This is a genomic window from Nocardia wallacei, assembly GCF_014466955.1.
GTDB classification, from domain to species: Bacteria; Actinomycetota; Actinomycetes; order Mycobacteriales; family Mycobacteriaceae; genus Nocardia; species Nocardia wallacei.
Window position 1 is genome coordinate 6,379,897 of sequence record NZ_AP023396.1, and the last position, 442,424, is coordinate 6,822,320.

Here is a 442,424-nt window from a genome sequence, read left to right on the forward strand (position 1 = left end):
CAGGTCGCCCGGTCACGGGCCAGCAGGATATCCAGGTTCGCGGCGTCCGCGGCGGCGATGTCGTCGGCCGCCGCGCCCGCGTGCCGGAGCAGCGCGGCGACGGACAGCGCGTGGTCACCGAGCCGGACGCCGAGCCGCGGCCCGCACGCCGCGGTCGAGTACGAGCCGTAGGGCAGGTGGGTGCTCCCGAAACCGGTGCCGCCCAGCCGCCCGGCGGCGGTGAGCCTGGTCGTGCCCACGCTCACCCGACCGTCCGCCCGGCCCAGACCCAGGCGTATTCGCCGTCGTCCGCGGCGGTTCCGCCCTCACCCAGTTCCAGTGGCCGGAAGGTATCCACCATCACCGCCAGTTCGTCGACGCTCCGCACTCCCAGCGACGCCTCGACCGCGCCGGGCTGCGGCCCGTGCGCGTGCCCGCCCGGATGCAGCGACACCGAGCCGACTCCGATCCCGGAGCCCTTGCGCGCCGCGTAATCGCCTGCGGCATAGAACATCACCTCGTCGGAGTCGACATTGGAGTGGTAGTACGGCACCGGCACCGACAGCGGGTGGTAATCGACCTCGCGCGGCACGAAATTGCAGATGACGAAGTTGTCGCCCGCGAAGACCTGGTGCACCGGCGGGGGCTGGTGCACCTTGCCGGTGATCGGCATGAAGTCCTCGACATTGAACGTGTAGGGGTACAGGCAGCCGTCCCAGCCCACTACGTCGAACGGGTGGTCGGCGTAGACGAAGCGCGTGCCGACGATGTTGCCGCCCGCGCGGTGCTTCACCAGCACCTCCACATCCGTACCCGACGCGAGCAGCGGTCGCGCGGGGCCGTGCAGGTCGCGTTCGCAGTAGGGCGCGTGCTCGAGGAACTGCCCGAACCGCGACAGGTAGCGCTCGGGCGGGGCGATGTGGCCGTTGGCCTCGACCGCGTACAGCCGGCTCGGGCCCTCGGGTACCCAGCGGTGTGTCGTGGCGCGCGGGATCACGACGAAATCGCCGGTGCGGTAGGGCAATACGCCGAACACCGTCTCGACGGCGCCGCGCCCGGACTCGACGTACACGCACTCGTCGCCGACCGCGTCGCGGTAGTACGGCGACGCCGCCGCGGCCACCACGTAGGCGAGGCGCACGTCGCCGTTGCCCAGCACCAACCGGCGGCCGGTCACGGCGTCGACCTCGTCCACCGCGTCGCCGAACAGGTCGTGCAGGCGCAGGTGGCGCGGTTTGAGCGGATGGTTCGGCACCGTCGACTGGTCCGGCAGGTCCCAGATCGCACTACCGACGATCGACGAGGGGATCGTGCGGTGATACAGCAGCGAGGAGTCGGAGGAGAAGCCCTCCTCCCCCATCAACTCCTCGTACCGGAGGCGGCCCGCGTCGTCACGGAACTGGGTGTGCCGGGTGGCCGGCACCTCGCCCACACGTCGGTAGTACGCCATGTCCGATCCTCGCTGTCCGATAAACGGTTATGGAACGATCTATTATCGACCATGCTGCGCTACAGTGTGAGGCGTGTCAATCCCGCTCGTGTTCGCCGCCCCGGTCGAGGCCGCCGCGTTCTGTCCGCCGAAATCACTTCCCCCGCGCGCGGTGGTGAAAGCCTCTGCGGCACAGCGGCACTCGATCGGACGACCACGGTGACAGCCGTGCCGCGCACGGAACCGACCGACGGTGCGCAGACGCTCGAGCGGGGGCTGGCCGTCCTGGTCGAGCTGAGCCGCCACCCCGACGGGCTGACCATCGCGCAGGTCGCGACCGCCTGCGGTCTGCACCGATCGATCACCACCCGGCTGCTGGTGTCGTTGCAGCGCACCGGTTTCGCGCGCCGCGACGAGAGCGGCGCGTACCGGGTCGGCCCGGCGGTCGCCGAACTGCTGGGCCGGGCCCGGCCGCGGTTACGCGAGGTGGCCGGGCCCGTTCTGGAGCGTCTGGCGCGGACGGTGGACGCCACCGCGTCGCTGGTGGAGGTAATCGATGGGTTCGCGGTCACCACGCTGGTCGCCGAGCCACCGACCGACGGGCCGCGCTTCTCCTACCGCCTCGGCAACCGCGATCCGCTCGATCGCGGCGCGGGCGGGGTGGCGGCGCTGGCCGCCGCGCCGCCGCGACCGGGCGAACCCGATCGCGTCGCGGCGGCGCGCGCCGAGGGCTGTCTCGTCACGCACGGGGAGCTCAATCTCGGCGCGCACGCCATCGCCGCGCCGCTGCCCGGCTGGGGGCGGCCCACGGCGATCAACATCGTCACCAACCGGCAGGCCGTCATCGACGCCGCCCGCCGACCGCTGCTGGACGCCGTGCGCGAGATCGGCGCCCACGCCGCGAATCCCGAAGCGTGACCGCGGCTTCGAGCCCGGCCTACCGGCGGGCGGCGTGCGCGCGGGACAGATTCCAGCTGTTCCAGGTGTCGTCGTCCACTCGGTGCCGCAGCCGGTCACGCAGCTGCGTGCGTAGCGGGTCGGGCAGGCGGTCGACGGCGGGCAGGACGTCGAGAGAGAGTTCGGTGAGGTAGGTGGCGTCGAGATTCTTGCCGTGCTGCCAGCGGTCGATATTCCGGTCGGCGATGAGGGCCTCCGGGTTCAGCGCGGCGAGTACGAGCAGGGCGGCCGTCGCGGTTCCGACGGCGGCGCGAGGCAGCCAGGTCAGTTCCAGCCGCACGACGGCGACCACCACCAGCACGTAGACGACGCCGAGCCAGAGTTCGCAGGTCTCCACCAGCAAACGCAGGACGGTGAATCCGTAGGCCTGCTGGTAGGTCCACATGCGGCCGAGCGCGGATGCGAGGATCACCAGGGTGAGGCCGCTGATCGCGCCCAGCAGTAGCCGCAGCCACCGCCGGTCCGCCGCGGAATCCTTTGCCGCCCAGTGTAATACGCTCAGGATGACCGCGAGGGTGAGTACGGTGACCGCGGCCAGCTGCCAGAAACCGCTGCGCGCGTACTCGGCGTAGGTCAGTCCGGCGGTGCGCTGCACGTAGTCGTCGCCGCCGAACAGGGCCACCAGCTGGGCCGCGACGAAAGCCGCGAACACGATCGTCAGCGCGCCGACCGGCAGTCCCCACTCCGTCCGGCTCAGTGTCCGGCGCGAAACGCCGTGGCGCTCTTCCGAAGGCGGCGGCGGTCCGGCGAGCAGGTACATGGCGCTGACGGTGACGGTGCCCGCCACGGCGAACACCACCAGCCAGCGCGCGACGGAACCGCCGTCCACGTTCGGCACGAGGCCGACGACGAGGGCGCCGAAGGTGGCGTCGGCGCTGCCCAGGAGCGGCACGAACACCAGCAGCAACGCCACGGTTGCGGCCGCCGAGACGCCGAGGCGGCGGTGTCGGGTGCCGACGCCTTCGCGCGCTCGGCCCAGTGCGGTGTACACCCAGGCGAGCGCACCGAACGAGGCCAGCGGCACGGCGATGGCGTCGTAGAGCATGCCGTGGATCGACCGCCGCCCGACCACCGCCAGCGACCCGGCCACACACGCCGCCACGGCGCACAGCGCGAACAACCACTCCGCCGCGCGCACGGCCCCGACGGCGAGCAGCGCCAGCGCCACACCGGTCCACCAGATCCGTTCCCAGTTCCGCTTCGTCGCCACCCCCGCCGCTCCCCGGGCGCGCCGGTCGACCATGATCACCGCGCCCGCCGAAGCCGAACCCGCCAGCAGCCAGCCGATCCCGGGCCGGTCCACCGGAACCGCCAGTGCCGCGACCGCTCCCGCCACAGCCGCGGCAGGCAGCACCCCGGCCGGGCAGGTCACCCGCCGCCAGCGCGGCGGCGCGACCGGCGTGCCGGCGGAGGTGGGGTTGCGGTCGGGTCCGGTGCTGGTGGTGGTGGGGGCGGGTGGGGGCCAGAGGATCTCGTTCCATGGTGAGAGTGGCTGGGGCCCAGGGTCTTTCGGTGGCGAGGTGGCGGTTCGGGCGTCGCCGAGGGCGTTGTCGGGCGGGGTGATGGTGGGTTCGCTCGGTTTCGGGGGATTCGGCGGTGCGTCCTCGTTTTGCGGGGAAGGGGTTTCGTCGTGGGCGGGTTGGTCGGGCAAGGTTGTTCTCCTGAGGGTGTGCGGTATCGCCCCGGGAGCCGATCGGCGGCCGGGCGGTGGGTTGCGGAGGGTGGTTAGGGTGCGGGTGGCGCGGCGGCCGGAAGGGTCACGCGGATACGGGAACCGGGGTCGGCGACGGCAATGGTGCCGCGATGCAGGTCGACCACCCAGCGGGCGATGGCGAGGCCCAGCCCGGTGCCGCCGCCGTCGGCGCGGCCGCCGCGGGTGAAGCGGTCGAAGACGCGGGCGCGTTCGTCGGGCGGGATCCCCGGGCCGTCGTCCTCGACGTCGATGACGAGTTCGCTGCCCGCGGTGTGCGCCCGGATGCGCACCTGCCCGCCCGCCGGGCCGTGCCGGGCGGCATTCTCCAGCAGGTTCAACAGCACCTGCTGCAGCCGGGCCCGATCGGCGTACACCGTGGCGTCGGCGGGCCGCACCTCGCTGTGGAAGCGGATGCCGCGCCCGAGGGCCGCGGCCAGGACCTCCCCTTCGGCCACCACCTCCGCGAAAAGCGTTGCGACACCGATTTCTTCGCGATCCAGCGGCATGGCGCCCGCCTCGATGCTGGAGATGTCCAGCAACTCGGAGACCAGCCGGCCGAGCCGTTCGGTCTGGGCCAGCGCGGTTTTCAATGTCGTCGGGTCGGGCTCGGACACCCCGTCGACCAGGTTCTCCAGCACGGCGTTCAGCGCGGTGATCGGCGTGCGCAGTTCGTGCGAGACGTTGGCGATCAGTTCGCGCCGCTGCCGGTCGGCGGCGGCGAGATCGGCGGCCATCCGGTTGAACGCCTCGGCCAGCTGCCCGACCTCGTCCCGCGAGGAGGCCCGCACCCGATTCGTGTAGTCGCCGTGGGCCATTCGCTGTGCGGCGGCGGTCATCTCGCGCAGCGGTTTGGTGATGCCGTGTGCCAGGAACTGTGAGGTCACCAGCGCGATCACCATGGCGGCCAGCGTGGTCAGCGGCGGCAGCCAGCCGATCCGCAGCCGGAAGTAGCCGAATGCCAGCCCGCCCGCGAAGATCATCAGCACGGCCAGCTTGAGTTTGAGGGACGGAATCCGGTCCAAGGGCCGCGGCAGTGCGTCCGACACCCGGCTCACCGCGCCTCCAGCGCGTAACCGACGCCGTGCACCGTGCGAATGAGATCGGCGCCCAGCTTGCGGCGCAACGCTTTGATGTGGCTGTCGACGGCACGGGTGCCCGCCGCGTCCGCCCAGTCCCACACCTCCTCGAGGAGTCGTTCGCGCGGATGCACCACGCGGGGACGGCGGGCCAGCCGGGCGAGCAGATCGAACTCCAGCGGGGTCAGCTTGGCCTCCACCCCGCCACGCCAGACCCGGCGCTGGTCGGCGTCGATGCGCAGGTCGCCGACCACTATCCGGGCGCCGTCCTCGACGCCCGCGCGTTCGACCCGGCGCAGCAGCGCGTGCACCCGGGCGGTGAGGACGCGCAGCGAGAACGGTTTGGTCAGATAGTCGTCGGCGCCGACGCCGAGCCCGATGAGCTGGTCGGTCTCGTCGGCCCGCGCGGTGAGCATGAGCACCGGGACGGGCCGGGCGGCCTGGATTCGCCGGCAGACCTCCAGCCCGTCGAAGCCGGGCAGCATGACGTCGAGCACCACCAGATCCGGCGCCAGCGTCTCGGCCGCGGCGACCGCGCCCGGACCGTCGTGCGCCATATCGACGGTGAACCCTTCGGCCCGCAGCCGCGCCGCCACCGATTCCGCGATCGTGAGCTCGTCGTCCACGACCAGAATCCGGCGCGCCGTCGCTCCCCCGGCCGGTACGTTCTGTTCCATATCGGGGACCCTAACCACCCGCTGTGGAGAGAACCGGTACCAAGTGTGGAGATTTCGTGTGCGCGGAATGCCGCGAGTGCGCCGGAAGTTGCCTGGGACCATGAGAGCTTTGGTGTACGACCCGGACGCGCGGCACGGTCTGCGACTCGGCGAGGCCCCCGATCCGACACCCGGACCCGGACAGGCACTGGTACGGATCGCGGCCACATCGCTCAACTTCGGCGAGGTCACGTATCTGGGTAAGAACTACGCTCCCGGCGAGGTGGCCGGGTGGGACGCCGCCGGGGTCGTGGCGGCCGCGGCCGCCGACGGCAGTGGCCCGGCGGCCGGGCAGCGGGTGGTCACCTTCGGCTGGCGGGGCGGCTGGGCCGAACTGCGCGCGGTGGACACCGGCGAGCTGGCGGTGCTGCCGGACGAGGTCGACCTCGGCGCCGCGGCGGCGCTGCCCGTGGCCGGTGTGACCGCGTTGCGCGCGCTGCGCCGGCTGGGCCCGATCGTCGGTCGGCGGGTCCTGGTCACCGGCGCGTCCGGCGGGGTCGGGCGCTTCGCGGTCCGGCTCGGCGCGCTGGCCGGGGCGCATGTGGTCGCGGCGGTCGGACGACCCGAGCGCGGCGCGGGGCTCCTGGAATCCGGTGCGGCCGAGGTGGTTTCGGGCGGGCTGTCCGAGGTGCGGGAACCGGTACACGGCGTGATCGACAATGTGGGCGGCCCGCTGCTGGCCGAAGCCTACGCGCTGCTGGCCCCGGAGGGTCTGGCCCTCAGCGTCGGCAAGGCGTCGATGGCGCCGACCACGATCGACTTCGAGCAGGCACGGGTGGCCAATCCCGGCGCCCGGATCGAGGCGTTCGGGGTCGGCCCAGGATTCGGCCCGGACCTGGCCTACCTGGCCGCACTCGTGGCCGCCGGACGGCTCGACCCGCAGGTGGGCTGGCGCGGCGACTGGGCGCGCGCGGGCGAGGCCGCCGATCTGCTGCTCGGCCGCGAGGTGAACGGCAAGGTGGTGCTGGACATCGCATGAACGCACGAGCCGGGCGAGGCGCCGAGGTGACGCCCCGCCCGGCTCGCTCGGGTGATCAGCTGGCCGGTGCGGGCGTATTGATCGTCTGGAAGAACTGCACCGCGGCGGCGATACCCACGGGAACACCGACCAGGAGCGAGCCCCCGGCCGCGCCCAGCGCGACACCGACGCTGGCGCCCGCGATGCACCCGCCGGGCGCACCGGCGAAGAAGATCGGAGCCGTGAGCGCGCCGACGGTCAGCGCGCCCAGCACGCAACCGCCGATCAGGCCGACGAGGCCACCGATCAGCGTGCCGACGCCGGTGGCCAGACCGAACTGGGTACTCGCCGTCGACAGCGCCGAGTTGAAATCGGCTTGGGCGTCGACGAATTGCAGCGGCATGTCCACCGGGTGCGCGGTGGCCGGGTCGGTGCTGGGCGTGAGGGTCGCGGTGTTGCCGTCGATGGCGGCCGACACCGGGAACTCGAGCCCGTTCATCCGATAGGCCAGCGGTAGACCGCCCAGCACGGTGCCCGCCGAATCCAGCACCACGAACTGGTTGTCCCGCGCCGCCAGGTAACCCGCGTCGGTGGTGAGGACGATCGATTTCCCGACAACGTCTGCGTCCCAGTGGATTACGTCGGCGGCCGCTCCCTCAGCGGCGGCCGGAGCGGCGTGTACCGCACCCGTCGCAGTGGTCAATGCCGCGACGGCGAGTACGGACGTGGCTGCGAACTTCCGAAACTTCATGTGATTCAGTGCTTTCTCCAGTGTTTGCGCCGCCGGTCCGGCGCGCACGGCCCCGAAGGGCCTTCTGGGAGAGTCGGGCCGCGCTGTTACCCGGGTAGTACCGTCGTGTGAACAACGAGAAAATTGGGAATTCTCAGCAACCTTCGCAACCGAATCACCGGAACTTTGCTAACGTTCGCCGCCCCGCCGCCGAAACCCGCTGCGCCCGTGGCAGAACCGTCGCATCACAGCACCGCGACACCGCGCGACCTCCACCGACGTCGACCGTGCCCGCAGTCGAGGCGAGGCACAGTATCGCCCTTTCATGGCCGTGGCAACGTTCGCCCGCGCGATATCGACACTCGAATTCCTCCTGAGAACAATGTTGCTCAACCGAAGTCGCGGGCGAGGACGGCACGGGCGTATGCCTCGGCCAGCGCGATGCCCGCGGCCCGGCGCAGCCGGGCGAGTTCGCGGCGGCGTTCGGCGGTACACACCGTGGCCTCGAGTTCCCCGTCCAGGAAGTGCAGGACGTGTTGCAGGCCGCGGACACTCTCCACGCTCGCCGCGCCGTCCAGGGCTTTCACCTCGTCGACCACGCGCAGCAGTCGGCGTTCCAGACCGAACCGACGTTCCAGACCGAGCATCTCGCCTCCCGCGCCGCCGACCGTAAGCCCCACCTATTGTACCGTTAAATAACGGCACATCAAGTAGTGGTGTGCTGGTCGCGATCGCGAATCCATTGCGCGACGGCCGCGCAGGCGGAGATCAACGACACGGCACCGGCCGCCCAGGCCCACGGCGTCAGCCCGGCGTTGGCGTACGCGCTCACCCGGCTGCCCGGCAGCACGTACGCGCCGTTGCCGAAATACGCGCGCATCAGCAGTCCGACCTGCCCGCCCAGATCGCGGCTCACGCCGACCATGGCCTTCGCCTCGGGCCCCTTGGTATTGAGGTAGACCAGCGTCATCAGCACCCACCCGGCCGAGGCCAGCGTGGACACCATCGCCAGCCGCGACAGCGCCCGGCTGCGGGCGCGCAGGCCGAACGCCACGAAACACACGGTCAGGACGGCGGTGTCCGCGGTCAGGATGCCCCACACACCGGTGACGCGCACGGCGGCGGGAGGAGATTGCGACCAGGCGTTCAGCGCGCTGGTGGTGATCTGCATGCGGCCGAAGGCGTTGATGCCGATCGAGCCGTCGAAACCCGTGGCGGTGAGCCATGGTTCGAACAGCAGCAACAGGGTGATCAGGCTGCCGGCCGCCGCGCTCAGATACCCCCAACGGCCGCGCAGCGCGTCGAGGAAGGCGGACAGGTCGATCTGAAAACGGTCGGGATCGACTGCGGCAGCGGCCGATTCACGTCGGAGCTCGTTCACCCGCCAGGGGGTCGGCTGCACCATCATGCTCGTTTCGTCGTGTGGTTGCGGCTGGGAAAGGCGAACTCAGAACCGCGGAATCGCCTTGGAGGGGGTCAATTTGACGTTTCCGGTCCAGTACTCGGAATTGGCCATGACCTGCAGGATCTGCGATGCCTGGGACAGGTTCTCGGCCTGTGCGGCGCTCAGGTACTGCTGCGCGAGGTGCGGCATGATGAACCGGTTCATCAGCTGACCGCGCTCCTGCGACCAGCCCTCGAACTCGACCGGCAGCGGATAGTCCGGATTCGACTGCACCACAGCGCCACTGGCGTCCCGGGTGATCCGGCTGCCGCCCGCGAGCGCCTGGATGCCGCGGATCTTGTCGCGGGTCGGATTGGCGAAATAGTCGCGCAGGTAGGCCATTTCCTCGCGGGTGAGTTCGCTCTCGTGCACGTGGTCGATGTAGCGGCGGTTCGCGAGCCGGTGCGCGGTCTGCTGGAACAGGGCCACGTTGGCCGGCGAGGTGCCCAGCTTGAGGACGGCCAGCGACGCGGCGGCCTCGCCGATGTACTTGTCGCCGTCCCACACGCTCGGCGCGAAGTTCTGCCGGTAGTTGTAGGCGCGGATGGCGTCGGTGATCATCGCCTGATCGATGAAACCGGCGTCGGTCAGCGCGGCTCCCACGTCGGTGAGCGACCCGCCCCGATTGAGCACGCGATCGACCGCGGCGGCGGCGCTGCGCGGGGTGTGGCGGCCGCCGTGCTCGCGCACCGCCGACCGGGCGGCCTCCATGATCTGGCCGCGGGTCCGGTAGTAGTTGAGCATCCAGCCCTTTTCGTGCACCAGGGCGTTGGTCCGCCACATCCCGACCTCGGCGCGGTTGCGCACGCGGGAGTTCGGGTCGAGCGGGTTTCTGCGATAGCCGAACAGTGCCGCCGCGATCGGGTTGTTGTTGACGGTGTTGACCGCGGTCAGTCCGGCGAGCAGGCCCGGTGACAGCGAATGCGCGGCGCCGCCCGCGCCCATGCCCAGCGCGGTGCCGCCCTCGGCGGACTTGCCGCCGTGACCCTGCATGGCGAGCGCGAACCGGTTGGTCATCCACTCGTTGCCGCGGTCGAGCCCGGCACTGAGCCGCTTCAGCTGCAGGATGGCGATGATCTCGACGATCGCGCCCAGCACCAGCACCACCGTGACCTGCCCGCCCGCCTGCTCGAAGAGCTTGCCGAGGAACAGCGCGTAGATGGCGAGGAAGATGGTGTACGCGGTCATCCGGGCGCCCGAGACGAGACCGTCGACCAGGTTGCGGGCCAGGAAGGTCTGGGTCGGGCCGTAGACGAAACCCCCTGCGGCGAAACCGAACAGCGCCATGAAGCCGTGGTAGATGGCGTCCAGGGCGGCCCAGATTATCTTGATCGCGAGGTAGGCCCCGAAGCACAGCAGGATCGCGGCGCAGATGAGCAGCACCACCCCGGAACCGATCTGGCCCATGCTCGGGTTGTCGGCCTTGGCGTAGGCGGTCGCGTCGCCGCAGGACCGCAGGCCGTTCAGCACGCGGTCGGTCTCGCCGGAGCGCATACCGGCCGACCACTGTGCCGCGCACTGCGGCGACTGATCGATCACGTGGCCGAAGTTCCACACCTGCACCGGGCGGCGGGCGAAGTTGTCGGCCAGATCGCTCTGCATGTCGATCATCAGGTGGTCGGTGTCGGGGTGCGAGTCACCGCCCAGCCCGGCGGCGACCGCCACCCCGACGTCGCGTCCCTGCGCCAGCAGCCCGTGCGAGGACAGCACGTCCGCCAGCGGCTGGGCGAGGAACAGCGGTCCGATCACGGCGACGCCGAGCATGGTGACGATCTGCACCGTGGCCTTGGCGTAGTGGCCGCGCAGCACGAACCAGGCCACACAGAACGCGCCGATGCCCGCCGCGGTCACCAGCACCATCGGGGTAGCGAGCTGCCCGGTCACGCTGTCGGCGACACCGGTCAGCGCCCGCTCGAACGGGTCCAGCCAGCGGAAGCTGATCGCGAAACCGATCAACCAGACCGCGCTGGTGACGATGACCATGTAGCCGACGAACTCCAGCCCGAGCACGGCGGAGATCACCGTCTCCAGCGGGCTGAACAAACTGCCGTGACTGGTGGCGAAGACGTAGTCGGTCAACCGGATTCCCGCCGAGTCCCGGATGTCCATCCAATTCAGGGCGTCGATCCCGGCACCGCCGGCGGCCGCGTTGCTCTGGGCCCGCGCGACCGCCCCGACTCCGCCCGGGAAGACGAACAACACACCCATGATCGCCGTGAACCACACCAGCCGCCGTCGCCGCGCGGTGGCGCCGATCCAGTCGCGGACACGCCGGAACAGGGTGCGCGGCAACCACTTCCGGGGATCCCAGAACGCCATCTCGCGGTCGGACCACGTGTGCCGACAGCGGGAAACCCGCGCGGGGGCGTCGGCGATCGGGGCGAGTCGGGGCGTCTTCAGCACTGTGGTCATCGGATCCTGGTCGATGGGAACGAGAGGGCGTCGCCGGACCCCCGGCCGAGCCCGGCGACCAAAGCTATGCCGCCGCACGCATCGTGGACAGGAATGCGACCAGCGTGATCGCAAATATGGAAGTCACCGCGCGGGCGCGGAAACCCCGGGCTCAGAACTCATTTCGCGCAGGTGCCGGCGCCGCGGCGGCATCGGCGGCCCGTTCGTTGTCGGCGGTGAGCCGGTGCACGGCCCGTTCGAGTGTGGGCATGATCTCGGTGATGTCCAGTGCGCCTGCGGAATAGCGGCTGATGAGTCCGTAGCTGAGGTGCACCAGAATGCGGTCGAGGTCGTCGAGATAGGTCGGGTCCGCTCCGGCGACGACGGCGAGCGCGGTCTCGCGCACGGCGGCGCGGCCCTGGACGTCGAGCCGATGCCCACCCGGGCCGCAGAGCGCGCGATGATACGCCTTCAGCATCTGCGGACTGCGTTCCCAGGGCTCGAATACGGTACGCAGCAGCCGCATCAGCCCTTCCCGCAACGTCTCGCCGGGCACCGGGGCCAGCGCGGCGTAACTGCGCTGCGCCATCCAGTGCTCGAGCGCGGCCACGATCAGTTCGTCGCGGGTGCCGAACAGCTTGTACACCGTGGTCAGCGAGACCCGCGCGCCGCGCGCCACCTCCTGCACGTAGACGCTGTCGTACCCGCCGCGCTCCAGTGACCGCACCACCAGAGCGAGGATCCGCGATGCAGTATCCGATTCTCGCTCTTCACCCACCAACCCAGCGTAGTATGAGAACTGGATAATCCAATTACTCTCTACGGGACTCTCAAATTTGAGAGTCTGGTTATCGAACGTGAGATGAGCCGGTGAAGGGTCGCAGATCCCGCAGTACAGCGGAGGCCGGGTTTCCCGATGTCGCCGCTCTGCTGCGCCTACTGCGCGCCGCCTCCCGCGAAGGAGCCGGCGCCGCATCGGCGCTGGGTCTCGTGCTGGCCAGCGGCGGCAACCCGGGGGCGATCGCGCACACCGCGGGCGTGCCGGTCGCCGCTCGGTACGCGGTGCTGGCGCTCGAGACGGACCAGGGGGCCGACCGGCTGCGATCGGCGCTGACCCCGGTGTACGGCGAACGTGTGCTGCCGCTGCTGGGCGCGGGCGGCGGCACACTGCTGCTCGCCGAGGCGGAGGCCGCCGACCGGGCGGTACGGGACCTGTTCGCGTTCGCGCGACGGGTCGCGCACGGCCCGGTGGCCGCGACCGTCGTCTCCGCCACCGTGCCCGCGCTCCCGGAGGCCACCGACCTCGCCCACGATCTGCTCGATATCGTCCGCCGGCTCGGGTACGCCCCACGCCTGTACGAGTTCGACGATCTCGCACTCGAATACCAGATCACCCGTCCCGGCCCCGCCAACGAATACCTGCGGTCGCTGCTGAATCCCCTACTGCCGCACGACGATCTGCTCGAACTGCTGCGCCGCCGGGTCTGCGACAACTTCACCCGGCGGGCGACGGCCCGCGCGATGCACGTCCACGCCAACACCGTCGACTACCGGCTCCGGCGCATCAAGGAACTCACCGGGATCGACCCGACCGAACCGGTCGGGCTGTGGTATCTGCAGTCGGCGTTGATCGCCCACACCTACACCACCGACGCGGGCCCGGTAGCCGACGGGACCGGCCGGCCGATCCGGCGCCAACCCCAACACACCTGACTTCGGTTGGCGCCCCGCATCATCGCGGGCACCGGCCAGGTCCACGACGGCGCCAACCGGGCCTTGCCGCAGCGAATTGCGCAGAACCAACACTTGATCGGCACTGCGAACCCGGCGGGTGTCCCGGTCAGGCCGCGCGTGCCGGTTCGGTGAGCGCTTGTTCGCGCAGGGTGGTGAGGATGCGCTTGAGAGTGCGGTGGATCTGCATCTGGGAGACGCCGTACTGGCGTCCGATTTCGGTCTGGCTGCGGCCGGCGTAGAAGCGTTGGATGAGGATGTCGCGGTCGCGGGCGGGGAGGGCGGCGATGAGCGGACGGACGGTGATCGCGTCCTCGAGCAGGGCGTAGCAGGGCTCGGTGGTGCCGAGGTGGTCGGTGAGGGTGGTGTTGCCGTCGCCGGTGTCGGTCGGGGTGTCGAGCGATTCGGTGCGGTAGCTGTCGGCGGCGACGAGGGCCTGGGTGATGTCCTCGCGGTCGGCGCCGAGGGCGTCGGCGAGGTCGCGGGCGGTCGGCATGCGGCCGAGTTGCTGGGCGAGGTCGGGGGTCACGGCGGTGATGCGCTGGCGGAGGTCCTTGAGAGCGCGCGGCACGCGCAGTGCCCAGCCGTGATCGCGGAAATGGCGACGGACCTCGCCCATGATGGTCGGGACGGCGAACCCGAGGAAACTCGCGCCGTGCCCGGGATCGAAGCGGTTGACGGCGGCGAGCAGGCCGACGCGAGCAACCTGCAGCAGGTCCTCGTAGTCGAGGCCGCGGCCGGTGAAGCGGCGGGCGATGTGGTCGGCCAGCGGCAGCGCGCGGGCGATGATGTCCTCGCGCAGGCGGTGGTGCCGCGCATCGGTGGGATCGAGGGTGGCGAGTTCGGCGAACAAGGGCTCGAGGCCGTCGTAGCTGTCGGTGCCACGGCGGGAACGCCGGGCGGTCGAGGACGGGGACGTGCGCGAATCGGTGGGCATAGCCGAACTTCTCTCCCAATCTCTGCGGACGGATATCGGACGCACTATCTCGGCTACCCGGTCCTGACGATCCGAAAATAATTGACTTCCGATGCTCCTCAGGCCACCACCGGCGTGCCCACGGGATCGAGCACGATCTTGACCGCACCGTCGGACTTCTGCTGGAACATGCGGTAGGCGTCGGGCGCGGCGGACAGCGGAAGCCGGTGCGTGGCAAAGCTTTCCACGCCCAGTGGATCGCCGTCGGCCAGCAGCGGCAGAATGTCCGGCGCCCAGCGGGTGACGTTCGCCTGCCCCATCCGCAGCTGGATCTGCTTGTCGAACAGCACGCGCATCGGCAGCGGGTCCACCATGCCGCCGTACACGCCGACCAGCGAGATGGTCCCGCCGCGGCGCACGATGTCGATCGCGCTGCGCAGGGCCGCGAGCCGATCGATACCGGCGGTGTCCATCATCTTCTGCGCCACCGCGTCGGGCACGAACGCCGCCGCGCGCTGGGCCAGCGAGGCCGCGGGCGACCCGTGCGCCTCCATGCCGACGGCGTCGATCACCGCGTCGGTGCCGCGCCCGTCGGTCCGATCGCGGATCACGTCGCCGAGCGAGTCGGGCACTCGCTCCATATCGATCACCTCGATCCCGCGCCCGGCCACCCGCGCCAGCCGCTCGGGCACCCGGTCCACCCCGATCACCCGCACGCCCCGATGCGCGGCGACGCGGCAGGCCATGTCGCCGATCGGACCCAGGCCCAGCACGGTGAGCGAGTCACCTGCCGCGACCCCCGCGTACTCGACCGCCTGCCACGCCGTCGGCAGCACGTCGGACAGATACAGGAACCTGGTGTCGTCGGGGCCGTGCGGCACCTTGATGTGCGTGGCATCGGCGTGCGGCACCCGCAGATACTGGGCCTGCCCGCCGGGTACCTGCCCGTACAGCTTCGAGTAGCCGAACAGCGCGGCGCCGGAACCCTGTTCGCGCACCTGGGTGGTCTCGCACTGGGTGGGCAGTCCGGTCGCACACATCGCGCAGTCGCCACAGCTGATCTGGAACGGAACTACCACGCGGTCACCCACGGCGAGGGTGGTGACCTGCGGTCCCGTCTCGACCACCACTCCGATCGGTTCGTGGCCGAGCACGTCACCCGGACTCATGTACGCGCCCAGCACCTCGTACAGGTGCAGGTCGGACCCGCAGATCGCGGTCGAGGTGACCTCGACGATCGCGTCCGTGGGCTGCTCGATGCGGGGATCGGGCACGTTCTCGACGGCGACATTGCGACGCCCCTGCCAGGTCACGGCTCTCATCTGCGCTCCTCACCGAGATCGTTTCGTCTCCTTCCCGCGCTACCCGCCTCCCGGCCACGCAAACAGCGCCCGCACGCGGCCGATTCCGGAAGGCGGCCCGCATATCCCGGCGATACGCGGGTAGTGCCGCAGACGTGGTGGCAACCGCACCACCTCGGCGGGCGAGACCGCTCTGCCGAGCCACACGGCCGCCGAGGCGCCCGACTACGAAGGAGAGCAATCATGGGTACCGTGACAGCCGCCGTGGACGTCGAAGTCCCGATCCGGACCGCCTACGACCAGTGGACCCAGTTCGAGACCTTCCCCGAGTTCATGGAGGGCGTCGAACGGATCGAGCAGCGCGACGACACACATACGCACTGGAAGGTGCAGGTCGGCCCGGTCACCCGGGAATTCGACGCCACCATCAGCGAACAGCACCCCGACGAGCGGATCGCGTGGCATTCCGACTCGGGGCCGACGCACGCCGGGGTGGTCACCTTCCACCGCATCGACCCGAACACCACCCGCGTCACCGCGCAGATGGACATCGACCCCGACGGGTTCGTCGAGAACGTCGGCGACAAGCTCGGCGTGATCGATCGCCGGGTGCACGGGGACCTGAAGCGCTTCAAGAACTTCATCGAGCAGCGCGGGGCGGAGACGGGGCAGTGGCGGGGGGACGTGCCTCGGTCGGAGCCTTGATCGGAAGGCGTTGATCGGAAGTAGCCGGATCCCCCACGGAAGAGCACCGTGGGGGATCCTCGTCGGCTACTCGTCCTCGTCGAACTCGAAACGCAGGGCTTCGACGCAGCGGTCGTATTTGCGGGTCATCTCCGCCTCGCTGTCCGCGCCGATGAAGATGTCGGCGAGTTCGAAACTGTAGCTGTCCTGGGCGGGCTCGTCGGACAGCCGGGTGCCCTCGGTGGCGACGATTTCGATTGTCACCCCGGGTATTTCGTTCTGGATCGACTCGATCTCGGCTGCCGTCGGCACCCGGGTGACGACCGCGTCGGAGAACCGGCGGTAGTACCACTTGGCGGCGATCTCGTACGGTCCCTCGTTGCGCGGGAGGCTGGGGTCCTGGTCCAGGCCCAGCCGCACCATGCAGTGGTGATTGGGAACGCCGTCCACGGCCATGAACATGTCCGCGTGCGACTGGGAGTGCCGCGCGTTGATCTCCAGCACCGAGACCCGCCCGGTATCCAGATCGCAGAAGAACTCGATGCTGAACGTCGAATTCGTCAGGCCCATCTGCGTGATGACCCGTTCGGAGATGTCGGTCATCCGGGCCACGATCTCCCGCGGCAACTGGGACGGGTACTGGTGGCGCAGGAAACTGGACGTATCGGGGTAATTGATCGAGTCCAGCGCACCGTTGACGGTGACCTTGCCCTGGTACACATACCCTTCGGTGGCCGCCTGCACTCCGGTGAGCGCCTCCTCGGCCAGGCACGCCTGCCCGCCGATCTCCGCGATTTCCGGCGGCAACTCGACCTGCTCGAGCACGAACTCGAAGGGTTTGCCCACCCGGCTCACCCCCTCACGAATCTGCTCGACGGCGTCCTCGAATTCCTTGTCGTCGCTCACGTGGAAGGCCAGCTCCGAGGAGAACGATTTCACCGGCTTGAGCCACACCGGATATTTCATGCCATCGGGCAACCGGGCCTCGCCGCCGAGATCCACGATCCCGAATTTCGGTAGGTCCTCGACGACCTTGCTCTGCTCGAGCCGGCTCCAGTACTTGTGCTCGCATTTGACCACCGCCTCGAGGTTCGCGCTGGGGAGCCCGAACCGCTTGCACAGCATCGGCACGAGCGCGGTGGTCGGGAAGTCCCAGTATCCGACGATCGCGCCGATCTCACCGTCGAACTCCGACAGCGTCCGCTCCGCCTTGTGCAGCAGATCCTCGATCGGGATCTCGCCCTCCTGAGTCTCTTCCACCCCGAGCAGGGCGTGATAGCGGAATTTCTGCGCATCCGGAATTCGCTCCAGGGTGCGCAGATTTCCCTCGTCCAGAGCGAGCACGAAAATGTCGACTTGACTCACAGATACCTCACCTTGTCGTCCGCGCGGCTGGTCTTTGCACCAACCGCTCCAGCTGGCTCATGGCGTGCCGGGATTCCGGGAGATCCGCGAGCAGCCAGGCGTGGAACATTCCGTCGTACTCGAAGTAGCCGAGTTCGACGCCTTCCGCCGCACAGCGCGCACGGAACCGGCGCGCGTCGGCGAGTAGCACATCCCTGGTGCCGATGAACAGGCTCAGGGCCCCGGGCGCCGCGGCGGGCGCGTACAGTGGACTGATCGTGGGATCACAGCGGTCGTGCTCGCCCGCGTACAACCGCCCGGCCTCGATCAGGCCCGCGACCGCGAGATACGGATCCTCCGGGTCGATGGCCCGCGCGGCCGGATCGGTCATGGTGACGTCGAGCCACGGCGAGACCATGACGACCTCCTTCGGCGCGGCCTCGCCCGCCGCGCCGATCTCGCGGGCCAGCACCAGCGCCAGCGCGCCCCCGGCCGAATCGCCCATGAATACCTTGTCCTCCGGGGCGGTGTCGGCGAAGGCCGCGTCGTGCGCCGCGACGACCATGGGAATCGTGTCGTCGCAGTGGTGCCCCGGCGCCAGCGGGTAGAGCGGCACGGTGACCGTGCACCCCGTCCGATCGACCAAGCGGGACAAGAACTTCCAGTGATCGCGCTGGATCTGGTGCACGTACGCGCCACCGTGCAGGTAATACACGTGCCGGGTGGTGCCGCCGGTTCGCGGGCGGATGGTGTAGACCGGCCGCCCGTATATCTCGCGGTGCGTGACCCGGTGGTTCCGATACAGCGACGAGGGCGGCCGGTCTCGCTCGGGCCGCTGGCTCTTCGGAATGCTCCGGTCGAGCGCCTCGGCGCTGGCGAAGGTCTTCTTGGCGCCGGTCAGCCGCAACGCCGCGATGAAAGCCCGGGCCCGCAGGCTCGGTTTCCGGGATTCCCGCAGGGCACCGCGCTGATCGTCAAACATGGTCACGGGGGATCGTCCTGTTCCAATTTCGCGAATACACTCGCCGCTCCCCTTCGAAGCCGTCGAGCCGGGCGTGCACGACGAAATCGGTCGGGGTGCAGGTGACGTGGGTCCGGGTGTCGGTCCGGACCCGCCAGTCGCCGCGCGAGAAGGTCATCGACCACGCCGTCTCGGCGGTGGCGGAGCAGAAGTCGTCGGCCTGCCAGCCGTAGTGCTCGCGCACCCGGCGGTCGACCTCGAGATCGTGCTCGTCGAATCGCAGCAGTCCGGCGTCCTTGACGATGTTCAGCGCCGAGTTGTATTCGATCAGATCGCGCGAGACCGTCCATTTCTGTTCGCCCGGCGTGATCGGGGTGGTCGGCATCGGTTCCGCGCCCTCCGGCTCACCGAACGGCTGCGGCGGTATCTCGTCGGATTCCGCCGTCGGCCGGATCGGCAGCCGCAGACTGCTGCCCTTCGTGTGGACGGTCAGCTGCGCGGGTTCCGGTGGTGGCCAGGCCAGCGGCCAGTACGACGTCGACAGCGACAGCCGGATGCGGTGCCCGGCCGGAAACGCCTGTGCGACGGCATTGAGCTGCACGGTCACCCGATACCGCTCCCCCGGGCGCAGCGGACGAGGTTCGTCGTGCCCGTCGCGGTGGGTCAGGTTGAGCAGGCCGTAGGTCACCCGGGTGGCACGGCCGTCGGGCGCGACGTCGGACAACCGGGCCGCCACCATCGCGACCGGCTTGTCGGCGGACACCTCGAGCGTCAGTTGCGGCGCGCCCAGGATCTCGCACCGTTCGGGTAGTTCGTCGGTGTCGAAAACGAGCGAGCCGCCGTCCTCCTCGCGCTGGTCGTAGGGCAGGTCCGGCGGCGCGCTGTAGGAGGCCCACTTACCCGCGAACTGTCCCACCGACAGCGGCGATTCGACCAGCAGATCCGCGGGCGCCACCGCCTCGCCGGGCCGGGCGATTCGATAGCGGGCCAGCGGATGCTCGAGTTCGCGGACGTGCGGCGAGGGCCAGGTCGGTTCGCCGACCCATCGGCCCGGCCGATCCTCGTACGCGGTGGACGGCGGCACGCTCTCCTGCATCCAGGTGTAGAGCATCGGCCCGTCCATCACGCCGTTGTCGATGTCCTTGAGCCAGTAGTCCCACCAGCGCAGCACTTCCTGGAGGTAGCCGATCGCGGGCCCCGGCTCGCCCAGGTGCGGGTATTTGTGACTCCAGGGCCCGATCATCCCCCGGCGCGGCACATCCAGATTCGCGAGCAGCCGGGCGACAGCGTTCGAATAGCCGTCGGCCCACCCGCTGGAAGCCAGTACCGGAATCTGCACATCGGCATAGTTCTCGCAGACCGACGCCCGCCGCCAATAGTCGTCACGCCGCTGATGCTCGAGCCAATTCGCCGCCCACAGACTGCAATTCTCCAGGCGTTCCAGCCACATATCGCGCCACCGTTCACCGACGAGTGCCGGATCGGGCGGCAGGGTGCTGTAGGCGAACATGGTGGCGGATTCCGCGATATTATCCGACAGCAGCGCACCACCCATATAGTGCATATCGTCGGAATATCTGTCGTCGGTAAACGAAGAGATGACGATCGCACACAACCCCGGCGGTTTTCTCGCGGCGATCTGAAGAGAATTGAAGCCGCCCCAGGAGATTCCCATCATGCCGATTTTTCCATTACACCAGGGCTGTTCGGCCATCCATTCGAGGACGTCCTCGGCATCGAGATGTTCCTGCTCGAGATATTCGTCGACGAGGACACCCTCGGATTCCCCGGTACCGCGCAGATCGACCCGGACACAGGCGTAACCGTGCCCCGCCAGATAGGGATGGTGGATCGAATCCCGCACCGCGGTGAGATCCCGCTTGCGATAGGGAATGTATTCCAGGACCCCCGGCACGGGCTCGTCGTCCGCGGCGGTCGGCCGCCAGATCTTCGCCGCCAGCCGTGTCCCGTCCGACATCGGGATCCACACGTGCTCCGCCACGGTGATCTGCTGGGGAAACGAGGTCACCGTCCGCATGCCAGGTCCTTTCTCTCGCCATCTGCGACCGCATTGGCAGCGGCTACCCGCTCGCACCCCGACTACACGGTGCGGCAGCGGACCGACGGACCCGCGACCGGGGCGACCAGCCGGTCATCGCCGAAAACGCTTGCCCCGGACCAGAGACTGAAATAGTATCCAGACACATGTCCGACAGTGTGTCCACGACAGTCGGCCCGGCCGCCGGGCGGCCCGGCTCACCAGGCGTCGCGCGCCGCGTCGAGAAAGTTCTCCCACTTCGTGACCAGCCGCAGATAGCTCTCCAATTCGGCCCGCAACGTGGTGAACAGTTCGGCGGCCATCCGGCGGCCGTAGTCGTCGGCCACATCCGCGGCCCGTTGTCCCGCCGCGGTGACGAAAAGTTTCTTACGCTTGGCGTCGGCGGCATCCGGCAATTCGGAAACAAGACCTTTTTGCTTCAGTTTGGCAATGTTCTGCGACATCGCCGAACGCGTTACGCCGAGCCGCTGCGCGATCTCGCTGCCGGTAATGCCGGAACGATGCGAGATCAGGAAGCACATCTCGGCCTCCAGCATGGTCAGCGGCGGCCCCGCGCCATAACGGCGCGGCGTCCGCCGACCCTGGTTGATTTTGTTGACCACTCGCAGGAGGCCGACGGCGATCTCCCGCGCGATGTCGGCATCGCTTTCGGCCACGGTGCCCCTCTCCTGGTATTTCCGTCGAAGTCGTTGACAGCTCGGAACGCCGAGTGTACCTTGCCTGTTAAGTTGCTTAACAAGCGACCACCATCCGATTCTCGGTCCCGAACGCAGCTGTAATAGCGCACCCAGCCTCGGCAGACGAAGAACAAGCGGTGCCGAACTCTGAACAATCGGCCCGCGCAATGCGGCACGTTCGTCGAACAAGGAGGTTCGGTGTCGACGACAGACCTGGCCATTCGGGCGGCGCTGCGCCGCAATTTCTCCGAGACGGTGCTGTCCAGCCTCGCCACGCTCGGGCGGGCGATCCGGATGGGCGCGCAGGCGCTGCGCATCGCCGCACTCGACGCGGTCCGGCTGCGGTTCCAGGTCCACGAGACACTCGCCCAGGCATGGTTCCTGATCAAGGTCACCGCGATCCCCAGCATTCTGATGGCCATCCCGTTCGGCGTCATCGTCTCGGCCCAGGTCGGCAATATCGTGTCCCAGCTGGGCGCGGATTCGATGATCGGCGCGGCCGGCGGCCTCGGGGTGATCAAGCAGGGTGCGCCGATGGCGGCCGCGATGCTGCTGGGCGGCGCGGGCTCGGCGGCCATCGCGGCCGATCTCGGCGCCCGCACCATCCGGGAGGAGGTCGACGCCATGCGCGTGATGGGTGTCGACCCGGTGCAACGCCTGGTGGTGCCGCGCATCGCCGCCATGATGCTGGTGGCGCCGATGCTCACCAGCCTCATCATCGTCGTCGGCATCGCCTCGGGCTTCGCGGTCGCGGTCACCGCGCTGGATGTCACCCCGGGCAGCTACTGGGATTCGTTCGGCTCCTTCACCACTCCGGTCGATCTCTGGGTGGCGGTGCTCAAGTCGTTCGTGTTCGGTTTCCTGGTCGTCGTCATCGCCTGCCAGCGCGGCCTCGAGGCCAAGGGCGGCCCGCGCGGCGTGGCCGACGGGGTCAACGCCGCCGTCGTCATGTCGATCGCCGCGGTCACCGTCCTCAACACCGCGATCACTCAGGTGGTCACCATGTTCATCCCGGTGAGGATGGCGTGATGACCGCGACGCCGTACCTGCCGGCCGGACTGCGGTGGGCCAACCGGATGCGCGGCCGGCTGCATCCGCTGAGCCCGATCGAGTCGATCGGCTTCGCGATCGGGTTCGGCTGGCAGGTGTTCACCTCGCTGCCCTACACCCTGCGCCGCTACCGCCGCCAGACGATCATGGTGATCACCGACATGACCTGGGGCCGCGGCTCGGTCATCATCGGCGGCGGGGTGGTGCCGCTGATGCTGCTGCTGGGCGCGGCGATGGGCGCGTCCATCGGCATCGAGGCCTACAGCGCGCTCAATCTGCTCTCCCTCGGCCAGCTCAGCGGCCTCATCTCGGCCTTCGGCGTCACCCGGGAGCTGGCACCGATCGCGGCGGGGGTGGGGTTCGCCGCGCAGGCCGGGTGCCGGATGACGGCCGAGATCGGCTCCATGCGCATCTCCGAGGAGATCGACGCGCTCGAATCGCTCGGCATCCGGTCGGTGCCGTTCGTCGTGACGACCCGGGTGCTCGCCGGAATCGTCGCTGTCGCACCGGCTTTCGTGGTGGCGCTGATTCTCAGCTACCTGTCCTGCGAGGTGATCGTGACAACCGTCCACGGCACCCCGACCGGTACCTACGACCACTACTTCGACCAGTTCGTGCTGGGCTGGGACGTCATCGCGGCGACGATCAAGGTGGTCGTCTTCGCGATCGCGGTCGTGCTGGTCCATTGCTACCAAGGCTATTTCGCCACGGGCGGACCCGAGGGCGTCGGCATCGGCTCCGGTCGCGCCATCCGCGCCAGCCTGGTGTCGATCATCGCGCTCGACATGTTCGCCACCATCGTCCTGTGGGGCTTCCAGTCCCCCATCACATTCACCGGGTGACCGCATGCCTCCCTACATCCTGCCCGGCACCGAGGTCGGGCCGCGCCGTGCCCGCGTCCTCGGCGCCTGCGCCGTGCTGCTGGCCCTGGTCCTCGTCGTCGGCTGGCGCGTGCAGCCCGAGCGCCGCCCGGCGGACGAGATCCGGGTCGCGCTGCTCACCGGCCATGTGGGCGAGGGGATCGAACCGGGCACCGACGTGCGGCTCGACGGCGTGCGCGTCGGGTCGGTCATCTCGATCGACACCGCGGCGCCGGGCCGCCAGCGCGTCGAACTGGGTTTGCTGCGGTCGCAGCTGTTCGGGCTGTCCGACGCGCTGACCGTCGACTACGCACCCGGCAATCTGTTCGGAATCAGTGCGGTGCAACTACATTCGCGCGGCGGCGGGCAGCTGCTGGCCGACGGCTCCACGATCGACCTGACCGGGCGCAACGCCGACCGGGTGCAGGATGCCACGCTCTCGGCGCTGCTGCGCTCGACCGGGCAGCTCACCAACGACGTCCTCACCCCGCAGCTGTCCGACCTGCTGCACAAGACCTCACAGGACCTCACGGCCTTCACCCCGCTGCTGCAGGCGCTGGGCACGACCATCCGTTCGTACACCGAGACGCAGCGGTTGCCACCGTCGCTGCTGTTCGACCGGTACGGCTCGGTGCTGACCGGTTTGCCGCCCATGCTGACCGGTGCGATCACCCTGCTCTACGGCGACCTGACCAACGCCTACCTGGCGAATCCGGACAACCTGACCCGTTACGGCGACCTGTGGACCAACGTGCAGAACCTGCTGCTGCCCGCGGCCACCCGAACGCTCGGCACCGCGCGGGGCTACTTCGGTGAGCTGCTGCCCATCGCCCCGCTGATTCTCGATCGGCTCTCGTCCTCGGTGAGCACGCCGGAACGTTCGGCGGGACAGCTCAGCGAGCTGCTCGACCGGCTCGACGCCGCGTTCCACGATTCACCGACGGGTCCGGTGTTGCACGCCGGGGTCGAATTGGACTCGGTCCCAGGGCTTTCCGCGCCACTGTCGGCCACGGTCGGCGGGGGGCACCCGTGACGACCCGATCGCTGCTACTCCGCCTCGCCGTGGCCGCGGTGCTCACGATCGTCGTGCTACTCGGCGTGCTGCGGGTGATCGAACGTCCGGTCCGGGGCGACACCGACACCTACACGGCGATGTTCACCGACGCCAACGGCTTGCGCACCGGGGACGATGTGCGCCTCTACGGCGTCCAGGTCGGCAAGGTCCGCGATGTCGAGTTGGCCGGCGCCCTCGCACGAGTGCGCTTCACCGTGACCCGCGATCATCCGCTGTTCGACGGCGGCAAGCTCGCCATCCGGTATCAGAACCTCACCGGTTTCCGCTATCTGGAGATCCAGCAGCCCGACCGGCCCGAGCGCCGCCGCGATCCGAAGGCCGTCTTCGAGACCGCCGACACCATCCCGGCCTTCGACATCACCACGCTGTTCAAGGGTTTGCAGCCGGTGCTGGCCGAGCTGTCGCCCGCCGAGATCAATCAATTCGCGACCAGCATGCTCGCGGTCATCCAGGGCGACGGCACGGGCCTGGGCCCGGCGCTGGACGCGGTCGACAAGCTGAGCCGCCACGTCTCCGACCGCCAGGCGGTGGTGTCGACGCTGGTGTCGAACCTCGCCACGATCTCCGATCACCTCGGCGGCAGGTCGGGAAACACCATGGAGCTCATGGCGAATCTGACGAATCTGTTCGTCAACATCACCGACAAACTCCCGGGGCTGGTCCAGTTCTCCCGCACCATACCGCCGATCCTGAAACCGCTGCGGAGCACGCTGGCCACCCTGGGTGTGAGCGGTGACCGCGGTCAGGACCTGGATGCCTTGCTGCAGCACGCGATTCCCGATCCGCACGAGGCCGCGGTGGTGTTCGGGCGGCTGCCCGGCCTGCTCCAGACCATGGCGGCGGCCGTCCCGCCCAGCGGCCCCGACGCCGCGCTCACCTGTTCGCACGGCACCGCCGCGGCCCCCGCGCCACTGCAGCTGCTCATCTCCGGACAGAGGATCACGCTATGCAACAGATGAGGGGCCGAGCGCGTTTCGCCGCCCTGCGCGCCGCGCTCCGGGGCCGCGGCGGTGATGCTCGCGGTTCCGAGCTCCGCTGGGGCATAGCCGGTGTGATCGCCGTCGTGCTGCTGGTCATCGCGATCGGCGCGGTCTACGTCACCGGCACCACCCCCGAGAAGGAGTATTCCGCCGAGCTGGCGCAGGCCGGGTCGATCCGGACCGGCGACGATGTCCGGGTCGCGGGGATTCCGGTCGGCAAGGTGAAATCGCTGACGCTGCTGCCGGATCGGGTGCGGATGACGTTCACGGTCGACGACAAGGTGTTCGTCGGGGATCAGACCACGCTCGGCATCCGCATGCTGACCGTCGTCGGCGGCTACTACCTGGCCGTGCAGCCCGCGGGCACCCGGCCGCTGGGCTCGGCGACCATTCCGCGCGAGCGAGTCACGTTGCCGTACAACCTCACTCAGGTATTCCAGGATGCCGTGCGGCCGGTCCAGGAGATCGACGGCAACGTGCTGCGCGAAACCCTCTCGTCGCTGTCCACCGCGGTCGACGGCGGCCCGGATTCGTTCCGCGCCGCGCTCCGGGCGGTCGGCGACCTGACCGCGATCATGAACCGGCAGCACGCCGACATCTCGCGCACGCTCGCGCTGGCCGACGAGTATCTGACGGCGCTGCGCCAGAACTCCGACGTGCTGGTGCGCCTGATCTACGCGCTGGCGGGCATGGAGGACGTCATCCGTAACAACAAGACCGAGATCTCGGAGGCGCTGGCCGATCTGGGCACTGTCCTGCACGGCCTCACCCCCTTGGGCCGCGCCTGGGACACGAAGCTGAAGGAGCGGGCCCAGCCGCTCGCCGACGAGGCGATCCCGAAGCTGCGAGAACTCGGCTCGCGGCTCGGCACACTGCTCGACGCGGTGCGCGATCTGGAACAGCGGCTGCTGCCCCTGCTGCCGGGTGGCGGCGGCGTGACGGTCGATCAGTCCGCGGCGACGATCTCGCTGCCCAGCGTCTGCGTTCCCGTCCCGGGCGGAGGTTGCTGATGCTCGCGAAGATTCTCGGCTCCCGGGGCCTGATGTCGGCGGCGGTGGTGATCGTCCTCGTCGTGGCGGCCGCGACCGCCCTGCAACTGTCCCGATCCGGCCCCGGTACCCGCGCCTACTGCGCCGAGATGCCCGACAGCATCGGCCTGTACGAGGGCAGCGCCGTCACCGTGATGGGCGTGCAGGTCGGCGAGGTCACCGATATCCGGCCCGACGGCGGGCGGACCCGTGTCGGCTTCACCGTGCGGTCCGATCGCAAGCTTCCCCCCGATGTCGGTGCGGTGACCGTGAGCGAGAATCTGATCGCCGACCGGAATTTGGCGCTGATCGGCGCCGAACCCGCCGGTCCCGGTTGGGATCCCGGCACCTGCATCACCAGATCCCTGACACCCAAGAGTCTTTCGGAAACCTTCGACGCCCTCGCGGGGCTCGCCGACAAGCTCAACGGCGCGGGAGATCCCGCCCAGCACAACGCTTTCGGCGCCGGGCTCGACGCGGTCGATCGTGCGACCGCGGGCACCGGGGACGAAATCAACGCCGTGATCCAGCAACTCGGCGAAGCGCTCGCCGCGCCGGACGCGGCCATCGGGCACATCGGGCAGTTGCTCGACGCCCTCAGCGAACTCGCGCACCGCGCCAACGGCGGGTGGGCACAGGTGAAGGACACGGTCATCCGGCTGCCGCAGGCCTTCCACGACATCAATACCCTCGCCTTCCCGCCGGTCGTGGAGATCGTCGCGGCGCTCGCCGACGTGCTCCCACAGCTCAACGATGTGTTCATGATGTTCGGTACCCCCGCGGTACGGGCGCTCGACGCCACTCCCGGGCTGCCGCGGCTGCTCGCGGCCGGAGTCGGCTCGCTCACCGAGCTCATCCGCATGGCACCGGCCATCGCGACGGGGTTCGCCGGCGCCGTGGACCCGGTCAGCGGCCGCCTGACGCTCGGCTACGCGCCGCCGAAACTCGCACTGCCGCACCAGGATGCCGATCGGGTCTGCACCGCCGTGCAGGCTGTCACCGGACAGCGGTGTGCGGCGGCGGAGAACGGCACGGTCGCCGTGCCCGCCCTGCCCCTGCTGCTGGCGGGGGTGAGTGCCCGATGAAACGACTGGTCACCCGGGCGGCGGTCGGTCTCGCGCTGGTGCTCACCGCCGCCGGATGCGACGTCCAGCCCGCCGACATCCCGGTGCCGGGGGTCGGCGTCGACGGACCGACCTACCCCCTGCGCATCGAATTCGCCGATGTGCTCAATCTGCCGCAGGGCGCCAAGGTCATCGCGAACGGCGTCCGAGTGGGACAGCTGCGCGCGGTCACCGTCGTGGATCCGGACCCGGGCCGGAGCAAGGGGTATGTGGTGGCCGACGTCGACATCCGAGATTCGGTGCGGCTGCCGCGCGGCACCACCGCCGAACTGCGCCAGGAGACTCCGCTCGGCGACGTGCACATCGCGCTCACCGAACCGGCCGTACCGGCGGCGGACCGGCTACGGCCGGGCGCGACGATCCCGCTCGCCGATACCACCCAGTCACCGCCCATCGAGGACATCCTGGCCGGATTGTCGACCTTCGTCGGCAGCGGCGCGGTGTCCGACGTGCAGGACATCGTCCGCAAGATGAACGGCATCATGCCGAAGGACCCCAGCGATACCACCCGGATCGCGGGCACGCTCGGTGCCGACCTCACCGATCTGGGCGCCGATCTGGATTCCGTCGACCACGTTCTGGACGGCCTGCAGGCCACCGTGACCGACGGATTGGGCGCCAACACACCGTATTTCGACGAACTGCTGACCCCCTATGGTGTCCGGCAGACCACCGCGTCGGTGAATGCCCAGATCGGCGTCATCCTCGTGCTGACCGCGCTGGGCCCGATCGGGCCCGCCTCCGCCTGGCTGGGCCCGCTGCTGCGGTCGGTCGACGGCACCGCCCGCGCCGTGGTGCCCATGCTGTTCGGCAACCACCCCTTCGATACCGGTTCGCCGTCGAATTCGAAGAAGCTGGTCGACCTGATCAACAACAAGATCGTTCCCTTCGCCGACCACGGACCGAAGGTCGACCTGGTGGAGCTGAACCCGCGGGAGCGGACCGGCCGCATCGTCGACAGCCTGCGCATGATCGGAGTGGTGCGATGAATGCGCGTGCGGCCGTGTCCCTTTCGGCGATCGGCGCGGTGCTGATCCTCGGCATCACCTATATGACCGTCGGTGTGCTGCACCTGGATCCGCGCCGATCGCACATCACGGCCGAGATGCGGCTCGCCGATTCGGGCGGTCTCGGCCCGAACGCCCCGGTGCTGCTGCGCGGGGTGCAGGTCGGTCTCACCAAGGAGGTGCGCAAACAGGCCGCCGGTGTGCTCGTGCGGCTCGAGATCGACGACCGGTACCGGATTCCGGTCGCCAGCGATGTCGTCATCGAACAGTTGTCCGCGCTCGGCGAGCCCTACATCGAGTTCGAGCCCGCCGACGGCAGCGGGCCGTACCTGCGGAACGGCCAACTCGTGCCGACCGACCGGATCCGCACGCCGATGACCATCACAGCGCTGTCGGCACGGCTGGTCGAACTCATGAACCAGATTCATCCCGAGGTGATGGGCCGCCTGGTCGACACCTTCGGTCGCGCGCTGTCGGGCACGGACACGACCGTGCGGACCCTGCAGCGGTCGACCACGCTGCTGGCCACCACCCTGCTCAGCCGCACGCCCGCCATCCGCCGGCTGTTCAGCGACATTCAGGCGATGGGCGGCGACATCGACTGGCTCGGGCCGTCACTCGCCGCGGCGGGTCCGGAATTCGGCGACTTCGGCCGCTACCTGAACCGGATCGTGGAACAGGGGTCGGGGCTGGTCGATGCCCGACCGACGTCGGTGTACTTCACCGGCGACGGAGTGGTGTCCTTCCTCGACACCACGACGGCGCTGCTGGACAAGATCGGCCCGAGCCTCGCCCCGCTGGGCCCGGTCCTGCAGCCGGTGGTCGCCGACGCGGTCCGCCGCACGCCGCACATCGATATCAGCACATTGATCGATCAGGCGCTGTCCGCCGTCGACACCGACGGGACAGTGCGTTTCCGAATCAGCGTGAAATAGGAACAGAGCATGACCACTGCGACAGACCAGGAACCCACCCGCACGGCGCCGGAGCACAAGCCCGAACCGGCCGCCCCGCAACCACGCACCGTCTCCATCCGGCTGTCGACGGTGCTGCTCGCCGCGGCGATCGCCGGACTTCTCATCGCCACAACGGTTTTCGCGGGACTCTACTGGTCGGCACGGTCGACCCTCGCCGACCGCGACGCCCGCGCCGCCGACGATCGGCACGCCGAGCAGATCGCCACCGACTACGCCGTCGGCGCGTCCACCATCGACTTCCACGACGTCAAGAGCTGGATCACCCGCCTGCAGGCCGGGACCACGCCGCAGCTCTCCGCGAAATTCGACGCCACCGCACCGCAATTGGAGCAGATCCTGCTGCCCCTGCAGTGGACCTCGAAGGCGACGCCGCTGTCGGCGGCGGTCACCTCCGAATCCGGCGGCATCTACAAGGTCAACGCCTACCTCAACGTGAACTCGACCAGTGCGCAGACGCCCGACGGCGCGCAGACCACCGTCACCTATTCGCTCACCATCGACCGCAACGCGGGCTGGAAGATCACCGACGTCGGCGGGCTGCAGAACGCGTTGCCGACCAAGTAGCCGCGATCCTCATCGGGTGTCCGCGAGATGCCTTCGGAGGAAATGGCGTTGGTGCTCGACCGCCGCGGCGAAGCACGGCCGGTCCGGGAAGAGGTCGAAGTGGTCGCCGGGGTAGTGCCGGACCTCCGCGCGCGCCTTGAACGCCACCTTCGCCGCGGCGTGCGGCGGCGCCACCCGATCGAAATCGGCGATCTGCACCAGCACGGGAGCCGAGATACGCCCGGCGTGCCTACCGACCCGGTAGCCGCCGAGCTCCAAGGCGACCGCGGCGTCCACCTCGTTGCGCCAGGTCGGACCCGCCAGGGCGAGATAGCTCTCCCGGTAGCCCGCGGCGGTCAGCGCGGCGCGGTCCCCGGGGCGGCCGACCAGCGGCATGGTCACCGGCTCGCGGCCCAGCCGGGCGGACAGCGCGCTGCGCACGGCGGTGACCGTGGAACCGGCGATCGCCTTGGCTCCCAATTCTTTCCAGGCCAGCACGCCCGCCGCCGGGCCGGAGACCAGCGGGACCATCGCGATCACCGCGCACACGTCGGGCCGGTCCGCGGCCAGGGTCAGCGCGTGTCCGCCCGACATCGACACACCCCACAGCACCACGCGCCCGGGGTCGACGCCCGGCTGCCGCCCGGCCGCCTCGATCGCGGCGCGGTAGTCCGCCAGTTGCGCCGCCATCGACACCCGCTGGCGCGGCTGTCCGCCCGAGGCGCCGAAACCCCGGTAGTCGAAGGCGAAGACGGCCAGCCCCAGATCGCGCAGCGCGTGTGCGAACGGCGCCAGACCGGAGTCCTTGGTGCCGCCGAAGCCGTGCGCCATCACCACCACGGGACAGCGCCCGGACCGCTCCAGCGGACCACCCGCACCGGGATCGAAAAACCAAGCGTCGCACAGTATTCCGTTCGAATCGAATCGGATCTGCCGATGGTTCGCGGTCACCGGCCCGCCTCCTGTTCCACCGGCGCCTCCCCCGCCCGCGACCAGCGTGGCGGTCCCGCGCTCGCGGCCCGGCGGGCGCCCTCGGGCAGCTCGCGCACCCGCATGTCGTGTTCGTAGAGGAAGTAGTCGACCTGCTGAGTGTGCCGTGGGCGGTCGAGCATGTGCCCGGTGTAGCGCTGCTGGTCGGTCACGATCACCCGCCGCATCTCGGCCTCCGCGGGCAACCGGTAGCGACCGACGGCGTAGGCGCCGACGAGCCGGGCCTGGCATTCCACGAACGGGAACAGTGTCGGCGTCGCCTGCGCGAATCCGGCGAACACCAGATCCTCGATACCGGGCAGGAACATGCGCTTGTACAGGTCGATCCGGTTGTCCGGCGCGCTGATGAACTCCGGGTCGAAGAACGGGAAGGTGATGTTGTAGCCGGTGGCGTAGATGATCACGTCGAACTCGTCGCTGCTGCCGTCGCGGAAGTGCACGGTGCGGCCGTCGAGGCGGGCGATGTCGGGTTTGGGGAGCACGTCGCCGGAGCCCAGCCGCAGCGGCAGCTCCACCGATTGGGTCGGATGTGCCTCGAAGAACTTGTGATTGGGCGTCGGCAGGCCGTAGTTCTCCGGACGCCCCGCCGTCAGCGGCTGGCCCCACTGGGCCACCTTGCGCTGCCACGACGCCGGGATGTACGGGAAGGTGCGGAAATACTTGTCGGCCGGACGACCGGCGATGTACTTCGGCACGATCCACGCGCCCGAGCGGGTCGACAAGGTGAGCCGGTTGCCCAGCGCCTTCGACGACAGTTCCACCGCGATGTCGGCCGCGCTGTTGCCCAGCCCGACCACCAGGATTCGCTGATCCCGGAAGTCCAGCGGGGTGCGGGGATCGATGTAGTGGTGCGCGTGCAGCGTCTCGCCGGTGAACTCGCCCGGGAAGTCGGGGTAGCGCGGATCCCAGTGGTGCCCGTTGGCCACCACCAGCAGATCGAATCGCCGCGCCGCGCCGCGCTCGGTCTCGAGTTCCCAGCCGCCGCCGGGTAGCCGCCGCGCCGCGGTGACGCCGTTGCCGAACTCGATGGCCGCCGCGAGATCGAAAGCGGCGCAATAGTCGTCGAGATACCGCTTGATCTGTGTGTGGTGCGGGAAGTCCGGATAGTCCGCGGGCATCGGAAAGTCGCGGAACGACAGCTGATGCTTGGACGTGTCGATGTGCAGCGATCGGTAGGCGCTGCTGTGGCCGTTGGGATTGCCGAACGCCCAGTTGCCGCCGACCCGGTCGGACGATTCGAAGCAGACGTAGGGCACGCCGTAGTCGGCGAGCATCTTGCCTGCCGTCAGCCCGCTGATGCCGGCGCCGATGACGGCCGTCCGCGGTAGATACATCGTCGATCCCTTCGGAGCGGGTAGACAGATTGAAAAACATGTCTACTGGTGGACAGAATCTCAGATATGTCCACTGCTTGCTATGGTTTTCGCGGAACCGAGTGGCAATGGACCTTCGATCGAGAGCGGGGCGCGTGACCGAGGCACCGACCAGGCAGGTGGTGGACCGGCTGCTCGACGCCGCCCAGACCTTGCTGGCGCGCAAGGGCATTCGCGCCACCACCGTCATCGAGGTCGCCGAGGAGGCGGGCGTGTCGCGGGCCTGGCTGTACCGGCACTTCCCGGATAAGTCGGCGCTGCTGGGCGCGGCGATCGTCCGGCTCAACGACTCCTTCTGGAGCGACGCGCGCACTCAGCTCGACACCCTCGAGACCTTCACCGAGCAACTCGTGGCGGGCGTGCGCATCGGCCGCCACGCCTACGAGGACCCGGGCGCGCTGCCCCTGCGGCTGCGCGTGACCGAGCCGGAGGAGTTCGCCGCCTGCGCGGGCGCCGGTGTGTCGGGGCTGGTCCCGGATCTCGCGGCGTTCTGGCTGCCCTATGTCGAGGCAGCGGTCGGCCGGGGTGAGATCCATCGCGGTCACGACCCGCGCGAGGTGGCCGAGTGGGTGGCGCGGGTGCTGATCAGTGTGGGCACCATGCCCGGCGAGACGATCGACGCGGACGACCCCGCCGCCGTGCTGGGTCACGTGCGCCGCTTCGTCATGCCCGGCCTGCGCGCCGATCCCGGACACTGATTCGTTCAGCGCAACCCGCCCGGTAGGAGGTCGTCGATCGCGGCGGCGCTGCGGGTGAGCATGGTGTGGAACATCCGATCGCCACGTTCGGTGGATTGCGCGGCGCCGCAACCGAATACGATGATCAGCGGGGCCTGGATCAGCTGGGTGGCGTAGTCGTGCCAGCACTGCTCGAGCGAGTAGTCCGCGACGCCGTACCGCAGCAGCGCGCTGTGGTAGTCCGCGACGATCGCGCGTTCGTGCGCCCGGCGGTCCGCGGTGGGCAGGCTGGTCGCGAGGAGAAAGGCGATGTCGCGCAACGGTTGTCCGGGGGTGATGGTCTGCCAGTCGATGATCGTCACCGACCCGTCGGGGCCGAACATCACATTGTCCACGCGCAGATCGCCATGCAGCAGCGCGAAGTGGCGCACCGGGGTGACCAGCCAGTCACCCGCCGTGGCCACGAGCCAATCGAGGGCCGCGCGGTCCAGTGTGCCGAGCCGGTCGGCGAAGCGGTCGCGGAAGGTGTCGGTCATCGGGGCGAGCACGGAGTCCATCAGCTCGCGGTCCGACTGGGTCGGCAGCGCCAGGCCCGGTTCGGCGAGCAGCGTGTCGTCGCACCACCGCGGCCCGTGCAGTCCCGCCGCCGCCACCGCGACGGCCCGTGCCTGCTCGACGCCACACCCCGCGATCTGATCGCCCTGGACGGCTGGCGCGAGATCGTCCAGCAGCAGCACGAATTCGGCCCCCGAGTCCGACATCGCCGAGCCGTGGCAGCGCGGCAGCGGCACCCGCACCGTGGCGGCGAGGTGACGGTAGAACCGCACCTCGTTGCGGAACGCGCCACTGCCGAAGCTGCGCTGGTCGGCCGAACCGGTGGCGAGTTTGGCGACCATACGGGACGGGAGCGCGGTGTCGCCGAAGTAGCGCAACGTCAGCCGGTAGCTGCCCGCCATCTGGCCGGAGCCCACCGGCGCCGACTCGACGCCCTCGACGGTCACCTCGTGACCGTGCGCCCGCAGCAGTGCGGTCAGCCACTCCGGCGTGAGTCCGGCTGCGCTGGTGGGGATGTCGATCGGCATGATCACCTCACTGCGGCGGCGGCAGCGCCGGGGTTCACGGGCGGGCGGCGGGCGACCGGGCGGCGGGTCCGGTAGGCGGCCACCACCGGAGCGAGTTCGGCGGGCGTGGCGCCGTGCAGGATCACCGAGTCGACGCCGAGGGTGAACTGCCGGACCACAACCGCGGCGCAGTCGGTGGCGGATCCGGTGGCGCAGTCGCGCACCCAGGCGTCCGGTATCACCGCGGCCAGTTCGCGCAGTTCGGCCGGTGTCGCGGTGGCGTCGATCGCGCCGCGCGCCCCGGCGAACGCGGCACTGGCGCGGACGCGGTCCAGATCGCTTGCCCGCCAACGGTTCGCGCGCAGCAGCGCGTCCGGGTACCCCTGCAGATAGGTGGCGAGCCGACCGTAGAGGCGGCGCAGCCGCTCCGTCTCGGCGTGCCGCTCGTCGACCGTCGCCAGCACCGACCAGATCCGCACCGACGCCGGATCGCGCCCCGCGCGTTCGGCCGCCGCGCGCACGATACCGACCGCCGCCGCGGTCGCCTCGTCGCCGAGAAAGGTGTGCAGGACCACCGCGTCGGCCATCCGACCGGCGAGCGCCAATGTGCGAGAACCCATGGTGGCCAACAGGATCGGCGGCGGAGTCGCCAGGGTGACGCCCAGATGCAGGGCCGGGTACGCACCGATCAGCCCGTCGTGCCCGACCACCGTCTCACCCCGCCACAGACGGCGCAGCAGGTCCGCGAATTCGGCGAGCTGCGCGCCGGTCACCGTGGGCAGGCCGAGCACCTGCCACTGAGCGGCGATCCCGCGCCCCAGACCGAGCGCGAAACGGCCGCCGGTCAATTCGGCGAGCGTCGCCCCCATCGTCGCCGTCACCAGCGGATGCCGAGTGTGGTGATTGGTCGCGGCGGTGGCGACCCCGAGCCGGGGCGCGGCCACCGCGAGCGCCCCCGACAGCACGGCGGCGTCCTTGACGTTGAAGCGCTCGGACACGAACGCCGCCCCCAGCCCGATCCGTTCCGCCTCGGCCGCCTCCGCGACGAGTTCGGCGGGCCGCACCGGATGCCGCGACAGCGTGTAGTACCCCAGCTCGGTGAGCAACTCGGGCCCGGAATCGTGCTCCGCCATGGCTATCGGGCCACCACATCGATCATGGCCACAATCTAGAACGAGTTCCAAGGCTCGGTATACAGATTGGGAAAATTGTCTACTGCGTAACGTAGCCCGCATGAGCGAACGTGTGGTGATCGTCGGCGCGGACGCGGCCGGGATGGCGGCGGCGGCGCAGGCCCGCAGGCTGCGCACGGCGAGCGAGCTGGAGATCGTGGTGTTCGAGCGCGGGCACTTCACCTCCTACTCGGCGTGCGGCATTCCGTACTGGGTCGGCGGCGACGTGGCCGACCGCGACGATCTGATCGCCCGCACGCCCGAGGAGCACCGGGCTCGCGAGATCGACCTGCGGCTGCGGACCGAGGTGCGCGAGATCGACGTGCCCGGCCGCCGCGTCCGGACACACGATCTCGAGACCGGCGGCGAAAGCTGGACGGACTACGACAAACTCGTGCTCGCCACCGGCGCGAGCCCCAGCCGGCCCCCGCTGCCCGGCGTCGACGCCGCCGGAGTGCACGGCGTGCAGACCCTCGACGACGGCCAGGCCCTCATCGACACCCTCGACTCCACCCCGGGCCGCCTCGCGGTGGTGGTGGGCGCCGGGTACATCGGCGTCGAGATGTCGGAGGCGCTGATCAACCGCGGCTATCAGGTGACGATGATCAATCGCGGTGCCGAGCCCATGTCCACCCTCGATCCCGACATGGGCGTGCTGATCGGAAAAGCCATGCGGGGATTGGGTATTCAGGTCGTCGGCAACGCCGAGGTCACCGCCATCCGCACCGACGCGCGGGGCCGGGTCCGCGCGGCCGCGACCGCCGACGCCGAATATCCCGCGGACGTGGTCGTGCTCGGCCTCGGCGTCCGCCCGGCCACCGAACTCGCCCGCGCCGCGGGGCTGCCCCTGGGCGCGTCCGGAGGTCTGCTCACCGACCTGGCCATGCGGGTGCGCGGCCACGAGAACATCTGGGCCGGTGGGGACTGCGTGGAAGTACTGGATCTGGTTTCCGGCGCACAACGGCACATCCCGCTCGGCACGCACGCCAACAAGCACGGCCAGATCATCGGCGCGGGTGTCGGTGGCGACTACGCCACGTTCCCCGGCGTGGTGGGCACCGCCGTCAGCAAGGTCTGCGACCTGGAGGTCGCGCGCACCGGCTTGCGGGAGAAGGACGCGCGCGCGGCCGGATTGCAGTACGTCACCGTGGTCATCGAATCCACCAGCCGCGCGGGCTATTTCCCCGGCGCGGCGCCCATGACGGTGAAGATGCTCGCCGAGCGCCGCAGCGGCCGACTGCTCGGCGTGCAGATCGTCGGCCGGGAAGGTGCGGCGAAACGCATCGATATCGCCGCCGTGGCCCTGACCGCCCGGATGACCGTGGAACAGCTGACCGCCCTCGATCTCGGCTACGCCCCACCGTTCTCGCCGGTGTGGGATCCGGTACTGGTGGCCGCGCGCAAGGCCGTGTCCGCGGTGCGGAAGGACGCGATTCCGATACCGTGAGCATACTTCTGGCAATCACAGGGAGGGATGTTCATGACGCACGGTACGAACCCCGCGGCGGACCCCCGGCCACCCGGAGACGTCATCGTCGGGGTGGATGGTTCCAGGGCCTCGGACAGCGCCGTGCGGTGGGCGGCCCGCACCGCCGCCGAACGCGGAAGGCTACTGCGGATCCTGCACGGCCTCGGCCTCACGACGGCCGGGCTCCTGCTGGGGTCGGATCGGCTCGGGGCCGCCGACGCCCTCGACAAGCTGCGGCGCAAAGCCGACGAGTGCGTCGCCGGCGCGGTCGCGCTGGCTCGAGAAACCGCCCCTGAGCTGGATATCGATACCGAGGTATCCGACCTCGGCCCGGCCCGGCTGCTGATCGAGCAATCCCGGTCGGCCCATCTGGTGGTGCTCGGCGTCTCCGGCGTCGGCGGCGCGCTGACCCGGCTCGGTTCCACGCTCACGGCCGTCGTGGCGCACGGGCACGGCGCGATCGTGGTCGTGCGCGGCGCCGACGAGCAGGACCCGGACCTGTCGGCGCGGCCGGTGGTGGTCGGCGTCGACGGAAACCCGGCCGGGCAGGCCGCGACGCGCGTCGCCTTCGCCGAGGCCGACGCCCTGGGCGTACCGCTGGTGGCCGTGCACACCTGGAGCGATCTTCCGGTCGGCGGGTTGCCGGGCGCCGCACCGGAACTCGACCCGATGACCGAGGCCGAGGCGCAGCGCACCCTCCAGGAGCAGCTGGCCCGCTGCCAGGAGCAGTATCCGGACGTCGTGATCGTCCGCAAGGTCTACCTCTCCGGCCCGCGCGATCGCCTGATCGGGTGGTCGCGCTCGGCGCAGCTACTGGTGGTCGGCAGTCGCGGCCGCGGCGGATTCCGCGGCCTGCTCCTCGGCTCGACCAGCCAAACCCTGGTCCAGCAATCACACTGCCCCGTCATGGTGGTACACCAGCGCTGACCCCCAGCAACCAGTACCCCACCCCGGTGGCACATCAGCGCCAACGCAGAGCGACCAGGTCACCGGCGCTAACGCACCAGCACTCGCCCAGAGCGACAAGGACCAACCGGTGGTGGTGCGGCAGCACTCACCCCGCGCGGCAAGGGCCAAGCGGTGGCCGCGCAGCAGCACTCACCCAGACCGACAAGAGCCAACCGGTGGTAGCGCAGCAGCACGCACCCAGAGCGACAAGAGCCGACCGGCGGTAGAGCAGCGGCACTCACGCAGAGCGACAAGGGCCAAGCGGTGGTGGTGCAGCGGCACTCACACGCGGAGCGGCAAGGGCCAAAGCGGTGGGGTGCGGCAGCACTGACGCGGGGGGCGAGGTATCTGCGGGCGGTGGTGACCGGCGCTGACGCGGCGTTACCAGGTGCCCGTCAGGTCGTAGGTGGTCAGGATGGCGTCGAGGGGTGGGTTGACCGCGGGTGGCAGTACCTCGACGCCGGGGTCGGCGACGGGGATGAGTCCCTTGGTCGCGCGGCCACTTCTGGTGCGGCGCAACCAGATCGCCCAGCAGCTCCATTCGCTGCCGTGCCGGGAGCCGTACATGATGCCGTGGGCGAGGCTGTCGTCGTCGAGGGTGATCGGCCACAGCCGGGTGGCGATCGCGGTGGTGAGAGCGCGGTCGCGGCCGCGCAATTCCGCGACGCTGACCTCGGTGATGCCGCGTTCGATCAGACTCGGCGGCGGATACTTGGCGATCGCCGACAGGCTCGACGCCGCCTCGATGTCGATGAACCACCCCATGGTCGGCAGGGTGAGCCGATACAGCCGGTACTCGCTCAACCACGTCAGGTCGATCTCGCGTGGCGCGCGGAAGCCGGCGTTCTCCCATTCCTCCCGGATCAGGGAGTCCAATTCGTCACCGGGACGGACATCGTCGAAATAGGTCGACGCGGCGACGGGCAGGCGCGGCTTGAGCGGTGCGAGCAGTTCGCCGTAGGCGCCCTCCTCGGTACCGGCGGCGTAGACGGTCTTCTGCCCGGCGACGTCGTACCGATTCCAGGCCGCCGGGGAACCCTCGCCGGGCAGCCCGCGCAGCAGCGGATTGAGCGGTCCGTAGGACGGTTTCGCGAGCCGGTACACCTCGCGGCTGGCCGAGGGAACGAGCACCAAGCCCGTCTTCGAACAGGTCCGCCGGGCACTGGAGCGCCTGACGTCCCTCATAGACACGAAGAATTCCCCTCACACCGCCGGCTCGGATCCGCATGCGAGAGTAGAGCTTAGTGGAGGGGACGACCTCGGGGCTATTCAGTTGTCGCCGGAGCCATCGACGAAAGCGACTGCGGCAGCGATCACTTCGGGATAACGGCCCTCGCGGATGGCCACCGCCGGCGACTCCTCGCCCAACCGGGGGTTGGCGCCGATGAACCACGACCGCGCCACATCCTCGCTCTCGGAAGTGGCCAGCAGTATCCAACAGCGGTGCGCGACCTGCAGCCGCGCCAGCGCCGCGTCGCGCGGCCGGGGGCCGTCGGCGTGCGCCCACTTGTGCGGCAGCTTGCGGTCGCGCACACCGGCGACCAGGGCCACCAGCGTGGGACCGAGGTGCTGAACCAGCTGACGAGCCAGCTCGGAGGGCCGCAGCCGGGCCGTCTCCACGTGACTGGTGATCGCTCCGTTGGGGACTGCCATGACGGTCACCACCTCGCTGCACTGAATACGGATCCGCCGGACCTGGTCAGCCTAGCCAGAATGCCACCCAGATGCAACCGCTGTGCTACCGTAACGCCCGCCTAAAATCTCACCTCCCCTCGTCGAACGGCTGTTTCTCCATGTGGCGATGGCTCCGCAGCGAGCAGACACCGGCCCACTCCACCGGCCTGCACAGCCCACAGTCACCCCCGGCGGACGCCGATCCGCTCGGTGTCAGCGTGCACTACCTGCATCTTTTCCGGGACGAGTACGAACGATCGCGGTTCGTGGTGAAGACCCGCGCCAAGCACGTCGTGGTGTGGACGGCTGTGGCCAACGGCCTCATCGCCGTGCTCGGCACCGCCATCGCCGTGTACGACGCGCCGTGGCTCGGCCTGTTCAGTACCGGCCTCGCCGCCTCGATCGGTGTCATCACCGCCTGGGACGGCCTGTACCGGCACCGCGAGATGTGGGTGCAGCGCAGCGTGATCCTCGGTCAGTTGCAGACCCTGCTGCGCACCACCGAACTGCGGCAGGCCGTCGGCGAGGACCGCAACCTGCTCGCCCGCGAGACCATGCGGGAACTGAACGAGATTCTCGAGGAGGACCTCGAGGCCTGGACCTCGCTGCGCCGCACCCAGGCAGCCATCCGCGAACGCGGCGACGACCCCGCGGATCCGCCGCCACGCTGACGCTCCCGGCCGTCAGGCCGTCGCTGCTCCGGACTCGCCCGGATAGCGCCGCAGGTGCTCGGTCCGTAGCGCGCGCACCCGATCGCCGATCGGCGGATGACTGCCGAACCAGCGCGACCGCACGGCGAGCAGGCCGGTGCGCGCCGGATACTCCCGCTGCCATCGGCCCAGGGCCGCGGCGAGATCACGACCGTACCCGTGCTCCGCGGCGAACCGGTCGGCCGCGAACTCCGCCCGGCGGGACCGCGCCGCGGCGGTGCACGGTTCGACGAGAAGCAGTACGGACAGCGCCAGGGCGACCGGTCGCCCCGCCGGGGCGGCCACTCCCAGGAACAGCGCCCCGCACAGGACCGGGGCGAGTGCGAACCGGATCGCTATCGCGGCGGGACCGAACACCTCCAACGGCCGCCCGGCCGCGGCGGCGAGTCGTTTCACCACCGTCACCGGGATCGCGCTCCAGGCGGCGAGCAATCGCAGGCGCTGGTCGCCACCCACGTGATGGCCCAGTTCATGGGCGAGAACGGCTTCCAGCGCGCGTGGCCGCAGCGACCCGATCGCCCAGCTGGTGACCGCGACGATGCGGGTCGGCGCGGCGTAGGCGTTCGGCAGCCCGGATTGCTGCACCCACAGGGAATACGGCCACCCGTCCAGGCCCGGTGCCCGAGTGACGTTTTCCCATGCGGCAGTGAGGATTTCCACCTCGTCGCCGACCGGCTTGCGGAACCCGAGGACGGCGGCCCACGACTGCCGGTTCGGCGAGAACCACGCCGCGTCGAACAGCACGACCCCGGCGAACAGCCAGCTCCCGACGAGCACCGCCGCCACCCACGGGCCGCCGCACCGCTCGGCGACGAACACGATCAGCACACCCGCTACCGTCGTGGGCGCCGCGGTTGCCCACCGCCACATCGCATTTCACCCCCCGATCCGGGCCGGAGCCGAAGTCTACGGCACGAAGACCTCGGCCGCGGCCGGGATGTTCGGCTTGTCGGTCCGGAAGGTGAGCTGGACCCGGCCGGGCCCGGTGTCCGCGACCAGGATCGCCGCGGTCGAGCGCTGACCGGCCGGGACGAAGCGGCTCACGCTACCCGCCGCGCCGGAGTCGAGATTGCGCCAGTCGAGGACGGCCGTCACGTCGCAGGCCAGCAGCTGCGGACCCCATTCGCCGACCGGCGAGAAGCCCTGCGTGATCCGCAGGACCACAGCGTGTTCCGCGCCCGGCGCCTCGGAGTACTGGTAGAGCGGGCCGTCGAAGGCGGTGCCGCCGGCGTTGATCAGTCCGGCGCACACGCCGTTTCCGAGGGTGAATACCGGACTGAGCCGGAAATCGTTCTTGGCACAGGTGCGCGGCCCGACATTCGACCAGCCGAGCTGACACGGCTCCCCCGCGTCGGCCATGACGGGCGCGGCCACGGCCGCTCCCGCACCGAGGAATGTGGCGACCGCGGCAACCGAAACCATTCGTTTCATCGTCGAAACTCCCTAGTCTGGAAACTCCCGTTCGGAAAAGTAGTGCGATCCTAGCGATACCGACCGGTCACGGGTTGTGCCAGCGGGGAATTCGGCCCTCGCGCAGCGCGGCGAGTCCTTCGACGGGGTCGCGGTGGGCGATCAGCTTGTCCAGCAGCGGGGCGGGCTCACCGATGGCGGCGAGCGGGTCGGCGGTCCGGTCGGCGTGCGCCAGGAACGCCAGCGCGGCCCGGATGGCGACGGGTGAGCGCGCGGCGATCTCGGCGGCCAGCTGCCGGGCCACGGTCCGGGCCTTGCCGATCGGGGCCGTGCGCGCCACCAGTCCGGCGGCGACGGCCTCGGCCGCATCGATGCGGCGGCCGGTGACGATCATGTCGTGCGCGAGCGCCCGGCCGACGACCCGGGGCAGGCGCACCAGCACGCCGGGGCCCGGGGCCTGCCCGATTCCGGTGTCGGGCAGGGCGAACGAGGCCGCCTCGTCGGCGACCACGAGGTGGCAGGCGAGCACGAGCTCCAGTCCGCCGCTGTCCGCGCGGCCGTTGACCGCCGCGATCACCGGCTTCGCGGACTCCCGGGCCGACAGTCCGCCGAACCCGCTGCGCGGTTGCGCCAGCAGCTGCAGCGGCGATATCACCTCGCTCAGATCTGTTCCGGTGCAGAATGTTTCGTCACCCGCACCGCTGAGCACCGCGACCCACAGGTCGTCGTCGTGCTGGAACGCGGTGAAGATCTCGTCGAGTTCGCGCTGCGCCCGCGCGTTCAGCGCGTTGCCCGCCTCGGGACGGTCGATCATCACCTCGAGCACATGCTCCGAGCGCGTGACGACGACGTGGGTGTACGACTCGCGCAGCGCGGGCACCCGCGGGCCCAGGTGCGCGTCCAGCAGCTCCCGCGTGGACGCGACCCGGTTGCCGTCGGCGGTCGACCGGACGAAGACCTGCCCGCCGATCGGCTCGGTGTCGCCGGTCAGCGCATCTATCAGCGCCGTGTCCTGTTCGAGCACGTTGGCGAGGAACCGGCTGCCGTCGTCCAGCCTGCCCACCACGATGGCGACGGCCGAGCCGTCGCGCTCGAATCGCACGGCGCAGCTCTCCACCGTCGCCCGGCCGTCGGCGTGATACACCGGCCGCACGCCCGGCGCCGCGTCCAGTTCGGCCCGCGCCACGGCCGTGCGCTCGGAACGCCAGGCGGTGGGCGTCGTCGTGTAGACGCCCACCGAATGCTTGCTGAGGATTCCGCCGTTGGCGGCCACGAGCCCGTAGCTGCCGGGCCGATCGCGCACGCGCGCAACCATTTCCGCGATGGCGTGGGTGGTGTAGTTGTTGCCGGGTCCGCCGAAGTACGGCAGGCCGCCGGTGACCGTCAGGCCCCGCGGATCGTCCGGCGCCAGCCCCAGGCCGTCGCAGAGATTGAACACCGCGATCGGGAAGCAGCTGTACAGGTCCAGCACCGACACCTGATCGAGTTCGATCCCGGCCAGGTCCAGCGCGCAGCGGACGGCGGCCACGGCCGCGGGACTGCGGCTCAGGTCCGGTCGCTCGAGCAAGGCCCGCTCGGTCAGGTCGGCGTGCCCGGGCATGAACACCATGCGCGACTGCGCGATACCGAGCCGCCGCGCCGCCGCCAGCGACACGATCAGCACCGCGGCGGCCTGATTCACCTGTTCGCGGGCGACCAGCAGCCGGGTGTAGGCGTCGGTGATGCGGCGATTGCGCTCGTCCACCGCGATCAGTTCCGCGGCGTCGCGCACGCTGGGCGCCGCCGCGTGCGGGTTATCGGCGGCGACCGCACTGAATCGGCCGAACAGCTCGCCCATGGCCCGCGCGTACTCCCGTGGCGAGCTGCCCAGGCGCGCCCGGCGGGCGTTCTCCAGCACGGTGTAGGACACCGCCGGCTCCACCATCCGGTGCAGCACACCTTGGGAGGGGGTCATCCCCTCGATCCCGTAGCCGCGGTCCTCCAGCGAACCGCCTACGCGCTCGGTGAAATCGGGCCGCTCCGTGACAGGGCGGGTCGCGAGGTCGCGGACCGTGGAGATGGCCTCCGCGCCGAACACCACGGCGACCGCGGAGTTGCCCGCGGCGATCTCCCCGCACAACTCGGTGACCAGTTGCTGCGGCGTCTGCCCGCCGGTCGGTCCGAGGATCGCGCGGCGTGGCCGCGCGCCGATGCGTGCGGCCACGGCTCGCGGCACATTGTCCGGCGCGCCCAGAGCGGCGCGGGCGAACGCGCTCGAGTCGTCGAAAGCGCGGATCGCGGCGATCGTATCCAGTTCCGCGACAAGCCTTTCCGCGTCGCCGCCGGTGTCGGCCACCGCGGCGCGCACCGCCGCGGCCGCCAGCTCGGCGGCGGACAATCCGCGATAACCCGGCTCGCCGAGGCGCTCGGAGATCTGACCGACGCCGACGATGACCGGTGTGTGCGGCGGCAAGCCCGCATCCGACCCCATGGAAGACACCTCACTGGACACTCGTCCGAATGTAGTAGGAGAGCCGGACCCGGACAACGGACCGACCTCGGAACAACCGCTGCCAGACGTCACTTCGCGCCGTCGACGTGCACCGGGAGGTCGTCCGCCCACGGCTGCCGGGTCACCATGTCGGCCACCCGCACCACGCCGCGCTCGAACTCGCCGGTGGCCGCGTCGACCAGGCGGTACGCCTGCTCCTGCCGGTGGATCGGCTGCGCGTCGAGCAGGATCACCCGCACCTCGCCCGGCTCGAATCGGCACCGCCGCTGCAGCGCCGCGATGAGCTGCTCGTTGTGCATGTGGCCGTCACCGAAATTCCAGCCGACGGCCGTGCTGCAGATGCGTTCGCCGTCGGTGATCGTGTACTCGTCCTCGCGACCCTCCGGCAGGGCGCGGTGCACCAGGGTGAACAGTGCGCGACCGTGGGTGTTCATGGCCCGGAACGCGTAGCCGAGGTAGAGCGGAATCTGCGCGCGATCCTTACCGTAGTACCGCTCCAGCTGGGCCTGCGGCATGCTGGCGATCGCGACGACGCCGGTGCCGATCTTCGCCGCGGCCGAGGGTTTCACGCACCACAGGCTGGTGTCCCAGTTCCCGGCGTAGTACCGCATGCCCGGCAGGAAGGAGATCTTGCGCGGGAACAGGTTTCCCGCCACGACGATCCCCGCGATCACGACGAACAACGCCGCCACCGGGACCGGATCGCTCAGCTCACCGAGCCCGATATCGGCGTGCGCGACGAACAGCGTCCCCATGCCGAAGATCATGAAGACGTTCCACTCCAGCGGCACGCCCATCGGGATGGCGGTCAGGATCCCCAGATGGAACAGCAGCATCACGACCGCGGCCACCGCGGTGGGCCAGCCGCCGCCGGAGAACAACAGCACCAGCGGCACCAGCATCTCCACCGCCGTGCTGGTGTGCGCCACGATCCGTGACAGCCGTCCCGGGCGCAGATCGTCGGGAAAGTCCTCGAAGAACTTCCGCTTGATCCACCGCGGCCGCATCACCGGGCTGTTGGACATCATCGTGGACACCACGAAGGGGAAGTGGCGGTTCAGTTTCGAGGTCGCCGCGCCCATCCAGATGACCAGGAACACAACCTTCGCCCCGACGAGCACATCGACGCCGGAGAACAGGAAGGTCACCGCCAGGGTGGCGTACACCTCGCCGCGCGCCGCCAGGAAGATCACCTTGTCGCGCAGCCCGAGCACGGCCAGCACGCCGAGGATCGCCGCGACATGCCCGACCGGCAGCAGGCCGACGGTGGTATCCAGTTCCGGTATCGGCCCGGTACCGTCGGCCAGCAGCGCCCACACCAGCAGCACCAGCAGCGCCGCGTAGAGCGCGACATCCACCGGTGTCCGGGTGTCGCCCTTCGTCAACGGGATCCGGCCGGGCCAGGGCGGCAGCCGAATCGTCTTGGGGCGCAACCAATACAGGATCGACCCCAGGGGCGGGAAGAACCGGTTGTTCAGCGGGCCGAAGCCGCAGCCGAGCCCGACCACCTCGAACAGCAGCGTGTACAGCACGACCTTCTCGAAGACGATCGGCTCCGACCACCACGAGCCCACCCGGGTGAATCCGTCGATGCCGCTGGTGGTCAGCGCGAACAACCACCCGCCGAGGATGTACAGGCAGATCTTGGCGACGTAGAACAGGTGCAGCACGACCGGAGTGCCGAAACCCACCTCGGCCCAGTGCCGTGCCATCGGCCGGATTCTTTCGCTGCGACTGCCCCGGCTCCACTGCGCCATGTCGACCACGGGCAGATCGGGCTCGACAAACCCCATCGGACCCTCCGTTCCATCCTGCGGACGGGCGGTCACGCTATCACAGGGAACTAGAACTTGTTATAGAAATGCTTCCTGTCGCTGATCGGAGCCGTGCGCGGCCGCCGCGCCGGTCAATTCGACCGACCGCACCCGATCGTCGATCCGGGTGGCGCCGTGGGCGAGGATCAGTTCGTCGGCCCGGATGGACGCGGCGAACTCGGCCAGGAACTCGTGCACCTCGGCGGGCGTGCCGACGGCGGTGTACCGGGTCATCGCGGCGAGCGACTGCCCGTTGGGGGACGCGAGGAAGGCGTCGATCTCGGCGTCGGTGAAGTCGGGGGCGGCCGGGCCGCGCCGGATCATCATCCGGGCCCGCGCCCGGTAGGCGATCCGCTTCTGCTCGACGGCCGCGTCGTGATCCTCGGCGGCGAACACATTGGCGCCGGCCATCACGTAGGGCTCGGCCAGTTGCGGCGACGGCCGGAAGGTGTCGCGGTACACCTCGACCGCCTGGTGCAGGGCGTCGGGAGCGAAGTGGGACGCGAAGGCGTAGGGCAGGCCCAGCTGCGCCGCGAGCTGCGCGCCGAACAGTGACGATCCCAGAATGTAGAGCGGCACAATGCCTTCGGCGCGCGGCACCGCCTGCACCCCCGGCACCCGCGTCTCGCCGGTCAGGTAGCCCTGCAACTCCAGCACGTCCTGGGGAAACGAGTCGGCCGAGGACGGATTGCGGCGCAGCGCCAGCATCGTCTTCTGGTCGCTGCCCGGCGCGCGGCCGAGTCCCAGGTCGATCCGGCCGGGAAACAGGGTCTCCAGGGTGCCGAACTGTTCGGCGATCACCAGCGGCGAATGGTTGGGCAGCATGATGCCGCCCGCGCCGAGCCGGATGGTGTCGGTGTGCGCCGCGACGTAGCCGATGAGCACGCTGGTGGCGCTGGACGCGATCGACTCCATGTTGTGGTGCTCGGCGTACCAGACCCGCCGGTACCCGCTGCGCTCACCGGCGCGGGCCAGCGCCACGCTGTTGGTGTAGCTGTCGCGGGCGGTACGGCCGGGTTCGATCGATGCCAGGTCGAGTAGGGACAGGGCGGTCATCGGGCGCTGCCTTTCCTGTGGTCGGAGCACGCGCGGTCAGAGCGCGTGATGGAGTTGCTCGGTGAAGGCCCGGATGCGGGCCTCGTCGCGGCGGTAGTAGGTCCACTGCCCGCGCCGGGTCGCGGACAGGAATCCGGCGCGATGCAGGATCGCCAGGTGCGCCGACATGGTCGATGCCGAGGTACCCGCCTTCTGCTGGAGGAGGCCGACGCACACACCGAGATCGGCCGTCTCCGCGCCGCGCTCCGGGAAGTTCGCGTCCGGGTCCTTGAGCCACTCCAGGATGCGCAGCCGCGTCTCGTTCGACAGGGCCTTGCACTCGTCGAGCATCGTCACCACCGTTCGGTATTTCGCTGATAAACGAAATTACTCCCCCGGCGACGCGCGAGCACCATGACGATGCTCACTGCTCTACCTGATGCGAAGGCCGAACCCTGTCGATGCGGGAGGTGGCGGACTATGGTGAGGGTGTGGTACCGGAGCCAGGCGAGCGTTTCGCGGGATTTCTGCTGCGAACCCGGCTCGGCCGCGGGGGCAGCAGCGAGGTGTTCCTGGCCGAGGACCTGGAACGATCGCGGCCGGTGTCGCTGAAGATTCTGGGGCCCGAGGCCAGTCGATCGGCGGCGGCGCGGGCTCGGTTCGTGCACGAGTTCGACATTCTTTCGGCTCTGCGCCACCCCAACATCGTGCGCATGTACGACCACGGCGAGACCGCCGGGCGGCTCTGGTCGGCGCACGAATACGTCGCGGGCACAACGGGTTTGGAGTTGGTGCGGATGCCGCACCAACATCCGCACCTGGCCCGGGTGCTGCCGCTGCTGACCCGGGTGGCGGCGGGGCTGGACTTCGCGCACGCCAACGGCGTGGTCCATCTCGACATCAAGCCGGCGAACGTGCTCGTCGGCGCGAATCGGCCCGCTACGGTGAAGATCTCCGACTTCGACCAGGCCCGCTGGCTGAATCGGCCCGAGCCGCCGCTGGCCACCGACGGCTTCGTCGTCGTGTCGGTGCCCTACGCCGCACCGGAACTGCTGAAGGCGGAAACGGTCTCCCCCGCGACCGACCAATACGCCTTGGCGTGCTCGGCGATCGAACTCCTCACGGGGCGACCACCATTCCCGCGCGGGGACCTGATGGCCACCGCGCAGGCGCAACTACACGACACGCCACCCGACATCTCGGCGCGCAAGCACTGGATCCCGCGAGAGGTCGTCGCGGTGCTGCACCGATCGCTCGCCAAGGACCCCGCCGACCGCTATCCCACCTGCGCCGAACCGATCCGGCTACTCACCGAGGCGCTCCGCGACATCGACCCGCGTCCGCTCGCACCGCTGCGAAACCGCATGACGGCCGCGTTCAGCCGGGTGGGCTAGAGCGTGGGCCGTCGCCGTTCGGCCGCATGGTCGCTCGTGGGTAGCTACATGTGCGCAAGTTGCCATCACACGCCCTGTCGCCGTTCGTCGTGCCACTGAAATCGCAACTCTACCGGTACCTTTCGCACGGAATTGGTCGCTGTTGTCCGGTATTCTCGATCCAGCCAGGGACACGCCGGGCGACTCGCCAGAGATTTGCTGAAAGTGGTTGCGGTGGCTCTAGAGTGCGTATGCACCGCCGTGCACGGGTGTCTCCGGGGTGGAGTCGGCGAACTGCCCACCCGGGGTCGGTGGCGCCGCGTGCGGTGGGGAGGCCCCCGAGGAAGGCGGCTTCCCCACCGGCACCGCAGAGTTCGCGAAAGTCGTTGTGCGAGGCGGTAATCAGCTGAGGAGTGGTTGGGTATGGGGTCGCGATCGGGTGCATTGGATTTCGTGGAAGAGGTAACGGCCCGCTACGGGTCGGTCGAGGCATACTTCGCTCAACTCCGCGCCGAGGTGGACGAGCCGGACGAGGAGCCGACCGAACAACTCCCGGTCCTCCCCCCACCTCGTTCCACCGCACCCACCCACCCCGCACCACCCCACCCCGGCTCCCCCACACCACCGCAAACTCCCCGCACCCGACTACCCCACCAAACGCCACCACCACCGCTCCAGAACACACCGAGACCGCAGGCGTACCGTGCACCCGCCCAACCGGCGGCAGCGTCCTCCGGTGGAAAACGCAAAGCTGCCGCCGCAGTATGGCGTCGGTTGATCGGGCGGGGTTGAGACGACGCGCATTCGCATGCGGCCGCTGGTTGAGGTGGGGGTGGGTGGGTATTGCGGGGGTGGACATTGCCGAGAAGGGGGTGACGACATGGTTTTCGATCGCGTGGTGAGTGGTGTGTTCGGTGCTGCGGCGTGGGTGCGGCGGGGTCGGGTGTTTCATCCGGTCGGGATGCCGCTGACCGGGGCGTTGCACGCGGTGGATGCCGATTACGCCCGGCTGCTCGGGGCGGACGATCGGCCGGTGCTGGCTCGGCTGTCCAAGGGGGTCGGGCTGCCCGGCGCGCTGCCCGATGTGCTCGGCTTGGCGCTGCGCGTGCTCGACCATCGGGAACGGCCCTGGGATCTGGCGCTGGCCACGACCGGCAGCGGTCCGCTCGGCCGCCTGCTCGTCGTGCCCGCCCGGGATTGGGGACACGCTCGCTACGGGAGTCTCATGCCCTACCGTTTCCCTGGGCACGAAGCGGAGTGGATTCTCGCCCAGCCACTTTCGAAGCAGCCGGACACCGCTTCGGTGGACGATCTGAACACCCACCTGGAGCACCATCGACTCGATTTCGCGCTCCGAGCGGTCCCGTGGCGCGGCCCGGCGCGCACGCTGGCCGAGTTCACCCTGTCGAAATGCGAGATCGGCGAGCACGCCGGACCGGGCTTCTACGACCCGGTGACCAACCGGCCCGAAGGCGTGGAACTGCTGCCCCGTCAGGTAGCCGAGATTCGTGAGCGCGCCTATGCGGGCAGCCGCCACGGCCGCGGTGAGCCGGACGATATCGCCGCGGCGGGAACTCCTGCCCTGCAGGGCACTACCACTACAGAGCCGTAGCGGACGATCCTGTCGAGGCATCACGTCGTGGCCCTCGCCCTACGACCCCTTGCCCTACGACCCCTTGCCCTACGACACCGCATCACCGATCATTCCCTCATGAGTAAGGTCACCCTAACCACCGAGTTGCCGATCGCGGCCGAGACGGCGTGCAGGCTGGCGCGTACCCCGGAGATGTTCGCCTACGTGGTGCGGCCGGTCCTCTCGGTCCCCGGGCTGCTCGTCCCGGACCGCGTCGAGCCCGGCATGGAGACCTCCGCACGGCTCTGGTGGTTCGGCGTGCTCCCCACGTGGCGTCATCACCTGCGACTGATCCACCTCGCGCCGACGGAGATCTACACCAACGAATGGGGCGGACCGATCCGCACCTGGAATCACCGACTGACATTCACGCCGCTCACCGAGTCCAGCTGCCGCTACACCGACGAGGTCGAAATCGAAGACGGCATAACGGCTTTCGGCACTCGACTGTTCGTTCGCCTGGTGTTCGCGCACCGGCAGCGGCGCTGGCGCGACCTCTCCCGGCTGCTCGCCCTATCCGCCGCCTGATTCCCGCCGCGGCCCGATCAACGCGATCGCCGTTTCCACCGCCACATCGACTATTCCGCCGAGATCACCACCGTCCTCGAACGTGGAGGCGATCAGCTCACGGTAACCCCCGTAGAGGATGGTCGCCACCTGCCGCGACGGCGGATGCAGCTCCTCGGACTGGAATTCCGGTGTCGCGGTGAGGTTCTGGATCAAGGTCACGAACGCCTCACCGGTGTCGCGATGCAGCTGCCGACCGCCGTCCCCCAGAGCGGGCGTGTCGCGAATCCAGGCGAGCGTGATCGAGCTGTCGTGCTGCGAGGCCACTATCCACGCCTCGATCGCCTGCCGCACCTGCGCACGCCAGGGCGCCGACGGATCGACCGCCGCGTAGATCTGCCGGATGGTGTCGGCGTTGCGCTCGGCCAGCAGCGCGATGAAACAGTCCTGCTTCCCACTGAAGTGCTCGTAGAAGGTCCGGCGCGAGGTGCGGGCATGCCGCACCACATCGGCCACGGTGAGATCGCGATACCCCTGCCGGCGTACCGCTTCGGCCATGCCGTCGAGCAGTCGACGCCGAAACCCCGATTCCGGCGTGGCCACGTCGGGACTGGATGCGGGCTCGGCACGGGTCACGGCCGTCAGCCTAGTTTCCGGTCGCGCACAGCCCCGCTCACACCGGCATTTCAGCGGAGCGAGCAGCGCTGTCCGCGGCGGACGGCGCGGCGCGGCGGTGCACGACGGCGCGACCCTTCCCGGCGGGCACCAGCGCGACGCCGCGGAAGTGCGTGCGCTCGTCCGGCGCGTCGGTCGGCTCCAGCGTGAAATCCCGCAGCAGCGTACGCAGCACGACGTTCATCTCCATGGTCGCAAACGCCGCGCCGATGCAGCGCCGCGCCCCACCACCGAACGGGATCCACGTGAACGTGCCCGGCCGCGCGCCCAGGAACCGGTCCGGGTCGAAGGTACGCGCGTGCGGATACAGCTCCTCGTTGTCGTGCATCAGCCGGATATTGACCAGCACGCTCTGGCCCTTCGGCAGCGTCCAGCGCCCCAGCGTCAGCGACTCGGCGTGCACCATCCGCCCGGTGATGTCGACGACCGGGCGGACGCGCTGCACTTCCAGCAGCGTCGACTCGCGCAGTGCCGATCCGCCCGCGTCGGCCTCGGTTACCAAGCGCCGCAAGACCTCCGGATGCCGCCGCAGCCGTTCGACGGTCCACGCGAGGGTCGCCGCGGTGGTCTCGTGCCCGGCGGTGAGCAGGGCCAGCAGCTCGTCGGCGATCTCGCCGCGTGTCATGGCCGACCCGTCGTCGTAGCGGGTCCGCAGCAGCATCGACAGCACGTCGTCGCGCTCGGCGAGGGCCTCGTCGGCCCGCGCGCGATCGATCAGCCGACCGACGAGAGCGTCGTACTCGCCGCGATAGCGCGCGAACCTGGCCCAAGGACCGAAGCGGCCCAGGAACTTTCGCGGCACCGGCACCGCGGCCAGCGCCGAGGCGACGAGCACCAGCTTGGGCAGCAGCACCCGGAGCCGCTCGAATTCCGCGCCCTCGGCGCCGAATACGGCCCGCAGGATCACGTTCAGGGTGATCCGCATCATCGAGTCCATGGTCGCGAATTCCCGGCCGGTCGGCCACGACGCCATCTCCCGGACGGTCTCCTCCTCGATCAGCGCCTCGTACACCGGCAGCCGCCGCCCGTGAAACGGCGGGGAGAGCAGCTTGCGGTGGCGGCGGTGCGCCGAACCGGTCAGTGCGAAAAGGGAATTCGGGCCCAGGAAATCACCGAGGTTGACGTCACCGTTGTCGGCCACGTCGGTCCCGGCGGTGAACAGCGCCTTCACCTCCGCCGGATCCGACAGCACCACCATCCGGCCGAACCTGGGTACGTAGGCGGTGAACGCCGAGCCATAGCGGTCGTGCAGGCGACGCCACGCCCGGGTTCTCCCCGCCAGGATCTCCATACCCTGGACGAACGCCGGCGACCTCGGCCCGTCCGGCAGTTTCACAGTGGTCATGCGCGCCTCCCACTCGGTACATTCATGTACCACCCGAACGGTACGCTGCCGTACCGCGTGTGGCAAGGGTCACTCGCCCGGTCGCCGGACAATGACCCCGCGATCGCGGCCGAGGGTTGAAATCACGCCGCGCACTATGGTTTTCGCGCCGGATTCGTCCTGATTCAATGACGACATGTTTCGCCTGCGTACGGCCAGGGTTCGGTTCGGCCGGACAACGGCACTCCTGCTCGCCGCGACGGTGGTCGCGGGCGCGGCCCTGACCGGCTGCGCGAACAACGACACCGCGGTGCGCCGCGCGCCCGACGGGCCGCTCCCCACCGAGGTCCCGCCGGGTACCAAGCTCGTCGTCGCCGACCAGCAGCAGCGCGTGCAGACCTGGTTGCGTGCCTCCGGCGAGTTGGAGAAGCTGCCGTTCACCGTGGAGTTCGCCAACTTCGTCGGCGGCCCGGCCGTCCTCGAGGCGTTCCGCGCCGGTGCGGCCGATGTGGCGCAGGTCGGTGACGTGCCCCCGATCCACGCCCTCGCCGCCGGGCAGGACGTGCCGATCGTCGCGGCCTACCAGAGCAATCCGCTGGCGATGAAACTCGCTGTCGCGCCGGGCCGTTCGATCACCCGGCTGGCGGATCTGAAGGGCAGGAAGATCGCCTACGCCGAGGGCACCGCGCAACAGGCCGGGGTGCTGCGTGCGGTCGCCAAGGCCGGGCTGAAGACCTCCGACGTGCACCTGGTCCGGCTGCAGCTGAGCGATTTCCTCGACGCGGTGCGCACCGGGCAGGTCGACGTCGCACCCTTGATCGAACCGAATGTGACTCGGCTGCTGCGTACTCCGGGCGCCTCGGTACTCCCCGACGCCGAACTCACCGGGATCTACGGCGGGCTGGGATACCTGTACGCGCGGCGTGCCGTCGTGCAGGACCCGGCGCGGGCCGCCGCGACGCGCGCCCTGGTCGCCGCGTTCATCCGGGCGCAGCAGTGGTCGAACCTGCACCAGGACGAGTGGGCGCGCGAGTACTACATCGACAGCCAGAAGGTGAGCGCCGACGACGCGAAACGCATCATCGACTCGCTGGGCGTCTACACCTTCCCGCACCTCGATCAGCAACTGGTGGACCGCCAGCAGGCCACCATCGACGCCATCGACGCCGCCGGGGAACTACCCGAGAAGATCAGCGCCGCGGACGGTTTCGACCTGCGCTTCGACGAGGTGGTCACCCAGACCGTCACCGAGATCGGCGCCTCGTTCGGAACGGGAGCCAACTGATGGCCGTCCTCGGTCCGGGTAAACCCATTCCGTTCGGCATCGCGGTCGGCCCGCTGCTGCTCGTGACCGCCTGGGTGATCGGCTCGGCGACCGGCCGGCTCGACCCGAACACGCTGCCCGCGCCGTGGACGGTCGCCGAGACCGCCACGGACCTGTTGTCCGACGGCCGATTGCAGTCGAACCTGCTCACCTCGCTGCGGCGCGCCGTGCTCGGCCTGGCCATCGGGGTGGCGGCCGGGCTGATCCTGGCCCTGGTCGCCGGCCTGAGCCGGATCGGGGAGGCGCTGGTGGACGGGCCGATCCAGATCAAGCGCGCCATCCCGACGCTCGCCCTGATCCCGTTGTTCATCGTGCGGTTCGGCATCGGTGAGCAGATGAAGATCCTCTGCATCGTGCTCAGCGTGCTGATCCCGATCTACATCAACACGCACGCGCATCTGCGCGGCGTCGATGCCCGCTACGTCGAACTCGCGCGGACCGTCGGGCTGTCCCGCTGGGAATTCATCCGCCGCGTCGCGCTGCCCGGGTCGCTGCCCGGCTTCTTCACCGGACTCCGGCTGGCGGTGACGATCTCGTGGATCGCGCTGGTCGTGGTGGAGCAGGTCAACGCCACCAGCGGCATCGGCTACCTGATGACCCAGGCGCGCACCTACGGGCAGATCGACGTCATCGTGGTCGGCCTGGTGATCTACGGGTTGCTCGGCCTGTTCGGTGACGTGGCGGTGCGACAGGTGGAACGGAGGGCGCTGGCATGGCGGCAGACACTGGCGGACTGACGGTGGTGCGCACCCGCGCTCTGAGCCGCGGATTCGGCGACCGGATCGTGTTGCGCGGCATAGATATCGAGATCGCCCGCGGCGAGTTCGTCGCGTTGCTGGGGCGCAGCGGTTCGGGTAAGAGCACGTTGCTGCGTGCCCTGGCCGAACTCGATCACGGCGTCGAGGGGGCGGGCGAGCTGGAGGTGCCGGTGAATCGTGCGGTGGTCTTCCAGGATTCGCGGCTGCTGCCGTGGATTCGCGTGCTGGACAACGTCGTTCTCGGTCTGCGCGGCGGTGACGCCCGTGCCAAGGGCCGTGCCGCGCTGGCGGAGGTGGGACTGGCCGGGCGCGAACAGGCTTGGCCGAAAGAACTTTCCGGTGGCGAGCAGCAGCGCGTGGCGCTGGCGCGCTCGCTGGTGCGGGAACCGGCGCTGCTGCTGGCCGACGAGCCCTTCGGCGCCCTCGACGCGCTGACCCGCATCCGCATGCACGGCCTGCTGCAGGACCTGTGCGCCCGGCACACGCCCGGCGTGCTGCTGGTCACCCACGATGTCGACGAGGCGCTGCTGCTGGCGGACCGGGTGCTGGTGCTCGACGAGGGCCGCATCGCGGTCGACCGGCGCATCGACCTGCCGCGGCCGCGGCGGCACAGCGATACCGGGTTCGCCGACCATCGGGAGTCGCTGCTGCACAGCCTCGGCGTCACCCGTCCGGCGGGCGCGGACCACCACATCGAGATCACGGAGGCGGGCATACCGGCATGACCGAACGACAGCTACATCTCAACGCGTTCATCTATCCCGCCGGCCATCACGAGGCGGCCTGGCGGCACCCCGACAGCCGGCCGGATCGCATCTACGACGTCACCTACTACCAGGAGATCGGCCGGACCGCGGAGGCCGCGAGGCTCGACGCCGTCTTCTTCGCCGACGGCCCGGCGCTGCGCACCAATGTGGAGTACAACGCCGCGCCGGGGCTGGAGCCGATCACTCTGCTGACGGCGATTGCTTCGGCCACAACGCATCTCGGCCTGATCGCCACCGCCTCCACCACCTACTACGAGCCGTACAACCTGGCCCGGCTGTTCTCCTCGCTCGACCACATCTCCGGCGGTCGTGCCGGTTGGAACATCGTGACGACCGGAACCGACCTCGCCGCGGCGAATTTCGGCCTCCCCGCACACCCCGACCACGCCGCGCGGTATGCCCGCGCCCGGGAGTTCGTGGCTGCCGTGGTGGCGCTGTGGGACAGCTGGGAGGACGACGCGATCCTGCTCGACCGAGCCGCCGGGCGGTACGCCGACCCGGACAAGATCCACCGCGTCGACTTCGCGGGCGACCACCTGCGCGTGCGCGGCCCGTTCCAATCGGCCCGCACCCCACAGGGTTACCCCGTGCTCGTGCAGGCCGGCGCGTCCAACGACGGCCGGGCCTTCGCGGCCCGCTACGCCGAGGCGATCTTCACCGCGCATCAGCGCCTCGCCGACGCCCAGGCGTTCTATTCCGACATCAAGCGCCGCGCCCACGGCTTCGGGCGCAATCCCGAGCATCTGAAGATTCTGCCCGGCATCAGCCCGTTCATCGGTGACACCGAGTCCGCGGCCAAGCGTTTGGAACGCGAGTTCAACGAACTCACCGTGCCCGAGTACGGGCTGGGACAGCTGGAGAGCATCGCCGGGCAGAATCTTCGGCACCTGCCGCTGGACGAGCCGGTGCCGGTCGAATTGTTCGCCGACGCGGGCGATGTCACCGACAACGCCGCCAGCCGCCGCCAGGTGGTGGCGGGGATCGTGCAGCGGGACCGGCCCACGCTGCGCGGGCTGCTGCATCGCCTGGCGGGCGCTCGCGGGCACCGGGTGTTCGCGGGCACTCCCGAATAGGTCGCCGATACCATCGAGGAGTGGTTCCGTAGCGGCGCGGCCGACGGATTCAACGTCATGCCGCCCTACTACCCCGGCGGGCTCGAGGTCTTCGCCGAAACGGTGGTCCCGATTCTCCAGCAGCGCAAGCTGTTCCGCACCGAATACACCGGCACGACGTTGCGCGACCACTTCGGCCTCCCCCGCCCGCAGAGCCGTTTCGCCCTACACCCCGAACCAGCGGTATGAGCCGGTAACGGGCAGCCTTCGCGCGGGTTCAGCCCAGCGGTGTGAGCCAGCACCGGCCAGCGCTCGCGGTCCCACCCAGCGGCACCACCCAGCACCGGCCAGCGCTCGCGGTTCCACCCAGCGGTACGACCCAGCACCGCCAGCGTTCGCGGTTCTGCCCAGCGGCACGACCCAGCACCGGCCAACGTTCGCGGTTCTGCCCAGCGGTACGAGCCGACACCGGCAGCCATCGCAGGGATCATGCCCAGCGGTATGAGGGGACTCCGAGCAAAGGGGCGCGCGGTTTCAGAGGCGGCCGACCACGCGTTCGGGTGTTACCCGGACGGTCACCATGTCGACGTCGCCGTATCGCTCGGCGACGTCGGGGTTGTGTTCGGTGTAGGTCTGGCCGGTGTACTTCAGGGAGAGGCGGTCGCGTAGTTCGTGGCCGCCCGCGGCCGCCAGTGTCGCGCGGCCGTGGATGGCGGCGTAGGTGTAGGGCGCCTCGGGTGGGTTGAGCAGCACGCTCACGCGGGGGTCGCGCCGGAGGTTGCGCTCCTTGCGGCTCCCGGCCGCGACGGCGAACAGCACGTCGTCGCCGTCGCGGAGCACCCACACCACCGACTGGTGCGGGCCGCCGTCCGGCTGGACCGTCGCGACGGTGGCGAACACCGGGGTGTCGAGCACCTGCCGCAGCCGGGCGGGGTCGACACCGAACGCCGCCGATTGGAGCCGTCCGAGCAAGCGCACTGTCTCCGTGTGCAATCGGTCGGCTGCCTCGGGGTCGAAGGCGGGCCCGTGCACATCCAACGGCCGCCCCGCCACGATCGCGGTGAGCGGTTCGGCGGGCGGATTGTCGAGTACCTCCAGGATCGGAACGATCGCCTCGTCGATCGACAGCGCCCCGCGCCGCATGTGCTCGATCCGCGCGGCCGTCGGCGCATCGTAATCACCCGACAGGGCCGTGTTCACCACACCGGGATGCAACAGCACGTACCGCGTCCTGGCCGAGACCCGCGCCCGCGCGAACCGCACCCCGAGCAGGTCGTTGAGCTGACCTCCCTGGGTGAGCGCGTGTCCCCCGTCGTACCCCCGCTCACCTTCGAGATCGTCCCAGCGGATCGCCCCCGTCCCGCTCCCCGGCCCCGCCACATTCACGATGACCGGACGCTCGGCACGGTCCAGCAGGTCGACCAGGTTGTGGCTGAACACGAATCGGCTCAGATAGAACAGCGCGAAGTTGTACTCGAATCCCTCTTCGGTCACCGCACGCTCGGACCGGAAGTGCCTGGCGCACAACAGGAGTGCGTCGAGCGTATCGAACCGTTCGCGAATCTCCGCGATGGCGGCGCGAGTAGCGCCGACGGAACTCAGGTCGGCCGCAACGAAATACGCGCGCTCCGCGGCCCCGAGCCCCGCGGCGTCCTCGAGGAACGCCTGCCCTTTCGCCCGGTCCCGCCCGACGACCACCACCGCGTCACCCGCTGCCAGTCGCCGCAACGCCACGGCGCGACCCATCCCGTCGGTGCCACCCGCCACTACAAGGTTCTTCATGCCCCAGATTTAACCAGCCGGTTCAATTCAATTGCAAGACTAGTTAAGAATCTCCCACTCGCAGGCCGTTGCGAGCGAGCGTGATCAGCCGCTCGGCCTGCGCGGAAGTGGTGTGCTCGGACTCAGGGGGCCGGTTGCGATCGGCAAACCCGCACGATCGCCGCGGCCGACCTCGAACTCAGGTGGTGGATACGCGGCTGGGTTCGGCGGGAGCGGTCGCGGGCGCGGACTTCAACAGGCTGAGCAGTGGCGCCGTGAGCGCGGTGGTGATCAGGGCCATCACGACCAGCAGTGAGTAGAGGTCCGGTCCGATGATGCCGGTGGACAACCCGACGTCCAGCAGGATCAGTTCGGTGAGGCCGCGGGTGTTCAGCAGGGCCGCAAGCACTCTGGCGGGGTGCTTGTCGATCCCCGCCAGCCGGGCGGACAGATACGTGCCGAGCACCTTTCCGGCGACGGCGACCGCGATCACGACGACGAGTTCCCCGACGCCCGCGCGGTCGATGGCGGACAGGTCCACCCGCAGCCCGGCGATCACGAAGAAGCACGGCATGAACAGCGCACCGAGGGGCTGGACCGCCGCGGTGACCCGCTCCCGGCCGCCGCGCGGAAACACCACGCCGAACAGGAACGCGCCGAAGATCAGGTGCAGTCCGGCCCATTCGGTCATCGCGCCCCACAGCAGCGCGCCGCACACCGCGACCAGCGTGAGGGATCGGTCGGCCGACATACCGCCGACGACGCGACCGAGGACGGGCCGCACGAGCCACCACGTCCCGGCCGCGAGCGGCAACAGCAGCAGCAAGCGCCACGTCTGGTCCGCGCCGGTCCGGGTGGAGGCGATGACGCCCGCCAGCACCACCCACGCCAGCACGTCACCGACGGCCGCGCACCCGAGCGCCAGCTGCCCGACGGGTGTGGTGAACATCCCCCGGTCGTGGAGAATCCGCGCCAGCACCGGGAATGCCGTCACCGCCAGCGAGCAACCGATGAACAGCACGAACGCGATTCGGCTGCCGGTCTGATGCCGCGCCAGAATCGTCAGGGCGGCAGCGGAACCCAGCGCGAACGGCAGCACATACGCCGACAGCGACACCACCGGCACGGCACTCCGATTCTTGGCGAACCGCCCGAGATCGGTCTCCATGCCCGCCACGAACATGAACAGCGCGATACCCACATTCGCCAGCGCGGCCAACGCCGGTCGCGTATCCATCGGAAAGATCGACGTGGACAGATGGTGCCCGAGCACCGTGGGCCCGGCCAGAATCCCCGCCGCGATCTCCCCCACCACCGGCGGCTGCCCCACCTTCTCGGCCAACCACCCCAGCACCCGCGCCGCGGCCAAGATCAGAACAAGATCAACGAGAAGCATGGTGACGACGTGGCTGGGCACAAGCCCACCTCCTACCTTCCGAACCCGGCACCGGCAACAACAAACCGATCCGGCCGAACAACCCTACCGGTGCCGCCCCCGAGGCCGCCGTCTCGAACTCCTCCCGGTTCTGTGAGATTCTCCGCGGATGATGGACGAAGCGCGGCGTTGCGGGGCGGTGGTCCTCGCGGAGATCCTCACGCGCAGAACGATTCCGAGCGGTGCACAAGCCCGGTGGCCCCGGTAGCGAAGTGGTTCCCGGGGCCGTGTATCCGAGCGTGCGTACCGGTTGGTATGCGCCGCCTACTGTAGGCAGACAACGAGCGTCGTGAAGACACTCGTTCCCACCAGCGGCAAATCGGAATTACTCGTCGGCCGGTTCGGATCGAGCAGCGAGGTAGGCGGCCACCCATGCCTCCGCTGCGGCCTTGGCCTCCTCGATCGACCTCACGGAGGCCTCCCGCAGCAGGCGGCCGTCCGGCCGTCCCACCCACCAGGAACAGGTGGCGGGCGCGGTGACGCGGATCCGGGTGCGAACCGCGCCGAAATCCTTGACCAGACGCGGTTTGCCCGGCGGGCCCGTCAGCTCCCACCCGTCGGTCGCGTGCTCGGGCAGCACCGCCATGGCTGCCCGCCCACCCGCGCCCGCGCCCTTGTCGTCCACCACCTCATCCTTCCGATTCCCCTCCGGCGCAACGACAATGAGCGCCGGGGACATGTCGGCCGCCACGTCGCGCTCTCGGTCCATCCTGCCCGGCGACGCCCACCCCGAGCCGCGCATTCGAGGATCGAGCCGGGTCGGCATCGAGTGTCCGAGACAATCCCGAGTTTAGGTTACCGCTCAGCAATCTTTCGAGGTTTCGCGATCGTCGTGACGCCGGACGGGGTGTCGACACCTTGGGGTGGTAACGCCCACCCCTGGGAGGCCGCCGGTCAGCACTGAGGTCGCTGTCGAGCCGGACCCGGAACCTCGACAGTTGACGCATGAGCGATTCCACCCCGCACCCCGACCCGACCACCGTTGCCGTCCGCACCGACGACTGCGAACTCACCTGGACCGACCTGGATCGCTGGTCGAACCGGCTGGCCCGGTTGCTCGTCCAGCGCGGCGCGCGGCGCGGCGTCCGCATCGCGATGGCGGTGCCCGCGCCGATCGAGGCGGCCGTGACGCGGGCGGCCATCACCAAGACCGGTGCGATCCCGGCCCCGGCGGTGGACGAATCCGCTCCCCGTGCCGACCTCGGCGTCACGACCAGAGCGCAGCGCCGCCATCTCGCCGACGCGACCGACTGGCTGGTGCTCGACGACCGCTCGACGCTGCTGGGTTACCTGACCGGATCCGACGCACCGCTCGGCGACGCCGCGAATCAGGCCGCCTGACAACCGAACTCAGGACTCCCCCATGTCTGCCTTAGCCTTCCCCTTGTCCGCGGCCCAGCGCGGCATCTGGTTCGCCCAGCACTTCGCCGGCGCCACGCCGATCTCCATCGCACAGTACGTCGAATTCGACGGTGCGGTCGACGTCGAGTTGCTCGCCACCGCCGCGCGGCGGGCCGGACGCGAGTTCGGCACCGGCTACCTGCGCCTGCTCGAGGTCGACGGCGCCCCCTACCAGATCGTCGATACCGCGCTGGACGACCGCATCGACACCGTCGACCTGCGCGGGCAGGCCGATCCCGAGGCGGCGGCGCGGGCGTGGATGCGCGCGGAGTACTCGGCGCCACTGGATCTGTTGACCGACCGGTTGGTCCAGATCGCCATGCTGCGGGTGGGCGAGGACCGCTGGTTCTGGTACTCCCGGCTGCACCACATCGCGCTGGACGGCGTGGGCGCGCTGACGATGATGCGGCGCACCGCCGAGATCTACAACTGCTCGGTGCGGGGCGAGCCGATTCCGGCCGGGCGAGCGGAGGATCTGCGCCGGATCGTCGAAGATGATCTGGCCTATCGGGATTCGCAGCGGCTGCACAGCGACCGTGCGTACTGGCGCGAGCACCTGGCCGGGATGACGCCGCCGGTGACATTGGCCGGGCGGGAAGCGGCGGTGAACGCGCAGCCGAATCTCGTGTCGGCCGAATTGCCCAGGGCCACGGCGGATCTGCTGGAGAGCGTGGCCGCCCGGGAGTCCTCCGGCGCGGCGCCGATCATCGTGGCGGCCTTCGGCGCGTATCTCGGCGCCATGACCGGAGCGGGCGAGGTGGTGCTGGGGTTGCCGGTGTCGGGGCGCACCACGGCGACGCTGCGGCGGTCGGGCGGGATGGTCGCCAATGTCGTTCCGCTGCGGCTGCCGCTGGCGCCGACCCAGACGGTCGGCGATCTCATCCGGGCCACCCAGGGTGAGCTGACCGGTGCGCTGCGGCGGCAGCGTTACCGGCAGGAGGACATCGTCCGGGATCTGGGCTGGGCGATGGACGAGGTCACCTCGTTCGGGCCGACGGTGAACCTGATGATGGTCGACAGCCGGATCGAGCTCGGTTCGGTGACCGGGCGACTGCACGTGCTCACCTCCGGCCTGATCGATGATCTGTTCGTGAACGTCTACCCGGGGGTGGGCGGGGAGAGCACTCACATCGACTTCCAGGCCAACCCGAATCTCTACGACGATCGGGAACTGGCCGGTCAGCACGCCCGTTTCCTGGCATTCCTGGCGCGGTTCCTCACGGCCGGACCGGAGGCACCGCTGGCGACGCTCGCGGTGACCGCCGAGACCGAGCGCGATGAGCTGGCGCCCGCACGCGGTCCGGCCGGTGCGCCGGTCCGCACCCTGCCCGAGATCCTGGCGACCGGGCCGCGCACCCGGCCCGCTGCCGTGGCGATCCGGTCCGGACAGGCCGCGATCACCTATCGCGAACTCGACGCGCGAACCGACCGGCTGGCGCGCCTGCTCATCGCCGCGGGCGCGGGACCCGAACGCGCGGTGGCGATCTCGATTCCGCGCTCGCCGGAGTCGGTGGTGGCGATGTGGGCCGTCGCCAAGACCGGGGCGGCCTTCGTTCCGATCGATCCGACCTATCCGGCCGACCGCATCGACTACATGGTCTCCGACAGCGGTGTCGTGACCGGCGTGACGGTGACGGCCGCGCGGGCGGCGCTGCCGGACCGGATCGACTGGCTGGTCCTCGATGACGCGAGCACCGAAGCCGCTGTCGGCCGCCAGCTTCCGGACCCGATCGCCGACTCCGACCGCCGCGCGGCCCTGCAGCCGGACCAGATCGCCTACACGATCTACACTTCCGGCTCGACCGGACTGCCCAAGGGCGTGCAGGTCTCGCACCGCGGGCTGGCCAACCTGGTGACGAGTTCCGGATCCGCGTTCGGCGTGGACGCGAATTCCGTGGTGGCGCACGCCGTCTCGCCGAGTTTCGACATCTCGGTCGAGGAGTTGCTGGTGGCTTTCGCCGCCGGTGCCACCGTCGCGGTGGTGCCACCGGGGGCCTACGCGGGCGACGAGATGGCCCAGGTGCTGCGCGCGCAGCACGTCACTCATCTGAATGTCACTCCGGCAGTGGCCGGTTCGCTGGATCCGGCCACGCTGCCCGAACTGCGCACGGTCGTGGTGGGTGGCGACGCCTGCCCGGCGGATCTGGTGTCGGCGTGGGCCGGGCGCACCGTGCTCAACGGGTACGGGCCGACCGAGACGACGGTGACGGTCACACTGAGCGCGCCGCTGACCCCGGACGGTCCCGTGACGATCGGCGGTCCCGTGCGCGGGGTGTCCGCGCTGGTCCTCGACCCGTGGCTGCGGCCGGTGCCGCCCGGGACGACCGGTGAGCTGTACCTGGGCGGCGACTGCCTGGCCCGCGGCTACCACGGTCGGACCGGGCTGACCGCCGCGTGTTTCGTGGCCGATCCGTACACGCCGGGCGGACGCCTGTATCGCACCGGCGACCTGGTGCGCTGGGCCCGCCACGACGACCGCTGGGTGCTGGAGTACGGCGGTCGCGGGGACGCGCAGGTGAAGGTGCGCGGCTTCCGGATCGAACTCGGCGAGATCGACGCGGTGCTGCAACGGCTGCCGGAGGTCGACTTCGCGCTCACCCTCGGCGCCGACTCCGGCTCCGGCACGGCGCTGGTGTCCTACGTGCGCGGCCGCAACGGTGCGCCGCTGGATCCCGAGACCTTGAGAAGCGCCGCGGCGCGGACGCTTCCGGCGTACATGGTGCCCGCGGCGATCATGGTGCTGGACCGGGTTCCGTTGACCCCGGTCGGCAAGGTGGACCGGCGGGCCCTGCCCGCCCCGGTCTTCCGGACCCGCGCCGCGGACGGCCGCCCGCCCGAGACCGAACGCGAGAAGGCACTGGCCGCCGTCTTCGCCGATGTGCTGCGACTGGATGCCGTGACCGCCGACGACGACTTCTTCGCACTCGGCGGCGACAGCATCGTGGCGATCCAGCTGGTGTCGCGGGCCAGGTCGGCCGGATTGGGCCTGACCGCCCGTGACGTGTTCGAGCGCCGCACCGTCGCCGGGCTCGCGGCGATCGCCGCCGACGCGACGGCCCCGGCCGTCGCCGAACTGCCGGGCGGCGGCATCGGACCCCTCACACCGACCCCGATCGTGCACGCCATGCTCGACACCGGCGCCTGGCATCGCTTCGGGCAGGCGGCCCTCGTCGGACTGCCCGCCGAGGTGGGCCGCGATCGGCTGACCGCGGCGGTGCGGGTACTGCTCGACCACCACGACATGCTCCGCAGTACCCTGCGGCGCGCCGACGACCGCTGGGAATGGACCGTCGCCGAACGCGGTTCGGTCGACGCGGCCGCACTCGTGGATGTGGTGACCGCCGACACGGACGCGGACCGGGAACGCGAATTGCACAGCGCCGCGGACCGTCTCGATCCATCCGGCGGCGTGCTCGCCCGCTTCGTCCTCATGGAGACCGCCGGTACCGCGCCGACGCTGTGGCTGGTGGTGCACCATCTCGCGGTCGACGGCGTCTCGTGGCGCATCCTGCTACCCGATCTGGCCACCGCCTGTGCCGGTGGCGAACTCGCTCCCGTCGGCACGTCGTTCCGCCGCTGGGCGCACGGACAGCGCGAGCAGGCGGATCGCCGAGCCGCCGAACTGCCGCTGTGGCAACGTATTCTCGGCACCGCGGATCCCGCGATCGGGCCGCGCGCGTTCGACCCGGCGATGGATGTCGTCGCTACCGAGGCGCAGTTGCGGACTCGTGTCGACGCCGCCGTCGCGGAGTCCGCGCTGACCACGGTGCCGCGCCGATTCCATTGCGGCCCCGACGAAGTGCTGCTCGCCGCGCTGGCGCTGGCGATGGGGCGCTGGCGGGGGCGCGCCACGACGCTGATCACCCTCGAAGGCCACGGCCGCGAGGAGGCCGTCCTGCCCGGCGCGGACGTGGCGCGCACGGTGGGCTGGTTCACCGCCGCCTATCCGGTCGGGCTGGACCTCACCGGCATCGACATCGACGACGCGTTCGCCGGTGGCGATGCCGCGGGCGCGGCCCTCAAGGCGGTCAAGGAGCAGCTTCGCCGGATACCGGACCGCGGCGTGGGCTACGGGGTGCTGCGCTACCTGAATCCCGCTACCGCGCAGCAGCTTTCGGACGCGCCGACGCCTCAGCTCAGCTTCAATTATCTGGGCCGGACCGCGATCGGTACGGACGGCGACGCGGCGTGGCTGCCACGCCGGTTCGACGCCACCCGGGACGAGCGGGCTCCGCTGGCCGCCGTCGTGGACATCAACGCCATGATGGACGCCGACGGGCTCGACGTGACGTGGTCCTACGCGTCGCGGATCCTCGGCGCGGGCGAGGTGGGCGAGTTGTCGCAGCTGTGGGCCGCGGCGTTGAGTGCCCTGGTGGCACACGCCGAGTCCGAGCACGCGGGCGGTCACACCCCGTCGGATTTCGATCTCGTCGAGGTATCCCAGAGCCAGATCGACGTGTGGGAGCAGGCCTATCCGGCCCTGACCGAGGTGTGGCCGCTGTCGCCGCTGCAGCAGGGCCTGCTGTTCCACGCCCGCTACGACACCGACACCGCAGACGACTACACCGTGCAGACGCGGCTGACCCTGGCCGGTCGCGTTCGCGCCGATCTGCTGCGCACTGCGGCCCAGGCGCTGGTGGACCGGCACGAGAACCTCCGGGTGGCTTTCGTCGAAACCGCCGACGGACCACGGCAATTGGTGTCGGGTGTGGCCGAGGTGGCCTGGCACGAGGTCGATCTCACCGGCGCCACCGATCCCGCCCGCGAACTGGATCGGGTGATCGGCGTCGACGCACGTGCCCGGTTCGACCTCGCCCGTCCCCCGCTGGTGCGTTTCGCGCTGATCCGCACCGCCGCCGCGGAGTACACGCTGCTGATCACCAATCATCATCTGGTGCTGGACGGCTGGTCGACCCCGCTGCTGGTCCAGGAACTGCTCGGCGACTACGCCGCGCTGGCCACGGGGCAGATCCCGGACCGGCCGGCGCCGCCGTCGTACCGGGACTTCCTGGCGTGGCTGGCCGAGCAGGATGCCGCGACATCCCTTGGCGCGTGGAGCGATTCACTGAACGGCGTAGACTCCCCCACCCGCGCGGCGCCGTCGCTGGCGGGCATTGGGACGACCGAATCCGGCCTGGTGACAGCGGACCTGCCCGCCGACACCGTGGCGCGACTGGAAGCGACCACCCGGGACGCGGGCGCGACCGTCAACACCGCGGTGCAGGCGGCCTGGGCGCTGCTGCTGGCCGTGCTCACCGGGCGTACCGATGTCGTGTTCGGCGGCACCGTCTCCGGACGTCCGCCGCAACTGCCCGGGATCGAGCAGATGGTGGGCCTGTTCATCAACACGGTGCCGGTGCGGGTCCGGCTGGATCCCGCCGAGCGGGTCACCGACCTGCTCGGCCGCATCCAGTCGGAACAGACCCGGCTGCTGGACCATCAGCATGTCGGGCTGGCGGCCATCCACCAGGCCGTCGGGCTGCCCGAATTGTTCGACACCCTCACGGTTTTCGAGTCGTATCCGATCGACCGGGAGACGCTGTCGCGAACACCCGACATCGCCGGAATGCGCGTTCTCGACGTCGCGGGGACGGACGCGACGCCGTATCCGCTGAATCTCATGGTGATTCCGCGGCCCGGTGGTTTGCGGATCAGCATCAGATACCTGGCCGACCACCTCGACGCGGCCGCGGCACAGCGACTGCTCGACCGTTTCGTACTGCTGCTCGGCGCTATCGCCGACGGCCCGCACCGACGACTCGCACAGGTGCAGCACTGCGACCCCGACGAACTGCGGCAGCTGCTGCCGGTACGCGGCGCGAAAGCCGCTGCACCGCAGGCGCTCGCGGACATTCTGGCCGCCGGGGCGCGCGTGAACCCCGACGCGATCGCCGTGAGTTCCGACCAGCTCACCATGACCTACGGTGAACTCGACGCGTGGTCCAACCGGTTCGCCCGGGTGCTGCTGCGGCGCGGCGTCGGCCGGGAGGTCTTCGTCGTGCTGGCGCTGACCCGGTCGGTGGAGTCGGTCGTCGCCGTGTGGGCCGTCGCCAAGGCCGGCGCGGCCTTCCTGCCGCTGGACCCGAACCATCCGATCGAGCGCATCGAGCACATCCTCACCGACTCGCGGGCGCCGATCGGGATCACGGTGTGTGCGACCGGGGAAACGCTGCCCGGCACCATCGACTGGCTGCTGCTGGACGACCTCAACACCATCCGCCGGGTGATGACGGTCTCGGACGCGCCCGTCACCGACGCCGAGCGCGGCGGTCCGATCGCGCTGGACCAGACCGCGTATCTGATCTACACCTCCGGTTCCACCGGTAAGCCGAAGGCGGTGCTGCTCAGCCACCACGGCCTCGCCAATCTGACCGCGACCCAGGCCGAATCGCTCGCCGTCGACGCCGATTCCGTTGTGCTGCAGGTGGCTTCGCCGAGTTTCGACGCGTCGGTGCACGAGTTGCTGAAGGCGCACGCCACCGGCGCGCGGCTGGTGCTGTCGCCGCCGGAGGTGTACGGCGGCGAGGCGCTCGAGCGGCTGCTGCGCACCGAGCGGGTCAGCCACGCCGTCATCACCCCGTCGGTGCTGGCGACGATGAATCCGCGCGAACTCGACGACCTGCGGGTGCTCTCGGTGGCCGGGGAGGCCGCCGGGCCGGAACTGGTCGCCGACTGGTCGGCGGGGCGGCGCCTGCTGAACCTCTACGGCCCCACCGAGTTCAGCATCTGGGCGACCGGGCCGGGTGAGCTGCGGCCCGGCGAGCAGATCACCATCGGACGGCCGATCCGCGGTGCGGCGGCCATGGTGCTCGACACCTGGCTGCGACCGGTGCCGGTGGGCAGCACGGGTGAGCTGTACCTTTCCGGACCCGCGCTGGCGCGCGGCTACTTCAACCGATTCGCCCTCACCGCAACGCGTTTCGTCGCCGACCCGTACGGCCCGTCCGGCGCTCGGATGTATCGCACCGGCGACATGGTGCGGTGGGTGCCCGTCGACCGGCCCGGCGGCACGAGCATGGAGCTGGAGTACTTGGGCCGCAGCGACTTCCAGGTCAAGATCCGCGGTCTGCGGATCGAGCTCGGTGAGATCGACGCGGTGCTCGGGCGGGAGGAAGGCGTCGACTACGCCGTCACCGTCGGCCGCCCCGGGCCCGCCGGGGCCACGGTGCTGGTGTCCTACGTGGTTCCCGCGGCCGGGCACGACCTCGATCCGGAGGGCCTGCGGACCCGCGTCGCCGCCGCCCTGCCCGGATACATGGTGCCCGCCTATCTCGTTGTGCTGGACGCTCTTCCGCTCACGCCCGTGGGAAAACTGGACCGTGCCGCGCTCCCGGAACCGGACTATGCCGCGGCCGAGCAGCGGTACCTGGCGCCGCGGACCGCCGTGGAGCACGCCGTGGCGGAGGTGTTCGCCGAGGTGCTCGGGTGCGAACGGGTGAGCATCGACCGCTCGTTCTTCGAGCTGGGCGGCAATTCGCTCAGCGCGACGCGGGTGGTCGCGCGGGTCAACGCGACGCTCGGGTCGACGGTCGCGCTGCGCGATCTGTTCGACGCGCCTACCGTCGCGCTCCTGTCCGGTCGCGTCGTGCCCACCACCGACGGCCGTGGCACACCCGCGCTCGCACCGCGCATTCGCCCCGACCGCGTGCCGTTGTCGCCCGCGCAACAACGCATGTGGGTGCTCAACCGGATGGATCCGGGCTCGGCCGCCTACAACATCGCGGCCGCGCTGCGGCTGACCGGCGACCTCGACGCGGCCGCGCTCGGGCGTGCGCTCACCGAGGTCGTCGCCCGGCACGAGAGCCTGCGCACCGTGTACCCCGCCGACGACCAGGGACCGCGCCAGGTGGTCGTGGCCGCCGACGCGGCGACGCCGGAGCCGATCGTCGCCGACGTGGACGACGGCGCGCCGCTGCGCGCCCGGATCGCCGAGCTCGCCGCGACCGGCTTCGACCTGGCCGAACAGCCGCCGTTGCGGGTGGGGCTGTTCCGCGTGGCCGGGCAGCCCGTGCACGTGGTCGTGCTGGTGGTCCATCACATCAGCGCGGACGGTGTCTCGATGGCGCCGCTGGCCGCGGACCTGATGGCGGCCTACGCCGCACAGGTACGCGGGTCGGCCGCCGCGCTGCCGCCGCTGCCGGTGCAGTACGCCGACTTCGCGCTCTGGCATCGTGACCTGCTCGGCGCGGCGGCGGATCCACAATCCCTGGCGGCCAGGCAGATTCGGTTCTGGACCGAGACGCTGGCCGACCTGCCCGACGCGCTGGAGCTGCCGTCGGACCGGCCGCGCCCGGCCGTGCAGTCGATGCGCAGCGCCGCCCGGCCGTTCGGCATCGATGCCGAACTGCATCGCGCGCTGACCGAACTGGCCGCCGCATCCGGCGTCAGCCTGTTCATGGTCGTGCACGCCGCCCTGGCCGTGCTGCTCGCGCGGCTGGGCGGGACCGGCGACGTGGTGGTCGGGACGGCCGTCGCCGGACGCGGCGCGCAGGCCCTCGACGGGCTGGTCGGCATGTTCGTCAACACGCTGGCGCTACGGACGACTGTCGATCCCGGCCTCCCCTTCCGGCGGTTCCTGGCCCAGGTGCGCGAGACCGACGTGGACGCGTTCGGCCACGCGGACGTGCCGTTCGAGCAGCTGGTGCAGATCCTGAATCCGGCCCGGTCCACCGCGCACCATCCGATCTTCCAGGTGTCGCTGTCGTTGCAGAACTTCGAGGAGCCGGTGCTGGAGCTGCCGGGGCTGCGGGTCGAGGTGGAACCCTTCGACCGCGACTCGTCGCCGTTCGACCTGACCCTGGACCTGCGCGAACGCTTCTCGGAGTCGGCGCCGGCCGGAGTGGACGCGGTGCTGACCTTCGCCACCGACCTGTTCGACGACGCCACCGTGGCGGCGTTCGCGCGCCGGTGGGAGCGGATCCTGCGGGCCGTCACGGCCGATCCGGACGGTCCGATCGCCGATATCGACCTGCTCGACGCGGCCGAGCGGGCCGAGCTGGTCCCGCGCCGACGTCCGGGCGGGACGGCCGCTGTCACGCTCGCGGACGTGTTCGCGGCGTCGGCGCGCGCACATCCGGATCGACCGGCCGTGGTCGCCGACGGCGCCACGCTCACCTATCGCGAACTCGACGGCCGGTCCGATCGCCTGGCCCGCGTCCTGCGGGACGCCGGAGCGGGTCCGGAAACCGTTGTGGCGCTGGCTCTTACACGGGGCGCCGACCTGCTCACCGCGGTGTGGGCGACAGCGAAGACGGGTGCGGCGTTCCTGCCCGTCGACCCGGCCCATCCGACCGATCGCATAGCCCACATGCTCACCGATTCGGGCGCGGTGCTCGGGCTCACGGTGTCCGCGCAGCACGCGCGGCTGCCCGGCGGAACCCGCTGGCTGCGCTCGGACGAACCGGCACTGGTGGAAGTCCTGTCCGAGACCGCGAATCACGCGGTGCGAGTGGATGTCCGAGCCGACCATCCGGCATGGCTCATCTACACCTCCGGATCGACCGGAACACCCAAGGGCGTCGCGGTGACTCATCGCGGAATCGCCGAACTGGTCGCCGCACAGCGGGACATGCTCGGCCTGAACTCGTCGGCACGGGTCCTGCAGGTGGCATCGCCCAGCTTCGACGCGTCGGTTTTCGAGGCGCTCATGGCGTTCGGGTCCGGTGGGGCCGCCGTGGTCGCGCCGCCGGAGGTGTTCGGCGGCGGCGCGCTCGCCGAGTTGGTCGCCGCCGAGCGCGTCACCCACGCCGTGATCACCCCGTCCGCGCTGGCCACCGTAGCGCCCGACGCCGTCCCCGGTCTGCGGGTGCTCGCCGTGGCCGGTGAGGCGGTGAGCGCTGAGCTGGTGCAGCGCTGGGCGCCCGGCCGGACACTGGTGAATCTGTACGGCCCGACCGAATCCACCATCTGGGCCACCGCTTCCGGGCCCTTGCGCGACGACGCCCGGATCACCATCGGCGGGCCGATTCCCGGTGCGGGCGCCGTCGTGCTCGACGACCGGCTGCGCCCGGTGCCGTTCGGTGTGGCCGGTGAGCTGTATCTGTCCGGTTCCGCGCTGGCGCGTGGATACCACGGGCGTCCGGACCTCACCGCGGCGCGCTTCGTCGCCGACCCGTTCGGCGGTCCCGGCGACCGCATGTACCGCACCGGCGATCTGGTGCGCTGGTCCGGCTCGGCCGCCGCACCGGAACTGGAGTACCTGGGGCGCACCGACTTCCAGGTGAAGGTCCGCGGCCGCCGTATCGAACTCGGTGAGATCGACGCCGTACTGAACCGCGCGCCGGGCGTCGAATTCGCCGTAACCCTGGGCGTTCCCACACCGGCCGGATCGACCGCCCTCGCCGCCTACGTGCTGCCCGGCGATCACGGCGACGGGACACCGGCCAGTCGGACGCCGGTATCGACCGGGGCCGAGAGTATTACGGCCGAGAGCGCAGCGAGCGGCGTCCCAGCACCACGGCCCGTGTTCGATGTGGGCGCACTGCGCGACTGGGCGGCGGAGCTGCTGCCCGCCTATATGGTGCCGTCCGCCTTCGTGGTGCTGGACACGATTCCGCTCAACGCGGTCGGCAAGCTCGATCGAAAAGCACTGCCGCGGCCGGTGTTCGACGACGCGGGGACCGAGTACCAGCCACCGTCCACACCGACCGAGACCACCCTCGCCACGCTCGTCGCCGAACTGCTGGGCCGCGAGCGGGTGGGCACGCGCGACTCCTTCTTCGCGCTCGGTGGTGACAGCATCCTCGCCATCCAGCTGGTGTCGCGCGCCCGCCTGCACGGCCTGACGCTGTCGCCGCTGCAGGTGTTCGAGCACCGCACCGTGGCGGCGCTGGCAGCCATCGCGGACGCGGCCGGGACCGCGGTCACCCTGGACGAGTTGCCCGGGGGCGGTGTCGGCGAGCTGCCGCTCACGCCGATCGTCCGATACATGATCGAACGCGGCGGCAATTTCGACCGCTTCGCCCAGACCGCGGTGCTGGAGCTGCCCATCGGCATCGAGCGTGACCAACTGGTCGCGACCGTGTCCGCTGTGGTCGACCGGCACGACATGCTGCGCGCCCGGCTGTCGCGCGACGGCGACGGCGAATGGCGGCTACTGACCACCGAACCCGGCTCGGTCGATGTCGGCGCACTGCTGCACCACATCGAGTACGCGGAGACCACCGACGGCCTCGAGTTGCGCGAATTCGCCCGCAGCGCCGTGGATTCCGCGATGAACCGGCTGAGTCCCGCGGACGGCAGGGTGCTGCGATTGATCTGGCTGGACCCGATCGGCGATTCCGGTGCCCACCACCGCCCCGGGCGGCTCATCATCGTGGCCCACCACCTCGCGGTGGACGGGGTGTCCTGGCGCATCCTGGTGCCCGACCTGATGACCGCCTGGGCCCAGGTTGCCGGCGGCGCCACGCCGGTACTGGAGGCCACGGGCACGTCGATGCGCCGCTGGGCACACGCGCTCGCCGAGGAGGCCCATCGCGAGGGCCGGGTGGCCGAACTCGACTACTGGCGCACGGTTGTCGACGGACCCGACCCACTGCTGGGCGAGCGCGAACTGGACCCGGCCGTCGACCGCGCGGGCACCCTCCGCACCGTCGAATTCACTCTCCCCCAAGATGTTACGGCCGACCTGCTCACCACACTGCCCACCCTGTTCGACGGCACCGTCGAGGACGCGCTGTTCGCCACGCTCGCCCTCGCGGTGGCACGGTGGCGCGGCACCGCGGGCTCGGACAGCGTGCTGTTGCGGCTGGAAGGCCACGGCAGGCAGGAGGAGATCGTCCCCGGCGCCGATCTGTCCCGCACCGTCGGCTGGTTCACCAGCATCTATCCGGTCCGCGTGGATCTCACCGGCATCGACGTGGACGACGCGGTCGCGGGCGGCCCGGCCATGGGCGACGCCATCCACGCCACCCGGCGACAGCTGACCGCGGTGCCGGACAAAGGCATCGGGTTCGCACTGCTCCGCTATCTGAACGACGCTGCGGCACAGCGGCTTCCGGACCGGCTGCCGGGACGGATCGCCGTCAATTACCTCGGCAGGTACGCGCAGTCGGATATTCCCGCCGGATTCGAGGGGCTGGGGTGGCTGCCCACCGACGAACTCGCGGACCTGCACGCCGACGAGGACCCGCAGGTCCCGGTGACCGCGGAGATCGACATCAACGCGGTCGTCCTCGGCGATCGGCTGCACGTCGGCATCCGCTATCCCGGAAAACTGCTCGACCACGGCCAAGTCACCGCGCTGAGCGCGCGATGGCGCGAAACCCTCCGGGCCGCCTCGCGGTTCGCGCACACACCCGCGGCGCGCGCGGCGGCGCGCAAACCCGCATCGATCACACCGGCGGGCCTCGGGCTGGACGTGGTGCTGCCGATCCGCGCCGACGGCGACGAACCGGCACTGTTCTGCATCCACCCCTCGTCCGGAATCGCCTGGACCTACCTCGGATTGGCGGAACAGCTCCGTCCCGGACGACCGATCTACGGACTGCAGGCACCGGACCTGAGTGGCGAGCCCTCGGCGCGCTCCATCGAGGAATTCGCCGAACGCTACGCTCGCGAGATCCGGCGGCTCCAGCCCGAGGGCCCGTACCACCTGCTCGGCTGGTCGTTCGGCGGCCTCATCGCGCACGCCGTCGCGGCTCGGCTGGAGCGGTCGGGCGCCCGCGTCGGCGTGGTCGCGCTGCTGGACGCCGACACCGCCGACATCGACGGCGACAGCATCGAGAAGCTCACGGCCGGCGCGTTCGTCAACACCTTCGGCGCGGTGTTCGGCATCGAGGACGTCCCGGCGACGGCCACCGCGCACGAGGCGGCCGAGCTGATCCGGGCGCGCATGGGCGGGTTGTCCATCGTCGACGCGGACACCTTGGAGCGAATGGCCGCCTCCTACAACGCTTCCGCGCGCACCCGCACCGGATACCGGCGGCCGGTCCACCACGGCGACATCCTGTATTTCGCCGCCACCGTGGACACGTCGGACATCTTCGGAGCGGCCGGCTGGCGGCCCTACGTCACCGGCGCCATCACCACCCACGACCTCGAGGTCACGCACGACGAGATGACCGCACCGCACGTGCTGCCGACCATCGCGCGCGTGCTCGACGCACACCTGGAAGGCCGGCAGTGAACAACTCAGGCGGAGTCCTCGTCGAGGGCATCGAGAAATCCTTCGGTCCCGTGGCCGCGCTGCGCGGCATCCATTTCGAGGCCGCGCCGGGTGAGGTGCTCGGCGTGCTCGGCCCCAACGGCGCGGGCAAGACCACGACGGTGAACATCCTGTCCACCCTGATCGCCCCCGATCGCGGCCGCGCGCTGGTGGCCGGGCACGATGTGGTCGCCGATCCGGCCGCGGTGCGCCGGTCGGTCATGCTCACCGGCCAGTTCGCCGCGCTGGACGACATGCTCACCGGCGCGGAGAATCTCGTGCTCTTCGGGCGATTGCTGGGGTTGCGCAAGCGCGCCGCCCGCGCCCGTGCGGCGGAACTGCTGGCGGAATTCGATCTCACCGCGGCCGCGGACCGAAAGGTCGGCACGTATTCCGGCGGCATGCGGCGGCGCATCGACATCGCCTGCGGCCTGGTGGTACGCCCGGACGTGGTGTTCCTGGACGAGCCGACAACGGGCCTGGACCCGCGCAGTCGCCAGGGCGTGTGGGACCTGGTCGGAGGTTTCCGGAACGAGGGCATCACCACGCTGCTCACCACTCAATATCTGGAGGAGGCGGACGCGCTGTGTGACCGCATCATCGTGATCGACCACGGCGCGGTCATCGCCGAGGGCACCGCCGACGAGCTGAAGTCGCGCACCGGCGGCAGCTATTGCGAGGTGGTGCCGCTGGACCTGAACGATCTCCCGGCGATCGCGACCGCGCTCGGCACACTGCTGCCCGACACCGATCGCACTGTGCTGTCCGGTGATTCGGACCGCATCACGATCCCGGCGCCCGACGGCCACAAGACCCTCGCCGAAGCGCTGCGCCGCCTCGACGGCGCGGGCGTGGAACTGGTGGACATCGCCCTGCGCCGACCCTCGCTCGACGACGTCTTCCTCCAGCTCACCGGCCACTCGGCGAAAGGTGGTAGTGAGCAATGACCTTGTGGCACAGTGCGAGTCGCCCGGCACCGGTGACCGCCCAGCAGTGGTGGGTGCTGACCACACGGCTTGTCGCGCCGTCGGTACGGACCGGCGAGGTGCTCGGCTCGATCCTGGCCCCCGCGGCCTTCACCGCCAGCTTCTATCTGCCGCTGGATCGCGTGATGTCCTTCTCCGGCACCGGATTCAGCAATTACGCCCAGTTCATGATGCCGATCGTGATCCTGCAGGCCGCCGCCTTCACCGCCATCGGCGCCGCCTTCCGGGCCGCCACCGACGCGGTGTCCGGGCTCGACCGGCGCTTCGGGACCATGCCGATCGGGTTGCTGGTTCCGGTCGCGGCGCGCATGGCGGGCAACATCTTCCGGCTGTCGATCGCGCTCGCCGCCGCGCTGGCCTGCGGTCACGTCATCGGCTTCCGCTTCCACCTCGACGCCGCGCACACCGCCGGGTTCCTGCTGCTCGCCCTGGCGATCGGCGTCGCGTTCACGCTCGGCGCCGACGTGATCGGCACGGTGTCGAGGAGTCCGGAGGGCACCTCACAGGCGCTGGTGCTGCCGCCGCTGATCTTCGGCATGCTGTCCACCGGACTGGCCCCCGCACAGCAATTCCCGCACTGGGTACAGCCTTTCGTACGCAACCAACCCGTCTCGCAGTTCGCGATCGCGCTGCGCACCCTGGCCGGGGACACCACCGCCACCACCGCGGTGTCCTGGTCCACGGTCGGCCCGGCGCTGCTGTGGGTGGCCGGAATGCTGCTGGCGGGGCTCGTCTGCAGCGGTCGAGTCGATCGGAGCAAGGGATGACGACCCCGACAGCCGCCGCCCGCCGCGCACCCGCCGGGCCGGAGAACTCCCCCGCGGCATTCCTGCGGCACACCGTGATCCAGACCCAGCGGCTGCTGCTGCGCTGGACCCGCAGCCCGATCACGCTGCTGGAGACGCTGATCATCCCCTGTCTGCTGCTGTTCATGCTCGACACCGTGATCGGCGGGCAGATCGAGCGGTTCTCCGGGACCAGCGCGCTGTACGGTTCGGTGCCCATGGTCGCGATCGTCGGGGCGCTGTCGGGCGCGGTCGCGGGCGGGGTGATGCTCGGCCGCGAACGCGATTGCGGCCTGCTCGCCCGATTCTGGGTGCTGCCCGTACACCGAGCCTCCGGACCGGCGGCCCGCATCCTGGCCGAGGGCTGCCGGATTCTGGTGGGCACCTGTGTCGTGGTCGCGCTCGGGTGCGTCCTCGGGTTCCGATTCCAGCAAGGGTTTCTCGCGGCGCTGGGATTCGTCCTGATCCCGGTGCTGTTCGGGCTCGCCTTCGCGACCATCGTCACCGCCATCGCCGTGTTCACCGCGAAAGCGACGCTGGTGGAAGGGATTACGATCCTGTCCTCGCTGCTGATGTTCTTCGGCACCGGATTCGTACCGCTGGCGGCCTACCCGCGGTGGATCCAGCCGGTGGTGCGCAATCAGCCGATGTCGGTGGCGGTGGACGCGATGAAGGCTTTGTCGCTGGGCGGACCGCTGGCCCATCCCCTGACCCTGACCGTGCTGTGGTGCGCCGGTGCGATCGCCGTATTCGCGGTGCCCGCGGCGATCGGCTACCGGCGCACCAGCCGCCGGTGACCGCTCAGCGCGCCGGGCTGCGCACCCCGGCCCGCGCGGGACGACGACGGTCCACCCACACCAGGACCGGCTCGGTTACGCGGGCGGCGATCGGCCCGAGCACGGCCATCAACAGCACGTAAGTGGTCGCCAGCGCGGCGAACTCGTCCGGCACCGCCCCCGCGGCGACGGCCAGACCGGCGATGACGATGGAGAACTCGCCGTGGGCCACCAACGCCGTACCCGCGCGGGCGCGGCCGTACCGGGAGGCTCCCGCGCGCTTGGCCGCCCACCAGCCGGTAGCCACCTTCGTCACCACGGTGACCACGGCCAGCACGACCGCCCAGCCCAGCACCGGCGGAATGCTCTTCGGATCGGTGCTCAGCCCGAACAGCACGAAGAACAGCGCGGCGAACAGATCGCGCAGCGGTTCGAGGATCTTCGTCGCGGTGTGGGCGGTGGTGTCGGAGATGGCGATGCCGAGCAGGAACGCGCCCACCGCGGCCGAGATCTGCAGCGTGGAGGCGACCCCGGCGACCAGCAGCGCCGAGCCGAGCAGCTTGAGCAGGAAGATCTCGCGGTCCTCGCTGTCGACCACGGCGGAGACGAACCGGCCGTACCGCAGCGCGACCACCAGCACGACGGTCACCGCCACCAGCGCGATGGCGAGCGTCTTCAGCCCGGCGACGAAACCGACCCCGGCCAGTACCGCGGTGAGCACCGGCAGATAGCCCGCCATCACGAGATCCTCGAACACCAGGATCGACAGAATGGTGGGTGTCTCCCGGTTGCCGACCCGGCCGAGATCGTTGAGCACCTTCGCGACGATGCCCGACGACGAGATGTAGGTGACCCCGGCCATCGCCACCGCGCCGGCGAATCCCCAGCCCAGCAGCAGCGCGACCAGCACACCGGGGGTCGCGTTCAGCACCAGGTCCAGCACGCCTGCCAGCCAGGAGGCCCGCATCCCCGTCACCAGCTCGGCGGCACTGTATTCCAGCCCGAGCAGCAGCAACAGCAATACGACCCCGATCTCGGAGGCGAGGTGGATGAACTCGTCCGCCTGATGCAGTTGCACCAGGCCGCCGGTGCCGAAGACCAGGCCGCCGACGAGGTACAGCGGGATCGGCGACATCCCGATCCGCGCCGCCAGCCGTCCCAGCAGTCCGAGCCCGAAAAATACCGCGCCCAACTGCACCAGTGCGAGCGCGGTGTCCTGTGCCACCACGGGCTCAGCCGTCCGCGAGGATATCGGCGGCCGCCGCCAGGCCCGCCACGGTACCGACGACCACCAGCGCGTCGCCGGCCGCGAGGACGAACTCCGGTCCGGGCGACGGGATGGGATGCCCGGAACGCACCACCGCGACGACGGAAACCTTTGTCCGCGTACGCATCCGGGTGTCGCCGAGCGGGCGGTCGACGAACGGGGAGCCGGACCGGATGCCCAGCTGCCGAGTGGTCACGCCGTCGAGATCGCGATGCTCCTCCTGCAATTGCGCCACCAGCTGCGGCGCGCCGAGCAGATTCGCCAGCACCGAGGCCTCGTGCGCCGACAGCGAGATCTGGTCGGTCACATCGGGATTGCTGGGCTTGCTCACGATCAGATCGATCGTGCCGTCCTTGTGATCGATAACCCCGACGCGCCGCCGGGAAGAAGCCGACAAGAATTCCTTACGCACACCGATACCAGGTAACGGTGTCACTTCAACATTCACATACCCACCCTAAGGGGCCGCGGCCAGCGCGGTGATAAGCTCCAGGCTCTGCTCGGGCGGTCTGGCGTGCACGCACAACCGGTCCCAGATCGCGTGATAGGCATCCAGGTCGCCGCGGCGGTCGAGGAACTGGGCGCCGGTGGCGTGGTGCAGATGAACGATGTCGCCCAGATCCGGTGCGGCGAAGCGCAGCAGCGTGAACGGGACCGAACTGATCGCGGGTCCGCCGATATGGTCGGGCACGATCTGCACGGTCGCGTCACCGGCGGCCGCGACCGCCGCCAGGTGGTCGAGCTGGTCCCGCCACACCCCCGTGCCGCCGAACGGCCGGCGCAGCACCGCCTCCTCGATCACCAGCCAGACCTTGGGCGCGCCCGGGCGATACAGCAGGCGCTGCCGCCGCATCAGCAGCTCGACGCGGCGCTGGATGTCCGCGGTCGGGCCGGGCCGGGCGATGGCGGCCACGGCGTGCGCGTAGCCCGCGGTCTGCAGCAGGTCCGGGATCACGCCCGGGGAATACGACCGCACCAGCGCGGCCGCGTCCTCCAGCGCCAGGTACGTGTCCAGCCGCTGGGCTCCCAGGTCGCCGTCGACCTGCCAGCGGCCGGTGGCGTTGGCGCGCTCGGCGAGCCGGAGGAAATCGGCGCGGGTGTCGGGATCGTCGACCCCGTACAGCGACAGCAGATCGTCGACGTCGATGGCCCGGAACCCGACCCGCCCGGCCTCCAGGCGGCTGATCTTCGAATGCGAGGCGCGAATGGACCGCCCGGCGGCCTGCCCGCTGATCCCCGCCGCCTCGCGCAACCGCCGCAGCCGTGCGCCCAGCACCAGTCGCAGCAAGGCCGGGTCCGCTCCCGGCTCCACTCCGCTCTCCGGGACCGCCGCCCGGGCGGCATCGCGCTCGATCACAGGTTTCCTCCTGTCGCGTCGCGGTAACGCGTCATCGAGTGTGCCACAACAGCTTAGGTGATACCTACGTACGTACGCACGTGCTCCTGCACGTGCATTTGCACGGTAGAATGAGGGCGCACATATCGGGACCGCGCCATGCGAGGGGGACACCCGTGACCGACGCCATCGGCACCACCGCGGCGGCCGCGCACCCGCGCGCCGGCCGCGTCGGAATACTCGACGTGACAAGGGAATACGGAATCAATGCCGTCCGCGAGCGGGTCGCGCAGCTGCGTGCCGCCGGGCAGCGGCACGCGGCACTGGCCATCGAGCGTGAACTCGAACTCGCCGGTCTGCGCACCACGCCGGACGCCGCCTGAAGCTCTGCGCCGAAACGCGGAAAGCCTTGCGTGCGAAAGGAGCCCGGCGGGTAGCATGAGCCGATGACCCAGGACCGCGAGGCGCTCGCCGCGATCGACATCGATACGCCGCACGCGGCACGCATCTGGAACTACTGGATGGGCGGCAGCGACAACTACCCCGCCGACCGCGCCGCCGGAGACGCGGTCGCCGCGGTCTATCCCGATATCGTCCGGATGGCCCGGCTGTCGCGGGAGTTCCTGGTGCAGGTGGTGAGCTATCTGGCCGGGGAGGCGGGCATCCGCCAGTTCATCGATGTGGGCACCGGGCTGCCCACCATGCAGAACACCCACGAGGTGGCCCAGCAGCTCGCGCCCGAGTCTCGCATCGTCTACGTCGACAACGACACGCTGGTCCTCGCCCACGCCCGCGCTCTGCTGACCAACACCAGCCCGGAGGGCGTGACCACCTACGTACACGCCGACTACCACGATCCCGACCTGATTCTGACCGAGGCGCGGAAGGTCCTCGACTTCAGCCGGCCGACGGCGGTGCTGTTCATGGGCGTTCTCGGCTACGAACCGGAGCTGGACACCGTCCGCGATATCGTCACGCGCCTGCTCGACCCGATGCCCGCGGGCAGCTACCTGGTGCTGTGGGACGGCACCGACACCGGATCCGCCGTGGTCGCCGGCAGCGAGCGGCTCGTCCAGGCGGGCGGCGCACCCTACATATTGCGCAGTCCCGAGGAGCTTTCCAGCTGTTTCGCGGGTATGGAGCTGGTGGAGCCGGGCATGGTGCCCATCACCGACTGGCGGCCGCTGCGGCATCGCATCGGCATGGCCGAACCGCTCGACGCGTACGGCGCCGTCGGCCGCAAGCCATAGCACGACTCGTCGTCCGCCGCGCCGAACCGCGGTGGACACGCGCGCCGAATTTCTCGTCCTCATCCCGGCATTGTTACGGTCGCCGCCGCTCGACCCTTTCCATCGATGCCTGGCCCCGCCGATCGTTTCCCGGGTTCGCACGGCATCGGCCGTGTTCATCCGCTGAGACGTCGAAAGGACTGAGGGCAAATGCAGGACGTGGAATCCGACATCCTCGAGCTGACCGACGAGTTCTATCAGGACCCGCACGCCACCTACCGGGAGCTGCGTAGCCGCGGCCCGGTCCACCGCATCCGGCTCGACGGCGTGCTCGGCTGGCTGATCGTCGACTACGACGTGGCCAAGCAGGCCTTCGCCGAGCTGAGTATCAGCAAGCGGATCGGCTCGCCGCAGGGCCGGGCGGTGCTCGCCGCGAACGGCGCCGCCGGACAGTTCGACGGCGTCATCAACGACAACATGCTCTTCGCCGATCCGCCGCAGCACACCCGGCTGCGGCGGCTGGTCGCACCCGCCTTCGCCGGTCGCGCGGTACGCGATCTCGGGCCGCGGATCACCGCACTCGCCGACGAGCTGCTCGACGCCATGACCACCGGCGACACCGCGGACCTGCTGGACAGCTACGCCTTTCCGCTGCCGATCGCGGTGATCTGCGAACTGCTCGGGGTGCCCGACCGCGACAAGGACGAATTCCGGTCCTGGACAGCGACTATCGTCGATGATTCGGCGCCGATCGAGAGACGCACCAGCGCCGGGGTGAGCTTCTTCTCCTACCTCACCGAGCTGATCGCCGCGCGCCGCGACGCCCCGGGCGCCGACCTGCTCTCCGAACTCATCGTCGCGAAGGACGATGACGACCGCCTCGACCAGCAGGAACTCATCTCGCTGATGTTGCTGCTGCTGGCGGCCGGGCACGAGACCACGGTCAACCTCATCGGCAACGCGGTGCTGGAACTGCTGCGCGACCCGGCGACCGCACAGCGGTTGCGCTCCGACCCCGAACAGATCCCCGGCTATCTCGAGGAACTGCTGCGCTGCCAGGGCCCGGTGCACCTGGCGACCGCCCGCTACACCACGGCACCGATCACGTTGGGCGGCAAGGACATCGACGCCGGTGAGTTCATCATGATCTCCCTCGCCGCGGTCAACCGCGACCCGCGGCGCTTCACCGACCCCGAACACCTCGACCCCGCCCGCCCGGACCACCGTCACATGGCCTTCGGCTACGGCATCCACTTCTGCCTCGGGGCGGCCCTGGCCAGAATGGAAGCGACGATAGCCCTGACCCGCCTCCTCGAACGCCTCCCCCATCTTTCCCTCGACACCGATTTCGACGCGTTGACCTGGCGTAAGAGCCTTCTCATCCGCGGCCTCACCGCCCTCCCCGTCCGGTTCACTCCTCGCTGAGGAGGGTGGCGAAGTGGCGGAACCGGTCGGTGGGCTTCAGCTCGGTTTCGTCGTTTCGGTGAATGGTGGTGGCGGCCAGGTCGAGGGTGCCGTCGCGCCACCAGTAGACCCAGGGGCTCAGGGGGTGGGGGTCTTCGGCGTGGCAGACGCGGGCCAGTTGGGCCAGCACCGTCGCGGAGGCGGCCAATTCGGGGCCGATGATCGGGTAGGCGTAGATGTGCTGCTCGGAGGGGAGGATGAGGACGGCGCCGTGCGGACCGGTGACGGGGTGGTCGCCGAGCCAGCGGGCATGGGCGGTCAGGTACGCGGGGCCGGACAGGATGGCCATCGGGGGCAGGCCCGCGGCGAGAGGTACGTCGAAGTCGCCGTGGCGGATTCGAACGCCGCCCGCGGCACGGACGTTGTGTTCGGCGAGGGTGAACAGTTCGAATTCGCCGATCGGCCAGCTCCGCAGCATGTCGAAGGTGACGGGAACGACCGTGCCGTCGCGGTCGACCACCACCCGCTGGATCAGTCCCGGAGCGACCACGCGCCGCACCACATCGGGCCCGGTGGCGGCGGTGGAGTACAGCCCGGTCCGGATCAGCGGCCGCACCGTCGCGAAATCGGTGTGGTCGAGCCGCAGCCGATCATGGTGTGCGACAGACATTTCGCTGCTCCCGTTCCGTGATCGCGGACGCGCGCCACGTCCACCCGAGACCTCGATTGTGTCCTACCGCGCCGAGGAATCGGGACCCGGTCAGGCGCCGGGGAAGTCGGGCGGCAGCGGCGACGGGTAGTCCAACTTGAACTTCGGCCCCGGCGGCAGGCCACGCAGCAGCGCGCTGATCCACGCCGTCGCCGGTAGCCAGCCGGCGACGGCGTTGGTGAGGTGCTCGGGCAGCGGCATGGTGTAGTAGCGCAGATCGGCGCCGCGCTGCCAGTAGTCGTTCACCGTCGGCAATACGATCGACGACGGAATCAGCTCGTCCCACACCCCGTTCCACCACAGCAGCGGGATATCCGGAATGTGCTTGCCGAGGCTCTGACCACGCAGCACCGCTTGGATCGCCGGATCGTTCAGGCCCAGCGAACCCGGGGCGTAATACTCGCTGATCGGCCGGTACATACCGGTGAGCGCGGCGGAGTAGACACAGCGGTTGTCGAGATCGGCGATGATCTGCCGTCCCTCCGCGTTCAGCAGGCGCCGGGGATCGAATTCGGCGGGAAACTCCCGGGCGAGTGCGGCCGCGCCCAGCCACATGGTGAAACTGCTGATCCCGGTGACCCCGGGCCGCGGCACGGTGGCATAGTCGGCGATGGCCGCCAGATCCGGTGGCGCACCGCCGAATGCGGCGCCCGCGATGTGCACGTCGGGCGCGTAACTGCGGCGCAGTTCCGCCGCCCGGGCAGTCGCCGAGCCGCCGCCGGAGAAGCCGTACATGGCGATTGCCGAATCACGCAGCCCCAGCGCCGTGTCGTTCTTCATCGCGCGCAAGCTGTCGAGCACCATATGGCCCTCGTCGTAGGTGTTGAAGGTGTTGAACTTGCCGTCGAAATCGGGCACGTTGAACGCGAAACCCTGCGCGATCCAGAACTGCGCCAGCGCAATCTCTTTGAACGTCCCGGTCTGCAACGTGTGCGAGGGATTGCAGGCCGAATCGGTGGAGTCGATCGCCTCCTGGAACGACACCACCGGCCGCGGACTGCCCACCCAGGGAATCCCCGGAACGATGACGGTGGTGGCCGTCGCGATCGGATTGCCGTGCACATCGGTGGACCGGAACAGCAATTGCTTGCTGAACACCGGCACCGGAATACCCAGCAGCCGGGTCTGCACCTCCCGGGTGCGAATGATGTCGCCGGGCCGCAATTCCGCCAGGTTCGGCGGATCGGCGTACCAGGAATCCTTGTCCGGCACCGGGATCGGCAGCGCGTCGTAGATATCCGGCTCGCGCGGCAACTGCGGCAGCTGATTCTGATCCGGCGGAAACGACGGCGGGAAATCGGCGAGGGCCACCCCACCCCCGCCGACCACCAGCGCACCCGCCATGGCAAGCGGCAACAGCCGCCGCAACGCTGTCCTCATCGACAACACACCCCATCCACCCTTCCGTATTCCGCGACCGCGGCCGACATAGCCATTGCCTGTGACCCTACGATCGCCCGTTCCGGGCCACCATCGGCAGAAATTCGACTGCGGCGAGACCCCTTTGTTCGAATGCACAACCGAGGGGCGCCGGGCTGATCGTTCGGGTTTCGGGCCGGGTGTCGCGGGTAGCGCGAGGGCAGAACCCGTTGGCACACGACAGATGGGAGCACTGCGATGACACAGAGCGAAACGGGACATGCCACCGGAACCCTCGACAAGGACTACAACCTGATCTGGTTCACCGAGGCGTGCCTGAGCAATGCCCTGCGGATGGAGAACTACTGCGCCGACGCCGAGCGCAGCGGTGACACCGAGCTCGCCGACTTCTTCCGCCGCGCCCAGGCGGAGAGCCGCAAGGGCGCCGAACAGGGTAAGGACCTGTTGCGCGAGCGTCTTTCGCGCTAACTCGCCTGGGCGATCGTCGCCGCCCGGCGGCCGTAGCGGGCGCGCGCCGCGGCCGGAGTGAGCGTCTCGGCCACGGCGGGCGGCTCCATCTTCAGATGCTGCTCGAGGATCTGCCCCGCCAGCGGAGCGATCAGCGGGGCACCCTTGATGAGGCCGAATGAGCCGAACAGAGTCGCCAGCCAGACGATGACGCGGGCCGGCAACGTCACGGCGAGATCCACGATGCCCGGCCGGTCGTAGCGGCCCAGTCGGCGCATCCACCGCGGCGTGATCGCGGCCGAGGCCAGCGACAGCAGGCGGCTGCCGAAATAGTAGGACCATCCCGCGCCGTTGCCCCGCGGTGTCCACAGCAGATGGTGCATGCCCTCCTCCGCCCGTTCGGAGGTGCACAGTCGCGGGCGCACCCGTTCGAAGTACTCCCGGAGTGCGGCGCGGGAGCGGGGCACGTCCTCGGAGCGACAGGTCTGCAGTTCGGCCGCGATCGCGCACTCCTCCCAGTAGCGCGCCTCTTCCTCCGGGCTCAGTCCGGGCCCGAACTTCTCGTAGGCCTTGAACACCGAATGCCAGCCGGTGAGATGAATCCACAGCTGGGTCTCGGGACTGTTCGCGCTGTAGCGCTGTTTGCTGATCGGCTCGATGCCGGTCATCTTCGCGTGCACCTGCCGCAGATGTTCCGACGCCTGAATCGCGGTCCGGCCGTCACCGACCGCCACGATCAGGAAGTAGGCGAAGGTGTTGTCGAGCCGGCTGCGCGGATCGGTGTACATGCCGCGCGCGTCGGCGACCGCCGCGGTGAGGAACGGATCGAAGTGTTCGAGCACCACCGCGCGCTGGAAACCGATCACCGCGGCCGGTGAGGTCCAGACCTTCCAGCTCGGCGAGCCGGGCCCGAAGAACCCGTAGTCGTCCCGGCGAAGGGTGGTCGGATCGAAGCCCATGGCTGCTCCTTCGTGCGCTGACCCGCCCTGGCGGCGAATACAACGCCACCGTAGCAATTGCGCCCAGCGAATACAACGTGTGCGTAATATTCTATTTCGGGACGGTTGACCCCCTCCGACGGCCCGAGCTGACACTATGGACCGGGTGGAGGTGAGACGGCTGTGACCAAACCGCGCCCGGCGACCGAGCGACCCCGCCGCCGTTACGCGCCCCGCCTGCCTCCGGAACAACGCCGCGAACAGGTGCTTGACGCCGCGCTGGCGGTGCTCGGCCGGGTCGAGTTGCACGAACTGAGCATGGAGGCCGTCGCCCAGGCGGCGGGCGTGGGAAAGCCCGTGCTGTACACGGTGTTCAACACGCGCGCCGAACTGGTGTCGGCACTGCTCGAACGCGAGCGTGAGCGCGGGCTGGAACAGGTCGCCGACACGCTGCCCGCCGACCTGGTCGGCGCGGACCCCGTGGTCGCCGCCTCGGCCGCGGTCGAGACGTTCGTCGGTGTGGTGCTGGAGAATCCGACTCGCTGGCGCCTGATCCTGACGAGTCCGGGGAGCGCGCCCGACGAGTATCGGGCGGCGCTGCGCAGTTCCCGGACCGGCATCTTCGCCCAGGCCGAGGCGTTGGTGCGGATGGGCGCGACCCTCGACCCGCGCTGGGCGGACGTGGATTCCGCGCTGCTGGTCAACGCGCTGCTGACCGTCGCCGAAATGCTCGGCCGCCTGGCGGTTTCCGAGCCCGACGAATACCCCAGGCAGCGGCTGGAGGACTTCGTCCGGTCCATCGTCGGCCTGCTACTGCGCCCGGATTCCTGAACCACCACACCGCTGCCAGCGGGAATCGGACGATGAAACCGCTTGCCGGGCACGGCATAATCGGTCTGGTGCAGCCGCTTTCGACATCTCGCCTCACCCATCTCCGCCGGCCGACAGCTGTGCGGCGGTCGGAGGCGCGGCATGCGGCGCCCGCGGCGGTCCGCAGCCATCGCTGACATGCGGAGCGTGCGCGCCGCGGTGGCGATGATCGGGGTCTGCCTGCTGACAGCGCTGCTCGGCGGACCGGTGGCCCACGCCGACGGCGCCGCGACCGGAGCCGATCTCGCCGTCGCGCAATCTCTGGGCGATCGAGAGTTGACGGTGATCGTGCGGCGGGCGCAGCCGGTTCCCGGCCCGCTGCGGGTCGACATCATCACCCATACCGGTACTGCCCCGGGCACTCTCGCGCTCGGTGCCCTTCCCGTCGACCGCGCGGGCCCCGGCTCGTCCACCACCGTCGACCTGGGTGAGCGCGCCGGTCCGTATCCGGCGACGCTGCGCGTGGACCACGCGGGACCGTGGGAGCTGAGCGTCGGCGACGGCGTGCGCACCGCGCGGATTCCGTTCGTGGTCGCGGCGCAGGTCGTGACGCCGTGGGAGCGCGCGGCGTACGGCGGCTTCTTCGCGGCGGGCGCGCTGCTGCTGGTCTCCATCGGTACAGCCCTGGTGTCCGAGCGCGGATGGATCACGCTGCTGCCCGCCGGTGCGACGGTGGCCGCACTGACCGTCGGCATCACGGGCGCCGTGCTCTCCTCGGGCGCCCCGCCGCCGCGCCCCACGGGCAGCCTGCTGGATCCGACGTCGGCCACCGTCGGTGATCCGTATCCCGAGCGAGCTCTGCCGATGACGACGAATTACTCACGGCCGCCGGTCAATCTGACGCCGAGTGTCCGGGGCGAGGCGGTCGCGGGACGGCCCGTGGATCTCGTCCTGTCGCTGACCGATGGCGCCACGGGCCGTCCGGTCGACGATCTGCTGGTCGCGGACGACGCATTGGTGCACCTCATGGTGGTGGGCCCGCCCGACCGGCTCTGGCATCGGCACCCGATCCGCACCGCGCCCGGCGTTTTCGAGGTCCGGCTCACGCTTCCGGAACCCGGCGACTACGCGGTCGCCGCCGAACTCTCCCGCCGCGGCGGCGGAGTTCAGTTGCTGCGCTCGGCAATCCGTGTCTCCGCCGCGGCCGCACCGGGAACCACCGCCGTCGCACAGCCCACAGGCGAGCAACCGACCCGCAGTCCCGGGCCGTCCGAGCGCACCCACGAACCCGCCCGAAACGTCTCGACCGCAACCGATCTCGTCGCGGGCGTCCCTGGCATCCTCACCGCCCGCTTCGGCGGGCCCGCGAATCTCCAACTCTGGCTGGGCATGCTCGGCCACCTCATCGCCGTGGGCCCGCTGCCCGACGGCGTCCCGGCGGGCACCGCCGCCACCACCGCACCGATCTGGGCACACGCGCACGCCATGGCGTCGATGCCCGCCCCGGGCGCCCAGCCGCCGGACGAGACCGTCGCCGCCTACGGCCCCGACATCTCCTTCACCTACACCTTCCCCCTGCCCGGCCGATACCTGGTCTGGGCCCAAGCCGAACGCGGCTACTCCGTACTGACCGCGCCCGCCGTGGTCGACGTGAAAGCCGGTGCACCGCAATGACAATCGATTACGCCCGCCGACCGGGCAGCGAGCGCCGGGCGGAGGTACGCCGGTGAACAGACGAGCGATCCTCCTCGCCGCGGCTCTACTGGCCGTGACCGCGGGCGTCGCCGCCTGGCTGCTGTGGCCGAGAAGCGAGAACACATCGCAGCGCATCCCCGCCGGGCCCTACCTGATCCGGCTGGCGAGTGCGTTGCATCCCGGAGCCAACGCGGTGGAATTCGACATCACCGATCGGGAGTCCGCGCCCGCCCAACCGAGCCGGGTTACCGTGGCGCCCGCCATGCCGCAGATGGGTCATGCCGTGCCACCCGTCGCGGCGGCGGCGACCGGGCCGGGCCGCTATCGCGCCGAGTTGGAGCTGCCGATGTCCGGACAGTGGGAGATCACCGTCGAGCTGTCCGGTCCGGCCGGGGCGGGCACCGCCACCTTCTCCGTCAGCGCCACCTGAATTCGAGTCGTAGCGACAATGGAAATCGAGAAAACTGGAGCAGCCCAATGGATCTGACCGTCTCCGCAGCGGGGGTGAGCGCGCCGGTCACCGCCCGCGGCACCGGCATCCGGCCGTGGCTGCCCGCGTCCGTCCTGTTCTTCGCCACCATGACCTGGGCGGTAGGCGCCACCTGGGACATCCAGTGGCACGCCGACGTGGGCCCGGACACCTTCTTCACCCTGCCGCACCTGTTCATCTACGCCAGCGCCGCCATCGCCGGATTCACCGGTCTCGCTGTCATTCTCGCCACTACCGCGGCCGGGCGGGCTGGGCGCCCGGTGGTGTCGGAACTCGGCGGGGCGGGCATCGGCGTATTCGGCCGCACCTTCACCGCGCCGCTCGGCTATCTCGTGACCTGCCTCGGCGCGGCGTCGTTCCTGCTGTACGGGCTGTGGGACCTGTGGTGGCATTCGCTCTACGGCTTCGACGCGGTGATCGACTCGCCACCGCACATCGGGCTCTTCCTGTCCAGCACCGTGACCTCGGTGGGCACGGTGATCGTGTTCGCGGCCGCCCGTGCGCACCGGTGGGGACGGCTCGGCACGCTCGCGAGCCTCGGGCACCTGGTGGTGTCCAGTGTGATCACCGCGCTGGCCGTGCAGCAGCTGTCCACCGGAACCGTGCGGTGGACCACGGCCGTCACCGCCTTCATCGTCGTGCTCCTGCTGACGACCGGCGCTGGATTCGACCGCTGGGGCGCGACCGTGGCAGCCGCCGCCGCGGCGCTGCTGCAGGGCCTGTTCTGGTGGTTCGCGCCGTGGGCGGCGCAGACCTACGCCGACTTCGTGGATCTGCCCATGCGCGAGAATATTCGGATCATTCCCTCCACGCCGTCGCTGGTTCCGCTGTGCCTGCTGCCGGTGGGCGTCGGCATCGATCTGCTGCTGCGCGACGCCGGACGAGCCGGGTCGGTGCTTCCCGGCCTGGCCGGCGGGCTCGGCGGGCTGGTCATCGCGGTCTGCGCGCCCTGGCAGACCGTCCTCATCCGCGACGCCCGGCTGCCCGCCGTGACCGTCATCGTCGCCACCGCGATCGCCGGTGGCGTGCTCGGTGCCCTCGGCGGCTTCCTCGGCCGGCGATTCGGCGTCATGCTGCGGCTCGCCGCCGCGGAAGGAGACCGCGCGTGATCACCCGACTGCGCTCGGCCGCGGCCGTCCTGCTGCTCGCCGTGGGCCTGGCCACCGTTCCCGCCGGTAGCGCGGGCGCGTACGAACCGGTCGACATCGTGCACACCGAACACGTGCAGGCCGGGCCGTACGGGATCACGGTCGGGTTCAGCACCTGGCCGCTGCGCGCGATGCAATCGCTGGACTTCACCTTCATCCCCGACGGCGGCATCGAGAACAAATCCGGCACGCTCAGCGTCGTCAGGCCGGACGGCCGCGCCTTCCGCCCCGACCCGCTGTCCCGGCATCCCCGCAAGCGCGATGTCTGGGGGCTGGACGTCCAATCCCTCGACCGCGAGGGCGATTGGACCTTCCGCTTCGAGATCGACGGCCCGCAGGGGCACGGCGCCGGGGAACTGCGTGACCTGGCCGTCCTGCGCCAGCCGGGCCCACCCCTCGGACTGAGCTGGGCGCTGAGTACGCTCCCCCTGCTCGGACTGGTGATCTTCCTGGCCTACGTCTGGCGCCGCACCCGCCGCCACGACCGCGAACCGGCGTCGGTCGCCTAGGGACGAGTACGCTGGCTGCGGAGTTCTCGTCCTGATCCGGTATGCCTCGACCACACGCACGTTGAGGAGAAGACGATGACCATCGAGATCCGGAAGGTGACCGTACTCGGCACCGGTGTGCTCGGCTCCCAGATCGCGTTCCAGACGGCCTTCAGCGGGTTCGTCGTCACCGCCTACGACATCGGCGACGACGCCCTGGCCGCCGCGCGCGAGCGGTTCGCCAAGCTGGTGGCGACCTACGGGCAGGAGGTACCCGGGGCCGCCGGCGGCAAGGCCGAGCGCACCGCGGCGGCCATCACCCTGACCGCCGACCTCCCGGCGGCGGTCCGGGAGGCCGACCTGGTGATCGAGGCGGTGCCCGAGGTGCTGTCCATCAAGCAGGACACGTACCGCAAGATCGGCGAATCCGCCCCGGAACGAACGATTTTCGCCACCAATTCCTCCACCCTGCTACCCAGCGACATGAAGGATTTCACCGGCCGCCCGGACCGGTTCCTGGCGCTGCATTTCGCGAATCAGGTATGGAAATTCAATACCGCGGAGGTCATGGGCACCGCCGATACCGATCCGGCCGTATACCGGGCGGTGGTCGAATTCGCCGATGCGATCGGGATGGTGCCGATCGAATTGCACCGGGAGAAGGCGGGTTACGTACTCAACTCGTTGCTGGTGCCGTTCCTCAACTCCGGAATCGCCCTCGCCGCAGGCGGTTACGCCGAACCGGAAGCCGTCGACAAGACCTGGCGGATCGCGACGGGCGCGCCGATGGGCCCGTTCCAGATTCTCGACGTCGTCGGGCTCACCACTCCCTACAACATCCTCGTCAACGGCGACGAGGGCGCGCAGCGGCTGGCCTCGTGGCTGAAATCGGAGTACATCGACAAGGGCAAGCTGGGCGTGGCCACCGGCGAGGGCTTCTACAAGTACCCCGGTTAGCGGCCCGCGGCGATAGGCGAAACTGGTGGGATGCCGACCGACGACCGCCCCGGGCCACCCGCGACCAGCGCCTCCATCCTCATACTGACGCTGGCCAAACGGGTCGAGAGCGAACTCGGCGCCGCGCTCGCGCCGCTGGATCTCACCATCGCCCGGCTCGGACTGCTCGGCCACATCGCCGGGGTGCCCGGCGCCTCGTTCAGCGATCTCGCGCGCATGTCGGGCATCAGCGTGCAGAGCGTGCACACCGCGGTGAAGGGCCTGGCCGGCGCGGGCCTGGTGCGTGACCGCACGGCCCGCGCCGGATCGGCGTCGACGATCGAGCTCACCGCCGCGGGCGCCCGGCTGCTGCGGGCCGCCGAGCAGGTCGTCACGGAGGTGGACGAGCGGTTGTTCGGCGCGCAGGCGGAGCCGAGGCAGCGCCGGACCGGGCAGGCCATGGTCGCCGCCTTCTTCGGAACGGCTCCCGGCACAACCTGATCCACCGGTCAGGCGGTGCGCTCGCGGACCAGCGCCCGCTCGGCGAAACGCTCGGCGAGGAACTGGAAAGCCTTGGGGGCGAAGGAGAACGCGCCGCCGATATGCTCCCGCGCCATGGTCACGAAGGTGGCGTCGACGCCGAGGCCGCGCCAGTCCCGGTACAGCGCGGTCATCTGCTCGAACGGGATGACCTGTTCCTTGGTGCCGCCGGCGAGCAGCACGGGGGCCGCGGGCGGCATCGCGCCCAGCCGGTTCTCCCGCAGCCGCGCCAGCACCTCGGGCACCTCCAGCGGGTGGCGGCGCACGTAGCGGGCCGAGCGGGTCGGCAGCACCATGCTGCCCGCGATACCCAGCGCCGCGCCCGGCAGCACGTGCGTGCGGCGCAGGGCCGCGGCCAGCGCCCGCCCGGCCGGGTTCAGCAGGGACAGCACGTTCAGTTCCGGGTAGGCGGCGTCGATGCCGAGCAGGGCGTAGAACAGCAAGAAGGCGTAGCGGCCGCCGTCGTGGTGCTCGAACATCCCCTCCAGATCGGCCGGCGCGGAACCGACCGCGCCGCCGTCCAGCGTCAGCTCCGGTGCGTAGCCGGGCTGCAGCTGCAGCGCCCAGCCCGCGGCGCAGCCGCCCTCGGAATAGCCGTAGATCCCCAGCGGCCCATCGGGTTCCAGGCCCGCCTCGGCCACTTGCCGTGCGGCGCGGATGCTGTCGAGCACGGCGGGACCCAGCGCGCGGCCCATCACGTAGGGATGCGAACCCGGATTACCCAGCCCGGGATAGTCCGAGATCACCACCGCCCAGCCCCGGCGCAACGCCTGGGCCAGGAACAACGACTCGTACTCCAGCCCGCGCCGCAGCTGCCACGACGCCGCGGAGATGTCGGCGAGGCCCTGGGTGCCCACGGCGTAGCCGATCAGCGGGCGCGGGCCGTCGCGGTAGGGCGCGGACGGCACCAGCACGGTGCCGGTGACCTCGGTCGGCTCGCCCTGCGCGGTGGTGGTGAGATAGCGGATCCACCAGGCTCGGGCCGGAAGACGAAGTCCCGGAACAAGATACGCGCGGACCGGCCGGGCCTGCAGCAGCAGGCCGGGCCGGCCCTCGCCGACCGTCGCGATCGGCCCCGTAACGGCATGTGCGGTCACCATTGACCCGCCTTTCGACTGTTCACGATCATGATGGCACAGTGCCAACAAGAAGACGAGACACCGATCGGCATACCGTCTCGCACGATCGGATCACGGGCCCGCATCCGGCCGCGAGAATGCGCTGTAATCAACGACATTCACATCGATGAATTCCCCTTGCCTATACCCAATTATCGCGCCGCGAAACCCCGGCACGACATGTTTCCGCCGAATACGGCCGCGTACGAATCGGAGCGGCCACCGCTGCGCCGCCGGAGCGAACGCTGTACGGTTGCTCGAGCCGGTAATGGGCGTTGCCGCGAGCTCGCGCCCATACTTTGTGAAAGGACTCGGACCGATGTCGACAGACACCGATAAACCGATTCTCGAGCGACGTCCCGAACGCGGCTTGGATCGAGTGGTTTTCGGCATTACCGCGATCGGCTCATTGGCCTTCGTCGCCTGGGGCATCCTCGATCAGGCGAGCCTCGGCTCCGCCGCCTCGGACGCGCAGTCGTGGGTCATCACCAATACCGGTTGGCTGTTCGTCCTGATCGCGTCGGCCTTCGTCGTGTACGTCGTCTGGCTCGCCGCCAGCCGCTACGGGAAGATCCCGCTGGGCGAGGACGACGAGCAGCCGGAATTCAAGACCGTGTCCTGGATCGCGATGATGTTCAGCGCGGGTATGGGCATCGGCCTGATGTTCTGGGGTGTCGCCGAACCGCTGACCCACTTCGTGAAGCCGCCGCCGGGCACGGCCCAGGCCGAGTCCGACGCCGCGGCCGAGGTGGCGATGGCGCAGACGCTGTTCCACTGGACGCTGCACCCGTGGGCCATCTACGCCGTCGCGGGCCTGGCCATCGCCTACGGCACCTTCCGCAAGGGCCGCTCGCAGCTGATCTCCGCGGTGTTCCGCCCGATTCTCGGCCGGCATTCCAAGGGCCCGGCCGGCCGGGTCATCGACATGATGGCGATCTTCGCGACGCTGTTCGGCTCGGCCGCCTCGCTGGGTCTGGGCGCCTTGCAGATCGGCGCGGGCATGGAGTTCAACGGCTGGGTCGATTCCATCGGCAAGGTCGGACTGGTGCTCGTCATCACCGTCCTGACCATCGCGTTCATCGCGTCGGCGGTGTCGGGCATCGACCGCGGCATCCAGTGGCTGTCGAATATCAACATGGTGCTGGCGCTGATCATCGCGCTGTTCGTGTTCGTGCTCGGCCCCACGCTGTTCATGCTCAACCTGCTGCCGACCACGTTCGGCGACTACATCGCCCGGCTGCCGGAGATGGCCTCGCGCACCGCGGCCAGCGGCGGCGACACCGAGAAGGCGTGGCTGTCGACCTGGACCATCTTCTACTGGGCGTGGTGGATCTCGTGGACGCCGTTCGTCGGCATGTTCATCGCCCGCATCAGCCGCGGGCGCACCATCCGGCAGTTCGTGACCGGCGTGCTGCTGGTGCCCAGCCTGGTGAGCCTGGTGTGGTTCGTCATCTTCGGCGGCGCGGCCATCTCCCAGCAGCGCGAGACGCACGACCTGACCGAGGCGAACGGGTCGGTGGACTCGAACTTCGCGCTGTTCCACCTGCTGGAGCACTATCCGATCGCCTCGGCGACCGCGGCGCTGGTGATGGTGCTGGTCGCGATCTTCTTCGTGTCCGGCGCCGACGCCGCCTCGATCGTGATGGGCACGCTGTCGGAACGCGGCAGCCTGGAACCGTCGCGGGTGACGGTGACGTTCTGGGGCGCCGCGACCGGCGCGGTCGCAGCGATCATGCTGGTCATCGCCGACGCCTCGAAGTTGGACGGCGCACTGAACGGGCTGCAGGCGTTGACGACGGTGGTCTCGCTGCCGTTCGCCGTCGTGATGGGCCTGATGTGCGTGGCGCTGTACAAGGATGTGCGCTCGGACCCCATCATCCTGCGCGAACAGCACGGCGCCCTGCTGATCGAGAACGCCGTGCTCGCCGGCACCGAACAGCACGAGGCCGAATTCGGCCTGGTCACCGAGCCGGTGGTGGTGACGCCGGTGGCGGACGAGCCGCCGGAGACCGGAGAATCCGCCTAGCCGGGTGGCCTACCGCTTGCGGCCGACACCGCCCATGATGCAGTGCCGCGGCGGCGACAGCGGCTCCAAGCGGGGGCCGTCCGGCCACCACTCGTCGCACAGCACCAGGCCCGGCTCGATCATCTCCAGATCGCCGAAGAACGCCCGGATCTCCCCCGGCGTGCGGAAGCGCCCACTGCCGAGCGGGCTGTGCACGAATTTGTCCTCCATCCGCTTGGCCAGTTCGCCGTGTTCGGGTGTCTCCGGATTGCAGAAATGGGCAATGGCGACAAAGGAACCGGACGGCAGGGCGTCGATGTAGGTCTGCATCAGCGCGGCGCCGTCGTCCGCCAGATAGTGGTGCAGCGTGCCGATCTGGAACAGCGCCACCGGGCGGTCGAAATCCAGTTCGCTGCGGACCACCCGGTTCCCGAGCACCTCCAGCGGGCGGAAGATGTCGGCGCCCACGACGCTGGTGTCCGGATTGCCGTCCAGTAGCGCCCGCGCGTGCGTCAGCACCATCGGATCGTTGTCCACGTAGACCACGCGGGCCGTGGGCAGCACCCGCTGCACCGCCTGGTGGGTGTTCTCCGCCGTCGGCAGACCCGAACCCAGATCCAGGTACTGATCGATGCCCGCGTGCCCGGACAGGAAACGGCAGACGCGGATGAGGAAATCCCGGTTGGCCCAAGCCAAATCGTTGACCTGCGGGGCCACCGTGCGGACCTGCGCGAGCACCTCGCGGTCCACCTCGAAGTTGTCCTTGCCGTTGAGCGCGGCGTCGTAGACGCGCGCGGCGCTGGCTCTGCTGGTGTCGACACCGACCGGCACGACGCTGGGGTAGGCGGAAGGCTGGGACATCGCAAACTCCCCTGACGTGGTCGGTCCGGTCACCGACACCGAGTTTCTCGCATTCGCGCGTATTTCGGATCGGTACCGCACTTTTCGGGTGATGCCACTCGCGGAGGCACCGAGCCGGAGCGGGCGAGTTACATGCTACGGCAGGTACCGTGGCGCGCATGTCGGAGACCTTCGTACAGCGGGCCGAACGCATCGTGGACGCGGTGCTGCGAGTGGATCCGGCGACGGCGGCGTTCGCGGGCGACCACCGGGTCGACGACCGGCTGCCGGACTGGGCACCGGAGGCGGTGCGGGCGCAGACGGCGATGCTGCGGGACGCGTCGCACGCGTTGGCCGAGGTTGACGAGCTGGAGCTGCCGCCGGAGGACCGCGTCGACCACGCGCTGCTGCACCAGGATGTCGACAGTCGGCTGTTCGCGCTCACCGAGTCGCGCGAACACGAATGGAACCCGTTGCGGCACAACCCCGGCCCGCTGCTGCACGCACTGCTGGCGCGCCCGTTCGCACCGGCCCCGGAGCGCCTGGAACTGCTCGCCGCCCGCCTGGCCGCGCTGCCCGACGCGCTCGCCACCGCGCGCGGCGTGCTGCGTGAATGCCCGCGTATCCACGTCGAGACCGCCATCGGACAGTTCGGCGGCGTCGCCGCGCTGATCCGCGAGCAGGCGCCCCGACTGGCCGCGCAGGCGCCCGGCGCGGACATCGGCGCGGAGAGCGCGGCGGCGATCGCGGCACTCGAGGAATTCACCGGATGGCTGGCCGACCAGCGCGATCGTTCCACCCGCGACCCCCGGCTGGGCCGGCGGTTGTGGGAGGCGAAGCTGTGGCACACCCTCGACACCGAACTGAGCGCCGCCGAACTGCTCGACCGCGCCCGGCGCCACCTGGACCTGGTCACCGCCGAAATACGCGACGCCGCAGGTGAATTGCTCGGCATCGCCGCACCGGACGACGACACCGTTCGCGCGGCGCTGGCCCGGCTCGCGGCCGAACACCCGGACGACAGCACGGTTGTCGAGGTCGCGCTGGCCGCGCTGGCCGAGGCCGAATCCTTCGTCACCGCACACGATCTGGTGACGACGGTGGACGACACCCTGGTCGTACAGGAGATGCCGGAATTCGCCCGGGGCGTGGCCGTCGCCTACTGCGATCCGGTCGGCCCGCTCGAAACCAGCGATCTGCCAACCTTTTTCGCGATCGCCCCCGCACCGCCCGACTGGCCGGCGGAGCGTGTCACCTCGTTCTACCGCGAATACAACAACCACATGCTGCGCAACCTCACCGTGCACGAGGCCGTGCCGGGACACTTCGTGCAGCTGGCCCACGCCCGCCGGTTCCGCAGCGCGACCGCGGTGCGGGCGATGTGTGCCAGCGGCACCTTCATCGAGGGTTGGGCCGTGTACGCCGAGCGACTGATGTCCGAGCGCGGCTTCGGCGGCGTGCCGGTGCGGCTGCAGCGGCTGAAGTCGCTGCTGCGCACGACCATCAACGCCATCCTCGATCAAGGGGTGCACTGCGACGGCCTGGACGAGGCCGAGGCGATGGACCTGATGGTCCGCCGCGGCTTCCAGGAGGAGGGCGAGGCGGCCGGCAAGTGGCGGCGCGCCCAGCTCAGTTCCACGCAGCTGTCGACCTACTTCGTCGGCTACACCGAGATGTCCGCCATCGCCGCCGCCCGGCCCGCCGCGGTGTCGGTGCGCGGCTGGCACGATGCCATGCTCGCGCACGGTTCTCCGTCGCCCCGCCACCTACGGACGCTGCTCGGCATGACCGAGCCCTGATCCGAACCACGGACACGCCGGGCCACCTCGCCGCCCGGATCGCTAACTAATGGTTTGCTCGTTTCGCACCACCAGCTTTTCGCCGATTCGCAGGTTGACGCGAAAGGAGCGTGCTCGCGATGCCGCAACCGAGATCGCGCACGATGCGCTGGGTCGGACGGATCGCCGTCGCCGCGTTGCTGACCGGTGCACTGACGGTGTGCGCCGCCGTTGCCGCAGCCGACGACGGAATCTCCCTCTCGCCCCGCGCACCGGCCTGTGCCGCCGTCGGCGATCCACACGCCCCGGTGCCCGCGGCCGAGGTGGCGGAAAGTATCGCCGCCGCGGCCGCACGGCCCGCCACCACGGCCGCCGGCGCGCCCGGTCCGGACATCTGCGCCGGACGCACCCCGGCGGGATCGTCGGTCACCGACCTGATCGGCATGGGTCTGGGCGTGGTGCTCCCGGCCTTCCGCCTCGCCCCGAAGACCATGGCCCGCTTCATCGTCCCGCCGCACCAGTTCCCGGCGTTCGACAACATCATCACGAGGGAGAGCGGCTGGAACACCTTCGCGATCAACCCGGAGTCGGGCGCCTACGGCCTGGGTCAGGCGCTGCCGGCGCACAAGATGAGCACCCACGGCCCGGACTGGTGCTGCAATCCGGTCACCCAGATCCGCTGGACCTACGACTACATGAATCAGCGCTACGGCGGACCGGACGGCGCGTGGGCGTTCTGGCAGTCCCACGGCTGGTACTGAGGACCGGTACCGGTTCCGGGTAGGCTGGCCCGGGCGCGCAAACTGTACCGATTGTCGTTTCTTCCATTCGGCTGCAACAATCGAGTGAGGGTTGCGGGCACTCTGGCTTCCGCTACTCGTGGAGATCCACAAGACCCCCGCGGGTGTCGGGCTACAGCGAAAGGCATCGGCATGTTCGTGCGTGTGTTCGCCCTGTCATTCATCGTCACAGTGGTGTCGCTGGTGGTCGCGCTGATCTACGGCGGGCCGGAGGCGTTGCTCCTGGCGGCCATCCTCGGTGTTCTCGAGGTGTCGCTGTCCTTCGACAACGCCGTAGTCAACGCCAGTGTCCTGCAACGCCTCAGCGCGTTCTGGCAACGGATCTTCCTGACCGTCGGCGTGCTCATCGCGGTGTTCGGCATGCGATTGCTGTTCCCGCTGGTCATCGTCGCCATCACCGCACACCTCGATCCGGTGAAGGCGTTCGAGCTGGCCCTGAACCCGCCGCCGGACGGCGCGGCCTACTTCTCCGACGGCCGGCCGAGCTACGAGACGCTGCTCAACGAGGCCAATCCGAAGATCGCCGCGTTCGGCGGGATGTTCCTGCTGATGCTGTTCCTGGACTTCATCACCAGCGAGCGCGAGATCACCTGGCTCACCTGGGTGGAACAGCCGCTGGCGCGGCTGGGCCGGTTCCCGATGTTCTCGACCGTCGTGTCGCTGCTGGTGCTCGTCGGCATCGCGGGCTTCACCGCGCCCGACGACCGCGCCGACGTCGTGATGGTCGCGGGCGCGCTGGGCATGGTCACCTACATCCTCGTCAACGGCCTGAGCGAGGCGCTGGACAACGAGCACGAGGAACTGGAACGCACCGGGCCCGGCCCGATCGTCGTCGCCACCGGCAAGGCGGCCTTCTTCGTCTTCCTCTATCTGGAGGTGCTGGACGCGTCGTTCTCCTTCGACGGCGTCATCGGCGCGTTCGCCATCACCGCCGACCCGATCATCATCGCCCTGGGACTGGGCCTGATCGGCTCGATGTTCGTGCGCTCGATCACCGTGTACCTGGTGCGGCAGGGCACCCTGTCGGAGTACGTGCACCTGGAACACGGTGCGCACTGGGCCATCGGCGCGCTCGCCGTCGTGCTGCTGTACTCCACCGGACACCACCTGAACGAAGTGGTCACCGGCATGGTCGGGGTCACGATCATCGCGGCGGCGTTCGTCACCAGCGTCGTCCACAACCGCCGCCGCCGGACCACCGACGACGACTCGCCGACGGAGCCCAGCCTGACGGCGGCTAGCTCGTCCGCTCGATGACGCCCCGCAGGAACGCGGCCTGACCGGCGTGCTGTAGGTCGTCGGAGATCACGCTCACCAGTCGCACGCCGAGGGTGACCGGTGGGTCCCAGTCGGTGTCGACCACGCGGGCCAGGTCGGCGTCGGTGAGCCCGCGGACGTAGCGCAGGGTCTGCTCGTGGACGGCGTCGTAGTAGCCGGTCAGCAGTTCGGCCGGGGCGCGCACGCGGGCCACGTCGGCGGCGCTGTCGCCGTAACCGGTGGCGCCCTTGCCGATCGGCAACGCGAACCGGTCGTACCAGCCCTGGGCGGTCCACACCTGCTCCACCTGCGCGGCGTCGGCGACATGGTCGTCCTGGACTCGGGCCAGGTGCCAGATCAGCCAGGCGATGGTGTTCGCCGCGGGGTCGACCCGGTGGGTCAGAGCCCGCTCGTCCAGGCCGTCGGCCGCTTCGTGCACCACCTCGCGAATTCGCTCGTAGGCATCGGTCAGCACATCCGCACTCGTCATCGTCGAATCTCCGTTCCACGTTGAGTGTCATCCGGCATTCGCGACCGTACTCCGCGGCACCGACAGGGCGATGTCACAGTCGCCGCGGCTGCGTCGTCATCCAGTCGAACCGGCCCGCCGGTGATCGAAATCGTGTGAGAAAGAAGGCATTCCGATGACCGTCGCCTACTACATCGTCACTGTCCTGGCCGCCCTGTGGATCGGCTTCTCGTCGTTCTCGCTGCTTACGCGGAAGCAGTTCGTGGTCGACCCGCTGATCGGGTACGGCGTGCCGCGTTCGTGGTGGAACTGGCTGGGCGTCGCCAAGGGCGCGGGGGCTCTGGGCCTGATCGTGGGCCTGTTCATCCCGGTCGTCGGAATCGCCGCCGCAGTAGCCCTGATCCTCTACTTCACCGGCGCCGTCATCACCACCCTGCGCGCCCACTCGTACAGGACCACACCCTTCCCCGTCCTGTACCTGATCCCCGCCGCAGCCGCCCTCGCCCTCCAGCTGGCCGCCTGAGCACCCATGTTCGAGTCGCCAGGGCCGCGAACCGCGACGCCGAAGGCGGCGCCGATAATGGAGCGCATGAGGTCTAGGCCGTTGACTCTGGTTCGGGATGAGCTCGTCGATTACGACAAAGCGATGGAGCGCATGGCGGAGATGGTCGAGCAGCGGCAGCGTGACGAACGTCCCGACACGCTCTGGTTGCTCAGCCATCCGCCGGTGTACACCATCGGCCGCCGCACGCCGGTCGAGCATCTGCCCGATCCGGCGCGCCACATCCCCGTGGTCGAGACCACCCGTGGCGGGCAGCTGACCTATCACGGTCCCGGGCAGCTGGTCGGGTACCTGATCGTCCGGCTGCACGCCGACGAGGGCGTGGTCGACTACATCCGCGAGGTCGAGCACCGGCTGGTCGCCGCGCTCGGCGACCTGGGCGTCGAGGCGGAACGACGCGACACCCCGCCCGGGGCCGAACTGCTCACCGGCGTCTGGACGGTGGCGACGGGCCGCAAGATCGTCTCCATCGGCATGCGGCAGAGTCGCGGTGTGACCAGTCACGGCTTCGCGCTGAACGTGGACGGCGATCTGGAGCCCTGGCGCTGGGCCGTCGCCTGCGGCCTGCCGGACGTCGACATGACCTCCGTCGCCCGCGAAACCGGTGCGGCCACAATGGATCAGGTCCGCCCGGTGGTGGCGGCCGCCTTCGAGGCCGCCTGATTCCGAGATCAGGGCAGGTCGATCGCTTCCTCGTAGCTCAGCCGCACATCGTGGGTGAGTTCGCCGCCGTCGACCACCACGCGACTGGTCGCGGGCGGATAGCCGCGGGCCACCACCGTGTACTCACCCTGCGGCAGATCGTTCACCACGTACTGACCGTCGGCGTCGGTGCGCGCCGAAGCCACCGGGTTGCCGCGGGCGTCGAGCACCAGGACCTGCGCGTCCGGCACGGCGTGCCCGTCGGCCCACGCCAGACCGGCCAGCGCGCCCGTCGATCCCAGTTCGACGTCGTGGCGCAGCAGCCCGCTGTCGGGCACGGTCAAAGTGGTTGCGGTGGGCCGTCTGTGGTCGGCCACGGCGACCAGGGTGTAGGCGCCGGGGACGACGCCGCGGCACACGTACCGGCCCTCGCCGTCGGTGACGGCCGAACCCACCACCTCACCGCGCGCGTCGGTCAGCGTGACGGTCACGCCGGGCAGCGGGTCACCGCGCCCGGTCGCCCGGACCACTCCGGACACCTCGCCGGTGCCCAGCAGGGTGATGTCCAGCGCTTGCGGCCACTCCCCCACGGTGACAGTGACCGCGGCGGGCTGGTGCCCGGCGGCCGACACGATCAGCACGTATCCACCCGGCCCCGGCGCCTCGATCCGGTAGCCGCCGTCCGGGCCGCCGGTGGCGCGCGAAACCTGATGTCCGCGTTGGTCGATCAGGGTCAGCGCCGCGTCCGGGATCGGGTGGCCGTCCTCACGCTGGACCCGGCCGTCGAGCGAATGTCCTTCGCCGTCGGCATATTCGGCCGACAGCAGCACGGCCGTCGCGGTGCCCGACGACGAGAATGCCGCGCCGCCACGGGTTTCGGCGAGCACGCCGGAATGTGACTCCGCCCGCGAGTGCCGGCCCGCGGATGCGGTTTCCGACCACACCGGCGCATCCTCGCGATCCGGCTCGGGCGCGACCGTCTCCGAAGGGTCCTGCAGCGGAATCTCTTTCATGAACATCAGCACCACGCAGGCCAGCAGCGACACCGCCGCACCCACATAGAACACCCCGGCCAGCGAGTCGGTGAAGCCGATCAGGATCGGCTCCTTCACCGCCGCGGGCAGGGCGCCGATGCCCGCTGTGTCGCTTTGCAATTCGGTGAGCGCGCCGGTGTCGAAGCCGGGGGGCAGCTGCCCGCCGAAGGCGTCCATGATCCGCCGCGGCAGCAGGTTGAACAGGATGGTCAGGAACACCGTGACGCCGAGCGTGCCGCCCATCTGCCGGAAGAACGTCGCCGCGGCCGTGGACACACCCATGTCGGTCTTCGGTCCGGCGGCCTGCGCCGCGATGATCAGCGTCTGCATGCAGCCGCCGAGCCCGACACCGATCACCGCGCTGTAGGCGAGCGGCTGCCACAGCGGGCTGTCGAAGTGCACCTGCGCGAACAGCACCGCGCCGACGGCGATGACGAAGGTGCCCAGCACGGGCAGGATCTTGTACCGGCCGGTGGCCTTCGTGACCGCCCCGGCGAGCGACGAGCCGATCATGATGCCCAGCACCAGCGGCAGCATCATCAGCCCCGACTTGGTCGGCGAATACTCCCGCACCACTTGCAGATACAGCGGCACCATGGAGATCGCCCCGAACATGGCGATGCCGACGATGAACCCGCCGAGAATCGTGATCGAGAACGTCGAACTCCGGAACAGCCGCAGCGGGATCAGCGCGGCATCCTTCATCAGCGCCTCGACGATCAGGAACAGCACCAGCCCGACCGCGCCGAGCCCGTAACACAGCAGCGCCCGCTCCGACTGCCAGCCCCAGCCGCGGCCCTGCTCGGCCACCAGCAGCAGGGGCACCACACAGACCGTCAGGGCGATCGCGCCGAACCAGTCGACCCGGTGCCGCTGCCGTTCGTGCGGCACATTGAGCACCTTCGCCACCACCAGCAGCGCGAGCACCCCGACCGGCACGTTCACCAGGAACACCCAGCGCCAGCCCTCGAGGCCCCACAGGTGGTCGTAATCGGAGAAGAATCCGCCCAGCACCGGGCCCAGCACCGTCGAGGTGCCGAACACCATCATGAAATAGCCCTGGTAGCGCACCTGCTGCCGCGGCGGCACGATATCGCCGATGATGGTGAACGCCAACGACATCAGCCCGCCCGCACCGAGCCCCTGGAACGCCCGGAATCCGGCGAGCTGATACATGGACGTGGCGAACGTGCACGCCGCCGAGCCGATGACGAACAGCCCGATCGCGATGAGGTAGAACGGCTTGCGGCCGTAGATGTCGGCCAGCTTCCCGTACAGCGGCGTGCTGATCGTGGCGGTGATCAGATAGGCCGTCGTCGCCCACGCCTGCTGATCGAATCCGTGCAGACTGTTGGCGATCCGCACGATCGCCACCGTCACGATGTTCTGATCCAGCGCCGCCAGGAACAATCCCAGCAGCAAGCCGGACATGATGGTGAGAATCTGCCGGTGCGACAGCGGCGCGCCCGCATTGGTCATGTTCAAGCCCTGATTCGGTTCGGCCTATCGGGAATGAGTTTCGCTATTGCAGTCGAGCCCGGTGGAGCACGGTAAACCTGGCGCAGATGTGTTTACCTCAGAGAACAAGTTGCCCGCAGCAACTATACAGATCACGACATCACGCCCCGCAAGCCGTTTCCCCGCTCCGCTAGCTCACGTGTGCGACAACAATATCCGCGACCCGCGCCACCGGCACGGTGGTCACGACCTCGAGGGTGGCGGCCTGTCTCGGCTGTCGGCGGGAGCAGGGCGTCGATCCGGTCCGCCGCACGGTAGCCGGGGGCGTCGCGGAATCGGTCAGAACAGGGTCATGGGGGTGGTGGGGACGGGTTCCGGTAGCGGGGCCAGGTTCGGTACCCGGGCACGGATGTCGGCGTGGAAGCGGCGGGCGAGCGTGCGGGATTCGGCGTTGTCGGGGGTGTGGACGAACAGGGTCGGGGAACGGCCCTCCGCCAGCCAGGTGGTGACGATGTCGAGCCAGGGGCGCCAGCCCGCGATGGTGGCGGCGCTGTCGTCGCGGCCGTGGTAGCGGACGATCGGGTGGTCGGTGAGGGCTCGGGTGCGGCGGGGCAGGCGGGGCTTCTTCGACCAGGCCTCGCGTTCACCGGGACTCGTCGGCCGGGCGGCGAACAAGGTGGTGGTGTCGAACGGCAGCCATTCGGCGCCCGCGCGTTCCAATACCTGCTCGAGTTGCCGCGCGGTTCGCTCCTCTTCGAAGAAGGCACGGTGGCGCACCTCGACCGCGTACCGGTACTGCGCGGGCAGCTCTCGCAGCAGCGCGGCCAGCGCGCCGAGTTCGCCGGGGCCGAAGGAGGCCGGTAGCTGCACCCACAGCGCATGCACGCGCGGACCCAACGGCTCCATGGCCGTGAGGAATTCGCGCAGCGGGCCGTCGGTGCCGGACATCCGGCGTTCGTGGGTAACGGGTTTCGGCAGCTTCGGCACGAAGCGGAAATCCGGGTCGGTCTGCGCCGCCCACGAGCGGACCGTGTCCGGCGCGGGCGTCGCGTAGAAGGTGGTGTTGCCCTCGACGGCATTGCACCACTGCGCGTACGACCGCAGCCGCTCTCGCGGATTGGGCTGGCGATCCGCCCAGGCCGAGTGCGTCCACTGCGCACAACCCACGTGAAGCCGCATGGGTCACAGGCTAGTCCCGGCGGCCGACAATCAGTCCCGGCCCCGCTGGAAGAACAGGACCTGCTCGCCGTAGTCGGCCAGCGGGCGGGACTGCCCGGCCTGCCGGATGCCGCTGACCGGCAGATGGGTCAGCTTGGCGAACATCGGGCTGTTGCCGAACGCCGAACGCACCTGGGTCTCGGAGGCGTAGTCGGCGCCGTAATCGGCGAGCGCCGCGAAATCCAGTGGCGCCAGCGGTTCTTCGAGCGGCGGCTGCCCGGCGGGGCGGCCCAGGGCCGCGTACTGGGTGGCGACGCCGTCGGCGTACCAGCACAACTCGTAGGACATGTTCTCGGTGGTGTTCACCGCGATCACCGGCCAGCGCTGCGAAAGCCGCTGCGCCAGTGGGTGCCTGCCGACCGGCGTGAGTTCCCAGTGCAGGCTCATCACCGAGATCCAGCTGCCGCCGGAGCGTTCGATCAGCACCACGTCGTCGCCGAGGCGTTCGGCCAGGTTGAGTTCGGGATCCGGGATGTGCCAATGGGTTTCGTGCACCCCCTGGAACACCGCGCTGTCGGCCGGGAAGGCGCCGTCGGCCTCGTAGGCCGCGATCACCGCCGCGCGCACCTGCAGCAGCGCGTCGGGCGCGGCGCAGCGCACGCTCAGCGCGCCGAAGGAGCTGCCGATCTCCACCGGCTTGGACGGCGGGTCGGCCAGCGCACCCGCCGCCAGCGGTTTCAGCCCGACCAGGCCGAGCTTCCAGTTGATCTCCTCGATCGTGGTGAGGTCGCCGGAGGTCTGGTACAGGATCTGCTGCTGGGTGAGATATCCGGCCCGTTCCAGCGTCGGGCATTCCAGCTTGACCAGCGCGGCCCGGGTCTTGCTGGTGAAGTCGACGTCCTCGATGCGGATTTCCCGCAATCGGGTCGCCATCGCCTGGGTGGTCCACGCCGAGTAGCGCTCGCGATACATGGCCAGCGCCTGCTTGCGCGGGCGGCCGATCATCAAGGTGCGCAGCAACATGTTCAGGCTGGCCAGGTAGCGACCGGCGGAATCCGGTTCGGTGGCGAACAGCCCGGCACGAATGCGCACCGCCTCGGAGCTGGCCGCGACGGCGGACTCGGGATCGAGCCGACACAGCCAGACCCCGCACTTGGACAACCCGTCGGCGCACACTCCGGCCGCCATCGGATAGCGCTGGGCCACATGATGGTAGGCGTCGCACGCCTGGCGGATGGTCGAGGTGGCCAGCTCGCGATGCCCGATGGTGCGCGCGGCCTGCTCGAACAGGCGCAGCGCCTCCTGCACCTGTCCGGCGAACTGCGCGCTGACATGCCCGTTGGCCAGCCACCGCAGCCGGATCAGCACGGCCTCCTGGGCCGGCTCCAGCGCGGCCGGCGCGCGATCCCGGCCCGCACCCTGCTCCTTGGTGGCCAGGAAGGCCCGGGCCAGCTCGCACAGTGAGGTGGCCAATCGCAGCTCGGCCTCGGGTGATCGCTCGGCGGCGGCGGTCCGTCTGTCGTCGGATACCTGCTGCTCGATGGCGCTCAACTCCATCGCAACCTCAACTCCCGCATCACCTTCCACACACGGTCGTCGAGCGGCCGCATCTACCGTGGCGAGTCTGCCACAGATTGGCTTGCGCCGGTGCTCGGATCGGGCGGACAGCATCCGGACACGCGCCGCGCCGCGGCGGCCCTCCTCGTGCCGCTCCGCGAGGGGCTCACTTCTGGCCGGATCCTACCTGCAGGCCAAGGCACACCCCTTCGACCCGACAAGAATCCGTGTTAACTTAATCCGGTATCTCCCCTGAATGATCGGAGTGGCTATGAGCTCGGCTGTGATCGTCGACGTGGTCCGGACCCCGTCCGGCAAGGGCAAGGCCGGGGGCGGCTTGTCGCAGGTACACCCGGCGACGCTACTGGCCGGCGTGCTGGGTGAGCTGATCTCGCGCAACGATCTGGATCCGGCGCTGATCGACGACGTGGTCACCGGCTGCGTCACGCAGAGCGGCGAACAGGCGTTCAACATCGGCCGGACAGCGGTGCTGGCCGCCGGGTTCCCGGAGTCGGTCCCGGCCACCACGGTCGACCGGCAGTGCGGATCCAGCCAGCAGGCCGCGCATTTCGCCGCGCAGGGCGTCATCGCCGGCGCCTACGACATCGCGATCGCCTGCGGTGTGGAGTCGATGAGCCGGGTGCCGATGTTCTCCAACGCGCAGGGCGCGGACGCCAACCGCGGCCCGATCGCCCACCGCTATCCGTTCGGCCTTGTGCAGCAGGGCATTTCGGCGGAGGTGATCGCGGCACGCTGGAAGCTGGACCGGGCCACGCTGGACGAGTTCGCCGCCCGCTCCCACCGCCTGGCCGCCGACACCGCGGCCGCCGGCGGCTTCGCGAACGAACTCGTCGCGGCCGGTGAGCTGACGGCCGACGAGACCATCCGGCCCGCGACCACGGTCGAGGCGCTGGCCGGGCTGCGGCCCGCGTTCGCCGACGCCGAGTACAAGGCGCGCTTCCCGGAGATCGAATGGTCCATCACACCGGGCAATTCGTCGCCGCTGACCGACGGCGCCTCCGCGGCGCTGATCATGAGCGAGGAGAAGGCGAACCAGCTCGGGCTGCGCCCCCGCGCCCGCTTCCACTCGTTCGCCGTGACCGGCGACGACCCGCTGCTGATGCTCACCGCCGTCGTCCCCGCGACCCGAAAGGTGCTGGCGCGCGGCGGTTTGTCGATCGAGGACATCGACGCCTACGAGGTGAACGAGGCGTTCGCACCGGTGCCGCTGGTGTGGGCGCACGAACTCGACGCCGACCCGGCCAGGCTGAACCCGCGCGGCGGCGCCATCGCACTGGGCCACCCGCTGGGCGCGTCGGGCACCCGCATTCTCGCCACCCTGGTCAACCACCTCGAGCAGAGCGGCGGCCGCTACGGCCTGATGACCATGTGCGAGGCGGGCGGACTGGCCAACGCCACCGTGGTCGAACGGCTCTGAGCGTGGCCGAGGACGACAAGCGCAGCGCCCTGGTCACCGGTGGCTCGCGCGGCATCGGCGCGGAGATCGCGCGGCGGCTGGCCGGTGAGGGATATTCCGTGACCATCGCCGCGCGCACGGCGGACACCCTGACCGACACCGCGCGGCGGCTGCGCGCCGAGACCGGCGCGCAGGTGTATCCGGTCGCGGCCGACATGGTCGACCCGGACCGGATCACGGCGCTGGTCGACGCCCATGCCGACCGGTGCGGCGGCCTGGACCTGCTGGTGCTCAGTGCCGGCACCGGCACCGCGGCCCCCGTCGCGAACCTGACCGCCAAGGCACGCGAACGCATGCTCGACGTGAACTTCCGCGCCCCGCTCACCCTCATCCAGGCAGCGCTGCCGCTGCTGCGCGCCCGCGCCGCCGCCGAACCGCAGCGCGGCGCCAAAATCGTTGCGATCGCCTCGATCACGGGTGTGGCGGGCGAGGCGGGCCTGGCCGCCTACGGCGCGACCAAGGCCGCGCTCATCTCGCTGTGCGAGACAATCTCGCTGGAGGAATCGGCGCACGGCGTCAGCGCCACCGCCCTGTCCCCCGGCTACGTCGACACCGACATGAGTGCCTGGAAGCACGGCGAACTCGACCCGGCCGCCATGCTCCCCACCGCCGACATCGCCGAACTGGTGCTGGCCATCTCGCGGCTGTCGGCGCGAGCGGTGGTGCCGAACATCGTGATCTCGCGTGCGGGCGAGCGGCTCTGGCGGGCTTGACCGGAACCGAGCGGACTATCCCGGAATAAAGTCAGCAATCGGCCCGGTTGCTGCTGACATGACGATTACCGAGCACCCCGGCTACGAATGGAATTCCGTCGCGAACGCGCCTGTACGCGAGCTGTTCCCGGGCATCCGGCTGCACCCGCTGTGGTCCGGGAGCAACGGCGCGAAGGCACTCGTACTGAAGATGGACCCGGGCACCTCCTGGGAGGGCATCGACGTGCACCAGCCCGGCCCCGAGGAGGTCTACGTGGTCGAGGGCACCTTCAACGACGGATTCCGTGACTATCCGGCAGGGTCGTTCATCCACGCCCCGGCCGGTTCGTCACACGTGCCGCAGTCGACCGAGGGCTGCACGCTGTTCCTGTTCTATCCCGAGGGCTGAGTTATTCGCCGCTATTCGCCGGCCGCCGGTGGGGCCTCCGTTCCAGCCAGCACCGCGGCGAGTTCGTCGTACCGGCGGCCGGTGAGTTCGGTGAGATCGGTGTGCAGCGCGCTCAGGTGGTCGAGGGTTTCCCGGTCGAGTCCGTGCCGAATCTCCGGACGCCGCAGGAAATCCAGGCCCGCGCGGACCCACCCGTCGAGGGTCCACCACGACAGCACCACCTCCACCGCGCCCATGTCGAGCAGTTCCGGCGGCAGCTCGCCGTCCGGGTCGGGCAGCTCGCCGCCCACCCGATCGAGCCAGGCCCGCGCGAAACCCACGGCGTAGCCGAGATTCACGATCAGACCGGTGAGCACCGGCGGGCCGCAGACGGTCGCGTCCGCCCCGTTGTCCACACACGCACCGATCAGGACCGCGATATTCGCCTGCCCGCCCAGCGGCACGGCGTCGAGCACGGCCGCCAGCCGCGGACCGGCCACCGCCAACTCCTCGGGTGTGACGGTGTCCAGGGCCCGCGCGAGCGCCTCGTGCGCGGCCCTGGTCGCCCGGACGTCATCGGCCCGCACCGTGTGTTCGAAGTCGGTCAGCGCGGCCAGGAATGGGCTAGTCCCCGAGGTCATGAGGGGGCACGCTACCGCACCACCTCAGTCGTCGCTCGCGTCCGGGAACGCCTGCTGGCGGTAGCCGCCGCGCAGCGTTCCCGCCAGGTAGGCCGTCTTGCAGGCCCGGCGGGCGATCTTGCCGCTGGAGGTGCGCGGAATGGATCCCGCGGGCACCAGCAGCAGATCCCGCACCGTGACCCCGTGCCGCTTGGCGATGGCGCCGCGGACGGTCTCGGCGATCGGCTCGGGATCGAGTTTGGCGGCGCCACTGCCCCTTTCGGCGACGATCACCAAATGCTCGGTGCCGGAGCTCCCTTCGAGCACCGTGCCCGGTACCTCGTCGGCGCCCACCGAGAATGCCGCCACGAACCCGGGCCGCAGCGCGCCCGACGACTCCTGCGCCGACATCTCCAGATCCTGCGGGTAGTGATTGCGGCCGTCGACGATCACCAGATCCTTCACCCGGCCGGTGATGTACAGCTCGTCGTCGTGATAGACACCGAAATCACCGGTGCGCATCCACTTCGCGTCCGGCGCGGTGCCTTCGGCGTGGCTGCGGGGCTGCCGGTCGGTAAGCCGGTTGCCGAAGGTGGCCTCGGTCTCCTCGGGCCGTCCCCAGTATCCGATGCCCATGTTCTCGCCGTGCAGCCAGATCTCGCCGACCTCGCCGTCGGGCCGCTCGGCGCCCGTCTCCGGATCCACGATGACCGCCCACTGCGAGCGCGCCACGTGGCCGCAGGACACCTGCGCCACAGCGTCTTCCGCGTCCGGGTCCACCTCGACCATGCGCCCCGCGTTGAGTTCACCACGGTCGACGTAGACTACCTTGGCCTGGTCGTCGCGCTTGGTCGCCGAGACGAACAGCGTCGCCTCCGCCATCCCGTAGCACGGTTTGATCGCCGTCTTCGGCAGTCCGTAGGGCGCGAACGCGTCGTTGAACTTCTGCATCGAGGACACCGAGACCGGTTCGCTGCCGTTGATCAGCCCGATCACGTTCGACAGGTCCAGGTCCTCCCCGGCCTTCGGCAGCCCGCGCACCGCGGCGTGCTCGAACGCGAAATTCGGTGCGGCGGCATAGGTTCCGGCACCGTCGGAGTGCGCGGCCAGTTCCTTGATCCACCGGTAGGGCCGGCGCACGAACGCGCTCGGTGACATGATGGTGATGAACTTGCCGCCGATGGCCGGCAGGATCACGCACAGCAGCCCCATGTCGTGGAACAGCGGCAGCCAGGTGACGCCGCGCGTGCCTTCCTCGATACCCAGCGCGTCGATCATCTGCAGCAGATTCGTGCCGACCGCGCGGTGGGTGATCTCCACCCCGGCCGGTGTCCGGGTGGACCCCGAGGTGTACTGCAGGTAGGCCACGCTGTCGATATTGATCTCGGGCTCGGACCAGCTCGCGCCGACGCTGTCGGGGATCGCGTCCACGGCGATGATGCGGGGGCGCTGCGCGGGTGGCAGCGCGCGGAAGAACTCCCGCACCCCGGCCGCCGCCGAACTGGCCGTCAGGATGGCCGTCGGCTCACAGTCACCGAGGACCGCGTGCAGGCGGTCGGTGTGGCCGGGCTCGTCCGGATCGAACAGCGGCACAGCGATATTGCCCGCGTACACGGCGGCGAACATGCCGACCACGTAGTCCAGGCCCTGGGGCGCCAGGATCGCCACCCGGTCACGCGGGCGCGTCACCTGTTGCAGCCGCGCGGCCACCGCTCGCAATCGCACGCCGAACTGCCGCCAGGTGAGTTCGTGATACTCACCGTCGCGCTCGCGTGAATAGTCGATGTAGCGGTAGGCCAGCTCGTCCCCGTTCGCCGCGCTGTGCTTGTCGACGAAATCGATCAGGGTCGCGTCGCCCAGGATCTTGATGTTGCCTTGCTCGTCCAGATAGTCATCGAAGGTCTCGCCGATCATTCCCTATCCTTTTTCACGCACGTACCCGAGGTCGTGCGATGACCGAACACACAGATCGACACCGAAGCACGCGCAGATTAGCAGGCGCCTCGACCGGGCCCGCTCAGTATCGGCCGAACGCCAGGGACACGTTGTGCCCGCCGAATCCGAACGAGTTCTTCACCGCGTAGTCGATGCGGCCCGACCGCGCCTGCCCGGTCACGACGTCGAGATCGATCTCCGGATCGAGCTTGTCCAGATTGAGGGTGGGCGGGACGACGCCGTCGCGGATCGACAGCACGGTGAGCACCGCCTCGAGCGCCCCGACCGCGCCGATGGAGTGGCCGAGGGCGGATTTCGGCGCGTAGACCGAGGCGTGGTTGCCGATGGACGCGTTGATCGCCTTCGCCTCGGCGGTGTCGCCGATCGGGGTGGCGGTCGCATGCGCATTCACATGTGTCACATCGGTTTTCGACAGTCCCGCGGTTTCCAGTGCGCGGGTGATGGCCCGCGCCGCGCCCTTGCCCTCCAGATCGGGCGCCACCAGATGGAACGCGTCGGAAGTGATCCCGGCGCCCATCAGGCGGGCGTGGATGGTGGCGCCGCGGGCCCTGGCGTGCTCCTCGGTCTCGATCACCATCATCGCGCCCGCCTCACCGAAGACGAAGCCGTCGCGGTCGACGTCGAACGGGCGCGAGGCGCGCTTGGGTTCCTCGTTGCGCGTGCTCATCGCCCGCATCATGGTGAACGCCGCGATCGGCAGCGCCTGGATGGAGCCCTCGACGCCGCCGGTGACCACCATGTCGGCATCGCCCATCACGATCATCCGCCAGGCGTTCGCGATCGCCTCCGATCCGGACGAACACGCCGAGACCGGTGTCGTGATACCCGCTTTCGCCCCCAGCTCCACCCCGACCACCGCGGCCGCGCCGTTGGGCATGATCATCTGGATGGCCAGCGGCGTCACCCGCCGATATCCGGCGTTGTGCATCTTCTTCTTGACGTCGACCAGCATCTCCGCGCCGCCCAGCCCGGTGCCGATCGCCACCCCGAGCCGTTCCCGGTCGACCTCCGGGCTACCGGCGTTGCGCCAGGCCTCGCGGCCGAGCACCAGCGCCATCTGCTCGACGTAGGACAGCCTGCGGGTCTCCTCGCGGGTGAGACCCTGCTCCGGCTTGACCTTCAGATGCCCGCCGATGCGCACCGGCAACTCGAACTGCTCGATGAACTCGTCCTCGAGGACGTCGATCCCGCTCTCACCGTGGAGTAGTCCTTTCCACGTCGAATCGACGTCGCCGGCGATCGAGGTGGTCGCCGCGAGACTGGTGACGACGACGTCGGGGTACCTGCGACTGGAACTCGTCATTCTCGGCTCACTTTCGGTGGCAACACTGCGGTGCTGGGCAACACTGTGGTTCTGAGCAACACTGTGGTTCTGAGCAACACGCGGTTCTGGGCAACACTGCGGCGAACACAAGCGGGAGTGACACCTGCCTCGAGCCCCCTGCCGAGGCGGGTCTAGATTATCGAGGCGAAGCCGACCGGCTCGGCCGCTGAACGCGCAGCAATCCGGTCGCAATTGCACTGTACCGGTTTCCATCCGCAACGTCTCACCCGCACAGCGAGGAAGGGCATCACCGTGGCGAGGAATCTGACGCAGCTCGAACTGCTCCTCGAACTCGAACCGGTCGCCGAGCAGAACGTCGATCGGCATCTGTCGATGGCCAAGGACTGGCACCCACACGACTACATACCGTGGGACGAGGGCCGCAATTTCGCCGCGATGGGCGGGCTCGATTGGGAGCCGGGGCAATCACGGCTGAGCGAGGTCGCGCGCGCGGCCATGATCACCAATCTGCTCACTGAGGACAATCTGCCCTCCTACCACCGCGAGATCTCCGAGAACTTCTCCCAGGACGGCGCCTGGGGCACCTGGGTCGGCCGCTGGACCGCCGAGGAGAATCGTCACGGCATCGTGATCCGCGACTACCTCGTGGTCACCCGCGGCGTGGATCCGGTGAAGCTGGAACAGGCCCGGATGGCCCATATGACGCACGGCTACAACGCCATGAAGCTGCTCCAGGAAAGCGGCCGGGTCACCACCGAAATGCTCGCCGGCACCGGCTTCCTGCACTCGGTGGCGTACGTGACCTTCCAGGAACTGGCCACCCGCGTCTCGCACCGCAATACCGGCCGGGTGTGCGACGATCCCGTGGCCGACCGCATGTTGCAGCGCATCGCCGCCGACGAGAACCTGCACATGATCTTCTACCGCAATATGTGCGGCGCCGCCCTGGATCTGACGCCGGATCAAGCCCTCGAGGCGATCAACGACATCGTGCAGAACTTCCAGATGCCCGGCGCCGGCATGCCCGATTGGCGGCGCAACGGCGTGCTGATGGCCAAGCACGGCATCTACGATCTGCGCCAGCATCTGGAGGAAGTGGTGCTGCCGGTGCTGCGCAAGTGGAACGTGTTCGACCGCAATGACTTCACCGCGCGGGGCGACCGGGTGCGCAACGAACTCGGCGCGTTCCTCGACCGGCTCCAGCAGGACTGCGTGCGGTTCGAGGAGCAGCGTGACCGGGCGCTGGCGCGGGAGGCCCGCAAGCGGGAACTGGTGAACGCCGAGGCGTGACGGATCGGGCGCGGCCGCAAGCGGACTCACCGCCCTGCGCGCCCGCGCCCCTCCGATTCCGCCCTGCCCGTGGCATTTCCGCCGCTCGCGGCCCGTTTTTCGAGTCCGGAAGCGCACTTCCGGACGGGCCGCACGACGGTGAATCAGACGCTCGAGTTAGCTGGCGGCGGCCCCCGAATTTCGCCCCGGCGCCGCCGCTCCGGCGTAAGAGACTGCCTCTCCGAGCATTTCGAATTGGTATCACAGGGAAAAAGCGGCGCAACACACATTGCCAGGAAATAGCCGTTCGGTGCACACTGTAGGCATGACTGCTCTACCCCGCGCTACCCGTGCCACGGATCGCGATTCCGTAGCGCTGATCGGCGCACCCAAGGACACTGTGCACTTCGAGTTCCGCGTCTCCGATCCGCAGCGCCTGACCAAGGTCCGCGAAGCGCTGGCCCGGATCCACGCCGACCGTCACTGACGGCCGCCCTCGACTCGCACAGACTCGGTACCCGGCCGGGCATGGCGCCACCGGGTCCCGGTCCACTGCGGCATCGCTTCCCCACCCGGCCCCGGGCTCCATTCGGGCCGGGTTTCGGTTTCCCTGGCCGAACCGCCCGGACCGCGCGTCGATTCACTTCTTCCGCAAAGGTTTTCAGATCACCCGCGAGACGGCGGGCGGCATCAACGGCCGGTGACGATGGGCGCCAGATAGTTTCGAGCAAAGGCCGACAGCTCCGCGTCGGTGTGCGGGCGCGCCACACCCTCGGGGGCGAGGACCATGGAATGGACGACGCGGCAGACGATCTCGGCGCGGGTCATGAGGTCCGGCGGCGGTTCGAGCAGACCGCGCTGAACCGCCGCGTCCAGCGCCGCGGCCGTGGCGGACACGCACATGGCGAAGGTGGTGGCACCGTCGACGGTGAGTTTCATGACGACGCGTTCCGGCTCGACGGCCAGCATCCGCTCCACGAGCGGATTGGTGCGCCAGCGCGTGACGACGGTGACGAAGACGTCGGCGATCAGATCCGAGATGTCGTCGTGTCGCTCGGGAATCTGCGAGATCTCGGTGAGCACCGCGGTGACTTCGCGATTGATGACCGCCTGGACCAGATCGTCACGCGAGCCCATCCGGCGATAGACCGTCACCCGGTCCACCCCCGCCTGGCGGGCGACATCCTCGATCGTCGTCTTCTTGACACCGACCTTCTGGAATTGGCGCAGCGCCGCATCCAGGATCCGAGTCTCACTGTCGTCCACGGCATCAACGCGGCTCAGCGAGGGTTTCGATGCGGTGGCCACGGCCTCAACCGTAGCAGGCACGACGCCTCGTGCAACAAATCAGTCCAATTTGTTGCCGCAACATTGCAATAGATTTTGTTGCGATGTACGGTCTGGGCATGGTTCTACAGGCTGGCGCAGCGGAGCGTCGCTACCGCGACGAAGCACACGCGATCAACGCGCGCGACGTTCACTTCGACTTCGACTCGGTGCCGATGCATTACATTCCGGGCGAGGTGCTGGCCACCCACATCGTCAACGTCATGCATCTGGTGCTGCCGGAGGGCGAGCGGGCCATGGCCCAGGCGCTCAGCGAGGCGCTGCCGCAGATCGAGGACGAGCGGCTGCGCGAGGCGGTGCGCGGGTTCGTCGGCCAGGAGACCATGCACGCGGGCAGTCACGAGGCGGCGCGCGAGCATCTGCAGTCCATCGGCCTGGACGTCGACTCCTATATCGACAAGATCGGCTGGCTGGTCGACCGGGTGCTGGGCGGCCATGGTCTCACCGGCCGCGCCGAGCAGGAGTGGTTGAAAGAACGCCTCGGGCTGTTCGCCGGTATGGAGCACTACACGGCGGTGCTCGGCGAATGGCTGCTGAATGCCGAGATTCTCGAGGCCAAGGGCATGCATCCGGCGATGCTGGACCTGGTCCGCTGGCACGGCGCCGAGGAGGTGGAGCATCGCAGCGTCGTCTACGACGCGTTCATGCACATCGACGGCAGCTATGCGCGCCGGGCGCGCACCGCCGTCCTGGCCGCCGTGACACTGCTGCCGCTGTTCGTCTTCTCGGCGGGCTACCTGTACCGCAAGGATCCGTCGGCGGACAAGGGGCGGTTCTGGGGACTGCAATTCCTGAATGCCACCCGGCGCGGCGTCATCCCCAGCTGGACGGTGTTCCTCACCGAACTGCCGCGCTACCTGCGCCCGGGATTCCATCCCTCCCAGCTGGGTTCGATGGACAAGGCGCTGCGGTATCTGGCGCATTCTCCGGCGGCCCGGGCGGCGAGCCGCTGATGTACACGGTACTCGCGGCCGAGCCGTCACCGAGCCTGCGAATTCTCGGCGGGGTCATGGACCTCTACAAGCGGGTGTTCGTCAGCGGTCCGGCCGCGCCGCTGCTGTCCCGGCCGAACCCCTTGCGACGCAGCGGGTTCGACACCGAGCTGGTGGTTTCGGCCGTCGAGCGGCGAGCCACCGATGTGGTGAGCCTGGTGTTGCGGTCGCCCGACGGGTCGCCCTTGCCGACCTGGCGACCGGGTGCGCACCTCGATGTCTTCCTGCCGTCCGGGCGACAGCGGCAGTATTCGCTGTGCGGTGACCCCGCCGACCGGTTCCGGTACCGGATCGCGGTGCGACTGATTCCCGGCGGCGGCGGCTCCCGCGAGGTGCACGAGGCGCTGAAAACCGGTGATCGCGTGCGTATTCGCGGCCCGCGCAACGCCTTCGCCCTCGTCGACGCGCCGTCGTATCTGTTCATCGCCGGGGGCATCGGCATCACCGCGATCCTGCCGATGGTCAAGGCCGCGAAGTCGCGCGGGCGGCTGGTGTACACCGGGCGCTCGCGTGCGACCATGCCGTTCCTGGACGAACTGCCGGGCGCGGATGTCCGGCCCGACGACGAATGCGGGCCGCCCGATGTGGCCGCGTTGATCGGACTCGCGAAACCCGGTGCGGCCGTATACGTCTGCGGTCCGCCGCCGATGCTCGTCGCAGCGCAGCGGTGCATGTTCGAGCTCAATCCGACCGGCTCACTGCACACCGAGCGGTTCTCCGCGCCGCCGATCGTCGACGGCAAGGAGTTCGCCGTGCGGCTGGCGCGCAGCGGGAAGACGATTCACGTCGGGGCCGACGAAACCGCCCTGACCGCGATTCGCCGCGAGCTGCCCGATATCGGATATTCGTGTCGGCAGGGCTACTGCGGCACCTGCGAGGTGCGGGTGCTGGGCGGGACCGTCGACCATCGCGATCACATCCTTACCGACCAGGATCGGCGCGACCGCATGCTGGTGTGCGTCTCCCGCGCCGCCGATGACGAACTGGTGGTCGACCTGTGAAGCCCACGACGCCCGGACAGGAGGTGCGCCGATGAGCGCCGAACACACTCATATCGCCGTCGTCGGGGCCGGATTCGGCGGTATCGGGCTGGCCGTCAAGCTGCGCGAGGCCGGTTTCACCGACTTCGTCGTGCTGGAGCGGGCCGCCGACCTCGGGGGGACCTGGCAGGCGAACACCTATCCGGGCTGCGCGTGCGACGTGCCCTCACAGCTGTACAGCTACTCGTTCGCGCCCAACCCGGACTGGTCGCGCACCTACGGCAAGCAGCGGGAGATCCTCGACTACCTTCGCGCGGTCGCGACCGACCACGATGTGTTGCGGCACATGCGTTTCGATACCGAGGTGCTCGACGCGCGCTGGGACGACGAGCAATCGGTGTGGCGCATCGAGACACCGCGCGGGCGGATGACCGCGGACTTCCTGATCTCGGCCGCCGGGATCTTCGCCGAGGCGAAGTATCCTTCGCTGCCCGGCCTGGATTCCTTCGCGGGCACGGCTTTCCATTCGCTGCACTGGGATCACGAACACGACCTGACCGGGGAGCGGGTGGCGGTGATCGGAACCGGGGCCTCCGCGGTGCAGTTCGTGCCCGAGATTCAGCCGCGGGTCGGCAAGCTGCTGGTGTTCCAGCGCTCCGCGCCGTGGATCGTGCCCCGGATGGATCGGGCGACAATGGCGCTGGAGCGGTCGCTGCTGCGGCGTATCCCGCTGGCGCAGCGGGCGGTTCGGGGCGGCTGGTATGCGGCGATCGAGTCGTTCGGACTGATCTCGCTGGTGGACAAGCGTTTCCGGCATCCGTACGAGGCGCTGGGGCGATGGCAGCTGCTGCGGCAGGTGCGTGATGCGGCGTTGCGCCGGAAACTGACTCCGGACTATGTGATCGGCTGCAAGCGGGCCATCTTCTCCGACGCCTACTTCCCCGCCCTGGACCGGCCCAATGTGGAGGTGATCACCGCGGGTATCGCCGAGGTGCGGCCGCGGTCGATCGTGCTGCGCGACGGTACCGAGCATCCGGTCGACACCATCATCTTCGGCACCGGGTTCACACCCATCCCCACGGTCTACGAGCGTTATGTGGGGCGGGAGGGGCTGTCGGTGGCGGAGCTGTATCACAAGCAGCCGCAAAGCTATCTGGGCGTGGCCATCTCGGGTTTCCCGAACTTCTTCATGACGCTCGGGCCGTTCGGCGCGGCCGGAAATCAGTCGGCGATCTATATGATCGAGTCGCAGATCGCCTACATCGTCGACGCGTTGCGGACAGTGCGGCGCACGGGCGCTCGCCGGGTGGAGGTGCGGCCGAACGTGCAGGAGAAATTTCTCGACGAGATGGCCCGGCGCAGCACGAACAGCGTCTGGCTCACCGGCGGCTGCACGAGCTACTACACCACACCTGACGGGCGCAACGCCGGACTGTATCCCAACTGGAGTTTCGAATACCGCAGTCGTACAGCCAAATTCGACACACGATCCTACGAGGTGGCGCAATGAAGGGCCCCAGCTATTCCGTGGCGGGCAAGGTGGTCGCGATCACCGGTGCGGGTCGGGGCATCGGCCGCGAACTCGCGGTGCTGCTGTATCGCCGTGGCGCGTCGGTCGCGCTCATCGACATCGACAAGGACGGCGCGGCGGCGGTGGCCGACCGGCTGGGGGTCCGCGCGGCGGCCTTCGCCGCCGATGTCACCGACCGCGACGGTATGCGGGACGTGATCGCGAGGGTCGCAGAGGATTTCGGGCGCTTGGATGTCGTCGTCGCCAATGCGGGGGTGGTACCCCGGCCCGCGACGCTGCGCACCATGGACGGGCGTGAGTTCGATCGCGTGGTCGACATCAATCTCACGGGAGTGTTCAACACCGTGCGTCCGGCGCTGGATCATGTGATCGCCGGGCACGGGCACGTCGTGGTGGTATCGTCCTGCGCCGCGTTCGCGCCCGGCATGGCCGGGTCGCCGTACATGATCAGCAAGGCCGCGGTCGAGCAGCTGGGCCGGGCGCTGCGCGTGGAACTCGCCGCCGTCGGCGCGAGCGCGGGCATCGCGTATTTCGGCATCGTCGACACCGAGATGACCCACGGCACCCTCGACCGTGACGACCTCGGCCAGGCCCTCGCCAAGATGCTGCCGTGGCCGCTGAACGCCCGCATCACCGCCGGCCGGGCGGCCGAGGTGATCGCCGACGGGATCGAACGCCGCGCGCCCCGCACCGTCGCGCCCGCCGGCTGGGAGGTCTACGCGCTGTTGCGCGGGGCGATCAATGTGGTGCTGGACAACCGGCTGGCGAACGATCCGCGGGTGCACGAACTGGTGCGCCGGGTCGAGCAGCGGGTGCGTGGGTGATCCGCATGACCGCGCGTTTCGAAACACTCTGTGCCGCTTTCCAGCACAATGCCGCGCAGCGGCCCGACGCGGTGGCGCTGCGCTCACCGGGCGATGCCGACACGCTCACCTGGCGCCAATACGCCGACAAGGTTCGTGCGGTCGCGGCCGGACTGTCGGGGCTCGGGGTGCGCCGTGGTGACACCGTCGCGCTGATGATGGCCAACCGCATCGAGTTCTATCCGCTGGAGGTCGGGGCCCAACATCTCGGCGCCACGTCGTTTTCCGTCTACAACACGCTGCCCGCGGAACAGATCGCGCACGTGCTCACCAATTCCGGTGCGCGCGTAGTGATGTGCGAGGCGCAGTATGTCGACCGGCTGCGGGCGAGCGGGATGCCGTTGGATCACGTCGTGTGCGTGGACGAAGCTCCGACGGGAACCATCTCCGTCGCCGAGCTGATGTCCTCCGGTGCACCGGATTTCGACTTCGACGGCAGCTGGCGTGCGGTGCGGCCCGACGACGTGGCGACGCTGATCTACACCTCGGGCACCACCGGACCGCCCAAAGGTGTCGAAACGACCCACGCCAACCTGCTTTTCGAGTGTTACGCCGTCGAGGAGGTGCTCGGAATCCGCTTCGGCGACACCATCACCTCCTACCTGCCCTCCGCGCACATCGCCGACCGGCTCACGGCCCTGTACTTCCAGCTCGTCTTCGGCACCCAGATCACCTGTGTCGACGATCCGAGCCGGATCGGTCCCGCGCTCGCCGACCTTCGTCCCACCATCTGGGGTGCGGTTCCGAGGGTGTGGGAAAAGCTGCGGGCCGCGATCGGTTTCGCGGTGGCCGCCGAGCCGGAGCCGACTCGCGCCGCCATCGAGGGGGCGCTGGAAGTCGGGGGCCGCTACGCCGAGCACAAGATCTCCGGCACACCCGTGCCCGCCGATCTCCAGGCCGAATGGGCGCGCGCCGACGCACTGATCCTCTCGGGGTTGCGCGCCAAGCTGGGCCTGGACAGGGTCCGCTGGGCGCTCTCCGGCGCCGCGCCGATCCCCCGCGAAACCCTCGCGTTCTTCGCCGGGCTCGGCATCCCGATCACCGAGATCTGGGGCATGTCCGAACTCACCTGCATCTGCAGCATCAGCCACCCCGAGCAGGCCCGGCTGGGCACGGTCGGCACGATGCTCCCCGGCATGACCGCCCGGCTCGCCGACGACGGCGAACTCCTCGTCCGCGGCCCTCTGGTCATGAAGGGCTACCGCGGCGAGCCGGAAAAGACCGCCGAGGCAATCGATCCCGATGGCTGGCTGCACACCGGCGACATCATCACCATCGACGACCACGGCTACCTCACCGTCGTCGACCGCAAGAAAGAACTCATCATCAACGCGGCCGGCAAGAACATGTCCCCCGCCCACATCGAAAACACCATCAAGGCCCACTGCCGCCACATCGGCGCCATAGCCACCATCGGCGACGCCCGCCCCTACAACACCGCCCTCATAGTCCTCGACCCCGAAACCCCCCGCGACCCAGAGCTTCTCACCCGAATCACCCAAGGCATCGCCGCCGGAAACGCCGCCCTGTCCCGCGTAGAACAAATCAAACGCTTCCGAATCCTCCCCGCCCCCTGGGAACCAGGCGGCGACGAACTAACCCCCACCATGAAACTCAAGCGGCGGGTGATCGAGGAGAAGTACGCCAGGGAGATCGAGGAGCTGTACGCGGAGGAACCGGGGGTGGGGGTGGTGGAGCCGGGCTGAACACCCCGGCCGCGACTGGATGTGTCACGACCACTCCCCAGCACAACAGCAGCGAAATTCAGTCCGCTGCACCCGCGCTCAGTAGACACCAGCCGCGCGGGCTTCTTGCAAGCGCTGCCACCCAGCACATTGTTCACGGATGCCAGCCGTATCGACATGGTCGGCCTTTCCCTGAATCTGCTGTGCCAGCACTATTGCGACACCGATCTGATGCGATTGCTGAGGTCCGGAGCAGTCTTGCGCTGTCTCTTCCTCGATCAGGACGGGGACCACATCCGAGAGCCCGCAGGTCCGCCGCGCCAGGGCTCTTCGATACGTTTGCCGAGATATTCGAAACCATGTGGGCGGGTGCGCAGGAGGTGACTACCGGGTGACTGGCTATCGCGACGAGCTGGTGATCGCCCGTGCTGCTGTGGCTGAAGGCAGCAAGTTGCTTGCCAGCGGCGAGCGCGGGGCCGTGCACCTCAAAGGTGATCGCGACTTCGTGACCGATCTGGATCGGCGGATCGAGGAGCACGTTCAGGGGTTCCTCGATCGTGAGATGCCTGGGTATGGATTTCTGGGGGAAGAAGGAGACGATCGGGCGGTTGATGCCGGGACCGGGCGAGTGTGGGCGCTCGATCCCATCGATGGAACGTCGAATTACATCCACGGTCTACCACTGTGTGCGGTATCACTGGCATTGCTGCACGACGGTGTTCCGGCGGTCGGTGTCGTCTCGGCTCCCTTTCTGGACCTCGAGTACTTCGCGGCGGCGGGCTGCGGCGCTTTCCGAAATGGTGATCCGATCCGTGCCAGTGGCTGCGAGACTCTCGGTGGTGCAATAGTTTCCATCGGGGACTACGCCACCGGTGACGATGCCGCGCTGAAAAATCGACGCCGCCTGGCTATTACAACGGCACTGGCCGCCAACGTCGAACGCGTACGCATGTTCGGCTCGGCCGCCCTCGACCTGGTATGGGTCGCCGACGGCCGTACCGACGGATGCGTCAGCCTTTCCAACAAGCCTTGGGATACCGCGGCAGGAGTCGCGATCGCGCACGAAAGTGGTGCGGCCGTGGTCGAGCTGAGCGGTGACTCACATCATTTGAGGTCGGACAGCACAATAGCCGTCAGTCCTTCGCTCGCGGCTCAGCTGCTGAGATTGATCGGACAGGTCGCATAACGGGCCTGGTAGAAGCACTCCCGCAACCACTACACAAGTGCGACCCCCGCTACCGCGCGATCGACAACCGCACGCTGCAGTGGAGGCCAGCAGGTTCCCTTCCTGGGCTCACGGTCGGGCACCCCTCGGGGCGACCGCGTAGAGCTCCGAATCGCGTATGTGACCGAGATCCGGTAGGGCCATAAGGCCCATAAATGAAGGCATATCGGTTGTCGGCGCCGTGGCTGAAGTCAGCATTCCGGCCGCTCCCAAACGGGAGCGTAACTTCCGGCGCAGAATTGTCGATCTGCTGAGTGTTCGCCGCCGGGGCCGGCGGCCGACACACCTTCGTCATATCCGATTGCCGAGAGAAGGTAGACCCGGGCAATCCCACGACGGACCGGCGCACCGATCAGACAGAGAGACGAATTCCATGTCCAGCACTATCGAAAGAATCAACGCCATCGCCAACAAACTGCGGACATCGCAAGCGGCGATCGTTACCGAGGAAGCCACCAAGAATGCACTTGTGATGCCGTTTATCTCGCAGGTGCTCGGCTACGACGTGTTCGACCCCTCGGAAGTCGTTCCCGAGTTCGTGGCCGATGTGGGCACCAAGAAAGGCGAGAAGATAGATTACGCAATAAAACGGGACGGAGCCATCCAGATACTGGTCGAATGCAAGAAGATATCCGAGCCGCTCAATATCAATCACGCGTCTCAATTGTATCGATATTTCTCGGTGACATCGGCTCGTCTCGCCATCCTGACCAACGGCCGCGAGTACCAGGTCTTCACGGACGGCGACAGGCCGAATATCATGGATACTAAGCCATTTCTCGTGTTCGATGTACTCGATATGGACAAGGTGCTCGTCCCGGAAGTGGCGAAACTTTCCAAGGAATCGTTCGATCTCGATTCGATCCTCAGCGCCGCGGAAGAGCTCAAGTACATCGGCCAGATCAAGCGCCTGATCGCCAACGAGTTCAAGAGCCCGTCCGACGAGTGGGTGCGATTCTGCACAGCTCGCGTGTACGAAGGCAAGGCCACACAGCGGATAGTCGAGCAGTTTCGCACGCTGACGGCCAAGGCGGTAGCACAGTACATCGCCGATCAGGTGAGCGACCGGCTGAACACCGCTTTGGGCGACAATGACGGTACAGTTATCGCTACCCCCGCACAATCAACAATTCGCCTGACTCCGAAGGCAGCGCTGGATTCATCCGTTCCGGAAAAGAACGACGATATCGTCACCACGGAGGAAGAGTTGTACGGATTCCATATCGTGCGTGCCATTCTGGCCAAGAACATCGATCCGACCAGGATCTCCTATCGCGACGGCAAAGCCTATTTCGCAATTCTCCTCGATGACAACAACCGAAAGCCGCTCGTGCGGCTTCATCTGAACGGCAAATCGGTGAAGTTCATCACCACTTTCGAGAACGGCAGAGACGGGGAGCGTCACAACCTCGGTAATATTGTCGATCTGTACCGTCACGTCGACAGGATCCGCGCTACCGCGGATATCTATACGTAACCACCTCGTCGGACGGCGCGCCGGGTCGGAGCGTGAACCGGTGGGCGATGTCGGCTCGCCGCCGTTGCCACGGGCGGGACGACGGCACTTGCGAGAGACGGCTCGGTGCGAGTATGCCCTTGTGTATGTCGACGTCGCGAGCATCGAGAGCGGGTGGGGGCGTGGCGGTTGGGTTGCGGGGGTGTAGCGGGTGCCCAGGGGTGGGAAGGTGGTTGGGTGGGGGTGTGGGATAGAGTCCAAAGCCCTCGGTTGTCTGCGAATGGTTGTTGTGCTCGCTGGCCAAGGTCACCTTCTGCGGCATCCCGCATCCGCCCGGCTAACGAACGGTGAAGAATGACAGATCTGTGGGGTGTTGCGGAGTGATGGAATACATTGCTGTGGGCGACAACTCGACGACGAGATCAGATCAGGAACGGGGGCCGGTGGTGGCCAAGCCGATATCGGACGTTCGGCAAGCATCGATTGCCGACTCGGCCTGGTAGCAGAAGACACCGGAAGCACCATGCACAACAGGATTTTTCGCGCCGTCGCGGCGGCCGCCGCCACTACGGCGCTCATGTCCCTCGGTATCGCCTCGGCCGATGCGGATCCGGGCGATCCCACCTCGGCCAGCCGGGGAGTTCGTCCCGATCGCAGCCCGGTCGACAATCAGTTCCTGGACAAGAGCCACCTGAAGGACGCCGATCATGTGCGGCAGGACGCCGCCATCCAATTGGCGCACGCGGAGTGCGGCTGGCTGGACGCCAACGGCAATTCGGCCGCCAATCAGGTTCGGCTGGCGGAGAATCTCCGCGGGTCGGTGGAGTATCCGTACACGTTCCTGGCGGCTACCCTCGACACCTATTGCCCGTGGCATCAGCTGCAACGTCCGCACAGCGGCTGAACCGCTCACAATCCACGCAGCGGCTGAGCCGCTCACAATCCACGCAGCGGCTGAGCCGCTCACAATCCACGCAGCGCCGCCAGCACCTCGAAGGCCACATTCGCGGTGTCGTACAGCGCGCGAATCTCCACGGCCGCGACGTCGCGGGTGTTCGGATCCTGTAGCGCCAGCCCGTTCCCGAAGACGACGACGTTGTAGCCCACATCGACGATGCGCAGCAGCGGCCTGGTCGCGACCCCTTGCCCCGCCAGCAGATCCAGCCCTTCACCGACGAAGTACAGCCGCCACAGCGGCCCCAGATCCCCGCCGTACACAGCCTTGGTCACATCGACGATCGCGAAGCCGACCGAAGCGATACCGTCCACTATCTTGAAGAAGTCGCCCGCGTTCTCGGGCCGGGTGCCCACTGCGGCAACGGAATACGCCAGATCCACGGTGAGGTGCGCGTTGTACCCGACCATCGCGAGCCGGGCGGAGGAGATCTCGCACTGCCGGGCGAGGGCGAAGTACGGCGCCCAGTGCGGCTCGACCGCGCCGCCGCCGAACTCCGCGTGCAGATTGACCAGGAAGCGGCGGAGCAGCTCCAAGCTGATCGCGTGGGCGTAGTCCGACTCGGCGAAGGCGGCGGGGTCGCGCTGCATCGGCATGACCGACAGTTGCTCGGCGGTGTCCAGGCCGAGCGGGAACACACCGCGCCGATCGCCGTGCGCCACCAGGATCTCCGTGATCCGCCGATGCCGCTCGACCGCGTCCTCCAGCCGTCGCAGCGGCGCCCCGGCCAGGGTCGAGGTATCCGACAGCGCCGTGATGGTGTCGACCTCGGAATCCGCGAGCGGACTGCCGCACGCAACCGCCGGGGTATCCGCACCGAATGCGGCGGCGGGCGCCACACCCAGCGCGAGCACACCTGCCAGGACGATGATCAAGCTCCGGATTGGCCGCATGGGGGGAGCCTAGGCCGCCAGGCGGTGGATCGCAGGGTCCGCGACACGGTCGTCGAGCTGCGCAAGATCGGTCAAGCGCCGGCTCACCTGCACGTATCAGACTGTTACCCGTGACCAACGGACGTGACCGCCTGCGCGAACTCCTCGATGCCGTGCTGGACGAGGACAACACCACGCTGGGCGCGATGGCCCAGCACGCCTTCGCCTCGCCCTACCACTTCGCCCGCCAGTTCTCCCGCGGGACCGGGGAATCACCGGTCGCGTTGCGGCGCAGGGTGTTGCTGGAGCGCGCGGCGTGGCAGCTGAGCACCGGGGCGTCCGTGACCGACGTGGCGTTCGCGGCCGGTTACGACTCGGTGGAGGGATTCAGCCGGGCCTTCAGTCGCGCGTACGGGCATCCACCCAGCGCCACCTCCGCCACCGCGCGGCGGCACTGGCTGAGCGCGGCGAACGGCATTCACTTCCATCCGCCGATGTCGCTGTGGGTGGAGCGGGAACCGAAAGGCAGGCACGACATGGACCCGACCTCACTGCTGGTACACCACGATCTCGACGACACCCGGGCCCTGTTGCGGCTGGCGACCGGCCTGGACGAGGAGCAGTACCGGCGCGACCGGGGTGCGCACACGGTACTCGAATGGGACGGCCCGGATGATTCGATCGCCACCGCGCTGGACCACCTGATCTGGGCCAAGGAGGTCTGGCTGGCCTCCATCGACGGTGAGGACACCCCGCCCCGGCAACCCGACGACCTGCCGACCCTGACGCGCCGGCTCGACGCGGTGGGCCCGCGCTGGCTGGAGACGATCCGCGGCATCGACCGCCGCGGCGGCTGGGGCGACACCCTCATCGACGCGCTGTGCGAGCCACCCGAGAGCTTCGTGCTCGGCAGCGTCGTCGCGCACGTACTCACCTTCTCCGCGCACCGCAGGCAACTGGTCCGGCACTGGCTGCGCGACGAATTGCCGGACAGCACAACGGAAATCGATAGTGGCGACCCCATCATGTGGCTACGAGAGCGAGGCTGAACCATGCCCTACACCACCTACTACACCGCGACCACCCTCGACGGTTTCATCGCGACGCCGGACCATTCACTCGACTGGCTGTTGTCGCGCACCGTGGACGGCGACGGTCCCATGGGCTACGACGAATTCATCAAGGACATCGGCGCGATCTGCATGGGCGCCAGCACCTATCAGTGGATCCTCGACAGCGGCGAGGCGTGGGTGTACGACATGCCCGCCTGGGTCTTCACCCACCGCACGTTCCCGCCGCGCACCGACGCCGACGTGCGCTTCACCCAGGACCCGGTGCCGACCGTGTACAAGGAGATGGCGGAGGCGGCGGGCGGGAAGAACCTGTGGGTGGTCGGCGGCGGCGACCTCGCCGGTCAGTTCGCCGACCACGGCCTGCTGGACGAGGTGTGCGTCTCCATCGCCCCCGTCACCCTGGGCGCGGGCGCGCCCCTGCTCCCGCGCCACGTCGAGTTGAAGCTCACCGAGCTGGCCACCAACGGCGAATTCGCCTGCGCCCGTTACGCGGTGGTGCGGGCCTGAGCCGTCCGGACACGGCACGACCTCGTTCCTCGGCACGCGACGACGCGCACCGGGGAACGAGACGGCGAAACGGCCCTCCTCGCCGTATTCGCCGTCGTGGCCGCCCTGGCCGTGCCGTTCACGGCGGCCCCGCGGGCCCACGCCGCCGCAACGGTGGTGTGGGAGACCCGGGTCAGCGACCGGATCCTCGACTTCGGGGTCTCCGCACCGAACTTCGACGCACCGATCAAAGTGGTGCGCCTGCTGGTGCCGCCGGGATGGTCGAAGGACGCCACCCGGACCTGGCCCACCGTCTGGGTGCTGCACGGCGGCTTCGACGACCACAGGTCCTGGACCGACAAGGGCGATCTGGAGGCGCTCACGGCGGGTGCCGACGCCATCTTCGTGCTGCCCGAAACCAGCTGGTGCAGTGCGTATTCCGACTGGTACAACGGCGGTCGGGGCGGCGCGCCCGCCTGGGAGACATACTTGACCGAAGACCTGCGCACCATCCTGGAGAACCAGTATCGGGCCGGCGACGTCCGCGCCGTCGCGGGCAACTCGATGGGCGGGCTGGGCTCGATGAAGCTGGCCGCCGCGCACCGGGGGATGTTCCGGTCGGCGGCGTCGTTCAGCGGCAACGTGGACCCGCTGCACGCCTCCGGCGCTCCCGGCGAGCCCGACAAGCCGGGCCAGGGCTGCGGCGCCAACTGGAAACTGGTCTGGGGCGACTACACCGTGCCCGAGGAGCTGAAGATCTGGCAGGCCAACGACCCCTACGTGCAGGCCGACAAGCTCACCGGCATACCGCTGTTCGTCTCCTACGGCCGCAACGACTTCGTCGAACAGGGCGCCTACGAACAGAACTACCGTTTCGTCGACCGCCTGCAACAATTGGGCGCCACGGTCGACGAACGGTACGAACCTGATCAGGGCCACAACTGGGACGCCTGGACGGCCCAGATGCGCAACGCCCTGCCGATGCTGCTGAATTCGGTGGGCGGCTGAGCGCCTACATCTCCGGCAGCCGGTCGCCCTGCACCAGCTCCATGTCGAGGTCGATCTTGACGGTGGTGCCGACCGCGGCCACACCCGCTCGCACCACCGCGTTGTAGTCGATGGCGAAATCGTCACGGCGCAGCAGGGTTTCGGCGTGGAAGGCGGCGCGCACGCCACCCCACGGGTCGGGGCCATAGCCGCCGTAGGTGAGGGTGAGGTCGATCGGGCGGCGCTCGCCGTGCAGCTCCAGTTCGCCCGCCATGATCCAGCTGTCGGCGCCGGTGCGGCGCAGGCCGTTTCCGGTGAACCCGATGATCGGGTACCGCTCGACGTCGAGGAACTCGGCCGTGCGCAGATGGTCGTCGCGCATGCCGACACCGGTGTCGATGCTGGCCGCCTTGATCTCGGCGTATCCCGTGGTCTGCTCGAAGTTGCCGGCCACGTCCAGCCGCCCGCTGACATCGGCGAAGCGGGCCTTGATGCTCGCGATGCCGAGGTGGCGCGCGGTGGCGACGACCGTCGAATGCACCGGGTCGATGGTCCAGGGGCCGGGCGGCGGCAGCTCCACCGAACCCGCCTCCGGCTCGAGCCGGACGTCGCCGAGCGTCCCGGCGCCCGTCGCGGAGACGCGGGCGATCTGGGCGATCGGCTTGTGGCCGGGCGCGGTGACCACGGCGGTGTGCATGCCGGCGGGCAGCGCCTCGGTGGTGGCCGCCCCCGTCTCGTCAGCCACCGCCCGAGCCAGCTGCCGCCCGTCGAGGCCGGTGACGGTCAGCACCGCCCCGGCCACCGGCCAGCCGTCGGCGTTTCGAATCTGTGCGGTCAATCCACTCATGACAGCTCCACATGCTGGTCGTCGTAGCCGAGGCGCACATCGTGATCGATGTCGCCGCCGCTGACGTGCACCCGGCCGGTCACCGGCGGGTAACCGCGGGCGACGACCGTGTAGTCGCCCTCGGGCAGGTCGGTCACGGTGTATCGGCCCTCCGCGTCGGTGCGGGCGGAGCCGACGGCGGTGCCGCTCGCGTCGAGCACGGTGATCTGTGCGTCCTGCACCGGCCGTCCCGCGGCGCGGACCGCGCCGGACAGTTGCGCCATCGACGCCAGTTCGACGTCGAAACGCAGCTGACCGCTGTCGGGGATGGTCAGCGTGGTCGCCGTGGGCCGCATGTGCGGGGCGACCGCGACGAGGGTGTAGGTCCCCGAAACCACGCCGTGGCAGACATATCCGCCGTCGGCCGCGGTGACGGCCGCGCCGACCACATCACCGCGCAGGTCGGTCACCGTCACCGTGGCGCCCGCGACCGGCTCGCGGCGACCGGCGGTGCGCACCGTGCCGGTCAGCTCGCCGGAGCCCTGCAGCGTCAGGTCCAGGTGCTGCGGGCTGCCGTCGACGGTGACGTTGACGGCCGTGGGCTGATGGCCGCTCGCCGACACGATCAGCACGTAGCCGCCGGGCGTGGGCGGCTCGATGACATAGGTGCCGCCGCCGTCGCCGGTCGCACGCGAAACCTGATGTCCGCGTTGGTCGATCAGCGTCAGTGCCGCTCCGGTCACCGCGCGGCCGTCCTCGCGTCGGATCCGGCCGCTGATCGAACGTCCGCCCGTGGCAGCCGTCGCCTGAGCCGTCGTCATAGCCGACACCCGGTGCGCCGCATGGCCGTTGGCGACCGCATGGCGACCGCCGGTGGCGGCGAGCACCGGCTCGGGTTCGAAGATCACGGGCGCGGGGTCCCGGTCCACGGTCCGTTCGGGCTCGGCTCGGTGCGCCGCCGCGACGGGCTCGACCTCGACCGGCACGGCGGCGGCAGCCGCGCTCTGATCCGCTGTGGCACTGTCCGATTCGGGCTTCGGCTGAGCCGTCGATGGGTCCTGCAACGGAATCTCCTTCATGAACATGAGCACGACGCACGCCAGCAGGGCCACGGCCGCGCCGAGGAAGAACACACCGTGCATCGCGTTGGTGAAGCCGATCAGGATGGGCTCACGCACCTGGTCGGGCAGCGCGGCGATACCGGCGGTGTCGGCCTGCAACTGGTCGAGCTTGTCGGTATCGAATCCGGCGGGCAGCCGTCCGCCGAAGGCGTCGAGGATCTTGTTCGGCAGCATGTTGAACAGGATCGTCAGGAACACCGCCACCCCGAGCGTGCCGCCGACCTGCCGGAAGAACGTCGCCGACGCGGTCGAGACGCCCATGTCCCGGCGTGGTCCGGCGTTCTGCGCCGCGATGATCAGCGTCTGCATGCAGAAGCCCAGTCCGAGGCCGATGATGCCGCCGAAGACCAGCGGCTGCCACAGCGGGCTGTCGAATTTCACCTGCGCGTAGAGCAGCGCGCCGATGGTGATGATGAAGGTGCCGAGCACGGGCAGGATCTTGTAGCGCCCGGTGCGCTTGGTGACCTGACCGGCGATCACCGAACCGCTCATGATGCCCAGTACCAGCGGCAGCATCAGCAGGCCCGCCTCGGTCGGCGAATACCCGCGCACCACTTGCAGATACAGCGGCACCATGGTGATGGAGCCGAACATGGCGACACCGACGATGGTCCCGCCGCCGATGGCGACCGAGAACGTGGAGTTCCGGAACAGCCGCAGCGGGATCAGCGCGGCATCCTTCATCAGGGCCTCGACGATCAGGAACAGCACCAGCCCGACCGCGCCCACGCCGTAGCAGAGCAGCGCCTTGCTGGAGTCCCAGCCCCAGCTGCGGCCCTGTTCGGCCACGATCAGCAGCGGCACCACGCAGATGGCCAGCGCGACCGCGCCGAACCAGTCGACGCGCAGTTTCTGCCGCTGGTGCGGCACATTGAGCACCTTCGCCACCACCAGCAGGGCGAGTGCACCGACCGGCACGTTCACCAGGAACACCCAGCGCCAGCCGTCGAGGCCCCACAGGTGGTCGTAATCGGAGAACAGGCCGCCCAGGACCGGGCCCAGCACCGTCGAGGTGCCGAACACCATCATGAAGTAGCCCTGGTAGCGAGCGCGCTCCCGCGGCGGCACGATGTCGCCGATGATGGTCAGCGCCAACGACATCAGGCCGCCCGCACCGAGACCCTGGAAGGCGCGGAATCCGGCCAGCATGTACATCGAGGTCGCGAACGTGCACGCCGCCGAGCCGATGACGAACAGGGCGATCGCGGTGAGATAGAACGGCTTGCGGCCGTAGATGTCGGCCAGCTTGCCGTACAGCGGGGTACTGATCGTCGCCGTGATCAGGTAGGCGGTCGTCGCCCACGCCTGCTGATCGAATCCGTGCAGGTCGTTGGCGATCCGCACGATCGCCACGCTGACGATGTTCTGGTCGAGCGCGGCCAGGAACATGCCCAGCAGCAGGCCGGACAGAATAGTCAGAACCTGCCGGTGCGTCAGCGACGGTTGCGCACCGGCGTCCAGGACCGGCTGCGCCGCCGGTGCCCGGGTGGTCGAAGTTGTCATCAATCAAGCCCTATTCGAATCGGCTGTGGCAGTGGTCTTCTCGATCCCGATGACGAGCCGCTCGACCAATTCGGTCAGCGTCGTCCGCTCGTCCTCGGACCAGTCGGTCAGCAGTCCGGCCAGCACATGGTTGCGGATGCGGCGGTTCTCCTCGAACACCCGCACCCCCTCCGCGGTGGGGGCCAGCAGGCAGGCTCGCCCGTCGACCGGGTCGGCGCGGCGTTCCACCAGTCCGTGCGCTACCAGGTTCCTGGTCTGCCGGCTGATGGTGGAGATCTCGGCGTGCAGCAGTTCGGCGAGCTTGCCGGTCCGCTGGGGGCCGTCGTGGACCAGGCAGAACAGCACCGCGTAGGCCGGTCGCTCGAGCCCGTCCGGGCCGAGCGGGGCCAGCTGCGATTTGGTTCTGCCGATCGCCCGCATGAGCCGGACCAGCTGGGCGCCGAGTTGGTCGGCGACGTCGAGTTCGGCCTTCGTAGCACCGCGATCACGGGCAGCAACGACCATGATCAGCTTTCCTTTTCCCCGCAACACATTTGTTTAGCACTTACAACTAGTTGCTGAGGCCAACTATACAGACCGGAGGTGGCACCTCCGCAAGCGGTATTTCGAAAATCATCCCAGGTCTGCGACCTCAGCGCCACGAAGGGTACAGAGCACCGGTGACAGCTGTGGCCAGGAACACATCGCCGCGGTCTTTCACCTCGCCCGATTTGCCCGTATCGAAAGAGTCGGGGAGCCGGACGGATTCGGCAGGTTAGCGGTGCGATTGCCCGCCGAGCCGCCTAGAATCTGCGGGACCGACGCGAAAGGGAGCCGCAGCATGGACGCGGTCATCACGGAAGTCGCCGAAGAGGGCAAGCGGCTCATCGACGCGGCCTGGCTGGGCAGGATCACCCGCGACCAGGCGGTACACCGGTTCGTTCAGGTCGGCGACGGCCTGGTCGAACTCACCACCGCCGAGGACATCGTCGACGACGGCTTGGCCTGGCTGGATTCGCACTCCACCCGGCTGCGCCTGCTGGGCTGGTGCGCGGTGCTGGAGCTGCCGGTATTCGGCGGTCTTGCGGTGGTCGGCGTGCTCACCGGAGACTATCTGGCCGCGACCGTCGCCGCGCTGCTGCTGGCGGGGCTGCAATACGTGCATCGCCGGTTCGCGCCGCATCCGACCCCGATCCGCCGACCGTCCCGCGCTGGGCGTTGAGCCGCGCGCGCCGAATACCATGACCCGATGACCAAGGCCCAGCGGCTGCATATCGTCCCGTCGCGATTCGCCGTGGAGCATCTGCCCACCGCGACCTTCCCCGAGGACGACGAGTGGATCGCGCTGGTGCGCGCGCCGGAGGGGCTGACCATGGTTCGGGAGGCCCCGCCGTGGGAGCGGGGCGAGACGTGGGTGGGTTTCTACGCCGGAGCGGCCGCCCACGGGCTGCACGACGCCGGCCTGCTGGCCGCGCTGGTGAGTCCGCTCGCCGACGCGTCGATCCCGGTCTTCGTCGCCTCGACCTGGCACGCCGATCTGGTACTGGTACCACAGGAACGGCAGGACGAGGCGGCCGCGGCCCTGCGGTCGGCCGGCCACGAGATCTCGGAATCCACAGGCGCGTAAGGATTCTCAGACGTACCTCACGCCGCTCGGCGGGCCCGCTCGAGTTCGAGCAGGCGCTGCTTGCGTTCCACTCCCCCGGCGTATCCGGTGAGCGACCCGTCGGCGCCGATGACGCGATGGCACGGGCGGAGGATCAGCAGCGGATTCGACCCGATGGCCGTGCCCACCGCGCGTACCGCGGCCCGCGACGCGCCGATTCGCGCCGCGATCTCGCCGTAGGTCACGGTGTCGCCGTACGGTACCCGGTCCAGGGCCTGCCACACCCGGCGCTGGAAATCGCTGCCCGCAGTGGTGAATTCGAGGTCGAACTCGGTGCGCTCGCCCGCGAAGTAGTCGCCCAGCTGCGCGGCGACCGAGCCGAACGCCGCCGGGTCCGCGGTCCAATGCTCCCGCACCGCAACGCCTTTGCCGCCGCCCATGGACAGCGCGGTGAGCACCACGCCGTCGGCCGACGGTTCCCCGGTCAGCAACAGCTCGCCGATCGGACTGTCGATGGTGGTGTACACGGCCATGAGAATCCTTCCGTCGTCTTCCACGGTCCAATGTGCCTCGGCTCCCGAGCCGCTACCGGCGGAAATCGGACATGCCATTCGTGGTCGCCGGAATATCGCCGCGACCTCACCCGGTTGCGATGTCGGACAGCCCTACCCCGCTCCTCGAGGAGAAACATGCGGATCATCGTCATCGGCGCGACCGGGACCATCGGATCGGAGGTCGCCGCCCAACTGGAACACGGCGGTCACGAGGTGGTCCGCGCGGCACGCGGCGGCGCGGTTCGCGTGGACATGGACGATCCCGCCTCCATCGATGGGCTGTTCGCCACGGTGCCGGACGTCGACGCGGTGATCTGCTGCGCGGCCAGTGGCAAACTCACGCCGCTGGATTCCGACGACGACTTCTACCGCGGCATCCAGGGAAAGTTGTTCGGCCAGGTCCACCTGGTCCGCACCGCGCTGCGCCACCTGCGCGACGGTGGGTCGATCACCGTGACCTCGGGCGTGTTCGAGCGGGTGGAGACCGGGATGTCGTTCGGCGCGCTGGTCAATGCCGGACTGGAGTCGTTCGTGCGAGCGGCGGCCGTCGAGATGACGCGCGGGGTGCGCGTCAACGCCGTCAGCCCCGGCTGGGTGGCCGAGACCCTGGAATCGATGGGACGCGACGGTGCCGAGGGCACTCCGGTCCGCGACGTGGCCCGGGCGTACCTCGAGGCCGTCGAGGGATCGGGACAGGGACAGGTGCTGCGCCCGAGCCGGACGGGCGTGCGGGTGGTCTGATCCGCCTCAGACGCGCTGCAGTTTCTGGGCCCGCTGCACCGGCCGGAGTGTCTTGTCCAGGTTGGTCCGCATGGTGGTGGCCGAGTCCAGCAGGTAGTTCTGCCGTACTCGCCAGGGATGCCGGTCGCCCTGGCGCGGGAAGTCGCCGATCGAACGCTGGATGTAGCCCGACGCCAGATCGAGCAGCGGATGCTGTTCGAGGTGGCCCTGCGGCTCGGGCACGACCGCGCGATATCCGCGACGGTCCATGTGCGCCAGCACTTTACAGACCAGCCGGGAGGTGAGGTCGGCGCGCAGCGTCCAGGAGGCATTGGTGTAGCCGATGCAGACGGCGAAGTTCGGCACTCCCGTGAGCATGGCTCCCTGCCAGACGAATTGCTCCGACAGTTCCACCGGCGCGCCGTCGACGGTCAGCGAGATACCGCCGAAGGCAAGCAGTTTCAGCCCGGTGGCCGAGACCACCACATCCGCCGGGAGCACCCGGCCCGACCGCAACCGGATCCCTTCGGGCACAAAGCTTTCGATGTGGTCGGTGACCACCTCGGCCTTGCCCTTCTTCATGGACTTGAAGAAGTCGGCGTCGGGGACGGCGCACAGCCGCTGGTCCCAGGGGTTGTACGAGGGCGTGAAGTGCTCGGCGACCAGCCGCTCGTCTTTCAGGATGCGGGTGGACAGTCCCGTCAGGAGCTTGCGCGCCGCCTCCGGCCGCCGTCGGCAGTACTGGTAGAAGCCCACGTTGAACAGGATGTTCTTGGTGCGGATGAGCCGATGCGCGAGCTGTGGAGGCAGCAGGTCGCGGATGCGGTCGGCGTACTTGTCGCGGCCCGGGACCGGGGAGATCCAGGTGGGCGAGCGCTGCAACATGGTGACCAGCTCGGCCTGCTCGGCCATCGCCGGGACCAGTGTCACGGCCGTCGCGCCGCTGCCGATCACGACCACGCGCTTACCGGTGTAGTCGAGGTCCTCGGGCCAGAATTGCGGATAGACCAGCTGACCGGAGAACGATTCCACACCCGGGAACTCCGGCGCGTGGCCCTGGTCGTAGTCGTAGTAACCGGCGCAGCAGTAGAGGAAGCCGCAGGTCAGCGTGTGCCGTTCGGCGCCCTGCCGGATGGTGACCGTCCAGCGGGCGTCGTCGCTGGACCATTCGGCCCCGACCACCTTGGTGCCGTACCGGATGCGCTGCCCGATGCCGTACTGGTCGGCGGTCTCCTGGATGTAACGCAGGATCGACGGGCCGTCGGCGATCGACTTGGCGTCGCGCCAGGGCTTGAACGGATAGCCGAGGGTGAACATGTCCGAGTCGGAACGAATGCCGGGATACCGGAACAGGTCCCAGGTACCGCCCAGCGACTCGCGCGCCTCGAGGATGGCGTAACTGCGGCCGGGGTGCTCGGACTGCAGCCGGTAGGCCGCGCCGATCCCCGAGAGACCCGCCCCCACGATCACGACGTCGAGATGTTCAGCTGCCACGGTCATGGTTCCAGTGTGCGCGGCGCCGCGTCGCGCTTCTTGACTTCACACGACAACTATTTGATTCTGGACGACATGTCGGTGATCCGGTCCGCGGGCCTGCGCGGCTTTCGCGCCACGGTGGCCGAACTGGGCGGCGACGCCGAGGAGTTCGCCGTCGCGGCCGGGCTGCCGATCGCCGCGCTGGACGCCGACGACCTGCTGGTCTCCGACGAGGCGATGGCGCTGGTGCTCGAGATCGCCGCGGAGCGGCTGCACTGCCCGGATCTGGGACTGCGCATCGCGAGGCGGCAGGATCTGGGCATGCTGGGCCCGCTCGCGCTGGCCATCCGCAGCTCGCCCACCCTCGCCGAGGCGCTGGAGTGCACCTCGCGCTACCTGTTCGTGCACGCGCGGTCACTGAGCCTGACCCTGGAACCCGATCCGTACGGGGACCGGGGCGTCACGGCGCTGCACTACGGCGTGCGGCCGGGGCTGCCGATCCCCGTGCAGGGCACCGATCTGGGGCTGGGTTTCCTGCACCGCGCGCTGTCGCGGCTGGCCGACGGGCCGTACGGGCTGCGTACGGTGGAGCTGCCCTACCGGCCGGTGGCCCCGCGCGGGGTATACGAGCAGTTCTTCGGCGCGCCGGCGCGGTTCGAGCGCCCGGCCGCGGTGCTGCGCGTGCCCAGCAGCCTCACCTCGATGGCCGTGGCCGGTAGCGACGAGACGCTGCGCCGGTTGGCGATGGCCTTCCTCGCCGAGTTGTCCACCGGCGCGGGATCGGCCTACGAGCCGAAGGTGCGCGCGGCCGTGCGTCAGCTTCTAGGCACCACGACCCCCGAATTATCCGCTGTGGCAAGGCTTCTCACCACGCACCCGCGCACCCTGCAGCGCCGCCTCACCGCCGAGGGCACCTCGTTCGCCGCCATCCTCGACGACGTGCGCCGCACCGAGGCCCGGCGTTACCTCACCACCACCGACCTGCCCATGAGTCAGATCGCCTCCCTGATCGGGCTGGCCGAGCAGTCCACCTTCACCCGGACGTGCCGCCGCTGGTTCCGCACCACCCCCACGGCCCTGCGCCGCGCGCAGCACACCGCGAACAACACGGCCTGGTGAGTCCCGCGGCCGGGAAGCGTTTGCGGGCCAGGCGGATTCGCGCGGGGGTCAGGAGGCGGCGGGCGCCCAGTGATTGGCGGTGAGGTTGAAGCCGGGCAGCGCGGACAGCGACATGGTGGCCTCGTACAGGCGCTCGTAGCCGGTGTGCGCGATGCGCCACTGCCCGTCCGCCTTCCGGTAGCGGTCGTTGTAGTAGGCCGCGCCCCGGATCGCGACGTCGAACTCCGGCACGATCACGGTGTCCTCCATACACCAACTGCCCGTGGCGTTCTCGCCGTCCACCACGATCTCCGGGTGACTGCTCACGTGTACGGTGATGATGTTGCGGTCCAGCGTGCTTCGCATGTAGTCCACGATCGCGGCACGGCCGGTGAACCGCAGTGGCCGGCCACCCGACGGCGAACCGTAATTACCGGTCGCGTCCTCGGTGAGGGTGCCGGCGAACTCGTCCCACCGCTTCAGGTCCAGTGCCCGCAGATAGCGGTACTTCACCGCACGAATCTCTTCCAGCGCGACCAGGTCCACGCGCCTACCTCCTAGCATCGCCCCGCGGCTCACTCTAGAACACGTTCTTATTTCCCGTGGGCGGTTTCGCTCTTGCGCTTCGCGGACTTCTTCGCGCCCTTCTTGCCGTTGGACGACACCGCGGCGAGGGATTCTTCGCGGCCGTCGCGGCGGGCGACAGCGGAGACCAGCAGACCGACATCGTCGGCGTCCACGCGGACGGTGTCGCCGGGTTCGAGGTCGCCGCCGAGGACGAGGGTGGAGACCCGGTTCTCCAGCTCCTTCTGCACGGTGCGCCTGAGCGGGCGGGCGCCGAACTCGGGCTGATACCCGTTGTGCGCCAGCCAGTCTCGTGCGGCGTCGGAGACGTCGAGCTCGATGTCCTGGGCGCGCAGGCGGCGGCGTGGGCCGTCGAGGACCAGATCGACGATGTGCCGCAGCTGTTCCTGGTCGAGCCGGTGGAAGACGATGGTCTCGTCGATGCGGTTGAGGAATTCCGGGCGGAAGTGCTGCCGCAGTCGCTCCATCAGCTTCAAGGTGAGCGAATCCACGTCTCCCGCAGGGGCATTCAGAATCAGGTCCGAGCCGATGTTGCTGGTCATGATGACGATGGTGTTCTTGAAATCGACCGTCCGGCCCTTGGAGTCGGTGACGCGGCCGTCGTCGAGCAGCTGCAGCAGCACGTTGAACACGTCGGGGTGCGCCTTCTCGACCTCGTCGAACAGGATCACCGAATACGGTTGCCGCCGCACCTTGTCGGTCAGCTGGGCGGCGTCGTCGTAGCCGATGTATCCGGGCGGCGCGCCGACCAGCCGCGACACCGTGTGCTTCTCCTGGAACTCGCTCATGTCGAAGCGGATCATCCGGTCCTCGTCGCCGAATACCGCCTCCGCCAACGCTTTCGCCAGTTCGGTCTTGCCGACGCCGGTGGGTCCGAGGAACAGGAACGAGCCGATCGGGCGGTTCGGGTCCTGCATGCCGGCCCGGGCCCGGCGCACCGCCTCGGCGACCGCGGTGATCGCCTCCTCCTGTCCCACCACCCGCTTGTGCAGCACGTCCTCGAGGCGCAACAGCCGCTGCTTCTCCTCCACCGTCAGCTCCGACACCGGGATACCGGTCTGCTTGGACACCACCGCGGCGATGTCGTCCACGGTGACGTGCGGGAGGTCGTCGGCTTCCCGGCCGATGCGCTCGACCCGCTCCTCGGCCGCGACGATCTGATCCTTGAGCGAATCGGCCCGCGCGTAGTCCTCGGCGGCGACGGCGGCGTCCTTCTCCCGCTTCAGCCGGGCCAGCTCCTCCTCCGCCTCGCGTCGGTCCGGACCGGGCATGCGGGTGCGCAACCGGACCCGGGCCCCGGACTGGTCGACCAGATCGATCGCCTTGTCGGGCATGAAGCGGTCGGTGATGTAGCGATCCGAGAGTTCGGCCGCGGCGATCAGTGCCTCGTCGTCGTAGCGGACCTGGTGGTGTTCCTCGTAGACGTCGGCCAGCCCGCGCAGGATCTCGACCGTGTCGGAGACCGACGGCTCGGTCACCATCACCGGCTGGAAGCGGCGTTCCAGGGCGGCGTCCTTCTCGATGTGCTTGCGGTACTCGTCGATGGTGGTCGCGCCGATGGCGTGCAGTTCGCCGCGGGCCAATGCCGGTTTGAGCAGGTTGCCCGCGTCCATCGAGCCCTCGCCGCCGGACCCGGCGCCGACGATGGTGTGCAGTTCGTCGATGAACAGGATCAGCTCGCCGGAATGCTCACGCACCTCGTCCAGGATCTTGGTCAGCCGCTCCTCGAATTCGCCGCGATACTTGCTGCCCGCCACCAGCGATCCCACGTCCAGCGCGATGACCCGGCGGTCGGCGAGGGTCGTGGGAACGTCGCCGTTGACGATGCGCTGCGCCAGCCCCTCGACGATCGCCGTCTTGCCGACACCGGGATCGCCGATCAGCACCGGATTGTTCTTGCGCCGCCGCGACAGGATCTCGACGGTCTGCTCGATCTCCTCGGCGCGGCCCACGACGGGATCCACCTTTCCCGCGCGGGCCTCGGCGGTGAGGTCACGGCCGTACTCGTCCAGGGTCGGGGTATCGCTGGGCACCTTCTGCCCTTCGGCCTGCGGCAGCCTGGCCCCCGCCAGCGCCTGCGCGGCCGGGCTGTCGCTGTTGGCGGCGAGACCGAGCAGGACATGCTCGGGACCGATGTAGCTCGACCCGGCCTCGGCGGCGCTGCGCTGGGCGTTGCGCAGCGCGAGCTTGGCGGCCGGGCTCAGCACGATACCCCCGCCGGCCGTCGTGGCCGACGCCGCGCCGCTGCCCGCCGCGCCGCGCATCTGCGCTCCGACCTGATCCGGGTCGAGATCCAGCTGGGCGATGACGCTGCGCGACGGCTCCACCTCGGTGGCCGCGTAGAGCAGATGCTCGGGCGTGATCTCGGCATTGCCCCACTCCCGCGCCGCGTCGCGAGCCGTGGCGACCAGGGTCTTGGCGTTGTCGCTGAGCAGGCGCCCGAGGTCGATGCGCTGCACCGGCGGCTCGGCTGTCAATCCCGACGAGCCGAAGAATCGGTTGAAGATGTCGTCGAACGAGCCGAGCGAACCGGGCCAAGCTGCGGTCATGTCCACACCTCGTCGTCTCTCGGCGCCGCGCCCGCGGCGCGCTTGCCATGGGCGCCGGGCGATGGCGAATCTTCGGCTACCTCGGCGCCCGGCGATCGAATTCCACCGTACTCCGCGACGCAACCCCTGAACTCGGGGGAAGTATCGCGAATCAGCGAACTTCTGGTGACCATCGCGGGATGCGACATTCCGTCCGTTCGCTTCCGCCCACAGGCGGGTCGCACCGCAGGGCCGTCCACGGCCGGCGCGAGGACCGAACTTGTCGTACCCCTCCGGCATACTGATCTCGTCGGACGCCGATCCGGTTGCACCGCAAAGTAATCCGCAACCCGAGGAAAGGCGTTTACATGGCCGAGCTCTACTCGTCGACGTCCGACGACCGCGCCGACGATCGGCTGGCCGCCGAGATCGAGCGGCATCGGGATCTGCTGCGCAAACCCGTCGCGGAGCACTGGCGACGGGTGGACCTGCGAATCCGGTCCGCCGCGCCGGCGGTGCAGTACCTGCTGGTGAAGCAGGCGGGGCGGCTCGTCGACGGTCTGCTGATCGACGCCGAGCGGCATCGCGACCTCGACGTGGACGCCTACCGGGCGGTGCGCGACGGGGTGCCGGTGCGCTACGACGCGCGGCGGCGGGTCTTCGTCGCCCAGCGCGGGCGCAGGGAGATCCTGATCCGCCCCGACGGCGCGGAGCGGCGGCTGGGCATCATCGCCCGGCTGGCGGCCGACGGCGTGGACGTGGACCAGATCCTCACCGTGGCCACGGTGGTGGTCTCCCACCCCGGGTACCCGGGCGTAGCGCCCGCCCGGGTACCCCGCCGTGACGACCCGCTCCGGCAGGCGCACAGCCGGGCCACCACCGGCCGGTGAACCGAGCGCCGGGACGCAGTGCGATACTGCGCCCCGGCCTCGGCACGGCTTCGCCAGGCGCGGTTGGGATTTCGCGCTCCGGCGAGGTTTGTGGCGATGCCCCGGTGTTGTGCGTGGGTGGTCTCGGCGGGCGCGGGTTCAGTCAGCGGCGCTTTCGGGGCGGCGGGGGGATGGGGTGTTCGCGGTGGGTAGTGGTCCGAGGCGGCGATGGATCAGGTGTTGTTGCGCGAAGGTCCAGGTGTTGCTGGTGGCGAAGTAGATCAGGATGCCGACCGGCATCAGGACACCGGCGACGGCGGCGCCCAGGGGGAACACCCAGAGGGTCAGCCGGTTGATCAGACGGGTCTGCGGGGTGGTCTCGGTCTGCCGGGCGATGGCCGAGCGCGCGGTGAAATGGGTGGCGACACCCGCGATCAGCACCAGCGGAATCACCACGGCGAGAACGGCACTCAGCGATCCGCCCGAGGTGGCGAGGGTCGCCGACAGCGGCGCGTCCAGCAGCTTCGCCTGCAGGAACGATTGCACCTGCGCGGGTGCGAAGACGTAGTTGGCGGTGGCCGCGTTCTCGGCGGCGGTCATCGAGGTGGAGTTGCCGAGCAACGGCACCTGCGACACGGGCCCGGTTCGATCGAACGAGCGCAGCACGTGGTACAGCCCGAGGAACAACAGCAACTGCCCGACCATCGGCAGACAGCCGCGCAGGAGGCTGAAGTTGTGCTCCTGCTGCAGTTTCCGGGTTTCGGCGACGAGTTTCTCGCGGTCGTCGGCGTACTTGGCCTGCAATTCGCGCACCTGCGGTTGCAGCACCGCCATGGTCCGGGAGAACCGCACCTGGGCCAGGAACGGACGCACCAGCAGCGCCCGCACGGTGACGACGAGCAGGACGATCGCCAGCACCCAGGCCAGGCTGCTGCCCGCGCCGAGCACGGCGGCGAAACCGGTGTGCCACAACCACAGCACGGCGGACACGGGGTAATACACGAAATCGAGCATGGGACAGCACCTCACGGTGAGGCGCCCCGCGGCGGGGGCGAGGGACAGGTCAGCGGAGTCGCCGACCGCGTCCTACGACGCGGTCAGGCTCCGCGACCCGGCGCCCTGGGCCGCGCCCGGCCCGCGGTGTCCGGATTGCTCTGGCGCAGAAACGATCCCCGGCGGCGGCGCTGCGCGGAGACCGGCGGCCCGGCAGGGGCGATCACCGGGAGCAGGGTGGCCCGCGCGGTGTGCGCGGCCACCACGGCCAGCGCCACCACCGCGGCCGCACCCACGGCGACAAGGGCGTTCGGCTCCCCGACCGGCATCGCCAAGGCCGCCAGCGCGGACACGACCAGCGCGCACAGCACCAGCGCGGCCGTCCGGATCCGGGAAGTCATGCGTACGAGAGTACCGAACGCGTGCCGCCGCACCGCGATTACTGCTTGGGCAGCGCGCCGTTCATGCCGCCCACATCGGTGACCTTCCAGCCGTCGGCCGGGTCGACGTCGACGGTGTAGGTGACGGTGGTCTGGGCGCCCTCGGGCGTCTGGGCGCTGGTGGAGGTGACGTTCAGGAAGACGTTCACCTGGTAGCGGCCGTTGTCGGTCGATATCACCTTGGCGGTGATCGGCGTCGCGCTGGAGGTCCACTTCAGCGGGACCAGGATCTCCTGGAGCTTCGGTGCGGTGGCGTCGAATTTGTTCGCCAGCTGTGGGCTGGTGTTCGCCTTCAGCTTGGCGACCCAGCCGTTCACGTCCTGGAAATCGATATTGGACGCGCCGACCGAATAGTCGGTGGCGACCTGCTCGGCGTGCCGCTCGTCGGCGGCCCGGGCGTCGCGGTCGTGCAGCGTTCCGCGCGCCGACAGCCACAGCGAGCCGAACACGGCGGCCAGCGCGATCAGCGCCACGCCCGCGAGGGCGGTCGCCACCGTCGACAACCGGACGGACACCGTGCGGGGCATCGCGCCACCGACAGCGGTAGACCCGGTGGCCTCCTTCGCGTCGACTGCCCGCTTCGGTTCGGTACCACTGTCGTCCGACATAGGTTCTCCTCTACTTGACATTCACTCGCACGCGCACGGCGCCGTCGCTGCCGACGTCGTCGAGGGCCTGCGTGATCAGGCTGGAAATATCGATCCGCGGCGCCGCCGAGGTCGCCGCGTCCGCCAGCGGTCGCAGCGCCGGCACCAGGGACTTCAGCTCCGGTCCCAGGTCCCGCAGCGCCGTGGTGAGCCGGTCCAGGAACGGGACCAGGCCGCTGCCCTCGGTGTAGGCCGTGGCCGGTCGCGTGTCGACGAGCCGGCCGACCGCGGCCACCAGGTCGTTCAGGGTCTGCGTGAACCGCACGAAGGCGGGGGCGGCGGCGCTGGTCGCCGGTCCCGCCCAGTCGATGTCGGCGGCCGCGGCCTGGAAACTGTTGAGCAGGTCGGCGATTCGCGGGCTGCGGCTCATGATCGCCGCGGCGAGCAGATCACCCGAGCGGGCCAGATTCGGGATCGCGGCATCGGTGCCGTCGAACACCTGGCTCGCGGTGCCGACCAGGGAGCCGACGACCTTCGGATCGAGCTGGTTCATCGTCTTGGTGACCAGCCGCGCGACCTCCGGAATCGACAGCGGCGTACGGACATTCGCGCTCGCCAGCCGTTGGCCGTCGCGCAGGTACGGCCCGGCGCCGGTGCGCGGCCGGAATTCGACGTAGGGCTCGCCCAGCGCGGACAGGTGCTCGATGGTGACGACGCTGTCGGTCGGCACGTGCCGGTCGGCGTCGACGCGCAGCCCTACCTCCACACCGTCGGCGGTCTTGCCGACCGAGGTGACGCGGCCGACCTCGATGCCGGACAACAGGATCGGCGAATCGACGCCGAGCCCGCCGGAGTCGGCGAGCACCATGGTCGCGCGGGTGTACTCGGCGAACGGGTCGGCGCGCACCACGCCGAAGGTCAGGTAACTCGTGCCGAGCACGGTGATGGCGGCGATCCCGCCGAGCGAGGCCAGCGCACCGGCTCTCATCGCACCGCTCCGATCATCCGCAGGGTGCCGACGATCCGGTCCGCCTGCTCCGCGGCCGGGACATCCCCCGCCGCATCGGTTTTCACGCCGACGATGTTCACCTTGGGTCCGTGCTCGAGGAACGGGACGACCTTGTCGCGCAGCAGCGACACGAGCGTCTGCAGATTCGACGGCCGACTCGTATCCAATGGTCGTGACGAGGCGAGCAGCGGCAGGAACGCCTGCGCCGCACCGTCGGCGCCCCGCAGTACCGGACCGAGCCAGGTCAGTGACGTACCGACCGGGCCGAGCAGGTCGAAGATCTTCGTCACGCCCACGATGGAGGCGACGATGCCGTTCATCTCCGCCACCGACTTCTCGCTCAGGATGTTGTCCAGCTCCGGCCGGATGTCGTGCAGCACCTGGGCATTGGTGCCGACGCCGTCGAGCAGGGCATCGACGCTGTCGAGGTGGGCGGCCAGATCGATCACGTCGTCGGCCATGGTCCTGGAGATCTGCGCGGTCCGCGCGGGGTCGCGCGGCAGGACGCCGTTGATCTGATTGATGGTGTCCTGCAGCTGTGTCACCGCGCCGCCCTGGGTGAACGTGGCGATGGCGGCCATGGTGTCCTCCAGCTGGACCGGCGGTTTCGTCTGCGCCAGCGGAATGGTGGCGCCGTCGGACAGCAGGGTGCCGAACCCGTCCGGCGGGGTGATGAGGGCGACGTGGATATCGCCGAGCACCGTGTTCTGCCGCAGTTCGGCACGGGTGGCGGCGGGCAGCCGCACCGATTCCGAGAGGTCGGCGTCGACCACCACGTAACCGCCGCGCCCGACCGGCTGCGCCGCGCTCACCACCGACACCCCGGACACCGTGCCCACCTGCGCGCCGTTGGCCATGATCTTCGCCCGCGCGGGCAGATTCAGCGCATTCGCGAACTCGATCCGCACGTGATAGGTCGGTCCCGACACCGTGGTGCCGGGCACGGGCACCGAGGACGGATCGAACGCGCACCCCGCGGCGGGCAGTGCCGCGGCGAGTACGACAGCCAGGCCCGCGGCGAGCCGCCCGGCGCGCTTCATCGGGCACCTGCCAGTCCGAGCACCAGGGTGGCGGCGTCGATCTTCACCATGCCGCCCTCGGCGGTGCACTCGCCGGGTGCGAGGGCGTTCACCGCCGCACACACCTGGTCCGCATTCGCTTGTGGCACCGCCACTTTGGGTGGCGCGTAGGAGATGCCGTCTCCCGACACCACGCGGAACGCCTGCGTGAGCACGGGGGTCATGCCGATGACCTGGGCCAGCGAACCCACGTGCGCGCGCAGGAATCTCACCAGGGGCACCGTCGCGTCGAGTGTCTTCATGATCGGATCACCGAAGATCGTGGTGAGGTCGTTGAGCATCGGCACCACCTGCTGTAGCCCGTCGAACAACTGCGCGCCCGGCCCGATGAGGTCGGTGGTGGCGTGGTCCAGGACCGGCGCCAGCCGGGTGAGCATGGATTTCAAGTCACCCCAGTGCTTTTCGACCTGTTTGGACACCGAGGCGAAGGCGTCGAAGATGCCGACCAGATGCGCGATGTCGGCGTCGGGCGTCGCCAGGGCCGCGCTCAGCTGCCGCACGATGGCATTGATCTGCGGGCCCGTGCCGACGGTCGCCGAATCCAGCGCGGACAGCCCGCGGGCCAGCGCGTCGGGCGAATTCGGGTCCGGGCCCTGGATTTCCGCGGACAGCCGCGCGAGCGCGTCGAGCGTCTCGCTGATGCTCTTGGGCGTGAGCGTCTTGGTGAGGCACCGGCCGGGAGTCCAGCGCGCGGTGTCCTTACCGCTGGACACCACGGCGAGCTGCCGCGCGGCGACGATGCTGTCGGACAGTGTGGTGGCGCCGGCGTCGGCGTACACGGGCTTGTCGGCCTCGACGTCGAACTCGACCCGCACCGAATCGCCCTGCGGCGCGATCGAAGTGACCGTGCCGACCGGAATCCCCCGCATGGTGACCTGGTTCCCGGTGTACAGCCCGACACTGTCCGGCATGATCGCGCAGTAACTCGCGGTCGGCTTCGCCGGATCGAACGCGACGAAGTAGCCCGCGACCGTGAGCGCGACCAGCACCGCGGCGCCGCCGATCGACATCAGCCAACGCGAGCCCAGTACCCGATGCAGCATCAGCAGTCCTTTCCCGGCACCGGCACACACACCCGCGCCGCGGGCGGCTGCACGGCGGCCAGCGGGTCCACGCCGGGCGGCACGGTGATGGTGGAATCGGATCGGTCGATCGTCGCGCCGCCGCCGGTCAGCTCGGCCAGCTTCTGTTCCAGGCCCCGCACCGCCGCGAGCACCGGTTCGAGCCGCGCGCCCAGGTTCTCCAATTGCGGGACGGCGTCGAACAACTGCCGCAGCTTCGGCTTCAGCGCCGAATCCCAGGTCGGCGCCAGCCCGGCCACCCGATCGACGACCACCCGCAGCAGCCGCACTCCTTCGCGCAGCTCGGCCTGCTTGTCGAGGACGAGGGTCTCCATCAGGTTCACGTTGTCCATCAACCGGCCCAGATCGGTCTTGGCGCCGTCGTACATGGTCACGTACTCGTCGGCGACGGCGACCGCGTCGGAGACCTGGGTGCGCTGCCGATCTAGGGCGTCGATGTAGGTGCCCAGGGTGTCCAGCGTGGTGCGCAGCGAATCCGGCGCCTGCTCGATCGAGGTGTCCAGCGCGGCGAGGTTGCGCCGCAGCGTATCTCCGTCGATCTGCCGCAGGGGCTGCGCGGCGTCCTGGAAGGTCTGCACCAGGCTGTAGGGCAGGCGGACCCGCTCGGCCGGAATCGCCTTGTCGCCCAGCGGTTCCCGGCCGGAGGGGAACAGTGCGACGTAGTTGCCGCCGACGATGGTCAGCATGCGCACGTCCAGCGCGGACTCGCTGCCGACGAACACCTCCGAGTCGACGGTGAACCGCATCAGTACCCGATCCGGTTTCAGTTCCAGTGATTTCACCTTGCCCACCGGGACACCGGCCACCCGGATGTCGTCACCCGCTTTCACCGACTGCGCCTCGGACAGTTCGGCGGTGTAGGTGTTCTTGCCGAGCGGCGCCACGTACAGCACGCCCGCCGCGAGCGCGAGCGCGGCCACCAGCACCACACCGATGATCCCGTAACGGATTTCGCGGCGATTCTTGGTCGCCTCGTCGGCAACCGCGCGGTCCCGGGGCAGCAACCGGTCCAGTCTCAGCCGTTGCATATCGCCACCTGCTGTCCCGCGATCAGCACCCCGAACACCTGCGGCACGTCGGCGCTTCCCTTGGAACACTGCGGTTTCCAGCCCGCCACGGACTTCGGGGTGGCGGCGTCGAGCCCGGCCAGCAGACCCGGCAACCGGTCGAGCACCTCCAGCGCCTGCTGCGGATCGGGGAACAGGTTGCGCAGCAAGGCGTTCACGTCGTCACCGGTCTGCAGGCCCAGGGCGTCGAACAGGTGGTCCAGTGGTCCGAGCACCGACGGCGCGGCCATCGCGAACTGCGCCAGCCCGCCGATATTGGTCTGCAACGCCTGGAAGATGTCGGTGAGCCGGGCCAGCAGCGGCACCAGGTGGTGCACGCGGCCGCCGACCTTCTCCGACAGGTCGGACATGTTGTGGATGAGCGTGCCGATCACCTGCTGCCGGTTGTCGACGTAGGCGGCCAGCTCGCCGATCGCGTCCAGCGCCGGTCCGACCCCGCCGCCGTCGCCCTCGATGAGCGCGACCATGCTCGCGCTGAACTGGTTGATCGCCTCGGGAGAGATGGTGGCCAGCACCGGTTTCAGGCCGTTGAACATGCTGGTGACGTCGAAGGAGGGCACGGTGCGCTCGGTGCCGATCGTCGCACCGGCCGGGATGCGCGCACCCGGCTGCGGCTGCTGCTGCAGGTCGATATAGCGCTGCCCGGTGAGGTTCTGGTACCGGATGGCGAGCCGGGAGTTGTCGTAGACGGGCGCATCGGTCTTCAGCGACAGGTGGACTCGCGCCTGCGCGCCGTCGAGCGACACGCCCTCCACCTTGCCGACCTGCACCCCGAACAAGCGCACGTCGTCGCCGACCTTGAGCCCGTTGGCGTCGGTGAACAGGGCGTCGTGCGACTCGGTGTCCCCGGCCACCGGTCGCTTGATGGCCGTGAACACCAGGGCGAGGACGACAACCATCACCCCGGCGAACAGCACCAGCCGCCACGCCGCGGCTCCGACCTTCATCGCGCACCTCCCAGCAGCGGCGCCAGCACCGGCACGCCGCGCACGTCGATCTCGGTATCGAGGACGGGTCCGTCCGGGGTGTCGGGCATGGCCGCGCGTAGCCGCCGCATCAGCTCGGCCAGTTCGGCTCCCGACTCCCGCGGCCGCGGCACCATCTGCCCGAGCAGGACGAGGACCGGCGCCAGCGTGTCGGTGGTGCCGGACAATCCGGCACCCGCCGTCCCGCCGAGATCGGCCAGACCGGGCAGCAACCGATCGGTGAGGACCCGCACCCCGATGTCGTAGGACTGCCGGTTCGCTTGCAGCCGCGGCAGATCGCGGATCAGGTCGAGGACCTCGATGGTGGCTCCGGCGAACTCGCCGCCGCCGTCGAAGGCGGGACCGAGGCGGCCCACCAGCTCCGAGGCCGGCATCTTCTGGTTGTCGGTGATGGTCTGGGCGACGGTGATCATCGCCTGCGCCAGCGGGGTGAATGCCTCGACATCGGTGGAGAGCTGCGCGATGACGGTGGCCATCTGCGGTGTCAGCACCGCGTCGCCGGTCTGCGACAGGCTGCGCAGCAGACTGCCCATGGTGGCGTCGAAGATCGCGGCGGAACGCTTTCCGGTCAGGTCGATGGTGCCGTTGTCGCGCAGCGGTGCGCCACCCGGCCCGCGCCGCAGCTCGATCTCGCTGATCCCGAACAGGTTCGCGGGCGCGTAGTCGAGCTGGAGACTGTCGTCGATGCCGAACAGCTGGGAACGGTCCAGCCGCAACGAGATCCGCTGCGTGCCGCGCTCGTCGGGCACGATCTCGGTGACCTTGCCGACCTGCACTCCGTCCACCCGCACCGGGGTGCCGGCCAGCACGCCGTCGCCGATCTGCTCGGTATGCAGGGCGATGTGCAGCCCGTCGTCGCCACGCAGTCCGCGATACAGCGATGCCGCGACCACCACGGCCGCGATCACGCCGAGCGCGACCGCGCCGATCAGCAGCGACCTCGTCTTGTCCACGGCGACGCCGGGCATTCCGTATTTCGGCATCCGCTATCCCGTGAAGCTGATCGTCGCGTTGAAACCCCACAGCGCGAGGGTGAGAACCATGTCGATGGCGACGATCGCCACCGAGGAGGCCCGCACCGCGCGACCGGACGCGATACCCACGCCCTCGGGCCCGCCGGTGGCGAAGAACCCGTAATAACTGTGGATGAGGATTACCACTGTCGCGAACACGGCCACCTTGAGCACCGCGGCGATCACGTCGAAGCCGGAGACGAACTGGAAGAAGTAGTGGTCGTACACGCCCGCGGACTGGCCGTGCACCAGCGTGATCAGGCCGCGGCAGGCCAGATACGACAGGATCAGCCCGATGAGGAACGTCGGCACGATCGAGATCGCGCCCGCGATGACGCGAGTGGTCACCACGAACGGCACCGACCGCAGCCCGAGCGCCTCGATGGCATCGATCTCCTCGGAGATGCGCATGGACCCGATCTCGGCGGTCATGCGGCAGCCGGCCTGCGCGGCGAAACCGATCGCGGCCACGATGGGGGCCAGCTCACGAGTGGTGGCGTAGGCCGAGACGATGCCGGTGACCGGCCCCATGCCCAGCATGTTCAGGATCGTGAAGGACTCCACGGCGACCGAGGCGCCCATCACCAGGCCGAGCACGATCATCATCGGCACGGTGCCGCCGCCGACGATCACCGAACCGCGACCCCACGTCATATCGGAGATGAGCCGCAGGGCTTCCTCGCGATAACGCTTGAGGGTCAAGGGAATCGACGACAGCACCTGCCAGACGAAGGCCAGCGCGAAGCCGACTCCCTCGACGCGCGCCAGCACCAGTCCGCGCCGCCGGTAGAAGCGCGCGAACCAGCCCAGTCCCTTCGGGAAGTAGGTGGAGACGGCCATCAGACCAGCCTCGTGGGCAAGAACATCTCGACCACCTGGGTGACGCCGAGATTGACGATCGCGATGGACACCACCGACAGCACCACGGCCGCGTTGACCGCGTCGGCCACTCCGCGCGGGCCGCCCTTGGCCTCCAGCCCGCGCTGGCAGGCGATGACCACCACCAGGAACCCGAAGACGACCGCCTTCAGCAGCGACACCCACACATCGGCGGCGGTGGTGAACGATCCGAACGTGGCCCAATAACTGCCGGGCGTGACGTTCTGCCCGCCGACCGCGACCGCGTATCCGGCGACGATGCCGACGAAGATGATCAGGATGTTCAGCAGCGGCGCGACGAAGATCATGGCCGCCAGCCGCGGGATCACCAGCCGGTGGATCGGGCTGATGCCCATGGTGTTCAGCGCGTCGATCTCCTCGCGGATGGTGCGCGCGCCCAGATCGGCGGCGATGGCGGCCGCGCCCGCTCCGCCGAGCAGGAAGCCCGTGGCCAGCGGGGCGCCCTGTTTGATGACGCCGAGGCCGCCGGTGGCGCCCAGCAGCGAGTCCGCGCCGAGGGTGTGGATGAGGTTGCCGACCTGCACCGAGACGATGACACCGAACGGGATCGCGATGAGGATCGCCGGAACGGCGGTGACGGTCACCAGCCGCCACGCCTGCACAACGGCCTCGCGCCACTGGAATTCGCGCCGCGCGGCGTCGGTCGCGGTACCGACCACCGATTCGCGGGCGATATCCACGGCCCGGCCGAAGGTCCGCAGTGCCGACACCAGCGTGTCGGAGAAGTTCTTGCGGAGGATGCGGACGGCTGCTCGCCGGTCGGATACCGCGCTCGAGGGAGCCCGAGTCACCGGCGCCATGGGCGGTTCCGGTGTGGTCGGTGTGTCTCGGGATTCAAGTCGCTCTCTCCGTGATCGGCAACACTGCCACCAAGAAGCTAATCGTTACAACTAGTTACAGTAAAGTCGATCACGGTGTGAGCATCGCCTCGAAGGCGAATGCTCGGAGCTTGCGGAATCGGCAGGTCGCAGGCTGGTAGCGGTGAGCCGCCGACGCTTCTGGAACGTGTTATCAGCGCAGATCCGCTATCGCTATGACCGCCGCCACAGCCATTCAGTTAACCGATAGCGCACTCAAGGACTGACCGCCAGGAAGACGAATCCGGCGAACAACACGAGGTGAACGCCGCCCTGCAGTAGCGTGGCGCGGCCCGGGACAACGGTCAGCACACCGACCACCACGGTCAGCGCCAGCAGCACCATCTGGGTGGCCCCGAGCCCGAGGGTCAGCGGCCCGGAGATCCAGATCGAGGCGAGGGCGATGGCCGGAATGGTCAGCCCGATACTGGCCATGGCCGAGCCGAGGGCCAGATTGAGACTGGTCTGCACGCGGTCGCGGCGAGCGGCGCGCACGGCGGCCAGCGTCTCCGGCAACAGCACCAGCAGCGCGATCACCACGCCCACCGCCGACCGCGGCAGACCCGCGGCAGCCACACCGTGCTCGATCGATGGCGACACCAGTTTGGCCAGGCCCACCACGCCGATCAGGGCGACCAACAGCAGCACCACGCTGCGCGCGGCCGTCCGCGCCGACGGCCGCTCCACGTGTTCGGCATCGGACTCCGCCGATTCCACCGGCAGGAAATCGTCGCGATGCCGCACCGTCTGCACCATCACGAACAGCGCGTACAGCAGCAGTGACGCCACCGCGGCGAAGGTCAGTTGCGAGCCGGAGAATTCCGGGCCCGGCTTGCTCGTGGTGAAGGTGGGCAGCACCAGGCTCAGTGTCGCCAGCGTCGCGACGGTCGCGAGCGCGGCGCCGGTGCCCTCGGCATTGAACACCGCCACGCGCCGCCGCAAGGCGCCGACCAGCAGCGCCAGCCCGAAGATGCCGTTGCAGGTGATCATGACCGCGGCGAATACGGTGTCACGTGCCAGGGAGGCGGCCTCGTCACCGCCGGAGGTCATCAACATGACGATCAGACCGACCTCGATGACCGTGACCGCGATCGCCAGGATCAGCGCACCGAACGGGTCGCCTACCCGGTGCGCCACCACCTCGGCGTGCTGCACGGCCGACAGCACCGCGCCCGCGAGCGCAACCGCGAGCACGATCGACATCGGTCCGGTCGGGTGCGTCACCCAGGAGATCGCCAGGACCACGGCGGCGAGGAGGGGAACAACGGTCGTCCACTGTCTGTCGATCGCGCGCACCACCCGATCCATGATCCCAGCGGTATCGGGCAATTCACGCAAAGGAGACAAGGCTCTCCATCGACCGAGGCTCAGAGCATGCGACGTGGATGCAGCATGAGCCTGGCGCGACGCACCGACACCCGCGACCACACCGCCTGCTGCACGGCCAGCGTCGCCCAACCGGCCAAGGCCATGCCCGCCACATTCACCAGCAGTTGCAGTGAACTCTCCGCGATCGCCGAACCGACGCCGAAGGCGATGCCCAGCGCGATATTGCCCGCGGCCGGAACCGTCGTCACGGAGATGAACACACCAGCCAGCCCCGTCGCCTTCGCGGAGGTCAGCGACAGCACCCCGGCGGCGCCGGCGACGAGCGCGACGATGAACGACCACTTGTCCGGCGAGTAGATGAAGGCCGTGCCCGGCCGCGGGCCCACCACGTCCTCGAGGGTGATCCAGCCCAGCGCCCGGCCGAGCACGGCCAGCACGAGCGTGACGGCGATGGCCGCGACGAAGCCGAGCACCAGGGTCCGGAACGCGAGCACGCCGAGCACGAACCGCCGCCGCACCATCGCCACCCCCAGCGCGGCGATGGCGCCGAATTCCGGTCCCAGCACCATCGCTCCGATGACGAGCACCTGCGAGTCGTTGATGATGGCGATACTCGCGATGACCGTCGCCAGGGTCATGAAGCTCAGATATGTCCAGTTGAGTTCGGTGGCCTCGTAGGAACGCTGGGCGACATCCGCCCAGACCACCGAGTCGGCGGCGCTACCGGGACAGCGCACCTCGGCCTCGAACCCGCCGCGCGACAACCAGGTCGGCACCGGCTGAATCTCGATGCTCCCGCGCTGATGCACACCCAGCCCGCGCAGCCGGTCGACGATGTCGTTGGCGGCTTCGCGCGCCACGTCCGCCATGACGACATCGCCGGACGGCCGCAGCGACGCGCCGCGCATGACCGCCAGCCCGCTCACGCCGTCGTCGCTGTCGAGCACGCCGAGCACGCCGTCGGTCAGGTCGGCCGGCGCCAGGATTCGCAGGTGGAGCATGCGCACAGTCTGCCGCGCGAACGGCCGTGCCGCGGTCAACTTCGGCCGACGGCGCGCTGCCGCGGCGTTGTGGCTCAGGCCAGTTCGAGAACCGGACCGAGGTGAATCGCGCGGTAGACCTCGTTACGCAGGGCGTTCGCCTCGGCGTCGGTGAGGGTGCGGGTGAGCGGCCGGATGGTCAGGCGGACCAGGGCATTGGTCTGGCCGGGGCGGATGGCGAGGCGGGCGCGGGCACGGTCGGGCAGGTCGGCATACGGGGTGCGGGCCCGCACGTGGACGGATTCGATGTCGCCGGACCGCTCGCCGAGGGCGGCGCGCACGGCGTCACCCAGGGTCTCGTCGTCGGTGTCGTCGGCGATGACGACCGACAGGTCGCGGCGCACCGGCGGCATGGCCGAGATCGGCCGCCACGGACTCAGGTCGCGCAGTTGCGCTGTGCTGCGCGGGTCTTCGGCGCGGAGGTAGCGAATGTCGGGAATGTCCTTGCGCAGCATCAGCGCTCGATCCACACCCATCCCCAGGGCCAGGCCCGACCACCGCGCCGGGTCGAGACCGGCGCCGCGCAGGACGCGGTCGGCGATGAGGCCGCACTCGGCGAGTTCCAGCCAGGCGCCGCCGTGCCGGACGTCGACCTGGTGGCCGTCGCGGGTGTAGGGGTGGCGCGCGGGGATCGGACGCCATCGCGCACCCGGCAGTACGGCCTCGACGACGCGTGCGGCCATGTCGCGCAACTCGTCCGCGCCGAGCGCCGGGCCCGCGCGCAGCCGCCACAGATCGACCTGCTGGGGCTCGCCGACATGGATGCGATCCACCACGTCGCGGCGGTAGGCGAGGCCGGGGAGCACGATCAGATCGTCGACCGGAACATGCTGCGGCACAGCGGAATAGCCGCGCAGTACGGCCGGGATGTCGGCGGAGGTGTGACTGCGGAGCATCGTGGTCGGGCTGAGGTAGCGGGTGTAGCGCGCGTCGCGGGTGATGTCGGCGGGGTCGTAGCCGAGCAGGTCGTAGTTGTCGGCGATCGAGACGACAGGCGGGTTGCGGATGATTCGTGTCCGCGTCGCGGGCCAGGCCGCGGCGAGTGCGGCGAGGACGCCGTCCAGCAGCAGTTGCGCGGCATGCGGTCCCTGTGCGGGATCGGTCAGGTCCCGCACGCTCAGGGCGCGGGACAATTCGGCGGGGGTGAGGTAGGCGGGCATCGGAAACTCCTTGTGGTGGACGGGGTTCGGATTACCCCCGACCGGTCCGCGGAGTTACGCGATCAACGCGCGCAGGCACACCCGCGGCCTGCCGGCCGGGGGTACGGAAATCGCCTGCTCGTCTGCATGTGTCCAGGATACGGGCAGCCGCATCCGATTTTTCTTCCCGCATTCCTCACGTCGGGGTGTCGCCGGTGGGCAGGAGCGCGAGGAAGTTGTGGACCAGGGCGCGGTCGTCGTCGATCCGGTGGGCGACGTAAACCGTTGTGGTGGCGCCGGTTTCGACCAGCGGCACGATGCGGACGGTCCGCGGCGCGGTGAAGGTCGCGCTGCGCGGTGCGACCGTGACACCCAGCCCCTCACCCACGAGGTGGAGGATCGTGGTCCAGTTGTTCCCCTCCTGCACGATGCGCGGACGGTGACCGGCTTCGATCAGGGGTCGCAGGTTCTTGTCGTGGGCGTGCCCACCGGCGGCGCGCGGGAAGAACACCAGCGGCTCGTCGGCGAGTTCGGCGCCGGTGAGCGCGTCGCGGCCCGCGAGCGGGTGATCGACCGGCAGCACGGCCATGAACGGCTCGGTAGCCAGCGGGAACACCACCGTGCCGGATTGCTCGTCGGGATCACGCACGATCACCATGTCCAGCGCGCCGTGCCCGAGCTGCGCCATCATGTGCGTGGTGTAGCCCTCGACCAGGTCGATCTGCACCAGCGGATAGCGGTCCCGGAACTGCCGGACGCTGCGCAGCGGCTGCAGCGGCAGCACCGACGGGACGAAGCCGAGATAGAGCCGGCCCTGGCTGCCCTGGCCGATCCGCGCCACCTCGTCCAGGTCACGGCTCGCGTGCCGGAGAATCGCCGCGGCCCGTTCGCGCAGCACCTCCCCCGCCGGAGTCAACGCGACACTGCGCGAGGTGCGGTCGAACAGCCGGGTCGTCAGCAGTGTCTCCAATCGCTGGATCTGCTGGGTCAGGGCGGGCTGGGCGATGTGCAACCGCGCAGCGGCGCGGCCGAAGTGCAACTCCTCCGCGACCGCCAGGAAGTAGCGCAGATGACGCAGCTCCACACCCTCGTTCATAAGTCGAACGTATCAATTCGACCTATCAAGTATTGGACGTGATGATTCGAGGGCGGGCATGCTGGCGGCGTGACACAGCAGATCGAATCACCCGCGGGGACCGGCACGATCGTCGTCGAGCCGATGTCGGGCCCGGCCGACGCCCGCGCGTTCAAGGACCTCAACGAGGCGTGGATCGTGGAGTTGTTCGCACTGGAACCCGCCGACTCCGTCAAGCTGGACAATCCCGAGCGTGAGATCGTCGGCAAGGGTGGGCAGGTGCTCATCGCCCGCGACGGCGACGAGATCGTCGGGTGCGTGGCCCTGGTCCCGGAGGGAGACGGCGTCTTCGAATTGTCGAAGATGGCGGTGGCCCGGCAGCGGCGCGGGCGCGGCCTGGGGCGGATCATCCTGCGGGCGGCGATCGACTACGCCCGCCGCGGCGGCGCCACGACGCTGTTCCTGGGCAGCAACGCCAAGCTCGCCGATGCCGTGCACCTCTACGAATCGGTGGGTTTCGTGCATGTCCCGAGCGACCGGATCGGCCCGATGCCCTACGAGCGGGCCGACGTGTTCATGCGCTACGACCTGGTTTGAGTTCGTCCAGGAAGGCGGCGACCGCGCGGGCCGTCCCCGCCGGGTCGTCGTCGTGAATCCAGTGGCCCGCGCCGGGGAACTCCACCAGGCGGCTGCCGGGTCGGCGGGCGACCATCCGGGCGGCCAGGTCCGCGGGCAGCAGCGGGCTGTGCTCGCCACGCAGAACCAGTGCGGGACAGGTGGATTCGAGCCAGTCCGGCCACCAGTCGCCGACTCCGCCGGTCTGCACGGCCATCATATCGTCCCAGTCGAACAGCAACCGCCAACCGTCGGCGGCGGGTTCGGCGCTCTGCAGGAAGTAGCCGGGGTCGGGGATGCCGCGCGCCCGGATCGCTTCGGCCAGTTGCTCTTTCGTGGCGGCGCCGGTGGGCCAGCCGCGCACGTCGAGCACGGGGTGCGCGATCTCCGGCGCGCGCATCACGGGCCCCACATCCTCGATGATCAACGCGGACACCAGGTCCGGGCGGCGCGCGGCCAGCCGGTAGGCGGTGATGCCGCCGTGTGAATGCCCGAACACCACCAGCGGTCCCAGACCCAGGCGCTCGAGCAGCGCGGCGGCGTCCGCGACGAAGTCGTCGCTGGAGTACGTGGCGGTGCGGGCGCTGTGCCCGTGGCCGCGCTGGTCGGGGGCCAGCAGGCGTGCCCGGCCGCGCAGCTCACCGGCCAAACCGGCGAATATCGTTGCGCGGCCGAAACTTCCGTGCAGCGCGAGCATCGGCCGCCCATCGCCGCCGAAGTCCGTCAGCCGGATCGGTATGCCGTCGACCGTCATCGTCGCAGATTCACACACCCGACCATCCTCGCCGCCGACGCAAACGAATTTCGGGTCAGCGGTTCTGGTACCGCGCGAGGGCCTCGGTCAGGACGAGCAGTCGTTCCTGCTGGAACTCCGGCATCTCGTGTTCCTGGGCGTGCAGCACGTCGAGGGCGGGGTCGGCGCAGGCCCAGAAGCGCAGCTTGGTCTCGGTGCGCGGAGTGAGTTCCGTGCCGCGGCAGCGTAGTACGCGGTCGACGAACTCGCGCCCGGCCTCGGGGTACAGGTAGCACAGATCGTAGTCCGGGTCGGCGATCGCCACGTCGCCGAAGTCGATCAGCCCGGTGAGCTCGGAACCGGTGACGAGCAGGTGGTCCAGGCTCACGTCGGCGTGGATCAGCGTGGGCTCGTGGGCGAAGTTGGCGTCGTCGTCGAGGTAGCGTTCCCAAGCCGCCAGCAGCAGCGCCGCGTCGGACCGATCGAGCAGCGGGACTACCTCGGCGCGCACGGTTTTCAGGTCGTCGCCGAATTCGCCTCGCAGATCCCAGATTCGGATGCCGAGTTCGCGGGCCCGGTCGGCCGGGAAGGCGTGCACACCGGCGAGCGATTCCGCGATCCGCCGGTGAATCGCGGGCCGGTCCAGCAGTCCTCGCGCACGCCACTGCTCCTCGGACAGAGACTCGCCCGGAACGGCCGGGTAGGCGCAGAATCGCCCGGGGCCCAGCGGATTCGGCGCGGTGAACAGGAACTGCGGGATGGGCACCGGGAGACAGGGGGCCAGCTCCGGAAGCAATCGCTGCTCGTGCGCGATACCTTCGGCCCCGTGTGGATCCTGCGGCAGGCGCAGCACGTACTCGCCCCCGTCCGATTCGAGCATCAGTGCCACGCTGTCCATCCCGGCACCCAGCAGCCGCAGTCCCCCGTCCGCCAATTCCGGCCGCGGCGACTCCGCCAGGGCCGCCCGGACACTGTCTTGCCAGCCGTCGGGAAGCACCACGCTCGCGCTCATGTCCACACGCGGATCCTACGGGTGGGGCCGCTCAGGCCGGGCGGGCGACGAGCAGGTGGGCGGGGATCGGGCCGTCGCCGAGCGGACGGTCCTCGACGGCGAAGCCCGCGCGCTCCAGCGCGTCGATCAGCTCCGGGACCGGGCGCAGCCGGAAACCGTAGGCGGTGAACGGCATTCGCGCCATCGCGTCCGGGTCGCCGATGCCCACGACGAGACGGCCCTCGGGACGCAGCACGCGCGCCAGTTCCGCGCAGGCGCGGTCCAGTTCGGTGACGAAGTAGACCGTGTTCACGGTGATCGCGGCGTCCAGGCCGGCGTCCGCCAGCGGCAGGTCGGTCAGCGAGCCCTCGAGGGCGCGCAGGCGGCCCGTGCCGATCTCGGTCGAGAAGCGGGACTTGGCCCGCGCCAGCATGTCCGGGGAGATCTCCACGCCGTGCACGGTGCCGTTCGCGCCGACGCGATCCAGGAGCAGCGACAGCCCGACACCGCCACCGAAACCGATATCGGCCGCGGCCGACCCGGAGCTGACCTCCGCCGCCTCGACGGCAGCCTCGATGAGCGGCCGGTTGCCGCGATTCAACATCGCCGCCACACCCTTGCCCAGCACGCCGTGGGGATTGCCGAGCTGACCGGCGAGGGTGGACAACACACGAGCGACGAGGGCATTCACCCCACGCATGCTACCGGTGCCGCCCGCGCGAGTGGCGCCGCGCGGCTTAGAGTCCGGTGCATGACGGATCTGTCGATCGGCGATCTGGCCGCACGATTCGGGCTCGCCACGCACGTGCTGCGGCATTGGGAGGATATGGGCCTGCTGGCGCCGCGGCGCGACCACGGCGGCCGCCGCCGCTACACGCCGCAGGATACCGAGACGGTGGCGCTGATCGTGGTAGCCAAGCGGGTCGGGCTGTCGCTGGACGAGATTCGCGCCCTGTCCACCGCCACCGGGGACCGCGAGTCCCGCCGGCGGCTGCTGCGCGCCCATCAGGACCGGCTCGAACAGCAGATCGCGTGGGCACAGGCGGCGATGGCGACCATCGGGCACGCCGCGGACTGCACCTCCGAGGATCTGCGCGAATGCCCGAACTTCCGTGCCCTGCTGGCACGGGCCGTGCCCGAGCCTTGAGCCCTCCGCGGCCCGCCTACTGTTCTCGTCGTGGACGACAACCGCACGCATCCGCACGAACCGCACGCCGAGGGGCTGGCGTCGAGGCTGAATTGGCTGCGCGCCGGGGTGCTCGGCGCCAACGACGGCATCGTGTCCACGGCCGGTCTGGTCGTGGGTGTCGCCTCGGCGACCACCAGCACCGGTCCGATCCTCACCGCGGGCGTCGCCGGTCTGGTCGCCGGGGCGATCTCGATGGCGGCCGGAGAGTACGTCTCGGTGAGCACGCAGCGCGATTCCGAGAAGGCGCTGCTGTCGAAGGAGAAGCGGGAGCTGGCCACCGAACCGGACTACGAGCTGACCGAACTCGCCGAGATCTACCGGCGCAAGGGCCTGTCCACGGCCACCGCGCGCAAGGTCGCCGAGGAACTCACCGCGCACGACGCCTTCGCCGCGCACGCCGAGGCCGAACTCGGGCTGAACCCGGACGAGCTGACCAGCCCGTGGCAGGCGGCGTTCTCCTCGGCGGTGGCCTTCACCTGCGGCGCGCTCCTGCCCCTCCTCGCGATCCTGCTGCCCCCGGCGACGTGGCGAGTGCCGGTGACATTCACGGCCGTGCTGATCGCGCTGGCCGTCACCGGCTCGGTCAGTGCCCGGCTCGGCGGCAGCAACCCCGTCCGCGCCACCGCCCGCGTGGTCGTAGGCGGAGCCCTGGCCATGGCCATCACCTACGCCGTCGGCCAGCTACCCGGCATGTCCGGCCACTGAACCACCGGCCCACCCCCGACCTGACCATGAACGGGCCGCCGTTCGGGTCTACGCCCGCGGCCAGCAGGAGGGTCGCAAATCCGATTGCGCACCTGCGTACTTCGGCGGGCTCGTGCGGCAGGGTCAGGGCGTGCAGGTCGGAGACGAACACGATGGTCTCGCCCGGCGCTTGTCGCTCGACGAGCGGCGCGCTGGCGCCGAAATAGTTGCCTAGGTGTAGATCGCCGGAGGGGGTGAAGGCGGTGAGTCGTCGGGGCATCGATGGTTCCTTCGGGTGGGCCACCCGATCAGGCCACCGCATGCGAAACGGCCGCCCGATCGGGGCGGCCGCGAGGGGAAGACATGCGGAAGGTGGGGCCGCCCTAGGGCAGCCACCAGGCGAGAAACGCTTCGATCCGCATGGTCCCGAGGTTGGCACCGCCGATCGCAGCGACCAACGGGTTGAAGGCCAGCGATTCGGCACTGGCTCTGTATCCGGGGTCCAGTCGGCCGTCATGCTGGTGCGATGTTGTTCCGCCGACTGTGTGCGCTGTATGCCGGGCTGTGGTTGTACGGGTTCTCGATGGCCGTGATGATCCGCGCGGCGCTCGGGCTCGACCCGTGGGATGTGTTTCATCAGGGCGTGGCCGGGCACGTGCCGGTGAGCTTCGGGACCGTGACCGCCGTCACCGGCGTGGCGGTGCTGCTGGCATGGATTCCGTTGCGGCAGAAGCCCGGTCTCGGCACGGTGAGCAATGTCGTGGTGATCGCGATCTCGGTCGATGCCGGGTTGTGGCTGCTGCCCGCGCTGGAGGCGCTGCCTGTGCGGGTGGGCGCGATGGCGGCGGCCGTGCTGCTCAACGCGATCGCCACCGTGCTCTACATCGGGGCGGGCATGGGCCCCGGCCCGCGCGACGGCCTGATGACCGGACTGGTCCGGCGCACCGGAAAACCGGTGTGGGCCATCCGCACCGGAATCGAGACGACCGTGCTGGTGACCGGCTGGCTGCTCGGCGGCAGCGTCGGGATCGGCACCCTCGTCTATGCCTTCGGCATCGGTCCGCTGATCCACCTGCTGATCCCGCTGGCCGATCGCTGGCTGCCCGGCTTCCACCCCGTCCCGCAGCCCGAGCCGGAGCTCATCTCGGTCAGCGCCGACCGAGCCGATGCCGAGTAACTCACCGAGGCCGCAGGCCCAGGACGGCCAACCGGACCCGATTGGTAGCCCCGGTCATCAGGTTGGTGACATGGGTTTCACCGTCGTCACACCGACGTGCAAGCGATCGGCGATCTCGGCGTTCGACAGTCCCTGCGAAACCAGTTCCAGCACTTCGGCTTCGCGAGCCGTCAGCCCGGACAGGGTTGGCGTGGCGGGCTTTCCGGCCTTCGCGTGGGCGGTGACGGCCGAGTCGACCACGCGCCCGAGCACCCCCGGCGAGAACCGGCCGATCCCCGGTTGCCGCACGCCGGATGCCGTCGAGCAGTTCGGTCGGCGAGGCGTCCTTCACCAGGAATCGCGCGCACCTGGTCATCGACGGCGGCAAGACGGCGCACGCCTGAAGGCGGAATCAGTTGTCGCGCACGATGATTCCCGCCGCCCGCGCGAACGCCGGGGCCAGGTCGAACAGCTGCACGGGGCTGATGGTGGCGCCGCGCAGCGCGTCGATCCCGGCGGTGATGTCCAGTGTGACCGCGCCGCGCAGATCGACCTCGCGCAGCGTCGCCCCGTGCAGCGCGACCTGATCGAGCCGGGAGCCGGGAAAACTCACCCGGGTGAGCTTGGCCTCGCCGAAATCGGTGTCGCGCAGGACGCAATCGGCGAAGGTGACATCCTGCAGCGCGGTATTGCGCAGATTCACCGAGTCGAACTTGCAGCCCTCGAACCGGATGCGCCGCAGCCCGGCGCCGACCGCCTCCACGCCCGACAGCGCCGAATCGACGAATTCACAGTTGAGCCAATTGGTTTGGCCGAGATTGGTCCCGATCAGCCGGACGTTGCGAAGCCAGACGTCGTCGAAACGGGCATACCGCAGCATGCCGCCGCTGAACACGGCCTGGGTGAACGCCGACTCGGTGAACCGGGCACCACGGGCGTCGATCGCCTCGAAGGTGGCCGCGTCGATGTGCACGCTCTCGTACTCGGTGTCGGATTCGGGGTCGGCGTCGAAGCCTTCCAGGAAGCGGGCGTACGGCAGATCGGCTAGGTCGCGGGGCACCCCTGCACCCTAGGCGAGAGTCCCGACAAGCTCCGGGGTGGCGGTGCTCAGTCCAGATCGATGCGCACGGTGAGCAGATCGGTGCCGACCGTCCCCACGACGGCACTGTTCGCGCGCGGCAGTTCGCGCAGCCGGGCGCGGGCGTCGTCGTCGGGTACCGGGTGGGCGGTGCCGGTGTGCCAGTGGCCGTGCAGTCGCAGCCGCACCCGGTTGTCGGCCCGGATATTGCGGACGTACTGGGAGCGCTCGCCGAATTCGGAGACGAACCAGAACGAGTTGCCGACGCGTCGCCCGCCGATGGGGGTGACCCGCGGCTCTCCGCTCACCCGGCCGGTGGTTTCCAGCAGAGTCTGCGCACCCAGCCGCCGCAGGATCGGATTGCCGATGTTGCGCTGGAAGGTCGTCACTACGCGGTGCTGGATATCGCGACGATTCGCCATGCGCCGACCGTAACACCGGCACCCGGACAGGGCATCCCGACACAGTGGGCACGGCGCGTGCCGATTCCGGCCTCGCTCCTGACCAAACACGCAGCGTGGCAACGGCTTCGACCATCGTCGCGATGCGTCGAGGCTTGGACCGACGCGGCCGCGCGCGTAGGATCGGTGCCTCGACGGGCCCGGCCGAAGTCCGGAAGGAGGGGGCGGACGATGGGGCGACAGGCGGACGAACCCCGGCAGCACGGCGGACACGAGCCCCTGCCGGTCGGCCGGATTCTGCAACGCTGGCGTCAGGACGCCGCACTGGATGTGACGGAACTGGCCGCCGCGGCGCATTTGTCCGAATCGCTGCTGCGCAAGGTCGAGTCGGGGCATCGGGCCGCGACCAGGAACACGATCGCCGCGCTCGCGCCGGTGCTGCGCATCCCGGCGGCCGACACCAGGCAGCTGCTGTCGCTGGTCGATCCGGGTCATACTCCGGCGTCCCGGCCGCGGGCGGCGCGTGCCCCGACACCGCGGGAGCTGACCGTGCTGGACGCCGACCCCTTCCCGGCCTGCTACATGGTCACTCCGGCCGGACGGGATCTGATCGAGGGCGCACTGCACCGGGTCGTCGCGACCAACGCGGCCTTCGACCGCTTCTTTCCCGGTTTGGGCCCGGGTGCGGGTGTGGTGGAGTACGAGGTGCTCACCCCGGCGGCGCGCGACGTGTTCGTGCGCTGGGAGGAGGACACCCACCACCTGGTGCGCGCCTGCCGCACGCAGCTGACCGGCTTCGCCCCCGAGGTCCGGATCGAGGAGGTCAAGACCCGGCTACGGCGGAACCCCGACTTCGAGAACATGTGGGACACACCGTATCCCGCCACCCTGGAGGAACGGAACACGGTGTGGGTGCGCGACATCTCCGACGGCACCGCTTTCGAGATGGTCTTCCGGATGTCGCACGACAGCAGCCCGTTCCTGCACTGGGCACTGACCCCGGTCCGCCTCGCGGAGTACCTGAAACGCTACCCACCCGAGACCTACCCACCCCGCTGAGCGCCCCGCTCACCCGAGCCGGTCGCGCGGGCGAGCGGGAAGGTTATCCGGGGGTTCTGCGGGTGAGCAGCATCGGAAGGGACGGGGGGCGGAGGCTGGCGGCCAGGCGGGGGCGTGGGGGGCGCTCCGTCAGCGTGGGAGTGGGCCGCAACCGCCAGCGCGCGGTGATGGATGCCAGCGCGAGAGTCAGCTCGGTCATGGCGAAATGCTCACCGATGCAGCGCCGGGCGCCGTGGCCGAAGGGGAGGTACGCGCCCGCGGGCAGATCGCGGTCCTCTTCCCAGCGCCCGGGATCGAAATGGGCCGGGGCAGGATACAGGTCGGGCCGCTGGTGCACCAGGTACGGGCTGATCACGATCGTGGCCCCGGCGGGGATCCGATACCCGCCGAGCACGGTATCGGTCATCGCGGTGCGGGTGAGGATCCACACCGGCGGATACCTGCGCAGCGTTTCCACGGCGACCTGCCGGGTGTAGATCAGGCGCGGCAGGTGTTCGTGCGTGGCCGGGCCGCCGGACAGCACGGCGTCGACCTCGGCGTGCAGTTGCCGTTCGACGTCGGGGCGGGTGCCGATCAGCCACAGTGCCCAGGCCAGAGCGGTTGCGGTGGTGTCGATCCCGGCGATCTGGAACAGCAGCAGCTGATCGACGATCTCGGTATCGGACAGCCCGGTCTGCCCGTCGCGGGCCGCCAGCAGCACCGAGAGCAGATCGGCGGCGTCATCGCCCGCGGCCCGCCCCTCGGTCGCGGCGGTGGCGATCAGGGTGCGCAGCCGCCGACTCGCGGCGTGGTAGCGCCGGTTGTCCGGCGTCGGCAGCCGGGCCAGCGCGGCGGGCAGCACCATGCGCTTGGCCGCGACCGCGACCAGGGTGTCGATATCTTCGAGCACCTGCCGCAGCTCACCGGGCGTGCGCGCGGCGCGCTGAAACATCGTGCGGGCGAGTATCTTCGCGACGACGGTCATGGTCTCGGCGGTGACGTCGACGGTGGTGTCCGGCTGCCACCCGGCACTCATCCCGGCGATCTCGGCGGTCATGTGCCTCGCGTAGTCGACCAGGCGCTGCTTGTGGAACGCGGGCTGCACCAGGCGCCGCTGCCGCCGGTGTTCCTCGTGGCGGCAGGTGGTCAGGCTGTTGCCCACCACCTCCTTGGCGCGTTCGAAGAACTGCCCGCCCTTGTCGAAATCCTCGCCGCGGCGCAGGATCTCGTGCCCCAACTGCGCCGTGCACGCCACCACGACCTCCGCCGGACCCACCCGCAGTGTCACCAGGTCGCCGTGCGCGGGCAGTGTGGTCAGGAAGTCCAGGAAGTGCCGCATCCGGGGGAGATGGCCGAGCACGGGGACCGCACCGGGAGCGGTCGGCACCACGGAAGCGGCCGGTTCAGCCGCCGGAATTCGTTCGGACACTGCACTACTCCCAGAATGCCGACGCCCGATTCGCACCGGGTGTGGAAAACCCTCGGCAATCGTGTTCCGCCCCGCGGGAATTCGCTTGCCTTCCTTGCCGGATCAGTCAACCGCCGAGGTTTCCGGGGTGTCAATTCACACCTTGTGCAAATCATGCGGTCGCCGCACCGGACCGCCGGTGCGGCAGGCGTTTTCACAAGATGTGCATTGACGGCTGGACCGCCGCGGCAGTTGACTGGTGACGCACGGACGGTAGCGATCGCCGTAACGACCCGCACCAGGCCTTTTCTACCGCACCCTCGGCGATTCGAGGGGTTCGCCGAAGACGTGGAGTGCAACCATGACCGTGTCCGCCACACTCGCGCTGCCCACGCGGCGCGAGCAACCGTTCGTCATCGGTTACCTGCGCACCGATCTGTGCCGCCCGCTCAGCAGCGTGCGCTGGGGCGCGGCCGAAGACGATGCGGAACAAGCGATTCGGGCCATCGCGGCCCGGCACGACTGGCACCTGCTGTACCTGCTGCGGGTGCAGCCGCAGCCCGATGTCATCGCCGAGCCGATCGAGCATCTGCTGAACTTCGCGCACATGATCGCCCCCGACGCGATCGTCGTGCCGAAACGGCTGCACCTGCGCGACGCCCAGGGCGCGGACCGCCTCGACGAAGTCTGCCGGGCGTGCCGAGTGGTGACCGCGGCCCCCGAGAAGTTGTGGCCCTGCACCGGATCCGATATCGCGTTCGACCCCGCCGAGCCCACCGGCACCCCGTGGTGATGGGCGGGCGGGCGGAAGTTATCGCACCGGTTCGAAGTCCGTCTGGCCGGTGTCGGTGAGCTCGTAGATTCCCGAGGCCAGTTCCAGCGCGGTCACGGTGCGGGCGGCCGCCTCGTCGACGTGGATGCGCGGCGGCTCGGGGTAATCGCTCGGGTCGGGGTAATAGGTGTCGGGGCCGTAGAACTGGCCGTAGCGCAGGACCACGCCACCCACACCGAGCACCGCCTCCTCGAGATAGTCCTTGGCGGCCTTGCCCTCTCCGGTCATCTCCCACGCGACGCTCTGCGCCAGTACCCGTTTCGTGCCCGCGGCCCGCGCCGCCGCCAGCAGGTTGGCGGTGCCCTCCTGCCGGATGCGCGCGTTCGCCGACCGTCCGGCGGGGAGATCGGCGTGGTTGTCGGGAAGGTCGGTGAGCTGATGGATCACCATGTCCGGGGCGAAGGCGCGTACCGCCTGCTCCAGCCCCGCCGCGTCGTACACGTCGCACACGACCGGCTCGGCCCCCAGTTCGGCCAGTTTCGACACCTTGGCCGACGACCTCGTCATCCCCGCGACCGTACAGCCGACCGCGACCAACAGCGGCGTCAGCCGCACACCCAACACACCACTGGCACCCGCCACGAAGACTCGCACAGCGCCACCATAACCATCGGCGGGCGAGCGCGGCCGGGTGACATCCTCACAGCAGGCAGAGCAGGATCCCCGACGCCGCGGTGGCGGCGAACAGCAGCGGGCCGCTGACGCCCAGCGCGATCCCGGTGAGCAGGCCCGCGCGGGTCTGGACGTGCCAGCCGGCGCGCGGCATGGCCAGGCGTTCGGCGCGGGCCAGTACATCGACGCCGCTCGCGGCGAGCGCGCCCGAGGGCGCCGCACCGGAGAGCGCGAGCAGACCCGACAGCAGCGGGGCGCGGCCGTGGCGGCGCACCGCGGAATCGTCGGCGCACATCTCCAGCAGCCGGGCGACCTCGCGCGCGCCGACGGTGCACAACCGCAGCCGCGGGAACGTGGTCGCCAGCCCGCGCATGATCGTCAGCAGCAGCGGATGCCGGTGCCGCAGATGCGCGTGCTCGTGCGCGAGCACCGCCGCCAGTTCGTCGTCGGCCAGCGCCGCCATCGCACCGCTGGTCACCACGACCACGTTCGGCACGCCCTCCACGCAGTAGGCCGCGCGCTCGTCGGACTCCAGCACCACCACATCGCCGACGTCGTGCCGATGCACCCGGCGGCCGGTCAGCCGCAGCGCCTCGGCGTGTTCCCGCGCGCGCAGCCGCATCCGCCGATGCAGCCGGGCCAAGCGGACGCCGAGCACCAGGGCCGCCACCGACAGCGCGCCGGTCAATCCCATCAGGCCGAGCTGGGCCGCGAAACCGGCGTGGCCGACCGCGATCTCCTCCGCCTCGTGCAGCCCCGAGAGCACCGGCCCGTCCGGGCGAAACCAGGAGTGCGTGAGATCCGCCAGCGCCACGACCAGAGCCACACTCCAGGAACCGAGCGCGCTCACGATCAGGGTCAGCCAGGCGAGCACGCCCAGCCCGGGCAGCACCCCGTGCCGCGTCAATCGCGGCAGCAGCCGGGGCGCGGCCGCCGCCACCACGACGGCGTAGAGAAACAGCCCGATCGCGACGCTCACACCCGCACCTCACCGGTCGGCGCGACCCTCAGCCGGACGGTCCCGCGCGAATTCATGTTCCCCTCGCCAATCTCCGCAGTGCCGCGCGCAGCCGGTCGGACTCCTCCGGCCCGATCTGTTCGACGAAGTGGGCCAGCACCAGTTCCGAGCGGCCGCCGTCGTCCAGTGCCTCGCGCATCAGCCGGGCGCTGTGCTGCTCACGGGTGAGTGTGGGCCAGTAGCGGAACGCCTTGCCCTCGCGGCGGCGCTTCAGCCAGCCCTTCCGATGCAGGTTGTCCATGGTCGACATAACGGTCGTGTACGCGATATCGCGTTCACGGGTCAGTTCGTCGAACAGTTCCCGGACGGTGGTCGGATCGCCGTCCCGATTCCAGAGACGGTCCATGACCACCGACTCGAGTTCCCCGAATCCGCGCGTGCGCACCGTACCTCCTCGTCGTGCCGCCGCTCCGGCGACCGGACGGCTTACCTGGACATAATATCTACGTGTTTAGACAGTAAATTGGCCGACGAAACCGGCTGCGCCACTTGACCCGCCCGGATTGCCTGAACTACTGTCTACGTACGTAGATAGTAGAACACATGCTTCGGCGGATCGCTCCCTCAGGTGACCGTCGGAGGTCACGACGCGACCGGCCGGTCGTGCACGGCATTCCGGGCTTCCCTCATCGTCCCGGGCGGCCGTCGGCGCCAGGGGACAACAAGCGCGCCGCACATCGGTCAGCGCGCTCGCGACCAGCACCGCCCCGGACTCCCGCGCCGGCACGCCGGACTCCGGGGCGGTCGCACACGCGTCACAAAGATTGCCCGCGCGATACCCCACAGGGAATGGCACGGCCTCCGTGCGGCGGTGAGGATGGGCACCATGACTACCGCCGTGGCAGATCCCGGCCCCTTCGCCCGCGAGTTGCGCCGGTGGCGCGGGCTGCGCCGCTGGAGCCAGCTGGACCTGGCGCTGCGTGCCGACACGACCCAGCGCTACCTGAGCTTCCTCGAGCAGGGGCGGTCCCGGCCGGGACGGGAGATGGTGGTGCGGCTGGCCGAATCGCTGGAACTGTCGCTGCGCGAACGCAACGCCCTGCTCATGTCGGCCGGTTACGCCCCGGCCTTCGACGAAACCGACTGGGCCGCACCACGGCTGGAGCCGGTCCGGGAGGCACTGCGCGGCATCCTCGACGGGCACATGCCGTATCCGGCGCTGATCGTGGACCGGCACAGCACGTTGATCGAAGCCAACGCGGCCTTCGGCCTCTTCCTCGACGACTGCGCGCCCGAACTACTGCGGCCGCCGGTCAACGTGCGGCGCCTAGCCCTGCATCCGGACGGCCTCGCGCCGCGGGTGCTCAATCTGCCCGAATGGGGTCGGCACGTCACCGAGTCGCTGCACCGCCGCGTGCGCATCAGTCCCGACCCGCAACTCGAGGCATTGCTCGCCGAGTTGGAGGGCTATCTGCCGCCGGTCACACCCGGCCCGGGCTACCTCGGCTTCGCGGTGCCGCTGCGGCTGCGCGCCGAGGCGGGCGAACTGCGGCTCATCACCACGCTCACCTCGTTCGCGACCGCCACCGACGTCTCCCTGTCGGAGTTGCACCTGGAGGCGTTCCTGCCCGCGGACGAGGCCACCGCGCGCATCCTGCGCGAGCGCGCGGCGGGGTGAGTCGGCGGCCGCTCACCACGCCTTGCGCGCGGTCAGCAGCCCCGCGCCGTACCGGCTCGCGCGGAACTCGGACGTCTCGAATCCCACGCCGACGAGGCTGTCGGCGTAGCGGCGGACATTCACCTCGCGGAACGGATCCCGCCGCGCCGCGGGCTGTTCGGAGTCGGCACCAGAACGCGACACCCGCCCCATGACCTCGGCGACGGCCCGCATCAGCCCGGTCGGGTGCGCGTCGGCGAGCAGCAGCCGCCCGCCGGGCCGCAGCACCCGATACATCTCCGCGAGCGCGTCCGCGCGCCGCTCGGCGGCGACGTGATGCATGACGAAAGTACAGGTCACTAGATCGAATTCGGCATCGGCCACCGCAAGTGCCTGCGCCACACCGACTTCGAAGCCGATATTCGCCGCGGCGGCGTGCGCCCGGGCGTAGTCGACCATCGCCCGGGACGCATCGATGCCGAGCACACTGCCGCCCGGGCCGACCGCCGTCGCCAGCGCGGCGGCCAATTTGCCCGGCCCACTGCCGATATCGAGTACGCGGTCGCCGGGCACGGCGCCACCGACGGCGACCAGTTCCGCCAGCAGGCGGCGGTGCCGCCCGCCGAAGATCACCGCGTTGAGGGCGTTGTAGCGGCGCGGACTGGTGATCAGCAGCCCGTTCTCATCGGGAACGATGACGGGGAACAGTTGTAGGTTTCGGGACATGTGTTCATCTTCGAAACCGCGCGCCGGCCGGGCCAGAACCGAAGTCCGCCGATCCGTCCGGTTCGGGACGGTTCCTCGAATTCTGTCCGGAACCGCCGGGAGACAGCGATGACCGAACCGGCCGACCGTCGCGTGCGCCGCACTCGCCGGGCACTGCACCAGGCGCTGATCGGCCTCATGCTGGAGCGCGGTTATGCCCGGATCACGGTGCAGGACATCCTCGATCGCGCCGATGTCGGCCGCTCGACCTTCTACGCCCACTTTCGCAACAAGGACGACCTGCTGGTCGGCAGCAGCACCGACTACCTGCGCCAGGCGGTGGCCCAGACCGTGCCGCGCACCGCCCCGCCACTGGCTCCCGCACGGACGCTGCTGCGGCTCGCGGCCGAACATCCGGACCTGTACCGCGCACTGATCGGCCCCAAGAGCGGCGCCGTGCCGCTGCGCGCGACCCAGCAGATGATCGCCGGAATGCTGGCCGACCACTTCCGCGAGCGGTTCGACCTTCCCGACGAGGAATTCGCCGACACCGTCGCGTTTGTGTCCTGGGGTCTGCTCGGGTTGATCGGCGCGGTGATCGATCCCCGCCGCCCCACGCCGCCCGACGCCGCGTTCCGGCGCCTCGAGGCACTGGTCGGGCCCGGGATAAGCGCCTACTTGCCCTCGAATACTCGTGAACGTATATTCGTAGACGAGTAAGGAGGTGTGATGGCCGAGAAGCGGAAGGTGGGCAACCTGCTCGCGCTCGCGGTGCTCGCGGTGCTGTTCGAGCGGCCGATGCACCGCTACGAGATCGCGGCCACGCTGAAGGAGCGCGGCAAAGAGCGCGACATGGATATCAAGTGGGGTTCGCTCTACACCGTCGTGCAGAACCTGGAGAAGCACGGCTTCCTCGAGATCGTCGGCAGCGAGCGCGCCGGCGCCCGGCCCGAGCGCACCATCTACCGCATCACCGAGGCGGGCCGCGCCGAACTCGACGACTGGACCCGCGAACTGGTCGCCACCCCCGAACCCGAGCATCACCGGTTCGTCGCCGGCCTGTCCATCCTGGCGCTGCTGCCACCCGACGACGTGGTCGCCCTGCTGGGCGAGCGGCTGCGCCGGCTGGCGGCGATCATCGCCGCCGAGCGCGAGGAGATCGCGGCCCAGCGCGCGGCCATCCCCCGCCTGTTCATCGTCGAATCCGAATTCCAGCTCGCGATGCTGGAGGCCGAGGCCCGCTGGGCCGCGGCGCTGCGCGACGAGCTGGCCGCGGGCACCTTTCCCGACCTGGACGTGTGGCGGCGCATGCACGCCGAGGGCGTCGAGCCCGCCGAGGTCGTCGAAATGGTCGAAAGGGGGGACTTCACGCTGTCGACGGACACCTGATCACCAGGCGTCCTGACCGAAACCGGGCCCGGAGAGGTGCGGCAACACCTCGCCGAGCCCGATCCTTTCACCGTCTCGAACCGCATTCGCGCAGGCGAACCCGGCCCAAGTGTGGCAACTACAGGATAACGGGGCACCCTGCGCGGATCGGTTCGGGCAACCGAACCCACCAGGGAGAACACCTATGTCCATTCGGACCGCACTGGTCATCGGCGGCGGCATCGCCGGTCCGGTGACCGCCACCGGGCTGCGCCGGGCCGGCATCGAGGCCCGCGTCTACGAGGCGTATCCGGGCCCGGCATTCAATATCGGCAGCGCCCTCGGTTTCGCCCCCAACGGCCTGGCCGCGCTCGACGTCATCGGCGCCGGTGACGCGGTACGCAAGGTCGCGCTGCCGATGACCGACACCGTGATGTCGTTGGGGCACAAGCAGATCAGCATGCCCGCGCTGCCCGGCGTGGAGCCGCTGCAGGTGGTCGACCGCAGCAGCCTGCACGAGGTACTGCACGACGCCGCGGTCGCGGCGGGCGTGCCGTTCGAGTACGGCAAGCGGCTGATCGGCGTCGACGAGCACTCCGACGGTGTCACCGCCCACTTCGCCGACGGCTCCGCCGCCACCGCCGACGTCCTGGTCGGTGCGGACGGCATCAAGTCGATGGTGCGTACCCTGATCGACCCGCAGGCCCCGGCCGCCGACTACCTCGGCATGCTCGGCTTCGGCGCCTACACCCGCTGCTCGTTCGACCTGGCGCCGCGGACCATGGTGTTCGCGTACGGCAAGAACGCCTACTACCTGTACTGGTCGCTGCCCGACGGGCGGATCGGGTGGGGCGCGAACCTGCCGCACCGGCAGTACCTTTCGCTGTCGGAGGCCCGCAAGGTGCCCGCCGAGCAGTGGTTGCGGATCCTGCGCGAGACCTACGGCGACGATGTACCGGGCGGCGAACTGGCCCGCAGCACGGCCCCGGAGGAGCTGGCCGTGACCGGCGCCCTGCACATCATGCCGCCGGTCCCGACCTGGCATCGTGGCCGGATGGTCCTGGTCGGCGACTCGGTGCACGCGCCGTCGAACAGCACCGGACAGGGGGCGTCGCTGGCCATCGAGAGCGGTATCCAGCTGGCCCGCTGCCTGCGCGACTGTGCCGACCCGGCAACGGCTTTCGCCACCTACGAGCGAATCCGCCGACCTCGGGTGGAACGCATCGCCGCCCGGGGTGCGAAGATCAGCCACAGCAAGACCGTCGGCCCGGTCATGCGCCGGATGATGCCGGTGCTGATGCCGCTGGCGGGCAAGCTGATGAAGCTGGAGGAGACCATGCTGCGGGAGCAGAGCTACGTCATCGATTGGGACGCGCCGGTCGATGTCGGGGCCGAACTCGCCCGAGCCTGAACACGTTTCGCGTATCCCGCCCGCGCCCTGCGCCGGGCGGGATCGCGGTCAGCGCGCGCGGGCGGCCGGTAGCACGTCGGGCCGCTCGGTCTCGTCGAGCAGTTTGGCGACGATATTGTCCAGCGCGCGATCCAGCAGCACCCGATCGTCGGGATCGGCGCAGTCCCAGTCCTCGACGTACTCGCACAGCCAGCGGCGCCAGGCAGCGAAGATCCGATCGAATTCCGCCTGCCCAGCGTCGGTGAGATCCAGTAGCGCACCGTCGAATTCGACATAGCCGTTGCGAACGGCCTTGTCGTACACCGGTTCCAGGACTTCCGGCGGCATCCAGTGGGCGCGGGCGATCGCCGCCAGCGTCGCACCGCCGCGCACCCGGTTCAGCATCTCCACCTGCCCGATCGCCCATGCCTGATCGCGCGAGAGGGCGCTGTCGGCGGCGGCCAGGATGCGCGGATCGGGCAGTTCGTCGTCGCGCAACCGGCGCAGCACGCTGGCCAGCGAATGTTCCAGCCGCACCACACGATCGGCGGAATCGGGCACCGCGAAACCGCCGCCCACGTCGGTGGCCTCGGCGCGGGCGCTGTCGCGCAGCGGCACCTGCCGCAGGAACCACGCGACGAGGAATCCGAGCACCGCCACCGGCACCACCCAGCGGAACACGTAGTCGATGGTCTGGGCGTAGGCGTCGACGATCGGGAGGCGCTGCGCTTCCGGAAGTCGGTGCAGCAGTTGCGGACTGCCCGCCGCGGCCGGAGGCACGCCTGGATCCTGCGCGAGCGCCTGCTCCAGGTTCGGTCCGATCCGGCCGCTGTAGAGGGTGCCGAAGATGGCGGTGCCGAACGTGCTGCCGACGGTCCGGAAGAACGTCACGCCCGAGGTCGCGGTGCCGAGATCGGTGTAGGGCACGGTGTTCTGGACGACGATGGTGAGCACCTGCATCGCCAGGCCGATACCCAGACCCAGGATCAGCATGTACAGCGACTCCAGCCAGAAGCCGGTGGTGCGGTCCATGGTCGACATCAGATACAGACCCAGCGCCATCACGGCGGTACCCGCGACCGGAAAGTACTTGTACTTCCCGGTTTTTCCCACCACCTGGCCGGAGACGATCGAGGTGGTGAACAACCCCACCACCAGCGGCAGCGTGCGCACGCCCGATGCGGTCGCCGACACCCCGTTCACGTACTGCAGATACGCGGGCAGGTAGGTCATCGCACCGAGCATCGCGAAGCCGACGATGAAGCTGAGGATCGAGCAGACGGTGAACACATTGCTGCGGAACAGATGCATCGGCAGCATCGGTTCGGCCGCCCGCAACTCGACGAACACGAACCCGGCCAGCAGCACCACCGCCGCCGCGAACAGCCCGAGAATCGTCGCCGAACCCCACGGATACTCCTGCCCACCCCATTCCAGCGCCAGGATCAGGCAGCTCACCCCGACCGCCACCAGCGCGATCCCGGCATAGTCGACCACCGGCCGCACCGCCGCGCGCAGGGCCGGAATCGCCCGCGCCGCAACGACGATCATGAGGATCGCGATCGGCACGTTCACGTAGAAGCACCAGCGCCAGCTGGCATGGTCGGTGAACAGTCCGCCCAGCGTCGGGCCGACCACGGTGGTGACGCCGAAGACCGCGCCCAGCGCGCCCTGGTACTTGCCGCGCTCCCGCAGCGGGATGACATCGGCGATCAGCGCCATGGACGTCACCATCAGCCCGCCCGCGCCGACGCCCTGGATGGCGCGGGCGATCACCAGCAGCGTCATGCCGTGCGCCAGCCCCGCGACCATCGAACCGATGATGAACACGAGCCCACTGAGCTGGAACACCAGCTTGCGGCCGAACAGGTCACCGAACTTGCCGGCCAGCGCGGTCGCCACCGCCTCCGCCAGCAGATACGACGTGACCACCCAGGCCATGTGCCCGGCGCCGCCGAGGTCGGCGACGATCGTCGGCAGCGCGGTGGACACGATGGTCTGATCGAGCGCGGCCATGAGCATGCCCAGCACGACGGTACCGAAGACCACATTGGCGCGGGCGTGGCTCACGGGTTCGGGGGCATCGGCTACTGCGGCGGCAGCGGTCATTAGCCCAGTATGTGCCGGAAGGCCGTATTCTTCCCGAAGACACGGCAACAACCCAGCTCCATGCGATTCCGATGCAGTAGCCGAGAGATGTCGGCAGGTCGGCCGTGTCGGATACTGTTCCCGGAACTTACTCTGAAGTAAGGTCGGGGGTGAGAGAATGCACCGACGCTTCTCGTACACGGTAGGGCAGTGAGGTCTCGACATGGCGTGGAACCCCAGCGAAATTCCGGACCTGACCGGGCGGACGTTCGTGATCACCGGAGCCAACGGCGGTATCGGCAAGCACACCAGCCGGGTGCTGGCCGCCAAGGGCGGCACCGTGATCATGGCCTGCCGCGACACCACCAAGGCTCAGCGGATCGCCGACGGCCTCGCGGGTGATGTCCGGGTGGCCGCGCTGGATCTGGCCGACCTCGCCTCCATTCGCGAATTCGCCGAACAGACCGGCGAATTCGATGTGCTGATCAACAACGCCGGGTTGATGAACATCCCGTTCTCGCGCACCAAGGACGGCTTCGAAACCCAATGGGGCGTCAATCATCTGGGCCACTTCGCGCTGACCGGCCTGCTGCTCGACCGCATCGGCGACCGGGTGGTGACGCTGTCGAGCATCGCGCACAAGCAGACCCCGAAGCTGTGGGTCGACGATCTGAACTACGAGAAGCGCAAGTACCAGCGCAACCTGGCCTATGCGCAGGCCAAGCTGTCGAATCTGATGTTCGCCCGCGAGCTGCAGCGGCGGCTGGCCGAGTCCGGCTCCGCCAAGAAGTCCTACGCGGTGCACCCGGGCGTCTCCGCGACCGACCTGTTCACGCGGACCGAGACGCCCCTCGACAAGGTCGCCAAGCCATTCATAGCCACGGTCGGGCACTCCCCCGCCAAGGCTGCCGAGTCGAGCCTGTTCGCCGCCACCACACCCGACGCCGACCCGAACACGTACTGGGGCCCGACCTGGATGTTCGGCGCGCGCGGCCCGGTCAAACCGTCGCCGTCGAACAAGCTGTCGCAGAACCGCGAGCTGTGGCGGCGGCTGTGGGAGGAGTCCGAGCGGCTGACGGGCGTCACCTACAAGTTCTGAGCGGCGCGATTCGGGAGGGCCTGCCACTACGTACCGTGTAGTAGACGAGTACCGTGGTAGGCGTGTCCGCTCCCCACCGCCACCCGGCTCTGATCATCCTGGTGATCGTCGCCACGCTGGTCTGCCTGGCGCTCGGCTGGTGGCAGTGGGGCCGGTTCGAATCGTCGACCGGCACGGCGCAGAATCTCGGTTACGCCCTGCAATGGCCGCTGTTCGCGGGGTTCGTGGTGTTCGCCTACTTCCGGTTCGTGCGCCTCGAGCGCGAGACCGCGGCGGAGGAACAGGGCGAGGACGCGACCGAGTCGGCGAAACCCGTTGTGCAGCGCGAAATTCCACCCGGCATCCTGCCCGAACGGCCGACCGCGCGCCGCGACGACGATCCGGTCCTCGCCGAGTACAACCGTTACCTGGCGCAGCTGAACGCCCAGGACACGAGCGGCCCACCCGGCGCGAGGACCACGCCGTCTCCCCACCCGTCATCCATCGCCTCATTCGAGAGGAGCGCCGGTTGAGCGCCGCCGAGAACTCCACCGACACCACAGCGAGCACGAGCCGCGCCGCCGCCGCGCCCGCGGGCCAACCCCTCGACGGCGCCGGGGCGAGCACCGCGCGCATCCGCTCGGCGCTCACCCGGTACCGGGTGCTGGCCTACATCACCGGCGTGTGGCTGCTGCTGCTCTGCGCCGAGATGGTCTACAAGTACCTGCTGCTCGCGGACAGCAGCACGGCGCCGCACTGGCTGTTCTATGTCGGCCAGATCCACGGCATCTTCTACATGCTGTACCTGGTCTTCACCATCGATCTGGCGATCAAGACCCGCTGGAAGCCCGGCACCACGGTGATCACCGCGCTGGCCGGCACCATCCCGTTCCTGTCCTTCGTCTGCGAGCACTACCGCACCCGACAGGTCCGGGCCTCCTACAACCTCTGACCATTGCCCGTCACGCTCCAGCCAATTCGGCCAAGGCGGGGAGTAGGGCGCGCAGGGCGCGGCCGCGGTGGGAGGCGGCGTCCTTCTCGGCGGGGGTGAGCTGGGCCGAGGTGCGGGTCTCGCCGTCCGGGACGAACAGCGGATCGTAGCCGAAGCCGTTGTCGCCGAGGGGCTCCCGACGAATCACCCCGGGCCATTCGCCGACCGTGACGACCTCGTGGCCGTCGGCGACCAGGGCGCACGCGGAGACGAACCGTGCCCCGCGCCGCTCGTCGGGAACGTCGGACAATTGCGCCAGGAGCAGGTCGTTGTTGGCGGTGTCGTCGCCGTGGCGCCCGGACCACCGCGCCGACAGCACGCCTGGCATACCGTTGAGCGCGTCCACCGCGAGACCGGAATCGTCCGCGACACAGGGCAATCCGGTGGCTGCCGCGCCGTCACGTGCCTTGGCCAGCGCGTTCTCCTCGAAGGTCGCGCCCGTCTCGGGAGCCTCCGGATAGGGCGGCACCTCGTCCAGGCCCACGATCTCGACGCCCTCGATACCGGCTTCGGCGAGAATGCGCCGCAATTCGTCGAGTTTCTTAGTATTGCGGCTGGCGACCAGCACGCGCCGCGCCGCGGTCACTTCCGCTTCCCGGGCTCCGGCAGCGCACCGGGGTACGGCAGCGCCAGCGCCTCCCGCTGCACCTCGAACAGTCGCTCGCACCCGGCCAGCGCGGAATCGAGCAGCTTGTCCAGCGTGGAACGCGGGAAGGTGGCGCCCTCGCCGGTGCCCTGGATCTCCACCAGCGTGCCCGTATCGGTGGCCACCACGTTCATGTCGACCTCGGCGCGCGAGTCCTCCTCGTAGGGCAGGTCCAGCCGCACCCGGCCGTCGACCACGCCCACGCTCACCGCGGCGATCATGCACGAGATGGGCTGGGGGTCGGCCAGTTGCCCGGCCGCGCCAAGATAGGTGACGGCGTCGGCCAGCGCCACGTACGCGCCGGTGATGGCGGCCGTGCGGGTACCGCCGTCGGCCTGCAGCACATCGCAGTCCAGCGCGATGGTGTTCTCGCCGATCGCGGCCAGGTCGATGCAGGCCCGCAGCGAGCGCCCGACCAACCGGCTGATCTCCTGGGTGCGCCCACCGACCTTGCCCTTCACCGACTCCCGGCCGCTACGGGTGTGGGTGGCCGCGGGCAACATCGCGTATTCGGCTGTGAGCCAACCCAATCCGGAGTCACGCCGCCACGGCGGCACCCCCTCGGTGACACTGGCGGTGCACATCACCCGCGTCTGCCCGAACTCCACCAGCACCGAACCCGCTGGATGCGTGGTGAACCCACGGGTGATCCGGACCTCGCGGAGTTCGTCGTCCGCCCTGCCATCGGCTCGTCTCGACACGAACAGCAGCCTAGTGGGCCGCTCAGATCTCGATGACCTCGCCCGGCGACACGGCGTGCACGGGGCCGCTGAACTGTTCCTTCGCCTCCGCGATCACGTCCTCGCGGGAGGTCCACGGCGGGATGTGGGTCAGCAGCAACTCACCCACACCGGCCCGGGTGGCGATCTCGCCGGCCTCGGCGCCGGACAGGTGGATGCCCGGCGGTCGATTGGCCGGATCGTGCGTCCATGATGCCTCCGACAACAGCACGTCGGCGCCCTGCGCTAGTTCGAAGACCGCCGGGCACAGCGCGGTGTCGCCGGTGTACACCAGGACCCGGCCGGACGCCGTGGTGAGCCGCAGGCCGTAGGACTCCGGCGGGTGGAACATGCGCCTGGCGACCACGGTGTGCCCGGGGCCGAAGGTGATCTGCTCGCCCTCCGACCACGGCCGCATATCGATGACGTCGGACCAGTCGTCGCATTCGCCGCCGATCTCGGCCGACGCGTTGCCGATGCGCAGCGCGGAATCCGAGGGGCCGTACACGATCGCGCGGCCGCTCGGCGGGTTCGGGTGGTAGCGCCGCCAGACCAGCAGGCCGGGCAGATCCAGGCAGTGGTCGGCGTGCAGGTGGGTGAGGAAGATGTCGACCTCGCCCGGGTCCAGATAGCGCTGCAGGGCGCCCAGAATGCCGGGACCGAAATCGATCACCGTCGGTGTCATGTCCGGACCGGTGAGCAGATAACCCGACGCGGGGGAATCCGGGCCGGACACACTGCCCGAACACCCGAGGACGGTGAGGCGCATTCCCCCATGCTGCCACGCTGAATTCTCACTCAAGAGGGGATCCCCCAAACACCGGCCGGGCTCCGCGATCATCCCGGCGACGCGGGGCGGCCGACACTACCCCCGCGGCGACGACGACGTTCATCCCCAGAGAGTACCCAGCCGGCAACCAGTCCACCCACCGCCCCGAAAAGATGTCCTTGCCAAGAGATTCCGGGCTGCCCGGGCAGCACTCCCCACAGGATCGACCCGTACAGCAATCCCACGACCAGGCCGATCAGCATCTGCCAGAGGTTGCGCGCGAAGAACCCGCGGGAGACCAGGTAGGTGAGCCACCCGAACACCAGCACCGACGCGCCGACGTGCACCGAGTTCGGATCCGCGATCAGCCAGGTCCCGAAACCACCGATCAGCCAGATGATGGCGGTGGCCGCCAGGCCGCGGCCGATCCCGGTGAGCAGCGTCAGCAGGCCGAGCACGAGCACCGGCAGGGTGTTGCCGATCAGATGCGCCCAATTGTCGTGCAGCACCGGCGCGAACAGGATTCCGGTCAGCCCGTCGGTGGTGCGCGGGCGCACGCCCTCCTGCTCCAGCCGTTCACCGGTGGCGGTGTCGACGCCTTCGATGCCGTAGAGCAGCACGACGAAGCCGAGGGTGAGCGCGATCGCGCGCTGCCACAACAGTTTCAGCGCCGCGGACGAGTCGCCCCGCTGCGCGAGCGGCGATTTCCCCTGCGGCCCGCGCCGGGCCGCGATCCGATCGGGATCGAACGACGAACCCATTCCTGCGGTCACGGGCCACCACCTCCTCGCGAAGACCTCGTGGCGGTACCGGCCCCCTCTGCGACCGGCCGCCGCACCTCCGAGCGTACCGATGAACGCGCCGGGCCCGCCGAATCGGCCTAGGCCCAGAGTTGCCCGTCCAATTTGTCCTCGGCTTCCTCGAGCGTGCCCTCGTATGCCCCGGTTGACAGATACTTCCAGCCGCCGTCGGCGACCACGAACGCGATATCCGCCCGCTGCCCCGCCTTCAGCGCCTTGGTGCCCACGCCCAGGGCCGCGTGCAGAATCGCGCCCGTGGAGATGCCCGCGAAGATGCCCTCCTCGCCGACCAGTTCCCGGGTCCGCCGCACGGCGTCGTAGGGGCCGACCGAGAATCGCGAGGTCAGTACGGATTCGTCGTACAGCTCGGGCACGAATCCCTCGTCCAGGTTGCGCAGCCCGTAGACCAGTTCGCCGTAGCGCGGCTCGGCCGCGACGATGTCGATGGACGGCACCTTCTCGCGCAGGAAGCGCCCGGTGCCCATCAGCGTCCCGGTGGTGCCCAGGCCCGCGACGAAGTGCGTGATCTCCGGCAGGTCCGCCAGGATCTCCGGGCCGGTTCCCTCGTAGTGCGCGAGGGCGTTGGCGGGGTTGCCGTACTGGTACAGCATCACCCAGTCGGGGTTCTCCGCCGCGATCCGCTTCGCTTGCGCCACTGCCTGATTGGAGCCACCGGCCGCCGGCGAATCGATGATCTCGGCGCCGAACATGGTCAGCAGCTGACGCCGCTCCACCGAGGTGTTCTCCGGCATCACGCATACCACGCGATAGCCCTTGAGCTTGGCCGCCATGGCCAGGGAGATACCGGTGTTGCCGCTGGTCGGCTCGAGGATCGTGCAGCCGGGCCGCAGCGTCCCGTCCGCCTCGGCGCGCTCGATCATCCGCAGCGCGGGGCGGTCCTTGATGGAGCCGGTCGGGTTGTGGTCCTCGAGCTTGGCCCACAGCCGCACGTGGTCCGCCCCGTCCCACTTCGGCGACAACCGGCGCAGGCCGACCAGCGGCGTGTTACCGAGGGTGTCGATCAGGGAGTCGTAGCGCGCCACGGGAACTCAGCGCGCCGCGCCGCCGGCGACGGCGGGCAGGATCGTCACGGTGCCGCCTTCGGGTACCTCGGCCGCGAGACCGCCGGCGAACCGCACGTCCTCGTCGTCGACGTAGATGTTGACGTAGCGGTTGAGCTTGCCGTCCGACAGCAGCCGCTCCTTCAGCCCGGAGTAGTTGTTCTCCAGGTCGTCGATCACCGCGGCGAGGGTGGCGCCGGTGGCCTGCACGCGCTTCTCGCCACCGGTGTGGGTGCGCATGATGGTCGGGATGGACACGGTTACCGGCATGGGGTGCTCCTTGCTTGCTGTCGGGACGGTGTTCCGGATGCGGACGGGCTCAGACGGTCGAGTATTCGGGCACGATCCGCACCGGTTCCTCGGTCACCACGCCGTCCACGATCCGGTAGCTGCGCAGTTCGTGCTGTTCCGGGTCGCGCGTGGAGACCAGTACGTAATGGGCGTTGGGCTCGGCGGCGTAGGAGATGTCGGTACGGCTGGGATAGGCCTCGGTCGCGGTGTGGGAGTGGTAGACGACCACCGGTTCCTCGTCACGGTCGTCCATCTCGCGCCAGACCCGCAGCTGCTCGCCGGAGTCGAAGCGGTAGAACGTCGGCGATCGTTCGGCGTTCAGCATCGCGACGAATCGCTCGGGGCGGTCGGATCCCTCGGGCCCGGCGATGATGCCGCAGGCTTCGTCCGGGTGGTCGGCGCGCGCGTGCGCCACCATCGCATCGACGAGGTCGGCCCTGATCACCAGCACAGTCGAAATCCTTCCGCTCACACCCGACGCACGCGCCACGAAGTCGAAACGCTGTCGTCAACGGCCCAGAATATGCACCTATTCCCCGCCGGACGGCCGCAGCCCCCGAATTTCCCGCGCCGGATCGGAAAATGTGCTAGTCGACGTCACTGTCAATAGTTGCGCGCAGCGAGATTCGAATTCGGATCACGGCGCCAAGGCTTGCAGCAGGGAATCCTGCATCCAGGTGAGCCAGTGGTAGACGTCCAGGTGCGGCGCCCGCGGGTCGTCAAGATCGAGCTGATCGGGGGTGTCGTTCTCGATGCCGAGGGCGGTGCCCAGCGCCAGCCGCACGTCGTTGAGGGCGGTCAGCCAGGCGTCGGCCTGTTCGGGGGTGAGCACGATCTTGCCGCCCGTCGCGGGCAGGGTCTCGAGCACCACACCGCCCGCGGCCACCTTGGCCTCGATGATGTCGGGCTCGTGCAGCCCGCGCAGGGCGCTGTTGAGATCGGCGCGGTCGGCGTCGGGCGAGCCGGGCTCGGGCCGGTGGAAGTCCGGCAGCAGCCGCGCCAGCCGCGGATCGTCCGGGGGACTCGTGTTGCCGCTGCGTAGCCCGGTGAGCGCGGCGAGATCGTCCTCGGGCGCGGACTCCGCCCGGTCGGTCAGCAGGCCGGTCACCGCGCCCACCAGCGAGCGCAGCACCTCCGCCTCCCGCGCTTCCATCTCCGACCGCAGCTTGAGCCCGCTCAGCGAGTTCTTCCTGCTCCACTTGCGCACGGGGCTACGGTAGTCGTCCCGGTCAGTCGTCACGCTGCATGGTGGCCCAGAGCCCGGCCGCGTGTAGTCGCTGCACGTCGTGCTCCATCCTGTCGCGGGAACCGGACGAAACCACCGCCTTGCCCTCGTTGTGCACCTTGAGCATCAACTCGGTTGCCTTGGCTTTGCTGTAGCCGAACAGCTTCTGGAATATGTAGGTGACGTAGTGCATCAGGTTCACCGGATCGTCCCAGACCACCGTGACCCACGGCCGGTCCTCGGCCTCCAGGATCTCGGTGGCCTCGACGGTCTCCGGAGTCGCCTGCGGCGCCGAAAGCCGCACGGTGGCGATGCCCGCGAGGCGCGTCGTGTGCACCGCGGTCACGTTCGCGCCGACCGGACCGGCAGCGACCCGGACAGCGTGGTTCATGCACAGTCCCATAACCCTCAGGGTACGACTCGGCCCCGGATAAACAACACCCGCCGGTAGCCGATTCGTGCTTCTTCCCAGCCACATCCGGGACCCGCGCGGGCGAGCCGGCTGGCTACAGTGGCGGCGTGGACACCGCCTCGGCACCCAGCACCGCGCTGCTGACCGACCAGTACGAACTGACCATGCTGGCGGCCGCGCTGGCCGACGGCTCGGCCCGGCGGCAGTGCACCTTCGAGGTATTCGCCAGGAGGTTGCCACCTGGTCGGCGCTACGGCGTGGTCGCGGGCACCGGCCGGTTGCTCGACGCGCTGGCCGAATTCCGGTTCGGCGCGGCCGAACTCGACGTCGCCGCCGGTTTCCTCGACGACCGCACGCTGGCGTGGCTGCGCGACTACCGGTTCTCCGGTGATATCGACGGCTACCGCGAGGGCGACCTCTACTTCCCGGGCTCGCCGATCCTGTCGGTGCGGGGCGATTTCGCCGAATGCGTCGTGCTGGAGACGCTGATCCTGTCGATCCTCAACCACGACAGCGCGATCGCCGCCGCGGCGGCCCGCATGGTCAGCGTCGCGGACGGCCGCCGGATGATCGAGATGGGATCCCGGCGCACCCACGAACTGGCCGCGCCGGCCTGCGCCCGCGCCGCCTACCTGGCAGGTTTCGACGCGACCTCGAATCTTGAAGCGGTGCGCCGCTACGGCGTACCCGGCGCGGGCACCAGCGCGCACGCGTTCACGCTGCTGCACAGCGGGCCGGACGGTCAGCACGAGGCGGCGGCATTCCGCAGCCAGCTCGAGGTGCTCGGCATCGGCACCACGCTGCTGGTCGACACCTTCGACATCACCCAGGGCGTGGCCACCGCCATCGAGGTGGCCGGGCCCGAACTGGGCGGGGTGCGCATCGACTCCGGCGATCTCGGCGTTCTGGCCCGGCAGGTGCGCGAGCAGCTCGACGCGCTCGGGGCGACCCGGACCCGGATCGTGGTGTCGGGAGATCTGGACGAGTACTCCATCGCCGGACTGCGCGCCGAACCGGTCGACGCGTACGGCGTGGGCACCGCGCTGGTCACCGGATCCGGCGCGCCGACCGCCGGAATGGTCTACAAGCTGGTCGAGGTGGAGGGCGTGCCGGTCGCCAAGCGCAGCAGTCACAAGGAGTCGCGCGGCGGTACCAAACTGGCGGTGCGGTTGTCGCGCGAGACCGGAACGATCGTGGAGGAGATCGTGTACCCGGCCGCCGGGCCGCGCCCCGATCCCGGCGACTTCGAGCTGCGCGAGCTGCTGGTTCCGCTGGTCCGCGCGGGCGCGATCGTCGACGATCGGCCCGGCCTGTCACAGGCTCGGGACCTGGTCGCCCGTGGCCGGGTCAGCCTGCCCTGGGAGGGTTTGAAACTGTCGGCCGGGGAACCCGCGATCCCGACCACCTTCCTACAATGAAGGGCACCGAACCTGAGGTGCGAAACATGACCAGAGCACTCATCGTCGTCGACGTTCAGAACGATTTCTGCGAGGGCGGCTCGCTGGCCGTCGCGGGCGGCGCCGCGGTGGCCCGGCGGATCAGTGAGTACCTGGGTGACCAGGGTGACTCCGACTACGCCGCCGTCGTGGCGACCCGCGACCATCACATCGACCCGGGCGCGCATTTCTCCGACGACCCCGACTATGTCGGCACCTGGCCGCCGCACTGCCGCGTCGGGACGCCGGGCGCCGAGTTCCATCCGAACCTCGATCTCGGCCCGATCGAGGAGATCTTCTCCAAAGGCGAATACAGCGCGGCCTATTCGGGTTTCGAGGGCGCCGCCGCCGACGGCACTCCCCTCGCGGACTGGTTGCGCGCCAACGACATCGACACCGTCGACGTGTGCGGTATCGCCACCGACCACTGTGTGCGTGCCACCGCGCTGGACGCCCGCGCCGCGGGTTTCGACACCCGGGTGCTGCTGGGGCTCACCGCGGCCGTCGCCCCGGGCACGGCCGCCGATGCCCTCGCGCAGATGCGCGGGGCCGGTATCGAACTGGCGGGCGAGCTGGAACGCTGACGGCCCCGCCGACGCGCGGCGAGGCCGGATCGCGCGGTGCTACCCCAGCTTCGCGAAGAACCCGCGGATATCGGCCGCCAGGAGGTCGGGTACCTCGTAGGCCGCCCAGTGGCCGCCCTCGGTGTATTCGTTCCACTGCACGATGTTGGCGTGGTCGCGTTCGGCGAACTTACGCGGCGCCCGGAAGTCGTAGCCGAAGGAGGACAGCCCGAGCGGCACGGTGGTCGGTTCGGTGGCGTGCTCGCCGTGGGCGGTCTCGAAGTAGAAGCGGGCCGAGGACGCCGAGGTGTTGGTGAACCAGTAGAGGGCGACGTTGGTGAGGATGTCGTCGGGGTCGAGGCTGGCCAGCAGCTGACCGCTCCAGGCGAGTTGGCCGACGGGGGAATCCGACAGCCCGTGCGCCAGCGTCTGCGGCTGCGCGCGCTGCGCGAAGTCGTGGATGGAGTGCTCCAGGAACTTCTGCCCGAATTGCACGCCCATCAGCTCCTGTTCGCTGAGGCCGTCCAGCTCCCCCGGTTCACCCTTCGGGAACGAGAAGATCTGGTTGACGTGCACGCCGATCACATTGCCTGGGGCCAGCCGACCCATCTCCGGTGAGACGATGGCGCCGCCGTCGTTGCCGTGCACGCCGTAGCGCTCGTACCCCAGCCGCCGCATCAGCTCCACATAGGCGGCCGCCATCCGCTCCGGCGTCCATCCCCGATCGGTGGTCGGCCCCGAGAACGTGAAGCCGGGGTAGGACGGGATCACCAGATGGAACTCGTCGCCCAGCCGCTCGACCAGCCCGAGGTACTCCACGAAGGAACTCGGCCAGCCGTGGGTCAACATCAGCGGCGTGGCCTCCGGATTCGCCGACCGCACATGCACGAAATGGATTGTCTGCCCGTCGATCTCGGTGACGAAGTGCGGATACTCGTTCAGCTTCGCCTCCACCGCCCGCCAATCGAACTCCGCCAGCCACCGCCGCACCAGCGGCCGCACGAACGCCCCCGGCACCCCGTACTCCCACCCCGCCGGCACCGGAATCCCGACATCGACCTGCCCCGCCACCCGCTCCGCAGGCAATTCGTCCGCGAACCGAGCATGCGCCAGCCGGTAGTTCAGGTCGTCCAGCTCGGCCTGCGGAACCTCGATACGGAAGGAACGGATCTCACTCATGATGTCTCCTTACTCACCAGAACGGAATGCTTCGTTCTGTTCTGACGCCAGCATAGCAGAATGGATCGTTCCGTTCCAACCCGTAGCCGTCCGGAGCGGACGGCGGTACAGCCGCTACCGGCCGGAGCCACCCCTCATCCCGACATACAACGTCCGGCACGACCGCCGCATCACGGCAAACCCGCACAGCGACAAGGAACACCACCTTCAGCAGGCGAGCACCCGCCCGCAACAAACAAGCAACCGAAGGGCGCAACATGCGGTCGTCGCCCCTCGGGAAGACACACAATGCACCCCGACAAGCTATATGAAACACATCACATTGATGCGATGCATTACCGGGAGCTTTATTGGAACACGTCAGCGGGATTATCCCGAATTATGCAAGTGAAAGGTGATGCGCAATGGCAATATTGACCGACGACGCAATGAACTTCACCCTGGAGACCGAGGCGCGGCTGAAGTCTCTGCTCGACGGAAATGGCCTCGTCGATGCCTCACATCATGCGGTGGCCGAAGCAGACAACAAGTTCGAAGGCTGATCCGATCGAGCAGTAACTGGTACGAGTGGGCAGAATCGGCCCACTCGTACCCAGTACTACTGTTCGACGGTACGATTGGGGTGGGCAAGCTGAATCCGTTGGCATCACACAGAATGACATCGAGTATTCGGACAGCTTCTCTGGACGAGACTCTCCGAAAAGCACAGGCCGTCGCACGACAATTGCACATAACGAGGGTAACGGATACGACGTGGCTGGACCGAATCGGGATTCCGGTATATGCGAGTATCCGCCCCGGCGCACACCGGCGCTCATTGGCAGTAAACGCCGGAAAAGGTCGCTGGCCGAAGGAAGCGCAGGTCGGCGCATACATGGAGGCGATCGAGTTCGCATTCGCTGAATCATCGCGACACCTGGATGCTGTCGACCTGCTCCTGCCATACCAGGTGCAAGGTCAACCCTCGTTTCCGCATTCGCTTCTCTCCTTGTGTCCGGTGTTGGGACGCAGAATTGATGCCGATAAACCGATCGCGTGCGTCGAGGCAACCGAAATCTTTTCGGGCGAGTCCGCCATGATCCCCGCAGAGCTTGTCTTCAATCCCTTCACCGACAATGCCGGCCAGGCCATCTACGGGACGAGCACGAACGGACTGGCTTCCGGAAACACGGTCGAGGAAGCATCTCTGCACGGCCTTTGCGAATTGATCGAACGCGATGTTACTTCCTACCAGTACATAAATCCGAGCTCATACTATGTGCCCGTACAACCGGACACTGTCGGTGTCCCCGAGGATGTCGCGGCACTTGTCGAGCGTATCGTGGCGGCCGATCTGACGGTAACACTACGCTACGCCCCCAACGAGTATGAGCTGCCTTACTTTCAAGCACACATACTGGAACAGCAAGATTTTGCTCCGATTGCGATTTCCACCGGAGTAGGTCTGCATCTCGACGTCGGCATCTCAGCGGTGCGAGCGATCAGCGAGGCCGCTCAGTCACGTTTGACCTTCATCCATGGCGGCCGGGACGACATCATCGACAGATATTCGAAATTCGAAGGACTCGACGGTCGGGCCGCCGAACTCCGCGCCGTCGCGATCTCGCGATCGCGCGTTACCGACCAGGCGCGGAGTATGTCGTTCGATTCGGTGTCTACGACGACGTCGCACATGACCGAATCAATCGACGATGCGCTGGGATTGCTACGAGACAAGCTCGGTAGGAGCGGGATCGAACGGGTGTACCGCTACGTCCTGTCGCCACCCGATGTACCGCTCGCGGTGGTTCGTGTCATCGCACCCGGCCTGGAACACTTCAAACCGGACTTCCATCGCGTCGGGCCGCGCTTGGCCCAGTTCGTGAGCGACTTGTGATGAACAACTCCGTACACTTCTTTGTGGGACCGACCGGTAACGGATCAGCCGCTCTTCGACGACTTGCGGCCGAGGCCGAGGTGTCGATCCATACACCGATCAAGCGTTTCGATATTCCGGCACTGGTCGCTCGAGAAGAGCCGTCGACCATCGTGATCGTCGACGGCCTGTTCTACAGTGCTCCCGCGGTCGGCCATGTGGAGATCCGCGAAGCTTTGGAAGCGGGTTGGTCCGTCTGGGGCCTGTCCTCCATGGGCGCGATTCGCGCGGCGGAGATGCAGCTGCTGGGTATGCGTGGCTTCGGAAGGGTTTTCGACAGGTATGCGTCGGATCCGGAATTTACCGATGACGAGGTCACTCTCTTGCACGAGGAAGAGCCGCCTTATCGGCCGTTCAGCGAGCCGCTGGTTCACATTCGTGAATTTCTCGGGCACATGGTATCGACCAATTTTCTCGAGGCAGACGACGCGGCGGCCGTGATCGACAAAATGAAAAGACGTTGGTTCGGCGATCGGTCTCTGGCGGCGCTCCGGTCCGAACTCGTCGTGACCACCGGCCGTGAGGTCGATGAGATACACAAACTTCTCGAAGGCTTCGACAGGTTCCGGATCAAAACAGAAGACTTCGATACTTTCGTCCGAAGCCGTATCTGGACCCGAGCGGTGATCACACAACGATGATCTCGGACAGGGAAACACTCCGTCGACATCTCGGCGGCCTACCATTTATTTCCGATACCTTCCGCGCGAAGATTGTCTCGTCTCTGGTCGCCGCGAAACGGCAGTCGGCGCTCGGACATGCCCAGCACACCGAGGGAAGCGGTTACCTGACACCGGATGCGGGCGTGCGCTATCTGACCGAACCACACTATCGTTCACTGCACGAGCGTTGGCGTAAATGCCCAGGTCTGATGCCTGCCCAAATAGCCCGGATCGACCGCACGCGACGCGCGATAATTGCACGAGAGCCGACCTGGGAATCGCTGTTACATATTCCGGTACAGTTTGTCGTGCCGGACGACCCTGCAGTCGTCAACGCCAGCAACCCGCTGGTGCCGCAGACTATCGCCCTGGGATACCGAGCGTTCGAATCGCAGGATCTTCTCACTACGGCACTCATCCACGAATACGCCCATGTCTGGATGGGCCTGATCTGTGAAATCGCGGACATCGATAACGGCAGGGACAGGAGACGGTTCATCCTCCCCTCGGGAACTGGCGACAAGACTCTGCGAACAGTTGTCTTCGCTGCGCACTTCGCTGTCGCGTGCGGCCGCTACTTCGGATTCGACACCCCGTACCGGCTCGGCTCGGCACTCACCTACGGCAGCTACGCCCGTGAATCGCTGGACCTCTGTGCCGGTTCGGTCGGGCTGAGCGTCATGGGCCAGGTCGTCTGGCACGAACTGTCGGAGAACGTCATGCCAATCGGTTGATCGTCCAGAGGGACCGGATCATCAGGTTGCAGGCGGTCGCCGTCACGATCCCGACCGCGGCAATCCCGGCTATCAAGTACATGGACAGATGTGGCCCGACGGCCGCGACCACGGCGTAGCCGACCGGCACAACGGAGAGTTCGCCGATCGAATTCACCGATTGAACACGTCCTTGAACGGCATCGGGGATGTGCTGTCCGAGGGCTGTGGACCACGTGACGATCGCGATATCGAGCCCTACACCGGTGATCACGGCTGCCGAGAGCACCATAGCCAAGGGCAAATGCAGTGCGAGCGCAAGCACCGGCAGCGCCAGCGTCCCGCTCGTCGCAGTGGAGACGACAGCCAAACGTCGCGGCTTCCACCGCAGACAGACAAAGCCCCCGAGCACGAGCCCAACCGCGAATGCGCTCTCCATCAGGCCCCAGGACGACGCGCCGCTGTATCCAGTCGCGGCGAGCGCCGGCCCGGCGAGTTCGAACCCGACCCGCCAGAGCATGACGATGACCGCGCCGAACGCCATGTTGGCGACCAACCAACTACGGGCGGACACCTCGCGCCAGCCTTCTCGCAGATCCTCCCACGGGCTCGTGGTCCCCGTCCGCGGCGTCGCCCTCAGGGTTACGCGATGCATCAGTGCGGCCGACAAATAGAACGTCAGCGCGTCGAAAACCAGGACCCAGCCCGCCGACGTGAGCGCTACCGTACCGCCGGCGGCGGCCGGTGCTGTCACACGGACGATATTGGAACTCAGCCGGTTCAACGCATTGGCTTGTTGTAGCTGCGACGCAGCCACGAGCTGTTTGAAGATCGCGTTGGACGCGGGGCGGATCAACGCGGACACCGAGCCGGAAAGGAAGGCCAGCGCACCCAGCGACCACGTCGTCGCATGCTCGCTCAGCACCAGCGTGGCGACAACCATCTGGATGGTTCCCGCCGCGGCGCGACCATATACCAGGAGGGCGGATCGCGAGACCCGATCGGCGAGCACACCGCCGTACAGAAGAAATAGGATGCTCGGTACGGCGTTGAGCGCCAGCACTACTCCTAGTGCCGTCACTCCACCGCCCGTGCCCAGCGCGGCGAAGGCCAGGGCCACCGGTGCGGCCGCCGAGCCCACCATTGTGGTCGTATTGGCTGCGAGCACTCGCCGGAAGCGAGCCGACCGAACGACCGAATCCGATTCGGCCGACTCCTGCCGGGTCGAAATACCGCCCTCTGTCACAATTCCCCCCGCGTAGCCCAATCCCTGCGTCGCGCCAAGCACCATACCCGTCGGCGAGAAGTCGCGGTAGCGACGACAGGTGGAACCATCGCCTGTGCCAGGGGCAGAACACCTATGGGGACAGGAACTCTGCCAGGGCCGAGGCGGTGGCGTCGGGGTTCTCGAGTTGGGGGTAGTGGCCGGTGGGTGGGGGGTCGTCGAGGACTACGAAGGTGGCTCGGGGGAGGCGTTCCCGCAGGCGGGGGAGGAGGTGGGCGCCGCTGATGGGGTCGGCGGGGCCCCAGAGGAACAGGGTTGGGTTGGAACAGGATTCGAGGGCCTGTTGCCACCGGGTGGCGTTGGCGCGGCGCTCGTCGTGGTAGCGGTTGAGGCGCCATTGGATGCGTTTGCCGCCGTCGCTCGACGTGGCGAGCCACATCTGGTGCAGGTCCGACTCGGCGACGGGGCGGCCGAGGATTCGGCGCAGGGACATGCGGTAGGCGGACTCGGACAGCAAGGGCCCCAGCAACTTTCCGAGCCGGGTGTAGAGCAGGCGTTGTACCGGCAGCGGCCGATACAGGTCGGGGTAGAGGCCGCCGTTCAGCCAGGCCATCCGGGTGATGCGGGCGCGGTCGCGGGCCAGTAGTTCCTGCGCGACGCTGACGCCGTAATCGTGTGCGACCAAGGCGGTTTCGCGAATGCCCAGGTACCGCCACAGCTCCTCGACCAGCGTGGCCTGCTCGGTGAGGCGGTAATCGTGCCGACGCGGCTTGGCGCTGGCGCCGAACCCCAGGAAGTCCAGAGTGGTTACCCGGCAACCGGATTCGATCAGCGCGGGCAGGACCGGGGCCCAATCGTGCGAGGAGGTCGGATAACCGTGCAGCAGCGTGACCGGGTGACCGTCCTCCGGCCCGTCCTGGCGGTGAAAGATCCGATGCCCGCCCATCTCCACATGGTCGCCCCCGGCGATCCACTCCGCCCGCGACGGATGCATCGGCTACTCCCTTCCCGGCGAGCATCGAGCGACGACGCTCGTGCCGATACCGTACAACCCGGACGGGTTCGCCTCATCCACCCCGCATTCCGCGAGAGTCCGCGCGTGCCTGTCGGACCGGCGCAGTAATCTGCCTGGGTGCCCGAACTCCCGCCCGTCCCGACCCTGCTGGCGACCGCTGTCGAGGCGCTCGGCGGCGCGGCGCGCAAGGGCCAGCAGACCATGGCGGCCGCGGTCGCGCACTCCATCGACACCACGGAGCACCTCGCGGTGCAGGCCGGCACCGGTACCGGCAAGTCGCTGGCCTATCTGGTGCCGAGCCTGCGGCACGCGGTGCAGACCGGCCGCACGGTGGTGGTCTCGACGGCCACCATCGCCCTGCAGCGCCAATTGGTGGACCGCGACCTGCCACGCCTGGCCGAGGCGCTGGAGCAGCCGCTCGGCCGCCGGGCACGGTTCGCTATCCTCAAGGGCCGCAACAACTATCTGTGCCTGAACAAGATCAACAGTGCCGTCCCGGACGAGCCGTCCGACGCCGAACTGTTCGACGCGTTCGCGGTCTCCCGCCTCGGCCGCGAGGTGCAGCGGCTCAACGACTGGGCCTCCGACACCGAGACCGGCGACCGCGACGAGGTGGCCCCGGGCGTCACGGATCGGGCATGGCGGCAGGTCAGCGTGTCCTCCCGGGAGTGTCTGGGCAAGTCGCGCTGCCCGTTCGGCACCGACTGCTTCGCCGAGCGCGCCCGCAGCGAATCCGGCCAGGCCGATGTGGTCGTCACCAATCACGCACTGCTGGCCATCGATGCCATCAGCGGCATCCAGGTGCTGCCCGAGCACGATGTGGTCGTCATCGACGAGGCGCACGAACTGGTCGACCGCGTCACCGGCGTGGCGACCGCCGAACTGTCCACCGCCGCCATCACCGCCGCCGCCAAGCGCTGCGCCAAGCTCGTCGACGAGCAGGAGGTCGACCGGCTCGAGGGCGCCGCCGACGCCTGGCACGCCTTGCTCGAGGAGCTGCCGCCCGGGCGCTGGGACGCGTTGCCCGACGGCGTCTCCCCCGTGCTGGCGCTGATCCGTGATGCCGCCTGGAATCTGCGCACCGCGCTGGCGCCGCCGGGTGTGTCGGCGCCGCAGGGCGATCCGGAGTCCGCCGCGGCCCGCAACCAGGCGGTCGCCGCGGTCGAGGAGGTGCACGACACGGCCGTGCGGGCGCTGACGGCGTTCGAGGAGCCCGACCCGGCCGTGCGCCGCGACGTGCTGTGGCTGTCCGCCGACGAGGTGCGCGGCGTCGCGCGGCGCAGCCTGCACATGGCCCCGCTCTCGGTCGGCGGACTGCTGCGCAGCCGCTTGTTCGGCACCGCCACCGTCATCCTGACCTCCGCGACGTTGCAGGTCGGCGGTTCGTTCGACGGGCTGGCCGTCACCTGGGGCCTGCCGCCGCAGTCGGCGAACCGGGTCGACTCGGCCCTGGCCAACGGCGCCGAGGCGCCTTCGGACCATGCCGCGGTGCGGTGGAATTCGCTGGATGTCGGTTCCCCGTTCGACCACGCCAAGTCCGGAATCCTCTACGTCGCCAAGCACCTTCCGGCTCCGGGCCGCGACGGCATGGCCCCCGCGGCCCTGGACGAGATCGAGCGGCTGATCCGCGCCGCGGGCGGCCGCACTTTGGGCCTGTTCTCCTCGATGCGCGCGGCCAAGGCCGCCACCGAGGTGCTGCGCCAACGACTGGACACGCCCCTGCTGTGCCAGGGCGACGATGCCACCGGGGCCCTGGTCCGCCGCTTCGCCGAGGATGCCGAGACCTCCCTGTTCGGCACGCTGTCGCTGTGGCAGGGCGTCGATGTGCCCGGCCCGTCGCTGAGTCTGGTGATCCTGGACCGCATCCCGTTCCCGCGACCGGACGATCCGCTGCTGGTGGCCCGGCAGCGCGCGGTGGAATCGCGCGGCGGCAACGGATTCATGGCGATCGCGGCCAATCACGCCGCGCTGCTGCTGGCCCAGGGCACCGGCCGACTGCTGCGCAGCACCGACGACCGCGGCGTGGTCGCGGTGCTGGACCCGCGCCTGGTGACCGCGCGTTACGGCGCCTACCTGCGCGCCTCGCTGCCACCGTATTGGGAGACCTTCGACCCGGAGGTGGTGGCCAAGGCCCTGCAACGCCTCACCGCGACCGCGCCGACACCCACCGGCGGCTAAACCTCACGCCGGTGTGAATTAACTCTCAGCCCTTGGCGGAACTTCTATGCGGAACTAAATTGGTCACCGGTACTCCGGTGAACCCCCAATTCCCACATCGGATGTGCCTGTTGCCCCCGCGCCAAGCCCTGCACACGGTGCGGGGGCCCCACTCTTCTGCCGCTTCCGAACTCAGAGCACCCATTTGAGAATCAGGGTCACGACGCCCGCGACGACGGCGAGCACCACCGCGCCCGTTCCCCAGACGACTCCCTGCCGCTGCCACGGGCGGCCGTTGTCGAGCGAGTAGCGCCCCGGCCCGGTGAACGCCAGCGCGGCCGCGGCCACCGCGAACAACAGACCCATCTCGTAACCCGGTCCCTCGGCGCCGCCGAACAGCCCGCTGTGCCAGGTCGCGTTGATCGCGTTGATCATGGTGCCGAGCGCGATGGCGGCGGCGAGCGGCGTGAGCAGGCCCAGCACCAGCAGGCCGCCGCCCACCATTTCACTCAGGCCCGCGAGCGTTCCGAAGAACTTGCCGGGGTTGTAACCCATCTGGTCGAACCCGGATGTGGTGGCGTCCCAACCCATTCCGTCGAACCAGCCGAACAATTTCTGGGCCCCGTGGACGAACAGCAGGCCGCCGAAGACGATTCGCAGGATCAGCAGGCCGATATCGGCGGCGGCGATATCGCCGGTGCGCTGGTCGGGAGCGGTGGTGGTGTGGGCTGTCATGGCGTGTCTCCGAGTTTTCGTTCGTTAGTTTGAGCAAGCAAACCGGACTCTGGTCCGCTTCGTTCACGGGACACAACTCTAGGCGGTTCGATCGATATTCCGCGCGCTACCGGGAAGTTATTCGGCGAGGAAGAAGAAGTACCCGAGAAATACCGCCATAAGCACCCACATCACCCAGTGCACTTCGCGCCCGCGCCCGCGCGCGACCATCACCACCGGATAGAACAGCAGGCCCATGGCGATGCCGTTGGCGATCGAATAGGTCAGCGGCATCATGACCACCGTGATGAACGCGGGAATCGCGTATTCCAGCTTGTGCCATTCGATTTCGCCGAGCGCGCGGGCCATCAGCACCCCGACCACCACGAGCGCCGGCGCGGTCACCGCGGGCGCGCCCGCGACGACGGCGAACAACGGGAAGAAGAACATCGCGACGAGGAACCACGCCGCCGTCGACACCGCGGTCAACCCGGTGCGCCCGCCCGCACTCACGCCCGCGGTGGATTCGACGTACGCGGTGGTGGTGGAGGTGCCGATGATCGCGCCCGCCGTGGTGCCCACCGAATCGGCGGCCAGAGCCTGCGCCGCCCGCGGCAGCCGGCCGTCCGGACCGAGCAGCCCCGCCTGATTGGCGATGCCGATCAACGTGCCCGAGGCATCGAAGAAGTCGACGAACAGCATGGTGAGAACGACGATCGCCATCTGCCCGGTGAACGCGTCGGGCAGGTGGACGAGAGCCTGCCCGAAGGTCTGATCCAGCCCGTGCGGCATGGCGACCACCGAGTCCGGCAACTCCACCAGCCCGCTGACGATGCCGACGACGGTGGTGGCGACGATGCCGTACAGCACCGCGCCGTGCCAGCCGAGCACCATGAAGATCACCGTCAGCAGCAGCCCGAACAGCGCGAGCAGCGTACTACCCTTGGTGAAGTCGCCGAGGTGCACCAGGGTCGCGTCGCTGGCGACCACGACACCGGCGTTCTTCAGGCCGAGGAAGGCCACGAACATGCCGATGCCCGCGCCGACGGCCAGTTTCATCTGCATCGGGATGGCGTCGATGATCTTCTCGCGCACCTTCGTCACGGCCAGCACGAAGAAGATCACCCCGGACAGGAACGTGCCCGACAACGCCTCCTCCCACGGGATGCCCATGCCGAGCACCACCGAATACGCGAAGAAGGCGTTGAGGCCCATACCCGGCGCGAGCGCCACCGGATAGCGCGCCCACAACCCCATGACCAGCGTGCCGAACACGGCGGCGACGGCCGTGGCGGTGAAGACCGCTTGCGTCGGAATACCGAGCGGGCCCAGTTGCCCCCGGTCGCCGAGGACCGACGGATTCACCGCGAGCACATACGACATCGCGAGGAAGGTGACGGTGCCCGCCATGATCTCGCGCTTGTAGGTCGACCCGAGCCGGGTGACCCCGAAGTAGGAGTCGAGGCGACTCTCTGGTCGCGGCTGCGCGTCGGTACTCATCGTGATGTCTCCACCTCGGCCGGAGGAACAATGCCCAGGGCACCGTAGCTGCCGCGAGACACCCGTGCCATTTCAGGACGGCTAACGAGTAGCAATCCAGCCCGGCACCGGTCAGGCGTTACTTGAAGTCACACGCAATCACCGGGCAATTTAATGAAGAATTCGCCTCCAATATGGAGGTTCTTGACCTGGGATGTGGCTGCCGTTACAAATATGTTATCCGCCGAACCGAGCTGTCGTGGCGGCCGAGCGAGAAGTGCAAGCTGTTGGTTACCGATATCGTCGAAGCGGCCACGGAGCTGTCCGCCGACCGCCGCGCAATCTGGGATCTGCTCCTCGATCCCGAAACCTACCCTCGGCTGTTCCCCGGCATCGGCGCCTGCGAACAGTTCGAGAGCGACTCCGGGCCCGCACTGCTGCGCATGCGGCTCGGCGGCGAGACCGGCGAAATCCGCACCTTGGACGTGCACCTGGTCCCCGGGCGAACCTACGAGTTCCTCGAATTGCAGTGTCCCGCACAGGGTTGCTTCGCCGCGATCCGGCTCCGCGGCGACCAGGAGCAGACCCGCGTCAACGTCACCTTCTTCGCCCCGGGCCGGGCGCATCCGCTGGTGGCGACGCTGCCGAACGAGGCCGTGATCGACTGGACGCTGGCCGGGCTGCGACGGGTGGCCGACGTGGTGACCGGTGCGCCGACCTCGATCACGATCAACGGCGAGGACTCTCCGATGCGGCTGCAGGTCGACGTCGCCCGCCAGATGATCTCGACCGGCGTGGTACGCACCTATCGGTTCGACAAGGGCGTGAAACAGCTACGCCGCCTGGCGAAATGGGGCTTCACGCTGGCCGGCGGCTACGCGGCGGCGGCCGCCTACGACCCGCAGCGCCCGGCGGTGATCGACGACCGCGGCATACGCACCTTCGCCGAGATCCACGAGCGGACACACGCGCTGGCGAGTGCGCTCGCCGACCTGGAGATCCGCGCCGGTGACGCGATCGGCCTGCTGTCGCGCAACCACGCCGAGATGGTCGAGATCATGGTCGCCGCCGGAAAACTCGGCGTGGACGTGGTGCTGCTCAACACCGGCCTGGCCGCCGGGCGAATCGCCGAGATCGCCGAAAGGCACGAACTCGCAGCGGTTTTCGCCGACCCCGCGCTCGCCGAACTGATCCGATATCTGCCGCCGGAGATCCCCCGATTCCCCGCCTCGGCCGATCCGGACGATCCCGGCCGCGCCGCCGTCGACGACCTGATCGCAATGGGGCGCGGCAGTTTCGGCAAGCCGTCGCGGCCGGGGCGGCTGATCGTGCTGACGTCGGGAACCAGCGGGACCCCCAAGGGCGCGCGCCGCCCACATCCCAAGGGCTTCGGCACGGTCGCTGCCCTGCTGTCGCGAATCCCGTTGCGGATGAACGAGACCATGCTGATCCCCGCGCCGCTGTTCCACACCTGGGGCCTGGCGGCGTTGCAGATCAGCACGCCGATCCGAGCGACGGTCGTGCTGCCGGAGCGCTTCGACGCCGAGGACTGCCTGCGGCTGATCGCCGAGCATCGGGTCACGTCGCTGATCGTGGTGCCCATCATGGTGAACCGGATCCTGGACCTGCCGCTCGCCGTTCGCGCCCGCTACGACACCTCCAGCCTGCGCGTGGTTGCCAGCTGCGGTGCACCGCTGTCCGGCGCGGCGGTGCTGCGATTCGCCGAACTCTTCGGCGCCACCCTCTACAACGTGTACGGATCCACCGAGGTGTCCTGGGCGACCATCGCCGACCCCGACGATCTGCGAGTGTCCCCGACAACGGCCGGTCGCCCGCCGCTCGGGACGAAAGTCGCTGTGCTGGGCCCGGATTCGCGGCCGGTGCCGATCGGTGCGACCGGCCGCATCTTCGTCGGCAACCACATGCTGTTCGACGGCTACACCGACGCCGCGCCGCCGGGTGAGGCCGACGGCATGCTCGACACCGGCGATGTCGGCTACCTCGACGCCACCGGACGCCTGTTCGTCGCCGGCCGCGACGACGAGATGATCATCTCCGGCGGCGAGAACGTCTTTCCGCGCCCGGTCGAGGAGGCCCTGTCACATCTACCGCAGGTGAGCGAGGTGGCCGTGGTCGGCGTGCCGGACCACGAATTCGGCCAGCGCCTGGCGGCTTTCGTCGTCAAGCGCGATGATTCCGGCCTGGATCCCGACATGATCCGCACCTACATCCGCAACCGCCTCGGCCGCTTCTCGGTCCCCCGCGACGTTCACTTCCTCGATGCCCTCCCCCGCAATCCCACCGGCAAGATCATGAAACGCGCTCTGGCACAGCAGAGCTGAGCCGGTCACGGACCCGCACCGCCCAGCCTACGGGGTCGGTGCGGCGACCAGCCCCAGCTCGGCAGGACCGGACAGCAGGCGGTGACGGGGCAGGACGCGGACGGTGTAGCCCACCGCGCCCGAGAGGGGCACGGGGGTGTCGGCGGCGTAGATCTCCACTCCGGAATCGTTTGCCGTGTGCGTCATTTCGATGGTGATGACATCGGAGAGGTCGTCATCGGGAGACACCCGGCCCAGCACCGCCTGCACCACCACATCCGACGGCGCCAGTCCCGCCAGATCGATGCGGGCGCGCAGCGACAGATCCGCGCCGATCACCGGGGTGTCGGGCAGGCCCGCGCTGTCCACCTGGACCACCTTCACCCGCGGCCACACCGACTCGACCCGGCGGCGGTACTCCGCCAATTCCCGCGCCCCGGCGAAATCGTCCTGCGCCACACCGGAATACGCGGCAGCGGCGGGAATGTAGTAGTCGACGGCGTAGTCGCGCACCATACGCGAGGCCAGCACCTGCGGTCCCAGGGTCTGCAGGGTGTGCCGGACCATCTCCATCCAGCGCACCGGCAGATCGTCGCCGTCGCGGTCGTAGAACCGCGGCAGCACCGCACGCTCCAGCATCTCGTACAGGGCGGCGGCCTCCAGGTCGTCGCGGCGGTGATCGTCGCGGACGCCGTCGGCGGTGGGAATGGCCCAGCCGTTCTCGCCGTCGTACATCTCGTCCCACCAGCCGTCGCGGATCGACAGGTTCAGCGAGCCGTTGAGCGCGGCCTTCATGCCCGAGGTGCCGCACGCCTCCAGCGGGCGCAGCGGATTGTTCAGCCACACATCGCATCCCCAGTACAGGTAGCGGGCCATCGACATGTCGTAGTCGGGCAGGAAGACGATGCGATGCCGCACGGCCGGGTCGTCGGCGAAGCGGACCACCTGCTGGATCAGCGCCTTGCCGCCGTCGTCGGCCGGGTGACTCTTGCCCGCCACCACCAGCTGCACCGGGCGCTCGGGATCCAGCAGCAGCGCACGCAGCCGCTGCGGATCGCGCAGCATCAGCGTCAGTCGCTTGTAGGTCGGCACCCGGCGCGCGAATCCGACCGTGAGCACGTTCGGATCGAAAACGTCGTCGACCCAGGTCAATTCGGCGGGCGCGGCACCGCGCTCCAGCCACGAGGCCCGCACTCGGCGACGCACCTCTGCGACCAGCTTGCCGCGCAGGGTATTTCGCGTAGACCACAGCTCGCGCAGGTCGATGTCGCGCAGTCGCTCCCAGCCGCGCGCCTCCTCCACCAGTTCGGGGCCGACGAGCTCCCGGGCCTTGTCTATCCACTCCCGCGCCGCCCAGGTGGGGGCGTGCACACCGTTGGTGACCGAGCCGATGGGCACCTCGGCGGCATCGAAACCCGGCCACAGCGACGCGAACATGGCGCGGCTGACCTCGCCGTGCAACCGCGACACCCCGTTGGCGCGCTGAGCCAGTCGCAACCCGAGGTGCGCCATGTTGAACACCGACGGATCGGCCTCGCGCCCGAGCGCCACGATGCGATCCACGGAAACGCCAGGCAGCAGCGGAGATTCGCGTTCGCCGTGCGCTCCGCCGAAGTAGCGCCGGACCAGGGCGACCGCGAACCGGTCGATTCCGGCGGGCACCGGGGTGTGCGTGGTGAATACCGTGCCCGCCCGGACCGCGGTCAGCGCCGCGTCGAAATCCATTCCGGCGGCCATGAATTCGCGGATCCGCTCGATGCCCAGGAAACCGGCGTGGCCCTCGTTCATGTGGAAGACGTCCGGGTCGGGCAGCCCGTGGGCGTGGGTGTAGGCGCGTACCGCCCGCACGCCGCCGATGCCCGCCAGGATCTCCTGTTTGATGCGATGGTCCTGATCGCCGCCGTAGAGGCGATCGGTCACCGCACGCAGCTCCGGATCGTTGTCGGCGATATCGGAATCCAGCAGCAGCAACGGAATCCGGCCCACCTGCGCGATCCACACCCGCGCCCGCAGCACACGGCCCTCCGGCATCGGCACGTGCACCAGCACAGGCGCACCCGACTCGGTGAGCAACCGCAGCGGCAGGCCCTGCGGATCCAGATCCGGGTAGCGCTCGGCCTGCCAGCCGTCCGCGGTCAGCGACTGCCGGAAGTATCCGGACCGGTACAGCAGACCCACGCCGATGAGCGGCAGCCCCAGATCGGACGCGGCCTTCAGATGATCGCCCGCGAGGATCCCGAGCCCACCCGAATAGTTCGGCAGCACCTCGGTCACGCCGAACTCCATCGAGAAGTAGGCGATGGCCCGCGGCAGGTGCTCGGCCCGGTCGCCGTCCGACTGCCGATCGAACCAGCTCGGCCGCTCCAGATAGTCCCGCAGACCGGCCGCCGCGGCGTCCACCGCGCGGATGTAGGCGGCATCGGCGGCCAGTTCGTCGAGCCGGGCCGCGGGCACCTCCCCCAGCATCCGCACCGGATCCCGCCCGACCTCCACCCACAGCCCCGGATCCAGCTCGGCGAACAGATCCTGCGTCGGCATATGCCACGACCACCGCAGATTCGTCGCCAGTTCAGCGAGCGCCGACAACCGCTCGGGCAGATGGGCACGGACCGTGAACCGACGCAATGCCTTCACCCGAATGACCCTACATGACGCGGTAGGATCCGCCGAGCTGGATCAATGTCCTGACCTGCGGCGAACCCAGAACGCAGACCTACGACAGGCACTGGTCAGCTCACGCCGTGGCATGGTGCATACGTGTCCCGGAACGCCTCACGCACTATGGCCGCGTCCGGAGCGCCACGCCCCTCTATCCCGGAGACGACCTCGGACACCCGCCAGTAGTTCGACGGCACCAGACGCCCGGACGCAACCGCAGTGAGGGCCGCGTCCGCTGCTTCCTCGGGTTTGTCGGCCGCCACCAGGGCGAGACCCAAGTCCAAGTTCGCCGATGCGATCCGGCGTGGCCGGGCGGACTCAGCGGCCTTCAGATCGGCAAGAACATGGCGCGCGTACGACTCGGCCGCCGGGTCACCCAGCCAGGACAACGTGGTAGCCACGTAGGCGTCCGACTTGGCCGGGTCGTACCGAAAATGGTGTTCCGGCCTGTCGGGTGTGCTCAGCCCGGAAACCAGGCGCGCGACCTTGCGCAGAGCCCCGTAGGTTCCCTCGCTGTTTCCGAGTCGCGCCAGGGCCCGCCCTTCCTGTGCCGTTGCTTGGATGAAAGCCGAACTGTCCTCGGGTGCGATTTCCTGTGCAGCGCGGGACAATTCAGCGGCAACGGCGAATTTTCCAGCCGTAAGCCGTTCCCACGCACGGGTTTCCAGGCACCAGCCGGAAATTTCTCGGTGCTCGGCTTCCAGCGAAGCCTGCCATGCGGCATGTCCTCTTGCCGCAGCGTCAGGCAGTTCTCCCAGGTCGACATGACAAGTGCTAGCCAACAGATTCAACCATCCGACAACGACAACCAGCCGCCGGTGCTGGCTCAGCGTCTTCTTGGCGTCCATCAATTTCGCGGCGAATCCGAGATGGTGCCGGATGCGTGTAAGGAGTTCCTCAGCCGGTGTGGTCGGATATGCCGACGCCAGATCGTCTACGGCCGACTCCAGCCGGTCGAGGGTGTCCCCGCCGATATCCGATGCGGCGATCCGAAGTACCCAATTGACGCGATCTGCTCCACACACCCGCTCATACCAAGTGATCACCTCGGCCGTAGGAGTCCGAACACCTGTCTCGTAATGCCCGAGTGCGGCTTTCGAGTACGGCACCTGTCGCGCCATCTCGGACAGCGACAGTCCGGCCGCCTCCCGCGCGGCGCGTAGTGCAGTGTGATCCACACCCCAATCGTAGACAGGCTGAGGTTCACCGATATCGAAACCGTTTCTCCCCGTCTGAGTTTCGCACGATGGTCGTTCGGAAGGCGATTGGTATGACCGGTATATCGGCGGGTCCTCTGCTGGTTGCGGTTTTGCCGCTCGCGATATAGCTCTGGGCTGTCCTGTGGCCGTACGACTGATCAAACTCAATGTCTTCGCCCGACATGCCCTTCTCGACGCAGTGCGCACGCCGTCGGCTGGACAGGCCCTGACATGCGGGCCTGACCCTGCTGGTCACTCCGGGGCGAGCCACACCGCGCTGTTGGGGGCGAGCGTGACCGTCGCCGAGTACGGCCGTCCGTGCCACGGTTGCGGGCCCGCCTCGACTCCGCCGAGGTTGCCCACGCCGCTCCCGGCGTAGTCGGCGGCATCGGTATTGAGGATCTCGCGCCAGCGGCCGGGGGCCGGGAGGCCGATGCGGTAGTCGCGATGCTGGGCGCCGGAGAAGTTGTAGACGCAGGCCACCAGCGAGTCGTCGGAGCCGTAGCGCAGGAAGGCGACGACATTACCGGCCCGGTCGTCGGCGTCGATCCAGGCGTAACCGCCCGGCGAGGCGTCTTGCGACCACAGCGCCGGATGCGCGCGATAGGCCGCGTTGAGGTCGCGCACGAGGCGTCGGATGCCGTCGTGCAGCGGATTCTCCAGCTCGTGCCAATCCAGTCCGCGATCGTGCGACCACTCCCGGAACTGGCCGAAGTCCTGCCCCATGAACAGCAGCTGCTTGCCCGGATGGGCCCACTGGTAGGCCAGCAGCGTGCGCACCCCGCACGCCTTCACCCAGTCGTCGCCGGGCATCCGCGTCCACAGCGTGCCCTTGCCGTGCACCACCTCGTCGTGACTGATCGGCAGCACGTAGTTCTCACTCCACGCGTACACGGTCGAGAAGGTGATCTCGTTGTGGTGCCAGCTGCGATGGATCTGGTCGCGGCCCAGGTAGCCCAGGGTGTCGTGCATCCAGCCCATGTTCCACTTCATGGTGAAACCCAGGCCGCCGACATCTGTGGACCGGGTGACGCCGGGCCAGGTGGTCGACTCCTCGGCGATGGTGACCACGCCCGGATGATGCTTGTGCACCATCGCGTTCATCTCCTGCAGGAACGCCACGGCCTCCAGGTTCTCCCGCCCGCCGTGGATGTTCGGTTCCCAGCCGCCCTCCGGGCGTGAATAGTCCAGGTACAGCATCGAGGCCACGGCGTCGACGCGCAGGCCGTCGATGTGGAACTCCTCGATCCAATAGCGCGCGTTGGCGACCAGGAAGTTCCGCACCTCGTGGCGGCCGAAGTCGAAAACGTAAGTACCCCAGTCCAATTGCTCGCCGCGGCGTGGGTCGGGGTGCTCGTAGAGCGCCGTGCCGCCGAATCGGCCCAGCGCCCATTCGTCGCGCGGAAAGTGCGCGGGCACCCAATCCAGCAGCACGCCGATGCCCGCCGCGTGCAGGTGATCCACGAACGCCCGGAAATCGTCGGGCGTGCCGAAGCGGGCGGTCGGCGCGTAGTAGGAGGTGACCTGATAACCCCACGAACCGCCGAACGGATGCTCCGCGACGGGCAGCAACTCGACGTGCGTATAACCCTGTGCCAGCACGTATTCGGTGAGTTGCGCGGCCGCCTCGCGATAGTCCAGGCCCGGCCGCCACGAGCCCAGATGCACCTCGTAGACGCTCATGGGCGCCCGCACCGGGTCGGTGCGGGCGCGCGTGGCGATCCAGTCGTCGTCGCCCCAGGTGTAGCGGCTCTCGGTGACCACCGACGCGGTCGCCGGGGGGACCTCGGTGGCGAAGGCCAACGGATCGGCGTGGTCGACCGTGCGGCCGTCCGCGCCGTGCACCCGGAACTTGTATTTCGCACCCACCCCGATCCCCGGGACGAACAGCTCCCACACCCCGGAACCGCCCAATTGCCGCATGGGCGCGGTGTTTCCGCTCCACCCGTCGAAGTCGCCGGTCACCGCGACACCGCGGGCGTTCGGCGCCCACACCGCGAACGACGTCCCCGCCACCTCGCCGTCGAGCGTGGTGTAGCGGCGCGGATGCGCGCCCAGCACCTCCCACAACCGCTCGTGGCGGCCCTCGCCGATCAGGTGCAGGTCGAGTTCGCCGACCGTCGGCAGGAACCGGTAACCGTCGGCATCGAGGACGGTCCGGCTGTTCGGGTACGACACCAGCAACCGGTAGTCCCAGAGGTCCGGGAAGGGCACGATGCCTTCGAAGACGCCGTGCTCCACGTGCGCCAGCGGGTAATCGGTGCCGCCGATCCGCGCCGACACCGAATTCGCGTGCGGGCGAAGAGCTCTGATCACCGTGCCGGTGGGATGCGGATGCGCGCCGAGCACCGTGTGCGGGTCGCGGTGGGTACCCGCGGCCAGCAGCAGCAGATCACGGCGGTTCATCGGCACCTCACCGGAACGACCTCCGGTAGGCCAATTCCGTGCGCGCCGCCGCCGAAACCGGTGGGAGCGTGAGGATGTGGGCGACCGCCCGCGCCGGATCCAGCCGCACGTAATTCGTTCGGCCCCAGTGGTATTCCTCGCCGCTCACCTCATCGAACACCACCGGGTGGTCGTGCCATTCGCGGCCGATCGCCGGCATGTCCAGCGAGATCATGCCGTCCTCGGCGCCGAACGGATCGAGATTCACCACCACCAGCACGGCGTCGCCGGTGCCGGGATCCACCTTCGAGTACGCCAGCAGGGCGTCGTTGTCGATGTGGTGAAAGGTGATGCAGCGCAACTGTTGCAGGGCCGGATGGGCGCGGCGGATCTCGTTGAGCCGGGTCAGCCACGGCTCCAGCGACTCCCCGCGAGCGGCCGCCTCGGTGAAGGGACGCGGGCGCAGCTGGTACTTCTCCGAGTCCAGATACTCCTCGCTGCCCGGCCGCACCGCCTGATGCTCGAACAGCTCGAATCCGGAGTACACGCCCCACGCCGGCGCCAGCGTGGCCGCCAGCACCGCGCGGATCGCGAACATGCCCGGACCGCCGTGCTGCAGGCTCTCGTGCAGGATGTCGGGAGTATTGACGAACAGGTTCGGCCGCGCCTCGTCGGCCTTGGCGGCCAGCTCGCGACCGAACTCGGCCAGCTCGTGTTTGCCGGTGCGCCAGGTGAAATAGGTGTAGGACTGGGCGAAGCCGCGCCGCGCCAGCCCGTACAGCCGGGCCGGGCGGGTGAACGCCTCGGACAGGAACAGCACGTCCGGGTCGGTCCCGCGGACCTGCGCGAGCAGCCACTCCCAGAAGTCGGCGGGCTTGGTGTGCGGATTGTCGACCCGGAATATGGTGACGCCCAGCGAAATCCAGTACCGCACCACCCGCAGCACCTCGGCGTACAGCCCGTCCGGATCGTTGTCGAAGTCGATCGGGTAGATGTCCTGGTATTTCTTGGGCGGGTTCTCCGCGAAGGCGATGGTGCCGTCCGGCAGCGTGGTGAACCACTCCGGATGCTCGCGGACCCACGGATGGTCGGGGGCGCACTGCAGCGCCAGATCCAGCGCCACCTCCAGACCGAGTTCCCGTGCGGCGCAGACGAAGTCGATGAAATCGGCCTCGGTGCCGAGCAGCGGATGGAAGGCGTCGTGCCCGCCCTCGTCGGAACCGATCGCCCACGGGGAGCCCACATCACCGGGCTCGGCGGTCAGGGAGTTGTTGCGGCCCTTGCGATTCACCTTGCCGATCGGGTGGATCGGCGGCAGATACACCACGTCGAAGCCCATGGCGGCGATGCGCGGCAGTTCCTCGGCGGCGGTGGCGAAGGTGCCGTGCACCGGGTTACCGTCGGCGTCCCAGCCGCCGGTCGAGCGCGGGAAGAACTCGTACCACGCGCCGTACAGCGCCTGCCGCCGCTCCACCAGCACGGTGTGCTGCGGGCCGCGCGTGACCAACTCGCGCAACGGGTTCGCCCGCAGAATCTCGCCGACCTCCGCGCTGAACGCCGGGGCCACCCGGGCGGGTAACTGGCCGTCGCCACGCAACGCGGCCGCGGCCGCGCGCAACCGCTCCCACTGCCGCTTCGGCACCTGCTGGGCCGCGCGGTCCAGCAGCCGCGCACCGATTTCCAGGTCGTTGGCCAGGTCGGCGGCGCTCTGGCCGACGGCGAGCTTGGCCTCCACGGCCGCCCGCCATGTCGCTATCGGGTCGCCCCAGCCCTCGATGCGGAAGGTCCACATCCCCGGCTCGTTCGGGGTGAACACGGCGTTGAACACGTCGGGCTCGTACTCCGGCGCCATCCGGATCCGCCGGGCCCGCGAGGCGCCGGGCGCGCGCACCGCCAGCGTCGCGCCGACCACGCCGTGGCCCTCGCGCCACACCACGGCCCGCACCGGGAACACCTCGCCCACCACGGCTTTGGCCGGGCGGCCACCGGGTATGGCCGGAGCGGTGTCATCGATGGCGATGCGACCCGTCACGAGACCAACCGTACCGGCAAACCCCACCCGATCATGAAAGGCGGCCACCGGGCCTGTACCCGAGCCGGGACGGCATGGCAGGCTGGTGACGAAACCTGAAGCGGAGACATCCTCCGCTCCGGCCGGACCGCCGACCTTCCAGGAGGAATCGCTCATGACCGCAGTGCAAGGCCTCTCCGTGGACGTCCCCGCGCCCGCCGGTGTCGCCGACAGCTATCTGGCGGCCCCCGCCGACGGCGCACCGCATCCGGGCGTGCTGCTCTACATGGACGCCTTCGGGGTGCGGCCGAGTCTGCGAGCCATGGCGGATCGCATCGCCGCGCACGGGTACACGGTACTGGCCCCGAATGTGTTCTACCGGCACGGCCGCGCGCCTGTTGTCGAGCTGCCCGACTTCATCGACCCGGGTCAGCGCCCGGACATTTTTCAGCGGTTGCTGCCGATGATCCAGGAACTCACGCCGGAGATTGCGGCCGCCGACGCCGCCGCGTATCTCGACTGGCTGGCGGCGAACGACCGGACGGCCGCGGGTCCCGCGGGCCTCACCGGATACTGCATGGGCGCCCGGTTGGTCGTGTTCACCGTCGGCGCCTTCCCGGATCGCGTGGCGGCAGCCGCCGGATTCCACGGCGGTGGCCTGGTCACCGATACCACCGACAGCCCGCATCACGCTCTCGGAAACGTCACGGCGGAACTGTATTTCGGGCATGCGGACAACGACCGCTCCATGACGGCGGAACAGATCGAGCGCCTCGAGAAGACCCTCACCGACGCGGGCATCCGCTACCGCAGCGAGATCTACGCGGGCGCCCAGCACGGCTACACCCAAACCGACACCGCCTCCTACAACGAACAGGCCGCCGAACGCCACTGGCACGAACTCCTGTCCCTGCTGGACCGCAACCTCACCCCGCCCCGCTGATCACGAGCCGCCTCACCAAACCTCCCCACCACCTGACGACGCTCTCGCGAACCATCCAGCGGGCTACGACCCGACAGCATTTCGCGAAACCATCTATCCCACACCGTGGCCCAACGGCATTCTCGCAAGCCCGTCGCCGCAGTACGACCCGACAACGCCCTCGCGAATGTCCCCGCACTACGCCTCGCAAACCGCCCCTGCATTACAGCCCCGACAACGCCGCACGAAACCGCCCCCGCACTTTCAGCCTGACAACGCCGCACGACATCGCCCCTTCACTACAGCGCGACACACCCTCACGAAACCGCCCCAGGCGCTACAGCGCGACAACGACGCCTCGCGAATCCACCCCTGCGCTACAGCGCGGATTTCCTCGGGAAACCGTCTTCCGTGCTTCGCTCCGTCCCGGCTGGGCGGGGCGGTGGCTGACGCGGGGGCACGGCCGTTGGCAGGGTGCTCGGCGGATCAGAATGCCCAGAGTGCGGGGAGTTCGGGTATCAGGCAGCCGTAGGTGCGTACCACCGAGATGGGCGTACCGCGCAGAATGCCCTCGGCCCGGTAGACCACCGGGTGGTAGCGGAAGCAGCGCACGCTCGGATCCTCCTCCGGAAGCGTCAGTTCACCGAGCGGGGCGAGGAACCCACAGGCCGCCACCGCGGCGGGATGCGAGCCACCAACCGGATCGCAGGTCAAAGTGGCCGTGCGCGTCGGCTGATCCGAGTCCTCGCGGGTAAGCACCAGCCGCGTCGCGGGCTCCTCCGCCACAGCACTGCCCGCAGCAAGCAGCACCGCCACAGCGGCAACGATCCCCACCACTACCCGAGCGGACTTCCTCGCAACACGCATCTGTTCGCCTCTCCCCCCAACCCGAATTCCTGTGCACCACCCGGCACACCGAATCGTATCCAGTGAGCGTGGCTCCACGCCCGCCCCGCACTCCGCACGCATACCGTCGCGTCAACCGCAAGCCGCCGTTCCCACGCGTGCCACCACTCCGCGCGGAGACCACCACGCCACGCGGACGCCACCACGCCACGCGGACGCCACCACGCCACGCGGACGCCATCACGCCACGCGGGTGCCACCACTCTGCGCGGATGCCATCACTCCGCGCACATAGGTCGCTCGGCACGTGTGCTCGGCGTACTCGCAAGGATCGGCGAGGCGACGACCGGTGCCCGCGGTGTCGGCGGAGGTTCCCTAATACAGTGCGGTGGCGAGTTTGCGGCGTGCGGCGACCACGACCGGGTCGGCGGTGTCGTACAGCTCGAACAGCTCGACCAGGCGAGTGCGCACGCGGTTGCGGTCGTCGCCCGCCGTGCGCTTGATCAAGTTGATCAGGCGGGTGAAGGCGGCCTCGGGCTCTTGGTTGAAGCACTCCATGTCGGCGGCCGCGAAGGCGGCGTCGATATCGTCCGGAGCGGCGTCGGCCCGCGCGATGGCGTCCGCCGGCAGGCCCTGCGCCCGGCCGAAGAAGCGCACCTGCCGCAGCGCCGCCTTGGCCTCGGCATTGGCCGGCTCCTCGGCGAGGATCTTCTCGTAGGCGGCCTCGGCACCGGCGATGTCGCCGCGATCGAGCGCCTCCTCGGCGGCGGTGAAACGGGGATCCTCCGGCACGGCCGCGGCCTGCTCACCCTCGACGCCACCTTCGAGCTTGCCCCGCACCGCGTCGACCACGGCCGCGAGCCACTGCTTCACCTGCGGCTCGGGTTGCGCGCCTTGGAAATCGGCGAGCGGCTGGCCCGCGGCCACCGCGATGACGGTCGGGATGCCCTGCACCCCGAGCGCCTGCGCTATGCGCATATTCGGCTCGGCCTCGACGGTGGCCAGGTCCCAGCTGCCATCGCCCTCACCCACCAGGCGCTCGAACAGCTTCACCAGCTCCACGCTGCCCGGGCTGCGCTGCGAGTACAGGACGATGACCACCGGAACCTGCATCGATCGACGCAGCACCTTGGTCTCGAAATCGGCCTCGGTGACGGCGTGACCGGTCGGCGCATCCGCCGCGGCGGCCGGCTGTTTCAGACTGGACAGATCCACCGCACCGGACATAGCAGCGGCGACGGCGGGCGAGGGACGACGTGCAGCAGGTCGAGTCACGGTTTCCAGTTTGTCACGAACGAGCAGCGGCAGGTGCCGCGGCCGTGCTCAATTCGCCCAATTGGCCGCTCTTGATCGCCCACCGCTCGAACCAGGCCGAGGTGAACGGAACGACCGAGGAGAGCAGGCCGAGCACGAGCGTCTTGCCCGGCCACTCGAACTCCCGGGAGGCAAGGAAGACGTTGAGCACGAAGAGAAGGAAGAGCAGGCCGTGGAGCAGCCCGAACACCATCACCGGCCAGGTGATCGGTTCCGGCAGCCGCTTGAGCACCGAGCCCGTCAGCAGCAGCGCCCAGGAGAACGCTTCCAGCGTCCCGAACAGTCGCACACGCTTGGCCACGGTGCTCACATCGAAGAATTCGCCCATGGGGCCTATTGTGCCGAACGGTGGTGGGTCTACGACAGCGGGTAGTTGGTGTGGGGTGCGACACACCTGTCAGGCCCGGATGATGAGCGCGTCGCCCTGGCCTCCGCCGCCGCACAGCGCGGCCGCGCCGACGCCTCCGCCGCGGCGCTTCAGCTCCAGAGCGAGGTGCAGCACGATGCGGGCACCCGACATACCGAGCGGATGTCCGATGGCGATGGCACCGCCGTTGACGTTCACCTTCTCGGGCGAAATGCCCAGCTGGCGGGTCGACGCGACACCCACTGCGGCGAACGCCTCGTTGATCTCGACCACATCCAGGTCGGCGGGCGAAATGCCTTCCTTCGCACAGGCTTTGGCGATGGCGTTGGCCGGTTGCCGCTGCAGCGTGGAGTCGGGGCCCGCGACCACGCCGGCGGCGCCGATCTCGGCGATCCAGCTCAGGCCGAGCTCTTGGGCCTTGGCCTTGCTCATCACGACCACGGCCGCGGCGCCGTCGGAGATCTGGGAGGCCGAGCCCGCGGTGATGGTGCCGTCCTTGCGGAACGCGGGGCGCAGCTTGCCCAGCGACTCCACCGTGGTGTCGGCACGGATGCCCTCGTCCTCGGCGACCAGGATCGGGTCGCCCTTGCGCTGGGGCACCGCCACCGGGACCACCTCGTCCTCGAACAGGCCGTTCTTCCAGGCCGCGGCGGCCTTCTGGTGTGAGGCGGCGGCGAAGGCGTCCTGGTCCTCGCGGCTGATGTGGTCGTCGTCGTTGCGGGTCTCGGTCAGTGCGCCCATGGCCTGATCGGTGAAGATGTCGTGCAGGCCGTCGAAGGCCATGTGGTCGCGCAGCGTGACGTCGCCGTACTTGAAGCCCTCGCGGCTCTTCTCCAGCAGATGCGGCGCTCGCGACATCGACTCCTGGCCGCCGGCCACCACGATCTCGTACTCACCGGCACGAATCAGCTGGTCCGCCAAGGCAATTGCATTGATGCCGGACAGGCACACCTTGTTCAGCGTCAGCGCGGGCACATCCATCGGGATGCCACCGGCGACCGCGGCCTGCCGAGCGGGGATCTGGCCCGCGCCGGCGGTGAGCACCTGGCCCATGATCACGTAATCGACCTGATCGGGCCGCACGCCGCTCTTCTCCAGCGCCGCCTTGATCGCGAAACCGCCCAGATCCGAACCGCTGAAGTCCTTCAGGCCACCCAGCAGCCGGCCGACCGGAGTGCGCGCGCCGGAGACGATGACGGAGGTGGTAGTCACGATGTACCTCGCTTGTGAGTGGGAACGCCGTACTCCACGGTAACCGGTGCCGTCCCGACGGCACCATGCAGGTCCGCGCTACCGTTCGAAGGGTGAGCGCTACCGATACGCCCGAATTCATCCCCGCCGATTACGTGATCGCCGTCGACCATGTCGGCGTCGCCGTTCCCGACCTCGATACCGCTGTCGCGTGGTACTCCGAGCACCTCGGAATGGTCGAAACCCACCGCGAGGTCAATGAGGCCCAAGGGGTGCACGAGGCGATGCTGTCACTGCCCGGCGCCGGCGACGACTCGACTGCTCTGCAGTTGCTGGCTCCGGTCGACGAGTCGTCCACGATCGCCAAGTTCATCGATCGCAACGGCCCCGGACTCCAGCAACTCGCGTATCGCGTCACCGACGTCGAGGCGGTGGCTACTTTCCTGCGCTCGCGAGGTCTGCGTTTGCTGTACGACGCGCCTCGCCGCGGAACGGCCGATTCCCGGATAAACTTCGTACACCCGAAGGATGCTGGAGGTGTGCTCATCGAGCTCGTGGAGCCGGCGCCGAATCCTACTCACTAGTATCGGATTCCGACCGGGGAAACTTGTCGTAACGACATTCGCGGTCGGCTCACCATCGTGGGCCGACAGGCTGTAGTTTGTGGGGCATGTCGTCCACTGAGCCCGATCGCAATCGCTTCGTCGCGTTGCCGTTTACCGTAGTCCGAAAGGGCTACGACCGCGATGAGGTGCGCAATTACTTTGACCGATTCGATGCTGAACTAAGGGTCACCGCCACAGATCGCGACGCCGCCGCAGCCCAGGCCCGAAATCTCGCCGCCCAACTGGAGGACGCGCGCGACGAAATCGATGAGCTGCGTAAGGAAGTCGACCGGTTGTCGGTGCCCCCGACCACCGCCGAGGGCATGAGCGATCGCATCTCGCGCATGCTCCGCCTCGCCTCCGACGAGGCCTCCGAGGTCCGCGCGCAGGCGCAGGCCGAGGCCGCCGAGATGATCTCGATCGCCGAGCAGCAGGCCACCGAGATGCGCGGCAAGTACGAGTCGCTGCTCGCCGAGACCAAGGAGAAGCGCGAGGCGCTCGAGGTCGAGTTCGAGCAGACCCTCGCCAACGCGCGCTCGGAGTCCAAGAAGATCCTCGAGGCCGCCAATGCCGAGGCCGAGCGGATCACCAAGGAGGCCGAGGCCAAGCGCAAGGCCGCCCAGCAGGACTTCGAGGTCACCATGGCGGAGCGGCGCACCAAGCTCACCCGCGCCATGGAGGAGCTCGAGGCCAGCAGCCGCTCCGAGGCCGCCCAGCGCATCAAGGACGCGACCGACGAGTCGAACCGTCTGGTCACCTCCGCCACCCAGCAGGCCGATCGCAAGATCGCCCACGCCAAGGAGCTGGCCGAGGAGATGCGCGTCCTGCGAGGCCGAGTTCTGGCCCAGCTCTTGGGAATTCGCGGCCAGCTCGATTCCGTCCCGGCCATGCTCGCCGCCGTCAACCGCGAGAGCGAGCTGCTCGACGGCGCGCCGGAGCAGCGTTCGCTGTCCGGCAAGCAGTCCGGTTCCGGACGCCAGAAGGCCATCCCCGAGGTCAAGGCCGAGGAGAACGAGCTCGTCGACGAGGAAGAGCGCGAGAACGCAGAAGTCTCGAGCTGACGCCGATCCTGCCGGGCGACACTACATCGACCGTCCGAAGGCCGCCCCGCTAGCGGGGCGGCCTTCATTACTTTGCGGGACGGCCTTCACTACTTCAGGGGCGGCCTTCACTTCTTCCGGGCGGCCTTCACGACTTCGGGAGCAGCCTTCACTTCTTCCAGGCGGCCTTCACGACTTCGGGGGCAGCCTTCACTACTGCGGGGCGGCCTTCACTACTTCCGAGGGGCAGCCTCACAGCTTCGGGGACCCTCATCAGCTTGGGGGGCTTGGTTTTTCGGGGCTCGGCGATCGGATCTCAGGACCAGCGGCGCGTGATGGTGCGGGTGTGGCGGCCACGCCAGCAGCCGGTGTGCCAGTGGCGGCGGTCGTCCTCGCCGCCGTGTTCACGCCAGGCGACGAGATGCGGTGTGCCGGGCCGGATTTCATGGTCACAGCCGGGGCAGCGGTAGGTCTTGGTGGCGCGGGAGCCGGGGATCGTGCGGACGACGTAGGTGTCGCCGTCCGGGCCGGTCTCGGTGCGGCCGAAGACGTCGCCGATCGGGCGCGGATCCCGTGGGAACCGCGCCGGCGACTGCTTGGGACGCGGTTTCCGGCGGGGCATGGCGGACGAAACTAGAACAGCCGGAATTCGGTGCTGTCCGTGCCGCGCAGGGCGTCGTAATCGAGTGTCAGGCAACGGATTCCGCGGTCGTTGGCGAGGGTCTTGGCCTGCGGCTTGATCTGCTGGGCGGCGAAGACGCCGGTGACGGGGGCCAGCAGCGGATCCCGGTTCAGCAACTCCAGATAGCGGGTCAGCTGTTCGACGCCGTCGATTTCGCCGCGGCGCTTGATCTCCACGGCCACGGTACCGCCATCGGCGTTGCGGCACAGGATGTCCACCGGGCCGATCGCGGTCATGTATTCGCGCCGGATGAGCGAGAAGCCCGGCCCGAGGGTCTCGATGTGCTCGGCCAGCAGCTCCTGCAGATGCGCCTCCACACCGTCCTTCACCAGGCCCGGGTCGACGCCGAGATCGTGCTCGGAGTCGTGCTCGATGTCGGCGACGGTGATGCGCAGTTCCTCACCGGCCTTGTTGGTCACCACCCACAGCTTCGCCGCCTCGGTTTCGCTGTCGCGCTCCTCCAGCCAGCAGGGTGGGCTCATCCAGTTGAGCGGCTTGTAGGAGCCGCCGTCGGAATGCACCAGCACCGAACCGTCGGCCTTCATCAGCAACAGCCGGCGAGCCATCGGGAGGTGAGCGGTGAGCCGACCCACGTAGTCGACCTGGCAGCGAGCAATCACGAGGCGCACCCCCGGCACTTTAGGCGAGGCCGTGCGGGCCGCGTAATTCAGCCCACGAGCAACAGATACCCCAGCGCGGAAGCGACCGCCAGCAGGCCACATTCGAACCGCGTCATCCGGGGCAACCGAGGCAGTCGCACCCGCTGGGTGCGCAGCAGCCAGAAGCCGCCCACCAACCCGATGGCGAGGGCGAGCAGATGCCCCACATTGGTGAACGTGCGTCCCATCGCGACACCGGACACCGCGACCGCCAGCCAGGTGATCGACCAGGTCGCGCGCCACTGCCGGGGCAGCAGGACGACGAACGCACCGATCACCGCCATCGCGCCGTAACTGATGCCGACGTCTTCGGCGGTCGTCGTGCTGACCGGGACCCAGTCGGCCGTCACCGCCACCCACAGGCCCGCGGCGACCAGCAGCGTGGCGCCGATGTGCCCGGCGACGAAGATGCGGATCGTGGTCAGCGCGCCGAACCGCCGTTCGGCCAGGGCGAGTAGGCAGACGAGCAAGGGGATGAGCAGCGCCGCGGCTGCGCCGTCCCCCACCACCAGGGCGCTGGAGACGAGCGTGCCGTAATTGCCGCGCAGCAGGTTGCTCAGGTTGGTGCTGGCACGCAGGATCACCTGGGTCTGCGCGGCGTCGCTGAGGGCCGCGAGCAGGGCGGCGACCGTGATGAGCATGGCGGCGTAGCCGTAGGTCACGGGGAGGAAGAACCGCCGCCAGCCGCTGCGCGCGGCGCCGAGCGTGGGAGCCGTGTCAGCCGTTGCCTCGCCGACCATCCGTACCTCGTCCTTCCCGCGCGGCTCGCGTATGCCGGGCTACCCGTCCATCATCCAGCGAACCGGCGCCGCGCGGGTTGCCGTACCTTGTGAACTGACTGTGAATCCGGCCCGCCGGCCGGGTGTACAACGAGTTTGCCCCGATCCGGCGGTTCTACACCTGTCCGGCGCGCATTGTCCGGTATGCCGACTCGGATATGACGAAGGCCCCCAACATTGTTGGGGGCCTTCGTGAAAGTATGTTCCGGCGGTGTCCTACTCTCCCACACCCTGTCGAGTGCAGTACCATCGGCGCAGGTGAGCTTAGCTTCCGGGTTCGGAATGGGACCGGGCGTTTCCCCACCGCTATAACCGCCGTAACTCTATGAAACTATCCACACACATCGTGTGTTGTTTCAGATACCGCACAGTGGACGCGTAACACCTTCGTTGGTAAGCCCTCGGCCTATTAGTACCGGTCACCTCCACACATTACTGCGCTTCCAGTTCCGGCCTATCAACCCAATAATCTGTTGGGGGCCTTACCCACTCGAAGTGGTGAGAAACCTCATCTAGGAACAGGCTTCCCGCTTAGATGCTTTCAGCGGTTATCCCTTCCGAACGTAGCCAACCAGCCATGCCCCTGGCGGAACAACTGGCACACCAGAGGTTCGTCCGTCCCGGTCCTCTCGTACTAGGGACAGCCTTCCTCAAGTTTCTAACGCGCGCGGCGGATAGAGACCGAACTGTCTCACGACGTTCTAAACCCAGCTCGCGTGCCGCTTTAATGGGCGAACAGCCCAACCCTTGGGACCTACTCCAGCCCCAGGATGCGACGAGCCGACATCGAGGTGCCAAACCATCCCGTCGATATGGACTCTTGGGGAAGATCAGCCTGTTATCCCCGGGGTACCTTTTATCCGTTGAGCGACACCGCTTCCACACGCCGGTGCCGGATCACTAGTCCCGACTTTCGTCCCTGCTCGACATGTCTGTCTCACAGTCAAGCTCCCTTGTGCACTTACACTCAACACCTGATTACCAACCAGGCTGAGGGAACCTTTGGGCGCCTCCGTTACCATTTAGGAGGCAACCGCCCCAGTTAAACTACCCACCAGGCACTGTCCCTGAACCGGATCACGGTCCGAGGTTAGAAGTCCAATACGACCAGAGTGGTATTTCAACGACGACTCCCACGACACTAGCGTGCCGCTTTCACAGTCTCCCACCTATCCTACACAAACCGTACCGAACACCAATACCAAGCTATAGTGAAGGTCCCGGGGTCTTTTCGTCCTGCCGCGCGTAACGAGCATCTTTACTCGTACTGCAATTTCGCCGAGTCTGTGGTGGAGACAGCAGAGAAGTCGTTACGCCATTCGTGCAGGTCGGAACTTACCCGACAAGGAATTTCGCTACCTTAGGATGGTTATAGTTACCACCGCCGTTTACCGGGGCTTAAATTCTCAGCTTCGCCCCCGAAAGGGCTAACCGGTCCTCTTAACCTTCCGGCACCGGGCAGGCGTCAGTCCGTATACCTCGTCTTACGACTTCGCACGGACCTGTGTTTTTAGTAAACAGTCGCTTCTCTCTGGTCTCTGCGACCCAACCCAGCTCCCACCGCAAGGGCGTTCACCGGACCGGGCCCTCCTTCTCCCGAAGTTACGGAGGTATTTTGCCGAGTTCCTTCACCACAGTTCTCTCGATCGCCTCGGTATTCTCTACCTGACCACCTGTGTCGGTTTGGGGTACGGGCCGTGTACCAACTCACTAGAGGCTTTTCTCGGCAGCATAGGATCACTGAATTCACCTCAAACGGCTACGCATCACCTCTCAGGCTGTATGAGACACGGATTTGCCTATGCCTCGCCCTACAGGCTTACACCCGGTAATCCACCACCGGGCCCAGCTACCTTCCTGCGTCACCCCATCGCTTGACTACTACAGCCAGGGTCACGCGCATCCCCATCTCCTCACCCGAAGGTGATAGATCCGGTTCAGGGCGCTTAGCACAACTGATTCGCCATTGGGCGCGGATACACGGGTACGGGAATATCAACCCGTTGTCCATCGACTACGCCTGTCGGCCTCGCCTTAGGTCCCGACTCACCCTGGGCGGATTAACCTGGCCCAGGAACCCTTGGTCATCCGGCGGACGAGTTTCTCACTCGTCTTTCGCTACTCATGCCTGCATTCTCACTCCCACAGCCTCCACACCTGGATCACTCCGGCGCTTCCCTGGCTGCAGGACGCTCCCCTACCCACCCCAACCACTGCCCCGAAGGGAATGTACATGCTGGAGTGCCGCGGCTTCGGCGGTGTACTTGAGCCCCGCTACATTGTCGGCGCAAGACCACTTGACCAGTGAGCTATTACGCACTCTTTCAAGGGTGGCTGCTTCTAAGCCAACCTCCTGGTTGTCTCAGCGATCTCACATCCTTTTCCACTTAGTACACGCTTAGGGGCCTTAGCCGGCGATCTGGGCTGTTTCCCTCTCGACTACGAAGCTTATCCCCCGCAGTCTCACTGCCACGCTCTCACACACCGGCATTCGGAGTTTGGCTGACTTCGGTAAGCTTGTAGGCCCCCTAGGCCATCCAGTAGCTCTACCTCCAGTGTGAAACACGTGACGCTGCACCTAAATGCATTTCGGGGAGAACCAGCTATCACGGAGTTTGATTGGCCTTTCACCCCTACCCACAGCTCATCCCCTCAGTTTTCAACCTAAGTGGGTTCGGGCCTCCACGTCGTCTTACCGACGCTTCACCCTGGCCATGGGTAGATCACTCCGCTTCGGGTCCATGACATGCGACTCAGACGCCCTATTCGGACTCGCTTTCGCTACGGCTCCCCCACACGGGTTAACCTCGCCACACACCGATGACTCGCAGGCTCATTCTTCAAAAGGCACGCCATCACCCCACAAAGAAGGCTCTGACGGATTGTAAGCGTCCGGTTTCAGGTACTATTTCACTCCCCTCCCGGGGTACTTTTCACCTTTCCCTCACGGTACTAGTCCGCTATCGGTCACCAGGTAGTATTCAGGCTTACCGGGTGGTCCCGGCAGATTCACAGCAGATTTCACGGGCCCGCTGCTACTCGGGAAACACTCACGAGAGACAAACTGTTTTCGTCTACGGGATTCTCACCCTCTACGACGGACCGTCCCAGGCCACTTCGACTAACAGCTTGTTTTCACTCTCGCTCACTACGGCAGTAGCAAGAAGAATGCTCCCACGACCCCACACGGACAACGACTGCCGTCTATCACATCCGCATGGTTTAGCCTCATCCGCTTTCGCTCGCCACTACTCACGGAATCACAATTGTTTTCTCTTCCTGTGGGTACTGAGATGTTTCACTTCCCCACGTTCCCTCCACACACCCTATATATTCAGATGCGGGTAACACGACATCACTCGTGCTGGGTTTCCCCATTCGGAAATCCTCGGATCTCAGCTCGGTTGACAGCTCCCCGAGGCATATCGCAGCCTCCCACGTCCTTCATCGGCTCCTGGTGCCAAGGCATCCACCGAACGCCCTTAAACACTTACAAACAAAGATGCTCGCGTCCACTGTGCAGTTCTCAAACAACACACCCGCATCGGATCGAACCTCGAAGCCAGCCACAGCACGCTGCGCGGTACTAACGAAAACCCGAACGGATCGTCATGATTTCCCAGAAAGAACGTCTGTTCTTTCAGGACCCAATAGTGTGTCGACTACCTCCGGCCCGAAGACCGGCACATGTCAGCGTTCCACCCATGAGCACCACCGAGGATCATTCGTCCTCGAAGTGGCTCTGCCAGAAGCGATCCCGACTCCTCGGGACACTCACTGGAGAATGCTCCTTAGAAAGGAGGTGATCCAGCCGCACCTTCCGGTACGGCTACCTTGTTACGACTTCGTCCCAATCGCCAATCCCACCTTCGACAGCTCCCTCCCACAAGGGGTTAGGCCACCGGCTTCGGGTGTTACCGACTTTCATGACGTGACGGGCGGTGTGTACAAGGCCCGGGAACGTATTCACCGCAGCGTTGCTGATCTGCGATTACTAGCGACTCCAACTTCACGGGGTCGAGTTGCAGACCCCGATCCGAACTGAGACCGGCTTTAAGGGATTCGCTCCACCTCACGATATCGCAGCCCTCTGTACCGGCCATTGTAGCATGTGTGAAGCCCTGGACATAAGGGGCATGATGACTTGACGTCGTCCCCACCTTCCTCCGAGTTGACCCCGGCAGTCTCCTGCGAGTCCCCGGCATAATCCGCTGGCAACACAGGACAAGGGTTGCGCTCGTTGCGGGACTTAACCCAACATCTCACGACACGAGCTGACGACAGCCATGCACCACCTGTACACCAGCCACAAGGGAACCGACATCTCTGCCGGCGTCTGGTGTATGTCAAACCCAGGTAAGGTTCTTCGCGTTGCATCGAATTAATCCACATGCTCCGCCGCTTGTGCGGGCCCCCGTCAATTCCTTTGAGTTTTAGCCTTGCGGCCGTACTCCCCAGGCGGGGTACTTAATGCGTTAGCTACGGCACGGATCCCGTGGAAGGAAACCCACACCTAGTACCCACCGTTTACGGCGTGGACTACCAGGGTATCTAATCCTGTTCGCTACCCACGCTTTCGCTTCTCAGCGTCAGTTACTGCCCAGAGACCCGCCTTCGCCACCGGTGTTCCTCCTGATATCTGCGCATTTCACCGCTACACCAGGAATTCCAGTCTCCCCTGCAGTACTCTAGTCTGCCCGTATCGCCCGCAAGCTTGGGGTTGAGCCCCAAGTTTTCACGAACGACGCGACAAACCGCCTACAAGCTCTTTACGCCCAGTAATTCCGGACAACGCTCGCACCCTACGTATTACCGCGGCTGCTGGCACGTAGTTGGCCGGTGCTTCTTCTACAGGTACCGTCACTCACGCTTCGTCCCTGTCGAAAGCGGTTTACAACCCGAAGGCCGTCATCCCGCACGCGGCGTCGCTGCATCAGGCTTCCGCCCATTGTGCAATATTCCCCACTGCTGCCTCCCGTAGGAGTCTGGGCCGTGTCTCAGTCCCAGTGTGGCCGGTCGCCCTCTCAGGCCGGCTACCCGTCGTCGCCTTGGTAGGCCATTACCCCACCAACAAGCTGATAGGCCGCGGGCCCATCTCGCACCGATAAATCTTTCCACCACAAACCATGCGGCTCGTGGTCATATCCGGTATTAGACCCAGTTTCCCAGGCTTATCCCAGAGTACGAGGCAGATCACCCACGTGTTACTCACCCGTTCGCCGCTCGTGTACCCCGAAGGGCCTTACCGCTCGACTTGCATGTGTTAAGCACGCCGCCAGCGTTCGTCCTGAGCCAGGATCAAACTCTCCGTTGAAGACTCACAAAGCGAGAAGCCGAACACTCGGCACTCTCAACTCAGAAGTAATCTCGAACCAGAGTCCGAAAACCTAACTAAAACGCCAGCCGGAAAATAGCTGACAAAAACATCCTGCCCTCACACGGGGGTATGAGAAACAGGAACCAAAAATAATTGGCACTGACATTCATCGACACACTATTGAGTTCTCAAAGAACACACGCACCAGTGACCTCACGGGAGTACCCCGGTCGATCGGCTGGGCAACTTTTACAGCTTAGCCCGACCGTGAACACGGACCAAATCCGAGTTCAGGTAGAGCCAGTGTGATCGTCAGGCGCTCATCGTCCAACCTCGTGTCCCCGGCCTCTCGGCCCGGGTCGGTGTCCGTGTCGCTCTGACTCGGAATAAGTTACGTGTCGGTGGAATCGATGTCAAATCGCCTGGTCAGGGGCGTTCTGCGATCAACTCACGCGCTCGACTCCGGCACCCAGCGCGCGCAGGTTCTCGACGAAGTCGGGGTAGCCGCGGTCGATGTGGAAGACGTCGTGCACCTCGGTCACGCCGTCGGCGACCAGACCCGCGAGCACCAGGCCGGCGCCGGCGCGGATATCGGATGACCAGACCGGCGCGCTCGACAACCGTGGGATCCCGCGCACCACGGCATGGTGGCCGTCGGTACGGGCGTCGGCGCCCAGCCGAATCATCTCCTCCACGAAGCGGAATCGAGCCTCGAAGACGTTCTCGGTGATCATGGAGGTGCCGTCCGCGATGGCCGCGAGGCCGATGGCCATCGGCTGCAGGTCGGTCGGAAAACCGGGGAACGGCAGTGTCGAGAAGTTCACCGCGCGCGGCCGCTCGGCCTGCACGACGCGAAAACCGTCCGGCTCGAACGAGATTCGCGCACCGGCGGAGCGCAACTTGTCCAGCACCAGCGACAGATGCTTGGGATTGATGCCCGTCACCCGGACGTCGCCCAGCGTCATGGCGGCGGCGATACCCCAGGTGGCCGCGACGATGCGGTCGCCGATCACCTGATGAGTGGCCGGAGAGAGCTTGCGCACCCCGTCGATGGTCAGGACCGAGGTACCCGCACCGCTGATGCGCGCGCCCATCCGGGTCAGCATCGTGCACAGGTCGACGATCTCCGGTTCGCGCGCGGCGTTGTCGATAACCGTCTCGCCCTCGGCCAGCACCGCGGCCATCAGAATGTTCTCGGTCGCGCCGACCGAGGGGAAGTCCAGCCGGATGCGCGCGCCCTGCAGCTCGTCGGCGCGAGCGACCAGGCAGCCATGCTCGATCTCGCTGGTCGCGCCGAGCAGGCGCAATCCGGTCTGATGCATGTCGAGCGGCCGGGAACCGATCGCATCGCCACCGGGCAACGCCACCACCGCGCGCTTGCACCGGGCCATCAGCGGCCCGAGTACGCAGACCGAGGCCCGGAACTGCGTGACCGCGGGGAAATCCGCGTGGTACTTCGGTTCGGTAGGGGTATCGATGGTCACCACGGAGCCGTCGACCACCACATCGCAGCCGAGACCACGCAGCACCTCGGCCATCAGCGGGACATCGAGGATGTCCGGGCAGTTGGTGATCGTCGTCGTGCCCTCGGCCAGCAGTGCGGCGGCCATCAGCTTGAGCACGCTGTTCTTGGCACCACCGACCGCCACCTCGCCGGCGAGCCGACTGCCCCCGGTCACCAGAAACCGTTCACTCACGGGGGTCAGCCTAGTGGGCGCGACGAACGATGGTGACCACTCCGCTACTCCGCGCCCGCCACGTTCTCGTCCGAAACGCCGGGGCGCCACAGCACATCGCCGTCCGGGTTGGCCACCCTCCCCAGGATGAACAGCAGATCCGACAGCCGGTTCAAATATTTCACGGGCAGCACCGAGGTGTCGTCGGGGTGCGCGGCGACCGCCGCCCAAGCAGACCGCTCGGTCCGGCGCGCCACCGTCCGCGCGGTGTGCAGCAGCGCCGCCAGCGGGGTGCCGCCCGGCAGGATGAACGAATTCAACGGCGCCAGACCATCATTGAACCGGTCGCACCAGCGTTCCAGCCGGTCGATGTAGTCCTGGGTGATGCGCAGCGGCGGGTACTTCGGATCGGCCACCACCGGTGTGGACAGATCGGCGCCGGCGTCGAAGAGGTCGTTCTGCACCTGACGCAGCACCCGCTCGATCTCGGGATCGGGTGCGCCGAGCGCGATCGCGACGCCGATCGCGGCGTTGGTCTCGTCACAGTCGGCATAGGCGACCAGCCGCGGGTCGGTCTTGGCCACCCGGGAGAAGTCGCTCAAGCCCGTGGTGCCGTCGTCGCCGGTTCGCGTATAGATCCGAGTCAGGTGCACGCTCACACCACAACCCTAGCGCCGGACGATGATCACCGGCGGCGGCGGATTCGCTCGGAGGGGCGCGACTCCACCCAGGACAGGAAGGCCGCCAACGCCCCACGGTCCAGGGCGAGTTCGTAACTGCCGTCGCCGTCGGAGACCGCGATGACGATGATGTCGTCGGTCATGATGTCGTATTCGTCGCCGACCGGGCCGCGGCGATCGGTGACTTCGATACCCAGACGCCGAATGGTGGCGTCGGCCCCCAATTTCACGCTGGTCAGCTTGAAGAAGACCAGCCGGTCTTCGTCGTAGCGGATCAGGCCGTGCCGCCAGCCCTGCCCGCCCTTGGCCGGCAGCACGCGCAGAATCGCGGCCGTCCCGCCGCGGCGCAGCATGACGAAACGGTAGATCGAAACCAGCGCCAGGCCGACGAGCAGCAGCACCAGAATGATCAGAAACACCATCCCGGTCCGCAATCCAGGTCCGTCCCTTCGCCTTTGCCCCTGTGCTGGTGCGGGTACCGTGCCATCCCCGAACAAGGTCACCGTTGGGGCGAGTCTACAAACAGTCCCATAACGCAGTGCGTGAGCCTAATCGGAAGGGCTGCCCGGGGCGCGTGAACGGCGATTTCGCGCCCGGAGCAATCGGAACGGCGCGGGCTCAGCCCATGGTGAACGGCTGGCCCCAGACGGTGAGCATGCTCTCCCCGGCCTCGGTCGAGACGTCGGCCATCGTGAACGCCCTCGCCTGGGCGTAACCGCCGCACCCGTTGATCGCGAAGGTCTCGTCGGTCCAGCTGACGCTGGCGTGCGGACCGTCGACGGTCGGGTGCTTCTTGTGAATCTCGTTGCCGTAGTCGTCCGGTTGCTCGATGTCGAGGACATAGCGGGTCACGGCTTGGCCGGGGGCGATGGTGAGGGTTTCGGTGACCCCGATGACGGGTGCGGCCAGCCCCGTACCACTCGCCCCCTGAGTGTCCGTGTCCTGCGAGTTCAGCGACCCGATGTCCACCTGGCAGCCCACCACGTATCCCGGATTCAGCTGGATACTCGCCGAATCCGCGCCGGGCCCGGACACATCGGCGACCACCCGGCCCGACGTCCAGACATTGCGGTGGGTCGGCGTCGCCCCCATGGATCCGCTGATCGTCGCCGACTCGTCCAGGATCGACAGCGTCACCACGGTGCCGTCACCGAGCGTGCGGGTGATCGAACCGCCCTGCAGCGGAACGAACGTGTCGGCATTCGCGGCGCCCGCGGACCACGATCCCAGCGCGACGGCCACCGCCGTCGGCAACCCGATCGCCCGGCCGCGTCGCGCGGTTCCACTGCGGTTCATGCGTTTTCCTTTCGCATTCGAGAGCCGGATCAGCCGATGCTGAACGGCTGGCCGTACAGCGTGACCTTGTGATAGTCGGGGCCGATGACCTCGACCACGGCGAAACTGCGGGCCTGCGCATAACCGACACAGCCCTGTACTTCCATCGGAACGTCTTGGTAATTCAGGAAATACCGGCCCGATTTGGTCATGTCCTTGTTGTTGATCTGCACCCATTTCACCTCGCCGGGGCTGATCGGAAAGGACACACCGGCGGTGATGGACGGTGTCGAGGAGGGCGTCGCGCCGAGCGAGGGACCGAACGATCCGAGCGCCACCTGGCAGCCGACGAGATAGCCGACGGTCAGTCCGGAGGACCCGTGCGTCGACGAATTATTGGTGCCCGGCTCGTTCAGCGCGCCATTGTTGGGACCGACCACACCCGGCGGCGTATCGATGTCGACGGTCACATCGCCGCTGACCCAGGCCATGCGGCCGGCGCCGTTGGCCGCCAGTGACGGTGACAGCACCGCGTGCTCACCGGAGCTGTGAATGACGACCCCCGCCCGTTCGATATGTCCGTCGGGCAGCGGCACGAAGGTATCCGCCCGCGCGGCGCCCGGCGACCACAGGCCGAATACCGTCGCGATCGTCGCCGCCGCGGCGGTGATTCGCACGAGCCGTCGCGTTCCGTTTACCTGATCCTTGATCATCCACCCCTCGCTCATCGTGGCGAGGCCGCCGGTACCACCGATGGCGACCACGCGTGCGCCGACCGGACAGTGCTGAGGTAATGCTCGGTACTTCAGGTGAAGCCTGAAACTTTCGAAAATGCCGAGAGATCGTCGGCGAGTTCGGTCGCGAGCGGACCGGTGCTCGATACTAACCCGAGCAGGTCGATTGATTCGTACCCCGGCAACTGTGTCACGAATTCGAACGGTGAATCGACGAAATGACTTGTGGTATCCCGAGAATCGGTACAAAACAACGGCCCCCGGGGATCGTCCCGGGGGCCGTGGTTCGTGTTCGGGCCGGTCAGGCGGGCATGGCCTCGGCCGCGCGCACCTGCCCGCGCGCCACGTTCTGCGCGTGCTCCGACGCGTTCGGGTCGGCGAGCACCGCCCGCGCGGCGTCGATATCCACGTCGCTCGCGAATTCCGCCGACTCGGCGAGAATCCGCACGCTCGACGCGGTCACCGAGAAGAACCCGCCGTGCACGGCGGCGACGATGCGCTCGCCCTCGGTGCTGTCGATGATCACGGTGCCGCCCTCGACCAGCTGGCCGAGCAGCGGCTCGTGGCCGTGCAGAATACCGATCTGACCCTCGGTGGTCTCGGCGACGACGAAGCTCGCCTGCCCCGACCACAGCCGCCGTTCGATGGCGACCAGATCAACTGACATATCTGCCATGACGGACTACTTCCCGGCGATCTTCTTCGCGGCTGCCTCGACATCGTCCAGGCCACCGCAGGAGTTGAACGCCTGCTCCGGCAGGTGGTCGAATTCGCCCTTGCAGACCCGGTCGAAGTCGTCGATGGTCTGCTCCAGCGGCACGACCGAACCCGGCTGACCGGTGAACTTCTCGGCGACGATGAAGTTCTGGCCGAGGAACTTCTCCAGGCGACGGGCACGGCCGACGAGGACCTTGTCCTCCTCGGAGAGCTCGTCCATACCCAGAATCGCGATGATGTCCTGAAGTTCCTTGTACTTCTGCAGGATTCGCTTCACCTCGTTGGCCACCGCGAAGTGCCGGTCGCCCACGATGGACGCTTCGAGGATCCGGCTCGTCGAGGTCAGCGGGTCGACGGCGGGGTAGATACCCTTCTGCGAAATCGGGCGCGACAGCTCGGTCGTCGCGTCCAGGTGGGCGAAGGTGGTCGCCGGCGCCGGGTCGGTGTAGTCGTCGGCGGGCACGTAGATCGCCTGCATCGAGGTGATCGAGCGGCCGCGGGTCGAGGTGATCCGCTCCTGCAGCTGACCCATCTCGTCGGCCAGGGTCGGCTGGTAACCGACGGCCGAGGGCATACGGCCCAGCAGGGTCGACACCTCGGAACCGGCCTGGGTGAAACGGAAGATGTTGTCGATGAACAGCAGCACGTCCTGGCCCTGCACATCGCGGAAGTACTCCGCCATGGTCAGTGCGGACAGGGCCACCCGCATACGGGTCCCCGGCGGCTCGTCCATCTGGCCGAAGACGAGGGCGGTGTCCTGCAGGACGCCCATCTCCTCCATCTCCAGGTGCAGGTCGGTGCCCTCACGGGTGCGCTCGCCGACGCCCGCGAACACCGAGGTACCGGAGAACTCGCGGGCGATACGGGTGATCATCTCCTGGATCAGCACGGTCTTGCCGACACCGGCGCCACCGAACAGGCCGATCTTGCCACCCTTCACGTACGGGGTGAGCAGGTCGAGCACCTTGACGCCGGTCTCCAGGATCTCGGTCTTGCCCTCGAGCTGATCGAACGGCGGCGGCTCGCGGTGGATGCCCCACTGCTCGCCGTCACGGCCGGTGCCCGGCGCGTCCAGGCAGTCGCCCAGGGCGTTGAACACGTGGCCCTTGACGACGTCACCGACGGGCACCGAGATCGGCTTGCCGGTGTCCTGCACTGCCGCGCCACGGGTCAGGCCGTCGGTCGGCTGCATCGAGATGGTGCGAACGATGTTGTCGCCCAGGTGCTGTGCCACCTCGAGGGTCAGGGTCTTGGCTACCGAGGGCAGGGTGACCTCGGCGTGCAGGGCGTTGTACAGCTCGGGGATGGCACCACGCGGGAACTCGACGTCCACGACTGGGCCGATGACCCGGGCGACGCGGCCTGTGCCAGCGCCCGCCCGGCTGGTGTTTTCTGCAGTAACTGCTGCGGTCATTAGTCTTCTCCGAAGATATGGCGGTGTACGCGGGTCCCTACGTGGTTACGCAAGCTGCCTCCTACGGTCCCGTCGCTCCCACCGCGTGGTGGGCTAGTCGCCAGTGGCTGCCAGCGCGTTCGCGCCGCCGACGATTTCACTGATTTCCTGCGTGATGTTGGCCTGCCGGATCGAGTTCGCCTGGCGGGTCAGGTTGTTCACCAGATCCGTGGCGTTGTCGGTGGCGGCCTTCATTGCGGTGCGGCGCGCGGCCGACTCCGAGGCGGCGGCCTCGAGCAATGACGAGTAGATCCGGGTGTTGACGTACTTCGGCAGCAGCGCGCCCAGCAGCGTCTCCGCGTCGGGCTCGAACTCGTACTGCGCGGTGACGTTGGCGTCGGGACTGTCCGACACGAAATCCTCACCCAGCTCGTAGTTCTCGTCGACGAAGCTCACCTGGATCGGCGCCAGCCGACGCACTTCCGGCACCTGCGACAGCATCGACACGAAGCGGGTGTAGACGATGTGGATCTCGTCCACGCCCGCCATGGTGCCCGTGCCGTCGGCCGTCGGCACCTCGCCCTCGCCGCCCGCCATGAAAGCCTCGACCAGGTGGTTGCACGCGGCCGACGCGTCGGTGTAGTGCGGCTGCTGCGAGAACCCGACCCACGACCCGTGCGGCTTGCGGCCACGGAAGGAGTAGTAGGTCAGCCCCTTGGCACCCATCACGTACAGCACCGGCTCCTTGCCCTCGGAGCGCAGCGTGGTCATCAGTTCCTCGGCGCGCTTGAGCACGTTGGAGTTGTAGCCACCGGCCATGCCGCGGTCGCTGGTGATGACCAGCACCGCCGCACGGCTCGGGTTCGGACGTTCGGTCAGCAGCGGGTGCGTGAGATTCGTGGAGGCGCCAGCCAATTCGCCGAGCACCTTCGTGATCTCCTCCGCGTAGGGCTTCGCGGCGGCCACCCGGGCCTGGGCCTTGGTGATGCGCGAGGTCGCGATCAGCTCCTGGGCCTTGGTGATCTTCTTGATCGAACTCACACTGCGAATGCGGGAGCGCAGTTCGCGGATGCTAGCCATTCGTCACACTCCCTTCCATTCGCTTGTCCGGCAATCGCACATGAGTCGTCTACTTACTTCTCGACGCGCTTGCGCGTGACCGACAGCGATTCGACCTCTTCGTGGTCCAGCTCGCCGGCGCCGGGCTCGTTCACCACGCGGCTGCCGTCGGAGGCCAGGAAGCCCTGCTTGAACTTGTCGGTGGCCGCCTTGAACTGTTCGGCGGCCTCGCCCTCGAGCTTCTTGCCGCCCTCGATCGCCTTGAACGCGTCGGCGGCGTTGCGGTGCAGGTCTTCCAGCAGCTCGACGTTGAAGCGGCGGACGTCGGCGACCGGGACCGAGTCGTAGTAACCGGCGTCGACCAGGAAGATCGACACGATCTGGTCCTCGACCGGAACCGGGGCGTACTGGTCCTGCTTGAGCAGCTCGACCCAGCGGGCGCCGCGTTCCAGCTGCGCCAGCGAAGCGGCGTCCAGGTCGGAGGCGAAGGCCGAGAACGCCTCCAGCTCGCGGAACTGCGCCAGCTCCAGACGCAGCGAACCGGCCACGCCCTTCATGCCCTTGGTCTGCGCGGCGCCACCGACGCGGGAGACGGAGGTACCGACGTTGATCGCCGGGCGCACACCCTTGTTGAACAGGTCGGACTCGAGGAAGACCTGGCCGTCGGTGATGGAGATGACGTTGGTCGGGATGAACGCCGAGACGTCACCGGCCTTGGTCTCGATGATCGGCAGACCGGTCATCGAACCCGCGCCCATCTCGTCGGACAGCTTCGCGCAGCGCTCCAGCAGGCGCGAGTGCAGGTAGAACACGTCGCCGGGGTACGCCTCGCGGCCCGGCGGGCGGCGCAGCAGCAGCGAGATCGCGCGGTAGGCCTCGGCCTGCTTGGACAGGTCGTCGAACACGATCAGGACGTGCTTGCCCTGGTACATCCAGTGCTGGCCGATGGCCGAGCCGGTGTAGGGGGCCAGCCACTTGAAGCCCGCGGAATCCGATGCCGGGGCGGCGACGATGGTGGTGTAGTCCATCGCGCCGTGCGCCTCGAGGGCGGCCTTGACGCCCGCGATGGTCGAACCCTTCTGGCCGATGGCGACGTAGATGCAGCGCATCTGCCTGCTGGGGTCGCCCGACTCCCAGTTCGACTTCTGGTTCAGGATGGCGTCGATGCAGACGGCGGTCTTGCCCGTCTTGCGGTCGCCGATGATCAGCTGACGCTGGCCGCGGCCGATCGCGGTCAGCGCGTCGATGGCGGTGATGCCGGTGGCCATCGGCTCGCCGACCGGCTGGCGCTCCAGCACGGTGGCGGCCTGCAACTCCAGCACGCGGCGGTCGTCGGCCTCGATGTCGCCCAGGCCGTCGATCGGCTGGCCGAGCGGGTTCACCACGCGGCCCAGGAACTTGTCGCCGACCGGCACCGAGAGCACGTCACCGGTGCGGCGGACCTGCTGGCCCTCCTCGATGGTGTCGAACTCACCCAGGATGACCGCGCCGATCTCGGTGTCCTCGAGGTTCAGCGCGACGCCCAGCACGCCGCCCGGGAACTCGAGCAGCTCGTTGGCCATCGCCGACGGCAGGCCGCTGATGTGGGCGATACCGTCGCTGGTGTCGGTGACGACACCGATTTCCTCGATGGAGGTCTCGGGGGTGTAGCTCTGGGTGTAGCTCTCGATCGCGCTACGGATCTCATCGGGGGAGATCGTCAGCTCCGCCATGTTCTTCCTGCTCTCGCTGTCTGGTCTGGTATGTCGGGGGGTTGCGGTGCTCGGGTGACTCACCCGAGGGACTGGCGCAAGCGCTGCAGTCGGCCGACGGCGCTACCGTCGATCACGTCGTCGCCGATCCGCACGACGACACCGGCCAGCAGGGCCGGGTCGACCTGGACGTGCACCGTGACCGGCTTGTCGTAGATGCGCTGCAGCGAGGCCGCCAGGTGCTCCCGCTGCTGCGGTGTCAGGGCGGTGGCGGCCCGCACGTGCGCGACGATCTGCTTGCGCAGCGACGCCGCCAGGTCGGACAGCCCGTCGAAGACGACGCCGACATCGCCGTGCGCGCGGCCGACCGCCTGCTCGGCCAGCTGCAGCGTGATGTCCTCGACCTTGCCGGTGAGCAGCCGCTGGAGCAGGCCGCGCTTGTCCGCCGCGGTCTTGCCGCGATCGGCCAGCGCCTGTTCCAGAGTCGGGTTGTCCTCGACGATGCGGCCGAGCCGGAACAGCTCGTCCTCCACCGCGTCGATGCGCCCGCGGTCGGCCGCCGCCCGCAGCAGCGCCTCCTGCCCGAGCAGCACCAGGGTGTCGACCAGATCCCGGGTGCGGGACCAGTCCTGAGCGACGGCCGTGGTCAGCACGGCCGTGGTGGCGGCGCTGATCTTCCCGCCGAAAACGCGTTCGGCCAGTTCGGCGCGCGCCGAACTCGACACCGACTTATCCGCGAGCGCCACACGCAGCGAACGCTGGTCGTCGAGTACTGCGACAACGGCGAACAGTTCGGAGCCCGTCGTGGCGGCGACGGAGTCGCTCCCGGTGAGAGCGGCCGAAAGAGCTTCCCGCGCACGGGAACTCGCCTCGCGGCTCGCTGCGTACATGCTTCCCACTTTCACTGTGTTGGACCCAATCCTGCGCGGGACGGCCGACGGCCGACCCGCTCAGGCGTGGTTACCTTCCGACCCCGATGCCGGCCTTCTCGTCCAGTTCGGTGAGGAACCGGTCGATCGACGCCGCCTGCTTGGCCTCGTCCGACACCGACTGCCCGATGATCTTCTCGGCCAGGTCGACGGCGGTGCTGCCCAGTTCCGAGCGCAGCTCGGTCACGATCTGCTGACGCTGCGCCTCCAGCTGCGCGTGCCCCGACGCCACGATGCGATCCGCCTCGGCCTGCGCCTCGGACCGCAGTTGCGCGAGGATCTGCTGACCCTGGTTGCGCGCCTCTTCACGGATGCGCGCGGCCTCGAGCCGGGCCTCGGCCAGTTGCTGCTGGTACTGCTCCAGCGTCGCCTGCGCCTCGGCCTGCGCGGCCTCGGCCCGGGCGATGCCGCCCTCGATCTTGTTCGACCGTTCGTCGAGCACCTTCGACAGCCGCGGGATCACGTACTTGTAGAAGACGAACGCGATGACGGCCACGACGATGAGCGACCATACGATGTCGTACACCTCGGGGAGCAGCGGATTTCTGTCCTCCGCTGCTTCCTCGGCGAGCAAATGGATCCCGTTCATGGCAATCAGAAGATGAAGCCGGCGACGAGACCGATCAGCGCCAGCGCCTCGGTGAACGCGATGCCCAGGAACATGTTGGTCCGGATGGTGCCCTGCAGCTCGGGCTGACGGGCGATGCCCTCGATCGCCTTACCGACGACGATGCCCACGCCGATACCCGGGCCGATGGCGGCCAGACCGTAACCGATAGCGCCGTAGCCCTTCACCTTCTCGGAGGTCTGGGCGAGTTCGGCGGCCACGTAGGAGAGGCTCATGAGATTTTCTTTCCCTTTCTGTTGCCCACCCGCCCGGCGACGGAGTGGGTCAGTCTTTGTGCGGTTGTGCGGTCAGTGCGAATCCGCGTGCTGCGCCAGGCCGATGTACACGGCGGTCAGCAGGGCGAACACGTAGGCCTGCAGGAAGATCACCAGGATCTCGAACAAGGTGAAGGCGAATCCACCGAGCAGCGCGAACGGCGACAGGCCCTTCATCCACGCGGCGCCGTCGAACAGGAAGAACTGGGTCGCCGAGAAGAACAGCACCAGCATGATGTGTCCGGCCAGCATGTTCGCCATGAGTCGGACGGTCAGCGTGAACGGGCGCAGGATGAAGGTCGAGATGAACTCGATCGGGATCAGCAGCACGTGCATCGCGGGCGGCACATTGGGCACCACGATGCTCGAGCGCATGTACTTCCAGAAGCCGTACTTCTTGATGCCGATGGCGTTGAACGCGATATAGGCGATGATGGCCAGCACCAGCGGCATGCCGATTCGCGCGTTCGAGGAGATGTTCAGGAACGGGATGATGCTGGAGAAGTTCAGGAACAGCACCGTGAAGAAGATCGTCGCGATCAGCGGGAAATACTTCCGGCCCGTTTCCTTACCGAGTACTTCGTCGCAGATCTGCTCCTTGACGAACAGCAGGCCGTACTCCGCGATGTTCTGCAGACCGCGCGGCACGATCTTGGGGCTGCGGAATGCGAGCAACATCACCGCAATCAGAACCGCCGCCATCACGATGCGGATCAGCATCAAACGGTCGAGCTCGAAAGGCGTCCCCTCGAACAGCACAGCTGGAGGGAAGAAATCTGACAGCGAAGGCGCGTGGAACTCGCCCGCCAAAGTGGTGACGCTCAGCGTTCTCTCCCGTGTTCGGGCCGCGGGCCGTGTTTCCACCCGCGGTTCGATCGGACATTGACGATCTTGTGGTCGACTCAGGTCGGCTCGAGTTCGTCAGCAGCTGCGCGGGGTCACCCGCCGTGGCGTCTGTACGTCGGCGACATCGTCGACGGTGCAGAGCCGAACCCCCTCAGGTCCGGCACGGCTGTAAGCATAACCGCCAGGTTCGCGATCTTGTGATCGCCCCTGTGATAGCTGCTTACGGTAAAGAGTTTACCAAGCTATCTACGACAACGTGTAGGGGGTGCGCTCAAACATTTGAACGATCTTGGTCGGCGCGCTCGTCGGGCGTCTCGACCACCGGAACTCGTTGGCGCAGTAGACCGTACGTCTCCGCGCCCAGAACGATCAGCAGCGCGCCGACCACGGTGAGGAACAGGGTGCCCGGACTGTAGAACTCGAACTGCTTCAGCACGGCCACCACGATCATCACCACCAGCAGCTTGCCGACCCAGCTGCCCAGCATCACCATGCCCTGGACGCCGGATTCCAATTTCGCGCTGAACAGCACCAACGCCGCCGTGGTGAGAATGAAGAAGCCGCCGATGGCCGACCCGATCAACGCGCCCCACAGACCGGGCAGCCCGGCGAAAATCGAGCCGAGGACGGCCGAGAGCACCACCAGCGCGATCAGACCGGCGATGCCGTAGCGCAGCGCCGCCCGCAACGGGGCGTCGGGATGGTACTCGGATGCCGTGCTCACGCGGGCCACTCTACCTATTCGGTGTGCGCGCCCCGACCGCGCGGTATCCAGCGCCGCAATCCCAGCGCCTCCCGCAGCGACGGCACCGCCGTCACCACCAATGCGAAAACCAGCCCGGCCGCGAACAGCAGCACCACCAGACGCCGATCCATCAAAGACGTACCGACCGCCCCGAATGCCAGCACACCCACCCACAGATAGATCGTCAGCACCACGCGCCGCTGCGAATGACCGATCTGCAACAGCCGGTGATGCAGATGCATTTTGTCCGGTGTGGAGAAACTCACGCCGGCCCGCACTCGCCGCACGATAGCCAGCACGAGATCCAATACCGGGATGAACATCACGGCACCGACGAGCAACAGGGGAGACAACAGACCGACGAAGTCGCGGGGGCCGTATCCGGTGAGCGGAATTCGCCCGGAAGCGCCGGTGGAGATGGCCGCCAGCATGAGTCCGATCAGCATGGAACCCGAGTCACCCATGAATATGCGGGCGGGCTGAAAATTGTGCGGGAGGAATCCCAGGCAAGCACCGGCGAGGGCGGCGGCCAGCAAAGCGGGCGGATAGGTGCTGACGTCACCGCCCTGCGCGTAGAGCAATCCCATCGAGAACACGAACACCGCGCCCGCGCAGATCAGGCCCAGTCCGGCGGCCAGACCGTCCATGCCGTCGACGAAATTCATGGCGTTGATCATGGTGACCGTGATGACGACCGTCACCAATCCGCCCTGCAGCGCGTCCAGTACCACCGTGGTCTGATTGAAAGGGTTGTAGATGACGACCCAGCTCAAGCCGATCACGGCCATCACACCGGCCGCCGTGATCTGTCCGACGAATTTGGTCAGGGCATCCAGGCCCCAGCGGTCGTCGACTATGCCCACCAACACGATCAGTGTGCTGGCGACCAGCACGGCGGGAATGTCCGGCGCGAAATCGAATCCTCGGCGCAGCGCGGGCAATTGGTGCGCGAACAGCACCGCGGCGACCACGCCGATGTACATTCCGACGCCGCCCATGCGCGGGGTCGGCTTCACGTGGACGTCGCGTTCCCGGGGCACCGCCACCGCACCGAACGCGATGGCCAGCACCCGAATTCCGCCTGTCGACAGCAACGTCACGACCGCCGACACCAGCAGCACCAGAAGTAGCTCGCGCAGCGGAACCACCGCGCTCTGACTGAAACCCATCTACCGGGCCGTCACCGCGTCGCCTCGGATGTCAGCCGATCGGGTGACAAGCCCAGTACCTCGGCAACCTGCGCCGCGGTGACGGCGCCTTCGCGCAGAATACGCGGAGTGTCGGCCGTGAGATCGACGATGGTGGAGGCAACGCCGTGCTCCGCCTTGCCGCCATCCAGATACACGCTCACCAACTCGCCCAGCTGATCGCGGGCCTCGTCGACGGTCGTGGCGGGCGGCTGTCCGGAGACATTGGCGCTCGACACCGCGAGCGGGCCCACCTCGCGCAGCAGTTCCAGCGCGACCGGATGCAGCGGCATGCGCAACATGACCGTGCCGCGCGCATCACCGAGATCCCACGCCAGCGAGGGCGCCTGCTGCACCACCAGGCTCAACCCGCCGGGCCAGAACGCCCGGATCAGCTCGCGGGCCTGCGACTGCACCGAGAACACCAGGCCATCGATGGTGTTCCAGGAACCGACCAGGACCGGCACCGGCATGTCCCGGCCGCGCCGCTTGGCGGCCAGCAGGGCGGCGACGGCCGCCGAATCGAACGCGTCCGCGGCGAGGCCGTACACCGTATCGGTCGGGATCACCGCCAGCCGACCGGACTTCAGGGCGGTTCTCGCCGCGGTGAGCCCAGCGGCCCGCGAGTCGGGATCGGAGCAGTCGTAGACGGTACTCACGCCGCCCATCTTGTCATGTGACCGAGCTCAATCCCCCAGCGAGTGCGCCGCAGCGCCCGGGGACCCGGCGGAAGCGGTTGCTGCAAACGCCCGGTTACCGGTTGCGCCCGATTTCGATCCGGACATACGCCCGCGAGACCCGCGGCAGAATCCCGCCAGCGATGCGCGTGCGACCGGTCGATAGTGGTTGATATGACCACTACTTCACGGAGCACTGCTGATGTCGCGGTGCTGGAGGGTATGTATCGGGCGGAGGCGGAATATCTCGCGGCGGGTGGACCGGGGCGAGCGTCGTTCGCCACGCTCGCGCCGTTCTTCGCGGCGGATGTCGTGCTGTATCAGGCCGACGGGCTGCCCTATGGCGGGATCTGGCGCGGGCACGCCGGGATGGAGCAATTCTTTCGGGCGATGAGCGGGGTGTGGGAGCGATTCGAGATGGTCGAACAGAGCTTTCTGAGTGCGAAGTCTCCGCTCGTGATCCGCACCTGGGTGCGTGCCCGGGCGCGGGCGACGGGCCGGGATCTGGAGTTTCCGATTCTGCAGACCATCACCGTCACCGACGGCTGCATCGCCGAGGTACGACCGTTCTACTGGGATACCGCCGCCATTGCCGACGCCTGCCGTATCCGCTCGGGGCATATCTGAGACAGAACGCCGGATCGGCGGATGAAAGTGCTTGGTGCCCTTATGAATCGGCGCTCAGCTCGCGCGAGTGCGGCGGGCGGCCACGAAACGGGGCCTGCCCGCGAGGTCCGGGTGCTCGGCGACCTCGGTGAACCCGCCGTGCGCGGTGAACAGGGCGGCGGTCTGCGAGCCGTTGGTGTCGTCGTGTTCGACCGCCGCGACGCCGTCCGCGCGGAGCAGGCGGGCGATGGTGCCGATCATGGGGCGGATGACCGCGAGGCCGTCGGCGCCGCCGAACAGGGCGCGGTGCGGATCGTGGTCGCGCACTTCGGGTTCCAGCCGCGCCGAGGTGGGGATGTAGGGCGGATTGGCGACCACCACGTCGACGCGGCCGTCGAGATCCGTCAGGATCGACGGGTCGGTGACATCGCCGGCGTGCACGGCGATCGCCGTGTCACCGGCGGCGGCGCAGCGGTCGGCATTGCGCCGGGCCCAGTTCAGCGCGGCCGCATCGAGTTCCACCGCGTGCACCTCGGCATCGGGGCGCGCGTGCGCGATCGCCAGTGCCAGCGCACCCGACCCCGTGCACAGGTCCACGACGATCGGTGGATGCTCGTGCCCCGCCGCCGCCAACTGCGCCAGCGCCCACGCGAACAGCAACTCGGTCTCCGGTCGCGGCACGAACACGCCCGGGCCCACCACCAGGTCGATCTCCCCCATCGCCGCCGTGCCGGTGAGGTGCTGCAGCGGCACGCGCTCGGCCCGCCGCGCCACCAGCTTCTGGAACTCACTCAGCTGTTCGGGCGTCACCATCGGAATCAGCGCCAGCCGTGGACGTTCCACGCCGAGGACGTGAGCGGCCAGCGACTCGGCATCGACACGCGGGCTGTGCACCCCCGCGGCCTGGAGTGTCTGCTCGGCCGCCAGGACCGCTGGGCGTAAGGGAACTCGAGTCACATCGTCCAGCGTGCCCGACGCGATCGGGTCACCCAACATGAGTGCCCCGGGGCCGACCGGCCGGGGCCGCGAGTTATTCGGCAGCAAGCCGGGCCGCGCGATCCGCTTCCCCCAAGGCGTCGAGGAGCGCGTCCAGGTCGCCGTCGAGCACCGCGTCCAGGTTGTGGGCCTTGAACCCGATGCGGTGATCGGTGATCCGGTTCTCCGGGAAGTTGTAGGTGCGAATGCGTTCGGACCGATCCACCGTGCGGATCTGGCTGGCCCGCCCCGCCGCGGCCTCGGCGTCGGCCTGCTCCTCGGCCAGCGCCTGTAACCGCGCCGCCAGCACCTGCATGGCGCGAATCTTGTTCTGCAGCTGCGACCGCTCGTTCTGGCAGGTGACCACGATGCCCGTGGGCAGGTGCGTGATCCGCACCGCCGAGTCGGTGGTGTTGACGCCCTGGCCGCCCTTACCCGAGGACCGGTAGACGTCCACGCGCAGATCCGACTCATCGATCTGTACCTGCTCGACCTCGTCCGGCTCCGGATAGATCAGCACGCCCGCGGCCGAGGTGTGGATGCGGCCCTGCGATTCGGTGACCGGCACGCGCTGCACGCGATGCACACCGCCCTCGAACTTCAGTCGCGACCACACCCCGTCGCGGCTGGGCTCGCGGCTCTTGATCGAGAACGTCGCTTCCTTGTAGCCGCCCAGGTCGGAGATGTTGGCGTCGAGCACCTCCACCTTCCAGCCGTGCCGCTCGGCATAGCGGATGTACATGCGGGCCAGGTCGGCGGCGAACAACGCGGACTCCTCGCCGCCCTCCCCCGACTTCACCTCGAGCACCACGTCGTCGGCGTCGTGCGGGTCGCGCGGCGCGAGCAGATCGGTGAGCGTCTGCTCCAGCTCGGTCACCTGCTGTTCCAGGTTCGGCACCTCCGCGGCGAACGAGGCGTCGTCGGCGGCCAGTTCCCGAGCGGCGGCCAGATCGTCGCGCGCGGCCCGCAGCTTGGTGTAGGTGGACATGATCGGAGCGAGCTCGGCGAACCGCTTACCGACGCGCCGGGCCTCACCCGGGTTGTTGTGCAGCGCCGGATCCGACAGCTGCATCTCCAGACCGGAATACTCGGCCAGAATGTCGTCGATCGCGGAAGGGGCCGTGATATCGGCCATCGCCTGTGCTCCTGTTATTTTTGGCGCCGCCTTCGGCGTCGCGGTTCGCGGCCCCTGAGGCTCGATTCTTCCCTCCTCCGCTCCTCCGCTTCGCTCCCCCGCTCCGTCGGTCCAGAATCGAGCCGGGCCGCGAACATGGGGAGTGAACCTTGGTGGGAAGGGCCTTGTCGGGGTCCTACTTCTGCCGAAACGCGCCGACGCCCGGCCTGCGGACAGGACGGGCGTCGGCGGTCGGGCTAGCTGGCGTCTGCTTCGGCGCCCTTCTTGGCGCGCTTGCCGTAGCGGGCCTCGAAGCGGGCGACGCGGCCGCCGGTGTCCAGGATCTTCTGCTTGCCCGTGTAGAACGGGTGGCACTGGGAGCAGACCTCGACGTTGATGTGGCCCGACTCCTTGGTGCTGCGAGTCTGGAAGGTGTTGCCGCAACCGCAGACCACGGTGGTCGGCACGTACGTGGGGTGGATTCCTGCCTTCATGGATGTCCTTTCGATGTGGTCGCCGGGTCGCCGTCGTGCATCGAGGGCGTGAACCGGAACCGACTAGGCGGGATGGCCTGCCTTCTATCGGCAGACGCACCAGCGGTCCAGTATGCCAGAACCGCCGACACGCTTTCGAAACACTCCCCCGGTCGGCTTTGTTCCCCGCTGCCCGAGCGCTTTCCCCCTGAAACTGCGGGCACGCATATCCGCAGCTCTCGAGCCACGCTGAAGTCGAGTAGCGCGCTACTCGGGAATGTGAACACCGGTGTTCCTAAAGTTTCTCCAGGTGAGAACCGTGCCGACACTCGAAAGGAAACCAGTGCACCGCCACGCCGCTCGGGGGGCGACGAGATCCAGGTCACCGGCACCCCGGAGAACACATCCGAGACACCGGAAAGCCCGCGCGCTGCCGGGGGGTACGCGCGCGGCGCACTGGTACGCCGCCGCCGTGCTGGCAGCTCTGGCGCTGACGGCCGGAATCGGCTGGTTCCTGACACCCGAGGACGGGCCCGCGACGGCGGCGGTCCCGCCCGGCTCGTCGCAACTCGAATTCACCGCGACCGCCGTGTCGATCGGCGGCATCGCCTCCGCCACGGCACTGATCGTGGCGGTACTGATCGTCGGCGCCGCGCTGATCGGCGCGTTCTGCTATGCCCCGCGCGGCGATGCCCCGCAAACGCCGCGGCGGCCTCGCCGAAACGAGGCCGCCGCAACGACTTCCGGCCGCCGGGCACGGCGGTAGGCGGGTTACTCCTCGAGCGCGCCCGGGGCGGTCTTGGAGACCGTCATGAGGAACTCGAGGTTGTTCTTGGTCTTCTTCAACCGGTCGATCAGCAGGTCGATGGCCTGGTGCGAGTCCAGCCCGGACAGCACGCGACGCAGCTTGTGCAGCACCGCGGCCTCGTCGGGATTCATCAGCAGATCGTCGCGGCGAGTACCGGACGGGTTGACGTCCACGGCCGGGAACACGCGCCGCTCGGCGATCTTGCGGTCCAGCTTCAGCTCGGCGTTGCCGGTGCCCTTGAACTCCTCGAAGATCACCGTGTCACCGGTCGAACCGGTCTCCACCATCGCGGTGGCGATGATCGTCAGCGAGCCGCCGTTCTCGATGTTGCGCGCCGCGCCGAGGAACCGCTTGGGCGGGTACAGCGCGGTCGAGTCGATACCACCGGAGAGGATGCGGCCCGACGCCGGCGACGCGTTGTTGTACGCGCGGCCGAGGCGAGTGATCGAGTCGAGCAGCACGACCACGTCCTGCCCCATCTCCACCAGGCGCTTGGCCCGCTCGATGGCCAGCTCGGCGACCGAGGTGTGGTCCCCCGGCGGACGGTCGAAGGTGGAGGCGATCACCTCGCCGCGCACGGTGCGCTGCATGTCGGTGACCTCTTCCGGACGCTCGTCGACCAGCACCACCATGAGGTAGACCTCGGGGTTGTTGACCGCGATCGCGTTCGCGATGTCCTGCATGATCGTGGTCTTACCGGCCTTGGGCGGCGACACGATGAGCGCGCGCTGACCCTTGCCGATCGGCATGATCAGGTCGATCACCCGGGTGGTCAGCTTGTTGGGCTGGGTCTCCAGCCGCAGGCGCTGGTTCGGGTACAGCGGGGTCAGCTTGTTGAAGTCCGGGCGGCGCTTGGCGCTTTCGATGTCGCTGCCGTTGACGGTGTCCAGGCGCACCAGCGGATCGAACTTCTGCCGCTGGTTTCCGGCCTCGCCTTCGCGGGGCGCGCGCACGGCGCCGGTGATGGCGTCACCCCGGCGCAGACCGTTCTTGCGGACCAGGTTCATCGACACGTACACGTCGTTCGGCCCGGCCAGGTAGCCGGAGGTGCGCACGAACGCGTAGTTGTCGAGCACGTCCAGGATGCCGGCCACGGGCTGCAGGACGTCGTCCTCGCGGATCTCGACGTCGCGGGTCTCGCTGCCGCCGCCCTCGCGGTCGCGACCCCGGCGCCGCTCGCGGAAGCGACGACCGCGCCGGCCCCGGCCGGACTCGTCGTCGTCGCTGCCGCCACCGCCGCCGCGGGTGCCGTTCTGGTTGTTCTGGTTCTGTCCGCCCGACTGCTGGTTGCGCTCGCGACGACGCTCGCCGGCCTCCTGCTCCGGCTTCGCCTCGCCCTCGGTCTTGGCCTCGGACTTGTTGTCGGCCTTGCCTTCCGATGCCTCCGCGGCGCGCTGCTCGCGGCCCCGGCGCTGCCGGCCACGGCCGCGCTGACCACCGTCGCGGCCCGCGTCGTCGCCCGAATCGGAGGCGTTGTGCTCGGTCGGCTTGTCGGTGCCGACACCGTCGAGCGTCTGCTGCTCGGCCCGCGCCGACCTGCCGCCCTCGTTCTTGGCGGGGTCGTTCTTGGCGGTGGGCTCGTTCTTGGCGGTGGACTCGGACTTCTTGCCGGACTCCGCCTTCTCCGCCTTGACCGCGAGCTCGGGCGTCTCGCTCGCCTCACCCTTCGCGTCGGCGGCCTTCTCGCCCCGGCCGCGCGCGGGGGCAGCGGCCTTCCCCGACCCGGAAGATTGGTTTTCCTTGATAGCGGCGATCAGATCGCCTTTACGCATCCCGGATGTACCTCGGATACCGAGCTCTCCGGCAAGCGCACGCAATTGCGGCAACAACATTCCAGTCAGCCCCGATCGTGCGACGTCAGTTTGTTCGCTCATCTTCGAAATCTGTCCGGAGTCACTTTCGCGGTCCGAGGTGCGCACATCGGTCTCCACCCCGGGTGTCGCGAGCAGGTCCGTATCTGTCACGGAGATCCTTTCCTTCCCTCGATTGCCGTGTGCTTGTTCGAGGGTTTCGTCCCGAAGTTCGGTCACTGCGCCGAACTCGGATGCCGTATCGCCTGCCCCGCCGGACCGGCGGCGAAACACCACCTGGTCACAGCCACCGGTTCACAAAGGTGGGAGTGATCATTCCAGTTGCTGTCCTCGATGTACGAGACTCGGGTCCCGAGCCTGAGCAAGGAGCCTTCTGGAGCGATTGCCCTGATGAAGCACCGGCGACTGACGCGCACGATGTACGGACTCGCTCAGGATAGCTCCCACCGTTCACCTCAGCAAGGCAGGCGCGCCGTCAATCCACCCGGACGCCATCGGAGATGTCCGGCCGAAGCACCCGCAAACCGTCGATCACGGCTCCTTCACGCAGCTCAGCGGGAAAATCTTCGGTGCTCAACGCCAGCACCGTCGGCCCCGCGCCCGACACCATCGCCGCGATTCCGGCCTCCCGCAATCGCGCGATCCACGTCGTGGTGAGCGGCAGCGCGGACGAGCGATAGCCCTGGTGCAGCCGGTCCGCCGTGGCGGGCAGCAGCAGGTCGGGACGCTGCGTCAGGGCCACCACGGCCAGTGCCGCGCGGCTGGCGTTGAACGCCGCGTCGGCGTGCGGCACCAGGTCCGGCAGCAGCCCGCGGGTGTGCGCGGTCGAGGACCGCTCCTCGGGGACCAGCACCGTCGCGCCCAGCGCGGGGTGCGGATCCAGCCGCACCGCACGGTAGCTGCGCTGATGGTCCGCCGAACCGTTGACGCCGCTGCCCACCGGACCGCCGGTTTCGGTCCATGAGACCACGATGCCGCCGAGTACGCTGGCCGCCGCGTTGTCGGGATGTCCCTCGAATTCCGAAGCCAGCTGCACCAATTCGGCATCGTCACAGGCCAGCTCCGCGTCGAACTCGGCAGCCAGGCCCCGGGCCGCGGCCAGCCCGCCGACCACCGCCGAGGCGGACGAACCGAGTCCGCGAGAGTGCGGAATCACGTTGCGGCACAACACGTCCAGGCCGTTGGCCCAGACACCCGCCGATTCCAACCCCCTTTCGATCGCACGCACCACGAGATGTGAAGGGCCCCAAGGCACGTCGTCGGCGCCCTCGCCCTCCACCCGGATCGTAAGCCCGGAATCGGTCGTGCGCACCACGATCTCGTCATAAAGCCCCAGGGCGATACCGAGCGAGTCGAAGCCCGGACCCAGATTCGCGCTCGACGCCGGCACCCGGGCCGTCACGGTGATACCGGGCGGCAGGGTCCGAGTCAGCAACCGACCTTCGCGCGAGCTCAACTCAGGCCAGCTCGAGCTCGTGGGCCACCGCGACCGGGTCGACCTGGATCGCCTGCACCTCCGGCATGCCCGACAGGGCGGTGTCGGGGTCCTTGAGGCCGTTGCCGGTCACCGTGCACACCACGGTCAGCCCGGCGTCGAGCCAGCCCTCTTCACGGGCGGCCAGCAGCCCGGCCACGCTCGCCGCGGAGGCGGGCTCGACGAATACGCCCTCGGTGCTCGCGATCAGCCGGTACGCGGCCAGGATCGCCTCGTCGGTGGCCGCGCGGAAGGCGCCGCCGGACTCCTCCTGCGCGCGCACCGCGCTGTTCCACGACGCCGGTGCGCCGATCCGGATGGCGGTGGCGATGGTCTCCGGGTTCTTCACCGGGGCACCGGCGACCAGTGGCGCGGCCCCGGCGGCCTGCACGCCCAGCATGCGCGGGCGGCCGGCGGTGAGGCCGTCGGCGTGGTACTCGCTGTAGCCCTTCCAGTAGGCGGTGATGTTCCCGGCGTTGCCGACCGGCAGCGCGTGCACGTCGGGCGCGCGGCCCAGCGCATCGCAGATCTCGAACGCCGCGGTCTTCTGGCCCTCGATGCGGGCCGGGTTCACCGAGTTGACCAGGCCGACCTCCGGGAATTCGGCGGTCACCTTGCGGGCCAGCTCCAGGCAGTCGTCGAAGTTGCCCTGCACCTGGATGATCTTGGCGCCCAGCATGACCGCCTGTGCCAGCTTGCCCATGGCGATCTTGCCCTGCGGGATCAGCACCGCGCAGTGCATGCCCGCGCGGGTGGCGTACGCGGCGGCCGACGCGGAGGTGTTGCCGGTGGAGGCGCACAGCACCGCCTTCTGGCCGCGGGCCTTGGCGTCGGTCATCGCCATGGTCATGCCGCGATCCTTGAAGGAACCGGTCGGATTCAGGCCCTCGACCTTGAGATAAACCTCACAGCCGGTGAGCTGCGACAGGTGATGCGCGGGCACCAGCGGGGTGCCGCCCTCGAACAGCGTGACCGGCTCCCAGTCCGCGCCGACCGCGAGCCGATCGCGATACGCGGCGATCAACCCCGGCCAGGGAGTGTGCACAGCCGTCGGCTGCACTCCTGTACTCATTCCTCGGTGCCTTCCAATCTCAGGACGCTGGTCACGGACGTGACGGACTCCAGTTCGGCGAGCGCTGACACCGTATCGGCCAGCGCCGACTCCTGCGCGTGGTGGGTCACGACCACGAGCCGGGCCCCCTCGTCGTGTCCCTCCTGGCGGACCGTCGAGATGCTGACGCCGTGCTGGGCGAACTCGCCTGCCACCGCCTGCAGCACCCCGGTGCGATCGGCCACCTTCAGGTTCACGTGGTAGCGGGTGGGCGTGTCACCGATCGGCGCGATCGGCAGCTCAGCATAAACCGATTCACCGGGCCCACGACCACCGTAGAACTTGTTGCGCGCCGCCATCACCAGGTCGCCCATCACCGCGGACGCCGTCGGCGCGCCACCGGCGCCCTGCCCGTAGAACATCAGTCGCCCGGCGTTCTCGGCCTCGACCACCACGGCGTTGAAGGCGCCGTCGACGGCCGAGAGCGGATGCTTGCGCGGGATCAGCGCCGGATACACGCGCACCGAAACCCGTTCCTTGCCGCCCTCGGCGGCGGGGAGTTCGCCCGGGACACGCTCGCAGATGGCCAGCAGCTTCACCGTGCAGCCGACGGCCGCGGCGGTCTCCAGGTCCTCGCCGGAAATCTTGGTGATGCCCTCGCGGTAGACGTCGGCGGCGGTGACGCGGGTATGGAAGGCCAGCGAGGCCAGGATCGCGGCCTTGGCGGCGGCGTCGTAGCCCTCCACGTCGGCGGTCGGATCGGCTTCCGCGTAGCCCAGCCGGGTGGCCTCGGCCAGCACGTCGGAGTAGTCGGCACCGGTCTCGTCCATCGCCGAGAGAATGAAATTCGTGGTGCCGTTGACGATTCCGACCACCCGAGTGACCCGGTCGCCGGACAGCGACTGGATCAGCGGGCGCACCACCGGGATCGCCCCGGCGACGGCGGCCTCGAAGTACAGGTCCGCGCGGCTGCGCTCGGCGGCCGCGGCCAGCTCACCGGTGTAGTCGGCCAGCAGGGCCTTGTTCGCGGTGACGACCGACTTGCCCGCGTTGAGCGCGGCCAGGATCAGCTTGCGCGCCGGGTCGATGCCGCCCATCACCTCGACCACGAGGTCCACGTCGTCGCGGCCCACCAGGGCCTCGGCGTCGGTGGTCAGCAGTTCGTCGGGCAGGCCGCGGTCGACGCCGAGCCGGCGCACGGCGACCCCGCGCAGTACCACCGGCGCGCCGACGCGCGAACGCAGATCGTCGGCATGGTCACGGAGGATGCGCACCACCTCGGTACCGACATTGCCCATGCCGAGCACCGCGACGCCGATCGGATGATCGACGCCGAATCCCCCGGCACCCGTGCGGCTCGATACCTCGCTCATGGCTCCACCTCCAAACTCAACAGATCGCTCACCGTCTCGCGCCGCAGGATCAGCCGCGCCTGCCCGTCGCGCACGGCCACCACGGCCGGTCGGGTCAGCATGTTGTAGCGGCTCGACATCGAGTAGCAGTAGGCGCCGGTGCCGGCCACCGCGATCAGGTCCCCGGGGCCCACGTCGGCCGGGATCCAGGTATCGCGAATGACGATATCGCCGCTCTCGCAATGCTTTCCGACCACCCGCGCGACCACCGGACCGGCTGCGCTGGAACGCGACACCAGTCGGCAGTCGTAGTCGGCCTGATACAGCGCGGGCCGGATGTTGTCGCTCATCCCGCCGTCGACGCTGACGTAGCGGCGGCGCGCCCCCGCGTCCAGGGTCACGTCCTTGGTGGTGCCGACCTCGTAGACCGTCACCGTGCCGGGACCGGCGATGGCGCGGCCGGGCTCGACGGCGATCTCCGGTGTGGCCAAACCGATCTGGGCGGCCTCGGCGGTCACCAGGTCGCGCACCTTGGCCGCGAAGTCGTCCAGCGGCGGCGGATCGTCGCTGGGCAGGTACGAAATGCCCAGTCCGCCACCCAGATCCAGCGTGTGGATCTGCTCGGTGCGCTCGACGCCGAACTTGTCGACGGCGTCGCGCAGCAGCCGCAACATGCGCCGGGCGGAGATCTCGAAGCCGTCGATCTCGAAGATCTGCGAGCCGATGTGGCTGTGCAGGCCGACCAGGCGCAGGTTCCGGGTGTCGAACACCCGGATCAGGGCCTCCATGGCGTCGCCGCCCGCGATGGAGAAGCCGAACTTCTGGTCCTCGTGCGCGGTCGAGATGTATTCGTGCGTATGGGCTTCCACGCCGACCGTGACGCGCACCAGCACGTCCTGCACCACGCCCGCCGCACCGGCCACCTGCTCCAGCCGGTCGATCTCGATCAGCGAGTCGACCACGACGTGACCGACCCCGGCCGCCACCGCCGCTTCCAGTTCGCCCACCGATTTGTTGTTGCCGTGCAGGGCGATTCGCTGCGCGGGGAAACCGGCGTGCAGCGCCACCGCCAGCTCGCCGCCCGAGCAGACGTCCAGATACAGGCCCTCGTCGCGGACCCAGCGCGCGACCTCGCCGCACAGGAATGCCTTGGAGGCGTAGTGGATTCGCGCCTTGTCGCCGAAGGCGCGCAGCATGTCCCGGCAGCGCGAGCGGAAGTCGTCCTCGTCCACCACGAACAGCGGGGTGCCGTACTGCTGGGCCAGCTCGGTCACGGGGACACCGGCCAGCCGGACCACCCCGTCGGCGTCGCGAGTGGCGTTGCGCGGCCAGACGTTCGCGGGCAGTTCGATCAGTTCCGCCGGGTTCGCGGGACGCTCCGGGAGATTCGGGGCGTGCGGGATCTCGGCATGCCGGGGCCCGGCCGGGTGCGCACTCACGATGGTTCCTTTCCTGCGGCGCTGGTCGATTCGGCGGCGGGGACCGGGGCGTTCACATGCGCTCCGGGGCCGAGACGCCGAGCAGGCCCAGCCCGTTGGCGAGCACCTGACGGGTCGCCCGCACCAGTTCCAACCGGGCGGCGTGTAGCGGCGTCACCGGCTCGTCGCCCTTGGGGAGCACCCGCATGTCGTCGTCGGACTGGAACGGGTGGTACACGCCCGCCAGTTCGTCCAGGTAGCGGACCACCCGGTGCGGTTCGCGCATCTCGGCGGCCGTCGCGACGACGCGCGGATACTCGCCGAGGGTCCGGATCAGCTCGCCCTCCCGGTCCGAGGTCATCAGGGCGAGATCCGGTGTGACCGAAGCGAATCCGAACGCCGCCGAGTTCTCGATGATGCGGCAGGTGCGCGCGTGCGCGTACTGCACGTAGTAGACCGGGTTCTCGCTGCCCTGTGTGGTCCACAGGCCGAGGTCGATGTCGATGCTCGAGTTCACCGAGGACCGCACCAGGGAGTACCGGGCGGCGTCCACGCCGATGGCCTCGACCAGGTCGTCCAGGGTGATGACGGTGCCGGCGCGCTTCGACATCCGCACGGCGACACCGTCTTTCACCAGATTGACCATCTGGCCGATGAGCACCTCGACCGTGTCGGGGTCGTCGCCGAACGCGGCCGCCGCGGCCTTCAGGCGGCCGATGTAACCGTGGTGGTCGGCGCCGAGCATGTAGATGCACAGATCGAACCCGCGCGCCCGCTTGTTGTGGAAGTAGGCGATGTCACCGGCGATGTAGGCGGCGTGGCCGTCGCTCTTGATGACCACCCGATCCTTGTCGTCGCCGTACTCGGTGGAGGCGATCCACCAGGCGCCGTCCTGCTCGTAGAGCTTGCCGGACGCCTTCAGCTCGGCGACGGCCTTGTCGACCGCGCCGGACTCGAACAGCGAACTCTCGTTGAAGTAGACGTCGAAGTCGGTGCCGAAGTCGTGCAGGGTCTGCTTGATGTGGGCGAACATCAGCTCCACGCCCTCGCGCCGGAAGAGTTCGTGGCGTTCCTGCTCGGGCAGGTCGGCCGCGCCCGGATGGGCGGCGACGATGCGGTCGGCGATGTCGCCGATGTAGGCGCCCGCGTAGCCGTCCTGCGGGGTGGACGCGCCGGTGGCCGCGGCGACCAGCGAGTTGGCGAACCGGTCGATCTGGGCGCCGTGGTCGTTGAAGTAGTACTCGCGGGTGACGTCGGCGCCCTGCGCGGCCAGGATGCGGCCCAGCGCGTCGCCGACCGCGGCCCAGCGGGTGCCGCCCAGGTGGACCGGCCCGGTCGGGTTGGCGGAGACGAATTCCAGATTGATCTTGCGTCCCGCCAGCGCGGCCGAGGTGCCGTAGCCGGCTCCCGCGGCCAGCACCCGCTCGACGATCGTGCCCTGCGCGGCCGCCGCCAGCCGGATGTTCAGGAATCCCGGGCCCGCGACCTCGGCGGATTCGACGCCGTCGGTCGCCGCCAGCGCGTCGGCCAGCAGGCCCGCCAGCTCACGCGGGTTCATGCCCGCCTTTTTCGCCACCTGCATGGCCACATTCGTGGCATAGTCGCCGTGTTCCGGGTTGCGGGGACGCTCCACCTTGACCTCGTCGGGCAGGACCGCGGGGTCCGATCCGCGTTCGACAAGCACCTTCGCCGCCGTGGCGCGAAGGAGATCTGCAAGGTCAGCTGGAGTCACGAGTCTCTATCCTATGGTCCGAGCAGGTGCGCCCCACCAGCGGGGACCCTTTCTCCCCCACGCACCGACGCCCCCGCCCGCCCCTGCTTTTTGGCTCGAGCCCCCGGATGCGATACGCTTTCCCAGCCCGATCGGACGACGTGCGAACAGGTGTCGACCGGGTCCACCCCGCCCTCGTAGCTCAGGGGATAGAGCGTCTGCCTCCGGAGCAGAAGGCCGCAGGTTCGAATCCTGCCGAGGGCACCGAGTACCGAAGGCCCTGACCAACCACCATGGTCAGGGCTTCCGTACGCGAAGGCCGATTCACGTCGGCCATCTACCTCGACATATGGCCAGGGCTTGCTGCCCGCCGCTTCCGCTGCGCCGACCGATGCCGGGCCCGGAGCCAGGCGGCGGCGTCGGTGCCCTGGCCGCGTTCGGAATCCCAATGCTGGTGCGCGGCAACCATGTCCGCATCGGCGACCGGCGTAATGATTCGAAGAGTCAGAGTTGCGCCGATGTCGTCCCCGATCACCTCGAGCGTACGTGCACGCCGGTGCCGGGAGCCGTCGAGACGGACCCGCCGACCGGCGTTGTCCAGTTCATTTGGTGCGGCCGACCATTCGTCGAGGTGATAGATCACCCGACGGATCGGGCCGAGGCCGGGTCGCAGCACCGCCAGCAGACTCGTCAGCTCTGCGACGAGATCACGGCTGTGCGGCCACCAGACTCCGTCGATATTCGCTGTGCCGGCGGTGTCGAGTTCGAGCCGTAGCCGACGAGCGGGCGGCGCCCGCCGATCGGCGTTTGTCACATGTGGTTGTGGTGTCATGATCGACGCCCCTGTCGCGGCCGGACCGGTATTGCTCTACGATGTAACTCTACGCCGTAGACATCGGTTGCCGCCGCCGGATACGCTGGCGAGTGGCGTCGTCATCGCCCCCATACCTGCCGCGAGGACAGCGCAGGCTATGGCGAAAAGCCGCGATCAGAAGACTCATTACCGAAGGGAACGAAAATGGCGACGAAAACGCCCTACGAGCGCCGAGTGGCTCGCGTCCGAGACGCGGTGCGGGCGCACTCCGAACTCGACGACGCCGCCGCGACCGCGCTCGCGGTCCACGTGCTGCACTCCCTCGACACGATCCCGGAGAAGATTCGCTGACCGAGCGATACTGATTCGCGCCTACGTTTCCCGCGCGAGCCGACGCGCCTGCTGCTGGGTGGAAATCAGGGCGAGTGTCGCTTCGGCGCCCTGATTCTCGTTGCTGCCGGTGGGTTCCAGCCCGTCGGAACAACCGTTGCTGTCAGGGTCGAGCAGCGCGGTGGCGACGTCGTTCACTCCACGGAACCAAGCTTCGCACAGCATGACCGCGTCTTTCCACCGCCGGTCTCCGGTGGCGTCGTAGGCGCGGGCGCAGGCGTCGGCCAGCGCAGCGACCTCGAGGGGCTGCTGGTCGAACCCGGGCCTAGGTTCCCCGATCTTCCAACCGTCGACCGGGGTGACGGAGAGATGATCACCGGAAGTCTCGATCTCGAGCAGCCAACGCAACATCGACAATCCGTCGGCCTGAGTACGCCCCTTGCCGGGCAGCGCACCGGCCACGAGCAACGCCTCGGCGAGCACGGCATTGGCGTACTGCAGTCGCGGCTCGGGCCACCGCCAGTCCAGTCTGCGCGTGGGTGCGCCGATCACCGCGGTGGCAGCGGCCAAAAGATCACGGGCGCAATGTTTCTCAGGATACTCACGCAGCACCTCCGCGGCGCCCAGCGCGGCGAATGCCATGCCGCGGGCCGAGCGGGCGCGCTGCCCGGCAGCGATCGTGAAGTGCGGCAGCACGGCAGGCGCCAGGTCGGGCCTGCGGGCGATGACGGTCCCGAGCGCCCACAATGCCCGTCCCCAATGATCGTCGAGGCTGGGCTCGTCCTGCCAATATCGGTCCGGTCCGCGCCGATTGTGGCAGCGCCCGTCAGGCGTGAGCGCGTCGATCACGAAATCGAGATACACCCCGGTGAGGGCGAGCAGTTCCGGCGGAGGTTCGGTCTCGCGGACCGCGACGACCAGAGCACGCGCGACATCGTCGACGCAGTAACCGTTCTCGATGCGAGGCTCGGTGAGCCTGGCATGTTCGAAGATTCCGCACTCGTCACTGAGCCGGACCATATGCGCGTAGGAAATCGTGATCGTGTCGGATCGGATCGTCACCCGTGCACCCTTCTTCGTCGCGGTCGTCGCAGTGAACGCCGACCATGAGCGTATGTCAACATCGTAGATCTACAGAATTTTCCTCGTATCGCGGCGTCTACCTCGTCTACAGCGTAGAATTACGTTGTAGACAGCCGCCGGTGACGGGAACACATCCCTCGCCCGACCGCCGGAGACCCGGCCGGCTCCCGTCCGACAGAGGAGCGCTCCGATGACCTCGCAAACCGCCCGAACCGGAACCGGTCGATACGAGGTGCCCGCTAATCGACCGCGGCTGCTCATCGCACCCGAGGAGCGGCGTTCTGCCGCCACCGACGGCACGTGGTGGCCCCACGGCGATGATCTGGTCACCGAACTCACCGAACTGCTCCCGGTGCTCACCACCCAATTCGGGCCGATCCAGCGGGTGATCTACCACCTCGACGAATGGGTTGCCGCGCCGGGCAAGTCCGCCATCGGGGATCGGCGGATAAGCCTCGACGGATATCGGCACAGGCCGACCGGCACCGTCGAGATTCTTCCGCTCGACGGCGGCACGCTCACGTTACTGGTCGTTCCGCCGGGCACGGCCGCTGACTCCGCCGATGCCGTCATGTCCGCCGAAACCGGTGGCGCAGAACAACGATGGGAGTCCGAGGGCGGTTCCGGTGGTTATCGCAGCCGGTAGCCGCCGCGCGCAGCGCCGAAACGAGGCCGCGTCGGCCGGTCGGTCCACCGGTGTCGTCGGCGGCGCGGAGCGGGTCGCCGGCGAACTTTCGTTCCGACGCTGTCTCGGGCGCGTCGTCGCTGGTCGCGGTCAGAAAAGCGTCGGGCAGTGCGAGCTTGTGAATAGTGCGCAGGGTCAGCAGATATTGCCGCAGCAGCGGACCGGTGGTGTAGGGCAGATCAAATTTGTCACACAGTGCCCGCACCCGTTGCGCGATCTCCGCATAGCGGTTGCTGGGCAGGTCGGGGAAGAGATGATGTTCGATTTGGTAGCACAGGTTCCCACTGAGGAATGCCAGCGCCGGACCGGCGTCGAAGTTGGCGGTGCCCAGCATCTGCCGGAGATACCACTCGGCTCGCGACTCCTCCTCGACGACTTCGGGCGTGAATTTCTCCGCGCCGTCGGGGAAGTGGCCGCAGAAGATCACGAGATAGGCCCAGAGATTGCGGGCGGTGTTGGCAGCCGCGTTCGCGGCCAGCGTGCGGCGCCACCGCCGCCCGCTCAGCAGCGGAAACAACAGATAGTCCTTGCCGACCTGTCTACCGATCTTGGTGGCGAACGACTTGGTCTGCGCGGCCTTCCGCGCGGGCGTGGCGGCGCGGTCGCGTTCGGAGTACAGATCGTGCAGGGCGATGCCCCATTCGAATGTCGCTGCCAGGAACAGATTTTGGAGCGGTTGTAGCAGCAGTCGAGGCCGCCACGGCTGGTCCCGGGTCACCCGCATGACACCGAAGCCGATGTCGTCGTCCATGCCGAGCACGTTCGTGTACACATGGTGGCGGAAGTTGTGGGAGTAGCGCCATTGCGCCGACAGTCCGGCCATATCCCATTCCCAAGTGCCGGAATGGATCTCGGGATCATTCATCCAATCCCATTGGCCATGGCCGATATTGTGGCCGAGTTCCATGTTCTCGATGCTCTTGGCCACCGCCAGCCCGGCGGTACCGACCAGCCATCCGGTCTTGCCCCGGCTGAGCGCGATGGTGAGCCGGGAGGCCGCGTCCAGCGCTCGCTGAAAGGTGATCGTGCGGCGGATGTATGCCGCGTCCCGGCTGCCGCGCCGCTCCTCGATGTCACGTCGGACGACATCGAGTTCGCGTCCCAGCGCCTCGACATCGGCGGGGGTCAGGTGTGCGTAGCTGCCGACTTCGGTGATTGCCATAGTTCATACCCTCGTATTGCCGGGTGTCGTACCTGGCCGGACCGATGTCGGGCGCCTGCGCGAACACGCGACGCGCCTTCGGAACCGGCTCAGCGTTTGAATGCCTCCGCGAGCCCCTTCTTGGCTCGGTCGATGGCATTGCGGGCCTGCCGGCCAGTGCTTTCCGTCCGATGGCTGCCGTCTCCGCCTGCCTTGTCGAACAGCTTGTCCAGGTTCGCCTTCGCTGCCCGAACCTGGTGGGTGATCTTGTCGCCGATGGTCATCGGGATGGTCCCATCCCCGGATGCGCTGTGAAGCCGCGGCCGGCCGTTCGCCGACCGGTCGACGCATAAGACCGGTTATGACTACACCCTAGCCCTGAATACGACGTCTGTCTACAACGTAGGCTTACAACGTATCCATCTGCGGAATCGACGGGAGACCCGAGGAAGTCTGCGATGAACGACACGAGAGCGGGGCGGTCCGGCGACCCCGAACCATCCGGCCACCACGCCCGCGACAGCCGCGCCCACCCACTGACCCGCGCGGAAATACTGGCCGCGGCGCTCGAGATCATCGACCATGACAGCATCGAGCGGCTATCGATGCGGCGCCTGAGCCGACGGCTCAACCGGCACCCCACGGCGCTCTACCGGCACGCCGCCAACAAGGCCGCGCTACTCGACGGCGTCACCGAATTCGTCCTCGAGCAGTTGACCGTCGACTCCACCGACCCGGACTGGCATCATCAGCTGCGCGTGATAGCCCGAGATTTTCGCCGGCTCGCCGTGACGCATCCGCATGTCGTGCCGCTGCTGGTCACCCACCCGCTGACCACTCCGCTGGCGCTGCGGCCATGGGGAACGCTGCGCCCGCTGGAACATATCCTCGAGTTGCTGAGCCGGGCGAACTTCAGCGGAAGCGACGCCCTGCGGATCTACCGGGCGCTGTTCGGATTTCTGTACGGGCATGTGCTCAACGAACTGCAGGAACTCGTCCACCTGCCGGAAGAGTCCACCGATCTACTGCGGCTCGGGCTGCACCACCTTCCGATCGGGGAGTTTCCGCTGCTGCGCGGGCTCGCCTCGGAGCTGGCCGCCTACGACGGCGTCAGCGAACTCGAACGCGGCCTGGACACTCTGCTCGCGGGCCTCGATACCACTCTCACCACGCCCGCGCCGCGACCCGATCGACCGTGACCGCGCCGGGCACCCGGTCAACGCGGCGCGGGCGCGTCCTCCGGCCCGGGCAGCACGGCATCGCCCGACCCGGGACGGGGGGCATTGCCCGGCCCGGGCAGCGTGGCCGCGAGACCGGCCAGCAGAATGTCGAGCCCACGCTCGAGTTCCGCCGCGCCGTCGTAGCTCGCCAGTACCGATGCCAATCCCCGCACCAGCGGAAACTCCCCGATCGGCAGCCGATATAACCCCAGCCGCAGCAGATCGTCGGTCTCCTCCGGACGTTCCACGAGTTCCTGCAACTCGTTGAGCACATGCCCGTACAGGAACCCGAACAGCGCTCGATAGATGTGCAACGCGTCGACCTCGGTGTATCCGACCCGTGTCAGCAACGCCAGCATGTCCTCCAGCAGGCGCACCGTCGCCGGCGGACGCTGCCCCAGCGGCGTCGCCAAGGGGCGCGTCACCAACAACGGCACCGCCCGCGGATGCGCCAGCGCGACTCGCCGGAATTCCCGGGCGACGCGCCGCACCTCCGCGACCCAGTCCGACGCCGCCGCGTCCACCGACAGCTCCGTGAACACGACCTCGGCGACACCATCGATCACGGCGGCCTTGTTCGGCACGTGCCGGTAGATCACCATCGGATCGCGGCCCACCGCCTCGGCCAGCCGACGCATCGACAAGCCCTCGACCCCGTCGCGATCCACGATCTCCAGCGCCGCGCTCAGCACCGCCGCCCGAGTCACCGGGCTGCCGCCGCGCCCAGCTCCGACCCTGTTTCCACCACTCAGCGATTCAGCCATTACAGACGGACTCCATCCCTCGGAACACCCGGCATCCCATGATGTAGGTCTACAACGTTGACATACGGACTCGCACGGCGTCTACTGAAAGTAGCCGACTCAGGGAGCAACCCCATGGCACCACTCCATATCCACCGCCGGACCACCCGGCACCACAGCCCTCCTGACAACACGCCGCGACTGCGGCTCAGGCCGGAAAGCGACGCATACATCGACGGCGCCTGGTGGCCACGGTCGGGCGAACTCACCACCGAACTACCGGGCCTGCTGACATTTCTGGAGATTCGGATGGGCCCCATCCGGCGCGTCGTCTACGACCGGGCCAGCTGGGCACCCGCGCCGCCCACCTCGACCGTCGGCGGGCACGAGGTCCAACTCGACGCCTACCCGTTCGAGGCCGGCAACACGATGTATGTCTTCGGCAGCGACAACAGCATGCTCGTGCTGCAGGTGATCCTCTCCACCACCGACGACCACAGCGCACGTTCCACCCTCATCACCGCCGCGCGACGACCGGCAGCACAGGCCCTCGAAAAGGAAGCAAGCCCATGACGGCAATACACGCCGCCCGATCACGAAACGCCTCACCATGAACAGCAGCACCGGCCCACCCGCGGGTCACACCCAACCATTCGGCACGCCGACCCGCACACCACGACTACTACTGCGCGAGAACAACACCCGCGCCGGTGACATCGACGGCGCCTGGTGGCCCTGGACAGCCAACCTCACCGCCGAACTACACGACCTGATCGCCGCCCTCACCCCACGCCTCGGCCCGATCACCGCAGTCGGCTTCGACTGGAACCGGATCAGCCGCACCCAACGCCACATCGATCACGACGACGGCGTACACATGCACGACGCGAACACCGATCAACCCGCCGGCACCATGCGCCTGACCGCCGCCCACGGCCCCCGAGCGACCTTGCTCGTCATCCCCTTCGACACTCCCCGCGACCGAGCCGACAACCTGATGCGTCGGGCAGCGCGCAATCCGGGCCCGCCCGTTCGAGGACCTGGCCGGGGGCAGTAAACGATCTTCCGATCCAGCGGGGCGGCGCGAGATGGTGATGTCTCATTGATGCCCTCTACCTGCCCGATCCCGCGGATCCGACTCGGTTCGAGTCGACCGAGTTGACTCGGGGGCCGTGGTCGCCGGATGCGCAGCATGCGGGGCCGCCTGCGGCGTTGTTGGGGTATGTGATCGAGCGCTGTGAACCGCGGGCCGGGTTCGAGTGGGGCGGGTGGCGGTCGAGATTCTGGGGCCGATCGCTCCGCTGCGGGCCGAGGCTCGGGTGAGCCGGGCGGGGCGCAGTGTCGAATTGATGGACTGGGACGGCTACCTTTTCATCAACACGGACCTCACCGTGATGCTGCACCGCGAGCCCATCGGCAACTGGGTGTGCCTGGACGCGGCCACCTACCCCGAACGCAGCGGCCTCGGCCTCGCGGAATCCCGCCTGTACGACGAGAAGGGGCCCGTCGGCCGCGGCACCGAGACCCTGTTCATCGCCCCACGCAAACGCTGAGCCGCCCCGCCCCCGCCGTCACGGTGCGGAGGTGAGGTAGTGCTGGAGGGTGGGGCCGATGTCGGCGACTATGCGGGCGGGGGTCAGGGCTACTACCGGGGGGAGTCGTAAAACGTAGCGGCACAGGGCCAGTCCCAGTACCTGGGAGGCGATCAGGCCCGCGCGGCGGGGGGCGTCGGCGGGGTCGCCGAAACGGAGTACCACCGGGGTCAGCTGGCGGGCGAAGATCTGCTGGACGCGCTTCACGACCGCCTCGTCGGTGACCGACGAGCGCAGCAGGGTCAGCAGGATCTCGTTGCCCGGCGAGACGTCCCATAGTTCGATGAATCGTTCGGCCAGCAGTTCGCCCAGCGCGTCCGGATCCGCATCGGTGAGATCGGGCAGCGACAGATCCACGTCCAGGGCGGCCTCGAACAGGCCCTCCTTGTTGCCGTAGTAGCGCATCACCATCGACGGGTCGATGCCCGCGTCCGCGGCGATCGCTCGGATGGTGGCCTTGCGGAAGCCGTCCTCGGCGAAGCGGTGGCGGGCGGCCTCGAGGATGGCGGCGCGGGTGGCGTCGGAACGACGCTGAGGTGCATCGACAGTCATGCCAACAAATGTAGGCCAACAAGTGTTGACATGCCAGCGCGAGCGGTCATATCGTTGATGCCAACAGCCGTTGGCCAACAAATGTTGGCACTCCCGAAGGAGTCGTCATGACCATCCCCGCCACCACCTCGGTCGCCATCGTCGGCGCCGGCCCGGCCGGGCTCACCGCCGCGATCTCACTCGCCGACGCGGGCATCGACTTCGTCCTGCTGGACCGGCAGGCCGAGGGCGCGAACACCTCGCGCGCCGCCGTGGTGCACGCCCGGACGCTGGAGGTGCTCGACGGCTTCGGCATCGCCGCGGAGCTGCACGATCTGGGCATCGAGGTGCCGCGCTTCGTGGTGCAGGACGGCGGCTCCCGGCTGGCCACGATCGACTTCGGCGGCCTGCCCACCGCTTTCCCCTACACGTTGATGGTCGGCCAGGAGACCACGGAGGCCGTGCTGCTGGCACGCCTGCGCAAGGCGGGCGGCGATGTGCACCGGCCGTACCGCGTCACCGCCGTGCACGACGACGGCACCGGTGTCACGGTCGAATACGCCGACGCCGCAGGCGCTTCCGGCACACTGCGGGCCGATTACGTCATCGGCGCCGACGGCATGCACAGCGTGGTCCGGGAGCAGGCCGGAATCGGTTTCACCGGCGCCACCTACCCCGAGTCGTTCGTACTGGCCGATGTCCGGATGGATTGGCTGCACGCGCGCGAGGAGGTCTCGCTGAATCTGTCGCCGGAGGGCGTCACGGTGGTGGCGCCGCTGCCCGACGAGAACGGCGATCGCTACCGGGTCGTCGCGACCGTCGCCGAGGCGCCCGAACACCCCGACCTGGCCGATGTGCAGGCGATCCTCGACGCCCGGCGGCCCGGAGCGGTGGTTCGAGAGGTGTTGTGGAGCTCGCGATTCCGCGTGCACCACCGAGTGGCCGAGCATTACCGCGCGGGCCGGATCCTGCTGGCCGGAGACGCCGCGCACGTGCACAGCCCGGCGGGCGGGCAGGGCATGAACACCGGCATCCAGGACGCCGCCGTGCTGGGCGCGCTGCTGGCGCGGGTGCTGGGCGGCGCGCCCGAGGCGCTGCTGAACGACTACGAGAAGACCCGCCGCCCGGTGGCCGCGGACGTGGTCGCGTTCACCGACCGGATGACCCGGATGGCCACCCTGCGCCCGCGCCCCGCCCGCATCGTGCGTAATGCCGTGCTCCGCACCGCGACCCGTGTCCCGGCGGTGCGGCGGACCCTCGCCTACCGCCTGTCGGAACTGGCCAATCGCTGAATCACCGCAGCCGAGCCCGGGGCCTCGGGTGGGCCTCGGGCCCGGCCGTGCCCCGTCCTCGGGGATCGGCGACCGAAACCATCGATGCGACCGCGGCGTGACCGCTACCGTGGTCGCTGCCGACTATCCGGGAGTTGCCGTGACGAAACTGATGTACGCGCTGTGGGGTGCGGACCTCGACAAGACCCTGCACGCGCCGACGCTGCACGAGCGCCTGGCCGCGGTGGGCGCCGACACGGTGCAGCTCAATATCTGTGACGACGACGTGGCGGCCGCGCAACTGCGCATCTCGACCTACCCCGAGCCGATCGCGGCGATCGTCGGGGTCTGGACCGACGCGCCCGAACCGCCGATCACGGCCGCACTGGCGGAAACGGCCGACCGGCTCGACGGCTGGACCGTCGAGGAGCGCATCCCGCTGCCCGCACCGCCGACCGAGAACGGCTCCCGCAGCGCGGCTCTGGCCAATATCGCGCTGCTGCGCGTCCCGGAGCAGCTGACCCGCGAACAGTGGCTGCGCTATTGGCACGACACCCACACGGCGGTCGCGATCGAGACCCAGGCGACCTTCGGCTACGTGCAGAACATCGTCACCGCCGCACTCACCCCCGGCCCGCGCGTGGACGGCCTCGTGGAGGAGCTGTTCCCGCCGGAGGCCATGACCGATCAGCACGCCTTCTGGGGCAGCGGCGGCGACGATGCCGAGCTGGAGCGCCGGGTCACTCGAATGCTGGCCAGCGTCAAGGCTTTCGGCGCGGACCGCGATATCGATGTGGTACCTACCAGCCGCTACGTCTACGGGCTGCGGTGAACGATCCGGAAACCGCTCATCCCCGTGTGATTTCGAGTACGGCCTTGCCCCGGATACGGCGATCGATCAAGGCCCGCGCGGCCTCCGCGTAGTCGTCCCAGGTGCCACGCCAGCCCACTTCGGGCGAAAGCCGCCCGGCCGCGGCGAATCCCAGCAAGGTGGCCAGATCGGGCCCCACCGCGTGGACATCGCCGAAGGTGCTGATCGTCTTGGCCGCGCCGACGAAGAACAACGAATAGGGATCGAACACCGCGGGCTCGTCCGACGCCCAGCCGATGGTCTGAACACTGCCGCCCGGCGCCAGGAGTTCCCAGGCCGCGGCCAGTTGCGGCCCGCCCACATTGTCCAGGATCAGGTCGACCGGGCGATCGATACCGTCCAGGCCGACCACGATCTCGTGCGCGCCCAACTCCGCCAAACCCGTTCCGCGGCCGGGTGATCCGACCGAGGCGACCACATGCGCGCCGCCCAGCGCGGCCAGTTGCACGGCGTAGCGACCGACTCCGCCCGCTGCCCCGGTGACGAGCACCCGGCGGCCGAGGATGTCCCGCGACCGCAGCGTGCGCAGCGCGGTCACGCCCGCCATCGGCAGCGCCGCGGCGGCAACGAGATCCAGTGCCTGCGGCACCTCGGCGACCGCGGAGGTATCCACGGCCAGCAATTGCGCCCATGCGCCCGCACCGAAGGCGGCTACCCGCGTCCCGGCCGGTGGCCCCGACCCGTCCGCCGCGGCCCGCACCACGACCCCGGAGGCGTCGTAGCCGTGCACGGTCCCGGCCGGGCGGCGACCGGCGAACAACACCTCGCCGCGATTGAGCGAGAAGTGCCGCACCTCGATCAGCACCTGCCCGGGCCCGGGTTCGGGGTCGGGCACCGTGCTCAGGCGCAGCGACTCCGGCGTTTCGTTGTCGACGATCAACGCACGCATGTCGGTATGTCCTCTCAGCGATTCACAAGCGGACCGATAGTCCGATTGGCCCACGGTAACATGAACCGGACCATTGGTCCGATTGAGTGGAGGTGGGCGATGCCCGAACAGCGCGGCGAACGCGCCGACGCCGCCCGCAACCGCCGTGCCGTGCTGCGGGCCACCGAGCAATTGCTGGCCGAGGGCGGCGGCGACCATATCTCGCTCGATCGCGTCGCCGCGCTCGCCGGGGTCGGCAAGGGCACGGTGTTCCGGCGGTTCGGCAGCCGCGCCGGACTGCTGCAAGCCCTGCTGGAGGAGCGCTCCCGGGAGCTACGCGAGGCCGTCCGAACCGGCCCGCCGCCGCTCGGCCCCGGTGCTCCGGCCCGCGAGCGCCTGACGGCCTTCCTGGATGCCCTCGGCGCCATCGCGGAGGGCAACGCCGTCCTGCTCTCGGCGCACGAACAAGCCTGTGCCGAGGACAAATTCGACGATCCGAGCTATCGGTTCTGGCATCGTCATCTCGGCGAGCTCTACGCCGCCGAACATCCCGGCCACGATACCGATTTCCTGGCGCACGCGCTGCTGGCCACCTTCGACGGCGAACTGGTCCGCCACGTCACCACGCGACGCGACCCGCGCCGATTCACCCGATCCGTACAGGCGCTGGCGCTGGCGCTGCTCGACTCTCCCGGCGGCTAGAGCAGCTCCGCCTCGGTCATCAGCTCGGTCACCTGCTTCGAGTCCAGCCTGCTCGGATCGATCCGCGGCGCCTGCAGGCTGTCCAGCGGCGGAAGGGCCGGGTTGGCGGGCACCTCGGCCGCGACCGGGTATTCCATGGAGGTACTGCGCTGCAGCACCTGCTGACCGGTCCGGCCGGTGACGAACCGGACGAAACGCTGTGCCGCCTCGGCCTTTCCGCTGGATCGCAGCACACCACCGCCGGAGATGGACACGAACGCGCCCGGGTCCCCGTTACGGAAGAAGTGCGGCGCGGTGTTGCCGCTGTTCTCCCTGGTTCCCGCCTGGTCGCGGTACCAGTAGTAGTGGGTGAGCACGCCGCCGTCGACCTGACCGCTGTCGACCTTCTTCATCGCCGCGACGTTGTTCGGCGAAGAGACGACGTTCGCCTTCATGCCCCGCAGCCACGCCCGGGTGACGTCCTCGCCCTGCGACGCCAGCAGGGCCGCCACGACGGCCTGGAAATCCGCGCCCGAGGTGGCGGCCGTCCAGCGGCCCTGCCACTGCGGCTGCTGCAGGTCGAGCAGCGAGGCGGGCAACTGGTCGGCGGGCAGTTTCCCACGGTTGTAGACGAAGACCGTGGCGTTGGCGGCGACGCCGGTCCATTTCCCGCTCGACGGCCGATACTGCTCGGGCACCTGCGCCAGCGTCGCCTGATCGAGATCGGCGAGCAGTCCGGCGTTCTCCACCAGCGCCATCGCCGGGGAGTTCTCGGTGAGGAAGACGTCGGCCGGGGACCGCGCGCCCTCGGCGGCGATCTGGTCGGCGAGATCGGTGTCGGCGCCGTTGCGGAGGGTGACCCGGATCCCGGTCTCCGCGGTGAACGCGTCCGCCCACTGCCGGGTCAGCGACTCGTGCTGGGCGTTGTAGACCAGAATCTCGTTGTCGTCGTTCACATTCGAACACGCCGTGGTCGCCGCCAGCAGGATCAGCGCCACGAGGACGCCGATCACCGATTTCCGTCGAGCCGCCGTCATGACCGTCCCTTCGAGCCATACTCCAGCTGTGATCGGCTGACCAAGCTACCCGGTGGCACGCTACAACGCGGCGGCGCCCCGCGTCCGGATTGCCGTACTGTGCGAGAAGTCCGGCGGGCCGACGAGGGGAATGCGATGACCTATCCATCCGGTGGCCTGCCGTACCAGTCCGCGCCGGAGCCGCCGAGCTACTACCCGCCCGAGGGTTATCTCCCGGTGGGGGACCAGGCGCCGCAGCCACCGCAGCCCGTACCGCAGCCGCCCGTGCGACCACCGCGCCGCAAGCGCACCGCAGCGATCGTCGCCCTGCTGGCGGCGGCGGTGTTCGCGGTCGCCGCCGCGATCGGCGTCACCGCCCGGCTCACCGGACCGGGCACCGGGCCGCTCGCCTCGGACGAGCAGCGGATCGAGGCCGCCGTCCGCGACTTCTACGACACGATCGCCACGGCGGGCGTGGACGCGGCCATGGCCAAGTCGTGCCGCGTCGATCGCGACGAATACGCCGCGCTGCCCGACGATCAGCGTGCCACCATCGCCGGGGAGACCGTGAAGATCCGGATCGACACCGTGGACGGCATCGTGATCCGCGGCGACCGGGCCACCGCGAAATTGCACGGCAGGCTGGAACCGTCCGGCGGCGGGCTGACGATGCCGGATCTCGACGCCGTCGACAGCGCACCGGAATACCTGCGCAAGGAGGACGGCGACTGGAAGGTCTGCGCGGCCGACAACCGCTAGCCCCTGCTACCGTCGCTGCGGTGGGCTACGCGACGAGCTGCTGTGGACCGAACCGGCGGCACGTGCTGCGCGCGCTCGGGCTGGCGGCCGCGGCGCCGTTGCTCGCCACCAGCACGCCCGGATCCGCTCGCGCCCAACCGGGTTCGCTGATCGGCACGGATCTCGAGGTGGTCACCGTCACGGACACCTCGGTCGTGCTGACCTGGACCACGCTGGCCGTGAACGCCGACGGCACGCCGTTTCCGGCGGCCGCGGACACGGAAGTCCGTCTGGCCCCGGCGGATTCGCGCGGTCCCGCGGCGGTGTACTTCCCCGCCGACACGGAGCGCACGCCCTACCACTACGCGGAGGTCGGCGGCCTCGAGCCCGGCCGCGCCTACCGTTTCGAAGCCTGGTCGGACGATGTGCGTGCCACTCCCGCGGCGAATTTCGTCACCCGCATGCCCACCGCGCCCGAATGCACCGGGCAGTTCACCACTTTGGTGCCCCCGCCCGGCCGTCCACTGCGCACGCTGGCCCTGTGCAACGACGTGCACTTCGGTGAGGAGGTGAGCGGCCTGATCGCGGCGGGCCTGCCGCCCGGCGTGCGGCAGGAGCCGGGCCTGACCCCGTACCCCGAGATGATGCTCGCGGCCGTGCTCGACGACCTGCGCCGCCCGGACCGCGCCGCCGACCACCTCCTCATAGCCGGCGACCTCACCTCCGAGGCCACCCCCGACCAAACCCGCGCCGTCCGTAGCCGATTGGATGCCTGGGGCGTCTCCGGTCGGGATTGGTTCGCCGTCCGCGGCAACCACGACCGCCCCCACACCGGATCCGACTACGCCACCTGCCCGCCGACAGCGGACGACCATCACGACTGCTGGGGCGAAACCTTCACTCCCCCAGGCGAAGTCCTCGACCACCGGGTCGGCGGCCTACGCCTGCTGGGCCTGGACACCACCGAACCGGACACTCCCGGCGGCCGCATCGACCGCCCGCAGTTCGACCGCGTACGCGAACTTCTACGCGCCGACCCGGACCGCCCCACCCTGGTCTTCGGGCATCACCCCGTAACTCTCGACTCGGCAGTATCCAATATCGCCGGGCCCGCTTTCGTCCTGAACCGCCCCGATGCCGCCGCCCTGCAAGACCTGTACCGCACCAGTCCCGGCGTCTTCCTCCACCACAGCGGCCACACCCACCGAAACCGCCGCAGCCACTCCGATCTCCCCCTGCCGGTCGAATTCCTCGAGGTAGCCGCGACCAAGGAATACCCCGGCGGTTACACCCTGCTCCGCCTGTACGAAGGCGGCTATCAACTCAACTTCTACAAAACCCGAACCCCGGCATCCCGCACCTGGAGCACCCGCACCCGAGCCGAATACCTTGGCCTACAACCCGAATACACGCTGGGCACCACCACGGACCGCAACCACGTGGTCCACCGAGACCTGTCCGGCCTCGCCTGACCCATCGAGTGTGAGAAGACGGAGCCCCACCACCTAAACTCGGCCACATGGCTGTCCCCCGCCCGCTCCCCCTGGACCCCATCGCGGAGGCCCACCGCCAATGGGCCGCACACGGCTGGGAGGACGTAGCCGACGGAATGGCGGCGGTGACCTCTCTGGTCCGTGCCCAACAAATCGTGATGGCCCGAGTAGACGAGGCCCTGCGCCCGTCCGGCCTGACCTTCTCCCGCTACGAACTGCTCATGTTGCTGCGCTTCAGCAAGTCCGGAGCCCTGCCGATGGCGGTCGCGAGCGCCCGCCTGCAAGTCCACCCGACCAGTGTCACCAACACCGTCGACCGGCTCGAAGCAGCCGACCTCGTCCGCCGCGTCCCACATCCCAGCGACCGTCGAGCAACCCTGATCGAAATCACCGATGCGGGCCGTGAACTGGTCACTAGCGCTACCGAGGCCCTGAACACCACGGTCTTCGCGCATCCCGGGCTCGCGCCCGACCGACTGCAGTTGCTGCTACAACTTCTGGCCGAGTTCCGGCGCGCGGCGGGCGACTTCGACACCGGCGCGGGCCCGACACGCTGGGCCTGACACGACAACGGTTCAGCATCCCACCAGCGACATTCCGGCTCCCCGCTTCCCAACGGCGGTCGGAGGGTCCACCATGGAGGCCATGGTGCTGGTCCTGGGGGTGTCGGCGGGCGCTGGTGGCGCACGCGCGATGCTCACGCATTCCGACCAGCCACATCTACCGCCCATCGATCGCTGCACGATGCCCCGGCGCGCCGGTGGCGGTGTCGAGGAGCCGGTATTCCAGGCGATCGACCAGATGCGCCGGTCGGCGGCGGAGCGCGACGAGTTCATCACCGGTATCGCCGTCACCTCGCGCAGTCCGGTGCACGCCGACGCGATCCGCGCCACAGCGGGCCGCAGCCGGCTCACCATCGTGGACGAGCCGGTAGCCCAGTTGCGTTATCTGCGGTTCAGCGGTCAGCTGCCGGAGGAGGGCGCGGTGGTCCTCTACGACCTGGGCGCCTCGGGCCTGACGGTCACGGAGGTCGACTGCCGCACCGACGCCATCCTGGCGGCCAGGCGCAGCACGGTGCTCGGCGGTGACGGCCACGACGCGCTGCTGCGGTGGCGGCTGGCGCACGGCGGCGTGATGATCGACAAGCCGACCAGCCGCGCCTACAAGGAGGCGCTGACCACGACACCGGTGCTGACGGCCAGCGACCCGCTGACCGATGCGCGAATGGTGTTCACCCGCAGCGATTTCAGTGAACTGGTGGCCGCGGGCGTCCATCATTCGGTGTCGTTCGTGCGGCAGATGATCGAGGAGACGGGTACCCCCGCCGAGTCGATCGCGCTGCTCGGCGGCTGCACACGCAATCTGGGCATTCGCGACGCGCTGGCGCAGCTGCTGGATCTGCCGGTGATCTACGACCCGGAGCCGGAGTTCGTCTCGGCCCGCGGCGCGGTGCTGATGGCGACGCAGCTGCCCGCGGCGCGGCGGGTGCGTGGTGTCCGATACGCGGCGCAACGGTTGCGACCGACCGGTTCCGCGCCGGTATCCAAGCGCAAGGTGGCGGCGGCGCTGGCGGTCACGATCACCCTCGGCGCGACGGTGGCCGGCCTGCTGGCCGCCGACCGGCAGGCCCCGCAGCCGACCACCCACGGCACCGTGCCGTCGCCGGTCGAGGTGGCGGGCACGCCGCCCAAGTGATCAGCGGTTGGTGAAGTTCGCCGGCCGCTTCTCGACGAAGGCGGTCATGCCTTCCTGCTGATCCTCGGTGGCGAACAGCGAGTGGAACACCCGCCGCTCGAACCGCAGCCCCTCGGTGAGCGTGGTCTCGTAGGCGCGGTCCACGGCTTCCTTGGCGATCATCACCGACGGCAGCGACATCGACGCGATGGTCTCGGCCGCTTCCAGCGCCGTGGACACCAGATCGGCGGCGGGCACGACCCGAGCCACCAGACCGGCCCGCTCGGCCTCTTCGGCATCCATGTTGCGCCCGGTCAGAATGAGATCCATGGCCTTGGCCTTGCCGACCGCGCGGGTGAGCCGCTGCGAACCGCCCATGCCGGGAATGATGCCCAGCTTGATCTCGGGCTGCCCGAATTTGGCGGTGTCGGCGGCGAACAGGATGTCGCACATCATGGCCAGCTCACAACCGCCGCCCAGGGCGTAGCCCGCGACCGCGGCGATGATCGGCTTGCGGAAGGCCACCAGGCGATCCCAGCCCGCGAAGTGGTCGCCCAGGAACATGTCCATGTAGGACTTGGCCTGCATCTCCTTGATATCGGCCCCGGCGGCGAACGCCTTCTCCGACCCAGTGAGCACGACCGCGCCGATGCCGTCGTCGGCCTCCAACTCGTCGAGGGCCGCGGTGATGTCCGTGAGCACCTGCGAGTTCAGCGCGTTGAGCGCCTTCGGCCGGTTCAGCGTGATCAGGGCGACGCGACCCTTGCGCTCCAGCAGGATGGTCTCGAAGTCTGTCACAGCTGTTCCTCTCCGGATCGGTTGCGGATATCGGTCACGATAGCCGAGAAGTCCAGGTGGGCCGCCTCCTGGTGGAAGCTTGTGACCCGGACCCCCGAATACGATCGCCGGCGACCATCATCGTCCTTGCGGCGCAACGAGATTCAGTTCGTCGGCGCCGAGTTCGGTGAAGTAGGAATCGACCAGTGCTGCCGGGACGTCGGCGAGGGTGGCGGGCTGCCAGCGCGGGGCGCGATCCTTGTCCACCACCTGCGCGCGGATGCCTTCGACCAGATCGTGGCTGGCCAGCGCCGCGACCGAGACCCGGTATTCCGCGTTCAACGCGGTCTCCAGATCGGTTGCGGCGCGGGCGTTGCGCAGCGAGCGCAGCGTGACCTTCAGCGCCACCGGAGATTTCGAGAGCAGATCGGCGGCGGCCCGACCGGCCGCCGGGTCGGGGTGTGCCCGCAGCCGCGCGACGATCTGCTCGACGGTGTCGGCGCTGTAGCAGGAGTCGATCCAGTCGCGCTGTGCGAGCAACACCGACGGCGGGGCGGGCTGGGCGAACTTGGCGATGGCGACCTCGGGTTCGGTCGTGCGCAGCGCGTCCAGCAACGCCGGAAGCTGTTCGGAGGGAACGTAATAGTCGGCGAATCCGGCGGCGATGGCGTCACCGGCGCTCATGCGGGCCGTGGTGAGCGCGACGTGGGTGCCGATCTCGCCGGGCGTACGCGAGAGCAGGTAGGTGCCGCCGACATCCGGGACGAACCCGATGCCCGTCTCGGGCATGCCGATCGTGGACCGCTCGGTGGCGATGCGGTGACTGCCGTGCCCGGACAGCCCGACACCGCCGCCCATCACGATGCCGTCCATCACGGCCACGTACGGCTTCGGGTAGCGACCGATGTAGGCGTTGAGCACGTACTCGTCGCGCCAGAACCGCGCCGACGCCGAATCCGCGCCACCCGCGGTGAATTTGGCGTCGTTGTAGATGGCGACGATGTCGCCGCCCGCGCACAGGCCGCGCTCGCCCGCGCCGGTCACGACGACCGCGCGGACCCCGTCGTCGTCGGCCCACCGCCGCAGCGCGTCCAGGATGGCCAGTGTCATCGGGTGATTCAGCGCGTTGATGGCCTTGGGCCGGTTCAGCGTGATCAGGCCGAGGCCGTCGCGCCGGTCGATGAGAACTTCGTCGCTCATGCTGCTCCTATCACCGATCGGGCGACTCCACCGGATGTACGCAACCTTATAGTTGGATGTCCAAGTAAATCTATGGCTGGTGCCGAGGTGTGCGCTATGCCACCCGAAGGCTCCGCCTGGCGCTGTGACCCCACTCACCGTAGAATTACTTTGACGTCCTAGTATTGGTCGCCAAAGCACATTAGGCGGAGGAATCCATGCCCGACCACACCACTCTGCACGCGCCCGTGCATCCCGTGCGTTTCGTGACCTCGGCGGCGCTGTTCGACGGGCACGACGCGGCGATCAACATCATGCGGCGGATCCTGCAGTCGCAGGGCGCCGAGGTGATCCACCTCGGGCACAACCGCGCCGTGCACGAGGTCGTCGACGCGGTGCTCACCGAGGACGCGCAGGGCGTGGCGGTCAGCTCGTATCAGGGCGGCCACGTCGAGTACTTCGAATACCTCGCGACGGCGCTGCGCGAGGCGGGGGCCGGGCATGTGCGGATCTTCGGCGGCGGTGGCGGGGTGATCGTCGCCGAGGAGATCAAGCGGCTGGCCGAGTCGGGGGTGCGGATCTTCTCCCCCGAGGACGGGCAGCGGCTGGGGCTGCCGGGCATGATCAACGAGCTGGTCCGCGACTGCGACGTGGATCTGTCGCGGGAGCCCGCGCCGGTCGACGCGGTGCTGTCCGGTGAGCGGAAAGCCTTGGCGCGCACCATCACCTGCCTGCAGCAGGACGCGCTGCCCGCCGCCGATCTGGCGGCGATCACTACGGCGGCCGAGAACAAGACCGTTCCCGTGCTCGGCATCACGGGCACCGGCGGCTCCGGAAAGTCCTCGCTCACCGACGAACTCGTGCGGCGGCTGCGGTCGGATCAGCAGGACAAGCTGCGCGTCGCGATCCTGGCCGTGGACCCGACGCGCCGCCGCGGCGGCGGCGCGCTGCTCGGCGACCGCATCCGGATGAACGCCCTCGACGGCGACCACGTGTACTTACGCTCGCTGGCCACCCGCGGCGGCCGCGAGCTGCCGACCAATGTCGACGCGATGATCCTGGCCTGCAAGGCCGCCGGATACGACCTGGTGATTCTGGAGACGCCGGGCATCGGCCAGGGCGACGCGGCGATCACCGACCATGTCGATCTCTCCATGTACGTGATGACGCCGGAGTTCGGCGCGGCCTCGCAGCTGGAGAAGATCGACATGCTCGACTACGCGGACGTGGTGGCGATCAACAAGTTCGAGCGCCGCGGCGCCGCCGACGCGCTGCGCGACGTGTCGCGCCAGCTGGTCCGCAACCGCGAGGCGTTCGGCTCCTCCCCCGACGACATGCCCGTATTCGGTACCAGCGCGGCCACTTTCAACGACGACGGCGTGACCGCGCTGTACCAGCACCTGGCCGGTCGGCTGCACGAGCTGGGCCTGCCGCTCGAGCCGGGTGCGCTGCCGCGGGTGAATACCAAGGCCTCCACCCGGTTCGCGCAGATCATTCCGCCGTCGCGGGTGCGGTACCTGGCGGAGATCGCCGAGACGGTGCGTGACTACCACGCCGAGACGGTGCGGCAAGTCGCTGCGGCGCAACGGGTTCAGCGGTTGGAGCAGGTGCTGGGTGAGCTGGGCGGCGCCCCCGGCACGGAGGCACAGTCCGCCGTCGCAGCGCTGCTCGAGCACGCCCGTACCGACCTCGCGCCGGAAAATGCTGCCCTGCTGGAAGAATGGCCTGCCCTGGCCGAGTCGTACCGGGGCGAGGAGCAGGTGGTGCGGGTGCGCGATCGCGAGCTGCGCACCACGCTGCGCCGGACCTCGCTGTCGGGCAGCTCGATTCCGCGCGTCGCCCTGCCCCGCTTCACCGATCACGGTGAGCTGCTGCGGTTCCTGCGCTCGGAGCATCTGCCCGGCCGATTCCCGTTCACCGCAGGCGTTTTCGCGTTCAAGCGGGACAACGAGGATCCGGCGCGCATGTTCGCGGGCGAGGGCGACCCGTTCCGCACCAACCGCCGGTTCAAGGTGCTCTCCGAGCACTCGGACGCGAAACGCCTGTCCACCGCCTTCGATTCGGTGACCCTGTACGGCCACGACCCGGCCGAGCGGCCCGACATCTACGGCAAGGTCGGCACCTCCGGCGTCTCCGTCGCCACGCTCGACGATATGAAGGCGCTCTACGACGGCTTCGACCTGACCGCGCCCACCACCTCGGTGTCGATGACGATCAACGGCCCCGCGCCCACCATCCTCGCCTTCTTCCTCAACACCGCGATCGACCGGGCGGTGGAGAGCTTCACCACGACCGAGGGACGCGAACCGACCGCCGAGGAAGCCGCCGAGATCCGGGCGAAGGCGCTGGCGACCGTGCGCGGCACCGTGCAGGCCGACATCCTCAAGGAGGATCAGGGCCAGAACACCTGCATCTTCTCCACCGAGTTCAGCCTGCGCATGATGTCCGACATCCAGGAGTGGTTCGTGCGCAACAATGTGCGCAACTTCTACTCGGTGTCGATCTCCGGCTACCACATCGCCGAGGCCGGGGCGAACCCGATCAGCCAGCTGGCCTTCACCCTGTCCAACGGTTTCACCTACGTGGAGGCGTACCTGGCACGCGGCATGCACATCGACGACTTCGCGCCCAACCTGTCGTTCTTCTTCTCCAACGGCATGGACCCGGAGTACTCGGTGATCGGCCGGGTCGCGCGGCGCATCTGGGCGGTCGCCATGCGTGACAAGTACGGGGCCAACGAACGCTCGCAGAAGCTGAAGTACCACGTCCAGACCTCCGGGCGGTCGCTGCACGCCCAGGAGATGAGCTTCAACGACATTCGCACCACGCTGCAGGCGCTGATCGCGCTCTACGACAACTGCAACAGCCTGCACACCAACGCCTACGACGAGGCCGTCACCACTCCGACCGAGGAGTCGGTGCGCCGGGCCCTGGCCATTCAGTTGATCATCAACAAGGAGTGGGGCCTGGCGATGAACGAGAACCCGCTGCAGGGCAGTTTCATCATCGACGAACTCACCGATCTCGTCGAGGAGGCCGTGCTGAGCGAGTTCGAGCGGATCAGCGAGCGCGGCGGCGTGCTGGGCGCCATGGAGACCGGTTACCAGCGCGGCCGCATCCAGGACGAGTCCATGCTGTACGAGCACCGCAAACACGACGGCAGCCTGCCGATCATCGGGGTCAACACCTTCCGCAACCCGCACGGCGAGGAGCATCAGGTGCTCGAGCTCGCGCGCGGCACCGAGCAGGAGAAACAGTCGCAGCTGCGGCGCACCCGCGACTACCAGGACCGGCACCGCGACGAGGCGCACGCGGCGCTGGCCCGGCTGGAGGCGGCCGCCCGCGGCGACGACAACGTCTTCGAAGTCCTGATGGACGCGGCACGGGTGTGCACGCTGCAGCAGATCACCGACACCTTCTTCACCGTGGGCGGGCAGTATCGCCGCAATGTGTGAAACCCGGCGATCTCCCGCGATCGCCGGTCGCCGCGTGTGACAATCGGCCTGGTCGCACGGCTGGCGAGGTGGAAGGGGCGATATGGACCTGGCGGGTATCAGCGTCGTGGACGCGCACGTCCATCAGTGGGATCCGCTGACGACGCCGCGTGATTTCAGCCTGCTGGCCAAGGTGTTCCGCTACGTCCCGATGTCGATCGACGTCGCGGCCCGGCTGGCGCCGCGGCGCGATCGCGAGTTCGTCGGGGATCCCGATATCTATGTGCGGCCGTATCTGCCCGCCGACTACCGGGCCGATCTGGGCGCCGTGCCGGTCGAGGCGCTGGTGCACGTGGAGGTCGAGTGGGCGGGCAAGGCGCCGGCGGCCAAGGCCGACGAGACGCGCTGGGTGGCGAGCCTGCCCTTCGGCGTCGACACGCCGGCCCTGGGCGCGATCGTCGGCAGCGGCGATCCCGCGGCCGAGGGTTTCGCGGCGCTGATCGATGCGCATCAGTCGGCGTCGTCGCTGTTTCGCGGGATCCGGACGATGGTGGCGCACCACCCGGACCCGGGCGTGCGCTCGTTCTGCCCGGCGCCGGGCGCGCTCACCACGAAGGCGTTCCTCGACGGGTTCGCGGTGCTGGCCGAGCGCGGCCTGTCCTTCGACGCCTGGGTGTACTCCCATCAGCTGCCGGAGGTGACCGCGCTGGCGCAGCGCTATCCCGAGGTGACCGTCGTGCTCGACCATCTCGGCACGCCCGCGGGGATCTTCGGCCCGGTCGGCAAGCACACCGGCGCCAATCCCGGGGTGCGGCGCGACCTGTTCGTCCGGTGGCGCGACGACATCGCCACGCTCGCCGCCCACCCGAACGTGGTGGCCAAGGTGAGCGGGATGGCCATGCCCATCCTCGGCCATCCGGTCCCGGTGCGCGGCAACCCGACTCCGGTGCCGGAGCTGCTGGAGCGCGCCGCGCCGCTGCTGCACCACGCCTTGGACGTCTTCGGCGCGCAGCGCCTGATCTGGGGCTCGAATTTCCCGGTGGACAAGCCGATCACCAGCGTCGCCAACAGCGCCCGCGTGGTGGTCGACGTGCTCGCCGACCACGGTGGCGGCGCGGCGGAACTCGAGCAGATCTTCCGCGGCAACGCCCAGCGGGTGTACGGCATCGACGCCGAGCTGCTGACCTGACCGGATGACGTTGCGCACTGCGACGCCGAGCATCGGCCGCCGCCTGACCGGTCATGTCGCAGGTGCGCCACTGGTGGCCGGTTTCCGGGCGGTAGCGCCGGTGCGGGGGCTCGTGGCCTAATTGGGGGAAGCGGCCGATGGTGGCAGGAGGGTCCATGAGCGAGCAGGCGGCGGACTACGAGGTGATCATCGTCGGGGCCGGGTTCTCCGGGATCGGCGCGGCGATCAAGTTGCGCGAGGACGGATTCGAGGACTTCCTGATCGTCGACGACGCCGATGGGGTGGGCGGCACCTGGCACTGGAATACCTATCCCGGTATCGCCGTGGACATTCCGTCGTTCAGCTACCAGTTCTCGTTCGAGAAGAGCGCGCAGTGGTCGCGGGTCTACGCGCCCGGCCGGGAACTCGCGGCCTACGCCGAGCACTGCACCGACAAGTACGGGCTGCGGCCGCGGATCCGCTTCCGCACCACCATCTCCGAGGCCGACTTCGACGCGGGCGGCAACCTGTGGCGGTTGCGCACCACCGACGGCGACGAACTCACCGCACGCTATGTCATCGCGGCCACCGGCGTGCTCACCCGGCCCAAACTCCCCGACATTCCCGGTGTGGAAACATTCGCGGGCCGCACCATGCACACCTCCCGCTGGGACCATTCCGCTGACCTGCGCGGCACACGCGTCGCGATCATCGGCACCGGGGCCTCCGCGATACAGGTGATCCCGTCGATCGCGCCGGACGTCGAGCGGCTGGTGGTGTTCCAGCGCACGCCGATCTGGTGCCTGCCGCGCCCGGACGCGGCGCTGCCGCCGCCGGTGCGGTGGGCGCTGCGGCGCCTCCCGGGCGGGCCGTCGCTGGCGCGGCTGGCGAGCCAGGCGTTCGTCGAACTGACCTTTCCGCTGTCGGCGCACTACTACTCGACGCTGCCGCTGGCCAAGCTCGGCGAGCGCAGCGGGCGGGCGCACCTGCGCAAGCAGGTGCGCGATCCGGCGATCCGCGACAAGCTCACCCCGCGCTATGCGCTCGGCTGCAAGCGGCCCGGCTTCTCCAACGAGTACCTGGCGACCTTCAATCGCGACAATGTGGTGCTCGAGACCGACCCGATCGCCGAGATCACCCCGACCGGCGTGCGCACGAGTACCGGCGTCACCCACGAGGCCGATGTGCTGATCCTGGCGACCGGCTTCAAGGTGATGGAGGCGGGGAACATGCCCACCTTCGCGCTGCGCGGCGTCGACGGGCTGGACCTCGAGAAATGGTGGGACGAGAACCGCCTGCAGGCCTACGAGGGCGTCAGCGTGCCGGGCTTCCCGAACTTCTTCTCCATCATCGGCCCCTACGGCTACAACGGATCGTCGTACTTCACGCTCATCGAGATGCAGACCCACCACATCCTGCGACTACTGCGGCACGCCCGGCGTAAGCGGGCCACCCGGGTGGAGGTGACCCGCGCGGCCAACGAGCGGTACTTCCGCGAGATGCTGGACCGCCGTGCCGGACAGGTGTTCTGGCAGGACAGCTGCACGCTGGCCAACAGCTACTACTTCGACAAGAACGGCGACGTGCCGCTGCGCCCGATGAGCACCGTCGAGGCCGCCTGGCGGGCAGCGCATTTCGACCTCGGCGACTACCGATTCGAGTCGGGAACCACAACGGACGCCCGGGCCAGCTGAGCGGTGAGTTCGGCTCGCGCGGTGACCAGCGACGGGCCATACCAGGTGAGGTTGCGGCCGGACACCAGCGCCACCGGAATGCCAGGAAAGGCTTCGGGGCCGTCGGTTGCGGTGAAGACGTACGGCTCGTCGGGCAGGACGGCCAGTTCGACACCGGCGGTCAGCTCCGGTCCGGACACCGTGGGATAGCGCTCGTCCCGGCCGGCGTGCACGAGCCGCAGGCCGAGCCGGCGAGCCAGGTCGCCGGTGAAGGTGTCGCGGCCGACCACCATCCACGGATCGCGCCACACCGGGATCACCGTGTCGCGCAACGGTTCCGGCGCGGGCGCGGCCCAGACCCGCTCGGCCGCGCGCAACCAGGCGGGCGAGTCGACGCCGAGCGCCAGCTCGAACAGCCGGGTCATGGCCGTGAACGCCTCCGGTACGGTCTCGATCCTGGTCACCCACACCGGGATTCCGGCCGCGCGCAGGCGGTCCACGTCGATGAGCCGGTTCTCCTCCTGGTTGCACACCACCAGGTCCGGGGCCAGGTCGACGATGCGCCGGACATTCGGGTTCTTCGTCCCGCGGACCCGTTCCACCGCGAGATCCGCAGGGTGGGTGCACCATTCGGTGGCCGCTGTCAGCCGCTGCGGGCAGGTCGCCGCGATGGCCTCGGTGAGCGACGGCACCAGCGAGACGACGCGGCGCACCGTGGCGGGCAGCGGCACTGCCGCACCGAGATCGTCGCGCGGGATATCGCCGGCGGTCATCGGCGCTACCCCCGCCCCAGCGCCCGGTAGCGGTCGCGCAGTTCCCGCAGCCCGGCCTCGGCGGTGCGCTCGTCCTCGGCGGTCATGCGCAGCGCGCGGCGCAACGGAACCGGATCCAGATCGTCGAGGGCGGGGCGGAACTCCGGCCGCGGGAGGTCGGGCAGCGTGATGTTCTCGCCGTACAGGTCGTCGGAGACGGTCGTGCCCGCATCGTTCTGGACGCCGCTGATCAGGGTGTCCAGTTCCAGGCCGCGCAGCGTGAGCATGATCGACGGCTCGGCGTCGAGGCGTTCGGCGACGATGTAGCAGACCGCGGCCACATGCTTGCACGGCCAGCCGGAATCCGGGCAGCTGCAGCCGAAGTCGAGCTCGGCGGCGGTGGTCGGCAGCAGCAGCGGGCCGAGTTCCTGCGGCAGGACGCCCGAGGCCAGCTGGACGAGCATGCCGGGGGTGTCGCGAACCAGGTCGATCAGTTCGTCCAGCCGCTCGTCGCGCAGTTGCCGCAGCGTGAGGACCGAGGTGAACGGGCGGGGCTGGCTGCCCTGCACCTCGGCCGTCACCGTGCCGGGCTCGACGTGATAGGTCACCACCTGCCCGGACCGGGCGTAGGTGCGCCCGCGCGTCAGCCGCCCCGCGTCGGCGACCTGCTCGACCGACTCGATGAACGACCGGCCCCACCAGGTGCGCGCGAACGACCCACGCCGGCTGCGCGGCTCCACACCGCCGCGCACCGGGCGGCGCTTGCCGTACCGGCTGTAATCGGTGAACTCACTCATGCCGCCGCCCCGCTCACTCGCCCACCGCCTCGGACCCGAGTGTGAACAGCCGCTGGATCTCGTCGTCGCTGAATTCGGTGATCCAGTTCTCGCCGGTGCCGACGGTCAGATCGGCCAATTCCTGTTTGCCGCTGATCATGTCGTCGATGCGCTCCTCGATGGTGTCGACGCAGACGAGCTTGCGCACCTGGACGTCGCGGCGCTGGCCGATCCGGAAGGCGCGGTCGGTGGCCTGGTTCTCCACCGCCGGATTCCACCAGCGGTCCAGGTGCACCACGTGATTGGCGGCGGTGAGGTTCAATCCGGTGCCACCGGCCTTGAGCGACAGCAACATCAGCGGCGGCCCGTCGGCGCTCTGGAAATTCTCGACCATCGCGTCGCGCCGCTTCTTGGGCACGCCGCCGTGCAGGAACGGGATCCGAGTGCCGAACCGCTCGGTCAGGTAGGGCTCGATCAGCTCGCCGAACTCGCGGAACTGGGTGAACAGCAACGCCTTCTCGCCGTCGGCGAGCACCGCCTCCAGCACGTCCTCCACCAGCGCCAGCTTGCCCGAGCGGTGCTGCCCGCGCCGCAGCACCGCCGAGCCGTCGCCCAGGAAATGCGCGGGGTGATTGCACACCTGCTTGAGCCGGGTCAGCGCCGCGAGCACCACGCCCTTGCGCTGAATGTTCTCGGACTGCTTCAGTTTCGCCATCATGTCGTCGACGACGGCCTGGTACAGCGCGGCCTGCTCCACGGTGAGATTGGCACGCACCGTCATCTCGATCTTGTCGGGCAGGTCCGAGATCACCGCCGGATCGGTCTTGACCCGGCGCAGCACGAACGGCGCGGTGACCGTGCGCAACCGGGTGATCGCGTTCTCGTCGTGCTCGCGCTCGATCGGCACGGCGAAGCGGGCGTGGAACTGCGAGGCCTTGCCCAGCAGATTCGGCGCGGCGAAGTCGAGGATCGAGCGCAGTTCCTCCAGCCGGTTCTCCACCGGGGTTCCGGTGAGCGCCAGGCGTTGTCGCGCCGGAATGTGCCGCGCCGCGCGGGACTGGCGCGTGTTGGCGTTCTTGATGTGCTGCGCCTCGTCGAGCACCACCCGCTCCCACGGCTGCCGGTTCAGTTCCTCGACATCGCGGGCCAGCAGGGCGTAGGTCGTGATCACCAGATCCGAATCCGCCACGGCCGCATCGAGTTTCGCTCCGGAGCGGCGGGCCGCGCCGTGATGCACCAGCACGCGCAGCTCGGGCGCGAAACGCTCGGCCTCGCGCTGCCAGTTGCCGACCACCGACATCGGGCACACCAGCAAGGTCGGGCCGGGCGCGGAATCCCTTGCCGCGGTTTCTCTTTCGTGCAGCAGCAGGGCGAGCACCTGCACCGTCTTACCCAGGCCCATATCGTCGGCCAGGATGCCGCCGCAGCCGTACCGGTGCATCGTGGCCAGCCAGGACAGGCCGCGCAGCTGATACGGCCGCAACTCGGCCTTCAGCCCGGCGGGCGGGTCGACGGGCTCGGCGGCGCGGGTGGACTCCAGCAGCCCGGCCGCCCAGCCGGTGGCCCGCACCTGCTCGATCGGCACGTCCTTCACCTCGGTGGTGGCGATCTGGGCGAGCAGATCGGTGAGCGTGCCCGTCGTGTCGGAGGTGCGGCCCTCCAGGTAGGCCGCGGCGGCGGCCAGCGCCCGGTGGTCGGCCTGGACCCACTGCCCGCGCAGCCGCACCAGATCCGATTTGGACCGCACCAGCCGCGCCATCTCGGCCGGGGTCAGCACGGTGTCGCCGAGCGCCAATTCCCAGCGGTAGGACACCAGCCCGCTCAGGCCGACCGCGGTCTCGGTGGCGGCCGGGCTCTGCACGGCCAGCCGCATGCTCGGTGCGACGATTCGCCACGCCCGCGGCAGCAGCAATTGCACACCGGCCGCGTGCAGCGCGTGCGCGCCGTGCGCCACCAGGTCCTGGACCACCGCGGTCGGCAGCAGGAAATCCAGCCCGCCCGGGTCGCGCGGGAGTTCGCGCAGCATCGGGTACGCCTGGACCGCCGCGGCCACCTTCTCCGTCGTGAGTTTCAAATGCCCCGGGTCGCCCTGGATCGGAACCGGCTGTGGCGCTTCGCCTTCCGCGCGCAGGCACACCTCGAGCCGCCAGAGCGCGTCGGCGTCCGCCTCGCCCGTCTCGGGGTCGTCCTCGGGCTCCAGCAGGCGCAGCACCAGCTCCGGCTCGCCGAGGGTGAGGCTGGTGCGCCACTCCTCCAGCGCCGCCGACACCCGATGCGATCCGGACTCCAGCGGTACGTCCTCGGTCAGGGCCGCCACCAATGGGTGCGTGTGCTTCGCCGCGGCCGGCTGCGCGCGGGCGACCGGACCGGCCAGCTGCGCGCGGGCGACCGGATCGGTCAGTTCGCCCACCATGTTCTCCAGCACGGCGGACGGACGGGCGCCGACGCGCAGCGCGGGCGGCATCGCGGCGGCCAGCTCGGCCAGCCAGGCGCGCTGCCGCTGCCCGCCGACCAGCCGCCAGCGTACCCACCACGCGCCGTCGTCGCGACGGAGTTCGGGCACCACCCGCCCGGCCCGGACCCATCGGTCGATGCCGTGCGCCACGTGCGCGAGGAAACGCAGGTCGGCGGCGACCAGATGGGCGGGCAACCGCTGCAGCAGCACGTCGGCGGCGGCCGACGGGGTCAACGCGTGCGCCCGCACCTCGGTGAGTTCCGGGCCCGTGACGCCGGCGATCAGCACCTGTGCCCGGTGCCGGAACCGCGCGCTCGCGACCATCGCACCCAGCGGATCTGGCAGCTCCGATGGCGCATCGGGCGCGCCGGGTTCGGGGTGGCGCCACAGCACCAGCCCCGCTCCCGGAGTCCACAACCCGTGCAGCATCCATCCATCCAATCAGCCGCCACCGACACGGCTCGCCGCGTCCCGCCGCGCCGTGCGCGGAAAACGGTGTTTCCGCCGACAGCTGTCCGGCTACGAATAGGCAGCGCCCCGTCGACCCGGACGACGGGAGCACGCGACCGCATCGACCGGGACGAGAACCACGCCACCCGGCGCGCACTAGGAGGATACGTGCGACCCAGCAAAGCCGGAGTCGTCGCCGCGGCCCTGACCCTCGCGACCATCGCGGCGGCCACCCAACCCGCGGCCGCCGACGAACCCGCACCCAGCGGCCCCGACGAGATCATCTCGATCGACATCAACCTGCTGGGCTGCTCGCTCGGCGCGGGCCTCGGCCTGGACCTGCTCCTCGCTCTCACCGCCGGAAACGGTTCGAGCGCCGTCGTGGGGTCCGGCCTGGCGACCCGGCTCCGGGCGGCGGGCTGCCTCCCCTGGAAGTCGTGATCCGGCGCGGCGACGCGATCCCCGCCGCCACCACCGATGTCGACCTGTCGACACGGACGTCGCCTTGATTCCTACGGTGCCGAACTGGGCGACGCGGACGCTGCCGTGATTCTGCTGCCGACCTGGGCGGCGCGGACGCTGCCGCGATCTCCACAGCGCCGACCTGCACGGCGCGAACGCTGCCGCGATCTCCACAGCGCCGACCTGCACGGCGCGAACGCTGCCGTGATTCTGCGGTGCCGACCTGGGCGGCGCGGACGTTGCCGTGATCTACGGTGCGATCTGTCTACGCGGGCGTGCCGTGTTTCCTGTCGGTGGCCGGGTGTAGACCTGGCTTCGTGCGATGGGGAGGGCGCGGCGGATGGGTGGCGGCGGTGGCCGTCGTGGTGGCGGCTGTCGGAGTACTGGTGGCGGGCTGTTCGATCCTGCCGGGCGATCCACCCGCCCCGGGCAGCCCCACGCGAGCGCAGTTGGAGGGGTTGCTCGCGGTGGTGCGGGTGGTCGACAAGCGCGCCCACCCCGGCGGGTATCAGCGCGGATGCCGCGCCGGGGAGGGCTGCGTCTTCGGCGCGGCCTGGTCCGACGACCACGACGGTCCCGGCGGGCACGACGGCTGCGATTCCCGCAACAGCGTGCTCACCCGGCAACTGCGCGAGGTGCGCCACCGCCCCGGCACCCGCGACTGCGTGGTGGTGGCCGGTGTCCTGCAGGACCCGTACACCGGCAAGCGCATCGTTTTCGACAAGGCCCGGGCGCGGGCGGTACAGATCGATCACGTCTATCCACTGGCCGCCGCCTGGGACATGGGCGCGGCGAATTGGCCTCTGCCCCAACGCCTCCGGTTCGCCAACGACCTCGACTTCAACCTGCTCGCCGTCGACGGTCCCACCAACGAGGACAAGGGCGACCGCACCCCCGCCGACTGGCTGCCACCCGCCCGCCCCTACCGCTGCTTCTACGCGGGCAAATACCTCACCGTCGCAGCCAGATACGACCTGCCCATCACCACCGCCGACCGCGCGGCCCTGCACCGGGTCGCCCGAAACTGCCCGTGAGAGATCAACCGCCGTACCGGAGACCTGGATGCGACGATCGGCACCGCAACCGATCCCACGTGCGGCGGCCGAGGCCACAGGGTCGCGGCCGAAGCGGCGACGCCGGCATCGGGGCGGGCACCGCAGCAGTCGAGGCACATGCGGCCAGTGGTGGGCGTGTCAGTCGGTGGCGACCGGGCGTTTGGGGTCGTTGGACCATTGGGACCAGGAGCCGGGGTACAGGGTGGCGTCGATTCCGGCCACCGCCAAGGCCGCGATCTCGTGAGCGGCGGTCACCCCGGACCCGCAGTAGACCGCCACATCGCCGGAATCGAGATTCGCGAATCGGGCGCGCAGTTCCTCGGGGGACTTGAAAGTGCCGTCGGCCCTGAGGTTCTCGGCGGTGGGCGCGCTGATCGCGCCGGGGATGTGGCCGGCGCGGGGATCGACGGGTTCGGTCTCGCCGCGGTAGCGCTCACCGGCGCGGGCATCGAGCAGCGCACCCGGCCAGTTCGCGGCGCCGTCGGCGTCGGTGACGGGGAGGTTGTTGGGGGTGAGCACCACGTCGCCGGGCGCGGGGTCGGACTCGCCGCCGGTGGCGAGTTCGCCGCCGGCGCGCTCCCAGGCGGGCAGTCCGCCGTCGAGGATCCGCACGTTCGCCACCCCTGCCCAGCGCAGCAGCCACCACGCCCGCGCGGCCGCCATGCCCCCGGTGGCGTCGTAGACGACGACCGGGTCGCCCGAGCGCAGCCCCCAGCTCCGCGCGCACTTCTGCAGATGGGCGAGTTCGGGAAGCGGATGGCGACCGCGGGCCGGGGAGGGCGGGTCGGCCAGCTCGGTCTCCAGGTCGACGAACACGGCACCGGGTATGTGGCCGTCCAGATAGTGCTGCGGTCCGTCCGGGTCGCCCAGCGCCCACCGCACATCCAGCAGATGCACGCGAGATTCACTGTCGGACAGCACTTTCCGAAGTTCTTCAGCCGAAATCAATACCGCGGTCAAGCCAGCTCCTCTGTCAGGTCTGCACTCGGGACCGAACACCCTCACCCTACGACAGCACCGCGCCGGACGATCGGATCCGCGTCACCCCGAGTCGAATTCACCGGTGCCGATTCACTCCGCGGACCGCCGGCGCAGCACCCAGCGCACCAGCAGCCCCGCCGCCAGCGCCCAGAAGGCCGCGCCGATCCCGAGCAGCGCGACTCCCGAGGCCGAAATCAGAAACGTGATGGCGGCCGAGGTGCGGTGCTCGGTCGCACCCAGCGCCGCGTGCAATGCCGCGGCCAGGGTGGCGATCAGCGCGAGCCCCGCGACGGTCTCCAGCACACCCGGCGGTGCGGCGGCCACCAGCGCGACCAACGCGGCGGAGGCGGGCGCCAGCACCAGATAGCAGCACCCCACGCTAAACGCCGCGATCCAGCGCCGCCGCGGGTCCGGATGCGCGGCGGGCGCGGCGGCCAGCGCGGCGCTGATCGCGGCGAGGTTGATCGCGTGCCCACCGGCGAACGCGCCCACGACGGTGCCCAGCCCGGTCGTCCCCATCGCCGCCCGCCACGGCACCCGATAGCCGAACGAACTCATCAGGGCGGTCCCGGGAATGTTCTGCCCGGCCATGGTGACGATGTACAGCGGCACCGCCACTCCGATCACCGCCTGCCAACTCCACTGCGGCACAGTGAATTCCACGTGCGGCACCATCGCACCGATATCGATCCGGCGATGGGTGACGGCGATGTCGACGCCCGCCCCGATCGCGGCGGTCGCGAAGGCCGCGGGCACCGCCCAGCGCGCGGCGAAGCGCTGCAGTGCCAGCCACACGACGAGCACCGCGACCACCACCGCCGGGCTGGTCCGCAGCGCGTCCACCGGCGCCAGGCACAGCGGCACCAGCACCCCGGCCAGCATGGCCTGCGCGATCTCGACCGGAATCGCCGCGATCAACCGCCCCAGCCGATCCCACCACCCGGTGAGCACCACGAGCGCGCCGGTCACCACGAACGCCCCGACCGCCGCGGGCCAGCCACCCGCGACCGCGCCGGTACTCGCCAGCAGCGCGGCGCCGGGTGTCGACCAGGCCAGCGTGATCGGCATCCGATAGCGGCGGCTCAACAACAGAATCCCGACCGCCTGGGTGACGCACACCGCCAGCAGTCCCGATGCGGCCTGCGCGGGCGTGGCGCCCACCGCCGTCAGCCCGGCCAGCACCACCGCGAACGAACTGGTGAACCCGACCAGGGCCGCCACCACTCCGGCGCTCACCGCAGGCAGCGGCCCGATGTCGGGCGGGGTGGCGGTGGTCGGCGCGGAGGCAGCGGTCGCGGTCACCGCGTCATCGTCGCCAACATTCAACAGTCCAGTCAGGAGCCAATCACGCGAAACTGGCCTGAATTACGGATTGGGGTTCGCCATCCGCCGCAGCAGCGGCGCGGTGCGCGGGCCGACCAGCTGCCGCATGACCAGTGCCATATTCGTCCGTTCGACACCGGGAATCTTCAAGATCCGCCCGGCGATGCGGTAGAGATCGTCGGCGTCACGCGCGACCACGCGGACCGTGAGATCGGTGGGGCCGGTCATGCCGCACACCTCGGTCACCTCCGGCACCTCGGCCAGCTCGTCGACCACCGAATCCAGGGTGTGCTGGTCGACCACCACCGCCACGAAGGCGGCCAGCGGATAACCCAGCGCCCGTGGGTCGACGCGGCGTTCGAAGCCGGCGAGCACGCCACCGGCCTCCCAGCGGGCGAGCCGAGCCTGCACGGTATTGCGCGACAGCCCGAGCCGGGTAGCCAGTTCGACTCCGGTGGCGCGGGGGTTGGCGACCAGTTCCAGCAATAGGCGCGCATCGGTCGCATCGACCACGGCCCCGGCAGGCTCTCCACTCGACATGCACGCAGTATGACAGCCATCACTGCATCGGCCAATCTGATCAAGAAAGGCAGTATGCCCGCGAACGCCGGAATACTGCAGAGCACTTTGCACAGTTCGCGTGTCGTCGCTTGCGCAAGACGCCCAACCGTGGATCCTGTGTGATACAGGACACTCTCACGTCGCCGAGCGCGGAGAACCCGGGCGGGCGACGGACAGGAGGGGATGGTTATGGCCGACCCGCTCACCTATCCGGTGCAATTGGTCCAGCCCGACGGCCGCCGCGTGCTCGACCGTGAGCACGCCGCCCTGGTATCCGATGTCGGACCCGAACGGCTGCGAAAACTGTACGAGGACATGGTGGTCGCCCGCCGCATCGATGTGGAGGCGACCGCGCTGCAACGCCAGGGCCAGCTGGGCCTGTGGCCTCCGTTGCTCGGGCAGGAGGCGGCGCAGATCGGCTCCGCCCACGCCCTGCATCCCGACGACTACGTGTTCTGCAGCTATCGCGAGGCCGGGGTCGCCTATTGCCGCGGCGTCGATCCGGGCGAGATCACCCGGTTGTGGCGGGGCGTGTCGCATCACTGCTGGGATCCGGCCGCCGTCAATATGACCAATCCCGCCATCGTGGTCGGCGCGCAGGGTCTGCACGCCACCGGCTACGCCTACGCCGCCCATCTCGACGGCGCCGAGATCGCGGTGCTCACCTACTTCGGCGACGGCGCCACCAGCCAGGGCGATATGGCCGAGGCACTCGGCTTCGCCGCCTCGTGGAGCGCGCCGGTGGTGTTCTTCTGCACGAACAACCAGTGGGCCATCAGCGCACCCGTCCACGTGCAGAGCCCGACCCCGATCGCGCGGCGCGCGTACGGCTATGGCATCCCCGGGGTGCAGGTCGACGGCAACGATGTGCTGGCGGTACTCGCGCTGACCCGGCAGGCGGTCGCCCGGGCCCGCGCCGGTGGCGGGCCGTCGTTCATCGAGGCCATCACCTACCGGATGGGGCCGCACACCACAGCCGACGACCCGTCCCGCTACCGTTCGGCCGCGGAGACCGAGCTGTGGCAGCGCCGCGACCCGATCGACCGGATACGCCGCCTGCTCGAACGAGAAGACCTGTGGGACAACACCTTCGCCGAACAGGTGCGCGCCCGGTCGGACGAGGTCGGCGCGCGGCTGCGGGCGGCGACGATCGAGATGCCCGATCCCGCACCGGCACAGCTGTTCGAGCACGTCTATCGCACCGCGCACCCCCTGATCGAGGAGGAACGCCGGGAGTACACCGAATACCTGGCAGGCGACCACGTCGCGGAAGGAGTCCGGCCATGATCACCACCTTCGCGGGCGCCCTGAACACCGGACTGCGCCGTGCGCTCGAGGACGACCCCAAGGTCGTGCTGATGGGCGAGGACATCGGCCGGCTCGGCGGGGTCTTCCGGGTGACCGACACGCTGCAGAAGGACTTCGGCAACAACCGGGTCATCGATACGCCGCTGGCCGAATCCGGCATCGTCGGAACGGCTTTCGGTATGGCGCTGCGCGGTTACCGGCCGGTCTGCGAGATCCAGTTCGACGGCTTCGTGTATCCGGCGTTCGATCAGATCGTCTCCCAGGTCGCCAAGATCCACTATCGCACGCGGGGAAAGGTGTTCGCGCCCCTCACGATTCGCATCCCGTGCGGCGGCGGTATCGGCTCGGTGGAGCACCATTCCGAGTCGCCGGAGGCATATTTCGCTCACACCGCCGGATTGCGTGTGGTCGCGCCGAGCGATCCCGCCGACGCCTATCTCATGCTCCGGCAGGCGATTTCGCTGGACGATCCGGTCATCTTCTTCGAACCCAAGCGCCGCTACTGGGACAAGGCCGACGTCGACTTCGCCGCCCTGGACGACGACCCCTTCCCGCTCGACCGCGCCCGGATCCGCCGCGCGGGTGTGGACGCCACCGTGGTGGCCTACGGCGGCATGGTCCGCACCGCACTGACGGCGGCGGAAATCGCGGCGGGCGAGGGCCGTTCGCTGGAAGTGATCGACCTGCGCAGCCTGTCGCCGATCGATGTCGACACGATCGCCTCTTCGGTCGAGCGGACCGGACGGTTGATCATCACGCACGAGGCGCCGGTATTCGCAGGTCTGGGCGCCGAGATCGCCGCCCGCGTCACCGAACGGTGTTTCTACTACCTGGAGGCGCCGGTCCTGCGCGTCGGAGGCTTCGACATCCCGTATCCCCCGGCTAAGCTCGAACGGCACCACCTGCCCGACCCCGACCGCATTCTCGCCGCGGTCGACCGCACGCTCGCCGCCTGACCAGACCGCTCAGACAGAAGGTGCCCGTTGGACGACTCGGTTGCAGCAGACCAGAACCACGTGCTCGAGTTCCGGCTACCCGATCTCGGTGAGGGTCTGACCGATGCCGAACTGGTGTCGTGGGCGGTGGCCGTCGGCGACCGGGTGGAACTCAACCAGACCATCGCCGAGGTCGAGACCGCCAAGGCGCAGGTGGCGCTGCCCAGCCCGTTCGCCGGCGAGGTGCTCGAGCTGCTGGCGCAGCCCGGGGACACCGTGCCGGTCGGCGCGCCGCTGATCCGAGTCGCCACCGAATACCAGGCCGCCGAGCGGCAGTCGGTCCTGGTCGGCTACGGCCCCGAGGGCGAGACGGTCTCGCGCCGTGCCGCGAAAAACCCTGTGGTGCACGCGGATCCGGCACTCAACTATCCGGAGATCCCCGGTCGTCCCCCGGCCACTCCGGCCGCCCGGAAACTGGCCCGCGAACTCGGTATCGACATCTCCTTCGTCGCCGGTTCGGGCCCCGGCGGCGCGGTGACCGTCGACGACGTGCGGCACGCGGTGCCGGTGTCACAACCGCCCGCCCGGATCCAGCCGGAGCCCGGCACGGAATCCGACGAGTCGCCGCGCCCGAGCAAACCGCCGGTTCCGACGATGCGCCCCGACGGCGGCATCATCCGGCCCACCCCGTCCGAGCGCGAGACCCGCACCCCGGTCAGCGGGGTCCGCAAGCGCACCGCCACGGCCATGGTCACCAGCGCCCGCACCATTCCGCAGGCCAGCGCGTTCGCCACCACGGATTTCACCGCGTCGATGGAACTGCTGGACCACCTGCGCAGCACCGAATCCTTCAGCGGCCTCTCCCTGACCCCGCTGGCCCTGGTGGCGAAGGCGACCCTGGCCGCGATGGCCGAATTTCCCGAGATCAACTCGTGGTGGGACGACGAGCACAAGGAGATCGTCACCAAGCACTACGTCAACCTGGGCATCGCGGTCGCCACCGACCGCGGCCTGCTGGTGCCGAACGTCAAGGAGGCACAGGCGCTGAGCCTGCGCGAGTTGTGCCGGGAGATCGGGTGGCTGGCCGACGTCGCCCGGACCGGCAGCGCGCGGCCCGCCGACCTGCGCGGGGGCACGTTCACCATCAGCAATGTCGGCGTATTCGGCGTCGATACCGGTGTGCCGCTGGTGAATCCGGGCGAGGGCGCGATCCTGTGCCTGGGCTCGATCCGCAAGCAGCCCTGGGTCTATCGCGACGAACTGGCCGTCCGCTGGGTCACCACCCTGGGCCTGAGCTTCGACCACCGCATGATCGACGGTGAGCAGGGCGCGCGTTTCCTCTCGACGGTGACCTCGCTGCTGGAGGATCCGCTCACGCTGCTGGGCAGGGTGTGATCAGTCGGTGACGAGTTGTGCTGCGGCACCACGAATCACGGCCGGGATCTCGACCGGCTTGCGGGTCTGCTCGTCGACGTAGACGTGCACGAACGTGCCCGTCGCCGCGAGCTCCAGCGCGTCACCGGCCTCGCGGAAGATGGCCAGGCCGTAGGTGATGCTGCTGCGGCCGAGCCGGGTGATGCGCAGGCCCACCCGCAAGCTGTCGGGGAAGCTGAGTGAGCCGTGGAACCGGCAGGAGGTCTCCGCGACCACGCCGATGGCGGGCAGGTCGCGGATATCGGTGCCGGTGGCGTGGATCAGCCAGGCGTTGACCGCCGTGTCGAAGTACGAGTAGTACGTCACGTTGTTGACGTGGCCGTAGTGATCGTTGTCCGCCCAGCGGGTCGGCATCGGCCAGAGCACCGGGTAGTCCTGCTGCGTCGTCACCCGGCCGACAATAGCCAGCCCGCCGGCGGAACCGGTCAGTGCCCGGCGGAGGACGCCCGCGCGAGGTAGGTCTCACGCTCGGCCGACATGCCGCTCTGCCGGTGCTCGCGCGGGCTGCGACCGTAATGCCGCTTGAACGCGGTGCTCAGGGCGAAGGCGCTGCCGTAGCCGACGCGCCGGGCGATGGACTCGACGGTGGCGTCGGAATCCTGCAGCAGATCCGCGGCCAGCGCCAGGCGCCAGTCGGTGAGGAAGGCCATCGGCGGCTCCCCGACCAGATCGGTGAAACGCCGCGCCAGCGCTGCCCGGGACACGCCGACCTCGGTGGCCAGCGCGGCGACGGTCCACGGGTGCGCGGGATTGTTCTGCAGCAGCCGCAACGCCTTGCCCACCAGCGGATCCGCGTACGCGTGGTACCAGGCCGGAGCGTCGTTGCGGGAGAACCAGGCGCGCAAAGTGGCGATGAGCAGCAGATCCAGCAGGCGATCGAGCATGGCGCCCTGCGCCGGGCGGTCCTTGGCGCTCTCCTCCACCAGCAGATCCAGGACCGGGCTGTCGAGTTCGGCCCGGGGCAACACGATCAGCGGCGGCAGGGCGCGCAGCAGGCGGCGGCTCGCGGCGCTCTCCTGTTCGTAGGTGCCGGTGACGAGCATGGTCGCGGCGTCGGGGTTCGGGCCCCAGCCGCGCACCCCGAGATTCCACACCTCGCACAGCACCTCGCCCTCGGGCGTCGTGGTGATCTGGCCGGGGTTGATGTACACCTGCGGCGGCGTGGCCGGATCGTCGGCGACGGTGTAGTGGTCGGGTCCGCGAATGATCGCCACATCGCCCTCGCGCAGCTGCCGGGGCGCGGCCGTCCCGGTGCCGGGGAAGCCGACGCGGCAAAGCTCCGCCGACTCCGCGGTGCCCGCGCCGCTGTGCGGGTCCGGCACGATCCAGCCGCTACCGCGTACCAGGGCCACCACCGTCAACGGCGACTCGTCGCGCACGCGTAGCGACCACGGTGGGTCGAGCAGCGACCGCATGACGAACGCGCCACGGGCCCGCGGGCCCTCGAGCAGGCTTTCCAGCGGATCCACCCTCAAACCTTGGCAGATGGCCAGGACCTTCTCAACCCCGACGGCCCGTCCGCCCGCGACCCCGGTTTTGCGGGCCGGAACTTGTCGGTGCCCCGGCCTAGAATCGAATCGAAACCGGTTGAACCGGGACACTATTCGGCACCTGCCCGCCGGCGTCGACGAGGCCGCGGGCGGCAGGGCAACGGGGAGCTGCCGGGCGAGGCCGTCACGGCGGCCGTGCCGGTACCGTCGAATCAATGGCTGCTTCGACGCTCGCTCCCCCGGTCCGGATGGCCCGCGCCGCGGTCTTCGTGGTGTTCGGGCTCAACGGGTTTCTGGCCGCCATGTGGGTGGTGCACATCCCGGCGATCACCGCGCGCACCCACGTCTCGAACGCGACGCTGGGCATGCTGATCCTGCTCATGGCCGGCAGCGGCATCGCGGGAATGCAGGCCGCCGGGCCGCTGGCCGACCGCTTCGGTAGTCGCGCGCTGGTGGCCGTGGCGGCGTGCTGGCTGGCAGTGGCGGTGCTCGGCCCCGGGCTGGCGACGGGCCCGTGGTCGCTGGCCGTCGCGCTGGCCGCCTTCGGCTTCGGCAACGGCGCACTCGACGTATCCATGAACACCCAAGCCGTACAGGTCGAACGCGAATACCCCCGACCGATCATGTCGTCCTTCCACGCCCTGTTCTCCTGCGGCGGCCTGGCCGGTTCCCTCGCAGGCGCCGCAGCCCTCCACCGCGACTGGGACCTCCGCACAACCCTCGCCCTGGCCGCCACCCTGGGCCTGACCCTGACCGCCCTGTGCACCCCCCGCCTACTGCCGCGTGCCCAACCCGCCCCTTCCCCGAACACTCCGACCACCCCCACACCACCCGACACCGCACCCACTTCCCCGCCAACCGACAGCACGCCAGCCGACACCCCACCCGCAAGCACACCAACCGATGCCCCATCCGCGAGCACACCGGCTACGAGCACGCCAGCCGACACCCCACCCGCAAGCACACCAACCGATGCCCGATCCGCGAGCGCATTGACTGCGAGCGCACCGGCCGATGGCCCGCCCGCAAGCACACCCGTCGGACGCGCACCAGCCGACAATCCACCTGCGGGCACACCAATCGGACGCGCATCGGCTGACAATCCACCTGCGGACACACCAACCAGGCACGCACCAGCCGACAAACCACCTGCGGACACACCAATCAGGCACGCACCAGCCGACAAACCACCTGCGGACACACCAATCAGGCACGCACCAGCCGACAACCCACCTCCGGACACACCAACCAGGCACGCACCAGCCGACAAACCACCTCCGGACACGCCAATCGGACGCGCATCGGCTGACAATCCACCTGCGAGTGCGGCGGGAGGGGGTGCGGGCGGCGGGCGGGTGCTGGGGCGGGGTCGTGGGTCTCGGAAGGTGTTGGCGTTGGCTGCTGTCGCGTTCGCGCTGTTGATGACCGAGGGGGTGGCCAATGATTGGAGTGCGTTGCAGTTGCGGGAGCGGCTCGGGGTGGATGAGGCGACGGCTGCGTTGGCGTTCGGCGCGTTCTCGACCACGATGACCGTCGGGCGGTTCGGTGCGGATCGGGTCAGTGGCCGGTACGGGCCGGTGGCGGTGGTTCGGTGGGGGGCGCTGCTGGCCGCCGCCGGGCTGGTGCTGGTCATTGCTTCGGCGTGGGTGCCGGTGACGCTGTGCGGGTGGGCGCTGCTGGGTATCGGACTGGCCGGGGGTGTGCCTCAGATCTTCAGTGCCGCAGGGAATCTCGGTACCGCGACGGCCGCGACCGACATGTCGCGGGTGTTCGGCCTCGGATATCTCGGCTTCCTCGCCGGGCCGTCGGTCATCGGCTGGCTGTCCGAACCCACCTCACTGACCACGGCCCTGATCTTCCCGCTGGCACTGGTGGTGTTGTGCGCGTACTTCGCGCCGATAGTTGACCCCAAGGACAAAAACTCGTAGCCTCGGTCGCATGGCCCGACCGCGCAATTTCGAACCGGAGACGGTGATCGATCTGGCCATGGAGACGTTCTGGACCCACGGCTACGCCAACACCTCACCGGCACAGCTCGCCGAGTGCACGGGCATCGGAAAAGGCAGTCTGTACAACACCTTCGGCAGCAAACGGGAACTGTTCGCCCGCGTCCTGGAACGCTACGACCGCATGGGTTCCGAACTGGCGGCCGAGTTCATGTCCCGGCCCGGCAGCACCCGCGACTGCCTGCGCGCGTTCCTGCGCTTCCTGGTCGACACCGATGCGTCCCACCCCGTCCGGCGCGGTTGCCTCGCGGTGAACACCGCCACCGAGTTCGCCGCCGGCGACCCGGAGATCACCAAGGCCGTCCGGGCGATGCAGGAACACACCACCGCCGCCCTGGCCACCCGCATCGACCAGGGCCGCCGCGACGGTGACGTGCCGCGCGACACCGATCCCCGGGCGGCCGCGGAATTCCTCATGAACACCATCGCCGGCCTGCGAGTCATGGCCAAGACCAACGACGTTCGCACCCTGCACCGGATCATCGACACCGCGCTGACCACGATCTGACATCCCTGCCGCACCGCGGCCCTTCCGCCTGCCCAAATTTTTGACCCGAAGTTCAAGAAAGGACCATCTCATGGAACTCGACCTCACCGGCAAGACGGCAGTCGTCACCGGCGCGGGCCGCGGCATCGGTCTGGCCGTCGCCGAGGCACTCACCGCGGAGGGCGTGCGCGTGGTCGGCGCCTCCCGCACCATTACCCCGGAACTCGAAAAGGCCAGCGTCGCAGCGATTTCGGCGGATCTCGGGACCGCCGACGGTGCGGCCGCGGTGATCGACGCCGCCCTGACCGAGCTGGGCGGCATCGACATCCTGGTCAACAATGTCGGCGGCGGTGACGCGGAGCGCCTGGGGCTCGGCGGCTTCCTCGAGGTCCCCGACGAGCAGTGGCGAAACCTGTTCGACCTCAACCTGTTCAGCGCGGTGTGGACCACCCGGGCGGCACTGCCGAGCCTGCTGGAACGCCGGGGCGCGATCGTCAACGTGTCCTCGATCAACGCCCAGCTCCCGGCGGCCGGGCCGGTCGGCTACAGCGAGGCGAAGGCCGCGCTCTCCAACCTCGGCAAGCGGCTCAGCGAGGAGTTCGGGCCGCACGGCGTCCGGGTCAACACCGTGTCGCCCGGCGTGGTGGGCACTCCGCTGTGGCGGGATCCGCGCGGCTTCGGCGCCAAACTCGCCGAGTCCCAGGGCATTTCGCACGAACAGCTGCTGGCGAAAATCGGCGAGCAGTTCGGCATCGCCTCGGGCCGGATCTCCGAGCCCGAGGAGGTCGCCGCCCTGATCGCGTTCCTGGTGTCGCCCAAGGCCGCCAATATCGTCGGCGCCGACTATGTCATCGACGGCGGTACGCTCAAGACGGCGTGAGTCCACACCCGCTACAGTGCGGGAATGTTCGACAATCGCCGGCTCGAGCGCATCGAGCGCAAACTCGATCTGATCATGCGCCACCTGCAGATCACCGACCCCGACGCACCGCGCCACATGTCCTCGACGGTCGCGCCGGGCGAGGGTTTCCACAACGCGGAGATCGATGAACTGTTGGCGCAGGGCAAGAAGATCCAGGCCATCAAGGTCTACCGGGATCTACATCCCGAATTGGGTCTGAAGCAGGCCAAGGACGCCATCGAGGCGCGCGAGCGGCGATACTTCTGAGCCCGCTACCCGGTCTCGTGCCGGTGGATCGACAGCTCGGGCCACGGCGGGCGGCGCAGGACCGCGAGTGTCGCGATCGTGGCCGACACCAGTCCGGTCAGCACCGCGATCAGGGCGATCCGGCCCTCGTCGACGGCGGGCCTCCAGGTCACCTCGCCTCCGTGCACCACGAACACGCCGACGGGTCGCAGGCCGGGCCGCAACCACCCCGGACCGGCCACCGTGATCACCGTCGACCCGTCCGGCGTCTCGTGCGGGACGCCGTAGACCAGCGACGCGTCGACGGTTGCCGGAAGGTCGTGCTTGTCGCGCAGCGTCATTCGCGCCCTTTCGATTGCCGCGGCGAGCCGAACCTCGACGCGGGGAGCCGTTACCCGGCCAGCGTAATGCCGCGCGGCTCAGGCCGACAGCGTCAACTCCAGCAGCGGCACCGCATCGATACTCGCGCCCGTCGCCGCCTCGATCACGCCGCTGAGTTCCCGGTAGGCGCGCGGATGCCGACGGCGGTAATCGCTCAGTACCCGGGCGGCTTCGTCGGCGGTGAGTTCGCGCGCGGTGGCCGGCGCTCGATGGCGCGCCCCGATGCTCACCCGGCAGTGCGGGTCGGCGGTCAGGTTCTGGAACCATTGCGCACTGCGCCCGAATCCGGAGGCGACGACGACGGTGTCCGACGCGGGCCGCGCCACGGTCTCCAGCACGACGTATCGGGCCTTGCCGGACTTGCGGCCGCGATGCTCGAGCAGCAGTATCCGCCCACCGAACAGGAAACCCAGGCGCGCCCGGAAGACGCCGATCGGCGCGCGGACGAACCACCGTGTTCGTAACAGCCTCGCACCCGTACTCGTCATGGGCCGAACATACCGAATTCGATGGCGGCACAGGCCCGATGTGCCCGGCGGGCCCCGCGTCGGCATGATGGTGATCATGACCGATTACCCCAACGGGCTGCTGACGGCGGCCGACTATCAGGTGCGGCTGCAGCAGGCGGCCGACTCGATGGTCGCGGCGACACAGGCGGGACCGCTGGACGCGATCGTGCCGGCCTGCCCGGGCTGGACCCTTCGCGACCTCGTCGTCCATGTCGGCGAGGTGCATCAGTGGGCGCGCGCCAACATCACCGACCTCGAGCGCGCGCCCCGGCACACCACGGTCCCGCCGAGCCCCGACGAGGACCTCGCGACCTGGTACCGGCGCTGTTTCGACGACTTGGCCGAGGTACTGGAGTCGACCGATCCGGCGGCGCCCGCCTGGACGGTGCAGCCGTCGAACCGCACGGCCGGGTTCTGGTCGCGGCGGCAGTGCCACGAACTCGCCATGCACGTCGTCGATGCCCGGCAGGCGCAGAACGCGGTCACGTACTACGAGCCCGCCCTCGCGGTCGACGGCCTGTCGGAGATCTTCGACGTGTGGGTGTATCGCAGGCCGGCCTGGCGGGTGCCGCCCGTGGATCTGGCCGCCCCGGTGGAGGTTTCCTGCACCGACCGGGACGCGCGCTGGGTGCTGGCGCCGACCGGTTCCGCCGAGCCGCCGGAGTACGAGGCGTTCGGGCCGACGCCACCGGCGACGGCGCCCGCTCCCGCCGCGGCCATCCGCGGCGAGGCGGCCGAACTGCTGCTGATGTTCTGGGGGCGCGCCGATCCGTCGTCGGTCACGATCGACGGTGACGCGGAACTGGTACGGCGACTGCTGGATTCGCGCATCACACCCTGACCGAGCCGGGAAACCGCGACGGCCCGCACCACTTTCGGTGGTGCGGGCCGTCCTGGGTTCGGTGCTGCGGGCGCCGTGTTCGGTGGTGCGGGCGCCGTGTATTCGGTGGTGTGCGGCTCGTCCCGTGTTCGGTGGTGCGGGGCTGTCGTATGACCGAAATGCCTACAGCGCCTTGAGTTCCTCGGTGACCGCGCCGACGGACTTCTTCGCGTCGCCGAACAGCATCGAGGTGTGGTCGGCGTAGAACAGCGGGTTGTCGATGCCCGCGAAACCGGAGTTCATCGAGCGCTTCAGCACGATCACGCTCTTGGCCTGATCGACGTTGAGCACCGGCATACCGTAGATCGGGCTGGAGGAGTCCTCCCGCGCGGCAGGGTTGGTGACGTCGTTGGCGCCGATCACCAAGGCCACATCGGTGCGGGAGAACTCGCCGTTGATGTCATCCATCTCCTTGAGCGCGTCGTAGGACACCTCGGCCTCGGCCAGCAGCACGTTCATATGGCCGGGCATGCGGCCCGCGACCGGGTGGATGGCGTATTTGACCTCGACGCCCTTGGCCTCGAGCAGGTTCGCCATCTCCTTGACGGCATGCTGCGCCTGCGCGACGGCCATACCGTAGCCGGGGACCACGATGACCTGATTGGCGTAGGCCATCTGAATCGCGGCGTCGGCCGCGCTGGTGGCCTTGGCCTGCTTCTGCTCGCCGCCTCCCGCGCCGGGAGCCGTTCCGCCGCCACCGAATCCGCCGGCCACGATCGCCGGGATGGACCGGTTCATGGCCTTGGCCATCAGATTGGTCAGGATGGAACCGGACGCGCCGACGATCATGCCTGCCACGATCATCGCGGTGTTGTTCAACGCCAGACCCGCTGCCGCGGCGGACAATCCGGTCAGCGCGTTGAGCAGCGAGATGACCACGGGCATATCGGCGCCGCCGATGGGCAGCACCACCATCAGCCCGAGCACCGCGGCCAGCACCAGCACCAGCACCATCCACCAGCCCGGCGCCCCGTCGCCGGTCGCGCCGACGCCGATCACCACCGCGGCCGCGACGGCGCCCAGCAGCAACAGAATGTTCAAGGGCTGCTGCAGTTTTCCGACGCCGATCGGCCTGCCCGGCAGGATCTCCTGCAGCTTGCCGAACGCGATCAGCGAGCCCCAGAACGACACCGACCCGATGATGGCCGCGAACAGCGACGCCACCACGATGTGCACGGTCGGCTCTTCGGGGATGCGCGAAAAGCCTTCGGTATTCAGGAATTCCGACCACGCGATGAGCGCGACGGTGCCGCCGCCGACGCCGTTGAACGCGGCCACCAGCTGTGGCATCGCGGTCATCTTGGTGAACTTCGCCGGCGGCACACCGAGCACCACACCGACGACCAGGCCCGCGACGATCAGAATCCAGTTGCCGGTGTCGCGCACCGCGATCAGGGTCGCGATCACCGCGATGCCCATGCCGACCGCGGCGATCCAGTTGCCGCGCACCGCCGTCTTCGGGCCGGTCAGGCCCATCAGGCCGTAGATGAACAGCGCGAACGCGACGATATAGAGGATGTTGACCAGATTGTCCATCGGTTACTTCTCCGCCTTCACGTTCGCACCCGCACCGGGCTTCTTGCCCTTGAACATGCCCAGCATCCGGTCGGTCACGACGAAACCGCCGATGACATTGAGCGTTCCGAACACCACGGCCACGAACAGGATGATCTGCGTCGCCACCGACGGGTCCTCGATGCGGCCCAGGGTGACCAGCGCACCCAGCACGACGATGCCGTGGATGGCATTGGTGCCCGACATCAGCGGAGTGTGCAGCGTATTCGGGACCTTCGAGATGACGGCGAAGCCGACGAACCCGGACAGCACCAGAATCGCGATATTGGCCAGCAATTCGGTGTACATCAGTTCTGCTCCTTCTCCGCCGCGCGGGTGACGCAGGAATCGGCGAGCACCTGGTCGGAGAAATCGGGTGCCAGCTCGCCGTCGACCACCATCAGCTCCAGCAGGGCGGCGATGTTCTTCGAGTACAACTCCGAGGCGTGCTCGGGCATGGTCGCGGGCAGATTCAGCGGGGACGCGATGGTCACCTCGTGCTTGACCACGGTCTCGCCTGGCTCGGTCAGCTCGCAGTTGCCGCCGGTCTCACCGGCCAGGTCCACGATCACGCTGCCGGGCTTCATGCCCTCCACCGCGGCCGCGGTCACCAGCCGGGGCGCGGGCCGCCCGGGCACCAGGGCGGTGGTGATCACCACGTCGAAGCCCTTGATGGCGTCCTCGAGGGCCTGCTGCTGCTTCGCCTTCTCCTCGTCGGTGAGTTCGCGGGCGTACCCGCCCTCACCCGCGGCATCGATGCCCAGATCCAGCCACTGCGCGCCCACCGAGCGGACCTGGTCGGCGACCTCGGGCCGGACGTCGTAGCCGGTGGTCCGGGCGCCGAGCCGCTTCGCGGTGGCCAACGCCTGCAGACCCGCCACGCCCACGCCGAGCACCAGCACCGTCGCCGGTTTCACCGTGCCCGCGGCCGTGGTCAGCATGGGGAAGAAGCGCGTCGACTCCGACGCCGCCAGCAGCACCGCCTTGTAGCCCGACACGTTCGCCTGCGAGGACAGCGCGTCCATCGCCTGCGCCCGCGAGATGCGCGGGATCGCCTCCACCGCGAAGGCCTGCACGCCCGCGGTCTTCAGCGCCTCGATCTTGTTGTCGGCGTTGCGCGGAGCCAGGAATCCGATCAGCGTCTGTCCCGCGGACAGCTTCGCGATCTCGGCGTCGCTCGGCGGCGCGACCTTCGCGATCACCTCCGCCGACCACGGGTCGCCGATGGTGGCGCCCGCCTCGACATAGGCCTCGTCGGGGATCAGCGCACCCAGCCCGGCGCCGGACTCGACGACCACCCGCAGCCCCAGCTTCTGCAGGGCAGGAACGATCTTCGGCACCAACGCGACGCGTCGCTCGCCGGCGCCCGATTCGCGCACGACTCCGACAGCCGTCCCGCGCGGCGCGTCCGCGTCTGCGCTTTGCGTTGTCTCCACTGGTCAACTTCCTTACTCGTGGTGGCAGCTGGCCCCCGACACCGAGGTGGGCCGCTGTGCCCGGTCAAGTTTGCCAGAACTTACTTTGCAGTAGGTTCCAGCGAATCCTCGCAACTGTACCCGGCACGCGGTGAGCGTAGCCGAGATCAACGTCACATGGTGAGGGCGTATTCCTCCCTATTGCCGGAATTCAGGGGTACGCCACGGGCAACGTTGTGAGACGTGACAACCGGTCGCGAGCCGGAGAATCGCCGGAGGCCGCGGGCTGTCACCGAGCGGTCGTACGCCGTAATGTCTGGCGTGTGAGTGGCTGTATCTTCTGCGGCATCGTCGCGGACACCGCACCGGCGACCAAGGTCTACGAGGACGAGACCCTGTGCGCGTTCCTCGACATCCGGCCCATCACCCGCGGGCACACGCTGGTGATCCCCAAGCAGCACGCCACGAACCTGGACGACCTGGACCACGAACTCGGCGCGCGGATCTTCACCCTCGGCCACCGCCTCGCCAAGGCGCTGCGCCGCAGCGATCTCGCCGCCGACGGCGCGAATCTGCTGGTGAACGACGGCAAGGCGGCCTTCCAGACGGTGCATCACGTCCATTTGCACGTGGTGCCGCGCCGCCGGGGCGACCTGTTCACCTTCGCCCGCGGCTTCCTCCTGCGCCGGCCGCACGAACCCGCGGCGACCGCTGCCGCCATCCGCGCCGGACTGGACCGGCTGGACACCGAGGAGAGGGAGACACGCGCATGAGTACCACGCCGCCACCGAGCCACGCCGAACTCACCGCCGCGCTGTCCGAGCAGTGGGACGCGCTGGCCCGGCTCGTCGCCGATCTGGACGAAAAGGGTTGGCGCACACCGACCTCACTGCCGGGCTGGACCGTGTTCGACGTCATCGCCCACGTCGTCGGCACCGAATCCATGCTGCTGGGCACGCCACCCCCGCGGGTCGACGCCGATGTGCGCGGCTTCGAGCACGTGCGCAACGAGATCGGCGCGCTCAACGAGACCGAGATCGAGTCGCGCCGCGGCAGATCCGGGGCCGAATTGCTCGCCGAGTTCCGCGAGGTCACCGACCGGCGGCGTAAGGCCCTGGCGGAGACGAGTACCGACGCCTGGGCCACGCTCACCGAATCTCCGGTCGGCACAGTGCCTTACGGGCGCTTCATGCAGGTCAGGTTGTTCGACTGCTGGATGCACGAACACGATATCGCCGACGCCCTCGGCGTCACCGTGGACGAGGGCGGGCCGCGCGCGGAGTTCGCCTTCGCCGAACTGGTGCCCACCATCGGCCGCGCGGTGGTGAAAAAGGCGCAGGCGCCGGACGGTTCGCGGCTCACCATCTCGCTCACCGGTCCCGTGACCCGGCAGCTGCACATCGTCGTGGACGGCCGCGCCGAGCTGGTCGATGCCCTGGACGGGCCCGCGACGGTGACCATCGAGCTGCCCTCCGGGTTGTTCGCCCGGTTGCGCGGCGGCCGCACCAGCGCCGACGCCCACCTCGACGAGTTCACCATCGTCGGCGACAAGGTACTGGGCGACCGGCTGATCCGCGGTCTGGCCTTCACGATCTGATGCGACTGTTCCTGTCCAGCTACCGATTCGGCGCGCACTACGACCGGCTCGCCGCGCTGGTCGGCACGCCCGGCCGGGTGGCGGTGGTCCCGAACGCCTGTGACGCGTGGCCGGCGATGTGGCAGGGCGCTGTCACCAGCGACATGATTCCCTTGCGCCGGTTGGGTTTCCGGCCCGATGTGGTCGACCTGCGCGAGTACGTCGGACGCCCGGCGGAGTTGGAGCAGGTGCTGCGCGGCTACCCGCTGCTGTGGGTACGCGGCGGCAACACCTTCGTACTGCGTGCCCAATTCGCCCGCAGCGCGGCCGATCTCGTGCTCACCCGCCTGCTCGCCGAGGACGCGCTCGTCTACGCCGGGTACAGCGCGGGCGCCTGCCTGCTCACCCCGGATCTGCACGGGCTCGAGGAGGCCGACGACCCGGACGAGGTGTTACCTGCCTGCGGCATCGAAACCCGCTGGGACGGACTGGGTCTGGTGGACCACCGCATCGTGCCGCATGTCGACTCGCCGGGCACGGACCCGGACGGCCACGGCAACCGGCTCGCCGCGCGATTGCGCGCCGACGGGGTCCCGCACTGGGCACTCACCGACGACGACGCGGTGGTGGTCGACGGGGAACGGATCGACGTGCTGACGAAGACCTCCTGAGATCGGTCACTCCCCCTCGGGCGCAGCGGGTTTCGCCGCGACGACGCGCCGCACCGCGTCCTTGAGCCATGAGCGCCAAGCCTCCGGGTCGTCGTCCTCCCCGATCACGAAGCGGGCGGACTGCGGGAGCGCCTCGCGATAGTTGATCATGCCGGTCAGCAGGGTGAGCAGGTAACCGGCGGGCAGGTCGGGGCGCAGCAGACCGCGCTGCTGCGCGTCCCGCACCTTGGTGGTCTTCTCGAGATAGCGCGCGGCGCGCAGCTCGCCGGCCGAGACGTCGTCCGGATGTAGTTCGAGGGCCTCCCACATCTGCAACCGCAGGAACTCCGGGTGCTCGCGGTGGTAGTCGATGTGCGCGTCGACCCAGGCATCGATGTCATCGATATCGGTCGTCACCGCGGCCGCGACGTCCAGCATCGCCTTCTCCAGCACCTGATGGAAGAGCTGCTGTTTGTCGCCGAAGTAGGCGTAGATGAGCTGCTTGTTGGCCTTGGCGTTGCGGGCGATGCGGTCCACGCGCGCGCCCGCGATCCCGTAGGCGGCGAACTCCCGCGTGGCCGCGTCGAAGATGCGGGCCCGGGTCGCCTCGGGATCTCTGGGGGACATGCTCCGATGGTAACCAACCAATTGGTTGACAAGCGTTCGACGGGACTGGAATAGTTGCAACCAACCGGTTAGTTACAAAATTCGTGCGGCTGGCCCCGCACTCCCCACCCGGCGCAGCGTCGCGCCGCCTTCGTCACCCAGATTCCGGGAGCACGACGTGTCCTTACTTCAAACCCCTTCCGCCCCAATCGCTGTCACCCCGGCCCCGTACGACGCGCGCTGGCGGGTACTGCCGGTGGTGCTCAGCGCCATCTTCATGGCGATGTTCGACTGGTTCGTGGTCAATGTCGCGGCCTCCTCGCTGCAAACCGATCTGCATGCCGGGGAGGCGGCGCTGGAATTGATCGTCGGCGGTTACGGCTTCGCCTTCGCCTCCGGCCTGATCACCGGCGGCCGTCTCGGTGACCTGCACGGCCATCGCCGGTTGTTCACTATCGGCATGGTCGCCTTCGCGGCCGCCTCCCTGCTGTGCGGGCTGGCGCCCAACGCCTGGGCACTGGTGGTGTTCCGTGTCCTGCAGGGCGGCACGGCGGCTCTGATGGTGCCGCAGATGCTGGCGCTGATCAACACCATGTTCCCGGTCGCCGAGCGGCCGCGGGCGATGGCCGCCTACGGCGCGACCATCGGCGTCGGCGCGGTCGCCGGGCAGGTACTCGGCGGCGTGCTGCTGGACGCGGACCTGTTCGGCTGGGGCTGGCGCACCATCTTCTACATCAATGTGCCGGTCGGGCTGGCCGCCGCCGCGCTGGCCGCGCGCTGGCTGCCGCGGCACGAACGCGCGCACCGGCCGAAGCTGGATCCCGCGGGGGCGCTGGGCATTTCGGCCGCGCTCGCGCTGGTGCTGGTGCCGATCACGCTCGGGCGAGCGCAGGGCTGGCCGCTGTGGACGTGGGTGTCGATGGCGGCGGCGGTCCCGGTGCTGGCGCTCACGCTGCGCTACGAGAACGTTCTCGCGCGGCGGGGCGGCGAGCCGGTGCTCGACCTGTCGATGGTGCGGGAGCGGGTGTTCCGGTCGGGCCTGGTGATCTCCGGCGGCTACCTCACCTTCTTCGCCGGATTCATGCTGTGCCTGACCCTGCTGTTGCAGAACGGGCTCGGCCTGGCGCCGCTGCCCGCGGGCCTGGCCTTCGCTCCGCTCGGGTTGTGCTTCGCGGGCAGTTCGTTCTTCCTGGCCCGCCGGGTCGCCGATCGGATCGGCAATCGGGTCATGGTGGCGGGCACCCTCACCAGCCTGGTGGGCCTCACGGTGACGCTGGCCGTGCTGACCTGGTTCGGCCGCGAGCTGAGCCCGCTCGCGCTGATCCCCGGGATGATGATCGTGGGCATCGGCAACGGGCTCACCATCCCCTCGGCCATCGGTGCGGTGCTGTCGTCGGGTATTCCGCCGAACCGCGCGGGCATGGCCGCCGGTGTTCTCACCACCGCCCAGCAGTTCGGCAATGCCATCGGCGCCACGGTCCTCGGCACCATCTTCTTCTCGGCCCTCGGATCCGCAAGCGGCACGGGCGATTACGTGACGGCCATGCAGGCCGCCGCGCTGGCGGGACTCGCGGTCCTGGCCGTCGTGTCGGCGGCCGCCTGCACCCTGCCCCGCCGTGCCACCCACTGAACGACCGTGCCGGTCGCGCCTACAAGTACAGGCCCGTGCCGTGTTCCGGGCGCTCGCTGGCCACCGCATGCAGATCGCGCTCGCGCAGGACGAGGTAGGGGTGGCCCTGGATCTCTACCTCGAACTGGTCCTCGGCGCTGAACAGGACTCGGTCGCCGACCGCGACGCTGCGCACGTGCGAGCCCACGCCGGACACCTCCCCCCAGGTCAGCCGCTTGGCGACCTGCGCCGTGGCCGGAATCAGAATGCCGCCGCTGCTGCGTCGCTCACCGGGTTCCTGCGCCACGCGCACCATGACCCGATCGTGCAGCATCTGGATCTCTAGCTTGGCATCGGACACCGCGGCAGTGTACCGGCCCCGGACGACGTAGTTTCGGGGGTGTGGATCCGAACACCCTCGCCGCGCGGCTGCCCGGTGGCGTGCTCGTCACCGACCCCGATGTCCTCGCCGGATATCGGCAGGACCGCGCGCTCGACCCGGCCGCCGCCCTGCCCGCCGCGCTGCTCCGCCCGCGCACGACCGATCAGGTCGCCACCATCCTGCGCTGGGCGGACGAACATCGGGTGCCCGTCGTACCGCGCGGTGCGGGCACCGGCCTGTCGGGCGGGGCGACGGCACAGGCCGGGGCCCTGCTGCTGAGCACCGAGCGCATGCGCGACATCACGGTCGACCCGGTGACCCGCACCGCGGTGGTGCAGCCCGGACTGCTGAACGCGGAGGTCAAGCGGGCCGTCGCGGAACACGGCCTGTGGTACCCGCCGGACCCGTCCTCGTTCGAGATCTGCTCGATCGGCGGGAACGCCGCCACCAACGCCGGCGGGCTGTGCTGCGTGAAGTACGGCGTCACCACCGATTACATCCTCGGCATGGAGGTGGTGCTGGCCGACGGCACCGCCGTGCGACTGGGCGGGCCGCGCCTGAAGGACTCCGCGGGCCTGTCACTGACGAAACTGTTCGTCGGCAGCGAGGGCACCCTCGGCGTGATCACCGAACTCACCCTGCGCCTACTGCCCGCCCAGCCGCCGCAGAGCACGGTGGTGGCGTCGTTCGCCACCCTGACCGCCGCCACCGACGCGATTCTCGCCGTCACGGCCCGGCTGCGCCCGTCGATGCTGGAGTTCATGGATGCGGTGGCGATCAACGCCGTCGAGGACGAATTGCGGATGGGCCTGGATCGCTCGGCCGCGGGGCTGCTGGTGGCCCGCTCGGACGCACCCGGCCGATACGCCGCCGAGGAAGCCGCGGCCATCGTCGCCGCCTGCGAGAAGGCCGGGGCCACCGAGGTTTTCAGCACCGAGGATCCGGAAGAGGGCGAAGCCTTCACCGCCGCGCGGCGATTCGCCATCCCGGCGGTGGAACGCAAAGGACCGCTGCTGCTCGAGGACGTCGGAGTACCGCTGCCGCGGCTGGGCGAACTGATCACCGGCATCGCCGAGATCGCCGACCGCCGCGACGTACTGGTGTCGGTGATCGCGCACGCCGGCGACGGCAACACCCACCCGCTGATCGTGCACGACCCGGACGACGCCGACCAGAGCGCCCGCGCCCATCGGGCCTTCGGGGAGATCATGGATCTGGCCATCGCGCTGGATGGCACCATCACCGGCGAGCACGGCGTGGGCAGGCTGAAGAAGGCGTGGCTGCCCGATCAGCTCGGCCCGGACGTGATGGCGCTGACCCGCCGCGTCAAGGACGCGCTGGACCCGCACGGCATCCTGAACCCGGGCGCCGTGCTGTAGCCCGGAACAAACAGCCGACAGCGAGGAGTTCTACCCACCATGACCACCAGGTTCGAGCACAACGTCGAGGCCACTCGCTACGAGGTCTACCTCGATGACACCCTCGCCGGTTACGCCGACTACAGCGAGCGGACCACCGGCGACCGCAAGGTCCGGGATTTCCAGCACACGCTGACATTCCCCGAATTCCGCGGGCGGGGCGTGGCGGCTCAGGTCGTGGAATTCGCCCTGCGGGATACGCGCGAGGCCGGCTTCGCCGTCATACCCACCTGCTGGTACGTCGAGCAGTTCATCGGTGAGCATCGCGAATACGCCGATCTGGTGGCGTAGTTCGGCACCGGCCGGCTAGTTCCGGGCGGGCGAGCCGTCCTTCGCGGGGCTCTTGCGCCGCCACACCAGAAACTGCCGGTCGGTCACGCTGCCCATCGCCTCCACCACTTTGGCGTTGTCGAAACCCGGCAGGCGTTGCAGCCGGATCAGGAAGCCCGAGTCGGCCGCCGAATGCGGCACCACACAACCGTTACCCTTCGCGCCGATCAACACGAAGAAGACATCGTCGGCGAACGGTCCGTCCGCCGTGGTGATGATCCGCACCTCCGTAAGGTCGTGCCACGCAACCTCTTCGATCCGTCCGTTGTCCAGCGTGCGCCGGACGAATCTGTCGTTGATCTCGACGCCGGCCATGCCTCAATAGTGCTCCGTACACGGCCGGTCCGATAGTCCTAATTCGCCCGATTGCGACTGAAATTACCGATGTAAGAACAGATCTGGCGAACCCGAGTCAGCGGAGGAGCGCGCGCGACATGACCATGCGCTGAATCTGGTTGGTGCCCTCGTAGATCTGCGTGATCTTGGCATCGCGCATCATTCGCTCGACCGGGAAGTCGGTGGTGTAACCGGCGCCGCCGAACAACTGCACGGCGTTGGTGGTGACCTCCATCGCCACGTCCGAGGCGAAACACTTCGACGCCGCGGAGATGAAGCCGAGGTTCTTCTCACCGCGTTCGGCGCGGGCGGCGGAGGTGTAGACCATCAGCCGCGCGGCCTCCACCTTCATGGCCATGTCGGCGAGCATGAACTGGGTGTTCTGGAAATCGGCGATGGCCTTGCCGAACTGCTTGCGGTCCTTGGTGTAGGCGATCGCGGCGTCCAGCGCGCCCTGCGCCAAGCCCACGGCCTGCGCGCCGATGGTGGGGCGGGTGTGGTCGAGGGTCTGGAGCGCGGTCTTGAAGCCGGTGCCCTCCGCGCCGATGATCCGGTCGCCCGGGATGCGGCAGTTCTCGAAGTACAGCTCGGCGGTCGGCGAACCCTTGATGCCCAGCTTGTGCTCCAGCGGGCCGACGACGAAGCCCGGGTCGTCCTTGTGCACCATGAACGCCGAGATGCCGTTGGCGCCCTTGTCCGGATCGGTCACCGCCATCACGGTGTACCAGGTGGACTGGCCGCCGTTGGTGATCCAGCACTTGGAGCCGTTGATCACCCAGTCGTCGCCGTCGCGGCGTGCCCGGGTGCGCATGCTCGCGGCGTCGGAGCCGGCCTCCCGCTCGGACAGGCAGTAGGAGGCCATCTTGCCGTCGACGAGATCGGCGAGCACCTTGTGCTTGAGCTCCTCGGAGCCCTTCAGGATCAGGCCCATGGTGCCGAGCTTGTTGACGGCCGGGATCAGCGACGACGAGCCGCAGACCCGCGCGACCTCCTCGATCACGATGCAGGTCGCGACGGAGTCGGCGCCCTGGCCGCCGTAGGTCTCGGGAACGTGCACGGCGTTGAACCCGGCGGCGTTGAGCGCGTCCAGGGCCTCCTGCGGGAACCGGGCCTGCTCGTCGACGGCCTTCGCGTGCGGCGCGATCTCCTTCTCGGCCAGGCCGCGGATGGCCTCGCGCAGTTCGTTGTGGATGTCGTCGAGTTTGAACAGGTCGAAGTCGGGATTGCCCGCCATGGGTTCACTCCTGGTCGTCGGGTCGGAATCGCCTGGTTCCGCAAATCGTCAGCAGGTCGGCACTCAGTGCCATCAAACATCGAGTATACGCCGCGATATCGCAGCCACATGCGCCTATGTCCGGCGCAACACCTGGCACTGAGTGTCATTCGATGACTCTGTGCCGTTTTTACAGATTACCGAGCCGATGCGACAGCAGGTCGGCGATCTGCCGGGGCGGCATGTCCCGGGGAAACACCGCCACCACCAGCTCCTGCGAGGGCTCCCGCCCGGCCCGCGGGATCGCGGCCAGCGCCGCGCGCAGGTCCGACGCGGCGGCCTCGCCCTCGCCCCGCACCATGCGGCGCAGCAGGTAGTTGTGCGTCGCCGTGACGGCCGCGGTGAACTGGATCAACGTCAGGTCCGGCGCCTGTGGCAGCCGCCGCCGCAAATAGTCGGTGAACAGCCGCTCGTATCGGAACACGGTGACGATCTCGCGATCGCGCAGCGCCGGAACCTGCCGGACCACCCGGTAGCGCCGCGCGGCCAGCTCGCGCGTCTGGGTGAACCGCTCGAACACCCCGACCACCGCCTCGGCCACCGCGTCCCACGGATCACCTTGCGCCGCACCGAGATACGACCGCGCCTGTGCCAATTGCGCCTCGTGATCGGCGAAGACGACATCCTCCTTGGAGCGGAACTGCCGGAAGAAGGTGCGCCGCGAGATACCCGCCGCCTCGGCGATCTCATCGACTGTCGTTGCCTCGTAACCCTTTTCGGCGAACAGCCGCAGCGCGTGATCGACGACGGCGAGCTTGAAACCGGAGTCCCCGGCGGTACTCATCGGCGGCCGCCGCTCAGCCGAGCAGCCGGGCGCGCAGCGCGTCGTCCTTCTCCAGCACCAACTGCTCCAAACCGGCCTGGAATTGCTCCATGCGCGAACGCAATTCGGCGTCGGCGGCGGCCAGGATGCGGACCGCCAGCAGCCCGGCGTTGCGCGCCCCGCCGACCGAGACCGTGGCCACCGGCACCCCCGCGGGCATCTGCACGATCGACAGCAGCGAGTCCAGGCCGTCGAGGTACTTCAGCGGCACCGGCACGCCGATCACCGGCAGCGGCGTCGCGGCGGCCACCATGCCCGGCAGATGCGCCGCGCCCCCGGCGCCGGCGATGATCACCCGGAGCCCGCGCTCCGCCGCGCCGCGGGCGTAGTCAAGCATGCGCTGGGGCGTGCGGTGCGCCGAGACGACGCCGACCTCGAAGCGAATGCCGAACTCCGCCAACGCTTCCGCGGCCGCCTCCATCGTCGGCCAGTCGGAGTCGCTGCCCATGATCAGGCCGACCTGCACTGTGTCACTCATGGGGATCCCATCCGTCGGTCCATACCGCGTGCGACATCCACTGTGCCGCCCGCTCGGCCTTCTCGCGCACCACGGCCACGTCGTCGCCGAGAATGTTGACATGCCCGATCTTGCGGTCGGGCCGTTCGCCCTTGCCGTACAGGTGCACCCGCGCCTCGGGCATGCGGGCGAACAGGTGGTGCAGCCGCTCGTCCATCGACATCGCCGGGGCCTCGGGGGCGCCGAGGATGTTGGCCATCACCGTGACCGGCGCCAGCGGCGTGGTGTCACCGAGCGGGTAGTCCAGCACCGCCCGCAGGTGCTGTTCGAACTGGCCGGTCACCGCGCCGTCCATGCTCCAGTGCCCGGAGTTGTGCGGCCGCATCGCCAGCTCGTTCACCAGCAGCTCACCGGCGGGGGTCTCGAACAACTCCACCGCCATCGCGCCGGTGACGCCCAGCTCGGCGGCCAGGCCCAGCGCCAGGGCCGAGGCCGCGGCGGCCGAATCGTCGGACAGATCGGGCGCGGGCGCGATCACCACCGCGCACTGGCCCTTGCGCTGCACGGTCTCCACCACCGGCCACGCGGCGGCCTGGCCGAACGGCGAGCGCGCCACCATCGCCGACAGCTCCCGGCGCAGCTCCACCCGCTGCTCGGCCAGCAGCGTGGCGCCCCCGGCCAGCTGGTCGCGGGCGATCGACTCGGCCTCCGCGGCCGACTCCGGCATCCACACGCCCCGGCCGTCGTAGCCGCCGCGCACCGTCTTCAGGACGCAGGGCCAGCCGTGCTCGTCGCCGAACGCCACCACGTCCGCGGGGGACTCGACCGGGACGAAGGCCGGAACCGGGATGTTCAGCTCGGCGAGGCGGCGGCGCATGGCCAGCTTGTCCTGCGCGTAGACCAGTGCTCGCGGGGGTGGCTGCACGTTGACGCCCTCGGCGACCAGCGCGTGCAGGTGCTCGGTCGGCACGTGCTCGTGGTCGAAGGTGAGGGCGTGCGAACCGACCGCGGCCTTGCGCAGCGCGGCCAGATCGGTGTGCGAGCCGAGCACCACCTCCGGAGTGACCTGGGCGGCCGGGTCGTCGGGGCGTTCGGCGAGCACGCGCAGTCGCTGGCCGAGCGCGATGGCCGCCTGATGGGTCATCCGCGCCAGCTGGCCACCGCCGACCATGGTCACGGTCGGCATCACGGAAGAATCGAAGGGACGGGTACTGGACTCGCTCACGGCCCCCAATGTTGTCATGGCACCACCTCCGCAACTGCGGTCGGGTTGGTCGCCGAAAAATCGAGCGACGTAGACTCGGCCCGTGTCAATCGTCGACAACGTGGTCAGCGCCCTACCCAGAACGCTCCGGGATCTCGCCTATCGCCATCACGAACTGATCAAGTTCGCGATTGTGGGAGCGACCACGTTCGTCATCGACAGCGGTATCTTCTACATCCTCAAATTGACGGTGCTGTCGCCGAAGCCGGTCACCGCCAAGATCATTTCGGGTGTCATCGCTGTCATCGCCTCCTACATTCTCAATCGGGAATGGTCGTTCAAGGGGCGGGGCGGTCGCGAGAAACACCACGAGGCGCTGCTGTTCTTCGCCGTCAGCGGCATCGGCGTGGTGCTGAGCTTCCTGCCGCTGTGGGTCTCGCGCTACTGGCTCGACCTCCAGGTTCCCCACATCAGCCTGGCCGCCGAGAACATCACCGACTTCCTCAGCGCCTACATCGTCGGCAATATCCTCCAGATGGTGTTCCGTTTCTGGTCCATGCGCCGCTGGGTCTTCCCCAACGAAATCGATACGCTCGTAGAAGAATTCGAGGAATTGTACGAGGAAGAAGAGCAACTGGGACACAGCTGACCTTCTCACCTCGGTTCGCTGGTGGCGCTTCCGTTCTCGCCCTTCCCCGCACTCGGCTTGCCGAGGAACACGGCGAACAGGGCGGGGCGACGGCGGTGCAGTTCGAGGCGGCCACCGTCGGCTTCGATGAGGGCGCGGGCCAGGGCGAGGCCGACGCCGGTGGATCCGGCGCCGGAGAAACCGCGGTCGAAGATGTGCGGGGCGAGATCGTCGCTGACGCCGTCGCCCTCGTCGGCCACCTCGACGGCCACCAGCGGTTCCCGGTCGGGGCCGCCGTAGACGGTGCGCACCGACACCGTGCAATCGCCGCCGCCGTGCATCAGGGCGTTGTCGACCAGCACCGCCAGCGCCTCGCGCAACCGGGAGCCGGTCACCGGGGCGGTCAGGGTCGGGTCGCCCGACAGGATCAACTTGCGGCCCGCCTCGGTGAACGGGTGCCGCCACTCGGCCACCACGCCGCGCAACTCCTCCACCACGGGCACCGGGTCGCGGTCGGCGGCGCCCTCGTCGCGGGAGGCGCGCACCAGATCGTCGATGGCCTCGGTCAGGCGGTCGACCTGCGCCATCGCCTCCTCGGCCTCGTGCACCACGTCCGGATCGTCGTGCACCGACAGCTCGTCCAGGCGCAATCGCACCGCGGTCAGGCGGCTGCGCAGCTGATGCGAGACGTCGGCGACCAGCGCGTGCTCGCGCTGCAGCCGACCGGCGATCTCGACGGCGGCCGAATCCAAGACGTCGGACACGCGATCCAGTTCCGTGATGCCGTGCCGCCGGGTGTCCAGCCGGAAGTCGCCGACCGCGATCCGCGCGGCGCGGGCCGCGACATCGCGCAGCGGATCGGCCACCCGGCGCGCGGTCACCACCGCCACCGCCGCGCCCGCCGCCAGCGAGGCCAGCGCCACCAGCGCCACCGCACCCACCGCCTGCCGCTGCATCGAATGCATCGGCGCCGCCGGGACTTCCAGCCGCAGCGAACCCGACGTGCCCATGGACAGCGACTCCACCACGGGATCGTCCACCTTCGGCACGCCCGCGTCGACGCGCATGGCGGAATCCTCCGGCGTGGGATACACCACCGTGAGCCGCCCGCCCGGCGGGATGAGCGGCCGCACCGAGCGCAGGTCCAGCGCCCCGTGCACCTGGCCGTCGTCGCGCTCCTGGGCGACGATCTCGACGGCCATCCGGTCCAGCCGCGCGCGCAGGTCGCCGCGGGTGATATCGGCCACCCACTGCCAGGCGGTGAAACCGAGCGGGATGCCCAGCACCACCGTGGTGAGGGTCAGGGCAGCCAGCATCGACAGCAGAATTCGGCGGCGCATGGGCTCCTCAGTCGGTGTTGAACCGGAAGCCGACGCCGCGGACGGTCACGATCCGGCGCTCGGCCACCGGCCCCTCGTCCCCGATCTTGCGACGCAGCCAGGACATATGCATATCGAGGGTCTTGGAGCCGCGCAGATCGGCGTCGCCCCACACCTCCCGCAGGATCGTCTCGCGCGGCACCACCTGACCGGCCTTGTCCATGAGCACCTTGAGCAGTTCGTACTCCTTGTTGGCCAGGTTCACCTCGTGCCCGTTGACCAGCACCCGGCGCGCCTGCGGCTCCAGCCGGATGCCACCCACCTCGACCGCCTCGTCACCGATTCCGCTCCGCCGCAACAAGGCCCGCACCCGAGCCAGCAACTCCGCCAGCCGGAACGGTTTGCCCACGTAATCGTCCGCGCCGGCGTCCAGGCCGACCACGAAGTCGACCTCGTCGGTGCGCGCGGTGAGCATCAGCACCGCCAGATCCGCGCCGCGCGCCCGCACCTGCCGGCACACCTCCAGACCGTCCATGCCGGGCAGGCCGAGATCCAGGATCAGCAGGTCGTGCCCGCCCTCGAGGGCGCGTTGCAGCACCGCGGGACCGAAGCTCTCCACGGTCACCGAGTAGCCCTCGCGCCCCAGCGCCCGGGAGAGCGGGGCCGCGATGGCCTCGTCGTCTTCGGCCAGCAGTACAGCGGTCACGCTCCAAGATTACGCAGCCGCGGCGCTAACGATGGCCGGACCGGCCGCGGTCGTAGGGCGGGCTGTGCGGATTGTCGAAGACCTCGTGGTACAGCAGCGCGTGCACCTTCTGAACCTGCGGGATGTCGTCGTACTCCAGCGGATCGCCGGAGGCCGCGTCGATGATCAGGGTGCCGGTGCCGAGCAGGCGGTCGAAAAGCCCGTGCCGGAACTGGATATTGGCGATCCGGTTCATCGGGATGTCGATGCCGGTGTGGGTGAGGACACCCTCGCGGACCAGCACGCGCCGATCGGTGATGATGAAATGCGTTGACTTCCATCGGAGTACGGGCGCCGCGCAGCGCCACAGCAGCAGCCCCACCCAGATCGCCACGACGGCGACGAGCACGGCGGTGCGGGCGGTGGCCTCGGTGTTGCGGTAGGCGAAGCCCCCGGCGAACCCGGCGACGGCCGTGGCCACGATCAGCGTGATCGCGGGCCAGAACAACATCTTCCAATGCGGATGACGGTGCAGCAGCAACCGCTCCTCGGGTGCGAGCAGCTCCTCCGGGTAGCCCATACGCGAACCCTACCGCGTGAAGATGCGAATTTTCCTGACAGCGAACGTCGTTGTGCTGCACAATTTGCAGCTACCGCGACGCAGCCACGTGACGTCGGCACGACGCACGGACGGCCCGCGCGGATCTCGATCGCTCTTTCTGCAGCACCGAAGTACCACCCGGCTTTTTCCTGTCGATTTGCGATAGCGGAGGCGTGCGTGACCGAGGAACTGACTCAGCTGGAAATACTGCGCGAGCTCGAGCCGGTGGCCGAGCAGAACCTGAACAGGCATCTGTCCATGGCCAAGGACTGGCACCCACACGACTACATACCGTGGGACCAGGGCCGCAACTTCGCCGCCATGGGCGGAGTGGACTGGGAGCCCGAGCAATCCACGCTGAGCGAGGTCGCCCGGATCGCGATGATCACCAACCTGCTGACCGAGGACAATCTGCCCTCCTACCACCGCGAGATCTCCGAGAACTTCTCCCAGGACGGCGCCTGGGGCACCTGGGTCGGCCGCTGGACCGCCGAGGAGAATCGTCACGGCATCGTGATCCGCGACTACCTCGTGGTCACCCGCGGCGTGGACCCGGTCGCGCTCGAACAGGCACGGATGATCCACATGACCACCGGCGCCCACTCGCCCGACGACTGGGGCGGATTCCTGGAGAACGTCGCCTACGTGACCTTCCAGGAGCTGGCCACCCGGGTCAGCCACCGCAACACCGGCCGGGTCTGCGACGACCCGGTCGCCGACCGCATGCTGCAGCGCGTCGCCGCCGACGAGAACCTGCACATGATCTTCTACCGGACGCTGTGCGCCGCAGGACTGGATCTGGTGCCCGACCAGGCGCTCGAGGCGATCGTCAAGGTGCTCACCAACTTCACCATGCCCGGCTACGGCATGCCCGACTTCCGCCGCAACGGCGCCATGATGGCCAAGCACGGCATCTACGACCTGCGCCAGCATCACGAGGAAGTGGTCGCCCCGGTGCTGAAGAACTGGAACATCTTCGGGCGCAACGATTTCGGGCCGCGCGGCGAGCAGGCCCGGGAGCGGCTCGCGGCCTACCTGGAGAAGCTGGCGGCGGACGTGGTCAAGTTCGAGGAGCAGCGCGATCGGCTGCTGGCGCGCGAACGAGCACGTGAACTCGCACTGGTGTAGTACCAGTAACCCGCTGCGCCGCAGCGGGTTTCAGACTTGCGCCCGCAGATGGGTGACGTCGCCCGCCGACACCGCCCGGTCGCCGATCAGCAACCGCCCCTGACCGTCCACGTCGGTGGCGGTTCCGGTCAGCACCTCGCCGCCGGGCAGCTCCGCGCGCACGGATGCGCCGAGAGTGGCGCAGCGCGTACGGTACTCGCGGGCCAGGCCGGAGGGGTCCCATCCGGCGGCACGCCACGCGGTGAAATATCCGGCGAACTCCCGCAGCATCGAGAGCACCAGTGCGGTGCGGTCGACCTCGGGAGCACCGGCGAGGACCAGCGATGTGGCGTGCGGCACCGGCAGCTCGTCCTCGGTCAGGCTGACGTTGAGGCCGATGCCGAGCACCACCACCGGTCCGTCCGGTCCGGCCGCGACCTCGGCCAGGATGCCCGCGGTCTTACGACCGTCGATCAGGACATCGTTGGGCCATTTCAGGTCCGCCCGCAGGCCGGTGGTGTCGCGCACCGCGTCCACCGTCGCCACGCCCGCCAGCAGCGGCAGCCAGCCCAGTGCCGACGGGTCGACGCCGCCCAGCCGCAGCAGCACCGACATCGCGATCTGGGCCCGCGGCGGGCTCACGAACACGCGATCGTGCCGGCCGCGGCCGGTGCGCTGCGTCTCCGCGACCAGCACGCGGCCGTCGGCATCCGGGTCGTCGGCCAGCGCCAGCAGGTCGGCGTTGGTGGAACCGGTCGCCTCCACCACGTCGATGCGGGAGAACAACGACAACTCCGGGAGTTCGGCGACGCTACGCCGCAGCAGTCCCGAATCCAATGGTGGCCTCTGCATTCCCGCAGGTTACTACTGGCCGGGGCACGGGCTTCAGGCGATGAGGCAATACTCGCCGAGCTGTGCGGATACCGCCATCGCATCGGCATCGTCGCGATCGTCGTCTCGCTCGGTGGCCTCCCGCCAGGTCTCGGGGTCGACCACGGTCGGTTCCGGTTCACGAGCCGGCCTGGTCCACACCGCGGCGACGGCTCTCTCGGCGACTGTCCTGCTCCACTCCCACATGTTGCGCTCCCCTGCGCTCGACAACCGGGGGTATTCACCGTAACCCGATGAATCGGCATCGCGACAGTGAATATTCGGCGGAACACTCTCGGAGATGAACCGAAACCGTTGCCGCCCAACGATTTCGGAGCGGAAAGAGGTTATGGGATCGGTCGCAGCCCGAGCGCTCCCGCGACGAAACGCCGCACGGCCTGCTCGCCGGAAGCCAATGCGCCGTCGTAGCTCTCGCGGGCCCAGCCCGAAATGCCCGCGGTGCCATCGGGATTCGGCGTGACGACGATTTCGGCCACCAGCTCCGCGGTGGTCGGCTCACATACCGCCCACGAGTAGTGGGTCTCCGCGGCCCAGTCGTGAGCGCGGCGGGCCACGTACTCCGGATCGGTGATGCCACCATCGGCCAGGGCCGGGCGGTCATCGATGCGGTCGTCGGCGCGCAGAGCACGCAGGTACCAGCCGCCCGCGTTGATTTCGATCGGCTCCACTACCGGCCCCGCCGCCGGTTGCGATACTGCTGCCGGAGTTCGCGGGCCTGCTGCTTCATCTCCCGGCGGTGCTGCTCGATCTCCAGACGATGCGCCTCGGCCTCCAGGCGATGTTCGGCCAGGATCTCGTGGCGACGCCGACCGCCGCCGCGCGCGACCGACCCGATCAGGATGCCCGCGGCCGGGATCATCAAGAACCAGAGCCAACTGCCGGTGGTGAAGAACAGCACCAGCGCCACGATGACGGTGAGGCCCATCGCGGGGCCGCGCACCTGCGGCCGACCCCCCGGCCGGGGCCGCGGCGGGCCGGGCTCGTCGGCCACCGGCTGCGGCAGGTCGGCGAACACCTGCACGAGATCACCGCGCGTCACCGCCGCGGCGATCACGCCGCTGCGTTCGTCGAACTCCGCCACCGAGAGCCGCCCGGCGGCGAAATGCTGCGAGAGCTGCTCCATGGCCTTTTCGCGCTCCGCGGTACCGATGCGGATGTCGGGAGAGTCAGCCATGACACGAGATTAGCGCTTCCCACTGTCGCACGGCCCACACTGGTCTCGTGCGGTGACGCCGGTTTAGGGTCGAACCATGTTCCGGCAGCGCGGCACCCGTCTCTCGTGGAGGCGCTGATGGCGGCGCGGACGTTCGGCAAATATCGGCTCGACCGGATGATCGGGCGGGGTTCGGTCGGTGAGGTGTGGCTGGCCCGCGACACGGTCGCCGATCGGTCCGTGGCGCTGAAGATCCTCACCATCACCGCGGCCGAGGACCCGGACTACCGGCGGCGGTTCGAGCGGGAGGCGCGCATCGGCGCGAGCCTGAGCAATCCGCACATCGTGCCGATCCACGACTTCGGTGAGCAGGACGGGCGGCTGTTCCTGGACATGGCGCACGTGCCCGGCACCGATCTGGCCAGGCGACTGCGGCCCGGGCCGATCGGGGTGCCCGAGGCCGTCGACATCGTCTCCCAGATCGCCGAGGCCCTCGACGCGGCGCATGCGGCCGGGCTGATTCATCGCGATGTCAAACCCGCCAACATCATCGTGCACGCGAGCGGTTTCGCGTACCTCATCGATTTCGGCATCGCGCGGGCGCCGAATCAGACCACCATCACCGCAACGGGTTTCACGGTGGGCACGCTGGCCTACATGGCCCCGGAACGATTCACCGGCCAAGCCGACGCCCGCTCGGACATCTACTCGCTGGCCTGCGTGCTGTTCGAATGTCTCACCGCCCAGCGGCCGTTCGGCGACACCGACCCCGTCCAGCAACTACACGCTCACCTCCGCGCGGACCCCCCGCGTCCCTCGGCCGACAATCCCGCCATCCCGCAGGCCCTGGACGCCGTCATCGCCCGCGGCATGGCCAAGAACGCCGAGAACCGCTACGCCACCGCCGGCGACCTGGCCGCCGCCGCCCGCGCGGCCATCGACATGCCCCACCCCGTCCCCCGTACTCCTCCGCTGGCCGAGCAATCCGGACCCGCCACCCGGGCAACGGGCCAACCCGCGTCCCCTTGGTCCTCCGCCTCGGAATCCACATCCGCGCTACCGTCCGGCACCGGCACACCCGGCCGGCCCGTCCGCCCAACCCGTGCGTTTCCGGAAACACCACCGGCACAAGCGAACTCCCCCGCACAATCGCTCGCTCCCGCCGCCTCGCAGGGGGCCGCGCCGGGGCACCCACAGCCGCCTCCGCAAGGTTACGCGGAGCCGCACGGGCCGAGCCGACCGCTACCTCCCACTCGCGCGATGCCGGACAGCCCGGTCGACGCCGCCGGGCGACCGTTGCGTCCCACTCGCGTCATGCCGAACGATCCAGCCGCGCAAGCGGATTCGCGTAGCCCGGTCGATTCGGCCGGGCGGCCGCTGCGGGCCACCCGGGTCATGCCGAACGATCCGGTCGATGGGGCGGGGCAGTCGGCGCATTCCACTCGGGTAATGCCGGACGAGCAGGTCGATTCGGCCGGGCGGCCCCTGCGGCCCACTCGCGTCATGCCCGGGCCCGGTGGGGGCCGAGCGCCGTGGCGGCCGGGCGGAGCCGGGGGTGGCACGGCTCGGCAGCCGGTCCGGCCCGAGCCGCGACAGCGGTCGGTGGTCAAGATCGCCACCGTGGTGGTGGGTGTGGCCGTGCTCGGGTTCGCCCTCGTCGCGGCGTGCACTGCGGTACTGACGCAGGGTGGCGGCGGGCAGCCCGGGCGGCAGCCCGCCGGATCCGTGACCGCGACGGCCGAGCCGCGGGCAACCACCGCCCCGCCGACGGGCAAGGACTGGCCCCCGCCGGGATACACCCTGCCGTTCCCCACCGAATTCCCGACCTCGTTCCAATTCCCGATCCCCACACTGCAATTCCCCGCCCCGCAGTCCCACAAGCCGAACAAGGAAGACAAGAAGCAGGAACGCTGAAATTCCCTGTCCGACAATCGACCTCGAGCCAGACGAGACGGAGGACGAGAAGCGACATCGCTATGGCGGTTCCGGCCGATGGCAAGAGAGTGGCCCACAGCAGAAGGCCCGGCCGCTACACGAGCGCGCCGGGCCTTCCGAAGGTGTTGTCGCCTATTTGATCTCGGCGAGCACGGTCCCCTGCGTGATGGCCGCACCGGCCGCGATCGACAGCCCGGTCACCACGCCGGACTTGTGCGCGTTCACCGGGTTCTCCATCTTCATGGCCTCGAGCACCACGATCAGGTCACCGGCCTCCACCGACTGACCCTCCTCGACGGCGACCTTGACCACGGTGCCCTGCATGGGCGCGGTGACCGCGTCACCGGAGGCCGCGCCGCCACCGGCGCCGCCCCGCTTGCGCGGCTTGGGCTTCTTGCGGATGACACCCGCGCCGTTGCCCGCCGCGGCGGGCACGCCCGCGCCCACGGAGAACTGGCCCGGCAGCGAGACCTCCAGCCGACGTCCGCCGACCTCCACGACCACCTTCTGCCGCGCGGCTTCCTCGTCGTCCTCGATCGGCTGCCCACCGGTGTAGGGCTCGATCGGGTTGTCCCAGTCGGTCTCGATCCACTTCGTGTAGACGTCGAAGGTTTCGGAGCCGTCGGCAGTGGTGTGACCGACGAACGCCGGGTTGGACACGATGTGCTGGTGGAACGGCAGCACCGTGGCCAGGCCCTCGATCTCGTACTCGGCCAGCGCCCGGCGCGCCCGCTCCAGAGCCTGGGTGCGGTTCTCGCCGGTCACGATCAGCTTGGCCAGCATGGAATCGAACTGACCGCCGATCACGCTGCCCGCCACGACACCGGAGTCCACACGCACGCCCGGGCCGGTCGGCTCCTTGTAGACGGTGACCGGGCCGGGCGCGGGCAGGAAGTTGCGCCCGGCGTCCTCGCCGTTGATGCGGAATTCGATCGCGTGCCCGCGCGGGGTCGGGTCCTCGGTGATGGTCAGCTCCTCGCCGTTGGCGATGCGGAACTGCCAGCGCACCAGGTCGATTCCCGAGGTCTCCTCGGTAACCGGGTGCTCGACCTGCAGGCGGGTGTTGACCTCGAGGAACGACACCGTCTCGCCCTGCACCAGGTATTCCACCGTGCCGGCGCCGTAGTAGCCGGCCTCCTTGCAGATCCGCTTGGCGGACTCGTGGATCTTCGAACGCACCTCGTCGGACAGGAACGGCGCGGGCGCCTCCTCGACCAGCTTCTGGAACCGGCGCTGCAGCGAGCAGTCGCGGGTGCCGGCCACGATGACGTTGCCGTGCTGGTCCGCGAGCACCTGCGCCTCGACGTGGCGGGCCTTGTCCAGGTACTGCTCCACGAAGCACTCGCCCCGGCCGAACGCCGCGGTCGCCTCGCGGGTCGCGGAGTCGAACAGCTCGGGGATCTCCTCGATGGTCTGCGCGACCTTCATGCCACGACCGCCGCCGCCGAACGCGGCCTTGATCGCCACCGGCACGCCGTAGGTCTTGGCGAACTCGACCACCTCGGCGGCGTTCTTGACCGGGTCCTTGGTGCCCGCGGCCATCGGCGCCTGCGCCCGCTCGGCGATGTGGCGGGCGGTGACCTTGTCGCCCAGGTCCCGGATCGACTGCGGGGACGGGCCGATCCAGATCAGCCCGGCGTCCAGTACCGCCTGCGCGAAATCGGCGTTCTCCGAGAGGAACCCGTAGCCCGGGTGGATGGCGTCGGCGCCCGACTTGCGGGCGGCGTCGAGCACCTTGTCGAACACGAGGTACGACTCTGCCGAGGTCTGGCCGCCGAGCGCGAATGCCTCGTCGGCGAGTTTCACGAACGGCGCGTCCGCGTCCGGTTCGGCGTATACCGCGACGCTGGCGATACCGGCGTCCTTGGCGGCCCGGATCACACGCACCGCGATCTCGCCCCGATTGGCAATCAGAACCTTGGTGATCTGCGCGCTGGCATGGCTGGGCACTGAGCCTCCTGTGCTTTGGACAAACTATCGTCTGGAGCGAGTGTAGGCAGTCTGCCAACAGTCGCTGAACCGGGATAGGGGCTACTGAACAGTAGGCCCGACCGATGATGTGGACAACCGGGTGTCCTCATTGCGTCGGCACGAGATTGTGCCCGTAATTCAGGGAGCAGTCACAATCGTGCGGCCCACCTCGGGAATTTCTCCCGGTTCGCCACCTGTGGCGATGGGAGTGCGGACGGAGTTACTCCATTCGGTCCAGGAGCCGTCGTAATTGCGCACATTCGCGCGGCCGAGCAGATACGTGAGCACGAACCAGGTGTGCGCGGAATGCTCACCGATGCGGCAATAGACGATCGTTTCGGGGGCCGCGGGCGCCGCGGCGTAGATGCGATCCAGCTCCGCGCGCGGGCGGAAGCGACCGTCGCCGCCCAGGGCCGCGGTCCACGGAATGTTCACCGCGGTGGGAATGTGCCCGGCGCGCAACGACTGTTCCTCCGGCCGGTCGGTGATGCGTGCCAGCTCGCCGCGGTATTCGACCGCCGCGCGCACGTCGATCAGCGACTGCCCCAGCCGCGCCCGCACCTCGTCGAGGAAGACCCGCGCGCTGCGGTCGTCCCGCTCCACCACCGGGTACTCGCCCAAGCCGACGTCGGGAACCTCGAAGGTGGTGTCGCGCTCCTCGGAGATCCAGGCGTTGCGCCCGCCGTCGAGCAGGCGCACGTCGGGGTGGCCGAACAGGTCGAAGACCCACAGCGTCGCCGCCGCCGTGCCGTTGGCTTTGTCGCCGTAGATCACCACCGTGTCGTCGCGTTCGATACCCTTCGCTCGCATCAATTCCGCGAAACGGGCGCCATCGACCACATCTCGCGCCCTCGGGTCGGTAAGCTCTCCCCGCCAGTCGATCTTGATGGCGCCGGGTACGTGCCCGATGTCGTACAACAGAACGTCCTCGTTGGACTCCACGATCTTGAGTCCCGGCGCGCCTATGTTTGCCGACAGCCACTCCGTGGTTACTAGTCGGTGAGAGTGTGCGTGGGAGCCGAAGGATGGATGAGAGTCCGGAGCGACGGGCACGGTGTCTGGTCCTTCACGCGTGGGTAGACGGGTGGTAGCAGGTTCCACCCCGATCGTAGGTGCGAAGCGTTACAGCAGCCGGTTTCACATCACGAATCGGGTGAAGAGCGATTAAGTCGCAGCCTCATCCGATAAAGTCTCCCGGGAGGAGGGGTGAGCTATGTCTGATTCTTGGCCACGACGGCGCCTGCTCGCGATCCTACGTGGCGCCAGCGAGCCTCTCGATGCCCAAGAGCTCGCACGAGTAACCGGGCAGCACGTCACCACCGTCCGATTCCATCTCGATGTGCTGACGCGGGAGTCGCTGGTGCGGCAATTCCAGCAGCCGCCGCGCGGTCGCGGCCGCCCGCGCATCGGTTATACCGCGGTCCAGCGATCGGTCGGCTATCAGGATCTTGCCCAGGTGCTGGCCGATCAGCTCGGTAGCGATCCGCGGCGGCGCTCGGACGCGGCCGTCGCCGCCGGGCGGGCCTGGGGCGCCAAGCTGGAGACCGGCGACCAGCCCATCGCCTCGCTCGCCGACGCCCGGGACGTCACTATCACCACGGCCTCGGAACTGGGCTTCGCCCCCGAACGCGACGCGGCCACCGAGACCGACGAGCAGGTGCTGATCCGCCTCACCGCCTGCCCGCTGCGCGATCTGGCCCGCACCCACTCGGAGGTGGTGTGCGGCGTCCATCTGGGTCTGATGCGCGAGGTGCTCGACCGCAACGGCGGCCGCGACACGGTCAATGTGCGGCTGCATCCGTTCGTGGAGCCGGAGATGTGCGTCGCCCGGCTGGAGGCGCTGGCGAGCACGCTCGTGCCCGATCCCGCCGAACTGCCGGACCTGCCGGCGAACGGCGAGCCACGGCTGGCCGCGCCCGCGGGCAGCCGAGTCGGACCGCAGCTACGAACCGACCCACAGCTGCGCAACGCCGACACCCACGCCGGCAAGCAGTCGACGCAGCAGCGGTAGCCCGATCCCGATCACGCTCGACGGGTCGCCCTCGATGCGGTCGACGAACCAGCCTCCGCGCCCGTCGAGGGTGAAGGCGCCCGCCACCTGCAACGGCTCCCCCGTGGCGAGGTATGCCTCCAGCTCCTCGGGTTCGGGCTTGGCGAAGTGCACCGTGGTGCGGCTGCAGTCGGAGGTTTCCGCGACGGTCCTCGCGTCACGCAGGCGCAGGACGCAGTGGCCCGTCAGCAGGTCGGCGCTGCGGCCCGCCATCGCGGCCCAGCGCTCCCGGGCCACCGCCGGGGTCAGTGGCTTGCCCTGCAGTACTCCGTCGACGAGCAGCATCGAATCACAGCCCACCACTACGCAATCCGCGATGACGTCCGAGCGCTCCGCGACCAGCGCCGCGGCCACCGCCTCGGCCTTGGCACGGGCGAGCGCGGTCACCACACCCGCCGGGGTGGTGCCGGGCGGCAGGGCGGCCGCGACAGCGTCCTCGTCCACGTCCGAGACGCGCACCAGCGGATGCACACCGGCGGACCGCAGCACCTCCAGCCGGGCGGGCGAGGCGGAGCCGAGTACGAACTCCGTCACGTCAGTCGCGCAAGTGCGACAGTTGGGGGAAGGCGTACGGGGAGAACGGCGATGTGCCGCGATGCATCAGCGTCGGCCGACCCCAGGCGTCGGCCGGGCCGCTGGGACCGGGAACCGCGGCGGAATTCGCGGCGGCGGCCGCCAGCACGCACACCAGGGCGGCGATCTCGTCGTCGGTGGGCGAGCCCTTCAGGATCCGGATGACGGGTCCCGCGTTCGATTCGGTATCGGCGTCGGCTACCACCGGTTCCATCGCGACGAATTCGTCGACCGACAGATCCAGCTCGGCCGCCCGCAGTACCTCTTCATCAGCTACAGCCGTCACAGCGCCAGCTCCTCCTGTCCATGTGCCGGGCCCTGCCGGACCCGGCGTTCGCGGTGACCGGGAGCGGTCCCGGCGCCCGCGAACGGTATTCGTTGCGGCTCTCGTCGGCGAGGGCCCCACTTACCATCTTTGCTCGGCCGAGGCGGTTACGCGCGGCATGCTGTTGTTTCTCACAACCAAGTTTGCTCCCGGTACCGCGCATATCGTCGGATCACAGCGGAATGTTGCCGTGCTTCTTCGGCGGCAGGGTGACCATCTTGCGCTCCAGCAGCCGCAGCGCCGAGACGATCTGACCGCGGGTCTGCGAGGGCGGGATGACCGCGTCGACGTACCCGCGCTCGGCCGCCACGTACGGGTTCACGAGGGTGTCCTCGTACTCGTTCTGCAGCTCGAGCCGCAGCGCATCGACGTCGGCGCCCTCGGCGGCGGCCTGGGCCAGCTGCTTGCGGTAGACGAACCCGACCGCGCCCGAGGCGCCCATCACCGCGATCTGAGCGGTCGGCCACGCCAGGTTGACGTCGGCGCCCATGTGCTTGGAACCCATCACGTCGTAGGCGCCGCCGTAGGCCTTGCGGGTGATGACCGTGATCTTCCCCACAGTGGCCTCGCCGTAGGCGTACAGTAGCTTGGCGCCGCGGCGGATGATGCCGTTGTACTCCTGGCCGGTGCCCGGCAGGAAACCCGGCACGTCGACCAGGGTGACGATCGGGATATTGAACGCGTCGCAGGTGCGCACGAACCGCGCGGCCTTCTCCGAGGCGTCGATGTCCAGGCAGCCCGCGAACTGGGTGGGCTGATTGGCGACGAAACCCACACTGCGGCCGTCGATCCGGCCGAAGCCGACGATCACGTTCATCGCGCGCTCGGCCTGCACCTCGAAGAACTCGTCGTCGTCGACCAGCCGGCGGATGACCTCGTGCATGTCGTAGGGCTGGTTGGGCGAATCCGGGATCAGCGTGTCGAGCTCGAGGTCCTCCTCGGTCAGCGACTCCTCGATCGAGCCCTCGATCGGGTCGGTGGCCGGGAACCGCGGCGCCTCGGCACGGTTGTTGCTGGGCAGGTAGCTCAGCAGGTCCTTGACCCAGTCCAGGGCATCCTGCTCGCCGGAGGCGACGTAGTGCGCGGTGCCGGACTTCACCATGTGGGTGTGGGCGCCGCCCAGCTCCTCCATGGTGACCTCCTCACCGGTGACGGTCTTGATGACGTCGGGACCGGTGATGAACATCTGGCTGGTCTGATCGACCATGACGACGAAGTCGGTCAGCGCCGGGGAGTACACGTGCCCGCCCGCGGCGGCGCCCATGATCAGCGAGATCTGCGGGATGACGCCCGAGGCCTGGATGTTGCGGTGGAAGATCTCGCCGTACAGGCCGAGCGAGACCACACCCTCCTGGATCCGGGCGCCGGCGCCGTCGTTGATGCCGATCAGCGGGCGGCCGGTCTTGAGCGCCAGATCCATGACCTTGACGATCTTCTCGCCGTAGACCTCGCCGAGGCTGCCGCCGAAGACGGTGGCGTCCTGGCTGAAGATGCAGACGTCGCGGCCGTCGATGGTGCCGTAGCCGGTCACCACGCCGTCGCCGAGCGGTCGGTTGTTCTCCAGCCCGAAGTTCACGCTGCGATGCCGTGCGAGCGCGTCCATCTCGACGAACGAGCCCTCGTCCAGCAGCGCCAGGATGCGCTCGCGCGCGGTCAGCTTGCCCTTGGCGTGGACCTTGTCGACCGCGGCCTCACCCATCGGGTGCTTCGCCTCTTCCAGCCGATTGCGCAGATCAGCCAGCTTCCCAGCGGTGGTGTGGATATCGGGGGCCCCCGCCGAATCCGGCGTAGGCTGCTGCTGGACACTCGTCATGCCCCGGAGTGTAACGAGTGCCAAGCCCGGTGGAAATCCGAGTAGGGGCTACCGATGAGTACCGCTATTGGCTTACTGCCAGCAGAAAACCGCAGGTGAGATGCGGTTTTGGGCTCACGAAATCCGCGGGAATCCCCGTCTCGAGAACCTTTCAGCGCATGACTCCGGTATGCCCGGTCGAATAGCGCCCTGGTTGCGGCCAGATGGTCAGCCCGTGCGGTCCGTGTCCGACGGGTATGCGCGCCAACAGCTTCCAGTCCACGATGTCGATGGCGTACACCTCGTCGTGGTGGCGGCCCGCCACCCAGAAGACCCGCCCGTCGGCGGAAAGGTTGCCCATGTCCGGGCTGCCGCCACCGGGCAGCTCCCACGTGCGCACCAGCCGCCGCGCCGCGAAGTCCCAGACCGACAGGCTGCCCTCGCCGCGATTGGTGATGATCAGCTGCCGCGAGTCGCGGGTGACGTACAGGCCGTGCGCGCCCTTGCCGGTGGGCAGGTGCCCGGTCACGTCGAAGGATTTCGCGTCCACCGTGTACACGCCGTCGGCCATCATGTCGGCCACGAAGAAGGTCGAGCCGTCCGGCGACAGCTTCACGTCCTGCGGCATGCCGTGCGGCCCGCCGGGCAGCTCCACCATCCGCACCAGCCGCAGCGCGCCGATGTCGAGCACCGCCATGCGACCGGCGAATTCGCAACTGGCCAGGGCGAATCGGCCGTCGGCGGTGAAATCCAGGTGGTCGACGCCGGCGCAATCGGGCACCGGGACCGCCCCGACCCGCCGCCAGGTGTGCGGGTCGTAGAGGTCCAGCGACCGGTCCGCCTCGGCGACGACCACGGCGTAGCGACCGTCCGGGGTGAAGTACATGTTGTACGGGTCGCGCACCGGGAGCGGGTCACCGGGCTTGCCGGTGCGCGGATCGATCGGCATCAGACTGCCGGCGCCGATGGGCAGGTCGTTGGTGGCGTAGAGCGTCTGCAGGTCGTAGGACGGCACGACGTGCTGCGGCTCCACACCCTGCGAGGAGTAGGTGTCGACGACCTGGAAGGTGGCCGGGTCGATCACGGTCACGGTGTTCGACTTACTGTTGGGCACATAGACGCGGGGCAAATGATCGGCCACCGCCGGGGAGAGTTCACGGGCACCGGCGTACACATCGGTGCCCGACATCGGCGGCGGCATGCCCGGCAGCAGTTGCATCGCCGCCGGAGAAGGCTCCCCCGACACGGTGGCAACCGGCGACGAGGCGGCACCGGCCGGTGCTTTCTCTCCCGACACCCCCGGCGAGCAACCGGCCAGTACCACGGCCGCGGCCACGATCGCGAAACGCACGTGGCGGGCGCTCACGCGCCGCACCGTGCCGAGAAGTCCTGCCCGCGAATCGACATGCGGCGAATACTAGAGGGCCACACCGGCTTTCACAGCAACATTTCAGCGATGTCGCGCTACGAACGTGTCACGCGCCGGGAGCCGGTCGGCTCAGGACCCGGTCCAGCGCGTCCACGGCCTCGTCCAGCTCCGCCTCCGTCACCGTCAGCGGCGGCCGGAACCGGAGGCCGCGCTCCCCGGTGCCGAGGATGAGGACATGCTCACGCTCGCGCAGCTCGGTGACGACGGCGTCGCGCCGCTGCGCCGAGGGCAGCGTGAGCGCGCACAGCAGGCCGCGACCGCGCGGGTCGGTGACGGCCGGATGCCGCTCGGCCAGCCCGACCAGCCGGTCCAGCAGATGCGCGCCGAGGCGACCGGCCCGTGCGGCCAGCTCCTCGCGCTCGATCACCTCGAGGATGCGGCGGGCCCGCACCATGTCGGTGAGATTGCCGCCCCAGGTGGAGTTGAGCCGGGAACTCACCGCGAAGACGTTGTCGGGCACCTCGTCCACGCGACCGCCCGCCATCACGCCGCACACCTGGGTCTTCTTGCCGAAGGCGACGACGTCCGGGCGCAGCCCCAATTGCCGGTAGGCCCAGAGGCTTCCGGTCGCGGCCACGCCGGTCTGCACCTCGTCGAGCACGAACAGCGCGTCGTTGTCGTGGCACAGCGCCTGCATCGCGCGCAGGAATTCCGGACGCAGATGCCGGTCGCCGCCCTCGCCCTGGATCGGCTCGGCGATGAAACAGGCTATGTCGTGCGGGTTTTCGGCGAACGCGGCGCGCGCCTGCGCCAGCGCGCGGGCCTCCGCCGCCTCGATGTCGATGTCCCCGGCCAGATACGGGGTGTCGACGCGCGGCCAGCCGAAGGACGGGAAGCGCGCGGTTTTCACCGGGTCGGTGTTGGTCAGCGACAGCGTGTAGCCCGTGCGGCCGTGGAAGGCGCCGGTCAGGTGCAGCACCTTGGTGCCCAGTTCGGCTGGGCGGCCGCGCATTTCGTTGTGGCGGCTCTTCCAGTCGAAGGCGACCTTGAGCGCGTTCTCCACCGCGAGGCCGCCGCCGTCGATGAAGAACAGGTGCGGCAGTGCGGGATCGCCGAGCACCCGCGCGAAAGTGTCCACGAAGCGCGCCATCTCGACGGTGTAGATGTCGGAGTTGCTCGGCTTGTTCAGTGCGGCCGTGGCGAGCTCGTCGCGAAACGAGGCGTCCTCGGCAAGCGCGGGATGGTTCATGCCCAGCGCCGAGGAGGCGAAGAAGCCGAACATGTCCAGGTAGGCCGTGCCGTCGCGGGCGTCGACCAGGCGCCGACCACGCGAGGCGCGTAGATCCAGCACCAGCTCGAAACCGTCGGCGAGGATGTTCGCGGACAGGATCTCGTGTACCCGAGCGGGGGTGACCTGCATGTCGTCGGCAACCGCCCCCGGGCGCTCCAGTTCGAGGGTCACACTGGCAGATTACGCAAATTTTTACGCTTTCGCTACGACACTTCGTAAAGATTACGATCGAGACTCATCTGTCATAGAATGTCTGCAGGATGATGGTGCTTCGCGTCCGGACGTTGGCCGTGGCCCGGATCTCCTGCAGCAACTGCTCCAGATGCCGGGGCGAGGCCACCCGAACCAGCAGCACATAGCTCTCCTCGCCGGCCACCGAGTGGCACTCCTCGATGCCCGGGATGTGCTGCAGCAGTGCGGGAGCGTCGTCGGGCTGCGAGGGGTCGAGAGGAGTGATGGCGACGAATGCCGACAGCAGCTGGCCCAGCGCCTCGGGATCCACCTTGGCCGTGTAACCGCGGATCACCCCGCGCGCCTCGAGCCGACGCACCCTGGACTGCACCGCCGACACCGAAAGGTTCGCCTTCTCCGCCAGATTGGAGAGCGTGGCCCGGCCGTCGGCCATCAATTCCCGAATGAGCAGTCGATCGATGTCGTCGAGAGCAGGTTTCGCAGGTGCATCCGCCATCAGCGAAGGCTAACCCAGCAAACCGGACTCGTGGCAGGAACCGATCCGCGACGGCCGCCGGACACGGGCCGCGACGCCGCGAAAGCCACCCTCGGACAGGGAGGAACCGATGACCTCAGCACCGACCACAATCGACACCGGCCACCTGCGCGACCGCGCCGAACGCCGCCTGCGCGACCTCCGCGCCGCGCTGCCCGAACCCGGCGCCCTGCCCGCGCGCACGCCCATCACCGGCGGCGAACTGGCGAGTCTGCGTCCGAGCCCGGCGGCCGCGGTGGACGAGGCGATCGACAAGGCGGCCAGTGCCTTTCGGGATTGGCGCACCGTTCCCGCACCGCGACGGGCCGCGGTGGTCCGCCGCCTCGGGCAGTTGCTCGCAGAGCATCTCGGCGAGCTGGCCGAGCTGGTGACGCTGGAAGCGGGCAAGATCGGCGCCGAGGCCCGCGGCGAGGTCCAGGAGATGATCGATATCTGCGAGTTCGCGGTGGGGCTGTCGCGCCAGCTGTACGGGCGCACGATGGCCTCGGAGCGGCCCGGTCACCGGCTGCTGGAAACCTGGCACCCGCTGGGGGTCGTGGGGGTGGTGTCGGCGTTCAATTTCCCGGTCGCGGTCTGGTCGTGGAACACCGCGGTCGCGCTGGTGTGCGGGGACACGGTGGTCTGGAAGCCCTCGGAGACAACGCCGTTGACCGCGCTGGCCTGCCACGCCCTGCTGCGGCGGGCGGCAGCGGAGGTCGGCGCCGATCCGGAGATCCACCAGCTGATCCAGGGCGGTGTGGAGGTGGGTGAGCACCTGGTCGACGACGAGCGGATCGCGCTGGTGAGCGCGACCGGGTCGGTGCGGATGGGACGCGCGGTCGGTCCGCGGGTGGCGGCCCGGTTCGGTCGCTGCCTGCTGGAGCTGGGCGGCAACAACGCCGCCGTCGTCGCACCCTCGGCCGATCTGGAACTGGCCACGCGCGGTGTGGTTTTCGCCGCGGCCGGCACGGCGGGGCAACGGTGCACCACGCTGCGGCGGCTCATCGCCCATGCCGACGTGGCGGATGCACTGGTGGGACGCATCGAGCAGGCGTATCACCAACTGCGCGTGGGTAATCCGCTGGAGGACGACGTGCTGGTGGGGCCGCTGATCAACGGCCGGGCCTACGCGGCGATGCAGGAGGCGATCGCCCGCGCCGTGGCCGACGGCGGCGAATTGGTCTGCGGCGCGGAGCGTCTCATGGTTTCCGGGGAGGACTCGTATTACGTGCGCCCGGCGATCGTCCGCATGCCCGCCCAGACGGCGGTGGTCCGCGAGGAGACCTTCGCGCCCATCCTGTACGTGCTCACCTATGAGGATTTCGATGCCGCCATCACGCTGCACAACGGTGTGCCGCAGGGGCTTTCGTCGGCGATCTTCACCGGCGACCAGCGCGAAGCCGAGCGTTTCCTGGCCGCCGACGGCTCCGACTGTGGTATCGCCAACGTCAATATCGGCACCTCGGGCGCGGAGATCGGCGGCGCTTTCGGGGGCGAGAAGCACACCGGAGGTGGTCGCGAATCCGGTTCGGACGCCTGGAAGGCTTATATGCGGCGCGCCACCAACACGATCAACTATTCCTCGGAACTCCCTCTGGCCCAAGGTATTCGGTTCGGATAGCGGTGCGGTCGGTGTTCCGGATGTCGGGTCGGTCCTCGCCGGAATTCTCGGCGATGGCGCGGATCTGGTTCTCGTAGGCGGCGCGGGTCTGCCGGTCCGACGGGTGCAGGGCACGATCGCCGCGGAAGAGACGACGGACCAGGCGCACGGCCGGTTCCGGGGCGGCGGCCAGGGCGAGGTCGACGGGGTCGAGGTAGCCCGGGACGGCCACCTCTGCGCGGCGGGTCCGGCAGGTCTTCACGATCGCGGCGGCGACATCCTCCGGGTCGACCGTCGGCAGGCCGTGGCCGAGCGCGAGCCCCGACGACAGCCGGGTGCGCACCGCCGAGGGCAGCACGCAGCTGACGCTGACGCCGTGCTCGGCGAACTCCAGCCGGGTCGCCGCCGACAGACCGACGGCGGCGAACTTGCTGGCGTTGTACACGGCCAGCCCGGGCAGCGGAATCTTCCCCGCCAGCGAGGCCACGTTCACGACATGCCCGCGCCCCCGCTCGGTCATCCCCGGCACCACAGCGCGCATCCCGTGGATCAGGCCCCACACATTGACGTCGATCGTGGTGTGCCCCACCGCATCCGGCTCCGCCAGGAACGCTCCGGCGGGCATCACCCCGGCATTGTTGACCAGCACGTCGACACCGCCGAGATCGGCGACCACCGCGGCCCATCCCGCGCGGTCGCGCACGTCGAGTTCGTAGGCCCGCCCGCCGAGCGCCGCCGCGACCGCCCGCGCCGCGGCCCCGTCGACATCCGCGACGGCGACCCGAGATCCTTTGCCCGCGAACAACTCCGCGGTCGCCTGGCCGATCCCGCGCCCGCCGCCGGTGATGAGCACCCGGGCCTCGCGCAGATCGATGGCCGGATAACCCGTCCCGAAAACGTTCATCGTGCTTCCTTTCTCGCCCACCGGGCGCACCGCCTCGTCCGAGGGACGACACCGCGCCCGCTCACACGAATTCGCTTCGCTCGAGCGTCCGGCGGGTGCTGCGCAGGCTGTGCTCGAAGGTGTCCCGGCGACGGCGGCCGTCCATGAAATTCGGACCCATCACGGCCAGGTCGGCGGCCGTGACGTCCACGCGCAACACCCGGGTGCCCGCGGCGCGGACCGCCGCGATCTCCGCGTCCAGCTTGGCGCTCATACGGTTTCGCAGCTGGCGCTCGAGATAGTGTCCCGGCCCGGCCGCCGGGATGCGGCCGGTCGACGCCATCGGCGCCAGCACCACCAGCTCGTCCAGGTCGTAGGGAACCAGCAGGTCCACCGATGCGGTGGACGCGGCGCCACCGTCGATGTAGCGGCGCCCGCCGATTCGCACCGGCGGGAACCAGCCCGGCACCGCCCACGAGGCCCGCAGGGCCGCGCCGATCGGGGCCTCGGGAGCGCCCGGCGCGCCGAAGGGCACTCGTTCGCCGGTCGCGTAGTCCATGGCGACCAGCCAGGTCGCCGGATGCGCGACCCATGATCGGCCCGGATTCAGATCCGTCGCCAGCCGTTCCAGCCATCCCGCATCTCCGCCACCGACCGGGAGCAGACCGCTGCCCGCGGTCAGCAACCGCTGCTGGGAACGACTGCGGTGCAAGGCCATTCGCGGCGCCCCCACCGAAAGCCGGGGCAGTGGCGGAAACCGGCCCGGCCCGCTGCGCAGATGCCGCGCCAGGACCGGATGGGTGGTGCTGTCGTCCTGCATGGCGACCAGCTCGTCGACGCCCACGCCGCTGCCCAGCACGGTCACCAGCTCCGCGCCCGCCGAGGTGCCCACCAGCACGTCCGCCGTGCGCGGATCCCAGTCCAGCGCGTCGCGCACCGCCGCCAGCGCCGCGACGATCCATGCCGCACCCAGCGTGCCGCCACACCCGATCACCAGACCACGCCGTTGCGGCCGGTTGCCGTTACTCATAGTTGCGAACATATCAGAATTCAAATACCGCCGGTATCCGAAACCCATCGGTACCTAGAATCTCGCTATGGCCCGACTGACCCGCTCCGAGAGCCAGGCCCGCACCCGCGCCGATCTGCTCGCGACCGCGCGTGACCTGTTCCTGACCGAGGGCTACGCGCGCACGAGTCTGGAGCGGGTCGCCGACGCGGCCGGGTATTCCAAGGGCGCGGTCTACTCCAACTTCCGCACCAAGTCCCAGCTCTGCCTCGACGTGCTCGCTGATATTCACGAACGGAAGTTCACCGAGATCAGCGCGCTGCTGGCCGACGAGGGCGATCTGGAGCAGCGGCTGGCGCGGTTTCAGGAATGGGCCGAGCGCACCCTGGGCGATGTCGGCTGGACCATGCTGGAATTCGAGTTCGCCATCGTCGCCCGCGAGGACCCGCAGTTGCAGGCCGCGCTGGTGTCGAACCTGGCGCTGGTGCGCGGCATGGTCGCCGCTCAGCTCGAGACGCTGGCCGACGCCTTCGGCGCGCGGCTGCCGATGTCCGCCGCGGATGCCGCCACGACCGTGCTGAGCATGGGCCTCGGGCTGGGCATCCAGCGGGCGATCGATCCGTCCCTGCCCGCCCGGCTGATCACCGACGCGGTGCGGACGCTGGTGCGGCCCGGGCCGCCCGTCACGCGGCGAAGCGCAGCGTCCACTCGCCGCGGTAGTGCAGCCGGGTCACGCTGAGCGGCGGGATGTCCATGCGCCAGAACGACTTCGGCGGGGCATCGAGCACGACGAGCAGGGCGGCGCGGATGACCGCGGGATGAGTCACGGCGACGGTCGGGGTGTCCTCGTGCGCGACAGCGGTCAGCCACTGCCGGGCCCGCTCGACCACATCGACGACGGCCTCGCCGCCGTGCCCGCGGAACTCCGGGTCGGTCAGCCAGGCGTGCAGCTCGTCCGGTGGCACCGAGGTCAGTTCCGCGCCGCGCCACGCGCCCGCGTCCAGATCGCGTAGCCGAGCGTCTTGTTCGCCCGCCAAATCCAGCAGCGCCGCCGTTTCGACCGCTCGGCGCTCGGGCGCGGTGCGGACCCGATCGGCCCGGAGACGGTCGCGGGCGGCGGCGGCGCGGCGACCGGCCTCGGTCAGTGGCTCGTCGGTCGGGAAACGCGCTCCGCGCAGCGCGTCGGTCATGGCGTGGCTGACCAGATCGACCCGCAGCACCTTCCGCACGGAGGGCAGCGTACGGCGCTGCGCAAAACCGTGCCACGAGCCGGTGGCGGTTCACCTGTCGGTGCTCGGGTGCACACTGGGGCCCATGGATCAGTTCTCCCGCCCCACCCAGGAGTGGTTCGGCGGCGCCTTCCCGGCGCCGACGGCCGCTCAGCTGGGCGCGTGGCAGGCCATTTCGGCCGGGGAACACACACTGGTCGTCGCGCCGACCGGCTCGGGCAAGACGCTGTCGGCGTTCCTGTGGGCGATCGACAGGCTGGCCGCGCGGGAGCCGTCGGACACCGCGCGCAAGACGTCGGTGCTCTACATCTCGCCGCTGAAGGCGCTCGCCGTCGATGTCGAGCGCAATCTGAGGGCCCCGCTGGTGGGCGTCACGCAGACCGCGAAACGGCTCGGCCTGCCCGCTCCGGAGATCAGCGTGGGCGTGCGCTCGGGCGACACCACGGCGGCGGCCCGGCGCACGTTGCAGCGCACCCCGCCCGACATCCTGATCACCACTCCCGAATCCCTGTTCCTCATGCTCACCTCGGCGGCCCGCGAGACCTTGAGCGAGGTGCACACCGTGATCGTCGACGAGGTGCACGCCATCGCGGGCTCCAAACGCGGCGCGCATCTGGCCCTGTCGCTGGCCCGGCTGGATCTGCTCACCGAGCGGCCCGCCCAGCGCATCGGGCTGTCGGCGACGGTCCGGCCGCCCGCGGAGGTGGGCCGGTTCCTGGTGGGTTCCGCGCCGATCACGATCGTGTCGCCCCCGGCTCCGAAGACGTTCGACCTGTCGGTGCGGGTGCCCGTGGCCGATATGACGGAGCCGGACCAGACCGCCGAGTCGGACAATCCGGGCTCGATCTGGCCGCACGTCGATTCGGCGATCGTGGATCTCGTGCTGGCGCACCGCTCGTCGATCGTGTTCGCCAATTCTCGGCGGCTGTCCGAGCGGCTCACGGCCCGGCTGAACGAGGCGTACGCCGAACGGCTCGGCGAGCCCGTCGCGTCGGAGCACGCCCCGCCCGCCCAGCTGGGCCCGTCCACCGAGGTGACGCACGGTGGTTCGGCGTTGCTGGCGCGCGCCCATCACGGATCGGTGAGCAAGGAGCAGCGCGCGCTCATCGAGGACGATCTGAAGAGCGGTCGGCTGCGGTGCGTGGTCGCCACCAGCAGCCTGGAACTCGGGATCGATATGGGCGCGGTGGACCTGGTGGTCCAGGTGGAGGCACCCCCGTCGGTGGCGAGCGGGCTGCAGCGGGTCGGGCGGGCCGGGCATCAGGTCGGCGAGGTGTCGCGCGGCGTGATCTTCCCGAAGCACCGCACCGACGTCGTCCACTGCGCCGTGGCGTCGATGCGGATGTCGGCCGGGCAGATCGAGGAGCTGCGGATGCCCGCCCACCCACTGGACATCCTGGCCCAGCAGACGGTCGCGGCCTGCGCGCTGGAGCCGATCGACGCCGACACCTGGTTCGAAACCGTCCGGGGCACCGGCAGTTACGCGTCGCTGCCGCGGTCGGCCTACGAGTCGGTACTGGATCTGCTGTCGGGCCGCTACCCCTCCGACGAGTTCGCCGAGCTGCGCCCGCGCGTGGTGTGGGATCGCGACTCCGGCACGGTCACCGGCCGCCCCGGCGCGCAGCGACTCGCGGTCACCTCCGGCGGCGCGATCCCCGACCGCGGCCTGTTCCCGGTCTTCATGGTCGGCGAACGTGCCTCGCGCGTAGGCGAACTCGACGAGGAGATGGTCTACGAGTCCCGCGTCGGCGACGTGTTCGCCCTGGGCGCGACGAGCTGGCGCATCGAGGAGATCACCCACGACCGCGTCCTGGTCTCCCCCGCCTTCGGTCTACCCGGCCGCCTCCCGTTCTGGCACGGCGATTCCCTCGGCCGCCCCGCCGAACTGGGCGCAGCCCTGGGCGAATTCATCCGCAAGGCGAGCCAAGCGGTCGACCGCGCCCCCACCACCCAACTGAACGCACTACTCCACCCGGCACCTCGGCCACCCGCCGCCCTCTACACCGACGACAGTCAAGCCACCGCCCCGGCCAACACACCGGAACCGAAGCACACCACAGCACCCCGCAACGCCACGACCACCCCAAATGCCACAGCACCCCACAGCACCACCGAACCTCCGAAAGCCGCACAGCCCCCTGGCGCTACAGAACCACCCAACTCCGCGAAGACCCCCACCGCCGAGGAATCACCCGACGCCGCAGCGACCCACAGCACCACGGAACATCCGAAAGCCGCACAGCCCTCCGGTGCTACAGAACCTCCCGATGCCGCGGAGACCTCCGCTGCCGAGGAACCTTCGGGTGGGGATGTCGCGGAGTCCGTAGGGCGGGGCACCCGGGCGCATCCGCGTACCGGCGGGTCCGCGGCGAAGGCACGGGTTGCCGGTGAGTCCGGTCGTGCGCGACCACCGGTCCTCGCGAGGGCGGCTGCCGAGCTGAATGATCTCGAGCAGGTGGTGCATGCCGCCGGGCTGGATGAGTTCGCGACGGCGAATCTGGTGTCGCTGCTGGCGGATCAGCGGCAGGCCACGGGGCATCTGCCGACCGATCGTTTGCTGCTGGTGGAGCGTTTCCGCGACGAGCTCGGCGACTGGCGGCTGATCCTGCACTCGCCGTACGGGCTGCCGGTGCACGCCCCGTGGGCGCTGGCGGTGGGCTCGCGGCTGCGCGAACGGTTCGGGGTGGACGCCGCGCCCACGGCCTCCGACGACGGCGTCGTGGTCCGACTGCCCGACACCACCGACGACCCGCCCGGCGCCGAGCTGTTCGTGTTCGAGCCGGACGAGATCGATGAACTGGTGACCGAGCAGGTCGGCGCCTCGGCGCTGTTCGCGTCCCGCTTTCGGGAGTGCGCGGCGCGGGCACTGCTGCTGCCGCGCCGCGATCCGGGCCGCCGCGCCCCGCTGTGGCAGCAGCGACAGCGCTCCGCCCAATTGCTCGATGTGGCACGCAAATTCCCCGATTTCCCGATCCTGCTGGAGACGGCGCGCGAATGCCTGCAGGACGTCTACGACCTGGCGGCGCTGCGGGAGCTGCTGGCCGGAGTGGCCCGGCGCAAGCTGCGGCTGGTGGAGGTGGAGACCGCCGCGCCGTCACCGTTCGCCAACGCGCTGCTGTTCGACTACATCGGCCAGTTCATGTACGAGGGCGACAGCCCGCTGGCCGAACGCCGCGCCGCCGCCCTGTCGCTGGATTCCGCCCTGCTGGCCGAGCTGCTGGGCCGGGTCGAACTGCGCGAGCTGCTGGACGCGGCGGTACTCGAACAGACCGAGCGGGAACTACAGCGGCTGACGCCCGAGCGGCAGGCCCGCGACGCCGAGGGCCTCGCCGATCTACTGCGCCTGCTCGGCCCGCTCACGGCCGAGGAGGCCGCGCAGCGATGCCTGGACGATCCGCGACCATGGTTCGAGGAGCTGGCGAGAACCCGTCGCGCGCTGGCGGTCTCGTTCGCCGGGGCGAGCTGGTGGGCGGTGGTGGAGGACGCGTCCCGGCTGCGCGACGCGCTGGGCGTGCCACTGCCGATCGGTACGCCCGCCGCCTTCATCGAACCCGTCGCCGATCCGCTGGGCGATCTGGTCGGCCGCTACGCCCGCACGCACGGCCCGTTCACCCTGGACGCGGTCGCCCGCCGCTTCGGGATCGGCCCCGCGGTCGCCGCCACCGCGCTGCATCGACTCGCCGGCGAGAAACGCGTCGTGGAAGGCGAATTCACGCCGGGCTCGGCGGGCACCGAATGGTGCGACAGCCAGGTACTGCGGAGACTGCGCCGACGGTCGCTGGCCGCCGCCCGCAAGGAGGTGGAACCGGTCGCGACGGCGGCGTTCGCCCGCTTCCTGCCCGCCTGGCAACACGTCGGCACCGGCGAACTGCGCGGTGTGGACGGGGTCGCCACGGTGGTGGAACAGCTTGCGGGAGTACCCATTCCGGCATCCGCCTGGGAATCGCTGATCCTCCCGTCCCGAGTCCGCGACTACTCCCCCGCCATGCTCGACGAACTACTCGCCACCGGCGAGGTCATCTGGTCCGGCCACGGCTCGATCACCGCCAAGGACGGCTGGATCGCCCTACATCCCGCCGACCAAGCGAACCTCACCCTCCCACCCCCCGACGACATCGACTTCACCGAAACCCAGCTGCAACTGCTCCTCACCCTGGGCGCCACGATCATCCCCGAATCCCCCGCCTCGGGCCCTGAAACACCAGCTCACACCACACCTTCCCGCAGTAGCCCCCGCCCGGCGACCAGCCCGCCTCGAACCAGGACCCGTCCGGCACCAGGCGCGGACCCCACAGCACCCCGCGACAATGGGCCGTCCACCGCCTCGAACAGCTGGGCCGCCCCACAGCCAGCCACGCCACAGAGCGACACCGCCCCGCCGAACGACACTGAGGCACCGGCCAATTCAGCAGCAGGCACCGCATCCAGCCACATTCAAGGCACATCGCAGAGCGACACCACCCCGCCGAATGACGCTGAGGCACCGGCCAATTCAGCAGCGGGCGCGGCATCCAGCCGCATTCGAAGCACATCACAGAACGACACCGCCCCGCCGAATGACACTGAGGCACCGGCCAATTCAGCAGCGGGCGCGGCATCCAGCCACACTCGAAGCACATCACAGAACGACACCGCCCCGCCGAACAACACTGAGGCACCGGCGGATTCGACGGTGGGGGTGACCTCCGGGCGTGTTCAGGTGGTGCCGGGTGCGGGTGGGGCTTACTTCTTCCGGCAGCTTTCCGATGCCACCGGGCTGCTCGATGATGCCGCGGTGGTGGCGGCGCTGTGGGAACTGGTGTGGGCCGGTTATGTCGCCGGAGATACCTTTACGCCGGTGCGGGCCATGCTGTCGGGAACCACCCGCAGTACCACGGCACACCGCGCACCGCGTCGCACCCCGCGCGGGCGGGTGTATCTGCCCCGGGCGACCATGCCGACGCGGACCGGGCCGCCGAGTGCGGCCGGGCGCTGGTCACTGCTTCCGGAACGTGCCTCGGACAACACGATTCGCGCTCACGCCACCGCCGATGTGTTGCTGGAGCGATACGGTGTGCTCACCCGCGGGTCGGTACAGGGCGAGGGCGTTCCGGGCGGTTTCGCCCTGTTGTACCGCGTGCTCACCGAATTCGAGGACCGCGGCCGCTGCCGTCGCGGTTACTTCGTGGATTCGCTGGGCGGCGCGCAGTTCTCCACCACCGACGTCGTCGACCGGCTGCGAACGTTCGACACCGAGCGCCCGCGGCGCGACGAGGGCACGACGCTGGCGCTGGCGGCCTGCGATCCGGCCAACCCCTACGGCGCGGCGCTACCGTGGCCGAAGGGCCCGGAAGGCGGTGGCCACCGACCGGGCCGCAAGGCCGGTGCCCTGGTGGTGCTCGCCGACGGCGAACTCGCCCTGTACCTCGAGCGCGGCGGCAAGACCCTGCTCACCTTCACCGAGGACCCGCGGATTCGCGCGCGGTCCGCCGCCGCCCTCGCCGCGCTCGTCCACGACCGCCGGGTCGACTCGCTGGTGATCGACCGGGTGGACGGGGAATCCGTGCACGGGAACACCTTCGCCACCTTCCTCACGGAGGCGGGTTTCGCCGCGACGCCCCGCGGTTTCCGATTGCGCGGCAAGCCGTGAGCGGCCCCCGTCGCCGGTCGCCGCGCACGAATCCCGTAAACCCTTGGCGGACAGCGTCTTTCAGCTCTCGACAGCGAGGCCCGAATGCCCGAGGGTGACACCGTCTATCTCGCCGCGGCCCGCCTGCGACGAGCGCTTGCTGGAAAGGTGCTGACGCGCACGGACTTCCGTGTTCCGCGCTTTGCCACGCTCGATCTGCGCGGGCAGCGGGTCGAGGAGGTCGGCAGTTACGGCAAGCACCTGTTCGTCCGGACGCCGACCGCGAGCATCCACACCCACCTGAAAATGGAGGGCGTGTGGCGGGTCTACCGGCCCGGCCAGCGCTGGACCAAACCGGGCTTCACGGCACGGCTGGTGCTGGCCACCGCCGACGCGGAGGCCGTCGGATTCTCCCTCGGACTGGTCGAGGTGCTCACCCGCGCCGACGAGCACACCGTCGTCGACCATCTCGGCCCGGACCTGCTGGGACCGAATTGGGATGCGGGCGAGGCGGTCCGGCGATTGGCCCGGCATCCGGACCAGCCGATCGGCCTCGCCCTGCTCGACCAGCGCAATCTCGCCGGAATCGGCAACATCTACCGCAGCGAGATCTGCTTCCTGCGCCGCGTCCACCCGGCCACCCCGGTCGCCGCCGTCGATGACCTCCCGGCCTGGTGGCCGAGGCCCACCGTGTGCTCACCGAGGCCGCCCACCATCCGCCCTGGCGCGCGCTGGCCTACGGGCGGCAACGGCAACCGTGCCGACGCTGCGGCACCGGCCTGGTCGTCCACCTGCTCGGCGACGACATCGCCACCCGCTCCGAGCGCGGCATCTATTTCTGCCCGCGCTGCCAGCCCGCACCCGGCTAGCCCGCGCACCGGTCGCGACGGCACGCACTGTCGCCGGGCCGAAACTATTGCCACTCGATTGCTAACATTTCAACGACCACGTCCGACACTCTCATCGACCCGAGGACCCACATCCAGGAGAGAGGCGGATGGCAGCGACCCTGGCCCGGCGCCGCATCGCCGGCATCGCCACCCAACTGCTCGTCGCCACGATCGCGACGGTGGTGACCATCCTGTTCTCCTGCCTGCTCCTGCAGCATCACTCGCACAGCGGGGTCTCGCGGCCGACCGACCAGCCACCCGCCACCGTCACATCGCCGCACTGACCGATCACACCGCGAAATCCGCGAAATACTTGACCCCACACCGCGTCCCACTTAACTTACGATTTGTTAGTTAAGTGAGGAGGCCCACCATGGGCGAGGACCGGCGTCGCTACGTCGTCATCGGAGGCGGCCTGGCCGGGCTCGCCGCCGCGGTCTGGCTGGCCGAGGCCGGCAAACAGGTCACCCTGCTGGAGCGCCGCCGCCGTTTGGGCGGTCGCACGCAGGCCATGCGCGCCGAGCAGGTGGACGACACCCCGGACAATGGGCAGCACGTCATCGCCAGCGGTTATGTCCACCTGTTCCGCTACCTCGAAACCATCGGCACCCGCCGGTTCGTCGCCTTCCCGCAGCGAGCGACGCTGCGCTGGCCGGACGGCCGCAAGGCCGACCTGGTGACCACCGGCGCCGGTGCGCTCCAGACACTGTTCGGCGCGCATCCGAGCGCGAGCCCGCTGGACCGGCTCCGGGCCGCGCGCGCCACCCTGCGGTTGGGGTGGCAATGCCTGCACCAGCCCGCCGACCTGGCCGATCTCACCACCGAACAGTGGTTCCGGCGCGTCGGCATGCCCGCCACCGCCCGCGAGGCCATCTGGGACTGGCTGGCACTGGGTATCGCGGCCGAACCGGTGCAGCGCGAATCGGCGAAGGTCTTCGCCGACGTGATGGCGACCGGACTGCGCCTCGCTCTGGCCAACCGGATCCCCGTGACCATCGGCTACCCGACGGTCGATCTGGACACGCTCTACATCACCGGCGCGCTCGAACTGTTCGAGCGGCACGGCGTGGAGGTGCGCTACCGCGCGGTGGCGCGCCGGATCCACCTTCGAGACAGGGAGGTCACCGGGGTGTTGCTGGCCGACGGCAGGGTCGTCGAGGCCGACGCGGTGGTCTGTGCCGTACCCAACTCCAATATCGGCGGCTTGCTCGACGAACTCCCCGAACATGCCGAAATCTATTCCGCCGCGGACAAATTGGGTTGCACGCCGATCGTCAGCACCAACCTCTACCTGGACCGCGCGCTGGGCACGCAGACCGAGTTCGAGGCGCTCATCGGCGGGACCGGAGTCATCGACGAGGTGTTCGACCGGCAACGTATGCACGGCCGCGACACCGGCGCCGGGTGGCTGTACTGCCTGACCACCAGCGGGGCCTACGAGCAGATCCACAAGAGCAACGAGGAGATCGTCGCCGAGCAGTTGGCGCTGCTTCGGCGCTACTACCCCGCCGCTTCGGCCGCGAAAGTCGTTGCGGCCCAAGCGGTGAAGATGCCAAAGGCCACCTTCTCGCAGGTGCTGGGCACGCACGGGCTGCGGCCGCCGCAGCGGACCTCGGTGCCGTCGCTGGTGCTGGCGGGCGACTGGACCGCCACCGACTGGTCGGCCACGATGGAGAGTGCCGTACAGAGCGCGGCGAAAGCGGTGGACCTGCTGCTCGAGCTACCGTCGCAGACGTGAGCGCCGATCGTCCCGCCGTAAAACGTCGTATGCCGGCCGCGGACCGGCGCGCGCAATTGCTGGACGTGACGCGGGATATCGTCGCCGCCGAGGGCTTCACGGCGGTCAGCATCGACCGGGTGGCGCGCGCCGCCGACGTGACCCGGGCCGTGATCTACCAGCAGTTCGCCGACCTGCCCGGACTGATGGCCGCGCTGCTGGAGCGGGAGCGAGCCATCGCACTCGCCGGTGTCGGCAGCGTCGACCGGGCCGCCACCGCGGACGACGTGGACACCGTCGGCCGCGGCATTCTCGCGTATCTGCATGCGGCCCCGACGAGTTGGCGCATCATTCTGCGCCCGCCCGACGGCGCGCCACCCGAGTTGCGCGAGCACATCGAACTCGGCCGCGCCTACGCCCGCCGGGTCGGCGCCCGCCACCTGTCTCGGTTCACCGGCACGACCGTCGACCCGGACGGCCCCACCGAACGAATCCTGTTGGCCGCCATCGAGGAACTGGCCCGCCTCCACCTCGAGAACCCGGCGGACTATCCGGACGACCTGGTCCTGCGGTACCTGCGCACCCTGGTCGCGTGGGCGGCGGACACCGAATCAGCCGGCCGCTGAACGGCTTTCACCGTTCGGTCGGCACCGGCTCCAGGATTTCCGGGCGGGGTTCCGGCGCCGCCGCGCGCAGGGCGTCCGCCGACTCGTCGTCGGGCTGGGTCTGGGATTGGATCTCCGATCGGACTCGGGCGTTGTAGGTGTCCACCTCGCGCGTGATATCGGCGTCGGACCAGCCCAGCACCGGCGCGACCAGCCGTGCCACCTCCTCGGCGCAGTCCGCGCCGCGATGGGCGTACTCGATGGAGATGCGGGTGCGGCGGGCCAGGATGTCGTCGAGGTGCAGGGCGCCCTCGGCGGCGGCCGCGTACACCGCCTCAACCCGCAGATAGGTGGGCGCCTCCGTAATCGGATGCAGCAGTTCGGGTTTGCCCGCGGCCAGGTCCAGCACGTGGGTGACCAGCGAACCGTAGCGGTTGAGCAGGTGCTCGACCCGATACGGGTGCACGCCGTAGGTCTGTGCCAGATGGGGAGTCTGGTTGAGCAGCGCGAAGTAGCCGTCGGCGCCCAGCAGCGGCACCTTGTCGGTGATGCTCGGCGAGACGCGCTGCGGAATGTCCTGCACCGCGGCGTCCACCGCGTCATAGGCCATCACGCGGTAGGTGGTGTACTTGCCGCCCGCGATGGCGACCAGACCCGGCGCCAGGCGCGCGACGGCATGCTCGCGCGACAGTTTGGACGTCTCGTCGCTCTCCCCCGCCAGCAGCGGGCGCAACCCGGCGTACACGCCCTGAATGTCGTCGTGGGTGAGCGGCGTGACCAGGACCTTGTTCACCCGCTCGAGCAGATAGTCGATATCGGCCTTGGTGGCGGCGGGGTGGGCGAGGTCGAGGTTCCAGTCGGTGTCGGTGGTGCCGACGATCCAGTGATTGCTTCCCCACGGGATGACGAACAGCACCGAGGTCGGGGTGCGCAGGATCAGTGCGGCGTCGCTGGCGATCCGGTCGCGCGGGACCACGATGTGCACGCCCTTGGAGGCGCGCACGTGAAACCGGCCGCGCTGATGCGACAGCGCCTGGATCTCGTCGGTCCACACCCCGGTGGCATTGACGACCACGTGGCCGCGCACTTCGGTCGTGCGGCCGTCCTCGCTGTCGCGCACCTCGACGCCCACCACCCGGTCCGCCTCCCGCAGAAAGCCGACGACCTGTGTGGAGGTACGGATCACGGCGCCGTAGTGGGCGGCCGTGCGGGCCACCGTCATGGTGTGCCGCGCGTCGTCGACCACGGTGTCGTAGTAGGTGACCCCGCCGATCAGCGCGTCGCGGCGCAGGCCGGGTGCCAGCCGCAGCGCTCCCGAACGGGTGACATGGTGTTGTCCCGGAACGGATTTCGCACCGCCCATGGTGTCGTAGAGCACCAGTCCCGACGCCACGTACGGCCGCTCCCACATCCGATGGGTGAGCGGGTAGAGAAAGCGCAACGGCTTGACCAGATGCGGCGCAAGCGTTTTCAGGCTCAGCTCCCGCTCGTGCAGCGCCTCCCGCACCAGCCCGAACTCGAGCTGCTCCAGATACCGCAGCCCGCCGTGAAACATCTTCGACGACCGGCTCGACGTCCCCGACGCCAGATCGCGCGCCTCCACCAGCGCGACCTCCAGCCCCCGGGTGGCCGCGTCCAGCGCGATCCCCGCGCCGACCACGCCCCCACCGATCACCACCATGTCGAAATGATCGTTGCCGAGTCGTTCCCACGCCTCGGCCCGCTGCGCGGGACCGAGATCGCCGGTGGATCGTCCCTGCGGTTGCGCCTTCTTCGTCATAGCCCGCCTCCTCCAGACCACCCGTATTACCGGGTTCGGGATCGACCTGCCATCGGTGAAGCTCACATTCGGCTACCCATGAGTAACCAGCACCCACAGTAACCCACCGGCGAACGGCCGCGGCCCTCAGCCCGACTACGGGGCTGGGGGCCGCGGTCACTCTCGTCGCGCTGCTAGGAACCGCAGCGCTTCTGCACACCCGGCTGGCACTTCGGCGGCGGCGGCGTGTCTGTGCAGGTTCCGGGCTTGTGCACGCCTGGCTGACAGGGGCCGGCTGTAGCGATGCCCGGCGCGACCAAGCCGGCTGCCGCCATAACAAGCACTCCAGCAGCGATTTTCGCGATCATGGAACTCCTCCCGTATTGACCGCTCGAACGTTACGGTCGCCATGGGCCGGTAGCAAGATCGCAGCCGTCCGGTCCGGACGGAAAGTGTCTGTGGCAGTGCGTTATTCGGCGATGGCCGAGGCCAGACGGTCGACTGCTTCGCGCAGCGTCGGCGCATCGAACGTGGTGAAGCACAGGCGCATCGAGCTTCGATATCCGCTGGTGACAGCGAAGGCCGAGCCCGGCACGTACGCGACGCCCTGATCGATGGCACGCGGCAGCAGTCCCGCCGTGTCGACACCGTCGGTGAAGTCGGCCCAGACGAACATGCCGCCGGTCGCGTCGGTGCTCACGATCCGATCGCCGAGCCGGTCGCGCAGCGCGCCGACCAGCGCTTGCGCCCGCTCACCGTAACAACGCCGCACCTTGTCCACGTGATCGCTCAGCCAGGCTTCGTCGGCGAGCAGTTCGGTGGTGATCTGCTGGGTCAACGCGGAACCGCACAGGTCGGCACCCTGCTTCAGCAGTTCCACGCCACGGCACACCGCGTCCGGTGCCACCATCCACCCCGCCCGCAGGGTCGGGGCCAGTATCTTCGACGCGCTCGACAGCCGAATCACATTGGGCGAATAGAACGCCACCGGTTCAGGCGAGGGCTCATCGAACCACAATTCACCGTACGGATCGTCCTCGATCACCCAGAACCCGTATCGCTCGGCGAGCCCCGCCAGCTCCCGGCGCCGGGCCGGGCTCATCGTGACACCACCGGGATTGTGGAAGTTGCTCACCGTGTGCACCACGGCGGGCCGCTCGCCGCGCGCGAGCAACTCGGTCAGTGCGTCGATCCGCATCCCCTCGACGTCCAGCGGTATACCGACCACGCGCGCGCCCGCGGCACGGAACACCTGCAGCGCGCCGACATATGCCGGATCCTCGACCACGACCAACGCCCCCGGATCCAGCAGCACCTCGCCCAGCAGTGACAGCGCCTGCTGCGACCCGTGGGTGACGAACACCTCCGCCATCGGCACCGGCCGGCCCAGTCGCGCCGATTCACGGGCGGCCAGCACCTCGCGCAGTGGCCCCCACCCCGCCGACTCGGTGTACTGCAATCGCGCACGATCCGCCAGCGCCGACTCGGCCGCCAGCGCGATCCGATCCCGCGGCATCAGCTCCGCATCCGGCAGCCCACCCGCAAGCCCGATGACATCGGCGCGCGCTGTCAGCTTCAGCAGGTCACGAATCGCCGAGCTTCGCAGGCCGTCCAAGCGATGCGCCAGCGGTGGGGTGATCGGCGACATGGGCAACCTCCGGAGTATTGCGCGTGCTGCCGATTGTCACACGCGCCCTTCCGGAATTTGAAATCGAAATCCCATACTATGGGACACTATTCGATCAGTTGGATCAGGTTCTTCCCGTCGCGGTTCACGGTCGTGATGGTCGCGGTGTACTTGGGCGCGGTGCCGTCGGGATGTCTGGTGGTGATGTCGACGAGGAAGCGATCGGTGGCCACGGTCTCGATCCGCACGCAGTAGGAGGTGCCCTGCGGGACCTGGCTCTCGATGATCTTCTGCAACAACTCCGGCGTCTCGAGGTTGGCATCCGGCACCGCGAAGGCTCGGGCTCGCACGGCACTGCGTTCAGCGAAGTACCCGTGTTCGAAACCGAGGATCGCCTGCGGGCCACTCGAAGTATCGCCGGCGCCGTTGCCTATGGTGACCTGGGCGTCGGAGACGGCCGGGCAGCTCAGCGGCTCGGCGGACGGCGCCACCGCCGGGCCCGCGCCGCTGCCCTGCCCATTGTTGCGCGTGGCGAAGACGATCACCGCGCCGATGGCCAGGATCACCACGAAGGCGGCGGCCAGGCCGCCGAGGAGCACGCGGGTGTTGCGGCCGGACTTCTCCGGTTCGGCCTCGGGCTCGGGGCGCGGCGCGGCGCGTTTCTTGGCCAGATCGTCGTCGTCCCACAGCGAGGACGAGGATTCGCGCTGCGGGGTCGGGCGCGCGGCCACCAGCTTCTTCGCCAGATCGTCGTCGTCCCACAGAGAGCCGGAGCTCTCGCGGGGCGGCGTGGGTGCGCCGGGCCGTGGTGTCTGCCGCGGGACGACACCGCGTGAGCCGGCCAGCGGCGGACGCGACAGATCCAGATTGGACGTGCGCCTGGGCTCGGCGGAACCCCCTGCGGCCGAGCGTGATTCGGCCTGCGCGGGCCGCGACAGCTCGGGACCGGGCGTGCGCCGCGGCTCGCCGGCGCGCGGATCCGACTGCGCGGGACGCGACAAATCCGGACCGGGTGACCGCCGCGGCTCGGCACCGCGCGGATCCGCCGGGACGGGCCGCGACATTTCCGGGCCGGTCGACCACCCCGGCTCCACGGCGCGCGGATCCGCCTGCACGGGACGCGACATTTCGGGGCCCGCCGTGCTCGAATCCGGCGCGCGGTACTGCGGGGGTGGCGGCGGCACGGCCGGGGCGTCGGCGGGCTGCCAGCCCAGGGTGGGACGCTCCGGCGCGTCGGCGGGCACCCAGCCGATGGCCGGGACCTCACCGGTCGGCGGCCCGAAGTCTTTCAAGGGCGGGCCGAAATCGCCCAGGGGCGGGCCGAATTCGGAGAGGGGTGGGCCGAATTCCGACTCGCCTCGGTCTCGTGCGTCCGACCGCCCGGACTCCTCGCGTCCGGCATCGTCTTCGGAGGCCATCACCTACAGTCCCTTCCCCATGACACAACCGTGGGGCGGTCGCGAACGGCCGCCCCACGTGTCGATTCAGTCTGTGTCAGTTCTGGACCGACCCACTCCACTGCGTGGTCACGCCCACGACGTTCACCGTTTGCGGCGCGAAATCGCCCTCCGGCAGCCTACCAACCTGAGCGGCCGCGGCGATGGCCGCTTCACCGCCCGGCTGCATCCGGATCCAGCCCTCGACCGCCGCCTTGGCGGCGTTGGCCTGGGTGGTGTCGATGTAGGTCTCGTTGGTGACGTCGGCGAAGCCGGTGGCCGACTTCAGGTCATCGATGCCCGTGGTGTGGGTGTACGTGGTGACCTTGATCTTGTTGGCCTCGACGTACTCGAGCGCGACACCGCCGTCCCCCGTGCCCGTCGGAGTGGAGTAACCCACGGTGCCGACGTAGCCGTCCAGGTTGCTGAAGTGGTGAGTGTTGGCCACGTATCCCGGCACCAGGCCGCCGCCGTCGATGTTCGCGCCGACCTCGGTGTGCGGGCCGTCCATCGGGACGACCGGCGCGGCCGGGGCCGCGTGCAGGCTGGGGGCGTTCCAGCGCGGCTGGGTCTCCTCCGGCGCGGGGCCGTTGTCGGTGAGGGTGTCCAGGTTGTTCTGGCCGTTGCCCTGATTGCCCTGACCGCCTTGACCACCCTGGCCCGGCTGTGCGGGGCGCGGGGACACCTGAGGCTGGTCCGGCTGCGGCTGCTGGGGCTTGAGCTGATCGGTCTGCGGGCCGTTGGGCGCGGGCTGGCCCGGCACCACCGCCGGCTGCACCTCGTCCTGGTTGTTCTGGCCCGGCACGGGCAGCGGCGCCACGCGCGGGGCGGTGACGCCCGGCTGCCGCGGCGTGGCCTGATCGCGCTGATCGGGCTTGGGGGCGTTGGGATTCGGCGTGGTGACGCCCGGCTGCGGGGTGGTGACACCGGGCTGCGGGGTGGTGACGCCCGGCTGGCTCGGGGTCTGGCCCTGCTGCGGCTCCGTGTCGCCCGGCTGCTGCTCGTCTTCGGGGGCCTGCACCTCGTTGGTGCCCGGCTGGGACTCGTTGGCACCCGGCTGCGCGGGGGTGGTGGGTACCGCCGGCTCGGCGGGCGCCGCGGTGGCCGGCCCGCCGGAGGCCGTCAGAATCGTCGCGACAGCGGCCGCGGCGGCCAATGGCAAGGACGTCTTGGCGACCGTGCGCGTGGGCCGCCCCGGCTTACGATGTTTCACTGTCTCGCAATCCCTTTCCCGAGCCCGGCCGGTACCCCGCAGGGGTCGACCGCTCTCCAGCTTTGTCCCTCATCGATGCCCGGTCCGCTCGTACCGGCCGCCAGGGGCCGTCCGCGGAACTCCGGTTCGGGAAAGATCGATCCCCCGCACACGAAATCAACCAACCGCCCACCAGTCACATCTCTGCCGGAAGTGAACCACACGAACAAGTTTCAGGCAACAGCTGCGCAAGGCCCTCACCGGTGCTGGGAACACACTGGTGGCGACCTGGTCAGCGGCGGAAACTCAGCCCAGGTCGTCGTGGCGCATCAGCTGGCGAGCGGCCTCGGTGATCGATCCGGACAGCGACGGGTACACCGAGAAGGTCTGGGCCAGGTCGTTGACCGTCAGATTGTTCTGCACCGCCATGGCGATCGGCAGGATCAGCTCGGAGGCGATCGGCGCCACCACGACGCCGCCGATCACCACGCCCGTCGCCGGCCGGCAGAAGATCTTGACGAAGCCGCGGCGCAGGCCCGACATCTTGGCGCGCGGGTTGGTGTTCAGCGGCAGCATCACCGTGCGGGCCGGGGTGTCGCCGTTGTCGATCGCCGTCTGGCTGACGCCGACAGTCGCGATCTCCGGACGCGTGAACACCGCCGAGGCGACCGTTTTCAGCCGGATCGGCTGCACGCCCTCGCCCAGCGCGTGGTACATGGCGATCCGGCCCTGCATCGCCGCCACCGAGGCCAGCGGCAGCAGGCCGGTGCAGTCGCCGGCGGCGTAGATACCCGGCACCGCGGTCCGCGACACTCGATCGACGCGAAGGTAACCGCCCTTGTCGAGTTCGATGCCGATGCGTTCGAGGCCGAGACTCTGGGTGTTCGGGGTGGAGCCGACGGTCATCAGCGCGTGCGAGCCGGTCACCGTGCGGCCGTCGGACAGCTTCACCACGATGCCGTCGGCGGTCCGCTCGACCGCGTCGGCTCGCGCCTGCTTGAACAGTTCCACGCCGCGCTCGGCCAGCGCGTCCTCCAGGACGAGGGCGGCGTCGGCGTCCTCGCTGGGCATGATGCGGTCACGACTGGACAGCACCTTGACCTTCACGCCCATCTCGGTGTACGCGGAGACGAATTCGGCACCGGTGACACCGGATCCGATGACCACCATGGTCTCCGGCAGTTCCTTCAGATCGTAGAGCTGCCGCCAGGTCAGGATGCGCTCGCCGTCGGGCTCCGCGCCCGGCAGCACGCGCGGACTGGCCCCCGTCGCGAGGAGCACGACGTCGGCCTCGAGCACCCGCTCCGCGCCGTCGTTCAGCGTGGCCCGCACCAAATGGGTGGCCAGGCCCGGAATCTGATCGATCAGCTGCCCGCGGCCGTTGAGGATGGTGACCCCCGCCGCCTGCAGCTTGGACCGGATATCGGACGACTGTGCCTGCGCCAGCGTCTTGACCCGGGAGTTCACCTCGGACAGCCGCACCTGCGCCTGTGCCGGATGCAGGGTGATACCGAGATCGCGGGCCCGCCGCAGATCGGTGCGTACCCCCGTGGACGCGATGAAGGTCTTCGACGGCACGCAGTCCCACAGCACGCACGCGCCACCGATGCCGTCGCTGTCGATCACCGTGACCGTCGCGCCGTGCTGAGCCGCCACCAACGCCGCCTCGTAGCCGGCGGGGCCGCCCCCGATGATTGCAATGCGGGTCATGTGCACCTCCGCTATCGACCTGCCACCCGGGATCTCCGGAACCCCCTAAACGTTATCCGCCCTGCTCCCTCCACGTTTGCTTGCACCGCCGGTGAGCCGAACCGCGCCTCCCACACGCCACCCCGCCGGTTTTCGGCGCGGCTCGGCAAAACCACCTCGGCCACTCAACCCATCACCAGCTACGCTTGCCTCGTGCCGATATACGCCGCCTACGGGTCCAACATGGACCCCGAGCAGATGCTCAAGCGCTGTCCGCACTCCCCGGTGTACGGAACCGGTTGGCTGGAGGGTTGGCGCCTGACCTTCGCCGGCGATGACATCGGCTGGGAGGGACCGCTCGCGACGGTGGTCGAGGAGCCGGGCTCGCGCGTGTTCGTCGTGCTGTACGACGTGTCCGCCGAGGACGAGCTGAGCCTGGACCGCTGGGAGGGCTCGGACTTCGGCATCCACAAGAAGATCCGGCTGCGCGTCACGCCGAGCCCCGGCACCGGTACCGAGCCCGTCCTGGCCTGGCTGTATGTGCTCGACGCCTACGAGGGCGGCCTGCCCTCCGCCAGATACATCGGAGTAATATCGGACGCCGCCGAAAAGGCCGGCGCCCCTGCCGATTACGTCCACGCCCTGCGCACCCGCAACAGCAAGAACGTGGGCCCGGGAACCTTCGGCCTCTGACCCGGCGGAAAGCACGCCGGAACGAAGTACGAGCACGCCGCCACCGGAACGACGTACGAGCACGCCGCGTCCGAATGACCTCGCCAGCGCGCCGCGTCCGGAACGACGCCGCCAGCACACCCGTCCGGAACGACATACGAGCGCGCTGCATCCGGAACGACGCGAGTGCGCTGCGTCCGGATTGATGTGGCGAGCGAGCCGCATCAATCCGGAACGACATCGCGGGGGCGCTGCGGCGCGGGTCAGTGTGCCTGCAGGACCAGAGTCTCAGTGTGCCTGCAGGACCAGGTTGGTGAGGGTGCGGACGCCGACGGCGAGGGCTCGTTCGTCGAGGTCGAAGGTGGGCTGGTGCAGGTCGAGCTGGGGGCCTCGGCCGGACCAGACGCCGAGGCGGGCCATGGCGCCGGGGACCTCCTCGAGGTACCAGGAGAAATCCTCGCCGCCGCCGGACTGCGGGGTGTCGGCGAGGGCGTCGGGGCCGAGGGCGCGGATGGCGTCCTCGAACATCCGGGTGGCGTGTTCCTCGTTGACGACCGGCGGCACGCCGCGCTTGTAGTTCAGCTGATACCGCACCCCGGTCGGGGCGAGCAGACCCTCGACGATCTCCCGGACCATCGGTTCCAGCAGCGACCAGGTGGCATGGTCGCCGGTGCGGACGGTGCCGGTGAGCATGCCGGTCTGCGGAATCGCGTTGGGCGCCTTGCCCGCCGACACGGCACCCCACACCATCACGGTGCTGGTGCGCGGATCGATGCGGCGGCTGAGCATGCCGGGCAGGCCGGTGATCACGGTGCCGATCGCGTACACCAGGTCGCTGGTCAGATGAGGGCGCGAGGTGTGCCCGCCGGGCGAGTCGAGCACCAGCTCCACGGTGTCGGCGGCGGAGGTGATGGCCCCGACGCGCACGCCGACCCGGCCCACCTGCAGCCGCGGATCGCAGTGCAGCGCGAACATCCGCGAGACGTCCTCCATGGCCCCGGCGGCGACCATGTCGATGGCTCCGCCGGGCATGACCTCCTCGGCGTGCTGGAACACCAGCCGCACGCCGACCGGCAGGTCGGGCGCCTCGGCCAGCGCCAGCGCCGTGCCGAGCAGGATGGCGGTGTGCGCGTCGTGCCCGCAGGCGTGCGACACGCCCGGGGTGGCGGACGCGAACGGCAGCCCGGTGTACTCCTGCAGGGGCAGCGCGTCCATGTCGGCGCGCAGTCCGAGGCGCGGGCCGCCGGGGCCGATGTCACAGATGAGGCCGGTTCCGGTGGGCAGCTTGCGCGGCTCGAGCCCGGCCTTCACCAGCCAGGTCTCGATGAACTCGGTCGTGGCGAACTCGGTGCGGGACAGTTCGGGGTTGGCGTGGATGTGCCGCCGCCACCCGATCAGGTCCTCCGCGTGCTCGTTCAGCCATGCGTCGACCGCCTTGCGACCACGCGCCACCGCGTTCGTGGCACCGTTCATCGATGCGCCGAGCCGTGCCGCGGTCGCGTCCGGACCGGTCACTCGCGCCGTACTCGGTGCGGTGTCCGACCCGCCGGTTGTACTCACCGAATGTCCTCCTGTCGCTGAATGCTGCGCTCCAACAACCTGTCTCTGTGAAATTGATCGCCCGCAATCGCGATTGCGGTACGCGCCAGCGCGGTGGCCCCGTCGGTCACCGCGAGGTCCGCCGACGGCGTGATGCACGCCGCGGCGAATTCCGGCTGATGTGTCACCGCGCCACCGGCTTCGATCCCGATAACCGGATGGATGCCGGGGATGACATTGGTGACGTTGCCCATGTCGGTGCTGCCCAGCGGACGCGCTGCCTCGAGGTCCGCCGCGAGCGGTACCCGTCCCATGCCGACGATCTGCTCGCGATAGGCGAACAGTAGTGCGGGGTCGGGAGTCAACTCGGTATATGTGGGCGCCAGCGTCCGGATTTCGTGGGTGCATCCGGTCGCCAGTGCTCCCGCCTCGAAACAGGCCGATGCGCGTCGCATCAGATCGTCGAGTGATGCGGAGTCGACTGCCCGTAGGTAGTACAGCAGTTCCGCATGTCCGGGCACTATGTTCGGGGCAACGCCGCCGGTCTTGACTATACCGTGCAGTTGCTGCCCGGGATTCAGATGCTGACGCAGCAAACCGAGGGCTACCTGGGTGACGGTCACCGCGTCACCGGCGTTGCGGCCCTGCTCGGGCGCCGCGCTGGCATGCGCCTCGCGCCCGTGGAAGGTGACCGCGACGTCCGCCAGCGCCAGCGAGCGCGCGCCGACGATGTCGCACGGTCCCGGATGGACCATCATCGCCAGCGCCGTGCCGTCGAACACGCCGCGCTCGAGCATCAAGACCTTGCCACCGCCGCTCTCCTCGGCCGGCGTGCCGAACACCTTCACGGTGATCCCGCACGCATCGGCCACCTCGGCCAGGCCCAGGGCCGCACCCACCGCAGCGGCGGCGATGATGTTGTGCCCACAGGCATGCCCGATCTCGGGCAACGCGTCGTACTCCGCGCAGATTCCCACCACCAGCTCGCCGCTGCCGTAGGTGGCGGTGAACGCGGTGTCCAGTCCGGCCACGGGCAGCTGGATCGCGAAGCCGCGCTCCCGCAGCGGCACGAGGGTCTTGGCGACGCTGCGCGTCTCGGCGAAGGCGAGTTCGGGTTCGGCGTGGATGTCGTGGGACAGCGCGATCAGCGCGTCGGCCGCGGCGCCGATGGCGGTGTCGGCGGCCGCGACCAGCGCGGGATCCGGCGGCTGCGCGAAGTGCGACGCGCCTGTTCCGGACTCGATCGATCCGACTGTTCGGTCCGAGTCGGGGTCGGAGGGGCGGGCGCCGGCGCTGCGTGGCATGGCACACAGTGTTGCACTGCGCACGCCTGCCCGCCCGCCGGGTTATCCGGGAGCGAATATCGGACCTCGGCGCGGCGGAACTCAGCCGGCGTCGAAGGCCAGGTTCTCCGGAGTGGTCGGAGTGGTCAGCCCGGCGAGCGCCCGCCCGTGCAGCGCGCGCTTGATCACCGGCAGGTTCGGCTTGCGGTTACCGGCCAGGGCGGCGGCCCGGGTGACGGCTGCGGCCAGCACCTTGTCGGCGTCGGCCTGCTCGTCGACGATCCCGGCCGCGATCGCGTCGGCGGCGGCGTAGCGGCGGCCCGTGGTCATCGCCTCCAGCGCGACCTGATTGGTGAGGCGCTCGGTGACCAGCGCGTTCATCGCGACGGTGAACGGCATGCCGAGGTGCACCTCGGGCAGGCACCAGTAGCCGCGATCGCCGCGCATGACCCGGAAGTCGTGCGAGGTGGCCAGCATCGCACCGGCGCCGAAGGCGTGCCCGTTGACGGCGGCCACGGTCGGCATGGAGAAGGTCAGCAGACGGCTGAACATCGAATGCACGCGGTCCAGGTACCAGTGCACACGGTCGTAGTTGCCGAACAGCCAGTCGGTGTCGAGACCGTTGCTGTAGAACTTGCCGGTCGCCACGGTGACCAGGGCGGCCGGGCCATCCGACGACTCGACCCGGTCCAGCTGCCCGTGGAACTCGTCGATCCAGTCGGGGTGAAAGCGGTTCTCGCTGTCGGTCCGGCCCTCGTTGCCGAGGTAGAGGACGAATACATCCCCGTCACGCTCCAAGTACGGCATAGGGCGAAGCATAAGTTACCGGCGAGTCGGCACCGGAACGCGCATGAGATCTTCGGCCACCACCAGCTCGCCGTGGAAGTACTTGCTCGCCTCGATGCGGTGGCCGTCGAGGTCCGGATATCGCTGCGAGAAGTGCGTGAGCACCAGCGTGCGCACGCCCGCCGCCTCGGCGACCTGGGCGGCCTCGGCGGCGGTGAGGTGGCCGAACTCGTGGGCCAGCGCGGCATCGGCGTCGAGGAACGTGGCTTCGATCACGAGCATGTCGGCGTCCTGCGCCAATTCCTCGACCCCCGAACACATTCGGGTGTCCATGACGAAGGCGAACCGCTGACCGCGGCGCGGCGTCGAGACCTCGTCGAGGGTGACGGTGCGGCCGTCGGGCAGCGTCAGGCTCCCCGCGCGTTGCAAGCGGCCGACGTCGGGTCCGGCAATGCCCAGGGCCGCCAGCCGATCCGGCAGCATCCGGCGGCCGTCCGGTTCGGCGAGACGGTAGCCGAACGTCGCCACGCGGTGCGACAGGGCAACGGCTTCGAGGTGAAAGGGCGCGTCGGGCAAGGGAATCGGGCCGTCGGTCGCGACCGGATGCGGCCGCAGTCCCGGATCGCGGTGCCGCGGCACGATCTGGCTCAGTCGCTCGAAGTAGTCGATGTCCGCCGCCGGGAAGCAGATGTCGACCGGGTGGGTCACCCGGTCCAGGTTCAGCCTGGCGAGAACGCCCGGCAGCCCCAGGCAGTGGTCGCCGTGAAAATGGGTGAGACCGATGCGGGTGATGCTCGCCGCGGAGACACCCGCGTACAGCATCTGACGCTGGGTGCCCTCACCCGGATCGAACAGCAGGCCGTCCCCGTCCCACCGCAGGAAGTAGCCGTTGTGGTTGCGTTGACGGGTCGGCACCTGGCTGGCCGTCCCCAACACGACGAGTTCACGCACGGCCTCATACTGCCCTGCCCCGCCGACCGTCGCCGGATCGCGGCTTCGCTGGGCGGTATTCCCCGCGCGGCGACCCCCGATCGACGCGACTATGGTGAGCCACATGCTTGCCGAACAGGCCGCCGCGGCGATCGCCGAACGTACGGGAGTAGCGCGCCACCGGGTCGCGGTGGTGCTGGGTTCGGGCTGGCAGGACGCGGCCGCCGAGATCGGCACGCCGACCGCCTCCGTACCGATGAGCGATCTGCCCGGCTTCGGCGCGCCGACCGCGCAGGGCCACCGGAACACTGTGCACTCGATGCTGGTGAACGACACGCCGACACTGGTGCTGATGGGCCGCCAGCACCTGTACGAGGGCTACGAGCCGGCCGATGTGGTGCACGGGGTGCGCGCGGCCGTCGCGGCCGGCGCCGACACGATCCTGCTCACGAATGCGGCGGGCGGTATCCGGCCCGGCCTGCGGGTGGGCGAGCCCGTGCTGATCGGCGACCACATCAATCTCACCGGGCGCACGCCGCTGACGGGCGCGAGCTTCGTCGACATGGTCGATGCCTGGGATCCGGAGCTGCGCACGCTGGCGCGGGAGGTCGACCCGAGCCTCACCGAGGGCGTCTACGCGGGCCTGCACGGGCCGCAGTACGAGACGCCGGCCGAGATCCGGATGCTCGGTACCGCGGGCGCCGATCTGGTGGGTATGTCGACGGTGCTGGAGGCCATCGCGGGCCGGGCCGCCGGGGCTCGGCTGCTGGGTATCTCGCTGGTGACCAACCTGGCCGCCGGGGTGACGGGTGCGCATCTGTCGCACGCCGAGGTGCTCGCCGAGGGGCACGCCGCGGCGCCGCGACTCGGCAAACTGCTGCGCGGCGTGCTGGAACGGCTGTAGTCAGGTGCCGCGCGGGCCCGAACTCACGACGCCGGAAGGACCCGGGAGGACGACGACCCGGAAGGACCGGAAGACCCGGAAGGACCCGGAAGGACACTGCCGCTGATGTTGCGATTCGGAACGGCCGGGCTGCGCGGCCCGTTGCGGGACGGCCCCGACGGCATGAACATCGACACCGTCGCGCGGGCGTCGGCCGGGGTCGCCACGTGGTTGCGGGAGCGCTGCCTGGGCGGCGGGCCGGTGATCGTGGGCCGCGACGCCCGGCACGGTTCGGCGGAATTCGCCACCGTCACGGCGGAAGTCTTCGCCGCGGCGGGGTTCTCGGTGCTCCTGCTCCCCCGCCCGCTGCCCACCCCGGTCGTCGCTTTCGCCGTCCGCGAACTGAAAGCCGTTGCCGGAGTGCAAATCACGGCTTCCCACAACCCCGCCACCGATAACGGCTACAAGGTGTACCTCGACGGCGGCTCCCAGCTGATCCCGCCCGCGGACGCGGAGATCGAACGCGCCATAGCCGCTGTGCACGAGCCCATTTCCCGTGCCGACCCCGATGCCTCCGCCCCCGACCCCACCGCCCTGTCCCTCGCCGCCGATGCGACGATCGCCGACATGGGCGAGGAGATCCTCCGTCGCTACCTCGCGCGCGTGGCGTCGCTGCCCCATCTTCTCGGCGGCCGCAGTGCCTCGGACTCGTTGCGGCGCGGCGATATTCGCATCGCGCTCACTCCCATGCACGGGGTGGGCGGGGAGTCGGCGGTGACGGCGCTGCACGCGGCCGGGTTCACGGATGTGCACGTGGTGGTGGAGCAGTTCGCGCCGGACCCGGACTTTCCCACAGTCGCTTTTCCGAATCCGGAGGAGCCCGGGGCGGCGGATCTGCTGCTGGGACTGGCGGAGAAGGTCGGTGCGGAACTGGCCATCGCGCTGGATCCGGACGCGGACCGGTGCGCGATCGGGGTGCCCGGTCCGGACGGCTGGCGGATGCTGCGCGGCGATCAGACGGGCGTGCTGCTCGCCGATTACGTGCTGGGCTCCGCGGGGCGAGATCCGTTGGTGGCCACCACCATCGTGTCGTCGCGGCTGCTGAGTAAGCTCGCCGCGGCGCGCGGCGCCCGCTACGCCGAAACGCTCACCGGCTTCAAATGGCTGGCGCGCGCGGGCGAGGGCCTGGTCTATGCCTACGAGGAGGCGATCGGCCACTGTGTGGACCCGGCGGCGGTCCGCGACAAGGACGGCATCTCGGCGGCGGTCGCGGCGGCGGACCTGCTGACCCGGCTGCGCGCGGACGGCCGCACCCTGCCCGACGCCCTCGACGACTACGCTCTCGAATTCGGCCTGCACGCCGGTGCGCAGGTCGCGCTGCGGCTCGCCGACCAGGAGGCGGCCGCCGCGGTGGTCGCGCGGCTGCGGGACACGCCGCCGGACACCATCGCCGGAATGCCGGTGACCTGCACCGACCTGCTGCGCGCACGGGGCCGGATGCGCACGGACGCATTGATTTTCGAGGGTGAGTCGCAGCGCATCGTCGTCCGTCCCTCGGGCACCGAGCCCAAGCTCAAGTACTATCTCGAAGTCGTGCAGCCGGTCCCCACCCGGGCGGATCTACCCGCCGCGAAGGAATCCGCCGCACAACAACTTTCCCGCCTCCGCGAGTTCTGCGAAGCGCGCTGATCGCTCAGCGCGGACCGAACTGCCGATCGCCCGCGTCGCCCAGCCCCGGCACGATATACGCGTCGCCATTGAGCCCCTCGTCCACCGCCGCCGTCACCAACCGCACCGGCAGGCCGGAATTCTCCAGCGCCGCAATGCCTTCGGGCGCGGCGACCACGCAGACCGCGGTGATGTCGGTGGCATTGCGGACGGCCAGCAGTTCGAGGGTGTGGCGCATGGACCCGCCGGTGGCAAGCATCGGATCCAGCACGAACACCGGGTAGCCGGACAGGTCTTCCGGCAGTGATTCCATGTAGGGCACCGGCTGATGGGTCCGCTCGTCGCGCGCGACACCGACGAAGCCGACCCGCGATTCGGGAATCAGCGCACTGGCCGCGTCGACCATCCCCAGCCCGGCCCGCAGCACCGGGACCAGCAGCGGCGGGTGCGCCAGCCGGGCGCCCACGGTCGCCGCGACGGGGGTGCGGACCTCGAAACCCGCCAGCGGTGCGTCCCGAAGTGCCTCGTAGATCAGGAAACCCGTCAGATCGCGCAACGCCGCCCGGAACCCCGGATTGGGCGTACGGGCGTCGCGCATGGTCGTCAGCAGAGTGGTGGCGAGCGGATGATCCACGATGTGCGTACGCATGGGGGAACGATAAGGTCTATTCGGGTTCGGGGCCCGAATCCGCGGTGGGATTTCCGGTCCGGTGACGGAACCGTTGCCGCGGCGCCTGCGTCGAAGTACTCGGATGCCGTAATCTGCCACCAGACCAGCACGATGGGGGATGTTGATGCACAAGATCTCGGTCGACACCGAGGGCGTCGCGGCCTACGGTGCGACAGCCGGGGGCCTGTCCGGCGAGATGGCGGCCGCCGCGGTCAGCGCGGCCGGCGCCGATCCGCTGCTGCTGGGCCCGATCTTCGGATTGATCGGTGGCGATTTCGTCACCGCCTACGCCGCCGCGCACGCGGGTCACGTGGCCGGCATCGGGGAACTGTCGGCGGTGCTGGGCAGCATGGGCGCCGCCGCGGCCGGCGCCTCGGGCGCCTACGCCGAAACGGACCTGGGCCACGCCGCCACGCTGCGCGCCACCGAGGGAGAGCTGCCGTGACGGGCGTGATCAACCTCGACGCCCTGGCCCAGCCGATCATCGAGCTGCTCACCAGCTTCGGCCACGGCGTGCTGCCGGGCGGCGGCCCGGCCGACGCCCTGCGGCAGACGTCTACCACCCTGGACGGAATTCACCAGGCGGGCAGCGCCGGCATCAACCAGATGACCAACGCCTGGCACGGCCAGGGTGGCGACGCCGCCATGGACAAGGCGCTCAGGATTCAAACGTCGGCGGCCTCCATCTCCGACCGCGGCCTGGACATGGCCGACGTGGTCACCCAGGCCGCGGCCGCCGTGCAGACGGGCCAGAAGGAACTCGACGGCATCCTCCAGTCCTTCGTCCGGTCGGTGACCGCACTCGGGCCCGCCGTGACCACACCGCCCGGCCTGGCGACGGTGGTGAGTTCGGCCATCGACCATCTGGGCCAGGCGCTGAACGTGGTCACCCGCACCCGTTCCGAACTCGACACGCACACCGCCTCGATGACGGAACTGACCCCGCCGCCGCCCACGCCGTCCGCCGCGGGCACTCCGGTCGCCGCCGCCGCGGCCGCCGCCCCGGTCGCCGCCAGTGGCCTGCAGCAGGCCGGTTCGGTGCTGGGCGCGGTGGCCTCCACCGGCGGCTCGATGATGAGCGGGCTGATGGCCACGCCCACCTCGGCGGCGAGCACGTCCTCGTCGCGGTCGAGCAACGGCAAGGTGCAGCCCGGTGCGCCGTCCGGCGAGGGCGAGCGCGGCCGCCACGGCGGCGTGATGATCACCCTGCCCGACGGCAGCCAGGTCGAGGCCCCCAACGAGAAGGCGGCCAAGGCGGTCACCTCCGCGCTCAGCGCCCAGGGCACGCCGTATGTCTGGGGCGGCAACACTCCCGGCGCCGGCCTGGACTGCAGCGGCCTCACCAAGTGGGCCTACGGCGAGGCGGGCGTGGACCTCCCGCGGCTGGCCGCCGATCAGAGCGCGGGCGCCACCCCGGTGAGCCCCGGCGACCTCATGCCCGGTGACCTGGCCATCTGGGACGGCCATGTCGCGATGGTCATCGGCAACGGACAGCTCGTGGAGGCCGGTGATCCAGTCCAGACCGGCCCGATTCGAACGGAGAACAGCGGAATGGCGTTCCACGGCTTCTACAGGCCCACCTCATGACCTCGCAGCAACCACAGCCGCAGATCCCGAACGTCACGGTGGCGGCCAGCACCAATCGCGCCGGCACCATCAGCGTCCGGGCCACCGACCAGGGCATGCCGGTGGAGATCAAGTTCGAGCGCAGCGAATACCGTTACGGCGCAAAGGCTTTGGCCGCCGAGATCCTGCGCCTGACCAAGCGGTCGGCGATCGTCGCCAAGGCCCGGCGGCGCGAGCTGCTGGCCGAGTCGGGCATGCCCGAGGAGATCTTGGACAAGCTCGGCCTGCCCACCCGCGGCCAGGCCGTCGACGAGCTGGACCGCATGGACGACGCGGATACGGGACCCACGAGCTGGATGAGGCCGGTGTGAGGGAGGCGCGAGGATGAGTGCCGAGATGGATGCCCTGGTCGCCCGGGCGACCGACAAACTGGAGGCGCTGGAGGCCGCGCTCTACGGCCTGCAGCACGTGCGCGGCCGCTACACCGCCGAGGACGACTCGGTGACGGTCGAAGTGGACTCCAGCGGCGCGCTGGTCGCGCTGGAGCTGGCCGAGACGGTGACATCCCGGCCCCCAGCCGAGGTCGGTCAACTGATCATCTGGGCGTGCCAGCAGGCCGCCCAGGACGCGGGCGCGCAGCGGTCCGAGGTGGTCGGCAAGCTGAACGCCGCGTTCGTCCCCCCGGAAGCCGGATCCCCGGAATCGGGAAGTGTTGGGGGGCGGGCCGAATAGTGCCGCGGCCGTCGACTGGATAGGCTTCCGTTCATGGCTTCTGGAGACATCGTCCCGATCGAGCTCGGCCTGACCGACGGCGACCTCGTCACACTGTGGGCACCGCGCTGGCGAGACGGTGACGACGAGTGGGAGGCATTCCTCGGGCACGAGGACGCGCTGTACGGCTTCGAGTCGGTGGCGGAGCTAGCCGCTTTCATCCGCACCAACGACGACAACGATCTGGTCGACCATCCGTCGTGGAAGGTGGTGGCGGGGCTCTCGGCGGCCGAGCTGGAGCCCGAGGAGCAGTATGTCTTCGACCTGATCGGCGTCCCCGAGCTGGCGGCGGGCGACCCCGACCCGGAAACCCTGGCGGAGCTGGAGGAGACCCTCGACATGGTCCGCACCCTCGGTGAGGTGTGCGAACTCGAGGTGGTCACCAAGTTCTTCGGCTCGCACCCGGTGCTCGGCGCGCTCCCCGCGGGGACGAGCGCCTTCATCGGCCGCGAGGGCGAGGAGCTGTGGGACCAGATCGGCGCGGCCATCGCCAAGGACTGGGACGCCGTGGTCGACGCCGTCGACTCGGCGGTGCAGACCCCGGATGTCGACGCCGAGGCGGTCGCGGTCGCGGAGGCGGAACTGCTTGCGGCCGAAGAGAATGTCGTCGACGCCGAGGACGCCGCCGACACCGAGGACGACGACATCGAACAGGTCGATCTCGCCGCGGAGGACGACGACGAGGCCGAAGAGGAAGAAGAAGAGGAAGAGGAGACCTTCTGGCACGAGGTCGGCATCGACCCGGTCAAGATCGTCACCTCCGCCGACACCTTCTACACCCTGCGCTGTTACCTCGACGACGAGCCGGTGTTCCTCGGTTCGGGTGGCACCATCACGGTCTTCACCTCCGAGCGCGCCCTGGCCCGCTACCTGGCCGACGACCACGACCACGACCTGGCCCGGGTGAGCACCTACGGCGAGGTGCAGACCGCGGCCACCGACGGGTCGCTCGAGGTCGAGGTGAGCGACGAGAACGTCTACGTGCTGCCGGGTCTGGCCGACGACCTCGCCGAGGGCCCCAAGGTGGTCGATATCGACCAGCTCGACCTGGCCGTCGAATTGTTCACCGACGCGGCGGATTACGCCAACGACGACAGTGTGGAGCAGGCGCTCGCCAAGTCGACCCCGCTCGGCTGGTACGTCTCCTACCTGCTGGAGCCGGACCCGAGCCGACTGGCCCCGAGCCCGCCGTTCACGGCCGAGGCCGAGCAGTGGCGGGCCCTGGAGCAGGCGTTCGAGACCCGGCTGCAGAAGGGCTGACCGGGCTCAGCCGAGCAGCACGGCGTAGCCCGGCTTGATCACCTCGTCGATGATGCGGAGCCGATCCGGGAACGGGATGAAGGCCGACTTCATCGCGTTGATGGTGAAGCGTTCCAGGTCACTCCAGCCGTAGTCGAAGGTCTCGACCAGCTTGAGCATCTCCCGGCTCATGTCGGTGTCGCTCATCAGGCGGTTGTCGGTGTTCACCGTGACCCGGAACCGCAACCGGGCCAGCAGGTCGAACGGGTGCTTCTCCAGCGAGGGCACCGCCCCGGTCTGCACGTTCGACGACGGGCACAGCTCGAGCGGAATTCGCATGTCCCGCACGTAGTTCGCGACCTGCCCCAGGCGCGGCTCGGTATCGGAGTCGACGATGTCGTCGGTGATCCGGACGCCGTGGCCGAGCCGGTCGCAACCGCAGAACGCCACCGCTTCGTGAATGGAGGGCAGCCCGAACGCCTCCCCGGCGTGGATGGTGACGTGGGCGCAGTTGGCGCGCATGTACTCGAAGGCGTCGAGGTGCCGGCTGGGCGGGTAGCCCGCCTCGGCGCCCGCGATGTCGAAACCGCCCACCCCGCGGTCGCGGAAACGCACGGCCAGTTCGGCGATCTCCAGGGAGCGGGCGGCGTGCCGCATGGCGGTGAGCAGACAGGTCACCCGGATCGGGGTACCCGCCTCGGCGGCCAGGGCGGACCCTTCGTCGAATCCGGCCAGGGTGTGCTCGACCACCTCGTCCAGCGAGAGTCCGCGCTCCAGGTGCTGCTCGGGTGCGAAGCGCACCTCGGCGTACACGACGCCGTCGGCGGCCAGGTCGAGGGCGCATTCGCGCGCCACCCGCCGCAGCCCCTCGGGGGTCTGCATCACCGCGACGGTGTGGGCGAAGGTTTCCAGGTAGCGCTCGAGCGACCCGCTGTCGGCGGCGTCGCGGAACCACTGGCCCAGGGCATCGGCGTCGTGTGCCGGAAGCTGGTCGTAACCGCAGTCGATAGCCAGCTCGAGGACGGTTTGCGGACGCAGCCCGCCGTCGAGGTGATCGTGCAGCACGGCCTTCGGGGCCTGGCGGATCGAGGCAAGGGTCAAAGGCATCGGTCCAGTCATGTACCGACGCTATCCGCATCCGACCGGTTCCGCAGCGGACTCGGCGCGTGTCCACTCACCGGCTGGCATGTCGTTGCCGGAATGTCGCCCGCGTGTCGCCGGGGTAACGCGCGGCGCGACCGTGCCGCCGTCGAATTCAGTACTTGGCCATCAGATACGAACCGGCGATGAGCAACACGCACCCGGCCAGCCGCTGGACGGTGAGCCGGCGGCGCGGAAAACCCATAACGCCATAGTGATCCATCGCCGTCGCCAAGAGCATCTGACCGGCGATGATCAGCGCGTTGAAGGTGCTCACCCCCACGCTGGAGGCGACCGTGATCATCGCGAAAATGGCCGCGCCACCGGTCAATCCGCCGAACGGGGCCCATCGGGGCATGGCCTTCAGCTCGGCCCGCGACGGCCAGTGCCGGTGCGGCGAGAGCGCCGACGTGACGGCGAAGATGAGTCCGACGCCGGTGAGCGCCACCGCGTAGGAGATCACTCCGCACAGAAAGACGTTGTGCAGGGCCAATTTCAGGGAGTTCTGGCACCCCGCCTCCACCGACCGCAGCGCGCCGCCCACGAGCATGAACACGAGGACGAGAGCCATGAGGCGGCGCGGCAGCGACGTGCGCGCGGTGGTGGTCGTGGTCATCGGATGCCCTCTCCCGCGAGGACGGCGGGCCGCCGCTCGGACGGTGCCTCGCCGGAGTCGCTGGCCATCAGGTAGACCGCTCCGGTGATGAGCACGGCGGCCAGCAACCGCGGCGGCGTCAGTTCCCGCACCTCGAACCCCATCAGGCCCAGATCGTCCATGACCAGCGCGACCAGCATCTCGCTCACGATCACGACGGCATTGAAGGTGGCCACCCCGACGAACTTGGCGACGGTGATCATGCCGACCACCGCGACGCCGCCGATCAACCCGCCGAACGGCGCCCACCACGGCATCTGCCGCAGCTCCGCCATCGACGGCCACGGCGACTCCGCGACCACCACCGACACGGCCAGGAAGATCGAGAATCCGATCAGCGCAACGGCATACGACACCACGGCACACAGCCAGAGGTTCTTCAGATGGATCTTCTGCGTGTTCTGGCAACCGACCTCGACGGATCGCAATCCGCCCGCGGCCAGGATGAACAGGAAGACCAGCCCAAGAGCGAGAGCACTCACGAGCGCACGTCCTTCGATCGATCGTCGGTGACGCGTTTAATGTACCGTTAGATAACGGTACATTAAATAGGTATCGCGATATTCCCTGGTCAGGGTGCCAGAAGCAGCGCGCCTACCGCCCCGGCTGTCGCGGTGGCCGCGAGCACCGCTCCGGTGGCCACGAAGCGTCCGAGCGGCACGCGCACACCGTGCGAGCGGCAGAACTCCAGGCACAGCAGCGTCGCGAGCGAGGCCCACGGGGTAACGATCGATCCGATGTTGGTTCCGATGAGCAACGCGAGCAGTTGGTCGTGGTGCCCGGGCTCGATCACCACCTCGCCCGCGGTGTACGCCGGGAGATTGTTGGCCACATTGGACAACCCGGCCCCCGCCGCGGCCGCGCGGAAGGCTCCGACCGCGCCCGGATCCGCGCCGATCAACGTGTGCATCAGTGTGGCGAGTCCGAATCGGCCCAGGGTCGGAACCACCAGGAACAAGCCGACCACGAAGACCAGCAGCCGCCACGGCAGCAGCGAAAGCCGCAGCGCGGACCTGTCGAAGACCGCGAACGCGCCGACCGCGAGCAGCGCCGCGGCCAAGGCGGCGACGCCGATCAGATCCCCGACGATCGGGATCGCGACGATGAACAACAGGCAGGCCGCGCCGGTGAGGTAGAGCAGGGCGCGCGCCCGCCGGTCCGCGATCCGGACGGGCTCCGGCGGCCGGTAACGGTCCACGCCCCGGCGTCCGCGCCGCCAGTACCACACCCACAGCCACAGCATCGTCGCCGCGATCGAAACCAATTGCGGCAGCCACATTCTCGCCGCGAACTCGGTGCCCGCCAGCCCCACCCGGTCGGCGGCGAGCAGATTGGTCAGGTTCGACACGGGCAGCAGCAGGCTCGCCGTATTGGCCAGCCACAGGGTGGTCATGGCCAACGGCAGCGGCGGAATGCGGGCGGGCGCCGCCAGCGCCAGCAGCACCGGCGTGAGCAACACCGCGGTGGTGTCGAGGTTGAGCACGATGGTCGTCGCGGACGCGAAGGCCACGCACGACACGAACAAGGCCGGATAGTAACCGCGTCCGACGATCGCCAGCCGATACGCGATCACGTCGAAAACCCGCGCCCGCCGAGCCAGCTCCGCGAGCACGATCACACTGCCGAGGAACAACAGCAGCGGCCCGATCCGCCGCATGTTCGCCACCGCCTCGTCCCGCGGCAGCAAGCCGGTGACCACGCACAGCAACCCGGCGACCAACAGCCCGAGCCGCACCCGATCAAGCACACGCGCCGGCCGATCCGCCGCAACCTCCTCGGCACTCCCGTCACCCCGCTGCGCGGTGCCCACTCGCTCAGACACGCGCCCATCATCCCAGCCACCCCCGCACGGATTCCTGTGCGTGGGGAGCCACGACGCCCCCTCCCGCATACCGATCCGCGAGCGAGCCGTCCCGGCGACCCAAGCCACCACCCCGGCTGCCCGAGCCACCATCCCGGCAAGCCAAGCCACCATCCCGGCATGTTCTCGGCCGGGCCGTGCTGGGATCACGATGTGGACCGTCGAGCACGCGGGAGATTCCCCGGCCTCGCCTGCTCGCTGTCGCCGAGGTGATTCAGGGAGCGATGCGGTCCAGGACGAGTGGGGTGGGGGCGACGGGGTCCGGGCCGATGGCATAACCCGCGCGGAGCGTGTCGAGGGCTACCGGGATGGTGTCGGGGGTGTCCGTGTGGAGGGTGAACAGGGGCTGGCCCGTGGTGACGGCATCGCCGGGCTTGGCGTGCAGTTCGACTCCCGCTCCGGGTTGCACCGGATCACCCTGGCGCGCCCGCCCGGCTCCGAGCCGCCAGGCGGCCAGCCCCACCGCCATGGCGTCGAGGCGGGCGAGGGTGCCCGAGGCCGCGGCGATGACCGTCTCGCGATGGCGGGCCTCGGGCAGGGGCGCGTCCGGGTCACCGCCCTGCGCCGAGATCATCGCCCGCCAATGGTCCATGGCGCGGCCGTCGGCGAGCGCCGCGGCGGGGTCGGCGTCGGGAATTCCGGCCTGCGCCAACATTTCCCGAGCCAGCGCGAGGGTCAGCTCGACGACATCGCCGGGTCCGCCACCGGCCAGCACCTCGACCGCTTCGGCCACCTCCAGCGCGTTCCCGGCGGTACGGCCGAGCGGGGTGTCCATCGCGGTCAGCAGCGCCATCGTGCGCACGCCCGCGTCGACCCCCAGTTCGACCATGGTGGTGGCCAATTCGCGCGCCGATTCGATGTCCTTCATGAACGCGCCGCCACCCACCTTGACGTCGAGCACCAGCGCCGCGGTGCCCTCGGCGATCTTCTTGCTCATGATCGAACTGGCGATCAACGGGATCGACTCCACCGTGCCGGTCACGTCGCGCAGCGCGTACAGCCGCTTGTCGGCCGGGGCGAGGTCGGCACCGGCGGCGCACACCACCGCGCCGATCTTCGGATCCGCCGCCAACTCCCGCATCAGCGGCACCGGCACGTCGGCCCGCCAGCCGGGTATCGACTCCAGCTTGTCCAAGGTGCCGCCGGTGTGGCCGAGCCCGCGCCCGGACAGTTGCGGGACCGCCGCCCCGCACGCGGCCACCAGCGGCGCCAAGGGCAGCGTGATCTTGTCGCCGACACCGCCCGTGGAGTGCTTGTCGACGGTCGGCCGGGGCAGGTCGGTGAAGTCGAGCCGCCGCCCCGACGCGATCATCGCCCGGGTCCACCGCGCGATCTCCCGCCGTGTCATGCCGCGCAGCAGAATCGCCATCGCCAGGGCGGACATCTGTTCGTCGGCGACCTCGCCGCGCGTGTAAGCGTCCACGACCCAGTCGATCTGCTCGTCGCCGAGTTCGCCGCCGTCTCGTTTCGCCGTGATCACCGATACCGCCGAATGCGCGCTCACCATGGCGAACAGCCTGGCAGACCCCTTTGCCGCACGCGTGAATAGCGCTCGGAAAGTAGCCACATCCTCGTCGGCGTGCCGAATTTCACATATCGCGCTGCCCCGCAGCCAAATCCGACGGCCCGAAGGCATCGGGCAGCAAACTCCGCAGCGGCACCGGGCCGTCGCGGTGATCCACCAGCATTTCCGCGCCGCCGTGCTCGTAGAGCACCTGACGGCAGCGCCCGCAGGGCATCAGAATCGCCCCGCGCGAATCGCAGACGGCAACCGCCAGCAACCGCCCGCCACCGGTCGCGCAGAAGTTACCCACGAGTACACATTCGGCACAGAGGCCGAGCCCGTATGAGAGATTCTCCACATTGCAGCCGGTGACCACTCCCCTATCGGTCCATCCCGCCGCCCCGACGGGGAATCTCGAGTAGGGCGCGTACGCGTTGCCCATCGCTTCGAATGCCCTGGTACGAAGCATTTCCCAGTCGATATCCATGCGCCTCATCCTTCCGAAATCTCGTTGCCCGCGAGCCGCCGCGCCGCGCCGCGCGGCTACTCGGCGGGCCGGATTGTCCCGGCATTGTCCCGGCATAGGCCGGCGTCGCTCAGCGCGCGGGTCACTTCCTCGTTGTCGTGCCACAGCCGCGCGTACCGCTCCAGGGTGTATTTCGAGCTGCTGTGTCCCATCCGCTCCATCACCAGCTTCGGCGACGCCCCGCCGTTGATCAGCACGCTGGCGTAGTAGTGGCGCAACGTGTAGAACTGCATCCGCTCTAGGCCCGCCGCCGCGCGGATGCGCCGCCAGTGGCTGGACCAGGTCGACCGGTGCCAGTCCTTCCCGCCGGTGAACCGGAAGACCACGTCCTGTTCGCCGATTTTGTAGTCGGCCAGCTTGCAATGGCGTTCGAGCGCCTGGCCCACCTCGTGGCCGAAGGCGACGCGGCGAATCTTGCGGCTCTTCGGGAGCCCGAACTCCACTGCGGCCGACTTCATCTTGCGCTGCCGCACCACTTGAAGTTCCCGGCCCACGGTGTTCATGCGCTGCACGCCCAGCAGCTCCCCCGGACGCACGCCCGTCCCGGCGGTGACGATGATCTGCTCGGCGAACAGCGGCGCTACCTTGGCCGCGATGTCGTGCAGGTGCCAGACCTGTTCGGGGGTGGGCAGCTCCCGTGGGTCGATCGGCTCCACCACCAGCGCCCCGGCCGGGTTCTTCACCTTCTTCATGGGATTGCGCGGGATCAGCTGCTCTTCGAAGGCAGCCCCGAACATCATGCTCACGACGATGCGGCGGCCGTCGATGGTAGACGGCATTAGCTTGACCTTGTTCCACTTGCGTTCGGCGAGTTCGTTCATCCAGCGACCCATTCGGCGGCCGTCGACCGCTAACGGTTCGTCGCCGAGGCCGGACGGTTTGATGTCGAGCTCAACGACCGTCTTGTAGAAGCGGCGCGTTTCTTCGTCGATGCCGGTGAGGGATGCCACCCACTCGTCCGCCCACTCGCCTACGGTCCAATCGCGGTCGCGGGGGTCGATCCACTGCTTGCGGCGGATCGACTCGATTTCCTGGTTGAGCCAGTGCGCCGCGGTGCCGGGTTCGCCCACACGTCCCTTGCGTGAGAACGACTTCGAGTACTCCTCTCCACCGGGCGGAGTGATGCGTGCGATGTAGGTAATCGTCTCGCGCCCAGTGGATTTCGACGTTCGGACCCTTCGCTGGATCCAGCCCAGTTCGCCTTTAGCCAACGCGTGGCTCCTGCATTTCGAGCATCGCGTTGACGACGCCGAGCACGGCGGCGATGGATTCGGGGGGCAGGTCGCTGGCGCGCTCGGGGATGAGGTCGACCAGTCGTGATCTTGAATCGACTTGCAGGCCAACCGATGTCGCGATGGCGAGCACGACCGTTCTCTGCGGAACCCGTAACGCGGCGGCGATGGCTGCGATAGAACTGGGGTCGGGGAACGTACGTAACGGTTTGGTTGCTATCTGTTGCCAGCGGGCTGCTCCGAGTCCCCCGCCCGAGTCTCGCTCGAGATCGGCGTAGGAGCGCCCGCCTTTCGCCGTGCCGATCAATTCTTTCAATTCCATGAGGTGGCCTACCTTTCGATCACTGGTAGGTGCCTACCTGCCCCCTTCTGGACAGATAGGCGGGGTGACCAGCCCCCGCACAGCGTAGAACGATTATCGCGGATTATCGAATGCCTACCAAGAGTTTGCTGAATCCATACTGCTAGTTGACTTTTGAAGCTTCACACGCTGGAATAAGCCGCAGTGATGGCCTACGAATAGCGGGGTGGGCCACCCAACACAAGGAAGTGAGGGGGTGGACGCGCGTTGAGACTTCGATCCCCGGAGACCCTTCGGGCGTTGATGCACCAATCCGGATTGTCGACACGGGAGTTGGCGCGGCGGGTTGGCTCCCACCACTCGTTCATCGACCATTTGCTGTCTGGTCGCAAGGACACATGTGCGGCGGATCGTGCGGACAAAATCGCGTCCGCGATCAAGGCCCCCACAGATGTGTTGTTCGAGAACGAGTTTGGGCCGTACGAAGGCGACCGCGATGACAGCTGAGGTCGAATGGATGACGGCGGCGGAGGTCGCCGAGCTGTGGCGGATCACGCCGCGCGAGGTCCAGCGGATGGCGTCGCGGGGAGAGATCGCGCACATGCGCATCGGGAACAGGATCAGGATCGCCGCGCAAACGGTCCTGGACTACCAGCGGTCACACACCACGCGGGCACGTTCGCCGCGGCGCTGAATCGTTACTCCGAGACGTCTTGACAGGAATGCGGTATGTACCACATCGCCGGTACCCTCCTGAGCTATGCCACGGGAGCTGACCGAGCGACAACAGCGGAACCTGCGAGAGATCGCCCGGGTGGTCGCGCAGCAGGCAAAGCTGGAGCGCCGGCGGGACGCGCTCATACTCGAGGCGGCGGAGGACCTACGGACTCCCCGGGCCTTGATCGCCGAGGCGGCCCAGCTGTCGGAGCCGCAGGTGTACAAGATCAGACGCGACGAGTTGAAGCGGCGAGAACAGCCGCCTGAGCTGTAGACGACTTGCCAAAAAGCTATTACGGATAATAGAGTTAGGGGGCCAGCGGACACCACTCCACTGACCCCACTTATAACCAAATGCCGATGCGGAACGACTGGAAATCACAACCGCACGGCCGTAAGCAGGCTACCCTCAGTGCCTACCTGGGTGCAACACCACCGCCCTGGTAGCGCCTACTGGCGGTGCGTTATCTGCCTACCGCCGTAGGTTTTGCTCGTCCTTTCTCCCGCAGTCGGAGAAAGGAAATCCCATGCAGTGGCTCACCAATCGCGAGGCCGCGGCGAAGCTTCGCATACAGCCGGTGACTCTGGCCCGGTGGCGTATGCAGGGGCGCGGCCCCCGCTACGAGAAGTTGGGCGAAGGCAAGTCGGCCCGGATCCGGTACCTGGACCGGGATGTCGAGAAGTGGATGGCGGACCCGAACCGCGACGCTCCGGCCGATGCGCAGGTGAGCGCATGAATTCCCCTGCACCGCAAGGTGATCCGGAGATGCTGGCCAACCGTGCCGTCGTGCTCCATGCGGCGCTCGCGGTGATCGAGAAGGAGAAGTCCCTCGCGAAGGCCGGGCTCTCCGGCCAGCTCCCGCGCGGCTCGAAGCTGACCTCTCACCATCCGGTGACCAGCCGGGCGCTGGGCACGGTGTCGATGTCGGACCCGGCCCCGGCCGCGAAGGTCGTCGATCCGGCCGCGTTCGAGGCGTGGGTCCGCGCCCAGTACGCGGACCAGCTGGAGGAGCGGCTGGTGCTCGGGCCGGTGGAGGAGGTCGCGGCCGTGCTCGCCGAGCATGCGCCGCACCTTGTGTCCACGGTGACGGAGATCCCGAAGGACGTGGAGAAACGGGCGCTCCGGGAGGCGGCGGAGACGCCGGTGCCGGGGACGGTCCAGTACACGCCGGGCGGTGTGGTGTCGGTGCGTGCGAACGCCCGCGCCGAACAGGTGGTGCGGGAGCTGCTGTCCGCCGGGCCGATCGCGCTGCTGGCGCTGGAGGCGTGATGGACGACGGCATGACCTTCACACCTCTCACGCCGAAGGTGATGGAGGCGTTCTCGCGCGTGATGGAGGAAGTCCGCGAGATCGGCAAGAAGGACCGGAACAGGGACCAAAACTTCATGTTCCGGGGCATCGACACCGTGATCAACACGGTCGGCCCGCTGCTGCGCAAACACGGCGTGGTGATCATTCCGACCGCCGAGAGCATCGAGACGGAACGCTACGTCACCAACAAGGGCACGGCGATGAAGAACGCCACCGTGCGGATGCGGTACACGGTGCATGGTCCGGCCGGTGACTCGTTCGAGGGGGTCACCTACGGGGAGGCGGCCGACAGCGGCGACAAGGCCGTGAGCAAGGCGCAGTCGGTGGCGTACCGGGTGTTCCTGCTCCAGTCGCTCACCATCCCCACCAATGAGCCGGACCCGGACGCGAGCAGCCACGAGCGCTCCAGCGTGCACCCCGCGCAGGCAGCGCGGGAGGAGCTGCTGGCCGTGCTCAAACGCAAAGGTGTCCAGCCGGACGACGCTATGCAGCGATTCGCGGCCGACAACGACGGCATGGACATCCGGGCATGCAACGACCCCAGCCCGATCCACGCCCTGACCGCGCACTACAGCGCATTGCCGGAGGCCGTCGGTGAGCAGTAACCCGCCCAAGGCCCGCGAGGTGTGGTCACCCGTCGCTGTCGAGCGGCGGCTGGCCGAGATCGACCACTTGATCACCCGGGGCGTCGATGCGCTGGCCGAGGCGTACGCCCGATACGCCCACGCGAAGAACGAGCTGGAGAAGGCCAACGCCCGCGAGTACATGCGGTACAACGGCCCGGCACACGCGAAGAAGTACGCCGCGATCGTCGCCACGGCGGCGCTGCGCGACGAACTCACTCTGGCCGATATCGCCTACCACTACGCGAAATCACGTTCGGAGGCGCTGAAGGATCAGCTCAGCGCGGTGCAAAGTATCGGGGCCTCTATCCGCGCGCAATACGAGATCGCCGGGCGGGGCGCGGCATGAGGAGGACTGCGCCGTCTCCGGCGACGGTCGACATCGTGAAGGCCCGCTCCGGCTCAGCGTGCGAGCACTGCGCCGGACGCCGAGGTGTGCAGATCCATCACCGGCGCCCGCGTGGCATGGGCGGTACCCGCCGCGCCGACAGCAACAGCCCGGCCGCGCTGCTGCACCTGTGCCTGGAATGTCACGGCCTGATCGAGAGCCGCCGAGAGTGGGCGCTGGCCAACGGCCTGCTGATCCGGCAGAACGCCGACCCGGCCCTGACCGCGGTCCTACTGGGAGGCCGAAACGTACTGCTGGACAACGAAGGCCGGTACCTACCGGCCTTCGACGACAACTGACCACCACGGCCCCGAGCAGACCGCTCGGGGCCTTTCCGGCGAGAGAGAACACCATGACCGATCGACGGATTGAGCCGTCACCAGACGCCGGGCTCCTGCCCGATCACCTGTGGGACGCAGCCAGCGTCCGCCCCCGCGGCGTCCGCTTCGCCCAAGTGCCGCTGTGGCTCATCGAGGCCGGCGCCAGCGGCACGGCGATGAAGGTGTGGGGCGCGATCGCGCGCCGGATGAACGCGAAGACGCGGCAGGGGTTCCCGAAGCGGAAGACGCTCGCGGAGATGATCGGCATGTCCTTGTCGGCGGTCGATCGGGCGCTGCGGGAGCTGCGCCGTCTGGGCGCCCTAGTGTGCCGTCCTCGCTGGCGGGCCGACGGCGGCCGGTCCAGCAATGACTACCTGCTGTTGTGGGAGCCGCTGACAGACCTGCTGAGCAGCGTGGATGCGGGTACCCCCCTCGTCATTTCCGACGAGGGGCCCTCGTCGGATGTGGTGATGGGGAGCACGCCGGAACCGGTCGGTCCGGCCGCGCCCGCGCCGACCAGCGCCCCACCGGTGACCGGCGGAGAGACCGGTACCCCCCTCGTCATCGGTGACGAGGGGGTCCGGGGGTTGATCGAGAGCTATCAAGATCCAGGGGGATCAATACGGCCGGGCGCGCTGGGCGCGGAGCCTGCGGGCGGCGCGGGGTCGCCGCTCCCCACCACTTGCCCTCAACACCCGGAGGGGACACCGGAGCCGTGCGGGCCGTGCCGCTGGTATCGGGTCACCGCGAAGGCCAGGGAGGAGGAGCGCGCCGCTGCCGCCGAGCAGGCCCGCCAGGAGGCGGCGCGGGCGCGCGCGGCCCAGGTCGCTGCCGCTGAGCACCAGCACCGGCTCGCCGCGGCTGCTGGGTGCGACGACTGCGACGCGGAAGGCAACCGCCCCGACGGCAGTATCTGCGACCACCGCAACGACGCTGCGCGCCTGGCCGCCGTCGCCGCGTTCCGCGTCGCGCAGGCCACGAAGCCGCGCCGCTTCTCCCGTCCGCGCTGGACCCGCCAGCGGCCTGCTGATCTGCCGCTGCCCGCCCCGGCCCCGATACCGGGGGTGACCGGGTGAACGATCGCCTCCCACCGCCGCCGCCCGGCACCTATCTGGGCCCGAAGGACCAGACATTCGGGCCGCACAGCGACCCCGCGTGCAAGTTCTGCGATGAGTACGGGTGGGTGCACGACCCGTACGACCGGTATGGGTGGGCGATTCGCTGCCGCCACGATCCGCACCAGCTCCGCCCGGTCAAACCCGCCGATGTGCACGAGGCCGCGCGGATGATCCGCGAAGGCCGCCGCCGCGAGGAAGCGCAACCGGGCTTCTATCAGCGCGGCAACGGCCCCGACCCCGCCGAGCCCCGCCGGGGTCGCTCATGACCCGCCGCGACGAAGACCAGATCCCGCTCCTGGAGGTGACCCCCGTGACCGTGGTACCGCTACACCAGCCCCGCTGGGAGCCCGACGCGATGTTGATCGAATCGGCCATCGCCGGGCGCGTCCGCTACGCCAACCTCCAACCCCACGAAAAACCCTGGCTCGTCGCGCAACTCACCGCAGCCGGGCACACCACAGACACCATCGCCGCCTGGCTGCACTGCTCCCGCCGCACAGTCCAGACAGCCCGCTCCGAACCCGTCGGCGTGCTCACCGCCGCGCTGCTCGCCGCCGAGCGCGCCCAGGCCGACGCCGAACACCGCGCCCGCGCCGCCCGCATCTCCCCGGCCGCGATCACCGACCTGGTGCGCGAAGTCGAACGCCTGAAGGCCACCCGCGGCCAGCTGATCGACCAGCTCGCCGAGATGCGCCGCAAATGCGACACCCCCTGTCCACCGCAGATCGTGATCCTGCACCCGCCCCGCCGGCGCGCGCGCCGGGCGCCGGAGTGCACACTGCCGCTGTTCGAGATGGGCGCGTGATGGCTGCTGTGAGCGCGACGTCATCGCCGCCGACCAGGTTCGCGCCGATGGGCCGCAAACGAGCGAGATACGAGATGGCCACCCGCTTCTCGGGCATCCCCGGCTACGTCCCGTCGGGCCCGATCGCCGACCACATCGAAGAACTGGCCGGATTCGGTCTGCCACTGTCCTCGATCGCCCGCGACGCCGGATGCACCCCCGAGTGCGTCGAGAGCATCCTGCGGCGGATGTGGAAGACCACACGCATCCGGCAGGCGACCGCTATCAAGGCCGTCACCTTCCACCCGAACGAACGCCAGGAGATCGTCCTGGCCATCGGCGCGGTGCGCCGGTTACAGGCACTGCACGCGATCGGCTGGACCTGGCAAGCGTTGTCGGCGCACACCCCCGGCATCTCCGCATCGCTGCTGTCGCAGATGGCCCGGCCGGGTGCCGACCGCATCATCATGTCGTGGACCGCCTGGCGCACTGTCCACGATGCGTACGAAAAGCTCTCCGGCACACCAGGAACCCAAGGTCGCGCGAAACATGCCCGCCTCGCCGCCGAACGTCGCAAATGGCCGGCACCGCTGGATTGGGAGGACCTGGACATCGACGACCCCCGCGTAACCGCGGTGCGGTCGGGGCCGCCGAAGGTGACCCAGTGGACGGTGGCTGAGGACCGCCGCGAGCGTGCGCAGGTGCTGAGTGAGGAGGGGGCGTCGGTGGAGCAGATCGCCGAACGGCTGGGTGTCACTCCCCGTCAGGTGGAGCGCTACCTGGCCGAGGCGAAGCGGGAGGACTCCGCAGCCTGAGACCGCTACGAATATACACATTTTCGTAGGTGTATTCGATTTGCGATCTTGTGTGACTAGCACCCTTAAATCGGAACTTGAATCCACCCTTATGTCGAGGTACATTACAAAGGTTCGACGGATTGAGCCGTCACACCCAACCGGATGGAGCCGGAATTGCGAATCACCTATTGGATCGTGCTGGTCGGCAACGGCCACGAAGTTCGACGCCTGCGCGTCGACTACTCCGCCGCCGACAACACCGAAACCGCGGTGCGTGCCCGCATCACCGCGATGCTGTCCCCCGACTGGACGGTGGACGCCTGCTTCTCCGTCTACGCCTCGCCGCAGACCGTGGCTTTCCTGGATGCCCTGCTCGCTGCCGGGCTCGGGTGCTGACCATGAGCACACCGGAATGGATGCTCACCAACCCCGACGCCCACGACGACGAGTTCCCGGACTACGGGCGCGCCGAGGTCGCGGAGGCCGCCGTCCGCCGCCTGCTCGACTACGTGGGCGCGTACGGCGACGGCGTGGTGCACACCATGGTCCTTCGCAGCTGGAAGGCGTCGCCACCGTGCGGCGGAAAGCAATGCACCGACGACCGGTGTGGGCACCCCACCCACGAAGAGGTGCAGCGTCACCCGCTCTACACCCGCGACATCGAGGGCATCGCGCTCCTGGTCCGTGACGCCCTCCTGCGCATCCCCGCCGACGGGATGAGTACCGAGCACGGCACCGAGTACACCGACGTCCACGGCGACGCCCGGACCGTCCAGACCAGCAGCCGCGACACCGCCATCGCCATGCGCGACGACATCCGCCGCGTCCAGGCCCGTCAGCAGCGCAGCCCGGACGCCGAGGTGGTGTTCCGCGCGGTCGGTCCCTGGATGACCGACCCCACCGCCCCGCCGCCACCGCTGTGACCCCGCCCCGCCGCCAGGTGGACGTCCACGAGCTGGCCGGTACCCGCTATGCGTTCGGCGTCTGGATCGCGTCGTGCACCTGCACGTGGGAGTCCGCGGGCTACCTCAAAGAGAAGCGCGCTATCGCGCATCTCGATCGGCATATCGAGAAGGAAGCGAAGCGCCAATGACACGCAACGAGCATGTGTACCGGCTGGTGATCGACAGCTATCCGACCCCGGACGGCCTGCCGTTCACCGATCAACCCGCGAATGTCTGGGGCATGGTCGGCGAGCCGGACGCCCCGCCATGGCTGCCCGCCCGCGGCCTCATGAGGTTGTGGAAACGCTCCGACCCTGACACCGGCCTGACCTACTTCGTGCCGCCGGACTTCCGGCGGCATCGCCGGTTCTTCAATCTCGCCCCGGCCCGGTTCTGGCAAGGCCACGCCATCGCGCTCGGCTGCACCGCACACGTCGACACTGCGGTCGTCGGCCCCTACCGGCCCGTCCGCACGCGGAAACGCGCGGGAGGAGGCGACACCACCACACCCGAATCCACAACCAACGCAACCGAATAGGAGAACCCATTGAGTGCGGCCATCCAGAAAGGCGACACCCGGTGACCAACCCCGAGGATCCGGTGCTCGCCGCCATCGACGCTCTGGAGCGCGACGAGATAGACGACCTCGTGGAGCAACAGCTGACGAAGGGCATCCGCTCCGGCGAGTACCGCCCGCACCGCCCGCCCCGGCCTGTGCCCGCGGTGGTCCCGCCCAGGCCGCCGATCGGCCTGCCGCCGCCCCGGCCCGTAACCCCGAGTGAGGCAGCCACCGGCCTCCAGGCCGTGGCTCGGGCGCTCGCAGTGGCGCTGGCACCCATCACCCGGCAGTTGCAGGCGATCGCCGCGGCGTTCCGCCCGCGGCCCGCCGCGCCCGAAACCGCCGACGATACCGAGAGCGACCGACAGAAATGACACCCGGAACGGATATCTCCGACGTCCTGGACGCGCTGCACTCCGACCCGTCCCCGGTGTCGCGCATCGTCTCCAAGATCCTGGACGACGTCACCGGCCGCTGGCCCGCCGCCTGGGACACCACCGCGCCCCGCCGGCAAGCCGAGATCGTGGAGCACTGGGAGCGCCTGGTGCACGAGGCGCTGGCCGACGCAGACACCACGGTCTCCCCATCCGGGATGATCCGCGTCCACGTCCAGCCCTCCGGCGGCGACCGCGACCGCATGGCCGCCGAAGCCCGGACCGTCATCGCCGCGCTCACACAGGCGTTCTTGCCTCCCGCCGAGGCCCGCCCGCCAATCGCCGGAACCTTCACCTATCCGGCGATCGGAGTGACCGAACCGCTCCCGTACAACGCGACCGGCGCCGAAATCGACGCCGCCGCGAGAAAGGACCAGGTCCAGTGACCGCCGCGTTCTGGGTCGCGCTCATCGCCTCCCTGCTCTTTCTCTACATGTTCGACACCGCGCGCCTCACCGAGAGCGAAGCCCTCCTCCCGTTCCTCCGGGTGACCCTCGCTGTCGCCATCGTGGGGTGGCTGATCTTCATTCCCTGGTTCGCCCTGCACTCGCTGGGCATCTGACCCCCGATCCGGAAAGGACCCACCCATGAACTTGCTCGCCCTGCTGGCCTGCTTCCGCCACCACCCGATCGGCACGCTGGAGCAGCAGCTCCCCGTCTACGAGGCCCCGATCCTGTACTGGCAGGTGTGGGGGTGATCCGCGCCAGGAAGCGAAGTGGCGCAGCGAGATTCGTTCGAGGCATCGGGAGGGGCCTGCTGGTCTGGCTCGCCTGTATAGCTGTGCTGACCTACTTCATCGGCCCGCTGGCCTTGGAGACGTGGCTGTTGCCCAGCCCGAGCGAGACCGGCCACGACTGGCCGATCGCCGTGCTGGTCGGCACGTTCGTGCTCCAGTGGTCGCTCGTGATCGGCATCTCCAGGGAGTTCATGTGAGGCCCGACGACGAGCTGAACCCGGGTGGGTGCGCGGCCGCACTGTGCACCGGCACCGCGCTGCTGGCACTGTCGCTGCTGCTGTCCGACGGATGGGCGCTGTGGCTGTCGGTGCCGGGTGCCCTGCTGATCCTGTGGACGATGGCGAGGCTGATCGGATGAGCCGCGGCCAGCTGTCCCGGGATGGACGCAACTTCCCGGATATGAACCGTCGGGCGGAGCGCCGCCGCTACCGCCGCGCCGTCGCCCGCGCCCGCCGATTCGTCCAGGGCATGGCCGGGCAGCCCTACCGGTACAACGGCGGTGAGGCCGACCTGACCGGGTTCATGGACGCGATCCGGAACGAGATCGACAAGCGGGACCCGTGGGCGCGCCGCACATCCTGCACGCCGGTGGAGGCCGCCGAGTGGATCGGTCGCGCTCTGTTCGACACGTACACGGAGATGCTGCTGTACGACCTGATCGAGCAATGGCAAGCATGCGGCGGCGGCACCGCGGCCGACGATGTCCTCGAGTTCCTGGGCATGTCGTGGGACGAGTACGCCCGGTGGGTGGAGTGCCGGATGCCGGCGGACGAGCGCGCGGCCTAGGCCAAACGCCGCGCCGACGCGGGAAGGCCCACAGCATGACCGACGTATCCTCGACCGGCCTGTGGTGGCTGTCGTTCGTGGACACCACCCGGTCGGCCCCGCCCGACAAGCAGGTGCCCGGCGGCGGCGGATTCCTGGGCTGCTGCATCGTCCCCGGCCCGACATTCATCCAGGCCGTGGACCACGCCCACGCCGTCGGCTGCAACCCCGGCGGTGCGGTGCGCGGCTACCCAACCGGCCCGCCACCGCACCCGGCGTGGATGAACCGTCTCCTCACCGCCACGGACGTCGACTACATCGACGCCATGGAGGACAAGGTGACGGCACCCGGCGCGGTAGCGGAGCGCCTGGGCCGCGGACTCTGGGACCGGAGACCCCGATGACCGAGGAGCCGTCGCTGTTCCCCGACCTCGAACCGACCATGCGCCCGGACCGATTCGCGGGATTGAGCCGCAACGCCCGGCACGCCCTCCGCCAGGCCGACCTCATTACCGCCGGCATCAACCCCGGCACCAGGTTCGTGGGGACCCGATATGCGGGCCTGGTGGCCCGCCTGCATCAAATTCGAACCGAAGGACTGACCCATGTACCTCGCCGCTCTTCTCGCCTCCGACGCCGCGGACTCCAACCCCTGGACGAGCCTGCTCAAGTTCATCGCCCTGTGCCTCGTTGTCGCGTTCCTGTACTGGCTGCTGTTCCGCAGCCGTGGCTGACCGCGTTCCCACCCCACCTCGAAAGGATCACCCCACCATGGCGATACGCGCCGAATACGACGAGACCCAAGCGGTCCGGGCCATCGCGAAGGCCGCCGAACTACCGCCGACCCTGCCCGGCCGGCTGGACGGCATCGGGCAGGAACTCGGGCGCCTGCGTGACCAGCTGTACTCGCTCGCCGAACATCTCGCGCCTGTACTCGGACCGGAACATCCGACGGCGGCCGTTCCTGACCACGGCGACCAGCCGGAGATGTCCGGGCTGTCCAAGCAGGCCGAATACCTCCAGGACACCGTGCGGGAGCTGACCGCGCTCGTGCGTGACCTGCAAGCCCGAGTCGACCTGTAGGCCCGGATAGGAATGGTCTGCGCATGCCCTGCGAAGCGTGTGAGACCGGCTATCAACACCGGTACCAGACGGCCGCCCACGGTTGCGATCGTGGGCGGCCGTTCTGCACCCCAGAGCTACAAGAACGCCGCGCTAGGTCCTTGGTCCGAGCCGCCCTTCTCGATCGCGACCGGAATCGACGGCGACACGGCGATGCTCAGCGTCGCACCACCGGACAGCGGGGCGTCGACCACCGTGACAGGATCGCCCGCCCGCAGCGCCCGAGTGACCTCCATCTGGAAAAGCGCCACCTTCTCCGCGTCCAGCTTGTACGCCTGCCCGCCGTAATGCAGCTTCGCGTATGCCAACTCCGCACCTCCCTGTACGTGCCCGCGCTGGGCGGGCTGACTGCCCTGACCACCGTTCCATCGCCGCCGAGCCGGATCGTGTTGCACCCCAGGCTCCTACCGTCCGGCCATGGGCAGCACACCGACCACGACCTACACCTACGACACCGAATTCCTGGAGAACGGCTCCACGATCGACCTCATCTCGATCGGCATCGTCTGCGAGACCGGCCGCGAGTACTACGCCGTCAACGCCGACATGCCGGTCGACCGGATCAAGAACCACCAGTGGCTGATGGACAACGTGTGGCCATCCCTCCCCCTGCGCGGGCGCAAACCGAGCACCGGCTACGTCGGCAGTGAAAGCGCCGGCGTGCTCGACACCTCTTCGACCCTGGTGAAACCGCGGTGGGTGATCGCCAACGAGGTCCGCGAATTCCTGCTGGCCGAATCGACGCCGGAGCTGTGGGCCGACTACGCCGCCTACGACCACGTCCTCCTGGCGCAGCTGTGGGGCCCGATGTCGAGGCTGCCGAAGGGCCTCCCGATGTGGACCCACGAACTCCAGCAAGCCCTCGAGGACGCCCCGCCAGGGTTCGTGCCGCCGGAGCAGACCACCGGCCTGCACAACGCCCTCGAGGACGCACGCCACAACATGCGTGTGCTCGCCGCGGTCCGCTGGCTCCGCATGTGCGAGAGCACCACCGCGACCGGTGGTGAGGCGTGATGTCCGTCCAACGGTTCCGTCCCCGCGTCGCGGTCGAAGCCATCCAGTTCGAGAGCTGGTCCGACGCCCTCAAGATTCAGGAATGGGCGCCCGGCACCATCTACGTACCGCTCGGCTACGAGCACGACATGCGCCGCGAGCACGAGCTGGACTCCAGCACCGGCTACGTCCGCGACAACGCCCCCGCCTACCTCGTAGTCCGCACCGCGAAGGGCCTCGAACGCGCCGACCTCGGTGACTGGATCGTCCGCGGCGTCACCGGCGAGGATTTCATCTGCCCGGGCGGCGACTTCGCCAAGGCATACGAGGAATTGCCCGAGGAGAACCCGACGACCGTCAAGGGCATGCATCGCCGGGTGCAAATCCTGGAAACCGCCTTGGATCGGGCGAGGCTTGCTCTCGCTGCGATGGAGCGGTCGAACGGCGGGGAGGTGTGGTGATGTTCGACGGACCCCGTGACACCGCACCCACCACTCCCGACGAGCCCGTGGTGTTCCGGCACCAAGACCTCCCCCCGGGCACGGGCGTCTCCGGCTACAGCGCAGGCGCGCACCTGCTCGCCGAGGTCGGTGTCATCAAGGCCCGCCGCGCAGACACCGGCCACCTCGTGCTGTTGACCCGATTCGACGACACCGTCCTGACCCCGTGTGCCGCCGTCCGTCTGGGTTGGCTCCTGATCCGGCGCGGCCTGGCTGAGGCGGTCGGCCGATGAGCATCCTCGATCTGAGCTGGCTGGACGAACTCCTCGAGGGCATCGACAAGGCCGACCCACCCGACTCATCCGGCTGGTGGGAGACGTCGGCCGGTGCCGAGTTCGGAGCGGCCAAGCTGGCCGAGCTGAAGGAAGAGATCACCCGCCGATACCAGCCCATCATCTGCAAGCACTGCGACGGCCCGATCCACCGGACCCCCAAGGCTGGCGGAGACTTCGTCCACTCCGACGGAGACCAGGCAGGACGGCACACATGCCCGGTCGACCCGTACGGCTTCCACGCTGAACCCGTCGGCACACCGTGCGGGGACTTCCCGTTCAACCCCTGCAACGGTGCCCGCGGCAAGGTGGTGGACCACCGATGACCGCCGTGATCGTTGCTGTCGTCTGCTTCCTCGGTGGCGGGCTCGCCGAGTTCATCTGGTCGTGGTGGTGGAAGCCCCGCCGTCTCGGCGCCCGCGTCCTGGCCGCCGAGCCCGCCATCCACCACATCATCGAGCACATCGACAGCGGACAACTCACCCACACCGACCTGTACCGCCGCGTAGCGACCGAGCTGGCCGGAGTCGACACCACCGCGGCCACGATCCGCATGGCCGCCGTCATGCTGGAACAGGCCCGACGCCACGGCACGCCCGTTACGGAACTGCTCGAAGCCTTCCCCGACTGGCGGAAGCTCCAGTGCACCAGCTGCGGCCGCCGCGCGGACCGCTGCCGATGCGGGAACGCCCGAATCTCTGCGCTCAGGGACGGTGCGGGTGGCGCGTAAGGGCAAGGCGGCCGGCAAGGTCACCCCGGAGACGATGGCGAAGCAGCAGCGCTGCCTGGATCTCGCCGTGCGCGGCATCACCTATGCGGAGATCGCCGAGCACGAGGGCTACAGCGGCGAGTCCGGGGCGCGGGCCGCGGTGCACGCCGCCCTGAAGCGCGCGGCCAGTGAGGCGGCGGAGACGGTGCGGCCGTTGATGATCGCGCGCGCGGAGAAGCTGTGGGAGCACGGGTTCGGGGTGATGCTGGAGGGCCGCGACCAGCAGGACATCGACATGTTCGTGAAGGGCGCCGGAGTCGCGGATAAGGCTCTGGCCCGGTTGATGCGGCTGCACGGGCTGGATGAGCCACCGGCGGTGCAGGTGTCGGTGGGGACGGACCTGGAGTCGTTGAAGCGGGACTTCGCGAAGCTGCTGGATGCTGGCGAGCCGATTGAGGCGGAAGTGGTGGAGGGCGGCGACCCTGAGTGACTGGTTCGACACCCCCAAAGGCAGGTATTGATCTTGCCGGGGTGTCGGGCGGTCTAGCCCCCGTAATTTCGGAGACTTTCCCCAGGTCGCTGCTTGCGCGCCTGGCCGGAATTGGAGCGTTGACGGCACACACAAAAGTGTGTATGGTCGAGTGTGTTCGACGGAGTAAGCCGTCACGACAAACCGGAAGGAGCCGGGATGTTTCTTCGTATCCTCCATCTCCTGGACAGCCTGAGCGGTGACGTCCTGCTGGGCCTCGCGCTCATGGCAGTCGGCATCATCATCGGGATCCTGTTCAGCGCGTCCATGGCGGCCCTCGTATGAGCGCCCGCAAGTCGATCGTCGCCTGCTACACGGTCTCGGAGATCTGGCGATGGGTGGTGATCCCCGCCAACTGCCCGTACGTGTACGTGCCGTTCGCCGTCCGCTCGGCGGCCGAGAGCGCCGCTGCGGCGTTCGAACGCGACCGGCCCGCCCGGCTCGAGGACTTCGTGCATTTCCCGGTCCCCGAGGCGATGCGCGCCAAACTCCGGCTACCCGTCCAGCCGCTGCCCGACCTGCCGCCGCTGCCCGGGTACAAGGACTGGCGACCCACCGATAAGAGCAGCTGGGATCAGTACCGCTCCGGCGCGGTGAACGCCACCGCAGAGGTGACCATCCGTGTGCCGGGCCGGTTGCGTACCCGCCGGATCTTCCTCGTGGCAACGCCCCGCGCCGCGATCACCACGCCCACCGCCTGACCGCCCACCTCCTGGTGCGCGCCGGGGCGAGGAACACCCAGCCCCGGCCCTGACCGCCCGTGCACCGCCTCCCCATCGACCGGTGCCGGGCAACCGCCGGGCGCGCTCCCTCCCCCACGCAGCGCGCCCGGCGGCACCCGACCCCCCCGCTCACCATCCGGCCGGTGTGCGGGGCACATAGCCGCTGGACGTGCTCGCTCGTGCTGTCGCAGCACGTCCAGCGCCTCCCCACCCCCTTCACAGAAAGCGACCGCCATGGTCATCATGACCAGCCCGACCCGCCGCCCCCTGACCGAAGTGCTCACCGACGCCGCCGCGTTCGCGCGAGCGCACGGCATCGGCAACCCCCTCGGCCCCGAGGACTTCGCGATCCAGCGCTCCGCGCCCGGCTACCAGCACGCCACCTACCTCGATGCGTACGTGGACGCGGACGGCGTCATGGGCATGGTCAGCGTGTTCATCGACCCGGACGGCCGCGAAACCTTCGCCGTTGGGGGGGTCGTCTGGGTGCACGACCAGGGCGACGAAGACCGCGACCCCTGCGACTACTGCGAGGTGATCGAGGCCAGCGACTTCGTCGACGTGCCGCTGCCCGGCGACGGCACACCACCGCCCACCCCGGACATCCCGGCGTACGCCTGCCGCGACGAGCACGGCGCGATCCGCCGCGCCCGGGACGGGCTGTTTATCGCGCCCGCCGACATCACCACGGAGCAGCTGCGCACCAAGCTCGCCTTCTACGACGGCAACGACGGCACCCAGGCCAACACCATGCGACGGCTGTACAGCGGCGCGCTGGAGCTGATCGAGTCCGAGGCGGTGACCACCGATGCGTAGCCGCAGCGCGGCACTGGTCGTGCTCACCACTGGCCTTCTGATCACCTCCTGCACCGAGGGCCCATCACCGGACTTCGTGTCTGGCACGGTGATCGCGAAGGACCACACCGAGGAGATGTGGATACCTGTGACAATTTCATGCGGCCAGAACTGCACCACGACCATCCAGCAATACGTGCCCGGCTCCTACACCCTGCATGTCTCCTGGTATGACCACGGATACCGCAACACCGACATCGCGGTCGAATCCGTCGCCTATGAGCAGATCGAGGTCGGCGACACCTATCCCCGCACGGAACCGGCGGTCCCGCGATGAACGAGCCCATCGAAGCGGTGACCACCGATGCGTGACCACCTCCACCCGCACCGCACGGCCCGCCAGGCCGCCGCCGAACTGGGCTACGAACTCGAACCCGTCCGCGGCGTGCTCGCGCTACTGCTGGCCGTCGCCGTCCTCATCCTGATCGGCGCGCTGCTGTGACCGCCATCCGCGCCGTGCTGGTGCAGTACGCGCGCCTCAACAGCGCCGGCCATCCCGTCCGCTGCCGCCCGTCCCGCGCCGAACGCACCGCGGGGAAGACCCACCCGGACGGCAAGGTGATCTTCGACCGGCTGGACGACGCCATGTCGGCCGCGATCGAATTGCAGCAGCTGACCGGAGAAGCGAAGCGGGCGTACCGGTGCAACCGGTCCCGGCACGAGCACTTTCACCTCACGCGCGATCAGCGGCAGCGCGCCCGACGACAGACCGAGGAGTAACGACCATGGCTGAGTTCGACCGGGATGCCTTCCGGAAGACATTCGAAGATCTCGGTGCCACGCTCCGGCGGATACGGCACACGCCGCGGTACCCCGCCGGAGCGACGAGCCTGGCGGCGGCGCGGCGGTATCGTCCACCCATGCCGAACCGTGAGGCCGACCCGCAGGTGATCGAGGAGCTGAGGCACCGGTTCGAGGCCCTGGAGATCCTGGACCAGGTCCGCTACATCTCCGCCGTGTCGGACGCGATGCGGCACCTCGCCTGCGGCCGCCTGGATGACGCCCGCACGGTGCTGGCGCGGATGCCGGCCGAACGGCTGAGGGATCTCGCGGTGGCGGCGGTGGAGTTGTCGGTGCTGGCGGAGGAGTCGGCGGTGGTCCCGGATGAGGAGCGGGAGAAGCCCCTCGACCAGTGGTGATCCGTTGACTGCACCTACAATGGTGTGTATTGTTGACGTTGTTCGACGGAGTAAGCCGTCACAGATCCGGAGGAGCCGGGCATGGACACGTATATCGAGGACAATGGCCGTTTCGAGTGGATCGACGTCAGGCACGATCCCTGCAACGGTCAGGGCTGCGGCGGCTGCGGGCACAGCGGCGTGGAGTGGGTGCGCGTGGATGTGACTGCTGGCTGAGCTGGGGTTTGCGCGGGCTGCTGGCATGATGGAGTAGCCCGCACCGCTTGACCATACCTACAAACGTGTGTATTGTTAACGATGTTCGAGGGATCAAGCCCTCACCACACCGGAGGAGCCGGACATGACCGCCACCATCGCCACCCCCATCCGCACCACCGCCCAGCTGATCGCCGACGCCCTCGGCATCACCTGGGACAGCCGCATCGACATCCAGGTCAGCCGCGACGGCTGGGAGAACGCCTGCTGCGAGGACACCGGACGGCCGGGCGCGGTCGAGGTGCGGTGGTCGACGTGGGACGACGAGGACAGCGGCTACGTCGTCACCGACCACACCCTCGCCGGGGACATCGCGGGCGAGTTCATCAACACGCTGGCGATGTCGGACCGCACCAGCCCGTTCGAGCTGATCCAGGTCACCGTGTGCAGCTACTACCTGCGCTACGTCCACCCCGACATCGCGGACGCCCTGTGAAAGCGCTCCGGTCGCTCGCCCCGTGGTGGCGGGGCACGCCCTGCCATCATTGGACGCACCATCCCGCGCACCCGGCGCGGGGCGGTGCGGACGAGAGGGGCAGCGTGGCTGACCGGAAATACGACTTTGGACGCTCGGCACGGATGGTGGTCTCCCGCCGCTACCTCGGCTTGGACCGCGACGAAATGGCCGCCATCCTCCGTGTGTCCCTCAGCTCCTACCAGCGGATGGAGAACGGTCAGGCAGGCATCCCGCAGGGCATCTGGGGCGAGGTCGACAAGCTGCACGAGATGTTCGACCACGATGTCGAGCAGCTGCTGGACGAAGCCGCGGGCGGCCCGCTGGAGGTCACGGTGTGGCGCGGAAAGACGAAGTACCGCCCATTCCCTGGCATGTGGCAGCGCGTCGTCTCCGAAGCCATGCGCGAGAACCCGCAGATCGAACCCAAGTTCCCGGAAGACGAGGCCTGAGAGCATGTTCGGGTTGACGTTCAGCCGCCGACTCCGGACGGCGGGCGCCCTGCTCCTCGCTGTCTCGGTGCTGCTTGCAGCGACATCAGTCGTTATCGGATGGACGAGCCATGCGCACGCGCGAGACATCGCCGGCAATGCCTGCATCGGGATCGCCGCCCTGGCCGTCGCCTGGCGGCTCCTGCGACCGTCCGCCCGAGCACGAGACTTGCTCGCCGCTCACACCGCGCTGCTCCGCTGGTGCGCAGAAACAATGCACGGACGCACTGCGGCCGTCGCATTCGACCCGGACACAAACCAGGCCATCTACGTGCGCAAGGCGCGAAAGGCGGGATGCCGCAGCTATCTGATCTGCGTCGGCAAAACCGATGACGACTGGACGTACGACCCTGAGTCGATGCGGAACGTCCATTTCCTGACCGCGACCTTCTACTACACGTCGCCCGGCGTCGCCGATCTCCGCAAGTACATGGAAGCGGCGTCCCTAGACGGCAATGAGGCCATGGTGATGGAGCAGCCGGGCGAGCGGGAGACGATCCGGGGAGCGTTCCGGCGGCTGCGGGAACACCGAGACCTGATGTTCGCGACCCCTGTCGAGGCCCAGGAGCTGGTGGCGTTGCTGAAGAGGGTCGGACCGTTCACCACCCCGAAAGACGAGTAGGAGATTCCCGATGAGCCACAAGGTCACCCTCGAGCTGGACATCAGCGACCAGGAGGCCAGCAGCGGAGACGCCGCGCCGATCGTCGACGCGCTGACCCGGATAGCCCGCGACGCCGCATCGGCAGGGTTCACGGTGCGCCTGTCTACCGATGAGGGCCCGATCGGCCTCGCGCTCGAGTAGGAGAGGCTGCTATGGAGGACTGGATCGACGGACCGCCCGCGACCGACCGCGACGGCGAATTCCCGGCCGGTGTGCTGCTGGATGTCACCCGCAGTGAAGGACTGCCGCTCGATGGGCTGGTACTCGTCGGGCACATCAACGAGCTGGGCGGCGTGTGCGACGACTGCCGCTCCTGCATTCGCTCGGAACATGTGAAGCGGCACCGGTTCGTCTGGCGGGCACCCGCCGAGCGGAGAGAGTAGGAGGCTGCCGTGCCCGAACCGATCAAGGAGGGAGCGGTCTACGGCATCCGTCCGCACAGCCCTGTGTCCGAGGCCGAGGCCGAGGAGCGCCGTCGGCTGAACCTGGCCGCGGAGGCCGCCGACCGCCCGCAGGCTGATCGGTGCGCGTGCGGCTACTGCCATTCGTGCAACCTCCAGAACCCAGACTGCACGTGCGCCAAGCCGGTGCGGGTGAAGCCGTACAACTTCGCCCAGCACGGCACACTGGTGCTGGATGCCGATCTGCTGGCCAAGCACGCGACGGCATCCGAACGGCTCCAGAAGGCGATATCGGAAGCGATCGAGCGTGACCGCGACCGTTGACCGTCTGGCGCAGCTGCTCGCCCAGGCGGACAAGCTCCCGCCCGAGCAGCGGCGCGCGTTCGGGTTCTGGGCCCGACAGAACCTCATCCGCACCGAGGTCGCCCGCACCTACCCCACCGCCGGAGCGCTCGCTCAGGCCCTCGATCCCACCACGATCCAGACACCGGATCTGGAGATGATCGACGAAGCGTTGGAGTGGGCGTTCGACACGCCCCGTGCCCGCCTGATGATCTCCAAGCCCAGCCAGACCGGGAAGTCGGAGCGCGCCGTCGTCTGGGGCATCACCCGCGCACTGGTTCGCCGCCCCTGGTGGCGGAACCTGATCGTCACCCACAGCGAAGACCTCGCCCTCACCCACAGCGAACGCATTCGCGCCATCATCAGAACCTTCGGCACCGGCGCCCGAGACTCCCTCACCGGCGAACCCCTCCCCGACCGGCTCGGCATCCAGATCGGCACGAAGGCCGCCGGACACCGGTGGCAGCTCGCCGGCCAACCCGGCGGCCTCATCGCCGCGGGCGTCGGCACCGCGCTCCCCGGCCGCCCCGCTGACGCCATGTGGCTGGACGATCTGTTCTCCGGGATGCTCGCCGCGGACTCGCCCGCGATCCGCCGCCAGGTGCGCACGTGGTGGGACACCGTCGGCAAGCAACGCCTCGCCCCCGATGGGCCGCTCATCATGATCGGCACCCGCTGGAACGAGGAGGACATGCACGCCTACCTCCTCGAGATGGACCCCGGCCCGTGGCGGATCCTGAACTTCCCCGCCATCGCCGAGCCCGGCGTCCTCGACTCCCTGAACCGGCCGTACGGGGTCGGCCTGGAGAACCCGCGAGGCGAGACGGACTGGGAAGCGATCCGCGCGACAACACCCGCCCGCGTGTGGGCCGCCATGTACCAAGGCCACCCCACCCCGAGCGATGGAACCCTGTTCTCCCAGAAGTGGTTCGACGACTACCGGCTCCCCGCCGAGCCGCCCCTGTACCGGCGCCTGGTCGCGGTCGACCCCGCCGAAACCGGCAAGGGAGACGAGGCCGGCATCATCGCCGCCGGTCTGACTGGGGACGGCACGGTGGTGCTCACCGACGACTGGTCGGGGCATCTGTCGTCGGCGCAGTGGCCGCGCCGCGTCTGCCTGCTGGCGCTCACCACGGGCTCCGATGAGGTGGTGTTCGAGGCGTACAACGCGCCGGAGACGTACGGGCAGCTGCTGCGCCGCGCCTACACCGACCTCGCCGCGGAAGCCGCGGAGAACGGCGGGCACGTGGAAGGCGTCCAGGTGCCGACGAGCAGGCCGTTCCACATCACCCCCTGGAAAGGCCGCGGCAACGCCTTGGTGCGCTCCACAGGGCTCCGGAACGCCACCTCTATCGGCCGCTGCCGCGTCGTCGGCTACAAGCTGTCCACCTACGAGGCGCACGCGATCCGCTGGCAGGAGGAACAGCACCAGCCCGACCGGGTAGCCGGCGCGACGATCGCCTACGACGTCCTCTCGGGTGGCGGTGAGGCGGTGGTGTCGACGCAGGCCAGCGACTGGGGTGACCTGCCGAGCGGGTTGGGCGGCGGATTCTCCGGAAGACGTTGACCATACCTACAAACGTGTGTATAGTTAGACCCGTTCGACGGACTCAGCCGTCACCTACCCGGAAGGAACCGGATGCCCACCACACCCATCACCACACACGCCCTGCTCCTGCTCAGCCTCCCGCGCCTGACCCGCGGCGACATCGTCACCTACCACGGGTCGCTCACCGAGCACCACGGCAAGGAGTTCGTCGTCATGGCCAACATCGACGGCGACATCGGCGGCGGGCTCGTGCTGCGGCAGCGCAACCAGCAGCACGAGATCCTGGAGCAGGTCCGCCGCGTCTCGGTCACTCCGACCGGCGACACGGTGGAGCTGTGCAAGGACTGCAACCACATCACCGAGGAGCGCAAGGCCGACAGCTCGATCTGCGCGCACCCGCGCTGCCCCTGCGACGGGCACGGCCCCGGCCCGGCCCCCGCGATCTCGAAGGCGGCCGAACACCTCCTGGTCGCCATCTCGCGCGCCGCCCGCCAGCTCCGCGAGGGCGTGGAGCGCACGGGCGAGGACGTCCGGGACGGCGCGATCGAGCACGCTGGCGGCCAGGCCCTGGCCCGCGCCGCGTCGGGCCCGCAGCTGGAGGCGCTGGTGGACCTCGCCCGCGCCTACCTCCTGCACTGCCCGGAGCTGGGCGTCACCCGAGCCCGCCTGGACGCCGCCCTCACCGGCAACACGGCCGCCATCTTCACGCCGTGACGAAGGCGAAGTCCTCCGGGTGGCCGCTCGACCCCGACAGGGAATGCGATTGCGGCCACCGGGAGGACGACCACACCATCACCGGCGCCTGCACCCAAGACGACTCGTACGGCGTCCGCTGCTCGTGCCCCGTCCCCAACGTTCGAGCAGCACGAACAGTTCGACGCAGAGAGGATGGAGCCATGAGCGAAGACCAGTCACAGGAGAAGGCCCGCACATCGGAGTATGTGATCCGGTTCGAAGTCCCGGCCGGGTTCGTTGACGAGTTCGGACCCCCATTCGCCACTGTGGTGAAAGCGTCTTTGCCGCTGGCCGCCTTCGTGCTCCACAAGGGCGGCGGCATTCGTGTAACGGTCGACGGCGAAGACGTCACCGAGGACCTCCTGCCCTGACCGGACGTGGCGGTCCGTTGGGGAAGCCCGTCGTCGTTATAGCGGAGGGGTCGGGGGCTGACCGGGTAATGCCGAGCCGTGGCCGGGCACTATGCGACTCCACCCACTGGTGGCCGCCAGACGAAGGCCCGCCCCGAGATCGTTCGGGGCGGGCCTTCTTTGCACCCCGGCCTGCCACGGTCCGGCCATGCCCGACACTCTGCTCTGCCTGCTCACCCTCGCCCTGTACGTGCTCACCGCGGCCCGGCTCACCCGCATCGTCACCACCGACAAGATCGGCGAACCGGTGCGCAAGTGGGCTGTGGACCGCTGGCCCGACGGCTCCATGCTGCGTTACCTATGGTTCTGCCCCGCATGCGTGAGTGTGTGGATCACCTTCGCACTCGCGCCGGCCGCCGTAGTCCTAGCTGGAATCAGCTGGTGGCTGTTGCCGTTCCTCGCGCTCTCAGCATCCCAGCTCACGATCATATTGACCCGGCTAGACCAGGTAGAATGATCGAAGCCGCCGGGGTGCGGGAACACCCACAGCGGCTTCTGACCCACTCACTCAACTCCACTGAGGAGCAGGCTGTGCCCGAGCCTACCCATGAACGCTGGCGTCCCATCATCGGATGGGAAGGACTGTACGAGGTATCCGACTACGGACGGGTCCGCTCGTTGGACCGCGTGGTGAACAATTGGCCGTCCGGCACTCGCCGTGTTCCTGGCCGCGTGCTCTCACCATCGCGACATCGTCACGGCTATCGGATGTACGGGCTCAAGCTGGGTACAGTCCGGAAGCTGCGCACTGCGCACTCGCTCGTGGCCGAAGCGTTCATTGGCCCGAGGCCGGAAGGATTGCAGGTCTGCCACAACGACGGCGACCCTACGAACAACATGCTCGCGAATCTGCGGTACGACACACCTAGCGAGAATCAAACGGACATCGTTCGGCATGGAAAACACTTCCACGCCAACAAGACTCACTGTCCCAGTGGGCATGCGTACGCCGAGCACGCCTATTCGATCCCGAGCCGACCGAATGCGCGGTACTGCCGCGCATGTCAGCGCTCTGGCACCGCTTGACCATACCTACAAAGGGGTGTATGGTTAGCGATGTTCGACGGATAAGCCGTCACCTTCCGGAGGAGCCGGAATGCCCACTCTCACTGTCGATTTCCGCAAGCTGCTCACCCTCACCGCCGAGGGCCTGGCCCTCACCGCCGTCGTGGACGGCACCGAGACGGAGCTGGTGATCCAGGGGGTGACCCTGGACGACATCGCGAACTTCGCTGCCGCCGAGCACATGCGGTAGCGCCTGGAGTCGACTGGCCGGTGACGACCGGGGACAGCGCGCTAAGGCCAGATTGGGCGCGCTCCTGCCACGCTGCCCCCGGTGACTCCACCACCCCACCCTCGACGGACCAAGCCGTCAGCCAACCGGAAGGAACCGGAATGCCCAATCCCACCCCGATCACGCTCGGCAGCATCTACCACGACGGCAACCGGTGGCTGCGCGTCGAAGACGAAACCGACGGCCGATACCTGTGCCGCGTCATCGCGAAACAGGCCGGCGACCGAATCACCGTGCCCGACACCACCAGCCGCGTGTCCGCCGCCCGGCTGCGGTCCATGACCCGAGTCGACGCCGCGCCCGCGCCGTCCGGCCCGGCGTTCGACGTGATCGAGATCGACCAGCAGGCCGAAACCATCACCGTCGACGGCACCCGAATGCCGTACCACGTGGCCGCGTCCGGGCCGCGCGTGAAGCACGCCAGCGACACCAAGGACGGCGCGTTCCACGTCACCGTCACGTTCACCGCCGCCCGGGTGCAGTATGCCGACTGCACCCGGTGGACACCGGAGCAGGTCGCCGCCGCCCAGCGCGTGACCGACGCGCACGCCATCGTGACGGACCACCGCAACAACGAGCCTGCCGACGATGGCGAGAACTGGTCGGCCTGGAACGACTCGTTCCAGGCCGCCTGGAACGAACGCGCCGCGGCCGATCAGGCGTACGCCGTGCTGTTCACGCCCGGTCGTGTCCCGGACGCCCGCGAGGTGCTGGGCGAGTGACCGAGCCCCTGAACCCCCTCCGCCCCACGCTGGCGGAGGGGACGTGGTTCACGCGAGACGCCCGCTTCCTCGCTGCCCCCTACCTTTTCGGCAAACACCGCCGGGCCGGCCACTGGCTGATCGAATTCCACCCATTCGGCAGCAGCCCGAACGGCGTCGTGCTGCGCGTCACCGCCGCCGACCGCGAGCACGCGCAGCAGGTGGTGGACCAGATCACCTGGGCCCTGACCGACGGTGCCCGCCCCGCCATCTCCGCCACCCCGACAAAAGGAATCCTGTGAACCTTCTCCTGTCCTGGATCACCCCTCCGCCGCTGGACTGCGACCTGGTGACCCACCGCCACGGCTGCGGCCAGTGCGACGGCTGCCGCTGGTGGCATGGATACTCCACGCTCGTGCTGTACGTGTCCGTCTGTGGGCTCGTCGCCGGGCTCGTGTCGATTCCGGCCGTCGCGTTCGACTGGGGCCCATACCCCTTCAGCAAGGCCGTTACCCTGATCTTGGCTGTGACGCTGACGTTGGTGCTCTCGGTCTTCGCGCTGTTCGGGTGGCGCGGCACCGTCCTTTTCGCCCCACCCGGCCAGGGCGGACGCCGTGGCCGGTAACACGCTCCGCGTCCTCGTCGCCTTGGCCGCGGTCCTGGTGCTGTTCGGCACTGGGGCCGCCTGGCAGGCCGGATACGGGCACACCGAACGCCCGGCGCCGAAAGTGGAGTGGCGGATCCGCTGAGCGGCTACCGTGGAAAGCATTGAGGGCCTGAGCGCGTATCCCCTTCGCGCTCAGGCCCTCAGCTCTGCGGCTACATGCCGGCGAGCACTCCGACGATCGTCAGCAGCGCGCCGAGGATCTTCACCCAGCCCGCGGCGTCCGGTGTCTCGATCGAACCCATCTACTTCACCCCCTCCCCGAGCAGCCGGTCCAGCTTCGCCTCGAGCCGGTTCAGCGTCTCGTCCCGCGCGCGCCCTTCCTCGACCGCGGCGAGCACCCAGCCGACGAGCGAATGCGTCTCGGGGTCGGGATCGTCCTTGGCCCCGGGCAGGGTGAAACCGTCCCAGACCACCTCGTTCCAGAAGTCGGCCCACATGTCGTAGGGCCACGCCTCCTCGGGTGACCGCGTGGACGGACTGACGTTCTCCGGATGGAGGATCTGCCGCAGGCGCGGCTCCTCGGGCGGTCGCAGCTGGCCGGCACCGACAGTGATGGGATCGGACACGGTTCCTCCTTCGATTCCGAGCAGTGCCAGCAAGTCCGGCAGCTCGAGGGGTGATTGGTTCAGGTCGACGCCGTACGGCCAGGGCGCGCACCGGCCGCGGTCGGTCCACTGCTGCGCGATCGCGAGTTCCCGCATCCACTGCGGCGGCGGGTTCGACGCCCACACGCCCGGCCGGTGGCTGTAGGACGGGGTGACGAACCGCATCCCGGCGGGCCTGCTGCGCCAGAGTCCTGCGTTGGCGACCGCATTCAGGTAGCCGATCACCCGGCGCGGGTTTCCGTACCAGCGCCGCAGCCGCTCGACCTCGTCGTTGACCTCGGCGCTCTGGTCGCCGGTGATCTGGCCGCCCGCGTCCTCGACGTCGACCATGGTCGCGGTGCGCGGATGCAGCCACAGGCCCGCGCGCTCGAGGATCTCGCGGTGCAGATCGCAATTGCCCTGGCCAGGCCAGAAGAAGTAGTACGGCAGTACGGCTTGCAGCTTGCCGGAGTCGAGCATCGCCAGCGCGCGGCGCGCGTTCTCCTCGGCGATCTCGTCGACCCGGTCGCCGCTGTTGGTGCGGAAGCAGAACACGGGGTGCGGGTAGCTGTCGTCGATGGGGATCGACTGGCCGGCGGCGTCGCGCTGGTAGTGGCTCGTGTCGGCCCAGGTCACTGTCATTTCGGCCACCTACTCGGGGGGATGAGCTGAAAGAACCCGGCGAGCACCTGCGGATCGGTGCGCGGGTCGTCGGAGTCCGGTGCGGGCGCGAGGATCCCGTGTAGGCCGTTCTCCAGCTCCGCAGCGAACGCGGCGAGGCCCCGGTTCGGTGCGCCGTCCGGATCGAACTCGGGCACGCCGATCTGGTAGTGCATCGGGTCTTTCCGCGACCAGTCCTGCCCCCAGAACACGAAGCCGCGGAACAGGTCCAGCCCTTCGCGGATCTTCGCGATACGGGCGCGCGGCATCACACGGGAAGCGTCCACGCCCCACGGGTATTGGGTGGCGTTGAAGTCCAGCGCCGTACCCGACAGGTGGTTGCTGTCTGCGACATCGTTGGTGGCCGACCAACCCCAGTCGTCGCCGGGGGCCGGGGCGTAGAGGTCGAGGGGTTCGACGTTGTGGTGGTACCAGGTGGCCCAGGCGCGCAGCACTACCTCCGCCGGGCCGGACCGGACGATCATCGCGGCCAGGTTGTCGTTGTTGGCTCCCTCGACATAGATGCGTTCGCATTCGTCGCGGTTGCACATCCGCCAGCCCGCCTCGCTCCACTGGTTGCCGTAGACGGTTCGGAAGCTCACGGTTGTTCCCCTTCTCGGTTCGTGCTCGAAAAGGTACGGAGCAGGGGCGCAACGCCGATCGGTACAGTCGGATGCAGGTGCGCGACTTGCCGCATATCACCTAGACAGCGCCGCGGCTGGAATGGGACTATACCTGTGTAAGGGTGTATCGTTACGGGGAAAAGATCGTTCGACGGGAGGCCGTCACAACACCGGAGGAGCCGGGCTCATGGCTATCAAGTATTACAACCTCCGCGAGTTCGCGGAGTTCATCGGCCTGCCGAAGAGCACGCTACAGAAGTACAAGCTGCCGCCGCACGACGCCATCATCGGCCGCAGCAAGGGCTGGCTGCCGCAAACCTGCAAAGAGTGGAATGAGCGCCGGCCTGGAGTTCGGGTGCCCAAGGAAAAGTCCCGCTGGAACCTGCCGCCCGAACTCCAGTAGCTACTCGCCCAGCGCGGCCATTGCGGCGTCGAACGCGGACAGCTGCTCATCCGGTTCGAACCCGCGCGGCGCGGCCACCAGCGTGCCCTCCGCGGTCGTCTCCGGCCGGTACATCGAATTGTTGTAGCGGTCGAGCTGTTCCTGTGTCATGTGCTGGGTGATCAGCACTTCCGTCACGTCCAGGAGCGCGTGCATGTCGGGCAGCTGGCGCAGCGGATCCGGGATGCCGGCCAAGATGAGTCGGCCCCGGATCTCGCGCCAGTTGGTTCCCGCATACACCGCTAGGGACTTGACGGCCCGGTAGGGCGGGCCGACCCCAAGGTGGCGATCTTCGCCATCAGGTCGCCGAAGCTGGTAATGGTGAACGGGTCGTCGGGATCCATCATCCGTTGCAGCAACTCGGCGTAGGACCGCTTGCTGATGTGGTTGCGCACGAACAGGGCGATCATGTTGTTCTGGGTGCGCTGCGGCGTGTACTTCGACACCGCCATCGAGAACGCTTGCAGGGCTGCCGCGTTCGGCTTCCGCGCCTGGATCGTGCGGCCCTGCAACTCCACCGTGTCGTACGCCCACAGCGGGGCCGGGTTGCCGTCGTCATCGAGCCACACCGTGCCGTCGTCGGTGCGCTCCCACTCGCCCTTGGGAATCAGTTCGCCCTTGCCGTCCTTGACCGGGGCACCCTCGCTGTCCAGCTCGTACTCGAGGCCGCTGGGGTCGATCACCGCGGGCGCCATCCCCGGCGGGACCATGGTGCCGGTGTCGTCGACGCGCATGGTGCGCGGCTGGTCTCCGGGATACGGGAGGTCTCCGGTCATGGCCGGGCGGCGGGCGGCTTCGTCCTCGCGGGCGCGCCGCTGCCGCACCAGCGCTTGCTCCTGCTCGAATGCGGCGCGCTCGCGCGCGATGTCCTCGACCTGCGAGTCCAGGTCATCGAATCCGCTCGGTGCTTCGAAAGGCATTGTTCTCCATCCCTACTGCTGCCCTGGGTTACGAGCGCGCACCGTAGGAGGACGGGGTGCAGCGGAGCGTATGCTCCAGCGTGGGCGGGTTGATCGCCGCCTGCTCGGAGTGAGGATTACCGGCGGAAGCGCGCATCCAAAACACCGAACCAGGCGCACCAAGTGGGGCGACCTGGGCGATAACCGTCGTCACCTCCTGAGATGGAGGTGTAGGTGGCAGCGCAGTTTAGAGAGCCGCACGCGTGGCGTCTCGCACATCAGGTTCGACTCCTGACACCTCACCCCAGCACTCCCGTCGCTATCGGCCGTCCGGGTAGGCTGCGCCCGTGGCTGATGAGGATGGTCCGCTATACAGGCTGGTCGGCGGCGGCGTCTCGCTGTTCCGGATAGTCGAGTCCGGTGTGGATGGTGACCCCGACCTGGTGATGGTGGAGACCGTGGAGGACTCGCCCGGCAAGTACCCGTTCCTGGCGCGCCTGTCCCGCCTGGTGCCCGCCGACGAATAGCCGGGGGCGGCTGCACCCCATCCCTATACCGTCCGCCGCCGATGGCACTGATCTGGCGGCAGAAACCCACCACCGGCCCGGACACCACCGTAGAGCCGCTGGTGGTGTCGTCGGTGTCCGCACTCACCGCGGCCTCCACCGCCGTCCCCGCGCACCGCTGGGGCAAGGTGGTCAAGCCCTCCGGTGAGGGCAAGAAGTGGCAGCCCGAAGCGTGGGACATGCTCGACAACGTCGGAGAGCTGTCGTTCGCGCTGCTGTGGAAAACCGCGCTCCTCAGCCGCTTCCGGCTCGTCGCCAGCGACATCGACCCCGAAACCGGGAAACCCACCGGCAGCACCGAACACGCTGCCGCCAAGGACATCGTGGCCCGGATCGCGGGCGGAGTCGCCGGCCAATCCCAGATGCTCGGCAGGCTCGCGCCGCTGATGATGATCCCCGGTGAGGGCTGGCTGGCGATCATCTACCCGGACGGCCAGGAGCAATGGCACGTCCTGTCCACGGACGAGATCAAGACCCGCGGCGACGACGTGGAGATCACGCTCCAGGACGGCACCACGTACAAGCTCGACAAGGAGAACGACACCTTGTCGAGGATCTGGCGGCAGGACCCCCGCCAATCGTGGCTTGCCTGGTCGCCGGTGAAGGCCGCGCTGCCGATCCTGCGGCGGATCGTGCGCATGGAGCAGAACATCGAGGCCGCGGGCAAGAGCAGGCAGGCCGGTAACGGGATCCTCGTGCTGCCGCGCGAGATCTCGATGCCGACCACGCCCGCGCCCCGCGGTGAACCGGACCCTGACGCACCGAACCTGCCGCCGCCGCCCGCCCCACCGAGCCGGTTCGCGAGCGCGGATGAGATCCGGATCGCGTTGCAGGAGGCGATGAGCAAGGCCATCGACGACCCGTCCAGCGCGGCCGCCCTGGTGCCGATCGTGCTCACGGTCGCCGGGGATTACGTCGACAAGATCCGCCACATCAAATTCGACTCCGAGGTGTCCGAGAAGGCGCAGGCCGCGCAGGAGAAAGCCGTCCGCCGCCTGGCGATGACCCTCGATATGCCGCCGGAGGTGCTGCTGGGCCTGGCCGACCTCAACCACTGGTCGCTATACGGGGTGGAGGAGGAGGCAGTCCGCTGGCATGCCGCGCCGGAGATGGAGACCATCTGCGCCGCGCTCACCGAGCAGCTGCTCCGGCCGATGCTCGGTGCGGGCGCGGAGAACGTCGTCATCTGGTACGACACCTCCGATGTCGAGGCGGAGCCGGATCAGCTGGCGAAGGTGTCCGCGGCGTACAAGGACGGCGTGGTCAACGCGGAGGCGTACATCCGCGAACTCGGGCTCAGCGTGGAAGAGGACGGCTACGACCTGTCCACCGAGACCGGCTGGGCGCTGTGGACCGTCGACCAGGTACGACGCACCCCGCAACTCCTACCGCAGCTGCTGCCGGTGCTGCGGATGCTCGTGCCCGCCCTCTCGGGGCTGCCCGAACTCCCCGCCGCCCCAGCGAGCCCGCCGGCCGATCCGCCGCCGGAGACGATCGACGCCCGCGTGCCGGACACCCGCGAGAACGCTGCCGCTCAGGCGATCGTCCGCATGTGCGTCAACGAGGCCATGAGGTTGGCGGCGAACCGGCGCCGGACGCGGCGCGCGCACGCGTCGGTGCGGGGCATGTCGACCATGGACACCCACCGGAAACTCGGGCCCTGCGACGAGTCCGAAGTGGACGGCCTGATAGCCGGGTGGGACGACATGGTGGACGAAGGCGTATGCGCGACAGCCGGTATCGACCGTGACCGGCTTCGCAGGCTGGTGGTGGCGACGTGCCGGGCCGCGCTCACCACCGGGCAACCGCCCGCCCTGCCCACGCAGCTGACGGGGGCGCTGGTGTGAGACGGGAGCAGCGCGCCGCCCTCGTGGAGGTCCTGGCCCTCGAACGCGAGATCGAGGACCTGGCCGCCGACGCCCTCACCACCTGGCTACAGGTCGCCGCCGACGCCGCCTTGCCGGCGCTCACGGCCGCGGCGATCCCGCCCGACCCGGACGCCATCACCCGCACCACGGCCGCGTGGGAGCGGGAGCTGGACCGCGGGTTCCTTCCGAAGTTCGCGGCGATCGTGGACCGGCTGCTCGGTGCGGATCGGGATCGGCTGGAGGAGTGGCGTACCCGCACGCTGGCGTCGGTGCGGGAGCGGCTGCTGTCCATCCCCGCCCGCGCGGCGCGGAAGGTGCACGCGGCGATCCGGGACGCGGCCGGGCAGGCCGTGGACGCGGTGCGCGAACTCGCCGCCCGCGCACTGTCGCCCGCGCGCTGGCGCAGTGACGCGGCGGAGATCGGGCGCACGAACGGGGCCGCGATCTACAACGCCACCAAGCTCGCCCGCGCCGCGCTCGAGGAACGCGACACCGGGGTCACATTGGACAAGGTATGGCTGTCGCTGCACGACGGCCACACCCGCCACACCCACCAGGCCGCCGACCGCCAACGCGTCTCGCTCGCAGCCGATTTCGTGGTCGGCGGTGCGGCCCTGCGCTTCCCCGGCGACCCGTACGGGCCGCCCGGCGAAGTCATCAACTGCCGTTGCGTGATCGCGATCGTGCAATCGGCACTCGAGATTCCGGCCCCGGCTCGAGTAGCGTCAGCAGCAGACACAGGAGGAACCATGGCGGCCAAAGCATTTGAGGCGCTGCTCATCCCGACGGGAGTCGTCGGCCGCTCCGGCTATTCGATGCTCGCCGCGGGCGCCGAACTCGTCGACACCGTGCTCCCACTCCCGCTGAAGTGGCAGCGCGCCGACGTGCCCGCCCACGACGGCAGCGTCACCGTCGGCGCGATCGAGAAGCTGGAGATGCGCGACGGCGGAGTGTGGGGCATCGGCACGATGCTCGACAACGCCGAAACCACGGAGGTGGAGCAGCAGATCGAGGCCGGTGTCACGCAGCCGTCCGTGGAGCTGGTGGTGCGCGCCGAGACCATGACCGACGCCTCCGGCACTCCGATCACCATGGAGACTGCCGAGCAGCTGTACATGGACGGCGCGCAGATCGTGATGCGCTGGGACGCAGTGGAAATCGTCGGCGCATCCCTGGTCAGCGTGCCCGAGTTCCGCGACACCTCCATCACGCTCCGCGACGCTGAGCCCGGCACGGTGCCACCCAAGCTGTCGGTGGTGGCGGCCGTCGCGAATGCGCGGATCGTGGAACCGCACAGGTACCCGCACGAGTTCTTCACCGATCCGGAACTCGCCGAACCGATCCCGATCCAGGTCAACTCGCAGGGCCGCGTCATCGGCTACCTGGCCCTCTGGGAGAGCAAGCACCGCGCCTACCCAGACATGCCGGTCACCCCGTACCGCACCAACTGCGGATACGCCGATTTCCACCAGACCACCGCCTACTTGGACAACGGCACCACCATGGCAGTCGGCCGGCTCACCGTCGGCGGCGGCCACGCCATCCCCGGCAAAGGCGTCCAGGCCGCGCTGGCACACCATGACGACGTATCCACCTGCTGGGCGTACGTCATCGCGGGCGAAGACGACTTCGGCATCTGGGTCTCGGGCGCCATCCACTTCGACGCCGATGAGCGGATGGTGAAGCTCGCACTCGGCACACCGCACTCCGGGCACTGGGAACGCACCGCGGGCGGCCGGCCGGAACTGATCATCGCGCACGCGGTGAACGATCCAGGGTTCGCGAACTACTACCAGCGCGCCGCCGACCGCGAAGGCGACCTCGGCATGGTGGCGTGCTTCGCACCGGCTCCGGTGCAGCCGGTCGCCAATTCCGCGCTGCTCGATGCGGTAGCCGAGCGTGCTGTGCTCGCTTTCGTGGAGCACCAGGCCGTCCAGGCGCGCGCGGACCAGGTTCGCGCGGCCATGGACGCCGCGGGCGTACGGCGAAAGCGGTCGCTGGCGGAGGCGATCCGGGCGAACCACGCAGCGCGGGCGGGAGCACGCTGATGGGCTGCGGCTGCGGGGGCGCGAAGGCCAGCACCGGCGGGAGGATGCAGTACATCGTGATCGCCGCTGAGGGCGGGAAGAAGTACGGTCCGTACCTCACCGCGGTCGAAGCCCGGATGAAGTTGATGGAGATCGGCGGCGGGGCGATGAAGCAAGTCCCCGCCGAATAGCGGAGCGGCCCGGCAGGAATCCTGCCGGGCCCGCTGCTGCTCGGGTCAGGAGAGATAGGCGTCGATCCAGCCGAGCCCGCCACGGTCCAAGCGAAGCCGGGCGCGGGTCACCGACACGTACGCCAGCATGGCATCCGCGTCGTCCACCGTCTTCCACTCCCCATCCTCATCACGCTCCGGCTCGGGGAAGTCGTCGGCGATCAGCACGTCGTCCCACTCGCGGCCCTTGCTCTTGTGCGCGGTGGACACGATCACGTCGGCACGCCGCTCCTCGCTCAACGAGTCGGCGGCGCGGATGATCTCCTCCACGCCGTGGGTGTCGATCAGATCCACCAGCGGCTTCAGATCCCGCCCGGACGGCTCCCCCGCGAAGTCCTGCACCTCACCCCAGGAGTTGAACAGGAACAGCTCCGGGTGGCTGGTGCGGCGGCCGTCCTTCAAGTCCTGGGCGGCTTCCGCCAGCCGCTTGATCGCGGCCCCGCCACCCACCAGGGCGACCCGCGCGCCGCCCGCGAGGAACGCCATCACCTTCCCCATCGCGGCGGCGTTGGTGCGGCACAGGATCGCGTTCGGCGCGGCCAACTCGGTGATCTCCGAGGCGAGGTTGGGGTTCCCGGCCAGGCGCAGCGACGTCGGCAGCAAGCTCAGCCACTTGTTCGCCTCCTCCGCCACCTTGGGGCCGAACCGCCACGACTGCGACAGGTACAGGCGGCGGTCGGCGGGCCAGGTGTCCAGGGCGTCGACCGCGCCCCGCCACGCGTACAGCTGCTGCGCCGAGTCGCCCACGGCGATCTGCTGGGCCTGGTGCTGGTCCTGGACCAGGCTGGCCACCAACGGGGTTCGAGTCCTGGCACTCGTCCAGCATCACCAGGTCGGCGGGAAGCTCGGGGCGGGTGAGTGCCCAGATCTTCAGGTAGTGGTCGTGCTCGAACCGCAGCATGCCGTCGATGCTCTGGATGTCGTCCCACGCCTTCCGCGCGAACGGAAGCACCACCCGCTGAATCGCCAGGTGGTCGTCCACCGACGCGCCGGTCTGGCGCGGCACATGATGCCGGTCGATCTCGGTGTCCGCCGAGTAGCAGAACCGCTGCACCGTCTCCAACGCGATCCGCGCCTGCTGCGCCGGAGTGATCCGCGACGGCCCGAGATCCAGCCACCGCGTGATGCCGAGCAGTTCGGCGGCACGCTTACCGGGCTGGCGCGGCCCGTTCAACCGGTGCCGGTAGTTACGGCCCACCGCAGCCATGGCGAGGCTGTGCGCGGTCCGGCACTGGATCGACGGCGGGAACGACGCCGCGGCTTCGTCGGCGATGGCCCGGTTGTAGGCCACGTAGATACCGGCCTTGCCGTCCAGCTCCCGCGCGACCATCTTCAGCGTGGAGGTCTTGCCGGTTCCGGCGCCGGCCTGGATGACGAGGTTGTGGCCCTCGCGGGCGGCGTCGATGATGGCCGCCTGTTCGGGGGTGGGTGCGTAGGACATTCCGGCTCCAATCCGGTTGGGTGACGGCTTGCTCCGTCAGGCGTGTGGGGGTCGGTGCCCGTTCCGGTCGGAACGGGCACGCACGGGTCAGGATCGGGCGGCGGCGAGCACGGCGGCGCGCACCGCCGCTGGCTCCTCGTTCGCCTTCACGGCAGCAGTCCACGCCGTCTCCACGGCGGGGATGCGCTGGCGAAGGGCCGTGATGGCGGCCGAAAGAACCATCCGCTCACCGCGGACCATTCGCGGCTGGGCCGACAGCTTGGCGATGGTGTCGACCAGATGGTCGGTGGTGTAGGTGCTGACGACCTCTTTGATCCGGTCGAATGCGCGGTCCGACATGTGGTTCTCCTCCGGCTTGCTCCGGCTGTGTGACGGCTTGTCCGTCGAACATCACTGACTATACCTGCAAAGAGGTGTACCGTCTAGGAGGTCTTCGCGCGTTGGTGAATCACCAAGTCACGGCAGGCAGTTCCAGGTCGATCGGAAATGGTGCGTCCAGCTCGACATGTCCCGTGAATACCGCCGTGGGTGTGTATCGTCCGGCCTGGAGTTCGTGCACATGCAGGACCATCGTGTCGTCGCGGTTCTCGACACGCCACAGATGCCGGACACCGGCCGCCGCGTACACGGCTGGCCGGAGCACACGGTCTCGGGTGAGCGTGCCGGGCGACACCACCTCCACCACCAGGTGCACGGTCGCGGGCGGGTAGGCGAGACGGTCGGGCCGTATCGCGGATCGGTCGACAGCGAGCAGGTCCGGCATCGGCACCGTGTCGCCGAGATCGACACCCGCGCCGGACGTGATCACGACGTCCATGGGCGCGATGTCCTGGAGTCGCGTCTTCAGCGCGGTCCGGGCCTCGTTGTGCCACATCGTGGACAACGGCTCCACAACCACCTGGCCGTCCAGCAGCTCGAAGCTCGCGTCCACCGTCTCGGTGAGGCGGGGCAGGTCGGCGGCGGTGAATCCGGTGGGCGGCGGAGTCGGCACGAACACGGTCCGGCCCGGCACTGTGGCGGTCACCTCGCGCACGATACCCGCCCGGCCGCCGGGCGCGGCACGGTTCAGCCGGTGATAGGAACCCGGTGAGTCTCGGGAGGAGTCCGGCCGTCCCAGATGTCGGACATCAGCAGCGACGAGGACGGGTTGGACACGTCTACGAGCACCCAGCCGCGGTACTTCGAGTTCGGGAGCGGATCGTTCGTCATCCGCTCACGGTCCGCGATGCAGAGATCGTTCGCCATCGTGAGCTTCTTCGTGTAGCCGTCCGGGGTCAGCTCCTGGAACCAGGCGTCGGAGATGTATTTCGTCGGCGGATTCGCAGTGGTCTGCAACTCGAACAGCAGCGCCACATTCGTCCCCGACGGGGGCGAGACCGTCCCGTAGCGCGTGGAGCAAACCGGGTTCACCTCCGTCTGCACGAGCGTCACCGTGCCCGTGGGCCCCTTCCGGTTGCTGATCTGGAACGGCTCGCCGACCTTCACGGCTGCGGGTCCGGCGGCCGGCACCTGCGATGCCGGTGTGGATGTGTCTTTTGGTGCGTCGTCGCTGCCGCAGGCCGCCAGTGTCGCTACCGCGGCGACGGCGACGGCAGCTGACGCGAAACGTGCTGCGATCACAGGTCTTTCCCCTTCTCAAAGCGGGGTGACGTGATCAGTCCCCCCGTGCTGGTCGGCTGATCGTAAAGCCGCTGCACCCCCTCCCTCTACCTTGCGCCGCGAACCGAGGCATGGCTGTGGGCCTCTCGGGCACGAAACCGACCGAGGGAAGGGAAATCCCCCATGGGCGCATTCGAGATGCCCGAGGACCTGTCCAAGCTCACGCTGGCCGAGCTGCGTGACCTACTGGCCGCCGCGGAGGCCGCGTTCGACGCGCTGGCCGCACCGCACGCCGGTGAGGGCTCGCCCGCGCCGTCCGCCGAAACGCTCCAGGCGATCAAGGACGTGAACACCGCCGCCGACGCGATCAACGCGCGGATCGGCGAGGTGGAGGCGGAGGAGCAGGCGCGCGCCGATGAGGCCCGCAACCTGATCCAGGCCCGCACCGAGGCCCGCAACCAGACCACCGACACCTCCGAGCCCACCGACGACGGCGACACCGACGGCAACGATGGTGACGACGGGGACGGCGGCGAGGGGGCCACCGACGCGGACGCCGGTGCCGAGGTGGTGGCGGAAGCGGAGCAGGCGACCGCCGACGCCGCCCAGCAGGAGGCGGTGACCGCCGCCAGCACCCGCCCGACATCGTTCCGTGGCCTGGGCGCCCGGCGGCGCACCGGCAACGCGGCCCCGCCCGCCCAGGAGATCGGGTTCCGGATGCGTCCGCAGACCCCGAAGTATCGGGATGGTGTGGTCGGGTTCGATGCGCTGGCGGCGTCCATCGACAGCATGGCGACCGGGCACCGGATCCACTCCAACCGTGACCCGCTGCGCATCGACGGCGGCACCGGGAAGATCCCGCTGTCGCTGGCGACGCTGGATCGCGGGTTCGGGCCGTCGCACATCATCAACGAGAAGGCGACCGACGAGGAGCGCGACGCCCAGATCGCGGAGATCATCGCGAACACCGAGTACCGGGCCGCGACGTTCGACGACCGCGGCGCGATGGTGGCATCCGGCGGCCACTGCGCGGTGCCGGAAACGATCTATACCTTCTGCGATGTCACCCCCGCGACCGGGTTGGCGACCTGGCCGGCGATGAACCTGGGTCCGCGCGGCGGCCAGCGGCGGCCGATGGAGCCCGACTTCACGGAGCTGTACAACACGCTGCCATGGCGGTTCACCGAGGCGGAGTTGCAGGCCAACAACCCCGACGGAACCCCGGTCGTCACCAAGCCGTGCATCGAGATCCCCTGCGTGGAGTGGGAGGAAATCTATGTCGAGGCGATCGGCCTGTGCGTCACCTCCGGCATCCTCCAGCGCCGCGGCTTCCCCGAGAGCATCGAACGGTTCCTGGCCGAGGTGGTCAAGGCGCACCTGATCAAGGTGTCGGTGTGGTCGCTGCTGGACGCGGAGGCCGACTCCACCCCGTACACCATCCCGGCCGCCGGCTCCCTGGGCGCGGCGGGTGCGTTCCTCAACGGTGTCGCGTTGCGCGCGGTGGTGCAGCGGCAGAAGGAGCGGCTGGCGAAGGACGCGCCGATCGAAGGCAAGACGCCCGCCTACATGCTGGATGTGGCGAAGGCCGACATGGCGATGCAGCAGGGCAAGGACGTCAAGTCCATCACCGACGCGGAGATCGACGGCTGGCTGGCCTCCCGGAACATCTTCATGGAGTGGGTGCAGCACTGGCAGCCCATCCCCGAGGCGTCGGTGCGGTGGCCCAGCCAGGTCCGGACCCTGCTGTACCCGCGCGGCACCTGGTACCAGCACCTGGAGCACGTCATCGAGGTCGGCACCCTGCACTCGAAGGACATGCTCCAGAAGAACCGGCAGATGGAGTTCTTCACCGAGGACGAGTACCTGATGGACCGTCGGTGCAAGACCTCCGAGGTGCTGACCATCAACGTCTGCGCCAACGGTTCCGTGGGTGCGCGGGAGCAGATCACCTGCGCGACCACCACCAACGAGGTCCAGACCGCGACCATCACCGGTTCGCCGACGGGCGGAACTTTCACCCTCAGCTACGGGGGTGAGACCACCACGCCGCTGCCGTACAACGCGACCGCCGCGCAGGTGCAGTCCGCGCTGGCGCTGCTGCCGACCATCGGGTTCGGCAACGTCGCGGTGTCCGGCCCGGCGGGCGGCCCGTACGCGATCACGTTCCAGGGCGTCCTGGGCGCGACCAACGTGCCGCTGATCACCGCCTCCGGCTCGTTCATCGGTGGCAGCTCGCCGGCCATCGGCGTCGCGCAGACCACCGCGGGTTCGCCGAACTGACCGATGTCCCAACCATCCGGAATTTCCGGATGGTTGGGCCCTGATCTCCCGGTTCGGGGCGGGCGAGAGCCCTCCCCCGAGTGTGCTGCCCAACTCACTCGCCCCGGCCGGGACCCTTCCCCCCTCACACGTACCTGGAGGACCACCGTGGCCGAGGTCTACACGGCACCACTGGCGAACCCGGCGAGCGGCGGCCTGTACGGCGCGGCCACCCTCATCGACACTCCCGACCCGTCCCGGCTCGCCCAAGGTGTCGTGGTCGACACCTGGAATTGCGGGCCCGCCTGGATCTGGCCCATCAACTGCGAGACCGAGATCCCCGATCCCACGGTGAAGGGCGCGGAGCCCCGAAACGACTGGCTCACGCACGAATTCGTGGGTGATGTGATCGGCGCGGACGACGACTGCTCCGCGCTCGTGCCCGAGCAGGAAGCCGAGCAGCGGGCGAAACAGCTGCTGCGGCTACAGGAGCCGGTGCTGGTCGAGCGGCAGCTGGTGCCGCGGCTCGTCGCGGCAGCGGGCGCGGCCAGCACGGTGGCCGGTCTGGTCGCCGCCGTCGGCGCGCTCGAGGAAGCGGTAGCACCGTTCGGGTTTCCCGGTGTGCTGCACGCGGCGGCGCACCTCGCCGCCGCGCTCCAAGCGGCGCAGCTCATCACCCGCACCGGCACGTTCCTGTTGTCTCCGTCCGGGCACCGGTGGGCGTTCGGCGCCGGGTACGCGGACCTGGACGACACGATCATCGCCACCGGGCCTGTCACCGTCCACCGCGGCCCCGTCGTCATGACGCACGGCCCGGACTATCCCCACAACGAACGGCTCTCCGTGGCCGAGCGGGAAACGCTCGTGTCCTGGGAGTGCTGGACCACCGCTATCACGATCGGAGCCTGACCATGCGCACCTACACCGAGATCGACGGCGGCGACACCGCCACCGTGCGAGCCGGATCCGCCGCCGAGCACGAGCAGCTGGCCCGCGTCCTCCTCGAGGCCGCCGGAGAGGACCGCAAGCGCGAGGTGCGCGGGATCTCCACCGGCGGCAAGGGATTCCGGGTGCCGGTCGACATCGCCCGAAGCGCCGGCCTCATCCCCGAGGAAGCCGAGTTCGATGCCGATGCCGTCGCGCAGGAAGGCATCCAGCGGCTCCTGGAGAACGCGGAGCTGTCGCCGAACGCTCTGGAGCTGGATCCGTCGCAGGACACCGAGGATTCGGCTGCCGAGCAGCCCACCGAGGAGGAGCCCGCCGCCGCGCCGGAGGAGGCGGAGCAGCCGCACGAGGAGCCGAAGAAGGCCACCGCGCGGAAGGCTCCCGCGAAGAAGGCCGCGGCGAAGAAGCCGGAGGCCCCGGCCGACGGCGGTGACTCGTGAGCCAGCCGACCAACGTTGTCGATCTGGTGACCCGGCAGGTGCTGGAGCGCCTGCCGGAGTGGGCGGGCCATCAGGTGGACCGGGCGCTGGCCGACGCCCGGGCCGAGGCCAGGGCCCGTTTCGAGGAGTTCCTGGCCGACCTCGAAACCACCGGCCCGGCCCCGGCCGCGCCGCCGGAGGTGAAGTCCGATGCTCGGGATCGCGCGCAGCGCACCGCGATTCAGGGCGCGGTGGCGACAGTGGTGGTGGCCGTGCTGCTGGCCATCGCGGGAGTGGTCGGCGGCAGTGGCTTCGACTTCACCTCCGGGGAGGCGTGGAAGACCGTGCTCGGTGCCGCGCTGGGCGCGGTGGTCGCGGCCGGCACGGCGTACGTGCAGCGGCTGATCTCCCCGCCACGCAACCAGGTTGCGGAGGACCCGGAGCGGTGAGAGGGCGGCTCGGCGGGATGGTCGATACAGAGTCGGTGCGCCTCTACCAGGGAGTCGTGTACATCGGTTTCCTGCTGAGCGCCGTGCAGACGATCTGGCTCGGCACCCCGCCGACGCCGGTCGCCCAGGCCATGGGCGACATGGTGGAGCTGATGTGGCTGGCGCTGCTGATCGCGTGCCCGCTGCTGGCGGCTCTGGGGTATTGGAGACGCGAGCGGCCGGACGGGCTGTGGTTGCTCGCCGCCAGTGACGCGGCATCCGCCTGCACCACAGCGGCATACGTCGCCGCGGTACTTCAGGCGACATGGGCTGAGCGGGCCAGCTTCGCAGCCTGGCTGGCCGCCGCGTTGTCGGTGTGCTCGGTACTCATTTTGTGGCGTGACCTGCGGCGTATCCGCGCGACGGCGCGGCTGGTGAAAGAAGCGAAGCGTGAGTGATCTGGTGACCCTGCTGGTCAGTTCGGGTGTTGTCACCACAGCGGGCGGTGTTGTCGGGGCGGCCATAGGCGCATTCGCGGGTCGCCGCGGGAAGCGTTTGAAGAGCGCGGATTACGCGGAGATCGCGGCGCGTGTGTCGACGTCGGGCGCGACCATGTCGCAGGCCATCGCTGAAGATCTCCGCGAGGACAACAAGCAGCTGGACCTGAAAGTCGACAGGCTTGAGTCCAGTGTCGAACGCCTCAGCAGCCGGGTAGCCGAACTCACCGATGCGGTATGGGTCGCCATCCGCCGCATCGAGTCCCACGGCCACGACGCCACCGATCTGCGCGCGGTGATCACCGGCCGCACGAATGGCACTCCGCCGCCGCTCTGAACTCTGCTGCACCCCTGGTGTTTACCCTGCCGCCGTAGGGCCTGGGCAGCCACTGAAAACACTCTGACGTGCACATATAGAGGAGAGTTCAGTGGCCGTTTTGCCGGTCGTGAAGGGCCTGCGTATGCGGGCCACCTTGGTCGACGCGTGCGGTATGCCCATCGTCGGCCCTCGAAGCCGCGTGGTGACTTCGGGTTTCGTTACCGCCACCCTCAGCCCGCAGATGCGGGATGCGGAAGAGATCGAGCAGACCAACGCGGAAGGCCGCGTCTGCGTCTCGGATCGCACACCGCCGGAACGCAAGTGGCTCAACGCCACCATCGAGTTCTGCGCCGTGAACACGTGCCTTTTCAACATGTTCACCGACTGGGAGATCGTCACCGACTGGGAAGGCAAAGACATCGGCTTCTCCGATCAGAAGGAGGTGCCCTCCGATCGTGGTGTGGCCATCGAGATCTGGTCGGGTGTCGGCTCGGAGGATGCCTGTGAGGTGCCCACAACCGATGACATTTTGAACGGCGCGGCCGGCGGCAGCTCGCTCCCGTACGGATACACGTTCTTCGTGGTCAAGGAGGGCCAGCTCGGCGATACCGAGATCGGTGCCAAGGCCAGCACCTTCACCATCAACGCCATCACCGTGAACGCGACTCGCTGGGGCCGCGGACCGTACAACGTGATGGCCACCGACGCCAACAACACCCCAGGACGCATGTTGCGGCCCATCCAGCCGGGTCAGCACCGGCGCATGTTCAAGACCACCATTGCGCCGCCCGAGCCCAGCGATGATTGCTGCCCGCTGATCCTGCCTTCCCCGTACTACGGCGAAACCGCGGTGGCCGTCGCCCCGGCGCAGCCCGCGTGCGGTTCGGTCGGTACCAGCGAGGTCCAGACCATCACCATCGGCGGCTCGCCGACCGGCGGCACGTTCACGCTGACGTTCCGGGGTTCGACCACCGCGCCGATCCCGCACAACGCCGCCGCGGCGACGGTGAAGGCCGCGCTGGAGTCGCTGCCCACCATCGGCACCGGCAATGTCAACGTGAGCGGCAGCGCGGGTGGCCCCTACACCTGCACCTTCACCGGTGACCTGGCCGAGTTGGGCTTGCCCGCCATGACCGCGTCCGCGTCCGGGCTCACCCCGTCCGGCACGGTCACCATCGCCACCACGGTGGAGGGCGGGGTCTACTCGTAGTGCCGCTCGAACTCGGGTGGACCCCGGACCAGCTCCGCCTGTCCCTGAAACCAGGCACCGATTTTCAGGGACGGGTGGAGCTGCAATCCCCGCCCGGCACACCGACACCGTGGCCCGCCGGGACGGCCGCGTGGCTGCGGCTGTTCGTGCCCGGCAGCGCATTCGAGGCGATCTGGCCGGCCACTATCGCGGGCGCGGTGATGTCGTGGCTACAGCCGTCCACGGACGTCGACCAGGTGCCGCTCACCGCGTGGGCGGAGCTGGTGCTGGACTATCCGTCCGCGCCGCCGTTCGTGTGGCTGGAGGGCCCGATCCAGACCGGCTGCGCCAGCTCCGGTTTCGGGTACATCGCCGCGGTGCCGCTCCCGGACGGCACCGCCGTAGCCGTGCCGGTGCCCGGCCCGGCGGGACCGCCCGGTGGCGGCGGTTCGTCTGTGATTGTCACCGGCACAGCGGGACTCGCATTGTCCGGGCATCGGGCCGTGGTCCGGCAGCCGGACGGCTCGTTCGTGTACGCGGACAACACCAATCCAGCGCACCTCGCGCTGCCGATCGGCATCACCAACGGCGCGGCGGCGGCCGGAGATCCGGTGCAGGTGGTGATGGTCGGGGAACTCACCGAACCTTCCTGGTCGTGGACGCCCGGCCCCGTGTTCCTGGGCACCAGTGGGGCGCTCACCCAGACCGTGCCGGGCGCCGGATTCCTGGCGCAGCTGGCCGCCGCGACTGCGGCCACCGCCATTTACGTCGACCGCTCGCCGAGCGTCGCACTCACATAGGAGAAGCCGAACATGGCCGGTAACAAGTACATCAAGCTCGACCCGACCACGGGTGCGCTGACCGAGCAGGCCGCCACCGACACGTCGGCCGGTGCTGCCGACGCCGGGAAGATCCCCGCCCTGGACGGGTCCGGCCGGCTGGCTTCATCCATGATGCCGGCGGGCATCGGCGCGGACACAGCGTCGATCACCACGTCGGAGGCGCTGGCTGCCGGGGACTTCGTGAACATCTGGAACTCCACCGGCGCGAAGGTGCGCAAGGCCGACGCGACCACGCAGGGCAAGGAAGCGCACGGGTTCGTGCTCGCGGCTGCCGCCAGCGGAGCGGCGGCCACCGTGTACTTCGAGGGCCCGAACACCGCGGTCACCGGCCAGACGCCCGGCCCGGTGTTCTTGGGCACCACGGCCGGGGCTGCGACGAGCACTCCGCCGAGCGCGGCCGGAAACGTGGTGCAGCGGATCGGTGTCGCGACGTCCGCGACCGCGATCAACTTCGAGGGCAGCGCGCCGGTGGTGCTGGCCTGATGGTGTTGCGACGCCCCCTCGTCAGTGTGGCGGGCTCGCTCCAGGAGCTATCCGACGCCGACACGCTGACCGGGCAAACGGTCGGGGTCATGCTGTACCAGACCCAGGGCCTGCACGTCGCGGGGACCGGGCACCTGCCCATGGGCTGGGTCGTCCCGTACGCGATGGTGCTGGATCAGGTGCGGTACTGGCTCGCCACCGCGGGCACCGGTAATAGCGCGACGGCAGAGCTGCGGAAGAACGGCACGGCGGTCGGCAACGTGATCTCCGGGACCTCCGGTACTCCGTCCACTGCGCCGACCTACCTGACTCCTGGCGCGACGCTGGCGGCGGGTGACCGGATCTACGTGGTGCAGACGGCGGTGAACACGACCACGCTCGGCACCGGCCTGGCCGCCGATCTGATCGGGCATCGCATATGACGGCGGTCATGGTCGAACCGGCCATGCCGATCGTCCAGCACGGGTTCGACCTCCCAGCGGGCAGCTCGGTCGGTCCGTACTGGACCAAGACCGGCACCAGCGATATCGGCATCTCGGCAGCCGGGATGCTCGCCGTCATCGGCACCACGGTCGGCCGGCGGGCGGTGGTGCACCTTGAGCAGGCCGCGACCGCTGCGCACTGGGTGGAACTCACCGTGGGCACCGCGCCGAACAACACGGCGGGCAGCGGCGCGTTGTTGCGCTGCAACGTGGGCATGACACAAATGGTGCTGCTCACCGTTTCCGCCGGGGCGTGGTCGATCGGCCGAATCACCGGCATCAACGGGACATTCACGCTGATCGGCAGCTACTCCACCACGATCGCGCTCAACGATGTTGTGCGCGTCAGCGTGGACGAGTACTCGGTGTATCGCGTCTACATCAACGGCCAGCGCAGCGGCCCGGCGTTCCGGGATACGACGTGGGCGGACTCCAGCCACCGGTATCGCGGCGCGTGGATCCAGTACACCAGCGGCACCAGCGGCGCGAACCTCGACAACTTCGTCAGCGGGGACACCCCGCCACTGACGCTGGTCGACAGCGACACTTTCAGCCAGCCAACGCTTGTCGGCTGGACCACATCCGGCGGCGGCACGCTCTACGTTCAGGGCGGCGAGATCTCCGGCGTCGGCACGCCTTCCGAACCGGTCAGCTTCGCGCACCGGCCCGCGCTGCCCGGCTACCCGCGGATCATGGTGGCGCGGATGCAGATCCGCTGGAATGGGCGCAACCCGCTCCACAGCGCCACCAGCGTGTGTATCCGCGCGAGCCTGGCCAACAACCACACCGGCGTCCATTTCTGGACCGTCGCGAACCAGGCGGGCATCGCGATCTACGATCCCTCCTACCCGGATGGCTTCCTCCCCGCCACCGGGACACCGGCCGGCACACCGATCACGAAGTGGGCGGACTCGGCGATGATGGAAATCCGCGGCGAGGGAACGCATTTCAGCGCGGCCGTGGACCACAACCCCGTGCTCTGGGGTACCTACACCGAGGCTCAGGCCCCGCTCCTGTACCTCCAGCACGGCGTGCAGATCCAGGACGACTCCGCGGTGTCCGGCGGTGGTGAGCCGCCCGCCAACGGGGACAACTATCAGCTGTTGGTGGCCTGATCTGCTGCGCCCTGGCCGCCTACGGTCGCGCGCCATGGAACCCACTGTTGGCAGAATCGTCCATTTCCAGACCTACGGCACGCCCAACGGCGAGCACCCGTCGGAGCCGATCGCGGCGATCATCACGGCCGTGCACGACCATTTCGGCACCAACGAGCAGCCGGAGACCCGCGTAGACCTGTTCGCGATCTACCCGAACGGCACCAGCCACAAGACCGGCATCAAGTTCGCCGAGGAGCCGACGCCCGGTTACTGGTCCTGGCCGCCGCGAGTCTGACTGCGCCCCAACTGCCTACGGTCCCGGCCATGGTGTGCACCTGGCCTGTAGACTCAGTGCATGAAAGATTCCGACGCTGAGGTCTGGCGTCCAACTCCAAGCTGGCCCGGATACGAGGCATCGAGTCACGGCCGCATACGCAGCGTCGACCAGGTACTTGTCAACCGGAAAGGCGTGCGCCGCAACTGGAAAGGCCGTATACGTTCTTGCGATGTCGGCGCGTCGTATCGGCAGCTCATCGTTCGAGGTAAGTCGGTCAAGGCTTGCTGGATGGTGGCCGATGCGTTTCATGGCGTTCGGCCACCGGGCAAGGTAGTTCGTCACCTGAACGGCAACAGCCACGACGACCGGCCCGAGAACCTCGCCTACGGCACCGACGCCGAGAACTCGGCCGACTCCCTCAAGCACGGAACTCACTACAACGCACGAAAGACACACTGCCCGCACGGTCATCCGTACAACACGACTAACGGTCCGAATCGTCGATGTCGCGAGTGCCACAGGATGAACGAGCGTGTTCGGCTCGGCCGCGAAGGAATCCATCCGAAGTTCCGCAGCCATTGTGTACGCGGACACGAGTACACGACGGAGAACACATACATAGCGCCAGGGAACGGTCAGCGCGGTTGCCGGGCCTGTCGCCGTGAGGCTGCGCAGAGACAGCGTGCGGCGAAGAGATTGCACACCATGTAGATAGCCTCCGGCCATGTCCCAATGCACCTGGCCGGTTTCCATCGCCTGCCTGCCCGAGGACGCGAAGACCGTCACGGCAGCGGAAGACGTTGCCCGGCTCCAGGGTGCGATCGATACCGCCGTATCCGTCCTCTGGTCCTTCACCGGCCGCCAGTACGGCTGCTGTCCGAGGATCGTGCGGCCGTGCCCGCGTGAGTGCGAGACGCAGCAGGCGTGGCAGCCGGGGTGGGGCTGGTACCTGGACCTCTACTACGCCGATTGGCGGTCCATCGCGTGCTCGTGCGGGCCCGCCTGCAAGGTCGGTGGCCCGGGTGTGGTGCATCTGCCGGCGCCGGTCTGCTCGGTCACCGCGGTCACCATCGACGGCGCGGTGGCCGACCCGAGCACCTACGTGCTCGAGGGTGATCGGCTGTACGCGAAGTCCGGGCAGTGGCCGTCCCAGAATCTCCGGGTGCCCGCTGGTGAGCCGGGTACGTGGACGGTCGATTACCTCACTGGCACACCGCCACCGGCGGGCGCGGACCAGATGGTGGCGTTGCTGGCCGGCGAGTTCTGGAACGCCTGCCGGGGCGGTAAATGCCGTCTGCCGAAGCGGGTGCAGTCGATCAGCCGTCAGGGCGTGTCGATGCAGATGGTGGACCCGGTGGCGCTGTTCGAGAACATGCAGACCGGGATCAGCGAAGTGGACCTCTGGATCACCGCGGTGAACCCGCACCGGCTGTCCGCGCCGTCGGCGGTGTCTTCGCCCGACTACCCGGACGGTGCCTGATGGATTCCGCTGTGACCGTGCTCGGGCTGACTGTGACCCGGCTACGGGAGTTCTTCTCCCCCAGCGCCTCCGTGCCGCCGTTGGGCGGCGGAACCGATGTCGTGAACATCCTGGCCGGGGAGATCGTCGTCCCGCCGCCCTGGGTCGGTGTCGATCAGGACGAGGTGTCGTGCGAGAAGTGCGGCCCGTACCTCTGGGTGCGGCTGGTCCGGCGCTGGCGCACCGACGCCTTCCCGCAGGAGTCCGTGGTGGGGAAATGCTCGTCGCAGCGCGCCATCACGATCGAGGCCGGTATCGCCCGCTGCCATCCGTTCGACGCCACGCCGGAGCAGCTGGAGCAAGAGGCGGCGGTGCAGTGGGACGACTCGTGGCGCATCGACGCGGCGCTGTGCGGGGCGATGCAGGACGCCGAAAGGGCCGCCGCGGCTGCGGCGACGGCGCTGGGGACCGGGGAGCCGTACGGGCCGGACGGCCTAATTCTGGCGTGGACGCAGATCGCGCACGCTCAACTGTCGAGGTAGGAGGCATCTCGTGGCATTGGTGACTATCGAAGGCGTGGTCAACTCGGACGTGTGCGCGCGCGGCGAGCGCCACACGGTGGAGTGGACCGACTACCTGCGCGGCCTGGCCCGGAACGGCCTCATCCAGGTAGTCGACGGACCCCACGACGAACCGGCCAAGCCCGCCGGCAAGTCGTCGAAGCGGGCGCGCCGGACCTCCGAATCGTGACGATCCCGGTCCGGCCCCGCCTGCAATGGGCGCCGATCCCGCGCGCTGGAGAGCAGGCGGCGGAGCGGGCGGAGCCGCGCGTACGGCGGCTGGGAGGCCGGATCGAGTCGAACGCCAAGAGGCGAGTGAACGTCCGCACCGGCGGGCTGAAACGCAGTATCGGGCACAGCGTTTCGCGTCGCGGCCCGATCGTGCGGCTGCTCATGTTCGCGCGGGCCCGGCACGCGAGGTTCGTCCATGACGGCACCCGCCCGCATGTGATCCGGCCGCGTAACGCCCGCGCGCTGCGGTTCGAGGTCGGCGGCCGGATCGTGTTCGCCCAGCGGGTGAATCACCCCGGCTACAAGGGCAACCCGTTCCTGGCCGACGCGGTGCGCGAAGAGCTGACGAGGGACCGGCTCATCTGACCTGGGGTTTGCGCCCCACTTTGACAGCGTGCCCGCGTGACTCAGCCGGGCATCACCATCCCCCTCACCGCCGACGGCGGCGGCTTTGAGGAGGAGCTGTCTCGCGTCGTCATCGGCGCGATGCGCGGCGTCCAGCTGAAGCTCGACAAGTCCCCGCTGGACATCAAAATCAATCTCGACACCGCCGGCACGCCGGAGCAAATGCGCGCGCTGCACCAGCAGCTGGAGCGCGAGGCGAGACCGATCACGCAGCGGGTGGTGGTCGACGTCGACCGCCGCGGCCTGGCCGATGCTCGTGCGGCGTCGGCCGCGCTGGTGTCCGGTGAACGCGCTGTCCAACGCGCACAACGAGATTCGGTCACGACCGCGCGGCAGGTGACATCGGAGCGGGCGCGCGCGGCGGCGCAGCTGGAGAAGGTCGGCCAGCAGCTCGCGAAAAACGCGAATACCGAGCGGGCCGCGCAGCTGGCCCTGGAGCGCGCGCGCCGCGCCGCGGCGGCAGCCGAGCCCGATCCGGAAGCAGCGGCCGAACGGCAGCAGCGGGCCGCGCTGCGCCTGGCCGCCGCGAACCGGGCACTCGCCGCCGCCAAGGCGGCCGCCGCCGCAGTGAAGGACAGCGAGGACTCGGACAAGCGGACCGCTGCCGCCGAGCGGGTCGCGGCGGCAGAGCTGAAGGTGGCCGACGCCAAACGCGCGGTGAAGGCCGCCGAAGGCGACCCCGAAGCCGACGGGCTACGCCGCGCGCAGGCAGCGCAACGCGTCGAAGCCGCCGAACTGCGGATCGAGGAAATCCGGCGGCGCAGTGTCGAACTCGGTCGGCAAGCGATCGACCTGTCGCAGCGCGCGTCCGTTCGCGCGCCGCAAGCGGTGCGGGTGGACGACCCTGGCCTAGACCGGCTCCGCGACCGCACCGAAGACACCAACCGCGTGTTCGAGCGGCTCGGCAGCACCATCGGCGGCGTCGTGGCCACAGCGGGCGGCCTCTCAGCGATCACCGGGATTCTGTCCGCGATCGGTGGCGCGGCCGGGCTCGCCGCCGGTGCCGTCGGCGGGCTGGCGCTGGGGTTCGCGGCGCTGGGGCCGGCAGCGGCGGCCGTGGCGGGGACCGCGGTTGTCGGGTTGCAGGGCATCAAGGATGCGTTCGACGCGGTGCAGGCAGCCTCTGATGCGGCGCCGGGTGAAGCCGCCGCGAAGTCGAAGGCCGTCGCGGCGGCGCAGGATCAGCTGGCGTCGGCGGCGGACACGGCGGCCCGGTCTCAGCGGACGCTGGCGGACGCGCAGCAGGACTCTGCGCGGGCCGCGGAGGATGTCGGCCGCGCCTACGTCGACGCCGGGCGGGATCTCGAGGACTACCGGTTCAAGGCGCGCGGCGCGGCGATCTCCGAGAAGGAAGCGCTGCTCGGGCTGAAGCAGGCGCAGAACGACCTGAAGAAAGCCAAGACCGTCGATGACCGCGAGGAAGCGCTGGTCCGGCTGGAGCGGGCGCAGCTCCGCTACGACGAGGCCGTTCAGAACAACGTTCGCAGCCAGCAGGATAACGCCGAAGCTCAGGCCAAGGGGCTCGATGGCAGCGACCGCGTGGTCGCGGCGAAGGACCGGCAAGCCGAGGCCGAAAAGCGTGTAGCCGACGCTCAGGACGCGGCGAACCGAGCGTCCGCTCAGGTGGTGAAGGCGCAGCAGGCCGTCACCGACGCCATGAACGCCTCCAGCCCATCGGCGGACAAGCTCGCCCAGGCCATGGCGAAGCTCTCGCCCGAGGCGCAGAACTTCGTGTCGACGGCGCGGGAGCTGGCGCCGGTCTGGGAGGCCGCCCGGAAAGCCATCCAGGACGCCCTCTTCCAGGATTCGGACACCGTGCTCCGGCAGCTCGCGGACACCGTGCTCCCGCACATGCGCGACGGCATGAGCGCGGTCGCCACCGAATTGAACCTGGGCGCAAAGGCTTTCGCGGACTGGCTGAGTAGCGCGCAGGGCGTGCAGGCCCTGGACTCGGTGTTCGCCTCCACCGCCGACCTGCTGGCCGGGATGCGGGAGGGCAGCCAGGGATTCCTGGACGGCCTGGCGAAAATGACTCTCGCCGCGGAGCCGTTCGCCGAGAACATCGGGCGCGCGCTCGGCAGCATCGGCACTGAACTCGGCAACGCATTCTCCCAGCTGGCGGATAGTGGGCTGCTGGGCCAGGTGCTCGATGGGTTCACCGCCGCCCTTCAGGGTGTCGGGCCGCTGCTGCGAGACCTGGTCCTCAGCTTCGCCGAACTCGGCTCCCGAGTGCTACCAGCGCTCCAGCCGCTGTTCGAGTCGATCGGGCAGGCCCTGGTCGACATCGCACCCGCGCTCGGCGATCTGGGTGCGACATTTGCGGATTCGCTGACTGCGCTGATGCCGTCGCTGTCGGGCTTCATCAAGGCGCTAGCTGAGGGTTTGCGGCCGGTGCTTCCGGTCGTCGCGAATCTGCTCGGCGCGATCTTGGACGCGCTACGGCCCATGATCGGCCCGCTGTCGGAGGTCGCGCAGGTCGTCGGCAACGCGCTCGCGGACGCCTTACGAGAACTGCAACCCGCTCTCGGGCCGCTGGCCACCGCATTCGCCGATGTGATCAAGGCGGTCGCACCGCTGATCCCGCTGATCGCCGAGAACCTGTCCACTGTCCTGATCGCGCTGGCCCCCGCCATTTCCGATGTCGCGAATGCGCTCGCGCCGGTGATCGCGCAGTTCGCGGACGAGATGCGGCCGGTGATCAAGGAGCTGGCGCCGATCCTCGCGGATGTCGCGAAGACGCTCGGTTTGGCGCTGGCCGACGCCATCCGACAGATAGCTCCAGTGTTGCCAGATATCGTGCGGGCGTTCACCGACCTGCTGGTGGCGGTCGTTCCGCTGCTGCCGGAATTCGCGCGCCTGGCCGCCGAGATCCTGCCTCCGCTGATCGACATCTTCGTGCAGATGGCACCGCAGATCATTGACGTGATCGAAGCACTGACCTGGCTCGCCTCGAATGTGCTTGTGCCAGTGGTGATTCCGGCGATCCAGAACACTGCGGACGCCTTCTCGATCGCGCTCGGGATCATCGGCGACGCCATCGGGGTCATGCGCGACATCGCCGGTGCCGCGATCGACGCCGTGACCAGCGGGTTCCAGGGGCTCGGTGAATCAGTGTCCGGGGTCGGTGACTTCCTCACCGAGACAGTGTTTCCCGAGATCGGCCGCGGCCTGGTGAAGGTGCAGTCCTGGTTCGAGGACGGCGTCAACGGCATCGCGAGCGTCTGGGATCGGCTGCGCGAGGCCGCCGCCAACCCGGTCCGTTTCATCGTGAACGCGGTCTGGAACGAAGGACTGCGGAAAGCCTGGAACGCCGTCGGTAAATTCCTACCCGGCGTGGGTGACATGGACCCGATCACGCTCGGATTCCGTTCCGGCGGCGCGGTGTTCGGGCCCGGCACAGGCACCAGCGATTCCATCCCCGCCTGGTTGTCCTCCGGCGAGCACGTCATCACCGCCGCCGAAGTGCTGGCGGCCGGCGGGCAGAACATCTGGTACGCGATCCGCGACATGATCGCCAGAGGTATCCCGTTCAGCTGGGACGGCGGCCAGCTGATCTCGGACCTTGGTCGGGACAACCTGAATGCGTACGGCGCGGCGGTGCGCGCGCAGGGCATCGGGAACGTGAACCCGGAGGGGCTGTTCGATCCGCTGCTGCCGCGGTTCGCGACGGGCGGCGCGGTGGAGCCGTGGATGCACCAGCTGCTGCGTGGGCACGAGTTCGCGCGGGCGCAGCACGGCCGCCCGTACCAGTGGGCGGGGCCGCGGTTCGTCGGGGATTCGTTCGACTGCTCGGGGTTCATGGGCAGCATCGCGGCGGCGATCCTGGGGTTGAATCCGTGGCAGCGGTATTGGGCGACATCGAGTTTCGCTGGCTACCCGCAGGTCGGTCCGCAGGGGTTCACGCGGAACCAGCGCGACGGCGGCATGGTCATCGGCGTCACCGACAACCCGGGCGGCCCCGGCGGTGGCCACACGGCGGGCGTGCTCGGTGCACTGCCGCTGCTCGGTATCCCGCAGGCGATGCGGGTGGAGTCCGGCGGCGCGCTCGGGAACGTCCACTACGGGACCGGTACGGACCCGACGAGTTTCGCCGGCCTGTACGGGTTGCCGATCGGCGCGAACGGCTACTTCCAGCCCGGCGCGGGCGGCGGGTCGATCGGCCCGTCGGTGACCGATCAGCGGTCGTTCGTGGAGCGCGCGATCGAGCGGGTCTTCGATGAGCTATTGGGGCCGATCCGGACTCGGATCCCGACGGAGGTCGGGCCCGTCCCGCCGGAGTTCAACAAGCTACCTCCGGAGTACCTGACCACGTTCGAGCGCGGGTCGATCGACTACCTGGGCAGCCTGGTCGGTGACCTCGGTAATGCGCTGCCGAGCGTGTGGCAGAAGGCGCAGAGCCTGGCGGACAAGGCGTTCGACGCGCTGAACCCGTTCGACTCCGGCGGTATCGCGGCGGGCGTCGGGTTTATGCCGAAGAACACGATCCAGCCGGAGCGCGTGCTCAGCCCCGAGCAGACTCGCTTGTTCGAGGCGCTGGTGCTGAGCCTCCAGCAGATCGCGGGCACCAGCAGCACAGCGGGCCCGGAGCTGTTGACCGCCAGTGTGTTCCAGCAGGGCATCGACACGCTCACGCGGGTATTCGTGCAGCCGGAGCAGACCGACACCCAGCAGCAGGCGCAGCAGATCGCGCAAGCGCAGGAGGCGATCGACGCCACCGGCCGCGTAGCCGCCGACACCCGGGAGCTGGTGCAGCGCAACGAATCCTCAGCTGAGCTGGTGACGCAGCAGCAGACCGAAGAACTGAGCGCGGGCCTGGACGACATCTCCCAGCGGCTCACCGCCGGCGTGCTGACGCCGATCATGCAGTCCGCGGTGGACGCCGGTATCCAGATCATTCGGACGTGGCTCGGCGGGGTCGGGGACCAAATCACTGATGGCACCGACCGGACGACGGCCGCAGTGAAGACGCTGGAGCTGCGGGTGGACGACGCCGCCGCGGCGACGGCACCGGCACCGTTCGGTGCTCCGGGCAGCGCGTTCGACGCGGCCAAGGCGATCTCCGATGCGGTGGTCAGCGTCGCGAATACCGCGCAGCAGTCGCTGATGCAGGTGGCGCAGCAGGTCGCGAACGCCGCGCTGGCGCAGCAGGCTTCGCGGGTCGGGCCACAGTCCAAGGGCGTGCTGGGCCGGGACATCTCCGGCGGGCTGATGGTGGATCTCCTCGTGCGGTTGACCGGGGTGGAGATCGAGATCCGGGACAACCTGCTCGACACGCTGGACGAGATCCATCAGTTCCGGGGTGACCTGCACCAGAGCATCGACACCTCCGGCCGGATCTTGTCCGACACGGCGGAGCTGGTGCAGCGCAACGAGTCCTCGATGGATCTCGTTGTGGCGGAGCAGAACCGCATCAACCGCGAGCTGATCAAGGCCCTGTTGCGGTACCTGATGACCAGCGTGGTGATCCCGATCCTGACCGCGTTCCTCAGTGCGGCGATCACCCTGGCCGTGACCGCGATCGGTGCCGCGATCGGCTCCATCATCCCCGGCATCGGCACCGCGATCGGCGCGGCCGTCGGCGCGGTGGTCGGCGTCGCGTTGGCGGGCATCGCCGCGGCGTTCATCGGCACCGTGGCGATCGGCGCGGCCGCGGCAATCGACAGCTTCGACAGTGGCGGTGTGGCGGTGGGGCGCGGCTTCATGCACAAGGACGTGGTGGAACCCGAGCGCGTGCTCAGCCCACGAGAGACCGAGTCGTTCGAGCGGCTCGTGGCGGCTCTCGAGCGCAGTGGGAACCGGACCGTGAACGCGCCGATCACCGTGTTCGGCGGCGCGGGTGCGGCGGGCGGTATCCGAGACAACCTCCTGTCCCTGCTGTGAGGAGTAGCTGATGGACCTTGGGCAACACGTGCAGGACCTGACCGGACGCACCGAGACCGCGCTGGACGCCGAAGAGCCGGAGGACGGCCCGGTGGTCCAGGCGTACATGGGTGTGCTCGGCATGGAGCCGCCGCCATCCGGCCCCGGAGAGGAGTAGCGGGTGTTCCGTGGCTGGATAGCGTTGGGTGGCCTGGAGTTGACGAACACCTCCCGGCTGATCGCGCACGCAGAACCGAGCGTGCCGGAGTCGATGGAGGAAGCGCTCGCGCAAGGCTCGTGCGTGTGCGCGGACTTCGTGCGCTACGACGATTCGTGGCCGGGCCTCGCCGCCTTCCTCGCGGACGACCCGTACGTGATCACGTCCGCGCCCTGGTACGACCCCGCCATCCCGCAGTCCGCCGAGTTCCTGGGCGTGTGGGTGACCAACGTGCAGGGGTTGGGTCCGACGCCGGTGGACCGCACCGTGGCCGACGCCATTTCGGCCGGCGGTATCGCCGGGCCGCACCGCGACAAGGCCCGCACCGTGACGATTGAGGCCACCCTGGTCGGCTGCACGAACGCGGGAGTCGAGTACGGGCTTTCGTGGCTGGCGTGCCGGATGCTGCCCGCGAAGGAACTGCGCGGGACGACGCTGGAGTTTCTGGCCGCCCATCCGGAGGACAGCGCGGCCAGTCCGGCGCTGCTGCAACGCGAGGCGCACCGCGTGGTGCTGACAAAAGAACTCACGGAGAGCAAGAGCTTCGGCACGCGCGGAAAGGCGAACCGACAGGGCGCGTTCAAGGCAGTCGACTGGGAACTGACCATCTTGGATCCGTACCTGTGGGGGCCGCCGACCACCGAGACGGTCACGTGGGCCAGCACGGTCACCGAGCAGATCACGTGGGCGCACCCGCCCGACTGCGAGGACCCCGAATCCTGCACGGACATACCAGTTCTCGCGTCGGCCACGTGCATCCCCACCACGATCGACGTGTCGCCGGTGCAGCCGCCGGTGTGCGCGGGCTGTATCCCGGTCTGCCAGGTACAAACCAGGGTCGCGACGGTCCCGGCCGCGCTGGGGATGGTGTGCCGGGACCAGGCCGTGACGCTCACCGTCACCGCGGGCGCGGCCCCGGTGAGCGTCAATTTCTGGTTCCGACCATGCGGCAGCTCGGCGATGTGCGACCGGACCGGATTCCTGTCCCTCGCAGGGCTTCCGGCGGGCGGGACAGTGGTGGCCGATTCCGTGCTCGGGCGGCCGTACGGGGTCGTCGGCGGTCAGCAGGTGCGGCAGGTCGGCATCGTCGGCACCCCGTCGGGCGCGCCGTGGACACCGACCATGCTCGCGGCGGGTGGGTGTTGGGAGCTGGTGGCGCAGCACGAGCCCGGCCTGGCGTTCACCGTGCAGATGTCGGTGCGAGGGAGGCAGGCGTGAAGCTCGAACCCGCCAGCTTCGCGGTGCATCACGTCGGCGGCACCACGCTCGGGGTGATCGAAACCCCCGACAAATTCACCTGGAGCCGCGAACTCAACGAGGTGTCGAGGCTGAACGTGAGCGCGCCGCTCCAGGACCTCTCCGAGCAGATCACGCCGTGGCTGCACTGGATCTCCTGCTGGCACGGCCAAGACCTGCAATGGCTCGGACCGATCCAGAACGCGGATCGAGACCGGGCGGGGATGAGCGTGGACGCCCGGGATGTGTCGAGGCTGATGTGGCGGACCCGCACCCAGACCACTCGCCGCTGGGAGTCGCTGGACGTCGCGCCGATCGCGGCGGACATGTGGCGAGACATGCTGCGGCACCATCAGATTGACGCCGAGCCCATCGTGCTTCCGGCGTTGGCGGACTCCACCCGCTACGACGTGAGCGTGGCTGCCGACCAGCGCATGATGCAGCAGGACATCGCGGAGCTGGCGAAGCTCGGACTCAGGTGGACCGTCGTGCGCGGGCGCCCGATCCTCGGCAGCCAGCCCGCCGCGGTGGCGGCAGAGCTGACCGACTCCGATCTGAGCGCCGGCGCGAAGATTCGCCGGTCCGGCGAGAAGGCCGCGAACGACGTGCGGGTGATGGGGAAGAACGGGGCCTACACGCAGCGAGTCGAACTGGGTGGCCTGCACCTCCAGTCCATCGTGTCGCTCGATGACCTGTTCGGCGTCAACAACATTCAGCGCGCCGCGCAGGACTACGTGTCCCGGTCGGCGCGCATTCGCGACGAGCTAGTGATCCCGCAGTCCGCCACGCTGTCCCCGGATGCGCCGGTGGAGCTGGACATGCTGGTGCCGGGCATCAACTTCGCGATCAGTGCGCTGGGGCTCCGTACGATCCTGCGCCTGGATCAGGTGCAGGTGACCGGTACGTCGTCCGGGATAGAGGTCGCCGTCACGCTGGGCACCCCCGACAACCTCGGGGAACTGGAGAAGGCGGGAGGGACGACGGCATGAGCGGGACAGCGGAACCGGTCCGGCCGCCCAGGTCGGACGCCGAACTGGCACGAGACCTCGTGCGGCGCACCGAGTCCCTGGAGAACCCGACGTCCCAGCGTGTCGGAGCATGGGTGTTCTCCACCAGCAACGACGGCCACCTCATCGCCTCACACATGGACGGCGGGTCGGTGATCATCGCCCGGCGACCGAACACCGGCGAGAACGACCCGGACGCCATCGTGGACAGCCGGGCACCGAGCCTGTCGGCCACCCGCACCGCGCTGCAAGGCATCGCCGCAGGCGGCTCGGTAGTGCGGTTCGACGGTGTCGAGGTCGAGGAAGGCGGCGACTGGACCAGTGGCCAGCAGCTGTTCGACGCGGTGCAGGTCCCGGTGTCCGGCGCCTACAGGGTGTCGGGGTGTGTGCATGTCGCCTCGCACGCCAGCAATACGCCGATCGGTGTCGGCATCCGCGTGGACGGCGCGTTCCGGGCCGGGTTGAAGGTGTTCGACACCACGAACACGTGGATGAGCGCGTCTGTCTCCCGAATCCTGCGGCTGACCGCCGGCCAGTCGGTGGACCTGTACGCGTACGCGACATCGGCCGTGAATATCGGTGCGGCGGACTGGTGGACGCCCGGCGTGCCGCCGACGACGTTGGACATCAACCTGGTGACGGAGGCCGACTGATATGCCACCGCAAGTCTGCGCGGGCCGGAACCTGCGAATCAACGCGGGCCAGCTCGGGCTCGAGAAGTGGTCCGCGCCGCGGATGGTTGCGCAAACCACCGCGGCGTCGACCGGGGACGGCGCGATCACCGGCTCCGGGCTCACCACACAGCCCGGCCGGTTGATGATCGACGCGCAGGTGTCCTGGACATCCGACTCGCCGCTGCCCGCGCTGATGCGGCTCCAGGTGATCCGGGCGTACCGCACCCTCATCACCAGCAACCCGAACGCCGTGCAGATCTGGGACTCCTGGAACTACGGGATCGACGAGGCCGCGCGGGTGCCGGACAACTACAGCGTGGTCAACTCGCTCACCACGCTCGGGCTGGACGGTGGTACCAACAACGTGTCGTTGCCGTACTACGGGCGCGTCCACCAGGACTACCCGGCCGGATCCAGCGAAGAGTGGTACGAACTACCCGCCGGTTCGACGCTGAACGTCTGGTACCGGGCGTACTGCTGGACGCCGCCGCCGTGGTCCAACAACGCCGCGGCGAACAACCCGCTCCATGAGGCGTGGGCGCGGAGCGTGAAGCTCAGGTTGTGGGCGTTCCCGACCAGTGATCCGGAGGTGCAATGAGCATCACCATCTGCACGTCGGAGTGGATGTTCTCCGGCCCCAGGGGCACTGGGCTCGCGGACGGCTGGCTCCCGCGCATCGCCGCGGAGCGGTTCGTCACGTCCACGAAGGACGGCAATGTCGAACGCAGCCCGGACCCGGTCCCGTTCATCGACGCCGAGTTGAGCTGGACGAACACTCTCGATACGGCGCAGGAATGCTGGCTCGGCACTCACCGGGCACCTCGGACCATCGTGGCGTCGAACCCGAATGCGTACGTGCTGGATGACGCGGTCTCCTGGGACATCGGTGTATCCCCGAACGCGCCAGCACCATTCGCGTCGGAGAACGGCGTCGGCGCGAAACTCCAGACCACGCCGTTCGCTATCAACCAGGTCGGCTACGCGAGACTCTTCAGGGCGTGGGATGACTCGATCCGCTATGAGCTGGTGGGCACTGTCGACCCGGGCGAGACCGTGCACGTCCGATACCGAGCCCTGTTCACCACGCCCGGCCAGTGGCGGGCACCCTCGCAGCCGTTGCAGGTGGTGCGCGCCTACTGGGTTCGGTTGCGGCTGTGGGCGATTCCGGAGGCGACACCATGACGTTCCCCTGCATCGACACCGCATACTTCGATGCGCCCGGCGGCGAGATCTCGCCGAAACGGCACTGGCAGTTCGAGCACCGGGCGAGCGCGACGGCCGGCGGGTGGACGTTCACGCCCGCGAACAACGCGGCCGGGACGACGTTGGGGTTCGTGCAGGCGCAGTGGTTGAACAGCACGCCGGTGGCGCAGCAGGTGTACGCGGTGTTGACGGCCGACGCGACCCGCTACGCGATCGACCAGCTGAAGCACTTGGTCATCCAGACGCAGTGGGGGACGAGTTTCGGTGCGGCCCCGGCGGATCCGACGCTGACCGAAGAGTCAAGGGTGCGCGGCTACCTGGATTTCGGCACCACCACCGTGTCCAGCACCACGGTCGGTGTGTTCGGGATGTTGGAGGACCGGCAGCCGAAGATCAGCACGCCGATCGGGGACGTGATCACCTTGCCCGCCGGGCAGACCATGAAGGCCCGCGCGCAGGTTCGCTGGTTTACCTCAGCGTGGGGTTTGGACTGGTACTCCGCGTATGGTGACCCGGTGGCGCAGCGCATCGCGAAAGTCGGTGCGCTGCAAATCGACCTGTTCTCGACGCCGGTCATCCCGTAACGAGGCCCCGCCCGGCGTGCTGCCGGACGGGGCCCAGATCGTGCATTCGGTCAGGACAGCAGCCGCGCCCGACGAGTCGGGGTCAGGTAGCCGTCGGTGGACATGGTCCGCGTGATCTCGGTGGCTGCGCCGCCGATGTCGATCCCGAGCCGGTCGAGCACCTGGGTAGGTACCGCGTCCCGGTCAGCGAGGATCGCCAGCATCACGTGCTCCACCCCGACCCAGTCGTGTCCGGCCGCTCGCGCGCGGTCGGCGGCGTCGGCCAAAATGTCCTGGAGGCGGGGCGTCTGCGCGATCTCGTCCATGCTCGACATCATCCGCTCACATCGCCAGGATTTCGAGCCACACCCACTCGTCCGGGCCGATCAGGTTGCGCCGATGGTGGCAGGTGAAGCGGTGCCGTCCGCCCACCGCGTCCTCCGTCTCCACCTTCCGGCCGTCCGTGGCGGGCCCGCACCGTTCCAGCGGGACACCGTTCGCGTCGGCGGGGACACGCGGCACCGCCACATGGATCGGCGCGGCGACCACGGCGGCCCCGGTGGGGGCGGCGATGGCCGGGGCTGGTGCGAGCAGCGTGGCGGCTACAGCGGTCGCGGCGGCGAGTGTTCTGATCATGGTGTTCCTCCATCAGGGTGAGATGGGCGAACCCGGTAGATCCGGCTTCGTCCGGGTGGTCGACGGCTCGATCCGTCGCACCCCTCAATTATACACACAAACGCAGGTATAGTCACGCCTTCTGCGCAGGTCAGGACGTCTTTCTGGCGCTGTCTCTGGCGCCCTTCCGGCCAGCGGGGGTGACCATCCAGATACGGCCGTTGGTTTCGGTGCGCTCGCCGGTCTCGCGGAGTAGCCCCTGCTCAGTGAGGGCGGATAGGGCATTCCTGATGGTCCGGGGTTCCCGCCGTAGTTCCGTGGCGAGATCAGCGGCACTGCGCGGCGTGCCGTCGTAGACCATCAGGTCCATGATTTCCTGCTGGCACGGCCCCTGGCATAGCGGTGGCATTCACTTCCTCACTGATAGGTGGGGTACGACCCGGCACGGCCGGAGTCTGGTCTGAGCCGCCCGGCATCGACGAGCGTTTGATAGGCGGCGGACTTCCGTGGGCAGCCCCCGACAGTGCAGCCCCGGTGCCGTTGCATCGTTTCGTGCGCGCCGTCGACGGTCAGCGGCTCCCGCGGCGCGGCGTGCGGGTTGATGTTGGGCCAGCCACCGGAATCGGCGATCCGGGCGTCTTCTGCCTGAACCTGCTGGCGGGCGCGTTCGGCGTCGACGCGGGCGATAATTTCGCGCGCGTGGTTCCGTTCGCGGCGGCGATGTAGCCGGATCATCCGAGTCCCCCAATGGCGGAAATCTGCGACCACTTGGTGAAACTCAGGCGCGGCGCGAGCGTTTCGACGTCGGCGACGCCCAGGAGCGCATTGAGTGTCAGCGGGGTCAGGTGCTGCGTGGTCGGAGTGATCACCACCTCCGCCCTGGCCGCGCGTACCTGATCGGTCAGCGGCAGCAGCGACGGCGGCGGCCACACGATCAGGTAGCCGAGATGTCGTGCGAGGCGCTGGACCTGGGCACGGTCCCATTCCAGCGCGGTCGAGATATCTGGATCCACCCACCCGAATGCGGTTGGGTAGGGATTGAAGCGCTTCATCTAGCTGTCCTCCAGCTCCTCCGACAGGGGAGGCAACCGCCGCCGGGGAGCTGCACGGGGCGGCTCACCGGTCGTGGTGTCTAGCTCGTTGGGCCGACCGATGAGCCTGTGGCTCTACTCGGCGGCGGCGCCCGGGGAAATGGTCACGCTTGTCCGCCGGACATTTCCGGCCATGCAGCGGCCAAAAGCGGCTAGGCTGCCGAGCACTACTACCGCCACAGGGGGCTGCGATGGATATCGTCAGCAAGTGGACCAAGGAAGATTGCGCAGCACTGCGCGCCGCATACCGCATGGGCCAGACCGAGTTCGCGCGGCTGCTCGGCTCATCGGTGCGGCAGGTGCGCCGCTGGGAGAAGGGCGAAAGCGCGATCACCCCGCTCGCATATTCCTCCTACGCCACGATGCTCGCCCGCGCCCCGCAGGACGTGGCGGCGCTGTTCGAATCGCTACGAGGGAATGACGACGACGTGAAGCGACGACACCTATTCCAGGCAGCGGCCGGAGGCGCTGGCGCACTGGCCGGGCTCTCGCTCGGCGACGCCGCCGACCGCGTCGACTGGCTGATGTCCGGCGCCGGCCGCCCGGACTCCGCGGCGGTCGAGGTGGTGCGGGCGACGCTGCACCACGCGATGCAGCTGGACGACATGATGGGATCGCCTGCCGCACAAGGGATGGTGATCGCACAGCAGCAGGTCACCGAGGCGATGTTGCGGGACTGCCCGGCATGGCTGTGGCCCAACGTGCTGTCGCTGTACGCCGAATGGACCGGGCTCGCAGGCTCCCTGGCGTGGGATTCCCGCGACCATCCCACCGCGGCGCGCCTCTACACCGAGGCCCGCGAGAACGCGCACGAGGCCGAGGACAGCGACCTGGGCGCGTACATGCTGTGCCACCTGTCGCAGCTGGCGATCTGGACGCAGCGGCCGCGGGTCGCGGTGGACTACGCGGTGGCTGCGAGTTCCTGGGTCGCCCAGAGCGACGACACGCACTTGCGCGCCTACGTTGCGATCCGCAACGCGGAAGCCCTCGCGCTGGCCGGGCAGCGGACCGCGTGCCTGACCGCGCTCGACGACGCGGACACGGCGCTGGCCGGGCTCGAACCGTGCCACCCGTCGCTGTCGCGCGCCTACTGGATGGGCGCCGGTGTCCAAGAGAGCTATCGCGGGAACTGCCTGGCGATCCTGGGCGACGCCGGGGACGCTGTCGCCGCGTCGCGCCGCGCGCTGGAACTGATGCCGGCCACCTACGTGCGGGACCGTGCGGTGACTCTGCTCGAGATGGAACGGGCGCTGATCCAGCTCGGCGAGATCGAGGAGGCCGCGCACGTCGTCGGCGCGGCTGCGACGCTGGCGGAGCAGAACCGGAGCCCGCGGTTGGCCGGTGCGATCCGGGGCGGCCGGGACCGGCTCTCGCCGTGGGCGGACGTCAAGGCGGTGCGTGAACTGGATGCCCGGCTGGCGGCCGGGGATATCGTGAGGGCATGACTGCCAGCGACCGGATATCGAAAGTGCTCGCGCGGCTCGCGGGGGCTTACGCCGCGAAACAAGCGACGGGCGAGGACCAGGAAATCGGGCGGGCCGGTCGCGCTCCGTCGCGGTCGGAGGCGTACGACCGGGCGGTGGCGGAGGAGCACGCCGCGCTCCAGGCGCGTAATGCCCTGTTCGTGGAGATGGTGGGCGACACGGATGTAGCACCGATAGAGCTGGTCAAGCAGTTCGGCATGTCCGGTCGCGAAGCGGCGTCGCTGGTGCGGACGGCGCGGCACGGGGAACCCCGCCTGCAACGGTGGCTGTTCGGCGACGACTTCGGCGACGGCGTGGTGTGGACATCGGAGAGCCCGGAGAGCGATGTTCGCTGAGGGCGATGTCGTCGCGTGGTGGACCGACGAGCACGGTCGCGGTGTCGACCCTGACCAGCCGGGCGCACTGCGTATGGAGGGCACTGTGCTGGGGGCCGTCCGGCACCCCCAAACCCGTCAAGTGGTCGCGTATCACGTCAGATGCGTGAACAATCTCGGTGTCGTCTACCTGACGACGGTGCGGCCGGACTACGGCCACCAGCCCGTCCGGGTGGAGCAGTAGGTCACCACAGCCGCGGCTGTTCCTCGCCGCCGTCGTTGACAATGAGTTCTGTGCTGCCGCCTTGTCGCTCCAGCCATTTCGTCAGCGGGGACATCTGGTCGAGGTAGGTTTCCAGGTTCCCGGCGAACAGCGCGACGTGCTCGTCGGGGACGTCGAACCGCAACACGAACTTGCTCATCTGGCGCTCCACTGACCGGCCTGTGTGTTGTCCCGGTTGTCCCGGCATTGTCCCGGCACTCTGTTCGCGTAGCGTCGTTTGTGTCGCTAGGGTCGCGTTCGGGGCACCGGAACCACCTTATGATCGGCTGTAACCCGCTGTTACCGAGTGTGATTGATCACCTACCCACGAGTAGGTTTCTGCTCTAGATTGAGAGATTCTCCACATTGCAGCCGCTCACAATTCGCCCGCCACCGGTGAGAGCAGCGGCGCCGACGGGGAAGCGGGAGTACGGGGCATACGCATTCCGCATAACTTGAAATGCGCTGTGGCGCAATGCATCCCAATCAATTTCGGGCATATCGGACCTCCGTTCGAATGTGCCGGACGCGACCGTGGGAATGGCATTGCGGGCCCGTCAATTCATCAGGCAAGGCAAACCTAACTCATTGATTTCCAGGCCAACGACCGGCACGCCGAATTAGTTCCGTCAATCGCCTGGGATTAGAGTTCGAGACAGATCGGTTCAGGTTCCCGGCGGCGGGCCGGCCACCGCCTCCGGGGAGTCGGCCCCGGGCACGAGCTGGTGTTTTCCAACATCCAACGGCTCACAGGCCCGCGCGCCGAAAACCGCGACGGGTCCAGACTTGCCGGCTCGCCCGGCGTGTCCATCAACGACGTTGGAGGCACCGCACTCTATGACCGCCACACTGGAAGCTCCGGCACAGCCGAAGCGGAAGACGCTGTACCGCGGCGACCCGGGCATGTGGTCCTGGGCGCTGCACCGGATCACCGGCGTCACGATCTTCTTCTTCCTGTTCGTCCACGTGCTCGACACCGCCCTGGTCCGGGTCAGCCCGGATACCTACGACCAGGCCATCGAGACGTACAAGAACCCGATCGTGGCCCTGATGGAGATGGGTCTGGTCGTGTGCGTGCTGTTCCACGCGCTCAACGGCATCCGCGTGATCCTCGTCGACTTCTGGTCCAAGGGCCCGCGCTACCAGCGCCAGATGCTCTGGGTCGTGCTCGCGATCTGGATCCTGGTCGCCGGCGCCGGCGTCGGCCGCCAGTTCTTCTACCTGCTGACGGAGCACTGATCATGTCTGCACCTGTACTGGGCAAGTCCTACGACATCCCCGCCAGCCTCGACGCCCCCCGCGCCCCGCGCCGCACCATGGGCAACAACTTCGAGAAGTACGCCTGGCTGTTCATGCGCTTCTCCGGCCTGCTGCTCGTCGTGCTGGTGCTCGGCCACATGTTCATCATGCTGATGATCGACGGCGGTGTGCAGCGGCTGAACTTCGCCTTCGTCGCCGGCCGCTGGGCCAGCCCGTTCTGGCAGCTCTGGGATCTGACCATGCTGTGGCTGGCGCAGCTGCACGGCGGCAACGGCCTGCGCACGGTCATCGACGACTACGCCCGCAAGGACGCCACCCGATTCTGGCTCAAGACCCTGTTGGTGATCTCGATGATCCTGATCATGGGCGTGGGCAGCTACGTCATCTTCACCTTCGACCCCAACATCAGTTAGGAACAGGCCAACTAGCCATGAGTGAGCGCAGCGAACGAATCATCAGCACAGGTGAATCTCGTTCTGTCCAGGAGCACCGGTACGACGTCGTGATCGTCGGCGCCGGTGGTGCGGGGATGCGCGCGGCGATCGAGGCCGGTCCCCGGGCCCGCACGGCCGTGCTGACCAAGCTGTACCCGACCCGCAGCCACACCGGCGCGGCGCAGGGCGGCATGTGCGCCGCGCTGGCCAACGTCGAAGAGGACAACTGGGAGTGGCACACCTTCGACACCGTCAAGGGCGGCGACTACCTGGTGGACCAGGACGCCGCGGAGATCATGGCCAAGGAGGCCATCGACGCGGTGCTCGATCTGGAGAAGATGGGCCTGCCGTTCAACCGCACGCCCGAGGGCAAGATCGACCAGCGCCGCTTCGGCGGCCACACCCGTGACCACGGCAAGGCCCCGGTCCGCCGCGCGTGTTACGCCGCCGACCGCACCGGCCACATGATCCTGCAGACGCTCTACCAGAACTGCGTCAAGCACGACGTGGAGTTCTTCAACGAGTTCTACGTGCTCGACCTGGTCCTGACCGAGACCGACCGCGGCCCGGTCGCCACCGGCGTGGTCGCCTACGAGCTGGCCACCGGCGAGCTGCACGTATTCCACGCCAAGGCGATCATCTTCGCCACCGGCGGTTCCGGCCGCATGTACAAGACCACCTCCAACGCGCACACGCTGACCGGCGACGGCATGGCGATCGTGTTCCGCAAGGGACTTCCGCTGGAGGACATGGAGTTCCACCAGTTCCACCCGACGGGCCTGGCCGGGCTGGGCATCCTCATCTCCGAGGCGGTCCGCGGCGAGGGCGGCATCCTGCGCAATGTCGACGGCGAGCGGTTCATGGAGCGCTACGCCCCCACCATCAAGGACCTGGCGCCGCGTGACATCGTGGCCCGCTCGATGGTCAAGGAGGTCCTCGAGGGCCGCGGCGGCGGCCCGAACAAGGACTACGTCTTCATCGACGTCACCCACCTCGGCGAGGACGTGCTCGAGGAGAAGCTGCCCGACATCACCGAGTTCTCCCGCACCTACCTGGGCGTCGACCCGGTGAAGGAGCCGGTGCCGGTCATGCCGACCTGCCACTACGTCATGGGCGGCATCCCCACCCGGATCCGCGGCGAGGTGCTGCGCAACAACACCGACGTCGTCCCCGGCCTGTACGCCGCGGGCGAGTGCGCGTGCGTGTCGGTGCACGGCTCCAACCGCCTCGGCACGAACTCGCTGCTGGACATCAACGTCTTCGGCCGCCGCTCGGGCATCGCGGCGGCGGAGTACGCCCAGCGCGCCGAGTTCGTGGAGATGCCGGAGAACCCGGCCGAGTACGTGCAGGGCTGGTTGGCCCGGCTGCTGTCCGACCACGGCAACGAGCGGGTGGCCGACATCCGCAGCGAGCTGCAGGTCACCATGGACGCCAACGCCGCGGTGTTCCGTACCGAGGAGACCCTCAAGCAGGCGCTCACCGACATCCACGCGCTCAAGGAGCGCTACGAGCACATCACCGTGCAGGACAAGGGCCGCCGCTACAACAGCGATCTACTGGAGGCCGTCGAGCTGGGCTTCCTGCTGGAGCTGGCGGAGGTCACCGTCGTCGGCGCGCTCAACCGCAAGGAGTCGCGCGGCGGCCACGCCCGCGAGGACTACCCGGACCGCGACGACACCAACTTCATGCGCCACACCATGGCCTACAAGGACGTCGAGCCCGGCGAGCACGCCAAGCTGATCGCCGACATCCGCCTCGACTTCAAGCCGGTGGTGCAGACCCGCTACGAGCCGATGGAGCGTAAGTACTGATGACCGCTGTAGCAGAGGCCCCCCAGAAGGCCGCTCCCGTCCCCGACGGGTCGACCATGATCACCGTCAAGGTGGCGCGGTTCAACCCCGAGGACGACAAAGGCGCGCACTGGGATTCGTTCCAGGTGCCGGTGCTGCCGACCGACCGCTTCCTGAACGTGCTCATCTACATCAAGTCCTACCTGGACGGCACGCTCACCTTCCGGCGCTCGTGCGCGCACGGCGTCTGTGGTTCCGACGCCATGCGCATCAACGGCGTCAACCGACTGGCCTGCAAGGTGCTGATGCGCGACATGCTGCCGAAGAACGGCAAGTCGCTCACCGTCTCCGTCGAGCCCATCCGCGGCCTGCCCGTGGAGAAGGACCTCGTGGTGAACATGGAGCCGTTCTTCGACGCGTTCCGCGCGGTGAAGCCGTACCTGATCACCCACGGCAACGAGCCGACCCGCGAGCGCATCCAATCCCAGACCGACCGCGCCCGCTTCGACGACACCACCAAGTGCATCCTGTGCGCCTGCTGCACCACCTCGTGCCCGGTGTACTGGAGCGACGGCAGCTACTTCGGCCCGGCCGCGATCGTGAACGCGCACCGCTTCATCTTCGACAGCCGCGACGAGGCCGCCCGCGAGCGCCTCGACATCCTCAACGACGTCGAGGGCGTGTGGCGCTGCCGCACCACCTTCAACTGCACCGACGCCTGCCCCCGCGGCATCGAGGTCACCAAGGCCATCCAGGAGGTCAAGCGCGCTCTTCTGTTCGCCCGCTGATCCACATAGCCCGAAACCGAAGGCCGCCTTCCTCTTTCGCGAGGGAGGCGGCCTTCGTCGTGCCGGCTGAACCACCGCAGTGACGCACTGTATACCGGCCTGGGGTATATAAGAGCTTGACTTGATACCCCATAGGGGTATCGTTCGGCGTATGCAGAACACACATTCCGCAGACCACGGCGGCCACGACCACGAGCATGGTGCCCATCACCACGACGGCGCATCCCACCGTGAATCCCACACCGGCCACCTCGAAACCGATGCCATGACCGCGCACCGGGACCACTCCGCGCACACCGCTCACCCTCCCGCCACCTGGAAGATGGCCGCTACCGCGACCCTGCACTGCCTCACCGGGTGCGCTATCGGCGAGATCCTCGGCATGGTGATCGGCACGGCGCTGGGCTGGCACAACGCCCCGACCATGGTGCTGGCGATCGTGCTGGCCTTCGTCTTCGGCTACGCGCTGACCATGCGCGGCGCGCTCGCCGCGGGGCTGGGGCTGGGCGCGGCGGTGTCGCTGGCGCTGGCCGCCGATACCGTGTCGATCCTGGTCATGGAGATCGTCGACAACGCGGTGCTGCTGGCCGTGCCGGGTGCGATGCACGCCGGGCTCGCCGACGGGCTCTTCTGGGGTTCGCTGATCTTCGCACTGGCCGTCGCCTTCGTCGTCACCACTCCGGTCAACAAGTGGATGATCGGCCGCGGCAAGGGTCACGCGGTGGTGCACTCGCTGCATGGCCACCATTAACTAGGCAATTTGCCCATCAGGTTGCGGGTTTGTTGTCTGATGCGCCCAGCGGTGCTTGCATCGAGGCATGTTCGACGAAGCTCAGCTGTACTCTCCGGTGACCACCGGAGCGGACGGCGACGTCACCGTGCACCTGAGCGACGAACATCCCGGCGTGCACGACCCGGCCTACCGCGCCCGCCGCAACGCGATCGCCGCCCAGGCGCTGGCCTACCGGCCCGGTGACCCGACACCGCGCATCGAGTACACCGACGAGGAACAGGACGTGTGGCGCATCGTGTCCGCCGAACTGCGGCGCAAGCACCACACCTACGCCTCGCACGAGGTGCTCGCGGGCGAACAGCGCCTGGACCTGCCCGCCGATCACATCCCGCAGCTCGACGAGGTCTCCGCGAAACTGGTGCCGCTCAGCGGTTTTCGTTACGTCCCAGCGGCGGGTCTGGTGCCACTGCGGGAGTTCTTCGGTTCCTTCGCCACGCGGGTCTTCCATTCGACCCAGTACATCCGTCATCATTCGGCCCCGCTGTACACCCCGGAGCCGGATGCCATCCACGAGATCATCGGGCACGCCAACCAATTGGCGAGCCCGCGCTTCGCGGCCGTCTACGCCGCCGTGGGCGCTGCCGTCGCTCGGCTCGAAACGGGACCGGCGCTGAAGTTCCTGGCCGACGTATTCTGGTTCTCGATGGAATTCGGCGTGGTCCGCGAGCGCGGCGAGATCCGTTGTTACGGAGCGGGTCTGCTGTCGTCCTACGGCGAGATCGAGGAGTTCCGCCATGCCGAGCTGCGGCCGCTGGACATTGTCGAGATGGGCACCCGCGCCTACGACATCACGCACTATCAGCCCGTATTGTATTGCGCCCGATCGGTTTCCGAGATCGAGGACGTGGTGGGCGGCTTCTTCGCGACCGTGACCGACGAGCAGGTCGCTAGAGCCGCATCCCGCTTGCCATGAAATTCATTACCCGGGTGAGGCTTTCGGGGTCGTACGGGTCGCGGTCGAGCAGCGCCGCCTGCGCACCGCCGATCAGCGCACCGGCGAAGGTGCGGACCTCGATGTCGTCGGGCGATCTGCCGGTCCGCGCGGCGGTCAGGTCCGCGACCAACCGCACATTCCGTTCGAATTCGCGGGCCAGCGCCCCCCGCAACTCCGGCACCGAACGAACCAGTTCCGTGCGCTGCCGCTCGAAGGAGAAGGTCTCCTCGTCGAGGGAAGCGAACGTCTCGAGCGTGGCGGCGCGGAACGCCTCCAGCATGGTCAGCTCCGCCGGCTGCCGCTCGATCGCCTCGATCATCAGCGGGTCCAGGTCGTCGGCCAGCACCAGCTCCTCCTTCGACGGGAAGTAGCGGAAGAAGGTGCTGGGCGAGACGTCCGCCGCGGCCGCGATCTGCTCCACGGTCGTCTCGTTGTAGCCCTGTTCGCGGAACAGCCGGAACGCCTCGGTGCGGATGGTGCGGCGGGTGCGCTCCTTCTTACGCTCGCGCAGGCCCATCCGGGGAGTGGTCGCGACCGGATGGGCCTGCGCTGGCGGAGCCTCGGAATCAGCCGACATGACCAGATTCTCCCGCACCCCCGGCATCGGCGGTGCCGGGCACCCTGGTGCGGACGAAGATCGCGGCCAGCGCGGCGGCCACCACGCAGATTCCGGCGCACACCCACAGCATCGCGCTCATGCCGCTCACGAACGCCGACTGCACGTGTCCGAGCATGCGCGGATCGCCCAGTTCGCGGGCCACCGCGACACCGGCGTTCACCCCGTCCGACACCGGCGCGACATCGTATCCGCCCAGTTCGGACCGGTATTGCGTGGCCAGGACGGTACCGAGCACCGCGACGCCGATCGTCCCACCGGCCTGCCGGACGGCCTGCATCAGCGCGGACCCGGATCCGGCCCGTTCGGGGGTCAGCTCCCCCATCGCCATGCCCATCGCCGAGGGCATCACGAAACCCATCCCGACGCCCAGCACGGTGATCCAGGCGGCGGCATAGCCGTAGCCGACGTCGGCGGAGGTCAGCGCACCGAGTACCAGGCCGACGGCCAGGACCGTGAATCCCGCGGTGAGCACCGTCCGTATCCCGAGTTTCGGCAACAGTTTGTCGGCGACCCGGGTACCGACGACCAGGCCACCGATCAGCGGCAGCAGCCGCAATCCGCTGCCCAGCGAATCCGCGTCGAGCACGGCCTGGAAGTACTGCGGCACCGTGAAGAACAGTCCGAGCATCGCGAACTGCACGAGAATGGAAAAACCGGTGCCCCAGCGGAATCCGCTCGCCGAGAACAGGCTCAGGTCGATCAGCGGATGCAGTGTCCGGCGCTGCACCAGCACGAACCCGGTCAGGATCACCAGACCGGCCGCCACGGTCGCCCAGCCGAGCGCGTCGGCCCAGCCCGCCTCCCCGAAGCGAATGAAACCGTAAGTGAGCGAGAGCATTCCGCCCGCCGACAGCACCACCCCCACCAGATCCACCGGAAAACGCTGCTCGCTACGGGATTCCGGAACCAGCAGCGCCACCGCGAGCAGGCCCACGATCACCAGCGGCACATTGATCAGGAACACCGAACCCCACCAGAAGTGCTGCAGCAGCCAGCCACCGATGATCGGCCCCAGCGGCAATCCGATCGCCGTCGAGGTGACCCAGATGGTCAGTGCCCGTTGCCGTTGCGCCGGCTCGGGGAACATGGTCGGCAGCACGGCCATCGACAGCGGCATCATCGTCGCGGCCGCGATGCCCAGAATCGCGCGGGCGGCGATCAGCTCGCCGGACGAGGCGGCCAGGGCGCACCACACCGAGGCCGCTCCGAACAACGCGAGTGCCGCGAGCAGGAACTTCTTCCGCCCGTAGCGGTCGCCCAGCGCGCCCGCGGGCAGCATCACACCGGCGAGCGCCAGCGTGTACGCCGTCGTGAACCATTGCAACGCAGCGGTATTCGCGCTCAGGTCGACGGCCATCGTCGGCAGCGCCACCACCAGCACCGTGGTGTCCAGGCCGATGGTCAGCATCGCGATCGCCAGTGCGCCCAGCGCCAGCCACCGGGACCTGCCGCTGGTTGCCGCTTGTGGCGCCGTCTCGGCGGCCGATACCCGGTCCCGCGATCCCAACGTCTCCATGACAGTTCCTATCATTTGGCTTCTACTGTTTTTTGATAGTAACTCCCATTTCATGGTGTCTGTCAATACCGTCGTGTCACAGTGGGGACTGAGCGCAGCGGTCCGGGGGCACGCCGAATAAGCTCGCAGGCGATGAGTACCTGCATGACCCGGCGTATCAGCCGCTCCAGATCGTTCGCGGCCGCTGCGCTGGTGGCCGGGCTCATCGGGGCCCCCGCACTGCCGAGCGTCGCCACGGCCGCGCCGCCGGCGTCCACCACGGCGCCGTTCAGCACACCGAACACCGACTCCTGCCCGAACAAGACCGCTCCGCCGCCCGCGATCGACGCCTCGGAGGTGCCCGAGCCGGGCGAGACGGCGCCCGCGCCGCTGCCGGTCCAGTCGCCGCCGATCGGCGGCGACAAGCTGGGCGCCTGTGGCCTGGTGCTACCCGACGGCGCGCCGCCGGTACCCGCGGACATCTCGGCCGCCGCCTGGGTGATCGCCGACCTCGACACCGGCCGGGTGCTGGCAGCCAAGGACCCGCACGGGCGATACCGGCCCGCCTCGACGATCAAGGTGCTGCTGGCCGCGGTCGCACTACGCACCCTCGACCTGGACAAGGTGGTGGTCGGCACGCAGGAGGACGCCAACGCCGACGGCACCCGGGTCGGCATCGGCCCCGGCGGCCGCTACACCAACAAGCAGTTGATGCAGGCGTTGATCATGGCCTCGGGCAACGACGCCGCGCACGCGGTCGCCATGCAGCTCGGCGGCATGAAGGCGACCGTCGAGAAGATGAACGATCTCGCAAAGCGATTGCGCGCCTTGGACACTCGCGCCGCGACACCGTCCGGGCTGGACGGCCCCGGAATGAGCACGTCCGCCTACGACCTGGCCACGCTGTTCCGCGAGGCGATGACGATACCCACCTTCGCCGAGCTGGTCCACACCGAACAGGTCGACTTCCCGGGGTTCCCCGCCAACCCGCAGATCCCCGGCGATCAGGACCATCCCGGCTTCCCCATCGCCAACGACAACCACCTGCTCTACGACTACGAGGGCACGCTGGGCGGTAAGACCGGCTACACCGACGACGCCCGCCAGACCTTCGTCACCGCCGCCGAACGCGGCGGTCACCGGCTCGTCGTCACGCTGCTGCAGGCCGAGGTGCTGCCCATCCGCCCGCCGCAGCAGGCGGCCCGGCTGCTGGACTACGGCTTCGCGCTGGCCTCCGGCGACGGCGTCGGCGCACTACCCGACGCCGGCACGACAGCGCCGAATACGAATGTGGCCGTGGCCTCGCCGCCACCGCGCGACACCGACACCGCGGCCCCGGCGCAGCAGCACAACGAGAACCTGCTGACGGTGCTGATCGTGGGCGGTCTGGCCGCCGCGCTGGTGCTGGCCGTGGCGGCCTGGCGGCTGACCGGACGCTCCCGCTGACCGGCACGCCGGCGAAACCCATTCGCGCTCTCCGTGTTTGACCGCTCGGCTGCGGGGCATCCGCACAGCGAGCCGCTCGCAGGCTCCAGCAAGTAGTACCGGAGAGAGGAGAACACCATGCCGGATCGCAAGAACGCCGGCCAGTTCGGCAATCGACCGGATACCGCGAAGCAGGCCCGCAAGGGCGGCATGGCCAGCACCGGCAGCTTCGGCTCCCCGAACAGCGCGGATCCCTCGGCGGCCGGCCGGAAGGGCGCCGCCGCGCAGCCCACCGAGGCCAAGTCCCGCGGCGGCCAGCACAGCCACAGCGGCCGCTGACGGGCCGGGATCCCGGGAACCAACTCCTCCCGTTCCCGGGGTCTCGATATCACCTCTTATCGAATCTCTTTGTCTTTCAGCTCAATTGAGCTATCTTGCGCTCGTAGACCTTTCGTTCGCGATCGTTGCCACAGAGTTCGGCAGCTCGCTCCAGTTCGGCGCGGGCTTCGGCGTCGCGGCCCAGTCGGGTCAGCAATTCCCCACGGACACTTGCCAATAGGTGAGAATTCGGCAGGGCGCCGGATTCGATCAGACCGTCGACGATCGGCAGGGCGTCACCAGGCCCCTGCGCCATGGCCACCGCTACCGCGCGGTTGAGATCGACCACCGGGGAAGGCGCCAGGCGGCCTAGCGCTTCGTAGAGCAGCACGATGCGCTGCCAGTCGGTGGCTTCGACCGAGGCCGCCACGGCGTGACATTCGGCGATCGCCGCCTGCAAACCGTAGGTGCCCAATCCCCGGCCGACCTGCTCCGCCCGCGCCAGGGCGGCTCGTCCGCGCCGGATAGCGGCCCGATCCCAGCGGCGGCGGTCCTGCTGTTCCAGCAGAATCGGTTCGCCGTCGGGACCCGTGCGGGCCGGGAAGCGTGCCGCGGTGAGTTCGAGCAGCGCCAGCAGGCCGTGCACCTCCGGCTCCTGCGGGACCAGGCGAGCCAGGACGCGGGTGAGGCGCTGGGCCTCCCCCGCCAGATCGAGCCGGATCACATCGGCGCCGGAACTGGCCGACGAACCCTCCGTGAAGATCACGTAGAGCACGCTCAGCACCGACCCGAGCCGCGCGGCCCGCTCCTCGGGCGGCGGCACCCGGAACGGCACCCGGGCCGCGGCGAGCGTCTTCTTCGCCCGGGTGATGCGGGCCTGCACCGTCGCGGTCGGGACCAGGAACGCCTTGGCGATCTCGTCACTGGTCAAGCCGCCGACGACGCGCAGGGTGAGCGCGATCCGCGCTTCCCGTGACAACACCGGATGGCAGGCGGTGAACATCAAGGCCAGGACGTCGTCATCGATCTGGTCCGGATCCCACAACACGTCCTCCTCGTCCGGGCGGGCCGGTGGACTGCCCGCGGCGATGCCGCCCTCGCCCAGATCGCGGGCGAGGGCGGCATGCCGGTCGTCGAGGGCCGCACGGCGGCGGAAGCCGTCGATCGCGCGACGTCGGCCGACGGTGAGCAGCCAGCCCGCGGGGTTGCGCGGCACACCGTCACGCGACCAGGTCACGAGCGCCTCGGCGAGCGCCTCCTGAGCCAGGTCCTCGGCCAAGGCGAAGTCGCCGGTGTAGCGCGCGAGCGCACCGACGATCCGGGCGGATTCGATGCGCCACACCGCCGCGACGGTCGCGCGGCTCGCGGGGTCGACCATGTCTCGAACTACCGGTCGATCAGAGCTGACCGGTCGCCTCGCGCCACGCCCGCTCCTTCTGGATCCACTGATTGTCCTGCGGGAACTCGTCGATCGTGGGCACCCGGCGAATCTCGGTCTTGAACCCCGGGCCGGCCATCGGCATCCGCTTCGCCCACTCGATGGCCTCCTCCTTCGACGACACGTTCAGGATGTAGTAGCCGCCGAACAGCTCCTTCGTCTCGCCGTACGGACCGTCGGTGACCACCGGGGTCTCCGACGAGTAGTCCACGACCACGCCCTCCGAGGCGTCCTCGAGGCCCTCCGCGGCCAGCAGCACTCCCGCCCGGATGAGCTCGTCGTTGAACCGCCCCACCGTCTCGAGCATCTCGCTGAAGTCGACGTCGGCCATCTTCGCCATGCCCTCGTCGGTAGCGCGCATGATCAGCATGTACTTCATGATTTTTCTCCTCGGCTCGTGGGCCCCCGTCGGACCCTCTCACGCATAGGTCGAACGAGGAAGACGGCGGATCGACACGGGCCCAAAATTTTTTTGAGGCCGGTGGCGGCGGGCCGTAGGTTGATGCCCCGTGGTGGATTACAACATCGTCGTCGATCGGGTTCGAGGCTGTCTCCTGGGTGGCGCGGTGGGAGACGCGCTCGGCTGGCCCATCGAGTTCCTGACGCTGCCGCAGATCCGGCAGGCGCACGGCGACTCCGGCGTCACGGGTTTCCTCCCCCAGTCCGGTTCGGACGAGCCGCAGCAGATCACCGACGACACTCAGATGACGCTGTTCACCGCCGAAGGACTACTGCGCGCGGCACCCGGCGACGACCCGATCCCCGCGCTGCACCGGGCCTACCTGCGGTGGTTGCACACCCAACAGCCGGAGTCCGAACTCTCCGTCGACGGCTGGCTGGTGAGCCTGCCGTTCCTGCACGCGGTCCGAGCCCCGGGAAACGCCTGCATGACCGGGCTGCGCCGCCAAGCTTTCGCCTACCTCGCCCCCGGCCCGCTCGGCACACCCGGCCCCGTCAATCCGGAGTCCAAGGGCTGCGGCACCGTAATGCGTGCCGCGCCATTCGGATTGGTCGGCGCGGGCCCGGACCGAGCCTTCATGACCGCCGCGCGCGCAGCCCAACTCACCCACGGCCATCCCACCGGATACTTCGCCGCAGGAGCGTTCTCCGCCCTCATCGACCGCGTACTCAACGGCACCGCCCTCCCTATCGCCTTGCAGGACACCATCACCCAGCTATCCGCCTACCCCGCCGCCGAAACGACCGCGGCCCTGACCCGCGCTCTACAGCAATCGGAGCGTCCACCGACCCCCGAACAGGTCGAGCAGATCGGCGCAGGCTGGATCGCGGAAGAATGCCTCGCAATCGCGGTGTACTGCGCCTTGATCGCCGCACGAACCGGAGACATACGCACCGCCCTGCTGCTCTCGGTGAACCACTCCGGCGACTCCGACTCCACCGGCGCCACCACAGGCAACCTTCTCGGCGCCATCCACGGATTGTCCGCCCTGCCGATGGATTGGGTCGGCGCGGTCGAGGGCCGGGATGTGCTGGTCCAGGTAGCCGACGACCTGGTCACCACTTTCCACTACGGCGACCGTTCCGGCCCCGCCGCAAGGTATCCGCAGGACTGAGCACGTCACCGGCGCTGTGCTCAGCCGATGGCTGACCGAGTCCGCGAGTGCCTCAGCGGTTGTAGTCCCCGCGCTGCGCCGCCGCCGTGAAAGCCGACCATTCAGCACCGCTGAACATCAAGGCGGGACCGGAGCGGACCTTCGAATCCCGAACGCCCACAAGGCCGTTCGGGAGGAAGGCAACCTCGACACACTCTTTGTCGCCACCACTGTAGCTACTCTTGAACCACTCGACACCAGCCGGAACGGCGCTCACGCATACTCCTTCGCTAACTGCCGAAGCAGGTTTCGACTGGCAACCGCATCCAGTGCCTGGCTACGGATGCTCTCGTACGCCTGATGGTACCGCCGTACAACATGGTGCTTCTCCAAATACAAGTCACCCGCGAAGTTCTCCACGTAGACGACGGGCGGCTCGAGCGGCTCGCCTGTGGCATCGCTGCCGAACTCGAGCAGGACGAACGGGCCGACCGCGACTCCCAACGGAAAGCCCGCGCTGAACGGGAGCACTCGGAGGTTCACATTCGGTCGGGTCCCTACATCGGCCAGGTGCTTGAGCTGAGCTGCCATCACACGCGGGCCACCGACCATGCCCCGAAGAGCAGACTCCCGGAGAACGACGTCGAGACAGATCGGCTGTGCCTTACGCGTGATTCGGATCTGTCGACGCATCCGCAATCGGACCCGACGCTCGTGCTCCTCCGAACTGTCGTCGGGATAGACCGCGTGCATGAGCGCGCTGGCGTAGGCCGGGATCTGGAGCAACCCCGGTACCAACTCCGATTGATACGTCGTCATCCCACGGGCGGCAGCCTCCAGTCCTACGTAGAAGTCGAAGTTCGCGGGGAGCAGATCACCGAACTCCTGCCACCAACTGAGCACATTCCCCTGGGCCGCAAGGATCTTCATCGCAGCGGTCTGGTCGGCGTCGAACTCGTAGATTCTGCACAGCGCGTCCAAGTCCTCCTCCCGCAGGTTCGCCACCATCCCCTTCTCGATCCGCTGCACCGTGCTAGCGCTGCGCCGTATCAACGTTCCCACCTGCTGCAGCGTCAGCCCGCACTCCTCCCGACCGTTCCGCAGGTACCGCCCCAGTTGCCGCCGCGGCAACGTAGACCCGTTCTCCGACATGCCCGCCTCCCTCCAGGTTCCACATGGACCCCGCCACCCCATCACCCCGCGAACCCCCACACCCCCGTCATCCCGGAATCTCATTCAATCCCCGCATAACCCCAGCAAGCATTGCACTATCACCCCCACTCACACCCGAAATCCGCAACGGACGGAACCAACTCCCCCGCCAGTGCGTCCAGTAAGGTAAGCCGTCGAGCACGAAGGGAGGGCCTGTCGATGGACGTGGGGCAGTCGACAGCGATAGGGCTGTACCAGCAGGCGGCCGCGGGCACGTTCAAGATGGAGGAGGGAGCGGCCCGGAAGTGCGCGGAGATCTTCCAGCGGTTCGCGGACTCGATCACCACTCACATCGACGAGGCGAATGCGCTCCAGGTCCTGGGCGGATTTGGAGGGTTCCAGTCGGCAATCGAGCTGCAAAGCGGATTCGAGCGAAAGGGTAGCGCGCTGATCGATGCGTTGACCGGACTGCAGGAGGCTGCCCTGCGTATGGCGGCAGCGTATCTGCGTGCGGGAGACCTTCTGGAGGAAGCAGAACTGATGAACAGCCGAGCAATCGCAGCAGCAAACACAGGACTCGACGGATGAAACACGCCAACCTGGGCGCCTATTGCGTGGCGATCGCAGCCGTTGCCATGCTGGCCGCGGGATGTACATCCGGCCAAGGCGCATCGAATGAATCCGACACACTGTCATCCTCGAGCCTGTCGCCGAGTGCCGAAGCAACCCGACAGGCGCCGCAACCCACGCTGACAGCACAGGCATTGCAGCCTCCGGAACAGCATCCCGCACCCGGCCGAACCGCTGTGGTCTTCGACCCGTGCACATGGATACCGGACGACTCTATTGTCAAAGCGGGCTTCGATCCGAACAGCCGCACGCGCGGTAGTGACCAGACTGGCGTGCAGACCTTCCTGGCGTGCAGATTCAGTTCACAGCCGCGACTGCTGACAGTCATGTCCGGAAATGTGACTTGGGACGAGGACCTGCAGAAGAACAGCTCTCGGAGTGAGCCGATATCGGTCAACGGGAGAGAGGCCATGTGGGTCCATGATCCCGGTATTCGGCGAGGCTGCGAGATTCATATGCGCACAAAAGTTGGTTTCGTTGATCTCCTTACGACCTTGACTGTCGATGGAGCGGTCCAAGGCCTACGTCCGTGCGACGGCCTACTGGAGATCGCGACCGCGATCGAGCCTTCCATCGGCAAGGACAACTGATCATGGGCCAGGGCGACGCACCATTCGACCTGTACGAGTACGCGGGTCACATGCTCAACCAAGATCCCGCGGTTGTGCGCAGCACTCACTACGCCAGGCAGACTCAACACGGGGCGGGCCTGGTTGAACAGAACATCTCCCACTCCGGCACCGACCCCGCTTACATCGCGGATATCGAGCACTGGGAGAAAGTCCCACACGCGGAGATCTACAAACAGGTGCAGGCGATGGACCCGGTGAGCATGCATGAGAAAGCCGGCGTCTGGAGCGACATCTCGGCGGGTGTCAGCGGTGGACTGTTCGGTTTGCACCTGTCCATTCAGAAAGCCCTGTCGGAAGGTCTTGCCGGAAAGGCCGGCGATGCCGGGCAGCTGGCGGCTCGCAAGTTCATCGACCAAGCAACCGACGTGCAAGAGGTCATCAAGGCCGTGAGCGTCCGGCTCAACTCGGTTGCTTACGGAGCCGAAGCGCTCAAACGCCTTGTCCCTCCACCTGTTACAACCACTCCGGAGTCGACCACTGCGGTCCAGTCCAGCGTGGCGGCGCTCTACCCTGCTCTCACCGGCGGCGCGACGCCGGGCGCCACGATCGGAGTGGGTGTGTCGGAAGACGATCAATATCGTCTCGCCATTACGGCGATGCAGCAGAATTACGATCCGATCTACCGTCCGGCGGGCGAGAACGTTCCCACTTTCGTCCCTGTCGACTCCCCCGGTGACGACGGAAACGGCCCCGTCGACAACGGCTGGACTCCCGGCACCGGCGGCCCGAGCACATCCGGAACCGACGGCAGGACCGGGGCCGACGACGGCCGGTCCGGCACCGGTGAGCCGCAGGCGCAGACGGATCCCACCAGCACCACGGCGGCGAGTGACTCGTCGAATTCCGCAGGTAGCCAAGGGAATCAGGGTACGAACCAAAACCAGCAGGGTACGGGGACGGGCTCGCCGAGCGGCAGCCAGACTACTGCCGCGGGCTTCGGGGGTGGCACCGGCGGCCGCGGCGGCGGGTCCGGGTCGGGCGGGTTCGGGAGCGGTGGCATCGGGCGACCGGGCAGCACCGCGGGTGGCCCCGGGCGCAGTGGCACCGGTGTGCCGGGAGCCGTGAACCCGGCGGCCGCGGCCGCGCAGGGCGCGGGGCGGCCCGGGACTCCCGGCATCGGTGGCATGCCGGGCATGGGTGCGGGCGCGCCGGGGCGCAAGGGCGAGGACGACGAGAAGGAACACAAGACACCGGACTACCTCGTCATGGACCGTGAGGAAGAGTTGCTGGGCCGGCGGGAGCGGACCGTTCCGCAGGCCATCGGCGCGGACATCCCTGCGGCACAGACGCGTCCGGACGATCACGGAGGCCGTCGCGGGTGAAATGGGAGTTCACTCCCGACGAATTCATGCACGTCTGGGCGGAGACCGGCAAGGACCGGTATCCGTTCCCGCTGAAGCTGCGATCGTCGGTGCAATGGCAGAGCGAGTACGCGAAGCTCAAGGAAGAGTTTCGGCAGCGCCTGCCGCACGGGCACGACCCCGACCTGTCGGCAGTCCTGCGCGTAGCGTCCAAGCCCGCTGTGTCCCTGCTGATCACGGGTAAGCGCAAGCGCCCGGTGCGGGCATACGGCGCGATCGACACCACCGTCGGCGTCACCCTCGTCCAACGCCCCGGCCCCACCGACGACGTGGGCGGCAACGTGATGATCGAAGTCGGCTCGCCCGCGATCGTGCCCAAGGTCTTCGCGGCCGTGCTCGGCAATGTCCCGCCCGGCAGACACCCGGCCATGGTGGAGAGTTTCGACCGCATCCGCACCGACCTCGAATCCTGGACGGGCACACAGGAAACC

At 69.0% G+C, this 442,424-nt stretch carries 465 protein-coding genes, 1 tRNA gene, 3 rRNA genes and 7 pseudogenes (2 of these 476 only partly in view); 250 read left to right on the forward strand and 226 right to left on the reverse strand.

The features are described 5' to 3' along the window. Positions 1-245, reverse strand: partial view of a fumarylacetoacetate hydrolase family protein gene (locus NWFMUON74_RS28315; protein ID WP_232110647.1) — the 5' portion only. It extends 1,000 nt beyond the left edge of the window; 245 of the gene's 1,245 nt are visible here — the first part of the coding sequence; the start codon lies at positions 243-245; the stop codon falls past the left edge of the window. Beyond that, positions 242-1,429: a homogentisate 1,2-dioxygenase gene (locus tag NWFMUON74_RS28320; protein WP_187684796.1), complete on the reverse strand. Its 1,188-nt coding sequence runs from the start codon at positions 1,427-1,429 to the stop codon at positions 242-244. Before NWFMUON74_RS28320 ends, NWFMUON74_RS28315 begins: the two co-directional genes overlap by 4 nt. A 207-nt stretch (positions 1,430-1,636) precedes the next feature. Between NWFMUON74_RS28320 and NWFMUON74_RS28325 the strand changes: the two genes are divergently transcribed. Beyond that, positions 1,637-2,326 (forward strand): IclR family transcriptional regulator, encoded by a 690-nt coding sequence (locus tag NWFMUON74_RS28325; protein ID WP_197986924.1) that lies wholly within the window; start codon positions 1,637-1,639, stop codon positions 2,324-2,326. A gap of 19 nt (positions 2,327-2,345) precedes the next feature. On the opposite strand, the gene NWFMUON74_RS28330 is transcribed toward NWFMUON74_RS28325, so the two are convergent. The 3 genes from NWFMUON74_RS28330 to NWFMUON74_RS28340 all read right to left on the reverse strand — a co-directional run bounded on the left by NWFMUON74_RS28330 (position 2,346) and on the right by NWFMUON74_RS28340 (position 5,811). Continuing rightward, the gene (locus NWFMUON74_RS28330; RefSeq protein ID WP_232110648.1) at positions 2,346-4,016 is read right to left on the reverse strand and encodes a DUF4153 domain-containing protein; all 1,671 of its coding nucleotides are present in this window, start codon (positions 4,014-4,016) and stop codon (positions 2,346-2,348) included. Positions 4,017-4,090: 74 nt separating this feature from the next. Continuing rightward, positions 4,091-5,113, reverse strand: coding sequence for a HAMP domain-containing sensor histidine kinase (locus tag NWFMUON74_RS28335; RefSeq protein WP_187684798.1), 1,023 nt, complete (start codon positions 5,111-5,113; stop codon positions 4,091-4,093). Further along, positions 5,110-5,811, reverse strand: a complete 702-nt coding sequence (locus NWFMUON74_RS28340; protein ID WP_187684799.1) for a response regulator transcription factor — start codon at positions 5,809-5,811, stop codon at positions 5,110-5,112. Before NWFMUON74_RS28340 ends, NWFMUON74_RS28335 begins: the two co-directional genes overlap by 4 nt. Positions 5,812-5,911: 100 nt before the next feature. Here NWFMUON74_RS28340 and NWFMUON74_RS28345 point away from each other — a divergent pair, with 100 nt between their 5' ends. Continuing rightward, positions 5,912-6,829, forward strand: coding sequence for a zinc-binding dehydrogenase (locus NWFMUON74_RS28345; RefSeq protein WP_187684800.1), 918 nt, complete (start codon positions 5,912-5,914; stop codon positions 6,827-6,829). A gap of 55 nt (positions 6,830-6,884) precedes the next feature. Here the strand turns inward: NWFMUON74_RS28345 and NWFMUON74_RS28350 are convergent, their stop codons facing one another. The 5 genes from NWFMUON74_RS28350 to NWFMUON74_RS28370 form a co-directional block, all read right to left on the reverse strand. Then, the gene (locus tag NWFMUON74_RS28350) at positions 6,885-7,559 is read right to left on the reverse strand and encodes a DUF8020 domain-containing protein (protein WP_187684801.1); all 675 of its coding nucleotides are present in this window, start codon (positions 7,557-7,559) and stop codon (positions 6,885-6,887) included. A 368-nt stretch (positions 7,560-7,927) separates the two neighbouring features. Then, on the reverse strand, positions 7,928-8,218 hold the full coding sequence (locus tag NWFMUON74_RS28355) for a hypothetical protein (protein ID WP_187684802.1): 291 nt from the start codon (positions 8,216-8,218) through the stop codon (positions 7,928-7,930). A gap of 26 nt (positions 8,219-8,244) precedes the next feature. Further along, entirely contained in the window at positions 8,245-8,946 is a 702-nt protein-coding gene (locus NWFMUON74_RS28360) for a hypothetical protein (protein WP_187684803.1), read from the reverse strand. Between the two features lie 39 nt (positions 8,947-8,985). After that, entirely contained in the window at positions 8,986-11,394 is a 2,409-nt protein-coding gene (locus NWFMUON74_RS28365) for a hypothetical protein (protein ID WP_187684804.1), read from the reverse strand. A gap of 151 nt (positions 11,395-11,545) precedes the next feature. Continuing rightward, entirely contained in the window at positions 11,546-12,151 is a 606-nt protein-coding gene (locus NWFMUON74_RS28370; protein ID WP_232110649.1) for a TetR/AcrR family transcriptional regulator, read from the reverse strand. 92 nt (positions 12,152-12,243) lie between these two features. Between NWFMUON74_RS28370 and NWFMUON74_RS28375 the strand changes: the two genes are divergently transcribed. Next, on the forward strand, positions 12,244-13,086 hold the full coding sequence (locus NWFMUON74_RS28375; RefSeq protein ID WP_187684806.1) for a PucR family transcriptional regulator: 843 nt from the start codon (positions 12,244-12,246) through the stop codon (positions 13,084-13,086). A 127-nt stretch (positions 13,087-13,213) separates the two neighbouring features. Here NWFMUON74_RS28375 and NWFMUON74_RS28380 read toward each other — a convergent pair whose 3' ends face one another. Together NWFMUON74_RS28380 and NWFMUON74_RS28385 are read right to left on the reverse strand one after the other, a co-directional pair. Continuing rightward, positions 13,214-14,041: a SigB/SigF/SigG family RNA polymerase sigma factor gene (locus NWFMUON74_RS28380; protein ID WP_187684807.1), complete on the reverse strand. Its 828-nt coding sequence runs from the start codon at positions 14,039-14,041 to the stop codon at positions 13,214-13,216. Between the two features lie 98 nt (positions 14,042-14,139). Next, on the reverse strand, positions 14,140-15,342 hold the full coding sequence (locus tag NWFMUON74_RS28385; protein ID WP_187684808.1) for an alcohol dehydrogenase catalytic domain-containing protein: 1,203 nt from the start codon (positions 15,340-15,342) through the stop codon (positions 14,140-14,142). Positions 15,343-15,564: 222 nt separating this feature from the next. Between NWFMUON74_RS28385 and NWFMUON74_RS28390 the strand changes: the two genes are divergently transcribed. After that, positions 15,565-16,026, forward strand: coding sequence for an SRPBCC family protein (locus NWFMUON74_RS28390; protein WP_187684809.1), 462 nt, complete (start codon positions 15,565-15,567; stop codon positions 16,024-16,026). Positions 16,027-16,092: 66 nt separating this feature from the next. On the opposite strand, the gene NWFMUON74_RS28395 is transcribed toward NWFMUON74_RS28390, so the two are convergent. The 4 genes from NWFMUON74_RS28395 to NWFMUON74_RS28410 form a co-directional block, all read right to left on the reverse strand. Then, entirely contained in the window at positions 16,093-17,370 is a 1,278-nt protein-coding gene (locus NWFMUON74_RS28395) for an ATP-grasp domain-containing protein (RefSeq protein ID WP_187684810.1), read from the reverse strand. Between the two features lie 7 nt (positions 17,371-17,377). Further along, entirely contained in the window at positions 17,378-18,331 is a 954-nt protein-coding gene (locus NWFMUON74_RS28400) for an alpha/beta hydrolase fold domain-containing protein (protein WP_187689477.1), read from the reverse strand. After that, positions 18,324-20,348 (reverse strand): CocE/NonD family hydrolase, encoded by a 2,025-nt coding sequence (locus NWFMUON74_RS28405; protein WP_187684811.1) that lies wholly within the window; start codon positions 20,346-20,348, stop codon positions 18,324-18,326. Before NWFMUON74_RS28405 ends, NWFMUON74_RS28400 begins: the two co-directional genes overlap by 8 nt. 218 nt (positions 20,349-20,566) lie before the next feature. Then, complete coding sequence (locus NWFMUON74_RS28410; protein ID WP_187684812.1) at positions 20,567-21,025, reverse strand: MarR family winged helix-turn-helix transcriptional regulator; 459 nt, start codon at positions 21,023-21,025, stop codon at positions 20,567-20,569. 315 nt (positions 21,026-21,340) lie between these two features. Between NWFMUON74_RS28410 and NWFMUON74_RS28415 the strand changes: the two genes are divergently transcribed. The 9 genes from NWFMUON74_RS28415 to NWFMUON74_RS28455 are packed head-to-tail and all read left to right on the forward strand — an operon-like array spanning position 21,341 to position 29,711. Next, on the forward strand, positions 21,341-22,075 hold the full coding sequence (locus tag NWFMUON74_RS28415) for an ABC transporter permease (RefSeq protein WP_425300398.1): 735 nt from the start codon (positions 21,341-21,343) through the stop codon (positions 22,073-22,075). Continuing rightward, positions 22,075-22,938, forward strand: a complete 864-nt coding sequence (locus tag NWFMUON74_RS28420; protein ID WP_187684813.1) for an ABC transporter permease — start codon at positions 22,075-22,077, stop codon at positions 22,936-22,938. The genes NWFMUON74_RS28415 and NWFMUON74_RS28420 overlap by 1 nt, the downstream gene beginning before the upstream one ends. Before the next feature lie 4 nt (positions 22,939-22,942). Then, positions 22,943-23,989, forward strand: coding sequence for an MlaD family protein (locus NWFMUON74_RS28425; RefSeq protein WP_187684814.1), 1,047 nt, complete (start codon positions 22,943-22,945; stop codon positions 23,987-23,989). Then, the gene (locus tag NWFMUON74_RS28430; RefSeq protein WP_187684815.1) at positions 23,986-24,990 is read left to right on the forward strand and encodes an MlaD family protein; all 1,005 of its coding nucleotides are present in this window, start codon (positions 23,986-23,988) and stop codon (positions 24,988-24,990) included. Before NWFMUON74_RS28425 ends, NWFMUON74_RS28430 begins: the two co-directional genes overlap by 4 nt. After that, a complete protein-coding gene (locus NWFMUON74_RS28435) occupies positions 24,978-26,021 on the forward strand; it encodes an MCE family protein (protein WP_232110651.1) in 1,044 nt (347 codons plus the stop codon). Before NWFMUON74_RS28430 ends, NWFMUON74_RS28435 begins: the two co-directional genes overlap by 13 nt. Then, the gene (locus NWFMUON74_RS28440) at positions 26,021-27,124 is read left to right on the forward strand and encodes an MlaD family protein (RefSeq protein WP_187684816.1); all 1,104 of its coding nucleotides are present in this window, start codon (positions 26,021-26,023) and stop codon (positions 27,122-27,124) included. The genes NWFMUON74_RS28435 and NWFMUON74_RS28440 overlap by 1 nt, the downstream gene beginning before the upstream one ends. Next, entirely contained in the window at positions 27,121-28,152 is a 1,032-nt protein-coding gene (locus NWFMUON74_RS28445; protein WP_187684817.1) for an MlaD family protein, read from the forward strand. The genes NWFMUON74_RS28440 and NWFMUON74_RS28445 overlap by 4 nt, the downstream gene beginning before the upstream one ends. Continuing rightward, the gene (locus NWFMUON74_RS28450; RefSeq protein ID WP_187684818.1) at positions 28,149-29,105 is read left to right on the forward strand and encodes an MlaD family protein; all 957 of its coding nucleotides are present in this window, start codon (positions 28,149-28,151) and stop codon (positions 29,103-29,105) included. Before NWFMUON74_RS28445 ends, NWFMUON74_RS28450 begins: the two co-directional genes overlap by 4 nt. A gap of 9 nt (positions 29,106-29,114) precedes the next feature. Further along, entirely contained in the window at positions 29,115-29,711 is a 597-nt protein-coding gene (locus NWFMUON74_RS28455) for a hypothetical protein (RefSeq protein WP_232110652.1), read from the forward strand. 9 nt (positions 29,712-29,720) lie between these two features. On the opposite strand, the gene NWFMUON74_RS28460 is transcribed toward NWFMUON74_RS28455, so the two are convergent. Together NWFMUON74_RS28460 and NWFMUON74_RS28465 are read right to left on the reverse strand one after the other, a co-directional pair. Continuing rightward, positions 29,721-30,641, reverse strand: coding sequence for an alpha/beta hydrolase (locus tag NWFMUON74_RS28460; RefSeq protein ID WP_187684819.1), 921 nt, complete (start codon positions 30,639-30,641; stop codon positions 29,721-29,723). Beyond that, positions 30,638-32,014: a flavin-containing monooxygenase gene (locus tag NWFMUON74_RS28465; RefSeq protein WP_187684820.1), complete on the reverse strand. Its 1,377-nt coding sequence runs from the start codon at positions 32,012-32,014 to the stop codon at positions 30,638-30,640. The genes NWFMUON74_RS28460 and NWFMUON74_RS28465 overlap by 4 nt, the downstream gene beginning before the upstream one ends. Before the next feature lie 134 nt (positions 32,015-32,148). Between NWFMUON74_RS28465 and NWFMUON74_RS28470 the strand changes: the two genes are divergently transcribed. Further along, on the forward strand, positions 32,149-32,751 hold the full coding sequence (locus tag NWFMUON74_RS28470; RefSeq protein ID WP_232110653.1) for a TetR/AcrR family transcriptional regulator: 603 nt from the start codon (positions 32,149-32,151) through the stop codon (positions 32,749-32,751). A 5-nt stretch (positions 32,752-32,756) separates the two neighbouring features. On the opposite strand, the gene NWFMUON74_RS28475 is transcribed toward NWFMUON74_RS28470, so the two are convergent. Together NWFMUON74_RS28475 and NWFMUON74_RS28480 are read right to left on the reverse strand one after the other, a co-directional pair. Next, positions 32,757-33,812 (reverse strand): phosphotransferase family protein, encoded by a 1,056-nt coding sequence (locus NWFMUON74_RS28475; protein ID WP_187684822.1) that lies wholly within the window; start codon positions 33,810-33,812, stop codon positions 32,757-32,759. 2 nt (positions 33,813-33,814) lie between these two features. After that, on the reverse strand, positions 33,815-34,924 hold the full coding sequence (locus tag NWFMUON74_RS28480; RefSeq protein ID WP_187684823.1) for a TIGR03857 family LLM class F420-dependent oxidoreductase: 1,110 nt from the start codon (positions 34,922-34,924) through the stop codon (positions 33,815-33,817). 100 nt (positions 34,925-35,024) lie between these two features. Between NWFMUON74_RS28480 and NWFMUON74_RS28485 the strand changes: the two genes are divergently transcribed. Together NWFMUON74_RS28485 and NWFMUON74_RS28490 are read left to right on the forward strand one after the other, a co-directional pair. Then, positions 35,025-36,410, forward strand: a complete 1,386-nt coding sequence (locus tag NWFMUON74_RS28485; protein WP_187684824.1) for an FAD-dependent oxidoreductase — start codon at positions 35,025-35,027, stop codon at positions 36,408-36,410. Positions 36,411-36,443: 33 nt separating this feature from the next. Continuing rightward, on the forward strand, positions 36,444-37,358 hold the full coding sequence (locus NWFMUON74_RS28490; RefSeq protein ID WP_187684825.1) for a universal stress protein: 915 nt from the start codon (positions 36,444-36,446) through the stop codon (positions 37,356-37,358). Between the two features lie 402 nt (positions 37,359-37,760). Here the strand turns inward: NWFMUON74_RS28490 and NWFMUON74_RS28495 are convergent, their stop codons facing one another. Both NWFMUON74_RS28495 and NWFMUON74_RS28500 read right to left on the reverse strand, forming a co-directional pair. Beyond that, complete coding sequence (locus tag NWFMUON74_RS28495) at positions 37,761-38,564, reverse strand: RES domain-containing protein (RefSeq protein ID WP_187684826.1); 804 nt, start codon at positions 38,562-38,564, stop codon at positions 37,761-37,763. An 84-nt stretch (positions 38,565-38,648) separates the two neighbouring features. Further along, a complete protein-coding gene (locus NWFMUON74_RS28500) occupies positions 38,649-39,032 on the reverse strand; it encodes a hypothetical protein (RefSeq protein ID WP_187684827.1) in 384 nt (127 codons plus the stop codon). A 140-nt stretch (positions 39,033-39,172) separates the two neighbouring features. On the opposite strand from NWFMUON74_RS28500, the gene NWFMUON74_RS28505 reads away from it, so the two are divergent. Further along, a complete protein-coding gene (locus NWFMUON74_RS28505) occupies positions 39,173-39,724 on the forward strand; it encodes an SLATT domain-containing protein (protein ID WP_187684828.1) in 552 nt (183 codons plus the stop codon). A gap of 12 nt (positions 39,725-39,736) precedes the next feature. On the opposite strand, the gene NWFMUON74_RS28510 is transcribed toward NWFMUON74_RS28505, so the two are convergent. The 6 genes from NWFMUON74_RS28510 to NWFMUON74_RS28535 form a co-directional block, all read right to left on the reverse strand. Beyond that, positions 39,737-40,633 carry a M48 family metalloprotease gene (locus NWFMUON74_RS28510; RefSeq protein WP_187684829.1) on the reverse strand — a complete coding sequence of 299 codons (897 nt, stop codon included), beginning with the start codon at positions 40,631-40,633 and terminating at the stop codon, positions 39,737-39,739. Between the two features lie 36 nt (positions 40,634-40,669). Next, the gene (locus NWFMUON74_RS28515; RefSeq protein WP_232110654.1) at positions 40,670-41,194 is read right to left on the reverse strand and encodes a hypothetical protein; all 525 of its coding nucleotides are present in this window, start codon (positions 41,192-41,194) and stop codon (positions 40,670-40,672) included. 67 nt (positions 41,195-41,261) lie between these two features. Further along, complete coding sequence (locus NWFMUON74_RS28520; protein WP_187684830.1) at positions 41,262-43,643, reverse strand: acetyl-CoA acetyltransferase; 2,382 nt, start codon at positions 43,641-43,643, stop codon at positions 41,262-41,264. Between the two features lie 89 nt (positions 43,644-43,732). Then, positions 43,733-45,457, reverse strand: a complete 1,725-nt coding sequence (locus NWFMUON74_RS28525; protein ID WP_187684831.1) for a DUF3556 domain-containing protein — start codon at positions 45,455-45,457, stop codon at positions 43,733-43,735. Positions 45,458-45,517: 60 nt separating this feature from the next. Beyond that, the gene (locus NWFMUON74_RS28530) at positions 45,518-46,534 is read right to left on the reverse strand and encodes an LLM class flavin-dependent oxidoreductase (protein ID WP_187684832.1); all 1,017 of its coding nucleotides are present in this window, start codon (positions 46,532-46,534) and stop codon (positions 45,518-45,520) included. 36 nt (positions 46,535-46,570) lie between these two features. After that, positions 46,571-46,864, reverse strand: coding sequence for an ArsR/SmtB family transcription factor (locus NWFMUON74_RS28535; RefSeq protein WP_187689482.1), 294 nt, complete (start codon positions 46,862-46,864; stop codon positions 46,571-46,573). Positions 46,865-47,004: 140 nt separating this feature from the next. On the opposite strand from NWFMUON74_RS28535, the gene NWFMUON74_RS28540 reads away from it, so the two are divergent. The 3 genes from NWFMUON74_RS28540 to NWFMUON74_RS28550 all read left to right on the forward strand — a co-directional run bounded on the left by NWFMUON74_RS28540 (position 47,005) and on the right by NWFMUON74_RS28550 (position 50,047). Then, positions 47,005-47,907, forward strand: a complete 903-nt coding sequence (locus NWFMUON74_RS28540) for a serine/threonine-protein kinase (RefSeq protein ID WP_187684833.1) — start codon at positions 47,005-47,007, stop codon at positions 47,905-47,907. A gap of 859 nt (positions 47,908-48,766) precedes the next feature. Next, a complete protein-coding gene (locus tag NWFMUON74_RS28545; protein WP_187684834.1) occupies positions 48,767-49,498 on the forward strand; it encodes a phosphodiesterase in 732 nt (243 codons plus the stop codon). 99 nt (positions 49,499-49,597) lie between these two features. Next, positions 49,598-50,047 (forward strand): hypothetical protein, encoded by a 450-nt coding sequence (locus tag NWFMUON74_RS28550; RefSeq protein WP_187684835.1) that lies wholly within the window; start codon positions 49,598-49,600, stop codon positions 50,045-50,047. On the opposite strand, the gene NWFMUON74_RS28555 is transcribed toward NWFMUON74_RS28550, so the two are convergent. Next, positions 50,033-50,662 carry a TetR/AcrR family transcriptional regulator gene (locus NWFMUON74_RS28555; RefSeq protein ID WP_232110655.1) on the reverse strand — a complete coding sequence of 210 codons (630 nt, stop codon included), beginning with the start codon at positions 50,660-50,662 and terminating at the stop codon, positions 50,033-50,035. The genes NWFMUON74_RS28550 and NWFMUON74_RS28555 overlap by 15 nt on opposite strands. Before the next feature lie 37 nt (positions 50,663-50,699). Next, positions 50,700-52,046 carry a cytochrome P450 gene (locus NWFMUON74_RS28560; RefSeq protein ID WP_187684836.1) on the reverse strand — a complete coding sequence of 449 codons (1,347 nt, stop codon included), beginning with the start codon at positions 52,044-52,046 and terminating at the stop codon, positions 50,700-50,702. Between the two features lie 175 nt (positions 52,047-52,221). Between NWFMUON74_RS28560 and NWFMUON74_RS28565 the strand changes: the two genes are divergently transcribed. From NWFMUON74_RS28565 to NWFMUON74_RS28580, 4 genes and pseudogenes are all read left to right on the forward strand, one after another. Next, positions 52,222-53,310 carry an ABC transporter substrate-binding protein gene (locus tag NWFMUON74_RS28565; RefSeq protein WP_187684837.1) on the forward strand — a complete coding sequence of 363 codons (1,089 nt, stop codon included), beginning with the start codon at positions 52,222-52,224 and terminating at the stop codon, positions 53,308-53,310. Next, complete coding sequence (locus NWFMUON74_RS28570) at positions 53,310-54,086, forward strand: ABC transporter permease (RefSeq protein ID WP_187684838.1); 777 nt, start codon at positions 53,310-53,312, stop codon at positions 54,084-54,086. Before NWFMUON74_RS28565 ends, NWFMUON74_RS28570 begins: the two co-directional genes overlap by 1 nt. Beyond that, the gene (locus tag NWFMUON74_RS28575; protein WP_187684839.1) at positions 54,062-54,832 is read left to right on the forward strand and encodes an ABC transporter ATP-binding protein; all 771 of its coding nucleotides are present in this window, start codon (positions 54,062-54,064) and stop codon (positions 54,830-54,832) included. The genes NWFMUON74_RS28570 and NWFMUON74_RS28575 overlap by 25 nt, the downstream gene beginning before the upstream one ends. Beyond that, positions 54,829-56,175, forward strand: a pseudogene (locus NWFMUON74_RS28580) (LLM class flavin-dependent oxidoreductase). The gene NWFMUON74_RS28575 and the pseudogene NWFMUON74_RS28580 overlap by 4 nt, the downstream one beginning before the upstream one ends. 285 nt (positions 56,176-56,460) lie before the next feature. On the opposite strand, the gene NWFMUON74_RS28585 reads toward NWFMUON74_RS28580, so the two are convergent. The 3 genes from NWFMUON74_RS28585 to NWFMUON74_RS28595 form a co-directional block, all read right to left on the reverse strand. After that, positions 56,461-57,708 carry a TIGR03618 family F420-dependent PPOX class oxidoreductase gene (locus NWFMUON74_RS28585; RefSeq protein ID WP_187684840.1) on the reverse strand — a complete coding sequence of 416 codons (1,248 nt, stop codon included), beginning with the start codon at positions 57,706-57,708 and terminating at the stop codon, positions 56,461-56,463. 178 nt (positions 57,709-57,886) lie between these two features. Further along, positions 57,887-59,104 (reverse strand): cation:proton antiporter, encoded by a 1,218-nt coding sequence (locus tag NWFMUON74_RS28590; protein WP_197986926.1) that lies wholly within the window; start codon positions 59,102-59,104, stop codon positions 57,887-57,889. A 343-nt stretch (positions 59,105-59,447) separates the two neighbouring features. Further along, positions 59,448-59,747, reverse strand: coding sequence for a hypothetical protein (locus NWFMUON74_RS28595; protein WP_187684841.1), 300 nt, complete (start codon positions 59,745-59,747; stop codon positions 59,448-59,450). Positions 59,748-60,067: 320 nt separating this feature from the next. Between NWFMUON74_RS28595 and NWFMUON74_RS28600 the strand changes: the two genes are divergently transcribed. Genes NWFMUON74_RS28600 through NWFMUON74_RS28620 form a run of 5 tightly spaced genes read left to right on the forward strand, consistent with a single transcriptional unit; the run spans position 60,068 to position 76,235 of the window. Next, positions 60,068-60,463: an AMP-binding protein gene (locus NWFMUON74_RS28600; RefSeq protein WP_187684842.1), complete on the forward strand. Its 396-nt coding sequence runs from the start codon at positions 60,068-60,070 to the stop codon at positions 60,461-60,463. Between the two features lie 22 nt (positions 60,464-60,485). Beyond that, positions 60,486-73,649, forward strand: coding sequence for a non-ribosomal peptide synthetase (locus tag NWFMUON74_RS28605; protein WP_187684843.1), 13,164 nt, complete (start codon positions 60,486-60,488; stop codon positions 73,647-73,649). Then, positions 73,646-74,614 (forward strand): ATP-binding cassette domain-containing protein, encoded by a 969-nt coding sequence (locus NWFMUON74_RS28610; protein ID WP_187684844.1) that lies wholly within the window; start codon positions 73,646-73,648, stop codon positions 74,612-74,614. Before NWFMUON74_RS28605 ends, NWFMUON74_RS28610 begins: the two co-directional genes overlap by 4 nt. After that, the gene (locus NWFMUON74_RS28615) at positions 74,611-75,420 is read left to right on the forward strand and encodes an ABC transporter permease (RefSeq protein WP_187684845.1); all 810 of its coding nucleotides are present in this window, start codon (positions 74,611-74,613) and stop codon (positions 75,418-75,420) included. The genes NWFMUON74_RS28610 and NWFMUON74_RS28615 overlap by 4 nt, the downstream gene beginning before the upstream one ends. Beyond that, positions 75,417-76,235 (forward strand): ABC transporter permease, encoded by an 819-nt coding sequence (locus NWFMUON74_RS28620; RefSeq protein WP_187684846.1) that lies wholly within the window; start codon positions 75,417-75,419, stop codon positions 76,233-76,235. The genes NWFMUON74_RS28615 and NWFMUON74_RS28620 overlap by 4 nt, the downstream gene beginning before the upstream one ends. Positions 76,236-76,239: 4 nt before the next feature. On the opposite strand, the gene NWFMUON74_RS28625 is transcribed toward NWFMUON74_RS28620, so the two are convergent. The 3 genes from NWFMUON74_RS28625 to NWFMUON74_RS28635 are packed head-to-tail and all read right to left on the reverse strand — an operon-like array spanning position 76,240 to position 78,838. Continuing rightward, on the reverse strand, positions 76,240-77,442 hold the full coding sequence (locus NWFMUON74_RS28625; RefSeq protein ID WP_187684847.1) for a cation:proton antiporter: 1,203 nt from the start codon (positions 77,440-77,442) through the stop codon (positions 76,240-76,242). Positions 77,443-77,446: 4 nt separating this feature from the next. Continuing rightward, the gene (locus NWFMUON74_RS28630; RefSeq protein ID WP_187684848.1) at positions 77,447-77,929 is read right to left on the reverse strand and encodes a cation:proton antiporter regulatory subunit; all 483 of its coding nucleotides are present in this window, start codon (positions 77,927-77,929) and stop codon (positions 77,447-77,449) included. A gap of 9 nt (positions 77,930-77,938) precedes the next feature. Continuing rightward, complete coding sequence (locus NWFMUON74_RS28635) at positions 77,939-78,838, reverse strand: helix-turn-helix domain-containing protein (protein WP_232110656.1); 900 nt, start codon at positions 78,836-78,838, stop codon at positions 77,939-77,941. Between the two features lie 155 nt (positions 78,839-78,993). On the opposite strand from NWFMUON74_RS28635, the gene NWFMUON74_RS28640 reads away from it, so the two are divergent. The 3 genes from NWFMUON74_RS28640 to NWFMUON74_RS28650 all read left to right on the forward strand — a co-directional run bounded on the left by NWFMUON74_RS28640 (position 78,994) and on the right by NWFMUON74_RS28650 (position 81,471). After that, positions 78,994-79,200: a hypothetical protein gene (locus NWFMUON74_RS28640; protein WP_232110657.1), complete on the forward strand. Its 207-nt coding sequence runs from the start codon at positions 78,994-78,996 to the stop codon at positions 79,198-79,200. A gap of 63 nt (positions 79,201-79,263) precedes the next feature. Continuing rightward, entirely contained in the window at positions 79,264-80,067 is an 804-nt protein-coding gene (locus NWFMUON74_RS28645; RefSeq protein WP_187684849.1) for an SAM-dependent methyltransferase, read from the forward strand. A 189-nt stretch (positions 80,068-80,256) separates the two neighbouring features. Beyond that, complete coding sequence (locus NWFMUON74_RS28650) at positions 80,257-81,471, forward strand: cytochrome P450 family protein (RefSeq protein WP_187684850.1); 1,215 nt, start codon at positions 80,257-80,259, stop codon at positions 81,469-81,471. Here NWFMUON74_RS28650 and NWFMUON74_RS28655 read toward each other — a convergent pair. Next, positions 81,458-82,120 (reverse strand): DUF1444 domain-containing protein, encoded by a 663-nt coding sequence (locus NWFMUON74_RS28655; RefSeq protein WP_187684851.1) that lies wholly within the window; start codon positions 82,118-82,120, stop codon positions 81,458-81,460. The two genes, NWFMUON74_RS28650 and NWFMUON74_RS28655, sit on opposite strands and share 14 nt — an antisense overlap. A gap of 90 nt (positions 82,121-82,210) precedes the next feature. Further along, a complete protein-coding gene (locus NWFMUON74_RS28660) occupies positions 82,211-83,539 on the reverse strand; it encodes a lipase family protein (protein ID WP_187684852.1) in 1,329 nt (442 codons plus the stop codon). A gap of 237 nt (positions 83,540-83,776) precedes the next feature. Between NWFMUON74_RS28660 and NWFMUON74_RS28665 the strand changes: the two genes are divergently transcribed. Next, positions 83,777-84,007 carry a hypothetical protein gene (locus NWFMUON74_RS28665; RefSeq protein WP_187684853.1) on the forward strand — a complete coding sequence of 77 codons (231 nt, stop codon included), beginning with the start codon at positions 83,777-83,779 and terminating at the stop codon, positions 84,005-84,007. Here the strand turns inward: NWFMUON74_RS28665 and NWFMUON74_RS28670 are convergent. Continuing rightward, complete coding sequence (locus NWFMUON74_RS28670; protein WP_187684854.1) at positions 84,004-84,945, reverse strand: oxygenase MpaB family protein; 942 nt, start codon at positions 84,943-84,945, stop codon at positions 84,004-84,006. The genes NWFMUON74_RS28665 and NWFMUON74_RS28670 overlap by 4 nt on opposite strands. Positions 84,946-85,107: 162 nt before the next feature. Between NWFMUON74_RS28670 and NWFMUON74_RS28675 the strand changes: the two genes are divergently transcribed. The 7 genes from NWFMUON74_RS28675 (at position 85,108) to NWFMUON74_RS28705 (ending at position 90,992) form a co-directional block, all read left to right on the forward strand. Continuing rightward, positions 85,108-85,755 carry a TetR/AcrR family transcriptional regulator gene (locus NWFMUON74_RS28675; RefSeq protein ID WP_187684855.1) on the forward strand — a complete coding sequence of 216 codons (648 nt, stop codon included), beginning with the start codon at positions 85,108-85,110 and terminating at the stop codon, positions 85,753-85,755. A gap of 177 nt (positions 85,756-85,932) precedes the next feature. Continuing rightward, a complete protein-coding gene (locus tag NWFMUON74_RS28680; RefSeq protein WP_197986927.1) occupies positions 85,933-87,408 on the forward strand; it encodes a hypothetical protein in 1,476 nt (491 codons plus the stop codon). Positions 87,409-87,460: 52 nt separating this feature from the next. After that, a complete protein-coding gene (locus NWFMUON74_RS28685; RefSeq protein ID WP_187684856.1) occupies positions 87,461-87,859 on the forward strand; it encodes a FixH family protein in 399 nt (132 codons plus the stop codon). A gap of 47 nt (positions 87,860-87,906) precedes the next feature. Further along, positions 87,907-89,028 (forward strand): hypothetical protein, encoded by a 1,122-nt coding sequence (locus NWFMUON74_RS28690; protein WP_187684857.1) that lies wholly within the window; start codon positions 87,907-87,909, stop codon positions 89,026-89,028. Continuing rightward, on the forward strand, positions 89,028-89,576 hold the full coding sequence (locus NWFMUON74_RS28695) for a hypothetical protein (protein ID WP_425300559.1): 549 nt from the start codon (positions 89,028-89,030) through the stop codon (positions 89,574-89,576). Before NWFMUON74_RS28690 ends, NWFMUON74_RS28695 begins: the two co-directional genes overlap by 1 nt. 75 nt (positions 89,577-89,651) lie before the next feature. Beyond that, positions 89,652-90,512 carry a 3-hydroxyacyl-CoA dehydrogenase gene (locus NWFMUON74_RS28700; protein ID WP_187684858.1) on the forward strand — a complete coding sequence of 287 codons (861 nt, stop codon included), beginning with the start codon at positions 89,652-89,654 and terminating at the stop codon, positions 90,510-90,512. Between the two features lie 30 nt (positions 90,513-90,542). Then, positions 90,543-90,992, forward strand: coding sequence for a MarR family winged helix-turn-helix transcriptional regulator (locus NWFMUON74_RS28705; protein WP_187684859.1), 450 nt, complete (start codon positions 90,543-90,545; stop codon positions 90,990-90,992). Between the two features lie 8 nt (positions 90,993-91,000). Here the strand turns inward: NWFMUON74_RS28705 and NWFMUON74_RS28710 are convergent, their stop codons facing one another. Then, the gene (locus tag NWFMUON74_RS28710) at positions 91,001-92,131 is read right to left on the reverse strand and encodes a lipase family protein (RefSeq protein ID WP_187684860.1); all 1,131 of its coding nucleotides are present in this window, start codon (positions 92,129-92,131) and stop codon (positions 91,001-91,003) included. A 337-nt stretch (positions 92,132-92,468) separates the two neighbouring features. On the opposite strand from NWFMUON74_RS28710, the gene NWFMUON74_RS28715 reads away from it, so the two are divergent. Then, entirely contained in the window at positions 92,469-94,175 is a 1,707-nt protein-coding gene (locus NWFMUON74_RS28715; RefSeq protein ID WP_187684861.1) for a BCCT family transporter, read from the forward strand. 9 nt (positions 94,176-94,184) lie between these two features. On the opposite strand, the gene NWFMUON74_RS28720 is transcribed toward NWFMUON74_RS28715, so the two are convergent. Next, positions 94,185-95,015, reverse strand: coding sequence for an SAM-dependent methyltransferase (locus NWFMUON74_RS28720; protein ID WP_187684862.1), 831 nt, complete (start codon positions 95,013-95,015; stop codon positions 94,185-94,187). 158 nt (positions 95,016-95,173) lie between these two features. Between NWFMUON74_RS28720 and NWFMUON74_RS28725 the strand changes: the two genes are divergently transcribed. The 3 genes from NWFMUON74_RS28725 to NWFMUON74_RS28735 all read left to right on the forward strand — a co-directional run bounded on the left by NWFMUON74_RS28725 (position 95,174) and on the right by NWFMUON74_RS28735 (position 98,829). Further along, the gene (locus NWFMUON74_RS28725) at positions 95,174-96,793 is read left to right on the forward strand and encodes a DUF885 domain-containing protein (protein ID WP_187684863.1); all 1,620 of its coding nucleotides are present in this window, start codon (positions 95,174-95,176) and stop codon (positions 96,791-96,793) included. A gap of 119 nt (positions 96,794-96,912) precedes the next feature. After that, positions 96,913-97,533 (forward strand): aggregation-promoting factor C-terminal-like domain-containing protein, encoded by a 621-nt coding sequence (locus NWFMUON74_RS36375; RefSeq protein WP_187684864.1) that lies wholly within the window; start codon positions 96,913-96,915, stop codon positions 97,531-97,533. A 171-nt stretch (positions 97,534-97,704) separates the two neighbouring features. Further along, a complete protein-coding gene (locus NWFMUON74_RS28735; protein ID WP_187684865.1) occupies positions 97,705-98,829 on the forward strand; it encodes a DUF475 domain-containing protein in 1,125 nt (374 codons plus the stop codon). Here the strand turns inward: NWFMUON74_RS28735 and NWFMUON74_RS28740 are convergent. Next, on the reverse strand, positions 98,810-99,319 hold the full coding sequence (locus NWFMUON74_RS28740) for a mycothiol transferase (protein WP_187684866.1): 510 nt from the start codon (positions 99,317-99,319) through the stop codon (positions 98,810-98,812). The two genes, NWFMUON74_RS28735 and NWFMUON74_RS28740, sit on opposite strands and share 20 nt — an antisense overlap. A 154-nt stretch (positions 99,320-99,473) precedes the next feature. Here NWFMUON74_RS28740 and NWFMUON74_RS28745 point away from each other — a divergent pair, with 154 nt between their 5' ends. Both NWFMUON74_RS28745 and lipB read left to right on the forward strand, forming a co-directional pair. After that, positions 99,474-99,821, forward strand: a complete 348-nt coding sequence (locus tag NWFMUON74_RS28745; protein WP_187684867.1) for a DoxX family protein — start codon at positions 99,474-99,476, stop codon at positions 99,819-99,821. A 66-nt stretch (positions 99,822-99,887) separates the two neighbouring features. Continuing rightward, positions 99,888-100,523 (forward strand): lipoyl(octanoyl) transferase LipB, encoded by a 636-nt coding sequence (lipB, locus tag NWFMUON74_RS28750; protein WP_187684868.1) that lies wholly within the window; start codon positions 99,888-99,890, stop codon positions 100,521-100,523. 8 nt (positions 100,524-100,531) lie between these two features. On the opposite strand, the gene NWFMUON74_RS28755 is transcribed toward lipB, so the two are convergent. From NWFMUON74_RS28755 to NWFMUON74_RS28765, 3 genes are all read right to left on the reverse strand, one after another. Continuing rightward, positions 100,532-103,015 (reverse strand): MFS transporter, encoded by a 2,484-nt coding sequence (locus NWFMUON74_RS28755; protein WP_187684869.1) that lies wholly within the window; start codon positions 103,013-103,015, stop codon positions 100,532-100,534. A gap of 318 nt (positions 103,016-103,333) precedes the next feature. Beyond that, positions 103,334-104,173: a DUF72 domain-containing protein gene (locus NWFMUON74_RS28760; protein ID WP_187684870.1), complete on the reverse strand. Its 840-nt coding sequence runs from the start codon at positions 104,171-104,173 to the stop codon at positions 103,334-103,336. Between the two features lie 30 nt (positions 104,174-104,203). Beyond that, the gene (locus tag NWFMUON74_RS28765) at positions 104,204-105,709 is read right to left on the reverse strand and encodes a hypothetical protein (protein ID WP_187684871.1); all 1,506 of its coding nucleotides are present in this window, start codon (positions 105,707-105,709) and stop codon (positions 104,204-104,206) included. A 271-nt stretch (positions 105,710-105,980) separates the two neighbouring features. On the opposite strand from NWFMUON74_RS28765, the gene NWFMUON74_RS28770 reads away from it, so the two are divergent. From NWFMUON74_RS28770 to NWFMUON74_RS28780, 3 genes are read left to right on the forward strand one after another with little or no spacing between them, the layout of a single operon-like run. Further along, a complete protein-coding gene (locus tag NWFMUON74_RS28770) occupies positions 105,981-107,147 on the forward strand; it encodes a thiolase family protein (protein WP_187684872.1) in 1,167 nt (388 codons plus the stop codon). 2 nt (positions 107,148-107,149) lie between these two features. Next, positions 107,150-107,899: an SDR family NAD(P)-dependent oxidoreductase gene (locus NWFMUON74_RS28775; RefSeq protein ID WP_197986928.1), complete on the forward strand. Its 750-nt coding sequence runs from the start codon at positions 107,150-107,152 to the stop codon at positions 107,897-107,899. Positions 107,900-107,957: 58 nt separating this feature from the next. Next, a complete protein-coding gene (locus NWFMUON74_RS28780) occupies positions 107,958-108,287 on the forward strand; it encodes a cupin domain-containing protein (RefSeq protein ID WP_187684873.1) in 330 nt (109 codons plus the stop codon). An 11-nt stretch (positions 108,288-108,298) separates the two neighbouring features. Here the strand turns inward: NWFMUON74_RS28780 and NWFMUON74_RS28785 are convergent, their stop codons facing one another. From NWFMUON74_RS28785 to NWFMUON74_RS28795, 3 genes are all read right to left on the reverse strand, one after another. After that, positions 108,299-108,907: a hypothetical protein gene (locus NWFMUON74_RS28785; protein WP_187684874.1), complete on the reverse strand. Its 609-nt coding sequence runs from the start codon at positions 108,905-108,907 to the stop codon at positions 108,299-108,301. A gap of 24 nt (positions 108,908-108,931) precedes the next feature. Further along, the gene (gene fadD32, locus NWFMUON74_RS28790; RefSeq protein ID WP_187684875.1) at positions 108,932-110,800 is read right to left on the reverse strand and encodes a long-chain-fatty-acid--AMP ligase FadD32; all 1,869 of its coding nucleotides are present in this window, start codon (positions 110,798-110,800) and stop codon (positions 108,932-108,934) included. 103 nt (positions 110,801-110,903) lie between these two features. Continuing rightward, positions 110,904-112,145 (reverse strand): KasA/KasB family beta-ketoacyl-ACP synthase, encoded by a 1,242-nt coding sequence (locus NWFMUON74_RS28795; RefSeq protein ID WP_187684876.1) that lies wholly within the window; start codon positions 112,143-112,145, stop codon positions 110,904-110,906. A 273-nt stretch (positions 112,146-112,418) separates the two neighbouring features. Between NWFMUON74_RS28795 and NWFMUON74_RS28800 the strand changes: the two genes are divergently transcribed. Continuing rightward, entirely contained in the window at positions 112,419-113,417 is a 999-nt protein-coding gene (locus tag NWFMUON74_RS28800; protein WP_187684877.1) for an acyl-ACP desaturase, read from the forward strand. A gap of 304 nt (positions 113,418-113,721) precedes the next feature. Next, positions 113,722-113,883: a hypothetical protein gene (locus NWFMUON74_RS28805; RefSeq protein WP_187684878.1), complete on the forward strand. Its 162-nt coding sequence runs from the start codon at positions 113,722-113,724 to the stop codon at positions 113,881-113,883. Between the two features lie 203 nt (positions 113,884-114,086). Here NWFMUON74_RS28805 and NWFMUON74_RS28810 read toward each other — a convergent pair whose 3' ends face one another. Then, positions 114,087-114,704: a TetR/AcrR family transcriptional regulator gene (locus tag NWFMUON74_RS28810; protein ID WP_232110659.1), complete on the reverse strand. Its 618-nt coding sequence runs from the start codon at positions 114,702-114,704 to the stop codon at positions 114,087-114,089. A 98-nt stretch (positions 114,705-114,802) separates the two neighbouring features. On the opposite strand from NWFMUON74_RS28810, the gene NWFMUON74_RS28815 reads away from it, so the two are divergent. The 9 genes from NWFMUON74_RS28815 (at position 114,803) to NWFMUON74_RS28850 (ending at position 124,379) form a co-directional block, all read left to right on the forward strand. Then, positions 114,803-115,696 (forward strand): metal-dependent hydrolase, encoded by an 894-nt coding sequence (locus tag NWFMUON74_RS28815; RefSeq protein ID WP_187684879.1) that lies wholly within the window; start codon positions 114,803-114,805, stop codon positions 115,694-115,696. Further along, a complete protein-coding gene (locus NWFMUON74_RS28820; protein WP_187684880.1) occupies positions 115,696-116,736 on the forward strand; it encodes a PDR/VanB family oxidoreductase in 1,041 nt (346 codons plus the stop codon). The genes NWFMUON74_RS28815 and NWFMUON74_RS28820 overlap by 1 nt, the downstream gene beginning before the upstream one ends. 31 nt (positions 116,737-116,767) lie before the next feature. Then, positions 116,768-118,225, forward strand: a complete 1,458-nt coding sequence (locus tag NWFMUON74_RS28825) for a flavin-containing monooxygenase (RefSeq protein WP_187684881.1) — start codon at positions 116,768-116,770, stop codon at positions 118,223-118,225. Further along, a complete protein-coding gene (locus tag NWFMUON74_RS28830; protein WP_187684882.1) occupies positions 118,222-119,070 on the forward strand; it encodes a short-chain dehydrogenase/reductase in 849 nt (282 codons plus the stop codon). The genes NWFMUON74_RS28825 and NWFMUON74_RS28830 overlap by 4 nt, the downstream gene beginning before the upstream one ends. A gap of 5 nt (positions 119,071-119,075) precedes the next feature. After that, positions 119,076-120,815, forward strand: coding sequence for a fatty acid--CoA ligase FadD11 (gene fadD11, locus NWFMUON74_RS28835; protein WP_187684883.1), 1,740 nt, complete (start codon positions 119,076-119,078; stop codon positions 120,813-120,815). A gap of 156 nt (positions 120,816-120,971) precedes the next feature. Next, positions 120,972-121,178, forward strand: a complete 207-nt coding sequence (locus NWFMUON74_RS36975; RefSeq protein WP_425300558.1) for a DUF5919 domain-containing protein — start codon at positions 120,972-120,974, stop codon at positions 121,176-121,178. Between the two features lie 7 nt (positions 121,179-121,185). Beyond that, entirely contained in the window at positions 121,186-121,980 is a 795-nt protein-coding gene (locus tag NWFMUON74_RS28840) for an inositol monophosphatase family protein (RefSeq protein ID WP_187684884.1), read from the forward strand. Between the two features lie 412 nt (positions 121,981-122,392). Further along, positions 122,393-123,496 carry a type I restriction enzyme HsdR N-terminal domain-containing protein gene (locus tag NWFMUON74_RS28845; RefSeq protein WP_187684885.1) on the forward strand — a complete coding sequence of 368 codons (1,104 nt, stop codon included), beginning with the start codon at positions 122,393-122,395 and terminating at the stop codon, positions 123,494-123,496. A gap of 502 nt (positions 123,497-123,998) precedes the next feature. After that, complete coding sequence (locus tag NWFMUON74_RS28850) at positions 123,999-124,379, forward strand: DUF732 domain-containing protein (RefSeq protein WP_187684886.1); 381 nt, start codon at positions 123,999-124,001, stop codon at positions 124,377-124,379. A gap of 59 nt (positions 124,380-124,438) precedes the next feature. On the opposite strand, the gene NWFMUON74_RS28855 is transcribed toward NWFMUON74_RS28850, so the two are convergent. Then, positions 124,439-125,323 (reverse strand): DUF5995 family protein, encoded by an 885-nt coding sequence (locus NWFMUON74_RS28855; RefSeq protein ID WP_187684887.1) that lies wholly within the window; start codon positions 125,321-125,323, stop codon positions 124,439-124,441. A 110-nt stretch (positions 125,324-125,433) separates the two neighbouring features. On the opposite strand from NWFMUON74_RS28855, the gene NWFMUON74_RS28860 reads away from it, so the two are divergent. From NWFMUON74_RS28860 to NWFMUON74_RS28870, 3 genes are all read left to right on the forward strand, one after another. Continuing rightward, a complete protein-coding gene (locus tag NWFMUON74_RS28860) occupies positions 125,434-126,351 on the forward strand; it encodes a helix-turn-helix domain-containing protein (RefSeq protein WP_197986929.1) in 918 nt (305 codons plus the stop codon). A 3-nt stretch (positions 126,352-126,354) separates the two neighbouring features. Beyond that, positions 126,355-126,882, forward strand: coding sequence for a dihydrofolate reductase family protein (locus NWFMUON74_RS28865; protein ID WP_187684888.1), 528 nt, complete (start codon positions 126,355-126,357; stop codon positions 126,880-126,882). Positions 126,883-126,978: 96 nt separating this feature from the next. Then, positions 126,979-127,869, forward strand: coding sequence for an alpha/beta hydrolase (locus tag NWFMUON74_RS28870; protein ID WP_187684889.1), 891 nt, complete (start codon positions 126,979-126,981; stop codon positions 127,867-127,869). A gap of 4 nt (positions 127,870-127,873) precedes the next feature. Here the strand turns inward: NWFMUON74_RS28870 and NWFMUON74_RS28875 are convergent, their stop codons facing one another. The 3 genes from NWFMUON74_RS28875 to NWFMUON74_RS28885 are packed head-to-tail and all read right to left on the reverse strand — an operon-like array spanning position 127,874 to position 131,802. Continuing rightward, a complete protein-coding gene (locus NWFMUON74_RS28875; RefSeq protein ID WP_187684890.1) occupies positions 127,874-128,695 on the reverse strand; it encodes a YceI family protein in 822 nt (273 codons plus the stop codon). Continuing rightward, positions 128,692-131,298 (reverse strand): MFS transporter, encoded by a 2,607-nt coding sequence (locus NWFMUON74_RS28880; RefSeq protein WP_187684891.1) that lies wholly within the window; start codon positions 131,296-131,298, stop codon positions 128,692-128,694. Before NWFMUON74_RS28880 ends, NWFMUON74_RS28875 begins: the two co-directional genes overlap by 4 nt. Positions 131,299-131,301: 3 nt before the next feature. Next, entirely contained in the window at positions 131,302-131,802 is a 501-nt protein-coding gene (locus NWFMUON74_RS28885) for a MarR family winged helix-turn-helix transcriptional regulator (RefSeq protein ID WP_187684892.1), read from the reverse strand. Positions 131,803-132,118: 316 nt separating this feature from the next. Here NWFMUON74_RS28885 and NWFMUON74_RS28890 point away from each other — a divergent pair, with 316 nt between their 5' ends. Together NWFMUON74_RS28890 and NWFMUON74_RS28895 are read left to right on the forward strand one after the other, a co-directional pair. Further along, the gene (locus tag NWFMUON74_RS28890; protein ID WP_187684893.1) at positions 132,119-132,499 is read left to right on the forward strand and encodes a hypothetical protein; all 381 of its coding nucleotides are present in this window, start codon (positions 132,119-132,121) and stop codon (positions 132,497-132,499) included. Positions 132,500-132,526: 27 nt separating this feature from the next. Next, positions 132,527-132,904: an ACT domain-containing protein gene (locus NWFMUON74_RS28895; protein WP_187684894.1), complete on the forward strand. Its 378-nt coding sequence runs from the start codon at positions 132,527-132,529 to the stop codon at positions 132,902-132,904. 17 nt (positions 132,905-132,921) lie between these two features. Here NWFMUON74_RS28895 and NWFMUON74_RS28900 read toward each other — a convergent pair whose 3' ends face one another. Next, positions 132,922-133,416: a methylated-DNA--[protein]-cysteine S-methyltransferase gene (locus NWFMUON74_RS28900; RefSeq protein WP_187684895.1), complete on the reverse strand. Its 495-nt coding sequence runs from the start codon at positions 133,414-133,416 to the stop codon at positions 132,922-132,924. 156 nt (positions 133,417-133,572) lie between these two features. Here NWFMUON74_RS28900 and NWFMUON74_RS28905 point away from each other — a divergent pair, with 156 nt between their 5' ends. Continuing rightward, positions 133,573-134,178 (forward strand): short chain dehydrogenase, encoded by a 606-nt coding sequence (locus tag NWFMUON74_RS28905; protein ID WP_187684896.1) that lies wholly within the window; start codon positions 133,573-133,575, stop codon positions 134,176-134,178. Positions 134,179-134,184: 6 nt separating this feature from the next. Here the strand turns inward: NWFMUON74_RS28905 and NWFMUON74_RS28910 are convergent, their stop codons facing one another. Beyond that, on the reverse strand, positions 134,185-135,657 hold the full coding sequence (locus NWFMUON74_RS28910) for a flavin-containing monooxygenase (RefSeq protein WP_187684897.1): 1,473 nt from the start codon (positions 135,655-135,657) through the stop codon (positions 134,185-134,187). 69 nt (positions 135,658-135,726) lie between these two features. On the opposite strand from NWFMUON74_RS28910, the gene NWFMUON74_RS28915 reads away from it, so the two are divergent. Continuing rightward, positions 135,727-136,752, forward strand: coding sequence for an AraC family transcriptional regulator (locus NWFMUON74_RS28915; protein WP_187684898.1), 1,026 nt, complete (start codon positions 135,727-135,729; stop codon positions 136,750-136,752). Positions 136,753-136,800: 48 nt separating this feature from the next. Here NWFMUON74_RS28915 and NWFMUON74_RS28920 read toward each other — a convergent pair whose 3' ends face one another. Beyond that, positions 136,801-137,277, reverse strand: a complete 477-nt coding sequence (locus NWFMUON74_RS28920) for a nuclear transport factor 2 family protein (protein ID WP_187684899.1) — start codon at positions 137,275-137,277, stop codon at positions 136,801-136,803. Positions 137,278-137,324: 47 nt separating this feature from the next. Further along, a complete protein-coding gene (locus tag NWFMUON74_RS28925) occupies positions 137,325-139,865 on the reverse strand; it encodes an ATP-dependent Clp protease ATP-binding subunit (RefSeq protein WP_187684900.1) in 2,541 nt (846 codons plus the stop codon). A gap of 347 nt (positions 139,866-140,212) precedes the next feature. Here NWFMUON74_RS28925 and NWFMUON74_RS28930 point away from each other — a divergent pair, with 347 nt between their 5' ends. Beyond that, on the forward strand, positions 140,213-140,734 hold the full coding sequence (locus tag NWFMUON74_RS28930; protein WP_187684901.1) for a hypothetical protein: 522 nt from the start codon (positions 140,213-140,215) through the stop codon (positions 140,732-140,734). A 138-nt stretch (positions 140,735-140,872) separates the two neighbouring features. Here the strand turns inward: NWFMUON74_RS28930 and yidC are convergent, their stop codons facing one another. The 15 genes from yidC to NWFMUON74_RS29005 form a co-directional block, all read right to left on the reverse strand. After that, positions 140,873-141,727, reverse strand: a complete 855-nt coding sequence (yidC, locus tag NWFMUON74_RS28935; RefSeq protein ID WP_187684902.1) for a membrane protein insertase YidC — start codon at positions 141,725-141,727, stop codon at positions 140,873-140,875. Between the two features lie 83 nt (positions 141,728-141,810). Next, positions 141,811-142,107 (reverse strand): DUF6412 domain-containing protein, encoded by a 297-nt coding sequence (locus NWFMUON74_RS28940; RefSeq protein WP_187684903.1) that lies wholly within the window; start codon positions 142,105-142,107, stop codon positions 141,811-141,813. A 38-nt stretch (positions 142,108-142,145) separates the two neighbouring features. Next, a complete protein-coding gene (locus NWFMUON74_RS28945) occupies positions 142,146-142,754 on the reverse strand; it encodes a hypothetical protein (RefSeq protein ID WP_187684904.1) in 609 nt (202 codons plus the stop codon). Between the two features lie 10 nt (positions 142,755-142,764). Continuing rightward, positions 142,765-143,721 (reverse strand): MlaD family protein, encoded by a 957-nt coding sequence (locus NWFMUON74_RS28950; protein WP_187684905.1) that lies wholly within the window; start codon positions 143,719-143,721, stop codon positions 142,765-142,767. Beyond that, the gene (locus NWFMUON74_RS28955; RefSeq protein ID WP_187684906.1) at positions 143,718-144,782 is read right to left on the reverse strand and encodes an MlaD family protein; all 1,065 of its coding nucleotides are present in this window, start codon (positions 144,780-144,782) and stop codon (positions 143,718-143,720) included. The genes NWFMUON74_RS28950 and NWFMUON74_RS28955 overlap by 4 nt, the downstream gene beginning before the upstream one ends. Next, a complete protein-coding gene (locus tag NWFMUON74_RS28960; protein WP_187684907.1) occupies positions 144,779-145,864 on the reverse strand; it encodes an MlaD family protein in 1,086 nt (361 codons plus the stop codon). Before NWFMUON74_RS28960 ends, NWFMUON74_RS28955 begins: the two co-directional genes overlap by 4 nt. Further along, the gene (locus NWFMUON74_RS28965; RefSeq protein WP_187684908.1) at positions 145,864-146,931 is read right to left on the reverse strand and encodes an MlaD family protein; all 1,068 of its coding nucleotides are present in this window, start codon (positions 146,929-146,931) and stop codon (positions 145,864-145,866) included. The genes NWFMUON74_RS28960 and NWFMUON74_RS28965 overlap by 1 nt, the downstream gene beginning before the upstream one ends. Further along, complete coding sequence (locus NWFMUON74_RS28970) at positions 146,919-147,917, reverse strand: MlaD family protein (RefSeq protein WP_187684909.1); 999 nt, start codon at positions 147,915-147,917, stop codon at positions 146,919-146,921. Before NWFMUON74_RS28970 ends, NWFMUON74_RS28965 begins: the two co-directional genes overlap by 13 nt. Continuing rightward, positions 147,914-148,939 (reverse strand): MlaD family protein, encoded by a 1,026-nt coding sequence (locus NWFMUON74_RS28975; protein ID WP_187684910.1) that lies wholly within the window; start codon positions 148,937-148,939, stop codon positions 147,914-147,916. The genes NWFMUON74_RS28970 and NWFMUON74_RS28975 overlap by 4 nt, the downstream gene beginning before the upstream one ends. 3 nt (positions 148,940-148,942) lie before the next feature. Then, positions 148,943-149,809, reverse strand: a complete 867-nt coding sequence (locus tag NWFMUON74_RS28980; protein WP_187684911.1) for an ABC transporter permease — start codon at positions 149,807-149,809, stop codon at positions 148,943-148,945. After that, positions 149,809-150,669, reverse strand: a complete 861-nt coding sequence (locus NWFMUON74_RS28985; RefSeq protein ID WP_187684912.1) for an ABC transporter permease — start codon at positions 150,667-150,669, stop codon at positions 149,809-149,811. The genes NWFMUON74_RS28980 and NWFMUON74_RS28985 overlap by 1 nt, the downstream gene beginning before the upstream one ends. Before the next feature lie 273 nt (positions 150,670-150,942). After that, positions 150,943-152,034 carry a calcium:cation antiporter gene (locus NWFMUON74_RS28990; protein ID WP_187684913.1) on the reverse strand — a complete coding sequence of 364 codons (1,092 nt, stop codon included), beginning with the start codon at positions 152,032-152,034 and terminating at the stop codon, positions 150,943-150,945. A 59-nt stretch (positions 152,035-152,093) separates the two neighbouring features. Continuing rightward, positions 152,094-153,056 carry a DUF389 domain-containing protein gene (locus NWFMUON74_RS28995; RefSeq protein ID WP_187684914.1) on the reverse strand — a complete coding sequence of 321 codons (963 nt, stop codon included), beginning with the start codon at positions 153,054-153,056 and terminating at the stop codon, positions 152,094-152,096. A gap of 74 nt (positions 153,057-153,130) precedes the next feature. After that, positions 153,131-154,255, reverse strand: a complete 1,125-nt coding sequence (gene srmL / locus NWFMUON74_RS29000) for a PheS-related mystery ligase SrmL (RefSeq protein WP_187684915.1) — start codon at positions 154,253-154,255, stop codon at positions 153,131-153,133. Between the two features lie 175 nt (positions 154,256-154,430). Further along, on the reverse strand, positions 154,431-155,330 hold the full coding sequence (locus NWFMUON74_RS29005) for a LysR family transcriptional regulator (RefSeq protein WP_187684916.1): 900 nt from the start codon (positions 155,328-155,330) through the stop codon (positions 154,431-154,433). A gap of 69 nt (positions 155,331-155,399) precedes the next feature. On the opposite strand from NWFMUON74_RS29005, the gene NWFMUON74_RS29010 reads away from it, so the two are divergent. Further along, complete coding sequence (locus NWFMUON74_RS29010) at positions 155,400-155,906, forward strand: GNAT family N-acetyltransferase (RefSeq protein ID WP_197986930.1); 507 nt, start codon at positions 155,400-155,402, stop codon at positions 155,904-155,906. Here NWFMUON74_RS29010 and NWFMUON74_RS29015 read toward each other — a convergent pair. From NWFMUON74_RS29015 to NWFMUON74_RS29025, 3 genes are read right to left on the reverse strand one after another with little or no spacing between them, the layout of a single operon-like run. Next, positions 155,884-156,678 carry an alpha/beta fold hydrolase gene (locus tag NWFMUON74_RS29015; RefSeq protein ID WP_187684917.1) on the reverse strand — a complete coding sequence of 265 codons (795 nt, stop codon included), beginning with the start codon at positions 156,676-156,678 and terminating at the stop codon, positions 155,884-155,886. The two genes, NWFMUON74_RS29010 and NWFMUON74_RS29015, sit on opposite strands and share 23 nt — an antisense overlap. Before the next feature lie 55 nt (positions 156,679-156,733). Then, positions 156,734-157,669 (reverse strand): phosphotransferase, encoded by a 936-nt coding sequence (locus tag NWFMUON74_RS29020; RefSeq protein ID WP_232111234.1) that lies wholly within the window; start codon positions 157,667-157,669, stop codon positions 156,734-156,736. Between the two features lie 31 nt (positions 157,670-157,700). Continuing rightward, positions 157,701-158,339: a class I SAM-dependent methyltransferase gene (locus tag NWFMUON74_RS29025; RefSeq protein ID WP_232110660.1), complete on the reverse strand. Its 639-nt coding sequence runs from the start codon at positions 158,337-158,339 to the stop codon at positions 157,701-157,703. Between the two features lie 60 nt (positions 158,340-158,399). Here NWFMUON74_RS29025 and NWFMUON74_RS29030 point away from each other — a divergent pair, with 60 nt between their 5' ends. Both NWFMUON74_RS29030 and NWFMUON74_RS29035 read left to right on the forward strand, forming a co-directional pair. Continuing rightward, complete coding sequence (locus NWFMUON74_RS29030; RefSeq protein ID WP_187684920.1) at positions 158,400-158,795, forward strand: MerR family transcriptional regulator; 396 nt, start codon at positions 158,400-158,402, stop codon at positions 158,793-158,795. Positions 158,796-158,825: 30 nt separating this feature from the next. Beyond that, a complete protein-coding gene (locus tag NWFMUON74_RS29035) occupies positions 158,826-159,542 on the forward strand; it encodes a VIT1/CCC1 transporter family protein (RefSeq protein ID WP_187684921.1) in 717 nt (238 codons plus the stop codon). Here the strand turns inward: NWFMUON74_RS29035 and NWFMUON74_RS36980 are convergent. After that, positions 159,499-160,158, reverse strand: coding sequence for a hypothetical protein (locus NWFMUON74_RS36980; RefSeq protein WP_425300738.1), 660 nt, complete (start codon positions 160,156-160,158; stop codon positions 159,499-159,501). The two genes, NWFMUON74_RS29035 and NWFMUON74_RS36980, sit on opposite strands and share 44 nt — an antisense overlap. On the opposite strand from NWFMUON74_RS36980, the gene yczE reads away from it, so the two are divergent. Continuing rightward, positions 160,048-160,698 carry a membrane protein YczE gene (gene yczE / locus NWFMUON74_RS29045; RefSeq protein ID WP_187684923.1) on the forward strand — a complete coding sequence of 217 codons (651 nt, stop codon included), beginning with the start codon at positions 160,048-160,050 and terminating at the stop codon, positions 160,696-160,698. The genes NWFMUON74_RS36980 and yczE overlap by 111 nt on opposite strands. A 57-nt stretch (positions 160,699-160,755) precedes the next feature. Here yczE and NWFMUON74_RS36380 read toward each other — a convergent pair whose 3' ends face one another. From NWFMUON74_RS36380 to NWFMUON74_RS29060, 3 genes are all read right to left on the reverse strand, one after another. Beyond that, positions 160,756-160,938 carry a response regulator transcription factor gene (locus NWFMUON74_RS36380; protein ID WP_232110661.1) on the reverse strand — a complete coding sequence of 61 codons (183 nt, stop codon included), beginning with the start codon at positions 160,936-160,938 and terminating at the stop codon, positions 160,756-160,758. 151 nt (positions 160,939-161,089) lie between these two features. Further along, positions 161,090-161,737: a pentapeptide repeat-containing protein gene (locus NWFMUON74_RS29055; protein ID WP_187684924.1), complete on the reverse strand. Its 648-nt coding sequence runs from the start codon at positions 161,735-161,737 to the stop codon at positions 161,090-161,092. A gap of 47 nt (positions 161,738-161,784) precedes the next feature. Continuing rightward, positions 161,785-162,177, reverse strand: coding sequence for a nitroreductase/quinone reductase family protein (locus NWFMUON74_RS29060; protein WP_187684925.1), 393 nt, complete (start codon positions 162,175-162,177; stop codon positions 161,785-161,787). Positions 162,178-162,387: 210 nt separating this feature from the next. Between NWFMUON74_RS29060 and NWFMUON74_RS29065 the strand changes: the two genes are divergently transcribed. Next, positions 162,388-163,215: a helix-turn-helix domain-containing protein gene (locus tag NWFMUON74_RS29065; RefSeq protein WP_187684926.1), complete on the forward strand. Its 828-nt coding sequence runs from the start codon at positions 162,388-162,390 to the stop codon at positions 163,213-163,215. Between the two features lie 43 nt (positions 163,216-163,258). Here NWFMUON74_RS29065 and NWFMUON74_RS29070 read toward each other — a convergent pair whose 3' ends face one another. Further along, positions 163,259-164,623, reverse strand: coding sequence for a cytochrome P450 (locus NWFMUON74_RS29070; RefSeq protein ID WP_232110662.1), 1,365 nt, complete (start codon positions 164,621-164,623; stop codon positions 163,259-163,261). A gap of 340 nt (positions 164,624-164,963) precedes the next feature. Here NWFMUON74_RS29070 and NWFMUON74_RS29075 point away from each other — a divergent pair, with 340 nt between their 5' ends. After that, complete coding sequence (locus NWFMUON74_RS29075) at positions 164,964-165,395, forward strand: hypothetical protein (RefSeq protein WP_187684927.1); 432 nt, start codon at positions 164,964-164,966, stop codon at positions 165,393-165,395. An 18-nt stretch (positions 165,396-165,413) separates the two neighbouring features. Here NWFMUON74_RS29075 and NWFMUON74_RS29080 read toward each other — a convergent pair whose 3' ends face one another. Genes NWFMUON74_RS29080 through NWFMUON74_RS29090 form a run of 3 tightly spaced genes read right to left on the reverse strand, consistent with a single transcriptional unit; the run spans position 165,414 to position 167,449 of the window. Then, positions 165,414-166,028, reverse strand: a complete 615-nt coding sequence (locus NWFMUON74_RS29080; protein ID WP_187684928.1) for an NAD-dependent epimerase/dehydratase family protein — start codon at positions 166,026-166,028, stop codon at positions 165,414-165,416. 46 nt (positions 166,029-166,074) lie between these two features. Continuing rightward, on the reverse strand, positions 166,075-167,025 hold the full coding sequence (locus tag NWFMUON74_RS36385) for a M48 family metalloprotease (protein ID WP_187684929.1): 951 nt from the start codon (positions 167,023-167,025) through the stop codon (positions 166,075-166,077). Between the two features lie 52 nt (positions 167,026-167,077). Beyond that, positions 167,078-167,449: a BlaI/MecI/CopY family transcriptional regulator gene (locus NWFMUON74_RS29090; RefSeq protein WP_187684930.1), complete on the reverse strand. Its 372-nt coding sequence runs from the start codon at positions 167,447-167,449 to the stop codon at positions 167,078-167,080. Between the two features lie 441 nt (positions 167,450-167,890). Between NWFMUON74_RS29090 and NWFMUON74_RS29095 the strand changes: the two genes are divergently transcribed. Then, entirely contained in the window at positions 167,891-168,682 is a 792-nt protein-coding gene (locus NWFMUON74_RS29095; protein ID WP_187684931.1) for a helix-turn-helix domain-containing protein, read from the forward strand. A gap of 12 nt (positions 168,683-168,694) precedes the next feature. Here the strand turns inward: NWFMUON74_RS29095 and NWFMUON74_RS29100 are convergent, their stop codons facing one another. Further along, on the reverse strand, positions 168,695-169,387 hold the full coding sequence (locus tag NWFMUON74_RS29100) for a class I SAM-dependent methyltransferase (protein ID WP_187684932.1): 693 nt from the start codon (positions 169,385-169,387) through the stop codon (positions 168,695-168,697). A gap of 108 nt (positions 169,388-169,495) precedes the next feature. On the opposite strand from NWFMUON74_RS29100, the gene NWFMUON74_RS29105 reads away from it, so the two are divergent. The 3 genes from NWFMUON74_RS29105 to NWFMUON74_RS29115 all read left to right on the forward strand — a co-directional run bounded on the left by NWFMUON74_RS29105 (position 169,496) and on the right by NWFMUON74_RS29115 (position 172,145). Further along, positions 169,496-170,086, forward strand: a complete 591-nt coding sequence (locus tag NWFMUON74_RS29105; RefSeq protein WP_187684933.1) for a TetR/AcrR family transcriptional regulator — start codon at positions 169,496-169,498, stop codon at positions 170,084-170,086. A 9-nt stretch (positions 170,087-170,095) separates the two neighbouring features. Beyond that, positions 170,096-170,755, forward strand: a complete 660-nt coding sequence (locus NWFMUON74_RS29110) for a PadR family transcriptional regulator (protein ID WP_187684934.1) — start codon at positions 170,096-170,098, stop codon at positions 170,753-170,755. Positions 170,756-170,939: 184 nt separating this feature from the next. Continuing rightward, positions 170,940-172,145, forward strand: a complete 1,206-nt coding sequence (locus tag NWFMUON74_RS29115; protein ID WP_187684935.1) for an FAD-dependent monooxygenase — start codon at positions 170,940-170,942, stop codon at positions 172,143-172,145. A gap of 48 nt (positions 172,146-172,193) precedes the next feature. On the opposite strand, the gene NWFMUON74_RS29120 is transcribed toward NWFMUON74_RS29115, so the two are convergent. After that, complete coding sequence (locus NWFMUON74_RS29120) at positions 172,194-174,233, reverse strand: MDR family MFS transporter (RefSeq protein WP_187684936.1); 2,040 nt, start codon at positions 174,231-174,233, stop codon at positions 172,194-172,196. A 202-nt stretch (positions 174,234-174,435) separates the two neighbouring features. Between NWFMUON74_RS29120 and NWFMUON74_RS29125 the strand changes: the two genes are divergently transcribed. The 3 genes from NWFMUON74_RS29125 (at position 174,436) to NWFMUON74_RS29135 (ending at position 176,242) form a co-directional block, all read left to right on the forward strand. Next, positions 174,436-175,311 carry an oxidoreductase gene (locus tag NWFMUON74_RS29125; protein ID WP_187684937.1) on the forward strand — a complete coding sequence of 292 codons (876 nt, stop codon included), beginning with the start codon at positions 174,436-174,438 and terminating at the stop codon, positions 175,309-175,311. A 62-nt stretch (positions 175,312-175,373) separates the two neighbouring features. Further along, positions 175,374-175,823 carry a transcriptional regulator gene (locus tag NWFMUON74_RS29130; protein WP_232110663.1) on the forward strand — a complete coding sequence of 150 codons (450 nt, stop codon included), beginning with the start codon at positions 175,374-175,376 and terminating at the stop codon, positions 175,821-175,823. Continuing rightward, the gene (locus NWFMUON74_RS29135; protein ID WP_187684938.1) at positions 175,820-176,242 is read left to right on the forward strand and encodes a DUF3817 domain-containing protein; all 423 of its coding nucleotides are present in this window, start codon (positions 175,820-175,822) and stop codon (positions 176,240-176,242) included. The genes NWFMUON74_RS29130 and NWFMUON74_RS29135 overlap by 4 nt, the downstream gene beginning before the upstream one ends. 10 nt (positions 176,243-176,252) lie before the next feature. On the opposite strand, the gene rdgB is transcribed toward NWFMUON74_RS29135, so the two are convergent. The 9 genes from rdgB to clpS all read right to left on the reverse strand — a co-directional run bounded on the left by rdgB (position 176,253) and on the right by clpS (position 182,183). Next, entirely contained in the window at positions 176,253-176,867 is a 615-nt protein-coding gene (gene rdgB / locus NWFMUON74_RS29140; protein WP_187684939.1) for an RdgB/HAM1 family non-canonical purine NTP pyrophosphatase, read from the reverse strand. Then, the gene (gene rph / locus NWFMUON74_RS29145; RefSeq protein ID WP_187684940.1) at positions 176,864-177,628 is read right to left on the reverse strand and encodes a ribonuclease PH; all 765 of its coding nucleotides are present in this window, start codon (positions 177,626-177,628) and stop codon (positions 176,864-176,866) included. The genes rdgB and rph overlap by 4 nt, the downstream gene beginning before the upstream one ends. A 22-nt stretch (positions 177,629-177,650) precedes the next feature. After that, complete coding sequence (locus tag NWFMUON74_RS29150) at positions 177,651-178,415, reverse strand: cyclic nucleotide-degrading phosphodiesterase (protein ID WP_187689494.1); 765 nt, start codon at positions 178,413-178,415, stop codon at positions 177,651-177,653. A gap of 68 nt (positions 178,416-178,483) precedes the next feature. Further along, positions 178,484-179,176, reverse strand: a complete 693-nt coding sequence (locus NWFMUON74_RS29155; protein WP_187689495.1) for a rhomboid family intramembrane serine protease — start codon at positions 179,174-179,176, stop codon at positions 178,484-178,486. A gap of 119 nt (positions 179,177-179,295) precedes the next feature. Then, a complete protein-coding gene (locus tag NWFMUON74_RS29160) occupies positions 179,296-180,258 on the reverse strand; it encodes a PLP-dependent cysteine synthase family protein (protein ID WP_187684941.1) in 963 nt (320 codons plus the stop codon). 6 nt (positions 180,259-180,264) lie between these two features. Further along, a complete protein-coding gene (locus NWFMUON74_RS29165) occupies positions 180,265-180,546 on the reverse strand; it encodes a MoaD/ThiS family protein (protein ID WP_187684942.1) in 282 nt (93 codons plus the stop codon). Between the two features lie 49 nt (positions 180,547-180,595). Continuing rightward, positions 180,596-181,018 (reverse strand): M67 family metallopeptidase, encoded by a 423-nt coding sequence (locus NWFMUON74_RS29170; RefSeq protein WP_187684943.1) that lies wholly within the window; start codon positions 181,016-181,018, stop codon positions 180,596-180,598. Positions 181,019-181,204: 186 nt separating this feature from the next. Continuing rightward, complete coding sequence (gene aosR, locus NWFMUON74_RS29175) at positions 181,205-181,774, reverse strand: oxidative stress transcriptional regulator AosR (RefSeq protein WP_187684944.1); 570 nt, start codon at positions 181,772-181,774, stop codon at positions 181,205-181,207. A gap of 22 nt (positions 181,775-181,796) precedes the next feature. Continuing rightward, positions 181,797-182,183, reverse strand: coding sequence for an ATP-dependent Clp protease adapter ClpS (gene clpS, locus NWFMUON74_RS29180; RefSeq protein WP_232110665.1), 387 nt, complete (start codon positions 182,181-182,183; stop codon positions 181,797-181,799). Positions 182,184-182,311: 128 nt separating this feature from the next. On the opposite strand from clpS, the gene NWFMUON74_RS29185 reads away from it, so the two are divergent. Together NWFMUON74_RS29185 and NWFMUON74_RS29190 are read left to right on the forward strand one after the other, a co-directional pair. Further along, entirely contained in the window at positions 182,312-183,622 is a 1,311-nt protein-coding gene (locus NWFMUON74_RS29185) for a nicotinate phosphoribosyltransferase (RefSeq protein WP_187684945.1), read from the forward strand. A gap of 26 nt (positions 183,623-183,648) precedes the next feature. Further along, on the forward strand, positions 183,649-184,224 hold the full coding sequence (locus NWFMUON74_RS29190) for an isochorismatase family protein (RefSeq protein ID WP_187684946.1): 576 nt from the start codon (positions 183,649-183,651) through the stop codon (positions 184,222-184,224). 39 nt (positions 184,225-184,263) lie between these two features. Here NWFMUON74_RS29190 and NWFMUON74_RS29195 read toward each other — a convergent pair whose 3' ends face one another. Next, positions 184,264-185,382: an epoxide hydrolase family protein gene (locus NWFMUON74_RS29195; RefSeq protein ID WP_187684947.1), complete on the reverse strand. Its 1,119-nt coding sequence runs from the start codon at positions 185,380-185,382 to the stop codon at positions 184,264-184,266. A 404-nt stretch (positions 185,383-185,786) separates the two neighbouring features. Here NWFMUON74_RS29195 and NWFMUON74_RS29200 point away from each other — a divergent pair, with 404 nt between their 5' ends. The 4 genes from NWFMUON74_RS29200 (at position 185,787) to NWFMUON74_RS29215 (ending at position 188,693) form a co-directional block, all read left to right on the forward strand. Continuing rightward, positions 185,787-185,924 (forward strand): hypothetical protein, encoded by a 138-nt coding sequence (locus NWFMUON74_RS29200; protein ID WP_187684948.1) that lies wholly within the window; start codon positions 185,787-185,789, stop codon positions 185,922-185,924. Between the two features lie 113 nt (positions 185,925-186,037). Then, positions 186,038-187,258, forward strand: a complete 1,221-nt coding sequence (locus NWFMUON74_RS29205; protein ID WP_232111238.1) for a YcaO-like family protein — start codon at positions 186,038-186,040, stop codon at positions 187,256-187,258. Beyond that, positions 187,258-187,938 carry a TfuA-like protein gene (locus tag NWFMUON74_RS29210; RefSeq protein ID WP_187684950.1) on the forward strand — a complete coding sequence of 227 codons (681 nt, stop codon included), beginning with the start codon at positions 187,258-187,260 and terminating at the stop codon, positions 187,936-187,938. The genes NWFMUON74_RS29205 and NWFMUON74_RS29210 overlap by 1 nt, the downstream gene beginning before the upstream one ends. Next, positions 187,935-188,693, forward strand: a complete 759-nt coding sequence (locus tag NWFMUON74_RS29215) for a hypothetical protein (protein WP_187684951.1) — start codon at positions 187,935-187,937, stop codon at positions 188,691-188,693. Before NWFMUON74_RS29210 ends, NWFMUON74_RS29215 begins: the two co-directional genes overlap by 4 nt. Here the strand turns inward: NWFMUON74_RS29215 and NWFMUON74_RS29220 are convergent. After that, the gene (locus tag NWFMUON74_RS29220) at positions 188,677-189,963 is read right to left on the reverse strand and encodes an MFS transporter (protein WP_269475297.1); all 1,287 of its coding nucleotides are present in this window, start codon (positions 189,961-189,963) and stop codon (positions 188,677-188,679) included. The two genes, NWFMUON74_RS29215 and NWFMUON74_RS29220, sit on opposite strands and share 17 nt — an antisense overlap. A 67-nt stretch (positions 189,964-190,030) precedes the next feature. After that, positions 190,031-190,891, reverse strand: a complete 861-nt coding sequence (locus NWFMUON74_RS29225) for an alpha/beta fold hydrolase (RefSeq protein WP_187684953.1) — start codon at positions 190,889-190,891, stop codon at positions 190,031-190,033. 138 nt (positions 190,892-191,029) lie between these two features. On the opposite strand from NWFMUON74_RS29225, the gene NWFMUON74_RS29230 reads away from it, so the two are divergent. Then, the gene (locus NWFMUON74_RS29230) at positions 191,030-193,090 is read left to right on the forward strand and encodes an ATP-dependent DNA helicase (RefSeq protein ID WP_187684954.1); all 2,061 of its coding nucleotides are present in this window, start codon (positions 191,030-191,032) and stop codon (positions 193,088-193,090) included. A gap of 171 nt (positions 193,091-193,261) precedes the next feature. Here the strand turns inward: NWFMUON74_RS29230 and NWFMUON74_RS29235 are convergent, their stop codons facing one another. After that, positions 193,262-193,804 carry a DoxX family protein gene (locus NWFMUON74_RS29235; protein ID WP_187684955.1) on the reverse strand — a complete coding sequence of 181 codons (543 nt, stop codon included), beginning with the start codon at positions 193,802-193,804 and terminating at the stop codon, positions 193,262-193,264. Positions 193,805-193,921: 117 nt separating this feature from the next. After that, positions 193,922-195,283: an NCS2 family permease gene (locus NWFMUON74_RS29240; protein WP_187684956.1), complete on the reverse strand. Its 1,362-nt coding sequence runs from the start codon at positions 195,281-195,283 to the stop codon at positions 193,922-193,924. A gap of 266 nt (positions 195,284-195,549) precedes the next feature. Here NWFMUON74_RS29240 and NWFMUON74_RS29245 point away from each other — a divergent pair, with 266 nt between their 5' ends. After that, entirely contained in the window at positions 195,550-197,604 is a 2,055-nt protein-coding gene (locus NWFMUON74_RS29245) for an AMP-binding protein (protein ID WP_232111241.1), read from the forward strand. 27 nt (positions 197,605-197,631) lie between these two features. Here NWFMUON74_RS29245 and glgP read toward each other — a convergent pair whose 3' ends face one another. The 4 genes from glgP to NWFMUON74_RS29265 form a co-directional block, all read right to left on the reverse strand. Beyond that, positions 197,632-200,217, reverse strand: coding sequence for an alpha-glucan family phosphorylase (gene glgP, locus NWFMUON74_RS29250; protein WP_187684957.1), 2,586 nt, complete (start codon positions 200,215-200,217; stop codon positions 197,632-197,634). Between the two features lie 95 nt (positions 200,218-200,312). Continuing rightward, positions 200,313-201,419, reverse strand: a complete 1,107-nt coding sequence (locus NWFMUON74_RS29255) for a helix-turn-helix domain-containing protein (protein WP_187684958.1) — start codon at positions 201,417-201,419, stop codon at positions 200,313-200,315. A gap of 273 nt (positions 201,420-201,692) precedes the next feature. Next, a complete protein-coding gene (gene glgB, locus NWFMUON74_RS29260; protein WP_187684959.1) occupies positions 201,693-203,846 on the reverse strand; it encodes a 1,4-alpha-glucan branching protein GlgB in 2,154 nt (717 codons plus the stop codon). Positions 203,847-203,853: 7 nt separating this feature from the next. Next, positions 203,854-205,857 carry an alpha-1,4-glucan--maltose-1-phosphate maltosyltransferase gene (locus NWFMUON74_RS29265; protein ID WP_232110666.1) on the reverse strand — a complete coding sequence of 668 codons (2,004 nt, stop codon included), beginning with the start codon at positions 205,855-205,857 and terminating at the stop codon, positions 203,854-203,856. Positions 205,858-206,011: 154 nt separating this feature from the next. Here NWFMUON74_RS29265 and NWFMUON74_RS29270 point away from each other — a divergent pair, with 154 nt between their 5' ends. Beyond that, positions 206,012-206,779 carry a dienelactone hydrolase family protein gene (locus NWFMUON74_RS29270; protein WP_187684961.1) on the forward strand — a complete coding sequence of 256 codons (768 nt, stop codon included), beginning with the start codon at positions 206,012-206,014 and terminating at the stop codon, positions 206,777-206,779. Positions 206,780-207,244: 465 nt separating this feature from the next. On the opposite strand, the gene NWFMUON74_RS29275 is transcribed toward NWFMUON74_RS29270, so the two are convergent. The 4 genes from NWFMUON74_RS29275 to NWFMUON74_RS29290 all read right to left on the reverse strand — a co-directional run bounded on the left by NWFMUON74_RS29275 (position 207,245) and on the right by NWFMUON74_RS29290 (position 210,497). Next, positions 207,245-207,625: an SSI family serine proteinase inhibitor gene (locus tag NWFMUON74_RS29275; RefSeq protein ID WP_187684962.1), complete on the reverse strand. Its 381-nt coding sequence runs from the start codon at positions 207,623-207,625 to the stop codon at positions 207,245-207,247. A gap of 354 nt (positions 207,626-207,979) precedes the next feature. Next, positions 207,980-208,831, reverse strand: coding sequence for a tetratricopeptide repeat protein (locus NWFMUON74_RS29280; protein ID WP_187689498.1), 852 nt, complete (start codon positions 208,829-208,831; stop codon positions 207,980-207,982). 61 nt (positions 208,832-208,892) lie between these two features. Next, the gene (locus NWFMUON74_RS29285; RefSeq protein WP_187684963.1) at positions 208,893-209,246 is read right to left on the reverse strand and encodes a DUF3817 domain-containing protein; all 354 of its coding nucleotides are present in this window, start codon (positions 209,244-209,246) and stop codon (positions 208,893-208,895) included. 69 nt (positions 209,247-209,315) lie between these two features. Continuing rightward, positions 209,316-210,497, reverse strand: coding sequence for an acetyl-CoA C-acetyltransferase (locus tag NWFMUON74_RS29290; protein ID WP_187684964.1), 1,182 nt, complete (start codon positions 210,495-210,497; stop codon positions 209,316-209,318). A gap of 65 nt (positions 210,498-210,562) precedes the next feature. On the opposite strand from NWFMUON74_RS29290, the gene mce reads away from it, so the two are divergent. Both mce and NWFMUON74_RS29300 read left to right on the forward strand, forming a co-directional pair. After that, entirely contained in the window at positions 210,563-211,060 is a 498-nt protein-coding gene (mce, locus tag NWFMUON74_RS29295; RefSeq protein WP_187689499.1) for a methylmalonyl-CoA epimerase, read from the forward strand. A gap of 86 nt (positions 211,061-211,146) precedes the next feature. After that, positions 211,147-212,142: a coiled-coil domain-containing protein gene (locus NWFMUON74_RS29300; protein ID WP_187689500.1), complete on the forward strand. Its 996-nt coding sequence runs from the start codon at positions 211,147-211,149 to the stop codon at positions 212,140-212,142. Between the two features lie 295 nt (positions 212,143-212,437). On the opposite strand, the gene NWFMUON74_RS29305 is transcribed toward NWFMUON74_RS29300, so the two are convergent. The 22 genes from NWFMUON74_RS29305 to NWFMUON74_RS29410 all read right to left on the reverse strand — a co-directional run bounded on the left by NWFMUON74_RS29305 (position 212,438) and on the right by NWFMUON74_RS29410 (position 234,031). Further along, positions 212,438-212,743 (reverse strand): ATP/GTP-binding protein, encoded by a 306-nt coding sequence (locus NWFMUON74_RS29305; RefSeq protein WP_187684965.1) that lies wholly within the window; start codon positions 212,741-212,743, stop codon positions 212,438-212,440. An 11-nt stretch (positions 212,744-212,754) separates the two neighbouring features. After that, positions 212,755-213,432 carry an endonuclease NucS gene (gene nucS, locus NWFMUON74_RS29310; protein ID WP_187684966.1) on the reverse strand — a complete coding sequence of 226 codons (678 nt, stop codon included), beginning with the start codon at positions 213,430-213,432 and terminating at the stop codon, positions 212,755-212,757. A gap of 38 nt (positions 213,433-213,470) precedes the next feature. After that, positions 213,471-214,202, reverse strand: a complete 732-nt coding sequence (locus NWFMUON74_RS29315; RefSeq protein WP_187684967.1) for a rhomboid-like protein — start codon at positions 214,200-214,202, stop codon at positions 213,471-213,473. Between the two features lie 242 nt (positions 214,203-214,444). Then, positions 214,445-214,561: ribosomal RNA gene (rrf, locus tag NWFMUON74_RS29320) — 5S ribosomal RNA — on the reverse strand. Positions 214,562-214,630: 69 nt separating this feature from the next. Then, positions 214,631-217,737 (reverse strand): 23S ribosomal RNA (locus NWFMUON74_RS29325). Between the two features lie 299 nt (positions 217,738-218,036). Next, a 16S ribosomal RNA gene (locus tag NWFMUON74_RS29330) occupies positions 218,037-219,555 on the reverse strand. The 16S, 23S and 5S rRNA genes sit together here, the layout of an rRNA operon. A 446-nt stretch (positions 219,556-220,001) precedes the next feature. After that, complete coding sequence (gene murA / locus NWFMUON74_RS29335; protein ID WP_187684968.1) at positions 220,002-221,255, reverse strand: UDP-N-acetylglucosamine 1-carboxyvinyltransferase; 1,254 nt, start codon at positions 221,253-221,255, stop codon at positions 220,002-220,004. 44 nt (positions 221,256-221,299) lie between these two features. Continuing rightward, positions 221,300-221,893 carry a cob(I)yrinic acid a,c-diamide adenosyltransferase gene (locus tag NWFMUON74_RS29340; RefSeq protein ID WP_187684969.1) on the reverse strand — a complete coding sequence of 198 codons (594 nt, stop codon included), beginning with the start codon at positions 221,891-221,893 and terminating at the stop codon, positions 221,300-221,302. 26 nt (positions 221,894-221,919) lie between these two features. Next, positions 221,920-222,336 (reverse strand): DUF2550 domain-containing protein, encoded by a 417-nt coding sequence (locus NWFMUON74_RS29345; protein WP_187684970.1) that lies wholly within the window; start codon positions 222,334-222,336, stop codon positions 221,920-221,922. Positions 222,337-222,532: 196 nt separating this feature from the next. Further along, the gene (locus NWFMUON74_RS29350) at positions 222,533-223,210 is read right to left on the reverse strand and encodes an MspA family porin (protein WP_187684971.1); all 678 of its coding nucleotides are present in this window, start codon (positions 223,208-223,210) and stop codon (positions 222,533-222,535) included. Positions 223,211-223,239: 29 nt separating this feature from the next. Then, entirely contained in the window at positions 223,240-224,172 is a 933-nt protein-coding gene (locus NWFMUON74_RS29355) for an MspA family porin (protein ID WP_342452774.1), read from the reverse strand. A gap of 52 nt (positions 224,173-224,224) precedes the next feature. Continuing rightward, positions 224,225-224,599 (reverse strand): F0F1 ATP synthase subunit epsilon, encoded by a 375-nt coding sequence (locus NWFMUON74_RS29360; protein WP_187684972.1) that lies wholly within the window; start codon positions 224,597-224,599, stop codon positions 224,225-224,227. 6 nt (positions 224,600-224,605) lie between these two features. Further along, complete coding sequence (gene atpD / locus NWFMUON74_RS29365) at positions 224,606-226,054, reverse strand: F0F1 ATP synthase subunit beta (protein ID WP_187684973.1); 1,449 nt, start codon at positions 226,052-226,054, stop codon at positions 224,606-224,608. A 93-nt stretch (positions 226,055-226,147) separates the two neighbouring features. Then, complete coding sequence (locus NWFMUON74_RS29370) at positions 226,148-227,113, reverse strand: F0F1 ATP synthase subunit gamma (protein ID WP_187684974.1); 966 nt, start codon at positions 227,111-227,113, stop codon at positions 226,148-226,150. 53 nt (positions 227,114-227,166) lie between these two features. Then, a complete protein-coding gene (atpA, locus tag NWFMUON74_RS29375) occupies positions 227,167-228,804 on the reverse strand; it encodes a F0F1 ATP synthase subunit alpha (RefSeq protein ID WP_187684975.1) in 1,638 nt (545 codons plus the stop codon). A 59-nt stretch (positions 228,805-228,863) separates the two neighbouring features. Next, positions 228,864-229,673: a F0F1 ATP synthase subunit delta gene (locus NWFMUON74_RS29380; protein WP_187684976.1), complete on the reverse strand. Its 810-nt coding sequence runs from the start codon at positions 229,671-229,673 to the stop codon at positions 228,864-228,866. Between the two features lie 70 nt (positions 229,674-229,743). Continuing rightward, positions 229,744-230,301, reverse strand: a complete 558-nt coding sequence (locus NWFMUON74_RS29385) for a F0F1 ATP synthase subunit B (protein WP_187684977.1) — start codon at positions 230,299-230,301, stop codon at positions 229,744-229,746. Positions 230,302-230,306: 5 nt separating this feature from the next. Continuing rightward, positions 230,307-230,555, reverse strand: a complete 249-nt coding sequence (locus tag NWFMUON74_RS29390; RefSeq protein ID WP_187684978.1) for an ATP synthase F0 subunit C — start codon at positions 230,553-230,555, stop codon at positions 230,307-230,309. A gap of 72 nt (positions 230,556-230,627) precedes the next feature. Beyond that, on the reverse strand, positions 230,628-231,404 hold the full coding sequence (atpB, locus tag NWFMUON74_RS29395; RefSeq protein WP_483243770.1) for a F0F1 ATP synthase subunit A: 777 nt from the start codon (positions 231,402-231,404) through the stop codon (positions 230,628-230,630). 307 nt (positions 231,405-231,711) lie between these two features. After that, positions 231,712-232,164 carry a Cg1360 family ATP-synthase-associated protein gene (locus tag NWFMUON74_RS29400; protein ID WP_232110668.1) on the reverse strand — a complete coding sequence of 151 codons (453 nt, stop codon included), beginning with the start codon at positions 232,162-232,164 and terminating at the stop codon, positions 231,712-231,714. 14 nt (positions 232,165-232,178) lie between these two features. Then, entirely contained in the window at positions 232,179-233,354 is a 1,176-nt protein-coding gene (locus NWFMUON74_RS29405; RefSeq protein ID WP_187684979.1) for an MraY family glycosyltransferase, read from the reverse strand. Positions 233,355-233,365: 11 nt separating this feature from the next. Continuing rightward, positions 233,366-234,031: an L-threonylcarbamoyladenylate synthase gene (locus NWFMUON74_RS29410; RefSeq protein WP_187684980.1), complete on the reverse strand. Its 666-nt coding sequence runs from the start codon at positions 234,029-234,031 to the stop codon at positions 233,366-233,368. 192 nt (positions 234,032-234,223) lie between these two features. On the opposite strand from NWFMUON74_RS29410, the gene NWFMUON74_RS29415 reads away from it, so the two are divergent. Then, positions 234,224-234,676 (forward strand): nuclear transport factor 2 family protein, encoded by a 453-nt coding sequence (locus NWFMUON74_RS29415; RefSeq protein WP_197986932.1) that lies wholly within the window; start codon positions 234,224-234,226, stop codon positions 234,674-234,676. A 54-nt stretch (positions 234,677-234,730) separates the two neighbouring features. Here NWFMUON74_RS29415 and prmC read toward each other — a convergent pair whose 3' ends face one another. The 3 genes from prmC to rpmE form a co-directional block, all read right to left on the reverse strand. Then, entirely contained in the window at positions 234,731-235,612 is an 882-nt protein-coding gene (gene prmC / locus NWFMUON74_RS29420) for a peptide chain release factor N(5)-glutamine methyltransferase (RefSeq protein WP_187684981.1), read from the reverse strand. 73 nt (positions 235,613-235,685) lie between these two features. Further along, positions 235,686-236,765, reverse strand: coding sequence for a peptide chain release factor 1 (gene prfA, locus NWFMUON74_RS29425; RefSeq protein ID WP_187684982.1), 1,080 nt, complete (start codon positions 236,763-236,765; stop codon positions 235,686-235,688). A 236-nt stretch (positions 236,766-237,001) separates the two neighbouring features. Then, positions 237,002-237,238, reverse strand: coding sequence for a 50S ribosomal protein L31 (rpmE, locus tag NWFMUON74_RS29430; protein ID WP_187684983.1), 237 nt, complete (start codon positions 237,236-237,238; stop codon positions 237,002-237,004). Between the two features lie 451 nt (positions 237,239-237,689). Here rpmE and NWFMUON74_RS29435 point away from each other — a divergent pair, with 451 nt between their 5' ends. Then, positions 237,690-237,983, forward strand: coding sequence for a hypothetical protein (locus NWFMUON74_RS29435; RefSeq protein WP_187684984.1), 294 nt, complete (start codon positions 237,690-237,692; stop codon positions 237,981-237,983). Positions 237,984-237,988: 5 nt separating this feature from the next. Here the strand turns inward: NWFMUON74_RS29435 and rho are convergent, their stop codons facing one another. The 6 genes from rho to argS form a co-directional block, all read right to left on the reverse strand. Then, positions 237,989-239,989 (reverse strand): transcription termination factor Rho, encoded by a 2,001-nt coding sequence (gene rho / locus NWFMUON74_RS29440; RefSeq protein ID WP_187684985.1) that lies wholly within the window; start codon positions 239,987-239,989, stop codon positions 237,989-237,991. A 322-nt stretch (positions 239,990-240,311) separates the two neighbouring features. Then, on the reverse strand, positions 240,312-241,268 hold the full coding sequence (thrB, locus tag NWFMUON74_RS29445) for a homoserine kinase (RefSeq protein ID WP_187689505.1): 957 nt from the start codon (positions 241,266-241,268) through the stop codon (positions 240,312-240,314). Between the two features lie 25 nt (positions 241,269-241,293). Then, a complete protein-coding gene (gene thrC / locus NWFMUON74_RS29450; RefSeq protein ID WP_187684986.1) occupies positions 241,294-242,382 on the reverse strand; it encodes a threonine synthase in 1,089 nt (362 codons plus the stop codon). Then, on the reverse strand, positions 242,379-243,734 hold the full coding sequence (locus NWFMUON74_RS29455) for a homoserine dehydrogenase (protein ID WP_187684987.1): 1,356 nt from the start codon (positions 243,732-243,734) through the stop codon (positions 242,379-242,381). Before NWFMUON74_RS29455 ends, thrC begins: the two co-directional genes overlap by 4 nt. Further along, complete coding sequence (lysA, locus tag NWFMUON74_RS29460) at positions 243,731-245,152, reverse strand: diaminopimelate decarboxylase (protein WP_187684988.1); 1,422 nt, start codon at positions 245,150-245,152, stop codon at positions 243,731-243,733. Before lysA ends, NWFMUON74_RS29455 begins: the two co-directional genes overlap by 4 nt. A 52-nt stretch (positions 245,153-245,204) precedes the next feature. Next, positions 245,205-246,863 carry an arginine--tRNA ligase gene (argS, locus tag NWFMUON74_RS29465; protein WP_187684989.1) on the reverse strand — a complete coding sequence of 553 codons (1,659 nt, stop codon included), beginning with the start codon at positions 246,861-246,863 and terminating at the stop codon, positions 245,205-245,207. Between the two features lie 170 nt (positions 246,864-247,033). Between argS and NWFMUON74_RS29470 the strand changes: the two genes are divergently transcribed. Continuing rightward, positions 247,034-247,106, forward strand: a tRNA-Arg gene (locus NWFMUON74_RS29470). 73 nt (positions 247,107-247,179) lie between these two features. Here NWFMUON74_RS29470 and NWFMUON74_RS29475 read toward each other — a convergent pair. Next, positions 247,180-247,656, reverse strand: a complete 477-nt coding sequence (locus NWFMUON74_RS29475) for a DUF5994 family protein (RefSeq protein ID WP_187684990.1) — start codon at positions 247,654-247,656, stop codon at positions 247,180-247,182. Between the two features lie 204 nt (positions 247,657-247,860). On the opposite strand from NWFMUON74_RS29475, the gene NWFMUON74_RS29480 reads away from it, so the two are divergent. Next, positions 247,861-248,007: a DUF6307 family protein gene (locus NWFMUON74_RS29480; RefSeq protein ID WP_187684991.1), complete on the forward strand. Its 147-nt coding sequence runs from the start codon at positions 247,861-247,863 to the stop codon at positions 248,005-248,007. 21 nt (positions 248,008-248,028) lie between these two features. Here the strand turns inward: NWFMUON74_RS29480 and NWFMUON74_RS29485 are convergent, their stop codons facing one another. Then, complete coding sequence (locus NWFMUON74_RS29485; RefSeq protein WP_232110669.1) at positions 248,029-249,048, reverse strand: glycosyltransferase; 1,020 nt, start codon at positions 249,046-249,048, stop codon at positions 248,029-248,031. Positions 249,049-249,259: 211 nt separating this feature from the next. Between NWFMUON74_RS29485 and NWFMUON74_RS29490 the strand changes: the two genes are divergently transcribed. Further along, complete coding sequence (locus NWFMUON74_RS29490) at positions 249,260-249,715, forward strand: DUF5994 family protein (RefSeq protein ID WP_187684992.1); 456 nt, start codon at positions 249,260-249,262, stop codon at positions 249,713-249,715. Here NWFMUON74_RS29490 and NWFMUON74_RS29495 read toward each other — a convergent pair. Both NWFMUON74_RS29495 and NWFMUON74_RS29500 read right to left on the reverse strand, forming a co-directional pair. Further along, entirely contained in the window at positions 249,639-250,916 is a 1,278-nt protein-coding gene (locus NWFMUON74_RS29495; RefSeq protein ID WP_187684993.1) for a fatty acid desaturase family protein, read from the reverse strand. The genes NWFMUON74_RS29490 and NWFMUON74_RS29495 overlap by 77 nt on opposite strands. A gap of 89 nt (positions 250,917-251,005) precedes the next feature. Beyond that, positions 251,006-251,179: a hypothetical protein gene (locus tag NWFMUON74_RS29500; protein ID WP_187684994.1), complete on the reverse strand. Its 174-nt coding sequence runs from the start codon at positions 251,177-251,179 to the stop codon at positions 251,006-251,008. Positions 251,180-251,353: 174 nt separating this feature from the next. On the opposite strand from NWFMUON74_RS29500, the gene NWFMUON74_RS29505 reads away from it, so the two are divergent. Further along, positions 251,354-252,094, forward strand: coding sequence for a TetR/AcrR family transcriptional regulator C-terminal domain-containing protein (locus NWFMUON74_RS29505; protein ID WP_187684995.1), 741 nt, complete (start codon positions 251,354-251,356; stop codon positions 252,092-252,094). Between the two features lie 17 nt (positions 252,095-252,111). Here the strand turns inward: NWFMUON74_RS29505 and NWFMUON74_RS29510 are convergent, their stop codons facing one another. Next, positions 252,112-252,879: a TetR/AcrR family transcriptional regulator C-terminal domain-containing protein gene (locus NWFMUON74_RS29510; RefSeq protein ID WP_187684996.1), complete on the reverse strand. Its 768-nt coding sequence runs from the start codon at positions 252,877-252,879 to the stop codon at positions 252,112-252,114. Positions 252,880-252,993: 114 nt separating this feature from the next. On the opposite strand from NWFMUON74_RS29510, the gene NWFMUON74_RS29515 reads away from it, so the two are divergent. From NWFMUON74_RS29515 to NWFMUON74_RS36390, 3 genes are all read left to right on the forward strand, one after another. Beyond that, the gene (locus NWFMUON74_RS29515; protein WP_187684997.1) at positions 252,994-253,431 is read left to right on the forward strand and encodes a DUF5994 family protein; all 438 of its coding nucleotides are present in this window, start codon (positions 252,994-252,996) and stop codon (positions 253,429-253,431) included. 37 nt (positions 253,432-253,468) lie between these two features. Next, positions 253,469-253,915: a DUF5994 family protein gene (locus NWFMUON74_RS29520; protein WP_187684998.1), complete on the forward strand. Its 447-nt coding sequence runs from the start codon at positions 253,469-253,471 to the stop codon at positions 253,913-253,915. 211 nt (positions 253,916-254,126) lie between these two features. After that, positions 254,127-254,411: a thioesterase family protein gene (locus NWFMUON74_RS36390; RefSeq protein WP_232110670.1), complete on the forward strand. Its 285-nt coding sequence runs from the start codon at positions 254,127-254,129 to the stop codon at positions 254,409-254,411. 18 nt (positions 254,412-254,429) lie between these two features. On the opposite strand, the gene NWFMUON74_RS29530 is transcribed toward NWFMUON74_RS36390, so the two are convergent. Further along, complete coding sequence (locus NWFMUON74_RS29530; RefSeq protein ID WP_187684999.1) at positions 254,430-255,002, reverse strand: TetR/AcrR family transcriptional regulator; 573 nt, start codon at positions 255,000-255,002, stop codon at positions 254,430-254,432. Positions 255,003-255,109: 107 nt separating this feature from the next. Between NWFMUON74_RS29530 and NWFMUON74_RS29535 the strand changes: the two genes are divergently transcribed. Together NWFMUON74_RS29535 and NWFMUON74_RS29540 are read left to right on the forward strand one after the other, a co-directional pair. Then, positions 255,110-256,273, forward strand: a complete 1,164-nt coding sequence (locus NWFMUON74_RS29535; RefSeq protein ID WP_187685000.1) for an FAD-dependent oxidoreductase — start codon at positions 255,110-255,112, stop codon at positions 256,271-256,273. Between the two features lie 139 nt (positions 256,274-256,412). After that, positions 256,413-257,084 carry an EthD domain-containing protein gene (locus NWFMUON74_RS29540; protein WP_232110671.1) on the forward strand — a complete coding sequence of 224 codons (672 nt, stop codon included), beginning with the start codon at positions 256,413-256,415 and terminating at the stop codon, positions 257,082-257,084. A 16-nt stretch (positions 257,085-257,100) separates the two neighbouring features. Here NWFMUON74_RS29540 and NWFMUON74_RS29545 read toward each other — a convergent pair whose 3' ends face one another. Then, positions 257,101-258,012 carry a zinc-binding dehydrogenase gene (locus NWFMUON74_RS29545; protein ID WP_187685001.1) on the reverse strand — a complete coding sequence of 304 codons (912 nt, stop codon included), beginning with the start codon at positions 258,010-258,012 and terminating at the stop codon, positions 257,101-257,103. A gap of 99 nt (positions 258,013-258,111) precedes the next feature. Here NWFMUON74_RS29545 and NWFMUON74_RS29550 point away from each other — a divergent pair, with 99 nt between their 5' ends. Further along, the gene (locus NWFMUON74_RS29550) at positions 258,112-258,693 is read left to right on the forward strand and encodes a TetR/AcrR family transcriptional regulator (RefSeq protein WP_187685002.1); all 582 of its coding nucleotides are present in this window, start codon (positions 258,112-258,114) and stop codon (positions 258,691-258,693) included. On the opposite strand, the gene NWFMUON74_RS29555 is transcribed toward NWFMUON74_RS29550, so the two are convergent. Further along, positions 258,690-259,709 (reverse strand): iron ABC transporter substrate-binding protein, encoded by a 1,020-nt coding sequence (locus tag NWFMUON74_RS29555; RefSeq protein WP_187685003.1) that lies wholly within the window; start codon positions 259,707-259,709, stop codon positions 258,690-258,692. The genes NWFMUON74_RS29550 and NWFMUON74_RS29555 overlap by 4 nt on opposite strands. A gap of 135 nt (positions 259,710-259,844) precedes the next feature. Between NWFMUON74_RS29555 and NWFMUON74_RS29560 the strand changes: the two genes are divergently transcribed. The 4 genes from NWFMUON74_RS29560 (at position 259,845) to NWFMUON74_RS29575 (ending at position 263,614) form a co-directional block, all read left to right on the forward strand. After that, complete coding sequence (locus tag NWFMUON74_RS29560; RefSeq protein ID WP_187685004.1) at positions 259,845-260,447, forward strand: Rv0361 family membrane protein; 603 nt, start codon at positions 259,845-259,847, stop codon at positions 260,445-260,447. Between the two features lie 20 nt (positions 260,448-260,467). After that, a complete protein-coding gene (locus NWFMUON74_RS29565; RefSeq protein ID WP_232110672.1) occupies positions 260,468-261,898 on the forward strand; it encodes a metallophosphoesterase family protein in 1,431 nt (476 codons plus the stop codon). A 47-nt stretch (positions 261,899-261,945) separates the two neighbouring features. After that, positions 261,946-262,482, forward strand: a complete 537-nt coding sequence (locus NWFMUON74_RS29570; RefSeq protein ID WP_187685005.1) for a MarR family winged helix-turn-helix transcriptional regulator — start codon at positions 261,946-261,948, stop codon at positions 262,480-262,482. Positions 262,483-262,555: 73 nt separating this feature from the next. Beyond that, positions 262,556-263,614, forward strand: coding sequence for an acetate and sugar kinases/Hsc70/actin family protein (locus NWFMUON74_RS29575; protein WP_232110673.1), 1,059 nt, complete (start codon positions 262,556-262,558; stop codon positions 263,612-263,614). Here the strand turns inward: NWFMUON74_RS29575 and NWFMUON74_RS29580 are convergent, their stop codons facing one another. Next, positions 263,615-264,391 carry an enoyl-CoA hydratase gene (locus tag NWFMUON74_RS29580; protein WP_187685006.1) on the reverse strand — a complete coding sequence of 259 codons (777 nt, stop codon included), beginning with the start codon at positions 264,389-264,391 and terminating at the stop codon, positions 263,615-263,617. Positions 264,392-264,508: 117 nt separating this feature from the next. Then, positions 264,509-265,570, reverse strand: coding sequence for an enoyl-CoA hydratase/isomerase family protein (locus NWFMUON74_RS29585; protein WP_187685007.1), 1,062 nt, complete (start codon positions 265,568-265,570; stop codon positions 264,509-264,511). Positions 265,571-265,767: 197 nt separating this feature from the next. Here NWFMUON74_RS29585 and icmF point away from each other — a divergent pair, with 197 nt between their 5' ends. The 3 genes from icmF to NWFMUON74_RS29600 all read left to right on the forward strand — a co-directional run bounded on the left by icmF (position 265,768) and on the right by NWFMUON74_RS29600 (position 271,845). After that, entirely contained in the window at positions 265,768-269,004 is a 3,237-nt protein-coding gene (icmF, locus tag NWFMUON74_RS29590; protein ID WP_187685008.1) for a fused isobutyryl-CoA mutase/GTPase IcmF, read from the forward strand. A gap of 82 nt (positions 269,005-269,086) precedes the next feature. Then, positions 269,087-270,172 (forward strand): amidohydrolase family protein, encoded by a 1,086-nt coding sequence (locus NWFMUON74_RS29595; RefSeq protein ID WP_187685009.1) that lies wholly within the window; start codon positions 269,087-269,089, stop codon positions 270,170-270,172. A 155-nt stretch (positions 270,173-270,327) separates the two neighbouring features. Beyond that, positions 270,328-271,845 (forward strand): flavin-containing monooxygenase, encoded by a 1,518-nt coding sequence (locus NWFMUON74_RS29600; RefSeq protein WP_187685010.1) that lies wholly within the window; start codon positions 270,328-270,330, stop codon positions 271,843-271,845. On the opposite strand, the gene NWFMUON74_RS29605 is transcribed toward NWFMUON74_RS29600, so the two are convergent. From NWFMUON74_RS29605 to NWFMUON74_RS29615, 3 genes are read right to left on the reverse strand one after another with little or no spacing between them, the layout of a single operon-like run. Further along, positions 271,800-272,597, reverse strand: a complete 798-nt coding sequence (locus NWFMUON74_RS29605; RefSeq protein ID WP_187685011.1) for a helical backbone metal receptor — start codon at positions 272,595-272,597, stop codon at positions 271,800-271,802. The genes NWFMUON74_RS29600 and NWFMUON74_RS29605 overlap by 46 nt on opposite strands. A gap of 5 nt (positions 272,598-272,602) precedes the next feature. After that, the gene (locus tag NWFMUON74_RS29610) at positions 272,603-273,373 is read right to left on the reverse strand and encodes an SWIM zinc finger family protein (RefSeq protein ID WP_187685012.1); all 771 of its coding nucleotides are present in this window, start codon (positions 273,371-273,373) and stop codon (positions 272,603-272,605) included. A 13-nt stretch (positions 273,374-273,386) separates the two neighbouring features. After that, a complete protein-coding gene (locus NWFMUON74_RS29615; protein WP_187685013.1) occupies positions 273,387-276,236 on the reverse strand; it encodes a DEAD/DEAH box helicase in 2,850 nt (949 codons plus the stop codon). A 189-nt stretch (positions 276,237-276,425) separates the two neighbouring features. On the opposite strand from NWFMUON74_RS29615, the gene NWFMUON74_RS29620 reads away from it, so the two are divergent. Further along, positions 276,426-276,698, forward strand: a complete 273-nt coding sequence (locus NWFMUON74_RS29620; protein ID WP_187685014.1) for a hypothetical protein — start codon at positions 276,426-276,428, stop codon at positions 276,696-276,698. 338 nt (positions 276,699-277,036) lie between these two features. After that, a complete protein-coding gene (locus tag NWFMUON74_RS29625; protein ID WP_425300463.1) occupies positions 277,037-277,753 on the forward strand; it encodes an HNH endonuclease family protein in 717 nt (238 codons plus the stop codon). A 159-nt stretch (positions 277,754-277,912) separates the two neighbouring features. Here NWFMUON74_RS29625 and NWFMUON74_RS29630 read toward each other — a convergent pair whose 3' ends face one another. From NWFMUON74_RS29630 to NWFMUON74_RS29640, 3 genes are all read right to left on the reverse strand, one after another. Next, a complete protein-coding gene (locus NWFMUON74_RS29630; protein ID WP_187685015.1) occupies positions 277,913-278,734 on the reverse strand; it encodes a sulfurtransferase in 822 nt (273 codons plus the stop codon). A gap of 111 nt (positions 278,735-278,845) precedes the next feature. Next, positions 278,846-280,009 (reverse strand): benzoate/H(+) symporter BenE family transporter, encoded by a 1,164-nt coding sequence (locus NWFMUON74_RS29635; RefSeq protein WP_232111243.1) that lies wholly within the window; start codon positions 280,007-280,009, stop codon positions 278,846-278,848. Between the two features lie 111 nt (positions 280,010-280,120). After that, entirely contained in the window at positions 280,121-280,618 is a 498-nt protein-coding gene (locus NWFMUON74_RS29640; protein WP_187685017.1) for an Lrp/AsnC family transcriptional regulator, read from the reverse strand. Positions 280,619-280,828: 210 nt separating this feature from the next. Between NWFMUON74_RS29640 and pdhA the strand changes: the two genes are divergently transcribed. Genes pdhA through NWFMUON74_RS29655 form a run of 3 tightly spaced genes read left to right on the forward strand, consistent with a single transcriptional unit; the run spans position 280,829 to position 284,277 of the window. Next, a complete protein-coding gene (pdhA, locus tag NWFMUON74_RS29645) occupies positions 280,829-281,926 on the forward strand; it encodes a pyruvate dehydrogenase (acetyl-transferring) E1 component subunit alpha (RefSeq protein WP_187685018.1) in 1,098 nt (365 codons plus the stop codon). After that, a complete protein-coding gene (locus tag NWFMUON74_RS29650) occupies positions 281,923-282,903 on the forward strand; it encodes an alpha-ketoacid dehydrogenase subunit beta (RefSeq protein WP_187685019.1) in 981 nt (326 codons plus the stop codon). The genes pdhA and NWFMUON74_RS29650 overlap by 4 nt, the downstream gene beginning before the upstream one ends. Positions 282,904-282,930: 27 nt before the next feature. After that, positions 282,931-284,277 carry a dihydrolipoamide acetyltransferase family protein gene (locus NWFMUON74_RS29655; protein ID WP_187685020.1) on the forward strand — a complete coding sequence of 449 codons (1,347 nt, stop codon included), beginning with the start codon at positions 282,931-282,933 and terminating at the stop codon, positions 284,275-284,277. Here NWFMUON74_RS29655 and NWFMUON74_RS29660 read toward each other — a convergent pair whose 3' ends face one another. Then, complete coding sequence (locus NWFMUON74_RS29660) at positions 284,278-284,670, reverse strand: acyl-CoA thioesterase (RefSeq protein WP_187689511.1); 393 nt, start codon at positions 284,668-284,670, stop codon at positions 284,278-284,280. 71 nt (positions 284,671-284,741) lie between these two features. Continuing rightward, complete coding sequence (locus NWFMUON74_RS29665) at positions 284,742-285,785, reverse strand: AraC family transcriptional regulator (RefSeq protein WP_187685021.1); 1,044 nt, start codon at positions 285,783-285,785, stop codon at positions 284,742-284,744. 323 nt (positions 285,786-286,108) lie between these two features. On the opposite strand from NWFMUON74_RS29665, the pseudogene NWFMUON74_RS29670 reads away from it, so the two are divergent. The 5 genes and pseudogenes from NWFMUON74_RS29670 to NWFMUON74_RS29690 all read left to right on the forward strand — a co-directional run. Beyond that, positions 286,109-286,576: pseudogene (locus NWFMUON74_RS29670) on the forward strand (MFS transporter); the annotation flags it as partial. 594 nt (positions 286,577-287,170) lie between these two features. Then, positions 287,171-287,734: pseudogene (locus NWFMUON74_RS29675) on the forward strand (MFS transporter); the annotation flags it as partial. A 10-nt stretch (positions 287,735-287,744) separates the two neighbouring features. Next, positions 287,745-288,320, forward strand: coding sequence for a TetR/AcrR family transcriptional regulator (locus tag NWFMUON74_RS29680; RefSeq protein ID WP_187685022.1), 576 nt, complete (start codon positions 287,745-287,747; stop codon positions 288,318-288,320). A gap of 70 nt (positions 288,321-288,390) precedes the next feature. Next, on the forward strand, positions 288,391-289,179 hold the full coding sequence (locus NWFMUON74_RS29685) for an oxidoreductase (protein ID WP_187685023.1): 789 nt from the start codon (positions 288,391-288,393) through the stop codon (positions 289,177-289,179). A 24-nt stretch (positions 289,180-289,203) separates the two neighbouring features. Beyond that, entirely contained in the window at positions 289,204-289,467 is a 264-nt protein-coding gene (locus NWFMUON74_RS29690; RefSeq protein WP_187685024.1) for a ribosomal L7/L12 family protein, read from the forward strand. Between the two features lie 5 nt (positions 289,468-289,472). On the opposite strand, the gene NWFMUON74_RS29695 is transcribed toward NWFMUON74_RS29690, so the two are convergent. Both NWFMUON74_RS29695 and NWFMUON74_RS29700 read right to left on the reverse strand, forming a co-directional pair. Further along, positions 289,473-289,787 (reverse strand): hypothetical protein, encoded by a 315-nt coding sequence (locus NWFMUON74_RS29695; RefSeq protein WP_187685025.1) that lies wholly within the window; start codon positions 289,785-289,787, stop codon positions 289,473-289,475. 78 nt (positions 289,788-289,865) lie between these two features. Next, positions 289,866-290,315 (reverse strand): nitroreductase family deazaflavin-dependent oxidoreductase, encoded by a 450-nt coding sequence (locus NWFMUON74_RS29700; RefSeq protein WP_187685026.1) that lies wholly within the window; start codon positions 290,313-290,315, stop codon positions 289,866-289,868. Positions 290,316-290,391: 76 nt separating this feature from the next. Here NWFMUON74_RS29700 and NWFMUON74_RS29705 point away from each other — a divergent pair, with 76 nt between their 5' ends. Continuing rightward, on the forward strand, positions 290,392-291,177 hold the full coding sequence (locus NWFMUON74_RS29705; protein ID WP_187685027.1) for a maleylpyruvate isomerase family mycothiol-dependent enzyme: 786 nt from the start codon (positions 290,392-290,394) through the stop codon (positions 291,175-291,177). A gap of 162 nt (positions 291,178-291,339) precedes the next feature. Here the strand turns inward: NWFMUON74_RS29705 and NWFMUON74_RS29710 are convergent, their stop codons facing one another. The 3 genes from NWFMUON74_RS29710 to NWFMUON74_RS29720 are packed head-to-tail and all read right to left on the reverse strand — an operon-like array spanning position 291,340 to position 294,206. Beyond that, positions 291,340-292,752: an NAD(P)(+) transhydrogenase (Re/Si-specific) subunit beta gene (locus NWFMUON74_RS29710; RefSeq protein WP_187685028.1), complete on the reverse strand. Its 1,413-nt coding sequence runs from the start codon at positions 292,750-292,752 to the stop codon at positions 291,340-291,342. 3 nt (positions 292,753-292,755) lie between these two features. Further along, complete coding sequence (locus tag NWFMUON74_RS29715) at positions 292,756-293,079, reverse strand: NAD(P) transhydrogenase subunit alpha part 2 (protein ID WP_187685029.1); 324 nt, start codon at positions 293,077-293,079, stop codon at positions 292,756-292,758. Then, positions 293,079-294,206 (reverse strand): Re/Si-specific NAD(P)(+) transhydrogenase subunit alpha, encoded by a 1,128-nt coding sequence (locus tag NWFMUON74_RS29720; protein WP_187685030.1) that lies wholly within the window; start codon positions 294,204-294,206, stop codon positions 293,079-293,081. The genes NWFMUON74_RS29715 and NWFMUON74_RS29720 overlap by 1 nt, the downstream gene beginning before the upstream one ends. Positions 294,207-294,508: 302 nt before the next feature. Here NWFMUON74_RS29720 and NWFMUON74_RS29725 point away from each other — a divergent pair, with 302 nt between their 5' ends. The 3 genes from NWFMUON74_RS29725 to NWFMUON74_RS29735 are packed head-to-tail and all read left to right on the forward strand — an operon-like array spanning position 294,509 to position 296,432. Further along, positions 294,509-294,958: an HIT domain-containing protein gene (locus tag NWFMUON74_RS29725; RefSeq protein ID WP_187685031.1), complete on the forward strand. Its 450-nt coding sequence runs from the start codon at positions 294,509-294,511 to the stop codon at positions 294,956-294,958. Next, positions 294,955-295,782 carry a maleylpyruvate isomerase family mycothiol-dependent enzyme gene (locus tag NWFMUON74_RS29730; RefSeq protein WP_187685032.1) on the forward strand — a complete coding sequence of 276 codons (828 nt, stop codon included), beginning with the start codon at positions 294,955-294,957 and terminating at the stop codon, positions 295,780-295,782. The genes NWFMUON74_RS29725 and NWFMUON74_RS29730 overlap by 4 nt, the downstream gene beginning before the upstream one ends. Further along, the gene (locus NWFMUON74_RS29735) at positions 295,782-296,432 is read left to right on the forward strand and encodes a Type 1 glutamine amidotransferase-like domain-containing protein (RefSeq protein ID WP_187685033.1); all 651 of its coding nucleotides are present in this window, start codon (positions 295,782-295,784) and stop codon (positions 296,430-296,432) included. Before NWFMUON74_RS29730 ends, NWFMUON74_RS29735 begins: the two co-directional genes overlap by 1 nt. A gap of 6 nt (positions 296,433-296,438) precedes the next feature. Here the strand turns inward: NWFMUON74_RS29735 and NWFMUON74_RS29740 are convergent, their stop codons facing one another. Then, entirely contained in the window at positions 296,439-297,038 is a 600-nt protein-coding gene (locus NWFMUON74_RS29740) for a TetR/AcrR family transcriptional regulator (RefSeq protein ID WP_187685034.1), read from the reverse strand. A gap of 157 nt (positions 297,039-297,195) precedes the next feature. Here NWFMUON74_RS29740 and NWFMUON74_RS29745 point away from each other — a divergent pair, with 157 nt between their 5' ends. Beyond that, the gene (locus tag NWFMUON74_RS29745; RefSeq protein WP_232110674.1) at positions 297,196-298,647 is read left to right on the forward strand and encodes an MFS transporter; all 1,452 of its coding nucleotides are present in this window, start codon (positions 297,196-297,198) and stop codon (positions 298,645-298,647) included. Positions 298,648-298,666: 19 nt separating this feature from the next. On the opposite strand, the gene NWFMUON74_RS29750 is transcribed toward NWFMUON74_RS29745, so the two are convergent. Further along, complete coding sequence (locus NWFMUON74_RS29750; protein ID WP_187685035.1) at positions 298,667-298,987, reverse strand: GroES family chaperonin; 321 nt, start codon at positions 298,985-298,987, stop codon at positions 298,667-298,669. A 41-nt stretch (positions 298,988-299,028) separates the two neighbouring features. Here NWFMUON74_RS29750 and NWFMUON74_RS29755 point away from each other — a divergent pair, with 41 nt between their 5' ends. Continuing rightward, positions 299,029-300,387, forward strand: a complete 1,359-nt coding sequence (locus NWFMUON74_RS29755) for an FAD-binding oxidoreductase (protein ID WP_187685036.1) — start codon at positions 299,029-299,031, stop codon at positions 300,385-300,387. Between the two features lie 39 nt (positions 300,388-300,426). After that, complete coding sequence (locus tag NWFMUON74_RS29760; protein WP_187685037.1) at positions 300,427-300,717, forward strand: GNAT family N-acetyltransferase; 291 nt, start codon at positions 300,427-300,429, stop codon at positions 300,715-300,717. 15 nt (positions 300,718-300,732) lie between these two features. Here the strand turns inward: NWFMUON74_RS29760 and NWFMUON74_RS29765 are convergent, their stop codons facing one another. The 5 genes from NWFMUON74_RS29765 to NWFMUON74_RS29785 all read right to left on the reverse strand — a co-directional run bounded on the left by NWFMUON74_RS29765 (position 300,733) and on the right by NWFMUON74_RS29785 (position 304,888). Beyond that, positions 300,733-301,071 (reverse strand): hypothetical protein, encoded by a 339-nt coding sequence (locus NWFMUON74_RS29765; RefSeq protein WP_187685038.1) that lies wholly within the window; start codon positions 301,069-301,071, stop codon positions 300,733-300,735. A gap of 97 nt (positions 301,072-301,168) precedes the next feature. Further along, positions 301,169-302,326, reverse strand: coding sequence for an acyl-CoA dehydrogenase (locus tag NWFMUON74_RS29770; protein WP_187685039.1), 1,158 nt, complete (start codon positions 302,324-302,326; stop codon positions 301,169-301,171). Positions 302,327-302,495: 169 nt separating this feature from the next. Next, complete coding sequence (locus NWFMUON74_RS29775; protein ID WP_187685040.1) at positions 302,496-303,149, reverse strand: TetR family transcriptional regulator; 654 nt, start codon at positions 303,147-303,149, stop codon at positions 302,496-302,498. 13 nt (positions 303,150-303,162) lie between these two features. Beyond that, the gene (gene purE / locus NWFMUON74_RS29780; protein WP_187685041.1) at positions 303,163-303,666 is read right to left on the reverse strand and encodes a 5-(carboxyamino)imidazole ribonucleotide mutase; all 504 of its coding nucleotides are present in this window, start codon (positions 303,664-303,666) and stop codon (positions 303,163-303,165) included. After that, positions 303,659-304,888: a 5-(carboxyamino)imidazole ribonucleotide synthase gene (locus tag NWFMUON74_RS29785; protein WP_187685042.1), complete on the reverse strand. Its 1,230-nt coding sequence runs from the start codon at positions 304,886-304,888 to the stop codon at positions 303,659-303,661. Before NWFMUON74_RS29785 ends, purE begins: the two co-directional genes overlap by 8 nt. Positions 304,889-304,952: 64 nt before the next feature. Here NWFMUON74_RS29785 and NWFMUON74_RS29790 point away from each other — a divergent pair, with 64 nt between their 5' ends. Then, positions 304,953-305,498, forward strand: coding sequence for a GtrA family protein (locus tag NWFMUON74_RS29790; RefSeq protein ID WP_187685043.1), 546 nt, complete (start codon positions 304,953-304,955; stop codon positions 305,496-305,498). Between the two features lie 5 nt (positions 305,499-305,503). On the opposite strand, the gene NWFMUON74_RS29795 is transcribed toward NWFMUON74_RS29790, so the two are convergent. From NWFMUON74_RS29795 to NWFMUON74_RS29805, 3 genes are read right to left on the reverse strand one after another with little or no spacing between them, the layout of a single operon-like run. Continuing rightward, the gene (locus NWFMUON74_RS29795; protein WP_187685044.1) at positions 305,504-306,817 is read right to left on the reverse strand and encodes a sensor histidine kinase; all 1,314 of its coding nucleotides are present in this window, start codon (positions 306,815-306,817) and stop codon (positions 305,504-305,506) included. Between the two features lie 7 nt (positions 306,818-306,824). Further along, positions 306,825-307,502 carry a response regulator transcription factor gene (locus NWFMUON74_RS29800; protein WP_187685045.1) on the reverse strand — a complete coding sequence of 226 codons (678 nt, stop codon included), beginning with the start codon at positions 307,500-307,502 and terminating at the stop codon, positions 306,825-306,827. A gap of 25 nt (positions 307,503-307,527) precedes the next feature. Beyond that, positions 307,528-308,061 carry a PH domain-containing protein gene (locus tag NWFMUON74_RS29805; RefSeq protein ID WP_187685046.1) on the reverse strand — a complete coding sequence of 178 codons (534 nt, stop codon included), beginning with the start codon at positions 308,059-308,061 and terminating at the stop codon, positions 307,528-307,530. Between the two features lie 198 nt (positions 308,062-308,259). Here NWFMUON74_RS29805 and NWFMUON74_RS29810 point away from each other — a divergent pair, with 198 nt between their 5' ends. Next, on the forward strand, positions 308,260-309,210 hold the full coding sequence (locus NWFMUON74_RS29810; protein WP_187685047.1) for an acyl-ACP desaturase: 951 nt from the start codon (positions 308,260-308,262) through the stop codon (positions 309,208-309,210). A gap of 30 nt (positions 309,211-309,240) precedes the next feature. Here the strand turns inward: NWFMUON74_RS29810 and NWFMUON74_RS29815 are convergent, their stop codons facing one another. The 4 genes from NWFMUON74_RS29815 to NWFMUON74_RS29830 all read right to left on the reverse strand — a co-directional run bounded on the left by NWFMUON74_RS29815 (position 309,241) and on the right by NWFMUON74_RS29830 (position 311,254). Beyond that, on the reverse strand, positions 309,241-310,041 hold the full coding sequence (locus NWFMUON74_RS29815) for a biotin--[acetyl-CoA-carboxylase] ligase (RefSeq protein ID WP_187685048.1): 801 nt from the start codon (positions 310,039-310,041) through the stop codon (positions 309,241-309,243). 33 nt (positions 310,042-310,074) lie between these two features. Continuing rightward, a complete protein-coding gene (locus tag NWFMUON74_RS29820; RefSeq protein ID WP_187685049.1) occupies positions 310,075-310,266 on the reverse strand; it encodes a hypothetical protein in 192 nt (63 codons plus the stop codon). 140 nt (positions 310,267-310,406) lie between these two features. After that, positions 310,407-310,748 carry a hypothetical protein gene (locus tag NWFMUON74_RS29825; protein ID WP_187685050.1) on the reverse strand — a complete coding sequence of 114 codons (342 nt, stop codon included), beginning with the start codon at positions 310,746-310,748 and terminating at the stop codon, positions 310,407-310,409. Beyond that, positions 310,748-311,254 carry a DUF1707 domain-containing protein gene (locus NWFMUON74_RS29830; RefSeq protein ID WP_187685051.1) on the reverse strand — a complete coding sequence of 169 codons (507 nt, stop codon included), beginning with the start codon at positions 311,252-311,254 and terminating at the stop codon, positions 310,748-310,750. The genes NWFMUON74_RS29825 and NWFMUON74_RS29830 overlap by 1 nt, the downstream gene beginning before the upstream one ends. 117 nt (positions 311,255-311,371) lie before the next feature. On the opposite strand from NWFMUON74_RS29830, the gene NWFMUON74_RS36645 reads away from it, so the two are divergent. Continuing rightward, positions 311,372-313,147, forward strand: a complete 1,776-nt coding sequence (locus NWFMUON74_RS36645; RefSeq protein ID WP_187685052.1) for a serine/threonine-protein kinase — start codon at positions 311,372-311,374, stop codon at positions 313,145-313,147. Positions 313,148-313,300: 153 nt separating this feature from the next. On the opposite strand, the gene NWFMUON74_RS29840 is transcribed toward NWFMUON74_RS36645, so the two are convergent. After that, positions 313,301-315,118, reverse strand: a complete 1,818-nt coding sequence (locus tag NWFMUON74_RS29840; protein ID WP_187685053.1) for an acetyl-CoA carboxylase biotin carboxylase subunit — start codon at positions 315,116-315,118, stop codon at positions 313,301-313,303. Positions 315,119-315,277: 159 nt separating this feature from the next. Then, on the reverse strand, positions 315,278-316,192 hold the full coding sequence (locus NWFMUON74_RS29845; protein WP_187685054.1) for a sulfurtransferase: 915 nt from the start codon (positions 316,190-316,192) through the stop codon (positions 315,278-315,280). Positions 316,193-316,352: 160 nt separating this feature from the next. On the opposite strand from NWFMUON74_RS29845, the gene NWFMUON74_RS29850 reads away from it, so the two are divergent. After that, positions 316,353-317,150: a helix-turn-helix transcriptional regulator gene (locus NWFMUON74_RS29850; protein ID WP_187685055.1), complete on the forward strand. Its 798-nt coding sequence runs from the start codon at positions 316,353-316,355 to the stop codon at positions 317,148-317,150. On the opposite strand, the gene NWFMUON74_RS29855 is transcribed toward NWFMUON74_RS29850, so the two are convergent. The 6 genes from NWFMUON74_RS29855 to NWFMUON74_RS29880 all read right to left on the reverse strand — a co-directional run bounded on the left by NWFMUON74_RS29855 (position 317,082) and on the right by NWFMUON74_RS29880 (position 323,227). Next, positions 317,082-317,723: a Maf family protein gene (locus tag NWFMUON74_RS29855; protein ID WP_187685056.1), complete on the reverse strand. Its 642-nt coding sequence runs from the start codon at positions 317,721-317,723 to the stop codon at positions 317,082-317,084. The two genes, NWFMUON74_RS29850 and NWFMUON74_RS29855, sit on opposite strands and share 69 nt — an antisense overlap. Position 317,724: 1 nt before the next feature. Then, entirely contained in the window at positions 317,725-318,048 is a 324-nt protein-coding gene (locus tag NWFMUON74_RS29860) for an acyl-CoA carboxylase subunit epsilon (protein WP_187685057.1), read from the reverse strand. 211 nt (positions 318,049-318,259) lie between these two features. Beyond that, entirely contained in the window at positions 318,260-319,900 is a 1,641-nt protein-coding gene (locus tag NWFMUON74_RS29865; RefSeq protein ID WP_187685058.1) for an acyl-CoA carboxylase subunit beta, read from the reverse strand. 151 nt (positions 319,901-320,051) lie between these two features. Then, on the reverse strand, positions 320,052-321,245 hold the full coding sequence (locus NWFMUON74_RS29870) for a YncE family protein (RefSeq protein WP_232110676.1): 1,194 nt from the start codon (positions 321,243-321,245) through the stop codon (positions 320,052-320,054). Positions 321,246-321,354: 109 nt separating this feature from the next. After that, complete coding sequence (gene lat / locus NWFMUON74_RS29875; RefSeq protein ID WP_187689514.1) at positions 321,355-322,668, reverse strand: L-lysine 6-transaminase; 1,314 nt, start codon at positions 322,666-322,668, stop codon at positions 321,355-321,357. Between the two features lie 106 nt (positions 322,669-322,774). Further along, positions 322,775-323,227: an Lrp/AsnC family transcriptional regulator gene (locus NWFMUON74_RS29880; RefSeq protein WP_187685059.1), complete on the reverse strand. Its 453-nt coding sequence runs from the start codon at positions 323,225-323,227 to the stop codon at positions 322,775-322,777. A gap of 109 nt (positions 323,228-323,336) precedes the next feature. On the opposite strand from NWFMUON74_RS29880, the gene amaB reads away from it, so the two are divergent. Beyond that, positions 323,337-324,866 carry an L-piperidine-6-carboxylate dehydrogenase gene (gene amaB / locus NWFMUON74_RS29885; protein WP_187685060.1) on the forward strand — a complete coding sequence of 510 codons (1,530 nt, stop codon included), beginning with the start codon at positions 323,337-323,339 and terminating at the stop codon, positions 324,864-324,866. Here amaB and NWFMUON74_RS29890 read toward each other — a convergent pair. Together NWFMUON74_RS29890 and NWFMUON74_RS29895 are read right to left on the reverse strand one after the other, a co-directional pair. After that, positions 324,817-325,749: an SDR family oxidoreductase gene (locus NWFMUON74_RS29890; protein ID WP_187685061.1), complete on the reverse strand. Its 933-nt coding sequence runs from the start codon at positions 325,747-325,749 to the stop codon at positions 324,817-324,819. The two genes, amaB and NWFMUON74_RS29890, sit on opposite strands and share 50 nt — an antisense overlap. Before the next feature lie 61 nt (positions 325,750-325,810). Continuing rightward, positions 325,811-326,758, reverse strand: a complete 948-nt coding sequence (locus tag NWFMUON74_RS29895) for a patatin-like phospholipase family protein (protein WP_187685062.1) — start codon at positions 326,756-326,758, stop codon at positions 325,811-325,813. 67 nt (positions 326,759-326,825) lie between these two features. On the opposite strand from NWFMUON74_RS29895, the gene NWFMUON74_RS29900 reads away from it, so the two are divergent. Continuing rightward, positions 326,826-327,476, forward strand: coding sequence for a TetR/AcrR family transcriptional regulator (locus tag NWFMUON74_RS29900; protein ID WP_187685063.1), 651 nt, complete (start codon positions 326,826-326,828; stop codon positions 327,474-327,476). On the opposite strand, the gene NWFMUON74_RS29905 is transcribed toward NWFMUON74_RS29900, so the two are convergent. After that, positions 327,421-327,966 carry a histidine phosphatase family protein gene (locus tag NWFMUON74_RS29905; protein WP_187685064.1) on the reverse strand — a complete coding sequence of 182 codons (546 nt, stop codon included), beginning with the start codon at positions 327,964-327,966 and terminating at the stop codon, positions 327,421-327,423. The genes NWFMUON74_RS29900 and NWFMUON74_RS29905 overlap by 56 nt on opposite strands. Positions 327,967-328,051: 85 nt before the next feature. Between NWFMUON74_RS29905 and NWFMUON74_RS36985 the strand changes: the two are divergent. The 6 genes and pseudogenes from NWFMUON74_RS36985 to NWFMUON74_RS29940 form a co-directional block, all read left to right on the forward strand. Further along, positions 328,052-328,597: pseudogene (locus NWFMUON74_RS36985) on the forward strand (DEAD/DEAH box helicase); the annotation flags it as partial. Between the two features lie 42 nt (positions 328,598-328,639). After that, the gene (locus NWFMUON74_RS36400; protein WP_425343093.1) at positions 328,640-333,595 is read left to right on the forward strand and encodes an Lhr family ATP-dependent helicase; all 4,956 of its coding nucleotides are present in this window, start codon (positions 328,640-328,642) and stop codon (positions 333,593-333,595) included. Between the two features lie 84 nt (positions 333,596-333,679). Then, positions 333,680-334,443 (forward strand): annotated as a pseudogene (locus NWFMUON74_RS29925) (DNA-formamidopyrimidine glycosylase family protein). A 128-nt stretch (positions 334,444-334,571) separates the two neighbouring features. Then, a complete protein-coding gene (locus tag NWFMUON74_RS29930) occupies positions 334,572-334,748 on the forward strand; it encodes a hypothetical protein (RefSeq protein WP_187685065.1) in 177 nt (58 codons plus the stop codon). Between the two features lie 89 nt (positions 334,749-334,837). Further along, on the forward strand, positions 334,838-336,202 hold the full coding sequence (hpnE, locus tag NWFMUON74_RS29935) for a hydroxysqualene dehydroxylase HpnE (RefSeq protein ID WP_187685066.1): 1,365 nt from the start codon (positions 334,838-334,840) through the stop codon (positions 336,200-336,202). A 29-nt stretch (positions 336,203-336,231) separates the two neighbouring features. Further along, on the forward strand, positions 336,232-336,807 hold the full coding sequence (locus NWFMUON74_RS29940; RefSeq protein WP_187689515.1) for a TetR/AcrR family transcriptional regulator: 576 nt from the start codon (positions 336,232-336,234) through the stop codon (positions 336,805-336,807). A gap of 7 nt (positions 336,808-336,814) precedes the next feature. Here NWFMUON74_RS29940 and glpD read toward each other — a convergent pair whose 3' ends face one another. The 5 genes from glpD to NWFMUON74_RS29965 all read right to left on the reverse strand — a co-directional run bounded on the left by glpD (position 336,815) and on the right by NWFMUON74_RS29965 (position 344,510). Next, positions 336,815-338,566: a glycerol-3-phosphate dehydrogenase gene (gene glpD / locus NWFMUON74_RS29945; protein ID WP_187685067.1), complete on the reverse strand. Its 1,752-nt coding sequence runs from the start codon at positions 338,564-338,566 to the stop codon at positions 336,815-336,817. Positions 338,567-339,014: 448 nt separating this feature from the next. Next, positions 339,015-340,193, reverse strand: coding sequence for an aminotransferase-like domain-containing protein (locus NWFMUON74_RS29950; RefSeq protein WP_187685068.1), 1,179 nt, complete (start codon positions 340,191-340,193; stop codon positions 339,015-339,017). A gap of 86 nt (positions 340,194-340,279) precedes the next feature. Beyond that, on the reverse strand, positions 340,280-341,590 hold the full coding sequence (locus NWFMUON74_RS29955) for a DUF8176 domain-containing protein (RefSeq protein WP_187685069.1): 1,311 nt from the start codon (positions 341,588-341,590) through the stop codon (positions 340,280-340,282). A gap of 76 nt (positions 341,591-341,666) precedes the next feature. Beyond that, positions 341,667-342,821, reverse strand: a complete 1,155-nt coding sequence (locus NWFMUON74_RS29960) for a hypothetical protein (RefSeq protein ID WP_232110678.1) — start codon at positions 342,819-342,821, stop codon at positions 341,667-341,669. Between the two features lie 285 nt (positions 342,822-343,106). Continuing rightward, positions 343,107-344,510, reverse strand: coding sequence for an NAD(P)H-quinone dehydrogenase (locus tag NWFMUON74_RS29965; protein ID WP_187685070.1), 1,404 nt, complete (start codon positions 344,508-344,510; stop codon positions 343,107-343,109). A gap of 192 nt (positions 344,511-344,702) precedes the next feature. Here NWFMUON74_RS29965 and NWFMUON74_RS29970 point away from each other — a divergent pair, with 192 nt between their 5' ends. After that, on the forward strand, positions 344,703-345,182 hold the full coding sequence (locus NWFMUON74_RS29970) for a gamma-glutamylcyclotransferase family protein (RefSeq protein ID WP_187685071.1): 480 nt from the start codon (positions 344,703-344,705) through the stop codon (positions 345,180-345,182). 267 nt (positions 345,183-345,449) lie between these two features. Here the strand turns inward: NWFMUON74_RS29970 and NWFMUON74_RS29975 are convergent, their stop codons facing one another. The 4 genes from NWFMUON74_RS29975 to NWFMUON74_RS29990 form a co-directional block, all read right to left on the reverse strand. Then, positions 345,450-346,634, reverse strand: coding sequence for a M20 family metallopeptidase (locus tag NWFMUON74_RS29975; protein ID WP_187689517.1), 1,185 nt, complete (start codon positions 346,632-346,634; stop codon positions 345,450-345,452). Positions 346,635-346,717: 83 nt separating this feature from the next. After that, on the reverse strand, positions 346,718-347,893 hold the full coding sequence (locus NWFMUON74_RS29980) for a M20 family metallopeptidase (protein WP_232111244.1): 1,176 nt from the start codon (positions 347,891-347,893) through the stop codon (positions 346,718-346,720). Positions 347,894-348,085: 192 nt separating this feature from the next. Then, on the reverse strand, positions 348,086-348,790 hold the full coding sequence (locus NWFMUON74_RS29985) for an enoyl-CoA hydratase-related protein (protein ID WP_187685073.1): 705 nt from the start codon (positions 348,788-348,790) through the stop codon (positions 348,086-348,088). A 15-nt stretch (positions 348,791-348,805) separates the two neighbouring features. Further along, entirely contained in the window at positions 348,806-349,720 is a 915-nt protein-coding gene (locus NWFMUON74_RS29990) for a ribonuclease Z (RefSeq protein ID WP_232110679.1), read from the reverse strand. A gap of 103 nt (positions 349,721-349,823) precedes the next feature. On the opposite strand from NWFMUON74_RS29990, the gene NWFMUON74_RS29995 reads away from it, so the two are divergent. Then, on the forward strand, positions 349,824-350,603 hold the full coding sequence (locus NWFMUON74_RS29995; protein WP_187685075.1) for a purine-nucleoside phosphorylase: 780 nt from the start codon (positions 349,824-349,826) through the stop codon (positions 350,601-350,603). Between the two features lie 105 nt (positions 350,604-350,708). Further along, positions 350,709-352,271, forward strand: a complete 1,563-nt coding sequence (locus tag NWFMUON74_RS30000) for a phospho-sugar mutase (protein ID WP_187685076.1) — start codon at positions 350,709-350,711, stop codon at positions 352,269-352,271. A 4-nt stretch (positions 352,272-352,275) separates the two neighbouring features. On the opposite strand, the gene upp is transcribed toward NWFMUON74_RS30000, so the two are convergent. Beyond that, positions 352,276-352,899 carry a uracil phosphoribosyltransferase gene (upp, locus tag NWFMUON74_RS30005; protein ID WP_187685077.1) on the reverse strand — a complete coding sequence of 208 codons (624 nt, stop codon included), beginning with the start codon at positions 352,897-352,899 and terminating at the stop codon, positions 352,276-352,278. A gap of 145 nt (positions 352,900-353,044) precedes the next feature. Here upp and NWFMUON74_RS30010 point away from each other — a divergent pair, with 145 nt between their 5' ends. Genes NWFMUON74_RS30010 through NWFMUON74_RS30030 form a run of 5 tightly spaced genes read left to right on the forward strand, consistent with a single transcriptional unit; the run spans position 353,045 to position 356,517 of the window. After that, positions 353,045-353,365, forward strand: a complete 321-nt coding sequence (locus NWFMUON74_RS30010) for a type VII secretion target (protein ID WP_187685078.1) — start codon at positions 353,045-353,047, stop codon at positions 353,363-353,365. 5 nt (positions 353,366-353,370) lie between these two features. Beyond that, the gene (locus NWFMUON74_RS30015; RefSeq protein WP_187689518.1) at positions 353,371-354,507 is read left to right on the forward strand and encodes an NlpC/P60 family protein; all 1,137 of its coding nucleotides are present in this window, start codon (positions 353,371-353,373) and stop codon (positions 354,505-354,507) included. Next, positions 354,504-354,857 (forward strand): hypothetical protein, encoded by a 354-nt coding sequence (locus NWFMUON74_RS30020; RefSeq protein WP_187685079.1) that lies wholly within the window; start codon positions 354,504-354,506, stop codon positions 354,855-354,857. Before NWFMUON74_RS30015 ends, NWFMUON74_RS30020 begins: the two co-directional genes overlap by 4 nt. Before the next feature lie 13 nt (positions 354,858-354,870). Continuing rightward, positions 354,871-355,218, forward strand: coding sequence for a YbaB/EbfC family nucleoid-associated protein (locus tag NWFMUON74_RS30025; RefSeq protein ID WP_187685080.1), 348 nt, complete (start codon positions 354,871-354,873; stop codon positions 355,216-355,218). A gap of 33 nt (positions 355,219-355,251) precedes the next feature. Beyond that, a complete protein-coding gene (locus NWFMUON74_RS30030; RefSeq protein ID WP_187685081.1) occupies positions 355,252-356,517 on the forward strand; it encodes a primosomal protein in 1,266 nt (421 codons plus the stop codon). Positions 356,518-356,523: 6 nt separating this feature from the next. Here NWFMUON74_RS30030 and NWFMUON74_RS30035 read toward each other — a convergent pair whose 3' ends face one another. From NWFMUON74_RS30035 to NWFMUON74_RS30070, 8 genes are all read right to left on the reverse strand, one after another. After that, complete coding sequence (locus NWFMUON74_RS30035) at positions 356,524-357,615, reverse strand: adenosine deaminase (protein WP_187685082.1); 1,092 nt, start codon at positions 357,613-357,615, stop codon at positions 356,524-356,526. A 136-nt stretch (positions 357,616-357,751) separates the two neighbouring features. Next, positions 357,752-358,252, reverse strand: a complete 501-nt coding sequence (locus NWFMUON74_RS30040) for a DMT family transporter (protein WP_187685083.1) — start codon at positions 358,250-358,252, stop codon at positions 357,752-357,754. After that, a complete protein-coding gene (locus tag NWFMUON74_RS30045; RefSeq protein WP_187685084.1) occupies positions 358,249-358,773 on the reverse strand; it encodes a DMT family transporter in 525 nt (174 codons plus the stop codon). The genes NWFMUON74_RS30040 and NWFMUON74_RS30045 overlap by 4 nt, the downstream gene beginning before the upstream one ends. Before the next feature lie 89 nt (positions 358,774-358,862). Then, a complete protein-coding gene (locus NWFMUON74_RS30050; RefSeq protein WP_232110680.1) occupies positions 358,863-360,113 on the reverse strand; it encodes an ArsB/NhaD family transporter in 1,251 nt (416 codons plus the stop codon). Positions 360,114-360,366: 253 nt separating this feature from the next. Then, positions 360,367-361,659, reverse strand: coding sequence for a thymidine phosphorylase (locus NWFMUON74_RS30055; RefSeq protein WP_187685085.1), 1,293 nt, complete (start codon positions 361,657-361,659; stop codon positions 360,367-360,369). 82 nt (positions 361,660-361,741) lie between these two features. After that, the gene (locus NWFMUON74_RS30060) at positions 361,742-362,143 is read right to left on the reverse strand and encodes a cytidine deaminase (RefSeq protein ID WP_187685086.1); all 402 of its coding nucleotides are present in this window, start codon (positions 362,141-362,143) and stop codon (positions 361,742-361,744) included. Between the two features lie 56 nt (positions 362,144-362,199). Continuing rightward, on the reverse strand, positions 362,200-363,393 hold the full coding sequence (locus NWFMUON74_RS30065) for a tyrosine-type recombinase/integrase (RefSeq protein ID WP_187685087.1): 1,194 nt from the start codon (positions 363,391-363,393) through the stop codon (positions 362,200-362,202). Then, positions 363,386-363,736, reverse strand: coding sequence for a hypothetical protein (locus NWFMUON74_RS30070; RefSeq protein WP_187685088.1), 351 nt, complete (start codon positions 363,734-363,736; stop codon positions 363,386-363,388). Before NWFMUON74_RS30070 ends, NWFMUON74_RS30065 begins: the two co-directional genes overlap by 8 nt. A 279-nt stretch (positions 363,737-364,015) precedes the next feature. Here NWFMUON74_RS30070 and NWFMUON74_RS36990 point away from each other — a divergent pair, with 279 nt between their 5' ends. The 25 genes from NWFMUON74_RS36990 (at position 364,016) to NWFMUON74_RS30190 (ending at position 374,296) form a co-directional block, all read left to right on the forward strand. Beyond that, the gene (locus tag NWFMUON74_RS36990) at positions 364,016-364,222 is read left to right on the forward strand and encodes a helix-turn-helix domain-containing protein (RefSeq protein ID WP_187685089.1); all 207 of its coding nucleotides are present in this window, start codon (positions 364,016-364,018) and stop codon (positions 364,220-364,222) included. Beyond that, positions 364,212-364,409, forward strand: a complete 198-nt coding sequence (locus tag NWFMUON74_RS30080) for a helix-turn-helix domain-containing protein (protein ID WP_187685090.1) — start codon at positions 364,212-364,214, stop codon at positions 364,407-364,409. The genes NWFMUON74_RS36990 and NWFMUON74_RS30080 overlap by 11 nt, the downstream gene beginning before the upstream one ends. A gap of 66 nt (positions 364,410-364,475) precedes the next feature. Continuing rightward, positions 364,476-364,706 (forward strand): hypothetical protein, encoded by a 231-nt coding sequence (locus NWFMUON74_RS30085; RefSeq protein ID WP_187685091.1) that lies wholly within the window; start codon positions 364,476-364,478, stop codon positions 364,704-364,706. Positions 364,707-364,959: 253 nt separating this feature from the next. Continuing rightward, a complete protein-coding gene (locus NWFMUON74_RS30090) occupies positions 364,960-365,169 on the forward strand; it encodes a helix-turn-helix transcriptional regulator (protein ID WP_187685092.1) in 210 nt (69 codons plus the stop codon). Beyond that, positions 365,166-365,702 (forward strand): hypothetical protein, encoded by a 537-nt coding sequence (locus NWFMUON74_RS30095; RefSeq protein ID WP_187685093.1) that lies wholly within the window; start codon positions 365,166-365,168, stop codon positions 365,700-365,702. Before NWFMUON74_RS30090 ends, NWFMUON74_RS30095 begins: the two co-directional genes overlap by 4 nt. Before the next feature lie 11 nt (positions 365,703-365,713). Further along, on the forward strand, positions 365,714-366,349 hold the full coding sequence (locus tag NWFMUON74_RS30100; protein ID WP_232110681.1) for an ERF family protein: 636 nt from the start codon (positions 365,714-365,716) through the stop codon (positions 366,347-366,349). Continuing rightward, positions 366,339-366,716 carry a hypothetical protein gene (locus tag NWFMUON74_RS30105; protein WP_187685095.1) on the forward strand — a complete coding sequence of 126 codons (378 nt, stop codon included), beginning with the start codon at positions 366,339-366,341 and terminating at the stop codon, positions 366,714-366,716. Before NWFMUON74_RS30100 ends, NWFMUON74_RS30105 begins: the two co-directional genes overlap by 11 nt. Continuing rightward, positions 366,713-367,054 carry an HNH endonuclease gene (locus NWFMUON74_RS30110; protein ID WP_187685096.1) on the forward strand — a complete coding sequence of 114 codons (342 nt, stop codon included), beginning with the start codon at positions 366,713-366,715 and terminating at the stop codon, positions 367,052-367,054. The genes NWFMUON74_RS30105 and NWFMUON74_RS30110 overlap by 4 nt, the downstream gene beginning before the upstream one ends. 53 nt (positions 367,055-367,107) lie before the next feature. Beyond that, the gene (locus NWFMUON74_RS30115; protein WP_187685097.1) at positions 367,108-368,151 is read left to right on the forward strand and encodes a helix-turn-helix domain-containing protein; all 1,044 of its coding nucleotides are present in this window, start codon (positions 367,108-367,110) and stop codon (positions 368,149-368,151) included. Then, positions 368,148-368,459, forward strand: a complete 312-nt coding sequence (locus NWFMUON74_RS30120) for a hypothetical protein (RefSeq protein ID WP_187685098.1) — start codon at positions 368,148-368,150, stop codon at positions 368,457-368,459. Before NWFMUON74_RS30115 ends, NWFMUON74_RS30120 begins: the two co-directional genes overlap by 4 nt. Positions 368,460-368,503: 44 nt before the next feature. Continuing rightward, positions 368,504-368,998 (forward strand): helix-turn-helix domain-containing protein, encoded by a 495-nt coding sequence (locus NWFMUON74_RS30125; RefSeq protein ID WP_187685099.1) that lies wholly within the window; start codon positions 368,504-368,506, stop codon positions 368,996-368,998. Positions 368,999-369,045: 47 nt separating this feature from the next. Then, positions 369,046-369,792 carry a helix-turn-helix domain-containing protein gene (locus tag NWFMUON74_RS30130; RefSeq protein WP_187685100.1) on the forward strand — a complete coding sequence of 249 codons (747 nt, stop codon included), beginning with the start codon at positions 369,046-369,048 and terminating at the stop codon, positions 369,790-369,792. A gap of 156 nt (positions 369,793-369,948) precedes the next feature. Then, on the forward strand, positions 369,949-370,170 hold the full coding sequence (locus NWFMUON74_RS30135) for a hypothetical protein (protein ID WP_187685101.1): 222 nt from the start codon (positions 369,949-369,951) through the stop codon (positions 370,168-370,170). A gap of 2 nt (positions 370,171-370,172) precedes the next feature. Beyond that, the gene (locus NWFMUON74_RS30140) at positions 370,173-370,697 is read left to right on the forward strand and encodes a hypothetical protein (RefSeq protein ID WP_187685102.1); all 525 of its coding nucleotides are present in this window, start codon (positions 370,173-370,175) and stop codon (positions 370,695-370,697) included. A gap of 17 nt (positions 370,698-370,714) precedes the next feature. Continuing rightward, a complete protein-coding gene (locus NWFMUON74_RS30145; RefSeq protein WP_187685103.1) occupies positions 370,715-370,867 on the forward strand; it encodes a hypothetical protein in 153 nt (50 codons plus the stop codon). Next, positions 370,864-371,256, forward strand: coding sequence for a hypothetical protein (locus tag NWFMUON74_RS30150; protein ID WP_187685104.1), 393 nt, complete (start codon positions 370,864-370,866; stop codon positions 371,254-371,256). The genes NWFMUON74_RS30145 and NWFMUON74_RS30150 overlap by 4 nt, the downstream gene beginning before the upstream one ends. Before the next feature lie 41 nt (positions 371,257-371,297). Continuing rightward, a complete protein-coding gene (locus NWFMUON74_RS30155) occupies positions 371,298-371,651 on the forward strand; it encodes a hypothetical protein (RefSeq protein WP_187685105.1) in 354 nt (117 codons plus the stop codon). Continuing rightward, positions 371,648-372,097 (forward strand): hypothetical protein, encoded by a 450-nt coding sequence (locus NWFMUON74_RS30160; RefSeq protein WP_187685106.1) that lies wholly within the window; start codon positions 371,648-371,650, stop codon positions 372,095-372,097. The genes NWFMUON74_RS30155 and NWFMUON74_RS30160 overlap by 4 nt, the downstream gene beginning before the upstream one ends. Further along, positions 372,094-372,273, forward strand: a complete 180-nt coding sequence (locus NWFMUON74_RS30165) for a hypothetical protein (RefSeq protein WP_187685107.1) — start codon at positions 372,094-372,096, stop codon at positions 372,271-372,273. Before NWFMUON74_RS30160 ends, NWFMUON74_RS30165 begins: the two co-directional genes overlap by 4 nt. Before the next feature lie 219 nt (positions 372,274-372,492). Further along, entirely contained in the window at positions 372,493-372,645 is a 153-nt protein-coding gene (locus NWFMUON74_RS30170) for a hypothetical protein (protein WP_187685108.1), read from the forward strand. Beyond that, entirely contained in the window at positions 372,642-372,806 is a 165-nt protein-coding gene (locus tag NWFMUON74_RS30175) for a hypothetical protein (RefSeq protein ID WP_187685109.1), read from the forward strand. The genes NWFMUON74_RS30170 and NWFMUON74_RS30175 overlap by 4 nt, the downstream gene beginning before the upstream one ends. Before the next feature lie 41 nt (positions 372,807-372,847). Further along, the gene (locus NWFMUON74_RS30180; protein ID WP_187685110.1) at positions 372,848-373,234 is read left to right on the forward strand and encodes a hypothetical protein; all 387 of its coding nucleotides are present in this window, start codon (positions 372,848-372,850) and stop codon (positions 373,232-373,234) included. 35 nt (positions 373,235-373,269) lie between these two features. After that, a complete protein-coding gene (locus tag NWFMUON74_RS30185) occupies positions 373,270-373,617 on the forward strand; it encodes a hypothetical protein (RefSeq protein WP_187685111.1) in 348 nt (115 codons plus the stop codon). A 201-nt stretch (positions 373,618-373,818) separates the two neighbouring features. Then, positions 373,819-373,947, forward strand: coding sequence for a hypothetical protein (locus NWFMUON74_RS36650; protein ID WP_269475298.1), 129 nt, complete (start codon positions 373,819-373,821; stop codon positions 373,945-373,947). A 37-nt stretch (positions 373,948-373,984) separates the two neighbouring features. Then, the gene (locus NWFMUON74_RS30190; protein ID WP_187685112.1) at positions 373,985-374,296 is read left to right on the forward strand and encodes a hypothetical protein; all 312 of its coding nucleotides are present in this window, start codon (positions 373,985-373,987) and stop codon (positions 374,294-374,296) included. 116 nt (positions 374,297-374,412) lie between these two features. On the opposite strand, the gene NWFMUON74_RS30195 is transcribed toward NWFMUON74_RS30190, so the two are convergent. Continuing rightward, the gene (locus tag NWFMUON74_RS30195) at positions 374,413-374,730 is read right to left on the reverse strand and encodes a hypothetical protein (RefSeq protein WP_187685113.1); all 318 of its coding nucleotides are present in this window, start codon (positions 374,728-374,730) and stop codon (positions 374,413-374,415) included. Positions 374,731-374,752: 22 nt separating this feature from the next. Here NWFMUON74_RS30195 and NWFMUON74_RS30200 point away from each other — a divergent pair, with 22 nt between their 5' ends. From NWFMUON74_RS30200 to NWFMUON74_RS36665, 30 genes are all read left to right on the forward strand, one after another. After that, positions 374,753-375,349, forward strand: a complete 597-nt coding sequence (locus NWFMUON74_RS30200; RefSeq protein WP_187685114.1) for a 3'-5' exoribonuclease — start codon at positions 374,753-374,755, stop codon at positions 375,347-375,349. Continuing rightward, positions 375,349-375,789 (forward strand): hypothetical protein, encoded by a 441-nt coding sequence (locus NWFMUON74_RS30205; protein ID WP_187685115.1) that lies wholly within the window; start codon positions 375,349-375,351, stop codon positions 375,787-375,789. The genes NWFMUON74_RS30200 and NWFMUON74_RS30205 overlap by 1 nt, the downstream gene beginning before the upstream one ends. Further along, complete coding sequence (locus NWFMUON74_RS30210; protein WP_187685116.1) at positions 375,789-376,061, forward strand: hypothetical protein; 273 nt, start codon at positions 375,789-375,791, stop codon at positions 376,059-376,061. The genes NWFMUON74_RS30205 and NWFMUON74_RS30210 overlap by 1 nt, the downstream gene beginning before the upstream one ends. Further along, positions 376,058-376,426 (forward strand): hypothetical protein, encoded by a 369-nt coding sequence (locus tag NWFMUON74_RS30215; protein ID WP_187685117.1) that lies wholly within the window; start codon positions 376,058-376,060, stop codon positions 376,424-376,426. The genes NWFMUON74_RS30210 and NWFMUON74_RS30215 overlap by 4 nt, the downstream gene beginning before the upstream one ends. Further along, positions 376,423-376,830, forward strand: coding sequence for a hypothetical protein (locus NWFMUON74_RS30220; RefSeq protein ID WP_187685118.1), 408 nt, complete (start codon positions 376,423-376,425; stop codon positions 376,828-376,830). Before NWFMUON74_RS30215 ends, NWFMUON74_RS30220 begins: the two co-directional genes overlap by 4 nt. Continuing rightward, positions 376,820-377,299, forward strand: a complete 480-nt coding sequence (locus tag NWFMUON74_RS30225; RefSeq protein ID WP_187685119.1) for a hypothetical protein — start codon at positions 376,820-376,822, stop codon at positions 377,297-377,299. Before NWFMUON74_RS30220 ends, NWFMUON74_RS30225 begins: the two co-directional genes overlap by 11 nt. A 198-nt stretch (positions 377,300-377,497) precedes the next feature. Then, the gene (locus tag NWFMUON74_RS36655; RefSeq protein ID WP_269475299.1) at positions 377,498-377,623 is read left to right on the forward strand and encodes a hypothetical protein; all 126 of its coding nucleotides are present in this window, start codon (positions 377,498-377,500) and stop codon (positions 377,621-377,623) included. Continuing rightward, positions 377,620-378,039 (forward strand): hypothetical protein, encoded by a 420-nt coding sequence (locus NWFMUON74_RS30230; RefSeq protein WP_187685120.1) that lies wholly within the window; start codon positions 377,620-377,622, stop codon positions 378,037-378,039. The genes NWFMUON74_RS36655 and NWFMUON74_RS30230 overlap by 4 nt, the downstream gene beginning before the upstream one ends. 264 nt (positions 378,040-378,303) lie before the next feature. Then, positions 378,304-378,876 (forward strand): hypothetical protein, encoded by a 573-nt coding sequence (locus NWFMUON74_RS30235; RefSeq protein WP_187685121.1) that lies wholly within the window; start codon positions 378,304-378,306, stop codon positions 378,874-378,876. Next, positions 378,869-379,192: a hypothetical protein gene (locus NWFMUON74_RS30240; RefSeq protein ID WP_187685122.1), complete on the forward strand. Its 324-nt coding sequence runs from the start codon at positions 378,869-378,871 to the stop codon at positions 379,190-379,192. The genes NWFMUON74_RS30235 and NWFMUON74_RS30240 overlap by 8 nt, the downstream gene beginning before the upstream one ends. Before the next feature lie 27 nt (positions 379,193-379,219). Beyond that, positions 379,220-379,357, forward strand: coding sequence for a hypothetical protein (locus tag NWFMUON74_RS30245; protein WP_187685123.1), 138 nt, complete (start codon positions 379,220-379,222; stop codon positions 379,355-379,357). Then, on the forward strand, positions 379,354-379,635 hold the full coding sequence (locus NWFMUON74_RS30250) for a hypothetical protein (RefSeq protein ID WP_187685124.1): 282 nt from the start codon (positions 379,354-379,356) through the stop codon (positions 379,633-379,635). The genes NWFMUON74_RS30245 and NWFMUON74_RS30250 overlap by 4 nt, the downstream gene beginning before the upstream one ends. Before the next feature lie 140 nt (positions 379,636-379,775). After that, the gene (locus NWFMUON74_RS30255) at positions 379,776-380,054 is read left to right on the forward strand and encodes a hypothetical protein (protein WP_187685125.1); all 279 of its coding nucleotides are present in this window, start codon (positions 379,776-379,778) and stop codon (positions 380,052-380,054) included. Between the two features lie 81 nt (positions 380,055-380,135). Next, on the forward strand, positions 380,136-380,270 hold the full coding sequence (locus NWFMUON74_RS36660; RefSeq protein ID WP_269475300.1) for a hypothetical protein: 135 nt from the start codon (positions 380,136-380,138) through the stop codon (positions 380,268-380,270). A gap of 124 nt (positions 380,271-380,394) precedes the next feature. Beyond that, complete coding sequence (locus NWFMUON74_RS30260; RefSeq protein WP_187685126.1) at positions 380,395-380,745, forward strand: hypothetical protein; 351 nt, start codon at positions 380,395-380,397, stop codon at positions 380,743-380,745. Positions 380,746-380,849: 104 nt separating this feature from the next. Continuing rightward, positions 380,850-381,215 carry a helix-turn-helix domain-containing protein gene (locus tag NWFMUON74_RS30265; protein WP_187685127.1) on the forward strand — a complete coding sequence of 122 codons (366 nt, stop codon included), beginning with the start codon at positions 380,850-380,852 and terminating at the stop codon, positions 381,213-381,215. A 4-nt stretch (positions 381,216-381,219) separates the two neighbouring features. Then, on the forward strand, positions 381,220-381,876 hold the full coding sequence (locus NWFMUON74_RS30270; protein ID WP_187685128.1) for a hypothetical protein: 657 nt from the start codon (positions 381,220-381,222) through the stop codon (positions 381,874-381,876). Between the two features lie 10 nt (positions 381,877-381,886). Next, a complete protein-coding gene (locus tag NWFMUON74_RS30275; RefSeq protein WP_187685129.1) occupies positions 381,887-382,057 on the forward strand; it encodes a hypothetical protein in 171 nt (56 codons plus the stop codon). 11 nt (positions 382,058-382,068) lie between these two features. Continuing rightward, positions 382,069-382,299 (forward strand): hypothetical protein, encoded by a 231-nt coding sequence (locus NWFMUON74_RS30280; protein WP_187685130.1) that lies wholly within the window; start codon positions 382,069-382,071, stop codon positions 382,297-382,299. A gap of 9 nt (positions 382,300-382,308) precedes the next feature. Next, the gene (locus NWFMUON74_RS30285) at positions 382,309-382,641 is read left to right on the forward strand and encodes a hypothetical protein (RefSeq protein ID WP_187685131.1); all 333 of its coding nucleotides are present in this window, start codon (positions 382,309-382,311) and stop codon (positions 382,639-382,641) included. Then, the gene (locus NWFMUON74_RS30290; protein ID WP_187685132.1) at positions 382,625-384,226 is read left to right on the forward strand and encodes a hypothetical protein; all 1,602 of its coding nucleotides are present in this window, start codon (positions 382,625-382,627) and stop codon (positions 384,224-384,226) included. The genes NWFMUON74_RS30285 and NWFMUON74_RS30290 overlap by 17 nt, the downstream gene beginning before the upstream one ends. 72 nt (positions 384,227-384,298) lie before the next feature. After that, entirely contained in the window at positions 384,299-384,922 is a 624-nt protein-coding gene (locus NWFMUON74_RS30295; protein ID WP_187685133.1) for a hypothetical protein, read from the forward strand. Positions 384,923-385,104: 182 nt separating this feature from the next. After that, positions 385,105-385,314 carry a hypothetical protein gene (locus NWFMUON74_RS30300; RefSeq protein WP_187685134.1) on the forward strand — a complete coding sequence of 70 codons (210 nt, stop codon included), beginning with the start codon at positions 385,105-385,107 and terminating at the stop codon, positions 385,312-385,314. 187 nt (positions 385,315-385,501) lie between these two features. Continuing rightward, on the forward strand, positions 385,502-385,810 hold the full coding sequence (locus NWFMUON74_RS30305) for a hypothetical protein (protein WP_187685135.1): 309 nt from the start codon (positions 385,502-385,504) through the stop codon (positions 385,808-385,810). Next, complete coding sequence (locus NWFMUON74_RS36995; RefSeq protein WP_187685136.1) at positions 385,807-386,379, forward strand: NUMOD4 motif-containing HNH endonuclease; 573 nt, start codon at positions 385,807-385,809, stop codon at positions 386,377-386,379. Before NWFMUON74_RS30305 ends, NWFMUON74_RS36995 begins: the two co-directional genes overlap by 4 nt. Before the next feature lie 70 nt (positions 386,380-386,449). Beyond that, on the forward strand, positions 386,450-386,608 hold the full coding sequence (locus NWFMUON74_RS30315; protein ID WP_187685137.1) for a hypothetical protein: 159 nt from the start codon (positions 386,450-386,452) through the stop codon (positions 386,606-386,608). Between the two features lie 140 nt (positions 386,609-386,748). Then, positions 386,749-387,369, forward strand: coding sequence for a hypothetical protein (locus NWFMUON74_RS30320; protein ID WP_187685138.1), 621 nt, complete (start codon positions 386,749-386,751; stop codon positions 387,367-387,369). Further along, a complete protein-coding gene (locus NWFMUON74_RS30325) occupies positions 387,366-387,650 on the forward strand; it encodes a hypothetical protein (RefSeq protein ID WP_187685139.1) in 285 nt (94 codons plus the stop codon). Before NWFMUON74_RS30320 ends, NWFMUON74_RS30325 begins: the two co-directional genes overlap by 4 nt. After that, positions 387,647-387,973 carry a hypothetical protein gene (locus tag NWFMUON74_RS30330; protein ID WP_187685140.1) on the forward strand — a complete coding sequence of 109 codons (327 nt, stop codon included), beginning with the start codon at positions 387,647-387,649 and terminating at the stop codon, positions 387,971-387,973. Before NWFMUON74_RS30325 ends, NWFMUON74_RS30330 begins: the two co-directional genes overlap by 4 nt. Then, positions 387,963-388,097: a hypothetical protein gene (locus NWFMUON74_RS36665; RefSeq protein WP_269475301.1), complete on the forward strand. Its 135-nt coding sequence runs from the start codon at positions 387,963-387,965 to the stop codon at positions 388,095-388,097. Before NWFMUON74_RS30330 ends, NWFMUON74_RS36665 begins: the two co-directional genes overlap by 11 nt. 160 nt (positions 388,098-388,257) lie before the next feature. On the opposite strand, the gene NWFMUON74_RS30335 is transcribed toward NWFMUON74_RS36665, so the two are convergent. Both NWFMUON74_RS30335 and NWFMUON74_RS30340 read right to left on the reverse strand, forming a co-directional pair. Beyond that, positions 388,258-389,241, reverse strand: coding sequence for a hypothetical protein (locus NWFMUON74_RS30335; RefSeq protein WP_187685141.1), 984 nt, complete (start codon positions 389,239-389,241; stop codon positions 388,258-388,260). Next, positions 389,238-389,861: a M15 family metallopeptidase gene (locus tag NWFMUON74_RS30340; RefSeq protein WP_187685142.1), complete on the reverse strand. Its 624-nt coding sequence runs from the start codon at positions 389,859-389,861 to the stop codon at positions 389,238-389,240. Before NWFMUON74_RS30340 ends, NWFMUON74_RS30335 begins: the two co-directional genes overlap by 4 nt. Positions 389,862-390,069: 208 nt before the next feature. Here NWFMUON74_RS30340 and NWFMUON74_RS30345 point away from each other — a divergent pair, with 208 nt between their 5' ends. Further along, entirely contained in the window at positions 390,070-390,285 is a 216-nt protein-coding gene (locus NWFMUON74_RS30345; RefSeq protein ID WP_187685143.1) for a hypothetical protein, read from the forward strand. Here NWFMUON74_RS30345 and NWFMUON74_RS30350 read toward each other — a convergent pair whose 3' ends face one another. Together NWFMUON74_RS30350 and NWFMUON74_RS30355 are read right to left on the reverse strand one after the other, a co-directional pair. Continuing rightward, a complete protein-coding gene (locus tag NWFMUON74_RS30350; protein WP_187685144.1) occupies positions 390,286-390,564 on the reverse strand; it encodes a DUF7240 domain-containing protein in 279 nt (92 codons plus the stop codon). Between the two features lie 2 nt (positions 390,565-390,566). After that, a complete protein-coding gene (locus tag NWFMUON74_RS30355) occupies positions 390,567-391,244 on the reverse strand; it encodes a hypothetical protein (protein ID WP_187685145.1) in 678 nt (225 codons plus the stop codon). Positions 391,245-391,570: 326 nt separating this feature from the next. Here NWFMUON74_RS30355 and NWFMUON74_RS30360 point away from each other — a divergent pair, with 326 nt between their 5' ends. Genes NWFMUON74_RS30360 through NWFMUON74_RS36670 form a run of 4 tightly spaced genes read left to right on the forward strand, consistent with a single transcriptional unit; the run spans position 391,571 to position 395,875 of the window. Continuing rightward, on the forward strand, positions 391,571-391,750 hold the full coding sequence (locus NWFMUON74_RS30360; protein ID WP_187689620.1) for a hypothetical protein: 180 nt from the start codon (positions 391,571-391,573) through the stop codon (positions 391,748-391,750). A 41-nt stretch (positions 391,751-391,791) separates the two neighbouring features. Further along, complete coding sequence (locus NWFMUON74_RS30365; protein ID WP_187685146.1) at positions 391,792-393,636, forward strand: hypothetical protein; 1,845 nt, start codon at positions 391,792-391,794, stop codon at positions 393,634-393,636. Further along, entirely contained in the window at positions 393,633-395,705 is a 2,073-nt protein-coding gene (locus tag NWFMUON74_RS30370; RefSeq protein ID WP_187685147.1) for a structural protein, read from the forward strand. Before NWFMUON74_RS30365 ends, NWFMUON74_RS30370 begins: the two co-directional genes overlap by 4 nt. Next, complete coding sequence (locus tag NWFMUON74_RS36670) at positions 395,705-395,875, forward strand: DUF7196 family protein (RefSeq protein ID WP_425343075.1); 171 nt, start codon at positions 395,705-395,707, stop codon at positions 395,873-395,875. Before NWFMUON74_RS30370 ends, NWFMUON74_RS36670 begins: the two co-directional genes overlap by 1 nt. A 45-nt stretch (positions 395,876-395,920) precedes the next feature. On the opposite strand, the gene NWFMUON74_RS36410 is transcribed toward NWFMUON74_RS36670, so the two are convergent. The 5 genes and pseudogenes from NWFMUON74_RS36410 to NWFMUON74_RS30390 all read right to left on the reverse strand — a co-directional run bounded on the left by NWFMUON74_RS36410 (position 395,921) and on the right by NWFMUON74_RS30390 (position 398,975). Further along, a complete protein-coding gene (locus NWFMUON74_RS36410; protein WP_232110682.1) occupies positions 395,921-396,706 on the reverse strand; it encodes a 3'-5' exonuclease in 786 nt (261 codons plus the stop codon). A 70-nt stretch (positions 396,707-396,776) separates the two neighbouring features. After that, positions 396,777-397,355 (reverse strand): annotated as a pseudogene (locus tag NWFMUON74_RS36415) (AAA family ATPase); the annotation flags it as partial. Positions 397,356-397,442: 87 nt separating this feature from the next. Then, complete coding sequence (locus NWFMUON74_RS30380; RefSeq protein ID WP_187685148.1) at positions 397,443-397,694, reverse strand: hypothetical protein; 252 nt, start codon at positions 397,692-397,694, stop codon at positions 397,443-397,445. A 109-nt stretch (positions 397,695-397,803) separates the two neighbouring features. Continuing rightward, positions 397,804-398,379, reverse strand: a complete 576-nt coding sequence (locus NWFMUON74_RS30385) for a Uma2 family endonuclease (RefSeq protein WP_187685149.1) — start codon at positions 398,377-398,379, stop codon at positions 397,804-397,806. A gap of 41 nt (positions 398,380-398,420) precedes the next feature. Continuing rightward, positions 398,421-398,975: a hypothetical protein gene (locus NWFMUON74_RS30390; RefSeq protein WP_187685150.1), complete on the reverse strand. Its 555-nt coding sequence runs from the start codon at positions 398,973-398,975 to the stop codon at positions 398,421-398,423. A gap of 162 nt (positions 398,976-399,137) precedes the next feature. Here NWFMUON74_RS30390 and NWFMUON74_RS30395 point away from each other — a divergent pair, with 162 nt between their 5' ends. The 25 genes from NWFMUON74_RS30395 to NWFMUON74_RS30515 all read left to right on the forward strand — a co-directional run bounded on the left by NWFMUON74_RS30395 (position 399,138) and on the right by NWFMUON74_RS30515 (position 421,626). Then, entirely contained in the window at positions 399,138-401,234 is a 2,097-nt protein-coding gene (locus tag NWFMUON74_RS30395) for a major capsid protein (protein ID WP_187685151.1), read from the forward strand. A 147-nt stretch (positions 401,235-401,381) separates the two neighbouring features. Beyond that, the gene (locus NWFMUON74_RS30400; RefSeq protein ID WP_187685152.1) at positions 401,382-402,122 is read left to right on the forward strand and encodes a hypothetical protein; all 741 of its coding nucleotides are present in this window, start codon (positions 401,382-401,384) and stop codon (positions 402,120-402,122) included. A gap of 2 nt (positions 402,123-402,124) precedes the next feature. Next, positions 402,125-402,598, forward strand: a complete 474-nt coding sequence (locus NWFMUON74_RS30405) for a hypothetical protein (RefSeq protein WP_187685153.1) — start codon at positions 402,125-402,127, stop codon at positions 402,596-402,598. Continuing rightward, positions 402,595-403,026: a hypothetical protein gene (locus NWFMUON74_RS30410; RefSeq protein ID WP_187685154.1), complete on the forward strand. Its 432-nt coding sequence runs from the start codon at positions 402,595-402,597 to the stop codon at positions 403,024-403,026. Before NWFMUON74_RS30405 ends, NWFMUON74_RS30410 begins: the two co-directional genes overlap by 4 nt. Positions 403,027-403,043: 17 nt before the next feature. Beyond that, the gene (locus NWFMUON74_RS30415; protein WP_187685155.1) at positions 403,044-403,463 is read left to right on the forward strand and encodes a hypothetical protein; all 420 of its coding nucleotides are present in this window, start codon (positions 403,044-403,046) and stop codon (positions 403,461-403,463) included. Between the two features lie 4 nt (positions 403,464-403,467). Then, positions 403,468-403,839: a hypothetical protein gene (locus NWFMUON74_RS30420; protein ID WP_187685156.1), complete on the forward strand. Its 372-nt coding sequence runs from the start codon at positions 403,468-403,470 to the stop codon at positions 403,837-403,839. Between the two features lie 91 nt (positions 403,840-403,930). Continuing rightward, positions 403,931-405,031: a hypothetical protein gene (locus NWFMUON74_RS30425; RefSeq protein WP_187685157.1), complete on the forward strand. Its 1,101-nt coding sequence runs from the start codon at positions 403,931-403,933 to the stop codon at positions 405,029-405,031. Then, positions 405,031-405,810: an LtfC-like domain-containing protein gene (locus NWFMUON74_RS30430; protein ID WP_425343076.1), complete on the forward strand. Its 780-nt coding sequence runs from the start codon at positions 405,031-405,033 to the stop codon at positions 405,808-405,810. Before NWFMUON74_RS30425 ends, NWFMUON74_RS30430 begins: the two co-directional genes overlap by 1 nt. Positions 405,811-405,822: 12 nt before the next feature. Further along, complete coding sequence (locus tag NWFMUON74_RS30435) at positions 405,823-406,335, forward strand: hypothetical protein (protein ID WP_187685159.1); 513 nt, start codon at positions 405,823-405,825, stop codon at positions 406,333-406,335. Further along, entirely contained in the window at positions 406,335-406,757 is a 423-nt protein-coding gene (locus NWFMUON74_RS30440; RefSeq protein WP_187685160.1) for a hypothetical protein, read from the forward strand. Before NWFMUON74_RS30435 ends, NWFMUON74_RS30440 begins: the two co-directional genes overlap by 1 nt. A gap of 8 nt (positions 406,758-406,765) precedes the next feature. After that, positions 406,766-407,932 carry a hypothetical protein gene (locus NWFMUON74_RS30445; RefSeq protein ID WP_187685161.1) on the forward strand — a complete coding sequence of 389 codons (1,167 nt, stop codon included), beginning with the start codon at positions 406,766-406,768 and terminating at the stop codon, positions 407,930-407,932. A gap of 34 nt (positions 407,933-407,966) precedes the next feature. Next, on the forward strand, positions 407,967-408,209 hold the full coding sequence (locus tag NWFMUON74_RS30450) for a hypothetical protein (RefSeq protein ID WP_187685162.1): 243 nt from the start codon (positions 407,967-407,969) through the stop codon (positions 408,207-408,209). 60 nt (positions 408,210-408,269) lie between these two features. Continuing rightward, positions 408,270-408,902 (forward strand): HNH endonuclease, encoded by a 633-nt coding sequence (locus NWFMUON74_RS30455; protein ID WP_187685163.1) that lies wholly within the window; start codon positions 408,270-408,272, stop codon positions 408,900-408,902. A 13-nt stretch (positions 408,903-408,915) separates the two neighbouring features. Further along, on the forward strand, positions 408,916-409,671 hold the full coding sequence (locus tag NWFMUON74_RS30460; RefSeq protein WP_187685164.1) for a hypothetical protein: 756 nt from the start codon (positions 408,916-408,918) through the stop codon (positions 409,669-409,671). Further along, a complete protein-coding gene (locus tag NWFMUON74_RS30465; RefSeq protein ID WP_187685165.1) occupies positions 409,671-410,192 on the forward strand; it encodes a hypothetical protein in 522 nt (173 codons plus the stop codon). Before NWFMUON74_RS30460 ends, NWFMUON74_RS30465 begins: the two co-directional genes overlap by 1 nt. 10 nt (positions 410,193-410,202) lie before the next feature. Continuing rightward, positions 410,203-410,400 carry a hypothetical protein gene (locus NWFMUON74_RS30470; protein WP_187685166.1) on the forward strand — a complete coding sequence of 66 codons (198 nt, stop codon included), beginning with the start codon at positions 410,203-410,205 and terminating at the stop codon, positions 410,398-410,400. After that, positions 410,397-410,807, forward strand: a complete 411-nt coding sequence (locus NWFMUON74_RS30475) for an HK97 gp10 family phage protein (protein WP_232110683.1) — start codon at positions 410,397-410,399, stop codon at positions 410,805-410,807. Before NWFMUON74_RS30470 ends, NWFMUON74_RS30475 begins: the two co-directional genes overlap by 4 nt. A gap of 36 nt (positions 410,808-410,843) precedes the next feature. Beyond that, positions 410,844-416,726 (forward strand): phage tail protein, encoded by a 5,883-nt coding sequence (locus tag NWFMUON74_RS30480; protein ID WP_187685167.1) that lies wholly within the window; start codon positions 410,844-410,846, stop codon positions 416,724-416,726. Between the two features lie 10 nt (positions 416,727-416,736). Further along, the gene (locus NWFMUON74_RS30485; protein ID WP_187685168.1) at positions 416,737-416,883 is read left to right on the forward strand and encodes a hypothetical protein; all 147 of its coding nucleotides are present in this window, start codon (positions 416,737-416,739) and stop codon (positions 416,881-416,883) included. 3 nt (positions 416,884-416,886) lie between these two features. Then, positions 416,887-418,140 (forward strand): sugar transferase, encoded by a 1,254-nt coding sequence (locus tag NWFMUON74_RS30490; RefSeq protein ID WP_187685169.1) that lies wholly within the window; start codon positions 416,887-416,889, stop codon positions 418,138-418,140. Then, positions 418,137-419,147, forward strand: a complete 1,011-nt coding sequence (locus NWFMUON74_RS30495; protein ID WP_187685170.1) for a hypothetical protein — start codon at positions 418,137-418,139, stop codon at positions 419,145-419,147. The genes NWFMUON74_RS30490 and NWFMUON74_RS30495 overlap by 4 nt, the downstream gene beginning before the upstream one ends. Next, positions 419,144-419,818: a hypothetical protein gene (locus tag NWFMUON74_RS30500; RefSeq protein ID WP_187685171.1), complete on the forward strand. Its 675-nt coding sequence runs from the start codon at positions 419,144-419,146 to the stop codon at positions 419,816-419,818. Before NWFMUON74_RS30495 ends, NWFMUON74_RS30500 begins: the two co-directional genes overlap by 4 nt. A 1-nt stretch (position 419,819) precedes the next feature. Further along, the gene (locus tag NWFMUON74_RS30505) at positions 419,820-420,437 is read left to right on the forward strand and encodes a DUF7172 family protein (protein ID WP_187685172.1); all 618 of its coding nucleotides are present in this window, start codon (positions 419,820-419,822) and stop codon (positions 420,435-420,437) included. Further along, positions 420,434-421,021 carry a DUF7172 family protein gene (locus NWFMUON74_RS30510; RefSeq protein WP_187685173.1) on the forward strand — a complete coding sequence of 196 codons (588 nt, stop codon included), beginning with the start codon at positions 420,434-420,436 and terminating at the stop codon, positions 421,019-421,021. The genes NWFMUON74_RS30505 and NWFMUON74_RS30510 overlap by 4 nt, the downstream gene beginning before the upstream one ends. After that, a complete protein-coding gene (locus NWFMUON74_RS30515; protein ID WP_187685174.1) occupies positions 420,994-421,626 on the forward strand; it encodes a DUF7172 family protein in 633 nt (210 codons plus the stop codon). Before NWFMUON74_RS30510 ends, NWFMUON74_RS30515 begins: the two co-directional genes overlap by 28 nt. Before the next feature lie 50 nt (positions 421,627-421,676). On the opposite strand, the gene NWFMUON74_RS30520 is transcribed toward NWFMUON74_RS30515, so the two are convergent. From NWFMUON74_RS30520 to NWFMUON74_RS30530, 3 genes are all read right to left on the reverse strand, one after another. Then, the gene (locus NWFMUON74_RS30520) at positions 421,677-421,931 is read right to left on the reverse strand and encodes a Clp protease N-terminal domain-containing protein (protein WP_187685175.1); all 255 of its coding nucleotides are present in this window, start codon (positions 421,929-421,931) and stop codon (positions 421,677-421,679) included. 16 nt (positions 421,932-421,947) lie between these two features. Beyond that, positions 421,948-422,241 (reverse strand): hypothetical protein, encoded by a 294-nt coding sequence (locus NWFMUON74_RS30525; RefSeq protein WP_187685176.1) that lies wholly within the window; start codon positions 422,239-422,241, stop codon positions 421,948-421,950. Between the two features lie 130 nt (positions 422,242-422,371). Next, positions 422,372-422,590 carry a hypothetical protein gene (locus tag NWFMUON74_RS30530; RefSeq protein ID WP_187685177.1) on the reverse strand — a complete coding sequence of 73 codons (219 nt, stop codon included), beginning with the start codon at positions 422,588-422,590 and terminating at the stop codon, positions 422,372-422,374. Between the two features lie 182 nt (positions 422,591-422,772). Between NWFMUON74_RS30530 and NWFMUON74_RS30535 the strand changes: the two genes are divergently transcribed. Then, the gene (locus NWFMUON74_RS30535) at positions 422,773-422,946 is read left to right on the forward strand and encodes a hypothetical protein (protein WP_187685178.1); all 174 of its coding nucleotides are present in this window, start codon (positions 422,773-422,775) and stop codon (positions 422,944-422,946) included. A 5-nt stretch (positions 422,947-422,951) separates the two neighbouring features. Here the strand turns inward: NWFMUON74_RS30535 and NWFMUON74_RS30540 are convergent, their stop codons facing one another. Then, positions 422,952-423,272 carry a hypothetical protein gene (locus NWFMUON74_RS30540; RefSeq protein WP_187685179.1) on the reverse strand — a complete coding sequence of 107 codons (321 nt, stop codon included), beginning with the start codon at positions 423,270-423,272 and terminating at the stop codon, positions 422,952-422,954. A gap of 230 nt (positions 423,273-423,502) precedes the next feature. On the opposite strand from NWFMUON74_RS30540, the gene NWFMUON74_RS30545 reads away from it, so the two are divergent. The 3 genes from NWFMUON74_RS30545 to NWFMUON74_RS30555 are packed head-to-tail and all read left to right on the forward strand — an operon-like array spanning position 423,503 to position 425,353. After that, positions 423,503-424,756: a helix-turn-helix domain-containing protein gene (locus NWFMUON74_RS30545; protein ID WP_187685180.1), complete on the forward strand. Its 1,254-nt coding sequence runs from the start codon at positions 423,503-423,505 to the stop codon at positions 424,754-424,756. Beyond that, the gene (locus tag NWFMUON74_RS30550; protein ID WP_187685181.1) at positions 424,753-425,130 is read left to right on the forward strand and encodes a hypothetical protein; all 378 of its coding nucleotides are present in this window, start codon (positions 424,753-424,755) and stop codon (positions 425,128-425,130) included. Before NWFMUON74_RS30545 ends, NWFMUON74_RS30550 begins: the two co-directional genes overlap by 4 nt. Further along, the gene (locus tag NWFMUON74_RS30555; protein ID WP_187685182.1) at positions 425,120-425,353 is read left to right on the forward strand and encodes a hypothetical protein; all 234 of its coding nucleotides are present in this window, start codon (positions 425,120-425,122) and stop codon (positions 425,351-425,353) included. Before NWFMUON74_RS30550 ends, NWFMUON74_RS30555 begins: the two co-directional genes overlap by 11 nt. 1 nt (position 425,354) lies before the next feature. Here the strand turns inward: NWFMUON74_RS30555 and NWFMUON74_RS30560 are convergent, their stop codons facing one another. After that, entirely contained in the window at positions 425,355-425,531 is a 177-nt protein-coding gene (locus NWFMUON74_RS30560; RefSeq protein WP_187685183.1) for a hypothetical protein, read from the reverse strand. A gap of 190 nt (positions 425,532-425,721) precedes the next feature. After that, positions 425,722-425,871: pseudogene (locus NWFMUON74_RS30565) on the reverse strand (cytidine/deoxycytidylate deaminase family protein); the annotation flags it as partial. Between the two features lie 337 nt (positions 425,872-426,208). Here NWFMUON74_RS30565 and sdhC point away from each other — a divergent pair. The 6 genes from sdhC (at position 426,209) to NWFMUON74_RS30595 (ending at position 431,349) form a co-directional block, all read left to right on the forward strand. Then, complete coding sequence (gene sdhC / locus NWFMUON74_RS30570; RefSeq protein ID WP_187685185.1) at positions 426,209-426,610, forward strand: succinate dehydrogenase, cytochrome b556 subunit; 402 nt, start codon at positions 426,209-426,211, stop codon at positions 426,608-426,610. A gap of 2 nt (positions 426,611-426,612) precedes the next feature. Continuing rightward, positions 426,613-427,044, forward strand: a complete 432-nt coding sequence (locus NWFMUON74_RS30575; RefSeq protein WP_187685186.1) for a succinate dehydrogenase hydrophobic membrane anchor subunit — start codon at positions 426,613-426,615, stop codon at positions 427,042-427,044. Between the two features lie 17 nt (positions 427,045-427,061). After that, a complete protein-coding gene (gene sdhA / locus NWFMUON74_RS30580; RefSeq protein WP_187685187.1) occupies positions 427,062-428,876 on the forward strand; it encodes a succinate dehydrogenase flavoprotein subunit in 1,815 nt (604 codons plus the stop codon). Then, complete coding sequence (locus NWFMUON74_RS30585; RefSeq protein ID WP_187685188.1) at positions 428,876-429,643, forward strand: succinate dehydrogenase iron-sulfur subunit; 768 nt, start codon at positions 428,876-428,878, stop codon at positions 429,641-429,643. Before sdhA ends, NWFMUON74_RS30585 begins: the two co-directional genes overlap by 1 nt. A gap of 151 nt (positions 429,644-429,794) precedes the next feature. Next, positions 429,795-430,394, forward strand: coding sequence for a DUF4396 domain-containing protein (locus NWFMUON74_RS30590; RefSeq protein WP_187685189.1), 600 nt, complete (start codon positions 429,795-429,797; stop codon positions 430,392-430,394). 67 nt (positions 430,395-430,461) lie between these two features. After that, complete coding sequence (locus tag NWFMUON74_RS30595) at positions 430,462-431,349, forward strand: phenylalanine 4-monooxygenase (protein ID WP_187685190.1); 888 nt, start codon at positions 430,462-430,464, stop codon at positions 431,347-431,349. On the opposite strand, the gene NWFMUON74_RS30600 is transcribed toward NWFMUON74_RS30595, so the two are convergent. Both NWFMUON74_RS30600 and NWFMUON74_RS30605 read right to left on the reverse strand, forming a co-directional pair. Further along, positions 431,324-431,947: an acyl-CoA-like ligand-binding transcription factor gene (locus tag NWFMUON74_RS30600; RefSeq protein WP_425300419.1), complete on the reverse strand. Its 624-nt coding sequence runs from the start codon at positions 431,945-431,947 to the stop codon at positions 431,324-431,326. The genes NWFMUON74_RS30595 and NWFMUON74_RS30600 overlap by 26 nt on opposite strands. Beyond that, positions 431,937-433,505 carry an MFS transporter gene (locus NWFMUON74_RS30605; protein ID WP_187685191.1) on the reverse strand — a complete coding sequence of 523 codons (1,569 nt, stop codon included), beginning with the start codon at positions 433,503-433,505 and terminating at the stop codon, positions 431,937-431,939. The genes NWFMUON74_RS30600 and NWFMUON74_RS30605 overlap by 11 nt, the downstream gene beginning before the upstream one ends. A 144-nt stretch (positions 433,506-433,649) precedes the next feature. On the opposite strand from NWFMUON74_RS30605, the gene NWFMUON74_RS30610 reads away from it, so the two are divergent. Together NWFMUON74_RS30610 and NWFMUON74_RS30615 are read left to right on the forward strand one after the other, a co-directional pair. Beyond that, positions 433,650-434,930, forward strand: a complete 1,281-nt coding sequence (locus NWFMUON74_RS30610; protein WP_187685192.1) for a D-alanyl-D-alanine carboxypeptidase family protein — start codon at positions 433,650-433,652, stop codon at positions 434,928-434,930. Positions 434,931-435,047: 117 nt separating this feature from the next. After that, positions 435,048-435,248, forward strand: a complete 201-nt coding sequence (locus NWFMUON74_RS30615; protein ID WP_187685193.1) for a hypothetical protein — start codon at positions 435,048-435,050, stop codon at positions 435,246-435,248. A gap of 76 nt (positions 435,249-435,324) precedes the next feature. Here the strand turns inward: NWFMUON74_RS30615 and NWFMUON74_RS30620 are convergent, their stop codons facing one another. Both NWFMUON74_RS30620 and NWFMUON74_RS30625 read right to left on the reverse strand, forming a co-directional pair. Continuing rightward, positions 435,325-436,605 carry an RNA polymerase sigma factor gene (locus NWFMUON74_RS30620; protein WP_187685194.1) on the reverse strand — a complete coding sequence of 427 codons (1,281 nt, stop codon included), beginning with the start codon at positions 436,603-436,605 and terminating at the stop codon, positions 435,325-435,327. A gap of 19 nt (positions 436,606-436,624) precedes the next feature. Next, complete coding sequence (locus tag NWFMUON74_RS30625) at positions 436,625-437,044, reverse strand: YciI family protein (protein ID WP_187685195.1); 420 nt, start codon at positions 437,042-437,044, stop codon at positions 436,625-436,627. Between the two features lie 130 nt (positions 437,045-437,174). Here NWFMUON74_RS30625 and NWFMUON74_RS30630 point away from each other — a divergent pair, with 130 nt between their 5' ends. Beyond that, a complete protein-coding gene (locus NWFMUON74_RS30630; RefSeq protein WP_187685196.1) occupies positions 437,175-438,239 on the forward strand; it encodes an ADP-ribosylglycohydrolase family protein in 1,065 nt (354 codons plus the stop codon). 52 nt (positions 438,240-438,291) lie between these two features. On the opposite strand, the gene NWFMUON74_RS30635 is transcribed toward NWFMUON74_RS30630, so the two are convergent. Together NWFMUON74_RS30635 and NWFMUON74_RS30640 are read right to left on the reverse strand one after the other, a co-directional pair. Further along, positions 438,292-438,495, reverse strand: coding sequence for a DUF397 domain-containing protein (locus tag NWFMUON74_RS30635; protein ID WP_187685197.1), 204 nt, complete (start codon positions 438,493-438,495; stop codon positions 438,292-438,294). After that, positions 438,492-439,370, reverse strand: coding sequence for a helix-turn-helix domain-containing protein (locus tag NWFMUON74_RS30640; protein ID WP_187685198.1), 879 nt, complete (start codon positions 439,368-439,370; stop codon positions 438,492-438,494). The genes NWFMUON74_RS30635 and NWFMUON74_RS30640 overlap by 4 nt, the downstream gene beginning before the upstream one ends. 219 nt (positions 439,371-439,589) lie before the next feature. On the opposite strand from NWFMUON74_RS30640, the gene NWFMUON74_RS30645 reads away from it, so the two are divergent. The 4 genes in view from NWFMUON74_RS30645 to NWFMUON74_RS30660 are tightly spaced (at most 2 nt apart) and all read left to right on the forward strand, a layout consistent with a single transcriptional unit that may run on beyond the window. After that, the gene (locus tag NWFMUON74_RS30645) at positions 439,590-439,958 is read left to right on the forward strand and encodes a hypothetical protein (RefSeq protein ID WP_187685199.1); all 369 of its coding nucleotides are present in this window, start codon (positions 439,590-439,592) and stop codon (positions 439,956-439,958) included. Further along, on the forward strand, positions 439,955-440,590 hold the full coding sequence (locus NWFMUON74_RS30650) for a DUF3558 domain-containing protein (RefSeq protein ID WP_187685200.1): 636 nt from the start codon (positions 439,955-439,957) through the stop codon (positions 440,588-440,590). The genes NWFMUON74_RS30645 and NWFMUON74_RS30650 overlap by 4 nt, the downstream gene beginning before the upstream one ends. A 2-nt stretch (positions 440,591-440,592) precedes the next feature. After that, complete coding sequence (locus NWFMUON74_RS30655) at positions 440,593-441,954, forward strand: hypothetical protein (protein WP_187685201.1); 1,362 nt, start codon at positions 440,593-440,595, stop codon at positions 441,952-441,954. Continuing rightward, on the forward strand, positions 441,951-442,424 hold the 5' portion of the coding sequence (locus NWFMUON74_RS30660; protein WP_187685202.1) for an ESX secretion-associated protein EspG. 252 nt of this gene lie beyond the right edge of the window; the window shows 474 of its 726 coding nt (coding positions 1-474); its start codon is at positions 441,951-441,953; its stop codon lies off the right edge, out of view. The genes NWFMUON74_RS30655 and NWFMUON74_RS30660 overlap by 4 nt, the downstream gene beginning before the upstream one ends.

Bases quoted from the DNA above. Each gene is read 5' to 3' on its own strand.
- NWFMUON74_RS28320 (WP_187684796.1), bottom strand. From the start codon at position 1,429: ATGGCGTACTACCGACGTGTGGGCGAGGTGCCGGCCACCCGGCACACC.
- NWFMUON74_RS28340 (WP_187684799.1), bottom strand. From the start codon at position 5,811: ATGGAACAGAACGTACCGGCCGGGGGAGCGACGGCGCGCCGGATTCTG.
- NWFMUON74_RS28345 (WP_187684800.1), top strand. From the start codon at position 5,912: ATGAGAGCTTTGGTGTACGACCCGGACGCGCGGCACGGTCTGCGACTC.
- NWFMUON74_RS28350 (WP_187684801.1), bottom strand. From the start codon at position 7,559: ATGAAGTTTCGGAAGTTCGCAGCCACGTCCGTACTCGCCGTCGCGGCA.
- NWFMUON74_RS28360 (WP_187684803.1), bottom strand. From the start codon at position 8,946: ATGATGGTGCAGCCGACCCCCTGGCGGGTGAACGAGCTCCGACGTGAA.
- NWFMUON74_RS28365 (WP_187684804.1), bottom strand. From the start codon at position 11,394: ATGACCACAGTGCTGAAGACGCCCCGACTCGCCCCGATCGCCGACGCC.
- NWFMUON74_RS28380 (WP_187684807.1), bottom strand. From the start codon at position 14,041: ATGCCCACCGATTCGCGCACGTCCCCGTCCTCGACCGCCCGGCGTTCC.
- NWFMUON74_RS28385 (WP_187684808.1), bottom strand. From the start codon at position 15,342: ATGAGAGCCGTGACCTGGCAGGGGCGTCGCAATGTCGCCGTCGAGAAC.
- NWFMUON74_RS28390 (WP_187684809.1), top strand. From the start codon at position 15,565: ATGGGTACCGTGACAGCCGCCGTGGACGTCGAAGTCCCGATCCGGACC.
- NWFMUON74_RS28400 (WP_187689477.1), bottom strand. From the start codon at position 18,331: ATGTTTGACGATCAGCGCGGTGCCCTGCGGGAATCCCGGAAACCGAGC.
- NWFMUON74_RS28405 (WP_187684811.1), bottom strand. From the start codon at position 20,348: ATGCGGACGGTGACCTCGTTTCCCCAGCAGATCACCGTGGCGGAGCAC.
- NWFMUON74_RS28415 (WP_425300398.1), top strand. From the start codon at position 21,341: ATGGGCGCGCAGGCGCTGCGCATCGCCGCACTCGACGCGGTCCGGCTG.
- NWFMUON74_RS28420 (WP_187684813.1), top strand. From the start codon at position 22,075: ATGACCGCGACGCCGTACCTGCCGGCCGGACTGCGGTGGGCCAACCGG.
- NWFMUON74_RS28425 (WP_187684814.1), top strand. From the start codon at position 22,943: ATGCCTCCCTACATCCTGCCCGGCACCGAGGTCGGGCCGCGCCGTGCC.
- NWFMUON74_RS28435 (WP_232110651.1), top strand. From the start codon at position 24,978: ATGCAACAGATGAGGGGCCGAGCGCGTTTCGCCGCCCTGCGCGCCGCG.
- NWFMUON74_RS28440 (WP_187684816.1), top strand. From the start codon at position 26,021: ATGCTCGCGAAGATTCTCGGCTCCCGGGGCCTGATGTCGGCGGCGGTG.
- NWFMUON74_RS28445 (WP_187684817.1), top strand. From the start codon at position 27,121: ATGAAACGACTGGTCACCCGGGCGGCGGTCGGTCTCGCGCTGGTGCTC.
- NWFMUON74_RS28450 (WP_187684818.1), top strand. From the start codon at position 28,149: ATGAATGCGCGTGCGGCCGTGTCCCTTTCGGCGATCGGCGCGGTGCTG.
- NWFMUON74_RS28455 (WP_232110652.1), top strand. From the start codon at position 29,115: ATGACCACTGCGACAGACCAGGAACCCACCCGCACGGCGCCGGAGCAC.
- NWFMUON74_RS28465 (WP_187684820.1), bottom strand. From the start codon at position 32,014: ATGTATCTACCGCGGACGGCCGTCATCGGCGCCGGCATCAGCGGGCTG.
- NWFMUON74_RS28475 (WP_187684822.1), bottom strand. From the start codon at position 33,812: ATGCCGATCGACATCCCCACCAGCGCAGCCGGACTCACGCCGGAGTGG.
- NWFMUON74_RS28480 (WP_187684823.1), bottom strand. From the start codon at position 34,924: ATGGCGGAGCACGATTCCGGGCCCGAGTTGCTCACCGAGCTGGGGTAC.
- NWFMUON74_RS28485 (WP_187684824.1), top strand. From the start codon at position 35,025: ATGAGCGAACGTGTGGTGATCGTCGGCGCGGACGCGGCCGGGATGGCG.
- NWFMUON74_RS28490 (WP_187684825.1), top strand. From the start codon at position 36,444: ATGACGCACGGTACGAACCCCGCGGCGGACCCCCGGCCACCCGGAGAC.
- NWFMUON74_RS28495 (WP_187684826.1), bottom strand. From the start codon at position 38,564: ATGAGGGACGTCAGGCGCTCCAGTGCCCGGCGGACCTGTTCGAAGACG.
- NWFMUON74_RS28500 (WP_187684827.1), bottom strand. From the start codon at position 39,032: ATGGCAGTCCCCAACGGAGCGATCACCAGTCACGTGGAGACGGCCCGG.
- NWFMUON74_RS28505 (WP_187684828.1), top strand. From the start codon at position 39,173: ATGTGGCGATGGCTCCGCAGCGAGCAGACACCGGCCCACTCCACCGGC.
- NWFMUON74_RS28510 (WP_187684829.1), bottom strand. From the start codon at position 40,633: ATGTGGCGGTGGGCAACCGCGGCGCCCACGACGGTAGCGGGTGTGCTG.
- NWFMUON74_RS28515 (WP_232110654.1), bottom strand. From the start codon at position 41,194: ATGAAACGAATGGTTTCGGTTGCCGCGGTCGCCACATTCCTCGGTGCG.
- NWFMUON74_RS28520 (WP_187684830.1), bottom strand. From the start codon at position 43,643: ATGGGGTCGGATGCGGGCTTGCCGCCGCACACACCGGTCATCGTCGGC.
- NWFMUON74_RS28525 (WP_187684831.1), bottom strand. From the start codon at position 45,457: ATGGGGTTTGTCGAGCCCGATCTGCCCGTGGTCGACATGGCGCAGTGG.
- NWFMUON74_RS28530 (WP_187684832.1), bottom strand. From the start codon at position 46,534: ATGACCGCCCTGTCCCTACTCGACCTGGCATCGATCGAACCCGGCCGT.
- NWFMUON74_RS28535 (WP_187689482.1), bottom strand. From the start codon at position 46,864: ATGCTCGACGAGTGCAAGGCCCTGTCGAACGAGACGCGGCTGCGCATC.
- NWFMUON74_RS28545 (WP_187684834.1), top strand. From the start codon at position 48,767: ATGGTTTTCGATCGCGTGGTGAGTGGTGTGTTCGGTGCTGCGGCGTGG.
- NWFMUON74_RS28550 (WP_187684835.1), top strand. From the start codon at position 49,598: ATGAGTAAGGTCACCCTAACCACCGAGTTGCCGATCGCGGCCGAGACG.
- NWFMUON74_RS28560 (WP_187684836.1), bottom strand. From the start codon at position 52,046: ATGACCACTGTGAAACTGCCGGACGGGCCGAGGTCGCCGGCGTTCGTC.
- NWFMUON74_RS28565 (WP_187684837.1), top strand. From the start codon at position 52,222: ATGTTTCGCCTGCGTACGGCCAGGGTTCGGTTCGGCCGGACAACGGCA.
- NWFMUON74_RS28570 (WP_187684838.1), top strand. From the start codon at position 53,310: ATGGCCGTCCTCGGTCCGGGTAAACCCATTCCGTTCGGCATCGCGGTC.
- NWFMUON74_RS28575 (WP_187684839.1), top strand. From the start codon at position 54,062: ATGGCGGCAGACACTGGCGGACTGACGGTGGTGCGCACCCGCGCTCTG.
- NWFMUON74_RS28585 (WP_187684840.1), bottom strand. From the start codon at position 57,708: ATGAAGAACCTTGTAGTGGCGGGTGGCACCGACGGGATGGGTCGCGCC.
- NWFMUON74_RS28600 (WP_187684842.1), top strand. From the start codon at position 60,068: ATGAGCGATTCCACCCCGCACCCCGACCCGACCACCGTTGCCGTCCGC.
- NWFMUON74_RS28605 (WP_187684843.1), top strand. From the start codon at position 60,486: ATGTCTGCCTTAGCCTTCCCCTTGTCCGCGGCCCAGCGCGGCATCTGG.
- NWFMUON74_RS28615 (WP_187684845.1), top strand. From the start codon at position 74,611: ATGACCTTGTGGCACAGTGCGAGTCGCCCGGCACCGGTGACCGCCCAG.
- NWFMUON74_RS28620 (WP_187684846.1), top strand. From the start codon at position 75,417: ATGACGACCCCGACAGCCGCCGCCCGCCGCGCACCCGCCGGGCCGGAG.
- NWFMUON74_RS28645 (WP_187684849.1), top strand. From the start codon at position 79,264: ATGACCCAGGACCGCGAGGCGCTCGCCGCGATCGACATCGATACGCCG.
- NWFMUON74_RS28650 (WP_187684850.1), top strand. From the start codon at position 80,257: ATGCAGGACGTGGAATCCGACATCCTCGAGCTGACCGACGAGTTCTAT.
- NWFMUON74_RS28655 (WP_187684851.1), bottom strand. From the start codon at position 82,120: ATGTCTGTCGCACACCATGATCGGCTGCGGCTCGACCACACCGATTTC.
- NWFMUON74_RS28660 (WP_187684852.1), bottom strand. From the start codon at position 83,539: ATGAGGACAGCGTTGCGGCGGCTGTTGCCGCTTGCCATGGCGGGTGCG.
- NWFMUON74_RS28665 (WP_187684853.1), top strand. From the start codon at position 83,777: ATGACACAGAGCGAAACGGGACATGCCACCGGAACCCTCGACAAGGAC.
- NWFMUON74_RS28670 (WP_187684854.1), bottom strand. From the start codon at position 84,945: ATGGGCTTCGATCCGACCACCCTTCGCCGGGACGACTACGGGTTCTTC.
- NWFMUON74_RS28680 (WP_197986927.1), top strand. From the start codon at position 85,933: ATGCGGAGCGTGCGCGCCGCGGTGGCGATGATCGGGGTCTGCCTGCTG.
- NWFMUON74_RS28690 (WP_187684857.1), top strand. From the start codon at position 87,907: ATGGATCTGACCGTCTCCGCAGCGGGGGTGAGCGCGCCGGTCACCGCC.
- NWFMUON74_RS28700 (WP_187684858.1), top strand. From the start codon at position 89,652: ATGACCATCGAGATCCGGAAGGTGACCGTACTCGGCACCGGTGTGCTC.
- NWFMUON74_RS28705 (WP_187684859.1), top strand. From the start codon at position 90,543: ATGCCGACCGACGACCGCCCCGGGCCACCCGCGACCAGCGCCTCCATC.
- NWFMUON74_RS28710 (WP_187684860.1), bottom strand. From the start codon at position 92,131: ATGGTGACCGCACATGCCGTTACGGGGCCGATCGCGACGGTCGGCGAG.
- NWFMUON74_RS28715 (WP_187684861.1), top strand. From the start codon at position 92,469: ATGTCGACAGACACCGATAAACCGATTCTCGAGCGACGTCCCGAACGC.
- NWFMUON74_RS28720 (WP_187684862.1), bottom strand. From the start codon at position 95,015: ATGTCCCAGCCTTCCGCCTACCCCAGCGTCGTGCCGGTCGGTGTCGAC.
- NWFMUON74_RS28725 (WP_187684863.1), top strand. From the start codon at position 95,174: ATGTCGGAGACCTTCGTACAGCGGGCCGAACGCATCGTGGACGCGGTG.
- NWFMUON74_RS36375 (WP_187684864.1), top strand. From the start codon at position 96,913: ATGCCGCAACCGAGATCGCGCACGATGCGCTGGGTCGGACGGATCGCC.
- NWFMUON74_RS28735 (WP_187684865.1), top strand. From the start codon at position 97,705: ATGTTCGTGCGTGTGTTCGCCCTGTCATTCATCGTCACAGTGGTGTCG.
- NWFMUON74_RS28740 (WP_187684866.1), bottom strand. From the start codon at position 99,319: ATGACGAGTGCGGATGTGCTGACCGATGCCTACGAGCGAATTCGCGAG.
- NWFMUON74_RS28745 (WP_187684867.1), top strand. From the start codon at position 99,474: ATGACCGTCGCCTACTACATCGTCACTGTCCTGGCCGCCCTGTGGATC.
- lipB (WP_187684868.1), top strand. From the start codon at position 99,888: ATGAGGTCTAGGCCGTTGACTCTGGTTCGGGATGAGCTCGTCGATTAC.
- NWFMUON74_RS28755 (WP_187684869.1), bottom strand. From the start codon at position 103,015: ATGACCAATGCGGGCGCGCCGCTGTCGCACCGGCAGATTCTCACCATC.
- NWFMUON74_RS28760 (WP_187684870.1), bottom strand. From the start codon at position 104,173: ATGCGGCTTCACGTGGGTTGTGCGCAGTGGACGCACTCGGCCTGGGCG.
- NWFMUON74_RS28765 (WP_187684871.1), bottom strand. From the start codon at position 105,709: ATGGAGTTGAGCGCCATCGAGCAGCAGGTATCCGACGACAGACGGACC.
- NWFMUON74_RS28770 (WP_187684872.1), top strand. From the start codon at position 105,981: ATGAGCTCGGCTGTGATCGTCGACGTGGTCCGGACCCCGTCCGGCAAG.
- NWFMUON74_RS28780 (WP_187684873.1), top strand. From the start codon at position 107,958: ATGACGATTACCGAGCACCCCGGCTACGAATGGAATTCCGTCGCGAAC.
- NWFMUON74_RS28785 (WP_187684874.1), bottom strand. From the start codon at position 108,907: ATGACCTCGGGGACTAGCCCATTCCTGGCCGCGCTGACCGACTTCGAA.
- fadD32 (WP_187684875.1), bottom strand. From the start codon at position 110,800: ATGATCGGCGAGACCTTCGATGACTATCTGGACGAGCAAGGCAACATC.
- NWFMUON74_RS28795 (WP_187684876.1), bottom strand. From the start codon at position 112,145: ATGACGAGTTCCAGTCGCAGGTACCCCGACGTCGTCGTCACCAGTCTC.
- NWFMUON74_RS28805 (WP_187684878.1), top strand. From the start codon at position 113,722: ATGACTGCTCTACCCCGCGCTACCCGTGCCACGGATCGCGATTCCGTA.
- NWFMUON74_RS28815 (WP_187684879.1), top strand. From the start codon at position 114,803: ATGGTTCTACAGGCTGGCGCAGCGGAGCGTCGCTACCGCGACGAAGCA.
- NWFMUON74_RS28820 (WP_187684880.1), top strand. From the start codon at position 115,696: ATGTACACGGTACTCGCGGCCGAGCCGTCACCGAGCCTGCGAATTCTC.
- NWFMUON74_RS28825 (WP_187684881.1), top strand. From the start codon at position 116,768: ATGAGCGCCGAACACACTCATATCGCCGTCGTCGGGGCCGGATTCGGC.
- NWFMUON74_RS28830 (WP_187684882.1), top strand. From the start codon at position 118,222: ATGAAGGGCCCCAGCTATTCCGTGGCGGGCAAGGTGGTCGCGATCACC.
- fadD11 (WP_187684883.1), top strand. From the start codon at position 119,076: ATGACCGCGCGTTTCGAAACACTCTGTGCCGCTTTCCAGCACAATGCC.
- NWFMUON74_RS36975 (WP_425300558.1), top strand. From the start codon at position 120,972: ATGGTCGGCCTTTCCCTGAATCTGCTGTGCCAGCACTATTGCGACACC.
- NWFMUON74_RS28845 (WP_187684885.1), top strand. From the start codon at position 122,393: ATGTCCAGCACTATCGAAAGAATCAACGCCATCGCCAACAAACTGCGG.
- NWFMUON74_RS28850 (WP_187684886.1), top strand. From the start codon at position 123,999: ATGCACAACAGGATTTTTCGCGCCGTCGCGGCGGCCGCCGCCACTACG.
- NWFMUON74_RS28855 (WP_187684887.1), bottom strand. From the start codon at position 125,323: ATGCGGCCAATCCGGAGCTTGATCATCGTCCTGGCAGGTGTGCTCGCG.
- NWFMUON74_RS28865 (WP_187684888.1), top strand. From the start codon at position 126,355: ATGCCCTACACCACCTACTACACCGCGACCACCCTCGACGGTTTCATC.
- NWFMUON74_RS28875 (WP_187684890.1), bottom strand. From the start codon at position 128,695: ATGAGTGGATTGACCGCACAGATTCGAAACGCCGACGGCTGGCCGGTG.
- NWFMUON74_RS28880 (WP_187684891.1), bottom strand. From the start codon at position 131,298: ATGACAACTTCGACCACCCGGGCACCGGCGGCGCAGCCGGTCCTGGAC.
- NWFMUON74_RS28885 (WP_187684892.1), bottom strand. From the start codon at position 131,802: ATGGTCGTTGCTGCCCGTGATCGCGGTGCTACGAAGGCCGAACTCGAC.
- NWFMUON74_RS28890 (WP_187684893.1), top strand. From the start codon at position 132,119: ATGGACGCGGTCATCACGGAAGTCGCCGAAGAGGGCAAGCGGCTCATC.
- NWFMUON74_RS28895 (WP_187684894.1), top strand. From the start codon at position 132,527: ATGACCAAGGCCCAGCGGCTGCATATCGTCCCGTCGCGATTCGCCGTG.
- NWFMUON74_RS28900 (WP_187684895.1), bottom strand. From the start codon at position 133,416: ATGGCCGTGTACACCACCATCGACAGTCCGATCGGCGAGCTGTTGCTG.
- NWFMUON74_RS28905 (WP_187684896.1), top strand. From the start codon at position 133,573: ATGCGGATCATCGTCATCGGCGCGACCGGGACCATCGGATCGGAGGTC.
- NWFMUON74_RS28910 (WP_187684897.1), bottom strand. From the start codon at position 135,657: ATGACCGTGGCAGCTGAACATCTCGACGTCGTGATCGTGGGGGCGGGT.
- NWFMUON74_RS28915 (WP_187684898.1), top strand. From the start codon at position 135,727: ATGTCGGTGATCCGGTCCGCGGGCCTGCGCGGCTTTCGCGCCACGGTG.
- NWFMUON74_RS28925 (WP_187684900.1), bottom strand. From the start codon at position 139,865: ATGACCGCAGCTTGGCCCGGTTCGCTCGGCTCGTTCGACGACATCTTC.
- NWFMUON74_RS28930 (WP_187684901.1), top strand. From the start codon at position 140,213: ATGGCCGAGCTCTACTCGTCGACGTCCGACGACCGCGCCGACGATCGG.
- yidC (WP_187684902.1), bottom strand. From the start codon at position 141,727: ATGCTCGATTTCGTGTATTACCCCGTGTCCGCCGTGCTGTGGTTGTGG.
- NWFMUON74_RS28940 (WP_187684903.1), bottom strand. From the start codon at position 142,107: ATGACTTCCCGGATCCGGACGGCCGCGCTGGTGCTGTGCGCGCTGGTC.
- NWFMUON74_RS28945 (WP_187684904.1), bottom strand. From the start codon at position 142,754: ATGTCGGACGACAGTGGTACCGAACCGAAGCGGGCAGTCGACGCGAAG.
- NWFMUON74_RS28950 (WP_187684905.1), bottom strand. From the start codon at position 143,721: ATGAGAGCCGGTGCGCTGGCCTCGCTCGGCGGGATCGCCGCCATCACC.
- NWFMUON74_RS28955 (WP_187684906.1), bottom strand. From the start codon at position 144,782: ATGAAGCGCGCCGGGCGGCTCGCCGCGGGCCTGGCTGTCGTACTCGCC.
- NWFMUON74_RS28960 (WP_187684907.1), bottom strand. From the start codon at position 145,864: ATGCTGCATCGGGTACTGGGCTCGCGTTGGCTGATGTCGATCGGCGGC.
- NWFMUON74_RS28965 (WP_187684908.1), bottom strand. From the start codon at position 146,931: ATGCAACGGCTGAGACTGGACCGGTTGCTGCCCCGGGACCGCGCGGTT.
- NWFMUON74_RS28970 (WP_187684909.1), bottom strand. From the start codon at position 147,917: ATGAAGGTCGGAGCCGCGGCGTGGCGGCTGGTGCTGTTCGCCGGGGTG.
- NWFMUON74_RS28975 (WP_187684910.1), bottom strand. From the start codon at position 148,939: ATGCCGAAATACGGAATGCCCGGCGTCGCCGTGGACAAGACGAGGTCG.
- NWFMUON74_RS28980 (WP_187684911.1), bottom strand. From the start codon at position 149,809: ATGGCCGTCTCCACCTACTTCCCGAAGGGACTGGGCTGGTTCGCGCGC.
- NWFMUON74_RS28985 (WP_187684912.1), bottom strand. From the start codon at position 150,669: ATGGCGCCGGTGACTCGGGCTCCCTCGAGCGCGGTATCCGACCGGCGA.
- NWFMUON74_RS28990 (WP_187684913.1), bottom strand. From the start codon at position 152,034: ATGGATCGGGTGGTGCGCGCGATCGACAGACAGTGGACGACCGTTGTT.
- NWFMUON74_RS28995 (WP_187684914.1), bottom strand. From the start codon at position 153,056: ATGCTCCACCTGCGAATCCTGGCGCCGGCCGACCTGACCGACGGCGTG.
- srmL (WP_187684915.1), bottom strand. From the start codon at position 154,255: ATGCCCGCCTACCTCACCCCCGCCGAATTGTCCCGCGCCCTGAGCGTG.
- NWFMUON74_RS29005 (WP_187684916.1), bottom strand. From the start codon at position 155,330: ATGAACGAGGGTGTGGAGCTGCGTCATCTGCGCTACTTCCTGGCGGTC.
- NWFMUON74_RS29015 (WP_187684917.1), bottom strand. From the start codon at position 156,678: ATGACGGTCGACGGCATACCGATCCGGCTGACGGACTTCGGCGGCGAT.
- NWFMUON74_RS29020 (WP_232111234.1), bottom strand. From the start codon at position 157,669: ATGAGCGCGAGCGTGGTGCTTCCCGACGGCTGGCAAGACAGTGTCCGG.
- NWFMUON74_RS29030 (WP_187684920.1), top strand. From the start codon at position 158,400: ATGACGGATCTGTCGATCGGCGATCTGGCCGCACGATTCGGGCTCGCC.
- yczE (WP_187684923.1), top strand. From the start codon at position 160,048: ATGTTGTTCCGCCGACTGTGTGCGCTGTATGCCGGGCTGTGGTTGTAC.
- NWFMUON74_RS36980 (WP_425300738.1), bottom strand. From the start codon at position 160,158: ATGAAACACATCCCACGGGTCGAGCCCGAGCGCCGCGCGGATCATCAC.
- NWFMUON74_RS29060 (WP_187684925.1), bottom strand. From the start codon at position 162,177: ATGGCGAATCGTCGCGATATCCAGCACCGCGTAGTGACGACCTTCCAG.
- NWFMUON74_RS29065 (WP_187684926.1), top strand. From the start codon at position 162,388: ATGGGGCGACAGGCGGACGAACCCCGGCAGCACGGCGGACACGAGCCC.
- NWFMUON74_RS29075 (WP_187684927.1), top strand. From the start codon at position 164,964: ATGACCGTGTCCGCCACACTCGCGCTGCCCACGCGGCGCGAGCAACCG.
- NWFMUON74_RS29095 (WP_187684931.1), top strand. From the start codon at position 167,891: ATGACTACCGCCGTGGCAGATCCCGGCCCCTTCGCCCGCGAGTTGCGC.
- NWFMUON74_RS29100 (WP_187684932.1), bottom strand. From the start codon at position 169,387: ATGTCCCGAAACCTACAACTGTTCCCCGTCATCGTTCCCGATGAGAAC.
- NWFMUON74_RS29105 (WP_187684933.1), top strand. From the start codon at position 169,496: ATGACCGAACCGGCCGACCGTCGCGTGCGCCGCACTCGCCGGGCACTG.
- NWFMUON74_RS29110 (WP_187684934.1), top strand. From the start codon at position 170,096: ATGGCCGAGAAGCGGAAGGTGGGCAACCTGCTCGCGCTCGCGGTGCTC.
- NWFMUON74_RS29115 (WP_187684935.1), top strand. From the start codon at position 170,940: ATGTCCATTCGGACCGCACTGGTCATCGGCGGCGGCATCGCCGGTCCG.
- NWFMUON74_RS29120 (WP_187684936.1), bottom strand. From the start codon at position 174,233: ATGACCGCTGCCGCCGCAGTAGCCGATGCCCCCGAACCCGTGAGCCAC.
- NWFMUON74_RS29125 (WP_187684937.1), top strand. From the start codon at position 174,436: ATGGCGTGGAACCCCAGCGAAATTCCGGACCTGACCGGGCGGACGTTC.
- NWFMUON74_RS29150 (WP_187689494.1), bottom strand. From the start codon at position 178,415: ATGCGCCTCACCGTCCTCGGGTGTTCGGGCAGTGTGTCCGGCCCGGAT.
- NWFMUON74_RS29155 (WP_187689495.1), bottom strand. From the start codon at position 179,176: ATGGGTTCGTCGTTCGATCCCGATCGGATCGCGGCCCGGCGCGGGCCG.
- NWFMUON74_RS29165 (WP_187684942.1), bottom strand. From the start codon at position 180,546: ATGCCGGTAACCGTGTCCATCCCGACCATCATGCGCACCCACACCGGT.
- clpS (WP_232110665.1), bottom strand. From the start codon at position 182,183: ATGAACCACGCTGTCCGGGTCGCTGCCGGTCCGGTCGGCGCGAACGTG.
- NWFMUON74_RS29190 (WP_187684946.1), top strand. From the start codon at position 183,649: ATGACCAGAGCACTCATCGTCGTCGACGTTCAGAACGATTTCTGCGAG.
- NWFMUON74_RS29195 (WP_187684947.1), bottom strand. From the start codon at position 185,382: ATGAGTGAGATCCGTTCCTTCCGTATCGAGGTTCCGCAGGCCGAGCTG.
- NWFMUON74_RS29200 (WP_187684948.1), top strand. From the start codon at position 185,787: ATGGCAATATTGACCGACGACGCAATGAACTTCACCCTGGAGACCGAG.
- NWFMUON74_RS29205 (WP_232111238.1), top strand. From the start codon at position 186,038: ATGACATCGAGTATTCGGACAGCTTCTCTGGACGAGACTCTCCGAAAA.
- NWFMUON74_RS29210 (WP_187684950.1), top strand. From the start codon at position 187,258: ATGAACAACTCCGTACACTTCTTTGTGGGACCGACCGGTAACGGATCA.
- NWFMUON74_RS29215 (WP_187684951.1), top strand. From the start codon at position 187,935: ATGATCTCGGACAGGGAAACACTCCGTCGACATCTCGGCGGCCTACCA.
- NWFMUON74_RS29220 (WP_269475297.1), bottom strand. From the start codon at position 189,963: ATGGTGCTTGGCGCGACGCAGGGATTGGGCTACGCGGGGGGAATTGTG.
- NWFMUON74_RS29225 (WP_187684953.1), bottom strand. From the start codon at position 190,891: ATGCATCCGTCGCGGGCGGAGTGGATCGCCGGGGGCGACCATGTGGAG.
- NWFMUON74_RS29235 (WP_187684955.1), bottom strand. From the start codon at position 193,804: ATGACAGCCCACACCACCACCGCTCCCGACCAGCGCACCGGCGATATC.
- NWFMUON74_RS29240 (WP_187684956.1), bottom strand. From the start codon at position 195,283: ATGAGTACCGACGCGCAGCCGCGACCAGAGAGTCGCCTCGACTCCTAC.
- glgB (WP_187684959.1), bottom strand. From the start codon at position 203,846: ATGAACCGCCGTGATCTGCTGCTGCTGGCCGCGGGTACCCACCGCGAC.
- NWFMUON74_RS29270 (WP_187684961.1), top strand. From the start codon at position 206,012: ATGACCGCAGTGCAAGGCCTCTCCGTGGACGTCCCCGCGCCCGCCGGT.
- NWFMUON74_RS29275 (WP_187684962.1), bottom strand. From the start codon at position 207,625: ATGCGTGTTGCGAGGAAGTCCGCTCGGGTAGTGGTGGGGATCGTTGCC.
- NWFMUON74_RS29280 (WP_187689498.1), bottom strand. From the start codon at position 208,831: ATGTCCGGTGCGGTGGATCTGTCCAGTCTGAAACAGCCGGCCGCCGCG.
- NWFMUON74_RS29285 (WP_187684963.1), bottom strand. From the start codon at position 209,246: ATGGGCGAATTCTTCGATGTGAGCACCGTGGCCAAGCGTGTGCGACTG.
- mce (WP_187689499.1), top strand. From the start codon at position 210,563: ATGCAGGTCCGCGCTACCGTTCGAAGGGTGAGCGCTACCGATACGCCC.
- NWFMUON74_RS29300 (WP_187689500.1), top strand. From the start codon at position 211,147: ATGTCGTCCACTGAGCCCGATCGCAATCGCTTCGTCGCGTTGCCGTTT.
- NWFMUON74_RS29305 (WP_187684965.1), bottom strand. From the start codon at position 212,743: ATGCCCCGCCGGAAACCGCGTCCCAAGCAGTCGCCGGCGCGGTTCCCA.
- NWFMUON74_RS29315 (WP_187684967.1), bottom strand. From the start codon at position 214,202: ATGGTCGGCGAGGCAACGGCTGACACGGCTCCCACGCTCGGCGCCGCG.
- NWFMUON74_RS29345 (WP_187684970.1), bottom strand. From the start codon at position 222,336: ATGGTGTTTCTGATCATTCTGGTGCTGCTGCTCGTCGGCCTGGCGCTG.
- NWFMUON74_RS29350 (WP_187684971.1), bottom strand. From the start codon at position 223,210: ATGAACCGCAGTGGAACCGCGCGACGCGGCCGGGCGATCGGGTTGCCG.
- NWFMUON74_RS29360 (WP_187684972.1), bottom strand. From the start codon at position 224,599: ATGGCAGATATGTCAGTTGATCTGGTCGCCATCGAACGGCGGCTGTGG.
- atpD (WP_187684973.1), bottom strand. From the start codon at position 226,054: ATGACCGCAGCAGTTACTGCAGAAAACACCAGCCGGGCGGGCGCTGGC.
- NWFMUON74_RS29370 (WP_187684974.1), bottom strand. From the start codon at position 227,113: ATGGCTAGCATCCGCGAACTGCGCTCCCGCATTCGCAGTGTGAGTTCG.
- atpA (WP_187684975.1), bottom strand. From the start codon at position 228,804: ATGGCGGAGCTGACGATCTCCCCCGATGAGATCCGTAGCGCGATCGAG.
- NWFMUON74_RS29380 (WP_187684976.1), bottom strand. From the start codon at position 229,673: ATGTACGCAGCGAGCCGCGAGGCGAGTTCCCGTGCGCGGGAAGCTCTT.
- NWFMUON74_RS29385 (WP_187684977.1), bottom strand. From the start codon at position 230,301: ATGAACGGGATCCATTTGCTCGCCGAGGAAGCAGCGGAGGACAGAAAT.
- NWFMUON74_RS29390 (WP_187684978.1), bottom strand. From the start codon at position 230,555: ATGAGCCTCTCCTACGTGGCCGCCGAACTCGCCCAGACCTCCGAGAAG.
- NWFMUON74_RS29405 (WP_187684979.1), bottom strand. From the start codon at position 233,354: ATGGGTTTCAGTCAGAGCGCGGTGGTTCCGCTGCGCGAGCTACTTCTG.
- NWFMUON74_RS29415 (WP_197986932.1), top strand. From the start codon at position 234,224: ATGACCACTACTTCACGGAGCACTGCTGATGTCGCGGTGCTGGAGGGT.
- prfA (WP_187684982.1), bottom strand. From the start codon at position 236,765: ATGGCCGATATCACGGCCCCTTCCGCGATCGACGACATTCTGGCCGAG.
- rpmE (WP_187684983.1), bottom strand. From the start codon at position 237,238: ATGAAGGCAGGAATCCACCCCACGTACGTGCCGACCACCGTGGTCTGC.
- thrC (WP_187684986.1), bottom strand. From the start codon at position 242,382: ATGAGTACAGGAGTGCAGCCGACGGCTGTGCACACTCCCTGGCCGGGG.
- NWFMUON74_RS29455 (WP_187684987.1), bottom strand. From the start codon at position 243,734: ATGAGCGAGGTATCGAGCCGCACGGGTGCCGGGGGATTCGGCGTCGAT.
- NWFMUON74_RS29480 (WP_187684991.1), top strand. From the start codon at position 247,861: ATGGCGACGAAAACGCCCTACGAGCGCCGAGTGGCTCGCGTCCGAGAC.
- NWFMUON74_RS29490 (WP_187684992.1), top strand. From the start codon at position 249,260: ATGACCTCGCAAACCGCCCGAACCGGAACCGGTCGATACGAGGTGCCC.
- NWFMUON74_RS29495 (WP_187684993.1), bottom strand. From the start codon at position 250,916: ATGGCAATCACCGAAGTCGGCAGCTACGCACACCTGACCCCCGCCGAT.
- NWFMUON74_RS29500 (WP_187684994.1), bottom strand. From the start codon at position 251,179: ATGACCATCGGCGACAAGATCACCCACCAGGTTCGGGCAGCGAAGGCG.
- NWFMUON74_RS29505 (WP_187684995.1), top strand. From the start codon at position 251,354: ATGAACGACACGAGAGCGGGGCGGTCCGGCGACCCCGAACCATCCGGC.
- NWFMUON74_RS29510 (WP_187684996.1), bottom strand. From the start codon at position 252,879: ATGGCTGAATCGCTGAGTGGTGGAAACAGGGTCGGAGCTGGGCGCGGC.
- NWFMUON74_RS29515 (WP_187684997.1), top strand. From the start codon at position 252,994: ATGGCACCACTCCATATCCACCGCCGGACCACCCGGCACCACAGCCCT.
- NWFMUON74_RS29520 (WP_187684998.1), top strand. From the start codon at position 253,469: ATGAACAGCAGCACCGGCCCACCCGCGGGTCACACCCAACCATTCGGC.
- NWFMUON74_RS29530 (WP_187684999.1), bottom strand. From the start codon at position 255,002: ATGACTGTCGATGCACCTCAGCGTCGTTCCGACGCCACCCGCGCCGCC.
- NWFMUON74_RS29535 (WP_187685000.1), top strand. From the start codon at position 255,110: ATGACCATCCCCGCCACCACCTCGGTCGCCATCGTCGGCGCCGGCCCG.
- NWFMUON74_RS29545 (WP_187685001.1), bottom strand. From the start codon at position 258,012: ATGCGTGCGTTGATCGTCGACAACGAAACGCCGGAGTCGCTGCGCCTG.
- NWFMUON74_RS29550 (WP_187685002.1), top strand. From the start codon at position 258,112: ATGCCCGAACAGCGCGGCGAACGCGCCGACGCCGCCCGCAACCGCCGT.
- NWFMUON74_RS29555 (WP_187685003.1), bottom strand. From the start codon at position 259,709: ATGACGGCGGCTCGACGGAAATCGGTGATCGGCGTCCTCGTGGCGCTG.
- NWFMUON74_RS29560 (WP_187685004.1), top strand. From the start codon at position 259,845: ATGACCTATCCATCCGGTGGCCTGCCGTACCAGTCCGCGCCGGAGCCG.
- NWFMUON74_RS29570 (WP_187685005.1), top strand. From the start codon at position 261,946: ATGGCTGTCCCCCGCCCGCTCCCCCTGGACCCCATCGCGGAGGCCCAC.
- NWFMUON74_RS29575 (WP_232110673.1), top strand. From the start codon at position 262,556: ATGGAGGCCATGGTGCTGGTCCTGGGGGTGTCGGCGGGCGCTGGTGGC.
- NWFMUON74_RS29585 (WP_187685007.1), bottom strand. From the start codon at position 265,570: ATGAGCGACGAAGTTCTCATCGACCGGCGCGACGGCCTCGGCCTGATC.
- icmF (WP_187685008.1), top strand. From the start codon at position 265,768: ATGCCCGACCACACCACTCTGCACGCGCCCGTGCATCCCGTGCGTTTC.
- NWFMUON74_RS29595 (WP_187685009.1), top strand. From the start codon at position 269,087: ATGGACCTGGCGGGTATCAGCGTCGTGGACGCGCACGTCCATCAGTGG.
- NWFMUON74_RS29600 (WP_187685010.1), top strand. From the start codon at position 270,328: ATGAGCGAGCAGGCGGCGGACTACGAGGTGATCATCGTCGGGGCCGGG.
- NWFMUON74_RS29605 (WP_187685011.1), bottom strand. From the start codon at position 272,597: ATGACCGCCGGCGATATCCCGCGCGACGATCTCGGTGCGGCAGTGCCG.
- NWFMUON74_RS29610 (WP_187685012.1), bottom strand. From the start codon at position 273,373: ATGAGTGAGTTCACCGATTACAGCCGGTACGGCAAGCGCCGCCCGGTG.
- NWFMUON74_RS29615 (WP_187685013.1), bottom strand. From the start codon at position 276,236: ATGCTGCACGGGTTGTGGACTCCGGGAGCGGGGCTGGTGCTGTGGCGC.
- NWFMUON74_RS29640 (WP_187685017.1), bottom strand. From the start codon at position 280,618: ATGTCGAGTGGAGAGCCTGCCGGGGCCGTGGTCGATGCGACCGATGCG.
- pdhA (WP_187685018.1), top strand. From the start codon at position 280,829: ATGGCCGACCCGCTCACCTATCCGGTGCAATTGGTCCAGCCCGACGGC.
- NWFMUON74_RS29650 (WP_187685019.1), top strand. From the start codon at position 281,923: ATGATCACCACCTTCGCGGGCGCCCTGAACACCGGACTGCGCCGTGCG.
- NWFMUON74_RS29660 (WP_187689511.1), bottom strand. From the start codon at position 284,670: ATGCCGACCCGCTGGGCGGACAACGATCACTACGGCCACGTCAACAAC.
- NWFMUON74_RS29680 (WP_187685022.1), top strand. From the start codon at position 287,745: ATGGCCCGACCGCGCAATTTCGAACCGGAGACGGTGATCGATCTGGCC.
- NWFMUON74_RS29685 (WP_187685023.1), top strand. From the start codon at position 288,391: ATGGAACTCGACCTCACCGGCAAGACGGCAGTCGTCACCGGCGCGGGC.
- NWFMUON74_RS29690 (WP_187685024.1), top strand. From the start codon at position 289,204: ATGTTCGACAATCGCCGGCTCGAGCGCATCGAGCGCAAACTCGATCTG.
- NWFMUON74_RS29695 (WP_187685025.1), bottom strand. From the start codon at position 289,787: ATGACGCTGCGCGACAAGCACGACCTTCCGGCAACCGTCGACGCGTCG.
- NWFMUON74_RS29700 (WP_187685026.1), bottom strand. From the start codon at position 290,315: ATGACGAGTACGGGTGCGAGGCTGTTACGAACACGGTGGTTCGTCCGC.
- NWFMUON74_RS29705 (WP_187685027.1), top strand. From the start codon at position 290,392: ATGACCGATTACCCCAACGGGCTGCTGACGGCGGCCGACTATCAGGTG.
- NWFMUON74_RS29710 (WP_187685028.1), bottom strand. From the start codon at position 292,752: ATGGACAATCTGGTCAACATCCTCTATATCGTCGCGTTCGCGCTGTTC.
- NWFMUON74_RS29715 (WP_187685029.1), bottom strand. From the start codon at position 293,079: ATGTACACCGAATTGCTGGCCAATATCGCGATTCTGGTGCTGTCCGGG.
- NWFMUON74_RS29730 (WP_187685032.1), top strand. From the start codon at position 294,955: ATGAGTACCACGCCGCCACCGAGCCACGCCGAACTCACCGCCGCGCTG.
- NWFMUON74_RS29735 (WP_187685033.1), top strand. From the start codon at position 295,782: ATGCGACTGTTCCTGTCCAGCTACCGATTCGGCGCGCACTACGACCGG.
- NWFMUON74_RS29740 (WP_187685034.1), bottom strand. From the start codon at position 297,038: ATGTCCCCCAGAGATCCCGAGGCGACCCGGGCCCGCATCTTCGACGCG.
- NWFMUON74_RS29760 (WP_187685037.1), top strand. From the start codon at position 300,427: ATGACCACCAGGTTCGAGCACAACGTCGAGGCCACTCGCTACGAGGTC.
- NWFMUON74_RS29765 (WP_187685038.1), bottom strand. From the start codon at position 301,071: ATGGCCGGCGTCGAGATCAACGACAGATTCGTCCGGCGCACGCTGGAC.
- NWFMUON74_RS29770 (WP_187685039.1), bottom strand. From the start codon at position 302,326: ATGGCGGGCAATCCCGACTTCGACCTGTTCAAACTCGACGACATCCAC.
- NWFMUON74_RS29775 (WP_187685040.1), bottom strand. From the start codon at position 303,149: ATGAGTACCGCCGGGGACTCCGGTTTCAAGCTCGCCGTCGTCGATCAC.
- purE (WP_187685041.1), bottom strand. From the start codon at position 303,666: ATGAGTGACACAGTGCAGGTCGGCCTGATCATGGGCAGCGACTCCGAC.
- NWFMUON74_RS29785 (WP_187685042.1), bottom strand. From the start codon at position 304,888: ATGACAACATTGGGGGCCGTGAGCGAGTCCAGTACCCGTCCCTTCGAT.
- NWFMUON74_RS29795 (WP_187685044.1), bottom strand. From the start codon at position 306,817: ATGCGCCGCCGAATTCTGCTGTCGATGCTGGCTGCCCTGACCCTCACC.
- NWFMUON74_RS29805 (WP_187685046.1), bottom strand. From the start codon at position 308,061: ATGGGCTACCCGGAGGAGCTGCTCGCACCCGAGGAGCGGTTGCTGCTG.
- NWFMUON74_RS29815 (WP_187685048.1), bottom strand. From the start codon at position 310,041: ATGCAGAGGCCACCATTGGATTCGGGACTGCTGCGGCGTAGCGTCGCC.
- NWFMUON74_RS29820 (WP_187685049.1), bottom strand. From the start codon at position 310,266: ATGTGGGAGTGGAGCAGGACAGTCGCCGAGAGAGCCGTCGCCGCGGTG.
- NWFMUON74_RS29830 (WP_187685051.1), bottom strand. From the start codon at position 311,254: ATGGCTGACTCTCCCGACATCCGCATCGGTACCGCGGAGCGCGAAAAG.
- NWFMUON74_RS36645 (WP_187685052.1), top strand. From the start codon at position 311,372: ATGGCGGCGCGGACGTTCGGCAAATATCGGCTCGACCGGATGATCGGG.
- NWFMUON74_RS29850 (WP_187685055.1), top strand. From the start codon at position 316,353: ATGTCTGATTCTTGGCCACGACGGCGCCTGCTCGCGATCCTACGTGGC.
- NWFMUON74_RS29865 (WP_187685058.1), bottom strand. From the start codon at position 319,900: ATGACGAGTGTCCAGCAGCAGCCTACGCCGGATTCGGCGGGGGCCCCC.
- lat (WP_187689514.1), bottom strand. From the start codon at position 322,668: ATGCAGGTCACCCCCGCTCGGGTACACGAGATCCTGTCCGCGAACATC.
- NWFMUON74_RS29880 (WP_187685059.1), bottom strand. From the start codon at position 323,227: ATGGCGGATGCACCTGCGAAACCTGCTCTCGACGACATCGATCGACTG.
- amaB (WP_187685060.1), top strand. From the start codon at position 323,337: ATGACCTCAGCACCGACCACAATCGACACCGGCCACCTGCGCGACCGC.
- NWFMUON74_RS29890 (WP_187685061.1), bottom strand. From the start codon at position 325,749: ATGAACGTTTTCGGGACGGGTTATCCGGCCATCGATCTGCGCGAGGCC.
- NWFMUON74_RS29895 (WP_187685062.1), bottom strand. From the start codon at position 326,758: ATGAGTAACGGCAACCGGCCGCAACGGCGTGGTCTGGTGATCGGGTGT.
- NWFMUON74_RS29900 (WP_187685063.1), top strand. From the start codon at position 326,826: ATGGCCCGACTGACCCGCTCCGAGAGCCAGGCCCGCACCCGCGCCGAT.
- NWFMUON74_RS29930 (WP_187685065.1), top strand. From the start codon at position 334,572: ATGGCAGCGACCCTGGCCCGGCGCCGCATCGCCGGCATCGCCACCCAA.
- hpnE (WP_187685066.1), top strand. From the start codon at position 334,838: ATGGGCGAGGACCGGCGTCGCTACGTCGTCATCGGAGGCGGCCTGGCC.
- NWFMUON74_RS29940 (WP_187689515.1), top strand. From the start codon at position 336,232: ATGCCGGCCGCGGACCGGCGCGCGCAATTGCTGGACGTGACGCGGGAT.
- glpD (WP_187685067.1), bottom strand. From the start codon at position 338,566: ATGACGAAGAAGGCGCAACCGCAGGGACGATCCACCGGCGATCTCGGT.
- NWFMUON74_RS29950 (WP_187685068.1), bottom strand. From the start codon at position 340,193: ATGTCGCCGATCACCCCACCGCTGGCGCATCGCTTGGACGGCCTGCGA.
- NWFMUON74_RS29955 (WP_187685069.1), bottom strand. From the start codon at position 341,590: ATGGCCTCCGAAGACGATGCCGGACGCGAGGAGTCCGGGCGGTCGGAC.
- NWFMUON74_RS29965 (WP_187685070.1), bottom strand. From the start codon at position 344,510: ATGACCCGCATTGCAATCATCGGGGGCGGCCCCGCCGGCTACGAGGCG.
- NWFMUON74_RS29975 (WP_187689517.1), bottom strand. From the start codon at position 346,634: ATGAACGGTGCCACGAACGCGGTGGCGCGTGGTCGCAAGGCGGTCGAC.
- NWFMUON74_RS29985 (WP_187685073.1), bottom strand. From the start codon at position 348,790: ATGCCGTACTTGGAGCGTGACGGGGATGTATTCGTCCTCTACCTCGGC.
- NWFMUON74_RS29995 (WP_187685075.1), top strand. From the start codon at position 349,824: ATGCTTGCCGAACAGGCCGCCGCGGCGATCGCCGAACGTACGGGAGTA.
- NWFMUON74_RS30000 (WP_187685076.1), top strand. From the start codon at position 350,709: ATGTTGCGATTCGGAACGGCCGGGCTGCGCGGCCCGTTGCGGGACGGC.
- upp (WP_187685077.1), bottom strand. From the start codon at position 352,899: ATGCGTACGCACATCGTGGATCATCCGCTCGCCACCACTCTGCTGACG.
- NWFMUON74_RS30010 (WP_187685078.1), top strand. From the start codon at position 353,045: ATGCACAAGATCTCGGTCGACACCGAGGGCGTCGCGGCCTACGGTGCG.
- NWFMUON74_RS30020 (WP_187685079.1), top strand. From the start codon at position 354,504: ATGACCTCGCAGCAACCACAGCCGCAGATCCCGAACGTCACGGTGGCG.
- NWFMUON74_RS30025 (WP_187685080.1), top strand. From the start codon at position 354,871: ATGAGTGCCGAGATGGATGCCCTGGTCGCCCGGGCGACCGACAAACTG.
- NWFMUON74_RS30030 (WP_187685081.1), top strand. From the start codon at position 355,252: ATGGCTTCTGGAGACATCGTCCCGATCGAGCTCGGCCTGACCGACGGC.
- NWFMUON74_RS30035 (WP_187685082.1), bottom strand. From the start codon at position 357,615: ATGACTGGACCGATGCCTTTGACCCTTGCCTCGATCCGCCAGGCCCCG.
- NWFMUON74_RS30040 (WP_187685083.1), bottom strand. From the start codon at position 358,252: ATGACCACGACCACCACCGCGCGCACGTCGCTGCCGCGCCGCCTCATG.
- NWFMUON74_RS30055 (WP_187685085.1), bottom strand. From the start codon at position 361,659: ATGGTGAGCGCGCATTCGGCGGTATCGGTGATCACGGCGAAACGAGAC.
- NWFMUON74_RS30060 (WP_187685086.1), bottom strand. From the start codon at position 362,143: ATGGATATCGACTGGGAAATGCTTCGTACCAGGGCATTCGAAGCGATG.
- NWFMUON74_RS30070 (WP_187685088.1), bottom strand. From the start codon at position 363,736: ATGGAATTGAAAGAATTGATCGGCACGGCGAAAGGCGGGCGCTCCTAC.
- NWFMUON74_RS30080 (WP_187685090.1), top strand. From the start codon at position 364,212: ATGACAGCTGAGGTCGAATGGATGACGGCGGCGGAGGTCGCCGAGCTG.
- NWFMUON74_RS30085 (WP_187685091.1), top strand. From the start codon at position 364,476: ATGCCACGGGAGCTGACCGAGCGACAACAGCGGAACCTGCGAGAGATC.
- NWFMUON74_RS30090 (WP_187685092.1), top strand. From the start codon at position 364,960: ATGCAGTGGCTCACCAATCGCGAGGCCGCGGCGAAGCTTCGCATACAG.
- NWFMUON74_RS30095 (WP_187685093.1), top strand. From the start codon at position 365,166: ATGAATTCCCCTGCACCGCAAGGTGATCCGGAGATGCTGGCCAACCGT.
- NWFMUON74_RS30100 (WP_232110681.1), top strand. From the start codon at position 365,714: ATGACCTTCACACCTCTCACGCCGAAGGTGATGGAGGCGTTCTCGCGC.
- NWFMUON74_RS30110 (WP_187685096.1), top strand. From the start codon at position 366,713: ATGAGGAGGACTGCGCCGTCTCCGGCGACGGTCGACATCGTGAAGGCC.
- NWFMUON74_RS30115 (WP_187685097.1), top strand. From the start codon at position 367,108: ATGACCGATCGACGGATTGAGCCGTCACCAGACGCCGGGCTCCTGCCC.
- NWFMUON74_RS30130 (WP_187685100.1), top strand. From the start codon at position 369,046: ATGGGCCGCAAACGAGCGAGATACGAGATGGCCACCCGCTTCTCGGGC.
- NWFMUON74_RS30140 (WP_187685102.1), top strand. From the start codon at position 370,173: ATGAGCACACCGGAATGGATGCTCACCAACCCCGACGCCCACGACGAC.
- NWFMUON74_RS30150 (WP_187685104.1), top strand. From the start codon at position 370,864: ATGACACGCAACGAGCATGTGTACCGGCTGGTGATCGACAGCTATCCG.
- NWFMUON74_RS30160 (WP_187685106.1), top strand. From the start codon at position 371,648: ATGACACCCGGAACGGATATCTCCGACGTCCTGGACGCGCTGCACTCC.
- NWFMUON74_RS30180 (WP_187685110.1), top strand. From the start codon at position 372,848: ATGAACCGTCGGGCGGAGCGCCGCCGCTACCGCCGCGCCGTCGCCCGC.
- NWFMUON74_RS30185 (WP_187685111.1), top strand. From the start codon at position 373,270: ATGACCGACGTATCCTCGACCGGCCTGTGGTGGCTGTCGTTCGTGGAC.
- NWFMUON74_RS36650 (WP_269475298.1), top strand. From the start codon at position 373,819: ATGTACCTCGCCGCTCTTCTCGCCTCCGACGCCGCGGACTCCAACCCC.
- NWFMUON74_RS30190 (WP_187685112.1), top strand. From the start codon at position 373,985: ATGGCGATACGCGCCGAATACGACGAGACCCAAGCGGTCCGGGCCATC.
- NWFMUON74_RS30200 (WP_187685114.1), top strand. From the start codon at position 374,753: ATGGGCAGCACACCGACCACGACCTACACCTACGACACCGAATTCCTG.
- NWFMUON74_RS30205 (WP_187685115.1), top strand. From the start codon at position 375,349: ATGTCCGTCCAACGGTTCCGTCCCCGCGTCGCGGTCGAAGCCATCCAG.
- NWFMUON74_RS30210 (WP_187685116.1), top strand. From the start codon at position 375,789: ATGTTCGACGGACCCCGTGACACCGCACCCACCACTCCCGACGAGCCC.
- NWFMUON74_RS30215 (WP_187685117.1), top strand. From the start codon at position 376,058: ATGAGCATCCTCGATCTGAGCTGGCTGGACGAACTCCTCGAGGGCATC.
- NWFMUON74_RS30220 (WP_187685118.1), top strand. From the start codon at position 376,423: ATGACCGCCGTGATCGTTGCTGTCGTCTGCTTCCTCGGTGGCGGGCTC.
- NWFMUON74_RS36655 (WP_269475299.1), top strand. From the start codon at position 377,498: ATGTTTCTTCGTATCCTCCATCTCCTGGACAGCCTGAGCGGTGACGTC.
- NWFMUON74_RS30230 (WP_187685120.1), top strand. From the start codon at position 377,620: ATGAGCGCCCGCAAGTCGATCGTCGCCTGCTACACGGTCTCGGAGATC.
- NWFMUON74_RS30235 (WP_187685121.1), top strand. From the start codon at position 378,304: ATGACCAGCCCGACCCGCCGCCCCCTGACCGAAGTGCTCACCGACGCC.
- NWFMUON74_RS30240 (WP_187685122.1), top strand. From the start codon at position 378,869: ATGCGTAGCCGCAGCGCGGCACTGGTCGTGCTCACCACTGGCCTTCTG.
- NWFMUON74_RS30245 (WP_187685123.1), top strand. From the start codon at position 379,220: ATGCGTGACCACCTCCACCCGCACCGCACGGCCCGCCAGGCCGCCGCC.
- NWFMUON74_RS30255 (WP_187685125.1), top strand. From the start codon at position 379,776: ATGCCGAACCGTGAGGCCGACCCGCAGGTGATCGAGGAGCTGAGGCAC.
- NWFMUON74_RS36660 (WP_269475300.1), top strand. From the start codon at position 380,136: ATGGACACGTATATCGAGGACAATGGCCGTTTCGAGTGGATCGACGTC.
- NWFMUON74_RS30260 (WP_187685126.1), top strand. From the start codon at position 380,395: ATGACCGCCACCATCGCCACCCCCATCCGCACCACCGCCCAGCTGATC.
- NWFMUON74_RS30270 (WP_187685128.1), top strand. From the start codon at position 381,220: ATGTTCGGGTTGACGTTCAGCCGCCGACTCCGGACGGCGGGCGCCCTG.
- NWFMUON74_RS30275 (WP_187685129.1), top strand. From the start codon at position 381,887: ATGAGCCACAAGGTCACCCTCGAGCTGGACATCAGCGACCAGGAGGCC.
- NWFMUON74_RS30280 (WP_187685130.1), top strand. From the start codon at position 382,069: ATGGAGGACTGGATCGACGGACCGCCCGCGACCGACCGCGACGGCGAA.
- NWFMUON74_RS30295 (WP_187685133.1), top strand. From the start codon at position 384,299: ATGCCCACCACACCCATCACCACACACGCCCTGCTCCTGCTCAGCCTC.
- NWFMUON74_RS30300 (WP_187685134.1), top strand. From the start codon at position 385,105: ATGAGCGAAGACCAGTCACAGGAGAAGGCCCGCACATCGGAGTATGTG.
- NWFMUON74_RS30305 (WP_187685135.1), top strand. From the start codon at position 385,502: ATGCCCGACACTCTGCTCTGCCTGCTCACCCTCGCCCTGTACGTGCTC.
- NWFMUON74_RS36995 (WP_187685136.1), top strand. From the start codon at position 385,807: ATGATCGAAGCCGCCGGGGTGCGGGAACACCCACAGCGGCTTCTGACC.
- NWFMUON74_RS30315 (WP_187685137.1), top strand. From the start codon at position 386,450: ATGCCCACTCTCACTGTCGATTTCCGCAAGCTGCTCACCCTCACCGCC.
- NWFMUON74_RS30320 (WP_187685138.1), top strand. From the start codon at position 386,749: ATGCCCAATCCCACCCCGATCACGCTCGGCAGCATCTACCACGACGGC.
- NWFMUON74_RS30335 (WP_187685141.1), bottom strand. From the start codon at position 389,241: ATGACAGTGACCTGGGCCGACACGAGCCACTACCAGCGCGACGCCGCC.
- NWFMUON74_RS30345 (WP_187685143.1), top strand. From the start codon at position 390,070: ATGGCTATCAAGTATTACAACCTCCGCGAGTTCGCGGAGTTCATCGGC.
- NWFMUON74_RS30355 (WP_187685145.1), bottom strand. From the start codon at position 391,244: ATGCCTTTCGAAGCACCGAGCGGATTCGATGACCTGGACTCGCAGGTC.
- NWFMUON74_RS30365 (WP_187685146.1), top strand. From the start codon at position 391,792: ATGGCACTGATCTGGCGGCAGAAACCCACCACCGGCCCGGACACCACC.
- NWFMUON74_RS36670 (WP_425343075.1), top strand. From the start codon at position 395,705: ATGGGCTGCGGCTGCGGGGGCGCGAAGGCCAGCACCGGCGGGAGGATG.
- NWFMUON74_RS30380 (WP_187685148.1), bottom strand. From the start codon at position 397,694: ATGTCGGACCGCGCATTCGACCGGATCAAAGAGGTCGTCAGCACCTAC.
- NWFMUON74_RS30395 (WP_187685151.1), top strand. From the start codon at position 399,138: ATGGGCGCATTCGAGATGCCCGAGGACCTGTCCAAGCTCACGCTGGCC.
- NWFMUON74_RS30405 (WP_187685153.1), top strand. From the start codon at position 402,125: ATGCGCACCTACACCGAGATCGACGGCGGCGACACCGCCACCGTGCGA.
- NWFMUON74_RS30415 (WP_187685155.1), top strand. From the start codon at position 403,044: ATGGTCGATACAGAGTCGGTGCGCCTCTACCAGGGAGTCGTGTACATC.
- NWFMUON74_RS30435 (WP_187685159.1), top strand. From the start codon at position 405,823: ATGGCCGGTAACAAGTACATCAAGCTCGACCCGACCACGGGTGCGCTG.
- NWFMUON74_RS30440 (WP_187685160.1), top strand. From the start codon at position 406,335: ATGGTGTTGCGACGCCCCCTCGTCAGTGTGGCGGGCTCGCTCCAGGAG.
- NWFMUON74_RS30445 (WP_187685161.1), top strand. From the start codon at position 406,766: ATGGTCGAACCGGCCATGCCGATCGTCCAGCACGGGTTCGACCTCCCA.
- NWFMUON74_RS30450 (WP_187685162.1), top strand. From the start codon at position 407,967: ATGGAACCCACTGTTGGCAGAATCGTCCATTTCCAGACCTACGGCACG.
- NWFMUON74_RS30455 (WP_187685163.1), top strand. From the start codon at position 408,270: ATGAAAGATTCCGACGCTGAGGTCTGGCGTCCAACTCCAAGCTGGCCC.
- NWFMUON74_RS30460 (WP_187685164.1), top strand. From the start codon at position 408,916: ATGTCCCAATGCACCTGGCCGGTTTCCATCGCCTGCCTGCCCGAGGAC.
- NWFMUON74_RS30465 (WP_187685165.1), top strand. From the start codon at position 409,671: ATGGATTCCGCTGTGACCGTGCTCGGGCTGACTGTGACCCGGCTACGG.
- NWFMUON74_RS30485 (WP_187685168.1), top strand. From the start codon at position 416,737: ATGGACCTTGGGCAACACGTGCAGGACCTGACCGGACGCACCGAGACC.
- NWFMUON74_RS30500 (WP_187685171.1), top strand. From the start codon at position 419,144: ATGAGCGGGACAGCGGAACCGGTCCGGCCGCCCAGGTCGGACGCCGAA.
- NWFMUON74_RS30505 (WP_187685172.1), top strand. From the start codon at position 419,820: ATGCCACCGCAAGTCTGCGCGGGCCGGAACCTGCGAATCAACGCGGGC.
- NWFMUON74_RS30510 (WP_187685173.1), top strand. From the start codon at position 420,434: ATGAGCATCACCATCTGCACGTCGGAGTGGATGTTCTCCGGCCCCAGG.
- NWFMUON74_RS30520 (WP_187685175.1), bottom strand. From the start codon at position 421,931: ATGGACGAGATCGCGCAGACGCCCCGCCTCCAGGACATTTTGGCCGAC.
- NWFMUON74_RS30525 (WP_187685176.1), bottom strand. From the start codon at position 422,241: ATGATCAGAACACTCGCCGCCGCGACCGCTGTAGCCGCCACGCTGCTC.
- NWFMUON74_RS30530 (WP_187685177.1), bottom strand. From the start codon at position 422,590: ATGGACCTGATGGTCTACGACGGCACGCCGCGCAGTGCCGCTGATCTC.
- NWFMUON74_RS30540 (WP_187685179.1), bottom strand. From the start codon at position 423,272: ATGAAGCGCTTCAATCCCTACCCAACCGCATTCGGGTGGGTGGATCCA.
- NWFMUON74_RS30545 (WP_187685180.1), top strand. From the start codon at position 423,503: ATGGATATCGTCAGCAAGTGGACCAAGGAAGATTGCGCAGCACTGCGC.
- NWFMUON74_RS30550 (WP_187685181.1), top strand. From the start codon at position 424,753: ATGACTGCCAGCGACCGGATATCGAAAGTGCTCGCGCGGCTCGCGGGG.
- NWFMUON74_RS30555 (WP_187685182.1), top strand. From the start codon at position 425,120: ATGTTCGCTGAGGGCGATGTCGTCGCGTGGTGGACCGACGAGCACGGT.
- NWFMUON74_RS30560 (WP_187685183.1), bottom strand. From the start codon at position 425,531: ATGAGCAAGTTCGTGTTGCGGTTCGACGTCCCCGACGAGCACGTCGCG.
- sdhC (WP_187685185.1), top strand. From the start codon at position 426,209: ATGACCGCCACACTGGAAGCTCCGGCACAGCCGAAGCGGAAGACGCTG.
- NWFMUON74_RS30575 (WP_187685186.1), top strand. From the start codon at position 426,613: ATGTCTGCACCTGTACTGGGCAAGTCCTACGACATCCCCGCCAGCCTC.
- sdhA (WP_187685187.1), top strand. From the start codon at position 427,062: ATGAGTGAGCGCAGCGAACGAATCATCAGCACAGGTGAATCTCGTTCT.
- NWFMUON74_RS30585 (WP_187685188.1), top strand. From the start codon at position 428,876: ATGACCGCTGTAGCAGAGGCCCCCCAGAAGGCCGCTCCCGTCCCCGAC.
- NWFMUON74_RS30590 (WP_187685189.1), top strand. From the start codon at position 429,795: ATGCAGAACACACATTCCGCAGACCACGGCGGCCACGACCACGAGCAT.
- NWFMUON74_RS30595 (WP_187685190.1), top strand. From the start codon at position 430,462: ATGTTCGACGAAGCTCAGCTGTACTCTCCGGTGACCACCGGAGCGGAC.
- NWFMUON74_RS30600 (WP_425300419.1), bottom strand. From the start codon at position 431,947: ATGTCGGCTGATTCCGAGGCTCCGCCAGCGCAGGCCCATCCGGTCGCG.
- NWFMUON74_RS30605 (WP_187685191.1), bottom strand. From the start codon at position 433,505: ATGGAGACGTTGGGATCGCGGGACCGGGTATCGGCCGCCGAGACGGCG.
- NWFMUON74_RS30610 (WP_187685192.1), top strand. From the start codon at position 433,650: ATGACCCGGCGTATCAGCCGCTCCAGATCGTTCGCGGCCGCTGCGCTG.
- NWFMUON74_RS30615 (WP_187685193.1), top strand. From the start codon at position 435,048: ATGCCGGATCGCAAGAACGCCGGCCAGTTCGGCAATCGACCGGATACC.
- NWFMUON74_RS30620 (WP_187685194.1), bottom strand. From the start codon at position 436,605: ATGGTCGACCCCGCGAGCCGCGCGACCGTCGCGGCGGTGTGGCGCATC.
- NWFMUON74_RS30625 (WP_187685195.1), bottom strand. From the start codon at position 437,044: ATGAAGTACATGCTGATCATGCGCGCTACCGACGAGGGCATGGCGAAG.
- NWFMUON74_RS30640 (WP_187685198.1), bottom strand. From the start codon at position 439,370: ATGTCGGAGAACGGGTCTACGTTGCCGCGGCGGCAACTGGGGCGGTAC.
- NWFMUON74_RS30645 (WP_187685199.1), top strand. From the start codon at position 439,590: ATGGACGTGGGGCAGTCGACAGCGATAGGGCTGTACCAGCAGGCGGCC.
- NWFMUON74_RS30650 (WP_187685200.1), top strand. From the start codon at position 439,955: ATGAAACACGCCAACCTGGGCGCCTATTGCGTGGCGATCGCAGCCGTT.
- NWFMUON74_RS30655 (WP_187685201.1), top strand. From the start codon at position 440,593: ATGGGCCAGGGCGACGCACCATTCGACCTGTACGAGTACGCGGGTCAC.